This is a genomic window from Barrientosiimonas endolithica, from assembly GCF_030296655.1.
GTDB lineage: Bacteria > Actinomycetota > Actinomycetes > Actinomycetales > Dermatophilaceae > Barrientosiimonas > Barrientosiimonas humi.
Window position 1 is genome coordinate 3,163,030 of sequence record NZ_AP027735.1, and the last position, 454,236, is coordinate 3,617,265.

A 454,236-nucleotide genomic window follows, 5' to 3' on the forward strand; every position below is an offset into this window, starting at 1 on the left:
GAGGTGCTCGACGCCGCGCGCGCAGCCGGCGCCCCCGAGGTCTCGACGCCGCAGGAGCGCGCCTGGGGCGGGTTCACCGGATACTTCTCCGACCCCGACGGTTTCCGCTGGGAGGTCGCGTGGAACCCCGGCCCCGTCGGGCAGCTGGTGCTGCCCGACACGGGTGAGATCGAGCGCGGTGACGGTGATGCCCCGCGACCATGACGCCCCGCGCCCGCGACGCGGCGGCAGGCTGGTGGCGATCGGCTCAGCCCTCGGCCATCGGGATCCGCACGCCCCGCTCGCGCGCGACCTCCTCGGCCCGGTCGTAGCCCGCGTCGACGTGCCGGATGACGCCCATGCCCGGGTCGTTGGTGAGCACCCGCGCGAGCTTCTCCGCGGCCAGCGGGGTCCCGTCGGCGAGCGACACCTGCCCGGCGTGCATCGAGCGTCCGATGCCCACGCCGCCGCCGTGGTGCAGCGAGACCCAGTCGGCGCCCGAAGAGGTCGCGAGCATCGCGTTGAGCAGCGGCCAGTCGGCGATGGCGTCGGAGCCGTCGGCCATCGCCTCGGTCTCGCGGTAGGGCGAGGCCACCGAGCCGCAGTCGAGGTGGTCGCGGCCGATGACGATCGGCGCGCTGACCTCGCCGGACGCGACGAGGTCGTTGAACGCCATCCCCGCCTTGTCACGCTCGCCGTAGCCCAGCCAGCAGATGCGTGCGGGCAGCCCCTGGAAGGCGATCTTCTCCTGGGCGCCGCGCATCCACTTCTGCAGCCGGTCGTTGTCGGGGAACAGGTCCATCACGGCCCGGTCGGTGGCGGCGATGTCCTTGGGGTCGCCCGAGAGCGCGGCCCACCGGAACGGCCCCTTCCCCTCGCAGAACAACGGCCGGATGTACGCCGGCACGAACCCGGGAACTCGAACGCCCGGTCGTACCCGCCCTGGCGGGCCTCGTCGCGGATCGAGTTGCCGTAGTCGAACACCTCGGCGCCGGCGTCCTGGAACTCCACCATCGCCTGCACGTGCTTGGCCATCGACTCGCGCGCCCGGTCGGTGAACTCCTCGGGCTTCTTCTCGGCGTACTCCGCCCACTCGTCGGTGCCGATGCCCTCGGGGAGGTAGGACAGCGGGTCGTGCGCGCTGGTCTGGTCGGTGACGATGTCGATCGGCACCCCACGGCGCAGCAGCTCGGGGAAGACCTCGGCCGCGTTGCCGACCACGCCGACCGACCACGCGCGGCCCTCGTTCTTGGCACGCACGGCGATGTCGACCGCGGCGTCCAGGCCGCCCGCGACCTCGTCGAGATAGCGGTGCTCCACGCGCCGCTCGAGCCGCTGCCGGTCGACGTCGACGACGAGGCAGACGCCCTCGTTGAGCGTCACGGCCAGCGGCTGCGCCCCGCCCATGCCGCCGCAGCCGCCGGTGAGGGTCAGGGTGCCCTTGAGCGTGCCGCCGAACCGCTTCTCCGCGACCGCCGCGAACGTCTCGTACGTCCCCTGCACGATCCCCTGGGTGCCGATGTAGATCCACGACCCGGCCGTCATCTGCCCGTACATCGTCAGGCCGAGGTGCTCCAGCCGACGGAACTCCGGCCAGCTCGCCCAGTCGGGGACGAGGTTGGAGTTCGCGATGAGCACGCGCGGCGCCCACTCGTGCGTGGTGAACACGCCCACCGGGCGCCCGCTCTGCACGAGCATCGTCTCGTCGGGGCGCAGCGTCGTGAGCGTGCGCACCATCGCGTCGAAGCTGCGCCAGTCACGTGCCGCCCGCCCGGTGCCGCCGTAGACGACCAGGTCGTCCGGCCGCTCTGCCACCTCGGGGTCGAGGTTGTTCATCAGCATCCGCAGCGGCGCCTCGGTCGACCACGACTGGGTCGTCAGCTGCGTTCCGCGAGTCGCCCGTACGGGCCGCGCGCCTTCCATGGTCATCTCCTGTTCTCGTGGGCCGGCCGGGCCGGCCGCTGAAACGCGGTTGTAGCGCTACGACTCCGCTGCAGCACGGTCAGAGCGCTGAAACCGCGTTTCAGCACGGGGGTGGGGGTCACGCGAGGCTCCCGGTCACCGACTCGGCGGCGGCCAGGGCGCGGCCGTCGGCGACCAGCTGCACCGCGGCCTCGATCTCCGGCGCCAGGTGACGGTCGGGCCCGGGGCCGCGCACGTCCTCGCGCAGGGCGGCCACGACCGCGGCGGTCGCGGGGGCCGGGGCGTGCGGGGCGCGCAGGTCGAGCGCCCGCGCCGCCGTCAGCAGCTCGATGGCGAGCACCCGGGTCAGCCCGTCGATGCTGCGCCGCAGCTTGCGCGCGGCCGACCAGCCCATCGAGACGTGGTCCTCCTGCATCGCGCTGGAGGGGATCGAGTCGACGCTCGCCGGGGCGGCCAGTCGCTTGAGCTCGCTGACGATCGCGGCCTGGGTGTACTGCGCGATCATGTGGCCGCTGTCGACACCGGGGTCATCGGCGAGGAACGGGCGCAGCCCGTGGTTGCGCGCGGCGTCGAGGAACCGGTCGGTGCGCCGCTCGCTGATGCTCGCCAGGTCGGCGACGGCGATCGCGAGGAAGTCGAGAACGTACGCCACCGGCGCGCCGTGGAAGTTGCCGTTGCTCTCCACCCGCCCGTCGAGCGTCACCACCGGGTTGTCGACGGCGGCCGCGAGCTCGCGCTCGGCGACGGTCGTCGCGTGGGTAACCGTGTCACGCACCGCGCCCGCGACCTGGGGCGAGCAGCGCAGGCTGTACGCGTCCTGCACCCGGGTGCACGCGTGCGGGTCGCGGTGGCTCTCGCGAATCTGACTGTCCCGCATGATCATTCGCAGGTTCGACGCGCTCTGCTGCTGGCCGGGGTGCGGGCGCAGCTGCTGGAGGTCGGCGGCGAACACGTCGTCGGTGCCGAGCTGGCCCTCGACGCTCATCGCGGCGGTGATGTCGGCGGTGGGCAGCAGTCGCTGCAGGTCGGCCAGCGCCAGCACGAGCATGCCGAGCATCCCGTCGGTGCCGTTGATGAGCGCCAGGCCCTCCTTCTCGGCGAGCTGCACCGGCTGGATCCCGTTGTCCTGCAACGCTTTCTCAGCCTCGACCAGCTCACCGTCGCGAGTGCGCACCTCGCCTTCGCCCATCACCGCGAGCGCGCAGTGCGCGAGCGGCGCGAGGTCGCCGGAGCAGCCGAGCGAGCCGTACTCGTGGACCACCGGGGTCAGCCCCGCGTTGAGCAGGTCGGCATAGGCCTGCGCGGTCTCGAGCCGCACGCCGGTGCGGCCGGTCGCGAGCGTCGACAGCCGCAGCAACATGGTCGCGCGCACCACCTCGCGCTCGACCTCCGGGCCGGAGCCGGCCGCGTGCGAGCGCACGAGGCTGCGCTGCAGCTGGGCGCGCAGGTCGTGCGGGATGTGCCGGTTGGCCAGCGCCCCGAACCCGGTCGAGACGCCGTAGTGCGGCACGGTGTCGCCGGCCAGCCCCTCGATGACCTCGCGACTGCGCCGGATCTCGGCGACGGCCTCGGGCGAGAGCTCGACGCGGGCGTCGTCGCGCGCGACGGCCACGACGTCGGCCGGCGACAGCGCGCCGGTGCCGACCGTGACCGTGGCGGCGGTGGTGGTGCTCGTCATGCCTTCATTGCAGCCGACCCGGAGCGCACTCGACCGCCGTAGCGCGGGAGTTGTGTCTCGGATCCGAGACGTATCGTGAGGGCATGCCCAACGCCCCGGCCGCCGCGCACGCCCTCGCCGTGCTGCAGCTGCTGGCCCGGCACGCCGAGCCGGTGCCGGCAGCCACCATCGCCCGCGAGCTCGACCTGCCCCGCTCGTCGACCTATCACCTGCTCGCCGTGCTGCGCGACGCCGGCTTCGTGAGCCACCTGGGCGAGCGCCGACGCTGGGGTCTCGGGGTCGCTGCGTTCGAGCTGGGTTCGGCCTACAGCCGGCAGGGCCCGCTGCAGCGGGTCGCCCGGCCCGCGCTCGCCCGGCTCGTCGACGAGACGACGCACAACGCGCACCTGGTCGTGCTGCACGGCCGCGACGTGCTGTACGTCATCGAGGAGCGGGCGCCGCGCCGCCCGTCGCTCGTCACCGACGTCGGCGTGCGGCTGCCCGCCACGATCACCGCCTCGGGCCTGGCGATCCTCGCGGCGCTGCCGGCGGCGCAGGTGCGCGCACTGTTCCCCACACGCTCCGACTTCGTGCAGCGCGACGGCCACGGCCCCACGTCGCTCACCGCCCTCCGGTCAGAGCTGGCGCAGGTCCGCGGACGCGGCTATGCGCTCGAACAGGGCTCTGTCACCTCAGGATTCGCGTCGGTGGCCGCGGCGGTGCTCGACCACAACGGCCACCCGCTCGCAGGCCTGGCCGTCACCTACCCGCACACCGCCGAGTCGCCGCTCGGCGGTGACGAGCAGGCGCGACTGGTGACGGACGTACGGCGGGCGGCGGGTGAGCTGTCCCGTCGCCTCGGCCACCGCGGCTGAGCTCGCTCAGAGCGTCAGCAGCACCTTGCCGACGTGCTGGCTCTCGCCGAGCACGCGGTGCGCGTCGCCGGCCCGCTCGAGCGGCATGCGCTCCTGCACGATCGGACGGATCTGCCCGGACTCGACCAGGGGCCAGACGTTCTCGCGCACCGACGCGACGATGCTGGCCTTCTCGGCGCGCGGCCGCGCGCGGAGCGACGTGGCGATCACGGCGCCGCGCTTGCCGAGCAGCGTCCCGATGTTGAGCTCGCCCTTGACGCCGCCCTGCAGGCCGATGATCACCAGGCGCCCGTTGTCGGCGAGCGCCTGCACGTTGCGGTCGAGATACTTCGCGCCGACCACGTCGAGGATCACGTCGGCGCCGTGCCCCTCGGTGGCCTGCTGGAGCCGCTCGACGAAGTCGTCCTCGCGGTAGTTGATCAGGATGTCGGCGCCGAGCTCGCGGCAGGCCTCCAGCTTCGCGGCCGACCCGGCGGTCACGGCGACCCGCGCGCCCACGGCCTTGCCGAGCTGGATCGCCATCGTGCCGATGCCGCTGGAGCCGCCGTGCACGAGCAGCACCTCACCAGGCTGCAGGTTGGCGGTCATGAACACGTTGGACCACACCGTGCAGACCACCTCGGGCAGCGCGGCGGCGTCGACCAGGTCGATGCCCTGCGGCACGGGCAGCAGCTGACCGGCGGGCACCACGACCTGCTCGGCGTAACCGCCGCCGGCCAGCAGCGCGCACACCTGCTCGCCGACCTGCCAGCCGTCGACGCCGTCGCCGAGCGCGCTGATCGTGCCGCTCACCTCGAGGCCCGGCAGCTCCGACTCGCCCTTCGGCGGCGGATAGTGGCCCTGGCGCTGCATCAGGTCGGCGCGGTTGACGCCGGCGGCGGCCACCTCGACCAGCACCTCGCCCTCGCCGGGCTGCGGGGCCGGCACGTCGGCCGGCACCAGCGCGTCCTCGTCGCCGAACTCGGGAATCGTGATCGCACGCATGCACCGAACCTACGACCCGCCCCCGGCGGGCCCCGCACAGCCCTCGACAACCGCAAGAACGATCGAGGCGGACAGGCATGCCTGTCCGCCTCGATCTTTTTGGGTGCCTCGACGGTCTCCCCAGAAACCCTTGACCCCCTGGCTACATACTCGGTATACCTCTACCTACATACTCGGTATGCACTCGGGGGTCACGATGTCGATCAAGCACTCACTGCTCGCGCTGCTGTGGAGCGAGCCGATGTACGGCGCGCAGCTGCGCAGCGAGTTCGAGCGCCGCACGGGCGGCACCTGGCCGCTGAACGTCGGGCAGGTCTACACCACGCTCGCGCGCCTGGAGCGCGACGGGTTCGTCGAGGGGGCGGGGGCCGCCGACGAGGACGGCCGCATCCCCTATCGCCTCACCGACGCCGGGCGCGCCGAGGTCGACCGGTGGTGGGCCGACCCCGTCGACCGCGAGCAGACGCCGCGCAACGAGCTGGCGATCAAGCTCGCCCTCGCCGTGACGATGCCGGGGGTCGACGTGCCGCGCGTGGTGCAGACCCAGCGCACCGCGACGATGCGCCACCTGCGCGACCTCACCCGGCTCAAGGGCAGCGCCGACGACGACCTCGCCTGGGAGCTGGTCGTCGAGAGCCTGGTCTTCCAGGCCGAGGCCGAGATCCGCTGGCTCGACCACGTCGAGGCCAGCGTGCTGCGAACCGCGAGAACCGTTGACGCGCAAGGACGTACGCCATCGGCGGCTCAGCCTGCCGCGCGCGACCGGCAGGAGGCCCGGCGATGAGCGCGCCGGTGCTGGAGCTGCACCACCTGTCGCGCCACCACGGCGCCGGCGCTGCGCAGGTGATGGCGCTCGACGACGTCAGCCTTGCCGTCGCGCCCGGCGAGCTCGTGGCCGTGATGGGGCCGAGCGGGTCGGGCAAGTCGACCCTGCTCAACCTCGCCGGCGGTCTCGACCGGCCGACGAGCGGCGAGGTCGTCGTGGCGGGGGCGCCGCTCAGCCGGCTGACCGCCCGACAGCTGGCCGAGATCCGCCGCCGCACAGTGGGATTCGTCTTCCAGGACCTCAACCTCATCCCCTCGCTCACGGCCGGTGAGAACGTCGCCCTGCCGCTCGAGCTGGACGGCCTGTCGGTGCGGGAGGCGCGACGCGAGGCGCGGGCGGCGATGCTCGCCGTCGGCATCCAGGACCTCGCCGACCGCTTCCCCGAGGAGATGTCGGGCGGCCAGCAGCAGCGCGCCGCGATCGCCCGCGCGCTGGTGGGTGATCGGCGCCTGGTGCTCGCCGACGAACCCACCGGGGCGCTCGACTCCACCACCGGCGAGGCGGTGCTGCGGGTGCTGCGCGAGCGCTGCGACGCCGGCGCCGCGGGGCTGCTCGTGACGCACGAGGCGCGGCACGCGGGCTGGGCCGACCGGGTCGTCTTCCTGCGCGACGGACGCGTGGTCGACTCCACCGGCGGCCCGTCCGAACCGGAGTCACTGCTGCGGACGGCCGGCTGAGATGGCCACCTCGGGGGAGACCATCTCGACCGGCCGCCGCAGCAGCTTCGTCGGGTCGTGGCGGCTCATGCTGCGCCTCGCGCGGCGCGACCTCAGCCGCCACCGGGGCCGCGCGATCCTCACCGCCCTCATGGTGGCGCTGCCGGTCATGCTGGTCAGCGCCGGCGGCACCCTGCTCGCCACCCGCAGCGTCAGCAGCGCCGAGGCTATCCCGCGGGTGATGGGCACGACCCAGGCGCGGCTCGACGTCGGCACGCAGCGCGTCGAGCAGAACTACGACGGCCGCGAGGTGCAGACCTTCTCCCCGACCACCGGCACGCAGCTGCCGCCCGTCCAGGTCCTGCCAGGCGGGTCGGCCGGGGAGGCGCCGTCCGCCGCAGCGATCCGACGCGTCACCGGCGGCCAGCTGCTGCCGGTCTCCGACGGCGAGGCGCGAGCGGTCATCGGCCAGCGCCGAGTTCGCTTCTCGCTGCTGGGGATCGACGGTCGCAACGATGCGTATGCCGGCATGGGCAAGCTGGTGTCCGGCCGCTGGCCGTCCGCGCCGGGCGAGGCTCTGGTCACCGAACGCGCCCGCGAGCGCGGGTTCCCCACCTCGGGCCGCCTGACCCTGGAAGAGGGGCAGCCGATGACCGTGGTGGGCGTCGCCGACACCGCCGCGCCCGTCGAGGTGGTGACGCTCCCGTCGTCGTCGGCGACGGCGTACCTCCTGAGGCGGGACACACCGGTGCGGTGGGAGGAGGTGCAGCGGCTCAACGCGCACGGCATCACCGTGCTGAGCCGCTCGCTGACGACCGACCCCGGCTCCGCCCCGCGCACGATCTATCCGCCGGGGACCACGAGCGGCGACCCGCAGCTCGTCGCACTCGTCACGGTCGGGGTCGCGCTGCTGACCGTCTTCTTCGCCGGCCCGGCGTTCACGACCTCCGGACTGCGGCACCGGCGCGCGCTCGGCCAGATCGCGAGCAACGGCGGCACGGCGGCGATGCTGCGGCGGTACGTCCTCGCCCAGGCAGTCCTGCTCGGCGTGCTGGCCGCCGTGGTCGGGGTGGCGCTGGGGGCCACCATCGGCCTCGGCGCCGCACCTCTCGCGCAGCGACTCGAGCCTGAGATCGCCTGGGGTCCGCCGGACCTGCGGTGGCGCTGGGGCTCGCCCTCGCGGCGCTGGCCGCGATCAGCGCGCTGGTCGCCGCACTGATCCCCGCGGTGATCGCCGGGACCACCAGCGTGCTGCAGACGTTGCGCGGTCAGGTGTCGGCGCGGCACGTGCGCGCGGGATGGCCGGTGCTCGGCGCCGTCGTCGTCGGGATCGGCGGGCTGCTGACGTTCTCGGGGCTGCGAGCCCCCGCCGGCGGCGAGATCCGGATCGCCCTCGGCGCGATCATGCTGTTCGCCGGGGCGATGGTCGCGCTGCCCTGGCTGCTGGCCCAGGTCGCCCGGTTCGCCCGGCACCTCCCGCTCGCCATGCGCATCGCGGCGCGCGACGTCGGACGCCAGCGCGGCCGTGCGCTGTCCGGCGTCGGGGCGATCATGGCGTCGGTCACGCTGCTCGTCGCGCTGTCGATCGGCGCCGCGAGCGACGACGAGGAGGCGCGCGCGGTCTACCTGCCGCAGGCCACTGCCGGCGAGGGCCGGATCGACCTGCAGCAGGGGCCCGCCGACCCGACGCAGGACCCCGACCTGCGGGTGATCGAGCGACAGCTGCAGGCCGTCGCGCCGCAGGTGCGGATCGACCGCTACAGCAACCTCAGCGCACCGTTGAACGACGACACCGTGCCGCTTGCCGGGACCCGACTCGTCGCGATCCCCTCCGCCTCGTGCCGCGACGTCTCCGAGACGTCCTGCTGGTACGCCGCCAACGCCCTCAGCCCTCCGATCCTCGCGCTGACACCCAGCCAGCTGGCGGCGCTCGACCTCCCCGCGGCGTCGCGCGCCGCCCTTCGCGACGGCGGGATCGTGTGCGCGCAGCCGCCCGAGACGTACGGCCTGACCTGCCCTGTTCGCGACGGGCGAGCGACGCTCGTCGAGGGCGTCTCCAACGGGCGGTCGGACGCGTCCCCGATGAGTCGACCGAGCAGGAGCGAGGTGCCCGGTGAGGTCGTGCCGGCGAGGCGACTGTCCGTGCTGGGGATGGAGACGAGCCCCTCGGTGATCGTGAGCACCGAGACGGCGCAGCGCCGGGGCTGGCCCACGCGCACCGCGTGGCTGCGCCTGCACCAGCCCGGCGGCATCGACGCCGCGACCGAGCAGCGGATCACTGAGGCGCTTCCCACGAGCGTGTGGCTGTACGTCGAGCGCGGCTACACCAGCCCCTCTCGGGCGGTGATCTGGACCATGACGGCCGTGCTCGGGCTGATCGTGCTCGTCGCCACGCTGATCGGGACGGCGCTCACCCAGACCGAGTCGCGCACCGACCAGGCCACGCTGGCCGCGGTCGGGGCCGGTCGCGGCCTGCGCCGCCGGATCGCGGGGTGGCAGGCGGCGTCGATCGCGCTGGTCGGCGGGCTGACCGGGCTGGCGCTCGGCCTGATCCCCGGGATCGCGGTGGCCAAGCCGTTGACGTCGTCGAGCATGGGGCCCTCCGGCGAACCGGCCGGCCCGTTCCTGGTGATCCCCTGGCCGAGCATCGCCCTGGTCGTGCTCGGGGTGCCGCTGCTGGCCGCGCTCATGGCCGCCGCGGTGACGCGCACCCGCCCAGCCCTCACCCGACGTACGGACTGAGCCGCCGATCTCACCGAACGGACACCCCGCGTCTCACGTCGGAACGCCTCGTTATCGTTCACATCATGCGTGGTGATGTTTGGAGTGAGCGCTCGTGACGGCCCAGGCGACCCGGGTCCGCCAGTCGCGCACCGGCCGGTCGAACGGCCAGTGGGCTGTCGACGGCCGTGAGCCACTGAACCACAACGAGGAGTTCAAGGCCGAGGACAACGGCCTGAACGTGCGCGAGCGGATCGAGAAGGTCTATGCGCGTGAGGGGTTCGACGCGATCCCCGCCGACGACCTGCACGGCCGCTTCCGCTGGTGGGGGCTCTACACCCAGCGCAAGCCGGGCATCGACGGCGGCCGCACCGCCCAGCTCGAGCCGCACGAGCTCGAGGACCGCTTCTTCATGCTGCGGGTGCGCTCCGACGGCGAGCTGCTCTCCCCCGCCGCCCTCGCCGTGCTCGGCAGCATCTCCACCGACTTCGCCCGCGGCACCGCCGACATCACCGACCGGCAGAACATCCAGTACCACTGGATCTCCGTCGAGGACATGCCCGAGATCTGGCGCCGCCTCGAGACCGTCGGCCTGGAGACCACCGAGGCGTGCGGCGACACCCCGCGCGGCTTCCTCGGCTCCCCCGTCGCCGGCGTCGCGGCCGACGAGATCATCGACCCCACGCCGGTCATCGCCGAGATCAAGCGCCGATACCTCGGCGACCCCGAGCTCGCCAACCTCCCGCGCAAGTTCAAGTCGGCCATCACCGGCCACCCCAGCCTCGACGTCGCCCACGAGATCAACGACGTGTCGCTCGTCGGCGTCGTGCACCCCGAGCTCGGCCCCGGCTACGACCTGTGGGTCGGCGGCGCCCTGTCCACCACCCCCGCCTCGCGGAGCGGCTCGGCACCTTCGTCACCGCCGAGCAGGCGCCCGACGTGTGGCACGGCGTGATCCGCATCTTCCGCGACTACGGCTACCGCCGGCTGCGCACCAAGGCACGACTGAAGTTCCTGCTCGCCGAGTGGGGGACCGAGAAGTTCCGCGAGGTGCTCGAGAACGAGTACCTCGGATACCGCCTCGCCGACGGCCCCGCCCCCGCGCGCGCCACCTCGCCCGGCGATCACGTGGGCGTGCACGAGCAGAAGGACGGGCAGTCGTACGTCGGCGCAGCCCCGGTCGTGGGCCGTGTCAGCGGGTCGACGCTCACCGACGTCGGCACGCTGGTCGAGCGGGTCGGCGCGAGCGGGGTTCGCCTCACCGCCCACCAGAAGCTGGTCGTGCTCGACGTGCCGAGCGACCGGGTCGAGGAGCTGGTCGAGGGGCTGGAGGCGATCGGCCTGAGCACCCGACCGAGCCCGTTCCGCCGGAACACGGTGGCCTGCACCGGGATCGAGTTCTGCAAGCTCGCGATCGTCGACACCAAGGACACCGCCGCGGCGACCATCGCCGAGCTCGAGCAGCGCCTCGCCGGTGTCGCGCTGGACACGCCGATCTCGTTGCACGTCAACGGATGCCCCAACTCGTGCGCGCGCATCCAGACCGCCGACATCGGCCTCAAGGGGCAGATCATCACGACCGACGACGGCGAGCAGGTGCCTGGCTTCCAGGTGCACCTCGGCGGCGGTCTCGCGTCCGACGACCGCGAGGAGGGCGGCCTCGGCCGCACCGTGCGCGGGCTCAAGGTCGCCGCGGCCGACCTGCCGGACTACGTCGAGCGAGTCGTACGCCGGTTCCTGGCCGAGCGCGACGGCACCGAGACCTTCGCGACCTGGGCCCACCGAGCCGACGAGGAGGCGCTGCAGTGACCGCGACGACGACCCGCCGACCGGTCGACGAGCTGAGAGCCCTTGCGGCACAAGGGGCTTCGGACCTCGCGGGCCGCGACGACGACGCGCCGGCCATCGCGGCCTGGGCGGCCGAGCACTTCCCGGGCCGGCTCGCCGTGGCCTGTTCGATGGCCGACGCCGTGCTCCCCTATCTCGTCGCCGAGCACGCCCCCGGGGTCGACGTGCTCTTCCTCGACACCGGATACCACTTCTCCGACACGCTCGTGACCCGCGACCTGGTCGCCGAGCAGCTCGACATCAACGTCGTCGACGTGAAGCCGCGGCTGACCGTCGCCGAGCAGGACGCCGAGCACGGCGTCGACCTGTTCGCCCGCGACCCTGCCGCCTGCTGCCGCATGCGCAAGGTGGAGCCGCTGCGCGACTCGCTCGGGGCGTACGACGCCTGGGTCACCGGCGTCCGCCGCGACGAGGGGCCCACCCGCGCCGACGCACCGGTCGTCTCCTTCGACGAGACGTTCGGCCTGGTCAAGATCAACCCGCTCGTGACCTGGAGCCTGGAGGACCTCTTGCGATTCTCGAACGAGCACCGGCTCCCGGTGAATCTGCTTGTCACCAATGGCTATCCGTCGATCGGGTGCGAGCCGTGCACCCGACCCGTCGAGGACGGCGCCGACGCGCGGGCCGGCCGCTGGTCGGGCTTCGCCAAGACCGAGTGCGGGCTGCACGCATGAGCGCGCTGGCGAGCACCGAGGTCGAGCCGCTGCTGCTCTCCCAGCTGGAGACGCTGGAGAGCGAGGCCATCCTGGTCATCCGCGAGATCGCGGCCGAGCTGGAGCGGCCGGTGCTGCTGTTCAGCGGCGGCAAGGACTCCGTCGTGATGCTCCACCTGGCGCGAAAAGCGTTCTGGCCCAGCCCGATCCCGTTCCCGGTGCTGCACGTCGACACTGGCCACAACTTCCCCGAGGTGCTGCAGTTCCGCGACGAGACCGTCGCGCGCATGGGGTGCGGCTCGTCGTCGCCTCCGTGCAGGACTACCTCGACGACGGCCGCCTCGCCGAGCGCGCCGACGGGAACCGCAACCCGCTGCAGACCCAGCCGCTGCTCGACGCCATCGTCGACAACCGGTTCGACGGCGTCTTCGGCGGCGGCCGGCGCGACGAGGAGAAGGCGCGCGCCAAGGAGCGGGTGGTCTCGCTGCGCGACGAGTTCGGCCAGTGGGACCCCAAGAACCAGCGGCCCGAGCTGTGGTCGCTGTTCAACCCGCGGCACCGGCCAGGCGAGCACGTGCGCGTGTTCCCGCTGTCGAACTGGACCGAGCTGGACGTGTGGCGCTACATCGAGCGCGAGCAGATCGAGCTGCCGCCGCTGTACTACGCCCACGAGCGCGAGGTCTTCCAGCGCGACGGCATGTGGCTCGCGGTCGGCCCGTGGAGCACCCCGCGCGACGGCGAGCAGGTCGAGGTGCGCACCGTGCGATACCGCACCGTCGGAGACATGTCGTGCACCGGTGCGGTCGAGTCGCCCGCTCGCAGCGTGAGCGACGTGGTGGCCGAGGTCGCCGCCTCCACCCTCACCGAGCGCGGCGCCACGCGCGCCGACGACCGGATCTCCGAGGCCGCCATGGAGGACCGCAAGAAGGAGGGCTACTTCTGATGAGCACCCTCACGAACGCGACGAGCGGGTCGCAGGCGCCGACCCTGCTCCGGCTCGCCACCGCCGGCTCCGTCGACGACGGCAAGTCCACCCTGGTGGGCCGGCTGCTGCACGACACCAAGTCGGTGCTGGCCGACCAGTTCGCCGCCGTCGAGCGCATCTCGCGCGACCGCGGCCTGTCCTCCGCCGACCTCGCGCTGCTCACCGACGGCCTGCGCGCCGAGCGGGAGCAGGGCATCACCATCGACGTGGCCTACCGCTACTTCGCCACGCCGCGGCGCTCGTTCGTGCTCGCCGACTGCCCCGGCCACGTGCAGTACACCCGCAACACCGTCACCGGCTCCAGCACCGCCGACGTCGTCGTGCTGCTGGTCGACGCCCGGCACGGCGTGGTCGAGCAGACCCGACGCCACCTGGCGGTCGTCGCGCTGCTGCGCGTCCCGCACGTGGTCATCGCGGTGAACAAGATCGACCTGGTCGACTTCTCCGCCGACGTCTTCGCCGACGTCGACGCGCAGGTGCAGCAGGTGGCCCGCGAGCTCGGCATCCCCGACGCCGTCACCGTGCCGGTCAGCGCCCTCGACGGCGACAACGTCGTCGAGCGGTCCACCCGCACCCCGTGGTACGCCGGCCCCGCCCTGCTCGAGCTGCTCGAGGACCTGCCCACGGCCGAGGAACCCGACGCCGAGCCGTTCCGGATGCCGGTGCAGCTCGTGCTGCGCCCGCAGACCGCCGCGCCCGTCCCCGCCCTGCGCGACTACCGCGGCTACGCCGGTCAGATCGGGTCGGGCGTCGTCGCCGTCGGCGACGAGGTCGTCGTCCTGCCCTCCGGGCGCCGCACCCGCGTGTCCGGGATCGACCTCGGACCCGACGAGCTGACCCGGGCATACGCGCCGCAGTCGGTGGCCGTCCGACTCGCCGACGACGTCGACGTCTCCCGCGGTGACGTGATCGTCGCCGCGTCGAGCGTCCCCGAGCTCACCCGCGAGTCCGACGCGCTCCTCGCGTGGCTCGACGAGCGTCCGCTGCAGCCGGGCGCGCGCGTGCTGGTCAAGCACGGCGCCCGCACCGTGAAGGCGATCGTCGACCGCGTCGACAGCCGCCTCGACCTCGAGGCGCTGGCGCTGCAGCCCACAGAGTCGTTGGGGCTCAACGACATCGGGCGGGTGTCGCTCCGGCTGGCCGGCCCGCTCCCGCTGGAGCCCTACGCCGACTCGCGCCGGCACGGCTCGTTCCTCGTGATCGACCCGAGCAGCGGCGGCACCCTCGCCGCCGGCATGGTCGGCGTGCCCGGCATCTGGGCGAGCGACGTGCTGCCCGACGCCGACGCGGCCGAGGACTGGCTGGCGTCATGACCCTGCCCCTCGTGCTCGACCTGCGTGACCGCCGCGTGCTGCTGGTGGGTGGCGGACCCGTGTCGGCACGACGGGCCCGAACCTTCGTCGACGAGGGCGCCGCCGTGCGCGTCGTCGCCCCGTGGCTGTGCGAGGAGCTCGTCGAGCTGTGGCGCGCCGAGCGGGTCGAGTGGGTCGAGCGCGACTACGCCGGGCCGACCGACCTCGACGGCGCCTGGCTCGCGCACACCGCGACCGGCGACCCGCAGACCGACCGCGCCGTCGCCGACGACGCGCACGCGGCCCGGGTCTGGTGCATCGACGCCACCTCGGCCGAGCGCACCGCAGCCGCCGTGCCCGCCCGGGCGCAGGTCGACTCACCCGACGGCACGGTCACGGTCGCGACCCACGTGGGCGGCGACCCGCGTACGGCCAGGGCGGCGACCCAGCAGGTCGCCCGGCTCGTCGACGAGGCCATCAGCGACGGGCGAATCTCCTTGCAGCGCAACCGAACTCGCGAGTCCGGCTGGGTCGCGCTGATCGGTGGCGGGCCGGGCTCCGACGGGCTGCTGAGCCGCCGCGCGCACGAGCTGCTGGCCGTCGCCGACGTGGTGGTGATCGACCGGCTCGCGCCGACCGGCGTCGTGTCGAGGCTGCCCGAGAGCGTGCGCGTGATCGACGTCGGCAAGACCGCCGGCCACCACCCCGTCCCGCAGGACCGGATCAACCAGATCCTGGTCGCGGAGGCCGAACGCGGCCTCGGCGTGGTGCGGCTCAAGGGCGGCGACCCCTACGTCCTCGGCCGCGGCGGCGAGGAGCGACAGTTCTGCGAGGAGCACGGTCTGCCGGTCGAGGTCGTCCCCGGGGTGACCTCGGCGATCGCCGTGCCCGCGGCGGCCGGCATCCCGGTCACGCATCGCGGAGTGGCCCGCGGCTTCACCGTCGTGACCGGCCACGAAGACGTTCCGGCGCTGCCTACCGGCGGTGACCACACGCTCGTGCTCCTCATGGGCGTGGCCGGACTGCGCCGCACGGCCGGGCTGCTGATCGCGCACGGCCGCGACCCCGAGTGTCCCGTCGCCATCGTGGAGCGCGGATTCCTGCCGGACCAGCGCACCACCGTCGGCACGCTCCGCACGATCGCCGACCGCGCCGACGAGGTGGGGGTCGAGGCCCCCGCCGTCATCGTCGTCGGCGACGTCGTGCGACTCGCCACGCAGCACTGACCCGCACCCTTCTCTCTGCTGCATCGCACCGCACTGCTGAATCGCACCAGACCCCAAGGACTTTCATCATGAACAAGCTCATCGTGCTTGCGCTCGTCGGCTTCGGCGCGCAGCTCGTGGACGGCGCCCTCGGCATGGGCTACGGCGTCACGTCCACGTCACTGCTGCTCGTCGCCGGGCTGTCACCCGCCGCCGCCAGCGCGTCGGTCCACTTCTCCGAGCTCGGCACCACGCTGGTGTCGGGCGCCTCCCACTGGAAGCTCGGCAACGTCGACTGGAACCTCGTCTGGCGCCTCGGCGTGCCGGGCGCGGTCGGCGCGTTCGCCGGCGCCACCGTGCTGTCGCGGCTGTCGACGGAGGCCGCCGCGCCGATCATGGCCGGGCTGCTGCTCGCGCTCGGCGTCTACATCCTCACCCGCTTCGCCGTACGCCCGCCCAAGGCTGTCGTGCACGCCGCCCGGTCCCCGCACGGGTCGAAGTTCCTCGCCCCGCTCGGCGTCGTCGGCGGGTTCGTCGACGCCACCGGTGGCGGCGGCTGGGGGCCGGTGTCGACGACCGCACTCCTGTCGGCGGGCCGCACTAAGCCGCGCCAGGTCATCGGCTCGGTCGACACCTCCGAGTTCCTCGTGACCGTCTCGGCGAGCATCGCGTTCCTCATCGGCCTCGGCAGCGCCGGCATCGACTGGACGTTCGTCGGGGTGCTGCTGCTCGGCGGCCTGTTCGCGGCACCGGTCGCGGCCTGGCTGGTGAGCCGGCTCCCCGCGGCGGTGCTCGGCACGGCGGTCGGCGGGCTGATCATCATCACGAACCTGCGCACCCTGGCCAAGGAGTACGACGTCCTCGGCGACCACCGCGGCCTGCTCTACCTGGTCGTGGTGGCGCTGTGGCTCGGGTTCGTCGGCCTCGCGGTCGCCCGCTACCGGCGTACGGCGGGGGCCGAGGCGACCACCGACGAGCGGGACGAGGACGCGCTCACCCGCGCCTGACGTACGGGCTCCGGCGCCATCCCCACACGCGCGGGGGTGGCGCCGGCGGACGTGCGGTGAGCCAGGATGGACCCATGACCGACCAGCCTGAGCAGACGCCCGAGCAGGGACGAGACGAGACCCCCGAGTCGCAGCGCGTGGTGGTCGTGACGCCCGACGGCATGGGTGTCGCGCAGCCGCAGGCCGACGGCGATGACCCCGACGGCAACCCGCACAACCCTGCCGACCAGGTCGAGCAGCCCGCGAAGGTCATGCGCATCGGCTCGATGATCAAGCAGCTGCTCGAGGAGGTCCGGAACGCGCCGCTCGACGACGCCGGCCGCAAGCGGCTCGCCGACATCCACCGGCGCTCCCTCGGCGAGCTCAAGGAGGGGCTGTCCGACGACCTCGTCGAGGAGCTCGAACGCCTCGCGCTGCCGTTCACCGAGGGCACGCCGAGCGACGCCGAGCTGCGCATCGCCCAGGCCCAGCTGGTGGGGTGGCTCGAGGGGCTGTTCCACGGCATCCAGACCGCGTTCGTCGCCCAGCAGATGGCCGCGCAGGCGCAGCTGCAGGCGATGCAGCGCGGGCTGCCGATGGGCCGCGCCGGCCAGGGCGGCCCCGGTGGCCCCACCGGCCAGCCGGGGATGCCCGGGATGCCCACCGGCCGCCCCGCCGACGACAGCTCCGGCCCCACCGGCCAGTACCTCTAGCTCCCGCTCAGCCCCGCCCCGCCCGGCCGCGGTCCGGTCGGCCCCGATCGGGGAGGGGCGGCCCACTTACTCGAGGGGCGGCCCAGTTAATAAGGGGGCCGCCCCTCGATTATCTGGGCCGCCCCTGCTCTGACCTGGGACGATGCGCTACCGCCGGGGTGACGATGCCGGCAGGCGCGCAGCGCGGCCAGCCGCTGCCGGAGGAGGAGCCGTGGCCGCGTGCGCTACAGCTGAGCCTTGATGTCGTCGAGGTAGGTGGAGACCTCGGCGTAGACGCCCGGGGCGCCCGGGTCGGCGCAGCCGCGGCCCCACGACACGACGCCGATGAGACGACCGCCGGCCACGAGCGGGCCGCCGCTGTCGCCCTGGCAGGAGTCCTTGCCGCCCTCGGGGTAGCCCGCGCAGATCTCGCCGCCGGGGTTGTAGCTGTTGCCGTAGGCGCTGCTGCAGGTCGCGTCGCCGAGCACCGGGACGTCGACCTTCTGGAAGGTGTTCGCCGGGCCGGTGCCCTCGGTCTTGCCCCAGCCGTAGACCGTCGCGGTGACGTCGCTCTCCCCGACGCTCGGGTCCTCGTTCAGCGGGAGCGTCGGCACCCCGTCGAACGGGCTCGCGAGCGTCACCACCGCGACGTCCCCGCCGCCGCGGCCGTAGTTCGGGTCGGACCAGATGCTGGAGATCTTCGACTCCCGGCCGACGCTGGTGTCGGTCAGCGCGTCGCGGCCCTGGATCGCGGTCCACTCGCCGGTGCTCGTGCCCTCCACGCAGTGCGCGGCCGTCACGACCTTGTCGGGAGCGACGAGCGTGCCGCCGCAGTACTCCCCGTCGGGTCGGGCGAGTTCACGTTGGACAGCTGGATGGCCCACGGCGTGTCGGCGGTCTGGGCGAGGTCGCCGCCCACGATGTCGCCGGTGCCGCCGCCCGGGTCCTCGACGGCGTGGGCGCTGCTGACCGGGAGCGCGATGGCGGCGGCGCAGCTCAGGCCCAGGAGCCCGGCGCGAAAACGGTTGATCTGCATGGGTGTTCCCCGATTCCGTTCGAAGGTTGGACGCGCTCGACGTTAGGAGCGAGCGGTTCTGAACGGGACCAACGGAACGTCAGGACTGGGCAAAGAGAGGGGTGCGGGATGGTCTCGATACGCCCGCTCGTTCCTCGCGGGCTACTCGACCGGCTTGGGGGCCGGGCTACTCGACCGGCGTGGGGGCCGGGTTACTCGACCGGCGTGGGGGCTCGACCGGCTCGGGGGCCGGGCCTCACTCGTAGAGGACGTACTCCGGCTGCGGGGAGAGGGCCAGCACCTGCTCGGCGGTCATGAGCGGTCCGGACCGCGCGTCCTCCTCGAAGAAGAGCTTGAACCCCTTGCGGACGTACGACGGCGTCTGGGCGACGATCATGTCGTACGCCTTCTTCTTGTCCGCGGGGCTGCCGATGCCGTCGATGCTCTTGACCAGCGCGATGCCCGGGTGCTGCTTGAGGTCGGTCTCCTGCGAGACGATCGACAGGTGCAGCTGGTGGTAGAGCATGACCTTCTCCGGGAGGTCGTGCTTGGTCACCAGCCCGGAGAGGTAGCGGGCGCACTCGTCGAGCGCCGCGCCGGTCGTGCTGCCGAAGACGCGCCCGGGGACCTGCCCCTCCTTGACCGACCACTCCGGGTCGAGCGCCACGCCCACGTCGGGCTGGGTCAGGTAGCTCTCGAAGTAGCGCACCTCGTCGATGAACTCGGCCCGCCCGGGCTGGATGTTGAGCAGCAGGATGCCCTTCGCCCGCCGCGCGGCCGCGAGGTAGGTGTCGACGACCGACCGCTCGACGCGCGAGCGATACATCCCGTCGGCGCCGGGCTTGGGGTGCACGAGCGTCGCGATCAGCTCGACGACGGGCAGGATCTTGCGTCCGGCCGCGAAATCCGTTGACTGGCGCAGCATCTCATCGACCCGGGCGTTGAGGTCGTTGCCGGCGCCGAGCCGGCCGAGCGCCGGCGACGCGGGCGACCCGCTGTACCCGAACAGCCGGTGCGCGGGGAAGATCGTGCGGCCGCCGGTCGGCAGGGTCGGCCGCGGCGTCGGTGTCGCGGTCGCGCTCGACGCGCTCGGCGCACCGCTGCCGCGCGCCGAGGACGCGCCGGTGCTCCCGCCGTCGGTCGTGCAGCCCGCCAGACCGGCGGCGGCGATCGAACCCATGAGCATCGTGCGTCGCGAAGGCGACTTCCCCGAACAGACATTGCCCCAAGGCTACGTCGGGACGTACGCCCTCCTCGCCGGGGAGATCCCTCACCCGGCCGGCCCACCCCCGCGGGCGAGGGGCGCGCGGGCCGGGCGATGGCGTACGACGTCGGCCGGTCAGTCGAAGACGACCCGGCCCGCCTGGGGCACGGTGTGCGCGGCGCGCACCGCGTCGAGGATGCGCTGCGTCGGCTGGTCGGGGTCGGGCACCTCGTCGGGGCGGAACCAGGCGGCGCCGACGGCCTCGCTCGCGAGGGCCAGCTGCGGCTCGCGGTCGGCCCGCACCCGGTAGATCACGTCGACGTGGCGGTACTCGGGGTCGACGACCGTCGCGAACACGTCGCCGGGCTCGATGCGCAGACCGGTCTCCTCGCGCAGCTCCCGCACGACCGCCTCGTGCGGCTGCTCGCCCCGGTCGACGAGGCCGCCCGGGAGGCTCCACCCGCCGCGGTGCAGCTGGCGCAGGGTGAGGATGCGGCCGTCGTGCTCGACCAGCGCGACCGCGCCGATGCTGAACGTCGGCGCCGCGAGGTGCACGATGCCCCAGCTCAGCCGGGCCGGCAGCAGCCGGAAGACGGTCATGCCCAGCCGGCGCACGGCGCCCGGGCGGCCGGCGCTCACGGCGGGTCCCCGTCGGGCCGCAGCAGGTCGGGCAGCGTGCGGTGGTGCGCGCGCACCGCGAGCGAGGCGTTCTTGACGACGGCCACGAGCGGCACCGCGACGAACGCACCGAAGACGCCCGCGAGGATGGTGCCGGCCGTGACGCTCACCAGGATCGCGAGCGGGTGGATGTCGACCGCCTTGCCCAGGATGATCGGGTTCAGCAGGTTGCCGAACAGCTGCACGATCAGGATCAGCGCGACGATGACCAGGATCGCCGTCGCGACGCCCTCGCTGACCAGCGCGATGAGCGCGACGACTGCCCCCGCGACGAGCACGCCGATGAGCGGCACGAGCGACCCGAGGAACAGCAGGATCGCGAGCGGCACGACCATCGGCAGCCCGGCGATCATCATGACCGGCACCATCGCGAGGGCGTTGATCGCGGCGAGCAGCACGAGCGACTGCATGTAGCGGGTGAGGGTGCGCCACGCGGCGACGCCGCCCTCGGTCGCGTGCGCCCGGGTGTGCGGCGGGAAGATGCCGACGAGCCAGCGCCAGATCTTGCCGTCGTCGAGCAGCAGGAACAGCACGGCGAACAGCGTGAAGACCGCGCCCGAGATCACCCCGAGCGCGCTGGTCGCGGTCTGCAGGAAGCCGGAGGTGAGCGCCGAGCGGTTCTGCGAGAGGGTGGCGCCGAGCTCGGTGGTGTAGCGGCCGGCCTCGGCCTCGCTGAGGCCGAACGGTCCGCCGACGAGCCAGTCGCGGATCGTGCCGGCGGCCAGCTGCAGCTGGTCGCGCATGTCGCCCGCCGAGTGCGCCACCTGGGTGCCGACGAACCACATCAGCGCGGTGATGCCGCCGGTGCCGAGCAGGAAGACCAGCACCGCTGCGAGCCCGCGCGGGACGCCGCGACGCACCAGCCAGCCCACGGGCGGCTGCAGCAGCGCGGCGATCATCACCGCGACCGAGACGGTGATCGTGACCAGGCTGACGCTGTTGAGCAGCCGGACGAGGACGTACAGCGCCGCGACGATCGCGACGAAGCAGACCGACCACCACGCGGCGACGCGCACGCCGAACGCGACCTCGAGCCGCGGATCGCGCGGGTCTCGCCGCAGGTCCTCCCGCGGCGCGCCGGGCGTGCCCGGCGGGGTGTCGGTCATGGCCCGAGCCTGCCAGGTGACCCGTCGCGGACGGGAGGCGGCGCCACGATGTGGCTCACCCGGCGGCGACCATCGCCCGGCCCGCCGCGCGACCGCTGAACAGGCAGCCGCCGAGGAACGTGCCCTCGAGCGCGTTGTAGCCGTGCACCCCGCCGCCGCCGAACCCGGCGACCTCGCCGGCGGCGTACAGACCCGGCACGGGCGACCCGTCGGACGCGAGCGCCCGGCTCGACAGGTCGGTCTGCACGCCGCCGAGCGTCTTGCGGGTCAGCACGTGCAGCTTGATGCCGATGAGCGGGCCGGCCGCGGGGTCGAGCACCCGGTGCGGGGTGGCGACGCGGCTGAGCCGGTCGCCGCGGTAGCGCCGCGCGTTGTGGATGCCCATGACCTGCGCGTCCTTGGTGAAGGGGTTGGTGATCTCGCGGTCGCGCGCCTCGATCTGCCGCTGCACGACGTCGAGGTCGAGCAGCGGGGTGTCGGTGAGGGCGTTCATCCGCGCGACCAGCTCGGGCAGCGCGTCGGCGACGACGAAGTCCGGGCCGTGCTGCTTGAACGCCTCGACCGGCCCCGGCGCGCCCTTGCCGACGCGGGTGCGCAGCAACAGCTTCAGGTCGCGGTTCGTGATGTCGGGGTTCTGTTCCGAGCCCGACAGCGCGAACTCTTTCTCGATCATCTTCTGCGTCACGACGAACCACGAGTGGTCGTGCTCGGCGAGGCCGGGAGCGGTGCGCAGGTGGCGCAGCGTGCCGAGCGTGTCGTAGCCCGGCAGGCACGGCGCGGGCAGCAGCCGCCCCAGCGCGTCGAACCACAGCGGCGAGGGCCCCGGCAGGATGCGGATCGCGTGCTGCGGCCAGACCGGGTCCCAGTTGCGGATCCCCTCGGTGTAGTGCCACATGCGGTCGCGGTTGACCAGCCGCGCGCCGGCCTGCTCGGTGATCGCGAGCATCCGCCCGTCGACGTACGCCGGCACACCCGTGAGCATCCGCGCCGGCGGCGTGCCGAGCCGGTCGGGCCAGAGCTGGCGCACCAGGTCGTGGTTCGCGCCGATGCCGCCGCTGCTGACCAGCACCGCCGGGGCGCTGAGCTCGAACTCGCCGACGGCGTCGTCGTTGCTCGGCGCGCCGCGCGGGGCGTCGTCGGGCGCGAGCACGGTGCCGCGCACGCCGGTGACGGCCCCGTCGGTCGTGACCAGCTCGTCGACGCGGTGCCGGTGGAAGAAGGTGACCCGGCCGTCGCGCGCCGCCTCGAGCGCCCCCTCGACGAACGGCCTCACCACGCCGGTGCCGGTGCCCCAGGCGATGTGGAAGCGCGGCACGCTGTTGCCGTGCCCGGTCGCCCGACCGTCGCCACGCTCGGCCCAGCCGACCATCGGTGTGAAGCGAATCCCCTTGCCGCGCAACCAGTCTCGCTTCTCTCCCGCGGCGAACTCGACGTACGCCCTCGCCCAGCGATGCCCCCACGTGTCCTCGTCGTCGAGCCGGTCCCAGCCCGCGGAGCCCTGCCAGTCCTGCCAGGCGAGCTCGAAGGAGTCCTTGATGCCGAGCCGCCGCTGCTCCGGCGTGTCGACGACGAACAGGCCGCCGAACGACCACCACCCCTGCCCGCCGAGGTTGGCCGCCGACTCCTGCTCGACCACCGCCACCCGCTTGCCGGCGGCGACCAGCTCTCCGACGGCCACCAGCCCGGCGAGCCCTGCCCCGACGACGATCGCGTCCGCATCCATACCTCGCGAACCTACTCGGACGTACGCTGCCGCGCCTCCCGCGCAGCCTGCCCCGTTCGTGCATGAAACCGGGTTTCGCGTCTTTGACCCTGATGCATCGGGGTCACATCCACGGAACCCGGTTTCATGCGGTTGTGGGGGGCGCCGCGCGGGCGGGGTGCCGGCCCGGCGCACTAGCGTGAGGCCGACCGCGTCCGGACCAGGGAAGGGGGATGCGTGGCCGAGCCGTCCGCCGACGCCCTCGCCGACGAGGCCGCCGCGCTGTACGCCCTCCTCCCCGCCGAGTTCGTCAAGGCGCGCGACGCGCGGGCCAAGCAGCTGCGCGCCGACGACAAGGACCTCGCGGCGCAGGTGAAGGCGCTGCGCCGGCCCACCGTGGCGGCCTGGCTGGTCAACCTGCTGGCGCACGAGGCCGGCGCGCTCGACCCGCTGCTCGGGCTGGGAGCGGCGCTGCGCGAGGCGCAGTCGCGTCTCGACACCGCGACGATGAAGCAGCTGTCGGCGCAGCGCCCCGGCATCGTCGGCGACCTCGCCGACCGAGCCGCCGGGCTCGCGGCCGACCGCGACCCCTCGTTCGGCGACACGGCGACGATGCGCGAGCAGGTGATCGCGACCCTCACCGCGGCCCTCGCCGACCCGATGGCCGAGCAGGCCGTGGCGAGCGGACGGCTGGTGTCTCCGCTGTCGTACGCCGGGTTCGGGGAGGTCGAGATCGGCGACGCGATCGCCACTCCCCTGCGCGCGGTGCCCGACCCCGCAGACCGCGCGGTCGCGAAGCCGAGATCCGTTGCCCCCCAAGCCCGTACGCCCTCCAAGCCGCCCCGACGCACCGCACCGCCTGCCGAGCCCGGCAGCACCGCCCAGCCCGGCAGCGCCACCGACCCCGACGTCACCGACACCGACGAAGCGCCCGAGCCCGAACCCACCGGACCCTCCCCCGCCGAGATCGCCGCCGCGGAGCAGAAGGTCGCCGAGGCCGAGCGCCGGCTCGAGGTGGCCGAGGCGTCGCTGGCGCAGGCCCGGGCACGCCGCGCGGAGGCCCGCCGCGCGCTGGAGGCGGCGACGGCCGCGCTGGAGGACCTGCAGGACGCGTGACCCCCGCGGCGGTGATCCGACGCACCGGGTCCGCCCCCGAACCCGCACGGTTCGGCAAACTGGCCCGCGATGCGCACTCGACCCCTGCCGTCCCGTGGCACCACGCTCCGTGGCACCACGCTCCGTGGCACCGCTCTCCGTGGCGCCCCGCTCCGTGGCGCCGCCGTGCTGGCCACCGCGGCGGTCACCGTCGGCTCCCTCGCGGGCTGCGGGGGCGAGCCGTTCCGCCCCGAGCGCGACCTCGGCGTCGCCTCGCCGACCATCGCGTCGCCGCCGCCCACGCAGAGCGCGCGACCCACGTCGGGCCCGAGCTCGACCCCGACCACCGGCTCGCCGACCGTCACGACGAGCACCGGGCCGAGCCTGCCCTCGCTGCCGACCGCGCAGGAGCGTCCGGGCGCGAGCGCGAGCACCGCCAGCCCGGCCAACCCCACCCCCGGCAGCACGGCCACGGCCCCCGCGCCGGCCCCCGGCCCCACGAGCACCAGCCCGCGCCCGGGCACCGCCGCGCCCACGGCCACCCCCACACCCACCTCGACGCCGCGACCGACGGTGACGCGCACCACCCGGCCCACCGGCGAGCCGAGCCGGCCGAGCAGCCCCACCCGCACCCAGCGTCCGCCGTCGCCCACCAGCACGACCGCCCGGCCGACCACCCCGCCGCCGACCACGTCGTCGCCGACGAGCAGCACGCCGCCGGCCGCACCGGCGTACCTCGACGAGCTGGGCGGGCCCGGCTCGGGCCCGGTGACGATGGGCGGGACCACCTACGGCCACTCGATCAGCGCCAGCGCCTGCACGATCTTCTCCAAGCAGCCGACGTACGCCTGGAGCCTCGACGGCCGATACTCCGCCTGACCGGCGTGGTCGGGCAGGACGACGGGTCGGAGTCGCGCGAGGCGGTGCTGCGCCTGGTGGTGCGCGGCGACGGACGCACGCTCGCGTCGCGGACCGTGCGCTACGGCCAGACCTCGAGCCTCGGCGTGAGCGTGGCGGGCGTGCAGCGGCTCACGGTGAGCTTCACCGAGGTCGAGTGCGCGCCGGGCGAGGGCGCCGCACTGGTGCTCGGCTCAGGGAAGGTCGGCTGAGCGCCGACCGGCGACACCCGGAGCCCCGACGAACGACATCGCCGGAGCGCCGACCGGCGACGTCACCCTGCGACAGACGTCAGTTGGCGACGCCGAGCCGCTCCTGGCAGTAGTTGCGCAGACCGCGCGCCGCGGAGTTGAAGTCACCGGTACGCACGCTCCGGCGGTTGTCGCGGGCCTGCTTCATCTTGTCCAGCTCGGACGCGGTGCCGCGCGCGCGGGAGGCGAAGCCGTTGTCGTTGGTGTCGTCGGCGAGGTCGCGCAGGTCGTCGGCGGTCGAGCCCATCGTGCGCGCGGCCGAGTCGAGCTCGCCGGAGTCGCCCGACCTCACCGCCGAGTTCCACTGCCGCGTCACGGCGCTGAGCTTGCCGGTGGCCGAGATGCAGTCACCCGCGAGCGACACGTTGAAGCTGCTGCTCGGGCTGGTCGAGCGCGAGCTGGTGCGCGAGGAGCTGGACGAGGTCGACGTGCTCGACGGGCGGGTCGAGGTCGACGACGGCCGCTCGCTGGTGGAGGTCGTGGTCGAGGTGGACGAGCTCGTGCTGCTCGACGTGGACGTACTGCTCGTCGTGGTGCTCGACGTGCTGCTGCTCGACGTGGTCGTCGTCGGCGTCGCCGAGGTCGACGTCGGAGCGGCCGACGTGGAGGTCGGCAGCGAGGTGTTGGTGGTCACCTCGGGCTCGTCGGAGCAGCCGGCGAGGACCAGCGGGATGGAGAGGGCTGCGGCGATCGCGACCGAGCCGCGCGAGGTGACCTTCATGGTTCCTTCCAGGATCTGCTGTCGGTCCCGGACGGGTCCGGACCGCCCTCCACGATGCCCCGGCGCGACACGCCGTGACAAATCCGTGACCTGGTCCGGCGATGGCGTACGCCCTCGGCCGGCTCCGCCGGTCAGCCCGCGCCTCCCCGCCGCCCGGCCTGGCGCGGCTGGCCGGCCTCGTCCGGCAGCAGCCCCTGCGACCCCAGCCAGCCCACGATCTGGTCGCGCACCCACGCGGGGTCCTCGAACATCGGGCAGTGGCCGAGGTCGTGGCCCTCGGCGTAGGTCCACGACGGGTGCCGCTGCGCCGCGGCCCGAGCCGCCTTGACGCTGACCAGCTTGTCCTTGTCGCCGTGCAGCAGCAGCACCGGCTGGGTGAGCCCGCCGAGCAGCCGCTGATAGCTCGGCGCCCGCAGCCCGGTGAGCACCACCGACCGCGCCGCGGCGAGGAAGCTCGGCGTCGCGGCGCCCGTGTCGTCGGCCACCCGGCCGCGCGCCAGCTCGACGTGCCGGTCGATCAGCCACCGCGGCACCTTGCTGAGGTGAGCGACCACGAGGGCGAACGTCTCCGTGGTCAGCTGCTCCGGCGTGAGCCGCTTGGCGCGCCCGTCGATGAGCCGGCGCCCGATCGGCGGCACGAGGTAGAGGCCGAACACCGCGAGCACCATCGGGTGCGGCCGCTGCCGCGGGTGCTGCGGCAGCACCGGGTCGACGAGCACGACCGCGCGCACGCTGTCGGGCTCGGCCGCCGCCTGCATCGCGGCGAGCAGCCCGCCCATCGAGTTGCCGACGAGCACGACCTCGCGCAGGTCGAGCGCGCGCAGGAACCCCGCCAGCAGCCGCTGGTTCTCGGCGACCGACGCCTTGCGCGGGTCGACCTTGGTCAGGCCGAAGCCGCCGAGGTCGAGGGCCAGGACCCGGCCGTACGCCTGGAGCAGCGGGGCCAGGGAGTCCCAGTTGGTCAGCGCTCCCCCGAGGCCGTGCACGAGCACGAACGTCGGGCCGTCCTGCGGGCCGGGGCGCTCGGTGTAGCGCACCCGCGTGCCGGCGACGTCGACCCACTGGTCGGGGACGGCGGGCGGCGCGGCCTCGTCGCGGCCAGGCACCTCACTCACCGGGGAACCCGCCGGCCTGGCTGCCGAGGACGGGGTTGTACTCCCGGATGCGGCGCTCGGCGATCAGCCCCTCGCGCTGGAACGGGTCGGCGTCCATCATCGCCGTGACGGCGTCCTCGTCCTCGCCGCGGACGATGATCAGAGCGCCCGCCGGGAAGTCGAGGTACGGCCCCGACAGCAGCACCGAGTCCTGCCGGCCGAGGTAGGCGCGGTGCTCGTCGCGGTGCTTGTCCCGCCCCTGGTCGTCGTCGGTGTAGGTGTACTCCACGGTGAAGATCGCCATTGCTGGATCGTAGGCCGCAGCGTCGTCGGGCTCAGGCGGTGGCGCAGACCTGGGCCGGGGCCGGGGAGTCCCCGGGCGCCACCTCGTCGGCCGCCTCGGCCGCCTCGGTCGCAGCGGGCGCGGCGCCCCGGGCGCGCACGGCGACCAGCAGCAGCGCCAGGCCCAGCGCGGCGAACCCGCTGCCGACCCACAGCGGCGACACCCAGCCGAGGCCGGCCGAGATCGTCAGCCCCGACACCCAGACGCCGAGGAAGTTGCCGACGTTGAAGGCGGCGATGTTGGCCGAGGAGGCCATGGTCGGCGCGTGGGCGGCGTGCTGCAGCACCCGCATCTGCAGGCCGGGCACCGTGCCGAAGCCGAGGAAGCCCATCGCCGCGAGCAGCGCGGCCGCGGCGAACCGGTTGTCGCTGAGCAGCGCGAACGCCACGAGCACGACGACGAGCCCCGCGGTGAACGTCACGAGCGTGCGGGTCAGGGCGCGGTCGGCGAGGCGACCGCCGAGCAGGTTGCCGGCGAACAGGCCGACGCCGAACAGCACCAGCAGCCACGGCACCGCCGACTCCTCGAACCCGGTGACGCGGGTCAGCAGCGGCTCGATGTACATGAACGCCCCGAACATCCCGCCGAACACCAGCACGGTCATGCCGAGGGAGAACCAGACCTGACCGTTGCGGAACGCGGCGAGCTCGGTGCGCAGCCGCGGCCGTGGCTGGTCCGAGGCGACGGCCGGCACGAGCGCGGCGATGCCGGCGAACGCGACGACGCCGACGACGGTGATCACCGCGAACGCCGCGCGCCAGCCCCACGCCTGACCGATCGCCGTGCCGAGCGGCACTCCGGCGACGTTGGCCAGGGTCAGGCCGCCGAACATGATCGAGATGGCGCCGGCCTTCTTCTCCGGCGCGACCAGCGAGGCGGCGAGCACCGACCCGATGCCGAAGAACGCGCCGTGCGCGAGAGCCGCGAGCACCCGGCCACCCAGCAGCAGCCCGTACGTCGGCGCGAGGGCGCTGAGCGCGTTGCCGGCGGTGAACAGCACCATGAGCGCGAGCAGCGCCCGCTTCGGCTCCCAGCGGTTGACGACCGGGGTGAGGGCGAGCGCGCCGACGACGACCGCCAGCGCATAGCCCGAGACGAGGTATCCGGCGGCGGGGACGGTGACGCCGAGGTCGCTCGCGACCCGCGAGAGCAGACCCGCGATGACGAACTCGGTGAGACCGATGCCGAAGCCGCCGAGAGCGAGGGCGACGAGGCCGACAGGCATGAGGACGAACCTTCCGTGGAGAGTGTCTTCGCCGTTATAGCGCGTGTGCAACTACCGGCGTGAGCAGCAAGTTAGTTGCATGCGCGGGTTATTGCAAGTCGCCTGTATGCTGGGCCCATGGGAATCGCCGACGGCGCCGTGGAGGTGCGCGCCTCGGGCTGGCGCACGCTGGCGGCGCTGCACGGGCGCATCGAGGCCGCGCTGGAGCGCGAGCTGGTGCGCGAGCACGGCCTGTCCGTGGTCGAGTTCACCGTGCTCGACGCGCTCTCCCGCCAGGACGGCTGGCACATGCGCATCTCCCAGCTGGCGCGCGCCGCGGCCCTGTCGCCGAGCGCCACGACCCGCCTGGTCAACCGCCTCGAGGACCGCGGCCTGCTCACGAGGGTGCTGTGCGCCGACGACCGCCGCGGCATCTACACCGAGCTCACCGCCGCCGGCAAGAAGGCCTACCGCGCCGCGCGCCCCACGCACGACCGGGTGCTGAGCGAGGCCCTCGACGAGGCCGCCGAGGTGCCCGAGCTGGCCGAGCTGGTCGGCTTCCTCCACCAGCCCGCCCCGGTCTGACCGGGCACGCCTGCGCGCGGTGGCGCGGGCGTACGAGGCGGGGCGGAGGGTCGTACGTCGGCGCCGGCCGAGCGGGTCGGCCGGCCCGGTCACGGGGTCGGGTGCTGGGCGTCGTAGCGCAGGAACCCGCGCTGCCACGCCGCCAGCGCGAGCACCGCGACGACGCACAGCAGCCCGCCGACGATCGCGGCCCACGCCTCGGTCGAGACGGTGGCGAGCGACCCGGCCACGACGTCGCCCAGGCGCGGGCCGCCGGCCACCACCACGACGAACACGCCCTGCAGCCGGCCGCGCAGGTGGTCCGGGGTGGCGGCCTGCAGGATCGTGGTGCGGAAGACCGCGCTCACCGAGTCGGCAGCCCCGGCGCCGGCCAGCGCGAGCGCGCCCAGCCACAGCGCCCACCCGCTCGGCAGCGCCCCGTGCGCGGCGGCGACCGCGCACCCGAAGCCGACGATCGACACGCCCCACAGCGCGACCGAGACGATGACGGCCAGGCCCTGCCGGCGTACGCGACCGAGCGGACCGGACACCAGCATCGCGACCACCGCGCCCACCGCGACGGCCGCCGACAGCACGCCCACGGTCTTCGCGCCGCCGCCGAAGCTCAGCACCGCGACCGCCGGGAACAGGGCGCGCGGCTGGGCGAGGATCATCGCGCAGAAGTCGGCGAGGAAGGTCATCCGCACGTTGGGGCGCGTCCCGAGGAAGCGCAGCCCGTCGAGCACCGAGGCGAGGCCCGGCCGACGCCGCACCGCAGCAGGGTCGGCGGCCGGATCCGCTTCTGGCGGAATGGGTTCCAGCCGCAGGATCCCCCAGACGGCGAAGGTGAACAAGGCGGCGTCGACGGCGTAGGCGGTGACATAGCCACCCCAGTCGACGAGCAGCCCGGCGAGCAGCGGGCCGACGGTCATCGAGATGTTCATCGCGGTGACGCTGAGCGCGTTGGCGGCCGGCAGCAGCGACCGGTCGAGCAACCGCGGATAGATCGCCGAGCGCGCCGGACTCACGACGGCGAAGCCGGCGTTGTAGAGCCCGACGAGCAGGTAGAGCACGCTGACGTGGGTGTTGCCGAGCGCGGCCTGCACGGTGTTGAGGATGGAGACCGCCCACAGCAGCAGGCCGGCGGCGAGCGCGACCTTGCGCCGGTCGTAGTGGTCGACGATCGCCCCGCCGTAGAGCCCCATGACCACCAGCGGCACCAGCGCGCACAGGCCGACGATGCCGACGGCGAACGTGGACCGGGTGATGTCGTAGACCTGCAGCCCGATCGCGACCGTGGCCAGCTGCGCCCCGACCCCGCTCAGCGTGAAGCCGGTCCACAGGCGGCGGTAGGAGGGCTGACCCGCAGCGGGGTCAGGTCGAGCAGCACAGGCACGCCGGAAGGCTATGCGCCGCGGGCCGACCCCCGACGGCGGTATGCCCGCCGCACCCGCAGCCCCTCGCGCACGTCCTCCAGGGCCGGGTCGACGAACGCGCGGCGGTAGGCCCGGTCGGCGCTGCTGCCGGCCGCGAAGTTGAGCGCCGAGAAGGCCGCGAGGAACAGCGAGACCTGCACCAGCGTGCGGCTCGCCGGCAGCCGGCCGGGCCAGCCGTCGAACCGTGCCGGCGGGCGGCCGACCCACTGCTGCACGGTGCCGTCGGGGATCGCGAGCATGCCGAACGCGACGAGGAAGCAGAAGACGAGCGCGCTGAAGATCACGACCTGCATGAGCGTGACGAGGATCGAGACCGCCAGCACGTTGAGCCGCTCGGCCCGCCGCAGCGGCGGCACCGGCTCGTCGCCCTCGCGCTCGTGCTCGCGCACCACCGTGCGCACCTCGTCGCGCGCGTTGACCGCGACGAGCACCACGCACAGCGCGGCCAGCACCCCGACCGCGGCCCAGGTGCGCGCCATCGACAGCCGGTCGGCGATCTGCCACATCTCGGCGTTGAAGAAGACGAACAGCACCGCGAGCATCAGGACCGGCAGCACCCGCGACACCATCGGGCCGAGCCGCCCCAGCTCACGGACCGCGCGGCGGCCGGCCCAGGCGAGCATCGTGCCGAGCCCGGCGTACGTCGCCGCCAGCACCGCGACCGGGATCAGCACCCGCACGGGCCACGGCGGAGTCGGGTCGGTCACGAAAACCCTTGGCGCCAGGACGATCCCGAGCATGCCGACCACGGAGACGACGGGGCGTGCGGGGCGCGGCAGCCGGCGTACGACCAGCACGGCCAGCCACACGACGAGCGGCGCCGCGAGGAGCACCGCGAACCCGACGGCCAGGGCCGGGAGGCGCGGGTCGTCGACACCCACGGCCACCTCGTCGGCCAGCTCGGCCGCCGTGAAGCGGGCGCTCGCCCGGGCGAGCAGGGCGTAGCCGACGCACGCGACGGCGAGACCGACGAGCAGGGCGGCGGTGCGGTCGAGCAGGGCCCGCGCACGCACGCTGGGCTCGAGCAGCAGCGGAAGCCCCAGAGATCGCAGCCGGTCCTGGGCGGCTCGTGCCGGCGACGCGACCAGCCGGCTCGGCGTGCTGCCGGTCATCCGGCTCTCCCTCGTCAGGCGGTGAGCGGCTCCCCGGCCGGCCCGTCGAACGGGTCGGCGTCGTCGACGCCGGGCCCGCCGAGCGGGGCGCCCATCCAGCTCGTCGCGATCCAACCAGAGTCAGGGTCACCCTCGACCACGACCACGCCGGTGTTGCCGAGCGGGTTGTGCTCGGCGAAGCGGGCGCCGAGGTTGCCGGCGCGCAGCGTGGTCCAGACGCGGATCGCCGCACCGTGGCTCACGACCGCCGCGACGTCGGCGCCGCCGGCCGCGACCTGGCGCAACGAGTCGTCCATCCGCGCGACGAACTCCTCGCCGGTCTCGCCGCCAGGCATCCGCACGTCGAGGTTGCCGTGGGCCCACTCGAACAGCACCCCGAGGTACTGCTCGATGCTCTCCCGGTCGTTGCAGCGCTCGACGTCGCCGGCCTGCACCTCGTGCGCGCCCGGGAGCTCCTGCACCGGCACGCCGAGCGCCTCGGCGAGCGGCGCGGCGGTGAGCTGCGCACGCAGGGCGCGGGAGGCGTACACCGCTTGGACGCCCTGGTCGGCGACGGCCTCGGGGATGGCCGCCGCCTGCTCGGCCCCGAGCTCGGTCAGCCCGGGACCGGGCAGCAGCGTGTCGAGCGAGTGAGCGACGTTGGCGGGCGTCTGGCCGTGACGGATCAGCAGGAGGCGCACGGTGCCCATGCTCGCACGCGGCCCGCCACGGTCGTACGTCGTCAGTCGGCCTGGCGGTCCAGCTGGCGCAGGCGGGTCAGCGCCCGGTCGACCACCGTCGTGTCGGGCGAGCGCAGCTGGGCGTCGAGCCGGCGGATCTCGGCCGGGTCGAGGCCGGCCGCCTTCGCCTTGGCGAGGTTCTCGGGCGAGCTCAGCCGCATCGCGACGACACGGTCGGCGGCGGCGCGGGTGCGCTGCGCGGGGGTGCGCTGCGGCGCCGGCTCGGCGCTGCGCTGCGCCGTCGCGGCGCGGCCGGTGACCGACGGGCCGACCAGGTTGGCGTAGCCCACGTTGCCGGCGCGGTTGGGGTGGTAGGACTCCTCGACCGGGTTGCTCAGCCCGTTGATCCACTCAGGGTCGTCGCACACCGCGCGCCCGGTGAACGAGGCGGTGGGGTCGACGAAGCGGAAGCCCGCGCCGGTCGCCTTGCTGCGCGCCAGCGTGTTCAGCTCGCCGGTCGCGGTGTTGAGGGTGCTCTGCTCGTCGGGCGCGAAGAAGGTGAGGGCGTTGCAGTCCTCGCCGTTGAAGATGCGCGGGTAGCCGCCGACCGTGACCGCCGCGTTGGTGGCCTTGGTGCGCACCCGGCCGAACAGGTTGTCGTAGCGCCCCGGCAGCTGGTCGCGCAGGATCGCCCGGCCGCCCGCGATCGCCCCCTGGCAGTCGCTCATCCAGCCCGGCTGCGCGCACTCGGTGAGGATCGAGGAGAACCCGACGTCGTTGCCGCCGATGGTCATCGTGACGTAGCCGGTGCCGTTGTCGAGCGTCCCCAGCTGGCTGTCGATCACGCTGGAGGTCGTGGCGCCCGAGCAGGCCTGGTAGTCCAGGTTCAGGCCGTACGTCTGCGCCACCAGGGCGGGGTAGCCGTACGGTGAGCGGTAGCAGTCGTCGACCTTGGCGCGGGTTCCGACGCCGGCGGAGTAGGAGTCGCCGAGCGCGACGTAGTCGCCCTGGGCTGCCTGTGCGGGGGTGACGGTGGACAGGGACAGCGCGGCGGCTGCGGTCAGCAGCCCGGCGGCGCGCATCGGGGAGGTGGTCATGCGCCTCACCCTGGCCCGGGCGGTGCGTCCCCGGGGCATACGGCAGGTCAAGACTTCCCCAACTGCGCCCTGCCTCTACGGTGAACGGCCATGAGCGGTGATCGCCCGTGAGCTCCAACCTCGCCTGCATCGGGATGGGGGTGACCTCACCGGCCGAGCTGTCCGAGCTGGTGGCCGAGGTCGCCCGGCTCGGCAGCGAGCCGGTGGCGCACAGCCCCGGCGTGCAGACGTACGCCTGGCAGGACTCCAGCGGGGCACGCGTGGTGCTCGACGTGCTGGCCGGGAGACCGCTGATCCTGCCGTCGTTCGCGAGCACCAGCGAGTTCACCAGCACCGCGGTCGAGGCACACTCCCCGGACGTCGCCCGGGTGACGGTGCTCGGCGAGGACGGCGTGACCGAGACGGGCGTGACGTGCGAGCTGGAGCAGCGGCGGCACGTCGAGGGTCAGGTGGGCGGCGGCCGAATCCGGTTGGTAGCGCTCGGGATCAACGTCACCGCCTTCGACGACGAGCCGACCTTCCTCGCCGACGACGCGAGCCTGCTCGGCACCGAGGACGAGCTCGGGCCGCCTCCGCCCGAGGTGGCCGAGCGCGGCCTCGCCTGGCCGCCGCGCATGTCGGCCTCGGCGTTCTTCGCGAACGGCTTCTACCCCGGCCCGGTCGACCCGACCCCGCACGCGCTCCTGTCGGGCGTGGTGCTGCGCGCCGAGGTGCGGACGAACTCGCTCACCGGCCGCCGGTTCGTGGCCTCCCGCGTGCTCACCGCGTTCGGCGAGCTCGACCTGTGCCTGGCGGAGGAGTTCGCGCTGCTGCTGCCCGGCCAGGTGGTCGCCGGCACGGTGGCGATGGTGGGCCGGCTGCTCGAGGACGCCCCGGCCGACCCGGCCACCCCGGCCGACCCGGCCACCCCGGCCGCACCCGAGGAGCAGGCTGGGGACGACGACGCCCAGCCCCGCCCCGGCGAGACCCGCCGCGAGTGGCGCAACCGCACCGGCCGCTGACCCCCACGCTGGTCGAGCACGGCACCCCACACGCTGGTCGAGTAGGGCGAGCCGCTAGGCGAGCCCGTATCGAGACCACGTCGCCACGCTCGGTGGTGACCAAAGGGCGCCAGGAGGCGTGAGTACGCCTGTGGTGACGTCGGATTCGCGAGTCGCCGACGGCGTACATCGCCAGAGTGGTCACCAACTAACAAACTGGTCGGTTGCAACCGACCAGTCTGTTAGTTCGCGACCAGTCTGGGCGAGTCGGTCCTGACCCGACCCTGCGATCTCGACACGACCCCACGCTGTTGACACAAAGTGCTGCTACAGCACCCAGGTCTGTCAACAGCGCCGGCCCGTGTCAACAACGTCAGGGTTTGTCAGAAACGTCACTAGGGTGAGTCGCCAGATCGCCCCGACCAAAGGCCGACTCCCGCCTCCGGGCGCCTTTCGGTGGCCCACGACCGAGGTGACAGGTCTCGATACGGCCTCGCCTAGCGGCTCGGCCTACTCGACCATCGTGGGAAGCGGCTCGGCCTACTCGACCACCGTGGGAAGGGTGGCCCGCACCTGCCGGTCGAGCTGGTGCAGCCGGGCCTCGGCGTCGGGGCCACCGGCTTCGGCGAGGCGGCGCACCTCGTCGACGTCGAGTCCCGAATCCTTCGCACCAGCAAGGCTTTCCGACGACAACAGGTCGGGCAGGCGGAACATCTTGCGGCCGTGGTCGTGCGGGCGGCCGTACGCGATCGCCGGCCTGCTCGCCAGCACGGCCGGTCGAGGCTCGGCGGGGGCACCCACCGGTTGCCGCCCCAGCTCGACCAGCACCGCGTCGGCGATCGCCCGGTGGCCGGTGGCGTTGGGGTGGAACGACTCGTCGAGCGGCCAGGACGCGCCGCGGATCCACTCCGGGTCCTGGCAGACCGCGTGCCCCTCGAACTCGTCGCGTACGTCGACGAAGACCGCACCCGCGGCGCGGGCCGCCGCGCCCATCACCTCCGCGAGCAGGTCGGCGGCCGCGTTGAGCCGGGTGAGCTCGCGCGGGCTGAAGAACGTCGACAGGTTGCACTCCTCGCCGGCGAACAGCCGCGGGTAGCCGGTGGCGACGAGCTGCGCCTGCGGCGCGCGCGAGCGTACGTCCTCGTGCAGCGCGCCCAGCCGGCCCGGGAGGTCCTCGCGCATCACCCGCTCGGCCTCGTCGATGACCGGGTCGGTCTCGCCCATCCACGCGGGGCGGGCGCACGCGGTGAGCACCTCGGCGAAGCCGGCGTCGTTGCCGCCGACCGACACCGTCACCAGCTCGGTCTGAGCGTCGAGCCGGGCGAGCTGACCACGGCGTACGTCGTCGACCACCGCCCCCGAACAGGCTTCATAGACAAGGGTTTTGCCGATCGCCTCGGACACGATCACCGGGTAGCCGGCACGCGACCGGAAGCAGGCGTCGACACGTTCGCCGCCGCCGACACCGGCGGCGTAGGAGTCTCCGAGCGCGACGTAGGTCATGGGTCCATCCAAGCGGGCCGGGGTCTCGATACGCCCTCCGCTGCGCTCCGGGCTACTCGACCGACGTGTCCGCTGCGCTCCGGGCTACTCGACCGACGTGTCCGCTGCGCTCCGGGCTCCTCGACCGGCTTCGGGCTGAGCGGCGCGATCAGGAGTGGCCGGCGCGCAGCACCATCTCCAGCTCGAACCGGGTGAGCGGGTCGTCGAGGGCGTCGCCGAAGATCTCGCGCAGCTGGCCGACGCGGTATCCCACCGTCTGCGGGTGGATGTGCAGGTCGGCGGCGACCTTGGCCCGCTCGCCCTGGTGGCTGAGCCACGACAGCAGCGTCTCGGCGAGCCGCGCGCGCTGGTTCGGACGCAGCTGGTCCAGCGGCGCAAGTCGTTGTGCCGCAAGGTCGTTCAGCAGCTCGGGCTCATGCCCGAGCACCAGGGTCGACAGGTGGTCGCGCACCCACCAGGGGCCGTCACCCTCGGCCGCCTGCACCGCCGCCGGGTCGGGCATCGTCATGGCCGCGTGCGCCGCACGCAACGAGCCGGCGGCTCGCAACCACGGGCGCACCGGACCGATCCAGGCGCGCCGCCCGGCGAGCACCCGCTCCAGCTCGGCCCGGGCCCGGTCGCTGCGCGGGGCGGCGACGAGCACCACGGCGTACTCGCTGCGCGAGCGGGCCAGCCCGCGCTCGCCGAGCGCGAGCCGCAGCCCGTCGGCCTTCTCCAGCGGCATGGCGGCCACGACGACCTCGCGCGGGATGACCCAGCCGGCGTCGGCGGCGAGCGCCCGCAGGTCTGCCTCCTCGGCACGCCCCGACACCAGCTGCTCCAGCAGCGCGGCCCGGCGCCGGTCGCGCTCACCGGCCTGCCGGAACTGCTCGGCGGTGAACGCCTCGATGCTCGCCGACGACAGCTCGTCGATGTAGACGAAGATCGACTCGCCGAGCGGCATGAGGAGCGTGGGGTCGAGCCCCTCCTGCACCGAGATGCGCGACACCGCCCGGAAGGCCATCCGCGCCCCGACGCGGTAGGCCCCGAGCAGCGCCTCGAGCGGACGGCCGGTGCGCGCCTCGCCCTTGCCGAGCCCGGCGTACACCAGCCGCGCCTCGGGCGGCAGCGCGGGCTCGTCGCGGCCGGGCAGCTCCAGCAGCAGCCGGCTGAGGGCGACCTCGACGCCCTGCCGCACGGCGACGCCGAAGTCGCCTTCCAACGGGCGGGAGTAGGCGGGGACGTCGCGCTGGATCGCCGCGATGATCGACTCGACGACCTCGCCCAGGTGGGGCTGCAGCGCCCGCGACACCTCCCGCGGCAGCGACGCCCAGGGAGGCGGGTCACCCGTCAGGGGTGTGTCGACCGTCACGTTATGCCTCTCCCAACCCCGTTTTTCAGCGTCAGGCGCTAAAGACGTGCGCTCCGATTGTGAGCACAGACAGCAGAATATGACGCCTCGCGCCAATCACACTAGAGAGGTGACTGGACGACGACCTCTGGCGATGCGCGCGCTCGGTGTGTTCACCGCGCCGTTCCCGCCCGAGGAGTTCCTCGGGCTGGTGAACCCGCTGTCCTCGGCGCGCCAGCTGCGCGGCGTGGTCACCCGGGTGACCCCCGAGACCGACCACAGCACCACCATCCACTTCCGTCCCGGACGCGGCTGGTCGGCCCACGCCGCGGGGCAGTACGCCCGCATCGGCGTCGAGATCGACGGTGTGCGCCAGTGGCGCAGCTATTCGCTGTCGGCCGCCGAGGGCGACGACCCCGCGATCACCGTGACCGCCATCGGCCGGGTCTCCCAGCACCTGGTGCAGCACACCCGCGTCGGCGACGTGCTGTTCCTCGCGCCGCCGCAGGGCGACTTCGTGCTGCCGCCCGGCCCGCGCCCGCTGCTCATGCTCACCGCGGGCTCGGGCATCACCCCGGTGATGTCGATGATCCGCACCCTGATCCCCCGCCGGCGCGACGCCGACGTGGTGCTCATCCACTCCGCGCGCACCCCGCAGACGGCCCTGTTCCGCGAGGAGCTCGCCGAGCTCGCGCAGGACAACCCCGGCCTGCACGTCGTGCACCGCTACACCGCGATCGAGGGACGGCTCGACCTGAGCAGCCCGGCCCAGCTCGAGGCGACCTGCCCCGACTGGCGCTCGCGCAAGGCGTACGTCTGCGGGCCGACCGAGCTGCTCGACGACGCCACCGACTTCTGGCGCACCTTCCACGCCGAGGACCACCTGTCGGTCGAGCGGTTCGAGACCGGCCTGCTCGCCGGCGACGCCGCCGGCGGCCGCGTGGTCTTCGAGAAGTCCGACAAGGAGGCCGAGGCGGAAGGCTCGACCACCCTGCTCGAGGTCGGCGAGAACGCCGGCGTCCTCATGCCCCACGGGTGCCGCATGGGCATCTGCCACAGCTGTCTGACCCCGCTGCTCTCGGGACAGGTCAAGGACCTGCGCACCGGAGAGATCCGGAGCGACGAGGGCGAGCTCATCCAGACGTGCATCTCGGCCGCAGCCGGCCCGGTGCACCTCGACGTCTGACCCCCTGAACGCAACACGACAGGAGCATTCCCTGATGGCCCTGGCCGCAGTTCCCTACACGACCACCGACGACGAGCCGTTCGACACCTCGTTGCGGCGTGGCAGCAAGCCGTCCGCCGTCAAGCGCACCGGTGTGCTCCCCACCGAGGGCAGCCCGACCGTGCGCCCGCCGGGCGCGGACCACCTGAGCGACGACGACGTACGCCAGCTCGGGGCCGAGCTGGACGCGATCCGTGACGAGGTGATCCAGTCGCGCGGGGCCCGTGACGCGGCGTACATCAAGCGGATGATCAAGATCCAGCGCAGCCTGGAGCTCGGCGGCCGGCTGCTGATGCTGGCCTCGCGCTACAAGCCCGCGTGGGTCGCCGGCACCGGGATGGTCGCGACGGCCAAGGTGCTCGACAACATGGAGATCGGGCACAACACGCTGCACGGGCAGTGGGACTGGATGCGCGACCCCGACATCCACTCCACGACGTACGAGTGGGACTTCGTCGCGCCGGCGCGCGGCTGGCAGCACACGCACAACGACCTGCACCACACCTGGACCAACGTCATCGGCAAGGACCGCGACGTGGGCTACAACATCCTGCGCGTCAGCGAGGACCAGCCGTGGACCAAGCGCGACATCTTCAACCCGGCGGTCAACGCGGGGCTGTCGCTGGTCTTCGAGTGGGGCATCGCCTCCTACGACCTGGAGTGGGACCAGGTGCAGGAGGGGCACAAGACCCGCGAGGCGTTCGACGCCGACATGGCGCTGCTCAAGCGCAAGGCCGCGAAGCAGGTGCTGAAGGAGTACATCGCCTTCCCGTTCGTCGCGCAGGTCGTGTCGCGCTCGGGCGTCGCGGCGCTGACCGCGTCGGTGGCGGCCAACGCGCTGCGCAACGTGTGGGCGCACGCGGTGATCTTCTGCGGTCACTTCCCCGAGGGCGTCGAGACGTTCAGCGAGGAGATGATCGAGGGCGAGACGCGCGGTGACTGGTACATCCGCCAGATGATGGGCTCGGCCAACCTGTCGGGCAGCAAGTTCTTCCACATCATGACCGGCAACCTCAGCCACCAGATCGAGCACCACTGCTTCCCCGACATCCCGTCGAACCGCTACATCGAGATCGCGCCGCGGGTGCGCGAGATCTGCGAGCGCTACGGCCTGCCCTACACCACCGGCCCGCTGCCCAAGCAGCTCGCGTCGACGTGGAAGCGGATCTTCCAGCTGTCGCTGCCGGAGGGCAAGCGCTGGCGCGACGTGCCGGCGCTGCTGCGCGCCTGAGGCGAGCCGGGCGTACGCCATCGGCCGGCCGGGCCTGCCCGGCTGGCAGACTTGCCGGCCATGGATCCCCGTTCGTTGCTGCTGGTCCGGCACGGGCAGGCGTCGTTCGGCAAGCAGGACTACGACCAGCTCTCCCCGAGCGGGCACCGGCAGGCGCGGCTGCTCGGCGCCGACCTGGCGCGGCGCGGGCTGCGGCCCGACCGGATCGTGTGCGGCGGCATGAAGCGGCACGCGCAGACGGTCGCCGAGATCGTCGTCGGCGCCGAGTGGGAGGACCTGGAGACCGAGGTCGACGGGCGGTGGAACGAGCTGGACCACGTCGACGTGATCCAGGCCTACCGCCCGGCCTATCGGCACAACCTGCTGCTCAAGGCCGACATGGTGCGCACGCTGCGCCCGCGCGCGGCGTTCGAGTCGATGTTCGAGCAGGCGCTGCGGCGCTGGGCCGGCGGCGAGCACGACGCCGACTACCGCGAGAGCTTCGGCGCCTTCCGCGAGCGCGTCGACGCCGCGTTCGACGCGACGGTGGAGGCCACCACGGGCCGTACGCTCGTGGTCACCTCCGCCGGCTGCGTCAGCCAGATCGCCGCGCGCCTCACCGCAGCCGGCAGCCTGGACGCCTGGAAGGAGTTCGCGCTGAGCATCTCCAACACCAGCGTCAGCCGGGTCGCGCTCGGCAAGGAACGGGCGCGGCTGCAGACGTTCAACGAGGTGAGCCACCTGGACGCCGCCGGGCTGGTCACGCTGCGCTGAGCGGGGTGCCGGACGGCGGAGGCGCACGGTCGTGACGCGGCGTAGCCTCGCCAGCATGTACCTCCCCAGCCACAGCGTCGTCGAGGACGAGGACCAGGTCCGGGCGTTCGTCGCGGCGGTGGGCTCGGCGAGCCTGGTCACCGTCGGCGACGACGGCGTCCCCGACGCCACGACGCTCCCGGTGCTCTGGGAGGGCGACCGCGTCACCTGCCACCTGGCGCGCAACAACGAGCAGTGGCAACGGATCTCTGCGGGCGCCGCCCGGGCTCCTGGTCGTGCGCGGCCCCGAGGGTTACGTCTCTCCGAGCTGGTACGCCAGCAAGGCCGAGCACGGACGCGTCGTGCCCACGTGGAACTACACCGAGGTGCAGCTGCGCGGCCCGGTGACCGTGCACGACGACCCGGAGTGGGTGCTCGGCATGGTGACCCGGCTGACCGAGGCGCACGAGCGGGACCGCGAGCAGCCGTGGGCCGTCAGCGACGCGCCGGACAAGTTCGTGCGCACGCGGCTGCGGGCCATCGTCGGCGTCGAGCTCGCCGTCGCTGACGTGCAGGCCAAGGCCAAGCTCAGCCGCGACAAGTCCGAGGAGGACCAGGCGGGCGTGCTCGCCGGCATGCCGCCCGGGCCGCTGCACGAGGTGCAGGGCTCGGGCGGCCTACTGCCGTAAGGCGGTTCGGGCTCGGGCTGTCAGCGGGGGTGGAGCCGGAGGCGACCTCGGCGGGGTAGTCCTCGTAGAACGGGACGTACCCCTCGGAGCCCTTGTAGACGTACAGCGGGTCGTCGGTCTTGTAACCCTGGTCGCGCAGCGAGACCTTGCGCGACTTGAACGTCGAGGTGTGCTCCAGCGAGGGCACGATGCGCAGGAACAGCGGGACGGCGTACGCCGGGAGCGCCGAGCCGAGCTCCTTCGCCGCACGCTCGGGGTCCAGCTGCTGGCCCTCGGCGAGCACGATCGAGGCCATGCCGGCCTTGCCGTCGGCGCCCGGGATCTCGACGCCGTAGACCGAGACGTCCTCGACCTCGGGCAGCCGGCCGACCGCGGCCTCGACCTCGGTGGTCGCGACGTTCTCGCTCTTCCACCGGAAGGTGTCGCCGAGCCGGTCGACGAACGCGACGTGGGTGAGGCCCTGGTGGCGCACCAGGTCGCCGGTGTTGAACCAGGTGTCGCCGTCCTTGAAGCCGTTGCGCACGAGCTTCTTCTCGGTGGCGTCGTCGTCGGTGTAACCGTCGAACGGGGCGCGGTTGGTGACCTTGGCGAGCAGCAGCCCGACATCACCGCGCTTGACCTTCGTCAGCCGGCCGTTGGCGTCGCGCGCCGGGTCGCCGGTCTCCTGGTCGTAGGCCACGACCTTGTACGGCAGCGGGCAGGTGCCGGCGGTCTCGTCGACGTTGTAGGCGTTGATGAACGCGATGTTGCACTCGCTCGCGCCGTAGAACTCGGCGATGCGCGCGATGCCGAAGCGCTCCTGGAACTCCGCCCACACGTCGGGGCGCAGGCCGTTGCCGACGATGACCCGCACCTTGTGGTCGCGGTCGGTGGGCTTGGCCGGCTGGGCCAGCAGGTATCGGCACAGCTCACCGATGTAGACGAAGGCGGTCGCGTCGTACGTGCGGATCTCGTCCCAGAAGCCGGAGGCGGAGAACTTGCGGCCGATCGCCATCGAGGCGCCGCCGGCGAACACGGCGCCGAGCGCGACCGTGATGGCGTTGTTGTGGTAGAGCGGCAGACAGACGTACATCGTGTCGTCGGGCCGCAGCCGCACTCCCAGGCCGCCCAGCCCGGAGTAGGACTTCAACCACCGGAAGTGGCTCATGATGCTGGCCTTGGGCATGCCGGTGGTGCCCGAGGTGAAGATGTAGAACGCCTGCTCGCTGCCCGCGATGTCGGCGGTCACGGCCGGGTCGGCGTCGGACTTGCCCTCGGCCTCGGCGCGCAGCTGGGAGAAGGTGATCGACGACTGCTGCTCGGCCGCGGCGCCCGCCGAGGCGAGGTCTTCGACGCAGTCGTCGCCGACGACCACCAGCGGCGCCCCGAGCACCCCGAGGCTGTGCGCGAGCACCTCGCCGCGCTGGTTGTAGTTGAGCAGCCCGGCGACCGCGCCGATCTTGACGATGGCGAGCGACACCAGCACCGTCTCGAGCTCGTTGCGCGCGAGCAGCCCCACCACGTCGCCGCGCTGCACGCCGCGCTCGGTGAGCACGGCCGCATAGCGGTTGACGATGCGGTTGGCCTCGCCGTAGGTCTCGGTGCGCCCCTCGAACTTCAGGAACGGGCGGTCGGGCTGCTTGGCGGCGAGCTCCTGCAGGAGCAGGCCGACGGACTTCTTGTCCTTGGGCTTGCGCAGCAGCAGGCCCGGCGCTCCCTTGATCAGGATGGGCAGGTCCGGCGCCATGCGCGCGGCACCCTTGGCCAGGTCGAGCAAGCTGACCGTCTGTCGAGTCTGGACCGTCATGGTCTTCCCTTCGGATCTCGGCGTCAGACGATCTTACCTACTAACTAGTAACCGTAGGTCTCGGTTGGCTATCAACTGGCCGTCGGCGCCCGGTGGGTGGACTGCACAGGCTGCGGCTCGCGTACGGCGGGGAGGCAGGCGACCGCGAGCAGCAGGGCGGCGCCCACCACCAGCAGCGCCCGCAGCACGCCGACCTCGTGCCCGAGCAGTCCGAGCAGCGGCGGGCCGGCGAGGAACGCGCCGTACCCGACCGTCGCGACCACCGACAGCCGCGCGTGCGCGAGGCGCGGGTCGTCGGCCGCCGCGCTCATCCCGACCGGGAAGCCGAGCGCGACGCCGATGCCCCACACGGCCGCGCCGAGGTAGGCGTACGGCGCCGGGGTGAAGACCACGATCAGGCAGCCGACGAGCGCGAGACCGAACATGACGCGCAGCACCGGGACCCGGCCGTACGTGTCGAGCAGCTTGGTGCCGGCCAGTCGCCCGATCGTCATGAAGGACAGGAAGACCGCGAAGGCGAGCACGCCCGCCCAGCCGGGCACCCCGTGCCCCTCGACGAACGCGACCGAGATCCAGTCGTTGGCGGTGCCCTCGGTGAACGCCGCGACGAGGGTGACGACCCCGATGAGCAGGGTGCGCGGCTCGGTCCACGGGTTGCGGGCGCGCGGCTGGTCGGCGTCCTCCTCGGCGGGCGGCTCGCCCGGGCGGAACGAGCGCAGTGCGAGCACGACGCCGGCGAGGCAGGCCAGCGCGATCAGCGGCAGGTGCACCCAGACCGGCACGCGCAGCCCGACCAGCCCGGCCGCGAGCAGCGCCGCCGCGACGGTGCCCGCGCTGAACGCCGCGTGGTAGTGCGGCATCACCGACCGGCCGAGCCCTCGCTCGACGTGCGCGCCCTCGAGGTTCATCGCCACGTCCCACAGCGCGATGCCGAGGCCGGTGACGAACAGTGCCGGGGCCGCGAGGCGTACGTCCTCGGCCACGCCGACCGCGAGACCGAGGCCCGTGATTCCGGTCGCCGCGAAGCCCGTGCCGAGCACCAGCGCGCGGGCGACCCCGAGGCGGTTCGCGATGTGCCCCGACAGCGGCAGCAGGAGCACCGACCCGAGCGAGCCGGCGAGCAGCAGCAGCCCGAGCGCGCGCGGGTCGAGGTCGAGGATGCGCTTGATGTCGGGGATGCGGGCCGCCCACGAGGCGAACGCCGCACCGGCGAGCGCGAACACCGTGAGCACCGCGACGTGCGCGCGGTTCAGGTCGGTCGAGGTCACCAGGTCAAGCCTGCCACCCCGCGGGCGCGTAGCGTCGCCGCGTGACCACCCCCGAGACGCCCGCTGTCGAGGAGGGGCGGCCCGCTTGATCGAGGTGAGGCCCCCTGTTACGTGGGCCTCACCTGCCGTATGCGGGCCGCCCCTCCCCCTCGGGGGCCTCGCCGCGGCGCTTACGGTCACGTAGCGTGGGTGGGCATGCAGGCACCGACGCTCGCCGAGCTGCGGATGATCCGCACCTTCGCCACCACGATGTACGCCGAGAAGGCCAAGCGCAGGTATGCCGCGTGGGTGCAGGGTGACCCGTTGGCGCGGGCCGGGCTGGCGCCGTGGCACGAGAACCCCTACCCGATGTACGAGCAGGTCCGCGCCCGCGGCGCGCTGAGCAAGACCCGGGTCCCGGGCGTGCGGGTGAGCATGGACCACGACCTGTGCGCGGCGGTGCTCAAGAGCCGCGACTTCGGCTCGGTCGGCCGCGAGGCCCCCGGTCGCGAGAGCGGCGAGATCGACCTGTCGCTGCTGGACATGAACCCGCCCGACCACACCCGCGTGCGCCGGGTGGCGGCACCGGCGTTCACGCCGCGGCGGATGGCGGCGTACGAGACCAGCATCGAGAAGACCGTGCACCAGCTGCTCGACGACGCCGAGCGGCAGGGCAGCTTCGACCTGCAGCGGGCGCTGTCGGCGCCGCTGCCGATCACCGTCATCAGCGAGCTGCTGGGCGTGCCCGACGCCGACTCCGACACGTTCCTGCGCTACGGCACGGCGCTCGGCAGCGCGCTCGACGGCATCCAGTCGATGCGGCACGCGCGCCGGGCGTACGAGGCGAAGTACGCGCTGGAGCGCATGTTCGGCCGACTCATCGAGGAGCGTCGCACCGACCCGCGCGACGACATGATCACCCTGCTCAGCCAGCAGGAGGGCGAGGCGATCAAGGCCAGCGAGATGCTGCCGCTGTGCCAGCTGCTGCTCGTGGCCGGGTTCGAGACCACGGTCAACCTCATCGGCAACGCCGTGCACCAGCTGCTGCGCCACCCCGACCAGTGGGAGCTGCTGGTCGCCGACCCCGAGGGTCGCGCGCCGGGGGTGGTCGAGGAGACGCTGCGGTTCGAGGCGCCGGTGCAGTTCACCTCGCGAGTTGCCATGAACGACACCGAGATTCACGGTCACGAGGTGCCCAAGGACCGCTGGGTGCTGATCGGCCTCGGCGGCACCGGCCGCGACCCCAAGACGTTCGCGCGGCCGCACGAGTTCGACATCACCCGCACCGACAACGCCGACCACCTCGCCTTCTCCAGCGGCATCCACTACTGCGTCGGCGCGCCGCTCGCCCGGCTCGAGGCGCAGGTCGCGCTGCGGCTGCTCGCCGAGCGGATGCCGCGGCTGCACCTCACCGGCGACGTGCCGATCCGGCGGTCGGTCACGATCCGGGGCGTGCAGCGGCTCCCCGTCGCGGCGGCCTGACGAGGCAGACGCTCCCCTGCCAGCGCGACCGGAGCCAGCGGTCGTGGCTGGCGACGAGCACGGTGACCGGCGTGCGGCGCACGGCCTCCTCCACCGCATCGACCAGGCTCGGCGACAGGTGGTTGCTGGGTTCGTCGAGCAGCAGCAGGTCGTGCGGCGTGGCCATGAGCAGCGCGAGCGCGAGCCGGCGGCGCTGCCCCTCGCTGAGCACGCCGACGGGGCGGGTCAGGTCGCGCGGGTGCAGCAGGCCGAGGTCGGTGATCGGGCGCAGCGGGTCGACGTCGGCGTAGATCTCGCGCGGCGTGCGCGTCGGGTCGGCGAACCGCACCTCCTGCGGCAGGAACCCGACCGAGCGCGCGTCGACCTGCACGTCGCCCGCGGCCTCCAGCCGGCCGGCCAGCACCGACAGCAGCGTCGACTTGCCCGTGCCGTTGGCGCCGGTCACGAGCAGGTGCTCGCCCGCGGCGACGTCGAGCCGCGCGAGGTGCAGGCGACCGGGCACAGACAGGTCACGAAGGCGTACGCTCGCGGCCCGTCGGCCGTCGAACGACCCTGAGAAGTCAACGGGCACAGGCGGTTTCGGCACCAGGTCGCGCTCGATGGCGGCGATCCGCTGCTCGGCGTCACGCACCCGACGACGCACCTGGGCCTGCACGTTCTCGCCCTTGAAGCTGTAGATGTACTTGTCGTTGTCCCGCGGCGGCCGGTCGTGCGCGATGTCGAGGGTCGTCGTGCGGGTGCGGACACGCAGCGCGTTCAGCGTCTCCTGCTGCTGCTCGAACGCCTCCTCCCAGCGGCGCCTGCTGTCGCGCTTGGCCGACAGATAGGTGGAGTAGGCCCCGGAGTAGGCGCGGCCGCCCCGCCCGTCGGTGCCGAGGTGCGCCGGGTCGAGGTCGACCAGCGTCGTGCACACGCGCTCCAGCAGCATCCGGTCGTGGCTCGCGACCAGGACGACACCCGGCATCGAGATCAGTTGTGCCTCAAGGAAGTCCAGCGCCTCGGCCTCGAGATGGTTGGTGGGTTCGTCGAGCACGAGACAGGCGGGGCGGCGGGTGAGCAGGGCCGCGAGCGCGAGCCGAGCACGCTGGCCGCCCGACAGCTCCCGCACCGGCTTGTCGCGCTCGAGCGCGCCGAGGCCGAGCCGGTGCGCGGCCACCTCGGCCCGGCGGTCGGCGTCCCAGGCGTCGTGCGCCTCGACCCACTCCAGCCGCTGCGCGTAGGCGTCGGCCGACCCGGGCAGCTCCCCCGCCAGCCGCTCCAGGTCGGCCACGCCGTCGTGCAGCGGGGCGAGGGCCGCGGTCAGCACCTCCTCGACGGTCGCGTCGTCGCGCAGGCCCGAGTCCTGGGCCAGATAGCCCAGGTCGTCGGGCGCGGTGATGCTGCCGGAGTCGGGCTGCTCGAGGCCGGCGACGAGGCGCACCAGCGTCGACTTGCCGGAGCCGTTCTCGCCGATGAGCCCGACCCGTTGGCCGGGCGTGGCCACCAGGTCGAGGCCGTCGAGCACGAGGCGGTCGGGGTAGGACTTGCGGACGTCGCGGACGACCAGGGAAGGGGCAGGCACGAGGCACTCCAACGGCCGCGGGGCGCGGCGGGTCGGTGGTTGCTCGCCGGGCGTGGGTCGCCTCGGGCGCGAGCGGGTCGGTGCCTCAGATCTTCATGGTGCGGCCAGCGTACGCACGCCGGCCGCACCACGTCATCCGGCTTTCGCCCGGACCGGCTCAGCCGGTGTGGTGGCTCTCGGCGAGGGCGTACACCGGGGTGTCCATGCCCTCCTGACGCGCCTTGAGCTGCATCGCGAGGTACTTGGAGTAGTGCCGCGACTGGTGCAGGTTGCCGCCGTGGAACCACAGGTTGCTCACCTGGGTCGGCTTCCACATGTTGCGCAGCTCCCCTCCCACGGACCGGGGTCCTTCGGGGTGTCGGAGCCCAGGCCCCACACCTTGCCGACCCGGTCGGCGGTGTCCTGGTCGATCAGCTGGGCCGCCCAGCCGTTCATCGACCCGTAGCCGGTCGCGAGCACCACCAGGTCGGCCGGCAGCTCGGTGCCGTCGGTGAGCACGACCGCGTCCTCGGTGAGCTCCTTGACCTCGGCGGGCGCGACGAGCTTGATGTCGCCCGACGCGATGAGGTCGGAGGCGCCGATGTCGATGTAGTAGCCCGACCCGCGCCGCAGATACTTCAGGAACAGCCCCGAGTCGTCGGCGCCGAAGTCGAGCATGAACCCCGCCTTCTCGAGCCGGTCGTAGAACTCCTTGTCCTGCTCGCGGATCGCGTCGAACGCGGGCTTCTGGAACTCGTTCAGCACCTGGTAGGGGATGGAGGCGAAGATCAGGTCGGCGGTCTCGTGGTCGACGCCGGACTCGACCGCGTCCTCGGAGTAGAGCGGGCCGAGCACGTGCTCCATCAGCGAGTCGGACCGCACGATGTGCGTGGTCGAGCGCTGCAGCATCGTCACGTCGGCGCCGTTCTCCCACAGGTCGGCGCAGATGTCGTGGGCGGAGTTGTTCGAGCCGATGACCACCGCCTTCTTGCCGCGGTACGGCCCGCCGCCGGGGTGCTTGGAGCTGTGGTGCACGTCGCCCTTGAACCGCTCCTGCCCCGGGATCTCCGGCTGGTTCGGCAGCCCCGACATGCCGGTGGCCATGACCAGGTGGGTCGGGCGCAGCACGATCTCCTCGCCGTCGCGGTCGACCCGCACCTCCCAGGTGCCGGACTCCTCGTCGAACTGCGCGCTCTTGGCCTCGGTGCTGGACCAGTAGTCCAGCTCCATGATCTTGACGTAGGACTCCAGCCAGTCGGCGATCTTGTCCTTCGGGGAGAACACCGGCCAGTCGTCGGGGAACGGCAGGTAGGGCAGGTGGTCGTACCAGACCGGGTCGTGCAGGCACAGCGAGTGGTATCGGCTGCGCCACTGGTCGCCGGGCCGCGGATACCGGTCCACGACAAGGGCGTTCACGCCCAGCCGCTTGAGCCTGGCCCCGAGACCGATGCCGCCCTGACCGCCTCCGACGACGAGGACGTACGGCTGCTCGTCCTTCCCGAACGAGGCCACCCGGGCCTTGCGCCGGTCGAGCCAGTTGTCCTTGCTGACGTTGACCCCGTGCTCGGCGCCGAAGATGCGGCGGCGGCCCTTGGGCTCGGGGTGGTCCTTCAGCTCCTGGGCGGAGGTGAGGAAGGTCCAGCAGCGGCCGTCGCGCAGCCGGGCGATGCCCTTGCCGTTGAAGGTGTCGTTCTCGAAGGTGAAGTCGAGCGTGGTCACGCCGTCGGCCTCGTCGGCGCCGGTCACCTCGATCGAGCGCGGCCAGGCCCCTGGCCCACCTCGCGCAGCATGGCGCCGACGGCGTCCTTGCCCTCGGCGGTGTGCAGGTTCCAGGTCATCGAGATCAGGTCTCGCCAGAAGCAGTCGTCGGCGAACTGCTCGAGGGTCGCGTCGACGTCGCCGGCCTCCAGGGCGGTCTGCAGCTGCTCGGTCCACGCCCGCGCGTCGTCCAGGGGCTGGGTGTCGGTCTGCGTCGCGGTGTCGGTCATCGGGAGCTCCTCATCTCGGTGCCGCTGCGGAATGCCGTGACGCTAGGCCGGGGTGCCGCGGCCCGGAAGGGTTGCAGGACGTTGCACCGGGCGCCCGCGGGCCGCTCAGGGCCGGACGAGACAGGGCGCCGTCAGGCGGTACGGCCGCGTGTCGATCAGCGGTCCCAGCCGGCCGCGCAGCCGCGACACCTCGGCGCGCAGCGTGACCAGGCTGACCGGCCGGTCGTACGCCGCCCGCACCAGCTCCTCCCCGCTCACCCCGTCGGGATGGGCGGCGAGCGCGGCGAGGATCGCGGCGTGCCGGGCGGTGAGCCGCACCTCCTCGGTGCCGCCGGCCGCGTGCACCACGGCCCGCGCCGGCGGGCCCGCGCACAGCTCGACCCGCACGTCGCGGGTGCTGACCGGGCGCAGCGCCCAGCCGCCGGGCACCCGCTCGGCGTCGATGGCTCCGAGCAGCGGCGACCAGGCCCGGCCCTCGTGCAGCCGGCCCGGCAGCCACACCCGGTCACCCACCGACACCCCCTCGGACTCGACCACCCAGCCGTCGTCGTCGACGAGCACCACCGGACCGCCGCCGGCGAGATCGCCCGCCGCCCGGCGTACGCGATCCAGGTCGGCCCGGTGCTCCGCGGCCAGCACCTGCTCGGCGAGCCGCACGGCCCCGCTCACGAGGGCGACGGTGTTGGGGTGGGCACTCGCGAGCGGCCCGGACAGGGTGATCGCGCCCGCCGGCGCGCCGGTGCGCGGGCTGAGGATCGGCGCGCCCGTGCACACCCAGCCGTGGTGGCCCTCGTCGGTGTGCTCGGCGCCGAACACCTGGATCGGCCGCGCGTCGACGATGGCGGTGCCGAGGCCGTTGGTTCCGACGGCGTCCTCGCTCCAGTTGGCGCCCTCGACGAAGCCCAGGCGCTCGCTGGAGCGACGCACCTCGGACGGGCCGCGCACCCAGAGCACGAACCCCTTCGCGTCGCACACCACCAGCTCGTTGCTGGCCTCCGACGCGACGTCGAGCAACGTCGACTCCAGGTGCGGCAGCACGGTGCGCAGCTCCGTGGCCTGCGACCGGCGCTCGGCGACCGCGAGGTCGGGCAGGTGCGTCGTCGGCGCGGTCGAGGGCCGCGGCTGCTGGCGCGACCACGCCCGCGCGATCGCGGTCCGTACGCCGTCGGGCACCGTCGCCGTCTCCGCCCACCGGCGGTGCAGGTCGCGCAGGTCGTGCGCCTTGCGGCGCGGGTCGTCGCGCACCGTCACCGCCGCGACCGAACCCAGGTCGGTGCGTTCCGTGGTGGCGTGACTCATCCATCCAGCGTGACTCAGATCACGTCCGCACGGGGCGGAACGGTCCAGATGGCGAGCGGCTCGCTGCGGTGGTCGAGCGGCTCCCACGGTGGTCGAGTAGGCCGGAGCGCAGCGGAGGCCGTATCGAGACCCCCTTCCCACGGTGGTCGAGTAGGCCGGAGCGCAGCGGAGGCCGTATCGAGACCCCTTCCACGGTGGTCGAGTAGGCCGGAGCGCAGCGGAGGCCGTATCGAGACCCGTCGGCTCGCGCTGTGGTCACCGAAAGGCGCCGGGAGGCGGGAGTCGGTCCGTGGTTGGCCGGTCTGGCGGCTCGCGGTGGCGACGTTTCTGACAGAGCCTGACGTTGTTGACACGGACTGGCGTTGTTGACAGACGTGCGTGCTGTAGCAGCCCTTCGTGTCAACAACGCACTGCCGTGTCGGGATCGTGCGGTCGGGTCAGGACCGACCCCGCCCAGACTGGCCAGAATCTCTCAGACTGGGCGCGAACTCACAGACTGGTCACTTGCAACCGACCACTTTGTTAGTTCGTGACCACTCTGGAGCCGTACGCCATCGGCGACTCGCGAGTTCAACGTCACCACAGGCGTACTCACGCCTCCCGGCGCCTTTCGGTCACCACAGATCAGAGGTGACCTGGTCTCGATACGGCCTCGCCTAGCGGCTCGCCCTACTCGACCAGCGTGGTGCGCGACGTGGTCTCGATACGGCCTCCGCTGCGCTCCGCCCTACTCGACCACCATGGAAAACCGCTCGACCACCGTGGGCGCGGGTTACTCCCCAGCAGTCCCTGCTTGGTCGCGAGGGTGGCGGCTTCGGTGCGGGTGGCGGCGCCGAGCTTGGCGAGGATGTTGGACACATGGACGCTCGCCGTCTTGGTGCTGATGAACAGCTCCTTGGCGATCTCCCCGTTGGTATGCCCGCGCGCGACGAGCGCGAGCACCTCGCGCTCGCGCGGGGTGAGCTCAGGGGCGGAGCCAGCACCGGCGGGGACCCGGGGAGCCTTGCCGCGGTGGCCGACGCGTTCGAGCACCCCGCGCGCGCCGAGCTCAAGGGCCAGGTCGCGGGCGGTGGCGGCCTCGGCGCGGGCGCCGGGCTGGTCTCCCGCGGCGGCGAGCACCTCGGCGAGCAGCACCCGCACGCGGGCCTGCTCGTAGGGGAAGCTCGCCTCGGTGAACAGCTCGGCGCTCTCGCGCAGCCGCTCGACCAGCTCGGGCGGCGGAGCGCCCTGACCGCCCCAGTCGTGCCGCAGCCGCTCGGCCCGCGCCCGCGCCAACCAGGCGCGCGACTCCAGACCGAGCGAGCTCTCGTCGGCGCGCAGCGCGGCGACGTCCTCGGCGGTGGCGGCGAGCTCGGCGACCACGTCGGACCGGTCGCGCTGCCGGTCGCCGCGCCGCCGGTCGTCACGCTGGTCGATGCGCGCGGTCGCGAGGTGGCCGATCACCACCGCCGACAGCCGGATCCGCGCGTCGAACGAGCGCATGTGCCAGACGCGGCGCACCGTGCCGACGACCTCGTCGTGCAGCTCGAGCATCGCCTCGATGTCGCCGTCGCGCCCCAGCACGTCGATGGCGGCACCGCCGCCGTGCATGCTCACCATCATCTCCCGCTCCCACGCGGGCCGGATCGTCTCGACCCGGTCGAGCACCGTCTCGCGCTCGCCGCGCGCGGCGGCGAGCGCCATGTCGATCGCGGTGAGCGGCGCGGTGGTGGGGCTCTCGCGGACTCCGAGACGGCGTACGTCGAGCATCTCGTCGGCGAGCCGCCAGTCGCCGGTGAGCACCGCGAACAGCGCGGCGAGGATCCGGCAGTCGAGCGCGAACCAGTTGGTGGCGGAGCCGAGCTCGCCAGCCCGACGTACGGCCGCGGCAGCTTCGTCGCGCGCGCCCACGTGGTCATCGAGCCGGGCCAGCACCCGGTGCCGTTGGTGCCGGGCGCGCAGCTCGGCCTCGACGTCACCGGTGGCCGCTGCCTGCCGGACCACCTCGTCGAGCCGCTCGAGCGACCGCTCGCCGAGGCCGGCGATCGAGTCGAGGCGCGCCAGGGTGGTGAGGGCGTCGGCCGTCACGGACGGCAGCTGGAGCTCGCGCGCGAGCTGGGTGGCCTCGTCGGCGGCCTGCGCCGACCCCTCGAAGTCGTCGTCGTCGAACAGCGCCCGGGCGCGCTTGGCGTGCAGGCTCGCGAGGACGGCGGACGGCTCGCCGGCCAGGGCCTCGATCGCCGACTGCAGCCGCGGCGCCATCGACTCGGGCGCGTCGGTGAGCAGGTGCGCCTCGGCGAGGCAGAGCGCGAGCCGTCCCTGGTCGAGCGCGCTGGACCCGGACGCGTCGAGGTCGGACAGCAGGTCGAACGCCCGGTAGGGGTCGCCGGAGTCGACCAGTGCGCTCGCGGCGCGCAGGGTGATCTCGAAGGGCGACAGCGGCGTCGGCAGGCCCGGGTCGGCGAGCACCAGCTCGAGCGCGTGCTGGTAGAGCTGGGCCGCGTCGGCCGGGCCGCTGGCCGCCGCCGCCTCGTCGCCCGCCTGGACGGCCGCGGTCACCGCGACGTCGCGCCGCCCCGCCGCGCGCGCGTGCCGGGCGATCGCCGCCGCCAGCCCCTGCCGGGCGTCGCCGGAGGCGCTCGCCTCGGCCTCCTGCAGCGCGTCGACATAGGCACCGTGCAGCCGCAGCCGCTCGCCGGGCAGCAGGTCGTCGTAGACCGCGTCGGCCAGCAGCGCGTGGCGGAAGGCGAAGCCGCTGCTGGTGGCGGTGAGCACCTGGGCGTCGAGCAGCGCGCGCAGGCCGGCGTCGAGCACGGTCGGCTCGAGCCCGCTCGCCCGCGCCAGCAGCTCGTGGTCGACCGCACGCCCCGCCGCCGAGGCCACCCGCACCACCTCGCGCGCGTCGTCACCGAGCGCGTCGACGCGCACCAGCAGCAGGTCGGCGAGGTCGTCGGGCAGGCCGCTGTCGCCCAGGCACTGCGCGGCCAGCAGCTCCTCGGCGAAGAACGGGTTGCCCGCGGCGCGGCGCACGATCTCGGCGGTCTTCCCCGGCAGCGGCTGGTCGGGCGCGAGCAGCCCGAGCAGCGCCCGGATGTCGTCGTCGGCGAGCGGCGCCAGCGTCTGGCGGTGCACCCCGGGCAGCCGCGCCCACTCGGCGAGGTTGCGGCGCAGCGGGTGGCGGCGGTGCAGGTCGTCGGCGCGGTAGGACACCACGAGCTGCACCGGTCCCACGAAGCGCCGGCTCAGCAGGAAGGTCAGCAGCTCGCGGGTGGACCGGTCGGCCCAGTGGGCGTCCTCGAGCAGCACCAGCACCGGCCGCTCGGTCGCGAGCGCGCCGAGGGCGGCGAGCACCTCGGTGAAGAACCCGGCCGGGTCGGCGGCCGAGGTCTCGGCACGCACCGACTCGGGCAGCAGCGGCGCCAGCCGGGGTATGCCTGCGCCAGCTCGGCGACCCGCTCGGGCTCGTCGTGGTGCAGCCGGGTGAACATCTCGACGAGCGGGAGGTAGGGCGCGCCAGAGTCGCCCAGGTCGAGGCAGTGCCCGAGCAGCACCAGCGCCCCCGACTCCTGGGCCCGCGCGGTGAGCTCGGTCAGCAGCCGGGTCTTGCCGACGCCGGCGTCGCCGCCGAGCAGCACGACCGAGGAGGTGCCCGCCTCGAGCCGCTCGACGAGCTCGGCCAGGTCGGCGTCACGGCCGACCAGCGGCTGGTCGGCGACGGGGAACGCGGGCACCTCGCCATTGTGTCCGGGAGCACCGACAGGCTCGATCGGTACGCCGGTCTCGGCCATCACGTGGACGTCCGGTCCGTCGTCGGTCAGTGCGTGAACGCGTGGCGCCACCAGTGCTGACGCCGGGCGGGCTGCCGGCCGGTCTCCTGCTGCGCGAGCTGGGCCGCGGCCTCCTCGGCCGCCCGGATCTTGGCGGCCTCGCCGGCCCGGCGGGCGATCTGGTGCCGGTGCCAGGCCAGCTCGTGCTCGATGACGGGTGCGGTGGGCGTGAACATCGCGGTCTCCTTCGCTGGGTGTCGTCGTCCTGACACCGAGGAGATTTCGCCTCTGAGGTAGTCCCGGCCATCGGGCAGGTGCCGCGTTCTGCGGCACCTACCTCAGACGTCCGTGGCTACTCCACCGTGACCGACTTCGCCAGGTTGCGCGGCTTGTCGATGTCGTGGCCCAGCGCGAGCGCCGCGTGGTAGGCCAACAGCTGCAGCGGGATCGTCAGCAGCAGCGGGTCGAGCTCGGGCTCGTTGCGCGGCACGTCGATCCGGTCGCCGCGCAGGTCGCCCAGCTCGACACCCTCGTGCGTGACGACCACGAGCGGGCCGCGCCGCGCGGCGATCTCGTGGCAGGCGCCCAGGTTGCGGTCGAGCAGCTCGTCGTCGGGCACGATCGCGACGGTCGGCAGCTCCGGCGAGATCAGCGCGAGCGGCCCGTGCTTGAGCTCGGAGGTCTGGTAGGCCTCGGCGTGGCGGTAGGAGATCTCCTTCAGCTTCTGCGCCCCCTCGCGCGCCACGGGGTATCCGCGCACGCGCCCGACGAAGAACATGCTCTGCGCGTCGGCGATGCGCTTCGCGACGGTGGCGATGGCGTCCTCCTGCTCGAGGATGTCGCCGACTTGATCCGGAATCTGCTTGAGCCCGTTGATGATTCGCTGACCATCCGCGAACGACAGGTCACGCACGCGACCCAGCGCGACCGCGAGCAGCGCGAAGCCGATGCCCATGTGCGTCAGCGCCTTCGTCGAGGCCACCGCGACCTCCGGGCCGGCGTGCAGGTAGACCCCGCCGTCGCACTCGCGCGCGATGGAGGAGCCCACCACGTTGACCAGCCCGACGACCCGGCCGCCCTTGCGCTGGATCTCGCGCACCGCGAACAGCGTGTCGGCGGTCTCGCCGGACTGGCTGACCGCGACGTACAGCGTGTCGGGCTCGATGATCGGGTTGCGGTAGCGGAACTCGCTGGCCGCCTCGGCGTCGGCCGGGATGCGCGCAAGGTCCTCGATCATCGAGGCGCCCATCTGCCCGACGTAGTAGGCCGAGCCGCAGCCCAGCACCTTGACCCGCCGGAACGCGCGCAGCTCGCGCGGCTCCAGCTGCAGCCCGTCGAGCCGGGCGGTCGCGAACCGGTCGTCGAGCCGGCCCGACAGCATGCGCTGCAGCGTCTCCGGCTGCTCGTGCATCTCCTTGTGCATGAAGTGCTCGTGGCCGCCGCGCTCCCACTGCTCGGCCTCGACGTCGATCGTCTCGGGCGTCTTGGTGGTCGAGGTCGCGTCGGCGGTGAAGGTGTGGAACCCGTCGCGCGTCACGGTCGCGAGCTCACCCTCGTCGAGGTGCACCACCTGGCTGGTGTGACGCACCAGCGCCGCCACGTCGCTCGCCACGAACATCTCGTGCTCGCCGATGCCGAGCACGAGCGGCGACCCGTTGCGGGCGACCACGACCCGGTCGGGGTGGTCGGCGCTCGCGACGGCGATGGCGTACGTCCCCGTCACCTGGCGCAGCGCGGCGAGCACCTGCTCCTCGAGCGAGTCGCCCTCGGCGGCCGCCACCAGGTGCGCCAGCACCTCGGTGTCGGTGTCGGAGTGCAGCGTCACGCCCTCGGCGGTCAGCCGCTCCCGCAGCGCGGTCGCGTTGTCGAGAATTCCGTTGTGCACCACCAGGATCCGGCCGTCGGCGCTGGCGTGCGGGTGGGCGTTCTCCTCGCTGGCGGGGCCGTGCGTGGCCCACCGCGTGTGGCCGATGCCGACCGTCCCGGTGAGCCGCTTCGGCAGCGACGCCTCCAGGTCACGCACCCGCCCCACGGTGCGCAGCACCTTCGGCTTGCCCGACGTCAGGACGCCGATGCCGGCCGAGTCGTAGCCGCGGTACTCCAGCCGCGCCAGCCCCTCGACCAAGATCGGCGCAGCCGGCTGCCCACCGATGTATCCCACGATCCCGCACATGTTCTCTGCTCCATCTCCTCGCGGGCCGCGCGGCCCGCGTCGATCGCTTCGCTCACTCCGTCGGGCGCGTGGCCCGGTCGTCGATTCCGCCCGTCCACGTCCCGGTGAGGTGCCGTTCCGGTGGGCTTGCCGTCGATGTGTTGCCCGTTCCGGTGGGCTTGCCGTCGGTGTGTTGCCGTTCCGTGCGTGCCGTGCTGCCCTGCTTGTCGTGCGTCAGCCGTAGACGATCCGGCGCAGCTGGCGTTCGCTCAGCTGCGGTGCGGCGACGCGGCGCTCGCCCAGCTCCTCGGCCAGCCGGGCGAAGATCTCGGGGTTGCGCACCCCGTAGGTCTGCAGCTCGGCGTGCCGGCGCCGGACGTACGCCTCCGTCGTCTCGTCGTAGAACGCCAGGACGTCGGCGATCACCCGGTCGGCCTCGGCGGCGCTGAGTCCGGTGGACGCGGCGACGCGCTGGACGAGTTCGGCATCGGGCACGAGGACGAGTGTGCGCCCATCTCTCGCGAACTCCAACTTTCTGCCCGATATCGGGCAGACGAGCACGCTTCGGCCCCAATCAGCGCCCGGCGGTCGCCTCACGCCCCGCCGGTCCACCGCCGAACCGTGCGCCCCACCGCACCCTCCGGCGGAGGACCGCGAGCGCGTACCCCGCCGCCCACGCCTTGCCGGTCCACCGCCGAACCGTGCGCCCCACCGCACCCTCCGGCGGAGGACCGGGCTTGCGGCTAGGACCCCGCCGAGCGCCGTACGCCCAGCTCGGCGGCGGCGAGCAGCACCAGCGCGGCGGTCCACGCCAGCGGAGCGACCGCGGCGGGACGGCCGTCCTGCAGCACCTTCTCGGGGAGGCTGCCGCCGGCCGTGCGGTGCGCCGCGACCCAGTCGAGCAGCGCGGTCGCCCGGGCGGCCTCACCCGCACCCGCCGCCGCGAGCGCGAACAGCGCCGTCTCCGGGGTCCAGCTGATGCCGTCGCGCTTCCACCCCGCGCCCGGCGCGAGCCCGCCGGCGGGTCGGCGCAGCTCCTGCTGCGCGGCGCGGAAGGCGACGAGCGCGTCGTCGGTGGCGGGGGCGTACGGCGGGAGGAGGAAGGCCACCGCGGCGTCGCGCTCGCGCCCGCCGAGCTCGCGGGGGTAACCGCTCGGCCCGAACCCGGCGCGGATGGCCCCGCGCAGCCGACCCGCACCGGCCACCGCCTCGCGGCGTCGGCGCTCGTCGCCGAGGATCGCGAAAACCCTTGCGGCCGAGTCGAGTCCGGCCGCCAGTGGTGCTGCGGTGCCGAGCGTCGTGCGCGCCTCGTCGACCTCCCAGTAGTCCGGCGAGGGCCGCGGCAGCCCCGACGCCGTGTCGATCTCGCGCAGCGTCACCGCGAGGCAGGCCGCTGCCAGGGGCGCCACGGTCCGCGCGACCGGCACCCGCTGCTGCACCGGCACCTCGCGCAGCACCCGGTCGATCGCCCAGAGCGCCCACCCGACCCCGTCGAGCTGCGGCGCGCGGTCGTCGGGCGGCCCGTCGCCCTCGATCCGATATCTCGCCTCGAACCAGCCGTCCGCCCGCCGCGGCACCCGCTGCAGCACCCGCAGCGCCTGCACCGCCGGGGTCAGGTGGCCGGCGACCGCGAGCGCTGCCGCGACGTGGGCGGTGTCGCGCGGCCAGACGTAGCGCCACGGCGGCGACCAGCCGGCCACCGTCGCGGGCAGCCCGGCGGTGAGCACGTGCAGGTCGAGCAGGGCGGACCGGGCGAGATCGGCGTGCGGCCCGCTCCGGGTCCACGCCGCGGCCGAGTCGAGCCAGCCGCGCTCGCGCGCGAGCAGCCCGTCCACGTCGGGAGCCTCGCGCAGCACGCGCGACCCGGGGACCACCAGGTCGAACTCGGCGGGGGTCACCTCGCGGCGCGCGACCGGCCCGTCGAACGCGACGGTCGTGGCGTGCAGCGGCAGGAAGGCCGCGCCCTGCTCCAGCACCCGCGCCCCGAACAGGGTGCCGGCTCCCAGCAGCGCGACGGCCCCGCCGCCGCGCAGGACGGTGCGCCGCGTCGGCCACTCCCCCGCCCCACCCCTTTGCATGGAGCGACTCTAGGCCGCGGCCCGCCTCACAGGGACCGGATCCGGTGCTCCTTGGACAGGTGCCCCTTGGACAGGTGCACGACCAGGCCGCACTCGGCGCGGCCGATGGCGAACGCGGCGCGCACGTCGGCGAACCGCCACTGCCGCAACGGGACTCGCTCCAGGGGCGGGACCACGAAGCGACCGATCAGCACGACCATCGCGCAGAAGACCAGCACGATGACGGCGATGTTGACCAGCGGGTTCATGCCGCCGCCCCCGGACGCCGCGCCCCCGACGCCGTCGCGCCGGGGCGCCACGCGCCCCGACGAGACGTGCTCCCACGAGACGCGACCGGACCCGGTACGCCCGCCAGCTCGGCGCGCGCCCGCGCGTCGTCGGCGGACTCCGGGCGTCCCGGGGCGTGGTCGAGGGCGTGCGCGCGGCGGTGGGTGCGCTCCAGGAGCGCGACGAGGCCGACGAGCAGCAGGACGGCGAGCAGTGCGGACATGGGGACTGCCTCCTCGGGCGGTGGTCGTGACGAGCACGACGTTCGCCGTCTGAGGTAGTCCGAGACATCGGGCAGCCGCCCAGTCCTGGCGGCCCCAGGCACGACATCGCCCCCTCAGGCCTAGGCCTGAGGGGGCGACGGTCCGGTGGAGGAGGCTCAGCGCATCGCGCCGGCGCCCTCGAGGTCACCCGCGCGCGGACGGATGCGGCGCGAGTCGGGCTCGAAGCCGTGCCGCACGCCCCACAGCACGGCCTGGCTGCGGCTGGTCACGCCGATCTTGCGGTAGGCGGTGCGGATGTAGGACTTGACCGAGTTGATCGACAGGTGCGTCTGCTCGGCGATCGTGTTGTTGGACAGGCCCTGGGTGATCAGCGCGAGCACCTCGGCCTCGCGCGGGGTCAGGCCCTCCTCGCGGCCGGGCCAGTCGCCGGCGATCGGTCCGTTGCCGGGCGGCGGGGAGACCACCGACTCCCCGGCGGTCACCCGCTCCAGCGCCTGGACCAGCGAGGAGGCCGGCAGGGTCTTGGACAGGTAGCCCGCCACACCCCGGTCGATGGAGTTCTCGACCAGCGAGGGCTGGAAGTTCCAGGTGTAGACGCACACCTTGCGGATGTTGGGGTTCTCGAGCAGCTCGGTGACGCACTCGTGGTTCGCCTGCGGCTGACCGAACGTGTCGTAGAGCACCACGTCGACCGGCTGGGAGACCTCGGTCTGGGCGTTCATCTCGACGATCTCGATGCGGTCGGAGTACCGGTGCAGCATCGAGGCCAGGCCCTGGATCACGACTTCGTAGTCGTTGACCACGGCCAGGCGGATGGGGGTGGGGTCGGCGTCGTTCATGACGCACACTCAACCCTGCGGAGGCATCCGACAAAACCCCCAAGGGGTGAGGTTCTCCCTACCCCTCCCTCGGAGGCTTCACCCTTGTGGGTCCGCCGGCGCCACCACGGCGCGGCCTCACGGGCGTCGGCGGGCCACCTTCCCCTGCACCTGGGCCAGCTTCTCCAGCATCCCGGACCCGGTTCCGCCGTCGCGCATCTCCTGCCCGGCCCGCACCATCAGGCGGTCGTAGACCGGGCGGGTGAAGCGCTTGCCCCGGTAGGCGACCTCGCCGTCCCGGTCGGTGAGAATGATGAACGTGCCTCGCTGCATCCCCGCGAACGCCTTCGCCGCGACCTGTTCGGCCGAGCGCGGCGCCTTGTTGATCAGGTTCACCGCGCTCTGCTCCAGGTGCACGTCCTTGCCGTGCAGCGATTCCGCGAGGTTGGTGCGGAAGAAGGCGGGACAGATCACCGAGACGCCGATGTCGTACGGCGCGAGCTCGTGGCGCAGCGTCTCGGACAGGGCGACCACCCCTGCCTTCACCACGTTGTACGCCGCCATGCCGGGCGCGTGGATGAGGCCGGCGAGCGAGGCGGTCTGGACCAGCTGGCCGCTGCCCTGCTCCTTGAGCATCGGCGCGAACGTGCGCACGCCCTTGACGATGCCCATCAGGTTGATCGACACCGCCCGGTCCCAGTCCTCGAGCCCGGTGACGTCGATGCGGCCCCCACGGCGATGCCGGCGTTGCTCACCAGCAGGTCCAGGCGCCCCCAGGTGGCCTCGACCCAGTTGCGCAGCTCGTCCCAGCCCTCCTCGTCGCGCACGTCGAGCCGGCGATAGAGCACGCCCTCGGGGAGCGCACCCTCGGGCGCCTGCTCGTGCAGGTCGACGGCGAGCACCGTGGCGCCGTCGGCCGCGAGCAGCCGCACCAGCTCCAGCCCAAGACCGGAGGCACCCCCGGTGACGATGGCGTACTGACCTGCGTAGGAACGGGGCTTCGACATGCCTCCACCATACCTACGCCGCAGTAACCATGGGTGGTTTCGTCGCACCCGACCCCGCGGCCGAGACCAGCATCCGCGCGCACCCGCCACGCGCGTACCGTCACCGGGGAAGGGCAAGATCGGTGCGGCGACAGGAAGGAGCTGGGCATGGGCGCGTTGTGGCACCCGTTCTCCGACATGGGGGCGATCGAGGCCAAGGGCGAGTTCACCATCACCAGGGGTGAGGGCGTCCGGGTGTACGACCACGCCGGCCGGTCCTACCTCGACGCCACCGGCGGACTCTGGTTCGCCAACGTCGGCCACGGGCGCGGCGAGCTCGCCGACGCGGCCGCCGAGCAGATGCGCAAGGTCGCGCACTACAGCACCTTCGGCGACTACACGACCGACACCACCACGGCGCTCGCCGAGCGGCTCGCCGGCATCGCGCCGGTGCCCGGCTCGAAGGTGTTCCTGACCTCCGGCGGCTCCGACTCGGTCGACACCGCGGCCAAGATCGCCCGGCGGTACTGGGTCGAGCGGGGCGAGCCCAGCCGCACGATCGTGGTCGGCCGGCAGAAGGCGTACCACGGGATGCACTACGCCGGCACCGCCCTCGGCGGGCTGCCGCCCAACACCGAGGGTTACGGCGTGCTCGTGCCGGACACCGCGCACGTCGCCTGGGACGACGCGGAGGACCTGCGGGCGACCATCGAGCAGCTCGGCCCGGAGAACGTCGCGGCGTTCTTCTGCGAGCCGGTCATCGGCGCGGGCGGCGTCTATCCCCCGCCGCCGGACTACCTCACGGCGGTGCGCAAGGTCTGCACCGAGCTCGACGTGCTGTTCGTCGCCGACGAGGTGGTCACGGGCTACGGCCGGATCGGCGGGTCGTGGTTCGCCTCGACCCGGTTCGGCCTGGAGCCGGACATGGTCACCTCGGCCAAGGGCCTGACCTCCGGTTACGCCCCGATGGGCGCGGTGCTGTGCGCGCCGAAGGTCACCGAGCCGTTCTTCCAGGCCGACGCGGGCGTGTGGTTCCGTCACGGCTACACCTACTCCGGCCACGCGATGTGCGCGGCCGTCGCGCTCGCCAACCTCGACCTGCTCGAGCGGGAGAACCTGCTCGAGGAGGCCGCCCGGCTGGAGACCTCGCTCGCCGAACGGCTGGGCCCGCTGGCCGAGCACGACGCGGTCGCCGAGGTGCGCTCCGGCACCGGCGCGCTGGCCGCGGTGCAGCTGCACGAGGCACCCCAGGCCGCGACCTTGGCGTCGCTGCTGCGCGAGGAGGGCGTCGCCACCCGCGCGGTGGGCGCGGGCGGGCTGCAGGTCTCCCCGGCGTTCGTCATGACCGACGACGAGGTCGAGGAGCTCGCGGGCGGCTTCCGCAGGGCGCTGGACCGGCTGGGCTGACCCGGCCGCCGGGCCGCGGGAACCATCGCGGTCGCTCGTTCGTAGGCCGGTATGTCCCCGTCCCCGAACCCCCGAGAAAGCAGTGGACCCCTCCCACCAGCCCGACCCCGCCGACGACGACCCGAGTCATAGTCCCTCCCCGCACGGAGGTGACCCCGTTGATCGCCACCATCGGCATGCTCCTGCTGGGCGTGCTCGCGATCCTGCTGATCATCGCCGCGAACGGCTATTTCGTGGCCCAGGAGTTCGCGTACATGTCCGTCGACCGCGTCCGCCTGCGGACCGCCGCGGCGGGCGGTGACAAGGCCGCCGAGCGCGCGCTCTCGGTCACCCAGCGCACCTCGTTCATGCTGTCGGGCGCCCAGCTCGGCATCACCGTCACCGGCCTGCTCGTCGGGTACGTCGCCGAGCCGCTCGTCGGCGAGTCGCTCGGGACCCTGCTCGGCGGGGTCGGCGTCCCCGCCGCGGTCGGGATCACGGTCGGCACCATCGCCGCCCTGGCCATCTCGACGATCGTGCAGATGATCTTCGGCGAGCTGTACCCGAAGAACCTCGCGATCGCGAGCCCGGACCCGCTGGCCCGCCGGCTGGCCCGGTCGACCGTGATCTACCTCAAGGCCTTCGGCTGGCTCATCGTCATCTTCGACAAGGCCGCCAACCTGCTGCTGCGCGCGCTGCGCATCGACCCCGTCGAGGACGTCGACTCCTCCGCGACCGCGCGCGACCTGGAGTCGATCGTGGCCGACTCGCGGGCCAGCGGCGACCTGCGCGGCGAGCTGTCGTTCACCCTCGACCGCATCCTGGAGTTCCCCGAGCAGGACGTCGAGCACGCGATGATCCCCCGTTCGCGCGTCGACACCGTGCTCACCGGCACCCCGGTCGCGGACGTCCGTCGCCTCATGGCCGAGGGGCACACCCGCTATCCCGTGGTGACCGAGCTCGACGAGGTCGTCGGCGTCGTCTTCCTGATCGACGTGCTGCAGACCGAGGACTCCGGCCCGGTCCAGCGCATCATGCGCTCGCCGCTGGTGCTGCCGACCCTGATGCCGCTGCCCGAGGCGTTCGCGCTGATGCGCGACACGAAGAACGAGCTCGCCTGCGTCATCGACGAGTACGGCGGCTTCGCCGGCGTCATCACCATGGAGGACCTGGCCGAGGAGCTCGTCGGGGAGATCACCGACGAGCACGACGCCGAGGCCCACGAGGTCGTCGAGTCGGCCGAGCCCGACGTGTGGACGATGGACGGCGACGTGCCGGTCGACGAGGCCGAGCGGGCGATCGGGCACGACCTGCCGCGCGCCGACTACGAGACGATCGCCGGCCTGGTCATCGCCCAGAGCGGCACGCTGCCCGCCGAGGGCGAGGTCGTGTCCGTCGAGCTCCCCGCCGACCCCGCCGAGCTGGTCAACGACGAGCAGGTGCGCCGCAGCATCGACGTCGAGATCCTCGAGGTCGCCCGGCACGTGCCCTCCCAGGTGCGGGTGCGCCTGGTCGAGCACGGCCCCACCGACGAGGCGGCCGAGGCCGCCCGCGACGAGCAGGAGCAGCGCTCATGAGCAACCCCTGGGTCGTCGTCGTGTCGACGTTCGCGCTGATCGCGCTCAGCGCGTTCTTCGTCATCATCGAGTTCGCGCTGCTCGGCGCCCGCCGCCACCGGCTGGAGGAGGCCGCGACGACCAGTCGCGCCGCCCGCGCCGCGCTGCGCTCGTCCAACGAGCTGACGGTCATGCTCGCCGGCGCACAGCTCGGCATCACCGCCTGTACGTTCGCGCTCGGCGCGATCACCAAGCCGGCGGTCGACGGGTTCCTCGGCCCGGTGCTCGAGGGTTGGGGCCTCCCGCCCCAAGTCAGCGGGGTCAGCGCCTTCGTGCTGTCGCTGCTGCTCGTGACCTTCCTGCACCTGGTCGTCGGCGAGATGGCGCCGAAGTCGTGGGCGATCGCGCACCCCGAGCAGTCGGCGGTCGCGATCGGTCTGCCGGCACGGGCGTTCATCTGGCCGCTGCGGCCGCTGCTCACCTGGATCAACAAGGTGGCCAACCGGCTCGTCGCCCGCTCGGGCGTGACCCCGGTCGACCGGGCCGCGGTCGGCGGCCGTGATGCCGAGACGATCCGGCAGCTGGTCCAGGACTCGGTCAACGTGGGCGCGCTCGACGCGTCCTACCGGTCCCAGCTGGACGGCGCGCTGGAGCTGGAGCGGCTGAAGGTCGGCGACCTCGTGGCCGAGCGGCCCAGCCCGCCGACCTCGGTGCCGGCCGCGGCCAGCGTCGCCGACGTGCAGGCCGCCTCGGCCCGCAGCGGGCACCTGCGCATCCTGCTCGAGAGCACCGCCCCGGGCGAGCTGCCCGGCGTGATTCACGTGCGCGACACCCTGCTGTCCGACCCGGGCACGGCGGCCCGGCCGTTCGCCCGGCAGACCCTGGAGCTGTCGCCGGAGACCCTCGCCTACGAGGCGTTCGCGCGCATGCGCGAGGCGAGCGAGCAGCTCGCGGTGGTGCGCGACGACGGCCGCCTCGTCGGCGTGCTCACCGTGCGCGACATCCTGCGCTGGCTGCTGCCGCACGTCGAGGGGATCGAGGGCGAGACGCAGCAGGCGTGACGAACCGAGCGTGACGTTCCGCGGCCGGCGCACGGGGCCCACTCCTTCGGGAGCGGGGCCCGTGCGCCGGCCGCGCTGAGACCTGGCTCACAAAAAGTCCGCCTGAAAACCTCCGTAACCGTAAGTTAGCGACTACGCTGGGTCGGAACAGCAAGGTCACGCAGCAGACGTTCGGAGGATTGCGATGACGCTCGCGCACGAGTTCCGCGCCCAGGTCGACGCCGACGACACGTTCCGCCGGCTGCTCTCCTCGAGCGAGCAGCTGTCGTACGACCCCAACAGCGAGATCGACTGGGAGACCCCGCTCGACCCGACCCACTACGGGCTCAACCCCGAGTGGTCCACGCTCTACGGCACTCCCCTGTGGTCGGAGATGAGCGAGGAGCAGCGCATCACGCTGACCCGCCACGAGGTCGGCTCGATCATGATGACGGGCATCTGGTTCGAGATGATCCTGCAGCAGATGATCCTGCGCGACCAGTACGTCAAGGACCCCGCCCAGGCCGAGTTCCGCTTCGCGCTCACCGAGATCGCCGACGAGTGTCGCCACTCGCTGATGTTCGCGCGCGCCTGCTCCGCGATGGGGGTGCCGCAGTACAAGCCGCACCGCATCAACATCGAGCTGGCCCGGTTCCTCAAGACCACCGCGTTCGGCGAGACGTCCTACGGCGCGATCCTGGTCGCCGAGGAGATGCTCGACGTCATGCAGCGCGACTGGATGCGCGGCGACAACGTGCTCGAGATCGTGCGCGGCACCAGCCGCATCCACGTGGTCGAGGAGGCGCGGCACATGGCGTTCGCGCGGGCCGAGATGCGTGACCGGCTGGCCGACCTGTGGGCGCCCCGGCGACAGCTGGCCGCCAAGGTGATCTCGATCGCGGCGTACGTCATCGCGACGAGCATGGTGCGCGGCGACGTCTACGCCAACGCCGGGCTCGACAAGGACCGCGCCATGCGCGAGGCCAAGGAGAACCAGCACCACCACAACCTGATGCGGCTGAGCTCGATCCACCTGATGGACTTCCTCAGCGAGTGCCGGCTGCTCACCAAGGCGTCGGTGCCGTGGTACCGCGCCGCCCACATGCTCTGATCGGCGCCGCATGACCTTCGTGATCACGCAGTCCTGCTGCGCGGACGCCTCCTGCGTGTCCGTGTGCCCCGTCAACTGCATCCACCCCACGCCCGACGAGCCCGACTTCGGCCACGTCGACACGCTGTACGTCGACCCCTCCGTGTGCATCGACTGCGGCGCCTGCCTCGACGCGTGCCCGGTCGGCGCGGCCCGCCCGGCCGATTCGCTGGTGGGCCGCGAGAAGCGGTTCGTCGAGATCAACGCCGAGTTCTACAAGGACCACCGGACCGAGACCGAGTGGACCGCGCCGGCCTTCACGCACGCCTCCGACAAGGACGGCGGGCGACTGCGGGTGGCGATCGTCGGCACCGGGCCCGCGGCGTCGTACACCGCCCGGCACCTGCTCACCACCACCGACTGCGTGATCACCATGATCGAGCGGCGCTCGGCCCCGGGCGGGCTGCTGCGCGCCGGGGTCGCGCCCGACCACACCGGCACCCGCGGGATGGTCGACACCTTCCGCTGGGTCTATCGCCACCCGCGCACGACCGTGCACCTCGGGGTCGAGGTCGGTCGCGACATCACCCACGAGGAGCTGACCCGCCACCACCACGCGGTGGTCTACGGCACCGGCGCGGGCGACAACCCCGAGCTCGGCATCGACGGCGAGGACTCGCCGGCCGTGGTGACCGCCGCCGAGCTGGTGCGCTGGTTCACCGGCCACGAGGACCAGGCGCCGGTGCGGCTGGACTCCGAGCGCGTCGTCGTCGTCGGCAACGGCAACGTCGCGCTCGACGTGGCGCGCGTGCTGCTGGCCACGCCCGACGTGCTGCGCCGCAGCGACGTCAGCGACGCTGCCCGGGCCGAGCTCGAGCGCAGCGCGATCCGCGAGGTCGTGCTGCTCGCGCGGCGCGGCCCGCAGCACGCGGCCTTCACCCGGCCCGAGCTGCTCATGCTCCCCGAGTCGATGGACGCCGAGGTCGTGATCGCCCGCTCGGTCGGGGTCGAGGAGACCGTCGCGGCCATCACCGAGCCGCGGCTGAGCGTGCTGCGCGAGCTGCCGGTGGTCGACCTCGACTGGGCGTCCGAGCCTGCGCCCGGGCGACGCCTGGTGCTGGCCTTCGACGCCGCGGTCGAGTCGGTCGGCGACGGCGAGCTGACCCTGCGTCACACCGGCAGCGCCGAGGGCACCTGGCAGACGCCGTCGCGGATGCTGGTGCGCGCCAACGGTTTTCGGGTGCGACCCATCGAGGGTCTGCCGTTCGACCCGGTGCAGGGCCGCATCCCGCAGGACGCCGGGCGGGTGCTCGACGACACCGGCGGCGAGGCGCTGCCGGGCACGTACGTCGTCGGCTGGGCCAAGCGCGGCGCGCAGGGCGGCATCGGGGCCAACCGGCACGACGCCGAGGAGACCGTGGCCAGCATGCTGCAGGACGCCCTCGACGGCCGGCTCGAGGCTCCCGCGCAGGGTCCGCTGTCGCTGCGGCGGTCGCTGCTGCGCACCGGCCGCACCTCGACCCGGCGCGGTCTCAAGGCGCTCGACCGCGAGCACGACCGGCGTCGGACGGCCGCCCACGACGGCTGACCGCCGGGTGCCTATGGTTGCCCGGTGCTTCACCGTCCCCGCCGGCATGGTCTGCTCGCCGGCCTCACCGCGCTGACCCTGCTCGCCTCGGCCGCCTGCACGGCCGACACCCCCGACCCGGCCGGGTCGACGTCGTCCACCGGACCGACGGCCACCCCGGGCACCGGCTCCACGACGGGCCCGGGCACGCCGTCGCCGACGCCGCTCACGCCGGGCGACCCGCTGCCCAACCTGCCCGCCGAGCTCACGCCGGGGGTGAGCGACGACGCGGTGACCGACCAGACGTACCGGATCAGCCTGTCGGTCCCCCGCATCCCGCAGACGCCCGGGCTCACCCGCTGGCTGGTGGGGCAGCGCGACCGCACCGCGAGCACGTTCCGCTCCGACTACGGCCCGGCGAAGAGCCCGACCAGCGCCGAGCTCAACGGCGACTGGCGCCTCATCGGGGCGAGCCCGCAGGTGGTGGGGGTGCGCCTGTCGCGGATGGAGCTCTCCGGCGCGTCGACGGTCGATCTCGACACCTTCGTGTGGTGGGACGTCGCCGCCGATCGCCGGATCCCCGCCCGCGGGCTGGTGCGCGGCGACGCCTGGTCGCGCCTGTCGTCCGAGGTCACCCGCCGGCTCGGCGAGCGCGCCGACCCCGACGACCTCAAGGCCCGGCTGGCCGAGCCGGAGGCGCCCGAGGGCGCGGGCCCGGCCATCGCGTTCCTGCGCGACGGACGCATGTGGGTCGGGTTCGAGCCCGGCGAGGTCGCGCCCTACTCCGAGGGCGCGGTGTCGGTGGTGCTGCCCCGCGCGGTCGGTGACGCGCTGCTGTCCGAGCAGGGCAGCGCCGCTCGCGACGCGGCGGTGAAGCCGACGGCGGTGGGCCGGCCCACGACGAGCACCACCGCTCCTCCGACGACGCCGACGCCGTCGACCACCGCACGACCGGTCGACTGCACGGTCGAGCGGTGCGTGGCGCTGACGTACGACGACGGCCCCGGCGCGCACACCGAGCGGCTGCTGTCGACGCTGCGCAGCAAGGGGGCCCGGGCGACGTTCTTCATGCTGGGCGAGCAGGCCAGCCGCTATCCGCAGGTCGTGCGGTCGGTCAAGAGCGCCGGCATGGAGATCGGGTCGCACTCCTGGGGCCACGAGCAGCTCACCGCCATGACGCCCGGCGCGCTGCGCAGCGACCTGTCGCGCACCAACCAGACGCTGTCGCAGCTCACCGGCACGCCGGTGCGGCTGGTGCGGCCGCCGTACGGCGCGCGCACGGCGCAGGTCGACAAGGTGTCCGGAGAGCTGGGCATGGCCGAGGTGCTGTGGGACGTCGACACGCTGGACTGGAAGTACCGCGACCCCGGCCGGCTGCCGAAGGACGCGACGAGCGCGGTGCGGCCCGGGTCGATCGTGCTCATGCACGACATCCACCGCAGCACGGTCGACGGGGCGCCGGCGCTGATCGACGCGCTGCAGAAGAAGGGCTACACGCTGGTGACGGTGTCGGAGCTGCTCGGCTCGACGCAGGCGGGGAAGACCTACTCCCGCCGCTGAGCCCCTGTGCCGCCGGAGTGCGTGGCGATCGTCCACAGGCCGGTCGTGACCGGGCTCGCCGTCCACAGGCCGGCGCAGGTCCCGGGGACTGACGGTGGTCGCGGTTACCGTCGAAGACGTGGAACGGGCGTACGACGTGCGGGGAGCCGAGTGGGTCACTCGGGTCACCGACGACGCCATCGCCCGCGCCTGCGGCACCCCGGCGCTGGAGCGCGGACAGGGATACGTCGACGCCGAGCGGGTGCGCTCGGTCACCACCGGCGACCAGGGCCGGATGCTGCTGGGCGTGGTGGCCGGCGGTCGTCCGACGCCCTACTCCACGATGATCGCGAGCGACGGCGACCTCGACGGCGAGCCGCGCTGGAGCGGGCGGTGCAGCTGCCCGGTCACGACGTCGTGCAAGCACGTCGCGGCGGTGCTGCTCGCGGTGCGCGAGGAGCTGGTCGAGCAGGCCGACCCGGGGCGCGGTGGCGGTCCGAGCTGCAGTCGGTGCTGAGTCGCGCCGAGCGCGCCGCGGCGGTCGGCCACCCCGAGCCCGAGCAGCTGGGGCTGCTGTTCCTGCTGCAGCACCGGCCGGGGCCCGCCGGCCGCCCACCGGTGGTCGACGTCGAGGTGCGGCCGAGCCGGCGCACCCGCACGGGCCGCTGGCACCAGACGTACGGCTGGGGCGAGGTGCTGCGCCCCGACTTCGCCAACCTCGGCGCCCGGGTGCGCGCCGACGGACCGCAGCAGGAGCTGCTGCTCGCGCTCGCCCGGGCCGCGGCGCTCGGCGAGTGGACCTCCGGCGCGCAGCCGCTGACGCTGCACGACGCGCCGCCGATCGTGTGGCCGATGCTGCGCGAGGTGCTCGCCGGCGGCGTGCTGCTCGAGCCCGAGCAACGGTCCCGACTCGTCGGACGCACCGCCGTGACGACCAAGACCGTGCGGCTGCTGCACGAGCCCGCGCGGCTCGACGTCGAGGTCGCCAACGACCCCTCGGGGGCGCTCGACGTGACCGCGGTCGTCGACGGCTTCCCCGCCGGCGCCGAGGTGCACCTGCTCGGCGACCCGGCGCACGGCGTGATCGGGGTGCACGACGGCGAGCTGCTGCTCGGGCCGCTGGCCCCCGACCCCGACCCGCTGGCGCTCGCGCTGCTGCGCATGCCGCCGGTGCAGGTGCCCTCGCGCGACGCCGACACCTTCACCCACCACTTCCTGCCGGCGTTCGAGCGGCACGCCCCGGTGCGGCGGCGCTCGTCCGACGGAAGCACGACGCGGGCCGAGCGGGCCGGCGCCCAGCCGCTGCGGCTGCAGCTGCACGTGGGCGACCTGAGGCCGGGGCACGTGGTGGTGCAGCAGTTCTTCGGCTACGGCCCCACCCGGGTGCCGACCAGCCTCGGGGAGGCCTCGCCCGTGCGCCGCCGGCACGACGAGCAGACCCTGGTCCAGCGACTCCACGAGCACCTGCACCCGCTGGGGCTCTACGAGCTGGTCGGCGGGCTGGGGCACTGGCCGGCCGCGGTCGTCACCCTCACCGGCATCGACGCGGTGCGGCTCACCGCCTCGCTCGACCGGCTCGCCCTGCTCGACGACGTCGAGATCGAGGTCGCCGACGACCTCCCGGCCTACGAGGAGTCCACCGCCGAGCCGCTCATCGAGATCGGCACGAGCGAGTCCGAGGGCGGTGACGCCGACTGGTTCGACCTGCACGTCGACGTCACGGTCGACGGCGAGGAGGTGCCGTTCGAGGCGCTGTTCGCCGCGCTGGCGCGCGACGAGGAGTTCATGCTGCTCGACTCCGGCACCTACTTCCGGCTCGACCGGCCGGCGCTGCAGCGGCTGCGCACGCTGATCGGCGAGGCCCGCGAGCTGGCCGACCGCGAGTCGGGCACCAGCATCAACCGGTTCCAGGTCGGGCTCTGGCAGGAGCTGGTCGACCTCGGGGTCGTGGGCGAGCAGGCCCAGGCGTGGGAGCAGTCCGTCGAGCGGCTGCGCCAGCTCGACAAGCTGGTCCCGCCCGACCCGCCGCAGGGGCTGCGGGCCGAGCTGCGTCCCTACCAGCTCGACGGCTACGCCTGGCTGACGACGCTGTGGGACGCCGGCCTCGGCGGGGTGCTCGCCGACGACATGGGCCTCGGCAAGACGCTGCAGACCCTGGCCACCGTCGCCCGCGCCCGCGAGCTCGGCGAGGTCGGCGGCGACGCCGGCCCGGTGCTGGTGGTCGCCCCCACGTCGGTGGTCGGGGCGTGGGTCGACGAGGCCGCGCGGTTCACCCCCGACCTGCGGGTCGTCGCCGTCACCCAGACCCACAGGAAGCGTCGCGAGCCGCTCGAGGAGGTGGTGGCGGGCGCGGACGTGGTGGTGACGTCGTACGCCGTGCTCCGGCTCGACGACGAGCAGTTCCACGCGCTGCCGTGGCGCGGGCTGGTGCTCGACGAGGCGCAGGCGGTGAAGAACCACCACTCCAAGACCTATCAAGCGGTCCGGCAGGTGCGGGCGCCGTTCCGGCTGGCCATCTCCGGCACCCCGCTGGAGAACTCGCTGATGGACCTGTGGTCGCTGCTGTCGATCACCGCTCCCGGGCTCTACCCGCGTCCCGACGACTTCACGGTGAGCTATCGGCGGCCGATCGAGTCGGGCCGCGCGCCCGAGCTGCTCGACCAGCTGCGGCGGCGCATCCGGCCGCTGATGATGCGCCGCACCAAGGCCGAGGTCGCGGCCGACCTGCCCGAGAAGCAGGTGCAGGTGACGCACGTGCCGCTGGCCCCGGCCCACGCCCGCATCTACGACCAGCACCTGCAGCGCGAGCGCCAGCGGGTGCTGGGGCTGCTCGGCGACCCCGACGCCAACCGCGTCGCGATCCTCGCCTCGCTCACCCGACTGCGGCAGCTGGCGCTCGACCCGGCCCTGATCGACGACTCCTACTCCGACGTCGGCACCTCCGCCAAGGTCGCCGCGCTCGTCGAGCACCTGCGCGAGGTCGCGGCCGAGGGACACCGGGCGCTGGTGTTCAGCCAGTTCACCCGATACCTGCGCATCGCCGAGCAGGCGTTGCACCGGGCCGGGCTCGAGACCTGCTACCTCGACGGCGCCATGTCCGCGACCGAGCGCAGCGAGCAGGTGCGGGCGTTCCAAGAGGGCGACGCCGCGGCGTTCCTCATCTCGCTCAAGGCGGGCGGCACGGGGCTCACCCTCACCGAGGCCGACTACGTCTTCGTGCTCGACCCCTGGTGGAACCCCGCCACCGAGGCGCAGGCCATCGACCGCACCCACCGCATCGGACAGACCCGGCAGGTCATGGTCTATCGGCTGGTGTCGGAGGGGACGGTCGAGGACAAGGTCGTCGCCCTGCAGCAGCGCAAGCGCGACCTGTTCGACCGGGTGCTCGGCTCGGGCGGCGCGCTGAGCAGCGCGATCACTGCCGACGACATCCGGGGGCTGCTCGACCTCTGAGGCATGCAGAAGGCCCCCGCCCGAGTGGGACGGAGGCCGGTTGCGTCAGTGCTGACTCAGAACCCCTGGCGCTGGGCCGCGGCGATCAGGTCGGCGCGCATCGAGGGGCTCGACGCGTCGGAGATGGCCTGGGCGAGCGCGCGGCGGTTGCGAGCGAGCTGACGTCGGGTGCGGATGGTCTTCGCGAGGGTCATGCCTCGTCACTCCTTGCTGCGCTTGTTCTACTTCGAGTTATTCGATGTAGAACTATTCTACGTCGCAAGTATTCCGCGGCCTAACCGTGGCGGGGTGAGTTCGACCACACCGACGAGCCCGGCGTACGCCCCCGCGGACCACCGCCAAACCGTGCGCCCCAGCGCACCCCCCGGCGGACAACCGCCAACCCGTGACCCCTGCGACGCACGCGAGACGCAGGCGAGCCCGGCGTACGCCCCCGCGGACCACCGCCAAACCGTGCGCCCCACCGCACCCCCGCCGGACCACCGCCGACCCGTGACCCCATCGACGCAGGCGAGCCCGGCGTACGCCCCCGCGGACCACCGCCGCACCGTGCGCCCCACCGCACCCCCGGCCGGACCACCGCCGACCCGTGACCCCATCGACGCACGCGAGACCCCTGCGAGCCCGGCGTACGCCCCCGCGGACCACCGCCGAACAGTGCGCCCCACCGCACCCCCGCCGGACCACCGCCGACCCGTGACCCCTGCGACGCACGCGAGACCCCTGCGAGCCCGGCGTACGCCCCCGCGGACCACCGCCGAACAGTGCGCCCCACCGCACCCCCGCCGGACCACCGCCGACCCGTGACCCCTCCGACCCAGGCGAGCCCGGCGCACCCCCGCCGGACCACCGCCGACCCGTGCGCCCGGGAGCGTCCCCGCTCAGCCGCGGTGGTGCCGGCCGATCGGGACCACCAGCGGGCTGCCGGCGACCGGGTCGTCCACCACCTGGCACGGCACGCCGAAGACCTCCTCGACGACGTCGGCGGTGACGACCTCGGCGGGCGTGCCCTCGCGCACGATCCGGCCGTCGCACATGGCGACGACGTGGTGGGCGTAGCGCGCGGCGAGATTGAGGTCGTGCAGCACCATCACCACGGTGGCGCCGTGACCGTTGAGGTCGGTCACCAGGTCGAGCAGCTCGACGGCGTGCGCGATGTCGAGGAACGACGTCGGCTCGTCGAGCAGCAGCAGGTCGGTCTGCTGCGCGAGCACCATCGCGATCCAGACGCGCTGGCGCTGACCGCCGGAGAGCGCGTCGACGTCACGGTGGGCCAGCTCGGTGGTGCCGGTGAGCTCCAGCGCCCGGGCGATGGCCTCGTCGTCGGCGCGCGACCACTGCCGCAGCAGTCCGTGGTGCGGGTGCCGGCCGCGGCTGACCAGCTCGGTGACGGTGATCCCCTCAGGCGCGATCGGCGACTGCGGCAGCAGCCCGACGACGCGCGCGACCTCCTTGGTGGATCGGTCGTGGATCGACTTCCCGTCCAGCAGCACCTGCCCGGCGGTCGGCTTCAGCAGCCGCGACAGGCCGCGCAGCAGCGTCGACTTGCCGCACCCGTTGGACCCCACGATCGCGGTGATCCGCCCGGTCGGCACCGACACGTCGAGGCCCTCGACGACCGGCCGCTCGCCGTAGCCCAGCGTCACCTGCCGCGCCGCGAGCCGACTGGCGCCGGCCGCGTCGGCCCGCACCGAGCGGTGCACGTCGGCGTCGGTCACGGCCGGGCGTACGTCCGTCGCCCCCGGGCCCGCCGGGCCTGCGGTGTCGAGGAGGAGTCGGTCATGGTCATCTCATCCGTCCTTGATCACACGGCGGCTGCGCACGAGCAGCCAGAGCAGGAAGGGCGCGCCGGCGATGCCGGTCACGACCCCGACGGGCAGGTTGTCGTCGCCGACGCCGTAGGCCCCGACGTAGTCGGCGGCCACGACGATGCAGGCGCCGACGACCCCGGCCAGGGCGATGGCGGTGCGTCCGCCGTTGAGCCGGCGCGCGATCGGGCCGGACAGCAGCGCCACGAACGCGATGGGCCCGACCACCGAGGTCGTGATCGCCATCATCAGCACCACCGTGCACATCAGCGCCAGGCGCGTGGGGGCGGCCCGCACGCCGAGGCCCTGCGACGCGTCGTCGCCGAGCTCGAGCACGCGCAGCCGCGGCACCAGCACCGCGACGACCGGCAGCAGCACGAGCACCGCGAGGGCCACCTGCCCGATCTCCGTCCAGGTCGCCATGTTGAGGCTGCCGGTGAGCCAGACCAGGGCGTCGCTCGCCTGCCGCACGTCGGCGGTGATGAACACCCACTGCACGAGCGACTGCAGCGCCGCCGCGAGACCGATGCCGATGAGGATCAGCTTCATCGTGGCGGTGCCGCGGCTGCCCGACAGCACGGTGACCGCGAGCGCGACGAGCAGTCCGCCGGCGATGGCGAGCAGCGCGACCGGGCCGCCCTCGAGGCCGAACCACAGGATCCCGATCACCGCCGCGGCGGAGGCGCCCATGCTCACGCCGATCACGTCGGGGCTGGCGAGCGGGTTGCGCAGCATCGACTGGAACACCGCGCCGGACACCCCGAACGAGATGCCGGCGAGGGTGCCGACGACCGCGCGCGGCAGCTTCGACTCCATCACGAGGAACGACGCGACCGGGATGTCCTCGCCCAGCACGATGCGCACGAAGTCGGGCGCGGTGACGGTGTAGTCGCCGAGCAGCACCCGGGCCGCGAACAGCACGAACCACAGCAGGCCGACGGCGACGAACGCGAGGACGGCACGACGGCGTACGCGCCGGCGGACGTCGCGCACGACCTCCAGGGCGCGGGCGGGCTCGGTCTCGGGCGCCTCCAACGCGGTCGCGGGGACGGCGGCCATCACGAGGTCCGCACCCGGCGCACGAGCCAGATCAGCGCGGGCGCGCCGATCAGGGCGGTGACGATGCCGACCGAGATCTCGGCCGGCGGCGCGACGACCCGGCCGACGGTGTCGGCGAGCAGCAGCAGCGCCGGCCCGCCGAACATCGAGCCGACGAGCACCCGGCGGTAGTCGGGCCCGACGACCAGGCGCACCACGTGCGGCACGACCAGGCCCACGAAGCCGATCGGCCCGGCGACCGCGGTGGCCCCGGCGCACAGCAGGACGGCACCGAAGGAGGCGACCAGGCGCCCCAGGCGCACCCGCTGCCCGAGAGCGCTGGCCATGTCGTCGCCCAGCGCGAGCGCGTTGAGGATCGGGCCGGAGGCCAGGCACAGCAGCAGGCCGACGAGGAACATCGGCAGCACGGGCACGATCGCGTCGACGTCACGCCCGGCGACCGACCCGACCTGCCAGAAGCGGAAGGTGTCGAGCACCTCGTCGGAGGTGACCATGATCCCGGCGATGATGCTGCTGGCGGCGGCGGTGACGGCGGCACCGGCCAGCGCCATCGTCACCGGCTGGCTGGCGCGCGGGCCGAGGCTCGCGATGGCGTACACCGCGACCGCGGCGACCGACCCGCCGAGCACGGCCAGCCAGATGTAGGCCGGCAGCGTCGAGATCCCGGCCCAGTAGATCCCGAGGATCACCGCGAGCGCGGCGCCGGAGTTGACGCCGAGGATGCCCGGGTCGGCCAGCGGGTTGCGGGTGACCCCCTGCATCACCGCACCCGAGACCGCGACCGAGCCCCCGATCAGGATGCCGACCAGGGTGCGCTGCACGCGCGCGTCGACGAGCGCGTCCGTGCTCTGCCCGGCCGAGCCGAACAGGCTGCGCAGCACCTCGCCCGGGCTGAGCGCCACCGCGCCCACCGCCAGCGACAGCAGCGCCGCCGCGGCGACGACCAACGCCCCCACCCCCACGACCACGAGGTACGCCCGCGCGGACGAGCCGCGCGCGCTCGCGACCGCCGGCGTGGCCGGGGTCGTCGGGGCGTCGATCGTCGCCGTCACCGGACTACTTGGCCTTGGTGGCCGCCGCCTGCAGCTTCGGCAGCAGGCGCGGGAGACCCTCGGGGATGGTCAGCGGCGTCGGGCTCGACATGAAGTAGCTCTCGCCCGGCTCCAGCGTCGCGACGTAGGCGCCGTCCTTCAGCGCCGGGATCTGGCCGATGAGCGGGTGGCTGGTGAAGGTCTTCTCCTCGCCCGGCTTCTCGATGTAGAACACGACGACGTCGGCGTCGAGGGTCGAGGCCTTCTCGGAGGAGATGTCGACCGAGAACGTCTTCTTGCCCTTGCTGAGCTGGGTGACGATCGGGGCGTTCTTCATCCCGAGGTTCTCCAGCATGCGCGGACGGTTGTCGAGCGTGGTGTAGGCCGCGAACTTGCTCAGGTCGGTGGGCTGGATCATCAGCCACGAGGCGGTCTTGCCCTTGATCGCGGGGTACTTCGCGACCGCGTCGCGGATCGCCTTCTCGGTCGCGGCGGTGACCTGCTTGGCCTTGCCCTCCAGGCCGAGCGCCTGCCCGGCCAGCTTCACGCCGTCCTGCCAGGACGTGCCGTACGCCTCGCCCGGGTAGGCGACGACCGGCGCGATCTTGGAGAGGCGGGCGTACTCCTCCTTGGTGACGCCGGAGTTGGTCGCAAGGATCAGGTCGGGGCGCAGCTTGGCGATCTCGTCGACGGGGGCGCCGTCGGCGTCGCTGTAGCGGGTGGGCTGCTGGCCGCCGATCTTGGCCAGCGCCTTGTCGAAGGAGTCGGTGGACTCGTTCTTGTTGCCGCCCCAGGTGATCTTCGGGCAGCCGACCGGCACGACGCCGAGCGCCAGCACCATGTCGGCGTCGGACCAGCCGAGGGTCGCGACCCGCGTCGGCTTCTGCTCGATCGTGGTGCTGCCGAGCGCGTGCTTGATGGTGACCGGGAAGGCACCTGCCGCGGAGCCGCTGCTGCCGGCACCCGAGGGCGACGACGCCGAGGCGCCGCTGTCTCCGGACGGGCCGGTCTGGCAGGCGGCGAGCGTCGTGGCGGCGGCGGTCGCCGAGACGAGCGCGAGGAAGGAACGGCGGTGCATCGAGTCTCCGTGAGGTCGGTCCGGGTCGGTCTGCGCGGCTCACCTGTTTAGGCAAGCCTTAAGTTACTTAGGGCAGACTAACCACAGGCTCCGGCGACTCGCCAGGCCCCCTCGCGGTCACTCCACGGACGACTCCGGCAGCTCCCGGTCCAGCTCGGCCAGCCAGGTCGCGGCCGCGGCGTCGGACGGCATGCGCCAGTCGCCCCGCGGCGACATCGACCCGCCGCCGACGACCTTGGGACCGTTCGGCAGCGCGGACCGCTTGAACTGGTTGGCGAAGAAGCGCGTCAGGAACACCACGAGCCAGTGGCGAATCTCCTTGAGGTCGTAGGAGATTCGTCGATCCTCGGGATAACCGGGCGGCCACTCCCCCGCCTCGGCGTCACGCCAGGCGTGGTGGGCGAGGAAGGCGATCTTGCTGGGCCGCGCACCCTGCCGGTGGACGTGGAACAGGGTGAAGTCCTGCAGGGCGTACGGCCCGATCTTCTCCTCGGTCGACTGCGGCTTCGCGTCGTCGCCGCTCGGCACCAGCTCGGGGCTGATCTCCTGCTCGACGATCTCCTCCAGCACCGCGTCGACCGCGTCGTCGAAGAAGCCCTCGGCGATGACCCAGCGGATCACGTGCTGGATCAGCGTCTTCGGGATGCCGGCGTTGACGTTGTAGTGCGACATCTGGTCGCCGACGCCGTAGGTGCACCAGCCGAGCGCGAGCTCGGACATGTCGCCGGTGCCGACCACGATCCCGCCGTGGTGGTTGGCCAGCCGGAAGAGGTAGTCGTAGCGCAGCCCGGCCTGGACGTTCTCGAACGTCACGTCGTAGACCGGCTCGCCCTGCCCCGCCGGGTGCCCCATGTCGGCGAGCATCTGCGTCGCCGCCGGGCGGATGTCGAGCTCGCTGAACGTGACGCCGAGCAGCTCCGACAGCCGCTGGGCGTTGCTCTTGGTGCTGCTCGAGGTCGCGAACCCGGGCATGGTGTACGCGAGGATGTCCGACCGCGGACGACCCAGCCGGTCCATCGCGCGCGCGGCCACGATCAGCGCGTGCGTGGAGTCGAGCCCGCCCGAGACGCCGATGACCAGCTTCGGCTCGCCGATGGCGCGCATCCGCTGCTCCAGGCCGTGCACCTGGATGTTGTACGCCTCGTAGCAGTCCTGCGCGAGCCGCGCCGGGTCGTCGGGCACGAACGGGAAGCGGTCGATGCTGCGCCGCAGCCCCACGTCGCCCGACGGGGGCGCGAGCTCGAAGGCGACAGAACGGAACTCGTCGATCCGGTCGGCGAACGTGCGGCGGTTGTCGTCGAACGATCCCTGCCGGATGCGCTCCTGCACGAGGCGGTCGAGGTCGACGTCGGCGACGCTCGTCAGCGGCTCGGCCGAGAACCGGTCGCCCTCGGCGAGCAGCCCGCCGGACTCGTACACCATCGTCATGCCGTCCCACGACAGGTCGGTCGTGGACTCGCCCTGCCCGGCCGCCGTGTAGACGTACGCCGCGTTGCCGCGCGCGGACAGCGAGCGGCACATCAGGTGGCGGTCCTCGGCCCGCCCGACGGTGATCGGCGAGGCCGACAGGTTGAGCAGCACCGTGGCGCCGGCGAGCGCCGCCTCGGCCGACGGCGGGATCGGCACCCACACGTCCTCGCAGACCTCGGCATGCACGACCAGGCCCGGCACGTCGCTCGCCGCGAACAGCAGGTCGGGGCCGAACGGCACCGGCTCGCCGCGCAGCCAGATCGTCTGCCCGCGCTGGTCGTCGCCCGGCGCGAAGTGCCGCTTCTCGTAGAACTCGCGGTAGTTCGGCAGGTACGACTTCGGCGCCGCCCCCAGCACGCGCCCGCGGTGGATCACCACCGCGCAGTTGAACAGCCGTGACCCGTGCCGCAGCGGCGCACCGACCACGAGCATCGGCAGCAGGTCGGCGCTGGCCTCGACGAGCGTGTCGATCGCGTCGAGCACCGCGTCCAGCAGCGGCTGCTGCATGAGCAGGTCGTCGATGGCGTATCCCGACAGCGACAGCTCGGGGAAGACCGCGACCGCCACGGCCTGCTCGTCGCAGGCGCGCGCCTGCTCGAGGATCGCCTGGGCGTTGGCGGCGGGGTCGCCGATCGTCACGGGCAGGGCGCAGGCCGCCACCCGGGCGAACCCCTGGTGATAGGCGGAGAAGAAGTCCACGGCCGCAGTGTGTCAGCGCGGGATGTTGCGCAGGTTGGAGCGTGCCATCGAGATCGCCTCTCCCGCACCGCCGTTGAGCACGATCTTGCTCATCGCGGTCGCGAAGCCGAACACCTGCGAGGAGGAGATCTTCGGCGGGATCGACAGCGCGAGCGGGTCAGTGACGACGTCGATCAGCGCGGGCCCGTCGTGCGCGAAGGCCGCGGCCATCTCGGCCTCGAGCTTGCGCGGGTCGGTGATGCGCACCGAGTGCCAGCCCATCGCCTGGGCGATCGCGGCGTAGTCGACCTCGGGCACGTCGACGCCGAAGTCGGGCAGCTTGTCGACGAGCATCTCCAGCTTGACCATGCCGAGCGTGGAGTTGTTGAACAGCACCACCTTGATGGGCAGGTCGTACATCCGCACGGTGAGCAGCTCCCCGAGCAGCATCGCGAGGCCGCCGTCGCCGCTCACCGACACGACCTGCCGGTCGGGGTAGGCCAGCTGGGCGCCGAGAGCCTGCGGCAGCGCGTTGGCCATCGACCCGTGCAGGAAGCTCCCGATGAGGCGCCGGGTGCCGAGCGGGTTGAGGTATCGGGCGGTCCACACGTTGCCCATGCCGGTGTCGGCGGTGAAGATCGCGTCGTCGGCCGCGACCTGGTCGAGGATCGACGCGGCGAACTCGGGGTGGATCGGCTGCTTGTGCTCGACGTTCTTGGTGTAGGCGCCGACCGCCTTGTTCATCAGCTTGTCGTGCCGCTTGTGCATCTGGTCGAGGAAGCGGTGCTTGCGCTTGGCCTCGACCAGCGGGAGCAGGGTGGCCAGCGTGGCGCGCACGTCGCCGTGCACGGGCAGGTCGACGGCCGTACGCCGGCCGATCACCGTCGCGTCGGTGTCGACCTGGGCGGTCGTCACGTCGTCGGGCAGGAACTGGTCGTAGGGGAAGTCGGTGCCGAGCATGATCAGCAGGTCGGCCTCGTCGAGGCCCTCGGCGGCGGCGCCGTAGCCGAGCAGACCGGTCATGCCGACGTCGTTGGGGTTGTCGTACTGCACGACCTCCTTGCCGCGCAGCGTGTGCCCGACGGGCGCCCCGATCTTCTCGGCGAGCTCGATGACCTCGTCGTGCGCGCCCGCGGCGCCGGCGCCGACGAACAGGGCGACCTTGTCGGAGTCGTTGATCGCGTCGGCGAGGCGCTGGACCACCGACGCCGGCGGCTGGAGCACGCCCGGCTCGACGGGGACGTACAGCGGGGCGTCGGCGGTGGCCTCCTCGTCGGCGATGTCGCCGGGGAGGGTGATGACCGCGACGCCGGGCGCGCCGACCGCGTGCCGGATGGCCGCGGCGACCACGCGGGGCGACTGCGCGGGCGTGCTGACCAGCTCGGAGTAGACCGAGCACTCGGTGAAGATCCGGTCGGGGTGGGTCTCCTGGAAGTAGCCCTGACCGATCTGGCTGCTCGGGATGTGGCTGGCGATCGCGACCACGGGCGCGTGCGAGCGGTTGGCGTCGTAGAGCCCGTTGATCAGGTGCAGGTTGCCCGGGCCGCAGGAGCCGGCGCAGGCCACCAGCTCGCCGGTGAGCTGGGCGTCGGCGCCCGCCGCGAACGCCGCGGCCTCCTCGTGGCGCACGTGGATCCAGTCGATCCCGCCGGCCTTGGACCCGCCGGTGCGGCGCACCGCGTCGACCACCGGGTTGAGGCTGTCACCGACGATCCCGTAGATCCGGCGCACCCCCGCCTGCTGCAGCTGCTGGACGATCTGCTCGGCGAGCTTCATGACGCTCCTTCGCGACGGGTCGGGTGTCGCCTCCGACGCTACGCCGCCACCCCTTGGTGTCCTCAGGGGAGCAGGCGCGGGCTGAACCGGGCCGGCGCCGAGGAGCGCGCGGCCTTGCGGATGCGCCCGGTGTTGGGCGCGGCCAGCAGCACCGCCTGCTCCCAGCGCTCGCGCGCGAACGTACGTCGGGGGCTGGCGCTCCAGCGCGTGTCGAAGAGGCGCTTGGCGGCGGCGACGGCGTCGGGCGAGCGGGTGAGCAGCTGGTCGACCAGCTCGTCGGCGGCCGCGGCCGGGTCGTCGGCGCTCTGCGTCGCGAGGCCGAGCCGGACCGCCTCGGTGCCCGAGACCGTCTCGCCGGTCATCGTCAGGCGCTTGGCGACGTCGAGACCGAGCTGCTGCGCGAGCGTGCGCACCCCGGACATGTCGGGCACCAGCCCCCACTTGCCCTCGAGCACCGACCACTGCGCGTCGGGCGCGGTGATGCGGAAGTCGGCGCCCATCGCGATCTGCAGACCGCCGCCGAGGCAGTGCCCGTGCACGACGGCGACGACGGGGACGGGCAGCCGCCGCCACGCCCAGCAGGCCTCCTGGAAGGTGTTGGTGCCGCGCCACGGGCGGGGCGCGAACCGGCGCAGCACCGCCAGCTGACCGTCCTCGGCGACCGAGCCGAAGTCGAGCCCGGCGCAGAACGAGCGGCCCGCGCCGCTGAGCACGACGGCCCGCAGCGACCGGTCGCGCCGCAGCCGGTGCGCGGTGGCGACCAGCTCGTCGAGCGTGTCGAGGGTGAGGGCGTTGAGCTTGTCGGGGCGCTCCAGCCGCACGCGGGCGACGCCGTCGGACACCTGGCAGGACACGGTCGATGAGGGCATGGCTCACACCGTACGGCGCCGGCTGGGAGTCCTCTGTGAGTCACCCGCGTGCGGTTGCGGCACGCCGGAGCGCAGGTCTTGACTGGCCGGCATGCGGGACATCAGGCGGGGCTGGTGGCGAGCCACCGAGACGGTGAAGCATCGGGTGCGCCCGCTGCGCGACCGGGTCGTCGCCGCCGCGCCCGCCACGTCGCGCTTCCTGGTCCGGCGCCCGGCGATGCAGTCGCTGCACAAGCAGCGGATGTTCTGGACCGACCCCGAGCGCCCGATCAAGCCGCTCCCCTTCACCGAGGCGTCGGTCGAGGCGATCTTGCGCCAGGCCAGCGCCCTCGGCCCCGACGACAGGGTGCTCGAGGTCGGCTCCGGCCTCGGCGCCACGCTGGCGGCGCTGGTCGACCACGGCGTCACCAACGTGACCGGCGTGGAGATCAACCCCTTGCGGTGCAACGGATGCGCGAGCTGCACCCGCAGCTGGCCGACGTCGAGATGCTCGTCGGCCCGGCCGAAGAGCTGCTCGCCGAGCTGCCCGACGACAGCTTCTCGCTGGTGATCGCGGTGCGCACCCTGCTGCACACCCACCCCGACAGCGTGGCGCTGTTCGCCACCCTCGCCCGCCTCGCGCCGATGATCGTCACCATCGACGAGCCGGCCTACCTCGGCCGGCACAGCTATCCGTGGGACCTCGCCGCCGAGCTCGGCAAGCACGGCATGCAGGTCGTCCAGCGCCGCCCCCTCGTCGTCGACGGCACGCTCTCCTCGAGCACGGTCCTGACGATGCAGCGGGGTGAGCGCCGCGGCGGCCACCACGGCCTGCGCCGCTGGCTCGCGGCGAGCTGAGAGTGCGGCCGCCCGAGGTGGTCGAGCGGCTCCCCCACGCTGGTCGAGTAGGCCGGAGCGAGTCCCCACCAAGCTGGTCGAGCGTCGCCCTGAGTAGCGCGAGGGACGAGCGCGTATCGAAGGGTAGGGCGAGCCGCTAGGCGAGCCCGTATCGAGACCCGTCACCACGATCGGTGGTGACCAAAAAGCGCCGGGAGGCGTGAGTACGCCTGGGGTGACGTCGGACTCGCGAGTCGCCGATGGCGTACGGCACCAGAGTGGTCGGTCCTGACAGCACCCCACGATCTCGACACGACAGGGCGTTGTTGACACAAACGGCTGCTGCAGCACGCAGTCCTGTCAACAACGCCAGTCCGTGTCAACAACGTCCGGCTCTGTCAGGAACGTCGCCACCGCGAGCCGCCAGACCAGGCCAACCACGCACCCGCTCCCGCTTCCCGGCGCCTTTCGGTGACCACAGCGAGTGGTGACGTGGTCTCGATACGGCCTCCGCTGGCGCTCCGGCCTACTCGACCTGCTTGTTGGGGTGAGGGGTCTCGATACGGCCTCCGCTGCGCTCCGGCCTACTCGACCACCTTGGGCCGCTCGACCAGCTTGGTGGACTCAGCGGCGGCGGGCGCGCAGGCCGCGGGCGAGGTGGCGGGAGACGACCGGGGGAGCAGGTCCTTGGCGAGGTGCTTGACCCGCCCCTCCCGCCGTACGTCCTCGGCCGGCTGGCCGGCAGCCCCCGCCTTCGCCGGAGCGGACTCAGCGACCGGCCGCCGCGCGCCCGGCGCGCTGGGGCCCGACGCGCCCGAGCCGGGAGCGCTCGGGGCCACCGCGGGCGCCTTCGCCGGCGTCGGCGCGGCGACCGGCCTCGCCGCAGGCGCGGGAGGCGGTGGCATCGCCCGGGGGAACCACGCCTTGGCGCGCACGATCGACTGGTCGTACACCGCGAGCCGCTGGCCCCAGGCGTTCTGGTCGTCGGTCAGCCACTCCAGCAGCGCGGTGCGCCACGGCTCGGGGTCGCCCCAGGTGGCGTAGAGCTTGTTCTCCGAGACGCCGATGACCTGCAGCCCCTTGTCCAGCACGCCCTCCCACACGGCGGCCGCGACACCGGGGCAGTGCTCGCTGCGGTAGTCGTCGAACGCCACGATCCCCTGCTCGCCGAGCAGGGTGCGGGCGGAGTCGACGTCGACCGCGACGTGGTCGTACAGGTGCGAGGCGTCGACGTGCACGAAGCGGCACGACCCGGCCGGCACCCGGTCGACGATGACCGACGACACGTCGCGCACGACCGTCGGCAGCTGCGGGTGGAAGCGCAGGTAGTTCTCGGCGAAGCGCTGCTCGGTGAGCGTGGCGTAGGAGTCGGCCTGCTCGGCGGCGTTGCCGGCATCGGTGGTCTCGCCCTCGAACAGGTCGAGCACCGTGAAGGTCTCGCCGGGCTGCACGTAGTCACCGATGAGCACCGCGCTCTTGCCGAGGTAGCTGCCCAGCTCGACCAGGTTGCCGTGCACCCCGAGCTCGGTCTGCCGGGCCAGCAGCCAGGAGAAGATGCGTCGGTCGCTGGGGAAGAACCAGCCCTTGATGGTGTCGAGCTCGGCCTGGACCTGGGCGCTCAGCAGTGCAGCGTCGTCGTGCATCGGCGCACGCTAGCAACGGTCCTCAGAGGGTGGACCGCTCCGCCCCCGGGCCAGTCGCCGGGCGGGGTTGGGCGAGCGCGAGCACGATGCCGAGCACCAGCACCGCGGCCGAGACGAGCAAGCCGGAGGTGAGGCTGTCCAGCCGGTCGCTGACCCACCCGGTGAGCACCGGCCCCACGGTCTGGCCGAGGCCGAAACCGACTGTGGCGAAAGCCATTCCGGCGGTCCAGTGCGGTTGCGGCAGCGCCTCGCGCACCGCCACCGTCATTGCCGTCACGACGGTCAGGAAGGTGCCGCCGACCAGGGCACCACTGACGTACGCCAGGGCCGGCTCGGTGCTCCACGCCGGCATCGCGGTGCCGAGCGCGAGCACCCCCATCACCAGCGCCATGCCGCGCCCGCCGGGCAGCCGCCCGAGCACCCGCCCCCACACGAGCCCGCTGGCCGCGGCGGCCACCCCGACCACGGCCCAGAACGTGGCGACCTGCGGCGTGCTGAACCCGCGCTCGGTCAGCAGCGCGATCACGAACGTCAGGTAGGCGATGTAGCCGATGCCGAAGCAGGTGTAGCCCGCGACGACGGGGGCGATCGAGCGCCGGTCCCAGCGCTCGGCGTCGGCCGCGGGAGGAGCCGGGTCGGACGTACGCCGGCAGGCCCAGGCCGCCACGACCGTCGCCGCGGCCGCCACGGCGGCGAGCGCCACCCAGCCGAGGCGCCAGCTGTCGTCGGTGACCGCGAGGATCGCCGGCACGAGCAGGCCGGCCAGCACGATGCCGAGACCGGCACCGCCGAAGTAGATCCCGAGCATGAGCGCGGCCCGCCCCTTGCTGGCGCGGTGACTGGCCTCGGCCACGATGCCGGCGCCGAGCACGAAGCTCAGCGCGCCGAACAGGCCCGCGAGCAACCGGATCACCAGCAGCAGCGCGAAGCTGCTCGTCGAGGCGGTCGCCAGCAGCATCAGCGCGGTGGCGGCGCAGCCGAGCAGGAAGCAGCGCCGCGCGCCGAGCCGGGTCGCGAGCGTGGGTGCGGCGAGCGCCCCGATCAGATAGCCAGCGGCGTTGGTGGTGTTGAGCGTCCCGGCCGCGGAGTAGGACCACGCGAGCTGGTCGCGCATGGGCGGCAGGAGGAGGGCGTACGCGAACCGCGCGAGCCCGAGCGCGATCAGCGGACCGGCCGACATGCCGACCGCGACCGCGATGCTGCCGTTCCCGTCGTCGCGCCGAGTCGTCGTCACTCTCGTGAACCTAGTGGCGCGACGCGGCGGCCCCGCCCACCAACAGGTGTGGAATGCGCATGGTTCATGCTCGTTGTACAGAGTGGACGAATGTGACCGCTAGTGCAGGAGCACCCATGGCAACGCAAGAGCTGACCGCCGACAACTTCCAGCAGACCGTCCAGGGCGAGGGCATCGTGCTCGTCGACTTCTGGGCGTCGTGGTGCGGCCCGTGCCGCCAGTTCGCGCCGGTCTACGAGGACTCGTCCGACAAGCACGAGGACATCGTCTTCGGCAAGGTCGACACCGAGGCCGAGCAGCAGCTGGGCGCGGCGCTCGGCATCACCTCGATCCCGACCGTGATGGCCTTCCGCGACGGCATCCTGCTGCACGCGCAGCCCGGCGCGCTCCCGCCCGCGGCGCTGGAGGACCTCATCTCCCAGGTGCGCGCGCTCGACATGGACGACGTGCGCGCCAAGGTCGCCGAGCAGCAGCAGGGCGAGCAGGCCTCCGGCGACCAGCCGGAGTGAGCGGCCGGCCTCACTCCTCGCCGAGGCGGGGCGGGCGGCGGCGGTAGTCCGCCGGGGTGGCGCTGAGCCGGATCGGGTTGGCCACCTGGCGTACGCCATCGATCTCGACCACGGCCGGCGCGCCCACGCGCTCGGCCAGGGCGAACGCGTCGGGCAGCGTGTTGACCGGACCGCAGGGCACGCCCGCGGCGAGCAGCCGCTGCGACCACGCGTCGGCCCCGTCGCTCTCGAGCAGCCGCTCGAGCTCGGCGGTGAGCTCGCCGGCGTGCGCGACCCGGGCGGCGTTGGTCTCGAAGCGCGCGTCGCTCGCGAGCTGCGGGACGCCGAGCTCGGTTGCGAGAGAAGCGAACTGGCGGTCGTTGCCGACGGCGAGGATCACCGGCCGGTCGGCGGTGCGATAGAGCGCGTAGGGCGCGATCGAGGGGTGCTCGTTGCCGGTCGCGACGGGCACGACGCCGGTCAGCAGGTGGGCCGACGCCTGGTTGGCGAGGGCCGACAGCGCCGACGACAGCAGGTTGACCTCGACCCGCTGCCCCTCGCCGGTGCGGTCGCGGTGCCGCAGCGCCGCGAGGATCCCGGTGGTCGCGTGCAGCCCGGTGATGATGTCGAGCAGCGCCACCCCGACCTTTGTCGGCTCGTCGGGCGACGGCCCGGTCACCGACATCAGCCCGCTCATCGCCTGCACCAGCAGGTCGTAGCCGGGCATCTGTGAGTCGCGGCCGAATCCGGTGACGCTGCAATAGATCACGTCGTCGTTGACGGCGCGCACGTCGTCGAGCCCGAGACCGAGCCGGTCCATGACCCCGGGCAGGAAGTTCTCGATCACCACGTCGGCCTCGGCCGCCAGCGCGAGCGCCGCGTCGCGCCCCTCGTCGGTGCGCAGGTCGAGGACGCGGGAGGACTTGTTGCGGTTGACCGACAGGAAGTACGTCGACTCGCCCTCGTCGGTGAACGGCGGCCCCCAGGCGCGGGTGTCGTCACCGGCGCCGGGCCGTTCGATCTTGATCACCTCGGCGCCGAGGTCGGCCATCAGCATCGTCGCGTAGGGCGCCGCCAGCACCCGCCCGAAGTCGGCGACGACCAGGCCCTCGAGTGCACCGGTCATCGCAGCTCGCCACCGGCATGCGTCGAGAAGGCTTGTGCGACATCGGTTTCCGCGAGCAGGGCGGCCTGGAGCAGCAGCCTCGCCTGGAGCGGTGCGAGGGCGCCGGCGCGCACCAGCCCCATCTCGAGCAGCTCGACCTCGCCGCCGGAGTATCCGTAGGTGCGGCTCAGCACCTCGCCCGCGCCGGTGCGCGAGGCCAGCACCACCGGCATGCGCCCGACGAGCGCGCGCAGCGGGTCGAGCCAGCTGGTGTGCACGTGCCCGCCGCCGAACGCCGCGATCACGGCGCCGCGATAGCCGAGGTCGGGCAGCGCGCCGAGCAGCCGGCCGTCGTCACCGAGCGTGGCCGTCACCAGGGCGACGGGCGGCACGTCCTCGACGGCGTCGGGCAGGCGGAGCGCGGGGCGGCGGTGCGGCCGCTGCGCGACGCGCACCCGGTCCTCGACCACCCAGCCGACCGGCCCCGGCCACGACACGAACGCAGCGGGGCTGCTGGTGTGCGCCTTGCGCACCGAGCGCGCGGCGTGCAGCTCGTCGCCCAGCACGACGAGCACGCCGAGGTCGCGGGCCTGCGGCGAGACGGCGGTGCGCACCGACGCCAGCAGGTTGGCCGGCCCGTCGGCCCCGACCACGCTCGCGCCGCGCATCGCGCCGGTCAGCACCAGCGGCTCCGGGCGGTCCCAGACGAGGTCGAGCAGGAAGGCGCTCTCCTCGAGGCTGTCGGTGCCCTGCGACACCACGACCCCGTCGGCGCCGCCGTCGACCAGCTCGCGCGCGCGGGCCGCGACCCGCAGCAGGTCGGGCATCGTCACCCGGGCGCTGCTGACCTGCAGCAGGTCCTCGCCCGCGACGTCGGCCACGTCCGTCAGGCCCGGCACGGCCGCCGCGATCTGGGCGGCGCCGAGGCCCGGGCGGCTCGGCGCGCCGGGCTCGTCGGGGATCGAGGCGATGGTGCCGCCGAGCGCGAGGTAGCCCACGCGCGGCCGGATGGTGGGCACGGGCTGCTCGGTCGCGCTCAGCGGAAGGCCTCCGCCCCCGTGAGCGCCTTGCCGATGACCAGCTGGTGCACCTCGCTGGTGCCTTCGTACGTCAGCACCGACTCGAGGTTGTTGGCGTGCCGGATGACGGGGTACTCCAGCGTGATCCCGTTGGCGGCCAAGATGGTGCGGCATGTGCGCGCGATCTGGATCGCCTCGCGCACGTTGTTGAGCTTGCCGACGCTCACCTGCTCCGACTGCAGGGTGCCGGCGTCCTTGAGCCGGCCCAGGTGCAGCGCGAGCAGCTGGCCCTTGCCGAGCTCGAGCGCCATGTCGGCGAGCTTGGCCTGGGTGAGCTGATAACCCGCGAGCGACTTGTCGAAGACCTTGCGGTCCTGGGCGTACTCGATCGCGCTCTGCAGGCAGTCGCGCGCGGCGCCCATCGCCCCGAACACGATGCCGAAACGGGCCTCGTTGAGGCAGCCGAGCGGGCCGCGCAGCCCCTGCACCTCGGGCAGCACCGCGCTGCCGGGCAGACGCACGTCCTCCAGCACCAGCTCGGAGGTGACCGACGCGCGCAGCGACAGCTTCTTGCCGATCTTGGGGGCGCTGAACCCGGCGGAGTCGGTGGGCACGACGAACCCGCGGATCTTCTCGTCGGTCTGCGCCCAGACGACCGCGACGTCGGCGATCGAGCCGTTGGTGATCCACATCTTCGTGCCGTTGAGCACCCAGTCGTCGCCGTCCCGCTTGGCGCGGGTGCGCATGCCGGCCGGGTTGGAGCCGAAGTCGGGCTCGGTCAGGCCGAAGCACCCGATGGCCTCGCCGGCGGCCATCCGCGGCAACCACTCCTGCTTCTGCTCCTCGGAGCCGTAGGCGTGGATGGCGTACATCGCGAGCGAGCCCTGCACCGACACCAGGCTGCGGATGCCGGAGTCACCGGCCTCCAGCTCCTGGCAGGCCAGGCCGTACGACGTCGCGGACATGCCCGCGGCGCCGTAGCCCTCGAGGTGCATGCCGAGCACACCGAGCTTGCCGAGCTCGAGCGCGAGCTCGCGGGCGGGCAGCTCACCGGTCTCGAACCACTCGCCGATGTCGGGCTTGATCCGCTCGTCGACGAAGCGGCGCACCGCGTCGCGGATCGCGCGCTCGTCGTCGTCGAGCAGGGTGTCGAGAGCGAACAGCTGATCGGTGGTCATGGGTGCGGGCACGGCGGTGCTCCTCTCCTCGGGCGTTCACCCCAGGATGGCACACACTAAGCGCTTGCTTAGTCGACGCGTCTCGCTCCGTGAGCCTCCTCAGCCGGCGAGCGCGGGCGCCTCGTCCGGCGCCTCCGCCGGCGGGGTGACCGGGACGACGGGCGGTGCGTCCTCGGGCACCGAGGCCGCGGTGCCGTTGCCGAGCTTGGGTCGCTCGCCCGGACGGACGTACTCCATCTCGGAGTCGACGGTCGCCCGGCGCATCTCGAGAGAGTCGAGGAGGTAGTTCTGGCGGACCATCCACGGGCGGCGGTCGCCGCGCTTGGGGAAGGTCGCGACCAGCCGCTGCACGTAGCCCGACGTGAGGTCCAGCACCGAGAGCGACCGCAGCGGCGCACCCTTGACGCGCGGGACGAACGCGGCGAAGCCGCCCTTCTCGGTGTGCTTGACGACGCGACAGAAGAACTGCGCCGACAGGTCCGAGCGCAGCGTCCACGACGCGTTGGTGTAGCCGATCGACAGGGCCGCGTTGGGCACGCCCTCCAGCATGCAGCCGCGATAGACGAAGTGCCTCGACAGGTCGACCTGCTCGCCGTCGATCTCGACGTCGGCGCCACCACCGAGGAGCATCTGCAGGCCGGTCGCGGTGACGATGATGTCGGCCTCGATCAGCTGGCCGGAGCCGGTGCGGATGCCCTCGGGCACGAACTCGGCGATCGTGTCGGTGACGATCTCGGCGTTGCCCTTCTTCAGCTCCCGGAACAGGTCGCCGTCGGGGATGATGCACACGCGCTGGTCCCACGGCTTGTACGGCGGCTGGAAGTGCTTGGGGTCGTACGCCTCCGAGCCGCGCAGCGCGACCCGTGGCCCCGAGGTGAGCACCTTCGTCGCGACCTTCGGCATCCGTCGCGAGAACTGGTAGAAGCCGAGCGTCTGCACGATGTTGCGCCACCGCGTCAGGGTGTACGCCCGCTGCTTGTTGCTCATCCGCGCGCGCATCTGGTTGGCGACCGGGTCGGCGCCCGGCAGCGGCAGGATGTACGACGGGGTGCGCTGCAGCATCGTCACGTGCCCGGCGCCACGCTCGGCGAGCGCCGGCACCAGGGTCACGGCCGTCGCGCCGGACCCGATGACCACGACCTTCTTGCCCCGGTAGTCCAGGTCCTCGGGCCAGAACTGCGGGTGGACGACCTGCCCGCGGAAGGTCTCCCGCCCGGGGAACGGCGGGGTGTAGGGCGCTTCGTAGCTGTAGTAGCCGGAGGCGAAGTAGACGTACTTCGCGCGCACCTCGCCCGGCCCGTCGGCCCGGTCGACCCGCACCGTCCAGCGCTCCTGCTCCGAGGACCAGGAGATGCCCCGGACCATGGTGTCGAGCTGGATGTGCTGGTCGATGGCGTACTTGCTCGCGGTGTGCTTGATGTAGGCGAGGATGTCGTCACCGCCCGCGATCGAGCGCTCACCCTGCCACGGCTCGAACGGGAAGCCGAGGGTGTACATGTCCGAGTCGGACCGCAGCCCGGGGTACTTGAACAGGTCCCAGGTGCCACCGATCGAGGAGCGGCCCTCCAGGATGGTGTAGCTCAGGTCAGGGTTGCTCGTCTGCAGTCGATAGCCGATGTCGATGCCGCTGATGCCGGCACCCACCACGACGACGTCGAACTCCTGCTGGTCGGACATGCTGCCTGCCTCCATCGACGGCTACGCGCTGATTACGGCAGCGTAACTTAGCCGGGGCCGTCTTGCCGGAGAACGTCGACGGCGACCTTGAGCTCGCTGCTCTCGGCCTCGGTGTAGATCACACCCTTGAGCGGCGACACGTCGCGGAAGTCCCGGCCCCAGGCGGTCACGACATAGCGGCTGTCCACCAGGTGGTCGTTGGTCGGGTCGAGGTCGATCCAGCCGCCGCCGGGCACCATCGCGGCGGTCCAGGCGTGGGTGGCGTCGGAGCCCTGCAGCTTCTTCTTGCCCGGCGGCGGGAAGGTCTCGAGGTAGCCGCTGACGTAGCGCCCGGGCAGGCCGACCGAGCGCAGGCAGCCGGCCGCGAGGTGGGCGAAGTCCTGGCAGACCCCCTCGCGCTGCTCGAGCAGCTCCGGCAGCGTCGTCTTCACCGACGTGGCGCCCTTGGCGTAGCGGAAGTCGGCGAAGATGCCGCGGGTCAGCGCGACGAGCGCGTCGCCGAGGGGCGCGTCGTCCGGCAGGTACGTCTGCGCGTAGTCGCGCACCTGCGGCACCACGTCGACGAGCGGCGACGGGAGCAGGTAGGTCGTGCGCTCGACCGGATCCGCCTGCGCCGCAACGAGATCCCGCGCCTGGGCGACGGTCGTCTCGTTGAGCCGGTCGAGGTCGGGGCGCGGCCACGCCACGTCGACGCGTGAGGTCTTGGTGACGACCAGCTCGCGGTGCGGGGTGCGCACCTCGACGTAGTGGCTGAAGTTGCCGAAGAAGTCGCGGTGCTCGGTGACCAGGTCGGGCTCGGGGCTCACCTCGATGTCGCTGGAGCGCACCGTCTGGCTCACCGTGTCGCGCGGCTGCAGGCACCCCCGCTCGTAGCAGGAGGTGACGTCGTCGCTGTAGGTGTAGGTCGTCTGGTGCCGCACCAGATAGCTCCGTGGCGAGTACACGTCTTCCTTCGCCGGCTGCTCAACCACGGGCCACCCCCTGCGACTGGCGCTGCGACTGCGACTGGCGCTGCGACTGGGAGAAGGTCCACTCGGTGAGCTGGGTGCCCTGCGGTCCCTTGCGCCGGAAGTGTTGCGAGGCAAGGGCGTTCGCGAGCGCATCGACCCGGCCGCGCAGGTCGACGAGCAGCCGGTCGAGGCCGCTGCGGTCGGTCGCGCCGAGCGTCTCGACGTCGAGCTCGGGCAGGTCCATCGAGATCGCGGCGCCGGCGGCCACGCCCTGCGGGTCGTCGACCAGGCGCAGGTCCTCGGAGAACCGGTCGAGCTGGAAGGCCAGCGAGCGCGGGTTGGCCCGGTCGACCAGCAGCAGGTGCAGCGCGGACTGCACCGGCACCGACGGCCCCTCGCCGGCGGACGTGCGGCGGCGGTGGGTGATCACGCTCTCGCCGACCTGCAGCACCGCCTCCACGATCTGCCCCTCGATGACCGGCGACCGCTCGATCGCCAGCGTCGCGCGCACCAGCTCAACGGTGAGCGCGGCCCGCTCGACGCGCACGCCCGCATCGACGTACGCCCAGGTCGCGTCGCGGATCATGCTCTGCTGCACGATCCCCGCGAGCGCGAGCGAGGACTCCAGCACCGCCTCGAGGGTGTCGCGGCGGCTGGTGTTGGGCTCGCCGGCGCGAGCCAGCGTCTGCTCGAGGCGGGCGAGCACCGGCCAGGTGTGCAGCGACAGCTGGTCGCGCACCCGCTGGGCGCACTGGACCAGCCGGGCGACGGCGTACGCCAGGGTGCCGGGCGTGGACTCCTCGCCGACGAGCAGGCTCAGGTGCGCCTCGGGGTCGGTGGCCCACTGGTCGGGCGCGGTGTAGTCGAGGCCGGTGCCGGTGCGCTGCTGCGGCGCGATGCCGGTGACCATCGTGACCGCGTGCTGGATCGACTCCATCGCGATCGCGCCGAGCGAGCCGGGGCGGGCGGCGTAGTCCTCGGTGAGGTCGTCGACGACGGACAGGATGCGGGCGGTGGCCTCGACCCGCTCGGCGTAGCGACCGAACCAGTGCAGGTCGTCGGCCATGCGGGGCGCGAGGGTGCCCGCGGCCAGCGCCAGCGCCGCGGGCTCGGCGGCCGACTCACGCTCGGACCAGTCGGGCGCGGCGTCGCGACCGGCGAGCACCCACACGTCCTTGGCGAGCGCACCGGCGTTGTTGGACACGACGTCCTGCTCGGCCTCGCCGGCCACTCGGCCGAGCGCGCCGGGGAGGAACGCATAGCGGTCGTCGTGGGCGACGCCGAACGTGCGCAGCACCAGCCGCCGCGGCTCGATGCCGTTGCCGGTCACCACCGGCGCGGTCGACTCGGGCAGCGGCTCCTGCGCCGCCCACGCCCACGGCGTCGCCTCGACGCGGGCGGCCAGCTCGTCGCGCTCGGACGCGCTGAGCAGCCACCCGAACCGGGTGCTGGTCCCCGCGTCGCGGCTGAGCGGCTTGATGACCAGACGGTCGAGGTTGGCGAGCACGTGCTGCCGGTCGGTGTCGTCGCCGCACCACCACGAGTCCGGTTGCGGCAGCAGCAGATCCTCGCCGAGCAGGTCGCGGCTGATGGGCGCCAGGAAGTGCAGGAGGCAGGGGTTCTCGAGCACGCCGGCCCCCATCGGGTTGACGATCGACACCTGCCCGCGCCGGGCGGCGTCGATGAGCCCGGGCACCCCGAGCTGGCTGCCCGAGCGCAGCTCGAGCGGGTCGGCGAAGTCGGCGTCGACCCGGCGCAGGATGACGTCGACCGGCTGGTCGGCGCCGGGCGTGCGCATCCACACCCGCCCGTCGCGCATCGCCAGGTCGTCTCCCTCGACGAGCGGGAAGCCGAGCAGGGTGGCGAGGAACGCCTGGTCGAAGGCCGTCTCGCTGCCCGCGCCCGGGCTGAGCACGACCACGCGCGGGGCCTCCGCGTTGGTCGTGGCGGAGTCGAGCAGGGCCGCGCGCACGGTGTGGAAGAAGCCCCGCAGACGTGCGGTGGACGTACGGCGGTGGACGGCGGGCAGCGTGCGCGCCACGATGCGCCGGGTCGCCATGGCATAGCCGGCGCCGGACGGCGCCTGGGTGCGGTCGCCGAAGACGACCCAGCCGCCGTCGGCGGACCGGGCGACGTCGGTCGCGGCGAGGATCAGCTGCTGCCCGGTCGGCAGGGCGATGCCGTCGGCCTGCCGGACGAAACCGGGGTGGCCGAGCACGATCTCGGGCGGGACGACGCCCCGGCGCAGCAGGCGGCGCGGGCCGTAGACGTCGCGCAGGATCAGGTCGAGCAGCCGCGCGCGCTGCTCCAGCCCGCGCTCGAGGGCGGCCCACTCCGCGCTGCCGACGATCGTGGGCAACGGGTCGATGTGCCAGTTGCGGGCCTGCGCGCCGTCGGCGGTGGCGCCGTAGGTGATGCCGTCGCTGCTGACGTAGCGCGCGGCCTCGGCGGCCTTCGCCCGCATCCCGCCGGGCCCGAGCGCGTCGATCGTGTCGGCGAGCATCTCGTCCTCGGGGTGCACCCCTCGGCGCCCACGAGCTCGTCGTACCCCGGGAGGCGGTGCGGCTCGGCGGCTCCGACGCGGCGCAGCGCCGCGCGATAGGACTCGACCGCGCCACCGGACCCCTCGGGCTGGGTCGACACCTGAGCAGACATCGCCCCGACCCTACGTGCCACGGTCGGCAGGATGAGTCAGGCGGCGGGTCTGTCCCGCATCTCGTGCACCGGTGGACGATCTGCCGGGGTGGCGCCGAGGCGGACGCGCCCACCCCGGGTCGGCGTGGGCATACTGCGCGCGTGAGCGAGTGGGAAGGCGCGCTGGTGGGTTCGGCCCTGCTGCGCGACGTACGTCTGGTGCCGCTGACGCAGGCCGCGCCCGCGGGGCCGGTCGACGTGCGCGTACGCCGGGGTCGGGTCGTGCAGGTCGGTCCGGGCCTCGCGCCGGAGGGCGAGGAGACGCACGACGGCGGCGGGCGCTGGCTGATGCCGGGCCTGTGGGACCAGCACGTGCACCTGGGCCAGGCCGCGCTGACCCGCACCCGCATCGACGTGTCGGCCGCGCAGTCGGCGCCCGAGGCGGCGGCGATCGTGGCCCGCGCGCTGCCGGCGGGCGAGCACGCCGAGCCGTGGCGCGTGATCCAGGGGTTCGGGCAGCGGCCGGCGCTGTGGCCGCAGCAGCCCACCGCGGCTGCTCTCGACGAGGTCGTCGGCGACACCCCGGTGGTGCTGGTGAGCGGCGACGCGCACCACGGGTGGCTGTCGACCGCGGCGTTCCACGTGCTCGGGATCCCGCCGCGCGAGGGGATCCTCGAGGAGGAGGAGTGGTGGCCGGTCTTCGCGCGGCTGTCGTCGCTGCCGGGGGCCGAGCAGCTGCTCGACGCGGGCTACCGCGCGACGTTCGCCGACTGCGCCGCGCTCGGGCTCGTCGGCATCACCGACCTGGAGATGGGCGAGGGCTGGTCGGAGTGGCCCGGCCGGGTCGCCGACGGTCTCGACACGATGCGGCTGCGGCCGGGCGTCTACCGCCAGGACCTCGCCGGCGTGCTCGAGGCGGGCGTGCGCACCGGCGACCCGCTCGGCGACTCCGGGCTGGTCACGATGGGCCCGCTCAAGGTCATCTCCGACGGGTCGCTCAACACGCGAACGGCCTTCTGCTGCGAGCCTTTCGCCGACTCCGGCGACCTGGCCGAGCCGTTCGGCGTGCAGAACGTCACGCCCGAGGAGCTGCGCTGGCTGCTCGACCAGGCGACCGACGCGGGGCTGGAGGCGGCGATCCACGCGATCGGCGACCACGCCCTCGCCGACGCGCTCGACGCGTTCGAGCAGTCCGGCGCGCGCGGGTCGGTCGAGCACGCCCAGCTCGTGCGCCTGGGCGACGTGCCGCGCATGGCCGCGCTGGGCGTACGCGCCTCGGTGCAGCCGGTGCACCTGTGGGACGACCGCGACGTCATCGACCACTGCTGGCCCGACCGGGCGCAGCGCTGCTTCCCGCTGGCGACCATGCGCGACGCCGGGGTGGAGCTCGCGCTCGGGTCGGACGCGCCCGTCGCGCCGCTCGACCCGTGGCTCGCCGTCGCCGCCGCGGTGCACCGCTCGGCCGACGAGCGCGAGCCGTGGCAGCCGCAGGAGGCGCTCACCCTGCGCGACGCCCTCGCCGCCTCGACCGACGGGCAGGGCACCGTGGCCCCCGGGTCGCGCGCCGACCTGCTGCTGCTGGACGTGAACCCGCTGGATCTCCAAGGGGATTCACGAGACCAGGCCGATGCCGTACGCCGGTTGCGGCCGCTGCTGACGATGGTCGCCGGCCGCGTGGTCCACACCCGCTGACCCCACGCTGATCGAGTAGGGCACATCCACGCTGATCGAGTAGGGCACATCCACGCTGATCGAGTAGGGCACATCCACGCTGATCGAGTAGGGCGAGGCGCTAGCCGAGTCCGTATCGAGATCACCCACCAGGGTCTCGATACGCCTCGCCTACCGGCTCGGCTACTCGACCAGCGTGGGTCAGCGGTCGCCCGGGAGGTGGCGGCGCAGGTCGAGGGTCGTGGGGTACTCCGTCGCGGCGGAGCCGAACCCGACGCCCGAGACGGGCCAGTGCGAGGAGTCGACCTCGCCGAGGCTGTGCCCGATCGCCTCGAAGCGCGACCCGCGACGCGTCTCGGCCGCGGCGGCGTTGACGGGGTAGTCGTCGTAGGAACGGCCGCCCGGGTGCACCACGTGGTAGGTGAACCCGCCGAGCGAGCGCCGGCTCCACAGGTCGACCACGTCGAACGTCAGCGGCGAGTGCACCCCGATCGTCGGGTGCAGCGCCGACGGCGGCGCCCACGCCCGGAACCGGACGCCACCCACGAACGCCGCGGCGCCCGACCCGGTGGATATCCCTGTGCCCCAACCGGTTCCGCCGACAGGGACCATCGGCACCGGCACCCCGTTGCAGGTGACGACGTGCCGGCCCTCGACGAGCCCGGACGCGGCGACCTGCACCTTCTCGACCGAGCTGTCGACGTAGCGCGACGTCCCCGACTGGCTGATCTCCTCCCCGAGCACGTGCCACGGCTCGACCGCCTGCCGCAGCTCCAGGTGCACCCCGGCGACGTCGGTCTCGCCCAGCCGTGGGAAGCGGAACTCCAGGAACGGCTCGAACCACGCCTCGTCCAGCTGCGGCGCGTTGGGTCCGGTGGTCGCGAGCCACCGGTTGGTGTCGGCGACGACGTCGCGCAGGTCGGCCGCGGCGAACGCCGGCAGGAGGAACCGGTCGTGCAGCCGCGATCCCCACCGCACCAGCGGCGCGGCGTACGGCTCGTCCCAGAACCGCGCGACCAGGGAGCGCACGAGCAGTGCCTGCACCAGCGACATCTGGGCGTGCGGCGGCATCTCGAACCCGCGCAGCTCCAGCAGCCCGAGCCGCCCGCGCTCGGTGTCGGGGCTGTAGAGCTTGTCGATGCAGAACTCGGCCCGGTGGGTGTTGCCGGTGATATCGGTCAGCAGGTGCCGCAGCAGCCGGTCGGTGAGCCACAGCTGGGAGGTGCGCTGCCGCGCGCGTCGCTCCTCGAACGGCTCGTCGAACCGCTTGTCCTGCTCGATCTGCGAGCGCAGCTCCGCCTCGCTCGACCCGGTCACCCGGTCCAGCTCGGCGAACGCGGTCTCCAGCTCGTAGAGCGTCTCGTGCCGTCCCTCGTCGACCCGCGGGGACTGCGAGGTGGGGCCGATGAACCGGCCGGAGAAGACGTACGACAGCGCCGGGTGGTGCTGCCAGTACGTCAGCATCGAGCGCAGCAGGTCGGGCCGGCGCAGCAGCGGCGAGTCCGCGGGCGTGGGGCCGCCGAGGGTGATGTGGTTGCCGCCGCCGGTGCCGGTGTGGGTGCCGTCGACGTCGAACTTCTCGGTGGCCAGCCGGGTCTGGCGCGCGTCCTCGAACAGCGTGGTGGTCAGCTCGCGCAGGTCGGCCCACGTCGAGGTGGGCTGCACGTTGACCTCGATGACGCCGGGGTCGGGGGTGACCGACAGCGAGCGCACCCGCGGGTCGCCCGGCAGCGGATAGCCCTCCAGCACGACCGGCACGCCGGCCTCGGCGGCGGCGCCCTCGACGGCCGCCACCAGCTCCAGCGCTGCGTCGAGCTGCTCGACCGGCGGCAGGAAGACGAACACGTGACCGTCGCGCTCCTCGACGGTGAGGGCTGTGCGCGGGGCGTCGGCGATGTCGCGCACCGCCGCCGGACGTACGTCCGTGCCCAGCTCGTCGGGCGCCGGCAGCTCTCCCCGCTCGGCGAACGTCGACAGCTCCGGCTCCTGCGGGGCCTCGCCCCACGCCACCGAGTCGAGCGGCAGCCGCAGCCCCATCGGCGAGGTGCCGGCCGTGAGGAACAGGTGCCGGCGCCGCGTGCGCCACCGGGCCGTGCCCCACCCTCGCTCTCGCTGTCGCGGAAGATCGGCAGCACCCAGCCGCGCGGCTCCCCGCCCGGGCGTCGAGCTCGTCGATCTTGCGCGCCCGCACGTCGGGCCGGTCGAGGTCGCGGTCGGTGGGGTCGAGGTCGTCGGCGGGCCGCGCCTCACCCGCCGGGCGACGCGCCTCGGACCAGATGTCGTTGAGCACGTCTTCGTAGGCCGGCTGCACGAAGTCGTCGTCGATGCCGAGCCGCGAGGCGATGCCCTTGGCGACCTGCTCGCTGCTCGCCGCGTCGACGTCGCGCGGGTCGCCCCAGGGGTCGTCGAGCAGCGACTGGTCGCGCCACAGCGGCTGACCGTCGGCGCGCCACGAGAGCTGAATCTGCCAGCGCGGCAACGGCTCTCCCGGATACCACTTGCCCTGGCCGTGGTGCACGAGACCGTTCGGCGCCCAGCGCTCGCGCAGCCGCCCGGCCAGCTCGCGCGCCCGCTCCCGCTTCTGCGGGCCGTCGGCGCTCGACTCCCACTCGTCGGCCGAGGTGTCGCCGGCGGCGACGAACGTCGGCTCCCCGCCCATGGTCAACCGGACGTCCTCACGCTCGAGCAGGCCGTCGACGTACGACCCCAGCACGTCGACCTGCTCCCACTGCTCGGGGCTGTAGGGCTTGGTCACCCGCGCGTCCTCGTGCACGCGAGTCACGGTGTTGGAGTAGGAGAACTCGACGTCGCACACCTCGGTCGCGCCGGTGATCGGCGCGGCGGAGCTCGGGTGCGGCGTCGCCGACAGGGGGATGTGCCCCTCCCCGCAGAGCAGGCCGCTCGTCGCGTCGAGCCCGACCCAGCCGGCGCCGGGGACGTAGACCTCGGCCCACGCGTGCAGGTCGGTGAAGTCCTGCGCGGGGCCGTCGGGGCCGTCGATCGCCTCGACGTCGGAGGTCAGCTGCACGAGATATCCCGACACGAACCGCGCGGCGAGCCCCAGCTGGCGCAGCGTCGACACGAGCAGCCACGCGCTGTCGCGGCACGACCCGAGCCGCTTGGTGAGCGTCTCGTCGGGCGTCTGCACCCCGACCTCGAAGCGCACGGTGTAGCCGATGTCGCGGTTGACCGCCTGGTTCAGCGCCACGAGGAAGTCGACGATCCCCTGGCCGTCGGCGGGGCGGTTGTCGGCCAGCCACTGGCGTACGACGGGGCCGGGTCCGCTCCCCGCGTCGCCCTCGTCGACGGGCACCAGGTAGGGGTCGAGCTCGGCGCGCAGGCCGTCGGGGTAGCTGAACGGATAGGTCTGGGCGTAGTCCTCGACGAAGAAGTCGAACGGGTTGATGACCGTCATGTCGGCGACGACGCCGACGGTGATGTCGAGCTCGGACACCCGCTCGGGGAAGACCAGGCGGGCGAGGTAGTTGCCGAACGCGTCCTGCTGCCAGTTGAGGAAGTGGCCGCGCGGGCTGACCTTGAGCGAGTACGCCTGGATGGGCGTGCGCGTGTGCGGCGCCGGCCGCAGCCGCACCGTGTGCGGGAAGACCTTGACCGGCCGGTCGAAGGTATAGGTCGTCCGGTGCTCCAGGGCCACACGAATGGTCACCCCGCCAACCTAACGAAGGCCTCAGGTGAGCCCGTCGATCACCTGGACGGAGGTGATCCCCTCGGCGAGCACCGTGGTGCGGCCGGTGCGCAGGTCGTGGCGGGCGTACTGCCCCGGCGGGAGGTAGGCCTCGCGGCTCGTGGTGACCGTCAGCCACAGGGTCGACCCGCGGCCGGCGACGATGTCGCGCACGGGCGCGGTGCCGGAGGCGGGCGCGGGCCAGACCGGCCACACCTTGCCCGCGCGCACGAACACCGGCCCGTTCGGGGCGTACGTCCGGGTCGCCGTCACCGGCGACGTCGGCCACACCTTCTTCAGCCCCTGCTGGTGCGCGCCGATCAGGCGGGCGCGCCCGGTCGAGGGGTCGACGACGTACGTGTTCTCGCTGCCGGGCTGGTCGCCGCACCACAGCTTGGGGGCGCCGTCGGACCACAGGCCGCTGGGGTAGCAGGCCACCGGCTGGGGGTTGCGGGTGGAGCTGACCAGCCGGCCCGTAGGGATGTCGACGACGTCGATGCCGGTGGGGGTGGCGTACATCAGCGTGGTGCCCCCGGGCGACACGGCCGGGCTCTCCCCGGTACGCCCGGGGATGGTGCGCACGATCGTGCCGCGTCGGTCGCGGATCGCCGTGTAGGTGCGTGGATAGGCCTCGGTCGTGACCAGCGTGCCGCCGCCGCCGAACAGCACGTCCGCGTCGTGCCCCAGCACGAACCGGTGCGACTCGCCGGTCTCGAGGTCCCAGACGGTGAACGGCGTGGGCACGTCGGGGCTGGCCCCCACAACCTTCGTCAGGATGCGGCGGCCGTCGTGGGAGATGTCCACGACCGTGCTGTTCGGGGAGACCTGGCCGACGGTCTGCTCGCGCCCGTCGGGGCTCACGAGCACCAGCTCGGTCGGCCGGTTCGCCGCACCCCGGGTCGCGGCCGCCCACCCGATCGCCCAGCTGCCCTCCGCGGGCAGGTCGAACGGTGAGGTCGGCGCGTCGGGGCCGCCGTCGTACGTCAGCGCGCGGGTGACCACGACCGTCGCCGCCACCACGACCGCCAGGGCGACCAGCGCAACCATCCCAGCGCGGATCCTGCGCGCCATCGTGCCTGCCTCCCTCACGCTCGCCGACCCGGGGTCGCGGCCGCCCTGCGCACCCCGTGACTGTGCAGGACACGCGGTAGGCGACACCGCGCGTACCGCGTGTCGTGCACAGTCACGCTCCCCTCGGTCGGCGGGTCCCGATCCCCCGACTCAGGGGCGGCGGCCGAAACGCTGCTGCGCGGCCTGCTTGGAGACACCCAAGCCGGCTCCGATGACCGTCCACGACGTCCCCCGCGGCGCGCTTCGGCGACCACGTCGGCCAGCTGTTCCTGCGCGGCCTCGACCTTCTCCGCCGCAGCGATGATGGCCCGCAGGTGAGCCGCGTCGCGCCCATGGTGGGTCGCGGGGTCAATCAGCTCCAGGCCGGTGTCGTGCGTCGTGGTTCGGGTCATCGAGATCACCTGAGGTAGTCGTAGAACTTCGCGCGGAGACGGTCGGCATGGATGATCCGCGTCGGGCCACTGCTGGGGACGAGCACAAGCTCCAGCAGCCGCCCGCTTCGGTCAGCGCCGATGACCAGCAGTCGCTCCTCCCCCTCGTACTCGTACTCGACGTTCGCAGAGCGTTGCGCCAGGCATGGCGGATGTCTTCGTCTGCGAGGCCATGTCGTCGCGCGCTCTGCTCTATATGCACGTGTCCAAGACATCGTGACGCACCGACACCGTCAATGCAACCTTGACGTCGAGTCTCGATACGAGCCCGTTCCCCGCGCCACGCGACCCCTGGGTCGGCGGTGAGCGGCGCTACCTCGAGCGCAACCGTGAGGCCGGCTCGAGGTAGCGCCAAGTGGTCAGCAGCCGCCCCAGGAAATTGATCGTTCGACGATGACGTCGGGTCGTTCAGCCACGGTGAGGGTGGCCTTTGCGTTGTAGCAATCGCTGTCGGTGTACAGCTTCGAGGCGGAGCCTGCTGACAGCGGCGCCCCCGCGGGCAGTGCGTCTGCGGTGGCGACTCCGGGCTGGCCCCAATCTGGATTCCCGAACATCATCTTCCAGGCCACGACTTCCACCCGCACGCCCGTGGTGGGCTGGTCACAGGTGGCTGTGCCGTTGGCCACGACGTTCCAGTTCACCTCGTCCGGCCCCATGGTGAGGTCGATGTCGCAGTTCGGCTGGTCGGCCTGCGCCGGGCCGGCTGCGGTGATGCCGGCCGCGCCCAGGGTCGTGATCGCGGCCAGTGCAATCGATGCTGCACGTCGTCGCATGGTTGGTCCCCCTTCGCGTGGCCCCGCTCGCTCGGCTGCGAACGGGCTTGGTCTGCACGACCCTGGGCGAACCGGGCGGGGCAGCCCAACCCTTGAAGAGGCTGCTCTCAAACCGGATCCACGGCGACAGCGGCTACTCCCGGGGTCGAGTGGTCACTTGTTGCTGGTGTGAGGGGCGGCGCACCCACCACAAGTGACCACTCAGCGGCCGGTGGGGGTGGGTCTCGATACGCGCTCGTTCCTCGCGCTACTCGACCGGCTTGGGTCGGGGGCGGCGGAGGGTGCGCAGGGAGCCGGTGACCGAGACCTGCTCGAAGCCGTCGGTGAGGGCGCGTTCGACCACGTGCCAGGGGGCCTGGCCGCCGTCGGCGGGGTCGGGGAAGACGTCGTGCACCAGCAGCAGGCCGCCGGGCACGACGTGCGGGGCGAACGCGGCGTAGTCGTGCTGCGCGGTCTCCTCGGTGTGGTTGCCGTCGAGGAACAGCAGCTCGACGCCGGTCTGCCACCACGACGCGACCTGCGCGGTGGTCGCGACGACCGCGGTCACGACGTCGGCGAGATGGTCGTCGTACGTCTGCCGGAACGTCGGGAGCGTATCGAGCCGCCCGGTGCGCGGGTCGACCATCGAGGTGTCGTGCCACTCCCAGCCCGGCTGGTTCTCCTCCGACCCGTGGTGGTGGTCGACGGTCACGACCTGGGCGCCGACCTCGCGGGCGGCCGCCGCGAGCAGCACGGTGGACTTCCCGCAGTAGGTCCCGATCTCCAGCCAGGTGCCGGGGCGGGCGGAGGTGGCGACGGCGTACAGCGCCTCGCCCTCGTCGCCGGGCATGAATCCCTTGACGGCGGAAGCGATCTCGGCGGTCTCAGCTGGCAGCGTCATCGGCGCGGTCGTCCTCCACCCAGGCGTAGTCACGGAAGATGCCGGAGCCGCCGGTGGTCCCGGTGACGGCGTCGACGGCGAGCACCACGGCGGCGGCGGTCCAGGTGGTCTGCTCCTCCGGCCACACGGCGTCGTCGTCGACGACATAGCCGGTCCAGTAGCCGCCGGTCGCGTCGTCGCGCATCTGCTGGATGTCGCACAGCAGCCGCCGCGCGTCATCGGTGCGGCCCACCGCGTCGAGCGCCATGACCAGCTCGCTGCTCTCGGCCGCGGTGACCCAGGGCCGGTCGCTCACGCAGCGCGCGCCCTGGCCCGGCCAGACGAAGGTGTCCCACTGCTCGGCCAGCAGCCCGAGCGCGGCGTCGGAGCGCAGCGCGCCGCCGAGCACGGGGTAGTACCAGTCCATGGAGTAGCGGCTGCGGTCGGCGAAGCTCTCGGGCCGCTCGACCAGCGCCTCGTGCAGCCGCGCGGCCGACCGCTCCCACTGTGGTCGCGCGTGCCCGAGGTGGGCGGCGATCTCCAGCGCGCACACGATCGAGTGCAGCGTGCTGGCCGACCCGGTGCGCAGCGCGAACGTGTCGGGACGCCGGTCGGCGGACACCGCCCAGGCGATCTCGCCGCCCGGAAGCTGTTGCCGCAGAACGAAACCCACGGCCCGGTCGACCGCCGGCCACAGCTCGCGCAGCAGCGCGCTGGACCCGGTGACCAGGTGGTGGTGCCACAGGCCGGTGGCCAGGTAGGCGCACTGGTTGGTGTCGGACGCGGCCTCGGTGACCACCCCGTCGCGCTGCTCCATCGGCCAGGACCCGTCGGTCGCCTGGGTGCGCGCCGACCAGCGATAGGCCGCAGCCGCGGCGTCGGCGTGACCGAGCACGGCCAGCCCCATCGCCGCCTCGACGTGGTCCCACGGGTCGAGCTGCCCGCCGCGCCACCACGGGATCGCCCCGGAGTCGTCCTGGTGCTCGAGCAGGAACGCGCCCGTGCGGCGCAGCTGCTCGGCGGTCAGGGCGCCCTCGAGGTGCAGCTCCCGCGGCGTCATCGCGCCTCCGGCTTGCGCAGGTAGACCGCCACGCTCTTGCCCAGCACGGGGTTGAGCGCGGCCTCGCTCCACCGGGTCAGCCGCGGCGCCTTCATCAGGTCCCAGACCAGCAGCCGGTGGTAGGCCCGGGTCGCCGCGTTCTCGGTGTCGGGCCCGACCGCGCACTTGAGCCACCAGTACGGCGAGTGCAGCGCGTGCGCGTGGTGCCCGCCGACCAGCTCCAGGCCCGCACGCTCCAGCCGCTCCACCAGCTCGCTGCGCCGGTAGACGCGCACGTGGCCGCCCTCGACCTCGTGATACTCGTCGGACAGCGCCCAGCAGACCTTCTCGGGCCACCAGCGCGGCACGGTCACCGCGGCGAGCCCGCCGGGCTTCAGCACCCGGGCGATCTCGGCCATCGCGGTCTCGTCCTCGTGGATGTGCTCGAGCACCTCGGCGGCGATGACCCGGTCGAAGCTGCCGTCGGCGAAGGGCATGTCGCGCGCGTCGCCGTGCTGCACCTGCCCCTGCCCGCCGGGACCGACCTCGCCCTCGAGCTCCATCGCGCCGAACATCGTCTTCACGTCGGCGAGGTCGGACTCGTTGCTGTCGAACGCCGTCACGTCGGCCCCGCGGCGCAGCACCTCGAAGCTGTGCCGGCCCTGGCCGCACCCGACGTCGAGCACGGTGGTGCCCGGGGTGATCGGGAACTGCTTGAAGTCGACGGTGATCATGCGTTGGTCTCCCGGGGGATGGCGCGAGAAGCGTTGTGCTCGCTCACGATTCGCTCATAGATGTCGCTCGTGGCCTGGGCCACGGCGGCCCAGGAGTAGGTCGTGATGGCCCGCCGCCGACCGACGGCGCCCAGGCGCGCGGCCCGCACCGGGTCAGCCAGTACGTCGGTGATCCCCTGCGCGAGCGCCGCCGGGTCTCCCGGGGCCACCAGCAGCCCGGCGTCGTCGCCGACCAGCTCGGGCAGCGCGCCGACGCGGGAGGCGACCACGGGCGTTCCGGTCGACATGGCCTCGACCGTCGGCAGCGAGAACCCCTCGTAGAGCGAGGGCACCACGCACGCCTGCGCGGACGCGAGGAGGTCGGCGAGCTCGAGGGTCGACAGCCCCTGCTCGAAGCGCACCCGGTCAAGCAGGCCAGCGTCGGCGAGCGCCTTGCTCGTCCGCTCGCTCGGCCGGCCGACGACGACCAGCTCGGACCAGGCCAGCGGGTCGAGGCGCGCCAGCGCCTGCACGAGCACCCCGAGGCCCTTGAGCGGCACGTCGGCCGAGGCGATGGTGACGAGCCGGCCGGGGTGGCGCTCGGCGTACGGCCGTGCGGCGAAGGTCTCGACGTCGACGCCGACGGGCACGACGTCGAGCCGCTCCCGCGGGACCTCGAAGTCGGCGACGATGTCGCGGGCCGACTGCTCGCTCACCGTGAGCAGGTGGGCCGAGCGCTGGGCGACGCGGCGCTGCATGGTGACGAAGGCGTACCACCGGCGCTTGGTGATGCGTTGCAGCCCGCGGGCCGCGGCCAGCTCGAGCCGCCGGTCGCGGGTGATCGGGTGGTGGATGGTCGTGAGGGTCGGCAGCCCGCGCCGGGCCAGCTCGAGCACGCCGGGGCCGAGGGTCTGGTTGTCGTGCAGCACGTCGAACTCGCCGAGCCGGCCGCGCAGCTCGCGTGCCAGCCGCCAGGAGAACGTGCGCGGCTCGGGGAAGCCGCTCGCGCACATGGTGAGGAACTCGGCGACGTCGATGCGGTCGCGGAACTCGCGCAGCCCCGGGCGGCGGAACGGGTCGTCGTCGCGGTAGAGGTCCAGGCTCGGCAGCCTGGTGAGCCGCACGCCGGGGTCGAGCTCGGGATAGGGCTGGCCGGAGAAGACCTCGACCTCGTGACCCAGCCGCACCAGCTCGCGCGACAGGTTGCGCACGTAGATGCCCTGCCCGCCGGAGTGCGGCTTGGAGCGGTACGACGACAGCGCGACGCGCACGCGCGTCACCTCCTCGCAGCCGGGTGGACAGGGTGAACTCGTGGGTAACGTTACGCGCCACCGGAAAGGGTGAGGGCGTCGCGGGCGTTGGGTCTGGCATGAGCATCCCTGAACTCGACGCCGTCATCGACCGAGCCATCGCCGACGAGGTGATCGCGGGCACCGTCGTGCTGGTCGCCCGCGACGGAGAGGTGGTGCACGAGCGCGCCGCCGGCTTCGCCGACCTCGCCGAGCAGCGGCCGATGCGCGTCGACCACCTGCTGCGCTACGCCTCGCTGACCAAACCGATCACCGCGCTCACCACGATGGCGCTCGTCGAGCGCGGCACGCTCGACCTGACCAGCCCGGTGACGCGCTGGCTGCCGGACTTCCGCCCGCGCCTCGCCGACGGCACCGAGCCGGCCATCACCGTCGACCACCTGCTCACCCACACCGCCGGGCTGACGTACGGATTCGGTGGCGCCACAGGCGAGTACGCCGCTCTCGGCATCTCCGACGGCATGGACCTCACCGACCTCACGCTGGCCGAGGAGGTCGAGCGGATCGGCCGCTCCACGCTGCTCTTCCCGCCCGGCGCCGCGTGGGCCTACTCCGTCGCGTACGACGTGCTCGGCGGCCTCGCCGAGGCCGCCACGGGCTCGGCGTTCCCCGACGTGGTGGCCGAGCTGGTGACGGGGCCGCTCGGGATGAGCCGGGCCGGGTTCGCGGTGACGCCGACGCCGGACCTGGCGACGGCGTACCAGGACGGGCGGCCGCCCACCCCGATCCGGGACGGGGTGCCGGTGCCGACGCCCGACGGCGGGCCGGGGCTGCTGCTGTCGCCGAGCCGCATCTTCCACGCCGACCAGTTCCCCTCCGGCGGTGGCGGGATGGTCGGCGACGCGGCGGGGTTCTTGCGCCTGCTCGAGGCGGCGCGCACCGGCGGCGCGGGCGTGCTGCGCCCGGAGACGGTCGAGGGGATGCTCGAGCCGCGGGTGAAGCGGCCAGTCGCGCCGGGGGTGAGCGGGGCGTTCGGCCGCGGCTGGGCGGTGATCACGCCGCGCGAGACGACGCCGCTCACCCCCGGCAGCGTGCAGTGGGGCGGGGTCTACGGCAACGCCTGGGCCATCGACCGCGAACGGCGGGTGAGCGTCGTGCAGCTCACCAACACCTCCCTCGCCGGCATGGCCGGCCCGTTCCCCGACGCGGTGCTGGAGGCGGCCCTGGCCGGCTGACCGGGTGGCTACGCTGCGCGCGTGGCTGAGGCACTGGTCGGGCGACCGCACTGGAGTCGCCGGTTCGCCATGGCCGTGGGGACGCTCTTGGCACTGCCGACCGGGGCGTACGGCGTGCTGCGCGGCGAGCCGGCCGCGCTGGTCTTCCTGCTCGTCGGGCTGTACGCCCTGACGGACGTCGCGTGGTGGAAGGTGCGCGTCACCGACACCGAGCTCGTCGCGCAGGGCCGGTTCAGCCGGCGCAGGGCCACCCTCGCGACCGTCCGCGACCTCGGCATCTCCACGTTCGGCACCGTCTGGGTGGCGCCGGCCGACGGGCGGGCGTTCTCGCTGCGCATGGTGTCGCCGTACGGCGAGGGCGGGGTGCAGGACTTCTACCGCGAGCTGCGCACCCGGGTGGTCGCTGCGGGCGGCGCGCCCGGCCGCGCCCCCGACGACCTGAGCCTGCCGCCCAAGGGCGCGCACCCGGTCTTCAGCGTCTGAGTCTTCAGCGTCCGAGCGGGCGTACGTCCGCGGTCGCCGCACTAGGTTGGCGCCCATGTCCACCGAAGCAGCCCCGCGCAGGACGGGGCGGCCGCCGCCGTCGAGGCGAACGGCCTGAACGTCATCGCCGAGTCCGAGCGGCACGGCACGCCGCGGTCGCTGTTCTGGCCGTGGTTCGCCGCGAACATCTCGGTGCTCGCGATCCCCTACGGCGCCTACGTGCTCTTCTTCGGCGTCTCGTTCTGGCAGGCCGTGGTCGTCGGCGTGATCGGCGTCGTCGGCTCGTTCCTGCTGTGCGGGCTGGTGTCGCTCGCGGGCAAGCGCGGGTCGGCGCCGACGATGGTGCTGTCCCGGGCGGCGTTCGGGGTCGAGGGCAACCGGCTGCCGGCGTTCGTGTCGTGGATGCTGCTCGTCGGGTGGGAGATCGTGCTGGTCGTGCTCGCGACCCAGGCGGGCAGCGCCGCCCTGCAGCGCCTCGGCTGGGGTGACGGCGGCACCGGCGTGAAGCTGCTGATCATCCTGGTCGTCGTCGGGATCAGTGTGTTCGCAGGGGTTTTCGGATACCAGGCGATCATGAAGGTGCAGACCTGGATCACGCTCGCGACCGCGGTGCTGACGATCGCGTACATGCTGCTGTCGCTCGACCACATCGACTTCTCCAGGGTCACGACGCTGGAGTCGGGGTCGCTCGCGTCGACCCTCGGCGCGGGCGTGATGCTGCTGACCGCGCTCGGGCTCGGGTGGACCAACGCGGCCGCCGACTACTCGCGATACCTGCCGCGCTCGGCGTCCAGCGCGGGGGTCGTCGGCTGGACGACGTTCGGGGCGTCGGTCGCGCCGCTGGTGCTGTTCGTGTTCGGTCTGCTGCTCGCCGGCTCGGAGCAGGCGACGATGGACGGCCTGGCGGCCGACCCGTTCGGCACGCTGGCCGGGCTGCTGCCGACCTGGTTCATGATCCCGTTCGTCGTGGTCGTGGTGCTGGGGCTGATCGGCGGCATCGTGCTCGACATCTACTCCAGCGGCCTGTCGCTGCTGTCGATGGGGCTGCGCGTGCCGCGGGCGGTCGCCGCCGGCATCGACGGGGTGCTGATGACGGTCGGCGCGGTGCTCGTGACGTTCTTCGCGACCGACTTCCTCGGCCCGTTCCAGGGCTTCCTCATCACCGGCGGGGTGCCGCTGGCCGCGTGGCTGGGTGTCTTCCTCGGCGACATGGCGCTGCGCCGTCGCGACTATGCCGATGCCGACCTGTACGACCCGCGCGGCCGCTACGGCGCCGTGCGGTGGGGCGCGATCGGGCTGATGCTGCTCGGCACCGTCGTCGGCTGGGGTCTGGTGACCAACACGAACGCGTCGTGGCTGCGGTGGCAGGGCTACCTGCTCGGGCCGTTCGGCGGCAAGGAGGGCACCTGGGCCGGCGCCGGCCTCGGGGTGCTGGTGGCGCTGCTCGTCGGCCTGGTCGGCACGCTGGCGCTGAGCCGGGGAGCGGTGCGCGAGCAGGAGTCGCTGGATTGAGCGGCGAGGAGCGCGCAACGCAGGTTGCGGGCGAGGAACGAGCACGCGGCCGGAGTGCAGTGCGACCGAGCGCGACAGAAGGCACGGGCGAGGAGCTGTGCGACGTGCTGGTCTGCGTCGACCTGCAGCACGTCTTCGCCGACCCCGGATCCGACTGGGGCTCACCGATGTTCGCGGATGCGCGAGCGCGCATCGCGGAGCGGGTGCAGGCGTACGGCCCGGATCGGACGGTCTTCACCCGCTTCGTGGCGCCGGAGCGCCCGGCCGGGGCGTGGGTGGCGTACTACGAGCAGTGGCCGTTCGCGCTGGCGCCGGCCGACGGCGAGCTCTACGCCCTGATCCCGGAGTACGCCGGTCGCCCCACGGTCGACGAGCCCACCTTCGGCAAGTGGGCGCCGGCGCTGCAGCGGGCCCTCGGCGGGGCGCGGTCGGTGGAGCTCGTCGGTGTCGCCACGGACTGCTGCGTGATCTCCACGGCGCTGCCGATGTCGGACGCCGGGGTGCGCGTGGTGGTGCGCGCCGACGCCTGCGCCGGCTCGACCCCGCAGAACCACGCGAACGCGCTGGACGTGATGGCGCTCTACGCCCCGCTGATCGAGGTGCGAGGACGTCGGACAAGCCCTTAGTGGGCACCAACCGCCCGTCAGCGCAACTTTAAGAATTAAAGTTGCGTCGACGGTTCCGTGCGCCCAGAAATGGGACGCGGGGGTGCCTGCGCCGCCCCGGCGATAGGCCGCCCGTGACGGGTCACCAGAGCCGGTCGCCCCAGTCGTCGCTGTCGCGCAGCGGGCGCTTGAGGATCTTGCCGCCGGGGTTGCGCGGGAGCGGCTCGTCGCGCACGACGGCGTACTGCGGGATCTTGTAGTCGGCGATGCGGCCGCGCAGGTAGGCCAGGACGTTCTGCGGGTCGACGGTCTGCCCGGGGCGGGGGTAGAGCACCATGCCGACGGCCTCGCCGAGCACCGGGTTGGCGACGCCGACGACCGCGGCCTCGGCCACCCCGGGGGCGCCGGCGAGGGCATTCTCGACCTCGACGCTGTAGACGTTCTCTCCGCCGCGGTTGATCATGTCCTTGGCCCGGTCGATGATGTAGACGCGGCCCTCGTCGTCGACCCGCGCGAGGTCGCCCGAGCGCAGCCACCCGTCGACGAACGCCTCGCTCGTCTTCTCCGGCTTGTTCCAGTAGCCCGGGGTGATCGTCGGCCCGCGCATGAGCAGCTCGCCGACTCCGGTCTCGGGGTCGGTCATGAACAGCGCGAGGTCGACCACCGGCACCGGCCAGCCCACCGAGTCGGCGTGCTCGGCCGCCTCCTCGTCGGGCAGCCCGCACGCCAGCGCAGCCGTCTCGGTCATCCCGAAACCGTTGGAAACTCTCGCTTCTGGGAATGCGCGCTTGATCGCGTGCACCAGCGCCGGGGCGATGGGCGCCCCGCCGTAGCTCGCCCGCCGCACCGAGGAGATGTCGGTGCTCGGGAAGTCGGGGTGGGCGAGCATGAGGCCGTAGATCGCCGGGACCGTGGTGAGCGCGCTGATCCGCTCCTCCCCCACGGCGCGCAGCAGCCGGCCCACGTCGAGCGCGGGCAGGATCACGGCGGTGCCGCCGACGTACAGCGCGGTGAGGAGCTGGGAGTTGCAGCCGGTGACGTGGAAGAGCGGCACCGAGATGAGCGTGCGATAGGCCGGGCCGGTGACCGCGTCGCGGTCGTCGTCGGGGGTCGCGCGCAGCATCGACTCGCAGTTGGACAGGAACGCCTCGTGCGTGGTGAGCGCGCCCTTGGGCTGGCCGGTCGTGCCGGAGGTGTAGAAGATCGCGGCCACGTCGGCGTGCTCGGGCTCGACGACGACCGGGTCGCCGTCGGGCAGCGGCTCGCCCGGCCGGAAGACGTACGCCGCCGCCGAGTCCTCGAGGACGTACGCCACCTCGGGCTCGGCGAAGCGGGTGTTGACCGGCACCACGATCGCGCCGGCGACCATCGACCCGAGGAACGCGAGGGTCCAGTCGGTGCCGGCCGGCAGCAGGATCGCCGTGCGGTCGCCCGCCTGCACCCCCGCCGCGCGCAGGCCGCCGGCGACCCGCTGCGCGCGCTCCCACAGCTGGCCGTACGTCAGCCGCCCGCCGTCGAGCTCGACGACCGCCTCGTCGCCGGGGTGGGCCGCAGCGGCGTCGCGCAGCAGGTGGACCATCGAGACCGGCAGCCCGGCGTAGCGCGTGATGCCGTCGTCACCCAGCGTCAGGTTGCTGTCATCGAAACTCGTTGTCCTGCGCGGGATCTCGGCGATCAGGTCGTTGTCGACGGTCATGCGACCGGGGTGAAGTATCGGCGCGGGTTGTCGACCAGCATCGTGGTGATGTCCTCCTCCGTGACGCCCTGCGCGCGCAGCGCGGGCAGGACCTCGTCGTGGATGTGGGTGTAGTTCCAGCGCGGCTGCAGCTGCTCGGGGAGACCGGGCGGGAACCAGTCGATGTAGCAGGAGGCGTCCTGCGCGAGCACGGTGCGCTCGGCGTAGCCCTTGGCGCACAGCCGGGCGACGGTGTCGACGCGCTGCTCGAACGGCAGCAGGATGTCGAGCCCGAACCGGTCCATCCCGACGTAGGACCCGGCGTCGATCAGCCGCTCGAGGTAGTCCAGGTCGGTGGTGTCGCCGCTGTGCCCGATGACGACCTTGGTGAGGTCGACGCCACGCTCACGGAACACCCGCTGCACGACCAGCCCCTGCTGCGACTCGGCGTGGGTGTGCACGGTGATCGGCGCGCCGGTCTGCGCGTGCGCGTCGGCGACCGCGTGCAGCACCCGCTCGACCCCTCGGTCAGCCCGTGCGCCTCGATCGCGCACTTGAGGAACGCCGCCTTGATGCCGGTGCCGGCGATGCCCTCGGTGAGGTCCTTCACGAACAGCGGGGTCATCGGCTCCTCGCCGCCGAGCATGGTGCCGGGGCCGGTCAGCGAGAAGACGAACGGCAGGTCGCGGTAGGTGTAGAGCCCCGTCGCGGGGACGATGTGCAGGTCGACCTGCTCGTTGATGCGCGCGACCCGCTCGACGTCGCGGCCGAGCCCGAGCACGGTCGGGTCGACGATGGTGCGCACGCCAGCGTCGGTGAGCGCCCGCAGCTTGGTGACGGCGTCGTCGAACCGCTGCTGCTCGTCCCAGTGCTCGGGGTAGTTGCGCCGGTACTCCTCGTTGACCACGAACACGTGCTCGTGCATGAGCGTCGGTCCGAGATCGTCGACGTCGACCGGACCACGGATCGTGCTCACCGTCGCCACTACCGCCTCCTCGCGCTGGCCTGCTCCCGTGCTATCACCCCGGCGCTCCCGGTGGGGAACGAACGGGGTGGCCACTCACACCCTGAGACGACTCGCGCGTACGACATGGGCCCCTGACACTGGACGGGTGCACATCGGCATCCTGACCAGCGGCGGCGACTGTCCCGGCCTCAACGCAGTGATCCGGGGGCGGTCATCAAGGGCACCCGCATCCACGACCGGTCGTTCGTGGGGATCCGCGACGGCTGGCGCGGCCTCGTCGAGGACGACTGCTTTCCGTTGAAGCGCAAGCGAGTTCGCGGCCTGTCGGGCATGGGCGGCACGATCCTCGGCACGTCCCGCACGAACCCGTACGAGGGTGGCGGCCCCGAGCGGGTGCGCGAGGTCATGGCGAGGAACGACATGGACTCGCTCATCGCGATCGGCGGCGAGGGCACGCTCACCGCCGCACGGCGCCTCGCCGACGAGGGCATCCACGTGGTCGGGGTGCCGAAGACGATCGACAACGACCTGTCGGCCACCGACTACACCTTCGGCTTCGACACCGCGGTGTCGATCGCGACCGAGTCGATCGACCGGCTGCGCACGACCGCCGAGGCGCACCACCGCTGCATGGTCGTCGAGGTCATGGGTCGGCACGTCGGGTGGATCGCCCTGCACGCGGGGCTCGCGTCGGGCGCGCACGCGATCCTCATCCCCGAGGTCGCGACCACCCTCGACCAGATCGCCGAGTGGGTGCTCGAGGCGCAGCGCCGCGGGCGCGCCCCCGTCGTGGTGGTGGCCGAGGGGTTCGTGCTCGACGGCGAGGAAGAAGCCGTCGCGCAGCACGGGCTGGACGCGTTCGGCCGGCCCCGCCTCGGCGGCGTCGCGCAGCGACTGGCCCCGATGATCGAGGACGCCACGGGCATCGAGACCCGCCAGATGACGCTCGGCCACCTGCAGCGCGGAGGCAGCCCGACGGCGTACGACCGGGTGCTGGCCACCCGCTTCGGCGTCGGCGCGATCGACGCGGTCGTCGCCGAGCAGTGGGGGACGATGGTGGCGCTCGACGGGATCGACATCGCCACCGTGTCGCTCACCGACGCCGTCGGCACCCTCAAGACCGTCCCCCGCGCGCGCTACGACGAGGCTGCGATCCTGTTCGGGTGAGTCACGGGCAGATCGGGCGCCGATGATTGCCATGTGCAACACCACAACCTAGCCTCGCTCACATCGGGTGACGTCAACCTGCTGTCGCCATTCGTCGAACGTGCTCGGGGAGTACTCATGATTCGTCACCGTGTTGCGCCTATTTCATGAACGGCTCCACGGTGATCGGGTACCGGGTTGACCCGGGCACTCGCGCCGCGCTCGACGGCCTCGGCACGGAGCTCGAGCGCATCGCAGAGTTTCAGACTCGCGCCCCCGACTGGTGGCGGGTCGCGAAGTGCGTCGGCGGCGTCTCGGCACTCGAGCCCTGCTTGAAGGGGTGAACCGCGTGACGAGCCGCCATGGTGAAGCGCGCAGAGAACCGGGACTCGCGTCGGCATTCGGTGGGTCTCACACGTCCGCGCCCGCCCTGCTGCTCATGCTCGCCCTGGGCATGCTCCTGCTCGGGTATGCCGGGCAGGGACTCAGCGGTGAGCCGAGCTGGGGGCTGACGATCACGTACGTCGCGATGGTCGTGGCCGCGCTGGCGCTGTTGGCCGGGTGCGCGACCGGGGCTTTGCGGAGACTGCGCGAGCGGGGCTGACCCGCCCGGCCGACCACGCTCGTACTCCACCCGTCGTCGTCATCGGGGCGAGCACACCGCGACCCGTTGGTTACCCGCAGGTAGGAAACGGTGACGAGGCTCATGCGCTCCCGGGGCCGCGATGGCCCTGCGACCCCGCGCGGCTCTGGCATCGTGGAAGAGTTCTGCAGTCCTGCATCAGGGGAGGCCACCAGTGGGCAAGCACAGCGCCGACGAGGCACGGTCCGACGACGCGTCGGTGCCGGTCAAGACCCGCCAGGTGCGCGGGCCGCGGCCCGGGTACGAGCGCAGCACCGACGAGCCGACGCGTGAGCGCGTGCGCGAGATGCTCTCCCCGCGCGTCGTGGGGATCTTCGTCGCGTGCTTCCTCCTGCAGGCCGCGTTCATCGCGTCCTACGTCGGCGCGTTCCACGACCCCAAGCCGCAGGGCATCTCGGTCGCGGTCGCCGGGCCGACCACTCAGTTCGCGACCCAGACGGCGCAGCGGCTCAACGCCCTCCCCGACGGGCCGCTCGAGGCGACGACCGCGACCTCGGCCCAGGACGCGCGCGAGCAGGTGCGCACGGGAGAGGTGCAGACGGCGTACATCGTGAACCCGCAGACGACGCAGGACACCCTGCTCGTCGCGACCGCGCACGGGGCGAGCCTCGCCTCCGCGGCGCAGACCGTGCTGGAGCGGGTCGACGCCAGCCAGCAGCGCACGCTGCGCGTCGAGGACGTCGTGCCCGCGCTGCCCAAGGACGGCCGCGGCCTGACCGCGTTCTACCTCGTCGTCGGCTGGCTGGTCGGCGGATACCTGATGGCCTCGCTGCTCGGCATCCGCGCGGGCAACCGGTCGCGCAACTTCCGGCGCGCGCTGTGGCGTCTCGGTGGAGCGGTGGTCTATGCCGCCGCCTCGGGCATCGCCGGCGCAGCCATCGTCGACCTGTGGTTCGAGTCGCTGACCGGGCACTTCTGGCAGATCGCCGGCCTCGGCACGCTCGTGGTGCTGGCCGCCGGGTTCTTCACGTACGGCGCGGCCGCGCTGTTCGGCGTCGTCGGCATCGGCCTGGCGATCCTGATCTTCGTCGTGGTCGGCAACCCCAGCGCAGGCGGGGCGTACTCCTACGAGCTGCTGCCCGAGCCGTGGGCCTCGGTCGGGGCGTGGCTGCCGAACGGTGCCGGCGTGGACGCCGTGCGCTCGATCGTCTACTTCGGCGGCGAGAGCGTCGGCCGCGACCTGATGGTCCTGCTGGCCTGGATGGTGCTCGGGCTGGTCATCTACTTCGGCGTCGCCGCCCGGGTCTACTGGGGCATGAAGCGTGACGTGTGGGGTCCCGGCGACGAGCCGGCGGGGCGGCACCGCAGCGGCGCTGGTGCGGCGGAGGAGTCCGACGACGCCGACGCCGACGACCGGCGCGAGATCGGTGACGGGGACGACGAGGTGGTGGACCAGGAGTCCGGCTCGGGCGCCGACTCCGACGCGCAGGTGCGCGAGCGCGGTTGAGGCGGCTCGGGCGGGGCGGGGTCTAGCGTGCGGATGTGAGCGAGCCGCAGCCGATCTACCTGCCCAGCCCGGACCGCGTCGAGCGGTCGCGGATGACCGCCTTCCGACGGCTGGTGGAGAGCCGGCACGGGGTGGCGCTCCCGACGTACGACGACCTCTGGCAGTGGTCGGTCGCGCACCTGCCGGAGTTCTGGGCGGCGGTGTGGGACTTCTTCGGGATCGCGGGCGACTACGACCAGGTGCTCGCCGACGAGGCGATGCCGGGCGCCCGCTGGTTCACCGGAGCGCAGGTCAACTTCGGCGGCTGGATCCTCGACCAGGGTGACCCCGACGAGGTCGCGATCGTGTCGGTCGACGAGTCCGGGGAAGCGCGGGAGTGGACCCGGGCGCAGCTGACCACCGAGGCGCTCGGGCTCGCAACGACGTTGCGCCGCAACGGGATCGGCGAGGGCGACGTGGTCGCGGGATACCTGCCCAACGTCGGCGAGGCGATCGTCGCCTTCCTCGCGACGGCGACCGTGGGCGCGACCTGGACCAGCGTGGGGCAGGACTACGCCCCGGGTGCCGCCGTCGACCGCTTCGGCCAGCTCGCACCGGTCGCGCTGGTCTGCGCCGACGGCTACACCTGGAACGGCACCGCTCACGACCGGGTCGCGGCCAGCGAGGAGCTGCGGGCAGCGCTCCTCCGTGCGCCTCGGCGTCATGGTGCGGCGGAGCGGTCGTGACTCCTCGCCCGCGGGCGACCCGACCGCCCCCGTCGCGGCCGCGGGCTGGATGTCGTACGACGACGCGGTCGCCGACCCCGACCCCGCCGTACGTCCGGTGCCGCTGGCGTTCGACGCTCCCCTCTGGGTGCTGTTCTCGTCGGGGACGACCGGGCTGCCCAAGGGCCTCGTGCACGGCCATGGGGGCGTGCTGGTCGAGGCGCTGAAGACCGCCGGGCTGCACGAGGACCTGCAGCCGGGCGACCGCTACTTCTGGTTCACCTCCCCGAGCTGGGTCATGTGGAACACCCAGCTGCACGCGCTGGCGGTCGGCGCGAGCGTGGTCTGCTACGACGGCTCACCGACCCACCCCAGCCCCGACCGGCTGTGGCAGATCGTGGCCGACCACGGCGTGACGCTGTTCGGGGTGAGCCCTGGATTCCTGCAGGCGTCGGAGGGCGCCGGGCTCGACCCCGCGCGCGAGCACGACCTGTCGCGGCTGCGGGCGATGGGCTCGACGGGCGCGCCGCTGCCCGCCCACTCCTTCGCCTGGGTGCGCGACCACGTCGGTGACCTGCCGCTGTGGTCGCTGAGCGGCGGCACCGACGTGGCCAGCGCGTTCGTCTCCGGCGCGCCCCTCGTGCCGGTCTGGGCGGGCGAGATCTCCACCCGGTGCCTCGGCGTCGCGGTGGCCGCGTGGGACGACGAGGGCCGGCCGCTGGTCGGGGAGGTCGGTGAGCTCGTCGTCACCCGTCCGATGCCGAGCATGCCGCTGCGGCTGTGGGGCGATGACGACGGATCCCGTTATCAGGACTCGTATCTCGCGACCTACCCCGGCGTGTGGCGGCAGGGTGACTGGATCACGGTCACCGAGCGCGGGTCGGTCGTGATCCACGGTCGCTCCGACGCGACGCTCAACCGCAACGGTGTGCGCATGGGCAGCGCCGACATCTATGCCGCGGTCGAGCGCCACCCCGCCGTGGTCGAGGCGCTCGTGGTCGGGTGCGAGCTCCCGGACGGCGGCTACTGGATGCCGTTGTTCGTGCACCTCGCCGAGGGGCAGGAGCTCACCGACGAGCTCGTGGCCGAGCTGCGCGAGGAGATCCGGCGCGCCGCGTCGCCGCGGCACGTGCCCGACGAGGTGATCGCGGTCGAGGGCGTCCCGCACACCCGCACGGGCAAGAAGCTGGAGGTGCCGGTGAAGCGGCTGCTGCAGGGGGCTGCGCTCGAGAAGGTGGCCCAGGCTCAGGCCGTCGACCGGCCCGAGCTGCTGCGGACGTACGTCGGTCTCGGGCGGGGCGCGCCGCCAACGGCTCAGGGGGAGTAGCGTTTTCCTGTTCCGCAACACGCCTTCCGCCTGACCGGCACCGCCGGCCGCGCGGCCGGAGCAGGAGGTCCCCATGAGCGAGCACGGCCCGGCCCCGGAAGCCGAGTCCATCTACGACGAGTCAGACACCAGCACCGGCCGCAGCGCGGTGCGCATCGCGTCGGTCGCCGCCCTCGGCGGCTTCCTGTTCGGATATGACAGCGCGGTCATCAACGGCGCGGTCTCGGCCATCGAGCGGGAGTACCAGGTCGGGTCCGCCGAGCTCGGATTCGCTGTCGCCTCAGCACTTCTCGGCGCCGCAGCCGGCGCGGTCTTCGCCGGGCGGCTCGCCGACCGGGTCGGCCGCCTGTCGGTGATGAAGCTCGCCGCCGTGCTCTTCTTCATCTCCGCGTTCGGCACCGGTTTCGCCAACAGCCTGATGATGGTCGTGATCTTCCGCATCGTCGGCGGCCTCGGCGTCGGAGCCGCCTCGGTCATCGCGCCGGCCTACATCGCCGAGATCGCGCCGGCCAAGATCCGTGGCCGCCTCGGCTCGCTGCAGCAGCTCGCGATCGTGTCCGGAATCTTCATGTCGCTGCTCATCGACTACCTGCTCGCGCGGGCCGCCGGCGGGTCGAGCGAGGAGCTGTGGCTCGGCCTCGAGGCCTGGCGCTGGATGTTCTTCGCGATGGCCATCCCGGCCGTGATCTACGGCGTGCTGTCGCTGACGATCCCCGAGTCGCCGCGCTACCTCGTCGCGACGCACAAGGTGCCCGAGGCGCGCAAGGTGCTCACCACGCTGCTCGGTCAGAAGAACCTCGACATCAAGATCGACCAGATCCAGCGCAGCCTCTCCCGCGAGAAGAAGCCGTCGATGGCCGACATCAAGGGCCCGGCGATGGGTCTGATGCCGATCGTGTGGATCGGCATCGGGCTGTCGGTCTTCCAGCAGTTCGTCGGGATCAACGTGATCTTCTACTACTCCAACGTGCTGTGGGAGGCCGTCGGGTTCAGCGAGGACGACTCGTTCAAGATCACCGTCATCACCTCGGTGGTCAACATCCTCACCACGCTCATCGCGATCGCGACCGTCGACCGCATCGGGCGCAAGCCGCTGCTGATCATCGGCTCGATCGGCATGACGATCTCGCTCGGTGTCATGGCCCTCGTGTTCGGCACCGCCTCGACCGTCACCAACGCCGCCGGCGAGGTCACCCCGGTGCTCGAGGGGGCGCAGGGGCCGATCGCGCTGGTCGCGGCCAACGTCTTCGTCATCGCGTTCGGCATGTCGTGGGGGCCGATCGTGTGGGTGCTGCTCGGCGAGACCTTCCCCAACCGCATCCGCGCCGCCGCCCTGTCGCTGGCCGCGGGTGCCCAGTGGGTCGCGAACTGGCTGATCACCGTGTCGTTCCCGTCGCTCAAGGACGTCTCGCTCGGCCTGGCGTACGGCCTCTACTGCCTCTTCGCCCTGCTCTCGCTGATCTTCGTGAAGAAGTTCGTGCAGGAGACCAAGGGCAAGGAGCTGGAGGACATGACCGGCTGAGCGTGCGTGCGGCAGGCTTGGTGGGCGTACGCCATCGACCAGGAGGTCGCGCATGCCCCGCGCCGCCAACCCGACCGCGCGAGCCCTGCTGGCCCTCGAGGCGATCCAGAACACCCCCGGCATCACCGCCCAGCAGCTGGGCGAGCGGCTCGGCGTGACCGAGCGGGCGGCCCGCCGCTACGTCGGCACGCTGCGCGAGGCCGACCTGCCGATCGAGTCGACGACCGGGCCGTACGGCGGGTATCGCGTCGGCCGCGGCCTGCGCCTCGCCCCGCTCATGCTCTCCCCCGCCGAGTCGCTCGGGCTGGTGATGGCGGCGCTGGAGGGGCACCGCGCGGCGGCCGAGCCGTCCGACCCGGTCGGCGCGGCGATCGCCAAGCTGGTGCGGGTGCTGCCGCGCGAGCTGGCCGAGCCGGTGCGCAGCACGTGGGAGCGCACGGCGGCGCCGAGCATCCGGCCGCAGCTCGACCCCGACCTCACGTCGCGGCTGGTGCTGGCATGCGCGGCGGGGCGCCGGCTGCGGCTGGACTACCGCATCGGCGAGAAGACCCGCGAGATGGAGGTCGACCCGTGGGCGGTCGTGCTGCGGCACAGCCGGTGGTACCTGCTGTGCTGGTCGCACACCGCCGGAGCGCAGCGGGTGCTGCGGGCCGACCGCATCGACGAGATCCACGCGCTGCCAACGGTTTTCGACCCGCCCGACGACCTGGACGCCCTCACCGCGCTGGAGGACCACCTGGCCCAGGGCTGGGAGCACGAGGTCGAGGTGATCATCGACGCGCCGGTCGAGCAGGCGCGCTACTGGGTGCGGCGCAGCCTGGGAAGCCTTGAGCCCGTGGGGGACTCGCAGTCGCGCCTGCGGGCGACGACGAACACGCCCGACTGGTTCGCCCGCCAGCTGGCGACCATCGAGGTGCCGTGGCGGGTGGTCGGGTCGGAGCCGCTGCGTCAGGCCGTGCGCGAGCTCGGTCGGCAGCTGGGCGAGTCGGCGGGGTGAGCCGGCGAGGGCGTACGGCCCCCGGTGGTCACTCCACGAGGCTCTGGACGGCCTCGGCCACCGGCACGTCGCCGGCGTTGAACTCGAACGTGACGTTCTTGACCTCGGGGTTGTCGACGACCGCCGCGATCACGGCGGCGACGTCGGCGCGCGGCACCCCGGTGCCCTCGGTGTCGCCGACGCTGACCGTGCCGGTGCCGGGCTCGTCGAGCAGGCGGCTGGGACCCAGCACCACCGCGTCGACGTCGGCGGCCCGCAGGTAGGCGTCGGCCGCGGCCTTCGCCTCGGCATAGGTGAAGAAGCCCTCGTCCTCCGGAACTCCGTGGTCGGGGCCGGCGCCGAAGTAGGACACCATCACGTAGCGCGGCACCTGGGCCACCTGGGAGGCGCCGATCGACCGGATCGCGGCGTCCCGGTCGACCGCCTCGGTGCGCTCGGGGTCGCCGCCGCCGGCCCCCGCCGACCAGATCACGACGTCGTGCCCCTCGACCAGATCCTGCATGTCCTCGGGCTCGAGCTGCTCCACGTCGGCGACGATCGGGTTGGCCCCGGTCGCGGCCACCTCGTCGCGGTGGTCGGGGTTGCGGATCACCGCGTCGACGGTGTGCCCGGCGTTGACGAGGAGCGGCTCGGCGAGGAGGGCGATCTTGCCGTGCCCGCCGAAGATGAGGATCGAAGCCATGCCCAAACCGTATGTCGCCGCCCCTTCGCGCACGACCACCCGTGGGGAGATGCGCGGGCCGGGGGCTACCCGCTCGGGGTGAGCTCGTGCCCGACCAGGGCGGACAGGCGGGCGACCTCGGCGTCGTACGCCTTCGCCACCGTCGCGCTCGGCTCGTCCAGCCAGGCGGTGTGCAGCCTGTCGTCGCCGACCCGCCAGGTGCCGCTCACCACGCCGTCGACCACGATCGGCGCGACCCCGCGCGTCATGTCCTGCCGCGTGGCCGGCGGCACGACCCAGGTGTGCTTGGTGCCGGGGCCGAAGACCCAGGCGTCCTTGCCGGGGAGCATGACGACCCGCCCGGCCGCCTCCGTCTCGAGCAGCTGGTCGACGAGATCGCCCGCGTGCCAGACCTTTTCGCCGTCGACGTCGACCTCGACCAGCCGGTCGGTGACGTCGTCGAGCCACCGCTCCACGCGCGACCGGCCCGCGCTCAGCCCGTCGCCGAGCCAGTGGTGCACGTCGGCCCTGGTCGCCGGGCCGTAGGCCGCGAAGTAGTCCAGCACCGCGGCGCGCCCGGCCTCGTCGAGGTCGGGCAGACCGCGCCAGCCGCTGGTGGCCTCGGGGCTCTGCAGCAGCATCGGGCCGTCGAGGCCGGGCCCGAGCACGATGTCGCCCTGCCAGGAGAACGGCTTGAGCAGGGTGATGTTCGGCTCGGCGAACTGCGGTGCCAGATGGGCGAACCGGCGCGCGCGCGCGAGCTCGTCGGCGACGGCCTGCGGCGGCACCGGTCCGTCGGCGACCACGCCGCGCACGATCTCGCGCAGGTCCGGCCAGTCGTCGGGCTGCAGGTCGTAGAACTCGACCCAGCTCTTGCGCGCCCACTGCCGCCCGGCGGCCCGGATCACCAGGAAGCGGCCGGCGGTCGCCGGCTCCATCAGGCTGACCGCACCCCGGGCCCAGGTGCGCAGCAGCCGGCCCTCGCCCAGCGCGCGCTGCACCTCACTGGGCGGGCCGGGCGAGGCCAGCCGGCGGCGTACGGCCAGGTCGGGGTCGCTCCCGAAGATCGCCAGCATGCCGAGGGTGCGCACCACCTCGACAGGGTCGGCCGCGCCGTCGAGCAGGTGCTGGCGGCGCAGGCGCCAGGCGAGGGCCTGGGCTCGGGTGACCTTCGGGCGGGGCATGAGGTCATCATGGCCGGGATCGGGGCGCGTGGGTCTCGATACGCCGCTCGGCCGGCGCCTCGCGGCTGCTCGACCAGCGTGGGGGTGCTCAACAGGCTCGGGCGAGGGAATAGCGGGCGGGCGGGCGCTGCTGCACCTGACGTGCCTAGTTCGTCCCGTGTGCCGCTGTCCGTGCTCGACCTGGTGCCGGTGGCGTCCGGCACCGGGGCGCGCGAGGCGATCAACCAGTCGCTGAAGCTGGCCCGCCTCGCCGATTCCCTTGGATACCAACGCTATTGGTACGCCGAGCACCACAACTCCGTCGCGTTCGCCTCGTCCGCGACGTCGCTGCTGATCGGCCGCGCCGCCGAGCACACCGAGCGCATCCGGCTCGGCTCCGGTGGCGTCATGCTGCCGAACCACAGCCCGCTCATGGTCGCGGAGTACTACGGGACGCTGGCGGAGATGTACGGCGACCGGATCGACCTGGGGCTGGGTCGCGCGCCGGGCACCGACCCGATCACCGCAGCGGCGCTGCGGCGCGGCGCGGCGACGACCGACACGTTCGTGCAGGACGTCGTCGACCTGCACCGCTACCTCGCGCCGCGCGACGAGGAGCAGCTGCGCCAGCAGGTGCGTGCCCTGCCCGGCCAGGGCACGCAGGTGCCGCTGTGGATGCTCGGCTCGAGCCTGGACGGCGCCGCGGTCGCGGCCTACCTCGGCCTGCCGTACGCGTTCGCCTCGCACTTCGCCCCCAGCTGCGGCACCAGGCGCTGGCGCTCTACCGCGAGCGCTTCTCCACCGAGTTCGAGACCGCTCAGCTGCCGCAGGCGTACAGCATGGCCGGGGTGAACGTGCTGGTCGCGCCGACCGACGAGGAGGCGGCGTTCCTGTTCACCACCGCCCAGCAGATGGCCGCCGGCATCCGCACCGGGCAGCGGGTCAAGCTGCAGCCGCCGGTGGACGACCTCGACGCCGCGATCGGGCCGGAGGTGGCGCGCTTCGTCGACGGGTTCCAGGCGGTGCGCGCCGTCGGGTCGCCCGAGACGGTGGTGCGCCAGCTCGAGGCGATCGTCGCCGACCTGGAGGTCGACGAGCTCATCGTGACGACGTACGCCTTCGACCCGGCCCACCGGTTGCGCAGCTTCGAGCTGCTGGCCCAGGCCTGGCAGGCGTAGTAACCACTCGGTGCAACCTGGGGGTTGCAGATGGGTGCTCGTGTGTGCAACCGTAGAGTTGCACATATCGGACGAGGAGATCCCATGAGCACCAGCACCGTTCAGGACAGCATCCGCCGGCAGATCACGATCGACGCGCCCGTCGACCTGGTGTGGCGTCTCGTCTCCACCCCCGGGTGGTGGATCAACGACGGCGAGGTCTTCGAGCACGACACGACCGTCGACGGCGACACCACGACCCTGCACTGGAAGGGCGCGGACTACCCCATCCGCACGCTCGCCACCGACGAGCCGAGAAGCGTTGCCTTCCAATGGGGTTCGGGCCGCAGCGACGAGACCGACGCCCCGCGCACACGCATCGACTTCACCCTCGAGCAGACCGGCGACGGCGTGCTCGTCACGGTCGTGGAGTCCGGGTTCGCGGCGTACGCCGACGCGGCCGAGGCGACGGGGACGTACGGCGAGAACGTGGCCGGCTGGGAGCAGGAGCTGGCCGCCGCGAAGACCGCGCTGGAGCGATGAGCCGGCTCGACCCCGACACGTTCGCGGCGCTGGCCGACCCCAACCGGCAGGCGATCCTGGAGATGCTGGCGGAGGCCGACGGGCGCACCGCCGGCGACATCGCCGAGGGCGTCGGCATCTCCCGGCAGGGCGTGCTGAAGCACCTGCGGGTGCTCACCGGCGCCGGCCTGGTCGGGTCACGGCGCTCGGGGCGCGAGGTGCGGTTCACCGTGCGCCCCGAGCGGCTGCGCGCCACCGCGCGCGACCTCGACGCTGTGGCAGCCCAGTGGGACCGCGCGCTGCTGGCCCTCAAGCGCGCGGCGGAGTCGGCGCGCGACTGAGTGTGTCGCGTCACTCGCGATCACGCACGCTCCTGCAGCAGTCGTCAACGCTGTCGATAGGCATGCGCACGGTGCTCGATGCGACCGATCAGAAGCACCCGCTGGTCTTCGTGGATCTCGACGATCACCCGATAGTCGCCCCGACGAGCAACGTGCCAACCCTCCAGCTCGAACCGCAAGGGCTCTGACAGTCGACGAGGGTTGCTGGGGAGGGTGCGCGTCACGAACTCCACGATCGCGGACGAGACCTTCTCGGGCAGCTGGCCCAGCGACCGGATCGCCCCGGGAGCGAGCTCGACACGCCAGCCCGATTCGGTCACGCCAACCCGTATCGCTGACGCAGCTCGTCCCCACTCACCGATTCGCCCGACGCGAAGTCGACGCGAGCCTGGTTGAGCTCGTCGACCGCGCCGGGCGTGGACAGCACCCGGAGCGTCTCGTGCAACGACTCCAGGTCGTCGGCCGACATCAGCACCGCAGCCGGGTGCCCGTGCTTGGTGATGCGGATGATCTCGTGAGTGCTCGCCGCCTCGTCGACCAGAGACGACAACTTGTCTTTCGCCTCACTCAGCGCCACAGACCTCATGCGGCAAGAATAGCCTCAATATTGGCCTGTAACGAGCCTCGTTCATAGCCATGGGCGGTCGCGTCACTCGCGGTTGCTGGAGATCCACTGCGGGTCGGTGAACGTCAGCTGCCGGTCGCCCTGCACGAGGTCGGCGGCGGCGTCGAGCCGCTGCAGCTGCTCGTCGCTCAGCGTCAGGTCGAGCGAGCCGGCGTTCTCGGCCATGCGAGACGCCTTGCGGCTGCCGGGGATCGGCACGACCGGCAGCCCGAACCGCTCGCCCTGGGCGAACAGCCAGGCCAGCGCGACCTGCGCGGGCGTGGCGCCCAGCTCGTCGCCGACCGCGGCGATGACCTCGACCACGCGCTGGTTGGCGTCGTAGTGCTCGGCGAACCGCGGCTCGGCCTTGAGCACGCCGCCGGCGACCGCCTCCCGGGTCATGGCGCCGGTGAGGAAGCCGCGACCGAGCGGGGAGTAGGGCACGAAGCCCGCGCCGACCTCGCGCGCAGCCGGGACGACGTTGGTCTCGACGTCGCGCGACCACAGGCTCCACTCGCTCTGCACCGCGGCGATCGGGTGCACCGCCGCGGCCGCGCGCAGCTCGTCGGCCGTGACCTCGGACAGGCCCAGGTGGCGCACCTTGCCGGCCTGCACGAGCTCGGCCATCGCGCCGACGGTCTCCTCGATCGGGCGCGTCAGCTCGCGCCTGTGCATGTAGTAGAGGTCGATGGTGTCGACCCCGAGACGACGCAACGAGTCGTCGCAGGCGGCGAGGACGTACGCCCGGTCGCCGCGCGCGGCGGTGGCGCCGTCGCCCACCGCACCGGTGATGCCGAACTTCGTGGCCAGCTGCACCTCGTCGCGCCGGGTGCGCAGCACCGTGCCGACCAGCTCCTCGTTGGTGCCGGCGGGGCCGGTCGTGCCCGGCCGCGGCTCGCCGTAGACGTCGGCCGTGTCGATGAACGTGATGCCGAGGTCGATCGTCTCGTTCAGGGTGCGCTCGGCGGCCTGCGGCTCGATGCCGCCGTAGACGTGGCTGAGGGCCATGCCCCCGAAGCCGAGCCGGCTCACGGTGAGCCCCTGACCGAGGTCGATGGTGCCGATGCTCATGCGAATCTCCTTTGCTGAGAACGGATCCCGGGATCCGTGACGGGAGTCTCGGCGCAGTCGAGGCCGCGCTCGATGAGGTCTTCGTAGTGCGAGATCTTGTGGTCGACGGCGGCCAGGTCGTCGCGCAGCTGCGCCTGCTGCTCGAGCAGGCGCACGCGGTGCTCCAGCAGCAGGTTCATCCGCCGTCCGTGCGTCGCGGCGCCCTCGCCGACCATCACGCAGAACTCCTTGACCTGCGCGATCGGCATGCCGGTGCGCCGCAGCCGCACGACGAGCTGCACCATGCGCACGGCCGCGTCGTCGTACGTCCGCCGCCCGGACGGCGTGCGCGGCACCGGCGGGATCAGGCCTTCGCGCTCGTACCACCGCAGGGCGTCCTGGCTGAGACCCGTGCGCTCGGCGACGGCGGCGATGCCGAGCTCGGGGGTGCTGGTCGTGGTCACGTCAGTGACGCTAGGTCCTGGAGCGCACTCCAGCGCAAGACGGTTCAGCGAAGAGCCGCGCGGACGTCGGTATGGGTGAAGTCGTCGCCCACGAACAGGAGGGGTTCGTCACGCACGACGGCGAGCGCGTAGGAGAAGCAGTCCCCGAAGTTGAGTCGTGCCGCGTGCCCGGAGCCACGGCCGAAGTCGCGGTAGGCCTGCCGCGCCACGGCCGCCATCTCGGGCGTCACGTCCACGACGGCGATGCCGAGCGTGCTCAGCAGGGTGTCGAACTGGCGGGACAGCGCAGGATCTCGGCGGGCGTCCACCACGACCGCAGCCTCGACGTAGGTGGCCGCGGACATGGCCGTCGAACGGTCACGCATCAGCGTCACCAGCTCTTGCGCCCTGGGCTCGTCGTTGAGGACGGCGACCAGCGCGGACGAGTCGACGATCACCGCGGCAGGCCGGCCTCGTCGTAGAGCTCGTCGGTCGTGAGCCGGCCGCCGGTCCGGCTCACGCGATCGCGCATGTCAGCCAGCAGCCCGTCGAGCTCTTGGCTCCCGGCGTCGTCCTCGCGCCCCAGCTCTGCCAGCAACCGCTCCAGCGCCAGCTCCACGGCACTCGTCTGGGAACGACCCGTGCGCCGCGCCACCTCACGCACGAGGTCGTGCACACGCTCGTTCTTGATGTTGAGGCTCATGGTAGACACCACTCTATCAAGGGTAGACGTCTACCGCCCCGGCCGCGGGCAGACAAGAACCGGGCCGATCAGCTGATGCTGATCGGCCCGGCTGGAGGGTCATGCGGGTGGTGCTGCGGCTCAGGCCTGCTTGATCGCCGAGACCTCGAACTCGAGGGTGATCTTCTCGCTGACCAGCACGCCGCCGGTCTCGAGCGCGGCGTTGAAGGTGATGCCGTAGTCGTTGCGGTTGATGACCGTCGAGCCCTCGAAGCCGATGCGCTCGTTGCCGAACGGGTCGGTGGCGGCGCCCTCGAAGGTGAACGGGACGGTGATCGGCTTGGTGACGCCCTTGATGGTCAGGTCGCCGGTCAGGTTGAGCGTGTCGCCCTCGACCGAGCAGCCGGTGGAGTGGAACTCGATGGTCGGGAACTGCTCGATCGCGAGGAAGTCGCCGCTCTTGACGTGACCGTCGCGCTGCTCGTTGCGGGTGTCGAGGCTCGCGACCTGGATCGTGACGTCGACCTTGGCGTCGTTCACGCCACCGTTCGCCACGGCGCTGCCCTCGAACTCGTTGAACGAGCCGCGGACCTTGGTCACCATCGCGTGCCGGGCGACGAAGCCCATGCGGCTGTGGGCGGGGTCGATGGCGTACGTGCCGTCGAGGTTCTGCAGGCCGGAGAGGTTGGTGGTGGTCGTCACTGGGGGACTCCTTGTCGGTTCGGTGATCCGTCAACTACAGAGTTCCAGAACGTTGGTGATGTGTCAACTATTCCGGTACGCTGTTCGCATGACCACCACCGAGACGTCCTGGTTGAGCGACCAGGAGCAGCGGGTGTGGCGCCAGTGGATCCGGGCCTCGTGGGCGCTGCCCGCCGAGCTGAACCGCCACCTGCAGGAGTTCTCCCTGAGCATGCAGGACTACGGCGTGCTCGTCTGCCTCACCGACACCGAGTCAGGGCAGCTGCGGATGAGCGACCTCGCCGACCTGATGCACTGGGACCGCTCGCGCCTGTCGCACCACATCACACGCATGAGCACCCGCGGCCTCGTGGAGCGGCGGCACTGCGCCGAGGACGGCCGCGGCGCCTTCGTCGCCGTGACCGACCAGGGGCGCGCCAGCATCGAGCGCGCGGCGCAGCGTCACGTCGACGGCGTGCGCGAGCTGTTCTTCGACGGCATGACCGAGGACGAGATGCGCGCGCTGGAGTCGGTGACCTCGCGCCTGCTCGAGCGCCTCGAGGGCGACAAGCGCCCCGGGGGCGCGGCTCAGGCCTGAGCGTCGCCGGCGATGTTGACCATCCAGGCGATGCCGAACCGGTCGATGCACATGCCGAACTCGTCGCCCCACATCTGCTTCTCCAGCGGCATCGCGACCTGGCCGCCCTCGGACAGCCGGGTGAAGGAGTGGCGCAGCGCGTCGGCGTCGTCGCCGCTGAGGCTGATCGAGATGGTGCTGCCCTCGCGGTAGGGCATGCCCTCGGGGGTGTCGCTCGCCATCAGCGTGTAGCCCGCGGGCGTCTCGAGCATCGCGTGCATGACCTGCTCGGGCACGATGCCGGGCGCCTGCGCCCCGGCCTCGCCGAAGGTCGTCAGCTGCAGGTCGCCGCCGAAGACCGACTGGTAGTGCTCCATGGCCTCCCGGGCCTGGCCGCGGAAGCTGATGTAGGGGTTGAGGCGGGACGCCATCGCGTGCTCCTTGGTGGACGGGCTCGGTGCGTGGCCGGGCGGGCGTGGGCTGGTGACGCACGCATCACGGTAGGGCCCGCCACCGACAGGCGCGGCTCGTCGGCAGCATTCCGCCAATCCGGCTCGCCGGCACCGGCGCCGCGATACCTTCCCGCCGTGCAGCAGACGACGATCGAGGGTGTCCGCACCCTGTGGGCCGATATGCCCGGCCCGTTCCGCGCCGCTCTGGTGGTCGGCATCGGCGCGCGCGACGAGACCTTCCCGACCTCCGGGCTCGCGCACCTGCTGGAGCACGTCGTGATGTCGCGCATCGGGCGGCGCCCGATCGACAACAACGCCGAGGCCACCACCGACGCCACCGTGTTCTCTGCGATCGGTGAACGGTCCGACGTCCTGCAGTTCCTGCACGACGTCTGCCTGCAGCTCGCCCGCCCCGACACAGCCCGCATGGCCCACGAGGCCAAGGTCATCGCGATCGAGTCGGGGATGTACGACTCCCCCGGCGCGACCATCGCGCTGCAGGCCCGCTTCGGCTGGCGCGGCCCCGGCCTGGCCGCCGGGCCCGAGCCCGCGCTCGACCAGGTCACCCCGGAACAGCTGCTCGACCTGGTGTCCCGGCTGGTCACCCGGGACAACTGCGTGCTCGCGATGACCGGGCCGCCCGGTGACGACATCCGGCTGCCGCTGCCCGACGCGCCCGCACGGCGCGCCCCCGAGCCGACACTGCTTCCTCGCAGCACTCCGGCCATGATCCAGGCGCCCGAAGGGGCGCCGGTGACGCTGTCGTACCTCACGCGAAGCCCCGCCGTCGGCCTGGCGACGATCCTGCGCGAACGGCTCATGGACCGGCTGCGGCACGACCTGGGCATCAGCTACGACATCAGCGACGACACCCTGCCGCTGCAGGCGGGCTGGCTCACCGCGATCGCGGCCGACTTCGCCCCGGACGCCGAGCCCGACGTCGCGCGGGTGATGCGCGAGGAGGTCCTCGGGCTGGCGAACCGGCCGCCCGACGCGGGCGAGCGGGCCCACGCCGCGCGAATGGCGGAGCTGCAGCTGAATGACCCCACGCAGCTGACGGGCTACCTGGGGTTCTCCGCCGTGCGACTGCTCGCGGGCCTCCCGGTGCTCACCCCGGAAGAGATGCTCGCGCGCGAGCTGGCCGAGCTGGAGCCGGCGCGGCTGCGCGAGGCCGCGGCCCATGCCGTGGCCACGATGCTCGTGCACGTGCCGATGGAGGAGCTGCCCGAGGTGGTCGGCCTCGCGGTGACGACCGAGCTGTACGACGGCCCCACCTTCGGCGACCGGCGGCACCGCCGGCGGACGGTGCGGCCGGTGCCGCGCAGCCTCGAGGTCAGCGTGGGCGAGGACGGCATCTCGATGCACCTGCGCGGGGAGCACATCGGCGCGCCGTGGTCCGACGTCGTCGGTGTCGCGCACCACGAGGACCAGCGGATGGTCGTCTTCGCCGACGGCAACACCGTCTGGTTGCGTGCCCGCGACTTTCGCGACGGCCAGCGGCTCATCGAGACGGTCGACCGGGCGACGGCAGGCCGGCGCTTTCACGACCCGGGCATCGACCCGATGGCGGAGGAGCCTCAGGGCTGAGACGAGCCCCGGTCGCTACGGCAGCGACCGCGTCATGAACGCGCTGTTCGAGTCGGGCGCGTAGTCACCGAACGGGGCGCAGTCGACGAAGCCGGCGCTGGCGTACAGCGCGCGGGCGGGGGCGAAGAACTCCATGCTCCCGGTCTCCAGCGAGACACGGGTGACCCCGCGTGCTGTCGCGTCGGCGAGCGCGTGCTCCAGCAAGGCGCGACCGATCCCCTGCCCGCGGCGCAGGGGATCGGCGCGCATGCTCTTCAGCTCCTCGTGGCCCGGCTCGACCGGCGCGAGCGCGACCGTGCCGACGAGGTGCGGTCCGTCGTGAGCCGACCACAGACGTACGCCGGGGGCGCGGAGCCCGTCGAGGTCGAGCGCGTGCTGGCTGCAGGCCGGAGCCGTGGGGGCGATGTCGGCGAGGTGGTCGCTCAAGAACCGCGCCAACGCCGGATCGTCGAGGTCAGCGACGCGAATCTGCAGCACCCGCAACGTGATTCAGGCGCCGGGCTGAATGGTCGCGACGTCGATGACGTAGCGGTAGCGCACGTCGCCGGCCACGACCTTGTCGTAGGCCTCGTCGACCTGCGAGGCGTCGATCGTCTCGACGGTGGCGCCGATGCCGTGCTCGGCGCAGAAGTCGAGCATCTCCTGGGTGTCGGGGATGCCGCCGATCATCGAGCCGGCCAGCACCTTGCTGCGACCGACGACCGCGCCGGGCGCGAAGGCGTAGTCACCCGTCGGCAGTCCGACGTTGACCAGCGCGCCGTACGGCTTGAGCAGGCCGAGGTAGTCGCCCATCGGCAGGTCCGCGCTCACCGTGTTCAGGATCAGGTCGAAGGAGCCGGCGAGGCGCTCGAAGGTCTCGGGGTCCTTGGTGGACAGCTGGTGCGCCGCGCCGTACGTCGCCGCGTCGTCGGCCTTGTCGAGCGTGCGGGAGAGCACGGTCACCTCGGCGCCCATCGCCGCGGCCAGCTTGACGCCCATGTGGCCCAGGCCGCCCATGCCGACGACGGCGACCTTCTTGCCGGGCCCGGCGCCCCAGCGCTTCAGCGGGGCGTAGGTCGTGATGCCGGCGCACAGCAGCGGCGCGGCCTGGTCGAGCGGCAGCCCGTCGGGGATGCGGCAGGCGAACCGCTCGGACACGACGATGGACTGGGCGTAGCCGCCCAGGGTGATCTCGCCGTCGTAGCCCTCGTCGCCGTAGGTGAACACGGCGCCCTTCTCGCAGAACTGCTCCTCGCCGTTCTTGCACATCTCGCACTCGCCGCACGAGTCGACCATGCAGCCGACGCCGACCTGGTCGCCGACCTGGTGGCGGGTGACGGCCGGGCCGACCTCGGCGACGACGCCGGCGATCTCGTGCCCGGGCACCATCGGGAAGGTGCTCTGGCCCCACTCCTCGCGCACCTGGTGGATGTCGCTGTGGCAGATGCCGGCGAACCGGATGTCGATGCGAATGTCGTTGTCGCGCAACGGTCGCCGCTCGATCGTGGTCTGCTCGAAGGGGGCGTTGGCGGCGGGGGCGGACAGGGCGGGGGTCGTGGTGGGGGTGCTCACCGGCCCACGCTAACCCCGCCCGGGCGCCACCCCGCAAACGTGTCCGCCCAGGGTGCGCGGCGCCCTCCGCTCAGGCCGGTACGCCGGTGTCGCCTCCCCCGTCGGCCGCACCCAGGCGCTGGGCGAGCCCGCTCGCCCGGTGGGTGCGGCGGGCGATGGCGGCGCGCAGCACCTCGGGGGTGCCGACCACCGTGACGTGCCGCTGGGCGCGGGTGACCCCGGTGTAGAGCAGCTCGCGGGTGAGCAGCGGCGAGTCGAGCTCGGGCAGCAGCACCGTGACGTGCTCGGCCTGGCTGCCCTGCGCCTTGTGCACCGTCATCGCGTGCATCGTCTCGATGTCGCTGAGCCGCGACGTGGGCAGCAGGCGACGCCCGCCGGTGGTCTCGAGCTCGGCGCGCAGCACCCCGTCGACCGAGCGGATCACGACGCCGGTGTCGCCGTTGAGCAGGTCGTTGGCGTAGTCGTTGCTCGTGACGAGCAGCGGGCGGCCGGGATACATCGGCGTCCAGAAGGTCTCGCCGGTCTCCTCCGACACCCACTGCTCGACGAGCCGGTTCCACGCCGAGACGCCGAACGGCCCGGTGCGGTGGGCGCACAGCAGCCGGTGGCCGGCCAGCGCCCGCAGCGCGCCCTCGCCGTCACCGGCGGCGGCCCGCCGACGCAGGTCGACGGCCTGGCGCACCAGACGGTGGCGCACGTCGTCGGGGTCGGCGACCAGGTCGACGTCGTCGGCGTCGGCCAGCACCGCGAGGGCGCGGTCGGCGTCGCCGTCGCGGATGGCCTGCGCGAGGTCGCCGATGCCGCCGCCGAAGCGGTAGGTGTGGGTGAGCCGCACGACGGGCGGCCCCAGCCCCGGTCGTACGCCGTCCCCACCCGACGCCTCGACCTCGACCTCGTCGCCCGCGGCACCCTCGACCGCGTCCTCGTCGCCCGCGCGCCCGCGCAGACCGGCCACCAGGTCGGCGAGCACGGCCCCCGCGTCGACCGACGCGAGCTGGTCGGGGTCACCGACGACGACGAGCCGGGTGGCGGGGCGCAGCGCCTCGAGCAGCCGCGCCATGAGCGTGAGCGACACCATCGAGGCCTCGTCGACGACCACGACGTCGTGCGGCAGCCGGTTGCGCCGGTCGTGCCGAAAACGGTTGCTGCTGCCCGGTTTCCAGCCCAGCAGGCGATGCATCGTCAGCGCCTCGAGGCCCTCGATGCGGGCCTGGTCGGCCGCGGACATGTCGGCGGCGGCGCGGGTGACGGCGTCGCGCAGCTGGGCCGCGGCCCGGGCGGTGGGGGCGCACAGGGCGATGCGCAGCCGGTGGCCCCCGGGCGCTGCTCGGCCTGCTCGACCAGCAGCGCCAGCAGCCTGGCGACGGTGGTGGTCTTGCCGGTGCCGGGGCCGCCGGTGAGCACGGTGGTGCCGCGGGTGACCGCGACCCGGGCCGCCGCGCGCTGCTCGACCGGGTCGTGCCGCCCGTCGCCACCGTCGCCCGCGGCGTCACCGACCGGCGGGAAGAGCCGCTCCAGACCGGTCGCGAGCAGGCTCTCGTCGTGCGTCTCGGCGGTGGCCTGCATCCGCTGCTCGAGGTCGCGGGCGACCTGCACCTCCTGCTCGTGGTAGCGGTCGAGATAGATCAGGCCGTGCTCGACCCGCAGCACCCCGGTGGCGACCAGCGGGCTGTCCTGCACCTGCTCGAGCCACCCGGCCGGCTCGGGCCACTCGATCTCGACGCGGGGGTCGACCGCCGCGCCCAGGTCGAGGCAGGTGGACCCGCTGACGACGGCGTGCACCGCGAGCGCGAGGGCGAGCAGCACCGGCTCGCGCTCCTCCCCCGCGAGGCGCCCGACCCGCACCGCGGTGTGCACGTCGGCGGCGGTGATCGCGCCGGCCTGGTTGGCCTCGCGCAACAGACCCTCGGGGGCGCGCTGCGCCAGCCGCCGGTCGTCGGGCGAGGTGGGCTCGAACAGCGTCGACCCGGTGACGAGCTCGCTCATGCGGCACCCCCGCCGCGCGCCGGCCGTCGAGCAGGTCGGACAGCGCCTCGACGAGCGCGACCGGTGGCCGCCAGGAGAAGACCCCGGTCGGGTGCCCCTCGACGATCGGGGTCTCGGGGCCGCACATCCCGCGCAGGTAGAGGTAGAGCACGCCCCCGAGGTGCCGCTCGGGCGCGTAGTCGCTCAGCCGCCAGCGCAGGAAGCGGTGCAGCACGACGGCGTACAGCAGCGCCTGCAGCGGATAGCTGGAGTGGCCCATGGCGGCGGCGAGCTGGCGCGGGCCGTACGCCGCGGCGGTCAGCGGCTCGTCGGCCGGCCCCAGCCAGTTGGTCTTGTAGTCGACGACCAGGTATCGCTCCCCCACGCGCAGCACCACGTCGACCGAACCGGTGAGGTATCCGCGCAGCGTCTGACCGCCGAGCTCGGGCTGGTCGAGCGCCTCGGCATAGTCCCGCAGCGGGTCGCCGTCGGGCAGGTGCCGACGCAGCAGCGGCGCCACCTCGCCGAGCGTGACGTCGGAGTCACCGGCGGCGCCCGCGACGAGGTCGCCACCGACCAGCGGCAGCTCGAAGTCCATCTCGCACAGGCGATCTCGGCGCCCGATGTCGGTGAGCGTCGACTCGCCGACCAGCGGGCCGAGCGGGCTGGTGCACACCTGCACCAGCGCGTCGGCGAGCGCCCCTGGTCGAGGTCGGGCACCGGCCAGCGCACCAGCTGCTCGCGGACGTGGGAGGCCAGCTCGGCGCGCAGGTCGTCGGCCTGCGGGTCGGCCTCCTCGAGCACGGCGTGCACGAGCGACCCGAAGGTCGCGCCGACCGGCAGCTCCCCCATCGGGGAGGGCACGTCGCCGAACGGCAGCTCCAGCACGGCCGGGGGCTCGGGCACCGGCGGCTCGTCGTCCTTGACGGTGACCTCGGGCTCGCTGGTGGCGGTCGTCGACTCGCCCTGGGCGACGCTGAGCGCGGTGTACGACGTGCGTCGCCACTGCTCGTCGATCGTGCGTGACCACGCGCGCACCGCCAGCTCGGCCTCGGGCGCGGCGTCGGGGGCACCGCCACCGGCTGCTCGTCGGCCGCCTCGACCACGGGGCCGCCGGCCTCCTGCCACGCTGCGAACCGGGCCTGCGCCGCGGCGTCGTCGGGCAGCCCGACCGCGGTGGGCAGCTCGCCGTCGCCGGGCTGCCGGCCGAGCAGCAGCCGGTGCAGCGCGGCGTGGTTGGCGTTGGTGCTCGGCGACCACCAGGTGACGACCTGTGACTGGGCGCGGGTGAGCGCGACGTAGAAGAGCCGCAGCGCCTCGCCGTCGCCCTCGGCCTTGGCGCGGGCGACGTGGTCGGGAGCAGGGTCGCCGCCCACGTCGAGGCACCGCTGGGTGCCGTCGGGCCCGCCGTGGAACTGGGCCGGGTCGGGGACGCGCTTGACGAACTCGTCGGCGACGAACGGGAGGTAGACCAGGGGGTACTGCAGGCCCTTGCTCTTGTGGATCGTCGAGAGCTGCACCGCCCGGCTGTCGCTGTCGAGCCGGCGCGAGCGCGGGGTCACGCCGCCGGTGTCGACGTCGGCGATCTGCCGCCGCAGCCACGCGGTGAGCGCGACGAGACCGAAGCCCTCGTCGAGCGTGACCTCGTGCAGCAGCTCGGTGACGTGCCGCAGGTCGGTCATCAACCGCTCGCCGCCGAGGTGACGCAGCACCCGGCCCGACAGGCCCGTCGCGAGCGCCGCCTCGAGCAGGGCGGGGACGCCGCGCAGCGCGAACAGCTCGGCCCACCGCCGCAGCTGGGCGGCGACCCGGTCGGTGGCCTCGGGGTCGGCGTCGATCTCGGCGGCGGTAAGCCCGATCATCGGGGTCAGCGCCGCGGCGCGCACCCGGCCCGAGCGGTGCGGCTGCTCCATCGCCTCGAGCACCGCCAGCCAGTCGCGACCGGCCTCGGACGCCAGCACGCTGTCGGTGGACGCGATGACCGACGGCACCCCCACCCGCCGCAGCGCGGCCTGCACCTGGAAGAGCTGGCTGGTGGTGCGGGTCAGCACGGCCAGGTCGCCCGCGTCGAGGGGCCGGCCGTCGAACCGGGCCCCCGAGGCGAGCACGCGGGACACGTCGGCGGCCAGGTCGGCCGCGATCGCCGGCCGCGTCACGCCGACGGTGACCGCCCGGCCGGTCGTCTCGCCGAGCTGCTCGCGGGTGAGCACCCGCAGGCGCCACGGGGCCTCGTGGCCCGGGGGCAGGCCGGTGAGGCGGTGCCCGTCGTGCTGCGCCGCGACGTCGTGCACGACGATCTCGGGGTCGCCGAGCGCGACCCCGCGCAGCACCGCCTGCTGCGCCGCGACGAGCGGTGCGTCGGCGCGCCAGTTGCGCCCGAGGGTCTGACGCGTGCCGGCCGTACGGCTCGCGGCCAGATAGGTGACCACGTCGCCCCCGCGGAAGGCGTAGATCGCCTGCTTGGGGTCGCCGATCAGCACGAGGGTGCTGTGGCCGCTGAACGCGCGGTCGAAGACCTGCCACTGCACCGGGTCGGTGTCTTGGAACTCGTCGACCAGCACGACCTTCCAGCGGCGGCGCATCCGCTCGCGGGCGGGGGCGTCGGGGTCGGCCAGCGCGTCGGCGAGCTGGCTGAGCAGGTCGTCGAAGCTGAGCACGCCGAGCAGTCGCTTGCGCCGGTCGAGCTCGGCGCGCACGTGCTGGGCGAACCCGGCCCGCCGCCCGGGCACGGTGTCGCGGTCGGCGGCCGGCTCGAGCCGGGCCTGCGGGTCGCCGACCGCCTGCCGCGCGACCTCGAGCGCGGTCGCCCGGTCGAACGCCGGCGGCTCGGCGCTGCGGCCGAACCCGCGCAGGTAGGCGTCGTCGACCACCTCGACCAGCAGGTCGTCGAGGTCTTCGACCAGCTGGGCGTCGGCGTCGGTGTCGCCGGCCACCCCGAGCCCGCGCAGCACCAGCTGGCAGAACTGGTGGATGGTCGCGATCGTCGCGCCGTCGAAGGAGGTCAGCGCCTCGCGCAGCCGGCGACGACGCGCGGCGAGCTCGGCGTCGGACCCGGTGAGCAGCAGGTCGACCAGCGCGTCGGACCGGTCGGCGGTCTCGGGCTCGGCGAGGGCGCGCTCGGCGCCGAGCAGCTGGGCGCGCACCCGCTCGCGCAGCTCCTGGCTCGCGGCGCGGCTGAACGTCACGACCAGCAGCTCGTCGAGCGTGGCCCGCCCCTCGGCGACGTAGCGCGTGACGAGCGCCCCGATCGTCCAGGTCTTGCCGGTGCCGGCGCTGGCCTCGAGCATGACCGTGCCGGTCGGCAGGTCGTCGCAGATGTCGAAAACGTCCATGGCTCAACGCTTCCCGTGGGTGAGCATCGGGCCGAAGACGCGCAGGGCGTACTGACCGAGGCGGGTGCCCGACCCGCTCCACGCCTCGTCGCCGAGCGGCGGTCCGGTCAGGTCGTCGATGGTGCTGCCCGGCCCGCGCAGCCGCACCACGGCCGGGTCGTCGCGCTCGCCGTCGAACTTGCCGCCCTCCCAGTCGCGCTGCGCGGCATAGGTCGCGCTGCGGTCGGAGCGCCGCGACGACTTCAGCAGCGCATCGGCGTATGCCAGCGCCGTCTTGGGCGCGAACGGCACCGGCTCGCGCAGCCCGCGGTCGCGCACGTCGACCAGCTCGCGCAGCCAGCCGCGCGCCTGCTCGGGGTCGACCGGGCCGTAGGAGGCGACCTCGGCCCCGCCGCCGCGTCGAGCCTTGCCGACGGTGTGCGCGCACCAGCCGTCGTCACGATGCGGCGCGCCGGCCGCGAGCGCCAGCGCCGTGATCCAGGCGCGCAGCTGCGGCTTGGCGCCGATGCGGGAGTATCCGGCGCTGACCTGGCCGGAGTCGTAGACGCCGCCGACGGTGCCGGTGAGCCGGCGGTCGCCGCCGAGGTCGACGGTGATGTCGATGCTGCGGGCCTCGCCCTGGCGCAGCTGCCCCGCCCGCTCGACCACGGCGGCGACGGTCGGCACGATCGCCTGCAGCGCGTGCTCGCCGAGCTGCCCGGGCGGCAGCAGCCCGCGGCGCCGCTCGCCCTCGAGCACGTCCTGCGGGGCGACGCCGTCGAGCGCGTCGGCGAGCAGCCGCTCCCCCACCTGCCACTCGTCGAGCCCCTTGGCGACCTCGACGGGCACGGCGTCGTCGGGGTCGTCCTCCTCGCGCGCGAGGAGCACGTCGAGCCGGTCGCGCAGCAGCGCGCGGGCGGGGTTGTCGAAGAACCGGATCAGGTCGTCGAGCAGCACGTCGTCCGCCGGCGCGGCGGGCAGCGGGTCGGGCAGCAGCAGGGGCGGCGGGTCGGTCGCGGAGCGGGCCGCGCGTGCCCCCTCGAGCGCGGTCGGGTCGAAGCTGAACGGCGTTGCGGCGTCAAGGGATCCGGCGGTCAGGTTGCGCGGGTCGTACGCCTGCAGCGGGTGCCGCACGACCACCTCACGACCCTCGGGGAGAGTGGCGGTGCGGCGTGCCGCGTCGACGAGCTCGCCGAGCGGCACGGCCGGCGGCCGCTCGCCACCGGTGTGCTCGTCGGCCCCGGAATAGGTGACCACGAGGTGGTCGGTGGCCGCGAGCACGGCGTCGAGCAGCAGCTGGCGGTCCTCGCTGCGCTGGTCGCGCTCGCCGGTGAACGGGTCGCGGGCCAGCACGTCGTCACCGTCGACGGTGGGGGTGCGGGGGAAGACGCCGTCGTCGAGGCCGAGCAGGCAGACGACGCGGTGGGGCACGGACCGCATGGGCGTCATGGTGCAGACGGTGAGGCTGCCGGTGCGGAAGCTGGAGCGGGTCGGCCGCCCGCCGAGGCTGCGGTCGAGCATGAGCCGCACGTCGGTGAGCTGCAGCGGGGTGTCGGCGTCGGCAGACGCGACGACCGCCCCGAGCTCGCGGTCGAGCTGGGCCATCTGCCAGGCATCGGCGAGCGGCACGTCGGCCAGGGCACGGATGCCGTCGGCGAGCACGTCGATCCACTCCTGGGCGCCGGTGGCGGCCAGCAGCCCGTCGATGACGGCGGTGAGCCGGTCGAGAAGCTCGGCGAGCGCCCCGGCGAGGTCGATGTCGGTGGAGCTGACGTCGTCGACGGGGAGCACCCCTCGACGGCGTGGCCGGCGCTGCCGGCGCGGGTGACCCCGAGCAGCAGCCGGTCGATGCCCAGCGCCCAGGTGTTGTCGCGCAGCCAGCCCAGGTCGTACGCCTCGCGGTGCCGCTCGTCGATGCCCCAGCGGACGGCGGCCTGCTCGACCCAGCCGGCCAGCGTGGCGAGGTCTTCGTCGTCGAGCTCGAACCGGCGGCGCACCGGCGCCAGCGCGGCGAGGTCGAGCACCTGGCTCGCGGTGACCCGGCCCCCGGCGAGCGCGACGAGCCGCGCGGCGAGGTCGAGCAGCGGGTTGGTGCTGGTGAGGGCGCGGTCGGCGAGGCGCACCCGCAGGTCATGACCGGGGTGGCCGCTGCGGGAGGGCTCGCCTGGCCGCGCGAGGTTGAGGTCGTGCAGCCCGAAGGCCGCCTGCACCAGCGGCGCGTAGGTCTCGATGTCGGGGCACATCACCAGCACGTCGCGCGGCTCGAGGGTCGGGTCGTCCTGCAGCAGCCCGACGAGCACCTCGCGCAGCACCTCGACCTGCCGGGCCGGCCCGTGGCAGGCGTGCACCTGGATCGACCGGTCGGCGTCGGCCACCTGCCGCGCGGCTCGGTCGCTCTCGAGCGGCTCGTGGTTGGCGCGCAGGTCGGCCTGCAGCCAGCCCAGCCAGGTGTCGGGGGTGCCCGGGTCGACCCCGGGCGCGGCCTCCTCGGCGCCCAGCCCGCCGAGGGTGCGACGCAGCTCGCGCGAGTCGCGGCCGAGCGAGAGCAGCAGCAGGTGGTCGACCTCGTCGGCCGAGCGGTCGTCGCGGCGGCGCACCGGCCCGCTGGCGGCCAGCGGCTCGAGCGTGTCCCACAGCGCCGGCGAGGGCTGCGGCAGCCACAGGTGCACGTCGCGGCGGGCCCCGAGCGCGGCGAGCAGCTCGGCGTCGGTGCGCGCGATGCGGGTGTGGCCGAACAGCGACAGCCGGTCGGGCAGGTCGAGGGTGTCGTCGCCGCGCCGCAGCCGCTCCAGCGTGGTGCGGTGCCGCTCGTCGGGAGGTGGCTCGCCGATGCGCTCGACGACGTGCCGCCACAGCGGCGGCTGCCAGCGCAGGTCGTCGTCGAGCAGCCCGCCGCCGCCGTCGTCGTCGCGCTCGTCCCGCCAGGCGGTGAGCAGCGCCGGCCGCTGCTGGGCGTACGCATGGAACAGCCCGGCCATCCGCCGCGCCACGGAGTATCTCCGGCCCCGGCGCAGCTGCCCCTGCACGCTGTCGTCGCCGTGCCCGAGGTGCCGCGCCAGCGGCTGCGCCCAGTCGTCGTCGAGGTGCTCGTCGATGGTCGCGAGGACCGACCAGACCAGGTGGTCGGGCAGCCACGGGTCGTCGCGGTCGCGCCCCAGCAGCATGGTGACGAGGGAGGCGGGGGTGAGGAAACGTACGCCCGCGCAGACTCCGTCGGCGCCCGCCCCGCTCGTGCCGAGCCGGTGGGACAGGCGCTGGGTCACCCAACGCTCGACGCCCCGGGCCGGGACCACCACGACCTCCTGCGCGAACGGGTCGCTCGGCGGCACCGCGAGGAGACCGGCGAGCTCGTCGGCGAGCAGGTCGGTGCGCGCGGCGCGATGCAGGTGGAGCGGCACGGGACCGACTGTAGGTGGGAGGGGTGACAGGGGGCCGACGCTGGTCGAGTAGCGGCGAGGGACGAGCCGCGTATCGAGACCGCTTGGGAAGGTCTCGATACGCCCCTCCGCAGGCTCCGGGGCTACTCGACCAGCGTGGCCTTCAGGAACTCCAGCGTGCGCGCCCAGGCGAGCGAGCTGGCCTCGGGGTGGAACCAGGCGGCGTCGTCGTTGTCGAAGGCGTGGTCGGCGCCGTCGTAGGTGTGGAAGGTCGTCGCGGGCTGCGCGGTGACCGCGGTCTCGATCTGCCGCACCGTCTCGACGTCGATGAACGAGTCGGCCAGGCCGAAGTGGTGCAGGCTCGCGCAGGTCACCTGCGGCGCCAGGTCGAGCAGCCCGGGCAGCGCCGAGCCGTAGTAGCTGACCAGCGCCTCCACCGGCTCGACCGCCGCGACGTTGAAGGCGAGGCCGCCCCCGAAGCAGAAGCCGACGAGCCCGACCCGGTCACCGGTGACGGCCGGGTCGGCCCGCAACGCACGTACGGCCGCGGCGCCGTCACGCACCGCCGCGTCCCAGTCGAGCCGCTGCGCGGTCGCCATGCCGCGCTCGAGCGCGTCGTCGCCCTGGAACGGCTCGGACTCGCCCAGCCGCCAGAAGATCTCGGGCACGAGCACGACGTAACCGGCGTCGGCGAGGTCCTGCGCGCGGCGGCGGACGTAGTCGCTGACCCCGAAGATCTCCTGCATCAGCGCGATGCCGGGCCCCGTGCCGCCCTCCGGCAACCACCGGTGGGCGGGCATCGGCCCGGCGTCGGTCTCGACGGTGATGCGTTCGGCGCGCGGCTCGCTCATGCGCCCAGTATGTGCGGGCAGGCGAGTGATCTCGATACGCCGGCTCGTTCCTCGCCGGCTACTCGATCAGCCCAGGACCTCGATCAGCTCACGCGTCGCAGCTCGGCGCCTTGTCGTACGCCGCCCGCGCCTTGGCGAACGCGTCCTGGTTGGGGCCGGCGCCGGAGACCATGGAGCGCCACTCCTTGAGGTAGGTCTCGGGGTTGGTGTGGTCCTTGCGCTTCATCATCGCGACGTGCTTGCCCCAGTCGCCGTTGACGTTGCGCCCGGCCACCACGGCCTTGTCGAGGGTCCCGGCCCGCTCGAGGCAGTCACGCACCTGCGGGCTCGCGGAGTCGCGGTCGATCGTGTCGCAGCCGCCGGACTTGCTGCCCTGATAGGTGCTGTTGGCCTTGGTGAACCCGGAGACGTCGCTGTCGCCGTTCTTCTTGGTGTCGGCCCAGATCTTCTTGGTCTGGTCCCAGCTGATCTTGCCGGCGCGGTAGTCCTTGTCGGCGTTGGTGTGGCCGGTCCAGCTGCTCCAGCTGGCGCCGGCCGCCTTGACCGCCTTGTCGCCGGCGTCGAGCTGGCTGCGGCAGCCGGCCGGCAGGGAGCCGTCGCTCGGTGCCGGGGTCTGCGACGCGGAGCTGCTCGTCGTGCTCGGCTCGCTCGGCGCCGCGGCGCTGGCCGAGTCGTCGGTCCCGCTGTGCGTGCTGTGGTCGCTGCCGCTCGCGGACTCGCTCGCCGTGGCTCCGGGCGAGGTCGGTGACGACGCCGACGTCGTGTCGCCGCCGTCGTCGGACATCAGCTGCCAGGCGCCGAACCCGAGTCCCCCCACCAGAAGCAGGCCCAGCACCGCCGCGACGGGAGCGCCCCCTCCGCCCTCGTTCTGGGCTCTGTGTTTCCCTGCCATGACAAGACGATGGCACAGTCCGGGCGCGGACGAGAACGGCGTTCATGAAATCTGGCTGCGAGACTTGGCGTCATGCAGATCGAGGTTGACGGCCGCGCGGCGGTCGCGCAGGCCCCCGAGCGAGCGACCCTGACGATGCGCCTGGGCTTCGAGGGCGGCGACCCCGACGCCCCGCTGCGCGCCACGACCGAGCTGGTGCGGCGGGTGCAGTCGGAGGTGCAGCAGCTCGCGGCGGCCCAGCCGTCGCCCACGACGTGGTCGGCGTTCCTGCCGATCAGCACCCGCAGCTGGCGGCCGTACGCCCAGGACGGGTCGCTGGCGCCGATGCGCTACGCCGCGGCCGCCGACGTGAAGGTGAAGTTCCGCGACTTCGCCGCGCTGGCCCGGTTCTGCTCCGCCTGGGGCGCTCAGGAGGGCGTGACGCTCAGCCACGTCGAGTGGACCCTCGTCGAGCAGACCCACCGGCAGCTGTCGGACGAGGTGCTGACCAAGGCGGTGCAGTCGGCGCAGCGGCGGGCCGAGTCGATCGCCCGCGCGGCCCGGGTCGACGGCGTGCAGTTCGAGAGCGTCAGCGATCCCCGGCCGAACGACGCCGGCGGCCAACCGGCCTTCGCGGCCCGCGCGATGTCGGCGAACGCCGGCGGCGAGGGGTTCGACCTCTCGCCGGAGGACGTGCGCATCGAGGAGCACGTCCGGGCCGTGTTCTCCACGAGCCGTCCGGGCGAGTAGCGCTGCGGCACAAGGCCTTCGGCGCCACTCGCCCGAGGCGACGGACGGGGCTCAGCCCGCGTGGTTGCGCAGCAGCTGGGTGAAGGGCGTGACCTCTCCGAGGTCGGTGCCCGACCTGCGCGTACGCCGGTTGTCACCGGCCGCGGGCGCGAACCCTTCGACACCGGTCGGCTCCGCGACGACCAGCGCGGCCAGCTGGTCGGCCGCGCGGTGGATACGCTCGCTGAGGCCCTCCTCGGCGGAGCCGAAGTCGGAGGTCGCGGCGAACACCGCGGTGGGCACGACGACGGCCCGCAGGTAGCTGAACAGCGGTCGCATCGCGTGGTCGAGCACCAGCGCGTGGCGCGCGGTGCCGGCGGTGGCCGCGATCAGCACCGGGGTGCCGGTGAGCGCGTCGGTGTCGAGCGAGTCGACGAACATCTTGAACAGGCCGCTGTAGCTCGCGCTGAACGTCGGGGTGACGGCGATGATGCCGTCGGCCTCGGCGATGAGCTCGTGCGCGCGGGTCAGCTTCGGGGTGGGCATCCCGCCGCTGGTCATCATCTGCGCCAGGTCGCTGGCGAGCTCGCGCAGCTCGAGGACCTCCACCTCGAGCGCCTCCCCGCGCGCGGTGACCGCGGCGCGGGTGGCGTCGATGAGCTGGTCGGTGAGCAACCGCGTCGAGGACGGGTTGGACAGACCGGCGGTGATGGCGACGACGCGACGGCTCATACCGACGCCTCCTTCTCCTGGTTGTTGTCGGCGGCGGCAGCGTCGGCCTCGGCCACGTCGGCGGCCGGGGCGACGAGCAGGTGGCGGCTGTCGGGACCCTGCGCGACGAGCGAGGCGTGCGTGGGCGGGTCGCTCGGCACGTGCTCGGGGCGACGGGCCTCGAACTCGCGGCGCAGCACCGGCACGACCTCCTTGCCGAGGATCTCGATCTGCTCGAGCACGACGTCGGTCGGCAGACCGGCGTGGTCCAGCAGGAACAGCTGGCGCTGGTAGTCGCCCATCTGGTCGGCGAAGCCGAGCGTGCGCTCGATGACCATCTCGGGCGTACCGACCGTCAGCGGCGTGGTGCGCGTGAACTCCTCCAGCGACGGGCCGTAGCCGTAGACCGGGGCCACGTCGAAGTAGGGGCGGAAGCGTTTCTTGGCCTCGGCCTCGGTCTCGCCCATGAAGACCTGGCCGCCCAGCCCGACGATCGCCTGGTCGGCGCTGCCGTGGCCGTAGTGCTCGAAGCGGCGGCGGTAGAGGTTGACCATCTGGGCGGTGTGCTCGGGGTTCCAGAAGATGTTGTTGTGGAAGAACCCGTCGCCGTAGAACGCGGCCTGCTCGGCGATCTCGGTCGAGCGGATCGAGCCGTGCCAGACGAACGGCGGGACGCCGTCCAGCGGCTGCGGCGCGAGGGTGAAACCGCGCAGCGGGGTGCGGAACTGGCCCTGCCAGTCGACGACCTTCTCGCGCCAGAGGCGGCGCAGCAGGTGGTAGTTCTCGACGGCCAGCGGGATGCCCTGGCGGATGTCCTTGCCGAACCAGGGGTAGACCGGACCGGTGTTGCCGCGGCCCATCATCAGGTCGATGCGGCCGCCGGACAGGTGCTGCAGGAACGCGTAGTCCTCAGCGATCTTGACCGGGTCGTTGGTGGTGATCAGCGTCGTCGAGGTCGACAGCTGGAGCGTGTCGGTCTTGGCGGCGATGTATCCGAGGTGCGTGGTCGGCGACGACGGCACGAAGGGCGGGTTGTGGTGCTCGCCGGTGGCGAACACGTCGAGCCCGACCTCCTCGGCCTTGAGCGCGATCTTCGTCATCGCGTCGATCCGCTCGCCCTCGGTCGGCGTACGGCCGGTGGTCGGGTCCGGCGTCACGTCGCCGACGGAGAAGATCCCGAACTGCATCGTTGCTCACTCCTCAGTGGGTAGTTGAAGTGTCCACTACCTCGAACGGTACCCCCTCCCGGGGTATTCCCGGGAGAGCTCAGCCGAAGCCGTGCGCCGCCAGCGGGTGCATCAGCTCGCGCTCCTCGTAGGCCAGGTGGGACAGCAGCGTGTCGGTCAGCAGGTCGACCGACTCACCCAGCCGCGCGAGCGCGTCGCGCCCCGCCTGGCCGTACCCCTCCGCCTCGACGAGCCCCACCAGCGCGCGGTCGAGCTGGTCGAGCACGTCGGCGATGACCTCGTGCTCCTCCTGCAGCTGGTTCAGCACCGGCTCCAGGTCGGGCTGGCTGCGCTGCAGGTGGGGGAAGACCGAGCGGTCCTCCAGCGTGTGGTGGCCGGTGACGATGCGGCAGTAGCTCTCGCAGTAGGCGCCGAGCGTCCAGTTGTTCTGCCGCATGGTCATGGTGTTGATCACCGAGCGGGCGGCGCCGACGGAAAGGTGCCCCTCGCGTACCTGATCCACGATGCTGCGCACCTGCTCCAGCTCGGCGCGCAGGCCGTCGTGGATGTCGACCAGGTGCTGCGGCGCGGCCTGCTGCGCGAGCGGGTATCGCGCGTCGTCGGGCTTGGGCAGGGTCGGCCGGCTCGCCTCGTCCCACGGGAGCTCGGGGCGCAGGCGGGTGCCGTCGTCGGCGGTCGCGGTGACCTGGAGGGGTTGCGGCTCGTCACCACGGGGTACGCCCGTGGCCGGGTGCCCGGGCGCCGTCGCCTGGCCGGTGGGCAGCGCGGTCTGCGGAGCGGAGCGGCGCTGCTCGACCAGGTCGCGCAGGCTCGGGCCGACCTCGTCGGCGAACCGGCGCAGCGTGTCGGGGTCGTCGGTGCCGAGCACGAAGGTGCTCATGCCGGTCGTCATCGCGAGGTCGGCGAGCTCCTCGGCCCACTGGTCGGGGGTGCCCTTGAGGAAGCCGCCGCCCCGGCCGAAGGACCCGAAGATGTTGTAGATCCGGCGGATGTCGCGCGGGTCGCGGCCGGCCTTGACCGCGGCGGCGTCGACGGCGGCGGACAGCTCGGGCAGTGCGGGCGGGTCGGCGTAACCCATGCTCGGCACCCAGCCGTCGGCGAGCTGGCCGGTGAGGCGCAGCATGCGCGGCTTGTACGCCCCGAACCAGATGGGGATGTCGTGCGCCGGGCGCGGGCCGCCGCGGAACCCGACGACCTGGTAGTGCTCGCCGTCCTCGCGCACCGACTCCCCCGCCCAGACCGCGCGGATGATGCGCACCGCCTCGACCAGGGCGTCGACCGCCTCCTTCGGCGAGCGGCGCGGGCCGCCGGCCGCCACGATCGCGTCCCAGAACGCGCCGGTGCCGAGACCCAGCTCGACCCGGCCGCTGGTGAGCAGGTCGAGCGACGCAGCGGACTTGGCCAGCACCGCCGGCGGCCGCAGCGGCAGCGAGGCGACGTTGGGTGCGAGACGGATGGTGGACGTACGTGCCCCGAGGAAGGACAGCAGGGTCCAGGTGTCGACGAAGTCGCGCTGATAGGGGTGGTCCTGGATGCTGACGACGTCGACGCCGCTGACCTCGGCCAGCTGGACGAGCTCGAGCAGCTGTGGGAGCGCGTCGGCGCGAGGGGTGGGGAAGAGTCCGAGCTGGATGTCATGACCAAGATCCGGCATGGGCTCATCGTGGCACCCGAAGGTGTGCGCCTTCCCGCTCGGCCGCGGGCGGAGCTGTTGCGGCGCGGGGCCGTTCGCGAAGACATGACAGACGTCAGGGGTGCCCCACCCCGTCGGGTGTCAGGGTGACGGCATGAACCGCCGCGTCCTGACCTTCGTCGCCCTGGCTGTCTCCATGCTCTACGGCGTGCTGGTGGGCGTCGCGGACAATCGCAGCGTGATCGCGCCCGTCGGGGGAGTCGTGGTCGCGCTGTGCTGGGTCGCGGTGGGGATGTTCGGCCGGGACCCCGGGGAGGGTCGCGAGCGCCGACGGGTGCGCTGACCCCGCGGCTCGGCTGACGAGGGGGCAGCCGAGCCGTCGGGCGCGTCGCGCGAGGAACGAGCGTCGCGAGGAACGAGCGTCGCGAGGAACGAGCGTCGCGAGGAACGAGCGTCGCGAGGAACGAGCGCGTCGCCGAGTGGTCACTTGTGGCGGGTACGCCGCAGTTCACACCAGCAACGAGTGACCACTCGACGCGCTGTCCGATCTGTTCGGACACGGTCGCGGTCTGGACACCGTGGCTGCGGGAAGGCAGTTCGTCGATCGGTCCGGCTGGTGAGGCGGAGTGCCGGCACACCTGGTGCGAACTGCCTTGTCAGCGCGACGGTTTGGTGGCGTGACGGGCGCCCGCCTCAGTTCTGCGCGTGGCGGTCGGCCACCTCGAGCGCCTCGTCCAGGATCTCCAACCCCTCGCGCAGCTCCTCCTCGCGCGTGGTGCACGGCGGGACCACGTGGGTGCGGTTGAAGTGCACGAACGGCCACAGGCCGCGCTCCCGGCAGGCGGCGGCGAACTCGGTCATCGGGGCGGCGTCGGCGCCGCTGGCGTTGAACGGCACCAGCGGCTCGCGGGTCTCCCGATCGCGCACCAGCTCGATCGCCCAGAACGCGCCGAGCCCGCGCACCTCGCCGATCGACGGGTGCTTCTCGGCGAGCTCGCGCAGCCCGGGACCGATGACGTCCTGACCGAGCGCGGCGGCGTGCTCGAGCACCTGCTCGTCGCGCATGGCATTGATGGCGGCAACGGCCGAGGCGCAGGCCAGCGGGTGCCCGGAGTACGTCAACCCGCCCGGGTAGGCCCGCTCACCGAAGCTGTCGCGCACCGCGGGCGAGATGATGACGCCGCCGAGCGGGACGTACCCGCTGTTGACGCCCTTGGCGAAGGTGATCAGGTCGGGGACGACGTCCCACGCGTCGACCGCGAACCACTCGCCGCAGCGCCCGAAGCCGCTCATCACCTCGTCGGCGATCAGCACGATGCCGTGCTCGTCGCACAGGTCGCGCACGCCCTGGAGGTATCCGTCCGGCGGCACGAGGATGCCGTTCGTGCCGACGACCGGTTCGAGGATGATCGCGGCGATCGTGTGCGGCCCCTCGACCGTGACCATGTCGCGCAGGTGCGCCAGCGCCCGCTCGCACTCCTGCTCCTCGGTCTCGGCGTGGAAGGCCGAGCGATAGAGGTAGGGCCCCCAGAAGTGGACGACGCCCGGCTGCGCCGGCTCGGACGGCCAGCGGCGCGGCTCCCCGTCAGCGTGATCGCGCCGGCTGTGGAGCCGTGATAGCTGCGGTACGCCGCCAGCACCTTCGGCCGGCCGGTGTGCAGTCGGGCCATGCGCACCGCGTTCTCGTTGGCCTCCGCGCCGCCGTTGGTGAAGAAGACGGTGTCGAGGTCACCGGGGGCGACCTCGGCGATGAGCCGCGCTGCCTCGCCGCGTGCGTCGTTCGCGAATCCCGGTGCCACCGTTGCCAATCGGCCCGCCTGCTCCTGGATCGCCTTGACGACCTTGGGGTGCTGGTGGCCGATGTTGAGGTTGACCAGCTGGGAGGAGAAGTCGAGGTAGCGCTTGCCGTCGTAGTCCCAGAAGTGCGACCCCTCCGCCCGCGCGATCGGCATCGGGTCGATGAGGTCCTGCGCCGACCAGGAGTGGAAAACGTGCTGCCGGTCGAGCTTGCGGACGGTGGCCTCGTCGTACGACGTGAAGTCGGCGCTCATAGGTCCAGTGTGCCGCTCGCTCCACGCGCCGAGCATGACGTCGTCGTCCGCGAGATCGAAGAACGTCCGCCCACAGCGATCCCAGTCGTCATCCGTCAGAGAACGTGCGTCAGTCATGGGCACCACCACCTCGAGAGCACTGAACCTGGAGACGACCGGTCGCGCTACTCTGCTCCCATGCAGCACGCGCAGCAGACGACGACGCCGGACCCGCTCCGGCGCTGATCAGGCTGCACTGACCACCCCGCCCCGGAGCCAGGCTCCGGGGCTTTCGCGTTGCCCCGGCCGGCTCCGAGCACCACCACCCAGGAGTCGAAAAACCATGAGTGACAACGTTTCTCACGACGAGTTCCAGGACCATCGCGAGCTCAACCACGCCCTCGGCATCTTCACCACCGACCCGTTGATCGGCAGCGGGCTGCCCGTCTGGTTGCCGAACGGCAGCATCGTGCGCGACGAGCTCGAGCAGCTCGCCCGCGACATCGCCCGCGCCGACGGCTGCCACGGCGTGCACTCCCCGTGCTCGCCAAGCGCGAGCTGTTCGAGCGCTCCGGCCACTGGGCGAAGTTCGCCGACGACATGTTCCCCGTGATGCAGCTCGGCGCCGCCCCGGGAGACGACGACCTCGTGCTGCGGCCGGCCAACTGCCCGCACCACGCGCTGGCCTACGCCGCCAGCCGCCACTCCTACCGCGAGCTCCCGGTCCGGCTCAACGAGCTGGCGCCGATGTTCCGCGCGGAGCGCTCCGGCGTGCTCTCCGGCCTCAGCCGCGTGCGGCAGATCAGCCTCGACGACACCCACGTCTTCTGCCGCCCCGACCAGATCGGCGACGAGGCGGCGCGCGCACTGCGCTCGGCCCTGCACGCCCAGGAGGTGCTCGGGCTGCCCGTCGACTACGTACGAATGTCGTTGCGCGACAACGGCGCTGGCTATCTCGGCACTGACCAGCAGTGGCGTGACGCCGAGGCTGCGCTGCGGCTCGCGGCCGAGCGGGTGCTCCCCGGCACCGGCCTCGAGCTGGTCGACGGCGTGGGCGAGGCGGCGTTCTACGGACCCAAGCTCGACCTGCAGGTGCGCGACGGGCGCGGCCACGAGGAGACCATCGCCACCGTGCAGCTGGACTTCAACCAGCCCGAGCGGTTCGACCTGACCTACGACGGCGAGGACGGCGGCCGCCACCGCGTCGCCATGATCCACCGCGGCACCGTCGGCTCGATGGAGCGGGTCGTCGCGTCGCTGCTCGAGCGCTACCAGGGGCGGCTGCCGCTGTGGCTCGCGCCGGTGCAGGTGTGCCTGCTGCCCGTCGCGCCCGGGCACGACGGCCCCGCCCGGCGCCTGCACGACGACCTGCTGGCCGCCGGTCTGCGCCCGCGCACCGACGTCGACGGGTCGCTCGGCGCGCGCATCCGGCGCAGCCGCGAGCGCCGCGACGCCGTCATCGCGGTCATCGGCGACGACGAGATCGCCGGCGACAGCGTCCAGGTCACCGACCCGGCCGCCGACTTCCGGGGAGGCGTCGACCGGGCGAGGTTCGGGGCGCAGCTGCAGAAGGCGTACGACTCGCGCGCCCGGCGGATCGACTGGTGACGGCGGGCCGGGGCCAGGCTCCGCATTTCGTGCACCAGTGAACGATCTGAGTACGCCATCGCCCGGGATACCGGCTCGGCGCCTCCGCATCTCGTTCACCGGTGAACGGAATGCCCCGGGGTCTCGATACGGCCTCGTCCCTCGGCCTACTCGACCAGCGTGGGTGCGGCCTACTCGACCAGCGTGGGCCCTTCGCGGCGGCGGCTGCGCAGCGGTCCGTTGGGCAGCGCGGGGGCGGGGAGGCGGTCGCGGCCGCCGTCGTACCCCTGGACGTCGCCGAACCGGTCGGACCCGGCCTCCCACTCCGCGCGGTATGCCGCGACCTCGTCGTGGTTGCGGCCGATGAAGTTCCACCACATGACGATCTCCTCGTCATAGGGCTCGCCGCCGAGCAGCACGATGCGGGCGCCCTGCTCGGAGGTGAGGTGCAGCGAGGCACGGCCGGGGTCGGTCACCGCGAGCGCACCCGACTCGAGCGCGGCGCCCTCCAGCGTCACGTCGCCGTCGTCGAGCAGCACCGCGTGCTCGAAGCCGGGGTCGACCTCGACCTGCCAGTCGGCACCCGGCTCGAGACGAATCTCCGCCGCCAGCAACGGAGTTGCGGTCTCGATCGGCGAGTCGGCTCCGGCCAGCGACCCCACGAACACCCGCCCGTGCACCCCCTCGCCCAGCGCCGACTCCGGCGCCGCGAAGTGCTGCAGCCGGCGCGGCAGGTCACGGTCGGCCTCGGGCAGCACGACCCACAGCTGCACCCCGTGCAACCGCTGCGTGTCCTCGGTCGAGACCTCCGAGTGGGCGATGCCCTGCCCGGCGGTCATCAGGTTGACCTCGCCCGGCCGCACGATCGCGTGGTAGCCGCCGGAGTCGTGGTGCTCGACCTGACCCTCGAACAGCCAGGTGACGGTCTGCAGCGCGGTGTGCGGGTGCGGCGGCACGTGCATCCCGCCGGTGGCTGCGACGTCGTCGGGCCCGTAGTGGTCGACGAAGCACCACGCCCCGACGAACGACCGGTCGCGGTGCGGCAGCGTGCGCCGCACGGTCATCGCCCGCGGCCCGCCCAGCGGAACCTCGCGCGGCGCCAGCACCAGCACGTCCTTCGCGTCGTGCATCGGCTCGCCCACGACCTCCTGCGGGTCGCGCTCCTCGTTGCTCATCTCGGCCTCCCGTGGGGGTTGCTGTCAGCCAGTGTCTCGCGCAGCGCCGCGAGGTGGGCGTGCACCAGGGGGATCGCCGACGCGCCCTCCCCGAAGCCGACGCGACACGCTTCATCGACCCGGCGCGTACGTCTCCGGCGGCGAAGATTCCCGGCACCGTGGTCTCGAGGTTGGCGGGCGGAATGCCTTCTCGCCAATGGTCTTTCGGCACGTCGCGGCCGGTCAGCAGGTATCCGCGCTCGTCGCGCGCGACCGTGTCTGGCACCCAGTCGACGTGCGGGCTCGCCCCGAGCAGCAGGAACAGCCCGCTCGTCTCGACCCGTTCGGCGCCGTCGGGCCCGGTCAGCTCGATCCACTCCAGCCGGCCGGCGCCGCCGCCGTCGGTCACCTCGGTCGAGCCGCGGACCGTGATGAGCGGGTTGGAGCGGATCTCCCGCACGAGGTAGTCCGACATGGTCTCGGCCAGCCCAGCCCGCCGTACGACGATGGTCACCGACGCGGCGTACCTCGCCAGGTGCACCGCCGCCTGCCCGGCCGAGTTGCCGCCGCCCACGACGTGCACGTGCTTGCCGGTCATCTCCTGCGCGGCGCTGGTCGCGGCGCCGTAGTGCACGCCGAGCCCCACCAGCTCCTCGAGCGGCGCGACGCCGAGACGCCGATACTTCACGCCGCTCGCGATGATCACCGACCAGGCGCAGATGCAGGTGCCGCCGACCCACGCGTGCTGGTGCTGCCCCTCGGGCTCGATGCCGGTCACCGGCAGCGCGGCGAAGAAGCGCGCCCCGAACCGCGACGCCTGCATGCGCGCACGCTGCGCGAGCCGCATCCCGGAGATGCCGCGCGGGAAGCCGAGGTAGTTGCGGATCATCGAGCTGGTGCCGGCCTGGCCACCGATCGCGTCGGCGTCGACCACCACCGTCGACAACCCCTCCGAGGCGGCGTAGACCGCCGCGGCGAGCCCCGCCGGCCCCGCGCCCACCACCAGCACGTCGGCCACGGTGCCCTCGGGGATGTCGGACGGCGCGCCGTACATCACCGCCGCGAGGTCGGCCACGGACGGCTGCACGAGGGTGCCGCGCCCGAACGTGTCGATCACGGGAAGCCTTGCGGGACCGTCGATCTCGACGTCAGCGAGCACCTCTTGCCCCTGCTCGGAGCAGGAGGAGTAGACCGAGCTCGGCACGCCGGTGCGCGAGAGGTAGTCGCGGATGCGGGCGAGGTCGGCCGAGTCGGTGTCGGCGACGATGCGCACGGCGTCGACCACCGGGCGCGCGGCCGACCAGCCCCAGTCGCTCAGCAGCTCGCTCACCGCCTGGTGGAACTCCTCGTCGCGCGGCCCGCGCGGCACGCCGAGATAGGCGTCGTAGCAGCCGTCGAGCATCGCCTGGCGCACCTCCTCGACCATCCGCCCGAAGTCGCTCGCCGGCAGCACGCACAGCCGCCGCGCGGTCGGCACGACCTGGTGCAGCGCGGTCAGCACCTGCGCCGCGGTGCCGCCGGGCACCACGCACTCGCACACGAGCAGGGCGACGGGCTCGCCCGCGCGCGCCCGACGTACGCACTCGGCACGGGCGGTGTCGGCGTCACCGACGGTGAGCACGTCGTAGTCCCCGGAGTAACGGTCCTCGAGCACGGATCGGATGGCCTCGGCGGAGACACCGGCGACGGCGAGGATGAGCGGGCGGGTCACGGCGACCAGTCTGCCTGTGAGCCGCGGGCAACGCGCCCGCGAGGGCGGATCGGCTGCGACGATGCCTGCATGATCCTCGACCTCACCGGACGCACCGCGCTCGTCACCGGCGGCGGGGTCGGCATCGGCGCCGCCGTGGCCGCTGCGCTCACCGACGCGGGGGCGCGCGTCGCGATCACCTATCGCAGCCACCCGCCCACCGAGGAGGCGCTGACCGCGCTCGGTGGTCCGGCGGGTCGGCCGGTGGCGGTGCAGCTCGACAGCGCCGACGAGGCCGCGGTCGAGCGGTCGGTGGGCGAGGCGGCTGCCGAGCTCGGCGGGCTCGACATCGTCGTCAACAACATCGGCGGGCTCGTGCGCCGCGCCACGCTCGACACCCTCACGCTCGCGCAGTGGCGCGAGATCCTGACGGTCAACCTCGACAGCACGTTCCTCGTGAGCCACGCGGCGCTGCCGCACCTGCGCGACGGCACCGGCCGGATCATCAACCTGGCCTCGCTCGCCGGGCACACCGGCGGGCACCCGGGCGCCCTGGCGTACGCCACCGCCAAGGCCGGCATCTTCGGCTTCACCCGCGCGCTCGCGAAGGAGCTTGCGCCGCGCGGCATCACGGTCAACGCGCTGGCCCCGGGATTCATCGAGGCCACGCCGTTCCACGACACGTTCACCACGGCCGACTCCAAGGCCGCGACGATCCGCGACATCCCGGCCGGCCGCGCGGGCACGCCGCTCGACGTGGCGGGCGCCGCGGTGTGGCTCGCGTCCGACCTGGCGAGCTATGTCAACGGGGCGGTCATCGACATCAACGGCGCGCAGTACTTCCACTGAGTCCCCCGTCACCCACCTGGAAGACTGACGCCTGTGACGGACGAGGTCGTCGGCATCGACGTGGGCGGGACCCGCATCAAGTCGGTGCTGCTGACGAGGTCCGGCGACGTGCTCGCCGAGGACACGCGGCCGACTCCGGCAGACGCGTCCGTACGTCTGGGGCCGGCTCTCGCCGACATCGTCACCTCGCTGGTCGAGCGGGGTGGGGGTGAGTCCGGCGGGCCGGGCGAGGTGCGGCCGGCGCGGGTCGGCATCGGGGTTCCGGGCATCGTCGACGAGCAGCGCCAGGTCGGCGTGCGCTCCGCCAACCTCGGGTGGCACGACCTCGATCTGCAGCGGGCGTTCGGCGAGCACCTGTCGCTGCCGTTCGTCGTCGGGCACGACGTGCGCTGCGGCCTGCTCGCCGAGGCACGACTGGGGGCGGCGCAGGGGTGCACCGAGGTGCTGTTCGTGCCGCTCGGCACCGGCGTCGCCGCGGCCCAGCTCGTCGGCGGGCGGCTGTGGCACGGGCGGCCGTGGGCCGGCGAGATCGGGCACGTGGTGGTCGACCCCGACGGCGACCCGTGCGCCTGCGGTCTGCGCGGGTGCCTCGAGACGGTGGCGAGCGCGGGGGCGATCGGGCGTCGGTGGTCGGTGCTGACCGGTCGCACCGGCGACGCGGCCGAGGTCGCGCGACTCGTCGCCGCGGGAGACCAACAAGCAATCTCGTTGTGGCACAACGCGATCGAGGCCCTGGCCGCGGTCATCTCGCCCGTCGTTGCCGCCAACGGCACCCAGCTGGTGCTCGTCGGTGGCGGTCTCGTGCGGGCGGGCGACCTGCTGCTCGACCCGTTGCGCGAGGCGGTGCACGCACGGCTGGCCCCGGCCATGCGGCCGGCGGTGGCGCCCGCGTCGCTCGGCGACCGGGCCGGCTCGCTCGGAGCGGCGCTGCTGTCGCTCGAGGCCGGAGGCGTCGCGTGATCGTCACGCTCACGCCCAACCCCGCGGTCGACGTGACCTATCGCGTCGGGGCGCTCGAGGTCGGCGGCTCGCACCCGGTTGGCGCGGTGCGCGAGCAGGCGGGCGGCAAGGGGGTCAACACCGCGGCGGTGCTCACGACCATGGGGCAGGACTGCGTGGCCGTCTGCCCGGTCGGGGCGGACGACGCCGACCGGTTCGCGGCCGATCTCGACGCCCGCGGCGTGCGCCATCGGCTGCTCCGGCTGCCTGGCCGCACCCGCCGCTCGGTCACCGTGGTCGACGACGCCGGCGAGGCGACGGTGCTCAACGAGCCGGGGCTGCCGTGGGGTCGCGGGGAGCGCGACATAGTGGTCGAAGTCGTCGCTCAATCTCTCTGGCGCATGGGTTCTCACGATCAGCGGCAGCGTGCCTGACGCTGCCGTGGCGGCGGTCGTGCGGTGCGTCGAGACGGCCGACGCCCTGGCCGTGCCGGCGGTGCTCGACCTGCGCGGACCGGTGCTGCGCGACTCCCTGGCGCACGGCCCGGCGCTCGTGAAGCCGAACCGTGCCGAAGCGGCGGCGATGCTGGGGTTCGACGCCTCGGCCGCGCCGTCCGCAGCCGAGCTCGCCGAGCGACTGGTCGGCGACGGTGCCGGTGCCGCAGTCGTCTCCGACGGTGCGGCGGGGCTGACGCTGGTGTCCGGCGATGGCATACGGCTGGTGGGGCGGTTGTCAGAACCGTTGCAGGGCAACGCAACTGGTGCCGGCGACGCACTCACCGCCGCGCTGGCTGCGGGACTGGCCGAAGGCGTACCGACTGGGCGGGACGCCTGGGCCGAGACCCTGCGCACGGGGGTCGCCTGGTCGGCCGCCGCGGTGCTGCAGCCCGTCGCCGGCGCCGTCGACCCCGCCGACGTCGCCCGCCTGCTCCCCCGTGTCGAGATCGAGGAGATCGCCTGATGACCCTGGCCAACCTGACCGAGCTGCTCGCGACGACGACGCGGGGTGCGATCGCGGCGTTCAACGTCATCCAGATCGAGCACGCCGAGGCGTACGCCGCGGCCGCCGCGCACACGAATCTGCCTGTGGTCATGCAGATCTCGCAGAACGCCGTGCGCTATCACGGGGCGCTGGCACCGATCGCCGCCGCCACCCTCGCGGTCGCGCGCGCCAGCGAGCAGCCGGTCGTCGTGCACCTCGACCACGCCGAGGACGAGGACCTCGTCCGGGAGGCCGTCGAGCTCGGCCTCACGTCGGTGATGTACGACGGTTCGCGCCTCCCCGACGAGCAGAACCGGGAGGCGACCGCGCGCGTCGTGCAGCGCTGCCACGACGCGGGGGTCAGCGTCGAGGCCGAGCTGGGCGAGGTCGGCGGCAAGGACGGCGTGCACGCGCCGGGCGTGCGCACCGACCCGGCGGACGCCGCGCAGTTCGTCGCCGACACGGGGGTCGACGCGCTGGCGGTCGCGGTCGGCAGCTCGCACGCCATGACCTCGCGCACCGCCGAGCTCGACGTCGACCTGATCGCGCGGCTGCGCGAGGGCGTACCCGTCCCGCTCGTGCTGCACGGCTCCTCCGGCGTGCCCGACGCGGGGCTCGTCGCCGCCGTGCGCGCGGGCATGCGCAAGGTCAACATCGCCACCCACCTGAACCAGGTCTTCACCGAGGCGATGCAGGCCTCGCTGCGGGAGCACCCCACCGTCGACACCCGCCGCTACCTCGGCGCCGGCCGCGACGCGATCACCGCCGAGGCCGCCCGCCTCCAACAGCTGCTCGCCCTGGAACCCACGACCTTGGTGGAGTAGGCCGGCCGACCACGGAGGTCGAGCGGCTCTCTTGAAGCTGGTCGAGTGGGCCGGAGCGCAGCGGAGGCCGTATCGAGACCCCCTTCCACGGTGGTCGAGTAGGCCGCGAGGGACGAGCGGCCGTATCGAGACCCCTTCCACGGTGGTCGAGTAGGCCGGAGCGCAGCGGAGGCCGTATCGAGACCACGTCACCACGTTCTGTGGTCACCGAAAGGCGCCGGGAGGGGGAGTCGGGCCGTGGTCGGCCTGGTCTGGCGGCTCGCCGTGGCGACGTTGCTGACAGAGCCCGACGTTGTTGACACGGACTGACGTTGTTGACAGACGTGCGTGCTGCAGCAGCCCTTCGTGTCAACAACGCACTGTCGTGTCGAGATCGTGCGGTCGGGTCAGGACCGACCCCCGGACTGGCCAGAATCACCCAGACTGGTCACTTGCAACCGACCAGTCTGTGAGTTCGTGACCACTCTGGCGATGTACGCCATCGGCGACTCGCGAATCCGACGTCACCCCAGGCGTACTCACGCCTCCCGGCGCCGTTCGGTCACCACCGAGCGCGGTGACCCGGTCTCGATACGACCTCGCCTAGCGGCTCGCCCTACCCTTCGATACGCGCTCGTCCCTCGCGCTACTCAGGGCGGCGCTCGACCAGCTTGGTGGGGTCTCAATACGGGCTCGCCCAGCGGCTCGCCCTACTCGACCAGCGTGTGGGGGACTCGCTCCGGCCTGCTCGGCCCGCGTGACGGGGTCAGCCGTCCAGCATCACCGAGCGGCTGAGGTTGCGGGGGCGGTCGGGGTCGAGGCCGCGGGCGGCGGCGCGGGCGACGCACAGGCGGTGCACGCGCACCAGCTCGGCCATCGGGTCGGCGTCGCGGTGCTCGAAGTGCGCGCCGGTCTCGGCGACGTCGTCGGCGAGACCCTCGGGCACCTCGCCGATCGCCCACACGACGCGGCCGGGCTCGGCGATGCTGATCGGGCCGTGGCGGTACTCCATCGCGGGGTAGGCCTCGACCCACATCTGGTTCGACTCGCGCAGCTTCAGCGCCGCCTCGTTGGCGAGGCCGACGGTCCAGCCGCGGCCGACGAAGCTGATCTGGTCGGCCTCGACCAGCGCGCCGAGCACCTCGGCCTCCGGGGCCTCCAGCACCGCGCGCGCCTCGTCGATCGCGGGCGTCAGGTTCTCGCCCATCGCGGCGCGCAGGATCGTCAGGGTCGTGGTGGCGAAACGGGTCTGGACGACCGACTCCTCGTCGACGTCGTCCATCAGCACGGTGTGCTCGGCCAGCTCGGCGATCTCGGTGCCGGGCGTGGCCACGAACGCGACGTGCGGCGTGCCGGCGGCGCGCAGCTCGCGCACGACGTCAACGACCTCGCTGGTCGTGCCCGACCGGCTGATCACGACGACCCGGTCGTAGCCGCGCGCGAGGTGGTGCTCGGAGGCGGCGAACGCGTCGGTCACGCCCTGCCCCAGCTCCTCGCGGCGGGCGGCGTACGCCTGGCCCATGAACCACGACGTCCCGCAGCCGATGGTCGCCACCCGCTCCCCGCGCGCGGCAGCACGTCGACGAGCGAGGGCACCCGCGCGACCGCGCGCGCCCAGTCATCCGGCTGGGTGGCGATCTCGGTGCTGGTGTGGCTGGACGCGGGGCTCATGCGCGACCTCCGTACGGGTGAGCAGATCTGATCGTTTGAGTCACCAATCTTGCACAGTTGCGCACGCCCGTCCAGGTGGATTCGTTAGATTCGTCCCGTCCGCACGCCCCTCGATCCGCTCGGAGCCAGCACCTGATGACCGACCTGCGCCTCGGCGTCGTGGGCTTCGGCCTGCGCGCCAACCTCGCGACCACCGCTCACCGCCCCGGCGAGGGAAGCCGGGTCACCGTCGTCGCCGACCCGCTGGCCGCCGCCCGCGAGCGCGCCGCGGAGCTCGTCCCGGGCGTGCGCACCGTGCCCGACCTCGATGCGCTGCTCACCGACGCCCGCGACGACGTCGACGCCGTGCTGCTGCTCACGCCCGACCACCTGCACCGTGACCACGCGACCGCCACGCTCGAGGCGGGGCTGCCGACGTTCCTCGAGAAGCCGATCGCGACGACGGTGGCCGACGCCGACGCGATCCTCGAGACCGCCCGGCGCACGCGTACCCGCCTGTATGTCGGTCACAACATGCGGCACATGCCGGTGGTCACCGCGATGCGCGAGGCGATCCGGGCCGGCGCGATCGGCGACGTGAAGGCGGTGTGGGTGCGGCACTTCGTGTCGGCCGGCGGCGACTTCTACTTCCACGACTGGCACGCCGACCGGCGCAACACGACCGGGCTGCTGCTGCAGAAGGGTGCCCACGACATCGACGTGATCCATTGGCTCGCAGGCGGATTCACGCGTTCGGCCGCCGCCGTCGGGAGCCTGTCGGTCTACGGCGACGTCGACTCCCGGCGCGACAACTCCGACCGGCGGCTGCGCGACTGGTACGACGTCGGCACCTGGCCGCCGACCGCGCAGCGCGACCTCGCGCCGGTGCTCGACGTGGAGGACATCTCGATGGCCAACCTGGTGCTCGACGGCGGGGTGCTCGCGTCCTACCAGCAGTGCCACTTCACGCCTGACTACTGGCGCAGCTACACCGTCATCGGCACCGCCGGCCGGCTCGAGAACGTCGGCGACGGGCCCGGCGCGCAGGTGCGGATCTGGGACCGCCGGACCGACACGTACGCCGACCCCGACCGGGTCATCGAGGTCGGCGGCGACGACGAGGGCACGGCGGCGCCGACCCGTTGCTGGTCGCCGAGTTCGTGCGCTTCGCCCGCGACGGCGGCCCGACCGAGACCTCGCCGGTCGCGGCGCGTCAGGCGATCGCGGCCGGTGTCGCCGCGACGCAATCGCTGCGCTCGGGCGGCGGCATGGTCGAGGTGCCCGAGCTCGACCCGGACGTCGCGGCCTGGTTCGCCGCCGACCAGCAGTAGCCCTTCCCCTCCGGTCGCCAGTCGCCGGTCGCCAGTCGCCGGTGTCCGCGACTGTCCGCACCGACACCCGACGTACGCCCTCGGCCGGAATATTGGTTGGCGCTCCACCCTTGGGGCTGAAGTACTCTCAGAGTGATACGGCGTCGTATCACCCTGCCCGCGGCTCCCGTCACTCCGCGGAATCCCTTCGCCTCCCTTTGGAGAAGCATGTCTACCGCTGCCCCGCCGGAGTATCCGGACAAGATCGACGGCGCCGTGCTCAAGGTCGCCGGTGTCGTCGTCCTCGGCGCGATCATGTCGATCCTCGACATCACCGTCGTCAACGTCGCGCTGCCGGTCTTCCAGACCGAGTTCGCGACCGACCCCGCCCAGCCGCTGGCGTACTCCACCGTCGCGTGGACCGTCACCGCCTACACGCTCGCGCTCGCCACCGTCATCCCGCTGACCGGCTGGGCCGCCGACCGCTTCGGCACCAAGCGCCTCTACCTGCTCGCCGTCGCGCTGTTCACCGCCGGGTCGGCGCTGTGCGCCGCCGCGGGCTCCATCGAGATGCTGATCGCGTTCCGCGTGCTCCAGGGTCTCGGCGGCGGCATGCTCATGCCGCTCGGCATGACGATCATGACCCGCGCCGCCGGCCCCGACCGGATGGGCCGCCTCATGGCGATCCTCGGCGTGCCGATGCTGCTCGGCCCGATCCTCGGCCCGATCCTCGGCGGCTACCTCATCGAGAACCAGAGCTGGCACTGGATCTTCCTGATCAACGTGCCGATCGGGATCGGCGCCCTGATCTACGCCTTCGTGGTGCTGCCGAACGACTCGGTCGAGCCGTCCGAGACGCTCGACGTAAAGGGCCTGCTGCTCATGTCGCCGGGTCTCGCGCTGTTCCTGTACGGCGTCTCCACCATCCCCGAGGCCGGCACCATCTTCGACGCCGAGGTGCTGATCACGATGGTGCTGGGGGCGGCGCTGATCGTCGCGTTCGTCTTCCACTCCTTCCGCCCGGCGCACCCGCTGCTGGACCTGCGGCTGTTCAAGAACCGCAACCTCACGGTCGCGACCGTCACGATGTTCCTGTTCGCCGCGGCCTTCTTCGGTGGTCTGCTGCTGGTGCCGACGTACTTCCAGTCCGTGCGCGGCGAGTCGACCCTCGACGCCGGCCTGCTGGTCGCCCCGCAGGGCATCGGCGCGATGCTGACCATGCCGATCGCAGGCGCGCTCGCCGACAGGCTGCCGGTCGGGCGGATCGTCCCGGTCGGCCTGGTGCTGATCGTGGGCGGCATGTTCGGGATGACGCAGGTGGGGTCGGAGACGTCCTACACCTACATCATCGTCGTGCTGTTCATCCTCGGCCTGGGCATGGGCGCCACGATGATGCCGCTGATGACCTCGGCGCTGAAGACGCTGACCCACCACGAGGTGGCGCGCGGCTCGACCCTGCTGAACATCGTGCAGCAGATCGCGAGCTCGGTCGGCGTGGCGATCATGTCGGTGATCCTCACCAACGCGATCAAGGACCGCGCCCTCGCCGGCCCCGCGATGGCGACCCACAAGGACCCGGCGCTCGTGGAGCGGATGGGTGGCCCGCAGGTCGTGGCGGAGGGCCTGGCGCAGGCCGGCGACGCCTTCTCCACGACCTTCTGGGTCGCGGCGATCCTCGTGGCACTCAGCCTCGTGCCGGCCGCCATGCTGCCGCGCAAGCGCGAGAAGTCGCACCTGCTCGACGACGAGGGTGAGGCCCGCCCGCCGGTCGTCGTGCACTGAGGCGAGCCGCTCGTACCTCAAAGGCGCGAGGCGTATCGGCATGCCGATACGCCTCGCGCCTTCTTGGGTCTCCGGCGCGGGTCAGCCGGCGCCGTTGCTGCCCACCGCTTCGAGCAGCGCCTCGTTGAAGGCCGGGATGTCGTCGGGGTTGCGGCTGGTGATCAGGTTGCCGTCGATGACGACCTCCTGGTCGACCCAGGTCGCACCCGCGTTGCGCAGGTCGGTCTCCAGGCTCGGCCAGCTGGTCAGCTGCTTGCCCTGGATGACGTCGGCCTCGATGAGGGTCCACGGCGCGTGGCAGATCGCCGCCACCGGCTTGCCCGTGAGCAAGAACTCGCGCACGAAGGCGACCGCGGCCGGGTCGGTGCGCAGGGCGTCGGGGTTCGCGACGCCGCCGGGCAGCACCAGGGCTTCGTAGTCATCGACGCTGGCGTCGCCGACGACCGTGTCGACGTCCCGCTTCTCGGCCTTGTCGAGATGGTCGAAGGTCTGCACCTGCCCCTCCTCGGTCGACAGGAGGCTCGGCTCATAACCGGCGTCGGTGACGGCATCCCACGGCTCGGTCAGCTCGACCCGCTCGATGCCTTCGGTTGCAGTGAGGAACGCGATCTTCTTGGCCATGGCGGCAGTCAACGGCACCCCCTCGGTCGCAGACCACACCCTCAGGTGCGGGCCGTCACCCGCTCCCGCTGTACGTCCGCGGCACCGTCAGTGGGCACGGTCGCCGGGAGCAGCCGGGCCAGCAGGCGCTCGATGAGCAGGCCGACAGAGACCGCGAGGGCGATGCCGATCGCCGCTCCCAGCAACGGGTTTCGCTCCACCCAGTGCCCGGCGAGCGCCCCGAGCGCGACGGAGTAGGTCGCCCAGGTCGTGCAGGACAGGGCGGTCAGCCCGGCGAACCGGCGACGGCTGTACCCCGTGCTGCCGGCGGTGAGGTTCACCGCGACCCGCCCGACCGGGATGTAGCGCGCGACCAGGATGATCACGCCGCCGCGCCGCTCCAGCTGCCCCTCGGCCCACACCCGGGCGCGCGCCAGCCGGGGTGACCGGGCGGACAGGCGGTCGGCGTCGATGCGCCGGCCGATGGCGTACGCCAGGTTGTCGCCGAGCCACGCGCCCACCGCCGCGACGACCGCGAGGGCGACCAGGTTGGGAGCGCCCGAGGCCGCGCCGACGGCGGCGAGCGCGATGAGCAGCGACTCGCTGGGCAGCGGCGGGAACAGCCCGTCGAGCATCGCGAACGAGAAGATCACCGGCAGCACCCAGGTCGCGGCGGCGTGGTCGGTGATGAGCTGGTTCAGCTGGTCGAGCACGGCCTTGGTCTCCCCGGGTGGTGGCGCGGCCGCCCTGCGCGACCGACGTTACGACGGTCGCAGGCCGGGAGAGGTTGCACATCGGCCGCGAGTCCAGACCTGTGTACGACCTAGGTATGACACCCCCAACGCTGATCCTCGACCGGCGTGGAACGGTCAGCCGGAGTTGCGCAGGGCGGTGGCGAGGCCGTTCATCGTCAGCAGGATGCCGCGGCGCACCTGCGGGTCCTCGTCGCCGGCGCGGTATCGGCGCAGCAGCTCGATCTGCAGGTGGTTCAGCGGCTCGAGGTAGGGGAACCGGTTGAACACCGAGCGCTTGAGCGCGGCGTTGTCCCACAGCAGGTCGTCGTGCCCGGTCACGGCCGCGAACATGCGCACCGTGCGGGCGTGCTCGTCGACGATCTTGCCGAAGACCCGCTCGCGCAGCGCCTCGTCGTCGACCAGCCGGGAGTAGCGCTCGGCGATCCCGAGGTCGGACTTGGCCATCACCTGCGCCAGGTTGGACATCACGGTCTGGAAGAACGGCCAGCGCGCGTAGTAGTCGCGCAGCGTCGCGAGCCGCCCGGCGTCCTCGCCGACCCACTGCTCGAGGGCGGCGCCGGTGCCGTACCACCCCGGCAGCATCACGCGCGACAGCGACCAGCTCATCACCCACGGGATCGCCCGCAGGTCGGAGATCTGCTCGGTCGGCTTGCGCGACGCCGGGCGCGAGCCGATGTTGAGGTCACCGATCTCCGCGACGGGGGTCGAGGCCTTGAAGTAGTCGACGAATCCCGGTGTGTCGTGGACAAGCTCGGCGTACGCCGTCCGCGCCAGAGCGGCGATCTCGTCCAGGTGGGCGTAGGCCGCGGCGGTGTCGCCGAGGCCCTCGACGTCCAGCAGCGACGACTCGAGCGTGGCCGACACCAGCGCCTCGAGGTTGCGCGTGGCCAGCGGCGGCTCGGCGTACTTCGCCGCGATGATCTCGCCCTGCTCGGTCAGCCGCAGCGAGCCGCGCACGGCGCCGGGCGGCTGGGCCAGGATCGCCTCGTAGCTGGGGCCGCCGCCGCGACCGACGGTGCCGCCGCGGCCGTGGAACAGCCGCAGCCGCACGTCCTGCTCGCGGGCGACCTCGACCAGGTCGAGCTCGGCGCGGTAGAGCGCCCAGTTCGCCGCGAGGTAGCCGCCGTCCTTGTTGGAGTCGGAGTAGCCGAGCATGACCTCCTGCAGGCCACCCTTGGAGTCGACCAGCTGGCGATAGACCGGCACCGCGAGCGCCGCGCGCAGCGTGCTGGCCGACACCTGCAGGTCCTCGATGGTCTCGAACAGCGGCACGATGTTGACCGGGCAGGTGGCCGCGCCGTCGCCCGGGTCGAGCAGCCCGGCCTCCTTCAGCAGCACCGCGCACTCCAGCAGGTCGGAGACGCTGGTGCACATGCTGATGACGTAGTTCGGCACCGCCTCGGGCCCGAACGTGCGGATCGCGTCGGCGGCCGCCGCGGTGATCGCCAGCTCGCGCGTGGTCTGCTCGGAGAACTCCGCGCCGCGCCCGACCAGCGGGCGGCGCGAGGCGAGCTCGGCGACGAGCAGATCGACCTTCGCGTCCTCGTCGAGCGAGGCGTAGTCGGGGTGCACGCCGGCCCACGCGAACAGGTCGGAGACGGTCTCCTCGTGCACGTCGGAGTTCTGTCGAAGATCGAGGCCGTAAAGGTGGAACCCGAACGACCGCAACGCTTCTCGCAGACGAAGCAGGCGGTCGTCGGCGATCAGGTCGTCGCCGCGCGAGCGCAGCGACGCGTCGATGACGTCGAGGTCGGCCAGCAGCTCCTCGGGCGTGCCGTACGCCGTCGCACCGTCCACCTCCTTCGCGCCCTCGGGGGTGGCGCCGAAGAACCGGACGTACGTCTGCTGCAGCCGCCCACGCGCCCAGCGCACGGCCTGGCGGTACGGCTCGTCGTCGCGGGAGTCGCCGGTGTTGCGGGCCGCGAGAGCGAGCAGCTCGTCGCTGACCGGCGACATGCGTACGGACATGGAGAGGCTGGTCTCCAGGTCGGCGAGCTGGCGCAGGTAGTGGGTGAGCGCGGTCTGCGCGGCGCGGGAGGAGGCGGTGCGCACGACGTCGGCGTCGACGCCGGGGTTGCCGTCGCGGTCGCCGCCGATCCACGAGCCCGCCCGCAGGAGCGGCTCGGGCAGCAGGTCGAGGCCGGGGTAGATCTCGTTCAGCTCGCGGCGCACCCGGGCGTTGAGCTGCGGGAGGACCTCGAACAGCGACGCCTCGAAGAAGCGCAGGCCCACCTCGATCTCGTCGCGGATCTGCACCCGCTGCAGCCGGATCAGCGCGGTCTGCCACAGGGTGAGGATCTGAATCTTGATGTCGCGCAACGCATCCCGCTCCTCCTGCTCGGAGAGGGTCATGCGTTCACGGGTGCGCATCCGCTCCTTGATGCGGCTCTGCGCGTCGAAGACGGTGCGGCGCCGCGTCTCGGTGGGGTGGGCGGTGATGACCGGGACGACCTCGGCGTCGCGCAGGGTGTCGGCGACGACCTCGGGGGCGGGGCCGTCGGCGCGCAGCTTGGCGAACGTGGCGGCGAGCGAGCCGTCGGGGGCGGGGTCGTCGGAGGCCACGTGGAGGGCGCGACGACGCTCGCGGTGCAGGTCCTCGGCGAGGTTGGCCAGCAGCGCGAACAGGCTGAACGCGCGGATGACGTGCAGCGCGTCGCGGGTGGTCTGCCCGTCGAGCAGCTCGGCGAACCCGGCCCGGTCGACCTCCTGACGGCGCACGGCGAAGGCGCGGGTGCGGGCCTCCTCCACCAGGTCGAAGACCCGCTCGCCCTCCTGCTCGCGCAGGACGTCACCGAGCAGTCCGCCGAGGAGGCGGATGTCCTCGCGGAGCGGCTCGGTGGCGGCGCGGCCGTCCTCGGTCACGTCGAAAACCAGGTGCTGCTGCGACATGCGCACCAGGATGGGCGTTACCGATCGGTCATGGGGCGCAACGTTCGGCAGGTGGAAGCGGCGTTCGTCACATCCGATCCACAGAATCCCTGGCGGGCTAACTTTCGGGAGCGTAAGTTGTGCGTGTGAGCCTGATGACGACCACCGTCCGACCTGCTGTCCGCTGGAGCGTCGAGCACGCCCTGCCCCGCCAGGTGCTGCGCATGTCCGAGAAGCGGGGTGACATCCAGGCGCGGCTGGTCGCCGAGTCGCGGCACGTGGCGACGCCCGACCTCGCCGGTCTGTTCGACGAGATCCGGGGTCGCGGGCGGCTGGTGCGCACCGACCTCGCCTACCTCACCGCCCATCACGAGGTGTGCAAGGAGGTGCTCAGCTCGCCCGACGTCAAGGCCGGCTTCCCCGCGCCCGACAACCCGGCGATCGCGCGCATCCTCGACTGGACCAAGTCCGAGACGCTGCACCCGGTGCAGCCGCCGTCGCTGCTCGCGGTCGACGGGCCCGACCACTCCCGATACCGCAAGCTGGTCACCAAGGTCTTCACGGTGAAGGCGGTCGAGGCGCTGCGCGGCCGGGTCGAGGAGATCGCTGCCGGTCTGCTGGACGAGATCGAGGCCGCCGGCGGCGACCAGGTCGAGCTGGTGGAGGCGTACTGCTCGCGCCTGCCGGTCGCGATGATCACCGAGATCCTCGGCGTGCCCCCGCAGGACCAGGACCTCGTGCGCGGGTTCGGCAGCGCCGCCGCGCCGAGCCTCGACATGGGGCTGTCGTGGAAGATGTTCCGCAGCGTCGACAACGGGCTGACCGAGTTCGACACGTGGCTCGACCAGCACCTGGAGAACCTGCGCCGCAACCCCGGCGACAACCTGATGAGCAAGCTGGCCGCCAGCCGCGACGAGGAGGGCGGGCTCAACCTGGTCGAGCTGAAGGCCACCGCCGGGCTGGTGCTCGCCGCCGGCTTCGAGACCACGGTGAACCTGCTCAGCAACGCCATCGCGCTGCTGCACGACCACCCCGAGCAGCGCGACCTGCTCAAGGCCGAGCCGGAGCGCTGGCCCAACGCCGTCGACGAGGTGCTGCGCTTCGACCCGCCGGTGCTGCTGACCGGGCGCAAGGTCGACAAGCCCACCACGATCGCGGGGGTCAACCTGCGGCCGGGCGTGGTCGTGACCACCGTGCTCGCCGGCGCCAACCGCGACCCCGAGGTGTTCACCGACCCCAACACCTTCGACGTCACCCGCGAGAACGCCAAAGACCACATGGCCTTCTCCGCCGGCCGCCACTACTGCCTCGGCGCCTCGCTCGCGCGGCTCGAGGGCGAGGTGGCGCTGCGCGCGCTCTACGAGCGCTTCCCCGACCTGCAGGTGCTCCCCGGCGCCCAGCGCCGCAAGACCCGGGTGCTCCGCGGCTTCCAGGTGCTGCCCGCGACGGTGTGAGCAAGGTGGTCGAGTAGTCGCGTGAGGCACGAGCGCGACGTATCGAGACCCCGCCCCCACACGCCGGTCGAGTAGTCGCGTGAGGCACGAGCGCGACGTATCGAGACCCCGCCGCGTTCGTCACCCAGGGAGAAGCCTCGCACCCCCTTTACGTTGGGGCGTGTGGTGCGCCACCCCTGATGGTGCACCCGATGCACCAGCTCGCAGTGGTGCATGACATGCCCCAACGGATAGCCCGCGACGAGGATGCCGTTGGGCTCTGTTACGAAGCTCATCGGTCTGAGCGTGGGTAGCCGGCGAGATCCGGGGGCACGGCGTCTGGCGGCAGGTCCGCGCGCGGTCGCCCCGTGTCCCGACCAGGGTTGTTCGGCTCGGCGGGGCAAGGGTGGGGTTCGCAGCGGGCCTTACTCTGGGGCGCCTGGTGCGCCAGGGGCGCACATGGGTGGCGCACCACGTGCCCCAGAGTAAGGCCGCCGGCGAGACCGCCTCCGGGGTCGGGGAAAGGCAGGGCCTGCGCTTGGCCAGGTCGGGGCGAGCCGAGGGCACCCCCGACACGCTTCTGCCCCGCGAAGCGGGCGAAGCCCGCCCCATCGTGCTACGGGCCATCGGACTCGTTCACAAGGAGCACGTGGCCCGCCGCCACCCCGGAGAAGAAGTCGGCGATCTCGAACAGCAGCGCAGATGAGGCGGGAGCGTAGAGGTCTTCGAACCTGTCGTGCGTGTCCAGAGCATCGATCACGTCGACGAGGTCCCCCAGCTCGTCCTCGACCCCCTGCAGATCCTCGATCAAGATGTGGCGGAAGGCGCGTTCTCGCTCCACTCGGTACAAGTCACCGTCGGTCGCGGAGAACCACACGACGCCCTGCTGGCGCCACTGCGACAGCACTCGGCCGAATATCCGCTCGAGTGCGTCGAGAGAGATGAGGTGTCGCTGCGCCATCTGAGCAGTGCACCCCATGTGGGCAGTGGCGTGCCACTGGTTTCATGACCGGGCTCGTACGGCGAACTGCCTTGCTGCAGCGACGGTCCGGGGCTCGATGCGTCGCTCGTCCCTCGCGACTACTCGACCAGCGTGGGCCGACTACTCGACCAGCGGGGCGCGGGTGACCGCGCGCATGATCGTGCCGGCGGTGGCGCGGGCGGCCTGGGTGAGCGGGAGGCGCTTGGCCTGCCACCGGCGCAGGTCGCCCTCGGCGTTGAGCGTCTCGGCCAGCGTGACCGCGTCGACGATGGCGTCGCAGGCTCCGCGGCCGAGGTTGGGGTGGCCGCGTGCGCGGCGTCGCCGACGAGGACGTACCGGCCGCGGACGTACGTCGGCAGCGGCGGTGCGACCCAGATGCGGGTCGCGATCGTGTCGGGCCCGGCCTGCTCCAGCGCCCCGCGGACGACCCGTGCCGCGTCCGCAAAACGTTCACGCGCCTCCGCGAGAACCGTTGCGACGTCGAGGGGTTCGGGGCCCAGCTCGCTGCGGTGGGTGGTGAACCAGTACTCCCGCTTCGAGCCCGACGGGCCGAACGGCATCAGGCCGAAGATCAGTCCGCGCCCCCAGTACTCCCCGGCCAGCGACGGGGTCGCCGCCGGGCGCACGCCGCGCAGCGCGACGTACGGCGTCTCGACCCGCTCCGCCCCGCGCGGGTGCACCAGGCCGCGCACCACACTGCGCACCCCGTCGGCGCCGATCACCAGGTCGGCGTCGAGCGAGCCGGGGTCGGCCACCGCCTGCTCGACCCGACGCACGTTCGGCGGCACCGCCGCGTCGAGCCCGGCCAGCAGGTCCGGTCGCGGCACGGCGAGCAGTCCGGGCCGGGTGATCGGGCTGAGCGGGCGCCCGGTGATCGAGTAGAGCCGGCCGGCGCCGGGGCGTACGTCGTCGGCTCGGCCCCGATGCGGCCCAGCGCCGCCCGAGCCGACGGCCACAGCCCGAGCGGGGCGCCGAGCGCCTTGCGGTCGGGCTCGGCCTCGTGCACGACGACCTCGAACTGCGCGGGGTCCAGCCCGGCCGCCAGCGCCAGGCCGGCGATGCCGCCGCCGACGATCGCGACGCGGCGGCGCGGCGCGTCGGGGCCGGTCACTCCGCGGCCGGGAGCCCGAACTTGTCCCGCTGGTCGGCCGGCACCAGGGCGAGGTAGTCGTCCTGGTGGGTGTCGATGTACTTGCGCACGAACGGGCAGAACGGCAGCACGTCGAGGCCGCGCCCCTTCACCTCGTCGAGGGCCGTGCGGACCAGCTCACCGGCCAGGCCGCGGCCGCTGTAGTCGGGCCCGACCTCGGTGTGCGTGAAGGAGATTCGGCCCGGGGCCAGGCGATACTCGGCGAACCCGGCGACCTGGTCGTCGACCAGGACCTCGAACCGGTTCTCGTCGGGGTTGTCGCGGACGGTCGTGCTCATCGTCTCTCCTCGGTCACGGGCGGACAGTCACATCCTGCCTGTCGGGCAACCATCCTGCCCGGTCGGGCCCGGCTCAGCGGCCGTAGAGCTCCTCGATCCGGTCGGCGTACATCTTCTCCACCACGTGCCGGCGCACCTTCAGGGTGGGGGTCAGCTCGCCGCCCTCCTCGGTGAAGTCGTCGGCGAGCAGCGTGAACTTCTTGATGCCCTCGGCGCGCGAGACCAGCGCGCTGGCGCGGTCGACCGCCCCCTGCACCTCGGCCCGCAGCTCGTCGTCGTCGACCAGCTCCTCGGCGGTGGAGCCGTCGCGGCCGTGCTCGGCCGCCCACCGACGTACGCCATCGGGGTCGAGCGTGACCAGCGCGGCGACGAACGGGCGCCCCTCGCCGACGACCATCGCGTGGCCCACGACCGGGTGCGCGCGCAGCTCCTCCTCCATCGGCCCGGGCGCGACGTTCTTGCCGCCGGCGGTGACGATGATGTCCTTGCTGCGGCCGGTGATGCGCAGGTAGCCGTCGTCGAGCGTGCCGAGGTCGCCGGTGCGGAACCAGCCGTCGTCGAACGCGGCGGCGGTGGCGTCGGGGTTGCGCCAGTACTCCGCGAACACGACGCCGCCCTGCAGCTGGATCTCGCCGTCGCCACTGATCCGCACGGCGTTGCCCGCGATCGGACGCCCGACCGACCCGACCCGCGTCATCGTGGGCTGGTTGACGGTGATGGCGGCGCACGACTCGGTGAGGCCGTAGCCCTCGTAGACCGGCACGCCGACGCCGCGGAAGAAGTGGGCCAGCGATGCGCCGAGCGCCCCGCCGCCGGAGATGACGGTGTCGCACTGCCCGCCGAGCGCGTCGCGGATGTTGCCGTAGACGAGCCGGTCGAAGACGGCGTGCTGCGCCCGCAGCGCCCGCCCCGCGCCCGGGCCGCCGGTGTCGGACGACTCCTGCGCGCGGCTGCTGTCGGCTGCCACCTTCTCGGCGCGCCGGAAGATCGCTGCCTTGACGCGGCTCTCGTCGGCCTTGGCGCGGATGCCGTCGTGCACCTTCTCGAACACGCGCGGCACGCCGAGGATCAGGTGCGGCCGGAAGCTGGCGAACTTGTCGGCGACCGAGCCGAAGTCGCCCCAGAAGCCGACGGTCGCGCCGCCCTCGCTGGTGGCGTACGTGACCGCGCGGGCCAGCACGTGCGCGAGCGGCAGGAACATCAGGACCCGCCGCCCCGGCGCGGCCGCGACCCCGATCGGTTGCGACAGCAGGCCCTGCGCCTCGGCGGCGAGGTTGCGCTGCTGCACCACACAACCCTTGGGTCGGCCTGTCGTGCCGGAGGTGTAGATGATCGAGGCGACCGAGTCGAGGGTGACGCCGTCGAGCCGGGCCTGCAGCGTCGCGTCGTCCACATCGGCGCCGCGCGCGGCGAGGTCGGCGATCGCTCCGTCGTCGAGGCACAGCACCGGCACGTCGACCCCGGACTCGGCGACGGTCTGCGCCATCGCGGGGGTCTCGACCACGACCAGGCGAGCCCCCGAGTCGCGCACGATCCACTCGACCTGCGACGCCGACGACGAGGGATAGATCGGCACGGTCGCGCCGCCCGCCGCCCACACGCCGCAGTCGAGCTGGACCCAGGCGTAGCTCGTGCCCGCCATGATCGCGACCCGGTCGCCGGGCTCAACGCCGAGTGCGATCAGGCCCTTGGCCGCGGCCGCGACGGCGTCACGGTGCGCGGTCGCGGTGATCGGCTGCCAGGTCCCGTCGAAGATCTCGAAGCTGACGTGGTCGGGGTCCTGCGCGGCCCGCCGCCAGGCCAACCGCGCCAGGTTGTGCTCCTCGACCAGCTCGACCTCCAGCGGCACCGCGAACTCGCGCGCTCCGGTGCTCGTGTCAGCAGACACCCCGACCCCTCCGAACCTCGTGCGACAGGGACTGCTCCCCCATCGGTTGACGGTAACCCCCGGACGGGTGGAGCGTGCTCCCGCCCCGGAAAGTCCCCACCACACGGCGGTCGAGGCTCACGGCGGTCGAGTAGGCCGGCGAGGAACGAGCCGGCCGTATCGAGACCCCCCACGACACGGCGGTCGAGTAGGCCGGCGAGGAACGAGCCGGCCGTATCGAGACCCCCACGACACGGCGGTCGAGTAGGCCGGCGAGGAACGAGCCGGCCGTATCGAGACCCCCACGACACGGCGGTCGAGTAGGCCGGCGAGGAACGAGCCGGCCGTATCGAGACCCCCGACTCCCGCCACCTACGCCCGCCGCGGCAACGGCTCGGGGTTGCGGTGACCGAAGGTCTCGCCGCGCGAGATCGCATCCCGGTCGTTGCCGTACGTCGGCAGCGGGTTGGCCTTGAGCGTCGCCGCGAGGTGCATCAGGTTCCAGCTCATGATCGTGGTGTTGCGCTGGGTGAAGCTGTTGCCGAAGCCGACGGCGCCGTCGTCGGTCGGGTCGCCGTAGGACGGGCCGGGGCCGATCTCGCCGATCCAGCCGCAGTCGGCCTGCGGCGGGATCGCGCAGCCCAGGTGCTGCAGCGCGAACAGCAGCGACATGGCGGTGTGCTTCACCCCGTCCTCGTTGCCGGTGATCACCGCGCCGCCGACCTTGTTGTAGAAGATCGACTGGCCGCGGTCGTTCAGCTCGCCGGACATCGCGTACAGCCGCTCAATGATCCGCCGGCAGACCGAGCTCTCCTCGCCGAGCCACAGCGGCGTGCCGATGACCACGATGTCGGCGGCGTCGAAGATCGGCCACAGCCGCGGCCAGGCGTCGTCGGGGAACGTGTCGCTCATGTCGGGCTGCACCCCGGGAGCGATCGCGTGGCGCACGGCGTGCACCTCCTCGACCTCGACGCCCGCCCCGCGCATCAGGTGAGCGACCGCGTCGAGCAGCCGCCCGGTGTGCGAGGTCTGCGGGTCGGGGTTGAGCGTGCAATTGACCAGGACGGCCTTGAGGTCGTCATAGCGGGGAGCAGTCGTCATGCCACCCACTCTGCCCCGCGGCCGCCCGACGCAGCAGCAGGAACCGCCCCGGTTCCGCGACGCACGGCAGGCTGAGGGTGCACGTTGCGCCCACAACGCGGCGCCGCGTTGGGCGTGTCACGCACTCTCAGTCCGGTTCTGGTCTCAGCCCGGCGGCGCGCGCCAGCCAGTCGCGCAGCAGCGCCGTCGTGACCTCGGGGCGCTCGATCTGGGCGTTGTGGCCGGCGGCGTCGAGCACCGCGAAGGTGGCGCGCGGGAAGCGCTCGAGCAGCGCCCACTGGTCGGCGTAGCCGACAACCGAGTCCTGGCGACCGGTGAGGATCAGGGTCGGGCGGTCGTACGCCAGCGCCTCGCACTCCGGCAGCGCGTAACCGCCCGACTGGATCCGCTCCAGCGCCTCCTCGTCGGCGGTGGCCAGACCGGATCCGATCTCGGCGCAGAAGCGTTCGAACGTCTCGCGCGTCTGCACGACGGCCAGCGGCTCGAAGGTCGCGAGCTCGTCGGCGTCGAGCGAGGACATGAGCGCCTCGTCGCGCTCGATCACGGCGTGCTTCGGCACCGTGCGGTCGGCGTGCATCGGGACCACGACGGGGCACACCAGGGCGAGCGCCCGCACCTGCTCCGGCGCTGCCGCGCGAGCTCGGCCGCGAGATACCCGCCGTACGACTCCCCCACCAGCAGGTACGGCTCGTCGCCGACCGTGTCGGCCAGCGCCTGCTCGACGGCGGCGAGAACGTCTGGGGTGGAACGGATCTCGCGCGCGGCCGAGGACCCGCACCCGGGCAGGTCGAGGTAGATCCGGCGGTATCCCTCGGTCCCGGCGAAGACCGGCTCGAGCATGCCCGCCATCAGCCGCCGGTCGGGTCCGAACCCGTGCAGCGCGACGACCGGGGTGCCCTCGCCGACGATCTCGGTGCTCAGCGTCGCCATGCCCTCAGCATGCCCCAGAGGGAGGTCACCGGGTCTCGATACGCGGCTCGTCCCTCGCCGCTACTCGACCAGCGTGCGAGACCTTGCCGCTACTCGACCAGCGTGCGAGACCTTGCCGCTACTCGACCAGCGGGCGGGGCGATCTGACACCCCTGAGGGTCTGGTCCGACCTTGCGGTGGGTGCCTAGTCTCGGCGACGTCCAGCACACCACGAGATCGAAGGAGATTTCCTGTGGCTACCCCTCGCACCTCGTCCGCCAAGACCGGCGACGGGCTTCCCGAGGCCGTCGTCGGCAACGGCGGAGAGCTGCACCAGCTGCCGCGCGACGGCCAGGTCATGACCACCGCCCAGGGCACGCCGATCAGTGACGACCAGAACTCGCTGAAGGCCGGCGAGCGCGGCCCGACGCTGCTGTCGGACCAGGTGATGCGCGAGAAGATCTTCCACTTCGACCACGAGCGCATCCCCGAGCGCGTGGTGCACGCCCGCGGCTACGGCGCGCACGGCACGTTCGAGACGCTGGAGTCGCTGTCCGACGTCACCGTCGCCGACCTGTTCCAGAAGAAGGGGACCAAGACCCCGGCGTTCGTGCGGTTCTCGACCGTCGCCGGGCGCGCCGGTTCGTTCGACCTGGCCCGCGACGTGCGCGGCTTCGCCGTGAAGCTGTACACCCAGCAGGGCAACTGGGACATCGTCGGCAACAACATCCCGGTGTTCTTCATCCAGGACGCGATGAAGTTCCCCGACCTCGTGCACTCGGTCAAGGAGGAGCCGGACCGCGGCTTCCCGCAGGCCCAGTCGGCGCACGACACGTTCTGGGACTTCGTGTCGTTCATGCCCGAGTCGACCCACATGACGCTGTGGCAGATGTCCGACCGGGCGATCCCGCGCTCCTTCCGGTTCATGGAGGGCTTCGGCGTGCACACCTTCCGGTTCGTCGACGCCGACGGCAAGGGCACGTTCGTGAAGTTCCACTGGAAGCCGCGCCAGGGCGTGCAGTCGGTGGTCTGGAACGAGGCCGTCAAGATCAACGGCGCCGACCCCGACTTCCACCGCCGCGACCTGTGGGACGCCATCAACGCCGGCGACTTCCCGCAGTGGGACCTCGCGGTGCAGCTGTTCGACGACGAGGTCGCCGACTCCCTGCCGTTCGACGTGCTCGACCCGACCAAGGTCATCCCCGAGGAGGACGTGCCGCTGCGCGTCGTCGGCCGGCTCACGCTCGACCGGGTGGTCGACAACGAGTTCGCCGAGATCGAGCAGGCCGCGTTCTGCACGCAGAACGTCGTGCCGGGTGTCGACTTCACCAACGACCCGCTGCTGCAGGGCCGCAACTTCTCCTACCTCGACACCCAGCTCAGCCGCCTCGGCAGCACCAACTTCACCAAGCTGCCGATCAACGCCCCCAAGTGCCCGGTCGCGCACTTCCAGCGCGACGGGGCCATGCAGACGGAGATCCCGCAGACCGGACCGGTGGCGTACGAGCCGAACGGCTTCCCCGCTGACGTCACCGGGCCGCGGGCCGAGCCGCGTCCGCAGGAGGCGAGCTTCCGCTCGTTCGAGGCGCCCGTGGACGGCACGACCCGGCGCATCCGGCCCGAGTCGTTCGCCGACCACTACAGCCAGGCCCGGGTCTTCTGGATCAGCCAGACGCCGGTCGAGCAGCAGCACATCGTCGACGCCTACGTCTTCGAGCTCAGCAAGGTGAAGAACCCGCAGATCCGTTCCCGGGTGGTCGCCAACCTGCGCAACGTCGACGAGGACCTCGCGACCCAGGTCGCCGACGGGCTCGGCCTGCCGCTGCCCGACGCGAGCGAGCCGTTCGCTCCGGTGCGCACCGACCTGCCGGCCTCGCCCGCGCTGAGCATCCTGGCCGACCCGCCGGGCACGTTCGCCGGGCGCAAGCTGGGCCTGCTCGTGACCGACGGCAGCGACGCCAAGCTCGTCACGGCGCTGCAGGACGCCTTCACCAAGGCCAAGGCGATGGTGACGGTCGTCGCGCCGAAGGTCGGCGGGGCGAAGCTGTCCGACGGGACCCAGCTCGAGGGTGACGAGCTGCTCAAGGGTGCGCCGTCCGTACTGTTCGACGCCGTCGCGATCGTGCCCTCGGCCGAGGGGTGGCGCAGCTCGCCAAGGACCCCGCGGCCAAGGACTTCCTGAACGACGCGTTCAACCACTACAAGTTCATCGGCCTCGGCCCTGACGCGACGCCGCTCGTCGAGGCCGTCGGCCTCGCCGACAAGCTCGACGACACGACGCCGACGATCTCCTCCGCGAAGGACGCCAAGGACTTCGCGACGGAGTGCGCCCAGCTGCGCGCCTGGGAGCGCCCGGTCAGCGAGTAGCCCGCCGGTCGCCCCTCATCGCCTCTGCCCCGGTCCTTTCACCCTTTCGGACCGGGGCAGAGGTGTGTCGTGGGGCGGGGTGGATGCTTCCTTGCCAACTCCTGACCTTTGCCAGACCCCGCCTAGAGCAACGGCTTCCTAACGTCGAGGGACAGCCTGCCGGTCGACGGGGCGGCCCCAGGTGACTCCCCTGGAAAGCAAAGGACAAGTCAGTGATGAAGAAGAGCATGACTCTGCTCAGCGCGGTCGGTGCCCTCACCCTGGGCGTCGGCGTCGCAGGTCCCGCCACCAGCGCTCCCGCCGACCCCGACACCAACCCGTCGGTCGAGCGCAAGGCCGCCGCCACGACCAAGGCCGAGCAGCAGCGGGTGCGCGACTACTGGACCCCGGAGCGGATGAAGAACGCCAAGCCGCGTGACATCTCCGGCAAGGGCCAGCCGCAGAAGGCGCTCAAGGGCAAGCCGCAGCCGCAGGCCGGCGGCCAGGCCGTGCAGGTCGCCCCGCAGCCGACGCTCGGCAAGGTGTTCTTCACCCTCGGCGGCCAGAACTACGTCTGCTCCGGCACCGCGACCAACAGCGGCAACGGCGACGTCGTGACGACCGCTGGTCACTGCCTCAACGAGGGCCCGGGCGCCTACGCCACGAACTTCGCGTTCGTGCCGGCCTACGACAACAACAACCGCCCCTACGGCACCTGGGTCGCCAAGTCGCTGCTGACCACCACGCAGTGGAAGAACTCCGGCGACTTCAACTACGACGTGGGCTTCGCCGTCATGGCCGAGAACAGCAGCGGACGCAGCCTGACCCAGGTCGTCGGTGGCCGTCAGATCGGCTTCGACATGGGTTACCGCCTGCCGTTCGAGTCGTTCGGCTACCCGGCCGCCGCGCCGTACGACGGTCAGCGGCTGTGGAAGTGCTCCGGCACCTCGATCACCGACACCCGCGGCGGCTCGATGGACCACGGCCTGCCGTGCAGCATGACCGGCGGCTCCTCCGGCGGCGGCTGGTTCACGAACGGCGTTCTGAACTCGGTGAACTCGTTCAAGTACGGCAACGACAACACCACGATGTGGGGCCCCTACTTCGGCAGCGTCGTCCGCTCGGTCTACACGGCCGCCGCGGCCAGCTGACCCGCCCCCACGCTGGTCGAGTAGGCCGGCTCAAGCCGGTCGAGTAGGCCGAGGCGCTAGCCGAGGCCGTATCGAGACCCAGTCCCCGCAGGACTGGTCTCGATACGGCCCGCTCGTCCCTCACGGGCCTACTCGACCGGCGTTTGTCGTTGTCGCCTACTCGACCGGCGTCGTGGCGCCGAGCTCGATCAGCAGCACCCCTCCGGCGATGAGGGCGATGCCGCCGGCCATCAGACCGCTGAACGGCTCGCGGAACACCACGCGCGAGACCAGGGCGGTGAGCGCGACGCCGACCGCCGCCCACACGCCGTACGCCATCCCCAGCGGCATCCCCGCGCGCAGCGTGAGGCTGAGGCAGGTGAAGGCGACGGCGTAACCCGCGAGCACGCCGGCGTACCAACGCTTTTCGCCGAGCGCTGCCATGCGCAGCGACGCAGTGCCGAACACCTCGCAGACGATCGCCACGACGAGGAAGGCCCACGCCATCACGCCGCCCCGTGGGCGCGGCGCTGCGCGGCCTGCGAGCCCAGCTCGACGACGAGCACGCCGGCGCAGACGAGCGCCAGGCCGACACCCATCAGCGCGGTGAGCGGCTCGCCGAACAGCACGGTGGAGGCGAAGGCGGTCAGCGCGACGCCGACCGCGCCCCAGATGCCGTAGGCCACGCCGAGCGGCATGCCCGCGCGCAGCACGAGCGCGAGGAAGGCGAAGGAGGCGACGTAGCCGACGGCGACGACGGCGTACAGCGCCGGTCGGTCCAGCGCCCCTTCAACGACAGCGAGGCCGACACCTCGCACCCAATCGCGCCTGCGAGCAGCAGCCACCGCCTCATGCCGCAACGATCGCACGGCGCGGCCGCGCGCCGGCGGGCGGTCGCACCGGCGGAGCGAACGACCGGCGGGCGGCTACTGACCCGACCGCAGCGCCTCGATGAGCTCGTCCTTGGACATGCTCGACCGGCCCTCGACGCCCAGCTCCTGCGCGCGCTCGAGCAGCTCGTCCTTGGTCCACTCGTCGTAGCTCTCCGACTCGCCGCCGCGGCGGCCCACCTCGGAGCGCGAGGAGCTCGCCGCCGCGTTGGCGATGCGCGCAGCCTTCTGCTTGCTGGCGCCCTCGTCGCGCAGCGCCTCGTAGACCTCGTCGTCCTTCACCGAGGGGCCGGGCTCGTCGCGCTGGGACTTGTCGCTGGGCATGACGCCTCCTCCAGGGATCGTCCTCCCACGGTGGCACCGGCGCTGGCGGCGTTCAACCGTTCGCCGGGGTGTGGTGCCGCGTGCCGGCCGACACCTACCGTGCTCAGGTGAGTCTTGCGCGCGAACCTCGTTCTGCCCTGGTGCTTCTCGACATCGACGGCACGCTTGTCGACAGCACCTATCACCATGCGCTCGCCTGGCAGCGCGCCTTCCGTCGCCACGACCTGGACTTCCCGTTCTGGCGGATCCACCGGTCGGTCGGCATGGGCGGCGACAAGCTCGTCGGCGCGGTCGGCGGCGACGAGGTCGAGGAGCGGCTGGGCGACGCGTTGCGCGAGGCGTGGCAGGAGGAGTTCGAGCCGCTGAGCGACGAGGTGCGTCCGCTGCCCGGCGCGCATGACCTGCTGCGCGACCTCGCCGACCGCGACATCCCCGCCGCGCTGGCGTCGTCGGGCGAGCGCGTGTTCGCCGAGAAGGCGATGCAGCAGCTCGGGGCCGCGTCGCTGGTCGAGGCGCTGACCAGCTCGGCCGACGCGCGGGAGTCCAAGCCGCAGCCCGACCTGCTCGCGGCGACCCTCGAGGAGGTGCCGGCGCGGCGCGCGGTTCTCGTCGGGGACACGCCGTACGACATCGAGGCGGCCAGCCGCGCCGGCCTCGCCTGCGTGGCCGTGCGCTCCGGTGGTTTCGCCGACACCGAGCTCGCCGAGGCCGACGCGATCGTCGACGGCCCTGCCGACCTGGTCGGCTTCGACTGGGACCCGGTGCTGCGCGACGTGGGGGACGCCGACCCCAGGCTGTGACCGACGATCCTGCCGCTCGAACCGGCACGGCGACGGCCCGGATCGCGGTCTACGATGCGGCCCGTGCCCGACCTCGCCGCCCAGGTGTCCAAGCTCGCTCGCGGCAAGGTCGCCTTCGCCGGCGTCGTCACGCCCGACGGCACCACGACGACCCACGCCCACGCTGGTCGAGTAGCCCGCGAGCCCCACGCTGGTCGAGTAGCCCGCGAGGAACGAGCGGGCGTATCGAGACCCCCACCCCGAAACCCGAGCCCGACCTCGAGATCGGTTCTGTCACCAAGGGATTCACGGGCCTGCTGTACGTCGACGCGGTCGAGCGCGGCGAGGTGCGCCCGAGCAGCACCCTGGGTGAGTTCCTCGACCTGGGCGACTCGTTCGCGGCCTCCGCGACGCTGGAGGCGGTGAGTCGGCACCGCTCCGGACTGCCTCGGCTGGCGGTGATCCCCGACGCCGCCGCCCGGTCCTGGCGGCTGTGGCGACACGGCGCCAACCCCTACGGCGACTCCCTCGAGACGCTGCTGAAGCACGCGCGCGGCACCAAGGGCCGGCGCAGCACCCGGCCGAGCTACTCCAACCTCGGCTTCCAGCTGCTCGGGCACGCGCTCGCCGCAGCGGCGGGGACGACGTACGTCGAGCTGCTGCGCACCCGGCTGCTGGACCCGCTCGGCATGACGACGACGTACGCCCCGCGCATCCCCGCGGAGCTGCGCCCGGAGGCGGTGGCCGGCACGGGGCTGTTCGGCGCGCGGCGCGACCCGTGGGTCGGGGAGGACATCGGCCCCGCCGGCGGAATCCGAAGCACCGCAACGGATCTGGCGATCTTTGCTCGCGCGTTGCTCGACGGCGCGGTGCCGGGGATCGCCGCGCTCGACCCGGTCGAGGCGTTCGGCCGCGACCTGCGGGTCGGTGCCGGGTGGATGACCAGCCCGGTCCGGGGGCGGCGCGTGACCTGGCACAACGGCGGCACCGGCGGGTGCGCCAGCTGGTTCGGGCTGGACCGCGAGAACGGGCGGGCGGCGTACGTCGTGCTCGCCGAGCTGCGCAAGGTCGACCACGTCGCCCAGAACCTCCTGGTCGACCCGACGCTCTGACCGGCGGCGGCCAACCCGCTGGAACCGCGTTTGAGCCCTCTGACTTCGCTGCAGCGAAGTCAGAGGGCTCAAACCGCGTTCTGGCTGGGGGTCGGGGTCGGACCCGTCACGAGGTCTCGATGCGGCCCGCTCGTCCCTCGCGGGCCTACTCGACCAGCGTGCGGGTCAGCGGTGCAGGTCGAAGCGGTCGGCCTCCATGACCTTGACCCACGCGGTGACGAAGTCGCGCACGAACTGCACCTGCGCGTCGTCACTGGCGTAGACCTCGGCCACGGCGCGCAGCTCGGAGTTGGACGAGAACACCAGGTCGGCGCGGCTGCCGGTCCACTGCTGCCCGTCCGGCCCGGTGCCCTGGAAGGTGTCGGCGCCCTCGGCGCCGGTCCAGTGCGTGCCCAGGTCGAGCAGGTTGACGAAGAAGTCGTTCGTCAGCTGACCGACGCGGTCGGTGAAGACGCCGACCTGCGAGTCACCGGTGTTGGCGCCCAGCACCCGCAGACCGCCGACGAGCACGGTCATCTCGGGCGCGGTGAGGCCGAGCAGGTTCGCCCGGTCGACGAGGGCGTACTCCGCCGGGAGGGCGGTGTCGCCGCGGTCGAAGTTGCGGAAGCCGTCGGCCCTGGGCTCCAGCGGCTCGAAGCTCTCGGCGTCGGTCTGCTCCTCCGTCGCGTCGGTGCGGCCCGGCGTGAACGGCACGGCGATCTCGGTGCCGGCGGCCTTCGCGGCGTCCTCGACGCCCACGCCGCCGGCGAGCACGATCACGTCGGCGAGCGAGACCTGCGCCCCGCCCGCGCCGTTGAAGTCGGACACGACGCCCTCGAGCTGGCTCAGCGTCGCGGCGAGCTGCTGCGGGTCGTTGACCGCCCAGCTGCGCTGCGGCTCCAGGCGCACCCGGGCGCCGTTGGCGCCGCCGCGCTTGTCACTGATCCGGAAGCTGCCGGCCGAGGCCCACGCGACCTTGACCAGGTCGCTCACCGACAGACCGGTGGCCCGGATGCGCTCCTTGAGGTCGGCGACGTCGCTGTCGCTGACGACCCCGCCCTGCGGCGCCGGCACCGGGTCCTGCCAGATGAGGTCCTCCGACGGCACCTCCGGCCCGAGATAGCGCACCTTCGGCCCCATGTCGCGGTGGGTCAGCTTGAACCAGGCGCGGGCGAACGCGTCGGCGAACTCCTGCGGGTTCTCGTAGAACCGGCGCGAGATCTTCTCGTACGCCGGGTCCACCCGCAGCGACAGGTCCGTCGTGAGCATGGTCGGCGGGCGGGTCAGCGAGCCGTCCTCGGGGTCGGGCACGGTGTTCGCGCCAGCGCCGTCCTTGGGCTGCCACTGGTGGGCGCCCGCGGGGCTCTTGGTCAGCTCCCACTCGTAGCCGAACAGCACCTCGAAGAAGCTGTTGTCCCACGTCGTCGGGGTCGGGGTCCAGGTGACCTCGAGACCGCTGGTGATGGCGTCGCGGCCCTTGCCGCTGCCGTAGGAGCTGATCCAGCCGAGGCCGTTCGCCTCGAGGTTCGCAGCCTCCGGCTCGGGGCCGACGTGCCCCTCGGGGTCGGCCGCGCCGTGCGTCTTGCCGAAGGTGTGGCCGCCGGCGATCAGCGCGACGGTCTCCTCGTCGTTCATCGCCATCCGGCCGAACGTCTCGCGGATGTCGATCGCGGCGCGCGCCGGGTCGGGCTCGCCGTTGGGGCCCTCGGGGTTGACGTAGATCAGACCCATCTGGACCGCGGCGAGCGGGTTCTCCAGGTCGCGCTCGCCGGTGTATCGGCTGTCGCCGAGCCAGGTGGTCTCCGAGCCCCAGTAGACGTCGTCGTCGGGCTCCCACGCGTCGACCCGGCCACCGCCGAAGCCGAACGTCTCCAGGCCCATCGTCTCCAGCGCGACGTTGCCGGTGAGGACCAGCAGGTCGGCCCAGGACAGCGACTTCCCGTACTTCTTCTTGACCGGCCACAGCAGCCGGCGCGCCTTGTCGAGGTTGGCGTTGTCGGGCCAGCTGTTCAGCGGCGCGAACCGCTGCTGCCCGGCCCCGGCGCCGCCGCGGCCGTCGGCGACGCGGTAGGTGCCGGCGCTGTGCCAGGCCATCCGGATCATCAGCGGGCCGTAGTTGCCGAAGTCGGCCGGCCACCAGTCCTGGGAGGTGGTGAGCACCTCGGCGATGTCGCGCTTGACCGCGGCGAGGTCGAGGGTCTGGAACGCCTCGGCGTAGTCGAAGTCGTCGGCGAGCGGGCTGCGCGCCGGCGGGTTCTTGGCGAGGATCTTCAGGTTCAGCCGGTTCGGCCACCACTGCTGGTTGGCGTCGCCCTGGGTGGGCTTCACCAGCTCGTGCATGACGGGGCACTTGCCCTCGCCAGCGTCGGCGTCGTTCATCTCGCCGAGCTCGGTGGTGTTGTCGACCTGCTCGTCGAGCTCGGACTCGTTGACAGACATCGGTGTCCTTTCCGGTGGGGCGGTGGTGGGTGTCGTACGTCGGTGGAAGGTTCGGGGGTCAGGCCGGGCTGGGTGCGGCGGCCGCCGCGCAGCGTGCGCACCGGCCCCAGTAGATGACCTCGGCCTCGTCGACGACGAAGCCGCCGGCCTGCGGGCCGAGCGCTGCGGGGTCGAGCGCCGGCTCGAGGCACGGGGCTGCGCCGACCGAGCAGTCGACGTCGCTCACCGCACCGCACTCGCGGCACACCAGGTGGTGGTGGTTGTCGCCCACGCGCAGCTCGTAGCGCGCCGCGGAGCCGGCGGGCTGGATGCGCCGCAGCAGACCGAGCTCGGCGAAGGTGTTGAGGCAGTCGAAGATCGCCTGGCGGGAGACGGCAGGCAGCTCGCGGCGCACCTGGTCGACGATCGCGCGGGCGTCGGCGTGCGGGGCGTCGTGGACCGCGCGCAGCACCGCCACGCGGGGGCGCGTGACGCGCAGACCCGCGCCGCGCAGGGCGGCGGTCTCGTCGAGCTCGTGAGGCACGGCACCCACCTTCACGGACTCATTGGACCGAGTCAAGATATCTCCCGGTCGTCTCACCCTTCGGAAGGGGTGCTCACCCCTGCGCAGGAGTGCGGTCCACACCGAGCCCCGCCGCGAGCGTGTCGACGATCTTGGGGCGCAGCTGCCCCGCGGAGATCACCTCGTCGACCGAGCCGACCTCGACCGCGCGGTGCACGCTGTGCACCCGGTCGAACTCGGTGGCGACCTCGCCGAGCTTCTCGCTGCGCACCGCCTGGCGGGCCTCGGCGAGCTCGGTCGCGAGCGCCGCCCGCTCGGTCTCCGACGCCTCGGCGAGGCGGCTCTCCAGGCTGGTCACCCGCTCGTCCTGGGCGGTGCGCGCGTCGACGTCGCGGGTGAAGACGACCGCGGCGGCCGGCGCGCCGCCGATCACCGAGGCGAACGACCCCTCGAGCGCGAGCACCGTCATCTGCGGGTTGAGCGCCTTGGAGAAGACCACGAACGCGCCGCCGTGGTAGCGCGAGATCACGCAGAACACGATCGGGCGGTCGAAGTTGACGATGGCGCGGCCGATCTCGGCGCCGTACTCCAGCTGCAGGTTGCGCATCGACTCCGGCGACCCGTCGAAGCCGGAGAGGTTGGCCAGCACGACGACCGGGCGGTTGCCGCGCGCGGCGTTGATCGCCCGGGCGGTCTTCTTCGACGACCGCGGGAAGAGCGTGCCGGCGGTGTAGACGTCGGGCCCGTCGGTGGGCGGAAAGCCCCGCCGCGCAACGGGTTTCGACTCGATCCCGATCAAGGTGACGGGGAAGCCGCCGATGTGGGCGTCGTACACGACCGACGTCTCGGCGTCGGCCATGCCGGCCCACCGCTCGAGCGTGACGTGGTCCTGGTCGGCCACCGCGGCCATGACCGTGCGGATGTCGAACGCCTTCTTGCGGTCGGGGTTCTTCTCGACCGAGAAGATGTCGCCGACGGTCGCGAAGCCGGAGTCGGCCGGGTCGTGGGGGTAGTCCTGCACGTCGCGGTCGACCGGGTCGGTCGTCGGGGCGCGCCGCGGCCCTGCTCGCCGGGGGCGACGTACGCGTGGTCGTAGTGCGACATCAGGATGCCGAGCGCGCCGGCGAGGTTGGGCGCCCAGTACTGCGCCTGGCCGTTCGGCCCCATGACGCGGTCGAAGCCGCCGATGCCGTGGTTGTCCTCGGCCGAGACGCCGCCGGAGAAGTCGAGCGACTGCTTGCCGGTCAGCACCATTGCGCTGTCCGGGGTCATCACCAGGATGCCCTTGGTGTGCATGAGCATCGTGGCCTCGGCGTTCCAGTAGGGCTGGGCGCCGACGTTGATGCCCGCGACGACGATGTTGATCTCGCCGCCGGCCTGGGTGAACTCCACGATGCGCTTGAGCGCCTTGGCGACCCAGTCCATGTTCTCGGTGCCGGAGTCCATCGAGATGCGGGCGCCCGCGGACACGGCGAACCACTCGACGGGCACGCCCAGCTCGCTCGCGAGCTCGAGCGCGGCCATCACCCGGGCGCACTCGGGCTCGCCCAGGGCGCCGAGCGCGCGCAGCGGATCCCCGCACAGCACAACGCGTTTCACGCCCTCGGGGTATCGCTGGGTCGGCGTCGAGATGACCCCGACGATCATGCCGGAGCTGTTGCGGCCGTACGCCCGGTCGACCGGGACGAGCCGGCCGGACTCGTCGAGGTCGTACTCCTGGGCGGTGCCGCCCACGCCGGCGATGAGCGACTGCAGCTCGTAGGGGTAGACCGTGCCGCGCCGGCGGGCGCGGATGACCTTCTGCTGGTAGTCGTCGAGCGGGGCGAGGCGCTCGGTCGGCGGCCCCTCGATCGAGCTCACGACGCCCGAGCCGGGCTGGTAGTGGAAGCGCGCCACGAGCGGCACCACCTCACCGTCGGCGGCGGCGATGCGGCCGCCGACGCGCAGCTCCTCGATGCCGGCGCCCGCGGTGAGCGGCGCGATCTTCGACTTCAGGGCGGTGAGCTGGTCCAGGTCGGCCTCGATCGGCGGCCAGATCTGCACCCAGACGTAGTTCAGGTCGAGCCGTTCGCCGCTGCTCGCGGCGCGCGCGCGGCGGATCGCCTCGAGACAGTTGGCGATGGCCCGCTCGGCGTGCGGCAGGCCCACGACCTTGCCGTCGTCGTCGCGCACGACGGCCAGCTGGCGGACCTGCGCGAGGGCCACCAGGCGTACGTCGGACTCGTTGCCCGGGGCGACGCAGCGATAGAGCAGCACGTCCTCGGGCGCGTCGAGGCGGGTGATGTCGAAGTCGGCGAGGCGCCACAGGTTGAGGCGCCGCCCGACCATCGGGTGCACGCCGCGGATGAGGGCGTCCTCCTGGAGCGACCCGTCGGGCTGCGGGCGGAAGGTGAAGTAGCCGACCGGGCGGCCCGCGTCGGGGCAGACCGCGACGGCGACGCGGCGCACGGTGGCGGTGAAGTCGAGCTGGGAGAGCCGCTCGGCGAGCGCGGCGGCCGCCTCGTCGGGCGTCGCGGGCTCGTCGGGCCAGGCGAGGTAGAGGTCGACGACCGCCTCGTGACCCTCCGGGCGGGCGGCGAGCTGCTCGCTCACCCCGGTGACCAGGTCGCTGCCGGGCGCGAGCTCGGAGACCCGGCCGATGGTGGTGACCAGGTGCGTCGGCCGGTCGTCGAGGGTGTAGTCGGCGACGGCGTACGGCCGGGCGGCGAGGGTGAGCTCGCGCAGGTTGCGCAGGTCGTGCTCGCGGTAGTGCCGCTTGACCAGAACCGCCAGCATCGGCTCGTCCTCGGGCAGCCGGTCGCCCTCGAGGTGCTCGGCGAGGAAGCGCACGATCTGCTCGGGGATCGCGGCGAGCTGGTCGATGCGCGCGTCGCGGTCGGGGCCGGCGGGGGTCCCCGCGATCGCGACCAGCTCGTCGCGCACGCCGCCGAGCACGCTGCGCCGCTCGCTGTCGACCAGCGGTTGGTCGAACCAGCGGAACCGCACGCTGCGCGCGAGGTCGCCGACCACGGGGAAGCGCAGCTGGGTCGCGACGACGAGGCGGTCGAGCACGTCGCGGGCAACCGCGTCGAGCGGCGGCTGGGGCGGCGGCTCGGCGATCCAGCGCTGCAGCAGGCTGGAGACCAGCTGCACGTCGGGGGCCGAGCGCAGCTGGGCGAGGAAGATGCGGAAGACCGCCTGCTCGAGCTCGGGGTGCGGTCCAGGCTCGCGACGCCGTAGTGGCGCAGCACCCGGCGCAGCTTGGTGCGGAACTCCTCGGGCAGCGCCCCGCGGTCGGGGTCGAGGCTGGTCAGGTAGGTGTGGAAGTGCTCGCGCGGGCTGTGCACCCGGGTCTCCAGGTGCAGGTCCTCCCCGACCGGCCGGTTGCGGGACAGCTCGGCGAAGTCGGCGAACGTGCCGACCAGCTCCAGCTCCTCGGCGAGCGGCGTGGCGCCCTCGGCGGCGAGCTGCTCGCCCTCGCGCAGGTAGTCGGCGAGGGTGCGCCCCTCGTCGCGCGGGTCGACGTCGTAGCCGAGCAGCATCGCCGACAGGTCGGCGCGCAGCCGCTCGACGCGGCCGGCGAGCGAGGTCGGCATGGCGTCCCCGTCGGGCAGGTCGAGGTCGACCTCCTCGCCCGCGGTGGACGCCTCGGCGACGCCGTCGCCGACCGGCTCCAGACGTACGAGCGGGGCGCCGGTCTCGACCTGGCTGCCCGTCGCGACGAGCAGCTCCTTGACCCGCGCGGGGAACGGCGCCGGCAGCACCGTCTCCATCTTCATCGACTCCAGCACCAGCACCGGGGCGCCGGCCTCGACCTCGTCACCGACCGCCGCCGGGGTGGCCACGACCAGGGCCGGAGCGGGCGAGCGCAGCACGCCGCCCTCGTCGAGACTGACCCGGTGGGTGACGCCGTCGACCTCGACGAGCTGCACGGGTCCGTGGTTGGCGGTGACGAGGCGGTGGTTGCGGCCGCCGATGCGGATGCGGCTGGCGTAGTCGTTGATGCGGTCGACGTCGGCGTCGACCGTCTGCTCGGTGGCGCCGGTCGCGACGAGCACGCGGTACCGGGTGGGGCCGATGCGCGACACGGTGACCTTGTACGGCGCGCCGCGCAGCTTCAGGTCGACCGCGCGCCCGGTGCGGTGCTGCACCTGGGGGCGGCCGCCACGGGCGGTCTCGAGCAGGCGAGTGCGCTCGACCTCCTCCTCGGCGACGTACGCCTCGATGCCGGCGGCGACCAGCGCGACGCCGGAGTGGCGCGTGGTGACCAGACCGCCCTCGGCGCGGGTGCGGTCGATCCAGCCGGTGTCGGCCCACTCGACCCCCTCGCCGCCGACGACCTCGGGGGCGTCGAGCAGCTCGAGCACGAAGCTCTTGTTGGTCGCGCCACCCTCGATGACGACGGTGGTCTCGGACATCGCGCGGCGCAGGCGGGCCAGCGCCTCGTCGCGGTCGCGGCCGAACGCGATGATCTTCGCGATCATCGAGTCGAAGTCGGCGGGGATCGAATCCCCTTCAGCCACACCGGTGTCCACGCGGATGCCCGGGCCGGCCGGAAGCTCGAGCAGGGTGATCTTGCCGGGGCTCGGCGCGAAGTCGCGGTCGGGGTCCTCGGCGTTGAGGCGGGCCTCGACGGCGTGTCCGACCTCGGCCGGCTTGTCGCCCTCGAGCCGACCGCCGGAGGCGACGTGGATCTGCAGCTTCACCAGGTCGGTGTCGGTGGTGACCTCGGTGATGGGGTGCTCGACCTGCAGGCGGGTGTTGACCTCGAGGAAGGCGAAGAAGCGCTCGGTCGGGTGATAGAGGAACTCGACGGTGCCGGCGCCGGCGTAGCCCACCGCCACGGCGAGCCGCTCGGCGCTGGCCTTGAGCTCTTCGACCTGGTCGGCGTCCAGCAGCGGCGAGGCCGACTCCTCGATGATCTTCTGGTTGCGGCGCTGCACCGAGCAGTCGCGCACACCGATCGCCCAGGCGGTGCCCTGCCCGTCGGCGATGACCTGCACCTCGACGTGGCGGGCGCCGGTGACGAGGCGCTCCAGGAAGACGACGCCGGAGCCGAAGGCGCGCTCGGCCTCGTCGCGGGTGCGTTCGTACGCCTCGGTCAGCTCCGCGTCGGACGACACCTTGCGGATGCCGCGGCCGCCGCCGCCGGCCGTCGCCTTGAGCATGAGCGGGTAGCCGATCTCGGCCGCGGCCGCCTTGGCGTCGTCGAGGGTGTCGACCCCGCCGCGGCTCCACGGCGCGACGGGCACGCCGACCTCCTCGGCGATCAGCTTGGAGCCGATCTTGTCGCCGAGCTTGCGCATCGCCTCGGCGCTCGGGCCGATGAACGTCACGCCGATGCGCTCGCACAGCTCGGCGAAACCGGGGTCCTCGGCGACGAATCCCCAGCCGACCCAGGCGGCGTCTGCACCGGTCTCGCGCAGCGCCTTCTCGAGCACGTCGTAGTCGAGGTAGGGCCGGTTCGCGGCCGGGCCGAGGTCGTACGCCAGGTCGGCCTCGCGCACGAACATCGCCCGGCGCTCGCCCTCGGTGTGCAGCGCGACGGTCTCGATGTGCGGGCCGTCCGGGCCGGCCGCGGCGTTGAGGTCGCGGACCGCGTGGATGAGGCGCATCGCGGCCTCGCCACGGTTGACGATGGCAATGCGCGAGAACATGGGCAGGCTCCTTCAACAACCTCGCCGGCGGCGGTCGTACGGTCGGGCTCAGTCGTGCGCACCCGCGGTGCGCAGGCCGCCAGCCTGCCACCTCGCCCGGACGGACGCGGGGGCGAACCCGAACCGGCGGGTAGCCAAGGGGCGCCTCAACGGGTGGGGAGGCCCACTCCGGTGGGGGCGCCGGCGCGCAGCTGCGCCTGGTCGATCGGGACGATGTCCTTGCCGAGCGGGAAGCAGGTCACCGGGATCATCTTGAGGTTGGCCAGCGCGAGCGGGATGCCGATGATCGTGATCGCCTGGAACAGGGCCGTGACGACGTGCCCGATCGCGAGCCAGAGGCCGGCCACCACGAACCAGACCACGTTGCCGATGCCGGAGGCCAGGCCCGCGGTCGGCTTGGCGACCACGGTGCGGCCGAACGGCCAGAGCGCGAAGCCGGCCATCCGGAACGACGCGATCCCGAACGGGATGGTGATGATGAAGATGCAGGCGATCACGCCGAAGAACACGTAGAGCAGGGCGAGCCAGAACCCGCCGAAGACCAGCCAGATGAGGTTCAGCAGCAGCCGCATGGCCCCATTCTGCCGTGCCTAGGGTGCAGTCGGCCTGCCGCGGGGATGTGATGAGGTGGGGCGTACGCACGAACGCTTCTCCGCAGAGGTCAGCACCATGAATCCATCCGCCGGCAAGCTCGGCCGGGCCGCGATGAGCGGGCACAACCGCGCCGCCGTGAGCACGACGATCGCGGGCGCCGTCACGGCGCTGTCGGCCGCACCCGCGCAGATCGGTCACGTGCTGCGCCGGCGGTTCCCGACGGTCGCGGTCACCGGGATGACCGGGGTCGGCAAGACCCGCCTGGTCGACCGGCTCGCCCGTCGCGCCACCCCCGAGGCCGCCCAGGAGGTCGGGTCGGCGGTGATGGAGCGGCGCACCCGACGTTCGTCGCGGCTGCACGGCTTCCGGTTCCGGGTCGTCCCCGGCGACAACGCGGCGACCCGGCTCGGTGCGCTCGACGAGGTGTTCCACGACGAGCCGGTCGACGGGGTGCTGCACGTCGTCTCCTACGGCCACGCGACCCCGCGCCGCACCGCGGGCATCAGCGGCAGCGCGCAGGCCACCCGCGAGGAGCTGCTCGCCGCCGAGCTGGAGGACTGGGCGATCACATCGCACCGGATCGCCTCGATGGCCGTGCGCCGCGACAGGCCCGTGTGGCTCGTCATCGTCGTCACCAAGGCCGACCTGTTCGCCGGTGACATCGACGAGGCGGTGCGCTACTACTCCCCCGGCAGCGGCTCGCCGTTCGGCGACAAGCTGGACGAGCTACGAGCGCTGGCCGGTGGGGCGCGGCTGTCGATCGACGTCCTGCCCGTCAGCGTCGAGGGGGCTTCGGACCGGGAGGCTGACGCCCCAGCGGCACCGGCCGCGCTGCCGAGCAAGCGCGCCGACCAGCTGCTGGCCGCCCTCGAGACGCGCATGGAGCAGCTGAGCGGCCACGTCTGAGTCGCCGCACCCGGGCCGCCGCCCGTGACTGTGCAGGACACGCGGTTGGCGCCGGCGGCGTTACCGCGTGTCCTGCACAGTCACGGCTGCCATCACGCGACCAGCGTCGGAGTTCGCTACTCGGTCGCTGCGAGGCGGGCGGCGTCGTCGACGGCCGGGCCGTGACTCGTCCACCACTGCACCCGCGGGTCGCGCAGGCCGAACGCCGACAGACTCTCGTGGCCCCACATGCCGGCGGCGTCGATGGCGAGGTCACGGCTGCCGCTGCGCTCGGCGAGCACGGCGGGGGCCAACCCGTCCGGCGGGCGCTTCCAGCTGAGCAGGGTGGAGGCGGCGAGCACGCGATGCTCCCGTTTTCCGTCGTGCAGCAGCCCGAGAAGGGTGCCGGTGGCCTCGCGCCCGGCCGTCTCGAGCACGATGTACGCCGTCCGCGGCCGGGCGAGCGGGCTCAGCGACCCCGAGCGCAGGGCGTCCAGCGCGACCTGGGCGACGACCTTGCGGTACGGGCTTGCCCCGAGCAGCACGACGGCGTGGTGGCGGCGCTCGGCGTGGTCGTGCCCGAGCGCCTCGAGCACCAGGCGCTGCAGCACGGGGTCGGTCATGCCGGACTCGAGGAAGGCGGCGCGGACGTACGGGCCGGACTCGCGCACGGCCGCGGCGCTCGCCTGGCCGGCCGGGGTCGGCGCGTCGAGCCGGCTGCGCAGTGATCGGGCTAACGCGGCGCGCGTGCCGTCGGAGTCGCACACCATGGCGTCGAGCAGCCGCTGGAGCCGCGTGCGCACGGCGTGGTCGATCTCGCCGTACGCCAGCTGGCAGGTGAGCGCGAGATAGGAGCCGAAGTGCTCGGCCCCGCCCGTCGTCTCGAGGTCGTCGACGAGGCGGGGGACGATGCCGGGCGCGACGGAGTCGCCGAGCACGTCGAGGAGGTTGTGCTTGCGCGGGCACCCGGGTTGACCCGCCACGTCGCGGATCGTGCGCTCGACCGCGTCTGCGTGCGACGGGTCGGCGGCGAGACGGCACAGCGCCTCCAGGCGGGCCGCCTGCTCGAGCCGGGTCGACCGCAGCAGCTCGCTGCACAACGCCTGCAGCCACTCCTCACGGGTGCGGTCGAGGATCGAGAGCCCGCCGTCGCCGGTGAGCAGGTCGGCGGCGTCGGTCCAGGTGCGCCCGGTGGCCAGGCCCGTCATGATGCGCGCGTCGAGCTCGTTGAGCTGCCGCGCTCGTCCCTCCCGGTCGCGCTCCGGCGCGATCACCCGCAGGCGTCGGGGGTCCAGGGCCCGGGTCATGCTGTCGATGGGGCCGCGCAGCGCGCCGTCGGTGACGCCGAGCCTGCGCTCGTACCGATAGATCGTCCCGACGCCCACCCGTCCGGTGCCGGTCTCCGCGCGGGTCAGGGTGGGCGTGCTCCGGATCGCCGGGTCGCGCAGCGCCGCGATCCAGGAGCGGTCCGGCTCGTCGCCGAAGTCAGACGCGAGGCGACGGCTGCGCAAGAGCCAGGCGGTGCGGATCCGCGAGTTGACGGTAGCTTCGTCGAACTTCGTGTCGTCCTCCGCGTCCAACAGCCGCGGTCTGCCTCGATGCCCCTGCTGCCACACCCGCCCACTCCCTCCGCGGAGCTGCCTGGGCCCGAGTATGCGCGCGGGACGTGATGGCGGGGCGAACGATGTGGTGGATATTTCAGTTCTCGACGCCGGTTGCAATGGCCCCGGCCCGGTTCATAGATCGCGCTGCAGGTGCAGACGAACCCTCCGGGCGAAATCAGGACATCGCTCTCGCTCGAGCGCACGCGGGAGGTCTGCCTCGCCGGTGCGATCGATCCAGTAGTCCCGCATCTGACGGGTGACGCTGGCCACGAGCTGAGGTGAGGCCTCGTCCAGCAGCACGAAGAACTCGTCGGGCGTCAGCACCTCGTAGGGAAGTTCGTCGCGGTCCGGACCGAATCCCTTCCGGTCCCAGGTCAAGAGAATCGTGGCCCCGCACGCAACGGCGGCCGCGTGGACATGCGCATCGTGCGGATCGGGCCCTGTGTAGCTCTTGGTGTCGAAGTCGGCGACCCGCCCCGTCGAGAACGTCTCGGCCAACCGGTCACGGATGCCAGTGATCCGTTCACCCGACCAATCCGGGTGCTCCTTGCGCAGATGGAACAGCAGCTCGGCGAGCACGTCCTCTGACCAGTAGACCTCGAACAGTGGTTGGTGAATGGGCGCGACGTATGTCATGCCAATCCAGTCGCGCAAGGTGCGCGAGAACCACACGTTTGCGTCGACGAACAACGCTTCCCCCGCCCGACCCATGCGGCAACGCTATTCGTCAACACCCATGAGTTGGCCGGATCAAGGCTCGTCGCCCTCGAGCTCCAACAGATCGCGCAGCGCAGCACGTTCGCGGTCGCGTCGGGTCCGGAGGGCCGCGTAGACATCGTCGCGCTTCAAGCGGGTGTGACTTCCCACCTTGTGCGCCGCCAGCTCACCGTCGGCAATCATCTTCATCAAGGTCGGCCGAGCGATCCCCAGGATCCCGGCAGCCGTCGTCGTCGTCAGCTCTGAAGGAACGCTCGCGATGGTCACGGACTGACCCCGGCTCAACGCCTCCAGGACGTGCTGCAGGATGCGGCCGACCTCTGACGGCAACGGTGTCGTCGCGTTGTCACCAGACCGCCCCACTGCGAGGTAGCCCTCTTCGCCGGTGAGCGTGGTCAGAACGTCGCCCGCCAGGGCGACCTCACGATCCGTTGCGAGCACGTTCTGGTTTCTGGTCAACGCCGGCATGGAAGGGCTCCCCTCGGATCTTGCACTCATGAGCGTAAGCCCCCTGCAGATATAACTGCAAATCCGAGTCCCCGTGAAGCCCGCGGGCGGCCGACCCGTGCGATCAGCCGTCGGCCAGGCGCGGGGGAAGCCGCCCGTGGCGATCGGACCCCAGCGCTCGGGTGTGATGCGCAGCAGCGACTTGCCCTGGCTGCGCATGGCCTCGCGGTACTCGTCCCAGTCGGGGTGCTCGCCCGAGATGTTGCGGAAGTACTCCACGAACGGCTCGACGTCGTCGACCGCGTCGATCACCTCGGCGGTGCCGTCGACCTGGATCCAAGCGTCGCCAAAGTCGTCCGACAGCACGAGCACCGAGACCCGCGGATCACGCCGCGCGTTCACGGTTTTCGCGCGCTCGGGATAGCTGGTCACGACGATGCGACCGCTGTCGTCCACGCCGCCGGTGACGGGAGACAGCTGTGGCCGCCCGTCCCGACGGGTGGTGACGAGCACGAGGTTGTGCCGCGGGCGTACGAACTCCAGCATCTGCTCGCGGTCCACGGTCGTGTTCTGCGCGATGGTGCGTGCCATGGGGCAAGCCTGGCATGCAGAGCGCTACGTGCTTCCGTGCCAGTCGACGGCGCGCACGAGGTCGCCGGCGAGGCGAATGACCGTCTCGGTTCCGTATCTGGTCTCGGCCGACGAGGCGTTGGCGGCGACCCGTTCCCGGATCCGCGCCCAGGTGGTCCATGCGACGCGGGCATCGATGCCCGCCAAGAGCTCGTCCACCGACTCGGGCAGAGGGCGCACGGTCTCGGCCAGAGCGGGAAGTCCCTGCGCGATGGCGTCGCGGACGGATGTCCTGCCCTCGCCCTGGACGAGGATCGGCGGCTCGGCCCCGAGAACGAGCAACAGCAGCGGCACTCGCCCAGCGCACTCCTGAACGACGCCGACGTATTCCCGCACCAGCTGCTGGGGCTGGAAGCGGGAGCTCCCGATGCGCTTCGCCTCGACGAGTACGTACACGCTGTCGTCCGTCCAGGTGGCGTCCGGTTGCACCGCCAGCCGCGTCGGGGGCAGCTGCAGCTCGGGCGGGAGCAGGGTGAGCCGTAACGACGTGCACGCCCGGGCTGCAGCGGCGCGCGCCCCGTCGGCACCAACGGCGTCGCGGAACACGCTTCTGAGAAAGTCCGCCCTGGGCAGGTAGTCGAGAGCCTGCATCACCTGTGTCGTGAGCACGTTCTCCATGCCACGTCCGCCCCGGCGATAACCGGCCGGGATCGACCCCTCCCAGGAGATCTCCTCGAGAAGGCGCCCCAGCGGTGACCAGTTCTCCGGCTCCGACATGCCCGCATGCTGTCAGAACAGGGCGCGGGTCACGCGGCCACTACGCCGAACTCTCTACCCCGCCATCACCTGCCGGGCGAAGCGGGTCGAGCGGCGGCGCAGCTCCTCGACGCGAAGGTCGATCCAGAACTGCACCTCGGCGTCGTCGTCGCTGCTCATCTCGGTGATGGAGGGCGTACGCCGGGCGTTGGCCGAACACCGGAAGTCGGCACAGATCGCCGTGCCGACCGTGTTGCCGTTGCGGCCGGAGGCGCCCGCGCGCGCAGCGACGAAGAGCATCGCCCGGTCGCCCGCTACGACGTCCTGGCACCAGGTGCAGACGAGACGGCTCCTCGTCCCGTTGCTCGTGCGCCGCAGCTGGATCGTGACGAGCTGGTCGTCGACGAAAAGCGTGACGTACGAGACCAGTTCGCGTTTCCCGTCGGTCCAGCCAAGGTAATCCAGGGCGTCCCAGTCGACCGTGCTCAGGTCGGGCAGGACGGCTCGCTTCGCCTCCCCGCGGGAGGCGTTGACGAGGGCATGGCGAATGTCGTTGTCAGTCAAGGGAAGCACAGCAGTCTCCGGTCAGGAGCGTGGCCGGCGCGCGGCGCACGACGGCCACCGACGCTCGCTCGCGCGGCGTCAGGGCGAACAGGTGGATGCGGGGTCGCGCGGGGTCGCGAAGCAGGCCCCGTGGGCCACCCCGCATCCCGCGATGCCCGTGCGCATCCGCTGCTCCTGGTCCGGTCTCGTGCTGCTGCCACGGCAACCGTACGTCCTGCGCACCTCCTCCGACCAACGACTTCTCCGGCGGACGACAACGGCGCCATGACGCACGGGTTCGGCAAGGCGTACTGGCAGGACCAGTGGCGGGGCGGCGCCGGCGCGGCGATGGCCGCGCGGCGGCGCTCCGACGCCGCAGGAGTCACCGTGCGATGGGGTGCAGGGCGACCTGTCCACGTGGGCCCCGGATCGCGAGTTCGACCTGGTGACAACGCATTACGCTCACGCGACGATCCCACAGCACCAGCTGTACGCCCGCCTCGCCGGCTGGGTCGCGCCGGGCGGGACGCTGCTGATCGTGGGTCACCGGCACGGGGCGCACGAGCACGGTCCCGCGGCGCGCGGAGGGCTGTCGCGCGACCACTCTTCGTTGGGGCGTGTGGTGCACCAGCCCGGCGTGGTGCATCCCGTGCAGCAGATTGGGGTGGTGCACGAGACGCCCCAACGAAGAGCCGCCACCGAGGTGTCCCCGGCGGGCCAGTCCTCGCCCTCGGGAATCGCCCAGCCGCCTAGCCGTGCTCTGGTGAACCTGGCGGGAACGCGCGCAGCAGCGCGACCCCGACCGCGGCGCCGACGAGGAGCGGGACCAGGCCGACGCCACCCAGCATCAGAGCACCGATCAGCAACGCTGCCAACGGTTTTCGCAGACCGATCGCTGTCGCGGCTCCCACGCCGGCAGCGACCGCTGCCGTGGTCGCGAGGCCCGGCACCACCGGGATCGTCGCCGCGCCGGCCGCAGCCCCGGCGAACATCAACGGGAAGAACTCACCGCCGAGCCAGCCCGAGCTCACGCACAGGGCAGTGGCCAGCAGCTTGGCGACGGAGAGAAGCAGCAGCGTGAGCCAGGCCGACTCGGCCGCGTAGTCGACCACCTCGCCGAACTCCTCGTGCCCGGAGAAGCGGACCAGCGGCCACGCGGCGGCGAGCGCCGCGAAAGCGAGCGACCCGACGAGCGTCTGCGCCCGCGGCGTCCCGACGCGGCCGAGGAGGCGCGCGAGCTGCGGGCGCACGTGGACGAAGGCGTACGCGATCGCACCGGCGACCAGCGCCGGCACCACCGCGCGCAACAGGTCCAGCGCCGACTCGAACCGGTAGTCCGGCAGCCCGAGATCGACACCGCCGTGCCCGAGCGAACGCACGGTGGCGAGGAACGCGCCGAAGCCGGCGACCGCCGCGAGGAACGGCAACGCCTTGGGTGGTGACAGGGTGTCGTCGTCGTACGCCGCCGCCCCCGGGGGTGAGCCGTAGAGCCCGGCCAGCGCGGCGGCGCTCCCCGACCGGCCGATGAGCCGCTCCTCCGCGACGTTGCGCGCGATGGCGTGACTGACCAGGGCGGACAGCTCGGCGACGACCGCGAGCAGACCGGCCTCGGGCCCGATCGAGCCGCCGAACCCGACCGCGACGACCGCTGCGGCGCCGAGGATCGCGGTGCGGCGCCACCGCACGGCGCGCGGGTCGGCCGACTCGGCGAGCTGCGCGTCGACGGACGCGTCGTCCAGGGCCGGACGCAGCGCCGCGAGCAGGGTGCCGCCGATCATGATGGCGACGAAGACGTACCACCGCGCGTCGGACACCGACCAGACCAGGTCGGACACCGCCCCCATCAGCAGGTAGGTGAGCGCGGCGACGCAGCCGGCGAGCGCGCCGAACACGATCGCGATGCCGACGAGGCGGGCCGACGCCGCCGGCCGTTCCGTCGGCGGGGTCTCATCCGGTCTCGGTGGCATGAGGCACAGCCTGCAGGATGGAGGCGAGCCACGGACGACGTACGCGAGGAGTCACCCGATGACCGCAGAGCACCACCGCATCGCGACCGCCAACCGGCTGCTGGCCGCGGACATGTTCGAGCAGCTGACGCCGCAGCAGTGGGCGACGCCGAGCCTGTGCGAGGGGTGGACCGTGCGCGAGGTCGCCGGGCACCTGCTCGCGCCGCTGGAGTCCGACTTCAGCTGGCCGACCGTGCTCGGCGTGATCGTGCGTTATCGCGGCAACCTGGAGAAGTACGTCGACGACGAGGCCCGCGCGCGGTCCGCCCGGCCGACCGAGCAGCTCGTCGCACAGCTGCGCGAGCGCGCGGGCCAGGAGCTGACGGTGCCGTTCACCGGCGCGGGCGGCCCGATGGCCGACACCGCGATCCACCTGCGCGACGCCGCCCGGCCGCTCGGGCTCGACGTCAGCCCCGACGTCGACGCCTGGCGCGCGACGCTCGACTTCCTGGTCAGCAAGCCGGCGACGCGCGGATTCGTCACGAAGAAGCGGCTGGCCGGGCTGCGGCTGGTCGCGACCGACCAGGACTGGTCGTGGGGCGAGGGCGCCGAGGTGCGCGGGCCGAGCGAGGCGGTGGCGATGGCGATCGCCGGGCGGCCGGTGGCACTGGACGACCTCGCTGGTGACGGGGTCGCGGTGCTGCGCGGGCGGCTGGCCGGCTGACTCGCGGCGCACTCCCGCGCGCACCAGACCTATACCTTCCGGCAGGTACTCACGAGTTTCCCGCGGCGCGTCGCTGCGGGGTGGACCGTGAGACGCACCGGTGCCGGTCATCGAACATGTCCCGGCGCGCAGGGCGGCGGGCTCGGCATCGGTCCGATCGGGAGGGCACGACATGAGCGAGAAGAACATCGTCCTGATGAGCTGGGACGACTCGAGCAAGGCGTACGAGGCGTTCAGCAAGTTCCGCGACCTCGACTCGGGCGGGGTCCAGGTCGACAGCTCCGCCGTCATCGAGCGCACGCAGGACGGGCGGCTGCGGGTCACCGACGGGCAGGACAACGAGATCGGCCTCGGCACGCTCGGCGGCGGCGGGCTCGGCGCGCTCATCGGCGTGCTGGGCGGCCCGCTGGGGATGCTGCTCGGCTTCGCCAGCGGCAGCCTCATCGGGTCGACGCTCGACGTGGACCGCGCGTTCGACTCCGACAGCGTCGTCAGCGAGATGAGCCGGGCGCTGCCCCCGGGCCGCACCGCCATCGTCGCCGAGGTGCAGGAGGCCTCGCCGGAGGCCATCGACGGGTTCGCCCAGGAGACCGGCGCGGTCCTGCTGCGCCGGCCGCTCGAGGTCGTCCTCGACGAGATCGCCGCCGGGGAGGAGGCCGCCGACGCCGCGGCGCGGGCCGCCGACGAGAAGGTGCGCGAGGCCAAGAAGGCCGAGCGCAAGGAGAAGCGCGACGAGCGGATCGCGGCGATCAAGGCGAAGTTCTGAGGCCGCGGATCCGACCCTGAGCGGAGCGCCCCGACCGGTCGTCGCGTCCGTCACGATGGTGACCACGGACGCGGCGACCGGCATGGGTCGCCGCGCGAACTCGTACTCCCTGTGGAGGATCGATGACCGGCGAAACCCTGCAGCTCGGGCTCGACACGTTCGGCGACGTCAACGCCCGCGCGGACGGCGAGCTCGCGCCCTACGACGAGGTGATCCGCAACGTCGTGGCGCAGGGGGTGCTGGCCGACCAGGTCGGCGTCGACGCGTTCGGCATCGGCGAGCACCACCGTGACGACTTCGCCGTGTCCGCGCCCGACATGGTGCTCGCGGCCATCGCGGCCCGGACCGAGCGGATCGTGCTCGGCAGCGCTGTCACCGTGCTCAGCTCCGACGACCCGATCCGGGTCTACGAGCGGTTCGCGACCCTGGACGGCATCTCCGGCGGGCGCGCCGAGATCACCCTCGGCCGCGGCTCGTTCACCGAGTCCTTCCCGTTGTTCGGGTACGACCTCGCCGACTACGAGCGGCTGTTCAGCGAGAAGCTCGACCTGTTCGCCGCGGTGCGCTCGGAGGGTGCCGTCTCGTGGGAGGGGACGCACCGGCCGCCGCTGGTCGACACAGAGGTCTTCCCGAAGTCGGTGCGCGGGTCGTTCCCCGCGTGGGTGGGTGTGGGCGGCTCGCCCGAGTCGGTCGTACGCGCCGCTCGGTATGGCTTCGCGCTGATGCTCGCGGTGATCGGCGGCGACCCGGCGCGGTTCGCGCCGTACGTCCAGCTGTACCAGCAGGCGCTGGAGCAGCTGGGTCGGCCGAGGCTGCCGATCGGCGTGCACGCCCCGGGCTTCGTCGCCGACACCGACGAGGAGGCGCGCGAGCTGCTCTTCCCGCACTTCAAGGCGAACCGCGACCGGATCGGGCGCGACCGCGGCTGGGGACCGGTGAGCAAGGAGGAGTACCTCGACGACATCGAGCACGGCGCGATGCACGTCGGGTCGCCGGAGACGGTCGCGCGCAAGATCGCCCGCACCGTGACGACGCTCGAGCTGGACCGGTTCGACCTGAAGTACAGCGCCGGCACGATGCCGCACGAGGACCTGATGAAGGCGATCGAGCTCTACGGCACGAAGGTGATTCCGCTGGTGCGGGAGATGGTGGGCTGACGCCTGGGCGGGAGGCGCGGACCTTCGCGGCCGTAGCCTTGGCGGCATGGTCGAGGCCTACGTCTTCATCTCCACGACGAACCCTGGCCCTCGCGCCGCCTGCCGCACCATCCGCGACCTGCCCGGCGTCGTCCGCGCGGACGCGTTGTTCGGCGGCCCGGCCGTCGTGGCCATCGTGCAGGGAGCGGATCTCGCGCGGATGGACGAGGTCATCGACGCGATCGTCGAGCTCGACGTGGTGATGGACACCGAGACCCACGTCGTCCGCCCGATCGAGGGGTGATCGAACCCGGCTACACGAAACTGGAACCGATTCGAGTACGTGTGGGCCTCCGCAGGACTATCGTTCGAACATGAGGGCCAGCGCTGGCTTGGTCGCCGCCTCAATTCTGGTCACCGCGAGCGGATGCGGCAGCGGTGACGAGGTGAAGGACGCGTCTACAACTTCGTCGGTTTCCGGGAGCGTGTTTCTGACCTGGAACAGCTGGAATGGACCACTCGAAGGGCGCGGATGTTACGGAGACGGCCCGTATGACGATGTGCGAGAGGGCGCCCAGATTGTCATCGCTGATGAGGTCGGAGCAACGCTCGCCCTAGGAGCCCTGGGCCCCGGAACTGCTGGGATGATCAGAGGTCAACGGCAATGCAGATTTGACTTCTCGGTCGCCTCTGTCCCAACAAATAGAGAGTTCTACCGCCTGAAGATCGGCCCGCGAGACGCGCCCCAATTTTCTGCGGCGGAGCTCTTCGGCGGTCAGTTGACTTTGTCCCTCGGCGAAACTCCCGCCGGCAGCGCAGTGCCTCCCGCGTCTACGCCCACACCCACCGAGCCTCCGGAGACATCCGCTGACCGAACCGCCAAATTCGGCGACTCTGCCACCATTGGCGCGTGGGAACTGACCGTATCCCCGCCCACTCCATCCCCCGAGCCTGATGACTATGGCTATTGTCCGGAGACCATTCGCACCTTTGTGTCGGTCAGGATCGAGTGGAAGAATCTGAGCACCGAAACGCTAACACCCGGCGACACCGTTACAGCGAGGGCTTTGGACGGAAAGTGGCCACCCCCATATGCATCGCTGACTCTGGGGCCAACGGGGGCGTCTCCTTTGGATTCGATTCATGGGATCCGGGACAGACAAAGGTCAGCGTTCACACCTTCGGCCTCGACCCCGGACTGAGCGCTGCAGACGTGATCATTGCGATTACAGATCCGGATAGTTCGGAGGATTCTGACAGAGTGATCTGGCACCCGTGATTTCAGCACTGATCTCGACGTGCTCTTCGCGCCGCTGGCTTGACGATTGAACACTTCTTTGTGGTGAGCGGCGCGTCACTCGTCAGCCAGGCGAGGACGTATGTCGGCGCGGGCTACTGCGCGAGGGCGTACACCAGGAGGAAGCCGACGAAGAACAGCCCGCTGAGCAGCGTCGTCTCGCGCTCCTCGTGGGCCTCGACGAGCAGCTCCTCGACAGCGAGGTAGAGCAGGGCGGCCGCGCCGAACGCCAGGACGGTCGCGAGCACGGCGGCGGAGGCGCCGTCGAGCAGGACGACCGCGCCCAGGCCGCCGACCGCCGTCAGCAGGCCGAGGGCCCAGCAGATCGTGGTGGCGCGCAGGCGGCTCATGCCCAGCTGGGTGAGCTCGCCGGCGACCGACAGCCCGAGGAACAGGACCTCGATGGTCAGCGCGGCGGTGATGATCAGGCCCTGGGTGCCGCCCATGGTGCTGCCGAGACCGACGAGCGCGCCGTCGACGAGCAGGTCGACGGCGACCGCCGCGAGCAGGCTGACGGGCGCGACCGCGGCCGCGCGAGTGGCGACGCGAGCGCGACGCTCGTCGGCACGACGGCCGTACGCCGCGAGTCCGAGCATCAGAGCCACGCCGAGGACGAACCCGACGACCGCCCAGCCCTGGTTGCCCTCCTCGCGCAGGTCGGGGAGCACCTCGCCGACCAGGGCGGCGATGACCACGCCGGCGGCGAAGTGCTGCACGCCGGCGACCACCCGCGGCGACGGGGGACGCAGCACCGCCACGGTCGACCCCACGCCGGCCGCGACCACGGGGATGCTGACCAGCAGCGCCGCCTGTCCGATGGAGCTCATCCGCGCACCTCCGCGCTCGCGTGAAGGCATCGTTGCACGGAACCCCGGCGCGCTGACGCAGGCGGAGGCTTCTCCAGCCGACGCCTCAGAGGAGGGCGGCGACCTTGTGCGCGGTCTCCTTGGCCGACCCCGGGTTCTGCCCCGTGACCAGGTTGCCGTCGACGACGGCGTTCGACACGAACGGCAGGAGCGCCTTAGAGTAGTTGGCGCCGCGCTCCTGGATCTCCTGCTCGATGTTGTAAGGCACGAGCTTGTCGACGCGCGCCAGCACCTCTTCGCGCCAGGAGAAGCCCGTGAGGTCGCGACCCGCCACGAGGTACTGCCCGCTCGAGAGGCGCGTGTCCCGCAGGCCGCAGTAGCCGTGGCAGACCGCGCCGACGACGCCGCCCCGCTCGAAGATCTCGCGGGTGATCCGTTGCAACCCCTCGCTGCCGGGGAAGTCGAACATCACGGCGTGACCGCCCGTGAAGTAGATCGCGTCGAAGTCGCGGGAGTCGATCTCGTCGGGGCTCTTGGTCGTCTCGAGCAGCGCCATCCGCTGCGGGTCGGCGTGCCACGCCTTGGCGGACTTGTCGTAGGTCGGGAACTTCAGCGACCGGGGCTCCAGGGGCGACTTGCCGCCCGCCGGGCTGACGAGCGTCTGCTCGAAGCCGCGCTCCTCGAAGACGTCCCAGGCGTGGGTCAGCTCAGAGAGCCATAGGCCCGTCGGGTGGGTCGGGTCGGCCTCGTAGTGGTCCACGTTCGTGACGACGAGGAGGATGCGCTTGACCATGGGTTTCCTTGCCTCTCAGGGCTGTTCGGTCGGTGGGAGGACGGCGGCGAACGCGGCCCGCACGCGCCGATCGACGACGCGCCGCCTGTCGCTCGGCAGCTTGCCGTCCAGGTGCAGGAACGCCAGGCCGTGCGCCAGGCCCCAACCCGCGGTGGCCAGGTCGTCCGCGTCGGCGCCGGGGAAGACCTGCGCCATCACCCCGGCGAGGTAGTCGTGCAGGACGGACGACGCACGTACGCGCTCGTCGTCCTGGTCGTCGCACTCCCTCCCGAACATGAGCTTGAACAGCTCGGGCCGGCGCAGCGCGAACCGGACGTAGCGGACGCCCAGCTCGGCGACGTCCTTCGCGGACCGGGGCTCACCCCTGCCGGAGGTCAGGTCGTCGAACAGGTCGCGCAGACCCTGCACCGCGAGCGCCGACTCGATGGCGTCCTTGTCGGCGAAGTGGCGGTAGAGCGCGGTCGGCGAGACCCCGACGCGACGGGCGAGCGCGCGCAGCGACAGCGGCTGCCGCTCCTCCAGCATCTCGTTCGCCTCCGCGAGCAGGGCAGCGCGGAGGTCGCCGTGGTGGTAGGTGGATCGAGCCCTTGCGGCGGTCACGCCCAACGTCTTGCCCCCTCGAAGTTGGCAGCGTTCACATCGTAGTATGTTTACACCGTTAACAACGCGTCAGGACCTCCGGAGGCCCCATGCAGAACAGCACGCAGACCATCCTCGGCTCGGGCGGTCAGATCGCGGACGAGCTCGCTCGCGCGCTCTTTCGCAGTCACACCAAGGAGATTCGGCTCGTCAGCCGCGACCCGGTCAAGGTCAACGACACCGACGAGCTCGTCACCGCCGATCTGACCGACGCCGCAGCCACGAGCCGCGCGGTCGCCGGGAGCGAGATCGCTTACCTCACGGTCGGCCTGCCCCTGGACTCCGAGCTGTGGGAGCGACAGTTCCCCGTCATCATGCGCAACGTCATCGACGCGTGCGCCGAGCACGGCACGAAGCTCGTCTTCTTCGACAACACGTACATGTACCCCGGGACGCCCACGCCGCAGACCGAGAGCACGGCGTTCGCCCCGGGTGGTCGCAAGGGCGCGTCCGCGGGCAGCTCGCCACGATGCTGCTCGAGGCGATGGAGGCCGGTCGCGTCGAAGGGCTCATCGGCCGCGCGCCCGAGTTCTACGGGCCGGGGCGCACGAAGAGCTACACGAACACGCTGGTGTTCGACCGGATCAAGGCGGGCAAGCGGCCCTTCGTGCCCGTCAACGCGCACGCAAAGCGGTCGCTGATCTGGACGCCGGACGCGAGCCGCGCGCTGGCGCTGCTCGGCAACACCCCGGACGCGTATGGGCAGACGTGGCACCTGCCGATCGACGAGGCGCGCAAGACGTACGCCGAGCTGGTGGAGATCGCGTCCGAGGTGACCGGACGAAAGATCGGCTACACCGTGCTGCCGATGCTCGCCTTCCGGCTCGGGCGGCGCTTCAACGCACCGCTCGACGAGATGTTCGAGCTGCTCGTGCGCTACCGCGGCAACAACATGTTCGACAGCGCGAAGTTCGCTGCCCACTTCCCCGACTTCCGGGTGACGACCTACCGCGAGGGCGTGGAGCGGATCCTCGCCGACTGACCCGCCTGCCCTCCTGGCCGCGGGTGCGACATATCGGCGCCCCGTCACCGAGGGCGCCGTTATGGTCGGCGATGACGAGAGGATCGGAAGAATGCAGACGGACGTAAGAACCCCGCTGGAGATCTTCGCCATGCCGCAACATCTGACGGTCCCCGTCTTCCAGCGGCGCTACGTGTGGACTGCCGACAGCCAGTGGGAACCACTGTGGCGGGATATCAGCCACGTCGCGAGGAGACGACTCGACGGCCACCCAGCCCAGCACTTTCTGGGCGCGGTGGTTACCCAGAGCGGAGCGGCCGGCCTGGGTTCGCTGGCCAGCCATGGGGTGATCGACGGCCAGCAGCGGTTGACGACCCTCCAGCTGCTCATCGACGCGGCAGGCGCGGAGCTTGACGCCGCGGACCTGCCACACCTGGCGCAGCAGCTGGCCGGGCTGACGCACAACCCTGCGGCATACGGTCTGGACGAGACGCGGATGCTGAAACTGCAGCATGACAACGACGACCGTTCGGCGTTCGTCGGGGTCATGACTGCCGGGGCACCGATCGACTACTCCGCACTTCCGAGCGGACGCATCGTCGATGCCCACCAGTACTTCGCCGAACAGGTCCGCGAGTGGCTGGGCGACCCGGTCGACCACGCCAGGGCGGAAGCGCTCGTGGCCACCCTCAGTCAGGGCTTGCAGCTGGTCGTCATCGCCCTGACCGAGAACGAACCATCGCAGGAGATCTTCGAGACCCTGAACGCACGCGGCACCCCGCTGACGGCCGCTGACCTCGTCAAGAACTACGTGTTCCAGCAGATCGTTCGCGAAGGCGGTGACGCATCGGCCGCCTTCAAGCAGCACTGGCAGGACCTCGAGAAGCCGTTCTGGACCAAGGAGATACGAATCGGTCGGTACTCGCTCGAGCGGTTGTCCCTCTTCATGAATCACTGGCTGGTCGCCAAGACTGGCGAGGAGGTGAGCACGCGCTCCACCTTCACCCGTTTCAAGACGTGGCACGAGCATAGCGGGGTCCCGATGATCGAGGTCCTGGACTCCATCCACCGGCAGGCCCGGCTGTACGAGGAGTGGGTGCACGAGGCGGCTCGGTCGGAAGGCGACCTCAGCGCTCTCGGTCTGTTCATGTACCGGACCGAGGCGGCCGAACTCGAAGCCGTCAAACCGTTGCTGCTGCGTCTCTTCGACGTGGACCTGTCCATTCCGGACGACGTTACGACGGCGGCTCTGCGCGACATCGAGAGTTGGCTGATGCGGCGAGCACTGCTTCGGCGGCCGGCGTCGGACTACAGCCGGGTGGTCGCTGGGCTCATCGCAGACCTGGCGGGGGTCGCCCCTGCAGCAGTCGCGACATCACTTCGGGAGAGCCTCACCCGTCTCAACCGCCCAGGGACGTACTGGCCGGGAGACGAGGAGGTTCGCCGCGAGCTCGCGATCGCGCCCATCTACAGCCAGCCCAAGGGGAGGCTTCGCGCCTACCTCGAGGCGGTCGAGGATCATCAACGCGGCTACACCGGCAGCGCTCCGACCAGCGCGTCCCGCGTTCGTCGCGGGATGATGACGATCGAGCACCTCCTGCCCCAGCGCTGGAAGGAGAACTGGCCGGTCGAGACGCTCCTGGAGCAGATAGACCGCGACGCCCACGTCCACCGCCTGGGCAACCTGACCCTGCTGACCCAGTCGCTGAACTCCTCCGTGTCGAACGGCCCGTGGGGCGGCGAACAGGGAAAACGAGAGGCGCTTGAGGATAGCGACACCCTCCTCATGACCCGGGCGCCGCGCAAGGTCGACGACTGGAACGAGGAATGCATCGACGCCAGATCCGAGGCGATGATCGAGGCGTTGCTCACCACCTGGACGGCGCCTGAGGGTCATAACCCCGACCCCGTGAAGCGCACTGAGCAAGAGTCAGTGGGATGGGTCAGTCTCCGGGATGTCGTGGCAGCCGGCTATGTCCCCGTCGGGACCGTCCTGACCTCTCGGGACGGCAACGCGCCGGGGCACCGCGCAACGGTCACGGCCGACGGCTTGCTTGAGATGGGCGGCAAGATCTACGACAGCCCCTCCGGAGCTGGACGCGAGGTCTTGGGCCGAGCCATCAACGGGTGGACCTTCTGGCGCCTGCCCAACGGCGCCAAGCTTTCAGAGGCTCGCCAGAGGTACATCGCTAGCCAAGTAGATCGGCAGGCGCTCTAGCTGGCCCGCCGGTCCAGAGTGCTCGGGCCCGGACCTACCGCGAGGGCATCGAGCGGATCCTCGCCGACTGAGGTGTCAGCGCACCGGCTGCGACCACTCACTCACGCCACAGATCGAGCAGGATCGCCAGCGTCTCGCGCACATCGCGCAGGGCCACCGGCCCGACGTTGCCGCCACGTTCGGTGATACGAGAGGTAGCGATGGAGCGCACGTGCTGGCACTGCGCCGCCGATCGAGCCTGCAGCCCGTTGTGGTCATCCGCCTCGATGGTCACCTCGGTCCCGCTCTCGCGCAGAGTGCGCGTCAGCGGGACGACCTGAACCACGTTGGGTCGGCCCCGGAGGATGCGCTCTGCTGTGATGATGACGGCCGGGCGGCGCAGCCCCGCTTCACTGTCGACCGGTGCGCCGAGGTCCAGCTCGATGACATCACCCGGCGTCAGCATCGAGCCATGCCGTCTCTTCGTCCGTGAGCTCGGCCTGCAGATCTTCTGCCATGGCGTCCTGACGAAGAGCGCGGATGGCGCGGCTGACGGTCTCGTCGAGGGTCTCGTGGCGCTCGGCGGCCAGCCGGGTCACGCGAGCGTGCGTTTCCCTGCTGATGCGGATCGTCGTGGTGTCGGCCATGGGCCCATGGTCACACCTGTAGACGAATCCGTCTACAGAACGGGCCGGTCTTGAACGCCCGCGCGGGACGCGATGCTGAACCGGTTCCGGTACTCCGACGGCGTCACGCCGGTGGCCCGCTGGAAGAGCCGGCGGAAGTTCGACACGTCGAGGTAGCCGACGCTGCGCGAGATCTCGCCGACCGAGTCGGTGGTGAGCTCGAGCGACTCGCGGGCCTTGGCGATGCGGGCGGCCTGGAGGTACTCCGTCGCGGTGAGACCGGTGGCCTGCTTGAACCGACGTTGAAGGGTGCGCGGGTGCAGGGCCGCAGCGCGCGCGAGGTCCTCGACGGACAGCGGCTCGTGCAGGTGGGCGTGCAGGTGCGTCTGCACCTCGCGGATGTCGGTGTCGCCGTGCTGCAGGCGCGGCGTGAACTCCTGGTAGAGGGACTGCTGGCGACGCGGCGGGTCGGCGAGGACGAAGCGCGCCGTGTGCAGCATGACGCTGGGCCCGAGCATCCGGTCGACCAGCGTGAGCCCCAGGTCGACCCAGGCGAGGATGCCCGCAGCGGTCACGATGTCGAGGTCGTCGAGCACCATCCGTGACGCGTCGACGCGCACCTCGGGGTATCGGCGCGCCAGCTCCTCGGCGAACGCCCAGTGGGTGGTGGCGTCGCGGGAGTCGAGCAGGTGGGTCTCGGCGAGGACGAAGACCCCGGCGCACACCGCGCACAAGATCGTGCCGTCGGACCGGAGCCCGACGAGCCAGTCGGTGAGCGCGCCGGCCGACCTCATCAGCTCGGGCACGACGAGGCTGGGCGGGATGACGACGTGGCTCAGCCGGTGCTCGAGGCCGGGGTGGGTGTCCGAGGTGCACTCCATGGCCGGGCCGTCGTCGGTCACGCGGACGCGCCAGGTGCTGACCCGGATGACGCGGGGCGGGTCGCCGGCTTGGACGGCGTACTCGCTGGCGACGCGGAAGATGTCGCGCAGCCCGTGGATCGCCGACACCTGAGCGTCGTCGTACTCGAGCAGGCCGATCTCGCCGACGACGCGCGCGCCGGTGTCGTCGACGTGCGGTCCGGTCGCGGTCGGGCTCATCGGAGTCTCCTCGGGCGGGGTGACGTGCGGCCGGTGGTGCGCGGGGCATACCGGAATTGTCGGTACGCCCCCGCTCACCCGGGCGCATGACTCACCGCTGTGGTTGGAGAGCCTCCCGCACGGCGTCGACCGCGAGCTTGCGGGCGACGTTGGTGGCCGGGGTGTCGCGCAGGGCGTCGAGCAGCATGAAGTCGTGCACCGTGCCGCTGATGCGGACGGCGGTCACCTCGACGCCGGCCTCGCGGAGCTTGTTGGCGTACAGCTCGCCGCCGTCGCGCAGGACGTCGGCCTCGGCGGTGATGACGAGGGCGGGCGGCAGACCCTTGAGGTCCTCGAGGGTGGCGCGCAGCGGGAGGCGTACTTCTCCTCGCGCTTGCTCTCGTCGGTCGTGTAGGCGTCCCAGAACCACTTCATTCCGTCGCGGGTGAGGTAGTAGTGCTCCGCGAACTGGTGGTAGGACTGCGTGTCGAAGTCGGGGCCGGTCACCGGGTAGAGCAGGATCTGGGCCTTCAGCTCCAGCCCGCCGCGGTCCTTGTTCATCTGCGCGAAGACGGCCGACATGCAGCCGCCGACGGACTCGCCGGCGACGGCGACGCGGGAGGTGTCGAGCCCGTAGTCGGCGCCGTTCTTCTGCAGCCACTGGCCGACGGCGTAGTTCTGCTCCACCTGGGTGGGGTACCCCTTCTCCGGAGCCCAGTCGTACACCGGGAAGACGCCGGCGGCGCCGGCTCCGACGGACAGCTCGCGGAAGATGCGGTCGTGGGTCTTGTCGTCGCCGAAGACCCAGCCCGCCCCGTGGATGTAGAACACGACGGGCAGCGGGCCGGTCGCACCCTTGGGCTTGATGATGCGGGTGCGCACCGTGCCCCACTCGCCGGCGTCGACGTCGACCCACTCCTCGTCGACCTCGGGGCGCTCGACGCCCTCGCCGCTCTGCAGGTCGCTGAGGATCTTGCGCCCCTCCTCCGGCGGGAGCTCGTAGATGCGCGGGTGCGGGTCGGTGTCCTCGGCGAGCTTCTTGGCCTCGGGCTCCAGGTAGGGCGTGGTGGGGGCGGGCAGGTCGGTCATGGTTCGTTCCTTCTGCTTCGGGGCCGGTCGCGTGCGTCGACGACGCTACGGACGCCGAACCGGCAGAGACGAGTGCCGCGAACGACACCTTTCGTGCGGATCGCGACAGCCGCTGAGGGCGGGTGCGAGCCGCTCGTCCGGCGAGGGCTGTCACACCTCGCTCGTACGGTCCCGTCATTCGACGGAGGGGAGATGAAGATGAACGACGCACAGACCCAGGCGTGGCTCGACCAGGAGGACGCCATGGTGCGCGACTGCATCCGCGAGCACGGGTGCTTCTTGCAGTACGTGGGGGCGGAGCCGGAGACGAAGTCGGCGAGCTTCTGCTACTCGACGGGGTTCTTCGGCCTCGGCCACCCGGAGCTGATCGTCTTCGGGCTGGCCCCCAGCTCGGCGGGCGGGATGCTGAACTGGTGCTTCGCCGAGGTCAAGGCGGGCAAGGTGATGATGCCCGGGGAGATCCTCGAGTTCGGCGACGGCTGCGGTCGGGCACGTGTCGAGGAGTTCCCCAACCCCGGCGCGATGCTGTTCAGTGCGAACCGGTTCTACCAGCGGCCGCCGGAGTACTCGGTGCCGGCGTACCAGCTGACCTGGGACGTGAACGGTGCGTTCCCGGGAGAGCCCGGGTATCCGTACGGCCCGCACCAGCAGCCGCGGCCGGGGACTCTGTAGGAGACGAGGCGTGCGCGGGGCGTCCCTGATCGTCCCGGCACGCCTCGACCCCCGCGCACGCGGGGGAGTAGAATGCAGTGCAACGCCCCCCTTGCGAGGGACCGGGAAGTGAGGCTCGGGATTTCCTGCCGGACGACAGGGCCCGAGCGTCGCGCTTTGTCTAGTCGCTCGACCCCGCACTCGGCGAGGCGAACTCCTCACGCTCAGCCTGCTTGGCCACGTCGAACCCTCGACCCCCGCACTCGCGGGGCGAACCTCCTGCGCTGCACCCGAGGATGCGAGCAGTCGCCTCGACCCCCGCACTCGCGGGGGAGAACGCCTGGGCCCACCTCGCCGGCGCGGTCCACGCCCCTCGACCCCCGCATTCGCGGGGCGGACGCAACCCCGCCGCCCGCGCGAGTAGCCACCAGCCTCGACCCCCGCGCTCGCGGGGCGGACGTCCGGTGTAGCTCCCGCCTCGCGCGTGGAGCCCCTCGACCCCCGCGCTCGCGGGGCGGACTCTTGGGCGAACGTGATGTTCAAGTCCGATGCGCCTCTACCCCCGCGTGCGCGGGGCAGACCCGGCGTAGACCTGCTCCCAGGTCTCCTCGAGCCCTCTACCCCCGCGTGCGCGGGGCGGACACCCCGAGCGCGGCTCCGCCGGCGCGTGCCGGCCCTCTACCCCCGCGTGCGCGGGCGGACGGAGACGGCAGAGGCATGAGCCCGCACAGCGGGGCTCTACCCCCGCGTGCGCGGGGCGGACCTCCCACTGGGAGCCGGTGGCGAGGCTGACGTGGCCTCTACCCCCGCGTGCGCGGGGCGGACCTCCCACTGGGAGCCGGTGGCGAGGCTGACGTGGCCTCTACCCCCGCGTGCGCGGGGCGGACACCCCGAGCGCGGCTCCGCCGGCGGATGCCGGCCCTCTACCCCCGCGTGCGCGGGCGGACGGAGACGGCAGAGGCATGAGCCCGCACAGCGGGGCTCTACCCCGCGTGCGCGGGGCGGACATGCCGTTCAGCGCCGCCGCCACCGCCGGCGCACCTCTACCCCCGCGTGCGCGGGGCGGACGCCCGTCGATCCTGACCACCGGGTCGGGCGCCCCTCTACCCCCGCGTGCGCGGGGCGGACTCCGGCAGCGGCGAGCCTCACGTGCCCGCCCCCTCTACCCCCCCCGCGTGCGCGGGACGGACGCTCGTCCATGCCTTCGATCCTCCGGGGGCTTACCTCTACCCCCGCGTGCGCGGGGCGGACCGCGGCGTCATCGACCGGCCCGGGCCTGCGGTCCCTCTACCCCCGCGTGCGCGGGGCGGACAGGTGCCGCTCGTAGTCGCCGACGCCGCGCCGGCCTCGACCCCCGCGTGCGCGGGGCGGACAAGGGCCGACACGGGCTGAAACGGGCGCGGCGGCCTCGACCCCCGCGTGCGCGGGGCGGACCTGCGCCCCGGCATCAGACCGATGTGGCCGTGGCCTCGACCCCCGCGTGCGCGGGGCGGACGAACCCGTGCCGGGCTAGCTGGCGGGGAACTCCCTCGACCCCCCGCGTGAGCGGGGCGGACCCCAGGCCCGACCGTCCGAGCTGGGCGGCGGCACCTCGACCCCCGCGTGCGCGGGGCGGACAGGTTGTCGCGCCGGTGCTGGCCGATGACGTGGCCTCTACCCCCGCGTGCGCGGGGCGGACGACGCGCTACGGCAGCGCATCGAGGCGGGAGAGCCTCTACCCCCGCGTGCGCGGGGCGGACGATTCCTTGCCAGTTTGGTGCCGGGATTAGTCACCTCTACCCCCGCGTGCGCGGGGCGGACTCCACCTGCCGTCGCGGCCGACCATGCGGCAGCCCTCTACCCCCGCGTGCGCGGGGCGGACGGTGCGGCACACGCGCCGCCCCTTGAGCCCAGGCCTCTACCCCCGCGTGCGCGGGGCGAACGCGAAGAAGACGTGCGTGCGGCAGCTCGCGAAGCCTCTACCCCCGCGTGCGCGGGGCGGACACGCAGAGCACCCGCAACGAGACCGCCCTGGCGCCTCTACCCCCGCGTGCGCGGGGCGGACCGGCGGCGCCAGTTCGCTTTGAGGCGAAGCTCGCCTCTACCCCCGCGTGCGCGGGGCGGACCGGTGCGCCCTGTGCGCCGAGGTCCGTGCGGACCCTCTACCCCCGCGTGCGCGGGGCGGACGGGCTGGTCATCGCCTACAAGAAGAGCGAGACGCCTCTACCCCCGCGTGCGCGGGGCGGACTTGAGGTACACCTCTCCGTCAATCTCAGTCATGCCCTCTACCCCCGCGTGCGCGGGGCGGACTCCATCGTCACGTACCGCAGCGACGCGAGGATGCCTCTACCCCCGCGTGCGCGGGGCGGACGCACCGCGACCGACAGCGCCCGTACGAGCCGAGCCTCTACCCCCGCGTGCGCGGGGCGGACGCGATCGTGAAGCCCGACGGCACCGGCGGAATGCCTCTACCCCCGCGTGCGCGGGGCGGACCCGCGCGCGATCCGCTACGGGCTCGCGTACACGCCTCTACCCCCGCGTGCGCGGGGCGGACCCGACGCGCTACCCCCTCCCGGCCGGCGTCGACCCTCTACCCCCGCGTGCGCGGGGCGGACGTTCGCGCTGTCCCAGATCCGGCGCACGGATGGCCTCTACCCCCGCGTGCGCGGGGCGGACCAGGACGGCACCTACGAGCTCGACGGGTACCAGCCTCTACCCCCGCGTGCGCGGGGCGGACGTCGTCGGGTGCAATGGTCACTTGACGACGACCCCTCTACCCCCGCGTGCGCGGGGCGGACAGCAGCCCGTTCTGCACGTCCGTGGCGAACGGGCCTCTACCCCCGCGTGCGCGGGGCGGACGTCTGCACGTCCACGCCCTCCCACCAGCACAGGCCTCTACCCCCGCGTGCGCGGGGCGGACATGCGCCACGGGTGCACGTTCCCCGCGGTGGTCCCTCTACCCCCGCGTGCGCGGGGCGGACGGGGTCAGGTGCTGCTGTGCAGCCGTGCGAGGGCCTCTACCCCCGCGTGCGCGGGGCGGACGTGCGGGCGTTCTCGACCGGGCACCCGGGACGGCCTCTACCCCCGCGTGCGCGGGGCGGACTCGACGCGGTACCCGTCTGGGATCGAGCCGCACCCTCTACCCCCGCGTGCGCGGGGCGGACCAAGGACGAAATTTTTTCGACTCCAACCTGCAGCCTCTACCCCCGCGTGCGCGGGGCGGACTTGGCGCTCTTGGTGATGTAGCGCCGGGCGCCCCCTCTACCCCCGCGTGCGCGGGGCGGACGCCGCGAGCTGTGGGCCGACGTGCACCGCGCCGCCTCTACCCCCGCGTGCGCGGGGCGGACATCGACGCCGCGTGCCGTGTCGCCATGGCCGACCCTCTACCCCCGCGTGCGCGGGGCGGACGGCGTGCGGGGCGAGCAGGACTTCTCCCAGGTGCCTCTACCCCCGCGTGCGCGGGGCGGACACCTGGGCGGCCGAGTCCCCGGGGTGGGCCCCGCCTCTACCCCCGCGTGCGCGGGGCGGACAGTCGAACTTGATCTCGACCTTGATCGGGGAGTCCCTCTACCCCCGCGTGCGCGGGGCGGACCCACCCGTCGAGGGCAGCAGACCCTTGACGATGCCTCTACCCCGCGTGCGCGGGGCGGACTCCGGCTCGGACTTCACCGTCGAGGGCGTCGCCCCTCTACCCCCGCGTGCGCGGGGCGGACCTCGAACCAGCCGAGTGCAAGCGGGCGATGGCGCCTCTACCCCCGCGTGCGCGGGGCGGACCCACCGAGCCAGCCCTTGAGCATGTCGAGGACCCCTCTACCCCGCGTGCGCGGGGCGGACAGCACCGACACGATCACCGTCCCGGCCGGGCACCCTCTACCCCCGCGTGCGCGGGGCGGACGAGGTGGCCGGGACCGTCATCGGCGCCTGCACCCCTCTACCCCCGCGTGCGCGGGGCGGACGGCATGCTGCGGCGTTTCTCGGCGGCCGCGTCCCCTCTACCCCCGCGTGCGCGGGGCGGACGGGACGGCGTAGCCCCAGCCCTCGATCTCGGACCCTCTACCCCCGCGTGCGCGGGGCGGACGTCTTGCGCCCATCCCTGGGGCGATCTACGCCACCTCTACCCCCGCGTGCGCGGGGCGGACCGAGCGGCCATTTCGGAATCTCGGCCACCCCGGCCTCTACCCCCGCGTGCGCGGGGCGGACCTTGTCCTCGATGTTGATCACAGTCCCATCGCCCCTCTACCCCCGCGTGCGCGGGGCGGACCTCCGACACCCTCGACGAGGTCGCCGAGGGCTACCTCTACCCCCGCGTGCGCGGGGCGGACGCGCGGCTCGCGCTCGGGAACCAGGCGATCGGCCCTCTACCCCCGCGTGCGCGGGGCGGACACTTCCTGACCTGCAACGATGCGCGACTGATGGCGCATTCTCATTCAGTTCGCGCGCCCACGGGTTCCAGCGCAAACGCACCCAGTTGAAGCGGACCGATGACCTCCCGATCAAGGAGCAACGAGACATGAGTCAGACCGGGGTGGAAGTCCACCTGCGGCGCGCGCTCGTCCCGAGCGACGTCGTGCACAGTGACTTCCTGCAGCTGAGCGCCGTGTTGCTCAGCCAGACGTTGGCACTCATCTGTGAGCCGGCTTCGCTCAGCCGGCACCGGAATCTGCGTGGTCCAGGCCGCAGACCGACCCAGGACACGCTTGAGCACCAGCTTCCGCGCCGAGTTGAGGTTGTCTCGCCGCGGACGTGCGACGCCAACGTCACCGTCCCGCACCAAGTACAGCGCCTCCGGCCCCTGCCCGCGGACCAAGACCTCACGCAGACCATGTGTTTCCAACCCTCGACGGCTCTGAGTCACCAGAACCGGCACCGCAAGCACGTCACCCGACAACTGAGAACCCAGCGCTAGCAACGCTTCTGGCGCGGCGAGAGGGGTGAACCAGTAGACGACGGCGTCGTCCCACCACCGCTGCACGTCGCCGAGTCGCGCCGGGGTCCACGACTCGACCTCGGCCGTCTCACTGGTTGCACTCACCGAATAGGTCGCCGTCGGGCGGGCACCGAGCGAGGGATGAAAGCCCGGGCGACCAAACGCCCTGCGCTGCTCCTCGCGCTTGTCGAGGGCGTCCAGCAAGCTCGAGGTCGCGACCCGCAACATGCGGGCGCCATGGTCCGCCGGCGACCACACTTCACGACTTCTCGACATGGCGGCAACGTCCGCCCGTTCGAGCACGTGCGCATCCACCACGGCGGGAGACGTCGGGCGCCCCAGGTAAGGGATCTCGGCCATCACTCCTTGCAGGTCGCTCAGCTCGGCTGGGTCCAACGGCACGTCCGCGAAGACGTACGACACACACCCGTCGCCCACGGTCGTCCCACGGCGCGCGGGCTTGCTGATCGTGCCGGTGAGACCACCGCGCTCGATGCGCCCGGTGGTGAGGTCGAGATCGGCATCGACGCGCACCCACGTCGTGACATTTCCCGCACGTTCCCCGCTGGGGGGACCAGCACAGTCGGGGGCGCCAGGGCAAACATGGCCCTGGCAGCCTCGACCCCCTCGCCGCGGCCGTACGCCGTCGCCAGGGTGGCACTCGCAAGCCGGGCAGGCGAGGGCGGCCACTCCGCCAACCCGCGTTCGTCGTGGGCTTGAAACTCGCCGAGTGGGAAGCGGACGTCGACCACCAGGTCAGGCACCGCCGTCCGCCTCCACCAGCTCCGGGTCGGACTTCTCGAGGAGCTGGCCGAGGATCGACTTCGGCGGGATCGTCACCGTGACCGGGCCCTTCCACCCAACTCGAGCGCCCAGCTCACGGACCAGTGCCACCAGCTGCTCGCCGCTGGGGAGGTCCACCTCCTCGCCGCCCGTGGCGTGCCGGATCAGAGTGGCCCTGGGCGCGTTCACGATGCGGAGCTCGGTCCCGGCTCGAAGCAACGCGTCCTGTGCGGCGACTTCGCGAAGAAGCAGAGCCAGCGCAACCATGAGGGCGTTGGCGCCAGCGGCGTCCTGGTCGGACCAGCCGAACCGTCGGAGGCCCGAGAACGACAGGAACCAGTGACCGACGATGGATTCGTACGTCACGTCGACAGGCGCCTTCTCGATCGCGGTCGGCGGCATCGAGCCCAGCCCCAACGCACTCGGACCGACGTCGTTCTTGCCCGAACCCTGCTTGGCCTGAGGGCCGAACAGGGTGTCCTGCTTCGCGGCCATACGGTGCCGTCTGGCCACGCCGGTCGCGACAATCTCAGCCGTCACGATCCGAGCGGACCTCGCGTCGCTGTGCACCTTGGCGTATCCCTCGAATGCCTCCGCGAGCTCCTTGCCAAAGGCCTTGGTGTTGCGATCCAGGTTCTTCTGGCTGACCGTGTGCGAGTGCCACCAACCGAAGATCGGGCTCGTCGGGAACCACCGCGCGAGTGCCCCTGCGTTGGACGTGGTGGCTTGCTGGATCTCCTGGAACGGAATGCCCGCTTCCTCCAGCTGCACCCGTGCGGCGCGCCACGTGGCGTCAGCCTGACGGTGCGAGAGGCGGACCGAGGTGGTGAGCAGGTCACCGTCCTGGTCGACGAACCTGACGAGCGGGTACCCGATGTCCTCGGCGATCGCCTCCACCGCCGCCTCCATGCGGGAGGCCTGCGATCCCCACGAGTCGATCGTGACGGCCACCTTGCCGTCCGGCAGCGTGAACTCGCCCTCGACCACCCGTCCGTCGGCCCGCATGGTGCCGGCTGGGGGTGTCACGGTGTCGCCGATCAACGACTCGAATCCGGTGGTGAACTGCAGTCCCGCGGCGCCGCGGTCGGCGATCCAGCCCTGGACGAGATCGACGAACTTCTGCGTCTTCATGCCTTCACTCCTGCCAGGAGGCCGGCCACTGAGACCGGCACGACCATCCCTAAGCCGTACGCCCTACCGCGCCCGATCCCGTTGGCCAAAACCTTGTTGGCCGCGTCCCTAGCCAGGTCCCCGACGACGAACGACAGGTCTCGCACCGTGAACCGGACCCGACGCTCGCCCCGCACGCCGTAACCGCGCGCCGCCGACCACGACAGGTCGTCGACGCTGATCCCGTGCCGCTCGAGCAGGCCGGTTGCCCAGGCGCCCATCTCCTCGTCGGCCACCGGTCGCACGCGTACACCACCGTCGACGGTGTTCCGCTTCTCCGCGGCCACGAGCGCGACGCAGCGCGTTCCCGGCTCCAGGGGTGGCGTCTCGACCGGTCGCGCTCCGGGCACTGTTGCGCCCGAGCTGCGCACTCGCAACCGCACGTCTCCCGGTTCGCCCAGGGGGTCGGATGGCAGGTCGACCCGGAACTGCGATCCGGTGTCGATGCGGATGCCCGCCGAACGACCGTGCATGTCGGGGAGCAGCTTGCAGAACCAGCCGTGCGTGGCCTCCGGCTGCGCGATGGTCTTGAGCAGGTCGGTGGACAACGGGTAGTCGACGACGAGGTCGGTCATGACGATGAAACCCTTCTGATCGAGTCGAACCTGGATGCTTTGGTGCCGCCGCCGATCGACCGGACCGACGCGGTGAAGGTGGGCCACGACGCGGGATGGACGCCGTTGATCACGAGCTGCGCCACGGAAGGTGCCCCCAACGGGGCGGGGTTGAGGCTCCACACGAGCCCAGGGCCCCCTTCCACGTCGAGGGTGCCGGGCAGGAGTTGGAGCACGCCCACGAGAGCCAGCAGCTCCACGACAGGCACGGCCGCCGCCGACTCAGTCCCGAGCGTCAGCCGGGGGATGTCTCCGCTACGGAGAACCTCAGGACCATCGAGTCGGTAATGAATCGGGGAGCGTTCCCATCCAGGAGGGCATGCACGTCGTCGAGCAGCTGCTGCCGTTGTTGCGCACGGTGCTGGGCCGGATCCTTTCCCTTCTTCGCGGGCGGCCACAGGTCTGCACAGGACTTTCGGACGTAGCTGCGCCCCGAGATGAGCATGAGAGCGGCCGACTTGACCTGGGGATCTGCCGGGACGGTGGCGCCGCCCTTGGTCCCGCCGACATCCATCGTTCGCAGGACATCATCAACGGCCGGGCTGTCCCACGACTGGGCGCACAGGTCAGCCAACGCGGACCAAGCCGGTGTCGTCGACCGAAGGGGCGCCACGTCGGGCAGCGGGAAGTTCTCCGGCGCCGTGAGGCTCTCCAGCTGCTCCACGACCGAGCCGGCAACATCATCCGCCCCGTCCTCCTGCGTGAGTGCGGGAGTGCCCGACTCCGGGAAGGAGAGCTTTCCGCCAGACAGCGCCGCGAGGCCGAGCGCAGCAAGGAAGCCGGACGGGTGGCCACCATCGAGCGCAGTCAGTTTCCACGTCGTCATGCCAACCTCCGGGAAGCCGCCCAGTCTGCGAGGCGCACGATCGCCTCGGCGAGCGCGAGCGAGTAGGGGCCGTAAGTGCGCACGAGCTGGTTGAACTCGTCGACGCGGGTGGCCCACTCGTCCGTGGTGGGGTCCTGCAGCGGTGGGGCGTCCGGGCCCTCGAGCAGCGGGCCGTACGGGCGGAACGACCCGTGGTGGGTCAGGATCAGATGCCGGACCAACGCGGGATCGTGGGGGCTCACCTCACCAGCGGCCCGCGCCGCTTCGAACCGGACGACGGAGTCGGCTTCGTGGCGCCATCCTCTCGGCACACCGGACTGCCGCTGCACCCATCGCCAGTCGCGCCGAGCCAGCGCGGACTTCCCGATGTCCTCCGCCGGCTGTTCCACGACGTAGTTCCCGTCAGGGCACCGTCGGTGACGCAATGCATGCTGTAAATTTTTGTCTCGCTTGCCCTCGTCATGACGTTGTGCCGCGAGCGCCAGGTCTGCGGTGAGTGCCTCTGGCAGCGCGAGCCGGGAGCACCATTCTCGGACCTTCTCCTCGACGTCCATCTGGTGGTCGTCCAAGCCGTACGGCTCCGCGAGCACCACCTCGTCGGGGTCGGGCGCAACGGGCGTGATCTCGAACCAACCGGTCGAGTCGCCCCCTCGTCCACCAGCTCGACCATCTCGTACTCGCCTTCGTATCGGGATTCGTCGGGCTCGAAAGCCAGCTCGAAACGCCCGATGGCAGCGCCTGGTGCGGCGTCGTCAACCGAAGGCTGCCCGTCCACGAGATCCACACCGGCTCCTTCGATTCCGAAGGCGTCTGACTGCGGCGGCAGCACGACAACCGAACCCGGGCGGAGGCTGGCTGCTGGTGGCGACAGCTGCGGCATCCTGGTGGCGGGATCAACCAGGACGAACGGATTCCGCGCGCACAGCTCGCGGGCCAGGGCGATCGGGACGGTCCAGGTCTCGTCAGGGTGAGGCGGGTGCCGCTTCAGGTGAGCGACCAGTGGGTTGTCCGCCGCGGCTGAAGCCGCAACAGAGTCCCTACCCGGCCACAACTCGGAGATTGCCACCGAACGGCGGAAGGCGACGCTGACCTCCGCAGCGGGATCATCCGGGGAGCGCAACCACCGACCGACCGGCGCTTCGTAGGGCGAGCGCCCAGTGGAAACGTACGAGTCGAAGACGAACCGCGGTAGCACCGCCGTCGCAACGGGTGCCGGCGCGTGCTCTGGCCCCTCGAGGATGCTGACGAGCTCGGCAACGGTAGTCGGTGCTGACGCCAGCAGCGCTGCGCCCAGGTCAGCGGCGGCCTCTCCATAGACAGGTTCGGGCTTCCCCTCACCGACGACGATCCGCACCGAGCCACCCGAGCGGACACCCACTCGGTTCACTCGTCCGAGACGCTGAATGATGGCCGCAGCCGATGCAATCGGCATCAGGACGTGGTCGAAGTCGAGGTCGGCTCCGACCTCAAGAGTCTGGGTCGCGACCACGATGAGGGGCTTGGTCTCCGGCCCCCGCCGCGGTTCACCCGTCCTGACCGATGCCAGACGGCGAAGCACGTGCTTCTGGAACGTGTTCGGCATCCCGCCCACCAGCAGAACGACCTCGGCGTCGCGGTGTCGGGCGCGCAGGGTGGAGGCAAGAACTTTCGCCCGTTGAGGAGTGTTGGCGAAGACGAGGTACGACTCCCCCGGCTCGACGGTCAGACCCGAGACAGCTTGAGCCATCCCTTGGTCCCCCGTGCTGGCCTCCACGTGCTCGACCACCACCGGCATGTCCGCGCGGCGGCGGATCCGATCACCGACCTCGGGCTGGGCACGGATCTCTGCTTCGCGGTCGAACTGGAGACCGCCATCACCTGCACTGGGCGTGGCCGTCATCCGCATCACCCGGCGAGGGGGATGGACCCGCCCAGGCAGCCTTCGTCCTGCTGCTGGCGTTCGAGCACCTGCAGGGTCCGGTCCAGCTGTCCCGACAGGTGCGCCTCGTCGAGCACCAGCAGCGAGTCTGCGCCCAGCAGCGCCATGTCGATGGGACGGCGACCCAGCGAGCCCACGTAACTGCGCCCGAGAAGGGCCGAACCGACCAGGTCCACCGTGCCCACGATGATCCCTGGCGCAGCCGGATGTGCCGCGATCTGAGGACGTACTGACAGCCCGCCCCGCAGAATCGACAGCGACACGAGCGGAGGTTCAGACTCGCCGTCGCCACCAAGTCGCAACGCATCTGCGACCGCAGCAACCGCGGGCGTCTCAGCGCGCTTGAGTTTCTCGATCCAGCGCTCGGCGGACACGACAGTGTCATCGACGACAACACGCCGATCGACCACCACGACGTACCGCATCGGCACGATGCGCTGCTGCCCTGCGGGGCGGCCCAGATCCTGGGCCAGCGCCCACAGCCAGGCGAGCATCACCGATGTCTTCCCATATCCGGTTGGGACAGTGAGGGTCCTGGGTGGATCCCCCGACGCAGCGCTTCAGCGACCTGCACCAGCCAGAGGTACGGCCGGTGTCCGGTCATTTCGAAGAAGAAGTCCTCGAAGGAAGCCTGCTGCCTTGTCACGGGCGTCACAGTAGCACGGACTGGCTGCCCTCGAACCCTGCAGGTACATCGTTCATGCGTTTCCCGACAGCGACATTGCGCGGACGCCCCCGCGCGCTCGCGCGGGGCATGAGGACCGTTGGGGATCCAACCCAGCAGGCACATCTCCTCAACACCAGCAACGACTGGTCGACAACCACGATAGGCCGGGTAGCGTGCCGCTCCCCGCCCGGGGCGAGCGGCGCAGCGATCTCAGTCCGCAGCGACTCAGAAGCTCTGGGCCATGTTGGTGAAGCGGCTGTAGTGCCCCTGGAACGCCACCACGATCGTGTCGGTGGGGCCGTTTCGGTGCTTCGCCACGATCAGATCGGCCTCGCCGGCGCGCTCGGACTCCTTGTTGAAGGAGTCCTCGCGGTGCAAGAGGATCACCATGTCGGCGTCCTGCTCGATGCTGTTGTGTGCGGCGATGCCGTTGGCGATGAAGTTGTGCGAGCCGAGCACCGTGGCGTCGTAGACCTCTTCGAGGCCGTCGAGCTCGATCGATCCGATCGGGTCCCAGTGCACGTCGTTGACCGCGTCGAGGTCGAGCGCCGACTCGTCGAGGAGAGTGGCGACCGCGCCCAGCGACCCCTCCTGCCCCTGGCGCTCCAAGACCGCGGTGGCCAGACCGTCGTGCAGCGAGGTGCTCACCGATGCCGCGTCGCGGGCTGCAGTCTGCTCGCGCACGTGCGCCAGCAGCGCCTCCGACTGGTGGGTCGACTCGCCATGGCGGTAGACCTCCTGCAGGAACCGCCGCTGATCGTCGACACCCTCGAGGTGGAGCTGAAAACCGTTCCTGCCGCGCGTGATTCGCGTCGAGATGCCGAACCGCAGCAGCAGCTGCGACACGCCGTCGAGCAGTCTCCGCGACTGCGCGCGCAGCGACACGAATCCTTCACCGTCGAGCCACGCCACCCGGCCGTCCAGCCGCCACAGCGCGTCGACGAACACCCCGATCTGGCGCTTCGGCATGTGGAACAGATCCGGAATCAGCTCGCGCTCTGCCTCGGGCACCATGTCCACGCCGAGGTTGCACCCGCGGGTCACCAGGTCGGCGTCTGTCGGGTCGTACGGCGTCTTGCTCGACCAGAGCAGCGCCATGGTGCGCACCCACGCATCGTCACCGAACGCCTCGTGCTGCTCCGGCGCGGGGACGTGACGCGGGACAGCGATCCGATCGCCCGCGTGCAGATCACCCAGCTGCTTCCAGCCGTCGTACGTCAGGAACCGGTGGTTCTCCGTCGCGCGCACGGTCTTGCCCGAGGCGAGCGTCATCCGGAAGACCGGCCGCGTCCCGGTCGAGAAGGCGTGTGTCAGCGGGCGGGCAACGTAGCGCAGCGAGTCGTCCAACGCCCACACCGGGACGTCGCGAGCGCCCGACTTCGCCAGCTCGCCGATGGTCACCTCCGCGCCGGTGTCCGCTCGAAGCAGACGCGTGTCTGCCGTCAGGCACCCCGATTCGCGAAGGTCACTCATCTGCGGCCGCTTGTCGGTGCGCTGCTCGGGTCCACGGTTCAGCTGGCTGATCGCGATGACCGGGACGTCGATCTCCTTGGCCAGCAGCTTCAGGGCACGGGAGAACTCCGAGACCTCCTGCTGACGCGACTCGACGCGCTTGCCCGAGGTCATCAGCTGCAGGTAATCGATGACCACCAGCTTGAGGTTGTTCGTCTGCTTGAGCCGACGGCACTTCGCCCGGATCTCCATCAGCGACATGTTCGGCGAGTCGTCGATGAACAGAGGCGCGTCCGAGACCCTGCCCATCGTGGCGGCCAGGCGCGTCCAGTCGGTGTCGCGCATCTGCCCCTTGCGCATGTGCTGCAGCTGGATCTCGGCCTCGGCCGACAGCAGACGCATGGTGATCTCGGACTTGCTCATCTCCAGGCTGAAGATGACGGCGGCCTGGTTGTGCTTGATCGCGGCCGACCGCACCACGTCGAGGCCGAGCGTGGAGTTGTGCGTCGGGATCATCGCGCGCGACGCGAGGTAGAGGTGCGAGGCGTTGTCGACCTCGACGCAGCGCACGGGGACCGACGCGACCGGGCGCACGGCCTCGACCTTCCACACCTGGACCGCCCCGAACGCCGCCCGGCGCACCTCGACCACACCCGGATGACCGGCCAGCACGCCGGTCGTCACGATCTGCGGCTCCGCGCCGTCGAGCCGGACCGACCACTGGTGCTGCTCGTCCGCCACGATCACCGTGCCGTCGGAGAACTCGACTTCGAAGCACGGGCGCTCGTGCATCACCTCGGTCGCGGCCACCACCCGCGTCGGCAGGCCGTCGGCACCGATGAGCTCGTCGCCCACCGCGACCTCGCCCATGGTCGTCCAGCCGGTCGGCGTCGGCAGCGGGGTGTCCAGCGCGAGCGCCTTGCCGACGGCAGGCCGAGCTGCCAGCACGATCATCTGCCCCGGGTGCAGGCCGTTCGTGAGCGTGTCGAGATCGGTGAATCCCGTTGGGACGCCGATCATCTCGCCCGAGGTCGACGACGCCGCCTCGATCTCGTCGGCGGTCGACTCGATGACCTCGCCGAGCCGGACGTAGTCCTCGCCGCCGCGCTTGTCGGCCACGGCGTAGACCTCCGCCTGCGCCGCGTTGACCAGGTCCTCGACGTCACCGCCGCCCTGGGCATAACCCATCTGCACGATGCGGGTGCCCGCGTCGACCAGGCGCCGCAGCACCGCCCGCTCGGCGACGATCTGGGCGTAGTAGCCCGCGTTCGCCGCGGTCGGCACGCCCTGGATCAGCTGGTGCAGGTATGCCGGCCCGCCCGCGCGACCCAGCTCGCCCCGCTTGTTCAGCTCGTCGGCGACGGTGATGGCGTCGGCGGGCTCGCCCCGGCCGTACAGATCCAGGATCGCGTCCCAGATGACCTCGTGCGCGGGGCGGTAGAAGTCGGTGCCCCTGACCGCCTCGACGCAGTCGGCGATGGCGTCCTTGGACAGCAGCATCCCGCCCAGCACCGACTGCTCGGCACTGACGTCCTGCGGCGGGACACGCTCGTCGGAGGGACCATCGCTCGGGGCGTCATAGGCCCCTTCGAGCTCGGCGATCGACACCCGAGATCCTCCTTCGCACCGGTCGGCTCAGCTCGCTGCTGACAGCAGAGATGAGACCACCCGGCACCGACAAGCAACACGTCCGCCCGACGGTAGGACGGCCTCCGGCGACACGCCCAACTGACGGGGGCCGCTCGCGTCAAGGCCTGTGGACGGGCCTGTGGAGAACTTGCGGACAACGGCGTCGTAGTTGTGCACAAGCCGTGGACAACTCTGTGGACAACGCGTCGGCGAGACCGTCGTACGACGCTCTGACCTGGGCAAACACGATCCACACACTGTGCACAGCAGAAAGTTACGGTCCCGTCGGGTGACGGCTCGCTCGTCCACCGACCCGGCCCACCAACGGTTTCCCCACCAGACCCATCCGCCGGCCCGGCCGCTCCGAACCACCGGGCATGAACCCCCCGCTCACCCCGCTCGGGGCGCGACGATGAGCCACATGTCGCCCGCCCCCGACGACGAGGGACCGCGGCCGCTCGCGGCGTCCGACGCCGGGGGCGGTGCCGACCTCGCCGCGCTGCTGCGCCGCTGCGCCCGCGGCGACGACGACGCCTTCGCGACGCTCTACGACGCCACCAGCCCGCGCGTCTACGGCCTGGCCCTGCGCGTGGTGCGCAACCCCGCCCACGCCGAGGAGGTCACGCAGGAGACCTTCCTGGAGGTCTGGCGCCACTCCGCCCGGTTCGAGCCCGCCAGGGGCAGCGCCCTGTCCTGGTTGCTCACCCTCACCCACCGCCGGGCCGTCGACCGGGTCCGCAGCGTCCAGGCGGCCACCCGGCGCGACGAGGACTACCAGCAACAGACCGAGCCACGGGCGTACGACACCACTGCCGAGCAGGCCCACCGCGGACTCGACGCCCAGCGCGTCCGCAAGGCCCTCGCCGGCCTGACCGAGACCCAGCGCCAGGCCGTGGAGCTGGCCTACTTCGGCGGCTACACGCACACCGAGGTCGCGCGGCTGCTCGACCTGCCGCTGGGCACCGCCAAGACCCGCATCCGCGATGGACTCATCCGGTTGCGCGACACGATGGGAGTCGAGCGATGAACGCCGCCGACACCTACCAGCTGCTCGGCGCCTACGCGCTCGACGCGGTCGACGACGCCGAGCGTGCCGAGGTCGAGCGCTACCTCGCCGAGCACCCCGAGCACGACGCGGAGCTGCAGTCCCTGCGCGACGCCGCCACGGGGCTCAGCGCGCTCACCGAGACCGCGCCGCCCGCGCGGCTCCGCGCTTCCGTCCTGGACGAAGTACGCCGCACGCGCCCGCTCCCGCCCGCGCCGGAGACGCCGGCGGCCGGGTCCGGGACAGCGGCCGGGTCCGAGACGGCGGCCGAGGCGCCGGCGACCGCGAGCGCCGAGCCCGGCGACGACGTACGCCCGGAGCAGCCGGCCGACGAGCTCGCCGCACGCCGTCGCCGCCGTGCTCCGTGGCTGCTGGGCGCCGCGGCGGCCGCCGCGGTCGCGATCGGCGGCGTGGGCGTGTGGTCCCCGTGGGACTCCCCGACCCGACGCAGGTCGCGGTCACCCAGGTGACCGACGCGCCGGACGCGCGGCAGTACACCATGCGCATGGCGGACGGGTCGGTCACGATCTTCCGCTCGCCCTCGCAGGCGCGCGCCGTGCTGCACTCCACGTCGCTGCCCAACGCCCCCGCGGGTCGCGCCTACCAGATGTGGTTGCAGCAGCCCGACGGGTCGATGGTGTCGGCCGGGCTCGTCCCGCGCTCCGAGGACGGCACCGTCACGATGCTCCTCTCGGGCGACGCGGCGCAGGCCGTCGGAGCCGGGATGACCGTCGAACCCGCAGGCGGGTCAAGGCAACCCACGAGCGAGCCGCTCGGACTGGTCGAGTTCCGATGACGGCCCCGCAGTACGCCGTCGTCGGCTCGGGGGTCAGCGGCCTCGTCGCGGCCTACGTGCTGTCGGGCGCCGGCCCGGTCACGATCTACGAGGCCGACGCGCGCCCGGGCGGGCACGCCCACACCCACGACGTCACGCTCCCCGGCGGTCAGGTCGTGCCCGTCGACAGCGGGTTCATCGTGCACAACGACCGCACCTACCCCACGCTGTGCCGGCTGTTCGCCGAGCTGGACGTCGCGACCCAGCCGACCGACATGAGCATGTCGGTCAGCGGCGGGCCCCGGCGTTGGCAGTACGCCGGCGGCCAGGGGTGCGCGGGATCCTCGGCGACCCGCGCACGGCGGCGAGCCCGGCGTACTGGCGGATGCTGGTCGAGGTCCGGCGCTTCCACCGAGAGGCGCGAAACCTGTTGGCGGACAAGGGTCTCGATACGGGCTCCGCTAGCGCTCCGCCCTACTCGACCAGCGTGTCGACCAGCGTGGGCGAGTGGGCCGGGGGCCTGGGGTTCAGCGACACGTTCCACCAGATGTTCCTGCGACCGCTCGTCGCGGCGGTCTGGTCGTGCGACGCCGCCGACGCGCTGCGCTACCCCGCCCGCAGCCTGCTCACCTTCCTCGAGCACCACGGCATGCTCAGCGTCAGCGGGTCGCCGACGTGGCGCACGGTCGTCGGCGGGTCGCGGGCCTACGTCGACCGAGTTCTCAAGAACGTCAGCGCGATCCGGCTCTCGAGCCCTGTGCGCGAGGTCCGCCGCACCGACGCCGGCGTCGAGGTCACCGACCCGCACGGCACGCGGACGTACGCCGGTGTCGTCATCGCCACGCACCCGCACCAGGCCCTGCGCATGCTCCCCGAGCCGAACGCCCTGGAGGAGGCCGTGCTGTCGGCGATCACCTACTCGACCAACCCGGCCCAGCTGCACACCGACAGCAGCCTGCTGCCGACCCGGCGTCGCGTGTCGGCGTCGTGGAACTACCGGCTCCCGGACGAGGATCAGCACGGCGTGCTGGTCACCTACGACCTCACCCGGCTGATGCGCCTGCCGCGGGGCGACCAGCAGCGAATCCTCGTGACACTCAACGGTGCTCACCGCGTCGACCCCAGCACGGTCCTCGCCGAGATGACCTACGAGCACCCGCTCTACACCGCTGAGGCTGTCGCCGCGCAGCGGCTCCTTCCGCAGCTGTCCGACGACCGCATCGCCTTCGCGGGCGCCTACCACGGGTGGGGGTTCCACGAGGACGGCGCCGCCAGCGGCCTGGCCGCCGCCCGAAGCCTCGGGGTGACCTGGTGACCGCGCTCTACCGCACCCGGGTCGCCCATCACCGGGGCTCACCCGTGCGGCACTCGTTCCGGCACCGCTCGGTCGCCTGGCTCGTCGACCTCGGCGAGCTGGGCGGCCGCACGGTGCCGCCCGACCTGCCGCGCTGGCTGGCGCCGGTCCTGTCGTTCCGCCCCGGCGACCACCTGGGCGACCCCGAATCCCGTTGGTACGACAACGTGCTCGCGTTCGCCGCGACGCAGTGCGTCGACCTGGCCGGCCACCGCGTGCTGGCGCTGACGACACCCCGCAGTCTCGGCCACGCGTTCAACCCGATCACCGTCTACTGGTGCCTCGCCGGCGGCGACCTCACCTGCGCGATCGCCGAGGTGCACAACACCTACGGCGAGCGGCACGCCTACCTCGTGCGGCCCGACGCCACCGGCAGGGCGCAGACCGACAAGCAGCTGTACGTCTCACCGTTCAACGACGTGTCCGGCCGCTACACGCTCTCGGTGCCGCTCCCCGGCGACACGCTCGCCGTGCGCGTCACGCTGCACCGCGACGATTTCACGCCGTTCGTGGCCACCTGGGAGGGCGAGCGCGTGGCCCCCTCCGACGCGGTGCGCACCGCGCTGACCAGCGCCCTCGCGCCGCGTCTGGTGGCGACCCGCATCCGGGTGCACGGCATCCGGCTGTGGGCGCGCGGCCTACCCATCGTTCACCGACCGCACCACACCCCCAGGAGTCGGTATGACCGCGTTCGACGCAACCCTCAGCCCGCTCAGGCCCGACGACGGCCCGATCGACGCCGCCCGATGGCCCGACGTCGCCCACGCCCCCGCCACGCTCCGCGCCCGGCTCGCCCGCCCCGTCGCGGAGCGGATCTTTCTGCGCGCCGTCGACCGCATGCCGATCCGGGTGCTGCTGCCCGACGGTCACGCCGTCGGTGGCGGCGCGGCGAGGCTCGGCGCGCCGACGATGGTGGTGCACGACGCGCAGCGGCTGCTGCGGCGCATCGGCGACAGCGGTCTCATCGGCTTCGGCGAGAGCTACTGCGCCGGCGAGTGGGACAGCCCCGACCTGCCCTCACTGATCGCCGCGTTCGCCGACGCGATCGACGATCTGGTGCCGGCACCGCTCGCCCGCCTGCGCGCCGCCTACCTCGCGCGACAGCCGCGCGCCGACCGGCAGACCGCCGACAACGCGCGCCACAACGTCGAGCGGCACTACGACCTGTCCAACGAGATGTTCGCGCTGTTCCTCGACGAGACGATGACCTACTCCGCGGCCCTGTTCGACCCGCCCCCGACGTACGACACCCGCACCCACCCCCAACCCCTCGCCGAGGCGCAGCGCACCAAGATCGACCGGCTGCTCGACCAGGCAGGCGTCGGCGAGGGCACCCGGATGCTCGAGATCGGCTCTGGTTGGGGGAGCTCGCGCTCCGGGCCGCGCAGCGCGGCGCCCACGTCGACACCATCACGCTGTCGTCGGAGCAGCTCGCCCTGACCCGCGACAAGGTGCGGGCCGGCGGCGTCGCCGACCGCGTCGACGCGCGGCTGCTGGACTACCGCGAGGTCAGCGGCCGCTACGACGCCGTGGTGTCGGTCGAGATGATCGAGGCCGTCGGGCTCGACTTCCTCGACACCTACTTCGCGACCATCCGGCGGGTGCTGCGGCCCGGCGGCCGCGCCGCGATCCAGGCCATCACCATGCCCCACCACCGCCTCGACCTGACCCGCGGCGGATACACCTGGATCCACAAGTACATCTTCCCCGGCGGCTCCCTCGCCTCCCGCGAGCTGCTGCTCGCCGAGGCGGGGCGCGCCGGGCTGCGCACCGTCGACACGTTCCGCATGGGCGGCAGCTATGCGCTCACCCTGCGCCAGTGGCGGGAGAGCTTCGACCGGCAGCGAGATGCGTTGTCCCAGCTGGGCTTCGACCACACCTTCCAACGCATGTGGCGGTTCTACCTCGGCTACTCCGAGGGCGGCTTCCGCTCCGGATACCTCGACGTGCACCAACTGACCTTCGAGGCGGTCGCGTGAGACGACCCGCCACCGCGCCAGCGCGCCCCGTCGCGCCGGCCCTCGTCGCCCTCCTCGAGGACGTCCTCGGCGCCCCGCCGCCCGCGCGCGTCGTCGCCTGGGACGGCTCCAGCGCCGGTCCCGACCTCGGCGCGCCCACGGTCACGCTGCACTCCCCGGGGGCGCTGCAACGCCTCGTGCGCCACCCGGGTGAGCTCGGCGCCGCCCAGGCCTACGTCACCGGCGAGCTGTCGATCGACTGGCCGGTCGAGCGAGCCCTCCGCCACGTCCGGGGCCAGATCCGCCAGTGCCCCGCGCGACGGATCCGCCTGTCGCCCAAAGTGATTCGCGAGGCGGTCGGACTTCTTCGCGGCGCCGACGCGTTCGGCCGGCCGCCGGCGCCGCCCGCCACCCAGATCGCCGTGACCGGGCGTCTGCACTCCCGCCGCCGCGACGCCGCGGTGATCCACCACCACTACGACATCCCCACCGACTTCTACGAGCTGATCCTCGACGACGCCATGGCTTACTCCTGCGGTTACGTCACCGGGGCGAGCCTCGATGCGCACGAGACACCGGCGTACACGCTGGAGGACGCGCAGCGCGACAAGCTCGACCTGGTCTGCCGCAAGCTCGGCCTCGACCAGCGACCCGGCATGCGGCTGCTCGACGTCGGGTGCGGCTGGGGCGCCCTGAGCCTGCACGCCGCCGAGCACTACGACGCGGCCGTCACCGGCGTCACCATCGCGCGCGAGCAGCAGCAGTTCGTCGAGAAGCGCGCCGCCGACCGCGGGCTCACCGACCGGGTGACGATCCGGCTGCAGGACTACCGCGACGTCGCCGACCGCCGGTACGACGCCGTCGCCTCGCTCGAGATGGGCGAGCACGCCGGCGACCGCGGATACCCCGCGTTCGTCGAGACCCTGCGCCGCAACGCCGCCCCGCACGCGCGCATCCTCGTGCAGCAGATGAGCCGGCGCGGCGCGCACCCCGGCGGCGGCCCGTTCATCGAGGCGTTCATCGCGCCCGACATGACGATGCGGCCGGTCGGCGAGACCGTCGAGCTGCTCGAGCGCGGCGGCCTCGAGGTGCGCGACGTGCACGCGCTGCGCGAGCACTACGCCTGGACCGTGCGCGCCTGGCAGGACCGGTTCGTCGCCGCGCGCGAGGAGCTCACGCGCCTCGTCGGGGAGGAGGTCGTGCGCGTCTGGGAGCTCTACCTCGCCGGCGGGCTGCTGGCCTTCGAGGAGGGACGCATGGGCGTCGACCAGATCCTCGCGGTGCCCGCGCCGGGCGCGCCCACCACCGTCCCCGCCGTGCGACCCGCGACCTGGAGCGACCCTCGTGGGTGACTTCGCCGCACTGTCGCTGCTCAGTCTCGCGCTGGTGCTCGCCCTCCAGCTCCTGACGTACGTCGTCAGCCGCCGGGCAGGTCGGCTCTCCGTCGTCGACGTGACCTGGGGCGTCGGCCTCGCCCTGGTCGCGCTGCTCTCCGCCGCGGTCGGCAGCGGCGACGCGGCGCGTCGGACGCTGCTCGCCGTCATCGTCGTCGTCTGGGGCTCCCGGCTCGCCTGGCACATCCACCGCAGGTCGCGCGGCAAGGGCGAGGACCCGCGGTACGCCCGCCTCGCCGAGGGCCGCTCCCGGGCCTCGGTCTTCGTCCGGGTCTTCCTCACCCAGGGCCTGGCGCAGTGGTTCGTCTCGCTGCCGGTGCAGGTCTCCGCCAGCACCGGCCCGCCGCGCGGACTCGGTTGGGCCCTGGTGGTTCTCGGCGTCGTTGTCTCCGCGTCGGGCCTGGTGGTCGAAGCCGTCGCCGACCGCCAGCTGGCCGCGTTCAAGGCCGACCCGGACAGCCGCGGGCGGATCATGGACCGCGGCCTGTGGAACTGGTCGCGCCACCCCAACTACTTCGGCGACGCCTGCGTGTGGGTCGGCGTCTATCTCGTCGCGTGCGCCGTGTGGCCGGGCGTGCTGACCGTGCTCTCGCCCGCCGCGATGGTGTGGTTCCTCGTCGTCGCGACAGGCGCCCGGCTGCTCGAGCGGCACATGGCCGACCGCCCGGGATTCGCCGACTACCAGCGGCGCACGAGCTTCTTCGTCCCGCTCCCGCCCAGGAAGGGATGACCTCAGGCCAGCCGCACCTTCTGGCGTCGCCTGGGTGACCGCCTCTCAGCCCGCACCGGCCGCCCCGGTCAGGCGTCGTCGACGGTCGGCGGCGGAGTCTGCGGGCGGTCGCCGCGGCGGCGCAGCACCGTGACGACGTAGTCGGTGCCGGGGACGTACGGCGCCAGCTCGTAGGAGGCGAACCGGGACTCCACCTCGAGCCCGGCCGCGTCGGCGTCGGTGACGAACTCGTCGGGGTCGTACGCCCGCGACCCCGCCGGCCCGGCCTGGGTGTGGAAGCCCACCAGCACTCGCCCGCCCGGCGCGAGCAGCGCCCGCAGCCGGGCGAGCACCGCGCGTTCGGTGCTCTCGGCCAGCAGGATCATGACGTTGCCGACGCAGACGATGAGGTCGTACGCCGTCGGGAAGCCCGCCTCGTGCAGCACCTCCGGCGCGAGGTCGTCGAGCCGGGCCTGCAGCACCGGGAGCTCGGGATAGGTGCGCCGCGACTGCTCCACCAGCTCGGCGTCGAGGTCGACCGCGATGACGCGGTGCCCGCGCCGCTGCAGCGTCGCCCCGACCCGCCCCATGCCCGACCCGGCGTCGAGCACCGTCGCGGCACGCGGCGCGAGCACGTCGGCGAGCCGCGCCTCGCCCTCGATGTCGTGGCCGTCGCGCAGCAGCCGCGCGAACCGCTCGCCGTAGCCCCGGTTGCCCGGGCCCCCGTCTCCCAGCGTGTCGGACGGGCGGGACTGGCGGGGCGAGGTGCGATCACGTCGCCCAGGATGACCCACCGGCTCGAGGGCGCGCCATCCGGCGGCGGCTTCGCTCCGAACCATCCACCGTGACGACACCCCCAGCCTCACCCGCAGACGAGGTGGCTCCCGGCGCCGCCGAGCCGAGCGCACCCGTGCCCGGCAGGGCACGCGCCGCCTCGTGGGGGTGGTGGCGGCCGTGGCCGGCGCCGGCCTCGGTCACCTCGTGGCCGGCCTGACGCGACCCGACGCCTCACCGGTGCTCGCGGTCGGATCAGTCGTGGTGGACAGCGCCCCAACACCCTTGAAGACGTGGGCGATCCGCACGTTCGGCACGCAGGACAAGCTGGTCCTGGTGAGCAGCGTCGCGCTGGGCGCGCTGCTGCTCGCCGCGCTCGCCGGCCTGCTCGTGCGTCGCTCCCTGGCGGCAGGGGCTGTCGGGCTCGCCGCGCTCGCCGCGCTCGCCACCGGGGCCGCACTGACCCGCCCGACCGCCACCGCGGGCTCGGTCCTGCCGGGGCTGGTCACCGCGCTGACCGGCGTCCTCGCGCTGGTGTCGCTGCACCGGCAGTTCCGTGCGACGCCCCGACGCCGGCCGGACGCCCCCGCGTCGACAGGCGCCACCCGGCGGACCGTGCTGGGCAGCGGCGTCCTGGCCGCGGGCATCGCGGCGCTCGGGCTCGCCGCAGGTGCCGCAGGACAGCGCCTCACCAGCGCGGCGCAGCAGGTGGCCGGCACCCTGCCCCTCCCCCGGCGCCGCCTCCCGCCGCTGCCGGCCGGTCTGGAGCGCAGCGTGCCGGGCGTGACCCCGTTGCGCACGCCGACCGCCCGCTTCTACCGGGTCGACACCGCCCTCACCGTGCCCGTGGTCGACCCCGCGGACTGGGAGCTCGTCATCGACGGCGACGTCGAGCGCACGGTCCGGCTCAGCTACCAGGACATCCTCGACATGCCGCTCGTCGAGCGGGACATCACGCTGACCTGCGTCAGCAACGAGGTGGGTGGGCCGTACGCCGGCGGGGCCCGCTGGACGGGCGTCCCGGTGCGCGACCTGCTGGCCCTGGCGAGCCCCCGCCCCGGCAACGACCAGGTGCTCTCCACCTCCGTCGACGGTTACACCAGCTCGACCCCGCTCGCCGCCCTCACCGACGAGCGCGAGGCCCTGCTCGCCGTCGGCATGAACGGGCAGCCGCTGCCGCGGGTCAACGGTTATCCCGCGCGGCTGGTGACCCCCGGCCTGTACGGCTACGTCGGCGCGACCAAGTGGCTCACCCGGCTCACCGTCACCACCTACCGCCAGCGTCGCGCCTACTGGACCGTCCGCGGGTGGGCCACGCAGGGGCCCATCAAGCCCAGCGCCCGGATCGACACCCCCGAGCCGCTCGTCAGCATCGCTCCCGGGCGGGTGGCGATCGCCGGAACCGCCTGGGCGCAGCGCCAGGGCGTGCGCGGCGTGCAGGTGCAGATCGACGACGGGCCCTGGCGTCCCGCCCGGCTCGGCCCGGAGGTCAACATCGACTACTGGCGGCAGTGGTGGTTCCCCTGGGACGCCACCACCGGGCAGCACCGGCTGCGCGCTCGCTGTGTCTACGGCGCCAGCCAGGAGCAGACCGCGACGCCCGCCCCACCCTTCCCCGACGGGTCGTCCGGGCTGCACGAGATCGTCGTCGTCGTGTCGTGACGACCGTGCCATAGGGAACGGCCAAAACTCTTGTGCCTCAAGGCAATCCGATTCGGCACGCGGTTCCGAACACCTTTCGACCACAGCGTCATTCCCTCACCGAACGGAGCACCACCATGAAGCGCACCCCCACCGGCCTCGCGCTCGCTGCGACCCTCTCGCTGGCTCTCACCGCCTGCGGCGGCGGCAGCGACTCGAGCTCGTCGGACACCGCCGCGACCCCCGCTGCGTCGCCCTCGTCGGCACCGATGAGCTCCGCCCCCTCGACCTCGGCGCCCGCCACGTCCGACCCGATGGCCAGCTCCTCGTCTGCCTCCTCCGACCCGACGGCCGGTTCGAGCGGCTCCGCCGCGAATGCCCAGTTCGGTCCGGGGTGCGCTCAGGTGCCGAAGACGGGCAAGGGCTCCTTCTCCGGCATGGCGAACGACCCGGTGGCGACGGCCGCCAGCAACAACCCGCTGCTGTCGACGCTGGTCTCCGCGGTCACGAAGGCCAACCTGGCCGGCACCCTGAACAGCAGCAAGGACATCACCGTCTTCGCGCCCGCCAACTCCGCCTTCGCCAAGATCCCGGAGGGTGATCTGCAGAAGACGCTGAACGACAACAAGGCCCTGACGACGCTGCTGACCAACCACGTGGTGAAGGGCCGCCTGGCCCCCGACCAGCTCGCCGGCGAGCACACCACCCTGGCCGGTGACACCATCAAGGTGACCGGCACCTCGCCGAACTTCGACGTGGCCGGCGCGAAGGTCCTGTGCGGCAACGTGCAGACCCAGAACGCCACGGTCTACATCGTCGACACGGTGCTCACCCCGCAGAAGTAGCTCGCACCGGCAGCGACGGCGGACCCTGCGCTTCCTGCCCCGACCGCAAGCTCGGCCCCTCCGGCGATCGCCGGAGGGGCCGAACTTGCGGTGTGTCGCGGGGTCGCCGCGCCCGGTCAGTCGTTCTGGCTGCGGGCGTAGACCCCGACCGGGTAGGACGTGCCGCGCTCGACGGTGCGCGGGACCTGGATCGACACGTAGTTGCTGCAGCCCACGATGCCGAAGTGCAGGTGCGGCCCGGTCGAGTTGCCGGTGTTGCCCGAGCGGCCGACCTGCTGACCCTGGCTGACCGACTGACCCGCACGCACCGAGATCGAGCTCATGTGGTTGTACTGCGTGCAGTTGCCCGACGCGTCGCGCAGCAGCACCGCGTTGCCGCCGCCGTAGACGTCCCAGCCGGCCTTGTAGACCGTGCCGGAGCGGGCCGCGACCACGCTGGTGCCGGTCGGCATCGCGAAGTCGATGGCGTACTGGTCGTAGCGGCCGTCGTGGCTGAAGCTGCCCTGGGGACCCTGCGAGATGCGGGCCGAGGTGCCGGCCGGGAACGGCAGCTTGTAGAGCGCGTTCGGGTCGGCCGGGGCGCTGCCGCCACCGGTGCTCGGGCCGCTGCCGCCACCGGTGCCGCACGGGAAGCCACCCAGCGAGCTCCAGGTCGCGGGGCCGACGACGCCGTCGACCAGCAGCCCCTTGCTGCTCTGGTAGGACTTCACGGCCGACAGGGTCTGCGGACCGAAGCTGCCGTCGACCGAGATGCGCAGCCGCTCCTGCAGGGTGCGCACCAGCGAGCCGGTGGAGCCGTAGCGCACGACCGTGACCGTGCAGTTGTTCGGGGCGGGCTCGGGCTCGCTCGGGGTGGGACCGGGGAAGCCACCGAGCGACTCCCACGTCTTCGGGCCGACGATGCCGTCGACCTCGAGGCCCTTGCGCTCCTGGTAGGCCTTGACCGCGCGCAGCGTGATCGGGCCGAAGCTGCCGTCGACGGCGATGCCGCCGAGGCGCGACTGGAGGGTCTTCACCAGCGACCCGGTCGCGCCGTAGCGCAGCACCACCAGGGTGCTGCCGGTCATCGGGGCGGCGGGCAGCGTGGTGGCCGCCTGCGGGACGGCCGCGGCCGCCGGGGCCGTCACCGCGGCCGGGGCGACACCGGGGGCCGCGGTGGCCGAACCGGCCATCGCGACGCCGCCGATCGTGGCGGGAACGGACAGCGCGGCGCCGGTGGCGAGCGCGGTGCCGCGGCGACCCGCGACGGCGGGAACGGCGCGGGCGGCGAGGCTGGGCTGCGCCTTGAGGTGGCGCGGGGCGGGACGTCGGCTCATCTGACCCTCCGTGGACGGCTGCGGCGAGCCGACGTCGGCCAGCGGCCGGCGGCACGAGCAGCGCGTGTGCACGGGGCACCCGGCGTGCTCGGCGAGCACCGGCGATCGGTCGGTCGTGGTCGTGCTCGTCATCTGTATTCCTCCTACGGTGCCGCAGTGAGAGGGGGAGCGGCGGGGGTCAGTTACGGGCTGTGGAAAGGCCGCCCGCGAGCGAGCGGCCTGTGGACAGGGGTCAGACGAGGCGGATCGCCTTCACGGGCGAGACCCACATCTTGTGGATCGAGATCTGGGTGCCCGGCTTCGCGGAGTCGATGATCATCCCGTTGCCGGCGTAGATCGCGACGTGGCTCACCGGCGAGTAGAAGAACACCAGGTCCCCGACGCGCAGGTCGTTCAGCGAGACGCCCGAGCGGAACTGCGACTGCTGCAGCGAGGTGCGCGGGAGGTTCACGCCGACCTGGCGGTAGACGTACTGCGTGAAGCCCGAGCAGTCGAAGCCGGCCGGGGTCGAGCCGCCGTAGACGTACCACGTGCCGAGGTACTTCTTGGCGATGTCGAGCACGTCCTGCCCGTTGTAGCTGGCACCCGGCTCGGGCTCGGGCGCCGGCTCGCTCGGGGCGCTGGGGTCGGGAGCGGGGGTCGGGTCGGGCGTGTCGCACGGGTAGCCGCCCAGCGAGCGCCAGGTGATCGGGCCGACGATGCCGTCGACCTCCAGGCCCTTGCGCGACTGGTACGCCTTCACCGCCGACAGCGTGGCCGGCCCGAAGTCTCCGTCGGCCGTGATGCCCAGGCGCGACTGCGCGACCTTGACCATCTCGCCGAACGAGCCGTAGCGCAGGACGTAGCTGCTGCACGTCTCCGGCGGGGCCGGGGTGGGGCTCGGGGCCGGCGCGGTGCCGGGGAAGCCGCCGAGCGCGGCCCAGGTCAGCGGACCGACGTAACCGTCGACCTCCAGGCCCTTGCGCTCCTGGAACGCCTTGACCGCGCGCAGGGTGATCGGGCCGAAGCTGCCGTCGGCGGTGATGCCGAGGCGCGACTGGAGCGTCTTCACGAGCGACCCGGTGGAGCCGTAGTGCAGCACCACGACCGAGGTCGGCGACTGCGGCAGGGTGACGGGGGCCTGCGGGAGTGCGCTCGGTACGCCCGGGGCCGCCTGCGGCGTGACGGGCGCCGCCACGGCGGTCGGGGCGAGCCCGGCGAGCGAACCGGGGACGGCCACCGCCGCGCCGGCGGCCAGGACCGCGCCGCGACGAAGGGTGACCTGCTGTCGGAGGGTGGCGCGTGCCGGGCGTTGACGCAGGTGCTGCGGTGCGGCGGTAGGCATCCGGTCGGGGGCCTTTCGGACGGGACCATCGCGGTCGTCGGACGTGCGGGTCGTGCGCGGGCGCGGTGCTCGGTGCCAGAGCCAGTCCCCCGACGGTTCGGGCACGGCGGACAGCATGCCGGACCTGCGACGGGTGTGAAAAGAAGAAACGGATGTGACTCGGTGTGTCTGATTGACAACTGGGGCCAGAGTGCTCGAATCCGAACATTCCGCGGAATCCCGCGGTTCCGCGGCATTCCGGGGCTGCCGCTGCACGACACATCTGTAACTTCGAACACCATGCCGAAGGGTGTAGCGATAGCACCCTGTCTCATATTCTGAGACCCCTAGGATGGGTGGGTGGTGAAGGCGCAGCGATCCCGGGCCGTTCCGGACGACGCACCCGCCGCTCCCGGCGACGCCACGGCCCGCCCGCACCGGGCCATCGCCCGGCTGGCGGTCCCCGCGTTCCTCACCCTCGTCGCCGAGCCGCTGTTCCTGCTCGCCGACTCCGCCATCGTCGGCCACCTCGGCACCGCCCAGCTCGCCGGCCTCGGCGTCGCGAGCGCCGCGCTGCTCACCGCGGCGAACATCTTCGTCTTCCTCGCTTACGGCACCACGAGCCTGGTCGCGCGTCAGCTCGGCGCCGGCCGGCCCGACGCAGCGCTCTCGGCGGGACTCGACGGCGTCTGGCTGGCGGCCGGGCTCGGCCTCGTCAGCGGCGCGCTGACCGCCGCCTTCGCCCGACCGATCTGTGCCCTGTTCGGGGCGAGCGCCGCAGCGCTCGACCATGCGACGACGTACCTGCGCATCTCGGCCATCGGCATCCCGGCGATGCTCGTGCTGCTGGCCACCACGGGCGTGCTGCGCGGCTTCCAGGACACCCGCACGCCGCTGGTCGCCGCCACCCTTGGTTTCACGGCGAACATCGTGCTCAACCTGGTGCTGGTCTACCCCGCGGGCCTGGGCATCGCGGGCTCGGCGCTCGGCACGGTGATCGCCCAGACCGGCATGGCCGGCGGACTGCTGTGGGTCGTGCTGCGCAAGGCGCGCACCAGCGCGGCGGCGCTGCGTCCGCACCCGGGGCGCGTGCTGCGCGCGGCGCTCGGCGGGATGCCGCTGCTGGTGCGCACGCTCGCGCTCCGGGCCGCCATGCTGCTCACCACCTGGGTCGCGGCCGGGCTCGGTGACGTGCCGCTCGCGGCGCACCAGGTCGCCCTGACCGTCTTCGGTTTCCTCGCCTTCGCGCTCGACGCACTGGCGATCGCCGGGCAGGCGCTGACCGGGGCATCGCTCGGCGCCGGTGACGTCGAGGGCACTCGCGCGGCGACCCGGGTGATGCTGTGGTGGGGCTGGTGGGGCGGCGTCGCCCTCGGCCTGCTGGTGCTAGCCGTGCACCGGGTGCTTCCGGCGCTGTTCACCCCCGACCCGGCCGTGCGCGACGCCCTCGCCGTCGCGCTGCTCGTGCTGGCCATCGGACAGCCGATCGCGGGCCTGGTGTTCGTGCTGGACGGGGTGCTCATCGGCGCCGGCGACGGCCTCGCGCTCGCGGTGGTGCAGGTCGGCGTGCTGGTCGCCTACCTGCCGGTGCTGCTCGCGGTGCGCGCCAACGCCCCCGACGACGCCGTCGCCGCCCTGCAGCTGCTGTGGTGGTCGTTCACGGCGTTCATGGCCTTCCGGCTCGTCGCGCTGTGGCTGCGCGCCCGCACTGACCGCTGGCTGGTCACCGGCGCCGCCTGACCGCGCGTACGCCCACCGCACCTGCCGTACGCCAGCTGCCGACGGCGTACGCCTTCCGCAGATCGTTCACCGGTGCACGAAATGAGCAGGGGTCACCCCAGGATCCCGGGGGTCGCCGCCTCAGATCGTTCACCAGTGCACGAAATGAGCAGGGGTCACCCCGGGATCCCGGGGATCGCCGCCTCAGATCGTTCACCAGTGCACGAAATGCGGAGCAGGTGCCCTGACTGCGCCCGGAGACACCGACGGGGTGGCCGCACCTCATCGGTGCGGCCACCCCGTGGGTTACAAGAACTACCGCGCGGGGACGACGTTCAGGTTCACCGTCGCGACGACCTCGGGGTGCAGGCGCACCTCGACCTGGGCCGGGCCGGTGGACCGGATCGGCTGGGTCACGACGATCGCGCGGCGGTCGATCGAGCCGGCGCCTGCGGCGGCGACGGCGTCAGCGATCTCGGCGGTGGTGACGGCGCCGAAGAGGCGACCGCTCTCGCCCGCGCGGGCGCTGAGGTTGATCGTGGCGGCCTCGACGTTGCCCTTGAGCTGCTGGGCGTCCTCGAGGGACTTGACCGCGCGGGTCTCGCGGGCGCGGCTGATCGCCTCGACCTGCTTCTGACCGCCCTTGGTCCACGGCGTGGCCAGGTTGCGGGGCAGCAGGTAGTTGCGGGCGTAGCCGTCCTTGACGTCGACGACGTCACCGGCGGTGCCCAGCTTGGACACCTCGTGGGTGAGAATGACCTTCACTTCGGATCTCCTTCCGCGAAGGCTCAGCGAGCCGAGCTGGAGTAGGGAAGCAGCGCCATCTCGCGGGCGTTCTTGACCGCGGTGGCGATCAGCCGCTGCTCCTGGACGGACACACCGGTCACCCGGCGAGCGCGGATCTTGCCGCGGTCGGAGATGAACTTGCGCAGCAGCGCGGTGTCCTTGTAGTCGATGTTCTCGACCTTCGCCGCCTTCAGCGGGTTGGCCTTCTTCTTGGGCTTGCGCACAACGGGCTTGGCCATCGTGGTGCTCTCCTTAGGTTGCGGGAGCCCGAGCGGTGCTCGGGATGGGTGTTCGGTTGTTCTCGGTTGTTGGTCTCGATACGCCTCGCCTAGCGGCTCGGCTACTCGACCAACGTGGGCCTGGGCGCCTCGGCGACGATGCCGGCGAGCCGGAGCTTGCGACGGATCGCCGGAGGAGGAGCCGAGGCCAAAAGGATCTAGAACGGAGGCTCGTCGTAGGACGGGCCGGTGCTCCAGCCGCCGCCCTGCTGACCGCCTCCCTGCTGACCACCGGAGGACTGGCCCCCGGTCGCCCACGGGTCCTCGGCCTGGCCGCCCTGAGCGGGACCGCCCTGGCCACCGGACGGCTGTCCGCCCTGCTGGCCGTAGCCGCCACCGCCGTAGCCGCCGCCTCCGCCGCCGCCGAAGCCACCGCCGCCACCACCACTGCGCTGGGTCTTGTTGACCTTGGCCGTGGCGTAACGCAGCGACGGGCCGACCTCTTCGACCTGCATCTCCATGACGGTGCGCTTCTCGCCCTCCTTGGTCTCCCAGGAGCGCGAGACGAGCCGGCCGGAGACGATGACGCGTGCGCCGCGGGTGAGCGACTCGGCGGCGTTCTCGGCCGCCTCCCGCCACACCGAGCAGCGCATGAACAGCGTCTCGCCGTCCTTCCACTCGTTGGTCTGCCGGTCGAACTGGCGCGGCGTCGACGCGACCGTGAAGTTGGCGACCGCAGCCCCGTTGGGCGTGAAGCGCAGCTCCGGGTCGCTCGTGAGGTTGCCGATCACCGTGATCGGGGTGTCACCAGCCATGCGGGATCCTTTTCTGAGTGCGGATCGGTGAGGAGTCTCAGGCGTCGCCGCGCATCAGCTTGGTGCGCATGATCGACTCGTTGAGCCCGAGCTGACGGTCCAGCTCCTGGGCCGTGGCGGGCTCGGCGGTCATCGTGACGACCGCGTAGATCCCCTCGGACTTCTTCTTGATGTCGTAGGCCAGCCGGCGACGACCCCAGATGTCGAGGTTGTCGACGGTGCCGCCGTCCTTGGTGACGACGGTGAGGAACTTCTCCAGCGAGGGCTGGACCGTGCGCTCATCAAGCTCGGGGTCGAGGATGATCATCAGTTCGTACTGACGCATGCGGGAAACCCACCTCCTTCGGTCTCGGCGGTCACGGTCTCTCCGTGACAGGAGGGTTGCAGCGTCTCGGTGCACCCACCTCGGGTGGTCGTCGGGCCGTTGGACTCCACGGTGCCACGCGGCACCGACAGACGTCCGGGCGTGATCCGTCGACCTGTGGATGCACCGGGAACCGGACAAGGGTAGCCGCGCGCGCGGCGCCGGCCCTAATCGGTCGGGCTGGGCACCGCCGTCAGCCGCCCGGGCTGCGCCTGCGGCTCGGCCGCGCGGGCCCGCTCGTCGGCGCGCTGGGCCAGGTCGACCATCCGCCAGGCGAGGGCCCCGAGGGCGAGCAGCCGGGCGAGCGAGACGAGGGCGTACGCCGCCGCCGGCAGGCCCTTCGCGGAGTCGAAGCCGCTGCCGACGTACAGCCAGGTGGCGACGAACGCGGTGATCTCGACCCCGGCCCACAGCAGGTGGTCGCGCCACCCGATCAGCGACGCGGCGATCAGCGGCAGCAGCCAGGTGGCCGCCTGCACCGGGTTGCTCTTGCCGGTCACCATGACGATCACGAGCATCACCGTCGCGACCGGGATCAGCGGCAGCGGCCGCTCGCGCGCGACGAGCATCCCGCCGACCGCGAGCGCCACGACCCAGCCGAGCACCGCGATGGCGGTGAGCACCCCGGCCGGCAGCGTCACGCCGACGATCTCCAGGATCTTCCAGACCGAGCCGTACGCCGCCGCCTGGTCTGCCCAGAGCCGGTACGGCGCGAGCGGGTCGCCGCCGAGGGCGTACGCCAGGACCAGGCACAGCACGATCACGCCGGCCGCGGCGGCCAGCGTCTTGCGCACGTCGTCGCGCCGCCCGGCGCGCCAGCCCACGAGCGCGACGGCGGCCAGCACGATCAGCGGGAAGCTGCGCGCCATCACGGCGGCTCCGAGCAACGCCCCGGCCGCGACCGGGTGGCGACGCACCCACGCGGCCAGGCCGGCCGCCATGAGCAGCACGCCGAACAGGTCGAGCGAGACCAGCGCGGAGGTGATGAGCACCGGGCTGAGCGCGACGTGCGCGGCCCGCCAGGGGTGTCGGGCAGCATCCACGCGACCGCGCAGACGGTTCCGGCGACCAGCAGCGCCACGACCACGGCCGCGAGCGCGAAGAACCACTGCTGCCGCGCCAGCGGGTCGACCCGTCAGGGGTCACCAGCTGCATCACCCAGGTGAGCATCGCCGTGAGGAACGGCTGGTTGGTGCCGGGAGCGAACGGGTCGTACGCCGACCCCGGCGCCGCGCCGTTGGCGGCGGCGGGCAGGTCGGAGTAGCACATGCGCCACAGCGAGTTGGGCGTCGCCCAGCCGGTGCGCACGCAGCTGTTCTTCTGCAGCACGCCGAGCGCCACGACCATGCTGCCGAGGGCCGACAGGACGGCGGCCGCGGCGAGCCAGCCGCGCTGCCCGACGCGGGCGTAGCGACCGACGGGGCCACCGATGACCTCCGAGGCCGCCCGCGCGACCGGGTCTTCACGGGTCGGCAGCTGCTGGGTCATGCCGCGGAGTCTAGGTGGCTCCGCTGCGGCACGCCCGGGCTAGTCCTGCTGAGGTCGGGCCGAGGCCGAGGGCCCGTTGCCGTTGCCGCCGCCGAAGGTCGAGGTCGGCTGCGGCGGGCGCGAGGGCTCCGGCTCGGGCTGGGGCTCAGGCTCCGGCTGCGGCGGGCTGGGCTCGGGCTCCGGCGGTGCCGTCGGCTCGGGCGGCTGCGTCGGCTCCGGGGGCTGCGTGGGCTCCGGGGGCTGCGTCGACGAGGGCGGCGGCGCGCTCGAGGACGACGGCTCCGGTGCCTCGCTGCTGCTCGGCTCCGGCGCCTCGCTGCTGCTCGAGGGCTGCTCGGGGCTCGGCTCAGGAGCCGGGGCGGGCGCCTCGCTGGATGCCGGCGGCGGCGCCGGAGCCGGCTGCTCCTGCGTCGGGCGCGAGGTGGTCGTCGGGCTGAACGAGCTGGTCAGCCCGGGAGCCTTCGGGAACTTCGTCGCCGGGTCGCCCTGCAGCGCCCCCTGCATGAACGCGGTCCAGATCTCGGTCGGGAAGGTGCCACCGGTGAGGTTCGGGATGCCCGCGATGTTGCGCATCGGCTGGTACGTCTTGCCGCCGTCGGCGGACTGGAAGATGCCGACCGACGCGGTCAGGTCGGGCGTGAACCCGTTGAACCACACGGCCATGTTGTTGTTCGACGTTCCGGTCTTGCCGGCCGCCGGGCGGCCGAGGCCACGGGTGCCCGGGCGACCCGACCCCTCGGTGATGACGTCCTCCAGCGCGACTCGGGTGTTCATCGCGACGGCCCGGTCGAACACCCGCGTCGTCTTGGGCTTGGCGTCGTAGGTGTAGCTGCTCGTGCTCGAGGTGACCTTCTTGATGTAGTACGGCGTCGACTTCACGCCCTCGCCGGCGATGGTGTTGTACGCCGTCGCCATGTCGACCACCCGCACCGAGTCGGTCCCGAGGATGTTCGACAGCGTCGGCTTGCCGAGCGAGCTCTTCGGGATGCCGGCCTGCTCGGCCACCTGGGCGGTGCGGCTCGGGCCGATGTCCTCGTTGAGCTGCAGGAACACGGTGTTGACCGAGTTCGCGGTCGCCCGCTGCAGCGAGATGTTGCCGTAGGAGATGTTGCCGAAGTTGCCGACGCGGCCGCGCGGGTTGGTCTCGCTGACGTACTGCTTGAAGTACATCGGGCTGCGGCCGGAGTAGGTCTTGTTCAGCGTCATGCCGTCCTGCAGCCCGCCGAGCAGCCCGAAGACCTTGAAGCCCGACGCGGCCTGCATCCGCTGGTAGGTCGCGTTGTTGGCCTCCTTGGCCGGGTCGCGACCGCCGTAGACCGCGACCACCGCGCCGTCGCCGGGCCGCTGCGCGACCAGGCCGACGTGCAGGTTCTTCGTCGCCTCGGTCTCGGGGACCCGCTTGTTCACCGCGTCCACCGCGGCGGTCTGGGCCTTGCGGCTGATCGTCGTGGTGATCCGCAGACCGCCCCGGTCGATGTCCTCCTGGGTCAGGCCCAGCGGGCCCTTCAGCTCGGTCTCGACCAGGTCGCGGATGTAGCCGTTGGGGCCGGGCACCGTCTGGCGCTTGCGCTCCTGGAAGGTCGGCATCGTCTGCCGGTTGCGCTCCTCCTGGGTCAGCCAGCCCTGGCTGACCATGCCGTCGAGGACGTACACCATGCGGGCGTTGACCCGGTTCTTGGCGTCCTGACCGTTCGCCGGGTCGAGCCGGCTCGGCGCCTGCACGACGGAGGCGAGGAACGCGCCCTCGCTGACCGTGAGGTCCTTCGCGTCCTTGTTGAAGTACGCCTTCGACGCCGCCTGGATGCCGTAGGCGTTGCGCCCGAAGTAGATGGTGTTGAGGTAGTTCTGGAGGATCTCGTCCTTGGGCGTCTGGTTGTCGATCTTCAGCGAGATCATGACCTCTTTGAGCTTGCGGGTCATGGTCTTGTCGGCCGTCAGGAAGTAGTTCTTGACGTACTGCTGGGTGATCGTCGAGCCACCCACCGTCTGCCCGCCGGTGAGGTTGGTCCACAGCGCCCGCACGATGCCGGTCGGCGAGACACCCTGGTTGTCATAGAAGCTGCGGTCCTCGGCCGACAGGAAGGCGTAGCGCACCGACTGGGGCACCTGCGAGATCGGGATGTCCTCGCGGGTCGTGTTGTTGAACCGCGCCAGCTCGGTCTTGCCGTCGTCGTAGTACAGGACCGAGATCTGCCGCTGCGCCGCGGCGTTGGGCTCGGGGATCTCGGTGCGCTGGTAGATCACGAACAGCGCGATGACGCCCACCACGAACAGCGCCGCGAGCGCGGCGAGGCTGCGGGTGATCACCTTGAACAGCAGGGAGCGCTGCTTGCCCCGGCCACGCGGCTTGCCGCCGCCGGCACCTGCGCCGGCCGCGGACGTACGTCGGGCGCGCCGTTCGCTGCGTCGCTCGACCGGCGCGACGGCGGCCTGGGTGTCGTCGGCGTCGTCGGAGCGTCGGGGTGCGTCGGAATCCGCCACGGAAGTCCTCACGGGCTGGGTGGGCAACAGGAAAGTCGGCGCGCGACGGGCGCGCCGACATACCAGACTAACCCGGATTCGCCGGACGACCGACACGCCGACGCTGTGAGCTGCCTAGGTCCGCCCGGGCGCGCCTCGCGTCGCCCGTGCCGGGCGGCGGGAGCCGGGCTCGGCGCGCGCGAGCTGTGACTGATGTATCGGCGCGATACATCGGGCGTGCTACCGTGCACCTGACAAACACGAAGTTTGTCAGTTCCACCCCGTCCCGCCCGCATCGCCAGGAGGTCTCGTCGTGGCTGCTGCCGCCCGGTCCTCCCGCCGCGCCGCCGTGCTCGAGCTCGCGGTCCTCGGGCTGCTGCACGAGTCGCCGATGCACGGGTACGAGCTGCGCAAGCGGCTGTCCGGGGTGCTCGGCGCGTTCCGCGTCGTGTCGTTCGGGTCGCTCTACCCGTGCCTGCGCACGCTGGGCGAGCGCGGGTGGATCACCGAGTCCGCCGACGGGCCGGTGACGGCCGGGCGTCGGGCGCGGATCACGTACGAGCTCACGGCCGAGGGCAAGGAGCAGTTCCAGACCCTGCTCGACCAGGCCGGCCCCGCGGCGTGGGAGGACGACACGTTCGACGTGCACTTCGCCTTCTTCGCGCGGGCCACGCGCGACGTGCGGCTGCGCATCCTCGAGGGCCGGCGATCCCGCCTCGAGGAGCGGCTCGACGCCGCGCGCCAGGTGAGCCGGGAGCGGCGCGAGCGGCTCGACGCCTACACCGCCGAGCTGCAGCGGCACGGCCTGGAGTCCACCGAGCGCGAGGTCCGGTGGCTCACCGAGCTCATCGAGACCGAGCGCACCACGCCAGCGGCGCCCTAGGCCGGCGCGGGCGTACATCCACCAGACATCCCCGAGTTCCATTGACCTGCAAGGAAATCCAAGGAGAAACCATGGGTAAGGTCCGCGTCGCGATCGTCGGCGTCGGCAACTGTGCGAGCAGCCTCGTGCAGGGAGTCGAGTACTACAAGGACGCCGACGCGCAGTCGACGGTCCCCGGCCTGATGCACGTCGAGCTCGGCGAATACCACGTCGGTGACGTGGAGTTCGTCGCCGCGTTCGACGTCGACGACAAGAAGGTCGGCAAGGACCTCGCCGAGGCGATCAACTCCAGCGAGAACAACACCATCAAGATCACCGAGGTGCCGACCAGCGGCGTCGAGGTGCAGCGCGGTCACACCCTCGACGGCCTGGGCAAGTACTACCGCCTGACCATCGAGGAGTCGGCGGCCGAGCCGGTCGACGTCGTGCAGGCGCTCAAGGACGCCGAGGTCGACGTGCTCGTGTCCTACCTGCCGGTGGGCTCGGAGGAGGCCGACAAGTTCTACGCCCAGTGCGCGATCGACGCGGGCGTGGCCTTCGTCAACGCGCTGCCGGTGTTCATCGCCTCCGACCCGGAGTGGGCGGCGAAGTTCGAGCAGGCGGGCGTGCCGATCATCGGCGACGACATCAAGTCGCAGGTCGGCGCGACCATCACCCACCGCGTGATGGCCAAGCTGTTCGAGGACCGCGGCGTCGCGCTGGACCGCACCTACCAGCTCAACGTCGGCGGCAACATGGACTTCAAGAACATGCTCGAGCGCGAGCGCCTGGAGTCCAAGAAGGTCTCCAAGACCCAGGCGGTCACCTCCAACCTCGAGGGGTCGCTGGCGGGCAAGGTCGACGACAAGAACGTGCACATCGGCCCGTCCGACTACGTCGCGTGGCTCGACGACCGCAAGTGGGCCTACGTCCGCCTCGAGGGTCGCGCGTTCGGCGACGTGCCGCTGAACCTGGAGTACAAGCTCGAGGTCTGGGACTCCCCCAACTCCGCGGGCATCATCATCGACGCGATCCGCGCGGCCAAGATCGCCAAGGACCGCGGCATCGGCGGCCCGCTGCTGTCGGCCTCGTCCTACCTGATGAAGTCCCCGCCGGAGCAGCGCGAGGACAGCCTCGGCCGGGCCAAGCTGGAGGCGTTCATCGCCGGCAGCGAGCCCCGCTGACCGGGCTCGGCCGCCGCTGACGTACGACGACGGCGGCACAGATCACACGACGGCGGACCACATCACACGTGGTCCGCCGTTGTGGTTTCTGGTCCGCCGTCGACGATGCCGGGCCGGCGAGCCCCGCGGAATGCCCGCCTCGGGCGCGGGGTTGACACGGGCGTACGCCCACCCCCGATGCGAGGAGCGTCCGCATGTCTTCCGATTCCCAGCAGCCGGTGCCTGACCGGGCCGAGCACAACGCGTTCTTCCCGAGCGAGTTCTCCCTCGGCGAGTACGTCCCGCCGCAGACCGACTTCGACGGCACCGAGCACGACGGCGCAGTGGCGGGCAGCGGCAAGCGGATCCTCGTGATCCAGACCGACGAGCGATACCTGCAGATGAAGAACGGCACGCTGTTCTCCACCGGCAACCACCCGGTCGAGACGCTGCTGCCGCTGGTGCACCTGGACGCGGCCGGGTTCGAGATCGACGTCGCGACCCCCTCGGGCAACCTCGCGAAGTTCGAGCTGTGGGCGATGCCGGCGAAGGACGAGGCCGTGCAGCAGGCGTACGACAAGCTGCTGCCGCAGGTGCTCGAGCCGAAGAACCTGTCCGAGGTCGCCGACGAGCTCGGCCCCGACTCCGACTACCTCGCCGTCTTCGTCCCCGGCGGGCACGGCGCGATGATCGACCTGGCCGACAACCCCGACGTGGGGCGGGTGCTCGGCTGGGCGCTCGACGAGGACCGCTTCGTCATCACCCTGTGCCACGGTCCCGCCGCGCTGCTCGCGGCGAACGACGCCGACGGCACGTCGCTGTTCGCCGGCTACACCACCTGCGCGTTCCCCGACGCGCTCGACACCGGCGCCAACGTCGACATCGGCTACATCCCCGGTCCGATGCCGTGGCTGCTGGGCGAGGCGCTGGTCGCCAAGGGCCTGAAGCTCGCGAACGAGGAGATGACCGGCGCGGTGCACCAGGACCGCAACCTGCTCACCGGCGACAGCCCGCTCGCGGCCAACGCCCTCGGCAAGCTGTCCGCGGACGTGCTGACGGCGTACGTCAAGGACGGGAAGTCGGCCTGAGCAGACACCGCTCCCCGCCGCTCGTCGAGTGGTCACTCGTGGTCGGTCCGGACTCCCGTCCACCCACCACGAGTGACCACTCACCGGGCAGGGTCGAGGGCGGTCAGGGCGCGCAGCAGCGTGTCCCGCGCGTACGCCCGCACCTGGCGTCCCTCGCTCAGCGCGATGATGACGGCCCCGTCCAGCACGGCGAGCACCAGGTCGGGCGGGGCCGAAACACCATGTGCCGCAAGGATCTTCGCGGTCGCGGCGTCGAGCTGTGCGCGTCCGGCGCGGTAGGCCCGCGCGAGCGCTCGGTCGCGCCCGGCACCCACGAGGTGCTCGTAGTGACCGCGGATCTCGCCCACCTTGGGCGGGAGCAGCGCGGTGACGAGGTCGTCCACCAGCCCGCCGTACGCCCTCGCCGGCTCCCCGGCGCCCGTCGCCTCGGCCGCCGCCCGCTTCGCCACCCGCTCGGCCGCGACCACCCACGAGTCGACGATGCGCTCCCCGGCCGCGGCGAGCAGCTCGTCGCGGCCGGAGAAGTAGTAGGTCGTGGCCGCGAGCGGCACCTGCGCCGCCTCGGCGACGCGGCGGTGGGTGAGCGCCGCCGGCCCGTCGGACAGCACCAGCCGGGCTGCGGCCGCCACGACCGCGGCCCGTCGACGCTCGCCCTTCGCGGTCGCCATCAGTGGGCGCCGCCGGCGAGGTTGAGGCCGACGATGCCGGCCACGATGAGCACGACCGAGACGATCTTGATCACCGGCGTGCCCTCCCCCAGCCAGATCATGCCGATGATCGCGGTGAGCGCGGCGCCCGTGCCGGTCCACACGGCGTACGCACTGCCGACCGGCAGCGACCGCAGCGCGTAGGCGAGCCCCCGAGGCTCAGCGCCGCGGTCACCACGAAGGTCAGGCTCGGCCACAGCTTCGAGAAGCCCTCCGACGCCTTCAGGCTGATCGCCCACGCGCTCTCGAGCATTCCGGACACCAGCAGGATGACCCATGCCATGACGTACCCTCCTCTAGTTTCTGGTACGAGCGTACCACTTTTGAGGCGGGCGGCAACCTGGCGGACTGGCGAGGCGGACGGCCGGGGCCGCCGGCTGAAACGCGGTTCTAGCGCTACGACTCCGCTGCAACCCGGTCAGAGCGCTGAAACGCGGTCTCAGCGGCCCTCGGCGGCCGGCGCGGGGATGCCACGGCGGAAGAACTCCGGCCGCCGCCACGCCTGGTAGGCCATGAGCAGCAGGCCGATGCCGATGATCGAGACGCCCAGCACGAACACCATGCCGACGCCGCCGATCGAGGAGCCCGAGCCGTAGGAGGGGTCCATCGAGTCGACCGCGGTCTTGAGGAACATCGCGAGCAGGACCACGCCGCCGACGAGCGGGCACAGCAGCTTCAGCACGAACGAGCGCACCGACTCCAGGGCCTCGCGGCGGAAGAACCACACGCACGCGACGGCGGTGATGCCGTAGTAGAAGCAGACCATCATGCCGAGCGCGGTGATGGTGTCCCAGAGCGCGTTCTCCGAGAGCAGCCGGGTCACGACGTAGAACACGCCGGCGGCCGCGCCGGAGACGAACGTCGCGACCGAGGGGGACTTGAAGCGCGGGCTGACCCGGCCGAACGACTCCGGCAGCGCGCGGTAGAACCCCATCGACAGCAGCGTGCGCGCCGGCCCGACCATCGTCGACTGCAGCGACGACGCCGACGAGGTGAGGATCGCCAGCGACATGACGAACGCCAGCGGCCCGAGCACCGGCCCGGCCAGCACGGCGAAGATCGACTCCTGGTTCTCCGGGTTGCCGGCGCCGAGGCCGGTGGTGCCGACGCCCGCGAACGCGATGGTCGACAGGGCCACGAGCAGGTAGAGCGCCATGACGACCAGCACCGTCAGCGTCGAGCCGCGGCCGGGGGTGCGGGCGGGGTCCTTGGTCTCCTCGTTCATCGTGAGCGTGACGTCCCAGCCCCAGAAGATGAAGATCGACAGCGACACCCCGGCGGTGAAGGTCGTGAGGTCGCCGACGCCGAACGGGTTGAACCACTCCAGCTGCGGCGGGGTCGGGTCGAAGGCGCTGCCGCGCGCGAGGTGCACGAACCCGGCGACGGCGAAGACCAGGAGCACGATCACCTGGAAGGCGACGAGGACGTACTGCACCGTCATGGTCGTCTGCACGCCGCGGTAGGACACCCACACCGCGAGCGCGAGGAACGCCAGCGTCGTCGGGATGTTGACCCACAGGTTGGTGGTCAGGTCGGCGATGGCGTCGTTGCCGGTGACCTGCGCGAGCATCAGGTAGAGGAAGTCGACCGCGACGGCGGCCAGGTTGGACAGCACGATGACGGTGGCGGCGATGAGACCCCAGCCGCCCATCCAGCCGACCCACGGGCCGAACGCGCGGGTGGCCCAGGTGAACGTCGTGCCCGCGTCGGGCATCCGGTTGTTCAGCTCGCGGTAGCCCAGCGCCACGAGCAGCATCGGCACGAACCCGGCGAGGAAGATCGCGGGCAGGTGGGTGCCGACCTCGGCCACGGTCGGGCCGAGCGCGGCGGTGAGGGTGTAGGCCGGCGCGATCGTCGAGATGCCGATGACGACCAGGCCGAGCACCCCGACCGCGCCCTTCGCGAGACCCTTGTCGGCCGGGTGCTCGCTCGGGTGCTCAGGGTCCGTACGTTCGTGAACAGCGTTGTGGCTCATGGCTTCTCACCCTTCGCCGGGTCAGGGGTGGGACGACGAGCACCGGCACGGGCGACTGCCGCACGATGCGGTGGGCGACCGTGCCGAGCCGCAGCCGGGTGCGCTGGTCGAAGCGACGGGCGCCGACCACGGCGAGGTCGCTGGGCCGCCACGAGACGCGGGCGAAGGCCTCGTTGCTGCTGCGGCCGTGCGCGATCTCGACCGCGGCGTCGGTGTGCTCGCGGGTGATCTGCTCGATCTGCTCGCGAGCCTGGTCGATCTGCTGCGCGGGCGCGCCGATGCGCCGGTCGACCTCGAGCATCGACACGATGCGCAACGGGATCTCGCGCCGCCGGGCCAGCAGGGCGGCCGCGCGGGCCACCTCGGCGCCACCCGGACGAGTGCCGATGAACGCCGATACCCGTTGCGGGGCAACGGGTTCGGTCACCTGATCGACGGCCAGCAGCACTGGCACGGGGCTCGCGTCGAGCACCCCGCGGGCGACCTGGCCGAGGGTGCCGGGCAGCGCGCTGTCGCGCGGCGCCACGACGATCAGGTCGGCGCCGGTCTCGGCGGCCGCCGCGAGGATGCCCTCCGCCTCGGTGTCGGCCGCGCGCGTGATGAGCCGGCCGGAGACGCTGTCGGGCAGCTCGGTGAGCGCCTCGTGACCCCAGCGGTGCAGCGTGGCGTCGAGGATCTCGCCGTAGCCGCGGGTGTCGGCGCCGGGATAGACCGCGGTGAACGGGTTCTGCGCCGGCTCGACCTGGGCGATCACCACCTCCGCGGGCGGGTCGCTCGCGAGCGCGCCCGCGAGCCGCAGCGCCCGGCGCCCACCGCGGTCGGCGGTGTAGCCGACGAGGTATCTCATGCGGTGACCCCGAAGCGGGAGGCGACGCCGTCGTACGTCGGGTCGTGGGGTGACCCGTCGAGCTCGGCGACGATCCGGGCGGCCGTGCGCCTGCCCATCCGCACCGCGCCGTCGACGTGCTGATAGCCCGCGCCGGCGAGGTCGGAGGAGGCGAAGAAGATCGGGCCGACCGGGTCGTGCTGGCTGGGCCCGAAGCGGTGCAGGCCACCGAGGTCGAAGCTCGTGGCATACGCGCCGCGCGTCCACTCCTCGGACCCGAAGTCCGACAGGTAGAACACCTGCGGCTCGCGCGCCTCGTCGCCGAGGAACAGCGCCAGGTCGTCGAGGATGACCTTGCGCCGGGTGTCCTCGTCCAGCGCCCAGACCGCGTCGGCCTTCTCGTCGGACACGAAGCCCACGAGCGTGCCGCGGGAGTCCTCGTGGAAGGTGTTGTCGTAGACCTCCTGCACCGTCGAGGTCGGCGAGAACGCCGTGCCCGACAGGCCCGCCTCGCGCCAGAACGGCCGGTCGTAGACCGCGTGCACCTTGATCACCAGGCCCATCGACTGGTGCTGGTGCGCGACCAGCTGGGTGCGCGGCAGCGCCGGCTCGTAGCTCACCCGGCCGTAGAGGTTCGGCGGCACGGCGAGGATCGCCCGGCGAGCGCGTACGACCACGTCGGCTCCGTGCGCGACCACGCCCTCGGCGGTCCACTCCAGCCGGAGCACGGGGTTGTCGAGGAAGACGACGTCGTCGCCGAGGCGGGCGGCGAGCGCCTGCGAGACGCCCTGCATGGTGCCGACGACGCGCCGGTCGAGGATGAAGTCCTCGTCGACCAGGTGCGAGAACGACCCGGCCGAGGCGGCCATCAGCAGCGCCTGCAGCGCCGAGAAGGAGGTCGCAGGCTTCGTGAGCATGCCGCCGGCGATGAACAGGCCGACGCAGTCGACCGCCACCGGGTCGTCGACCTGCTCGCGCAGCCAGTGGTGGAAGGAGATCGTGTCGAGCTGCTTGGCCTCCGGGTGGGCCCACGGCAGGTCGGGGTCGATCTCGGCGGCGTAGCGGTCCATCACCTCGACCAGGCGGTGGATCTGGCGCACGGTCTCCTCGCCGACCGGGAAGTCCTCGCCGTCGTAGACCCGGCGGTTGCCGTCGTGGTCGACGAAGACCGAGCTGCCCTCGCGGTGGCGGGCGTAGGTGTCGATGCCGAGCTCGTCGAGGAGGGCGTACAGCGCGGTCTGGTCGGGGCTGATCCACTGGCCGCCGATCTCCAGCGTCGCGCCGTCGACCTCGCCGGTCCAGGTGCGCCCGCCCACCCGGTCGCGCGCCTCGAGCACGGCCACGCTGCGGCCTGCCTTGGTCAGCTCGTGCGCCGCGGTCAGGCCGGTCGGGCCCGCTCCCACGATGACGACGTCTCGGTCCAGCTGGCGCATCGGACGGTCCTCCTGCGAATAAATGAATCCGATTCATTTACGGTAGCGCCCCGGCCGCCTAAAATGAACCTCGTTCATATCGTGGGACGTGAGGGGGATCACCGTGCAGCGCAGCAGCACGCGGCGACGACAGGGCCGACCGACCTCGGCGGTGCTGACCCGGGCGGCCATCGGACAGGCCGCGCTGCGGCAGATCGACGCCGCCGGCTATGCCGCGATGACGATGAAGGCGCTGGCCGCCGACCTCGGGGTGGCGCCGTCCGCGCTGTACAACCACGTGCGCGGCAAGCACGACCTGCTGCGGCTGGTGCAGGACGCGCTGATGGAGCAGGTCGACGTGTCGGCCTTCGACGATCAACCGCTGCGCGCGGCGGTCGCCGACTGGGCGCGCAGCTATCGCGACGTCTTCGCCGCGCACCCGCAGGTCATCCAGCACATCTCGGTGCTGCCGGTGACCGACGCCCCGCGCACGCTCGACCGCTACGAGGCCGTCGCCGCCGCGCTGGCCGCCGGCGGGGTGCCCCGGAGCAGGTCGTGCCCGTGATCGTGGCGTTCGAGTCGTTCATCTACGGGTCCGCGCTCGACGTCGGCGCCCCGGCCGACATCTTCGAGGCCGGGTCGGCCGACCGGTCGCACCCGCAGTTCACCGCCGCCGTCGCCGCCCAGCGCGCCGCCACCGACGACCCGGCCGAGGAGGCCTTCGAGCTGGGCCTCGGCGCGCTCCTCGCGCTGGTCCCGGCCTGAGCTCGCTCGGCCGCCACGGACGTACGGGCCGCGGCTCAGCCCGCCGAGGACTCCGGCTGCTGCGCCCACCACTCCAGCAACCGCTCGCGGGCGGCCGCCTCGCCGATCGGACCCTCGTCGAGGCGCACCTGCAGCAGGTGCTTGTAGGCGCGGCCCAGCACCGGCCCCGGCGGGATCCCGAGCACCTCACCGATCTGGTTGCCGTCCAGCTCCGGCCGCACCTTGCCCAGCTCCTCCGCGGCGACCAGCTCGGCGATGCGCCGCTCGAGGTCGTCGTACGTCCGCGCCAGCCGCTCGGCCTTCTTGCGGTTGCGCGTGGTCGAGTCGGACCGGGTGAGCAGGTGCAGGCGGGACAGCAGCGGCCCGGCGTCGGTGACGTAGCGGCGCACGGCGGAGTCGGTCCACTCACCGCCGCCGTAGCCGTGGAAGCGCAGGTGCAGCTCGACCAGGCGGGAGACGGCCTTGATCGTCTCCTTGTCGAACCGCAGCGCGCGCAGCCGGGCGCGGGTGAGCTTCGCGCCGACCATCTCGTGGTGGTGGAAGGAGACGCCGCCGTTCTTCTCGAACCTGCGGGTCGCCGGCTTGCCGATGTCGTGCAGCAGCGCCGCGAGTCGCAGCACCAGGTCGGGTCCGTCGACCGGCTCCACCTCACCCAGGTCGGGCACCGTGCGCGGCCCCTCGAGCGCCATCGCCTGCTCCAGCACGGTGAGCGAGTGCTGATAGACGTCCTTGTGCCGGTGGTGCTCGTCGACCTCGAGCCGCAGCGCCGGCAGCTCGGGCAGCACCTGCTCGGCGAGGCCGGTGTCGACCAGCAGGGTGAGGCCGTCCCGCGGCTGCGGGGCCAGCAGCAGCTTCACCAGCTCGTCGCGCACCCGCTCGGCCGAGACGATCTCGATGCGCTCGGCCATCGCGGTCATCGCCGCGCGCACCGGCTCCGCGACCTCGAAGCCCAGCTGCGCCGCGAACCGCGCCGCCCGCAGCATCCGCAACGGGTCGTCGGAGAAGGAGATCTCCGGCGCCGACGGCGTCATCAGGCGGCGGGCGGCCAGGTCGGCGAGGCCGCCGTGCGGGTCGACGAACGTCAGGTCGGGCAGCCGCATCGCCATCGCGTTGATGGTGAAGTCGCGCCGCACCAGGTCCTCGTCGAGGTTGTCGCCGAACGCGACGACCGGCTTGCGCGAGTCGGCGGCGTAGGCGTCGGCCCGGTAGGTCGTGACCTCCACGACCACGTCGCGGCGGCGAGCGCCGATCGTGCCGAAGTCGCGGCCGACGTCCCAGGTGGTGTCCGCCCAGTCGGCCAGGATCGGCTCGATCTGCTCGGGCCGCGCGTCGGTCGTCAGGTCCAGGTCGGAGCTGTCCCGCCCGAGCAGCGCGTCGCGCACCGGCCCACCGACCAGGGCGATCTCGTGGCCGGCCGCGCCGAACCGCTGGCCGAGCTCGGTGAGCACGGGAAGGTGAGGGGCGAGCTGGCGGGTCGCCTGCTGCAACAGCTCGACGACCGGCGGCACAGACACGACGGACAGGGTAGGCGACCGCCCGACCACCGACGTACGCCCTCGTCCGGCGGAGCCACCGCACGGCTTCCCCAGAAGTGTGGCCGACCCGACTTGTTCTGCCAGGGTCGCTGGTTACAGTGACGGAATGACCCTTCAGCTGCCCCGGCGCCGCACGGCGCGGCGGCTGACGGCGGTCGAGGAGACATCGGCAGGGGGCGTGGTGATCGACGTGCGCGACGGCGTCGCCTATCTCGCGCTGATCGCCCGCTACAACCGCGCGGGGCGCCTGGAGTGGTGCCTGCCCAAAGGGCACGTCGAGCCGGGCGAGACGCTCGTCGAGACCGCGGTGCGCGAGGTCGCCGAGGAGACCGGCATCCTCGGCCGGGCGCTGGTCACCCTCGGCACCATCGACTACTGGTTCTCCACCCCGCACCACCGCATCCACAAGATGGTCCACCACTACCTGCTGGAGGCGATCGGGGGCGAGATCGGCGTCGAGGGCGACCCCGACCACGAGGCGATCGAGGCGCGCTGGTTCCCGCTGACCCAGGTGCACCGCCACCTGACCTTCCCCAACGAGCGGCGCATCGCCCGCACGGCCTGGGACTGCCTGGCCGGAACCGCCTGAGCCGACGGTGTCACCCACGTCTGCGGGGGCGTCGCGCGGCGCCCGCCACTTCGTCCTGGCCGCCCTGTGCGCGCTCCTCCTGCTGCTCGGCGTCGTCCCGACGCCCGCCGGCTTCGCGGCCGTCCCCGCCGACCCGGTGCCCGTCGCCGACCGCGACTCCACCGTCGACCTCACGCTGACCTCGGTCGCGCCGTCGGTGCTGCGGCCGGGCTCGCCGATCAACGTCGTGGGCCAGGTCACCAACAACGGCTCGGAGACCCTCGAGACACCGGTCGTGCGCGTCGCGCTGTCCTCCTCCTCGCTCGCGACCCGCACCCGGGTCGCCGAGTGGCTCGACGGCAACCGCACGCTCAGCACGACCCAGGTGGCCACGGTGACCCTGGACGAGCCGCTGGCCGCCGGCCGGTCGCGCCAGTTCAACGTCACCGTCGCCCCCGACGACCTGCCCGACGTGTCGAGCCAGGTCACCAGCATCCCGCTGCGGTTCACGGTCACCGACGGGAGCTCCACCGCTCGCGGCGCCACCCGCGCCGAGGAGCGCACCGCCCTGCCGTACGCCGCCGCGGACGCCCAGTTCACCAACCCCTTGGAGATCGGCTGGGTCGTGCCCCTGACCCTCCCGGCCGACCCCGCGCTGTTCAGCAGCTCCGGCGAGGACCGGCTGGGCGCGTGGCGCCGGGCCATCGGCCCCGGCTCGGCGATCGACGAGCGCGTCTCGGCGCTGCGCGGGCTGCCGGTCACGTGGCTGGTCGACCCGACGATCCTCGAGCCGCCGATCGACCCCGACCCGCAGCTGCCGCCCGCCGGTGCCGCCGAGGAGGGTTCGCCCGACAGCACCCCCAGCACGCCCCCGCCGAGCACCCCGTCGCCCACGCCCACGCCGAGCTCGCCGACCACGCCGGCCCCCAGCACCGATCCCTCGGGCGAGCCCACCGAGACCGGCACGGGCGCGCAGCCCGGTGCCACCGGCCCGACCACGACCGGACCGGCGGGCACCGACGAGCCGACCCAGGCCGCGACCGGCGGGGCCGGCGGCACCGGCGCCGCCCCCACGCCCACCCCGTCCACCACCACGCCCGCGCCGAGCCCGACGACCACCACCCCCGAACCGCCCACCGACACCTCCTCGGTCGACGGGCTGGTCAGCTCGCTGCGCAGCCGGCTGGTCGCCCGCTCGAGCCAGCAGCCGGTCTGGCTGCTGCCGTACGGCGATCCCGACACGGTCGCCCTGCAGCGCGCGGGCGGGTCGGCCGCGCTGGAGCAGCACCTCGGCCGCGCCCCGAGCACCGCCACCGACTCGATGAGCGACGTCTCGGTCAGCTGGCCCGCCGCCGACCTGCGCCGCCGCGAGGCCACCGCCATCAGCAGCGCGTGGCGCTCCTCGCGCGACACCCCGCCGGTGACCCTGCTGAGCACCCGTCAGCTGCAGGGCACCCAGCGTCCCGAGACCTCCACCGTGGCCCGCGAGCTGCCCGACGGCACGCCGGTGCTCGCCTACGACGAGTCGCTCTCGGCCGCGACCACGAGCAGCGGCGACGCCGGCACGCGCACCCGCCGCTTCCTCGCCGACTCGCTCGGCAGCTACCTCGAGGCGCCCAGCCGCGACCGCAGCGCGCTGGTGCTCGCCCCCGCGCCGACCAGGCCAGCGGCGCCGAGCTGGCCTCGCTGATCACCGCGACCGCCGACGCCCCGTGGCTGCGCTCGGTCGGCGCCGACGAGCTGCGCACCGCCGAGGGCGACCGGCCCCGCTCCCAGATCGACGACAGCCCCGCCGCGCCCCCGTCCCCGCAGGCCCCCAGCCCGATCTCCGGCGAGACGCTGCAGGTCACCGAGGGCGACCGCCGCACGCTCGACGCCGTCGGCACCGTGCTGGTCGACTCCGACGACGTCATCACCGGGTGGAGCGCGGCGTTCGACGAGCTGGCCTCGGCCCGCTGGCGCGGGCAGCGCGGGCCGCACACCACCACCGCGCAGGGGCTGCACGAGGCGATCGAGCAGGTGCCGAGACAGGTCGCCGTGCGGCCCAGCTCGGTCAACTTCTTCACCGACGCCGGCCAGGTGGGCGTGCTCGTCGTCAACGACCTCAACCGCCCGGTGCGCGACGTGCGGCTGCTGCTCAACCCCCGGCGCTACGTCGTCGCCGTCGAGGAGCAGCCCGAGCCGCTGTCGCTCGGCGCGCAGAGCCGGCTGACGGTGCGGGTGCCGTTCCGCGCGGTCGCGGCGGGGCGGGTGCGCATCGACGCGGTGCTGACGACCCCGGCCGGCACCCCGCTCGGCGCGCCGGCCGACGCGCCGAGCCAGCTGGAGTTCAACGTCCGCCCCACCGGCACTTGGCTTTACTGGGTCATGGGTGCGGTCGCCGGCCCGATCCTCGTGGTCGGGCTCTACCGCAGCCTGCGCCGCGGCCCGCGGCCCCACAACGAGCTGGACGCACCGGTCGACGCCGGGGCCTCATCAGAGAGCGACGATGACTGAACGCCCGAGCCTGGGTCAGCTGTACACCCAGCCCGCGCCGCCCGCCCGCACGACCTCCCAGCACGACCTCGCCGGGTCGCTCGGCGAGCAGTTCAGCGAGTGGATCGCCGAGGACACCGCGACCAAGGCCGTCGCGCTCGAGGTCGACGACGCCACCGAGGTCGGCACCCAGTTCGACACCTCCCTGCCCGGCCGGCTCGGCCGGCAGTGGTACGTCGACAACGCCGACTCCTTCGCCACCCGCGACGAGGTGGCCGGCACCGACGCCCCCGACCGGGCCGACGAGGCCGGCAGCCACCCGACCGACCGCGTCGGCCGGCGCACCGCCAGCTATGCCACGCACCCGGTGGAGACGACCCCGGCGGCCGGCGCGGACGTACCTGCTGCGCCCGGTGCGCCCGAGACCGCCGGCACCGCGCGCGCCGACCAGGCCGACCAGCGCCCGGCCCCGAGCGGGCGTGCCGGCCTCGCCCGAGCCGGCGCGCTCATGGCCGCCGGAACCCTCGTGTCGCGGCTGCTGGGCTTCCTGCGCGGCACGCTGCAGGCCGCCGCGATCGGCACCACCACGGTCCCGGCCAACGTGTGGTCGACCGCCAACACGCTGCCCAACATCGTCTACCTGCTGCTCGCCGGCGGCGTGATCAACGCGGTGCTGGTCCCGCAGATCACCAAGTCGCTCCAGCACGAGGACGGCGGCAAGGGCTACACCGACCGGCTGCTGACGCTGGCGTTCACGATCCTCGGCGTGCTGACCGTGCTGTGCGTGGCCGCGGCACCGCTGCTCTACAAGCTTTACGACTTCAACGCCAGCGGGTCGCGCCTCGCGCTCGGCTGGTCGTTCGCGCTGATCTGCCTGCCCCAGATCTTCTTCTACGGCATGTACGCCCTCCTCGGCCAGGTGCTCAACGCCCGCGGCCGCTTCGGCGCGTTCATGTGGGCGCCGGCCCTCGCCAACGTCGTGGCCATCGCCGGGCTGGTCTACTTCCTCGCGCGCATGCCGCGGCAGGCGTCGATCGACCAGTGGGACTCCTCGATGATCTGGGTGCTCGCCGGCTCGGCGACGCTCGGCATCGTGCTGCAGGCGCTGTGCCTGATCCCGGTGCTGCGCCGCGACGGCTACCGCTTCAGCCCCAACTTCCGCTGGCGCGGCGTCGGGCTGCGCGCCGCGTCGAAGGTCGCGCTGTGGGCGTTCGCCGCGGTGATCCTGCAGCAGCTGGGCCTGGTCGTCACGACCAACGTGCTCAACACCCAGCCCAACGGCGAGCCCGGCAAGGCCTCGCAGGAGTACGCCTTCCTGCTGTTCATGCTGCCCCACTCGCTGCTCACCGTGTCGCTGGTGACGGCGCTGTTCACCCAGATGTCGCGCGCCGCCAACGCCCGCAACCACGCGCTGGTGCGCCGCGACGTGCGCGAGGGCCTGCGGCTGATCGGCGTCGCCACGATCCCGTGCACGGTCGGCGGCATCGTGCTGGCCGAGCCGCTCATCACCGCGTTCTACGGCGAGGGCAGCGTCTGGCCGATCGGCTCGATCATGGTCCCGATGCTGCTGGGCCTGTCGATCTACGGCCTGTGCGTCACGGTGCAGCGCGCGTTCTACGCCTACGAGGACGCCCGCACCCCGTTCCGCATGCAGCTGCTGTGCACCGGCATCGCCGTCGTCATCACGCTCGGCGCCCTGCTGGTGCCCGACCGCTACGTCGGCATCGGGATCGGCCTGGCGCTCACCGTCAGCAACGCCGCGCAGGGCTTCGTCGGGCTGCGCTGGCTGCAGCGCACCACCGGCCGGATCATGGTGTCCGACATCGTGCGGTCGTACGTCCGGCTCACCCTCGCCGCGCTCGTCGCCGGCGTCGTCGCGTTCGTCGTGTTCGCGCTGCTCGCCCAGGTCGTGAGCGGCCGCTCCGGCGCCCTGGTCGTGCTGGTCGTCGCCGGCCCGATCTTCCTGCTGGTCTACGTCCTGGTCGCCCGGCGCCTGCAGGTCAAGGAGGTCGAGGAGCTGCTCCGGCCGATCACCCGCCGCCTGCGCCGTGCCTGACGTCCCGGGCCCTCTTGGCTCCAGCTCCTCCTCCGGCCGGTCGTCGCAGGCTCCGGCCGGCCATCGTCGCCGAAGCGAGCCTGCGCTGCGCGTGACGTCCCGGAGGTTCGCCCGCTGCTCGCCTAGGATGACCGCGGCGTGTCCTCCGCCGGACACCGCTCACCCCATCGAAGGAGCTCGGAGTTGGACGGCATCGGCCGCGGCACGATCCTGGGCGGGCGCTACGAGATCGACCGCGCGCTGTCCCGGCGGGACGGCGTCGAGCAGTGGATCGCCCGCGACGCCACCCTCGGCCGCGAGGTGACGGTCACCTGCTTCGCCGCCGACCACCCGTTCGCCTCCGCGGCGCTCGACTCCGCCCGCCGCGTCGCGGGCGTCGAGGACCGCCGGCTCAGCCAGGTGCTCGACGTCGGCACCGAGACCGACCCGCCGGTGTCGTACGTCGTCTCCGAGGCCACCCACCACTCCCAGTCGGTCGCGGCGCTGCTGCGGCTCGACACGCTCCCGGCCGAGGAGGTGCGCCGCCTGGTCGGTGAGTCCGCGCTCGCCCTCGAGACCGCGCGCCAGCGGGGTCTGCACCACCAGATCCTCAACCCGCACCACGTGCTGCGCAGCCCCGACGGCGCCGTGCAGGTCGCGGGTGTCGCCGTCGGCGCGGCCCTCACCGGGCACGACGGCGACGACGGCGACACCGCCTCCCGCGACGACGTGCGCGCGCTCGTGTCGGTGGCGTACGCCGGCCTCACCGGCCGCTGGCCCGGCCCCGACGAGGTGCCCGGGCTCGAGACCGTCTCGCGCCGCGCCGACGGCCAGCTGCCCAGCCCCAGCGAGCTGGTCAGCAACGTGCCGGGCGACCTGGACACCCTGGCCCGCACCGTGCTCGGCGACGACGAGGGTCCGCGCACGCCGGGCGAGCTCGCGCGCCAGCTGTCGCCGTGGTCGTCCGACCAGGTGCACGGCATCGGTGGCCGCACCCCCGAGCAGGGCGGCGTCACCGGCGTCGAGCAGCGCGGCGGACGCACGAGCGGCACGACCGGCCGGCACCTCGCGGGCGGCGCCGCCGCCGCCGGAGCCGGTGCTGCCCGTGCCGGGGTTGCCGGCGCTGCCGGTGCCACCGCCGCGGGCGCGACCCGTGCCGACGACGACCTGACCGACCCGCGCGGCCTCGGCACCGACCCCGACGCGACCGTCGTGGGGCGCCGTCCCGAGTTCGACAACGACGAGACCTCGACCTTCCAGGCCGCGCCGGCGAGCGCGTACGACCCCTATGTCGAGGAAGACCTCGACCCGCCGCTGCCGCTGCTCACCTCCGGCACCGCCGAGCCCGACCGCAGCAGCAGCCGGCTCGCCCTGGCCATCGTCGCGGTGACGGTCGTCGTCGCGATGCTGCTGGGCTTCCTCGGCCTGCGCAGCCTGTTCGGCAGCCCCGACAGCACCAGCGCCGACGACCCCGCCGCGCCGGGCACCAGCGCCACGTCCACCGCGAGCGGCACCGGCGGCTCGACCAGCTCCAGCGCGTCCCCGTCGTCGGGGCAGAAGCTCACCGTCTCCGACATCACCAGCCTCGACCCGCAGGGTGACGGCGACGAGCACAACGACCTCGTCGACAAGGCCATCGACGGCGACCCCGAGACGGTCTGGATGACCCACCGCTACCTGCGCGAGACCTTCACCCGCTCCGGCAAGCAGGCAGCCGGTGTGGTCCTGGACCTCGGTGAGCCCCGCGATGTCGGTACCGTGAAGGTGCTGGTCGACGGGGGCGCCATCGACGCCACCGTCTACGTCAGCGACGAGAAGCAGATCGAGGGGGCTCAGCAGCTCGGCCAGCTCAGCGGCACCGGGCAGCAGGAGGTCCGCTCCTCGGACGCGAAGAAGGGGCGTTACGTCATCGTGTGGGTCACCAAGCTCGGGCCGCAGGACACCGGCGGCTTCCGCGCGCAGATCGGCGAGATCGAGGTGCTGTCGTGATTCCTTTGGTCGCGTCTCCTCCTCCGGCCGGGGTCGCAGGCTCCCCGCCCGGCATCGTCGACACGACGCCACACCCTCACACCTCGTGAGCTCATCCGACCTGCGCACCCGTCCGCCCGTGCGCCATGGCTGACACCGCGCCGCTCGACGAGCGGTCCGACCGGGACCTGCTGGCGCAGCACTGCGCCGGTGACCCGGACGCGTTCGGCGAGCTGTTCCGCCGGCACAAGGACCGCATGTGGGCGGTGGCGCTGCGCACCTGCCGCGACCCCGAGCTGGCCGCCGACGCCGTCCAGGACGGCTTCATCTCGGCCTTCCGCCGCGCCGACAGCTTCCGCGGCGACTCCCAGGTGACCACCTGGCTGCACCGGATCGTCGTCAACGCCTGCCTCGACCGGATCCGCCGGATCAAGCCCACCAGCGAGCTCCCGGAGTACGACCTCGCCGACCGGCACGACCACCACGGCTCGGTCGACGTGCGGCTCGACGTCCAGGAGGCCCTGGCCCGCATCCCCGAGGGGCAGCGGATGGCCCTCACCCTCGTCGACATGCACGGGATGAGCGTGGCCGAGGCCGCCGAGGTGCTCGACGTCGCCGAGGGCACCATCAAGTCGCGGTGCGCCCGCGGCCGCAGCGCGCTCGCCGAGCTGCTGCGCGACAAGCACGGTGAGGGATACCCGCTGACCGGATGAGTGTCCCGACAGCCGCGGAACCCCCTGCGCCCCGGCCTCGTCGCTGCTGCACGAGTGCTCCGCACGGCGCAGCTCGCCGATGATCGGCCCAGGTCACGGTCCCACGAAGATTTCTCGAACTCTCGTGGAACCCGAGCCCGGGTCCCCGTCGTCGTACCGATGTCCTGCCCGTGGTGTGCACCGCGGGCGCCGGTGGCCACCGCCGCCGGTGACGTGTCCGATGGAGGTTGACCAGTGACCGCACCCAAGACCCCCAGGGTCCTTCGTCGCCCGACGAGGACCCCACGGGTGTGCGCCAGCTCCTCGCGTCGTTGCCCGACCCCGGGCCGATGCCGCAGGACGTCACGCTGCGCATCGAGTCCGCGCTGCGGGAGGAGCAGGCCGCCCGCGGCTCGTCCTCCGCCGACAACGTGACCCCGCTGGTCTCCCGGTCCACCGCCGACGACACCGACGTCGAGCGCGTCGACACCCGCACCTCCTCCGGCAACGGCGGCTCGGTGCGCTGGCTGCGCCCGCTGGCCGCGGTCGGCGCGGCCGCCGCCATCGGCATCGGCGCGCTCGCCGGCTACCAGGCGCTGCGCGGCGACCAGGGCGTCGCCCCGGCCGCGGCCCCGCCCTCGAGCTCGGCCGCCCAGCAGCAGCCCTCCGGCAGCGACGTGCTCGACCGGATCACCATCCAGAACTCCGGCCGCGAGTACAGCGCCAGCGGCCTGGCCACCCAGGCCGCCGCGCTGAAGACCCCCACCAGCACGATGGACCCGGCCCAGGCCAGCGCGCAGGGGACCGGCCCGATCGGCACCCCCGCCGGCCTGCTCAGCTGCATGCGCAGCATGGGCACCGAGATGCTCGGCGGCGGGCTGCCCGACAAGATCTCCGCCGACCTGGGCAAGTACGAAGGCCAGCCCGCCGTGATCGTCGTCGTCACCGAGGGCGGCGAGAGCAAGGCGTGGGTGCTCTCGCGCACCTGCACCGACGGCAACGGCAAGATCGCCGGCCCCACCGCGGTCGTCTGACGGTCGCCCGGACCGCCGCGCCCGCAGGGGTGGAATCGTGAGCGCCTACGATGCGTTGCACGCCATGCACCGCGTCCGCGAGACGCCGGTGCTGTTGACCTCGTCTCGGAAGGACTCGTCGTGACCGCTGCAGGTCCGGTGCGCAACCTCATCATCATCGGCTCCGGCCCCGCGGGCTACACGGCGGCCGTCTACGCCGCGCGGGCCAACCTGGAGCCGCTGATCTTCGAGGGATCGGTGACCGCGGGCGGTGCGCTGATGAACACCACCGACGTCGAGAACTTCCCGGGCTTCCCCGACGGGATCATGGGTCCGGACCTGATGGACCAGATGCGCGCGCAGGCCAAGCGCTTCGGCGCCGAGCTGGTGCGCGACGACGTCGTCGAGGTCAGCCTCGAGGGCCCGGTCAAGGAGGTCGTCACCGGCTCCGGCGAGCGCCACCGGGCGCGCGCGGTCATCCTCGCGATGGGCTCGGCCTACAAGGAGCTCGGCCTGCCCGACGAGCAGCGCCTCTCCGGCCACGGGGTGTCCTGGTGCGCCACCTGCGACGGCGCGTTCTTCCGCGAGCAGGACCTCGCGGTGGTCGGCGGCGGCGACTCGGCGCTGGAGGAGGCGATGTTCCTCACCCGGTTCGCCCGGTCGGTCACCGTCATCCACCGCCGTGACGAGCTGCGCGCCTCCAAGATCATGGCCGAGCGCGCCCTCGCCAACGACAAGGTCACCTTCGCCTGGAACAGCCAGGTCACCGCGCTGCACGGCGACGCCAAGCTGACCGGCGTCACGCTCACCGACACCGTCGACGGCAGCACCCGCGAGCTGGCCGTCTCCGGCCTGTTCGTCGCCATCGGCCACCTCCCGCGCAACGAGCTGGTGCGCGGCCAGGTCGAGCTCGACGCCGAGGGCTACGTCCTCGCCGAGGGCCGCACCACCCGCACCAACGTCGCGGGCGTCTTCGCCTGCGGCGACCTGGTCGACCACACCTATCGGCAGGCCATCACCGCCGCGGGCTCCGGCTGCTCGGCCAGCCTCGACGCGGAGCACTACCTCGCGGGCCTGCCCGAGGAGGAGACACCGCCGGCCGAGCAGGCCGAGACCGTCGGTGCCCCCGCCTAGCCTGACCCGCACCACCCGCCAGACCCCCGATCTCCATCACCGCAGACGAAAGGACCGTGCCATGGCCGCTCTCAAGAGCGTCACCGACCAGACCTTCGAGCAGGACGTCCTCAAGAGCGACAAGCCCGTCCTCGTGGACTTCTGGGCCGAGTGGTGCGGCCCGTGCCGCCAGGTCGCCCCGATCCTCGAGGAGATCGCCGCCGAGCACGGCGACAAGCTCGAGATCGTCAAGCTCAACACCGACGAGAACCCCGCCATGTCGCGCAAGTACGGCATCACCGGCATCCCGGCGATGAACGTCTACGTCGGTGGCGAGGTCGTCAAGAGCATCGTCGGCGCCTACCCCAAGCCGCGCCTGGTCAAGGAGCTGTCCGACTTCATCGGCTGATCCGCGCCGCGCAGCACCCTCACCTCGGCCCCGGAGCGACCTGCTCCGGGGCCGACGTACGTCCGCGCCGGCCCGGGATCACCGGTGGGCCTGGGCGGGTCTCGTCGTGGGCGGGTCTCGTCGTGGGCGGGGCTCGTACACTCCGGAGCCGTGACCGCACCGTCCTTCCGCCTCGCCACCGTCGACGACGTGCCCGCCGTGGTGACGCTGGTGACCTCGTCCTACCGGGGTGAGGCCAGCCGCGCCGGCTGGACCACCGAGGCCGACCTGCTGGACGGGGAGCGGCTCGACCCGCAGGTGCTGCGCGCCGACATCGAGCGCCCGGACAGCAAGGTCCTGCTGGCGGAACGCTCCGGCGAGCTCGTCGCGTGCGCGCACGTCGCGATCGAGGACGGCGCTGGCTACTTCGGGATGTTCGCGGTGCGGCCCGACCTGCAGGGCGCCGGGCTCGGCAAGCAGGTGCTGGGCGAGGCCGAGCGGGTCGCGCGGGAGGAGTGGCGGCTGCCGGCGATGCGGATGACCGTGCTGACCGCTCGGGCCGACCTCATCGCGTTCTACGAGCGCCGCGGCTTCCGCCGCACGGGCGCCACCAAGCCGTTCCCGTACGGCGACGAGCGCTTCGGGCGACCGCGACGCGGGGACCTGGAGTTCGCGGTGCTCGAGAAGCAGCTCTGACGCCGACTCGTCGCCGAAAACGATTGGCCAACAACGGTTCTCGGCGATCCAGGATCGTTGTTGGTCGACCTCAGCTCGCGAGCAGCACCGCCGACAGTCGCTTGGCCGGGCCGGGGCCGGCGTCGCCCACCGCGTTCACCCGCTTGAGCTCGTTCCGGGTGAGGTTGCCCAGGTCCTGGTGGATCGCGCGCAGCGTGCGGTCGGCGACGGCGTCGACCCAGGGCTGGGTGAGCTCGACGACCTGTCCACTGTCCTCACCGAGCCCCCAGGCGCGCGCGATCGACCCGCCCAGCGCGTGCGGGCCGCCGCCGGCGGCCGCCTGCTTGCCGAAGATGCGCATGCTGGGGACCTCCTCGTCGGTCAGCGGGCCGCCGAGCTGGTGCAGCCGCTGTTGCACGTCGTCGGCGGACAGGTCGATGCCGGCGTTGGCGTACGGCTGCTGGGCCAGGTCGGGGTCGAGCAGCACCAGCAGGTCGAGCATGCCGCCCTTGGCCCGGGTGAAGACCCCCGTGCCGGGCCGGTCGGGCCGGTGGCCGAGCGCCAGCACGTCCAGCTGCATGAGCGTGCGCACGGCCGACAGGTGCATCGGCGAGTGCGCCGCACCGTGCTGCCCGGCCCGGTAGGCCGCATAGTGCCACTCCGAGGCGTCCGGGGCGTCGGGGTCGACGTCGATCGCGCGCAGGCCCTTGGCCAGCTGAGCGACCGCGGCCCGGTGGCGAGCGGCGGCGTGCGCCGAGGCGTCCTTCATGCCCGTCGACAGCCACTGCGCCATCTGCGGCAGCGAGCGGAAGCCGTAGTTGCCCTTGAGCAGCTCGGCGCCCAGTCCGCCGAGCTTGACCATCCGGGGGTTGTACCAGGTGCCGCTCATCGGCAGGACCCGGTCGTACAGGCCCAGGTGGCTGGTGGCGAAGACGGGGATGGCGGCCTCGCTGAGCCGGATGGGGTCGCCCGGGTCGACACCGGCCCGGGAGTTCAGCGCGAAGCCGCCCCACCTGCTGAGCTGCTGGGCGCAGGCGTAGTCGGCCTCGTTCGCCGCAGACCGGTTCCACGACTCGATGAGCACCTGGTCCTGAGCGCCCGCGCGGCGCACGGCGGCAAGCATCATGCGTGAGTCGACGCCACCGGACAGCGCCAGCTCCGGCACGACGCACGGCGAGTCGGCCAGCGCCCGGACCACGGCGACGGTCGAGGCCGCGATCCGCCGGGTGAGCTCGGCCCGGTCGTCCTGCACCCGCGCGACCCGCACGGGCAGCGAGTCGCCGCCCAGCCGCATCCGCAGCCCCAGGCCGCGGCGTTCCACGTGGAACGAGCGCCCCGCCGGCAGGGAGCTGATCTGGTCCAGCAGCGTCTCCGGCGACATCGACTGGTGGGTGATCGCGAGGGTGCGGGTGCGCGCGGTGGCCGCCTCGAGATTGACCGTGGTGGTGCTGCCCATGGCCGTGCGCAGGTCGCGCAGCAGGAGCAGCGAGTCGCTCACCGCGACCCAGCCGGACCCGCCGGTGTGCAGCACGGGGATCGAGCCGAACAGGTCGCGCGTGACGGTCAGCTCCGGGCCGGCCCAGGACACCTCGAGGAACTCACCGGACAACCCGTCCAGGTCGCCGGTGCCCATCTGCTGCCAGCCGGCGAGCCCGAACCCCAGCGCGCCCCGTTCGTAGTCGACGGCCGTGCCGATGCCGAACCTGCTGCCCGCGACGTGCCGGTGCACGTCCCGCGCGACGACGAGCACCGTCCGGTGCCGCCAGGTCGTCTCCAGGACCTCCCGCTGCGGGACGTCGTGCTCGGCCAGCCAGCGCTGGACCCTGCGGCGGCCTCCCCGGTCGCACACCACGACTGCGTACGTCGACACGTCCCCCACACCTCACTGCCGCACCACCGACCTCCCTGTCGGTGGCTGGTGGGGCTGAAGGTAAACCTGTGACTTCGACGACGTCTCCCCAACACGCCGAGGAGAATGTTCACCGATCCGGCCGCCTCTGAAACAATCCGCGCCGCTCGGCGGATTCCCGGGCGTGGCCGCGGGCGGGTTACTGCCCTGCCTTCAGCCCCAGCAGCTCGATGATCCGGTGCAGGTCGTCCACCGAGGCGAACTCGACGGTCATCCGTCCCTTGTGCTTGCCCAGCTGCAGCTTGACCCGGGTGTCCAGCTGGTCCGACATCGACGCCGCGAGGTCCTCCAGCTGCGGGTCGCGCTGGGCAGGTCCGCGCGCGCTGCGCTGCTTGGGCTCGTCGTCCATGCCGAGCGTGACGATCTCCTCCACGGAGCGCACCGACAGCCCCTCGGCGACGATCCGCTGGGCCAGTCGCTCCATCGCGGCGGCGTCGCCGAGACCCAGCAGGGCCCGGGCGTGACCGGCCGACAGCACGCCCGCGGCGACCCGGCGCTGAACCAGCGCGGGGAGCTTCAGCAGCCGGAGCATGTTGGAGATCTGCGGGCGGGACCGGCCGATGCGGGTGGCCAGCTCGTCGTGCGTGCACCCGAAGTCCTCGAGCAGCTGCTGGTAGGCCGCGGCCTCCTCGAGGGGTTGAGCTGGGCCCGGTGCAGGTTCTCCAGCAGGGCGTCGCGCAGCAGGTCCTCGTCGGTCGTGTCGCGCACGATCGCCGGCACCGTCTGCTGGCCGGCCTGGCTGCTGGCGCGCCACCGGCGTTCACCCATGACGAGCTCGTAGCGCACCTCACCCTCGCCGTCAGCGACCGGGCGCACGACCACCGGCTGCAGCACCCCGATCTCGCGGATGCTGGCCACCAGCTCGTCCATCTCCTCCTCGGCGAAGACGGTCCGCGGCTGGCGCGGGTTCGGGCGGATCGCGGCGAGCGGGATCTCGGCGAAGGTCGCCCCCGGCACGGGCGCCAGGCCCTCGCCTGCCGGCACCGCCGCTGCATCGACGGCAGCCTCGCTGGCGGCCGTGTCCTCGGCCGGGGCGGTCACGTCGGTGTCGGCCGCGCGATCGTCGTCCGGAGTCTGCGGGGCCGCGTCGTCACCTCCCGGCGCCTGCTGGTTTCCCGTGAAACGAGCCTCGTTCGAGTCCGCCGCGCGGTCCTCTACGGTGGCGGCCGGACGCTGCTCGGCGAAGAACACGTCGCTGGGACGGGGCGTCCCCGGGGTCGCCGGGGCGCTGGGGATCAGTGCACCCAGCCCACGTCCCAACCCTCGCCGCTTGTCGCTCACGCCGTCCTCGTTCCCACGTCGGTTCTGCCGTTCTGTCCCGCGTCACAGATGACTCGGTTCGCGCCCCGCTGGCGCACCCGCGAGCCTATCGAGCGGGTGGGGTCGCGCCGCGCACCCACTCCGCCCTGGGGAAAACTCCGTCAGTCCGCGCGCTGCGGCGCCCGCAGCGCCAGCTCCCGGGCCGCGTCGGCGTACGACAGCGCGCCGCTGCTGCTCGGGTCGTACGTCATCACGGTCTGCGCGTGGCTCGGCGCCTCGGAGATGCGCACGCTGCGCGGCACGGTCGTGCGCAGCACCAGGTCGGGGAAGTGGTGGCGCACCTCGTCGGCGACCTGGGCGGACAGCCGGGTGCGCCCGTCGTACATCGTCATCAGGATCGTCGAGACGGCCAGGCCGGGGTTCAGGTGGGTCTGGATCATCTCGACGTTCTTCAGCAGCTGGCTCAGGCCCTCGAGCGCGTAGTACTCGCACTGGATGGGGATGAGCACCTCCTGGGCGGCCACGAACGCGTTGACCGTGAGCAGTCCCAGGCTCGGGGGCAGTCGATGAAGACGTAGTCGTAGTCGCCCTGGCCGTCCGCGGCGGCCGCAGCCAGCGCGCGGGAGAGCCGCTGCTCGCGCGCCACCATCGAGACGAGCTCGATCTCCGCCCCGGCGAGGTCGATCGTGGCCGGCACGCAGAACAGGCCGGGCACGTCGGGGCACTCCTGGACGACGTCCGCCAGCGACGTGCCCTCCACGAGCACGTCGTAGATCGACGGGACCTCGGCGTGGTGGTCGATGCCCAGCGCGGTGCTGGCGTTGCCCTGCGGGTCGGTGTCGATGACCAGCACCCGCAGCCCGGCCTGCGCGAGCGCGGCCGCGATGTTGACCGTGGTCGTGGTCTTGCCCACGCCGCCCTTCTGGTTCGCCACGGTCAGCACCCGCTGCGCGGCGGGCGCGGGCAGCTGCTCGACGGCGGGGCGGACGCGCGCCGGAGCGACGGGGGCCGGCGCCGGGGGCTCGGAGTCGATGAGATCGGCGACCGCGGCCTCCGCGTGCTCCGGACCGGACAGCGGCGCGGTCGCGACCTCTTCCTTGTCCGCTGCGACGGGAGCCGGCGCGGCCTCCTCCGGAGCAGGTGTTTCACGGGAAACCACGGCGCCATCCTCCGCTGCGAACTGGGTGAGCATCGGCGAGTCGTCCGGCGTCACTCCCTGCCAGCCCATCGGACTGGGGTCGCCCGGGAGGGCGGCGTGGCGGGCAGGACCGACGCCCTGCCAACCGACAGGAGTCGGCGTCACGGACTGCACGGGGTTGCTCACTCTCCTCGACCTGGACGGGCCCGGCGCCGCTCGGCGCGACGGGCCTTCTTGCGGGCGGCGGTGCGGGCGGGACCGTCACCGACCGGCTGCCGCAGCTGGGGAGCGACACCATCGAGCGTCAGCTCCACCACCGTGCTCGGCGGATCGAGCACGCCCTCACCGTAGGTCGCCACGCGCCGCTGCGCGACTCGGAGCCGGTCGAGCACCTCGGCGTCGGCCTCCAGCTCGCTCGCGGCGCGTTCGCCCTTCAACGCCACCATCCGCCCGTTGGGCCGCAGCAGCGGCAGCGACAGGCGGGCCAGCTCCCCGAGCTGGGCGACGGCGCGCGAGGTGACCTCGTCGACGACGACCTCGCCCCAGGCGTTCTCGGCCTTGCGCTGCAGCACCGTCACCTCCAGCCCCAGGTCGTGCACGACCTCGGTGAGCCAGCGGGTGCGGCGCTCGAGCGGCTCGACCAGGGTCACCCGCAGGTCGGGCCGCGCGATGGCCAGCACCATGCCGGGAAGCCCGGCGCCGCTGCCGACGTCCGCCACGGTGGCGTCCGGACCGAACGCCGGGGTGATGACCGCGCAGTTCAGGACGTGCCGGTCCCACAGCCGCGGCACTTCCCGCGGCCCAATCAGGCCGTGCTGCACCCCGGTCGTCTCGAGGAAGCGGACGTACGCCGTCGCCAGCTCGAGCCGGTCCCCGAAGATGCGCGCGGCGACCTCGGGCGGCTGACCCGAGGGAGAGGCGTCAGCCTGTTCCACGTGAAACGCAGGCTCGCTCAGGCGGGGAGGACCACGACGTAGCGCCGCGGCTCGGCACCCTCGGACTCCGAGGTCAGCCCGGCGGCGAGCACGGCGTCGTGCACGACCTTGCGCTCGAAGGCGCTCATCGGCTCCAGCGAGCGGCGCTCACCGGTCTCCTTGACCTCGTCGATGACGACCCGGGCGCTCTCCACCAGGTCGGCGCGACGCTGGGCGCGGTGACCCGCGACGTCCAGCATCAGGCGCGAGCGCTCGCCGGTCTCGGCCTGCACCGCGAGCCGGGTCAGCTCCTGCAGGGCCTCGAGCACGGCACCGCCCTGGCCGACCAGCCGGCGCGGCACGCGCCCTCGTCGCTGTCGACGATGGCCACGGCGGCGCGGTCGCCCTCGATGTCGACGTCGAGGTCGCCGTCGAGATCAGCGATGTCCAGCAGCGTCTCCAGGAAGTCGGCTGCGACCTCGCCCTCGCGCTCCAGGTGCTCCTTGCGGGAGGACGGCCCGCCCTCGCCCCGCTCGGACGCGGCGGCCGCGGTCTGGTCGTCCTCGGTCTGGTCGTCCTCGTCAGCGGCGGAGGACTCGTCGGCCTCGTCACCGGCTGCGGCGTCGCTCGAGGCGGTCGACTCCACCGGCTCGGTGGGTGCCGCGCTCTCGCGGGGCTCGGCGGCCTCCGGGGTGTCGGTGGCCTCGGCGGGCTGCGGCATCTCCTGCGGCTCGGTCTCGGTCGAGGCGTCGTTCTGCTGCGTCATGCGGTTGCTCCGGAACGGGTCGGGCGGCCACCACGGGGTGCGGGCCGCTGCGGGACGTGGCTGGTGGGGTGCGCTAGCGCTTGCGCTTGGGCTTGTTGCGCTTGGGCTGCACCCGTTGTCCGCTCGTCTTGCCGGCCTGGGTGCCGGCGGCGGTGGCCTTGCCGGGCGTCGCGGTCGGCTGCGCGGGGGTCTCGTCGGCGGCGGGCAGACCGGGCACGGTCTCCTTCTTGGTCACCTTGCCCTTGGCGCGGTTGCGCGCCTCGAGGGCCTTCTCGGCCTCCGAGCCGGGCGCCGGCATGCGACGGATGACGTAGAACTGCTGACCCATCGACCAGATGTTGGTGACGAGCCAGTAGATGAGCACACCGATGGGGAAGTTCGGGCCGGTCACGAAGAAGACCAGCGGCATGGCGTACATGATGATCTTCTGCTGCTTGGCCATCGGGTTGTCGAGGGCCGCGGCCGGCATGTTCTTCATCATCAGCTGGCGCTGGGTGAGGAACATCGTGACCGACATCAGGATGATCAGGACGACCGTGACGATCTTGGTCGAGGCGCCCTCGCTGTTCAGGAACGAGCTGGACAGCTGGGCCCCGAACAGGGTGGAGCTCTCGGCCTGGGCGGCGAGCTCCTGGGTGAGCGGGCCGATGCCCTCCCGGCGCCCCTCGGCCATCGCCGGCAGGTTGTTGAGGACGCGGAACAGCGCGAAGAAGAACGGGCTCTGCAGCAGGATCGGGAGGCAGGAGCCGAACGGGTTGGTGCCCGTCCGCTTGTAGAGCTCCATCGTCTCCTCAGTCATCTTCTGACGAGACTCGGCGTCCTTCTTGCCCTTGTACTTCGCCTGGATCTTCTGCATCTCCGGCTGGATGAGCTGCATCCGCCGGGAGGACTTGATCTGCTTGACGAACAGCGGGATCAGCAGGATGCGCAGGACGATGACCAGCCCGACGATCGACAGCGCCCAGGTCCAGCCGGAGTCCTCGGGCATCCCCACGGCGGTGAAGACCGCGTGGAAGCCCACCATCACGACGGCGACGAACCATTCGAGCGGGAAGAGCAGGGTGTCGAGCATGTGTTCCTCAGGCGGTAGTTCCCGGCCCGGTGGCCGGGTCGGACGGACGGACCCGCGGGGCGGGCGGTGGAACGTGGTCGACGCCACCCGGGTTCCACGGGTGGCAGCGCAGCAGCCGCCGGACAGCCAGGTAGCCACCACGGAACAGCCCGTGGCGACGCAGCGCGGTCACGGCGTACGCCGAGCAGCTCGGCGTGAACCGGCAGCTGGGCGGGGTCATCGGCGAGACGAATCGCTGGTATCCGCGGATCAGCCAGATCAGCGGCGTCGCGAGCCAGACGAGCAGGCTGCGCGGTTCGGTGCTCATGAGCCGACCCGGGCCGGTCGGGCCCGACGCAGGGCGGTCGGAAGCAGCCGGTCCAGCTCGGCTCCCAGCGCCGCGGAGTCGGCGAGCCCCGCCCGCGGCTGAGCTCGCACCACGACGTCGGTGCCGGCCGGCAGGTCGGCCAGCCGGGCCGCCATCAGGTGCCGCAGCCGGCGCCGGGTGCGGTTGCGAACGACGGCGTTGCCCACGGCCTTGGAGACGACGAAACCGACGCGCGGCGCATCCGGTGCGGATGCGTCCGACGCGTCGGACTCGGCGTGGGTCACCAGGTGCAGGACCAGCAGGTCGCCTCCGGCGCGGCCGCTCGGCAGGCGCGCCGCGTCTCGCCGACCACGCAGCACCGTGCGGAACTGGTCAGGTCGTCGGAGGCGGTGCGCCGAGGGCAGCACGTCGAGGCGAGGCTCGGGGCGCGGGGTGCGCGCGGCGAGCCGGCTCAGGCCGACAGCTTGGAGCGGCCCTTGGACCGGCGCGAGGCCAGGATGGCGCGGCCCGCGCGGGTGCGCATGCGCAGGCGGAAGCCGTGCTTCTTGGCGCGGCGGCGGTTGTTCGGCTGGAAGGTGCGCTTGCTCAACGTCGTCTCCGGTGTCGATCGGCAGGCGGGCTGCCTGCGGTAGGTCTGCACGGGCGGGGCCCGAGCGGCTGCGCAGCCGCTGTCGTAGGCCCACGGGCCGCCCCGCACCGGGACGCGGGACGACGCGAGGCCGACCAGCACGATGTGGGCGAACGCATGAGCATGCGAGAGCGGCCGCGACGAGCACGGCTGATTCAGGGTACGGTCCGCCGTCAACGCCGGTCAAACCGCGCGGACCCTCGCGCTAGTCGAGTTCCCGGGCCCCGTCAGCGCGACACGCCGACGAACGCGAAAAAAGTCAGGGCTCATGTTGCCGCGGCGCGAGCAAGGTTGTTACCTTCGGCCCTTCCGGTCAGCGCACCGTCCCCGCACCCCTCGACCCTCGGGGTGCGCCATGCACAGTCTGTGGATAAGTTTGTGGACAGGCGTGCCGTTCTGTCGTGGCGTGCCGGTCGAGCTCCAGCAGTCGTGAGAAGAGGAACAGGGGCACGTGAGCGACGAGCAGCCAGATCTGGCGCATGTGTGGCACTCCACGTTGCTCCTCCTCGACGAGGCCGGGCTCCCCGCCCGTGACCGCGCCATCCTGCGGCTGACCCGCCTGGTCGGGGTCGTCGACAAGACCGCGCTGCTCGCGGTGCCGTTCGACCACACCAAGGACGTCATCGAGCAGAGCCTGCGCGAGTCGGTCACCACCCACCTCGGCCAGCAGCTGGGCCGTGACGTGCACCTCGCGGTCGCCGTCGACCCCCAGCTGCGCGCCGCCGTCGAGGACGAGGCGGTCGTGGAGTCCGGGGAGGACCTCGACGAGGTCGAGCAGCCCGCGCTCAGCGACAGCCTCGCCGAGCAGGCCCCCAGCCGCGAGCCCGCGCCGCGCGCCCCGGCTACCACCTCGCCGGCCGACGCGATGGGCGACTCCCGGCTGAACCCGAAGTACACCTTCGACACCTTCGTCATCGGCGCCGGCAACCGGTTCGCCCACGCCGCGGCGTTCGCCGTCGCCGAGCTGCCGGCGAAGTCGTACAACCCGCTTTTCGTCTACGGCGGCAGCGGGCTGGGCAAGACCCACCTGCTGCACGCCATCGGCCACTACGTGCGCAACCTCTACCCCCACCTGCGGGTGCGCTACGTGAACTCCGAGGAGTTCACGAACGACTTCATCAACTCGGTGAAGGACGGCAAGGCGGCCAACTTCCAGAAGCGCTACCGCGACGACGTCGACGTGCTGCTCATCGACGACATCCAGTTCATGCAGCGCAAGGACGGCACGCAGGAGGAGTTCTTCCACACGTTCAACGCGCTGCACAACAGCGACAAGCAGATCGTGCTGACCAGCGACCAGTCGCCCAAGAACCTCTCCGGGTTCGCCGACCGGCTCCGCTCGCGCTTCCTGTGGGGGCTGCAGACCGACGTAACGCCGCCGGACCTGGAGACCCGCATCGCGATCCTGCGCAAGAAGGCCGACGCCGAGCGCAAGAGCGTGCCCGACGACGTGCTCGAGCTCATCGCGACGAAGTTCCCCACGAACATCCGTGAGCTCGAGGGCGCGCTGATCCGGGTGATGGCCTTCGCCTCGCTGTCGGGCCAGCCGGTCGACCTGTCCTCGACGAGCAAGGCGCTCAAGGACGTCGAGCCCTCGCCGCGCGCGGGCCAGATCACCACGACGCAGATCATGGCCAAGACCGCGGAGTACTTCGGGGTGACGGTCGAGGAGCTCACCTCCCAGTCGCGCTCGCGCACGCTGGTCAACGCCCGGCAGATCGCGATGTACCTGTGCCGTGAGCTCACCGACCTGTCGCTGCCGAAGATCGGCCAGCAGTTCGGCGGCCGCGACCACACGACGGTCATGCACGCCGAGCGCAAGATCAAGAACCTCATGGGCGCCAAGCAGCCCCTCTACGACCAGATCACCGAGCTGACCGGTCAGATCCGACGGGACGCCGCGCAGGCCGCTTCCTGACCCACCCGCCGGCGACGCTCACCTTGCGTCCCGGCCCCCGTCGTACGTCATCCACACCTGCTGTGGACAACCTCCCCTGCCTGGGGATAACCCTGAGTGCTCCCTGGACGCGACGCGTCCCGGCGCGGCCGGCGACGCTATCCGTGCTCTCCTGCCCATCATCCACAGACTGTGGACAACGCCGTGGACAACCTCCTCACGCATCCCAGTCATTCACTGGAACCACACCCGTCACACCTGCACCGTTCCGGGGACAGTCGGTGGACAACCGGGGCACAGCTGCGGACGACCTGTGGGAGCTCCGGTGGACCGGATGTGTCGTTCGCGGCTCGTCCACAGACCCGCAGAGTTATCCACAGTGCTCGTCCCCGGGTCGTCCACAACCGGGTCGCGCGCGATGCCGCCGACGCAACCGGTTGTCCACACGATCCACAGCGCCGACGACGATCACCACAGTTCTCCATCAGCATCCGTCCCGCCCCGCGCACCTGGGGACGAGCAGGAGCGAGCAGCCAGGGTGAACCACAAGAATCGATCCCCGCCGGGTAGGGTCAGGCCCACCCGCACGGGAGTGCTCTCGTGCGGGCGACGTGCGCGCGAGAGCGAGGACCGCTGCTCGCGCTCCACTGCGACGCACTGCAGACGACGGCAAGGACGGTTGAACGTGAAGCTTCGGGTCGAACGCGATGTTCTGGCGGAGGCGGTCACCTGGGTGGTGCGCGGGCTCTCGCCGCGGCCGCCGCTGCCCGTGCTCGCCGGAGTGCTGCTCGAGGCCACCGACGACGGGCTGACGCTGAGCGCGTTCGACTACGAGGTCTCCGCCCGCGTCACCGTGAAGGCCGACGTCGACGAGCCCGGCACGGTGCTGGTGCTCGGCCGTTTGCTGGCCGACATCTCGCGCTCGCTGCCGCCGCAGCCGGTCGACATCGCGACCGACGGCGCCAAGGTGCAGGTGACCTGTGGTTCGAGCCGGTTCAGCCTGCAGCAGATGCCGACCGACGACTACCCCACGCTGCCCGCCTCCCCCGAGGCCACCGGCGCGATCGACGGGCAGCTGTTCACCCAGGCCGTCAGCCAGGTGTCCATCGCGGCCGACCGCGGCGACACCCTGCCGATCCTCACCGGCGTCCGGGTCGAGGTCGAGGGCGAGAAGGTCACCCTGCTCGCGACCGACCGCTACCGGCTGGCGATGCGTGAGCTGACCTGGAACCCCGCGTCCTCCGACGCCGACTACACCGCCCTGATCCCGGCGCGCACCCTCTCCGACACGGCCAAGGCGCTCGGCGCGGCCGGCTCGGTGCAGGTCGCGCTCGGGACCGCCGCGGGCGGCGACGGGCTCGTCGGCTTCGAGGTGGGGCAGCGCCGCGCCACGACCCGGCTGCTCGACGGCGACTACCCCAAGGTCACCTCGATCTTCCCCACGAGCGTCGACACCGTGGCGGTCGTCGACACCGCGGTGCTCACCGAGGCGGTCAAGCGCGTGTCGCTCGTCGCCGAGCGCAACACCCCGGTGCGGCTGCGCTTCGCCGAGGGCCAGGTCGCGATCGAGGCCGGCACCGGCGACGACGCGCAGGCGAGCGAGGCGGTCGAGTGCACCCTGACCGGCCCCGAGCTGGAGATCGCGTTCAACCCGCAGTTCCTGCTCGACGGGCTGGGCGTGCTCGGCACCCCGTTCGCGCGGCTGTCGTTCACCCAGCCCAGCCGGCCGGCCGTGATCTCGGGCCAGCAGGAGGCCGACGGTGATTCCGACGAGAGCTACCGCTACGTCCTCATGCCGGTGCGCTTCGCCAGCTGAGCCCGAGTAGCGTCGCCCGTGACGACGTACGACCTCGCCTAAGGAGCAGCGACCATGCAGATGGGTCTGATCGGCCTCGGCAAGATGGGCGGCAACATGCGCGAGCGCATCCGCCGCGCCGGCCACGAGGTGATCGGGTACGACCGCAACCCGCAGGTGAGCGACGTCGCCTCGCTGCAGGAGCTGGTCGAGAAGCTCGAGCCCCCGCGCATCGTGTGGGTGATGGTGCCCGCCGGTGAGCCCACCCGCGCGACCGTGCGCGAGCTGGCCGGCCTGCTCACCGAGGGCGACCTGGTGATCGACGGCGGCAACAGCAAGTACACCGACGACCAGCCCAACGCCGACCTGCTCGCGCAGACCGGTGTCGGCTACGTCGACTGCGGTGTCTCCGGTGGCATCTGGGGCCTGGAGAACGGCTACGGCCTGATGTGCGGCGGATCCGACGAGCACGTCGAGAAGGCGATGTGGATCTTCGACGCGCTGCGCCCCGAGGGCCCGCGCGACGAGGGCTTCGTGCACGCCGGGAAGGTCGGCGCCGGGCACTACACCAAGATGGTGCACAACGGCATCGAGTACGGCCTGATGCACGCCTACGCCGAGGGGTACGAGCTGCTCGAGGCCAAGGACATCGTCACCGACGTGCACGGTGCCTTCAAGGCGTGGACCCGCGGCACGGTCGTGCGCTCGTGGCTGCTGGACCTGATGGTCAAGGCGCTGGAGGAGAAGCCCAACCTCGAGGGCATCAGCGAGTACACCACCGACTCCGGTGAGGGCCGCTGGACGCTGGAGGACGCCATCGAGCTCGCCGTGCCGATGCCGGTGCTCGCGGCCGCGCTGTTCGCGCGGTTCGGCTCGCGGCAGGAGAACTCCCCGAGCATGCAGGCCGTCGCGGCGCTGCGCGGTCAGTTCGGTGGGCACGAGGTCATGCAGTTCGGTCAGGAGCCGTGGCGCGAGCAGGGCCCCAAGGAGGGTCAGGCCGAGGTCAGCCCCGCGGCCGAGACCAAGCAGGACGACCAGCTGCAGACCCCGGGCGCTGCCGCCAACGACGACTAGGCCGACGCCGCCTCGTGCACCTGCGTCACCTCACGCTCGCCGACTTCCGGTCCTACCCCGCGGTCGACGTCGCGCTGGAGCCGGGGGTCACGACGTTCGTCGGGCTCAACGGGCAGGGCAAGACCAACCTGGTCGAGGCGGCGGGCTACCTGGCCTCGCTGTCCTCGCACCGGGTCTCCCAGGACGGGCCGCTGGTGCGGGCCGGGGCCGAGCGGGCGATCGTGCGGGCCGCGGTCGTGCGCGACGGTCGCGAGCAGCAGCTGGAGCTGGAGATCAACCCGGGGAAGGCCAACCGGGCCCGGCTCGGCCGGGCGGCCGCGACCCGGCCGCGCGACGTGCTCGGCACGCTGCGCACGGTGCTGTTCGCCCCGGAGGACCTGGCCCTGGTCAAGGGTGACCCGGGCGAGCGGCGGCGGTTCCTCGACGAGCTGCTGGTCGCCCGGCAGCCGCGCTGGTCGGCGGCCCGGTCCGACTACGACAAGATCGTCAAGCAACGAAACGCGCTGCTGAAGTCGGCAATGCCGTTGCTGCGCAAGGGTTCTCGGCGTCGAAACTCCGATGTCGACGTCGACTCCGAGCTCGCCAGCGCGTTGCACACCCTCGAGGTCTGGGACTCCCACCTCGCCACGGTGGGCGGGTCGCTGGTCTATGCGCGGCTGCGGCTGCTGCGTGACCTGTCGCCCTACCTGGAGAAGGCGTACGACGAGGTCAGCGCCGGGCGCTCGCAGGCGCGGGCGACGTACCGCTCGTCGCTGCACGAACCGGTCGCCGCACGGATCGCGGCCGGGGAGGTCCCCGAGCAGGAGGAGATCGTCGCGGCGATGCACGAGTCGTTCGCGCAGGTGCGCACCCAGGAGGTCGAGCGCGGCGTGACGCTGGTCGGCCCGCACCGCGACGACGTCGTGCTGCAGCTGGGCGACCTCCCGGCCAAGGGGTACGCCAGCCACGGCGAGTCCTGGTCGTTCGCCCTGGGTCTGCGGCTGGCCTCCTTCCAGCTGCTGCGCACCGACCTCGGCACCGACCCGGTGCTGGTGCTGGACGACGTGTTCGCCGAGCTGGACGCGGGCCGCCGGGAGCGGCTGGCCGCGCTGGTCGCCGACGCCGAGCAGGTGCTGATCACCGCGGCGGTGGCCGACGACGTGCCGGAGGCGCTGACCGGCCGGCGGTTCGAGGTGGAGCTGGGGAAGGTCGCGGCGTGCCCGGACTGAGCACCCTGCACCAGGGTGAGCGCAGCGAGTCCGACTGATCTGCTCCTGCGTCGCTCGCGGGCGGTGGTGCCCGCGGTCCCACCCTCGACGAGGCGGGCGCGTGGGGGCAGGCGGTGCGCTGGCACGAACCTGCATCTGCGACCGTCGTGCGTGCAGCATGTGGTCAGGTCGTCCGGCGCAACCGAAGGAGGGATCGGCATGGACCTCCCGGAGCAGGGCGGCGGGGCGGACGACCGGTCCCCTGACGCGCCGCCGGCCGACTCACCTCCAGTCGACTCCTCCCCGACCGACGGGCAGCCGGGCGATCCGGCGCCTGACGAGCTGGGTTCGGCCCGGGCCGCCCTGGCCCGCGCCCGGCGCGCCGCGCGCGACCGAGGCCTGCGCCCCGGGTCGCCGGCCGCGCGCCGGCGCAAGGCGGGAGATCTCGGGCGTGGAGGGCGTACGTCGGACAAGGGTGGGCGCGACCCCGCACCGCTGGCCGACCAGCTGGACCGGTTGCTGCGCGACCGCGACTGGCAGGTCGACGTCGCCGCGGGGTCGGTGATGAGCCGGTGGGCCGACATCGTCGGGCCCGACGTGGCGGCGCACGCGACGCCGGTGTCGTTCGAGCAGGGGCGGCTCACCGTGCGGGCGGAGTCGACCGCGTGGGCGACCCAGCTGCGCTGGCTGGAGTCGACGCTGATGTCGCGGATGAGCGACGCGGTGGGCGCTGGCGTCGTCCAGGAGCTGCGGGTGGTCGGGCCGTCGGCGCCCTCGTGGAAGCGTGGACCCCGGTCGGTCAGCGACGGGCGCGGCCCGCGCGACACCTACGGCTGACGCGGGGGCCGCGGCCAAGCTCGTGGCGACGCCGCGCATACCCATGGGTATGGACGTGAACTAGCCATCCCCCGGTTCGGTGCCTACCGTGGTCGGCTGGATCGGCGGCCCCCGCCGGACGACCTCGAAGGGAATCCTCCAGGTGAACGACGCGCAGCGACCGCCCGGTCGCGACACCGACCGCCTCGACGAGATGCTCGACGAGGACGGCACGGGCGACCAGGACGTGCGCTATCTCGCGCCGATGCCGACGCGTCGTCCCGGGGCCGACACCTCCGACGACCCGACCGCCGCCACCCCGATCGAGCCACGGCCCGGTGGGTACGCCCGTCCGGCGATCGACGGCGCGGCCCGCGAGCGCGGCCGGCCGGGGGCTGGCTCGCGCCGGTGCTGGTCATCGCGATCTCGCTGGCCAGCCTGCTCGCGGTCTTCGCGCTGACCCGCAGCGGCCCGGACCGCACCACCCAGCCGATGCCCTCCCCCTCGACGGCGGTGCAGTCCCCGAGCGAGCCGACCCCTGCTCCGAGCACGCCGGCGCAGAGCACGCCCACCGACCCGGCGACCAGCGACTCCCCCACCTCGCCTGAGCCCACCCCGAGCGAGACGTCGACGCCGGAGTCGAGCGAGGAGCCCGCGCCGCAGGAGAGCGCGACCACGCCGGGGGCCACCCCCTCGCCGACGCCCACCCCGACGCCCACTCCGACGGAGTCGCCCAGCCGCACCTCGTCCTCCCCGTCCCCGCGCTCGTCCGAGCCGCGGCCCGAGCCCACCGTGACCCGGGTGGCGCTGCCCGGCGGCGTGCGCACGTGCGGCACGGGCGTGGGGGCGACCGGCTCGGCGAGCTGCCCGTTCGCCAACAACATCGCCTCGGCGGCGCGCGCCGCCGAACGGTCGGGCCGCTACACGCTGCAGGTGTTCAGCCCCACCACGGAGCAGTCCTACGAGGTGAGCTGTCAGGCCGGCACGATCCACGTCTGCCGCGGCGGGCGTACGGGCGTGATCTACGTCGTCGTCTGACCGCCGGACCGCGCGGTGACGCGACCGTAGGTCCGGGTGGCGCGGGGCGGAACGAGCGAAACCGGCATCGCCCGCCCTGAGCCCTCAGAGGCCCGGGGCGCGTGATCCCCCTCGTCCACACACCCGTACGCGCGCCACGACCGTCCACAAGGCGCCTCCTGCGGGTGATTCGCCATGCGCGACCGGTAAGATGGACGACGGTCTGCAACCCGTTGCCGGACACTCGCCGAGGGCGGGCAGACCACACCATCCGTGGTCGTCCTGCGGGTCCTCCGCAGGACGTCGCCGCGCCGAGAAGGAGCACTGTGGCTGACGAGCCCGACACCCCCGACCAGACCTCGAGCACCCCGGAGCCGTCGGTGGCCGAGCGGTTGCCCGACGACGGCAGCTACGGCGCCGACGCGATCCAGGTCCTGGAGGGCCTGGAGGCGGTGCGCAAGCGCCCGGGCATGTACATCGGCTCCACCGGCGAGCGCGGCCTGCACCACCTGGTCACCGAGATCGTCGACAACGCGGTGGACGAATACATGGCCGGCCACGGCGACCGCATCGACGTGACGCTGCTCGCCGACGGCGGGGTGCGGGTCGTCGACCACGCGCGCGGCATCCCGGTCGAGCTCAACGAGGCGTACGGCATGTCCACCGTCGAGCTGGTGCTGACCCAGCTGCACGCGGGCGGCAAGTTCGGTGGCGGCGGCTACAAGGTGTCCGGCGGTCTGCACGGCGTCGGCTCCTCCGTCGTCAACGCGCTGTCGACGCGGCTGACCGCCGAGGTGCGCCGCGACGGCAAGATCTATCGCGTCGAGTTCGAGCAGGGGTGCCGCTGGCGCCGCTGTCGGTCGTCGGCGAGACCGAGGTCGACGACACCGGCACCACCATCACCTTCTGGGCCAGCGGCGACATCTTCGAGACGACCGAGTACGACTTCGAGACGCTGCGCGCCCGGTTCCAGCAGATGGCCTTCCTCAACAAGGGGCTGACCATCACGCTCACCGACGAGCGACCGCGCGAGGTCGAGGCGGGCGCCGAGGAGGAGGCCCAGGCCGAGGGCGAGGCGGCCGCGACCGAGCGCAAGCCGCGCAGCGTCAGCTATCGCTACGACGACGGCCTGCTCGACTACGTCAAGCACCTCAACTCCAGCAAGCGCAGCGAGCCGGTGCACGAGGACATCATCGCGTTCGAGACGAGCGACGAGGGCCGGATGCTCTCGCTCGAGGTGGCGATGCAGTGGACCGGCGCGTTCAGCGAGTCGGTGCACACCTACGCCAACGCCATCAACACCCACGAGGGCGGCACCCACGAAGAGGGCTTCCGCACCGCGATGACCTCGCTGATCAACGCCTTCGCCAGGCAGAACAAGCTGGTCAAGGACAAGGACGACAATCTCACCGGCGAGGACATCCGCGAGGGTCTGACCGCGGTCATCTCGGTCAAGGTCGGCGAGCCGCAGTTCGAGGGCCAGACCAAGACCAAGCTCGGCAACTCCGAGGTGCGCGGCTTCGTTGCCTCCGCCGTGCGCGACCAGCTGGGCCATTGGCTCGAGGCGCACCCCCGCGAGGGCAAGGCGATCGTGCAGAAGGCCGCGCAGGCGGCGGCCGCGCGGATGGCGGCCCGCAAGGCGCGCGAGGCCACCCGCCGCAAGGGCCTGCTCGAGACCGGCGGTCTGCCCGGCAAGCTCAAGGACTGCCAGAGCAACGACCCGACGATCTCCGAGGTCTTCATCGTCGAGGGCGACTCGGCCGGCGGCTCGGCGGTGCAGGGGCGCAACCCCTACAACCAGGCGATCCTCCCGATCCGCGGCAAGATCCTCAACGTCGAGAAGGCCCGCATCGACAAGGTGCTCGCCAACAACGAGGTGCAGGCGCTGATCTCCGGCTTCGGCACCGGCATCGGCGAGGACTTCGACATCACCCGGGCGCGCTATCACAAGATCGTGCTGATGGCCGACGCCGACGTCGACGGCATGCACATCCGCACCCTGCTGCTGACCCTGCTCTTCCGGTTCATGCGTCCGCTCATCGAGGCGGGGTACGTCTACCTCGCGCAGCCGCCGCTCTATCGGCTCAAGTGGTCCAACGCCGAGCACGAGTTCGCCTTCTCCGACCGTGAGCGCGACGTGCTGGTGGCCGAGGGCCAGAAGAACGGGCGGCGCCTGCCGAAGGAGAACGGCATCCAGCGCTACAAGGGTCTCGGCGAGATGAACTACCAGGAGCTGTGGGAGACCACGATGGACCCCGACCACCGGGTGCTGCTCCAGGTCACGCTCGACGACGCGGCCGCCGCGGACGAGATCTTCTCGATCCTGATGGGCGAGGACGTGGAGTCGCGGCGCGGGTTCATCCAGCGCAATGCCAAGGACGTGCGGTTCCTTGACATCTGACGAAGCGCGCAGCGCAGGTTGGAGCCGAGCGCAGCGAGGATCCGGCCGGAGCGGAGTGCGAGGAAGGTGTCACGAAGGCTTGACATCTGAGGTCTATGGGCGCCCGGGGTGGGCAGGCCCTACGGGCCAGCCATCCGGCCTCGCAGGCTCGGCCTCCCGCCAGGCCCGTCCACGGCCCTACGGGCGTGCCTGCCCCCGGCTCGGGTCTGCTGACGCAACCACTGACGTACCGAATCTTGTTGAGCAGCAAGGGATCTGATGACTGACGACCTTCCCCCGAGGACGAAGGCACGACTGCGGTGGGCAACCGGGTCGACCCGGTCGACCTCAACACCGAGATGCAGCGCAGCTACATCGACTACGCGATGGCCGTCATCGTCAGTCGTGCGCTGCCGGACGTGCGCGACGGGCTGAAGCCGGTGCACCGGCGCATCGTCTACGCCATGTACGACGGGGTTACCGGCCCGACCGCGGGTACAACAAGTGCAGCCGCGTCGTCGGTGACGTCATGGGGCAGTACCACCCGCACGGCGACAGCGCGATCTACGACGCGTTGGTGCGGCTGGTGCAGCCGTGGTCGATGCGCTACCCGCTCGTCGACGGGCAGGGCAACTTCGGCTCGCCGGGCAACGACGGTGCGGCGGCGCCGCGATACACCGAGTGCCGGATGGCGCCGCTGGCGATGGAGCTGGTGCGCGACATCGACAAGGACACCGTCGACTTCGAGCCGAACTACGACGGCAAGACCATGCAGCCGTCGGTGCTGCCGGCGCGCTTCCCGAACCTGTTGGTCAACGGCTCGGCCGGCATCGCGGTCGGCATGGCCACGCAGATCCCGCCGCACAACCTGCGCGAGGTGGCGGCGGCCGCGCAGTGGTTCCTCGACAACCCCGAGGCGACCCGCGAGGAGCTGCTCGAGAAGGCCATCGAGCTGGTGCCCGGGCCGGACTTCCCGACCGGCGCGCTGATCATGGGCCGCAAGGGCATCGAGCAGGCCTACCGCACCGGGCGCGGCTCGATCACGATGCGCGCGGTGGTCGAGGTCGAGGAGATCCAGGGGCGCACCTGCCTCGTGGTGTCCGAGCTGCCGTACCAGGTCAACCCCGACAGCCTCGCCGAGAAGATCGCGATGCTGGTCAAGGAGGGCAAGATCGGCGGCATCGCCGACCTGCGCGACGAGACCTCGGGGCGCACCGGTCAGCGCCTGGTCATCGTGCTCAAGCGCGACGCCGTGGCCAAGGTCGTGCTGAACAACCTCTACAAGCACACCCAGCTGCAGCAGACGTTCGGCGCGAACATGCTCGCGCTGGTCGAGGGCGTGCCGCGCACGCTGCCGCTGTCGGCGTTCATCCGCTACTGGGTCGACCACCAGGTCGAGGTCATCGTGCGGCGCACGAAGTTCCTGCTGCGCGAGGCCGAGGAGCGCATCCACATCCTGCGGGGCCTGCTCAAGGCCCTCGACATGCTCGACGAGGTCATCGCCCTCATCCGCGCCTCGCGCTCGGCCGACGCGGCCCGCGAGGGGATCATGGAGCTGCTGGGCGTCGACGACGTGCAGGCCCGCGCGATCCTCGCGATGCAGCTGCGCCAGCTGGCCGCCCTGGAGCGCCAGCGCATCGTCGACGAGCACGACGAGCTGCAGGCCAAGATCGACGACTACAACGACATCCTGGCCAAGCCGGAGCGCCAGCGGCAGCTGATCAAGGACGAGCTGGCCGAGGTCGTCGACAAGTACGGCGACGACCGGCGTACGCGCATCGTGCCGTTCGACGGCGACATGAACATGGAAGACCTGATCCCCGAGGAAGACGTCGTCGTGACGATCACCCGGGGTGGTTACGCCAAGCGCACCAAGCTCACCGAGTACCGCTCGCAGCGGCGCGGCGGCAAGGGAGTGCGCGGTGCGCAGCTGCGCGGCGACGACGTGGTCGAGCAGTTCTTCACCACGTCCACGCACAACTGGTTGCTGTTCTTCACCAACCACGGGCGGGTCTACCGGATCAAGGCGTACGAGCTTCCCGAGGGGTCGCGCGACGCCAAGGGTCAGCACGTGGCCAACATGCTGGCCTTCCAGCCCGACGAGCAGATCGCCGCGGTGCGCTCGATCAAGGACTACGAGCAGGAGCCCTACCTGCTGCTCGCGACGCAGCGCGGTCTGGTGAAGAAGACCCGGCTGACGGAGTACGACAGTGCCCGCTCCGGCGGGCTGATCGCCGTGAACCTGCGCGACGGTGACGAGCTGGTGGGCGCGGCGCTCGCGAGCGGCTCCGACGACGTGCTGCTGGTCTCGCGCAAGGGGCAGTCGGTGCGCTTCCACGCCAGCGACGACGTGCTGCGGCCGATGGGCCGGGCGACCTCGGGCGTCACCGGCATGAAGTTCCGCGACGGCGACGACCTGCTGGCGATGATGGTCATCCACGACGACGAGGACCCCGACGTGTTCGTCGTCTTCGAGAACGGCCTGGCCAAGCGCACCGCCGCGTCCGACTACCCCGTGAAGGGGCGCGCCACGCTGGGCGTCAAGGTCGCGCAGCTGAGCGACCGCGGCGGCGACTTGGTGGGCGCGCTCGCGGTGGACGAGGACGACGAGGTCATGGTCGTCATGGAGAAGGGCAAGATCGTGCGCTCGCGGGTGGCCGAGATCCGGCGCACCGGGCGGTCGACGATGGGTGTGCAGTTCGCCACACCGGCCTCGGGCGACTCGATCGTGGCGGTCGCGCGCAACACCGAGCGGGAGGTCGAGGAAGAAGTCGAGGATGCCGTAGCGTCGGAGGAGTCCAGCGACGCCCCGACCCCGCCCGCCTCGGATGCCGAACCTGCTGACTCCGTCGAGGAGTCGGTCGAGGTGGAGTCGACCGAGGTCGAGGCCGCGCCGGGCGATGCGACCGACGAAATGACCGACGTTGAGCCGGGAGATGACGAGTGAGCAGCACCCCGCAGAGGCAGGGCGCCGGCAGTGACGCGGCGTCCGCCGCCGCGCGCAGCAAGGACACCGCGGCGGCGAAGCTGCCCCGACCGGGCGGTCAGCGGGCGAGTCGCTCCGAGGGCTCCAAGGGTGGCGGCGAGCGGGGCGCCCGGCCCCAGCGGCCGCAGCGTCAGGCCAGCGGCGGACGTACGTCTCGCTCGACTCCTCGCCGGGTGCGCCTGACCCTGTCGCGCATCGACCCGTGGTCGGTCATGAAGATCGCGTTCCTGCTGTCGGTGGCCGCGGCCATCGCCGGCGTGATCATGGTGGCGGTGATGTGGACCGTGCTGTCGGGCATGGGCGTCTTCTCGGCGTTGCAGGACATGCTCGGCCAGCTGGAGTCGGGCGGCGGCGGGTCGACGTTCGACCTCATGGACTACATCGGCTTCGGTCGCATGGTGTCGCTGTCAGTCGTCATCGGGGTCATCGACATCGTGCTGCTGACCGCGATCGCGACGCTGGCCGCGTTCCTGTACAACATCTGCGCCTCGCTCGTCGGCGGCATCCAGCTGACGCTGTCGGACGAGTAGGCGTTTTGTCGCCGTCGGCAGGCGTGGGGTAAAGTCACGTCCTGCGCGTCGCCCGGCCGACCACGGTCAGGCGACGCACGACGGTGCAGGGGCCTATAGCTCAGTCGGTTAGAGCGCTGTCCTGATAAGACAGAGGTCACTGGTTCAAGTCCAGTTAGGCCCACCACCGCCGCCCCGATGATCCAGTGACGAGGAGTCCTGAGATGAAGAAGGCCCTGATGGTTCTGGCGGCTGCGGGTGCGGCCGCGTTCGCGAACTCCAAGTACAAGTCGCACACCGTCGGCAAGGAGCTGTGGAAGCAGACCTCCGACCGTCCCGGCGAGAAGAGCATCTCCGCGAGCGCGAAGGTCGACTGACGCTCACCGCCTCGCGGCGGAGCAAGACCTGACGGCCCGCGTGGCCGGCCCACCGGCCGGAGCGCGGGCCTTCGGGGGCGTGGCGCAATTGGTAGCGCACCTGCTTTGCAAGCAGGGGGTTAGGGGTTCGAGTCCCCTCGCCTCCACCCAGCAGTCCGACCCAAGACCCTTCTCCATGCCGGAGGAGGGTCTTTGTCGTGCCGGCGGGACCACGTATAACGGAGGGCCTTGAGGTCGTACGTCGAACGGGGGTTTCGCGTGAGCGTCGGGTCGGGTCGGGTTGTCGAGTTCCTGGGACTGAACGGGTCGCCGGACGAGGGCGGCAGGGTGCCTCGGTGGCGTGGGTCGCCGCCGGGGACGGCCTGGCGGCACGTGGTGCTGTGGGCGGTCATCGCGTTCGCGGCGTACTGGTTGTTCGACGCGCGGATGCCGGACGACGACGGCTTCGGCGGGTTCGTGCCGGGGTGGCTGGCGCTGCTGATCTGGGTCGTGGGGATCACCCTGACCGAGCGGGCGACGCTGCGCGACCCGAGCCCAGCACGCGGGCCCGGGTCGCGCAGCGAGTCAGGCTGATGCGGGACGGTCCGTCCACGCCCTGCCGACGAGGCGGTCGTCTCACCTCGAGGTCCACTCACCGCCGTTGACCGCGATGACCTGCCCGGTGATCTGGCGGGCAGCGGGTGAGGCGAGGAAATGGACCGCACCCGCGACGTCGTCGGGGGTGCCGGCGCGGCCGGTGTGAGTGGCGGCGATCAAGGTATCGCGGCGTTCGTCGGTGAGCTGGTCGCGGAAGAACTCGGTGTCGGCGATGTAGCCGGGCGAGACCACGTTCGCGGTGATGCCGCGTGGCCCGAGCTCCGCAGCCAGGTCGACGTTCCAGGCGGCCACGGCGGCCTTCGCGGCACCGTAGGCACCGGCGCCCTTGTCCGCGGCGATGGACCCGATGTTGACGACGGTGCCGCCCCCGGCGAGCCGGTCGCTGACCGCAGCCGTCACCAGCACGGCGGTGAGCAGGTTGGCGTCGATGTTGGCTCGCCAGTTCGAGGCCAGGGACGCCAGGTCGTGCGGGGCGGGCCGGTCGAAGTCGGTGTTTCCGCCGGCGCAGTGCACGACCACATCCACAGATGCCGGCAGCTGGGTGGTGAGCACTTCCACCTCGGCGGGGACGGTGCCGTCGCACACCACCGCGCGGACGCCGAGGGCGTCGGCGGCATCGTGCAGGGGTGCGGGGCGCCGTCCGGAGATGACGACGGCGTCGCCATCGGCGGCGAAGACTGCCGCGACTGCCCGGCCGATGCCTGTTCCACCGCCGGTGACGAGAACGTTGCGTGCCATGGGCGTCCTCCTGATCACGTATGTTTAGGTCTAAACCCACCTGACGTTTAGACCTAAACATGGAGGCGGCCGATGAGCAAGCAGCTGCGCGAAGACGATCCCGTCGATGCTGTGGCGCTGGGCTGGCTGCGAGAGCGGCCCGGCACTCCGGTGGAGGGCATCGGCATCGTCACCCGGGTGTGGCAGTGCGCGAAACTCCTCGGCGAGGACCGCCGCCGGGTGCTGGCCGACGCAGGCGCCGATCCGGCGACGCTGGACCTGCTCAGCGTTCTGCGCCGCAGCGGTTCGCCCTATCGGCTGACCACTCGACAGCTGGCCGATCGCACCCTGGTCAGTGCCGGGGCAATCTCGCAACGGGTGACACGCGCCGAACGTGCCGGCCTGGTCACCCGCGCCAACGCAGCCGAAGGCTCCCGCACCGTGACTGTGTCGCTCACCTCGGCCGGGCACCAGCTCGTCGAAGGTCTGGTCGATCGAGTGCTGGGGCGCGAGGCTGACCTCGTCTCCCGTCTTACTCCCGAGCAACGCTCCGCCCTGACGGAGCTGCTCAGGCTGTTCCTCGCCGACCTGCATGCCCAGATCGGCCCCCAGCCGCCGTCTCAGGTGGGCTCACCGTGAGCAGCGCGGAGCGCGGGGCACAGACCTGTCCTATGGGCCAGGCGTGTCACAACTGTCAGTCCATTCGTCGGGGATGTTGTCTGATGCGGGACGGTCGGCGAGCTTGAGCCAGACGACGCCGGCGATGATCACCGCGAGCCAGAAGCCCTTGACCAGGGTCAGCGTCTCGTCGAAGAACACCGGGCCGAGCACGGCCGCGCCGATGGCGCCGATGCCGGCCCACACGGCGTAGCCGATGCCCACGTCGATCTGCTTCAGCGCGACGCTGAGGAAGAACAGCGTGAACAGGAAGAACACCACGGCGACCACCGACCACAGCGGGTCGGTGAAGCCGGTGCTGCCGTTGACGCTGAGGGCGTAGCCGACCTCGAACGCGCCGGCGACCAGCAGCGCGATCCAGGCGCGTCCCCTCTGCGCGGTCGGGGCGGGGGCCGTGGGTGTGGTGGCGGGAGCGGTCGTCATGAGGATTCCTTTCCGACAGAGCAGCCGGGTCAGTGGGCGCCGGCGAGGTTGAGGCCCACGACGCCGACGATCACGACCGCGATGCCGAGGAGCTTGCGCCAGGTGAGTCGCTGGGCCAGGAAGAGCGCGCCCACGACGACGATCCCGACCCCGGCCAGCGAGGTCCACAGCGCGTAGCCGACGCCTACGTCGAACGTCAGCAGGGCCAGGCTGAGGAAGAAGGTGGCGATCGCGCCGCTGACCAGCGTCGCGACGGTCCACCAGGTGTGCTTGAAGCCGTTCGCGTTGCCCGCGGAGATGCCGACGGCGACCTCGAAGACGACGGCGACGGCCAGATAGAGCCAGCTCATGACGATGTTCCTTTCGGTGCGGTGCCCGGTCCCGCGCCCACGGGACCGGCGGGGTGGAGCCGCAGGTAGTGCACGAAGGGGTCGAGCGCACGCTCGACGGGGAGCGGCACGAAGACCCGAGCCCGACGTACGTCCGTCACGGCGAACGCGGGATAGCTCGCCCGGTAGTCGAAGCCGAGCCGGGCGACCTCGTCGCGGTCGACGGCGACGAGGACCGAGGCGATGCCGTGGTCCAGCGCGAACCGGTAGCACAGCCCGCACGGCTCACCGGTCGCGAGCAACGAGCAGCCCGCGAGCGTGTCGCGCCCGTGCCGCGTCATCGCCTCGCGCATCGCGACGACCTCGGCGTGCGCCGTGGGGTCACCGGTCTCGGCGACCCGGTTCGTGCCGAACCCGGAGATCACCTCGCCGCCCGCGTCGATCACCACGCCGACGAAGGGCAGCCCGCCCGAGTCGACGTGCGCGGTGCTCGCCGCGACCGCCCGTGACATCAGCGGCTCGAGCCGGGCGACGTCCGCGCTCACGACTGGGTCCCATCCGGCGGGGTGGAATCGCGCGAGGCGAGGTCATCGACCACCTTCTTGAGCCGGGTCGCGGACGGCACCCCGCGCAGCACCTGGCCCTCGACCACGACGGTGGGGACCGCGTCGATGCCGACGGTGCGGACGGCGTAGTCCTGGTCGGCGCGCTGCTGCTGGCGCCGTTCGTCGCTGCGCAGCGCGTCCTCGACCTCGGCCCGGTCCAGGCCGACGGAGGTCGCGACGTCGACGATGACCTCGTCGAGCCCGATGTCGCGGTCGTCCTGGAAGAACGCGCTGAACATCGCCTCGGTGTAGGCCGCCCCGAGCCCGCGCTCCTGCGCCAGCTGCAGCACCATGAACGCCTTCTCGGTGCGCGGCTGCGGCGACACCGAGGGCAGCTGCACCGGCACGCCGACCCGCTCGGCCATCGGATAGACCGACTCGCGCCACACGCGCGGCAGGTAGTCGTCCTCCGGGCGCAGCGTCGGCACCGGGTCAGGACGCAGCTCGAACGGGCGGATCGTCACCTCGACGTCCCGCTCGCGCCGGAGCTCCTGGATCGCCGGCTCCACCAGGAAGCAGAACGGGCAGACGTAGTCCACGAACACGTCGATCTTCGTCGGCACAGGGATCATCCCTTCGGGTTAGGTGTGTGTACATGCATATATGGATCGGAAAGAGAGCGCCCCCAGCAAGAGCTGAAGGCGTCAGGGCTCGACCAGCGCGCTCACCTCCTCCAGCGCGGACGCCACCGCCCGCGGGTCCAGGTGGGGGAAGTGCTTCGCCGGGTCGGTCAGCAGGGCGCGCACCCGAGCGTCGTACGCCGGCCGCACCTCGCGCAGCAGCGTCTCGCCGGGCTCGTCGATCACCGCGTAGACCCCGCGGCCGTCGTCGTCGCACACGTCGCGCCGCGCGTGGCCCTTGGTCTCCAGGCGGCTGACCAGCCGTGTCGTCGAGGTCGAGGTCAGGCCCACCCGCTGGGCGAGCGCGGTGATGCGCAGCTCCTTGTCGGGCTGCTGGCTGAGCAGGGTCAGCGCGCGGAACTCGGTCAGCCCCAGCCGATAGGTGTCACCGAGCCACCTGTCGAGGTTGGCGTCGACGGCCGCGGCGAACGCGGCCGTCTGCAACCACGCGCTGCTGACCGATCCGGACATGACCCACTCCTCAATGTGTGTACATGCACATACATTCATGCGGGCTTGGACCGTGTCAAGCGCTCACGGTGTCCGATCTGAGCGGACACGCTTGGCAGACTGGGCCGATGAGCGATTCCCAGGACCCGTACGCCGCGCCCCAGCCGGGCGCCGAGGGCCACCCGAATGCCGGCCAGGGTCAGAATGCGCCGCCCGGGCCACAGGGCTACCCGCAGCAGGGATACCCGCAGTCCGGCTACGGCCAGCAGTACCCGCCGCAGGGACCGCCGCCGGGTTACCCCCAGCAACAGGGTTACCCGCCGCAGCAGGGATACCCGGGGCAGCAGCCGTACGGACAGCAGGGCTACCCGCAGCAGTACGGCCAGCAGCCGTACGGATACCAGCAGCCGCCGCAGCGGTCCGGGGCCCGCACGGCGTGGGGATGGATCCTGATCGTGTTCGGCTGCCTGGTGCTGCTCGCCCAGCTGGCCATGGCCGCGACCGGACAGGGGCCCCAGTCGGCCAACGGCGCCGAGGCGGCGGGCCGGCTGTTCGGCATCTTCCTGTTCGGGATCGCGCCGGTCGTCGGCGGCATCCTGCTGCTGCGCAAGCCCAAGCGCTGACCGGGACCTCGCGCCACAGCCGCGTCAACGTGTCCGAACTGTTCGGACACGTTGACGCGGCGTTGTCGGGGCGGGCAGCGCGTCAGTGGGTCGCGATCCGCGCGGTCGCGCGCCGAGCACGCGACAGTGCCGCGACGAAGGCGACCCCCACGCCGACGCACAGCAGCAGCAACGCGCCGAGGAGAGCGAACAACCGGTCCGGCACAGGTGGGTCGAAGCCGAACCGTTCGACGGCGACGGCGGTCCCGATCAGCCACGCGACGGCCAAGATCCCCGCGACCGTCACCCAGCGGCTGCGGGCTGGACTCGGCCTCTGGCCCGAGAACGTTGCGGCGTACTCGGCCGCGCTCCCGAGCTCGGCAGCCGGGTCCTCCCCGCGACTCTCGCGCAGGTTGACCTGGTGGACAGCCGCGAGAATCTCTTCGTCGGCAGCGTCGCGAAGGGTCAGCTGCCAGACCAGATCCTTCACATATGCAGACTGCATCGATCTCCCCCGTCGAGTCATGAGAGCCGGTCGATCTGTCGATGCGTCCGAGCTCGTGCCGCACAGACTAGACGTTGCGTTCCACGGGAAACCGGCCGGCGGCGGTTGCCTGCTCGAGGGCGGCGAAGTCGGCCTCGCACCGATCGGCGTATGCCCGCGCCCAGCGGGCGAACGTCTCACCGGCGGCGTCGTTCTTGCCGAGGTAGTCCGCGACGGCTCGGCCGGACGGCGACTGGCTGTGCGCCCGCGCGAGCAGCCGGCCGCACAGCCGCACGTAGGTGAGGAACTGGCTCCGGTTCAGCCGCGACGGCTCGATCGAGCCCTTCATGTCGCGGAACTGGCGCCAGAAGTAGTCGACGCGCGCGTGCCGCCCCTGCTCGCCGGCGTACCCGATGATGTGGCCGAGGAACGGGTCGGACTGCGCCTGCAGGATGCGCTGCCCGGCCACGACCCGGTGCCCCTCGGTGAGGTCGCGGCCGCCGGTGTCGCCGGGCACCGCCTTGGGCATCCGGCCGTAGGTCGACAGCACCGACGGCTGGGCCTCTTTGGCCTGCAGGAAGATCACCTGGGAGTCGGGGCCCTCGAGGGCCAGGACGTAGCAGCGCGTCCCGACGCTGCCGACCCCGACGACGCGCAGCACGAAGTCGACCGGCCGGAACTGCAGCAGCAGGAAGGCCGAGTCCTCCCGCAGCGTCGTGAGGTACTGCCGGAACAGCCGGGTCATGTCCGCCAGGTCGGCGTGCGTCTCGACATGCTGGGTGACCGGCGGCTGGTCGACGATGCGCAGCCGGTCGTCGGCGCCGCGGGTGGCGATCTTGGCGAGCACCTGGTCGGAGGTGCGGCCGCGCGCCTTGGCCGTCGCCCTGCGCGCGAGCTTGAGGTCCTTGCCGGAGAGCCTGGCCTCGAGCGCGGAGTCGTCGACCTGGTAGTAGAAGCGCTCGAGCGCGGTGAGCTCGACCAGGCCCCGCAGCGCCTCGCGGTAGCCCTCGACCGAGGCGTGCGCCGCCGCGGCGCAGTCGTCCTCGGAGAGCCCGTTGTCCCGACCCCCGACGTACGCGCTCGCGGCCAGCCGACGTACGTCCCACTCCCACGGGGCCACCGCGGTCTCGTCGAAGTCGTTGAGGTCGAACAGCAGCGAGCGCTCGGGCGAGGCGAAGAAGCCGAAGTTGCTGATGTGGGCGTCGCCGCAGGCCACGACCCGCGGGCCGGTGACCGGAGCGTCGGCGAGGTCGGCGGCCATCACGGCGGCGGTCCCGCGGTAGAACGCGAACGGGGACTGCAGCATGCGGCCGACGCGCACCCCGATGAGCTCTGGCAGCCGGGTCGCGTGCTGCTCGGCGAGGATGCGCAGCGGGTCGCGGTCGGGAGGCAGGTGCAGCTCGCCGAGCGCGCGGCGGGGCAGGGCCTTGCGCAGCCGCTTGCCGCCGCCCTCGGGCGCCGCGAGCGGCGAGGCGCCCGTGCCGGTCACAGGAACTGCTCGGGGTCGAACTCCTCGATCGGGATGACCCGCAGTCGCGGCAGCGGCGAGTTGAACGCGCCGATGTCGAGCTCGAGGTCGTGGAACTCCAGCCCCTTGTCCTCCAGCGCGGCGAACCCGGCGTTGCGGAACTCCTTGAAGCCGATGAGCGCGACGTCGTGGGCGTCGGTGACCAGCGCCTCCAGCTGTGGCAGGAAGTCGCCGTCGTGGCTGAGCAGCATCACGTCGGCCGGCCGGTCGACCAGCGCCGACAGCGTGCGCTGGATCGCGATGTCGACGACCTTCTCGCCCGGCTCCCCCGACAGCGGCACCGGCCGGTAGCCCATCGCGGTGAGCGCCTGCACGAACGGCATCGGCAGGTCACGGTTGGACGCCGCGAGGAAGAACAGCGCGGTGACCGGCTGCTCCCACTCCTCGTGGGCGTACTTCAGGACGCGGTCCCAGCGCGGCCGCTCCTCCGGCAGCGGTCGCCGCTGCAGGATCGAGGTGCCCAGCGTGGCGTCGATGTTCTCGCCGTCGATGAGGACGTACGTCGTGCGTCCCAGGGCCGGTCCGGCCTCCTCACCCGTCATGGGGCGACCCTACGCCGAAGGGTGGACCAGGCACCTACTCGTAGTAGTACTTCCCCGGTCCGGGGAAGACCCAGGACAGCCCGTCGCGCAGCCGGTCGCGCCAGTTCTCCCAGGAGTGGCCGTCGCGCGCCTCGACGTAGCGCACCTGCATGCCGGCCGCCTCGAACACCGGCACCATCGAGCGGTTGGGCACGATCAGCGGCTCGTAGACCCCGCACGAGGAGAAGATCCGGTCGGCGACCTTGGTCGGGGCGGCGCGGTATCGGTTCATGAACCGCACGACCGGGTCGAACGCCGGGCCTCCGCCGTGCTCGGTGCCGATGTCGGTGAACACGAACGACCCCGACTGCACCAGCAGCGAGCCGAACAGGTCGGGGTTGCGCACCGCCACCGACAGCGACGCCACCCCGCCGAACGAGGCGCCCATCAGGCAGCGGGCGTCGGGCCGCTCGATCAGCGGCAGCTCCTCGGTGAGCCGCGGCATGAGCTCGGCGGTGACGAACCGGGCGTGCGCGGCGGAGTTCGGATACTCCTTCAACCGGTCGCCCGGGTTGGTGAACACCACGATGGTCTCGGCCATGTCGAGGCGGTGGATCAGGTTGTCCAGCACGGTGCCCATCGCCGCGTAGCGTAGGTAGTCGTCACCGTCGTGCACGATCAGCAGCGGATAGCTGTGCCGGCGGCGGAAGCGCGCGGGAAGGTAGACGCGACAATGGGATTCGCGGCGCAGCGCCCGCGAGCTGATCGTCAGGTCGACGATCTCGCCGGGGCGGGCGTCGGGGTCGTGCTGGGTCCACTCCGGCGTGACGTAGCCCGCGGCGTGCAGCACCGACGACGACCCGACCGGGCTGTGCGCGACGCGCGGGTTGAGCGGGTCGTTGGCCGTCTCGACGTGCTCGCCGCGGCGCACCTCCAGCTGATACTCCACCCGCGAGCCGGCCGGCAGCTCGATGATGGCGTACCAGAGCGAGGTCTCCCCGACCCGGCGCATCGGCACCCGTTGCGGCTGACCCACGATGCGGTGCTGCACGTGCACCTCGTCGGCCTCGCCGCGGAACAGGAACGTGCACTTGGGCCCCTCCACGACCGGCACCTGCCCCTGCCGGGCGAGGAAGCGGTCGACGGCGGCCTCGTCGAGCGGGCGGCGCGCGCGCAGCCGGTTGATCGCGAGCTTGCCCCTGTGCGTGCTGGTCGGGACCGGCAGGGCCGTGGTCTCACTCACCGTCGACCGCCTCGCGCTCCGTCTCGTCGGGCGCCGTCTCGTCGGGCGCCGTCTCGTCGGGCGCCGTCTCGTCGTACGCCAGCTCACCCACCGCGACCAGCTCGCCCTCTCCGCCGATCACCGACGCCGTGGCCGGGAGCCGGTAGTCGGCGTCCAGCTCGACGCGCGACCCGGGCTCGAGCGGGAGGCACCACGAGGGCGCGAATCTCCTTGCGAGAGAAGCCATTCGAGCCCGGTCGCCCAGGAGCAGACGCTGCCGGGCGGCCGGGAGCGCCACCACGTCGCGCACCAGACCCAGGCCCGCCCCGAACACCTCGGGATAGGCGTGGCCGTGGGTCGCGCGGTCGTTGAACAGCACGACGCGGTCGGTCAGCACCATCGCGCCGGCCGACCAGGCGACGACCGGCCGCGAGGCGAGCAGCGGCGCCACGTTGAACAGGTGCAGCAGGTCCAGCAGCACCGCGACGTGCCCGCCGGTGAGCACGACTCCTCGCAGTCGGCGACGATCGCCGCCACCTCTGCCCGGTGCCGGGCCACGTCGGGCCGCTCGTGCGGGGGTATCGCTCGTAGAAGCCGGACTCGAGCTCGGCGATGCGCCCGAGATGGCGTACGTCGAGGTCGTGCAGCACCTCGTCGGCGTCGGCGATCGCCTGCTGCACCAACGCGGGCGTGCGGTGCGGCAGGTGGTAGAGCTCGATGAGCGCGGCCATCGCGTGGCCGACGCCGAGCAAGTAGAGGTCCTGCACCTCCGAACGCATCTCGCGCCGGCGCCGATCCGCCTCTGCCAGCTGGGGATCCGCGTCGAGGATGTGCTGCCAGCGCTGCCACAGCTCCAGGTTGCGGGTGGCGCCGCCGAGGTGCTGGTCGAGCTCGGGGTCGTCCATCTCGCGGTCCTGCCACCCGGCCGTCACCGTGGCGACCGGCCGCCCGAGCAGGCCCAGCCGGTGCATCGTCTTCTCGACCGTGGGTCGGCGCTGCGGGCCGAGCAGGGTGACAGGGGGCGCAGGGGTGTCGGTCACGGTGCGGGCGAGCCTAGGAGGCGTGCACGTGCACGGTGCGGCCGACCTCGTCGAGCATGCCGCGCAGCGCGTCGTAGTCGGGGTGCTTCAGGCGCACCCACGCGTTGGCCATGAAGCCGGCCTCGACCGGCTGGGTGCCGGTGCCGGGGTCGGGCAGGTGGGTGTCGATGACCCACTGGCCGAGGTGCTGCTGCACGTGGTCGAGCCCGGAGTAGCCGCTGATCGTGCCGTCGCGGTCGGGGCGCAGCGCGACGATGCCCGAGGCGAACCGGCGCGACGGGCGCGCCCACACCTGCCCGTGCACGATCGCGTCGGCCCACGCGCGGTAGACGTCGATGTCGTTGCCGGCGCTGTAGAGGTCCCAGCACCCCACGCCGGGCGGTCGCGCCCCGATCTCGCTGAACCGCAGGCCTTTCGGGCCGTAGAACCACTCCATGTGCGTCGCCGACGTGCGGATGCCGAGGGCCTCGTTGACTCGCTCGCCGAGCTCGCGCAGCTCGCCGTAGAAGGGGCGTCGTCGACCCGGTTGGTGGAGACGTACTGCGGGCTGATCCATCGGGTGCGCATCGCCTCGAGCACGTTGGGGTAGTAGTGGCTCGCGAAGTCGAGCGCGATGCCGCCGTCGACCGAGACGGTGTCGTAGAAGCCCTCGTGCCCCTCGACGAACTCCTCGACCGCCACCGACGTGGCGCTCCCGAACGTCGCGGCCGCGGCGGCCAGCTCGGTGTCGTTCTCGACCCTGTGCGTGCCCGAGGCGCCCGCCCCGTCGCGCGGCTTCACGATCACCGGGTAGCCCACCTGCGCGACGAATTCGCGCAGCTGGTCGAGGTTCTCGGCGGCCGCCGACGCCGCGGTCGGCACCCCGACCTGACGCAGCGCCTCCTTCATCGACGGCTTGTCACGGCACAGGTAGGTCGTGTGCACCGAGGTGCCGGGGATGCCGGTCTGCTCGCGCACGACCGCGGCGGGCAGCGTGTGCGACTCGATGGTGGCCTCGAGCGCGTCGATCCAGGCGCGTGACTGGAAGTGCTCGACCACCGTGCGCAGCTGGTCGACGTCGGTGACCGACCCGACCTGCTCGTAGTGGTCGATCCAGCCCTTGAGCTCCTCGTCGAGCCAGTCCCAGGGCGTCTCGCCGACCGCGAAGACCGTCGCACCGACCTGCGACAGCGCGCGCACGAACTCGCGCTGGTTGCGTGGGAAGTTCGGCTCCACGAACACCACGTTCATGGTGCCGACCCTAGTGCCCGCATGAAACCGGGTTACGTGCATCTGACCCCAATGCATCGAGGTCAAACGCACGTAACCCGGTTTCATGCCCGGGGCTTCGCGGTCACATCCGCAGCTGCACGTTGTCGACGACGGGGTGGTAGCCGAGCCGCTCGTACAGCGCGTTGGAGACCGGGTTGGCCTGGTCGGTGTAGAGGCAGACCCGGTCGCCGGCGTCGAGCACCTGCTGGGAGAGGGCGGCGACGGTGCTCGCGGCGTAGCCGTTCCCGCGCCAGCGCGGCGGGGTGTAGACCGGGCCGATCCGGGCGACGCCGAACGCCGGCGGGTTGAGCCCGGTCATGTGCACGACCTCGCCGTCGACCTCCCAGAACCAGGTGCGGGCGGCGAGGCTGCGCAGCCGCTGCTCGGTCATCGGAGCCTCGGGCTCGCTGTCGCCGGGGCCGCGGCCGGCCTGCGCGTCGGCGTCGCGGTGGAACGCGGCGGTCCACGCGGTGACCTGCTGCAGGTCGTCGACGTCGCTCGGGTCGACCCGGCGCAGCGACCCCTCGGCGGGCTCCGGCGGCGTCAGCTCGGTGAGCTCGAACAGGCGCGTGTGCATGACGGTGCGGACCGTGCTCTCGGTGGCGTCGGCGACCCGCTCGGCGAACACCCGGGCAGCCGGCAGCCCGCCGTTGACCCCCTCGACCGGCTCGCCGCGCCCGAGCAGGACGTCGGCCAGCTCGACCGCCAGCTCGTCGGGCATCGCGAGCAGGAAGGGCGGGTAGGGCACGAACGGTGCGGTGCGCATCGCGATGCCGGTGATCTCGTCACCGCCGGCGACGGCGAACCACCGGTGCGGCAGGTCGGGAGCGCCCTCGCGCTGCTCGCGCTCGGCCATCGTCGCGACGACCGACGCCTCCACCGGGTTGGCGCGCAGCGCGTCCCCGCTGCGTCGAGGAACGGGCCGGCCGCGTCGAAGAACTCCCACGTCATGGCCGGACGCTAGCGGGCGTACGCCCTGGGCCGGCACGGGTTTTCGCCGCGCCCCTCCTCCCGCCCGCGAGAGAGGGGCGGCCCAGCTGTTCGAGGTGGGGCCCAGCTAATAAGGGGGCCGCCCCTGCCGTAAGGGGGCCGCCCCTTCTCGGCGGGGGCGTCAGGGCGCCGAAACTTCCCTGCCTTCGGGGGTCGAAATTCACGGCGATCTGCCCTAGGAATGAAGGGCAGACAACCAGCCCCGTGGCGCCCGCCACGAGACGGACACGAGGAGGACGGAATGACCGACAACTCCGACTTCGACCCGGAGCAGCAGACTCCTGGCGGCGAAGGACCTGCCGACGGCGGCGCGAACCCCGGTGGCCACGACGGTGGCGCTGACGGCGGTGCCGACGGAGGCGCTGGCGGCACCGGTCTCGGTGGCGACGGCGGTGCCGATGGTGGTGCCGGTGGCGAGGGCCCGGCCGACGGCGGCGCGAACCCCGGCGGTCACGACGGTGGCGCTGACGGCGGTGCCGACGGTGGCGCCGGCGGTGGCGTCGGTGGCTCGGGCCTCGGTGGCGACGGCGGTGCCGATGGCGGCGCTGACGGTGGTGCCGGTGGCGAGGGCCCGGCCGACGGCGGGGCCAACCCCGGTGGCCGTGACGGTGGAGCCGACGGCGGAGCCTGAGGCCAGATGACGACGACGTCGTCGCACCGGGAGCGCACCGAGTCCGGTGCGCTCCCGGTGCTCTCCCGCCTGGTGTCGGTGCCGAGCGAGGAGTTCGCGCAGCGCATCTGGTCGCGCGAGCCGCTGCTCAGCCGAGCCGCCGACCTGCCGGGCACCTTCGAGGACCTGTTCAGCGCGGCGGCGGTCGACGAGCTCGTCGCGACGCGCGGGCTGCGCACGCCTTTCCTGCGGATGGCCAAGGAGGGCAGCACGCTGCCCGAGCGGTCGTTCACCCGCGGCGGCGGCATCGGCGCCGCGGTCGCCGACCAGGCCAGCGACGACGCCGTGCTGCGCCACTTCAGCGAGGGCGCGACCCTCGTGCTGCAGGGGCTGCACCGCACCTGGGAGCCGATCGTGCGGTTCTCCCAGGACCTGGCCGGCGAGCTCGGCCACCCCGTGCAGGTCAACGCCTACGTCACCCCGGCGCAGAACACCGGGTTCAGCGACCACTACGACGTGCACGACGTGTTCGTGCTGCAGATCGCCGGCGAGAAGCGGTGGCGCATCCGCCCGCCGGTGCACGAGCTGCCGCTGCGCGACGAGCCGTGGACGGATCACCGTGCGGCTGTTGAGGATTCGGCGGCGAACACCACGCCGCTGATCGAGACCACCTTCGCCCCGGGCGACTGCCTCTACCTCCCCCGCGGCTTCCTGCACTCCGCGACCGCGGTCGGGGGACGAGCATCCACCTGACGATCGGCGTGCACAGCTGGACCCGCCGCCACGTCGCCGACGAGCTGGTGCGCGCCGCCGTGCGCCGGGCGAGCGATGACCCCTCGCTGCGGGCCGCGCTCCCTGTCGGCACCGACCTGGTCGGTGCGGGCGTCGCGAGCGCCCAGGTCGAGGACGTGCGCGAGGCCCTGCTGCGCGCGCTCGCCGAGGTCGACGCGACCGAGCTCGCGGCCGGTCTCGCCGGCGCCGCGCGCGCCGCCCAGCGCCCCGCCCCCTTGCTCCCCTGGCCCAGGCGCACGCCGCCGACGCCGCCGACGAGACCACCGCGGTCGGGGTGCGCGACCACGTCGCCGCGACGATCGAGCCGGCCGCCGGCGGGCGTACGCACCTGCGCAGCCGGGTCGGGTCGCTCCCCTGGAGCGCGACCAGCTCGCTGCCGTCGAGGCGCTGCTGTCTGCCGGCCGCGCCACCGGCGCCGACCTCGGGGTGGCGCTCACCCAGGCGCTGCTGCGCACCGGCGTCGTGGTGCCCGAGTGACCCCCGCCCGCCGCGTGCGGGCCGAGGTGACCGACGACGTCGACGCGGGCCGGGGACCGCACTGCGCCACCCTCGCCCGGCGCCGCGGCGACCCGATGCTCGGGACCGCCGCCCCCGGCCGTCGCTGGCTGCTGATCGAGCACCCCGCCGGCTGGGCGCGCGCCGCGCTCGACAGCTCCGGCTTCACCCCCGCGCTCGCCGACCTGCTGCAGCGCACGGCCCTCGAGATCGGCGGCCGGGTGCTGCTCGTCCGTCGTCCGGGGCGGCGGGCGCACCGCGACGTCACGGTCGACCCGCTGCGCTGGGCCGTGGTCGACGTCGACGGCAGCCAGCGCTGGGGCACCTGGCGGACCGAGGCCGACCTCGAGGAGGCCGCCTGGGTGCTGCGCGTCGACGGGCGCCCTGCCGCCGCCGAGACGCACCCGCCGCTGCTGCTGGTCTGCACGCACGGCACCCACGACGTGTGCTGCGCGATGCGCGGCCGCCCCGTCGCGGCCGCCCTCGCCGCGGTCTGGCCGGAGCAGACCTGGGAGTGCTCGCACGTCGGCGGCGACCGGTTCGCCGCGAACCTGCTGATGCTGCCCGACGGCACGGTCTACGGCGGGCTCGACGCGACCGACGCGGTGCAGACGGTGCGTCAGCACCTCGCCGGGGCGGTGAGTCCCGAGCACCTGCGCGGCTTCTCGCCCTATCCCCCGGTGGTGCAGGCCGCCCTGGCCGCCGTGCTGCGCGAGCGGGGTCCGGCTGGCGCCACCGACGTACGCCCTCGCTCGGTCCACGAGACCGGCGCCGACGAGTGGGTGGTCGGCGTGGCCGGACAGGCACCGCTCCCGGCGACCAGCACCGTGCGGGTGCGCCGGTCGGTGCAGCCACCGGCGCGACTCACCTGCGCCGCGCAGCGCGACGAACCGGCGTACGTCTACACCGCCGACGTCGTGGAGTGACGAGAACCGTTGTGGCTCAGGCCTTCTCGGGCCCGGATCGGCTGGCACGCCACCGCTCGAGCAGCGCGGGCAGCTCGGTCTCCATGAACGCGAAGAAGTCGGCCATCTGATCCATCCGCTCCCCGCGCGCGTGCCGGGACCGAGCTCGTCGGCGCCGTGGCGCATGGTGTCGCGCCAGCGCTCGATGACCGAGCCGCGGTGGATGAGCGCTTCGTACCAGATGTCGTTGGTGAGGTTGAAGACGTCGCGGCGGCTGCCGAGCGGGCGGGTGCGGCGGATCATCTCGACCTGCTCGAGATAGCGCACCGCGCCGGAGATCGCCGCCGGGCTCGCGTGCAGCAGCTCGGCCAGCTCGGCGGCGGTGAGCTCGCCCTCGTCGGTGACGACCAGCGCGGCGAAGACCCGCGCGGCCATGCGGTTCATGCCGCTGCGGGCGAACTCCTCGGCCAGCTGCTCCAGCACCCTGCGGCGCGCTGCGTCGGTGCTGCTGCGGCGTGCCATGGCGACGATGGTGCCACAGCGCGCGTCAAGGACCTCAATCGCTGAAGAAGTTTCACAAATCTGTGAAACCGGAGTAGCGTCGAGACCATGGACAACGCGATCGAGGTGCACGACCTCGGCAAGCGGTTCGGGCCCACGACGGCTCTCGACGGGCTCGACCTGACCGTGCGCGGCGGCGAGGTGCACGGCTTCCTCGGCCCCAACGGCGCCGGCAAGTCGACGACGATCCGGGTGCTGCTCGGCCTGCTGCGCGCCGACCGCGGCACCGCCCGGCTGCTCGGCGGCGACCCGTGGAGCCAGGCGCCGCAGCTGCACCGGCGGCTGGCGTACGTCCCCGGAGACGTCACGCTGTGGCCGGGCCTCAGCGGCGGCGAGGTGATCGACCTGATGGGGCGGCTGCGCGGCGGTCTCGACGCCCGTCGGCGGGCGAGCCTGCTGGAGCGGTTCGACCTCGACCCGCGCAAGAAGGGCCGCACCTACTCCAAGGGCAACCGGCAGAAGGTCGCGCTCGTCGCGGCGCTCGCCTCCGACGTCGAGCTGCTGCTGCTCGACGAGCCCACCAGCGGCCTGGATCCGTTGATGGAGAAGGTGTTTCGCGACTGCATCGCCGAGGAGCGCGAGCGCGGCCGCACCGTGCTGCTGTCGAGCCACATCCTGTCCGAGGTGGAGCACCTGTGCGACCGGCTGTCGATCATCAAGGACGGCCGCACCGTCGAGACCGGGACCATCGACGAGATGCGCCACCTCACGGCCAACCGCGTCGTGGTGACCCTGCGCGAGGCGCCGCCCGAGGGGCTCGACCGGCTCCCCGGCGTGCAGCACGTGCAGGTCGACGGTCAGCGGGTCGCGCTGCAGGTCGACGCGCCCGAGGTGGCGCGCGTGGTGGAGGCGCTGCAGGCGTACGGCATCACGTCATTGACCAGCGAGCCGCCGAGCCTGGAAGACCTGTTCCTGTCGCACTACGGGGCGTCGGCATGAGCGACGCCGTCGTCGGCGCGCCCGCGCTGGCGCGGCTGCAGCTGCGCCGCGACCGGCTCTGGTGGCCGCTGTGGGTCGCGGTCGTCGTCGCGGTCGCGGTGGTCACGCCGACGTCCTACGAGGAGCTGTATCCCGACCCGGCCGCGCGGGCCGACCTCACCCGCAGCATCGGCGGCAACGGGTCGCTGCTCGCGCTCACCGGCCCGGCGTACGACCTGTCGAACGCGGGTGGGTTCGTCGCCTGGCGGGTGCTCGCCTTCCTGGCCGCGACGGCCGGGCTCGCCGCGATCCTGTCGGTCGTGCGGCACACCCGCGCCGAGGAGGAGTCCGGGCGCATGGAGCTGCTGCGCTCGGGCGTGCTCGGCCGGCACACCTCCCTCGCGTCGGCGCTGGCCGGCGTGACCGGGTGGGCGCTCGTGATCGGGGCGCTCACCACGCTCGGGCTGGTCGGGGTCGGGCTGCCCGTCGCCGGCAGCGCCCTCTTCGGCGCCGGGCTGGGCGCGACCGCGGTGGCGTTCGGCGGGGTCGGGGCGCTCGCGGCCCAGGTCACCGAGCACGCACGCACCGCCCGCGGCCTCGCGGGAGCGGTCCTCGGCGTCGCCTACCTGCTGCGCGCGGCGGCCGACGCCTCGCCGTCGCTGTCCGCGCTGGGGTGGGTCTCCCCGCTGGGCTGGCCGCAGCGCGCCCGGCCGTACGCCGGCGACCGGTGGTGGGTGATCCTCCTGCCCCTCGCGCTGGGCGCGGTCGCCGCGGCCGGGGCGTTCGTGCTGGAGCGGCGGCGTGACGTCGGCGCGGGACTGGTGGCCGCCCGGCTCGGCCCGGCCGACGGGCGGATGGGCTCGGTCGCCGGACTGGTGGCGCGGCTGCAGCGCCCGTCGCTGGTCGCGTGGACCGTCGGCATCCTGGTGTTCGCCACCGCGTTCGGCGGGGTCGCACCGGGCCTCGCCGACGTCGTTGACGAGAACCCCGGCATGGCCGACGTGCTGCGGCGGATGGGCGGCGAGCAGGGCCTGATGCTCAGCTTCTTCGCCGTCGTCCTGCCGATCCTGCTCGGCGTCGGGATGCTGCACGGCGTCGGTGCGCTCGCCCGGCTCGACGGCGAGGAGGAGTCGGGCCGCGCCGAGCTGGTGCTCTCGACCGGCGCCTCGCGCCGCCAGCTGTTCCTCGCGCACCTGGCCTGGGCGGTGGGTGGCGCGGTGCTGCTCGCGGCGGCGGCCGGGGCCGGTCTGACCGCGGGGTACGCCCTCGCCGGCGGCCGTGAGGACCTGGCGAGCGACGTGCTCACGGGGGCGATGACGTACGTCGGGCCGGTGGGGGTCGTCATCGGCGTCACCGCCCTGGCGCTCGGGCTGCGGGCGCGGGGGACCCGGCTGGGCTGGGCGTACGCCGGGGTCGTGCTGCTGCTGGTGTGGGTCGGCGCGCTGCTGCGCCTGCCCGACGCGGTGCTCGCGATCTCGCCGTTCGACCACCTGCCCCAGCAGCCCGGCAACCCCGTGGCCTGGACCCCGCTGCTGGTCGAGCTCGCGCTCGCCGCGGCGCTGATGGCGGCCGGGCTCGTGGCCTACCGCCGACGCGACCTGGGCTGAGCATGACGAAGACGCGCGGGGCGGACAGGAGATCCTGCCCGCCCCGCGCGTCTGTGCGTCGGGCGCGGCTCAGTCGCGCAGCGTGCTCTGCGCCTTCGCCTCGGTGTCACCGACCAGGTCGTCGACCTTGGCCTGGGTGGTGCCCGCGGCGGTCTGCGACGGGGTGGCGGTGGTGACCTGCTGGGCCTGCTTCTTCTGCTGGCCCTGGTAGTACAGGTAACCCGCGCCCGCGAGGCCCGCGAGGCCGAGCAGGATCAGGAAGCCGCCGCGCTTCTTCTGCTTGACCAGGTCGGGGGCGACCTTGGCGACCTGCTCCTGCGCCGGCTCGGGCAGCTTGTGCACGGCGGCCGTGGTGCCGGCGGTGGCCGCGGCGAGGGCCTGCTGGATGCGCGGCATCCACTCGTCGTTGAACAGGCTGGTCGCCTGGTCGCGGGTGATGCCGGCGGCCTCGGCGGTCTTGTCGCGCGCGGTCGACAGCGAGTCGCTGCGGTCGACGGTGTCGGCGACCTTCTCGGCGGCCGGCGCGGTGAACGCGGCGAACCGGGCGCGGCCGGTCGAGGCCTTGCTCTTGGCCGAGTCCTTCAGCCCATCGGTGTCGACGTCGTGCGCCGCGTCGCGCAGGTCGCTGGCCTTCTCGCTGACCGTGTCCTTGACCTGGTTGAGGGCCTCGGAGTCCTCGAGCTTGCCCTTGACGGTGTCGAGGATGTCGTGGGCCTTGTCGGCCACCTTCTCCGAACGGGACTTGGTGAAGCGCATGAGTGGTGTCCTCCTCTGGACGATGACTGGTCCTCATCCTGCCTGCTGACTTGCAGCGGTGCCACCTCGCTCACCCTGCCGGGTGGGCGGGTGCGGTCCTGCGCCGGGGGCGGGTCGGGCGTACGTCGGGGGTCCGGGCGCGCCCCGACCGCACAGGAACGGCACAGCCCCGCGTGACAGACTGACGCCATGAAGGCGACGCTGCACACGAACAAGGGCCCGATCACCGTCACGCTCTTCCCCGACCAGGCACCCAAGACCGTCGAGAACTTCGTCGGCCTGGCCACCGGCCAGAAGGAGTACCGCGACGACGCCGGCCGCACCAACCCGACCCCGTTCTACGACGGGCTCGGCTTCCACCGCATCATCCCCGGCTTCATGATCCAGGGCGGCTGCCCGCTCGGCCAGGGCACCGGCGGCCCGGGCTACGAGTTCGACGACGAGATCTCCCCCGACCTGAACTTCTCCGCGCCCTACATGCTCGCCATGGCCAACGCCGGCAAGCGCGGCGGCCGCGGCACCAACGGCTCGCAGTTCTTCATCACCGTGGGCCCGACCACCTGGCTGCAGGGCAAGCACACGATCTTCGGAGAGGTCACCGACCAGGCCGGCCGCGACGTGGTCGACGCCATCGCCGGCGTGCAGACCGGCGCGCAGGACCGCCCGGTCGACCCGGTGGTCATCGAGCGCGTGACCATCGACGAGGAGTAGATCCCGTCTGATGTCTGACCCGCGCGACGCCTCGCCGCCCGCCACCGGAGCGGGCGGCGAGGCGTCCTCGCCCCCGGTCTGCCCGCGTCACCCCGACCGGGTGTCCTACGTGCGCTGCCAGCGCTGCGAGCGACCGATGTGCCCCGACTGCCAGCGCCAGGCGTCGGTCGGCAGCCAGTGCGTCGACTGCGTGAACGAGTCGGCCCGCGCGATGCCCCGCGTGCGCACGGTGTTCGGCGGCGGCGCCTCCGACGGCAAGCCGCTCGTGACGTACACGATCATCGCGATCACCGCGCTGGTCTACCTCGGGCAGCTGCTGTCGCCGCGCGTCGTCGACACGCTGGGCTATGCGGCGGTGCTCGGGGCCGAGCAGCCGTGGCGGATGGTCACGGTCGCGCTCGTGCACGCGCCGCTCGGCAGCGGCACGGGCATCCTGCACATCCTGATGAACATGTACGCCCTGTGGTTCTGCGGGCAGTACCTCGAGCCGATGCTCGGCCGCGCCCGCTTCCTGGCGCTGTACGTCATCTCGGCCCTCGGCGGGTCCGTCGGCTACGCCGCGTTCGGGGCGTTCGGGGTGGCCGGCGGCGACGGGAGGCTGTGGCTGACCGGCACGGTCGGTGCCTCCGGCGCCGTGTTCGGCCTGTTCGCCGCGGTCGTCATCCTCAACCGGCACCTCGGTCGTGAGGTCGGCCCGATGGTCGGACTGATCCTGATCAACATGGCGCTCCCGCTGTGGCTGCCCAACATCGCCTGGCAGGCGCACGTCGGCGGCGCGGTCACCGGCGCCGTGGTCGCCGCGATCATCGCGGCCCTCGGCCGGGACCGGGCCCGGCTGCAGTGGCCCGCGCTCGGCGGGCTGGTCGTCGGCCTGGTGGCCCTGTCGTACGTCCTCGACGCCTACGTCATGTCGCAGGTGCGCGCCCACATCGGCTGAGTTACACGCGTGTAGTTATCCCCACTGTGGACAACGCCTGTGGATAACTTCCGGCGACCCCGAGAACCGCAACAATGCGCGAGGCGGACAGGCATGCCTGTCCGCCTCGCGCATTGGTGGTCGTCTCGCGCTGATCCCTGGCGCGGCGAGCCGGCGAGCTCAGCCGGAGGAGGAGACGAGACCAGAGATCCCGTCTTGTCGACGATGCCGGCGGGGCGAGCCGGCAAGCTCAGCCGGAGGAGGAGACGAGACCGAACGTCATTTCCAGCGTGTGGTCATCATGAAGCCGACCATGATCAGGCCGAACCCGATGGCCAGGTTGCCGTAGCCGATGCCCGGGACCGGCCAGGTGTTGTCGGGGCCGTCGGACAGGATGTAGAACACCACGATCCACAGCAGCCCGACGACCATCAGGCCCACCATCACCGGCGCCCACCAGGTGGGGTTCATGCCGGGCAGCGGCTGGGGCCGGTCGCCGCGGCGGCGGGTGCGCTTGGTGGGTGTGACCTTGCCGTCGTCGTCGGCGTCGCCCTTGACCCCGTCCTCCTTGGGCAGGCCGTCCGTGTCGTCGTCGGCCACGGTGTCCGGCTCGGCGGCGATGCGGCGGTCCCGGTCGGCCTTCTTGGCCTTCGGCGGACGCGTGCCCTTCCCGCCCTTGGCCGGACGGTCCCCCTTGGACTTGTCCTTGGCCTTGGCGGTGCCCGTGGTCGTCGTCTCCTCGACCTCGACCGTCTCGTCGACGGTCGTGCCGTCGGCGTCGGTGCGCTCGACCTCGATCTCGGTGACGTCGTCGGTCGCGTCGACGGGCTTGCGGTTGTCCTTCGACGTTGCCACGCCGCTCCTTCGGTCGGGGACCGGCAGGGACTCGCCCGGCCGGCGCTGGCTTAGGCTAGAAGGGTAGTTGACCATCCTCGAGCCGGAGCGTCGCCCGTATGTCGCGATCCCGTTGGCGGCTCGTCGTCCCCGCCGTCGCCACCGCCGCCGGACTGCTGTTCGGCATCAGCGCGTCGACCTCGAAGGGCACCGACCTGCGCAGCGGGCAGACCGACCTGGTCGGGCTGATCAACGACGGCAACGCCAAGGTGGCCCGGCAGCAGCGCGAGGTGCAGGGGCTGCGCAAGCAGGTGCAGGACCTCACCGCCAAGGACGCCCCCGGCACCAGCGCCGACCAGCTCACCAAGCAGGCGTCGGCGATCGCCCCGACCGCCGGGCTGAGCCCGGTGTCCGGCGAGGCGATGCGCATCACGCTGTCCGACTCCACCCGCGACGTGTCGTCGCTGCCCGAGGGCGGCACGGCCGACTGGCTGGTCGTGCACCAGCAGGACGTGCAGGGCGTGGTCAACGCGCTGTGGCAGGGCGGGGCCTCGGCGATGATGCTGATGGACCAGCGGGTCATCTCGACCAGCGCCGTCCGCTGCGTCGGCAACACGCTCATCCTGCAGGGCCGGGTCTACTCCCCGCCGTTCACCATCACCGCGATCGGCGACCCGGGCGCGCTGCGCAAGGCGCTGGACGCCAGCCCGGCAGTGCGCAACTACCGCGCCTACGTCGACATCGCCGGTCTCGGCTACAAGGCCGAGCAGCTCGACGCCAGCTTCCCTGCCTACTCTGGGTCCCTGACCCTGCGCTACGCCAAGCCGGCGACCTGACCGGCCGCGAGAAGGACCCGCCCGTGCCCCGCATCCTCGTCGTGGACAACTACGACAGCTTCGTCTTCACCATCGTCGGCTACCTGCAGCAGCTCGGCGCCGACACCACGGTGCTGCGCAACGACGCCCTGTCCGCCGCCGACGGCGCCGACTTCGACGGCGTGCTCATCTCGCCCGGCCCCGGCACTCCCGAGGAGGCCGGTGTGTCGATGGCGATGATCGAGGCGTGCGCCGAGCGCGGCCAGCCGATGCTCGGCGTGTGCCTCGGCCACCAGGCGCTCGGCGCGGTGCTCGGCGCCACGGTCGGCCGCGCGCCCGAGCTGCTGCACGGCAAGACCTCGCGGGTGCTGCACGACGACACCGGGGTGCTCGAGGGGCTGCCGTCGCCGTTCACCGCGACCCGCTACCACTCCCTGACGATCGCGCCCGACACGGTGCCGGCCTCGCTCGTGGTCAACGGGCGTACGTCCTCCGGAGTCGTCATGGCGGCGCACCACGCCACGCTGCCGCTGCACGGCGTCCAGTTCCACCCCGAGAGCGTGCTCACCGAGGGCGGCCACCGGATGCTGGCCAACTGGTTGCAGCTGGTGGGCGACACCGGCGCGGTCGAGCGCAGCGAGGGCCTCGCCCCGCTCGTGCACCGCTGACCCCACCGCACGAGAGAACCGGCGAGAACACCGGACCGCAACGCGAGCGCGGGCCCAGCCGAACGGCTGGGCCCGCGCTCGTCTGCCGGGCCGGAACCTCCCGGCCCGCCGACTCAGCCGGTCGTCGCGGACAGCGTCGGCTCCGGCGTCGACGTCGGGGACGGCGCCGGGCTCGACGGGGTCGGCGACGGGGTCTGCGACGGCGGCTCGCTCGTCGGCGTCTCCGGCGGCGAGGTCGTGGTCGGCGACGGGGTCGACGGCGAGGGCGTCGCGGTGGTCGGCGGCGGCACGGTGACCGTCTCGTTGGGCGCCTGGCCCACGATCAGCTCGATCTCGGAGTTGAGGTCGACCTTGTCGCCGGCCTGCGGCACCTCCAGCACCCGGCCCTGCTGGTTGGTGTCGTCGGTGTCCCGGTTGGTGATCGGCTGGCGCACCCGCAGCCCGACCTCGTTGAGCGCGAGGGTCGCATCGGGGGTGGTCTGGCCCGAGAGGTTCTCCGGCACGGTGACCTGACCCGACGACAGCCGCAGCGTGATGGTCTGCTCCGGGCCGACGTCGCTGCCGCTGGCCGGGGTGGTGCTCGCGACCTGGTCCTTGGCGTAGCGGGTGTCGTCCTGCGGGCTGCTCGACACCTGGATCTGGCTGTCGTCGAACCCGGCGGCCGTCAGCTGTTGTCGCGCCTCGGTCTCGGTGCGGCCGCGCACGTCGATCATCGAGATCGAGCCCGGGCCGCTGGAGACGGTGATGGTCACGGTGCTGTTGGGGGGCGCCAGGCTGTTGGCCGCCGGGTCCTGCTCGACGACCGAGCCCTCCTGCTGCTCGCTCGCGACCTGCGTCGCGCGCGGCGTGAAACCGGCCTGGCGCAGCACGTCCTCGGCCTGGGTCTGATCCATGCCGCGCACCGACGGGACCGTCTCGGTCGCGCTGGTGGTGCCGCCCGGGTTCATCTGGCTGAGCAGGTAGCCGATGCCGAGGATCGCCGCGAGCGCCACGACCGCCGCGGTGATCCACAGGGCCGTACGGCGCGGCGGCCGTTCGGCGGTCGACATGTCGGCCGTGTGGTCGCGACGGGTCGCCGGCTCCGGCGGCTCGGCCCGCACCCGGGTCGGGTCGGCCCCGAGCGCCGCGAGCGAGGCGACCGCCGCCTCGCTGATCGGCTGCCCGGCGCGGGCGGCCTGCAGGTCGGACCGGAAGTCGCCCGCGGTCTGGTACCGCCGGTCGCGGTCCTTCTCCAGCGAGTGCAGCGTCACGGCGTCCATCGCCTGCGGCACGTCGGGCTGATAGGTCGACGGCGGCGCGGGGTCGTCCTTGATGTGCTGGTAGACGAGGCTCACCGGCTCACCGATGAACGGCGTACGGCCCGCGAGCAGCTCGAACAGCAGGCAGCCGGTGGAGTACAGGTCGGAGCGCTGGTCGACCTTCTCGCCCTGCGCCTGCTCGGGCGACAGGTAGCGCGCGGTGCCGACGACCGCCTGGGTCGAGGTCATCGTGGCGCTCGCGTCGGCGAGCGCGCGGGCGATGCCGAAGTCCATCACCTTGACGCTGCCGCCGCGGCTGACCATGACGTTGGCCGGCTTGATGTCGCGGTGGACGATGCCCTTGGCGTGGCTGTACTCCAGCGCCGAGAGCACCCCCTGGGTCACCCGGGCCGCCTCGTCGGGCGAGAGCCGGCCCTCCTCGTTGAGGATCTCGCGCAGGGTCTTGCCGTCGACGTACTCCATGACGATGTACGGGATGTCGACCCGGGCGCCGCCGGTCTCGATGTGCACGTCCTCGCCGGAGTCGTAGACCGCGACGATCGCGTGGTGGTTGAGCCCCGCGGCCGACTGCGCCTCGCGGCGGAAGCGGGTGAGGAACGTCTGGTCGCGGGCCAGGTCGGCCCGCAGCATCTTGATGGCGACCTGGCGCCCGAGGCGGGTGTCGTGGCCCAGGTGGACCTCGGCCATGCCGCCACGTCCGATGAGCTCGCCGACCTCGTATCGGCCGCCGAGGACGCGGGGCGTCTCGCTGCTGTCTGTCACGCCTCGCTCCGGTCAGGGACGTCGTCACCCGGCATGGAGACCGGGGTGAACGGGGTTTCGAAGGGCCCGGTGTTGACCGGGTTGCTGGGGGAGTTGCCGCCGCCGGGGCTGTCGTCGCCGCCCTGGCTGAGCACGATCACGAGCACGACCACGGCGATCAGCGCGAGCAGCGCGACACCGGCGGCGATCAGCTTGCCGCGGCTGATGCCCCCGAGGGTGCTGGTGGCGGTCGCGCTGCCGCCGAGCTGGCCCGAGCGCTCGCCCGGGCCGTCGCCGGAGCGGCGCACCGGCTGGGTCTGCTGCGGCCCGGAGGTGCTGCGCAGCTGCTGCTGCGGGCCCGAGCGGACCTGGCTCTGCGGGCCGGACTGGCCGCCGCGCAGCTGCGCCTGCGGACCGGACTGCCCGTGCGGGCCGCCGTGCTGCCGGTTCGGCCCGGAGGTGCCGGCGGGCTGCGGACCCGTCGGCTGCGGACCGGAGACGGCCCCGGGCATCCGGGCGCGGTGCTGCGGACCGGAACCGCCGGCCGGCACCGGACCGGTCGGCTGGGGACCGGAGTGCGGGCCGCGGCCCTGCGGACCCGAGGGGCCGGCCGGGTGCGGACCCGTCGGCTGCGGACCCGACTGCGGCCCCCGGGGCCCGTGCTGGCCCGGACCGCCCTGCGGCGGGCGACCCGGCGCTCCCTGCGGTCCGCTGTGCGGCCCGCTCGTGGGGCCGGGGTGACGCTGGGCGCGCTGCTCGGGGCTGAGCGCCCGCGGGCCCTGCGACCCCATCGGCCCGCGCGGCGGCGCCGCACCGAGCATCCCCATCCGGTCGGCGTCGCGCAGCGCCTGGCGCAGGGCGCGGCCGAACTCCGCGGCCGACTGCGGCCGGCGGCGCGGGTCCTTCTCGAGCGAGGCGTGCACGACCGCGCGGATGGTGGGCGGGACGTACGGCGGCAGCGGCGGGGGCGGCTCGTTGACGTGCGCGAGCGCGAGCGCGACCGCGGTGTCGGCCTCGAACGGGCGGCGGCCGGCGAGCATCTCGTACGCCACCACGCCGAGGGCGTACACGTCCGACAGGCCGGTGGCCGGGCGGCCGACGGCGGCCTCGGGCGCGAGGTACTGGGCGGTGCCCATGACCTCGCCGGTCTTGGTCATCGCGACCGCGTCGGCGGCCCGGGCGATGCCGAAGTCGGTGAGCTTCGCGGTGCCGTCGGGGTCGATGAGGATGTTGGCCGGCTTGACATCGCGGTGGATCAGGCCGTTCTTGTGCGCGGCCTGCAGCGCGCTCGCGGCCTGCGCGACGATCTCGACCGTGTCGATCGGCGACATGGGCGCGCGCTCCTCGATGAGCTTCGAGAGCGGCCGGCCGGGGACGTACTCCATGACGAGGTAGGCGGTGCCGTCGTCCTCGCCGTAGTCGTAGACCTGGGCGATGTTGCCGTGGGTGAGCGCCGCGGACAGGCGCGCCTCGTTGCGGAACCGCTCGGTGAAGCCGGTCTCGTCGGTGAGGCCGGACTTGAGCACCTTCAGGGCGACGCTGCGCCCGAGGATGTCGTCCTTGGCCTGCCAGACCTCGCCCATGCCGCCGGCGGCGATGCGCTCGGTCAGGGTGTAGCGGCCGCCCATGCTGCCGCCGACCGTCGGGTGCTTGCTCACTGCGACACCACCGCCTCCATCACCTTGCGGGCGATGGGCGCCGCCACCACTCCACCGCTGGCCTCGTCAGCCATCGTTCCCCCATCCTCGACCACGACGGCCACGGCCACCCGCGGGTTGTCGGCCGGCGCGAAGCCGGTGAACCAGACGTCGGCCTTGCCCTGCCCGGTCTGCGCGGTGCCGGTCTTGCCCGCGACCCGCATGCCCGGGATCGCGGCGTTCTTGCCCGACCCGTTGCTCACGACCCGCTCCATCATCTGAGTGAGCGAGGAGGCCGTGGTGCCCGAGATCGGCCGGGCGAACTGCGACGGGTCGGTCGTGTCGATGACGTCGAGGTCCTTGTCGCGCACGTTGCGCACCAGGAACGGGTTCATCTCGCGGCCGCCGTTGGCGATCGCGGCGCTGGTCATCGCGACCTGCAGCGGCGTGGCGCGCACGTCGAACTGGCCGATCGCCGACTGCGCCAGCTGCGGCTGGTTCAGCGAGGGCGGGAAGGTGCTGGGCGTCGCCCGCATCGGCACGTTGATCGGCTTGCCGTAGCCGAACTTGGCGGCCTGCTCGCGGATCGGCTGCTGCCCGAGGTCCATGCCGAGCTTGCCGAAGTAGGTGTTGCAGGAGATCTCCAGCGCCCGCGCCATGTCCGCCTTGTTGCCCGGGCCGCACGGCTGGCCGTCGACGTTGGGCAGGTCGACCGAGGTCTGCGGCAGGTCCAGGCTCGCGGGCGCCGGCAGCTCGGACTGGGGGTGTACTGCCCCGACTCCAGCGCCGCCGCCGCCGTGACCAGCTTGAACGTCGAGCCCGGCGGGTAGAGGTCGCCCCGGATGGTGCGGTTGATCATCGGGTCGTTCGGCGCCTTGCTGAGCTGCTCCCAGTTGCGCGACACCGCCCGCAGGTCGTGGCTGGCCAGCAGGTTGGGGTCGTACGACGGCTTGCTGACCATCGCGAGGATCGCGCCGGTCTTGGGGTCCAGCGCGATGACCGCGCCGCGCTGGTTGCCGAGCGCGTCGTAGGCGGCCTTCTGCGCGGCCGGGTCGATGGTCAGCTCGACCGAGGCGCCCTGCGGCGGCTTGCCGGTGAGCACGTCGCCGATGCGGCGGTAGAACAGCGCGTCGGCCGTGCCGGACAGCATCGAGTCGTAGTTGTCCTCGATGCCGTTGCCGCTGCCGTAGGTGAAGGAGTAGTAGCCGGTGACGGGGGCGTACAGCTTGGCCTGGGGGTAGGAGCGCTGCCACTGCAGGTCGTCCTCGGTCGGGCTGGACTGCGCGACCGGGGTGGAGCCGACCAGGATCGAGCCGCGCTCGCGGCTGTAGGAGTCGAGCAGGGTGCGCCGGTTGCCGTCGGCGGTGTTGAGCTCCTCGGCCTGGACGAACTGGATCATCGTGCTGGCCAGCAGCAGGCTGAGGAACATCGCGGCGGCGACGACGCCGATGCGACGGATCGGGGAGTTCATCGGGTACGCACCACCTGGGTCTCGTCCTGGCCCACCTGGGCGACACGGGCTTGGTCGACCGGGCGACGCGCCTGGTCGGAGATGCGCAGCAGCAAGGCGACGATCACCCAGTTCGCGAGCAGGGAGGAGCCGCCGGCGGACAGGAACGGCGTGGTCAGGCCGGTCAGCGGGATCACCCGGGTCACGCCGCCGACGACCACGAAGATCTGCAGCGCCAGCGAGAACGCCAGGCCGGTCGCGAGCAGCTTGCCGAAGCCGTCGCGGGCGCCGATGCCGGTGCGCAGACCGCGCTCGACGATGAGGGCGTACAGCGCCAGGATCGCCATCAGCCCGACCAGGCCGAGCTCCTCGCCGAAGCTGGGGATGATGAAGTCGGACTCGGCGTAGTAGGTCAGCTGCGGGCGCCCCTGGCCGAGGCCCTTGCCGAGCAGGCCGCCGGAGGCCATGCCCATCAGGCCCTTGGCGAGCTGGTCGCTCACGCCGGGGGCGAACGGGTCGAGCCACAGGGTGACGCGCTGCTGCAGGTGGGAGAACAGCTGCCAGGCGACGAGCGCGCCGCCGGCGAACAGCAGCAGACCGATCGCGATCCAGGCGCGGCGCTCGGTCGCGACGTAGAGCATCGCGACGAACAGGCCGAAGAACAGCAGCGAGGAGCCGAGGTCGCGCTGGAAGACCAGGACCGCGAGCGAGGCGAGCCAGGCGATCATGATCGGGCCCATGTCGCGGGCGCGCGGCAGCGGGAAGCCGAGCACCCGGCGGCCCACGAGCGACAGCGCGTCACGGGTCGCGACGAGGTAGGACGCGAAGAAGATCGTCAGCAGGATCTTGGCGAGCTCGCCGGGCTGGAAGCTGAACGGGCCGATGCCGATCCAGATGCGCGAGCCGTTGATGTTCTTGCCGATGACCGGGAACAGCGGCAGCAGGAGCAGCAGCAGACCCGCGAGCGCCATCGTGAAGGTGTAGCGGGTGAGCCGGCGGTGGTCGCGGATCAGCAGGATCAGCCCGATGGCGCACGCCACCGACAGGCCCGACCACATCAGCTGCTTCAGCGCCGCGCCCTCGCCGAGGGTGCGGTCCTTGGCGATGTCGATGCGATGGATCATCACCAGACCCAGGCCGTTGAGCAGGGTGGCCATCGGCAGCAGCAGCGGGTCGGCGTAGGCGGCGCGCCAGCGCAGCACCAGGTGGAAGACTAGGCCGAGTACGCCGATGCCGATGCCGAGCGTCGCCAGGTCGGTCGGGACCTGGCCGTCGGTGGCCAGGCCGACGTTGGCGTACGCCAGCAGGACGATGCCGATCGCGAAGATCAGCAGCACCAGCTCGGTGTTGCGTCGGGTGCGCTGCGGCAGGGTGGTCACGGTGCTCACGACGTGCAGCCGCTCCCCCGGTGCCGGTCTGGCACTTGACCATCTCCGCGCGCAGGTTCTCGACGATGCGGATGGCGGCGGTCTTGCCGCTGGCCGAGAGGGTGTCGCCGACCTTCTGGCGGTAGAACGGCGGCAGGTCGGCGACTGCGATGTCGGTGCGGGTGTCGACGTCGTTGAGCGACAGCGGCCCGAAGTCCTGCGGCACGCCGCGGAAGATCGTGACGACGCCGTTCTGCTGGCCGACGTAGAACTGCTGCTGGCTCCAGCGGTGGCCCACGAACGCGGCGACCGCGAGGACGACGGCGATCAGGCCGGCGAGGAAGGCCCATCGAAAGCGGGTCGACGAGCGCGACCCAGGGCCCTCCTCTGCCAGCAGCGGCCCGGAGCCGGGTGCCGGGGTGGCCCCACCGGCGGGTGCGTCGGGCGGCCCCTGCGGGGGCGGTGGCTGGTTGGCCTCGCGGCGCAGCGCGGCGGCCTTCTCGGCCGGGGTCTGCGGCTGCGGCTGGGTCGCGTCGGGGTCGTGCGTGGCGCCGAGCGCCGCGGCGGCGCCCACCACCTGCGGCTGGTTGGACGAGGCGTTGGCCTGGTCGACCACGTCGGCGACGACCACGGTCACGTTGTCGCGGGTGCTGGCGCGCAGCGCGATCGCGATGAGCTTTTCGGCCGTCTCGTCGGGGGTCCCGCCGTTCGCGAGGATGTCCTTGATGGTCGACGCCGCGACGTAGTCGGACAACCCGTCGGAGCACAGCAGGTATCGGTCGCCGATCTTGCCCTCGCGCAGGCTGAGGTCGGGCTCGTCGTCCTCGCGGCCGGTGAGCACCCGGGTGACCATGTTGCGCTGCGGGTGGTGCTCGGCCTCCTCCTCGGTGATCCGGCCGTCGTCGAGCAGGGCCTGCACGAAGGAGTGGTCCTTGGTGATCTGGGTCATCGTGCCGTCGCGCAGCATGAACGCGCGGGAGTCGCCGATGTTGGCCACGACCAGCTTGGTGCCGGTGCGCAGCAGGGCGATGCACGTGGTGCCCATGCCCTCGAGGTCGTCGGAGGCGTCCATCGCCTCGCGCAGGTGGGCGTTGGCGCGCAGCACCGCGGCGCGCAGCTGCTCCTGGGCGTCGTCGGCGCCGAGGCCGACACCGTCGAGCGCGACGAGCTCGCCGACGACGGTGGAGCTCGCGACGTCGCCCGCCGCGTGCCCGCCCATGCCGTCGGCGAGGATCAGCAGGTCGGGGCCGGCGTAGGCGGAGTCCTCGTTGCGCGACTTGGAGCCGAGACCGAGGTCGGTGCGGGCGGCGTAGCGAAGAGCGATCGGCATGCAGGCCTACTTCCTCAGCTCGAGCACGGTCTGGCCGATGCGCAGGCGCGAGCCGGCGTCGACCTTGAAGCCCTGGCCGATGCGCTGGTTGCCGGAGAACGTGCCGTTGGTGGAGCCGAGGTCGTCGACGTACCAGCCGTCGTCCTGGCGATAGATGCGGGCGTGCCGCCCGGAGGCGAAGTCGTCGCTGAGCACGAGGGTGCACTCGGGGTTGCGGCCGATGAGCACGCCCGCGTCGGTGAGCGGCACCGTCACGCCGCGCAGGCCGCCCTCGATGACCGCCAGGTGGGTCGGGCCGCGCCGGATCGCGCGCGGCTGACGGCGCTCGCGCTCCTCGCCGCGGCCGCGCCCGGTGGCCGGGGCGTTGCGGTTGACCACGCGGGTGCCGTAGAGGTCGCCGCGCAGCACCCCCACGATGCTGAAGACGAACGTCCAGAGCAGGGCGAGCAGGCCGAGCCTGATGACGGTGACGGTCAGCTCGCTCACCGGCGCCCTCCCATGTGGATCGTGAACGTGGTGCGGCCGACCGTGATGCGGTCGCCGTCGATGAGCCGCGCGCGCGAGACCGGGTCACCGTTGACGTACGTGCCGTTGGTGGATCCGAGGTCGCGCAGCGTCGCGACCAGGTGCGGCCCGTCGTAGGTCACCCGGATCTCGCTGTGCTGCCGGGAGATCCCGGGGTCGTCGAGGATCACGTCGGCGCTGTCGTCGCGGCCGATGATCGTCATGGCCGACAGCAGCGGGTAACGCTCGCCGTCGATGTCGAGCCAGGGGCGCTGCTTCTTGGGGCGCGGCGGCGGGGGCGGCTTGGGTGCCGCGGCCGGCGGCTGCGCCTGCTGGGTGGGCTGGGCGTGCGCGCCGGGCTGGCCGGGGTGGCTCTGCTGGGTGGGCTGGGCGTACGCGCCTGGCTGGGGGTACGCGTCCGGCTGGGCGTGCTGCGTGGGCTGGGCGTGCGGGGCGAGCGGCGCGGCCGAGGTGGGGGCGTCGGGGCCGGCCTGCGGCTCTGGCCGCTGGTCGGCGCTGTCGGTGGGCCACTGGCTGGGGTCGCCGCCCCGCTGGGTGGCGCCGGGGTCGGGGTAGCCGCCGTAGTCGTACGCCTGCTGGTCGCCGCCCTGCTGCACCGACTCGGGCTCGTCGCGCTCGGCGGGCCGCACGGGCTCGAGGTTCTCGACGTTCTTGGCGGTCGAGGAGCGGATGTGGAAGACGCCGGTCTCGAGCTCGGTGTTCTCCGAGAAGGTCACGGCGACCGGGCCGCCCGCGGTGTAGCGCTGGGTGTCGACGTGCTCGAGCGCCGAGGCGATGAGCTCGTCGGACAGCTCCTCGCGATAGGCGGTGAGCCGCTCGAAGTCGCCCTGGCTGAGCTCGACGTCGAACACGTTGGGCACGATCGGCCGCTGGTTCTTGCTGATGCTGCTGGCGCGGTTGTCCATGGCGCGGCGCATGGCGCTCGCGATCTCGACCGGTTGGACCTCGGCGCGGAAGGCCTTGGCGAACGCGCCGTTGACGGTGCGCTCGAGTCGGCGCTCCAGCTTGTCGAACAGTCCCATCGGCCCTCCTCCCAGGTGTGCTCGGCGATGCGGACTCGGTGTGTCCCGCGGGCAGGACTCATCGTGACCTGCCGGGTCAGTTCCAGGATCGTATCTGCCGTGCCTTGGCGGATCCTGCAACCTGGCGTCGCGTGCGAGGCTCGGGGCATGCCCACTGCACGCGGGAACCTCTCCTGGCAGCCCCTGAAGGACCACCTCGACCTCGTCGCGCAGCCGGTGGCCGACGCCGCCGATCTCGTGCCCGACGCCCAGGTCGCCACCATCGACGAGCAGCTCGCCAACACCGCCGAGTTCTGCGCGGAGTACGACGTCGCGCTGGAGTCGTCGGCCAACTGCGTCGTCGTGACCGCCCGGCGCGGCGACCGGACGACGCACGCCGCCCTCATGGTGCGCGGCACCGACCGCGCCGACGTGAACAAGACGGTGCGCAAGCACCTGGACGCCCGCAAGATCACCTTCGCCGACCAGGGATATGTGGAGGAGGCCACCGGCATGCGCTCCGGCGGCATCACCCCGATCGGGCTGCCGAGCGATTGGCCGCTGCTGGTGGACAGCGCGGTCGCGACCGGCGGGCTGATGGTCGTGGGAGCCGGGGTGCGCTCGGCGAAGGTGCTGATCGACGGTGCCGCCCTCGCCGAGCTGCCGGGGGCGGAGGTGCTGGGGCTGGTGGTGCGGTGAGGTGCACGTCGCGATCGGGCGAACTCGTGCCTGTGGACAACGCTTCTCGGGGGCTCTGAGCGGGCAGGCTGGGAGGGCAGGCCCCGGAATCACGGCGATGCTTTAACAACTCTTTACGGTCGCGAGCCCGGGGTGGCAGGCGCCGGCTGGACATACTGCCGGGGTTTCGTGCACGCCAGTGGAGGGGCTTCCCGTGACTGTCACATCGTTCGTACGCGCCACCGCAGCCGCGGGGATCGCGCTCCTGGTCGCCGGTTGCACCGGCTCCGCCGACGGGTCGGAGACCAGCGCCGCGTCCTCGACGCCCGCACCCGCCACCACGTCGAGCTCGACGTCCAGCGCCCCACCCACCACGACCACGAGTACGTCGGCGACGACTCAGTCGATGGCGGAGAAGTACCCGGAGACGCCCGCCGGGGCGGAGGCGTTCGTGCGGGCGTTCTTCGGGGCGTACAACACCGCTAGCCAGGATCCGTCGAAAGTTTCGGAGTTCGTTGCGTTCACGGACCCCGCGTGTGAATCCTGCAAGCGTCTGAGTGACGAAGTCAGGGGATGGGGAAGGTCGGGTGCAAAGCAGACCGGGGCTGCCGTGCAGGTCGCGCGCATTCGTCCTGACGGAGATTCCGTGGACGCCGTGCAACTTATTGCGCTGAAGCAACTGGCTGGGACGGTCAAGAAGCCAAATGGTGAGATCGTCCAGCAGATCGTTGCCAAGGACGTAAAGTCCGCGATGACCATTCAGTGGACGCCCACAGGCTGGACGGTGGTTCGGCTACAGCCCTATCAGGGGGAAGTGTGACTCGTCGAGTCGTTGCTGCTGTGGCGGCAACGACGTGCATGGTCATCAGCACTTGTGTTGCGCATGCAGGCTATGACGGCCAGGTTGGCGGCGATAGCGCCTACCTGGGGAAGACCGCGAGCGAGACAAGAGCACTCCCGGCGGCGGGTGACTATGAGGGCAAGGTCAAATCAGGAACTAAAGTCCCGCCCAAAGTTCCATATGAGTACAAGACCGTCGTAGCCTGTGGACAAAACGGCCCTAACACTGAGGGTGGTCTGGTTTGTTCGCCAGCGCTGACCGCGTGCCTCAGCGTTCCGGACGCCTCGGGACCCTACGTGCGGATCTATCGACGTCAAGCCTTCCCCGGTCAGGAGCCGACCGGCTGGCGCGATGTCGGGACGACCTGTTACCCCGAGCTGGTGCCGGGCGGTGCCAGTCGACCGCAGCTGACTCTCGCCATGATTCGCGACGCGTGGTCCAAGACCCCCTTCGCGAAACCAGCCCTGCGCACGCAGCCGGTGGGTGGGCGCACGCTGGTGACGCTGCCGACGTACTTCGAGATCAGCTGGCCGAGCGACGGCTTCCAGCCCGACGAGGTGCGCACCGTGACGCTGCTCGGGCAGCAGGTGCGGATCAAGCCGACGTTCAAGAGCAACAACTTCGTGTTCGGCGACGGCACCAGCAGCGGACCGACGAGCTCGTTCGGCGGGCCGTACCCCACCGGTGACATCACGCACAAGTACGACAAGGCCGGCACCGTCACGGTGAGCGCCTCGACGGTCTACGGCGGTGAGTTCAGCGTGAACGGTGGCGCGTACGTGCCGATCCCCGGCACCGCCACCATCGCCGGCCCCTCGCAGCAGCTGACGATCGTCACCGCCAAGAACCGCCTGGTCAATGAGTGACCGCCGCACGGGACTGGCGCGGTGGCGACCAGCCGCAGCGGCCGGGCTCGTCCTGGGGGTGGGCCTGACCGCAGGGTGCGGTGGTTCGGGCGGGACGCAGGAGGCAGCCGCCGGCACGTCGTCGGCATCCATAACGGCAACCACGGCCTCGAGCACCGCGGCACCAACCCCGTCGACCACGAAGCCGCCGGTGCCACGTACCTTCGCTGCGACCCCTGAGGGTGCGGAGAAGTTCGTACGGCACTACGTCGACGTCTACCGCAAGGCCGCCGGCAATCCGGCTCAGTGGCAGGAGTTCCAGAGCCTCGGCACCGTCGGCTGCGTCCCGTGCTCCGACCTGTCCCGTGAGATCGAGCTCGACGACCGGTTCGACCGGCGTCAGACCGGCAAGGTGCTGACCCTCGGCAGTGTCCGAGCTCTGCCGCAGAAGGCTTCCGACCCGGCCGACGTCGTCACCGTCGACGCAGACGTACGCCAGCATCCTGGCCGCATCGTCGATAGCTCCGGGTCGACGGTGGAAACCATCGCTGAGGCGCGCCTGATCAGCAGGTTCAAGCTGAACCTCACCGACACGGCGTGGATCGTGGCTGATATCGACAACCGCACGAGATGAGCGCGGCGGGTCGCTATCGCTCCATCGGTGAGCAGGATCGGTGACTCGGATCGGTGAGGAAGCGTGCGCTCTACCGCACGGTTGCTCACCGATCCGACCCTACCGATCCCCGCGGCCGATCTCGCCGCCCGCGCGGCCACCGATCTCGCCCGTGCGGCCCGGTGAGGTGCCGGGGGCGGCCAGCTGCGGGCGTACGGACTCCAGCTGGCGCTTGAGCTCCTGGCCGACCGCGCCGATCGGGCGGGGCGGCAGGTAGGCCTCGGCGCCGGCCGACAGCATGCGGGTGACGGCGCCGGTGTAGCTCACGCCGAGCTCGGGGTCCTCGATCTCGGTGACGATGATCCGGGCCTGCGGGAACATGCCGCGCAGCGCGCCGAGCAGCTGCGGGCTGACCGGGTGTGTCAGCAGCACGTCGGTCGAGGCGGGGGCCTCGTTGAGATCGAGCACGACGTACGACTCGCCCAGCTCCTGCGCGAGTCGTCGCCGCGCGCTGTCGCTGAGCTTCATCGCGGTCCCCACCACCTGGACGTCACCCTCGGGTCGCGGGATCGACCACCGCGAGGCCCCGTCGTTGGACCCGTCGGACCCCTCCGCGCTGCGGCCCGCAGAGACGATCTGCCCCTCCAGCACCAGCGACGACGCCTCGAGCGAGGCGACCGGCTTGCCGTCCCGGGTGACCTCGACGGGGAAGCCGAACAGCAGCCGGTCGAAGACCTCGCGCAGCTCGTCGGGCAGCTCGGTGATCTCGATGCGGGGCGTCTCGCGTGGCTTCACGCGGCCATTCTGCGCGCTGGCGCGCCGCGATCAGTCGAAGACGATGGTCCGCGCGCCGACAAGCAGCACGCGGTCTTCGGCGTGCCGGCGCACGGCCCGGCTCAGCACGAGCCGCTCGACGTCGCGTCCCATCGCGACCAGGTCGGCCACGGTTGCGGTGTGCGACACCCGCACGACGTCCTGCTCGATGATCGGCCCCTCGTCGAGGTCGGCCGTCACGTAGTGCGCCGTCGCGCCGATCAGCTTCACGCCCCGCTCGTGGGCCCGGTGGTACGGCTTGGCGCCCTTGAACCCGGGCAGGAACGAGTGGTGGATGTTGATCACGCGCCCGGACAGCTCGCGGCACAGGCTGTCCGACAGCACCTGCATGTAGCGGGCGAGGACGACGAAGTCGGCGTCGTGCTGGCGTACGAGATCGAGCAGCTGGGCCTCCGCCTCCGGCTTGGTCTCGGGAGACACGGGGATGTGCACGAACGGAATCCCTTGCTGCTCCACGAGATTGCGCGCCGTCTCGTGGTTGCTCACGACGACGGGGATGTCGACGGGCAGCTCGCCGATCTGGTGGCGGTAGAGCAGGTCGACCAGGCAGTGGTCGAACTTGGAGACGAGGATGACGATCCGCCGGCGCTGCGCCTCGGGGCGGACGGTCACGGTGGCGTCGAGCGGGGCGACCCGCTCCTCGACGAGGCTGCGCAGGGTCTCGACATCGGCGGGGCTGTCGACCGCGACCCGCATGGTGAAGGTGCCGGTGTCGGGGTCGCTGAACTGATGGCTCTCCACGATGTTGCCGTCGGCCGCGACGACCCCGTCGGCGAACGCCCGCACGATGCCCGGGCGGTCCTGGCAGCGCAGGGTGAGCACGAATCTGTCCATGACGCAGATTCTGACGGCATCGCCGTGCGACCGTGGAGCATGGGGATTTTCGACCGATTCAGGGGCACCCGTCCGACCGCACCGGTGAGACCGCAACCAGGCAGCTCGCTGGGCACGGGTGACAGCGACGACGAGTTCACCGAGGAGGAGCTGACCGAGGCCGTGCGCGAGAGCCTGCTGCCCGGCTTCTTCGACGAGGACGAGGTGATCGAGCGGGTGGCTGACGCCTATGACCTCGCCGACGACGACCCGCGGCTGCTGGAGACCGTCGAGCGGGTCGTCGACGAGCACGAGCAGCGCATCGCGAGCGGCCGCGGACCGAGTGACTACGACCGGCTCGCCGCCGCGTTCCGGCAGCTGGAGCAGGAGGGCGTCGTCGCGCGGATGAACTTCACCTGCTGCTCCAGCTGCGGCTTCACCGAGATCGACGACGAGCGCACGCCGCTCGATCGAGTGATCAATGGCGAATACCGTTATCTGGAAAGGAGTTCGTGTTCTTCCACCATCAGGACGCGGAGCGCCTGGTCGATCCGCCGGCGCTGCTCTATCTGGGTTATGGCTCGTTCCTTCGGGAGCCGTCCGACGTCGACGAGCAGGCCGGGCGACACGTCGCACAGGTGCTGGAGCAGCACGGCTTCGACGTCGACTGGGACGGCGACGTGCAGGCGCGCATCTGCGTGCAGATCAGCGACTGGCGCAAGCCGCTGCCCGTCTGATCGTGGCGGGGGTCAGCGCGCGTCGCGCTGATCGTCGACCGTGGCGTGCTGCCGGATGAGCCAGGCGCGCTCGGCGTCGTTCTCGCAGCGCGCGATCGCCAATGCGTATGCCGCACAAGCCTTTTCGTGCTCGCCCGCCCGGGTGAGCAGCTCGGCTCGCACGGCGGGCAGCCGGTGGCTCCGCGGGAGCTCCTCGTCCAAGCCGTCGAGTGCCTGCAGCCCGGCGGCCGGGCCGGCAGCCTCCGCGAGGGCCACGGCGCGGGCGAGCCGGGCGCTGGGCGTGGGGGTCAGCTCGACCAGGTCGTCGTAATGCCGCACGATCTCGTCCCAGCGGGTGTCCTCGGCCGACCGTGCGGTCGCGTGGACGGCCGCGATGCGGGCCTGGAGGGCGTACGACGCGGTCTGGACCGTGATCGGTCCGGACAGGACGGGAGAGGCCAGCAGGCGTACGGCCTCGTCGATCTCGTCGCGATGCCAGAGCGACCGATCCTGTTGCGGGAGTAGGACGATCGCGCGGTCGGCGTCGACGCGCGCGTCGCGGCGGGAGTGCTGGAGCAGGAGCAGCGCGAGCAGGGCGGTGAGCACGGGCTCGCCCGGGCGGGCGGCCAGGACCACGCGGACGAGACGGACGGCTTCGCCGGCCAGCCCCGCGCGTACGACATCCGGGCCGCTGCCCGGCGCGTAGCCGGCCGTGAAGGCGAGGTAGGCGGTCTGGGCGACGACGTCGAGGCGCTCGGGGAGGGCGTCGGCCGACGGGACCGCGAACGGGATGCCGGCGGCGACGATCTTCTTCTTGGCGCGGGTGAGGCGGGCCGCCATCGTCGGCTCGGGCACGAGGAAGAGGCGGGCGATGTCGGCGGTGCTGACGCCCAGCACGAGGCGGAGCGTCAGGGCGCTCGCGGCCGCCGGGTCGAGCGCGGGGTGGGTGCACATCAGGACCAGGCGGAGCAGGTCGTCCTCGACGAGGCCGCCGGGGTCGGCGCGCACGGGCGTCTCGGACCGGTCGTGCTCGACGAGCAGGAGGGGCGCCTTGCGCTGGGCCATGGCCTCGGCGCGCAGCTGGTCGAGCACTCGGCGGCGGGCGGCGGTGTGCAGCCAGGCGGCGGGGTTGTCGGGCGCACCGTCGGTGGGCCAGCGGCGGGCGGCCGCCTCGACGGCGTCGGCGAGGGCGTCCTCGACCAGGTCGAGCCGTCGGAAGCGCGCGAGGAGCAGGGACGTCAGGCGCCCCCACTCCTCGCGCACGACCGTCGCGAGCTCGACGTCGGCGCTCACCCGCTCTGGTATCCGTCGATCTTCACGGTCGGGCGGATCTCGACGGTGTACTGCCGCGGCAGCAGCTTGGCCGCCGCGATCGCGGTGTCGAGGTCGGGCAGGTCGACGTCGTAGTAGCCGCCGATCTGCTCGGTGAGCTCGGCGAACGGCCCGTCGGTGACGGCGCGTTCGCCGTCGCCCGGGTGGACCGTGGTCGCCGTGTCCGCGTCGCACAGTGGTGCGCTGCTGACCCGGCTCCCGTGGGCGTCGATGAACCGCTCGAAGGCGCGGTGGGCGTCGAAGTACGTCTGGCGCGTGGCTTCGCCGGCCCCTCCCAGTCGCGGGAGTCGCAGGCGACGAGGACGACGTACCTCACGACGCGTCGGCCTCGGGGCGGTCCTCGGGCTGCACCGTGCGGCGAACCTCGATCCCCTCGCCGATCTTGGCGACGATCTGGCAGCAGTCCATCAGGTCGTCGAGGTCGTCGGTGCGGATCTGGTAGAAACCGCCGACCTGCTCGGTGACCTCGGTGAACGGGCCGTCGGTGACGGCACCGCCCCGGGCGCGATGCGCTTGGCGTCGGCGGTGCTGTGCAGCTCGGCGCCGCCGACGATCTGGTGGCCGCGCCGGGTCAGCTCGGCGCCGAAGCGCTGGAACTCGGTGTACCCCGCCTTGCGCTCCTCCAGGCTCATGGTGGTCCACCAGCGGTCGGCGTCACCGACGAAGAGGACGACGTATTCGGTCATGACGAATCTCCTTGCTCGACGTGGGCCGCGGGCGCGACCTCGTTCCCCTGACGCGCGAGCTGGGGTCGATTCGACAGCCTGCCGGAGATTGGTCTGGCGGGGCGCCGGTTCGATGGGGTCGTACGCCTTCGCGGGCCGGGTCGGGCCGGGCCGGCGGGGACCCGGTTTGGTGCTGAGGCGGTCCCTGGGGCACACTGTGACGGCACTCGCGCGAGTGGCGGAATTGGCAGACGCGCACGGTTCAGGTCCGTGTGCCCGAAAGGGCGTGGGGGTTCAACTCCCCCTCGCGCACTCACCAGCAGGTAGTTGATGGACTACCTGTTCGGACCCAGCAGCTCCCGGCCGGGCATCATCCGGCCGGGAGTTTCGTTTTCCTGGTGTGGTCGGGCCTCTCCGCGTAGCTGCGTTGGCGGTCGCGACTGAGAGGTGGACCTCACGGCCCGCGGGTCCGGGCGATGGCCTGCGAATGGTGGTCCAGAGCGTCGGTGCTCGCCCGTAGCGTGCTTGCATGCCCACCTCGTTCGAGGCCGTCGCCGCGCTCCTGGTAGCGCTGATTCCCGGCGCGCTCTATATCTGGTCATTCGAACGCATGGCAGGTCGCTGGGGAATCGGGCTGAGCGACCGCATCTTCCGGTTCGTCGGCGCCTCTGCGATCTTCCACGCCGTCCTGGCGCCGGTGACGTACTGGCTCTGGACGAGCAGGTGGCCATCCATCGCGATAGGCGACTCACATCCGCTGTGGCTCTGGCTTATCGCCGTCGTCTACGTGGCGGCACCGTTGATGGTCGGTACGGCGCTCGGCGCCGTAGCCCGTGGGCGTAGCGGCTGGGCCCGGTGGATCACCGGCCCCGATCCCGCACCTCGAGCTTGGGACTATCTCTTCCAGGGTGAACGCGATGGATGGGTGCGCATCAAGCTCAAGACTGGCGGCTGGATCGGCGGGGCCTACGCCACGTACGGGGAGTTGAAGTCCTACTCGGCGGGGTACCCCGAGCAGCAGGACATCTTCTTGGCGCGCAGCGTCGACCTCGATCCCGCGACCGGCGAGTTTCAGTTCGACCAGGACGGCAGCGTCCGTCTGGGCGCTGGCGGCATCCTCGTGCGCTGGGAGGAGATCGAGTACCTTGAGTACATCGATGCGTGAGGAGGTAGTTGTGTCGACCGAGACTCGAAGGACCGTCCGCCACTCCATGGATCGCGAGAACCGCGGCGGCTACGGCTCATCCTCCAAGCAGGTCAGCAAACTTGCGACACCGCCACGCGGCCCGGCGCCGGGCGCGACCAAGGGTGCCAACGCCCCGGCGGCCAAGACGACGGGTAAGTAGTTCGACCGAGGCGTGGTCGCTGAGACCTACTTGATCCCCGTGCTCGCCACGCCCTGCACGATCTGGCGCTGGAACAGCAGGAACACCACGAACAGGGGCAGTGCGCCGAGCACGGCGGTGGCCATGACCTGGGCGTACATGATCCCGAACCCGCTGGCGACCGTGGCCATGCCGACGGGGATGGTCATCTGGTCGACGTTGCTGAGCACCAGCAGCGGCCACAGGAAGTTGTTCCAGCTCGTGACGAAGGTGAAGATCGCGACGGCCGCGACCGCGGGGCGGGTGAGCGGCAGGCAGATCCGCCAGTAGATCCCGAACCAGCTACTGCCGTCGACGCGTGCGGCGTCGATCAGCTCGCGTGGCAGGCCCGAGAAGAACGACTCGAAGATGAAGACCGCTATGGGGGCGGCGACCGCGGGCAGCACCATCGCCCAGTACGTGTTCAGCAGCCCCATCCCCTGCACGATCTGATAGAGCGGCAGGACGAGGATCTGCCCGGGGATCAGCAGCCCGGCCAGCACCAGCGCGAAGACTCCGCCGCGGCCGGAGAAGCGGGTCTGGGCCAGCGCGAACCCGATGAGCGAGGTCACGAACACCGTGAGCACGACGGTGAGCGCGGCGATGATGAAGCTGTTGAGATACCACGTCAGCATCGGGGTGCTGTCGAGCACCTTGCGGTAGGCCTCGAGCGAGAAGTTCTCGCTCCACCACGAGGTGGGGTCGGCCGCGATCTCCGACTCCGGCCGCAGCGAGGTCACCCCGGCGAACAGCAGCGGCACCACCCACACCGCGGCGAACAGCACGAGCACGATCGCCGAGAAGATCTTGAAGACTCGCGAACGGCCGTTGTAGTCAAGGGGATTCGTGGTCACGCGTCCGCTCCTTCCGAGTGCGCACCCGCGCGAGATACCAGAGCACCGAGATGATCAGGACGACCGCGAAATAGATCATCGTCGCCGCGGCGGAGTAGCCGGCCCGGTAGTCGGAGAAGCCGGTGTCGTAGATGTACTGCATCACCGGCCGGGTCTCGGTGCCCGGCCTCCGGCGGTCAGCAGATACATCTGGTTGAAGATCTGCATGCTCGCGAGGATCTGCAGCATCGTCACCAGCACCACGGTCGGCCGCAGCAGCGGGAGGGTGAGCGACCACAGCGTGCGCACCGGGCTCGCCCCGTCGAGCGCGGCCGCCTCGTAGACCTGCTCCGGGATGTCCTGCAGCCCGGCCAGGAACAGCACGAAGTTGAACCCGATGGTCCACCAGACCGTCAGCGCCGCGACGGAGATGAAGCCCCAGCGGGCCTCACCCAGCAGGTCCGGGACCGGCAGGCCGAGCGCCTCCAGCGCGTTCGGCAGCAGCCCGATCTCGGCGGCGTAGAGCCACCCGAAGATCATCGTCACCGACGTCACGGGGAGGACGAACGGGGCGAAGAAGATGAAGCGCACCAACGCTTTTCCACGGGCGACGCGCTCGGCCAGGACCGCCAGCACGAACGCCAGGACCACCAGCGGCGGCACGGTCAGCACCGTGAACCACACCGTGTGCCCCATGGATGCCCAGAACTCCGAGTCGGTGAAGATCTGGCGGTAGTTGTCGAGCCCGACCGACTCACCCAGCCCCGGACGTACGGACGTCGTGTTGAAGAAGCTCATCACCAGGCCGTAGACCGCTGGCCCGATGAGGAACAGGAGGTAGAAGGCGAGGAACGGGGCCGCCATCAGCCAGCCTGCGCGGTTCTCGTCGGACCGGCCCCCGTCGGCAGAGTGGTCACGGCCTTGGCCGGGGCGTCGTCGATGATCGTGGTGGTCGCCATCTCGTCCCTCACCCCACCGGCGGCTTCGCGGCGGCCAGCTTGTCGAGCTGCTTGCGCATCTCCCGTACGGCCTGGGCCGGCCTCGCCGAGCCCGTCTGGCTGGTGGCGATGGCGGCACCGAGCAGGTTCTGCAGCTGACTGCCGGCGCCGGAGTACCACGCCGGAGGGTCGTACTGCGCGGTGCGGGCGGCCTCGGTGTAGTTCGCCTGCGGCCGCATCGCTCGGAACTCCGCGGAGTTCTGGACCGGCAGCCAGGCCGGGATATGACCGCCCTTCGCCCAGATCACGCTCGAGCCGATGAGCGAGCGCACGAAGTCCAGCGCCGTGCCGCGTCGCTGGTCGTCCATCTCGGCGTTGCGCGGGAGGACCAGCGCGTGGCTGTCGGCATACGCCACCGGCTTGGGGCCGAAGATGTGTGGCACGGGGATCACGTCGAACTTCAGGCTCGAGCCGGCGTACGTCGGGATCTGCCACTCCCCGTCCAGCAGGAAGCCGACCTTGCCGGTCGAGAACAACGAAGTCACGCCCGGCCCGTCGATGCTCTTCGGCATGAGGCCGGACGTGGTCAGCCCCTGCATGAAGGTCAGCGCCCGTGCTGCGAGGTCGTCGTCCAGGGTGACCCGGGTGCCGTTGTCGGCGACGACCGACCCCCGAGCTGGTAGTAGAGCGTCGCGAACCAGCGCCAGTTGGTGGACGGGTCCTTGGTGATGTTGACGACCCCGCCGTAGCCGCCGGTGACCCTGGCGGCGGCGGCTATCGCGCTGCGGAACTGCTCGGGCCCCCGGATCGGGCGGAGGCGTCCGTCGCTGCCGAGCAAGCCCGCCCGGCGACACACGTCGATGTTGTAGAAGAGGACGAAGGGGTGGGTGTCCAAGGGGACCGCGTGCAGCCGTCCGTCGTACCGCGACTTCTGCACCGCGGCCGGCACGAAGCGTCCGGGGGCCAGATCGTGCTCGCGCAGCAGGGGCTCGTTGAGTGGCTGGATCAGGTCGGCCTGGACCAGGGTCTGCAGCCGTGACAGGTGCACGGCTGCAACATCGGGCGGAGCGCCGCCGGAGGTCGCGAGGGTGAGTTTCGTGTAGTACGGGGTGCCCCAGGCGAGGACGGTCGCGTCCAGCTGGACATCAGGATGGGAGCGGAGGTACTCCTCCTGCATCGTCACCATGTTGGCCCCGTCGCCGCCGGTGAACATGTTCCAGTACGACAGCTGCCCCTCCGGGGGTGCGACCCCGAACAGACCACGCGCGGCCGGCGACCCGCAACCGCTCAACGCAGTGGCCGCGGCCAACGACCCGAGCACGGCTGCTCGCCGGGAAACCCGGGTGCTCACGGGGCCGTTCCAGGTTGCAGAACCGATGACATCGGCAGCACCTCCTTGTGCGTTCCGTCGAGTTTGCATCGCTGCATGCAACGTTGCAAGGATTTTGCTACTTTTCCCTCGTGGCGGTGACTCTCAAAGAGGTGGCAACCCGCGCGGGGGTGTCTCCGCGCACCGTCTCCAACGTCATCAATGACTTCCCGTACGTCTCGCAGACGACGCGCGAGGCCGTGCTGCGCGCGGTCGAGGAACTGGGGTATCGACCGAATCTCGTTGCGCGGCAACTGAAATCGGGGCGGACGGGCGTGGTCGGACTCCTGCTGCCGTCAGTGCGCGAGCAGTACTTCGCCGCGCTCGCCGACGCCGTCGGTCGCGCCGGGCAGCAACGCGGTTGGTCGGTCGCGATCGAGCAGACCGAAGGCGCCCCAACCGCGGAGATGGCCGGCAAGGCCACGCTCGACCACCTCTGGGACGGTGCGATCGTGAGTGCGGTGAGCGTCGCCGAGCGCGATCTGGCGCAGGGCACGACGCCCCTGGTCGTCCTCGGTGAGCACGCTGCGGAGTTCGACCTGGCGTGGGTCGGTGCGGACAACAAGGCCGCCGCGCGCGATGCCACCAGTCACCTCATCGATGCGGGACGCACCCGCATCGCGGTGATCGGGCACCAGCGGGGCCCGGGGGAGAGACCGGTGCCCTGCGCACCGCTGGCTTCCGTGCGCGCATGCGCAGCGCCAAGCTCAAGATCGCCCCCGCGTGGGTCGTGCAGCCCGACGGCTACGGACTCGACCAGGGATATCGGGCGATGGCCGGGCTGCTCGACCTGCCGCGACGTGACCGTCCCGACGCGGTCCTGTGCTACAACGACGAGCTCGCCCTGGGTGCCCTGCGCGCCCTGCACGACCGCGGGGTCGACGTGCCCGGGGAGATCGCCCTCATGGGATGGGACGACCTCCCGAGCTCGGGATTCACGACGCCGCGGCTGACGTCGGTGAGCGTGCCCGTCGCCGAGGTGGCCGAGGCCGCGGTGGACCAGCTGGCCCAGCAGATCGCCGCCGGCCGGCGCTCCCGCGAGCACATCGTCGTCCCGCACCAGATCGTCGCGCGCGAGAGCACCCGAGCCTGACCGCGCGCTCCCCTGACCGAGCCACCCTCGACGAGAGGCGACACCATGAACCAGCCCACGCCCGACGTACCGCGCCATGAGTATCCGCGCCCCTCGTGGGTGCGCGATCGCTGGCTCTCCCTCAACGGCACCTGGGGCTTCGAGATCGACCGGGCCGACAGCGGGTTGGAGCGCGGGCTGCTGGAGCGTGACCTCGGCGGCGAGATCACCGTGCCGTTCGCGCCGGAGTCGCAGCTGTCCGGCGTCGGGGAGACCGACTACCTCAACGCGGTCTGGTACCGGCGGGTCCTCGACGTGCCCGACGACTGGGCCGGAAGCAACGTGCTGTTGCACGTCGGCGCGGCCGACTACGACACGACCGTCTGGGTCGACGGCGTCGAGAAGGGGCGCCACCGTGGAGGCTTCACGTCGTTCACCGTCGACCTCGGTCCCGCCGACGAGCTGGCCGACGCGCCCGTTCTCACCGTCCGCTGCCGCGACGAGGGCCGCGCCGCGCAGGCGCGCGGCAAGCAGACCCGCGAGGTGCACGGGCGCGACGCGGTCTACGGCCGCACCACCGGCATCTGGCAGTCGGTCTGGCTGGAGCCGGTGCCGCCGACGCACCTCCGGCGCGCACGCATCACCCCTGACGTCGGCGCCGGGGCGTTTCACCTCGAGCTCCCCGTGGCCGGTCCGCGCCGCGACCACCGGATCGAGGCGCGGCTGAGCGACGACCTGGGCGAGGTCGCGACGACGAGCGTCAGCGCGGAGGCCGACTTCACGCCGCTGAGCACCCTTGTCGTTCCTGAGGATCGGCGCCGCCTCTGGTCGATCGACGACCCGCACCTGTACGACCTGCAGCTGCGCCTCGTCGCACCCGACGGCTCCGTGGTCGACCAGGTGATGACGTACGCCGGCCTCCGGTCGGTCACCATCGACGGCCTCGCGATCCGCATCAACGGCGAGGTCGTCTTCCAGCGGCTCGTCCTCGACCAGGGCTACTACCCCGACGGGCTCATGACCGCGCCCACCGACGCCGCGCTGATCGCGGACATCGAGCTGTCGAAAGCCGCTGGTTTCAACGGTGCTCGGCTGCACCAGAAGGTTTTCGAGGAGCGCTTCCTCTTCCACGCCGACCGGCTGGGATATCTCGTGTGGGGCGAGTTCGGCGACTGGGGCTGCCGCGAGCCGGGCGGTGCCGACCTGGACAACCAGCGGCCCGACGCGTCGTACATCACCCAGTGGCTCGAGGCCGTCGAGCGCGACCGCAACCACCCGAGCATCGTCGGCTGGTGCCCGCTCAACGAGACCTTCCAGAAGCGGCACGACCGGATCACCGTGCTCGACGACGTGACGCGCGGGATGTTCCTCGCCACGAAGGCCGCCGACCCCACCCGGCCGGTCATCGACGCGTCCGGCTACGCCCACCGCGTCGACGAGACCGACGTGTGGGACTCGCACAACTACGAGCAGGACCCGGCGCAGTTCCGTGCGGCGATGGCGCCGCTCGCCGAGGGCAAGCCGTACGCCAACGCCGGCGACGAATGGTCCCTCCCCTACCGCGGACAGCCTTATTTCTGTAGCGAGTTCGGCGGCATCTGGTGGAATCCCGCCGCCGAGGAGGGGGCCGATTCCTGGGGCTACGGCCAGGCGGTGGCGTCGGAGGAGGAGGTCTACGAGCGGTTCCAGGGCCTCGTCGACGTGCTGCTCGACGACCCGCGCATGTTCGGCTACTGCTACACCCAGCTCACCGACGTCTTCCAGGAGCAGAACGGGATCTACTTCTTCGACCGCAGCCGCAAGCTCGACGTCGACCGGCTCCGCGCGATCCAGTCGCGCCCCGCCGCGATCGAGGTGGCCGAGCGCCGGGGTGGCTGAGCGCGGGGGTCGCTGGGCGCCGGCGTCGTTGGGGCCGAACGGGTTGGGCCGAATTTCTCCCCACGCTCGGCCGCCAGGCCCTACGCTCCGCTCAACGTCACCGCGCGCGGGCTCCTGGGGGAACGCGCCTCTCCCGCAAGGACTCTCATGAGCAACCGCACCCTGCCCGAGCGCGCCGCCCGCACCGCCGCCGCTCTGGGGATCCTCGGCGTCACCATGGCGCCGCTCGCCTTCGCCGGATCCGCTAGTGCCGCAGAGCTTTCCGGCCTCAAGTACGCCTGCTCGTACGAGGCCGAGGACGGCGAGATCTACGACCTCGACGACCCGTGGACGGTCACGGTCAGCGCCGACCTCCCTGAGACCGTGCGCAAGGGCGAGACCCTCGAAGCGCCGCAGTTCAAGGCCCGGATCACCATGGGTCAGGACGCCGTGCAGGTGATGCGCGACAGCGACTACCGGGTCATCACCGAGGGTGGCAGCCTGCACTTCTACACGGTCGGCGCGACCGAGCAGACCGCGTCGGTCGACTTCGACCTCCCCGCCACCGTGCCGGCCTCGGGCACGATGACCGTGCGCGGCTCCGGCGAGGGCGAGGAGCTCACCCCCGGTCCACCGGCACCCTCGCCGTCAAGGTCAGCGACCTGGTCGTCGTCATCGCCGACGACCAGGGCGAGAGCGGGATCTACTGCGAGCCGCTGCCCGGCCAGAGCCTGACGCTGGGCAAGATCACCGTCACCTCCGGCTCCACCTCCAGCCCCACCACGAAGCCGACCTCGACGTCGAGCCCGACCGGCACGTCGAGCCCCACCGGCACGCACAGCCCGACCGGCAGCGGCACGCACAGTCCCACCGGCACGGCGCCCACCGACAGCACGACCACCGCGGCGCCCACCGACGGCGGCCCGTCCGGTCCGCGCGTCGACACCGGTGTCGTCGGCGAGGGCGGCAGCAACCAGGCCGTAGCGGCCGGCGCGGCCGGTGTCGTCGGCGCCTTCGCGCTGACCTGGGCGTACGCCCGCCGCGCCCTGCGCGACTGAGCACCGGCGCGACTGAGCGCACCCGCTCGAGCTGGCACCCACGTACGAACGCAGCACCCGAAGGGGTGTGACCGTCCATCGGTCACACCCCTTCGCCCCTTCATATGTATTGACAAGCGCCATAGTGTCGATCCGACAGCCAGCAACCTATGAAGAGGTGAAGGGATGAGCATTCCGACCGTGGCCCCCGCTCGGTTCCAGACCGCGTTCTGGGACGAGTTCAACTGGGCCGACATCGCGCAGAAGGCGATCCTCGCGGTCCTGATCCTGGTCGTGACCTGGATCTTGGCCAAGCTCGTGACCCGGGGGTTCGCAGCCCTGGTCGGGAGAGTGCCGGCCCTGCAGAGAAGCAGCGCCGACGGCTCGAGCATCGGCCAGTCACTCGGGCAGATCGTGTCGCTGCTGATCTGGATGTTCGGTCTGATCGCCGTGCTCCAGCTGTTCCAGCTCGACCAGGCGCTCGCGCCCGTGCAGAACCTGCTGAACGGTGTGACCTCGTTCCTGCCCAAGCTGATCGGCGCCGGCGTCGTGTTCGTCATCGGCGCGCTGCTGGCGAAGGTCGTGCGCGAGCTCATCGAGACCGCGCTGTCCGCGCTCCCGATCGACCGCTGGCTGGGTCGGGCGCGCGGTGCCCAGAACCAGGTGACGGCCGAGGCGACGGGCCACCGCGAGCAGCAGCAGGCGTACAACAACCCGGCTGAGGGCGGCCAGATCGGCCAGCAGTACGCCCAGCAGACCGGCCAGGCGCCCGCCCAGCAGGGCGGCCCCGGGGCTGGTGGAGCCGGCAGCGTCGGTCAGCGGATCGCGAAGACCCTGGCCACGATCGCGTACGCGCTGATCATGATCGTCGTCAGCATCGCCGCCCTGCAGATCCTCGGGATCCAGTCGATCTCGCGGCCGGCGGAGCGGATGCTCACCACGATCTTCGACGCCATCCCGGTGATCCTGGCGGCGCTGCTGCTGCTGGCGCTGGGTGGTCTGATCGCGAAGTTCGCGGCCGACATCCTCGGCCAGATCCTCGAGGGCGTCGGCACCGACCGGGTGCTGCGCGACGCCGACCTGCTGCCGGAGGGCAAGAGCGCCACCCCGATCATCACCAAGATCGTGCAGGTCGCGATCGTGCTGTTCTTCGCGGTGATGGCGGCGCAGACGCTCAACTTCCCGCAGATCACCCGCTTCCTCAGCGAGGTGCTCGAGCTCGGCGGACGTGTCGTGTTCGGCGCGGCGATCATCGCGGCGGGCGTGTTCATCGCGAACCTGCTCGCCAAGCTGATCGGTGGCGACGGCGCGACGCCGCTCGTCATCCGGGTCGCGACGATCGTGCTGTTCTCGGCGATGGGCCTGAAGTACATGGGCATCGCCGACTCGATCATCGAGCTCGCCTTCGGCGCCCTGGTCGTCGGCGGTGCCGCGGCCGCGGCGCTGGCGTTCGGCCTCGGTGGCCGCGACGCCGCCGCCCGGCAGCTCGAGGAGCTGCGGCAGCGCAAGGGTGAGAACCAGAACAACTGACCCTGTCAGATCACGAGGCCCGCGTCGTACGTCGGCGCGGGCCTTGTGCTGTGCGCGGGCTGACGTGGTGTGCGGTGCGGTCGGGCCCGGGTGGAGCCCGGCGGCGCCTTTACTCTGGGGCACCACGTGCCCCAGAGAAGAGTCAGCGCGGACGCAACCCGTCAAGCACGTGGTCGGCGGCGCTGGCCAGCAGGCTCTGCGACGACCCGGCCGTGATGAAGCCGGCGTTGGCGAGCGAGGTCAGGCCGTGCAGCACCGCGACGACATAGATGCCGAGCTGCTCGGGGTCGCCCTCGATCAGATTGCCGCGCCGCTGCTCCTCGGCGATGACCTCCAGCGGCACGCGAAAGGCCTCCGCCACCGCCTCGTCCATCCCCTCGACCGGTGAGTGCTTGCGGGTGAACATCAGCTGCACCAGCTCGGGCCGGGCCATCGAGAACTCCAGATAGGTCACCGCCAGCGCGGTCAGGCGGTCGCCGCCGCCGACGTTGCGCATGGTCTCGGCGTAGGCATCGCCGAGCATCGTGAACCCCTGCTTCGCCACCGCGTCGAGCAGGTCGGCCTTCCCGCTGAAGTGCCGCTGCGGCGCGCCGTGACTCACCCCGAGATCGCGGGCGATCCGGCGCAGGCTCATGTCGCGGACGCCGTCGACCTCGATGACCTCCACGGCCCGGGCGAGCAGGGCGGGCCGCAGGTTGCCGTGGTGATAGCGGGCGCTGTCGGTCACCTGCCTATTCTGCGCCAAACCCGGTGGAATGTATCCGTTGACAACTATGTAGGCGCTGGCTACTTTCGCGGCATGGCGACGACGTCCCCCTGGACCCCTGACCGCATCCCCGACCTGACCGGCCGCCATGCGGTGGTGACCGGCGGCAACAGCGGCCTCGGCCAGGTCGCGGCCACCCACCTGGCGGCGCGCGGCGCCACGGTCACCCTGGCCGTTCGCGACGTCAGCCGTGGTGAGCGGGCCGCGTCCGCCATCACCGGCGACGTGCGGGTGCGCCAGCTCGACCTCGCCAGCCTCGACTCGGTGCGCGCCTTCGCCGCCGACTGGTCCGAGCCGATCGACATCCTGCTCAACAACGCGGGGATCATGATGGTCCCTCAGGGCAGGACCGCCGATGGTTTCGAGCTGCAGCTCGGCACCAACCACCTCGGTCACTTCGCCCTCACCCTCCAGCTGCTCCCGCACCTGCGCGACCGCGTCGTCACCGTGTCCTCGCAGGCCCATCGCCGCGGCAGGATCGCGCTGGACGACCTGCACTGGGAGCGGCGGGCGTACGACCCGGCGGGTGCGTACGCCCAGGCGAAGCTGGCCAACCTGCTCTTCACGCTCGAGCTCGCCCGGCGCCTCGAGGGGCGTTCGTCGGTGCGCTCGCTCGCCGCTCACCCCGGCTACTCCGCCACCAACCTGCAGAATCACAGCGGCAAGCGTGGCCCGCACGTCGTGATGCAGCTTGCCAACCGCTTCATCGCCCGCGACGCGGAGGCCGGCACCGAGCCGCTGCTGTTCGCCGCCGTCGAGGACATCCCGTCCGGGAGCTACGTCGGCCCGGCGAAGGCGTACGAGTTCCGCGGGCAGCCCACGCTCGTCGGCCGCTCCCCTGCCGCCAGCAACGTCGAGCTGGCGAAGGAGTTCTGGCTGCGCTCGGCCAAGGAGGTCGGTCTGTCCCCCGAGCTCACGCTGGGCTGAGCCGAGGCTGTCCGAATGGTTCGGACAGCGGGGCGCTCACGAGGCCAGGAACCGATCCCACTGCATCTCCAGAAGGTCGGGATCTGGCTTTTCGGACCTGCGGCGAGGAAGAACACGCAGGCGCTGGCCGTGCATGTCTTGCAGTCCGTGCCGCAGCATCGGCCCGTCCACCTCACGCAAGACCTCTTCACGGATGGCCAAGGTGTAATCGGGGCGAATGCCGAGGATGCCCGTGTCGTAGGCCGCGTGGTGAATCTTGCACAGGGACAACCCATTTCGTACGGCCGCAATGCCCGCCCGATCGCTGTCGGGCACGATGTGGGCCGCGTCCAGCAGGACGGCGTGCCGCAGCTCGCAGACACTGCAGCGCTCGCCGTATGCCCGCAGCACCAACCCGCGGAAGATTGGCTGATGCAGGCGATTCTTCGCTTCCCGGGCCACGTAGCGACGCAGCACTTCCTCCTGGAGGGTGTCACCGGCCTGGGGCAAGACGCCCTCGATCGGCGACAGGACGAACTCGTGCAGTGCTCTGTCCTCGGCGACGATGAAGACAGGGAAGACCGCTTGATAGGTGCCCACCCCGACGCCGTAGAACCAGATCAGCGGTAGCTGCTGCTCATAAGCCCGCCGGAGTCCGCGGTTCTCCGGATGGTCGGGGTCGGTGCCGCGCCACTTGTAGCTGATCAGACCGTCTGGCCGCAGCGCGTCTTCGTAGGGTCGTTCGGCGCCGTCCGGCCGGAATGTCGTGCGGATGGACAGCGCCGCTTGCAATTGGGCTGGCTTGCGGATGCCGCGCTGGCGATCCATGAGCGGGAAACGTTCGCCGCGGAATCGGAACTCGCCGATCTCATCCGTGGACAGGTAGTGCCGCTGGTCATCGGTGCGGACGGCCAGCCACGCCATCGCCTCACGACGCAGGGCCGCATCGTCATCCTCCGTCCACACGCGAGCAGCTTGTCAGGAACCGCCGGCGGCGTGGGCCGATTCGTCTGCGGAGGCGGCTACTTCTTCAACAACTGCTCCATCGTGCGGATCTCGGCGTTCTGGCTCTTGATGATGCCGTTGGCCATCGTGCGCACGTCGGGGTTGTTCGTGGTCTTGTTGACGTCCTGCGCCATCTGCACCGCACCCCGGTGGTGCTTGATCATCATCGTCAGCCACTGGCGGTCGAACTCCGGCCCCCGGCCTTCTTCAGCCCATCCATCTCGGCCGGCGACATCATGCCGCTCATGTCGTGACCGCTGGGCATCGAGGTGGGCGCACCCCACGACTTCAGCCACCCGGTCATCGTCGTGATCTCCGGGCCCTGCGCCTTGCGGATGTCGGTCGCGAGCTTCTTCACCTGGGCCGACGACGACGGCTTCCTCAGCGCGATGTCGGCCATCTCGATCGCCTGCTGGTGGTGCGGGATCATCATCTGCGCGAACATCACGTCGCCCTGCCGCCCGGAGTCCGCCGGTGCCGAGCTGGAGCTGTCCATCGTGCTCATGTCGTGCCCGCTGCTCTGGCTCCCACCGGCTCCGGTCGAGCTGTCCCCGCTGCCGCACCCGGCGAGCAGAAGGCTGCCGGCGAGGAGGGCGGTGGTGGCGACCAAGGACGTACGTCGTGGCACGGGGTGCTCCGATCTGGTTGCAGCTGGGCGGTTCTCACCCCAGCCTGCGGCCACGCCCACCCTCGGCGGATGGGCGTTCGATGGAGATTCGATGGAGTCAGGCGCGCGGCAGGCGCACCGTGAACGTCGCACCCGTCCCCGGCCCGTCGCTGGCCACCGTGATCGTCCCGCCGTGCGCGTGCACCAGCGCGCGGCAGATCGCCAGACCCAGCCCTGAGCCGCCGTGGTCGCGGTCACGCGCGGTGTCGGCGCGGAAGAACCGGTCGAAGACGTACGCCAGGTGCTCGCCCGCGATCCCCTCACCGGTGTCGCTGACCACGACCTCGACGGCGTCGTCCCGCGCCGCGGCCCGCACCATGATGCTGCCCGCGCTCGTGTGCCGCACCGCGTTGTCGAGCAGGTTGGTCATGACCTGCTGGAGCCGCAGGCGGTCGCCGGTGACCACCAGTCCGGGCGCCACGTCCGAGCGCAGCGACACCGCAGACCCCGCCAGGCGCGTGCGCACCGGTTCGACCGAAGCGGCGAGAAGCGCTGTGACATCTATGGATTCGCGGTCCAGCACCAGCGCCGACTCGTCGGCCTGCGACACGGCGCGCAGGTCGTGGGTCAGGCGGGTCAGCCTCTCGACCTGCTCGCGCAGCACGCCGGCCGTCGACGCGTCCGGTTCCACCCCGTCCTCGAGCCCGTCGAGATAGGCCGTCATCGTCGCCAGCGGTGTGCGCAGCTCGTGCGCGAGGTCGGAGAGCAGCCGGCGACGCACCTGCTCGGTCTGCTCCAGGTCGTCCGCCATCCGGTTGAAAGCCGTTGTCACCGTGGCGATCTCGGCCGGCGTGCTCGGCTCGTCCAGCCGCACGTCGCGTCGCCCGTCGGCGATCTCACCCGCCGCGGTCGCCATCGAGGTCAGCGGCCGCGCGAGCCGGCGACCCAGCACCCACGCCACCACCGCGGCGGCCAGCACGGCCGCCCCGCCGGCCGTGGCGAGCGTGATCAGCCCGGCCGACCGGAAGGCCTCCTCGACGTGCGCGAGGGTGCTCGACGACGGGTCCGCGCCCGCCCGCACCATGTGCTCGTGGAACAGGGGCGGCCCCACCAGGGCTGCCGTCACGGCGGCCACGACCGCCGCGACCACGAGCACCGCCAGCTGTGCGAACAGCAGCCCCGTCGACAGCCTGGGCCGGCCACGCTCACGGCTCACGCGCCCTCACCCGCCCGATAGCCGACCCCGCGCACCGTCACGACGTACGCCGGCCTCGCCGGGTCGTCGCCCAGCTTGCGGCGCAGGTGCTTCACGTGGGTGTCGACCAGGTGCTCGTCGCCGACCCAGTCGGCTCCCCACACCTCGGCGATCAGCTCGCGCCGAGCGAACGCCCGCCGCGGCTGCGCGAGAAGCGTTGCCAGCAGGTCGAACTCGAGCTTCGTGAGGTGCACCGGCGCTCCCGCGACCACGACCGTGCGCGCCTGCGGGTCGAGCTCCAGCGCACCCAGCCGCAGCACGGCGACCGGCGGGGTCGACGCGCGCGGCCGCCGCAGCAGCACCCCCACGCGGGCCACCAGCTCGCGCGGCCGGAACGGTTTGGTGACGTAGTCGTCGGCACCGACCGACAGCCCGATCAGGGTGTCGGTCTCGTCGTCCCGCGCGGTGACCATGAGCACCAGCGGGTCGGAGAACTCACGCACCCGCCGGCACACCTCGATCCCGTCGAGCCCCGGCAGCCCGAGGTCGAGCACCAGCACGTCAGGCACCCACTCGCGCGAGACCTCCACCGCGGTCGCGCCGTCGTGACACATGCGCACGTCGTGGCCGGCCCGGTCGAGATAGTTGCGGATCATCCCGGCGAGCGCCCGCTCGTCCTCCACCACGAGCACCCGCGCGGCCGTCGACGACATCACCGCCTCACCCTCGCACGCAGACCTGCAGGCAGCGGCGTCGAAGCCTCATGGCCGGGTCGCGCCGGTGAGGACTCCCCACCGGCGCAGCGCCACGTCGCTGCCGAGCTCCCAGCGCAGCGACGGGTCCGTGGCGTAGAGCCGAAGGAAGTGGAACGCCGCCACCGGGTCGCACAGGAGGTCGTCGGACTCGATGTCGGCGTCGCCGTGCCCGGTTCCGCGGTCGGGGTTCCGGCCGCACCGGGCGGTCGCACGGTGAGCGTGAGCCGGTTCGAGGCTTCCGGCCGCGGTCCGAACGGGAGGTGGTTGGCGTTGTGCATCGGCACCCACGTGTGCCAGGCGTGCACGTCGCCGACGCGGTCCCACGCCCACGTCTCCACCGGGTTGCGGTCGTGCAGCTCGACGCCCGACGGGGTCAGCACCAGCCCGCGCGGGCCGCGCCGTCTCATCTGCAGCTCGTCGGCCATGGCGATCGCCGCGAGCACGGCCAACCCGATGACGAAGACGCTCGGGAGCAGCTCCCGGTTCAGCAGCCCGCGCACGCCGGCGACGAGCGCAAGGACGATGCACAACGAGCCGATCGCGACGAACCGCAGGGACTTGCCCTGCATCGGCAGCAGCACGCCCAGCCCCTGGCCCGACGGGACCGTCCGCGGCTCACGAGCCACCCGCCGCGGCGCCGGGACCATCCACACCAGCGCTGCGGCGATCACGAGCGGGACGGCCGCGCCGACGGGCCCCCTTCGACGAACGCCATCCAGGCCAACCAGCCGAACAGCGCGGCCAGGGCCGCCCAGACCACAGGCATCACGCGGCGCCGCGGCCGCTCCAGGTGCCAGCCGATCGAGGACCGACGCTCCACCTTCGGCTCGGCGTCGCGCACCGGGTCCCAGCTCACGGGTGGAGAGCGTACGCAGACGGCGGCTCAGCGGACGCGCGCGGGCGCGACCGCCCGCGTGCACGGGCCCGCGATATAGCCGTCACAGCGAATCCTCAGTAACCCCAGTGCTTGTGAGCCGCGTCACATTCGGGGGTTCGGGTGTAACGAATGTTGGTCACGAAACGGTTAACGCGTGACCACTCGTGGTCTGGCTCGGCCCGGAGACATGAACAGGACCGAGCAGCTGGCGTGCCCACTCGCCGATTCCTCCCGTGGGCGCGGCGCCGGAACTTCCGGACCCAGCAGAGGCGCGGACGTACGCACGTCAGGCCGACCGATCACCATCGGGGCCGGGCGGCTTCGTGCTGCGAGGCGGCAACACGAAGGGAAGAACTTTTGCTGAACAACCGCAAGGCCCGAGTGACCACGCTCGCCGCCACCGGCGCCGCGACCATCGCGGCCGTGACCGTGGGTGGCGCTGCCCCCGCGAACGCTGACACCGGCGTCTGGGACCGCGTCGCGCAGTGCGAGTCCGGCGGCAACTGGAGCATCAACACCGGCAACGGCTACTACGGCGGCCTGCAGTTCTCGCTGTCCACCTGGCGCGCCTTCGGCGGGTCGGGCATGCCCAACCAGGCCAGCAAGGCTGAGCAGATCCGCGTCGCGCAGCGCACCCTGGCCGCGCAGGGCCCGGGCGCCTGGCCCGTGTGCTCCAAGCGCGCCGGCCTGACCGCGAGCAACGGCGGCTCGTCGTCCTCCTCCTCGGTCGACACCCAGGAGCAGGAGCGCGAGACCGAGGCCCCGCAGCGTCGCACCGAGACCCGCGAGCGCAACAACGACCGCCCGGAGCGCACCGAGACGCGTGAGCGTTCCTCGCGGTCCAGCGAGCGCGCCGAGGTCAAGCAGGACGCCCCGGCCAAGAAGTCGACCCACAAGTCGAGCAAGTCCGAGAAGAAGAGCTTCTCCAAGAGCGAGAAGAAGTCGACCAAGCACACCCACAAGAAGTCGGTCCCCTCGGTGAAGGCCTCCAACGAGACCATCACCGTCAAGGCCGGCGACACGCTGGGCAAGCTGGCCGAGAAGCACGGCATCGACAGCTGGCGCACCCTCTGGGCCGCCAACTCGAAGACGGTCTCGAACCCGAACCTGATCTTCGTCGGCCAGGTCCTGAACCTGCCTGCCTGATCCAGGCATCACGTCGAGGCCCCGGGAGCGATCGCTCCCGGGGCCTTGTCATGTCCAGGCGTGCCCGACGTACGCCGTCGGCCGGCAGTCCTGCGCCGTAGGCTGACCGCATGGCTGAGCTGTTCGTCGACGTCGGCGGCACCCGCGTGTTCGTCGACGACCGCGGGTCACGGTCCACGGCCGTGCTCTACGTGCACGGCGGCCCGGGGCAGGGCAGCTACGACCTCACCGCCTCGGTCGGCGACCTGCTGAGCCGGCACGTGCGGCTCGTCGCGGTCGACCAGCGGGGCGCGCTGCGCTCCGACCCGCTGCCCGCCGAGCCGCCGCTCACCCGCGAGCTGCTGATCGCCGACTTCGAGGCGGTGCGCCGCGAGCTCGGGATCGAGCGGTGGGTGCTGCTCGGCCACTCGGCGGGCGCGCCCGTCGTGCTGGAGTACGCCGTCGCCCACCCCGACGCGGTCAGCGCGGTGATCTTCTCCTGCCCGACCTTCGACGCCGACCTCACCGACCGGCACCGGCTGCCGGTCGCGGCCAAGCGGCTGCGCGAGCTCGGTGACGAGGAGGGCGCGGTGCTGTGCGAGGAGATCGCCGCCCGGCCCGATCACCTGAGCCCCGCCGACGGCGCTCGCGAGGCGATGCAGCGGCTCGGCGAGCACTATCTCGAGCTGTTCTTCCACGACGCCGACGGGCAGGAGCGCTACCTGCGGCTGATGCGTGACTCCGAGCTGACCGACGAGCAGCGCGAGCGCGGCATGTCGCACCTGCCGCTCATCGAGCCGATGTACCGCTCCACGCTCGGTCTGCTCCCGCGGCTGCGGCAGCCGCACCTGCTCGTGCACGGCATCGACGACCTGGTGGCCGCGCCCGCGATGATCAGCGCCTACCGCCAGACCGCCCAGGGCGCCCAGGTCGTGACGCTCGCCGCGTCCGGCCACTTCCCGCACGTCGAGGAGCCCGAGGCTTTCGCGGCCGTCGTCCTCGAGCTGGTCGCCGGACTGGACTGATCCCGCCATGCCCGCTGCCGACTCGTCGGTGCTCGACGCGCTGCGCTGGGTCGACCTCGCCGGCGTGCTCGGCAACGCCATGCTCGGCGGGGTCGTGGCCCGGGCCGCCCGGCTCGACCCGGTCGGCTTCGCGGTGCTCGCGATCATCTCCGGCCTGGGCGGCGGCCTCATCCGCGACACCCTGCTGCAGGCCGGCCCGCCCGCCGCGCTGCTCGACAACGCCTACATCCTCACCGCGCTCGCCGGCGCGGCGATCGCCTTCCTGGTGCAGGTCGAGGGCGGGCGCACCTGGGACCGGGCCTGGCCGTGGATCGACGCGGTCTCCTCGGCGCCTGGGCCGGCGCCGGCGCCCTCAAGACGCTCGACACCGGCCTCGGCTGGCTGCCCGCCGTGCTGCTCGGGGTCGTCACCGCCGTCGGCGGCGGGATGGTGCGCGACATCGTGCTGCGCCAGGTGCCGGCGGTGCTGGGCAGCAGCCCGCTCTACGCCACCTGCGCCCTCGCCGCCAGCAGCACCCTGGTGGTCTGCGCCCAGCTGGGCCACCCCACCCTCGGCCTGGTCCTCGCGGTCGTCGTCGGCGCGGGCCTCACGCTGCTGGCCCGCAAGCGCCGCTGGATGCTGCCGCTGTCGGCCAACTGGGGAGCGTTGCGCCGTGAGGGCGAGCGGCGCGCCCGCGCGGTCCGCCGGGTGCGGCGGCGTCGGGACGGCTGAGACACCGATCATTCTTGGGTGTCTCACGGGGGTGGGAGGACGAGCGACGGCAGGAGCAGCGCCGAGTCGCCGAACTCGTGCCAGAGGTAGCCGCCGGAGGTGGCGGCGGCGTACGCCCGCTCGGTCAGCTCCGCGCCGGCGACCGCCTCGACCAGCAGCAGGTGCGACGCCTCGGGGTCGTGCCAGCCGGTGACCAGCCCGGTGACGACGCGCGGCGGGTCGGACGGCGTGACGAGCCGCTCGGTCCAGCCCCGCGTCGCCTCGACCCGGCCGCCCGGCGTGACCGCCGACTCCAGCGCGCGGGTGACGGTGGTGCCGACCGCGACCACCCGGCCTCCGCTGGCGCGCGTGGCGTTGACCATCCGCGCCGTGACCTCCGGGACCTCGAAGCGCTCGGGCTGCGGCCCCTCCCCGGCCTCCTGCGACGAGACGCCCGTGTGCAGCGTGACGGTGGCCGTCGCGACCCCGCGACCGACCAGGTCCGCGAGCACCGCGCCGGTGAACGGCCTTCCCGCAGAAGGCATCTCGGCGCTGCCCGGGACGGTGCTGAAGACGTTCTGGTACGTCGGCAGCGGGTATCGGCGGTCGAGGTAGCCGTAGGCGATGGGCCGGCCCGACCGCTCGGCCCGCGAGGCGAGGTCGCCGTCGACCTCGGCCCGCCACAACCGGTTGCCCGACCCGGTGGGGGACGAGCCGTCCTGCGGGTAGCCGGAGACCAGGGTGAGGGTGAGGTCGGCGACGCGCAGCCGCTCGCCGGGCTCGGCGTCGAGCACCGGCCGTTCTGCGTCGGGGGCGCTGCGCAGCTCCACCACCCAGGCGCCGTCGTCGAGCGGGGTCGCCAGGTGCACCACCACCGCACCGCGTCGGTCGCTCACGGCGTCGAGCTGCCCGGCGACCGTCGCCGAGTTGTTGACGACCACGAGGTCGCCCGGCTGCAGGTGGTCGGCGATCCGGGTGAACCGGGTGTGGGTGACGCCGTCGCCGGAGGCGACCAGCAGGCGTACCTCGTCACGGCGGAGGCCACGCTCCTCGGGCGGGCCGGTCGCCGCGAGGCCGGCACCGGGCGCGTGACCGGCGGCTGGCAGCGGGGTCGCGGCGTGCGCGGCGGGGGTGGTCATGCGCGCGCCTGCGCCGGCGCGAAGTCGGCCGCGCGCAGGCGTCCCGACGGTGGCCGCTGGTCGAGGATCGCCAGGACGTGCGGCACGACGGTCTCCGGCAGCGGTCGGTCGGAGATGTCCTCGTCGGGGAAGGCCGCCTGGTGCATCGCGGTGCGCATGTCGCCCGGGTCGATGGCATAGGCGCGCAGGCCCTCCTCCTCGCCCCAGGTCAGCGTGAGGTGGTCGAGCGCGGCCTTGGAGGCGCCGTAGCCGCCCCACGTCGGGTAGTGCTCCACCGCCGCGTCCGACGAGATCGACGCCAGCACACCGTCGTTCGCCGTCAGCAGCGGCAGCAGCGGGCGGGTGAGGTCGAGGCCGGGGCCGACGTTGACCGCCCACACCGCCCGCAGCTCCTCAAGCGCGAGGTCGCGCAACGGCCGCAGCGGAGTCGGTCCGAGATCGCTCGCGTTGTGCAGCAGCAGGTCGAGCCGGCCGAGCCCGGTGACCCGGTCGACGAGCGCGGCGCGGTGCTCGGGGTCGGACACGTCGCCGGCGACCGCGTGCACCGTCGGCAGCTGTGCGGTCGCCTCGCGCAGCCGGTCCGGGTCGCGGCCGTCGGTGACGACCGTCCAGCCCCGCGCGGCCAGGGCGTGCACGAGCTCACGCCCGAGGCCTGCGGAGCCGCCGGTGATCAGGGCGACGGGTGAGGTGGTCGAAAGGTCTTGTGCGTTGACGTGATTGCTCATGCCGGCCATGCTTCAAGTTCAACTCAACTTGAAGTCAAGGGGGTGATGTCGTGGAGCGCTCGAAGCACGACCAGCTCACCGTCGGTGAGGTCGCGCAGCGCAGCGGGTTCGCGGCCAGCGCGGTGCGCTACTACGACGCGCAGGGGCTCATCGCGTCCACGCGCACCTCGGGCGGGCAGCGGCGTTTCGAGCGCAGCGTGCTGCGCCGCCTGGCGTTCGTCCGGGCCGCGTCCAACGTCGGGCTGTCGCTCGAGGAGGTGCGCGAGGAGCTCAGTCGGTTGCCGCGGAACCGCACGCCCACCAAGGCCGACTGGAACCGCATCTCCCGGCACTGGCACGGCCTGCTCGAGGAGCGCATCAAGGCGCTGGAGAAGCTGCGCGACGGCCTCGACTCGTGCATCGGCTGCGGCTGCCTGTCGCTGCAGCGCTGCGCGTTCTCCAACCCCGACGACCGCGCCGCCAACGGTCCCGGAGCCCCTGGCGCGGCGTTCCTGCCCCGCCTGCTGCGCGAACCGCTGGACCCGTCCCGCTGACCCGGCACCGACGTACGCCATCGCGGTCCACCGCCGAGACGTGCGGCGGAGCGCACGGGCCGGCGGTGCTCCGGCGGAGCGTGGCGCGGGGCCGGCGAGGCACGGCTTACCGTGGGTCCCGTGAGCCCTGCGTGGATCGACCTCGACGGCCTGGCCAACATGCGCGACCTCGGTGGGACGCCGCTCGCCGACGGTGGGGAGGTGCAGCCGGGGCGGCTGCTGCGCTCGGACAACCTGCAGACCCTCACCCCGGCCGACGTCGAGGAGCTCGTCGAGCGGCGCGGCGTCACCGACATCGTCGACCTGCGCAGCGACGTCGAGCTGCAGCTCACCGGGCCCGGGCCGCTCGTCGAGGTGGAGTCGCTGACGCACCACCACCACTCGTTCTTCCGCGAGCGCAAGGTCGCCGTCGAGGATGCGCTGGTGCTGCCGTGGCGCGACGCCGACGCGCGCCGGGCCGAGCCGAAGGACGCGAACCACTGGACCAGCCACTACCTCGGCTACCTCGCCGACCGCCCCGACTCGGTGAGCAACGCGCTGCGCGTGGTCGCCGAGGCCGAGGGGGCGGCCGTGGTGCACTGCGCGGCGGGCAAGGACCGCACCGGCACCGTGGTCGCGATGGCGCTGTCGGTCGCGGGCGCGTCGGACGAGGTGATCAGCGCCGACTACCTCGCCACCGGCGAGCGCATCGAGCGGGTGGTCGAGCGGCTGATGACGATCCCGGCCTACGCCGACAACCTCAGCGGCCGCGCGCTGGCGGAGCACACGCCCTCCCCCGACACCATGCCGCGGCTGCTCGCCGCCATCCGCGACACCGCCGGCTCGGTCGAGGGGTGGCTGCGGCAGAACGGGTGGACCGAGGCCGACGTCGCGCAGCTGCGGGCGCGGCTGACCCGGCCGTAGCCGCACGACCGACCGGCACAACGGGTCCCGGAGGGGCTCTGGGCGCCCGATCGAGCAGCTTGTGCCGGTCCGTCGTCCGCCGACCCGGACGATTTCGCCCGCACCGCGCACTACCCTGAAGTAACTTGCCGGGATGAGCAGCGCCACCTCCGACCGCACGACCGCCGCGACCCGGGTGCACGCGTTCACCGACGACGCCCTGGCCGACCACGACGCCACGGCGGTCGCCGAGCTGATCCGCCGCGGCGAGGTGTCTCCGGCCGAGGCGGTCGACGCCGCGATCGCCCGCAGCGAGGCCGTCGAGGCGCAGCTCACCGCGCTCGAGCGCACCGACTTCGAGCGGGCCCGCGCCCGCGCGCGCACCGCCGACCCGGCCGCGGCGGACCTGGCCGGAGTCCCGACCCTGTTCAAGGACAACGTGCCCGTCGCCGGTCTGCCGATGACCGTGGGGTCGCGGGCGACGCCGCCGCAGCTGCCGGTCCGCAAGAACGGCAAGGTCGTCGACCAGCTGCTCGCCACCGGTCTCGTCCCGATCGGCACGTCGCGCATGCCGGAGTTCGGCTGGACGCCCACCACCGAACGCGCCGACGGCACCCTCACCCGCAACCCCTGGCACACCGACTTCTCCGCCGGCGGTTCCTCCGGCGGGTCCGCGGCGTACGTCGCGGCCGGGGTCGTCCCCATCGCGCACGGCAACGACGGGGGCGGGTCGATCCGCATCCCCGCCGCGGCGTGCGGCCTGGTCGGGCTCAAGCCCACCCGCGGCCGGCTGCGCATCGGCGAGTCGTCCGCGGCGATGCCGGTGCGCATCGTGAGCGACGGGGTGCTGACCCGCACCGTGCGCGACGTCGCGACGTTCTACGCCGCCGCCGAGCAGGTCTACCGCCCGCGGCGGCTCCCGCCGGTCGGCCGGGTCACCTCCCCGCCGGAGAAGCGGTTGCGCGTCGGCCTGCTGCTCGACTCGCCCGTCGCCCCGCCGACCGACGCCGAGACCCGCTCTGCCACAGAGGATCTCGCGCGCACGCTCGAGTCGCTCGGTCACCACGTCGAGCCCTACGACCCGCCGATCCCCGACTCCTTCCGCGAGGACTTCATCGACTACTGGTCGTTCCTGGCGATGACGGCGGCGGACGGCGGCCCGCTGATGTTCGGCAAGGGGTTCGACAAGTCGGCGCTCGACCCGATGACGCTCGGCCTGGCCGGGCAGGGGCGCCGCCGGGTCTGGCGCGCGCCGCTGTTCCTCAGCCGTCTGCGCGCCTCGGGTCTGGTCTACGACCGGCAGCTGCGCGGGCTCGACCTGGTGCTCAGCCCCGTGCTCACCCGCACGACCCCGCGCCTCGGCGAGCTCGACCCGAACGGCGCGTTCGAGGCGGCCTTCCAGAAGGTCTGCGACTACGCCGGATTCACCCCGCTGCACAACGCCACCGGCGCACCCGCGATCTCCCTGCCCACCGGGCGCACGTCCGACGGCCGACCCATCGGCGTCATGCTGTCCGCCGCGCGCGGCGCCGACGCGCTGCTGATCCAGACCGCGCTCGAGGTCGAGCAGGCCGTTCCGTTCGCCCGGATCCAGGACTGAACCGCCTACCCTGAGGCACGTGACGGCCACCCCGCCCCCGGTCCGCGACTGGCGCGGGGTGCTGCCCGTCCCTCGCACCTCGCTCACGCCGCGGCAGATCCAGACCGAGACCACCCTGGTGCTGCTCGCCGGCCTCGGCGCGTCGGCGATCTATGCGGTGCTGTCGATCCTGCGCAAGCTCAGCGACAGCCTCCCGCTCGCCGAGCAGACCACCACGATGAACAACAGCCAGGCGCAGAACTCCTGGCTCGACCTGGCCTACCAGCTCGTCGGCATCGGACTCGGCCTGGTGACCGTCGGCCTCGCGCTCTATTTCCTCAGCCGCGAGATCCGTTCTCCTGCAAGGTTCGTCGGCTTCGACACGAGCAAGCCGGGCCCCGACCTCGCCCTCGGCGTGGTGCTCACCGCCGTCATCGGCATCCCCGGGCTGGGGCTCTACCTCGTCGCGCGCGCGATGGGTCTCAACACCACGATCGCCGCCTCCGCGCTGGGCGAGGACTGGTGGTCGCTGCCGGTGCTGGTGCTCGCCGCGATCCAGAACGGCGTGCTCGAGGAGGTCGTGATGGTCGGCTTCCTGTTCACCCGGTGGAGCCAGGCCGGCTGGTCGCTGCCGAAGGTCGTGCTGGTCTCGGCCCTGATCCGCGGGACCTATCACCTCTACCAGGGCTTCGGCGGCTTCGTCGGCAACATCGTCATGGGTATCGTCTTCGGAGCGGTGTACGCCCGCACCCGCCGGGTGATGCCGCTCGTCATCGCGCACGCCCTGCTCGACATCGTGGCCTTCGTGGGTTACGCGCTGCTCAAGGACCAGGTGTCGTGGTTGTGACGGGCCGCGGCTGACGAGGGCGATCCGGTCGCCCGCTCCCCGAGCGGCGGCCGGCACGAAGTTCGGTCAAGAAATCACCACGAGTGGTGCACCGCTGGTAAATCTTGACCATGACCCAGCCCACACGCCGCACTGCCCTGGCCGCCGGGGCCGGCCTGGTGGCCGCCCCGTTCGTCGCCCCGCCGTTCGCCTCCTCCGCCCTGGCCGCCGGCCGACCGGTCGTCCCGCTGCCCGACGGCGGCTGCCCGACCGACCCGCGCACGCCCAAGCGCGACCTGCGCGCGATGTGGGTCGCCTCGGTGGAGAACATCGACTGGCCCTCGCGCACGGGCCTGTCCGCGGAGCAGCAGCGCACGGAGCTGATCGGCTGGCTCGACCTCGCCAAGCAGCAGCGGCACAACGCGATCGTGCTGCAGGTGCGGCCGACCGCCGACGCGTTCTGGCCGTCCGACGTCGAGCCGTGGTCGGCGTACCTCTCTGGCACGCAGGGGGTCGAACCCGGTTGGGATCCCTTGGGTTTCGCGGTCGACGCCGCGCACGAGCGCGGGCTGGAGCTGCACGCCTGGTTCAACCCGTTCCGGGTCTCGCAGCGCGCCGACCGGTCCGTCCTGGTGCCCGAGCACCCGGGTGCGCAGCACCCGGACTGGGTGGTGGCGTACGGCGGGAAGCTCTACTACAACCCCGGGCTGCCCGAGGTGCGCGAGCTGTGCCGCCGCGCGATCATCGACGCGGTCCGGCGCTACGACATCGACGCCGTGCACTTCGACGACTACTTCTATCCCTATCCCGTCGCGGGTCAGGTCTTCGACGACGCGGCCGCGTATGCCGAGCACGGACAAGGGTTCTCGCTGGAGGACTGGCGGCGCGACAACATCAACCGCTTCATGAGCGACCTGCGCGACGACATCCGCCGCACCCGCCCGACCACCCAGCTCGGCGTCTCGCCGTTCGCGATCTGGCGCAACCGCGCGACCGACCCGGAGGGCTCCGACACCACCGCCGGTGCCGAGACCTACGACGACCTCTACGCCGACACGCGCAAGTGGGTGCGCGAGGAGACGGTCGACTACATCGCGCCGCAGGTCTACTGGTCGCGCGGGTTCGCCGCGGCCGACTACGAGAAGGTCACCGACTGGTGGGCCGAGCAGGTCACGGGCACCCGGGTGCACCTGTTCATCGGCCAGGCCACCTACAAGGTCGCCGCCAACGCCGACCCCAGCTGGGACGACCCGCAGGAGCTCTCGTCGCACCTGGACTTCAACACCCGCTACCCGCAGATCGACGGCAACATGTTCTTCTCCGCGAAGCAGGTGCGGCTCAACGCGCTCGACGCGACCGGGATCCTCAACCGCACGTGGTACACCCGCCCGTCGCTCACCCCCGCGTCGCCGTGGCTCGACGACCGGCCCGGGGCGCCGCGCGCGATCACCCGGGTCGTGCTCGGGCGCGGTGGGCAGCAGCCGACGCTGCGCTGGTCGGGCACCGACGGCGACGCGCGGCTGTTCGTCGTCTATCGCGTGCCGCGGGACCGGGCGACCTCGTGCGACCTCGCCGACGCGCGGCACATCGCCGACATCGTGCCGGCCCGGCGCGGCGTGCAGACCTGGACCGACCCGCAGCCGGCCGCCGGCCCGGTGACCTACGTCGTCACTCCGGTCGACCGGGTGCGGCAGGAGGGGCCGGGCACCGTCGCGCGCTGAGGCTGGGCCCGCCGGGTTGGCCCGCCGGGTGGGGCCGCCGGGACGACGGGCGCCGGGGACGACGGCCGACTGGGTCGACCGCCTGCTGGGTGAACGGCCGACGCGGTCAGCGTCCGACGACGAGCCGCCGCGGACGTACGTCGGTGGGCGGGGGCGGCACGCGCCCTCCCGCCGGCGAGACGCGCCCGAGCACGTGCGGCTCGCGGGCGCCGGTCGTGCCGGGCAGAACCCCCGGGACACCGTGCCAGGTCAGGTAGCCGACGAGCGCCATGAGATAGGCCTCCTTGGCGTCGACCGGCAACCCCAGATCGTCCGACGTGCGCAGCTCGACCGGCCCCAGGCGGCGCTGCAGCGCGGCTCGCATCGTCGGGTTGTGCACGCCGCCGCCGGAGGCATAGACCCGTGAGACGCCTTGCCCCACAAGCGAATCCGCGACCGTCACGGCGGTGAGCTCGGTGAGCGTGGCGAGCAGGTCGTCCTCGGCGACCGGGTGCCCGACCCGGGACAGAGCCCGGTCGACGAAGTCGGTCGTGAACAGCTCGCGGCCGGTCGAGCGCGGCGGCGGCAGGGCGAAGAACGGCTCGTCGAGCAGCACCCGCAGCAGCGGCTCGTCCACCCGGCCGGCGGCGGCGCGCCGCCCGTCGATGTCGTACGTCTGGCGCCCGTCGGTCAGCCGCGTCACCGTCGCGTCGACGAGGCAGCTGGCCGGCCCCGTGTCGAACGCGAGCGGGGTGCCGACCGGCGGCACGACGGTGACGTTGGCGATGCCGCCGAGGTTGAGCGCGGCGACGGGGGTGTCGAGGCCCAGCCCGCGCAGCAGGAGCACGTCGAGGGTGCCGGCCAGCGGGGCGCCCTGGCCGCCCGCCGCGATGTCGCGGGCGCGCAGGTCGGACACGACCGGCAGGCCGGTGGCCTCGACGATCTCGGCGGGCTGGCCGAGCTGGAGGGTGCCGCGGGCCCGGCCGTCGGTCACCCAGTGGAAGACCGTCTGCCCGTGGCTGACGACGAGATCGGCGCTGCCACCGGCGAACTCGTCGATCGCCGACCGCGCGGCCAGGCCGCTGGCGCGCCCCACGAGCACGTCGAGCTCGGCCACCTCCTGGATCGTCGTGGCGGCCGGGGGAGCAGCCCCAGCAGGCGCCGACGCAGCGCCTTCTCCCACGGCACGGTGCGCGCCCCGAGCGGCCGCAGCTGCAGCTCCGCCGACCCGGCGCCGTCGAGGTCGGCGACGCCGACGTCGAGACCGTCCATCGACGTCCCGCTGATCAGGCCGACGACCCGCATCAGGCGCCCCGCCGCACGACGTACGCCTCGTGCGGCAGGTCTTCTCGCTCCAGCAGGGTGGCTGCCCCGTCGAGCGCCGACCCCTGTGCGGGGACGAAGCGGGACGGCGCGATCCCGCAGGCGAGCCGGTCGGTGAGCAGCGCGCCGAGCGTGGTCAGCCCGCCGAGCAGGGCGACGGGGACGGCCGCCGAGCGGTCGAACAACGGGGCGCGGGCCGCGCGCACGGTCGCCGCGAGGTGGTCGGCCGCGGCGCTGATCACCGCGCGCGACACCGGGTCTCCTCGCGCGCCGACCGCGCCACGTCGGGCACGAACGTCCCTCTGCGGCGGGCGAGCTCGTAGCTGCCCGCGTCCGCCGCGAGGTCGTGCCAGTCGTCGCCGAACCGGGCCCGGGCCAGCGCGGCGAGCGGCTGGGCGCCGGCCTCGGCCCGCCGCAGCGCCTCCGCCCCGATCCAGGCCCCGCTGCCGAGGTCGCCGGTCACCGGGCCGCCGCCGTCCTCCACCGCGAGGCGACCGCGCTCGTCCAGCGCCACGGCCACCGCGCCGGTGCCGACGACCAGCGCGACCCCGGGCTCGGCGCCGAGCGCCCCGACGTGCGAGGTGATCGCGTCGCTGGTCACCACGGCCGCCCTGGCGGGTGTGCGCTCGAGCAGCTCGCGGGCCAGCTGGTCGGCGGCTGCGGGCGCGGCGATCGCCCCGGCGGCCCCCACGACGATCGCGCGCAGCGGGGTGGGTGCGAGGGCGGGCACGACCGAGTCGAGCAGCGTCAGCACGGAGTGGGCTGCGGCCGAAACCCCTTCGGGCGCAGCGAGACCCGGCGCACCCCGCCCGAACCCTCGGTGAGCACCTGGCCCTCGGACACCAGGCGCAACCGGCAGCGGGTCTTGCCCAGGTCGACGAGCGCGTCAGTCACGCGGGCAGCCTTGACCGGCGATGCGGACATGTCAATGTTTTCCGTCGGATACCGTCTGCATGACGTTTGTTGTCAGCGACGCCGGGCGGGTACGCCGGCCCGACCGGGCGCTGACCGGCCAGCCGTGTCGAGCGGGAGGTGTGCATGAGCGCCGACGGCGCCGGAGTCGCTGGCTCCACCGACGTGCTGGTGCGGCTGCGCTCGAGCCTGCCGCAGCTGCAGCCCGCCGAGCAGCGGGTCGCCCAGGTCGTCATCGGCGACCCCGCAGCGGCCGCGCGCCGCTCGATCACCGGCCTCGCCGAGGACGCCGAGACCTCGGTCGCCACGGTCGCCCGCTTCGCGCGCAAGGTGGGCTTCGCGGGCTACCCGCAGCTGCGCATCGCGCTCGCCGGCGCCGCCGCGCGCGAGGACGCGCTCGGCTCGACCGGCCGTCAGCCGCCCGCCGACCTCGACGAGAGCGCCTCGCTCGAGGACGTCGTGCGCACGATCGTGCACCACGAGACCCGGGCGCTGCAGGAGACCGTCGACCACCTCGACCTGGGCCACCTGCAGCGCGCCGTCGACGCCCTGGTCGGCGCCGCCCGCATCGACGTGTTCGGCGTGGGCGCCAGCGCGGGCGTCGCCTCCGACCTGCAGCACAAGCTGCTGCGCATCGGCCGAATCGCGTTCGCGTGGCACGACATCCACGCCGCGTCGACAGCTGCGTCGCTGCTCGACGAGACCGCCGTCGCCATCGGTATCTCGCACACCGGCGCCACCGTCGACACGGTCGAGCCGCTGGAGCGGGCGCGCGCGGCCGGCGCCACCACCATCGGCCTCACCAACTTCGCCGAGTCGCCGCTCGCGCGGGCCAGCGACATCCTGCTGACCACCGCCGCCCGCGAGACGACCTTCCGCGCGGGCGCCACCGCCAGCCGCACGGCGCAGCTCGCCGTGGTCGACATGCTCTTCGTCGCGGTCGCCCGCACCGACCTGCCGGCGTCGACCGCGGCGCTGGCGAAGACGTACGACGCGGTCACCGGCCGACGCGCCACCCCGGGAAGGCCGAGCGGCGATGAGCGCGGCCGCCGACCGGCGCGACCTCGCCGCGCTCGGCACCGAGGCGCAGGACCCGCGCACGCGCGACCTCGACCGGCTCGCCGTCGCCGAGGTGCTGGAGCTGATGAACGACGCCGACGCGACGGTCGCCGGGGTCGTGCGGCAGGCGCTGCCTCAGGTCGCCGAGGCGGTCGAGCTGGTCGCCGGCTCGTTCCGGTCCGCCGGCCGCCTCGTGTATGTCGGCGCGGGCACGAGCGGGCGCCTCGCCCTGCTCGACGCCGCCGAGTGCCCACCCACCTTCAGCACCCCGCCGGAGCAGGTGATCGCGCTGCTGGCCGGCGGCGAGCGGGCGTTCACGACCGCGGTCGAGGGGGCCGAGGACGACACCGACCGGGCCGCGACCGACGTGCGCGCCGCCGACGTGGGCCCGCGCGACACGGTGGTGGGGCTCAGCGCCAGCGGCCGCACGCCGTACGTCCTCGCCGCCCTCGACGAGGCCCGTCGCCTCGGCGCGCGCACCGTGTCGGTGGCGTGCAACCGCGGCGCCGCGGCCAGCGCGCACGCCGACGTCGCCATCGAGCTGCCGACCGGGGCCGAGGTGCTGACCGGCTCGACCCGGCTCAAGGCCGGCACCGCGCAGAAGATGGTCTGCAACATGCTCACGACCGCCGCGATGGTGCGCACCGGTCGCGTCTTCCGCAACCTGATGGTCGACATGGCGCCGACCAACGGCAAGCTCGTCGACCGCGCCCGGCGCATCGTCGCCGCGGCCGCCGAGGTCGACGAGCAGACGGCCGACGACGCGCTGCGGGCGGCCGGCGGCGAGAGCAAGGTGGCGATCGTCGCGCTGCTCACCGGAGCCGAACCCGCTGACGCCAGAGCGCGACTCGCGGCCGCGGACGGTCGGGTGCGCGCGGTCGTCGAGCCGCGGGCCGAGTGACCGCCGACGTGGGAGCATGACGGCGATGGGTCAACGGATGTTCGTGGCGATCAAGCCGTCCGAGGAAGCGGTCGCCGATCTCGCAGCCTTCCTCGAGCCGCGCTCGCAGCACCCCTGGATCGACCCGCGGCAGTGGCACCTGACCCTCGCGTTCCTGCCCAGCGTGCCCGAGCACCGCGAGGAGGAGCTGGCCGAGGCGCTCGCCGAGCGGCTGCTCCGCCTGGCGCCGCTGCGGCTGCGGCTCGCCGGCGCGGGGGCCTTCCCCGACCCGTTCCACGCGGCGGTGCTGTGGATGGACGTGCGCGGCGACCTCGACGGGCTGGCCGCGACCGCGCAGGCGGTGCGCCGCACCAGCAACCACGTCGGGGCCACGCCCGACGGGCAGGCGTTCCGTCCGCACCTGACCGTCAGCCGACTCCGTCGACCGCAGCAGGAGACGCGTTGGGTCGAGGTGCTGCAGACGTACGCCGGGCCGGAGTGGGTGGCTGACGAGGTCGAGCTGATCGCGTCGCATCTGCAGCCCGGCGGGCGCGGACGGCCCCGTCATGAGACGGTATCCGTCGCGGAACTGGCCGATCGAGAGGACACCGATGGTTCGACCTGGTGAGGCCGTGATGTTCCTGCTGGAGCTCGCGGCGTACGTCGGGGTCGCCCTGTGGGCGTACTCCCTCGCTGACAGCACCCTCGTCGGCGTGCTGCTCGCGCTCGGCGCGATCGCCGTCATGGGCACGATCTGGGCACTGTTCTCCTCGCCGCACGCGCGCTACCCCGTCTACGGCTGGCCGCGCGTCGCGCTCGAGGTCGCCTGGTTCGGCATCGCCGTCGCCGCGTTCATTGCCGCCGGAATCCTTTGGGCCGGAGTGCTGCTCGCGGTCGTGTTCCTCGCGCTGCTCGTCTACCGCCTGCGTGCGGTGGGCAGCTGACATGGCCGACGCGCGGGGCGAGCGACTGCTGCAGGCGGTGGCCCGGCTGCACCGGTGGGCCACCCGCCACGCCGAGCTGGAGGTCTCCCCGGCGCAGGCGCGGCTGCTCGCGCTGATGGGCGAGGTCGGGCCGGCCCGCGTCGGCGACCTCGCCGAGGCCGACCACTGCAGCCAGCCCACGATGACCGCCCAGGTGCAGCGGCTCGAGGCGCGCGGCTGGGCCGAGCGCGAGCCCGACCCGACCGACGGTCGCGCCTCGCTCGTGCGTCTCACCCCCGCCGGGTCGACGGTGCTGCGGCGGGCGCGCAAGGCCCGCGCCGCCGTCGTCAGCCCGCTGCTCGCCGACCTCACGCCGCACGAGCAGCAGGTCATCGACGAGGCGGTCACGATCCTCACCCGGCTCGTCGAGCGCGACGCCAAGGCCTGAGCGAGTCCTCGCATGAGCCCCACCGAGCACCCCTGCGCCGCATAGGGTCTGGGCCATGGGGAATCCGCACCCCGCGTCACGCGCCGAGGACGCCTTCAACGCCCACCTCGCGGGGAGACTCGCGAAGCGGGGCTGGGGGCGGCACGTGCTGCCGTTCACGGGGTACGCCGGCGCAGACTTCGCGCGCGTCTTCGCCCGGGTGGTCATGCGGCGGCGCGGCGGGCCGGGTCTGCCCGACGAGGACGAGCCGGTGCAGCGCGGCTGGCGGATGTTCCTCTCGGCGCCGCTCCCGGCCGTGACGGTGACCGTGCGGCTGGGGCGCGCGAAGGTCGAGGTGGTCTCCGACCGCGGCGGCTACATCGACGTCGAGCTGCGCGGCCACGGGCTCGAACCCGGTTGGCACGAGGCAACGTTCGAGCTCGACGGCCACGTCGACACCGGCCCGGTGCAGGTCATCGACCCGCAGGCACGGCTCGGCATCATCAGCGACATCGACGACACCTGCCTGGTGACCTCGCTCCCGCGACCCATGCTCGCGGCGTACAACTCGTTCGTGCTGCAGGAGACCGCGCGCCGCGTCGTGCCGGGCATGGCCGCGATGTTCCGCTCGCTGATCGCCCACCACCCCGGCACCCCGGTGATCTATCTGTCGACCGGGGCGTGGAACGCCCAGCCGACGCTCGCCCGCTTCCTGCGGCGGCACGGCTATCCCGAGGGGCGCTGCTGCTCACCGACTGGGGGCCGACCGAGGAGTCGTGGTTCCGCAGCGGCCAGGCGCACAAGCGGGCGGCGCTGCGGCGGCTCACCGAGGAGTTCCCGCACATCCGGTGGCTGCTGGTCGGCGACGACGGGCAGCACGACCCGACGCTCTACGACGAGATCGCCCGGGCCCGGCCCGACCGCGTCGAGACCATCGCGATCCGGCACCTGACCACCGCCCAGCAGATGCTCTCCAGCGGCACGCCCCTGCCGGCCGACGAGCCGAGCGGGCCGTCCAGCGTGCCGGTGGTCGAGGGCCCCGACGGCTACGTGCTGCACCGACTCGTGACCCACGCGATGCGCGCCCGTCAGCAGGTCGAGGAGCAGGCGGCGGAGCAGAGCGGGCGCGCCGATCAGCGGACCGACCAGGCCGAGCGCGAGCTGGAGGGGGCCGACCGTGCCTGAGCTTCCCGAGGTGCAGGCGCTCGCGGACTTCCTGCGCGGGCGCATCGTCGACCAGGCCATCACCGCGGTCGAGCTGGGCTCGATCAGTGTGCTGAAGACGTACGACCCTGCGCCGCAAGCACTTTCGGGCCTGCTGGTCAGCGACGTGCAGCGGCACGGCAAGTTCGTCGACATCGACGCCGACGGGCTGCACCTGGTCTTCCACCTGGCTCGCGCCGGGTGGCTGCGTTGGTCGGAGGAGGCGCCGAAAGCCCTTCTGAAGCCTGGGCGTTCGCCGATCGCGATGCGGGTGCGCTTCTCCGACGGCAGCGGTTTCGACCTGACCGAGGCGGGCACGAAGAAGGGGCTGGCGGCGTACGTCGTCCACGACCCGGCCGACGTGCCCGGCATCGCCTCGCTCGGCCCCGACCCGCTCGCCGACGACTTCGACCTCGCCGCGTTCCGCGCGCTGCTGGAGGGCAAGCGCACCCAGATCAAGGGGCTGCTGCGCGACCAGTCGGTGCTCGCGGGCGTGGGCAACGCCTACTCCGACGAGGTGCTGCACGCCGCGAAGCTGTCGCCGTTCGCGCTCGCGTCCTCGCTCGACGACGAGGAGATCGAGCGGCTGTTCGCCGCGCTGCAGGAGACGCTGCGGGGCGCCGTGGCCGCAGCTGCGGGCAAGCCCGCGGCCGAGCTGAAGGACGCCAAGCGCGCCGGCATGCGGGTGCACGGCCGCACCGGCGAGCAGTGCCCGGTGTGCGGCGACGTGGTGCGCGAGGTGAGCTTCGCCGACTCCTCGTTGCAGTACTGCGCGACCTGCCAGACCGGCGGAAAGCCGCTCGCCGACCGGCGAATGTCACGCCTGCTGAAGTGACCCGCCGGTAGGTTCGGAGGGTGAGTGAGTTCGAGGACGCCCTGACCCTGCGCGACGGCGAGTTCCCCGGGAGCTACGCGGTCGACATCTCCGCCGGCTGGACGATCGGTGGTGGGATCAACGGCGGGCTGCTGCTGGCGACGATGGCCAAGGCGATGTCCGACGCGCTCGGCGGCCGCGGGCACACCGAGCCGCTGGCCGTGTCCGCCTACTACCTGTCGCCCACCCGGCCCGGTCTCGCGATGGTCGAGACCGACATCGCGCGGCAGGGCGGCTCCAGCTCGACCGGCAGCGCCGCGCTGGTGCAGTACGCCGACGACGGCCGCCGCGAGGAGCGCATCCGGGCGATGGGCAGCTTCACCGACCTGTCGCGGCTGCCGACCGAGGCCACGACCCGGCTGACGCCGCCCGACCTGCCCCCGGTCGAGCAGTGCGTGAGCAAGGACGACGCGCCCGCCGGGTCGCCGGTGCCAGACGCCCCGCTGCTGGAGCGCACCGACGTCCGCTTCGACCCGGCCAGCGCCGGGTGGGCGATGGGCCAGCCGTCCGGCCGCGGCCTGATCCAGGCGTACTTCCGGCTCGCCGACGGCCAGGAGCCCGACCCGTTCGTGCTGCTGTTCGCCTGCGACGCGCTGCCGCCGGTGTCGATGGACCTGGGGCGCTACGGCTGGGCGCCCACGATCGAGTTCACGGTCAACGTGGTCGCCCGCCCGGCGCCCGGGTGGCTGCGGATCAAGCACTACACCGAGCACACCGCCGCCGGGCACTTCGTCGAGGACTGCCAGGTCTGGGACAGCGAGGACACCCTGGTCGCCCAGTCCCGCCAGCTCGCCCGGATGCCCCGCGAGCCGAAGGCCTAGATCAGTTCGTCGGGAGGCTGCACTACCGGTCGCAGTCGTTCACGCACGATCTGAGTGGCCGGCCCCGGGATGACGGGGGCGAGCGCTGCATTTCGTACGACAACGCACGATCTGAGCGGCCGGCCCCCGGGATGACGGGGGAGGTCCTGCATTTCGTACGACAACGCACGATCTGCGGGAGCGGTCCGGTCAGATGACCTCGCCCGGGCCGTTCGCCGACTCCACCGGCTTGCCGGCCTGCGCCCAGGCCTTCATCCCGCCGTCGACGTTGACCACGTCGTAGCCCTGCTGGCTCAGCCACGCGACGGCGCGACCCGAGCGGCCGCCGGAGCGGCACACCACCGGCAGCGTCGCGTCGGTGGCGGGCACGTCGTCGAGGCGGGTGGGGAGGTCGCCGAGCGGCACGTGGATCGCGTTCGGTGCGTGGCCCGCGTCCCACTCGTCCTGCTCGCGCACGTCGAGCACGACGGCGTCGTCGGCGATGTCCTGGGGAACGATCTCATCGGTCATGGCGCCATCCTCGCGCAGCCGCTCCCGGCGTACGATCCCGCGGGTGAACATCCTGTCGATCCAGTCCTCGGTCGCCTACGGCCACGCCGGCAACAGCTCGGCCGTCTTCCCGCTGCAGCGGCTGGGCCACGAGGTGTGGCCGGTCTTCACCGTGCACTTCTCCAACCACACGGGGTACGGCGCGTGGCGCGGCCCGGTGTTCGCGCCCGACACGGTCGCCGACGTGATCACCGGCATCGAGGAGCGGGGGTGCTCGGCGAGGCCGACGCGGTGCTGTCGGGATACATGGGCGCCGACGCGATCGCCGACGTCATCCTCGACGCGGTCGCGCGGGTCAAGGCGGCCAACCCCGACGCGATCTACTGCGCCGACCCGGTGATGGGTGACGTTGGCCGCGGCTTCTTCGTGCAGCCCGGCATCCCCGAGATGATGCGCGACAAGATCGTGCCCGCGGCCGACATCCTCACGCCGAACCAGTTCGAGCTGGACTACCTCACCGGCTCCGAGGTGCGCACGGTCGACGAGCTGCTCGCGGCCGCGGACGCGCTGCGCGCCAAGGGTCCGCGCACGGTGCTCGTGACCTCGGTGCAAACCGACCAGACGCCGGCCGACTCGGTGCAGATGGCGGTTGTCACCGGCGACGGGGCCTGGATCGTCACCACGCCGCTGCTGCCGATCTACCTCACCGGAGGGGGCGACGCGACCGCCGCGATCTTCCTCGCGCACGCCCTCACCGAGACGCCGGAGGCGGCGCTCGGACGTACGGCCGACGCGATGTTCGCGATCGCGCAGGCGACGCACGACTCCGGCGCCCGCGAGCTGCAGATCGTCGCGGCCCAGGACCAGATCGTCGCGCCGGAGCGCACGTTCGAGGTCACCCGCCTGCGCTGACCCCCGCGCCGGTCCCCCGCCGGCGCCCCCGGTCCCCCGAGCGAGGAGGGGCGGCCCAGATGATCCAGGTGGGGCCCCTTGATAGCCGGGCCGCCCCTGCACCAACTGGGCCGCCCCTCCTCGGCAGGGTCAGGACAGGAGCCGCTTCCAGGTCTCCGGGCCGGGGTAGCCGTCGGCGTCGGAGCCGGACCAGCCCTGGGCGAGCTGGAAGTCGCGCACGTTGGCGCGGGTGTAGCGGCTGAACGTGCGGCCGGCCTGGTAGCCGTCGCCGTCGTGGTTCTTGGTGAACCCCTTGCGGATCAGGCCGCGGTCGAGCGTCTCCACCGCCGGGTGGCTCTTGCCGAGCTGGAACGCGTCGCGTCCCGGGAACGGCGGCACCTGCGGGTCCTGCCCGCCGCCGGGCTCGCCGGCCATCTCGCGCACGAGCTCCTGGCCGCGGCCGTCGACCCACCGGTTCAGCGGACCGCCGGGGCAGGAGGTCGCCGTGTGGTCCTGGTGGCCGGTGATCTTCAGCGCGCGCTCCTTGCCGAGCGCCCGGTGCGAGTTGCGGTAGAGCCACTCCAGGGCGCGCAGCGCCGCCGCGGTCGGCCGGGTCGACCCGCTGATGTGGATCTGCACCCCGATCGAGAAGTCGTTGGCGCCCTTGGTGGCGCCCGACTTGAACTGGTAGCCGCGCGCCTGGAAGATCTCGCCCTTCTGCGTGATCACGAAGTTGTAGAGGATGCCGGCGTTGCCCGGGTCGGCCTTGTGGATGCGGTCGACGGTCTGCGGCGCCTGCGGTCCGCTCACGTTGGCCCCGGTCTGGCCGTGGTAGTGCACGACGAAGTGGGTGATCGCGGTCTTGTCGATCGCGGGCGGCCCACCGGCCTGCCACCCGGTGAAACCCCACTCCTTGCGCGGGATGATCCGCTGCGCGGCGACGGCGCTGGTCCACCCGCCCGGTCCGACCGCGGCGAGGGCGGCGGCCCCGACCGAGCCCGCGCCGACGTACTGCAGCAGGGTGCGCCGGCTCGGGCCGGCCTGGTTGGTGCTGGTCATGAGAAGTCCTTTCTCGCGGGAGGGGTGCGGGCGGACGTACGCCGCCCGCACCCCGGTCGTGCGCGTTCAGTGCGGTGCGTAGCTCACTCCGGGGGAGGCCGTTGACGCCCTTGCTCTGCAGGAAGTCGTGGCCGTCGATCTTGGTTCCGTCTCGGCGGACCTCGAAGTGCAGGTGCGTGCCGCTGGAGTTGCCCTGGTTGCCCACCTGGACGAGGTCCTGCCCGGCGGTCACCCGGGTGCCGACCTTGAGCTCCGCGGGCAGGTCGCGCTGGTAGAAGTGGGCGTAGCCCATGCGGACACCCCCGCCGCAGTCGACCCACAGGTAGTTGGTCGAGCCGCTGACACCCTCGGCGTTGGAGTTGGGGTAGGTGGGGTTGATCGTGACCTGGTCGATCGTGCCCGTGCAGGCGGACTTGAACTTGCCCTCGAAACCCGCGTAGTCGACAGCGCCGTGGGCCGAGCCGTTGCTGTAGGTCGCCCGCGCGGTGATCTTGGCCGACGAGGGCACCGGGGAGGCCCAGTCCCCCGTGGCGGGCGGCGGGTTGGTGTCGCCGCCGATGCGGTGCGAGGCGTTCTCGTTGTAGACCGCAGCCGGGAGGCGGCCCTTGCTGCCCGGCTGCAGGGTGACCGACTGGCCCCCGAAGCCGGAGTTGTAGAACACCGTGACCGGCTTGTCGGTGTTGTTCCAGTAGCCACCGGCGTCGTTCTTGATGCAGCGTCCCTGCCCGGCGCCGGCGCCCTTGAACTCGTAGCAGCTCGGTTGGGTCGTGCCGTAGTCACCCACCGACTCGGTGAAGTCCGACCAGGAACCACCCAGGTCGGAGTTGTAGTTGTAGCAGAACTCACCGGCGTCGCAGCTGCCGTCGCGCGCGGCCGCGTCGGCGGCCGGCGACGTGACGACGGCGCCGAAGCCGCTGGCGGTCAGGGCGAGCGCCCCCAGTGCGGTGGCGGTGCGGGTCTTCATGGTGCGCATGTGCCGTTCCTTTCGTGGGTCCTTCGTCCGCTCTGGACGACCACGACGCTGCCCAGCCGGCGACGGCGTACGGCAGTGGTCGGGCGGGCTCTGACGCGATCGGACGACGCGTGGTCACGTCGCGCCGGGCCGGTCGGGCGGTGTCGTCAGACCTGTCAGACGCCCGGCATGACGCGCATCTGACATCCGTCGCCTCGCTGTCACCTGCGCGACGCCTCCGGTTGCCATCCTGGGAGGCCAGTGACCGGACGACTCGGGGAGAGGTTTGTCGTCGTGAGCGACGGGACAGGGCGCGCGAACGAACGCGCTACGGCCATCGAGGGATTCGTCGACCGGCTGACCAGAGTGCGCGAGGAGGCGGGCAACCCGTCGTTCCGGCGGATGGCCAAGCGGTCGGGCGTGATCTCGCACGCGACGTTGCACGACGCGGTGCAGGGTGCGCGGCTGCCGTCGTGGACGACGGTGGTCGAGTTCGTCAAGGCGTGCGACGCCGACCCCGAGCGGCTGCGCGGGCCCTGGGAGCAGGCCGAGCGTGCGGTCAGCGCGAGCGGGGTGCCCGATCCGCGGCCGCTGGAGCCGGCGCCGGTCGATGCCGCGCCGGAGGAGCCGGCGCCGGAGGAGCCGGCGTTGCACCGATCGTCGCCGGACGAGCGGGCGTCGGCGAGAACGGCGTCGGCTGAGCCGGCCTCGGTGGAGCCGGCGGGCGTGGGTGAGCCCGGCGATGACGTACGTCGGGGGTCGGGGGCGAGCGACGACCCGGCTGCGCCGCGCTCGACCCGGCCGTCCGCGCTGCTGCTCGCCGGAGCCGCGGCGCTGGGGGCCGTGCTGTCGCTCGGAGCGGTCGCGACCTACGGCGCGCTGTCCGACGACGAGCAGGCCCCGGCCGCCGCGCTGACCCCGTCGAGCACGCCGCGCGCTGCCGGTGTCGCGGCGTCGGCGTCACCCTCCTGCCCGACGAACTCGGCGACGCACGACCGTGACCTCGCGCCGCGCACCCCGGGAGACGGGGCCAGGAAGGGATCGGAGACGCCCACCGACTGCGGCCTCTACGACCGCGGCACCACGGTCACCAAGACCTGGGAGCTGCGCAACAACGGCAACCAGGTCTGGGAGGGCCGCGCGATGCGGCGAATCGACCCGCTGCTCGGCCGGTTCGGCTGCACCACGCCGGAGACCGTGCCGATCCCCGGACCGAGCCGGGCGGCACGGCGCGGGTCTCGGTGCCGATCACGACGCCGCGCACGAGCGCGACCTGCTACGTGCGCTGGATGATCGTCGACCGCGAAGGCAACTACGCCTTCCCGGGGCAGCGGCCGATCTTCTTCACCCTGCGGGTGCGCTGACCGGCGCCGGCGCACCCCGCGCCAGCCGCATCACTCACGCGCGGATGTCGCTGGGGTGGGTGGCGAGCGGCGTGACGTGGATGTCCATGTAGGGGAACAGCGGCAGCCCCGAGATCAGCTGGTGCAGCTCGTCGCCCGACTCGACGTCGAAGACCGAGAAGTTGGCGTACTCCCCGGCGATGCGCCAGATGTGCGGCCACCGCCCGTCGCGCTGCAGCTCCTGGCTGTAGGCCTTCTCCCGGGCGAGCAGGGCATCCCGCTCGCCCGGGTCGAGGTCTGCCGGAAGACGGACATCCATCCGGACGTGGAACAGCATCGGCGCTCAGGCCGCCTTCGTCTCGGGATCGAGCACGAAGTCGTACGAGATCGTCTGGTGCTCGCCCGCGTCCTGCGGGTCGAGCATCAGCTCGGGCTTGAACGCCGAGGCGATGTCGTCCTCGTTGTGCTCGTCGCCGGGGAAGTACAGCTGCGCGGTGAGCAGCTCGTGCCCGGGGGCGGAGGCCTTGACGTGGATGTGCGCGGGGCGCCACGCGTGCCAGCCGGCAGCGGCGATGAGCTTGCCGCAGGAGCCGTCGGTGGGGATCTGGTAGGGCGCCGGCCGGATCGTGGTGATCTCGAAGTCGCCGTTCTCGTCGGTGGTGAACGAGGCCCGCAGGTTCCACTCGGGGATGTCCGGCGCGAACTGGGAGTAGAGCCCGTCGTTGTCGGCGTGCCACACCTCGACCTTGGCGCCGGCGAGCGGGGAGCCGTCGGTGGAGGTGACCTTGCCGGTCCAGACCAGCGGCGTTCCGGTCTCGCCGTCGCGCATCGGGAGGCTGCCGCGGGCGCCCTGGTCGGGCGAGTCGGGCACGTAGTAGGGGCCCTCGATCGTGCCCTTGTTGCCCTCGCGGTGCTCGGTCGCGACCTCCTCGACGACGTGCTCGATCCACACGTCGAGGAACAGCGGCCACTCGCCGTCCTCGCCGACGCTGATCAGCCACGACTTGAGCGCGTTGTACTCGTCGTAGGTGACCTTGTGGCGGCGGATGGTGTCGTGCACCGCCCCGATGACCTCGCGCGCGAGCAGGTCGACCCGCTCGGGGTCGGCGCTCGCGCCGGCCTTCTTGTCGCTGCGGAACCGCTCGGTGGCCGAGGCCCCCGACGAGGCGGCGCTGGGGGCCTGGGTCTGTTCCTGCGTCATGGCGTTCTCCTTCATTCCTGGTGGGTGAGTGGGGTGTGCGTCACCGGTCGGACCGGTAGCGCTGGAGCTTGTCGGGGTCGATCTCGACGCCCAGGCCGGGGCCGGGCCGCACGGTCAGCACGCCGTCGCGGATCTGCAGCGGCTCGGTGAGCAGGTCGTCGCTCATGTCGAGGAAGTTGGACAGCTCGCCGGCGCGTGCGGCGGTGAGCCGGAAGGCCGCGCCGAACGCGACCGTGCAGACCGTGCCGAGCTGGCTGTCGATCTGGTTGCCCATGACTGATTCCACCCCCAGCGACTCCGCGAGGTGGTGCACTCGCGCGGATCGGGTGAACCCGGTGCGGGCGGTCTTGATCGACAGGGCGGTGGCCGAGCCGGCGAGCAGCTCGCGCACGGCGTCGGCCGGCGTCACCGCCGACTCGTCGGCGATGAACGGCACGTCGCACTGCTGCACCAGCCAGCGGCGGCCGAGCACGTCGTCGGCGGGGCACAGCTCCTCGGCGAACAGCAGCCCCAGGTCGGCCATCTCGCGCATCGCGCGCGCGGAGTCGGCGGCCGACCAGCCGCGGTTGCCGTCGACGTAGAGCTCGACGTCGTCGCCCAGGTGCTCGCGCAGCGCGCGCACCACGGCGACGTCGAGGCGATAGGGGTTGCGGCCGACCTTCACCTTGAACGTGCCGATGCCGTACGTCTGTCGCACCCGCTGCGCCTCGGTCACCATCGCCTCGGGCGAGTCGAACCCCAGCATGTGCGACACGCGCATGCGGTCGGTGAACCCGCCGAGCAGCTCGGTCACGGGCAGGCCGACGGTGCGGCCCAGCGCGTCCCAGATGGCCATGTCGACGGCCGACTTGGCGGCCGGGTTGCCGACCGTGCGGGACATCCGCGCGTCGACCTGCTCGCGCTCGACCAGCCGGGTGCCGACGACCTGCGGGGCGAACAGCTCGGTCACCGCGGCCACCACGCTGCGCTGCGTCTCGCCGTAGGTGAACGGGCGCGGCGGGGCGTCGGCGATCCCGACCACGCCGTCGTCGGTGTGCACCCGCACCAGCACGTGCTCGGCGGTCGACACCTCGCCGCTCGCGAAGCGCAGCGGCTTGCGGTAGGGGATGGCGTAGGGGATCGCCTCGACGGCGGTGATCTTCATCGTGGGGCTCCCGTGGCGGAGGGGCGGTCGGTGAGGATGCCGGCGGCGTCGAGCACCCCGACGACCTGCTCGACCAGGGCCGAGGCCGGCTCGTGCCAGGCCAGCGCGAGCTCGACGGCGCCGGCGTCGGTGACGTCGTGGAACGTCACGCCCTCGAGCGGGAGGGCCCGGGCCGACTCGGGCACCAGCCCGATGCCGAGCCCGGCCGCGACCAGCGCGAGCAGCACGGCGGTTCCGGGGGCCAGGTGGCTGCGCCGCGGCGTGAATCCTGCTGCGCGAGCTGCGCGTTGGATGGCCTCGTTGACCGCGGAGTCCTTGCTGGCGTACAGCACGAAGCCCTCGGTGCGCAGGTCGGCCATCGCGATCTCCGGCTCGTCGACGAGGCGGTGGTCGCTGGGGAGCGCCAGCACGAGCGGCTCGACGGCGATGGCGCGCACGGCGGTGTCGTCGCCGGTGGCCGGCGGGCGCAGCACGGCCAGGTCGAGCCGGCCTTCGCTCAGCCCCTCGCACAGCTGCGGGGTGAGCTGGTCGGCGTGCACCTCGAGGTCGATGTCGGGCAGGTCGCGCTCGATCGCCCGGGCGATGGCGGGCAGCTGGGAGAACACGGCCGTCCCGGTGAACCCGATGCGCGCCAGGCCCCGGCGCCCCGCGGAGATGCGTTGCACGCCGGTGGCGCTGGCGTCGACGGCGTCGAGGATGCGGCGGGCCTCCTCCAGGAGGTACTCCCCGGCCGGGGTCAGCGAGACCTGCCGGGTGGTGCGCGTGAAAAGCGTTGCGCCCAGGTGGGACTCGAGCTGTCGCACGCTCTGGGAGAGGGCGGGCTGGGCCATGTGCAGGCGCTCGGCGGCGCGGCCGAAGTGGCAGGTCTCGGCGACGGCCACGAAGTAGCGCAGGTGTCGCAGCTCCACGGCGGCCTCCTTCCCGACGGGCCCCGAGGGCGGGGCGATCGATTCACGGTAGGTACGGATATTGATTCATCACAAGGACTCATTTGGCGCTGATTGATCGACACAGACGATGGATGGATGTCCGGGTCAGGACTGGGCAGGTGCCCGGTGCGCCGGTCCGGGCGGCGCTGCGAGCGTGGTCCAGATCACAGGCACGAGGCACCTGGAGGAGCCATGACCCAGTCGCTGGACCACCTGGAAGAGGTGCTGGCCAACGCCGTCGTCGACGACGCCGAGGCCGGCGTCTACCGCGCGAACCGGCGGATCTTCACCGACGAGGAGCTCTTCGAGCTGGAGATGAAGCACATCTTCGAGGGCAACTGGCTCTACCTCGCGCACGAGAGCCAGGTGCCCGAACCCGGGGACTACTTCACGACGTACATGGGGCGCCAGCCGGTCGTGATCACCCGCGACAAGAGCGGCGAGCTGCACCTGCTGATCAACGCTTGCGCCCACCGCGGCGCGATGATCTGCCGGCGCAAGACCGACAACCGCACCACCCTCACCTGCCCGTTCCACGGGTGGACGTTCCGCAACGACGGCACGCTGCTGAAGGTCAAGGACCCCGACGGCGCCGGCTACCCCGAGACGTTCGACACCGACGGCTCGCACAACATGACCAAGGTCGCGCGGTTCGACTCCTACCGCGGGTTCCTGTTCGGCAGCCTCAACGAGCACGTGCTGCCGCTGGAGGAGCACCTCGGCGACACCACGAAGGTCATCGACATGCTCGTCGACCAGTCGCCCGACGGCCTGGAAGTGCTGCGCGGCTCGTCGACCTACACCTACGACGGCAACTGGAAGGTGCAGGCCGAGAACGGCGCCGACGGCTATCACGTGACCGCGACGCACTGGAACTACGCCGCCACCACCTCGCGCCGCGGCACCGGAGACTCGGCCAACGAGACCAAGACGCTGGACGCCGGCAGCTGGGGCAAGTCCGGCGGCGGCTACTGGTCCTACCCCAACGGCCACCTGTGCCTGTGGACCTGGGCCGGCAACCCCGAGGACCGCCCGCTGTGGGACCGCCTGGACCGGCTCAAGGAGCTCTACGGCGAGGCCAAGGGCGAGTTCATGGTCAAGGGCAGCCGCAACCTGTGCCTCTATCCGAACGTGTACCTGATGGACCAGTTCTCCACGCAGATCCGCCACTTCCGGCCGATCTCGCCGGACCAGACCGAGGTCACGATCTACTGCATCGCGCCCAAGGGCGAGAGCGCCGAGTCGCGCGCCTGGCGCATCCGGCAGTACGAGGACTTCTTCAACGCCTCGGGCATGGCCACGCCGGACGACCTGGAGGAGTTCCGCTCCTGCCAGCTGACCTTCCAGGCCTCGGCCGCCCCCTGGAACGACATGAGCCGGGGCGCCGTGCACTGGCTGTCCGGCCCCGACGAGGTGGCCACCAAGCTCGGCATGACCGGAGTGGTCTCGGCCGGGCTGAAGAACGAGGACGAGGGGCTCTACCCCGTGCAGCACGGCTACTGGCTGACGGTGATGCGCGAGGCGCTGGAGTCCGAGCGGCAGCACGAGGCGAGCGAAGGAGCGGCGTCATGACCACCACCGACCCGACCACGGACGTACGTCAGGAGCCGGCTGCGAGCGACGGCGCACCGCGAAAAGCCATCTCGCAGAACGACATCGAGCAGTTCCTCTATCGCGAGGCGCGCTACCTCGACGACCGCGAGTTCGAGAAGTGGCTCGAGTGCTACGCCGACGACTGCGAGTACTGGATGCCGGCGTGGGCCGACGACGACCGGCTCACCGACGACCCGCAGCAGGAGATCTCGCTGATCTACTACCCCAACAAGGGCGGGCTCGAGGACCGGATCTTCCGCATCCGCACCGAGCGGTCGAGCGCGACGTCGATCCCCGAGCCGCGCACCAACCACAACGTGAGCAACGTCGAGGTGATCGAGCGGCGCGGCGACGTGCTGGACGTGCGCTTCAACTGGCACACGATGTACTTCCGCTACAAGACCGTCGACCCCTACTACGGGACGACGTTCTGCACGATCGACTTCTCCGGGGAGTCGCCGCTGATCCGTCGCAAGACCGTGGTGCTGAAGAACGACTACATCCACCACGTCGTCGACGTCTACCACTTCTGATCGGGCCGGTGACCAGCCATGAGCCACCAGGTAGCACTGTCCTTCGAGGACGGGGTGACGCGGTTCGTCACCTGCGCCGAGGACCAGACCGTCGCCGACGCGTCCTACCGCGCCCGCATCAACATCCCGCTCGACTGCCGCGACGGCGCGTGCGGCACCTGCAAGGCGTTCTGCGAGTCGGGTGAGTACGACGGCGGCACCTACATCGACGACGCGCTCAGCGACGCCGAGGCCGAGGAGGGGTTCGTGCTGCCGTGCAGCATGAGGCCCCGCTCGGACCTGGTGCTGCAGATCGCCTCGACGTCGGCCGTCGCCAAGACCCAGGCCGCGAGCTACACCGGTGAGGTGACCCGGCTCGACCGGCTCTCCCCCACCACCGTCGCCCTGTCGCTGAAGATCCCCGACCGCGACAAGCTGACCTTCCTGCCCGGGCAGTACGTCAACATCGCCGTCCCCGGGACCGACCAGACCCGGTCGTACTCCTTCTCCAGCGCGCCCGGCGAGGACGAGCTGAGCTTCCTGGTGAAGATCACCCCCGGCGGCCTCATGTCGGATCACTTGACCGGCGTTGCGGCAGTAGGCGATTCGGTGACCTTCACCGGGCCACTGGGCAGCTTCTTCCTGCGCGAGACCGCCCGGCCGGCGCTGCTGCTGGCCGGCGGCACCGGGCTGGCGCCGATCCTCGCGATCCTGCGCAAGCTGCGCGACGACGCCATCGAGCGACCGATCCACCTGATCTACGGCGTGAGCACCGACGACGACCTCGTCGAGCTCGACGCGATCGAGGAGCTGGCGGCGCAGCTGCCCGGGCTCACCTGGGACTACTGCGTCTCCGACCCCGGCAGCAGCGCGCCCAACAAGGGCTACGTGATGTCGCTGATCCAGCCCGAGCACCTGCACGAGGGCGACGCAGCGGTCTACCTGTGCGGCCCCCGCCGATGGTCGAGTCGGTGCGTCAGCACTTCGCCGACGCCGGCCTGACCCCCACCGGGTTCTACTACGAGAAGTTCGCGCTGTCGGCGGCAGACGCGGAGCCCGCCGAGCCGGTCGAGCCCTCCAAGCCGGTTGAGCCTGTCGAAACCTCCGAGCCGGCCGGGCCCTCCGAGCCGGTTGAGCCTGTCGAAACCCCCGCGCCCGAGCCGGTCGAGCCCTCCCAGCCGGTCGAGCCCGTCGAGACCCCCGCGCCGCTGCGCCTGGTCCCCGACCCCGACCTCGCCCGGGAGGTGGCCCGGCAGCCGGTGTTCGTGCCGCGCGAGACCGCACCGCTCACGGTCCCGGCCGCGGCGCTGGACCGGTCCGCCGAGGCGACGCTGCTGCGTCAGGTCACCCGCCAGCGCGTCTACGCCGGCCGCGAGTCCGACCCTGCCGCAACGGTTTCCGCGGTCGACCTGGCACCCGACGACGAGCTGGTGCTCGCGCCGCAGGCTCGCGAGGTGACCCGCCAGGTCGTCTTCCCCGAGCGCGTTGTCCAGCCCCTGGTGGCACCGCCCGTGGTGGCACCGCCCGCAGGGCCGCCCGTGGCGGACTCCCCGACCGAGCCCGCGCCCGTGGCGCCGGACGCACCCGGCCAGCAGCCGGCGTACGAGATCGGCGAGGAGCACCCGTCGGTGCACGAGTCCGACGCGGTGTTCGAGGCGCGGCAGGCGCTGGAGCTCGGCGCGATCGAGCTGACGATCGGGCGGCTCGGGTCGCAGCAGCTCGCGGGGTACCGCTTGCTGGCCGAGTCGACCCTGCCGTACGTCGACGCCGAGTCCGAGAGGTTCGTCGACGCGGGCGCCTACACCGAGTCCAACGCCGCGTTCCACGACTACCTGTTCGGTCAGACGCGCAACGAGCACCTGCTGCAGGCCTATCAGGCGCTCGGCGTGAAGGGGCACATGGACGCGGTGCTGCGCAACGCCACCTGGTGCCACCCGCGCTGCGCGACCGACCACGTCGAGATCGTCGAGGCGTTCGAGGCCGGCGACCGCGAGGCTGCGCGCCGGCTGGTCGTCGAGCACGCCGAGCGGTCGAAGGTGACCATGCGGCGGGCGATGGCCGACGCGCAGCAGCGGCTGCGGCCGGCGCACGTCAGCCCGGGCCGGTTCGACGGCCTGGCGGTGCTGATCACCGGCGCCGCGCAGGGCATCGGCGAGGCCGTGGCGCGGCGGGTGAGCGCCGAGGGCGGCTCGGTCGTGCTCGCCGACCGCTCCGACTCGGTCGGCGGAATGGCCTCCGAGCTGGCCGCCGCCGGTCGCGAATCCCTCGCTGTCACAGCCGATCTGGAGACCTGGGAGGGTGCGGAGAAGGTGGTCGACCAGGCGCTCGCGAAGTTCGGCCGCATCGACGTGGCGATCCACACCGTCGGCGGGACGATCTGGGCGAAGCCGTTCACCGACTACCCGCCCGAGCAGGTCGAGGCCGAGATCTCGCGCTCGCTGTTCCCCACCCTCTGGGGCTGCCGGGCCGTGGCGCCGCACATGGTGGCGCGCGGGACGGGCACGATCGTCAACGTCTCCTCGGTCGCGACCCGCGGGCTGAACCGGGTGCCCTACGCCGCGGCCAAGGGCGGCGTCAACGCGATCACCACCTCGCTGGCGATGGAGCTGGCGCCGCACGGTGTCCGCGTCGTGGCGACCGCCCCCGGCGGCACCGAGGCGCCGCCGCGCCGGATCCCGCGCGGCCCGGCGCCGGAGAGCGACGAGGAGAAGCAGTGGTACCAGACGATCGTCGACCAGACCGTCGACTCCTCGCTGCTCAAGAGATACGGCACGCTCGACGAGCAGGCCGCCGCGATCTGCTTCGTCGCCTCGCCGGAAGCGTCCTACATCACGGGGACGGTGCTGCCGGTCGCCGGCGGCGACCTCGGGTGAGCCCGGGCGAGCCCGTCGCGCGCGACCGGCCCCCGGGCGAGCCGAACCCTTCTACTGTGACGGCGTGACCGCGAGGGATCCGGTCGGACGTGACGCCGAGGTCGCGCAGCTGGTGGAGCTGGTCCGCCTGCCGCGCGACCGCGGCATGTCCGTCGCCCTGGTGACCGGTCCGCCGCGGGTGGGGCGCAGCACCGTGCTCGACGCCGTGGCCGCGCAGCACGACGGCCCGGTGCTCCGGGCGCACGGGCTGCCCTGGGAGAGCGCACGGCCCGGGGCCGTGCTGGACCAGCTGGTGGGCTCGGTCGGCCTCGACCTCGACACCGACGCAGACCCGATCGCGGCCGCGACGCGGCTGCGGGACGCCCTGGTGCCGGACGCCCTGGTGGCGAACACCGATCCGGGCGCACCGGCGGTCGGCGAGGCCGCCGCGGTGCTCGTCGTGGTCGACGACCTGCACGAGGCCGACGCCGAGTCGCTGCAGGCGCTGGCGTCGCTGCGCCGGCACCACCCCGACGCTGGCGTGCGCCTGCTGCTGTCGATCCCGACCGGTGGCGCTGCGCACGCCGAATCCGCTGCTGCCAGTGGGCTGCTCGCCGATCTCGCAGACCTGAGGATCGAGCTGGGGCCGCTCGACGCCGACGCGGTCGCCGCGCTCGCCGCGCGCCGTGGCATCGCCCTCGCTCCCTGGGCGGTCGAGCGGCTGCGCGCCCACACCGGTGGACGGCCCGGACCGATCGCGGCCCTGCTGGCCGAGTCCGAGCCGGCCACCTGGGCCGAGCCCGCAGGGGAGCTGCCGGCCCCGGCGGACACGACCGCGGACGTACGTCGTCGGCTGGGTGACCTCGCTCCCCGGCTCGGCGCCTCGTCGAGTCGGCCGGCGTGCTGCGGCCCGACGGCGGGCTGGCGCTCACCGGGGAGCTGGCACAGGTCGACGACGTGTGGTCGGCGGTCGATGCGGCCGTGGCCAGCGGCCTGCTGCGCGTCGCCGGTCCGCCGGGTGCGCCCCGGGTGCGGCTGAGCGACCCGATGGTGGCCGCGGCGGTGCGCGCGCAGGTCGGCACCGCCGGGGTGCGTGCGCTGCACCTGCGCGCAGCAGAGCTGGTCGCCGACCCGGCCGACGCGCTCACCCACCGGGTCGCGGCCGCCGCCGGCCCCGACGACGCGCTCGCGCACGAGCTCGACGACGCCGCCGAAACCTTTGCAGCACAAGGGGCCTGGGGTCGCACCGCGGCGCTGCTCGCCGACGCGAGCCGGCTGTCGTCCGGGCGGCGCGAGCGCGAGTCACGGCTCACCCGCGCGGTCGACGCGCTCGTGGGCGCGGGTGACGTGCACGCCGCGCTGGCGCTGCTGCCCGAGGTCGAGAGCCTGCGCGAGACGCCGCTGCGCGACGCGGTGCTCGGCTATCTGGCCATCCTGCGCGGGCGAGGTGTCGACGCGCACGCGCAGCTGGACCGCGCGTGGGCGATCGTCAACGCCGACCGCGAGCCGGCGACGGCTGCACTGATCAGCCAGCGGTTCGTCCTCGATGCGCTGTGCCGCGGGGCGTGGACCGAGCTGGTCACCTGGGCCGACCGGGCGGTGGCGCTGGGCGGCGCGGAGTCGGCCGAGGGCGTGGAGTCCGCAGCGATCCGCGGGCTGGGCCTGGTCGCGGTGGGCGAGGTCGAGGAGGCGCGGAGGGCGTACGCCGGGCTGCGGGAGACCGTGCGGCACGGGGCGCAGGCCCAGCGGGCGCTCCTCGGCACCGGCTGGCTGCTGCTGGCGACCGACGAGGTCGCGGCGGCGCGGGCGGCGCTGGAGCGGGCCGTGCCGCTCAGCCACCACGGCGGCTCGACGCGCATCTCGCTGTGGGCGCGGGCCTGGCTGGCGCGGGCGCAGTTCCGCAGCGGCGACTGGGACGAGGCGGTGCGCACGGCCACCGAGGGCCTCGACCTGGTCGACGCCTCGGGCATCGTGCTGACCCGTCCGCTGCTCGGGTGGACGCTGGTGCAGGTGCACACCCTGCGCGGTGACGACGAGGCCGCCCGGCGCGCGCTGCACGGCACGGAGTCGGCGCCGCAGGACTACGCGACGATGCGGGTGCCCACGCTGCTGGCCCGGGCCGCCCTCGCCGAGGCACGGTCGGACCACGAGGGCGTGGTCGCGGCGCTCACGCCGCTCACCGATCCCCTGCTGGCAGAGGCCGTCTCGGAGCCGGGGTACTGGCCGTGGGTCGAGCCGCTGGTGTCGGCCCTGGTGGGCCTGGGGCGGCTCGCGGAGGCGTCGGACCTGCTGACCGAGACCGAGGAGCGGGTGGGCGCGCGTGGCGGCCCGCCCTCGGCGGTGGCGCGGCTGGCGCGCGCCCGGGGCCGGCTGGAGGCGGCGCGCGGCAACGGCAACCTCGCCGCCGCGCGAGAGGCCTTCGAGACCGCGCTCGAGCAGCTGGCGGGCACCCCGCTGCGGGTCGAGCGCGCGCACACCCTGTTCGCGTTCGGGCAGGTGCTGCGCCGTGCGGGCAAGCGCGGCGACGCCGACCCGCTGCTGACCGCGGCGCGCGACGGCTATGCGGCGATCGGTGCGCGGGCGTGCGTCGAGCGGTGCGAGCGGGAGCTGCGCGCGGGCGGGGTGCGCGGCGGCCGGTCGGTGCCCGAGGGCGCTCGGGCCGAGCGCGCGCCCACCGACCTCACCCCGCAGGAGCGGGCCGTGGCCGACCTGGTCGCGCAGGGCAGGTCCAACCGGGAGGCCGCCGACGTGCTCTTCCTGTCGACCAAGACGGTGCAGTACCACCTGACCCGCATCTACGCGAAGCTCGGCGTCCGCTCGCGCACCGAGCTCGCGGCGCAGTGGGACCCCGACGACTGAGCACCCCTGACGACGGACCGGCACAACTCGCCGCAGGCCCCGGATCGGGGGTTCTCGGGTCCTTGTGCCGGTCGGGAGTCCGGACGTCAGCGCGACTCGCAGCGCAGCCGGGCGGGGGTGACGCCGAAGCGGGCGCGGAACGCGCGCGTGACGTGCGCCTGGTCGACGAACCCCCACCGCCCGGCGAGCGCCATCACGGTGCGGCGCGCGTGGGCGGGGTTGGTGAGGTCGTCGCGCAGGCCCAGAAGCCGCAGCTCGCGGATCGTGTCGGTCACCGACGGGTGCCCCTCGAACAGCCGGTTGAGCGTGCGCGGCGACATGCCGTGCTCGTGCGCGACCTGCGCGTGGCCGAGGCCGGGGTCGGCGAGCCGCGCCCGCACGAAGGCCAGCACCCGCTCGCGCATCGCGTCGTCGTCGCTCGTGACGGGCACGGTGACCAGGCTCGCGAGCAGCGCCATGCCGGCCTCCCCGATCCGCCCCAGCCGCTCCTGGGATGCCGGATCGGCAACGGTGGCAACGGGATCGCGCAGGCTGTCGGCCAGCAGGTGCCCCAGCACCGAGGCCGGTCCGCCGTCGACCGCGATCGGCTGCAGCAGCAGTCCGCGCTCCTCGTCGGCCCGCAGCCGCAGCCCCGCCCGAGGAGCCGTGAGCACCGCGCTCTCCCACTCGCCGGCGAAGCGGATGGCATAGGGCCGCGCGGTGTCGTAGACGACCAGCTCGCCGGGGCCGATCTCCACGTCGCGGTCGCCCTGGCGCACGATCGCGCGGCCGCGGCGCTGCAGGCAGACCTTCAGCGCGTCGCCGTCGGGGCGCTCGTGGTGCAGGCTCTGCGGCGCCCCCGCCACCCGGAACGTGGTGGCTCGCCCGAGCGGTGCGCTGCGCAGCGACCCGGTCGGCAGCACTCCCCGCGCCGCGAGCCCGAACGCGCTCGCCAGCTCCGCGCTCCAGACCTCGGGCGCCTGCTTGGGTGCCTGCGCCTGCTCGGGCGAGTCGTCGCGCGAAGCGGCGGCGGACGTACGCATCACGCATCGACCTCCTCGTGGCGCGGACCGGCAAGAGCCGTGGCGCGAACGGTCAACCACGACCGTACGCCCGCGCGCACCGTGAGGGGACCAACAGTGGATGGCTCGGTGACGTGGCCGGGCCGGCGGCCGACCGGCCGTCCGGCGCCGCGGCTCCGCGGCCGGAACGGAGCGACGCAGCCATGAGCAGTCTTCTCGACGGGGCCCCTGGCAGGGCCGGATCTTCAGCGACGGGTGGGTGGCCGGCGGCGCCGGTGACACCGCCGCGACCGAACCCGCGACCGGCGCTGAGCTGGGCCGGGTCGGCCTGGCCGACGGCGGTGACGTGACCGCCGCCGCGCTGCTGGCGAAGGAGGCGCAGCGCGAGTGGGCCGCGACGCCCGGGCCCGAGCGCGCTGCCGTGCTGCGCCGGGCGGCCCAGGTGCTGGAGGCCGGGCGCGCGGAGGTGGAGCGCTGGCTGGTGCGCGAGGGAGGTGCGGTGCCGGCCAAGGCCGCGTTCGAGATCGACCTGGTGCTCGGCGAGCTGTGGGAGGCCGCGGCCCTTCCGACCCAGCCGTGGGGTCACCTGCTCCCGACCTCGCAGCCGGGCCGGTCTTCCGAGGCGCGCCGGGTGCCGCTCGGTGTCGTCGGCATCATCTCGCCGTGGAACTTCCCGCAGGTGCTGTCGATGCGCGCGGTCGCGCCGGCGCTCGCGCTCGGCAACGCGGTGATCCTCAAGCCCGACCTCAACACCGCCGTCTCGGGCGGTGTCGCCATCGCCCGCGTCTTCGAGGAGGCGGGGCTGCCCGCCGGTCTGCTGCACGTGCTCCCGGGCGAGGTCGAGCCCGGCGCGGCCCTCGTGAGCAACCCCGACGTCGCGATGATCTCGTTCACCGGCTCGACGCCGGTCGGCCGCGAGATCGGTGCCACCGCAGGCAGACTGCTCAAGAAGGTGTCGCTCGAGCTGGGCGGCAACAACGCCCTCGTCGTGCTCGACGACGCCGACCTCGACGCCGCGTCGTCGGCCGGGGCGTGGGGGTCGTTCCTGCACCAGGGGCAGGTGTGCATGACCGCCGGCCGGCACATCGTGGTCGAGAAGGTGGCGCAGGAATACCTCGAGCGGCTCGCCGCCCGCGCGGCCGGTCTGCCGGTCGGTGACCCCGCGGCCGAGGAGGTCGCGCTCGGACCGCTCATCAACGAGAAGCAGGCGACCAACGTCGAGCGGATCGTGAGCGAGACCGCGGCAGCCGGCGCGGACGTACTCGCCGGGGGCAAGCGCGACGGGGCCTTCTTCACCCCGACCGTGCTGGGCGGGGTCACCACGACCATGCCGGCGTTCCGCGAGGAGATCTTCGGGCCGGTCGCGCCGGTCACCGTCGTCGCCGACGAGGACGAGGCGGTGGCGGTCGCCAACGACAGCGAGTACGGCCTCGTCGCCGCGATCCAGACCGGCTCGGTCACCCGTGGTCGCCGGCTGGCCGAGCGGCTGCGCACCGGGATGATCCACATCAACGACCAGACGCTCAACAACGACGCGTTCGCCCCGTTCGGCGGCGTCGGGGCGTCCGGGAACGGCGCGACCTTCGGGACGCAGTCGAGCTGGGAGGAGTTCACGGCCTGGCAATGGGTCACCTCCCGCGAGCAGGCGCAGCCGTTCCCGTTCTAGGCCTGCGCGACCGCCGTCGGGGAGTCGGCGCGTGCAGGAGGCGCGGCGGGCGCGGACTCGACCAGGTCCGCGCCCGTCGCGTCGCGCACCTGCCCGGCGGTGACGCCCGGCGCCAGCTCCACGAGCGCGAACGCGTCACCGGTCACGTCGAGCACGGCCAGGTCGGTGATCACCCGCGACACGACGCCGCGGCCGGTGATCGGGAGGGTGCACTCCGCCAGCAGCTTGGGGTCGCCCTTCCTGGTGACGTGCTCCATCAGCACGATCACCCGGCGGGCGCCGCTGACCAGGTCCATCGCGCCGCCCATGCCCTTGACCATCGCGCCGGGCACCATCCAGTTCGCGAGGTCGCCGGCGGCCGACACCTGCATCCCGCCGAGCACGGCGGTGTCGATGTGGCTGCCGCGGATCATCGCGAAGCTGGTCGAGGAGTCGAAGAACGACGCCCCCGGCAGCACGGTCACGGTCTGCTTGCCGGCGTTGATCAGGTCGGGGTCGACCTCGTCCTCGAACGGGAACGGGCCGACGCCGAGGATGCCGTTCTCGGCGTGCAGCGTGACGGTGGAGCCCATCGGCAGGTGGTCGGGGATGAGGGTGGGCAGGCCGATGCCGAGGTTGACGTACTCCCCGGCTGCAGCTCCAGCGCCGCGCGCGCGGCCATCTCGTCTCGGGTCCAGGCCATGTCAGCTCGCTCCTTGCGCGGCGGTCGCGGGGCGCTCCCCGCGGGTGGTGCGCTTCTCGATGTCCTTGTGCTGCGCCTGCTCGGGGGTCAGCTCCACGACCCGCTGTACGAACACGCCGGGCAGGTGCACCTCGTCGGGTCCGAGGGCCCCCACCTCCACGACCTGCTCGGCCTCGACGATCGTCAGTCGCCCGGCCATCGCGGCCGGTGGGTTGAAGTTGCGCGCGGCCGCGTGGAACACGCAGTTGCCGGCGCGGTCGGCGACGGCGGCCCGCACCAGCGCGACGTCGGTGACGATCGCCTCCTCGAGCACCATCTCCCTGCCCTGGAAGACACGGGTCTCCTTGGCGGGCGAGGCCAGCTCGACGTTGCCCTCGGTGTCGTAGCGCCACGGCAGGCCGCCCTCCGACACGAGGGTGCCGACGCCGGTGGGGGTGAAGAACGCGCCGACCCCGGCTCCCCCGGCGCGCAGCCGCTCGGCGAGCGTGCCCTGCGGCGTGAGCTCGACGGTCAGCTCGCCGGAGAGGTACTGCCGCGCGAACTCCTTGTTCTCCCCGACGTAGGACGCGATGACCCGGCTGATCCGGCGCTCCTCGAGCAGCAGCCCGAGGCCGGCGCCGTCGACGCCGCAGTTGTTGGAGACGACCAGCAGGTCGTCGGCGCCCTGCGCGAGCAGCGCCTCGATCAGCGTCCACGGGATGCCGGAGAGGCCGAAGCCGCCGACGGCCAGGCTCGCGCCGCTCGGGATGTCGGCGACCGCCGCCTCGGGGCCGGCCACCACCTTGTCGAGACTCATGCCGGGGCTCCTTGCAGGTGTTCGATGATCGCGGCCGAGACCTGTTGCGGTTGCTCGACGTTCGCGAGATGGGCGGCCTGGTCGAGCACGAGCAGGCGCCCGTCCGGTACGCCCTCGGCCACCTCTCGCAGGTGCTCCGGCGGGGTGGCCGGGTCGTCGGCGCCGGCGATCGCGAGCGTGGGGGCGCCGATGCTGGCGAGGTCGGCGCGCTGGTCCATCGCGGCGATGGCGTCGCAGCAGGCGGCGTAGCCGGCCGAGGGAGTGGCGGCGACCATGTCGACGTGCGCCCGGCGTACGTCGGGGTGGGCCTGGGAGAAGCCGGGGTGAACCACCGGTCGACGATCGACTCGGCGATCGAGGCGACGCCGTCGGCGCGCACCGTCGCGGCCCGCTCGAGCCACACGTCGGGCGGCAGGTGGGCGCTGCTGCACAGCACGACCAGGCGGTCCACCCGCTCGGGGTTGCGCACGGCGACCCGCATGCCGGTCATGCCGCCGAGCGACAGCCCCACGAGGTGGGCGCGCTCGACGCCGATGTCGTCGAGCAGGGCGACGAGGTCGTCGGCGAGGTCGTCGATCGCGTAAGAGCCTGGGGGCACAGGGGATTCACCGTGCCCGCGCGCGTCGTAGCGCAGCACGCGGAAGTGCTCCGACAGCGCCTCGACCTGCGGGTCCCACATGCGGTGGGTGGACCCGAGCGAGCCGGCGAGCACGACGGTGGGGGCGTCGCTCGGGCCGCTGATCTCGCGGTGCACCCGGACGGCGGCCATCACGCGATCCGCTCGAACACGGCGGCGATGCCCTGGCCGCCACCGATGCACATGGTCTCGAGGCCGAATCGCGTTTCGCGGCGGTGCATCTCGTGCGCCAGCGTGGCGAGGATGCGTGCCCCGGTGGCGCCGACGGGGTGGCCGAGGGAGATGCCGGAGCCGTTGGGGTTGAGCCGCTCGTCGGTGGGGTCGAGCTTCCACTCGCTCAGGACGGCGAGCACCTGCGCGGCGAACGCCTCGTTGAGCTCGATGACGCCGAGGTCGTCCATGGTGATGCCGGCGCGCTCGAGGGCGGCGGCGGTGGCGGGCACCGGGCCGATGCCCATGACCTCGGGTCCGACGCCGGCGACGGCCCAGCTGCGGAGCGTGAGAAGCGGTGTCAGTCCTCGCTTCTCGGCCTCGGCGCGGGTGGTGACGACGCATGCGGCGGCGCCGTCGTTCTGCCCGCTGGCGTTGCCCGCGGTGACGGTCGACGCCTCGTCGGTCTTGAGCCGGATCGGGCGCAGCCCGGCGAGCTGCTCGAGGGTGGTGTCGGGGCGCGGGTGCTCGTCGGTGTCGACGACGGTGTCGGGCTTGCCGCGGCGGCCGGGGATCGTGACGGGCACGATCTCGGCGTCGAACCGGCCGGCCTGCTGGGCGGCGCCCGCGCGCTGCTGCGACTGCACGGCGAGCTGGTCCTGCGCCTCGCGGCTGATTCCGTAGTCGCGGCGCAGGTTCTCCGCGGTCTCGATCATCCCGCCGGGGACCGGGTGGTCCTTGCCCCCGGCGGTCTCGCGGGCGCGGTCGAGGCGGTCCATCAGGTCGACGCCGCCCTGCTTCACGCCGCTGCGCAGCCCGAGGGCGTAGTGCTCGACCTGTGACATCGACTCCGCTCCCCGGCGATCACGAGCCGGGCACCGCCGGTGGCGATCTGACCCGCGGCGACGAGCACGGCCTGCAGGCCGGAGCCGCAGCGCCGGTCGAGCTGCAGCCCCGGCACGCCCGTGCCGAGGCCGGCGTCGAGCGCGGCGACGCGGCCGATGGCCGGCGACTCGCCGTTGGGGTATCCCTGGCCGAGGATCACGTCGTCGACGTCGCCCTCGGTGAGGCCGGTGCGCTCCACGAGGGTGCGCAGCAGGCCTGACGCCAGGTCGGTCGCGGTGACCGAGGCGAGGGAGCCGCCGAAGCGGCCGACCGGGGTGCGCAGCGGGGCGCAGATCACGACATCGTCCATGGCATCGACGGTAGGGCGAGGCGTCGATATAGAGAAGTACTCAGTTGTGCGCCATTCGGACCTCAGAAGTCTCGGTCGTGCGACGCTGGTGGCGTGGAGCTCCGACACCTGCGCTACTTCCTGGCGGTCGCCGAGGAGCAGCACTTCGGCCGCGCGGCCCAGCGGCTGCACATGGCCCAGCCGCCGCTGTCGCACCAGATCCGACAGCTCGAGGCAGAGCTGGGGGTGCGCCTGCTCGACCGGACGACGAGGCGAGTGTCGTTGACCGAGGCGGGGGAGGCGTACGTCGGGCGGGTGCGGGCGATCCTCGCCGAGGTCGACGCGGCGGGCGAGCAGGCGCAGCGGGTGGCGGCCGGCACCGAGGGGCGGCTGGTCGTGGGGTGCGTCGGGTCGGCGACGTACAGCCTGCTGCCGGCGTTCGCCCGGGCGGTGCGCGAGGAGCTGCCGGGTGTCGACCTGGGCTTCCGCGGCGAGATGCTCGTGCCCGCGCAGGTGCGCGCGCTGATGGCCGGCGAGATCGACCTTGCCCTGCTGCGTCCGCCGGTCGACGAGCCGGGCGTACGCCTTTCGCGCCTGCGCGCCGACCGGCTCATCGTCGCCCTGCCCGACGCCCACCCGCTCGCCTCGCGCAAACGGCTGCGGGTGCCCGACCTGGACGGGCTCGACCTCGTCGTGCACGCGGAGGGGCGATCGGTGATGCACGACGCGGTGATCGAGCTGTGCCGCGCGGCCGGGTTCGAGGCGCGGGTGCGGCACGAGGTGACCGAGACGTCGACGCTGGTGACGTTCGTGGCGGCCGAGCTGGGCGCGGCCGTGGTGCCCGAACCCGTTGCGCGACTAGGGGTTCCGGGCGTGACGTTCCGCCCGCTGGCGGCGCGCGGGGCGCGCATCGAGCTGGCGGTCGGCATGCGCGAGGACGACGACTCCCCGCGCTCGCGCGAGCCGTGGAGCTCGTACGTCGGCTGGCCGCGAGCGACGATGCCGGCCGCTAGCGTTGTCTCGGCTGAGCACTAGACAGGTGAAGACGGGCCGATCGGCGACACGCGATCGTTTCCGCTAGCGAAATATCGGGGATCGCCTAGACGCGCGGATACGGTCCGATCGTGGACCCGATCAGGAACCCCTACGCCCCCGGCGCCGGCCAGCGCCCGCCCGAGCTGGCGGGGCGCGACGCCGAGCTGCAGACCTTCACCATCGTGCTGGAGCGCATCTCGCGCGGCCGGCCGGAGCGGTCGGTGGTGCTGACCGGGCTGCGTGGCGTCGGAAAGACGGTGCTGCTCAATGCGCTTCGCTCCGCGGCGGTGCGCGCGCACTGGGGCACCGGGAAGCTCGAGGCGCGGCCCGACCAGCGGCTGCGGCGACCGCTGAGCGCGGCCCTGCACACGGCCGTACGCGAGCTCGGCCACCCGCAGACCGACGACGTCGATCACGTGCTGGGCGTCGTGAAGTCGTTCGCGCAGCGTGATGCGCCGGCGGGCGCGAAGCTGCGTGAGCGGTGGAACCCGGGCATCGACGCGCCGGCCGTCTCGGGGCGTGCCGACTCCGGCGACATCGAGATCGACCTGGTCGAACTCCTCTCCGACGTAGGCGGATTGGCCGCCGACGTGGGCAAGGGCGTGGCGATCTTCATCGACGAGATGCAGGACCTGCACCCCGAGGACGTGTCGGCGCTGTGCGCGGCGTGCCACGAGATCAGCCAGGCGGCGCTGCCGGTGGTCGTCGTCGGCGCGGGACTGCCCCACCTGCCGGCGGTGCTGTCGGCGTCGAAGTCGTACAGCGAGCGGCTGTTCCGCTACGCGCGCATCGACCGGCTGCCGCGCGACGCCGCCGAGCGGGCGCTGCAGATGCCGGCGAAGGAGGAGGACGCCGACTTCACCGAGGACGCGCTCGAGGCGATGTACTCCGCGACCGGCGGCTATCCGTACTTCATCCAGGCGTACGGCAAGGCGGTGTGGGACCTCGCACCGCGTACGCCCATCACCGGCGAGGACGTCGGCGTCGCCGCCCCCGAGGCCGAGTCGGAGCTGGCCGTCGGATTCTTCGGATCCCGTTACGAGAGAGCGACTCCCGGCGAGCGGGAGTATCTGCGCGCCATGGCCGACGTCGCCGCCGACATCGCGGCGAAGGGCGAGGAGGAGCTCGACGAGATCGAGTCGGTGCCGACGTCGGACGTCGCGAAGCTGCTGGGCCGCAAGCCCCAGTCGCTCTCGCCCGCCCGCGACGCACTGCTGAAGAAGGGGCTGATCTACTCCGGCGAACGCGGCCGCATCGCCTTCACCGTCCCCCACTTCGGGCGATACCTGCGCCAGCAGGGTGAGCACCCCAGCCCAAGCCGGCCGAGTAGCGACGAAGCCAAGCCGGCCGAGTAGCGACGAAGGAGCGTATCGAGGCCCCGCGAGTTGCTCTGGAACCCGCCCCAGGCTGAGTGGTCACTTACGGTCGGTGTCCGCGGGCGTACACCCGCAACAAGTGACCACTCAACCTTCGGAGACTGCGTTGCCGACGGCGCAGTCTCCTGCTTGCGACGATCAGCGCAGTGCGGTCGCGGAGCGCTACCGTGAGTGTGGCGAGGGGAGACGCGCGCCTGACTCCTGAACCGCCCCTGACCTGTACCCGGTATCCCGGACACCTGTTCTGAGGCGATGATCGTCTTGGAGGAAGGAGCCGATGATGCCGGCACCGAAGTCACCTGAGTTCCGTCAGCGCGCGGTGGAGGGCGCGGCAGCGGGAGAAGCCGATCGCGCAGATCGCCAAGGATCTGGGGATCAGTGATCAGTCGGAGGTCGATGCCGGGCACAGGCCTGGCTTGTCGCGTGATGAGCGGGGCGAGCTGGTCCGGTTGCGGAGGGAGAATCGGCGTCAGGCGATGGAGACCTGGGATCCTCAAGCGGGCCAGCGCCTACTTCGCCAGCGAGAACGTCCTCCCAGAATGAGGTGCCTGGCCGTGGCTGCCTTGGCCGGGCAGGAGGTCGACCTGGGGGATGGGGCTGGCCCGCGGCTGGTCACGGTGGCGGCTGCAATGGAGCCACGCAAAGGGGGTGTCGCGTAGCGGCGTGGAGCGGGCGTTGCGGGTGCCGTCCTCTTCGTTCTATGACTGGCGGGCCGGTCGCGGGCCCTCGGCGCGGGACGTGGTTGATGCGTACGCGTTGCAGGCGATCATCCAGGTGCACCAGCGGTCGCGGGGGACTTACGGGGTGCGGCGGGTGCACGCCGAGCTGGCCCTCGGCGGGTACGAGCACGCGGTGTCGCGCCGCCGGGTGACCCGGTTGATGCGCGTTCAGCGTTGCAGGGAGTGCACCGGCGCCGGTGGCGCGGTCCCGGCGTGCGGGACGTGGCGACCTGGCCCGATCACGTCAACCGGCGGTTCGTCGCCGACCGCCCCGACCGGTTGTGGGTCACCGACATCACCCAGCACCGCACCGGCTGCGGGTGGGTGTACTGCGCGGTCGTGCTGGATGTCTACTCCCGCCGCGTGGTCGGCTGGTCGATCGCTGATCACCTGCGCACCGAGCTGGTCGTCGACGCCCTGGAGATGGCCAGGATGCACCGCAAACCCGTTGGGACTGTTGTGCATTCGGACCGTGGAACCTGCCCAGTACACGTCGTGGCTGTTCGGCAACCGGCTCCGCGAGGCCGGGCTGCTGGGATCGATGGGCCGGATCGCGTCCTGCTACGACAACGCGTTGATGGAATCCTTCTTCGGCTCGATGCAGATCGAGCTGCTCGACCGGCGCGACTGGCCCACCCAGGACGACCTCGCCAAGGCGATCTTCGAGTGGATCGAAGCCTGGTACAACCCCCACCGCAGGCACTCCGCCCTGGGCTACCTGTCCCCGGCCGAGTACGAAACCCTTCACGCCGCCACGAGCACCGCGGCATGATCACCCCAACCGAAACCGTCCGAGAAACCGGGTACAGGTCACATTCGCCGCAGCGTCGCTCGGGCTGCGTACCCGTTCAAGGGGGCGAAGAAGATCGCGCCGTCTCGGGGCTGTCGGCACCGTCTGCCATGATCCCACCATGGCTGGCATCCGGACCGACAACATTCCGCGCACGGTCGACGGGCCAGCCGTAGTTGCTGCGGCGTCCGCCTTGATGCTGCTCCCGGAGAACGCGTCGAGGCACCTACGCCTGCACCGAATGGCGGCGCTCGGCATGGCACTTGAGGACCGGCAGATTTCCGCGGCAAGTTCCAGCGCCATCCGCGCGCTGCTGAAGAGCGACGACATCGGTGGCCCTGATGTCCTCCGGGAAGAAGACCCTTATTCCGACGTCCTTGTGCAGAGCATTGATTTCGTCGGCGGCACATACCTCGTCTCGTCGGGCTCCGGGGAGCACACGGTGGCTGACGTCAAGAACCTGATCGACGCGATGCTCCGTGAGCGTTGGATGGACAACGACCTCTACCAACCGACCTTCCGACTGGTCCGCAGTCTGCTCATCGTCAGCGACCTTGTACTAAGGCGCGCAGGTCTCCGGCGCGGCACGCTGCCGCTGGGGGCCGCGCGGACGCCCGTCAACGTTCCCGGGGCGGCCCGACTGGAAGAACTCGCTTCTGCCGCGTTCATCTCGAACGACGACCTCGACTCGTACGGCCCGTGGTTCCGTATGGTCATCGACACCTTCGCGCGCGACCCGGGAACCCTTACCGAACCGTGTGGCGACGACGTCACAGATGACCGTCTCCAGATGTATCCATTCCTTCGGCTGGACGACGGGTACCGAGTGGTGCTCCCCTCGATCTTCTCGTGACATTGCGCTTCCATTTCTTGCGTTTCGCGAAGCAGGCCGGCCAACTCGAGGAACTGGGACGGCGATGGCGAACCGCCGCTCTCTCTCGCGTCATGCGCCTGCTCGACCCCGGCAGGACCGCGATCTTCCTCGAAGAGGACCACCTGGTCTCCAGGTATCTGTTGCCGATAGACGGCAGACGCGACCTTCACGTCGTGCTCGCAACCGACCCGCTGACCAACTGGGATACCAACGTCTGGGGCCACATGCACGACACCCAGGCGGTGCTGGCGCGCCTTGCCTACCTCATGGCGCCTGAGGAACGGCGGACGTACTCGAGCGCCTCGACGCTCCTGCACCTTGTCATCAGCGATACCCCGGGCGGAGGTGCATTCTGGGGCGTCCCCAACATCAACGATGCCGACCCGATGCTCATCCTCAGGTCAGACGATCTCGAGGTCATGCTTCATCACGAGCCTGATGGGGCTCTGGGCCTGCTCCTCTTCGCCGAAGCGCAGGACAGGCGGCCCGGGGGTACATTTGTCACCGACATCCTCGACGAGTTCAGCGTCTACGACGCGTCAGAGAAGTCGTTCTACTTATCGGACGGGCCGCAACCGAACTTCACGGTGTTTCAAACCGGAGAGGCGCTTGCGCCTCGTGCCAAGTACCAACTCGAGGTCGACATGCACGGAGTCGTGCCGCCACTTAACCCTCAAATCATCATCCCGGCCCGGCGCCGGTATCGAAGCGATGGCCCCGGAATCTACATGGTCGACCCCAGAAGTCCATTCTGGGGATATGTTGTCGAGCTGACCGCAAGCAACGTCTTCATCACCGTCGACGTGGGCGACGGCGGACCGATAGGCGTCGAGGCTGACCTCGTGGAGTCCGCTGCCTACTGGGTATGGGAGTGCGCAAATCGCGTCGGCGTCGCACCAGCCGATCCATCCGTTGAGCTTGTACTCAAACTGTCGTCGCCTGAGTCGTGGCACAGATCGAGCGACTGGTCGCGGTCTGATCCTGCGGTGCGCGCCTCCCCTCGCGCAAGTGGTTTCAGCGTCGAGATCACCGAGACATTTGTTGCTCTCTTGCAAGAAGGGGACAACCTGGCCGAGCGCGAGCTGGTCTCGGCCTTGTTGGTAGGGCTGTTCGCTGTGACGGTTACCGATCTGCCAGAAATTCTGGATCGGGTCGCGCCGACCGGCTCCAAGCGCATGCTAAACACGTTCGATCAGCGCCAAGCGCCCGATATGTGGGCGAAAGGGCTGCCTCGCCCGTTGACAGGGCATTCCCAAGTCACCGCGCAGTTGCTCGATGACCTAGGCGACTGGCTGCGTTCGCCGTCCGGCGGCAACCTCCCAATAGGCGGCCTCAACGGGAACAACCGCGTTCCTGCCCTCAATGCGGCCGTCAAGTACCTCTTCGAGCGCCTCGAAAGCGAAATCGTTAAATACGAGCCTCGCGGCCTGCTTGCGTATCTGATCGCACAGAACGAGTCGCTGCTCCACAATGCCAAGTTCCTCGGCATGATGCTCCGGTCGCGAATCGCGTGCTTCGGAGAGAGCTCTGAGGCGGCCACCGATCTCGTTGGTGAGCGCAAAGCGAGTTCTTCTGCGCAGCGTGCCAACCGGTTCCTGATCGAGTACGTCGCCGCGCGTCCGCCGACCGGCAGCGAACAAGTCCAGGCGCGCGATTACTACGGGCTGCTGAGTATCGCGAACGAGATCGCCGAACGGGGAACTGCTTCAGATTTTCTCCACCACCGGCTAGCGGACTTCGAGGTGTCCATCCTCGAGTCGGGGCGCCTCGGAGTAGAGCGGGATCACCCGGTTCACCAAGCGATGGAAATGTACGCCGTGAACGCTGGCTCCCGATCACTTCGTGAGTCCCAAGCGAACGACTTGGTGGACGACTCCGCTAACGAGTCGAGTCGGTTTGACTTCGCCGAGTTCCTGGCGAGGAGTGTCGTGGCAACGCGGGCAGAGTTCGGATTCACCTTCGACGAGTTGCGTGAGGTATGTGGGGGTCTGCTGGATCTTGGGGTTGCTGATCAGGTGAATCGCCTCGACCAAACGACTGCGATCGCCGAGATTTCGAGTATGAGGGGCCTGAACCCACAGACCGTGGAGCGGGTTCTCGACAAGATCACGCTCGTCCCCAGGGCGTCGTTCATGTCGATCGGATACGACGCGGTGCCATGGCGCTTCAACCGGGACATGTCGTACGTCCGGCGGCCCGTCGTTCAGCAAGGGTCGGACCTTGTCTTTGGTTTCCGAAGCCTCTACCGACTTGGACCGGACTGGGTCGATAACCTTCTCTCAGGTCGGCTCCAGGGGCGGGCCGAGACCGATGAGATGATCAAGTTCATCTCCCAGGTCAGACGCCGAATCAACGACCAATTCGCGCAACAGGTCGCCCGTAAGCTCGACCGTCTCGGATTCACCACCCGTCTTTCGGTGAAGAAGTTCGGGAAGAACCGAGTGGCCGACCTGGACGGCAACGACATCGGCGACATCGACGTCTTCGCGTTGCATGAAGCCAGCAACACCATCGTCGCCGTTGAAGCCAAGGACTTCGAAATCGCCCGCACGCCGGTCGAGATCGCGAACGAGGTCGAGAAGCTCTTCACCGGAAAGAGCGGCAAGAGATCGACTGTCGAACTCCACTCGCGACGGATCGACTGGCTCGACGACAACATCGGCGTCGTCACCGCCGACTTGAGGCTTCCCGCAAGCACTCGCCTAAGGGTGCTCGGCGCCGTCGTGACCAGCGAGCCGCTGATCACGCCTCTGGTGACGGAGAGCCCGTTCCCTGTCGTTGCCATCGACGACCTCACCGCCGAGGCGGTCGGAGTCGACGCGGGGCGACAACGGCCCCGGCGCAGACAAGCCCGCGGGCGGTAGGTAGTCCTTGCCGTTGTCCGGGCAGTTAGTCAGCGCTACACCGGGCGGTTGTCGAGTGTGCTGCCCGCGTTGCGGCGACATCACCCGCAGGCGGTTCAGGGGCTAGCTCCGAGCAAGACGCGGCCCTCTCGCGTCATTCTGTGGAGTGACGCAGTGTCGCCCACCGTCAAGGGCGAGACTTTTGACAGCGAGTCGAGCACGCTTCGGTCTCCCAGCGGCGGAGGTGCGCGGTCGGCCAGGAAGGTCGTGCCATACCTGACGCAATAACTGGCGCCGACAGTGTGCCGCACCCACGCGTGCGGGGTGGGAAAGTCCTGCGCTGCCCGCCTCCTGCCGCCGGACGGTTGTCGGTGGTCACCCGAATACTTCTCGGCAGGAGGTTGATATGAATACAGCACTCATGCTGCTGGTGTTCCTCGGCGGCATCACTACGATCTTCGCGTTCACGTTTCTTCTGATGGTGCTGAGCACCGCCTACCTGCCAGCGGACTGGCCCAAGCCAGCCGTCGGCGTCTTGGTCGATGAGCTCCGCCGGCGAGGGTGGGAGCGCGGGGTCCATCAGAGTGAGTCGCGGGTCCGCCGCGTCGCCGCACGCTGCGATGTGCTCGACTATCCTGACGCGAAGGCGACGCCAGCCGGCGCCATCGCGACCCTCACCGGAGAGGATCCGGACGCGGACACGATCAGAGGACTCGCTCATCGAGCCGCGGAGCTCGAGCGCGAAGCCCTTGATCGCACTCACGAGTGGGCGCGACGACAGCCCGACATTGACCGGCTTCTGCGGGGATGGCCGCTCCGTCTGCGGCTTGAGCGATGCCGCTTCTGGCTAGCGGCGTGGACCGACCACTTCCCCGCTGCGCTGCACCGCGTCGCCAGCCGGTGCTTCACGGACCCACGGCCGGCGTTCATTGGCGCGTGCCTCGGGATCGTCTTCACTGTCGCGACAGGGGTTTACGGAAACCTGCCGGCAGGCGCCGGAAGCCTTGCTATCCTCAGCAACTGCGGTGTCCTGACGGTGCTCGCGCCCATTGTCTGGGTGTCCATCACCGAGGCTCGAAACGTCTGGACTGCGCTGCTTCCCGAGCCTGCCCCCACGGTCCCTCACCGTGTTTTTATCGTCGCTGGTGTCGTCATGCTCGTGGGTGTGACGCTCCTGTGCCTACAGGCTCTCGGTTACCGCCCGATCGAGCGCTTGGCCAACGTGAGCAGTAGTGCGACGGCTGGCCTCTCGCCTACGGCGCAGACGTTGGTCGGCTCAGCTCTCATGGGAGCGACTCTCGGCTGGTACGCCAAGCTCGCCATCCGGGGAGCGAGAGTGGGTGAACTGCCACTCGGTGTTCGTGTGCGCAACGCCCTTCGCGCGGTGTTCTTCCTTGGGTTCATCGGCCTGCTTGCTGTCTTCGCGTTCGAGAGCGTGACCTCCGCCCAGGTGCCGCGGCCCGTGATGCTCGCGCTGATGTTCTCCGTCGTTGCCAGTGTTGGGCTGTTCGTCATCATCGAATGGTGTTCTGATGTCTCCAGATTCAGGCGCCACCTTCGAACGCTGCGCCGGAAGCACCTCAGCGTGGAACGCGGATGGCTGCGTCCGTGGCTCGCGGGAGCCGCGTTAACCTACTTTGTATTCGTTGGTCCGTTGCTGGTGGACACGCTGCCGGATGACCCCATCGCGCTCTCGCTTCTCAAAGCCCTTCTCCTTGCGCTCTGGCTCCTTGCTGTCATCGTCGCCGGGGTTCAAGCGGTCGCCCTTTGCCGCTGGCGCCGCCGGCTAGAGCGCATCTACGAGGCAAGTCTTGCGCACCCTATGGAAGCCGATGATGCCTCTGCTCGTTAGGGGACCCACTGCACCTATGGCTAGCTGCGGGACGCCTCACGCGATTTCGAGCGCGGCACGCGCTGTGTGCGGCACTGATCACGTCCTCGACCAGATCAACCAGGACGTTTAGCACGAAGATGCTCATCGTGGCGGCCACCCGCTCGCGCGTGACACTGAAAGCCCGCGGTAGCGCTGACGGAGGCTCGCGCTTCGCGGAGCGGGCCGCCGGATTCCTCGGATCCCGTTACGAGAGAGCGACTCCCGGCGAGCGGGAGTATTTGCGCGCCATGGCCGACGTCGCCGAGGCCCGGCCCTCCGCCTGGGCCCTACGCGAGCGTAGGGCGGGGTTCGCGGGCGAGTACGCTGTGCTCGTGGTGAGGCAGCTAGAAAGACGTACGTTCGCGAAGGGGATCGCCTGGTCGGTCCCCGTCGTGGTGGCCGCCAACGCGGCACCGGCCGTGGCTGCGTCGTGCGCCGCGGTCACCATCGACTGGGACACGACGACGCTGTCCGGCGGCGCCGTGACCGTCGGCACGACCACCATGCGCGTCACGCGAGCAGGCTCCGGCAGCGGCACCGCGAACGACCTGACGGTGCGCAGCGGCCCGATGGGTGGGGTGAACGAGCGCTTCCTCCAGCTGGAGCGTGCGACACCGGCCAAGACGACCTCGGCCACCTACACGTTCACGTTCTCCCAGCCGGTGTCCAACCTGACGTTCTCGGTCTACGACATCGACGCCACCATCGGTTCAGGCTGGATCGACGGCATCTCGTTCAGCTCCGGGTTCAGCGCCACGAGCACCGGGGCCACGCTGACCGGCACCGGCACCGCTGCGTCACCGTTCCAGCCGAGCCAGCCGGCCACGACGGGCAACCTGTCCGGTTCCGATGCCCGAGGCAACGTGACGGTCTCCTACGCCGGGCCGCTGACGTCGTTCACGATCACCTACACGAACGTCTACACCGGCACGAACTCGGTGTCCGGCAACCAGGGCATCGGTGTGTCTGACCTGACGTTCATCCCCAGCTCCTGCTGATCCGAACCCGGGAACGGGCGTCGCTCGGTCGGCCGGATCAGACGCCAGACTGACCGGTGGTCTCGGTGGCCACGGCGATGATCTCTTGGACCTGGGTGCGATTGCGCTGATAGCGGTGGGCGGCTCAGGGCAGCGAGGGCAGCCCAAAGATCAGCCCCAGCTCTTTCCACAGTGTTTGCGCCGGTCGCGATATCCGGCCGGATGATTCCCACTCGCGGGTGGCCCCATCGACCCAGAACGACTCCTCCTCGGAGTCGAAGTGATTGGCAATCGCCCGATGGACGTAGAAAGTCTTGGAACGTCCGGTCCTGGCGACGAGCGCGTCGAGACGCGCATCTTCTTCTGCGGTCAGTCGGATGCGGAGCGTCACGTCATCACCTCTCGCGATGCACCAACCGTACGTCGCCGGGACGGCTGCCCTACGTCAGCAGCCGCTGACTCCTCAGCCCGCCAGCCCCAGCGTCGCCAGGGTCTTCTCGTGCCGCCGCAGACCTTCCTCGACCATCTCGGGGTGCTCGGCGTACCACGCGCGGTGGGTCTCGGCGAGCTCCTCCTCCGCGACCTCGCGCCCGTCGACGACCCAGCCGTCGCGCGGTTCGCCGTCCAGGTCGAGCTCGTCGACCACCCACGCGGGGATCGGGGCGAACAGGCTGCCGAGCAGCTCGCGACCGGGGTCGGCGACCGAGCCGTCGGCCCCCAGCTCCTCGGCGATCCGGCCGGCCAGCCCGATGAGCACCGGGTTGCCCGGGTGGTTGATCACGTTGGTCGCGGCGGTGTCGGCCGCGGTCAGCAGGTCGTCCGCGGGCAGCGTCTCGTCCCGCTCCTGCCGCCGCCGCAGCTCCTCGCGCGACTCCTCGGCGATGGCGCGCACCGCCCCGGCCGGCGGTCGATGGTCCAGCGGAGCCCCGGTGAGCACGCGCAGGTCGTGATACGGCACCCCTGGCGGGTCGCCCGCCTCACCGCGCACCAGCACCTGGAACGGGTGGAGCGGTGCCCAGAACAGGGCTGGAATGCGTACGACCTGGGCCGAGCGGGTGCGCTCGGCCACCTGGGCGGTGCCGAGCGGCAGGTCCCGGTAGTTCTCGCGCACGGGCTGGGCGACGAACGCGGTCGTCTGCTCCAGAGCGCGGTCCAGGTGCGGCACGTCGGTCTCGGTCAGCTCGTGCACGGGGGAATCCGCACGGTCGTCCACCGGTCGCCGACGAGCGGGTCGAGCAGTACGCGCAGCGCCTCGGCCTGGCAGTTGCCCCACACCATCAGCGACGGCCCGTCCACCTCGCGGTGACCGTAGAACTCGCCGTAGTGCCACTCTCGCGGGTCGACCCCGTCCGGCGCCTCAGTCATACGGTTCAAGGTAAGTCGGGGTGTGACCTGCACGCCCCGCCCTAGGGGAGGTATTGCGCGGCGGCGACCATCTCCACCACCCGCACCGCGCCGGCGGCCCCCGGCGCGGCCTTCAGCTCGTCGCCGACCCGGGCCGCTGTCGCGCGAACCCCGTTGTCGTACAACGCTTTTCCGACCGCGTTGTCGATCCACCTGCGGTTCGGCGTCAGCGTCGCGGTCGTGACTCCGGTGCCGCTCCAGCGCACCCGCGCCGCGATGTCGGCCTTGTCCACGCGTACGTCGTGGCCGGCGTCGACCAACGCCCGCGCCAGCCGCACGGTCGGGTCGACGTGCCCGGTGAACGGGCACGCGGCGAGCAGGACCGACACCATGGCCGCACGCTAACGCCTGGCCCCGCGAGCGACTCAGTGGCAACGGAGTTGCGGCGACCTGATCAATCTCACCTAAAGGCGCACTCTCCGCCTGAATCACGCACTAGCGTCGGCGCATGCACAGGGGGTGAGAGCCGTGGTGCTTGCGGCAGTCGTTGCTCTTGGGGGCTGCGGGGGAGGAGTTTCCAACGGCGACTCTGAGTCCTCGAGTGAGGCGCCCGACGTAGACGCCGTGCCGCCCCCGGGGTTGCGTGTTCAGTAGGTACCTCGTGATCGGTTGCATGTTGGCGCCAAGAGGCAGGAGATGGGCTGGATGAAGAGTCTTGAGGCGGCGAGGGACCGCGCGGAGGAGCAGCTGAGGGCGTACACAGATCCCTCGGGTCCTTATGCGTTCCGGACGTACGACGTCTCCCCGCTGAACACGACCGATCACCTTCGCCCGGAGGACATCCTGGCCGCCAACCTCTTGAGCCTGACACTGAAGTGGCATCACGTCGTGCCGTTGTATGCAGCGGGGGAGGCGCCGCCGCAGCGTCTCCGAACGGCGCTGGATAAAGCGCTCGTAGCGATGCGCAACGCGCCGGCTTTTGAAGAGATCGACAGCGAGGAGCAGCTGAGGGAGGTCTTCGAACCCTTGGCTGAAGCGAACCGCGCGACCCAACAGGTGACGGGATGGACCCCCGTCACGGTGTCGAAGGTGCTGCATCGCTTCGCGCCGCACGCCGTCCCGATCGTGGATTCCAGAGTTCGCGCGTTCTATGGCGTGCGGGCCGGCCAGGAGGCCGAGCTGCGCTCGCGGCAGTGGCGCGATATCAGGCAGAACCTGTCCTGGCTGGAGCAACTGGCTGAGCGGTACCCCCGGAGCGACGGCGGGGTTACGTCCGTGCTGCGGATCGCGGACATCTTGATCTGGACGCCGGACGGCGAGTCGGAATCGCGCGCCATCTAGGCGCGATGTCCCCGCAGTTCGTACGTCCTCGCACGATCTGCGAGCCGGCTCCCCGTCGTTCCGGGGCTGGCTCTCCCAGATCGTGCGTGAACGTACGAAATGATGCCGCGGTGACCGAGCCGCGCGAGCCGACCGACTCGACAGACCCGACCGACGCCACCGCCGAGCCCGACCCGGCCGACGCCGCGCTCGCGGCGGCCCGTGCCCTCACCGGCGAGGTCGACCACTTCGACCAGCTGGCGACGTTCGAGGTGGCGGCCATGGGTGGGCCGGAGGCGGCGCGCGAGCCGATCCGGATCTGCGCGGTGACCCGCGAGCAGGTCGAGCGGCACCTGACCGCGCCGGGGAGCTGGGCCGCCCCCGACCCGCAGCCAGCGCCCCGGTTCGCGATCACGTTCAGCGCCCGGAAGCGCCGCGAACGGGCCGAGGCGGCGGCCGCCGCCGAGCGCCAGGCAGAGGCGTGGGAGCGGGAGTACGACGACATGGAGGCCGCCGCTGAGGCCGCGCTCGCCGACTGGCGGCGCCGCGCAGACCCCGGCTGGATCGCCCGGGCGACCGCCGCCCGCGACGTCGCGCTGGACGACCTCGTGACCCGCGGCCTGTGGACGAGCGAGGTGCGCGAGGGCTACCGAGACAGCCCGCTGGCCGCGCTCATGATGCACGCCGCTCTGGCCTGGGACTGAGGCCGGCCGCGCCGTGCGAGAACTTCTCGCGAGAACGCTGTAACGCCCGCGCAGCCCCCACGATGTAGCGGACGCATGAGGCGCCACTCGGACCCCCGAGCGAGTGGCGCCTCATGTTTCTGTCTGCAGCCGCGCCCGGCTCAGCCCAGGTCCACCGACCCGACCTCCTGGCCCTCACGCTTCCGCGCGTGCCGAGCGATCAGGTACAGCAGCGAGCCGACGACCAGGTAGCACGCGGCGATCGTCCACGTCTGCAGGCTCTGCTGGGTCAGCAGCGCGATGCTGGCGATCAGCGCGAGCACCGACACGATCCGCGGGACGTGGAAGTACTCGTGGTCGACCTTGTCCTTCTTGAGCACCAGCACCGAGATGTTGGCCGAGATGAACACCAGCACCAGCAGCAGCACGGTGGTGTCCGCGAGGGTGCCGACGTCACCGACGAAGCTCATGCCCATGGTCACGGCGCCGACGACGAGGATGGCGACCCAGGGCGTACGACGGGCCGGGGCGACCCGCCCGAAGACGCTCGGCAGCAGGCCGGCCTCGGCGAGGCCGTACGTCGCGCGGCTGGCCATCACCATGAACAGCAGCGCACCGTTGCCGATCGCGACCAGCGCGATCAGCGCGAACAGCCACGGCGGGAACGACAGGCCCGAGGCGTCGATGACCTCCAGCAGCGGCCCCTCGGACTGGGCCAGCTGGTCGGTCGGCACGACCGCGCCGGCCCCGATCGCGATGAGCAGGTAGACGACGCCGGCGGTGGCGATGGCGCCGAACAGCGCGCGCGGGTAGGCCCGGCTCGGCTGGCGCACCTCCTCGGCCATGTTGGCCGCGGCCTCGAAGCCGAGGAAGGAGAAGAACGCGGTGATCGTCGCGGCGAACGCGCCCGACATCGGGCTGATCCCGTCGGCGAACGTGGTGAGTCGCGAGGGCTCGGCGTCACCGTTGCCGAAGACGATGGCGGCGACCACGATGATGATGATCAGACCCGTCATCTCGATGATCGTGGCGCACACGTTGGCCATCAGCGACTCGCGCACGCCGCGCAGGTTGATCGCGACGAGCGCCGCGATGAAGGCCAGCGCGACGGGCACCGACGGGATGTCGGTCAGCGCCTTGAGGTAGTCGCCGGCGAACGCGTTGGCCAGCGCCGCCGACGTCGTGATGCCCGAGGACAGCATCAGGAAGCCGATGAGGAAGGTGACGAACGGCTTGTTGAACGCCCGCTCCGCATAGCGCGCGGCGCCGCCGGCGTGGGGGTACTTCGTGATCAACTCGGCGTAGGTGCCCGCGGTCAGCAGCGCCAGCACCAGCGCGATGATCAGCGGCAACCAGATGGCGCCGCCGACGTCCTGGGCGATGCTGCCGACGAGCGTGTAGATGCCCGCCCCCAGCGTGTCGCCGACGATGAAGAAGAACAGCAGCAGCGGGGTGATGCCCCGCTTGAGCTTGGTCTCGGTCTCGCCCACGGCGTTGGCGGTGGGTTGCGCTGGTGCGTCAGGCATCCGGACACCTTTGCAGGGTCTGGCGGCGGGCACCACCTCCCCAGGCGGCCTTTTGCCCGAAACTGCCCGGGTCTGCCCGACCAGCCCGTACGCCCGTGGCCGGCTCGGGCCGGCGCCCCGCCAGGCCTCGCCCGGCGTGGCGCCGGCGTGGTGCCGGCTCAGCCCAGGACGCCGAGCCCGTCGAGCACCAGCCACAGGCCGAAGACGGCGAACAGGAACGCGGCGCCGTACTTGATGAACTTCTCCGGCAGCTGCTTGCCGAGCACCGCACCGACACCGATCGCGAGCGCGTCGGCGAGCACCATGCCCAGCGTGCTGCCGATCCAGGTGCCGAACCAGCCGTTCTGGGTGGCCAGGGTGATGGTCGCGAGCATCGTCTTGTCGCCGAGCTCGGCGAGGAAGAACGCGACACCGACCGCGAGGATCGCGGCTCCGGTGCTGTTGCGCACCTTCTGCGCCTCGTCGTCGGTGAGCTCGTCACCACGCAGCGTCCACAGGGCGAAGATGAAGAACGCGATGCCGGCGGCGATCGCGATCGGCCCTTGGTACTGCGCGAACGCGTCGCCGATCCAGAAGCCGATGCCGACGGATGCCAGGTGCGTGATCAGGGTGGCGATCGAGATACCGATGAGCACATCGCGTGCGCGATATCTGGTTGCGAACGTCATCGCCATGAGCTGGCTCTTGTCGCCGAGCTCGGCCACGAAGATGACGGCGGTCGAGATGAGGAAGGCCTCCATTGCTACCTCTCCGCCTGGGCGAAGAGCAGCCGGCCTGGTGGACGCGCCTTCGACCAGGCACAGTCAACGGGTTGCTGCACTGGTCGAAAGTCTCGTCCGCCACCGTCTCGGGTGGCCCACCTCGCCGGGCCCGAGGGCCAGTGTGTCGACGAGGTCGTTGGGGACTACTCCCTTTCAGCCGCCGAGTGTGCCGTACGCCTGGCGCACCGGCCAAATCCGTCTCACCCCGGTCGGCGGCCGGCGCCCGAGGGCGCTCGGCGACTGGTGCAGCCTGCCGTCCTGCCCTACGCTTACGGCGGCGTACGCGCACCCGGGGGAAGGATCGACCGACCGGTCGATGACGAGGGGCGTTCGCTCTACCGAGCACCAGGGGAAATTCGATGGTTCCAGCACCAGTCCACCCGTCGCGGCGCACCGTCACCAAGGGCGTCGGATGGGCCGTGCCCACCATCGCGCTGGGAGCGGCGGCCCCTGCGCTCGCGGCCAGCCCGTGCTCGTGCACACCGAACGGCTGCCCGAGCATGGGCTTCGGCGGCGCGCTCGACGGCAACGGCTGGAAGCTCTCGACGGTGGGGACCTTCACCGGCGGCACCACGCGCTATGCCGGCACCTACGCCCCCTCCACGGGCGGCAACGCCAGCTGCAACAGCGTCACGGGCGGGACCGGGGGCGGCTCCATCTCCGGCGCGATCGTCATGGAGGGCGACCCCACCGCGGCGGGTGCCTCGATCACGTACTCCAAGAGCGTATGTCTTCAGGCGGGGCGCACCTACACGTTCACGTGGAACTGGAACAGCTTCAACGCCAACAACCGGTCGATGTTCCTCGACGCCCAGCTGACGAGCTGCTCCGGGACCGTGGTGGCGACCGCGACTCAGGTGCAGGCGCTGGGGCGCACGACGAACAGTCGCGGCTCCCGCACGCTCACGGTCACGCCGACCGCGACCAGCCTCTACACGTTCGAGTTCATCGGCACGTTCGGTACGACCCCGGCGTACGACAGCGCCTGCAACCGCTACGCCAACGACATCGGTTTCACCGCGCCGCTCTGCACCGGCGGCTGATCAGCCGACTCGAACGACTCCTCCGTGTCACCGACCCCGGCGCGCAGCCGGGCCGACCGCCCACTTCGGGAGCCGGTCGTAGGGCGGTGACGTGCTGCGCACAGCATCCGGACAGCCCTGGGCGCCAGCGTGCATGGCACACCGAGCCGGACCTGCCGGCCAGGGAAGGAGAACGCCATGACCAACCGGAGGCTGGGACAAGGAACCCGCATCGGTCTGACGACCGCCGGATTCCTTGCAGCAGCAGGGGTTCTCGTCGGTGGCGCCAGTGCCTATGCCGCCACCGACGCACCGGGTACGACCTCGCCGGGCGCGACGTCCACCACGAGCCCGGACGGCCAGGGTCAGCAGGATCGTGGCCAGCAGGGCCGCTCCGACTCGGGCGCCCCGGGCGACCGGGAGGGCTGCGACGACGCCGACAAGGCGCCGGGCGGCGCAGCCTCGCCGAGCTCCTCGACCGACGCGACCTGATTCCCTCTCAGACCAACCCGGCCTTGGTGACCACCACGGCGACGGCTCCGAACGTGCGCGGCTCGACGACCCTCGGGGGATCGTCGAGCCGCGTGCGTCCGGGTGGGGCGGCGGGCGTACGCCCGCGGCTAGCGTGGCCGGGACGCGCACCCGACGCCGGCCGCAGGAGGCACCCATGTCCGACGAGCAGCCCTACATCGACTACGACAACCTGCCCGTTCCCGACGAGGGGATCCTGGTCACCACGTTCCTCACCGTCGAGAACGTCGACCGGTCGCGCCGGTTCTACTCCGAGGTGCTCGGCGGCACGGTGGTGCTGGAGCGCAACCCGTGCATGGTCAAGCTCGCGAACTCGTGGCTGATCATGAACCCCGGCGGCGGCCCGACGCCCGACAAGCCGGGCATCACGCTCGTGCCGAACCGGCAGCGCGACGAGGTCTCCGCGTTCCTCAACCTGCGGGTCGCGGACATCGCGCAGGTCTATCGCGAGTGGAGCGCCAAGGGCGCCGAGTTCGTCACCGAGCCGATCGACCGTGGCGCCGAGATCCGTTGCTATCTCAGGGATCCCGACGGTTACCTCATCGAGGTGGGGCAGTCGACCGGGCTGCTCCAGGGCGACCTCGCCACGATCCGCCCGGAGGACCCGACGGGCTGACCGGCCCCGCGCGCGGCGCGAAACTGCGTCGCCCCCACCCCCGACGTACGCCAGGGTGGGCGCATGCAGTCCGACTACCGCTGGAGCCGGCTCACCACGGACGACGGCGAGGCCTGGGCGGCGCTCGCGAACACGCTGGCCGAGGTCGACGACACCGACGAGTTCGTCAGGGCCGAGGACCTCACGGAGGAGCTGACCGACGACGGCGTCGACCCCGACCCGTGACACCTGGGCGGTCTGGGAGGGCGACCGCCTCGTCGCCTTCGGCGGCGTCCGGGTGTCGCCGACGCTGGGCCACGACGGCACGGCCCGCGCCTGGTTCCTCGGCGGCGTGCACCCCGACCACCGCGGCTATGCGGTCGTGCGCTACTTCAACCAGCTCGTGCGCCCGCTGCCCGGGGAGGTGCCCGCGCAGCCCGAGGTGCCCACCGACGTACGCCTGGTGCCGGTCAGCGACGACCTCAAGGAGGCGGTGCGCGAGGCGCACAACGCGGCGTTCCGCGACCACTTCGGCTCCTCCGAGGTGCCGCCGGCCGCGTGGGACCACCGCTGGGCGGCGCGCGCCAGCCGGCACGACCTGTCGTCGCTGGCCGTCGACGGCGCCGGACGGGTGCTCGCCTACGTGCTGTGCCAGGTCTGGGAGGAGGGGAGCTCTACGTCGCGACCGTCGGCACCGTCGCCGAGGCGCGTGGGCGCGGCCTCGCGCAGGCCTGCCTCGCCCGGTCGCTGCGGCTCGCCGTCGACGAGGGCGGCTTCACCCGCGCCGACCTGCACGTCGACTCCGCGAGCCCGACCGGCGCCACCCGGCTGTACGCCCGGCTCGGCTTCGAGACCGCGCGCGTCTTCGCCCGGTTCGAGCGCCCGCAGGGCGAGGTCTCGGCCTCCCGGCCGACCGAGGGGCTCAACAGACGGGCGTGAACGAGATGTCGGAGATCCCCGCGAGGATGTACAGGTCGTAGTTGGTGCTGAACAGGTTCGAGTAGGTGATGCTGAAGCTGGTGAGGGGACCGGCGTAGGAGATGCCGACGTTGCCGGCGGTCTCGGTGGGCAGGGCGGAGCCGGTGTTGGTGAACGGATCGGCGGCCGTGCCCGAGCCCGTCACCCTGCTGCCCCGTGACCGCACGGTGAAGCCGGACGAGAGGGAGAAGCCCTCGCGGAAGCCGGTGGTGCCGCTCGTGCCGGTGCCGACGGTCTCCAGGTCGAGCAGGGTGAAGCTCACGTTGGTCACCGGTCGCGAGAAGGTGAACGTGATCGTCTGGGTGTCTCGCGCCGCGACGTTCGGCGAGAACGAGAAGGCGAGGTACTTCTGCGAGATGCCGCCTTGCGGGCCGGCGGTCACTCGCAGGTTGCGGTCGTTCGAGACCGTCGAGGTCACCGTGAGCGTCGTCCCGTTGACCGTGGTCTGACCCACGAGCGTCCCCGTGGCCAGGGCATCCCAGTCGACCACGCCGGGGGCGCACGATGGAGAGGCGGCGGCGGCGGGTGCGGCGGTGGCGATGCTCACGATCGGGACCGACCACAGGGCGCCCTTGCTCACGTTCCGACGGGTCGTTCCGGTCTGCTGCTGCACGGCTGCCTCCCGCTGCCTGCTGATGACTGTGCTCACTCTAGATGCGCTGCGGTGCGCTGCGGCTCCCGCGCTGCGTCACCCCTCGCCAAGGGGATAGGTGAGGCGAACCTAACCGATGCCTTACACTCCTGCCCGTGGCCAAGAAGTCCAAGCAGCGCAAGCCGAAGAAGGAGTGCTGCGTCTCCAAGTCGCGGTGCCAGCGCTGCCCGATCCGGATGCTGCGCGAGGGCACGCTCCCGGAGGGCTACACGGTCAAGAAGCGCAAGCTGGTCAAGGCCGCCTGAGCCGCACGCTCGGCTGAGCGTCAGGACCGCTTGAGGCGGGCGAGCAGCCGCTCCTCGGCGTCCGGCCCCGCGGCCACGCCCGACGGCAGCCGCAGCAGGAAGACCACGCCGAGCAGCCACCACAGCCCGAACAGGATCCACGGCTCGATGCTCAGCGCGGCCGGCATCCCGGGCAGGTAGAGCGACAGCAGCGCCAGGGTGAGCACGGCGGCGGCGACCCCGACGACGGTGCCGAGCGGGGAGCGGGCGCTGCCCACGCGGAACGGGCGGTCCATCTCCGGCTCGCGCCGGCGCAGCACCAGGAAGGTCACCGCCACGAGGAAGTAGGCGACGACGATGCTCGGGGCGCCGGAGTCGACCAGCCACACCAGCATCGCCTCGCCGAACCACGGCGCCAGCACCGACAGCGACCCGATGAACAGCAGCGCGTTGACCGGCGTCCTGTACGTCGGGTGCAGCTTCCCGAAGAAGCGCGGCAGCATCCCCGAGCGGCCCATGGCGTACAGCAGCCGGGAGGCGCCGATGAGGAAGGCGTTCCACGAGGTGAGGATGCCGGCGATGCCGCCCGCGATCAGGATGGTGCCGAAGATCTCGCTGCCCCACAGGGCGGTCATCGCATCGGCGGTCGCGAGGTCGGCGGCGGCCAGCTCGCTGCTGCTCATCGCCGAGCCCGCGGTGACGACGACGAGGATGTACCAGAGCGCGGCCATCGCGACCGACAGCACGACCAGCTGCCCGATGCGGCGGAACGGCACGTTGATCTCCTCCGCCGACTGCGGCACCACGTCGAACCCGACGAACAGGAACGGCACCACCACGAGCACCGCGACGAACCCGTCGAACCCGCCGGTGAACAGCGGCCGCATGTTGGCGGTGGAGCCGCCGACGAACGAACCGACCAGCAGCAGCGCGCCCACGACCAGCAGGAACAGCACGATGAACGACTGCGCCGCGCTCGCCGGCTTGATGCCGCGAATGTTGAGCAGGGTCAGCACGACTGCGGCCACGACACCGACCAGCGCCCAGGTCAGGTAGACGTCGGACCCCGCGACCGACCACAGGCGTACCTGGTTGAGCTCGGGGAACAGGTAGAGCGCTGTGCGCGGCAGCGCCACCGCCTCGAACGCGACGATCGTGACGTAGCCGCCGGTGATCGCCCACGAGCAGACGAACGCCCACCGCGGACCCATCCCGCGCATGACGTAGTGGTGCTCGCCGCCCGCGTGCGGCATCGCCGAGACGAGCTCGGAGTAGGTCAGGCCGACCAGGCACATGATGAGCCCGCCGACGACGAAGGCCAGCGCGGCACCGAACGTGCCCGCCGACTCGAGCCAGCCGCCGGTGAGCACGACCCAGCCGAAGCCGATCATCGCGCCGAAGCCGATGGCGATGGTGTCGAGGCTGCCGAGCGCGCGGACGAAGCCGCCGTCGGTGCCGTGCGTGGGGGAGTGGTCCGTCATCTCCCCATGCTGCCGGGCTACCGGCGAGTCGGGAGGTCAGACGCGCACGTCGACCCAGACCAGGCGGTGGTCGCTCGTCGGGAACGGGTAGCTGCCGGTGAGCCGCGACAGCGGGTCGGCCTTGACCGGCCAGAACACCCGGGCGTCGAGCATCTTCAGGTTGCGGCTCGGCAGGACGTAGTCGGCCCGGATGTTGCCGGGCGGCTCGGCGAAGTCGGCGGTGTCGTACTTCGCCGGCGTGCGGTGGGTGAGGTTGGCCCCGCCCTGCTCGCGCGCGGCCTCGACGGCGCCCTCCGACCACGGCGTCAGCGAGGTGTTGACCCGCTTGTTGGTCAGTAGCTGCTGGACCGCGCCGGGCAGCGAGTCGCCGTCGTAGGGGTCGCTGTTCTGGTCGCCGGCGATGACGAACCGGCTGCCGGGCTTCAGGCCACCGCGCTGGCCGGCGTCGTCGTAGATGTAGCGCGACCGGCTCGGCCCGGAGACGTAGTCGGCCCACAGCCGGATCTCGTCGGCGTTGCGCAGGCCGTTGCGGTCCTCCGGCCCGTCGAACACCGGCGGCGTCGGGTGCGAGGCGAGCACGTGGACCGTGCGCCTGCCGACCCGCACGGGGACGTCCCAGTGCGACTTGCTCGACAGTCGTACGCGCTCCAGCTCCTCGGGGAGAACCAGTCGTTCGGCTCGGGCGTGGCCGGGTCGTCGGGCAGTCGCGCGCCAGGCATGTCCTTCCACAGGAAGTTCTGGAAGGTGCGCACCCGCGCGGTGTCGATGGGGTACTTGCTGTAGACGACCATGCCGTACTGCCCCGGGAACTCGCCGAACCCGAAGGCGTCGTTCGGGCCGCCGACGGTGCCGTCGTTGTCGAGGTCCATGCCGCTCGGCACGCCGGTGTTGACCGGGGCGGTGTAGGCGTAGGGGTAGGTCACCGGGTCCGCGCCGCGCTGCCCGCGCTCGAGGTAGTTGTCGCGGAACAGGTCGACCGCGACGTTGCCCGGGACGTAGTCGAACTCGTTGATGAGGACGACGTCGGGGTCGGTGCGCTGGATGGTCTCGGCCACGTTGCGCGCCTGCTCGTTGTCCGGCGTCGACAGGTCGCGCACGAGCTGGCCCTCGGCGGAGCGGTTGAGCGAGGCGTTGAACTGGGCGACGCGCAGGGTGCGGTCGGGGGCGTTGCTCCCGGGCTTGGCGCGGTCAGGCTTGGCGCTGCCCTGCGGCTCGGCGCTGTCGCCGGGCTTGGCGGTGGCGGCCGGGGCGGCGAGGCCGACCGAACCGGCCAGGGCGACACCGACGAGGGCGGTGAGGAGCGACGTACGGCGGGTGCGACGGGTCATGAGCCCCACTGTGGCCCGGTCCGGGCGACCTGCGGGCGAACACGAGGAGATCTTTGGGCGGTGGGGACGGCTGGCGGAGTCGCCGCGCGACTGAGTGGTCACTTGTGGTGGGTGTCGACCGTCGCGCACCCGCCACAAGTGACCACTCGACCCGGTGAGTCGTCACCTACGCCGATCGGCGCTGGCTATCACCGAAGGTCGATGCGTCCAGCGGGGTCGTGGGGGAGCATGGGGCGGTGAGTCGGACCGAACCCATCCTGGGCGCCTCGCTCGACGAGCTGCGCCGCACCCGCACCAGCGTGAAGTGGCAGGCGTACGGCCACGAGGCCATCCCCGTGTGGGTCGCCGAGATGGATGCGCGGCCCTGCCCGCCGGTGGTCGAGGCGGTCACGTCGGCGCTCGGCCGCGGCGACACGGGGTATGCGTGGACGGCCGCATACGTCCGTGCCGCAACAGATTTCGCGAAGCGGCGGTGGGACTGGTCGCCCGACCCCGGCGCGGCGATGAGCGTGCCCGACGTGATGTCGGGGATCGAGGCGTTGCTCGTGCACAACGTGCCCCGCGAGGCGGGTGTGGTGCTGAGCCCGCCGTGCTACGACTCGTTCTACGGCTTCGTCGCCGCCACCGATCGGCGCCTGGTGAAGGCGCCGCTCGGCGCCGACCTGCGGCTCGACCTCGACGCGCTCGACCGGGCGTTCGTCGAGGCCGGGCCGGGCGGGGCATACGTGCTGTGCAACCCGCAGAACCCGACCGGCACGGTGCACACCGCCGACGAGCTGCGGGCGCTCGCGCGGCTGGCCGACGAACGCCGGATCCTGGTGCTGTCGGACGAGATTCACGCGCCGCTCGTGCAGCCGGGAACGACGTACACGCCGTACCTGAGCCTGCCCGAGGCCGCCCGCGGCGTCGCCCTGATGAGCGGGTCGAAGGCGTTCAACCTGGCCGGGATCAAGGCGGCGCTGGCGTTCGCCGGGCCCGACGCCAAGGAGCGTCTCGCGGCGCTGCCCGAGGTGCTGACGCACGGCGCCAACCACCTCGGGGTGATCGCGGCGACCGCGGCGTACGACCACGGCGGGCCGTGGCTCGACCAGCTGCTCGGCGAGCTGGCCGACCGGCGCCGGCTGCTGGGTGAGCTGCTCGCGCAGCGCCTCCCCGACGTACGCCCGGTGCCGAGCCAGGCGACCTTCCTCGCCTGGCTCGACTGCCGGGGGCTGGGCGTCGACGACCCGGCCGCGACGTTCCGGCGCGGGGTGTGATCGTCAGCGCGGGCACCTGGTACGACCCCGACCAGGGCGCCGGGTGGGTGCGCTTCAACCTCGGCACCTCGCCCGAGGTGATCACCGCCGCCGTCGACCGCATGGCCGCCGCGCTCGAGCCGGTCGAGTAGCGCGCGAACCAAGCCGGTCGAGCAGCGCGTGAACCAAGCCGGTCGAGTAGCGCGAGGAACGAGCGCGTATCGAGACCCCGGCGACCGCCCTACCGGGCCACCTCGGGCTCGGCGTCGGCGATCTGCCGGTGCGCCCACGGCGACAGCAGCGCGAGCACCACACCGAACGCGACGGCGATGACGCCGAGCACCGTGAAGAACTGCGCGTCGGGGGTGTCGTCGGTGAGCCGGATGGCCTGCGCGGCGATCGACTGACCGGTCGCCGACGACAGGAACCACAGCGCCATCGCCTGCGACGCGAACGCCTTCGGGGCCAGCACTGTCGTGGCCGAGAGACCGACCGGCGACAGGCACAGCTCACCGAGCGTCTGCACGACGAACACGCCGCCGAGCACCCACACCGGGGCGGTCGGGCCCTCGTAGTAGTTCGCGGCGATTCCCAGCAGCACGAACGAGATTCCCGCGATGGCCACACCCATCGCGAACTTCATCGGCGTGCTCGGGAACTTGCCGGAGCGGGCCAGCCACAGCAGACCGAACAGCGGTGCGAGGAGGGTGATGGTGATCGGGTTGATCGACTGGAACCACTCCTCCTCGAAGCGGAAGCCCAGCGAGTCCAGGTCGGTGCGCCGCGCGGCGAAGGTCGCCATCTTGGTCGCGGCCTGCTCGAAGATCATCCAGAACAGCACCGCGGCGATCCACATCGGGAGGTAGGCCCGCAGGTGGCGTCGCTCGGTCGGGGTGACTCGCTTGCTGCGGAACATCACGACGAAGTACGTGACCGAGGCGGCGACCGACAGCAGCGCCACCGTGTCGATGACGGCGGCGGCATAGCCACCGCGCACGACGCGGAGCAGGCCGATGAGCACCGCGACACCGGCGACGACGCCGAGTCCGATCAGCCCGGCGCGGCGCCGCGCCGTCTCGTCGACCGGGTTCGGAGCCTTGTCGCTGTCGGGGTCCAGCCGCTTGCGGCCGAGGTAGTAGAGCACCAGCGCGATGCCCATGCCGACGGCTGCCGCGGAGAAGCCGGCGTGGTATCCCCAGCGGTTGCGCAGGAAGGCCACCACGAACGGGGCGAAGAACGCGCCGATGTTGATGGAGACGTAGAAGATCGAGAAGCCGGCGTCGCGGCGCGGGTCGCGGTCGGTGTAGAGGTGTCCGACCATGGTGGAGACGTTCGGCTTCAGCAGACCGGTGCCGAGGGCGACGAGTGCGATGCCGAGCCAGGAGAAGCCGGCGCCGGGGACGGCCAGCGACAGGTGGCCGGCCATGATGATGAGGCCGCCGTAGAGCACGGACCGGCGCGCGCCGATCATCCGGTCGGCGAGCCAGCCGCCGATGATCGACAGCAGGTAGACCGCGGCGCCGTACGTCGCGACCACCGCCTCGCCCAACGTGTCGTCGAGCCCCAGCCCGCCGTTCGCGGCCGTGTCGACGAGGTAGTAGAGCAGGATGGCGCGCATCCCGTAGTAGGAGAAGCGCTCCCACAGCTCGACGTTGAAGAGGGTCGCGAGTCCGCGCGGGTGGCCGAGGAAGGTCTTCTCGGCGGGAGTCGCCCCGGTGTCGGTGGGGGTGGCCGACATGCTCAGGTCACTTGCCTTTCGATTCTGGACTTGGGGGCCCGAAAGCCGCCGTCCACCGTACGGCGCGTTCCTAGGGCACTCCTGTCGGGTCGTACGCTGGTGGTCACTTCGCACATCCATCGCGGGAGTCCCAGGAGGGGCTGAGAGGGCGCTGCTGCCGCGCCGACCGTCACACCTGATGCGGGTCATGCCGCCGAAGGGAGACTCCGATGCCGTCGTCTGCCGTGTCGCAGATCGCTTCTGCCAGAACGAGATTCACGCCGGACAGCCCTGCCCGGAGGCGGGCGACCCGCGGCGGGATGCTCGGCAACTACGTCGACCAGGTCGACATCTTCCTGCCCGTGATCGCCCTCGCCCCGGTCAGCGACCGGGTGCTCGGGCCGGGCAGCACCGCGGCCCAGACGGGCCTGGTGTTCGTGGCCACGCTGCTCGGCCGGCCGCTGGGCGCCGCGATCTTCGGCGCGGTCGCCGACCGCCGCGGCCGCACCAGCACGACCCGCATCGCGATCGCGGGCATCGCGGCGACCACGGCGGCGATCGCGCTGGTGCCGGGGCACACCACGCTCGGGGCGGCGACGCTCTGGGCGTTCGTGGCGCTGCGGTTCCTCGGCGGCATCTTCCTGGGAGGTGAGTACACCGCGGCCATCCCACTGGCGATGGAGTGGTCGCGGCCTGAGCGGCGCGGCGGCCTGAGCGGCGCCGTCATGGCGATGTCGCCGCTGGCCAACGCCTCGATCGCCGCGCTGACGCTGACGCTCGTCGAGGTGCTCGGCGTCGACGCGTACGCCGACTGGGCCTGGCGCGTCCCGTTCGCCGTGGGTGCGCTGCTGGCGGCCGCGATGCTGCTCTACTACCGCCGCGGGGTCTCCGACGCGCCGGCCTGGAAGCGAGCCGAGCGACGCCCGAACCCGTTGCGGGACATCGTGATCGGGCAGTGGCGCCGGCAGCTGTGGCAGGTCTTCGTGCTGATGACCGGGCTGTGGCTGTTCACCCAGATGGCCGTGCCGGTGCTGACCGGTGAGCTGCGGGCGTCCACCGCGCTCGACCCCGCCACGGTGCCGTTCGTCATGCTGATCGCGACGCTGGTGTCGGCGGTGACGATGCTCGCCGCGGGCGAGCTGTCGCGGCGCACCGGTCGACGGGCGTTCTTCGTGGCGTTCGGGGCGGCGGCCGTGCTGCTCGCCCCGCTCGCGCACGCGCTCACCGGGGCGTCGCGGTCGCTCGCCGTGGTGGTGCTCGGCGCCGCCGCCCTGCAGGTGGTGACCGTGACGGCGTACGGGCCGGTCGGCGCCTACCTGGCCGAGCGGTTCCCGGCGCAGGTGCGCTCCAGCGGCTACGGCGTGGGCTACTCGCTGTCGATCGTGCTGCCGGCGCTCTACCCGTTCTGGCTGCCGCCGCTGCAGGAGGCGCTGGGCGCCGAGGTCGCGGTGCGGCTGGTGCTCGCGGTCGCCGCGCTGCTGCTGGTGGTGGGTGCGCTGGCCGGCCCCGAGACCGACCGTCGCGCCCCGCTCGCCTGACCCTCATCGGGCTGATCCCGGCGTGCGGTCGGGTCAGCCGCGCAGGCCGAACTCGTCGTCGCGCCACTCCCGGCCGTCGCCGATGAGGCCGTTCTCGCGGGGCTCGTCGGAAGGGTTGTCGGCCTCGCGCTGGCGCAGCTCGACGCGGCGGATCTTGCCGCTGATGGTCTTCGGCAGCTCGAAGAACTCGATGCGCCGCACCCGCTGCCACGGCGCGAGCCGCTCGCGGGCGTGCCGCAGGATCGACTCGGCCGTCGCGGCGTCCGGCTCGTGACCGGAGGCGACCGCGACGTACGCCTTCGGCACGGCCAGGCGCACCGAGTCGGGTGCGGGCACGACGGCCGCCTCGGCCACCGCCGCGTGCTCGATCAGCACCGACTCCAGCTCGAACGGACTGATCTTGTAGTCGCTGGCCTTGAACACGTCGTCGGTGCGCCCGACGTACGTGATCGACCCGTTCGCGTCGAGCGTCGCCACGTCGCCGGTGTGGTAGAAACCGCCGGCCATCGCCTCGGCGTTGCGCTCCTCGTCGCCCTGGTACCCGGTCATCAGCGGCAGCGGGTGGGCCGACAGGTCGAGGCACAGCTCGCCCTCGGCCACCCCGTCGGCGTCGGGCTCGATGCGCTCACCGGTGAGCGGGTCGACCAGCGCCACGGGCACGCCGGGCAACGGCTTGCCCATCGACCCCGGCTTCAGCTCCGACCCCGGCGTATTGCCTACTGCCGCAGTCATTTCCGTCTGCCCATAACCGTCGCGCAGCGGCAGGTTCCAGGCCTTGCGCACCTGCTCGATGATCTCGGGGTTGAGCGGCTCGCCGGCGCCGATGACCTCGCGCAGCGCGCCCGGCTTGTCGCCCAGGTCGGACTTGATGAGCATCCGCCACACCGTCGGCGGCGCGCACAGGCTGGTCACCTGGTTCTTGCTCAGCGTCTCGAGCAGCGCGGCCGGGTCGAAGCGGGAGTAGTTGTCGATGAAGATGCACGCCTGCGCGATCCACGGCGCGAAGAAGCACGACCATGCGTGCTTGGCCCAGCCGGGGCTGGAGATGTTCAGGTGCACGTCGCCGGGCTTAAGCCCGAGCCAGTACATCGTCGACAGGTGTCCGACCGGGTAGGACACGTGCGTGTGCTCGACCAGCTTGGGCTTGGAGGTCGTGCCCGAGGTGAAGTAGAGCAGCACCCGGTCGGTGCTCGCGTTGCCCGGGTGCGGGGCGGGCTCCGCGTCGATGTCGTACGCCTGGTGCAGGTCGACCCAGCCGTCCGGCACCCCGCCGGCCTCGCCCGGGTCGGGGATGGCGAAGCGCAGGTAGTCGCCGGGCACGGCGTCGAGCTTGTGCGCCTCGGCGGCGCTGGTCACCACGGCCTTCGCCCGGCCGCGCTCCATGCGGTCGACCAGGTCGGCGGGGCCGACGGCGGTGGTGGTCGGCATGATCACGGCGCCGAGCTTCATGATCGCGAGCATCGTCTGCCACAGCTCGACCTGGTTGCCGAGCATGACGATCACCGCGTCGTCACGTCCGACCCCGTTGTCGGCGAGAAGCCTTGCCACCTGGTCGGACTGGCGCGCCATCTCGTCGAACGTCACGGACCTGACGGTGCCGTCCTGCTCCACGATCGTGAGGCATGGCGCGTCGTTGCCGCGGGCGTTCGCGTCGAACCAGTCGATCGCCCAGTTGAACGACGGGCCCACCTCGGGCCAGGCGAAGTCGGTGGTGGCCGCGGCGTAGTCGTCGCGCTGCTCGATGAGCCGGTCGCGGACGGCGCGGTAGGCCTCGGTGGGGCTGGTGGTTCCTGACGTCGCTGTCATGGCGCAAGTTTGGCGCGTACGCCTTCCGCGCGGGCCGCTTCGCGTCACCTCGACCCATTGACAGGTGACCAAATGGTCACCTAATGTCGCTGGCGTGCCCATCGATGACGACCTCGTCTTCAAGGCGCTGGCGGACCCGGTCCGTCGGCTGCTGCTGGACGCGCTCTTCCAGCGGGACGGCCGCTCGCTGGGGGAGCTGGAGGAGATCGTCAACGCCGAGCACGAGATGACCCGGTTCGGGGTCGCGAAGCACCTGCGGGTGCTCGAGGCGGCGAACCTCGTCGTGACGCGCAAGGAGGGGCGGTCCAAGGTGCACCGTCTCAACCCGGTCCCGATCCAGCAGATCCATCAGCGCTGGATCGGGAAGTACACCGAGCGGGCGGGCATCTCCTCCGTCCTCATCGGCATGAAGGAGCAGATCGAGCGATCCGCGGCCGACCCGTCGGACGACCCCGAGAAGGACGGAAAGTTATGAGCGACAACGAGATCCAGGTCTACAGCATCTACATCGACGCGCCGGCCCAGAAGGTGTGGGACGCGATCACCACGTCGGAGTTCACCACCGACTACGGCTACGGCGGCGACGTCGAGATCGACCTCACGCCGGGCGGGACGTACAAGAACTTCACCACCGCCGAGATGAAGCAGATGGGCATGGGCGAGGTGTCGGTGAGCGGCGAGGTGATCGAGGCCGACGCGCCCCGCCGCCTCGTGCTCACCTGGACGCCGGCGTGGATGCCCGACGCGAAGACCCAGCTGACCTGGGAGCTCACGGAGTACCCGTCGGGCCTCACCCAGGTGGTGCTCACCCACGACCTCACCGGCGCGCCCGACCTCGCCGTGCAGACACGCGGCGGCGGCGAGCCCGCGAGCGGTGGCGGCGGGTGGCCGTGGGTCCTCTCCGGCCTCAAGACGCTGCTCGAGACGGGCGCGTCGATGGACCGGCAGGCCGGTTGAGCGCTGTGGGCAGACCCGGGCGGGGCGCGCGGACGGGAACTGTCCGCATGCCCAGATTCGCTGGGTGCATCAGCTTCCCGCACCCGAGGAGAACGCCATGAACGTCGACCCGCAGATCCGCACCGAGCGCGACGAGCTGCTCGCCTTCGTCGCAGAGCAGATCCAGGCGCTGCGCAACGCCGCCTCCGGGCTCAGCGAGAGCCAGGCGCGAGAGACCCCGACCCGCAGCGCGCTGTCGATCGGCGGCCTGCTCAAGCACGCGGTGTACGTCTTCGACAGCGCGCAGCACCGGCTCGACCACCCCGACGGCCGGCTCAGCCCGGAGGACTACGAGCGCCTGCTGCCGGCCTTCGAGGCGAGCTTCGCGCTCACCGAGGACGAGTCGCTCGACGGGATGCTGGCCGAGTTCGACCGGAAGGCCACGGGCTACCTGGCGACTCTCGCCGGGCTCGACCCGGACGCGGAGATCAACGAGCCCGCCGCGCCGTGGTTCGGCCGCCCCGACCCCACCCCGGTCCGCACCCGCTTCTACCTCCTGCACCAGATCGAGGAGCTGGCCCGCCACGCCGGCCACGCGGACATCGTGCGCGAACAGCTCGACGGTGCGACGTCGTACGAGCTCGTCCCCGACGCCGCCCAGGCCGGCTGACGGCGCTACCTGAGCTGGTAGCGCGGGTTCCAGGCGTTGTAGCCCTTCGGGCACCACGAGCGAGACTGTGCTCCCGCGGTCGAGGTCCACTTCCCCGCGCGCACGGTGCCGTCGCCACAGGTCACGGTTGCGCGCTGCTCCCAACCCGAGCTGCCCCAGCACTGCGACATAGCGCCGAGCCGCCCATCGGTGCCTTGGACGAGGATGCTGCGGCAGCGCGGCCCGCCAGTGTCAATGACGGCCGAGGCCTCCGTGGACGTGGCGACCGCGACGCCGCCGAACGCCAACGATGCGCACGCCACGCCTGCTGCGAGTTGCTTCTTCATGATTTCCCCCTTGGTCGAACTTCCCCTGTCCCCGGAGTGTGAGCCGGTCCTCGCCGCCCAACAAGACTCCTGTCGGCAGCAACCGCCGGCCCGCTCGACCGCCTGCCATGCTCGCCGCATGGGGAACGAAGCGATCAGCCCGCTGCACATCGAGGTCACGAGTCCGGAGGGGACTCCTCGCGTGACGATCAGCTCCGGGGATGACTTCGACGGACGTCGGGTCGCACCGGCTGCCGGTGTCATCATCCGGGACCGGGACGGCAACGAGCGTGGCGGCATCGGCGTGCTCGACGTGGAGGAGGGCAGCGGAACCCGAGTCGTGACCGCACTCGACCACCCGGGTGCTGACGCCGTTGGGATGTACGTCCACGAGGCCGGCACCGCCGGTGTCTTCATCAACGAGGCGCCGCGCGGGCAGGTGCGTGGAGGTTCTGGCGTCGGGCGGTTTACCGCCGAGGTGGGGATCGACGGCACGCCGACCCTTGAGCTGCGGGACGACGAGGAGCGTCCGCGGCTCCGGCTGACGCTGACCGCTACCGGAGCCGGCGCGATCGAGTTTCTCGACGCCAGCGGGCGCGTGGTGCAACGGATCGTCCCGGAGGACCAGGGGTGACCGCAGGCCGACTCCTCGTCGTCGACGGCGAGCGGTTCGAGGTGACTGCTCGGTCCGGGAGCGGTCAGACGTACGACTATCGCTGGCTGAGTGGCCCGAACCCGGGCTACGGCTTCAGCTCGACGGTCAGCTTCGCCCGCAGTGCTCACGACGACGGCCAGCCATGGCCGGTCCGGCGGGAGCAGCTGACCGATGACGACCACGTGGCGCAGATCCGGGGGTTCCTGGCCGAGATCGACCCGGAGACGGGCTACCTCGCCGAGGTCGACTGATCACCCGCGGGCGTCGAGCTCCCGGACCAGCCGTTGCGGGGCCGTGTTGCGGAACGACATGTCCAGCAGCTCGCCGATCTCGGCCCAATCCGGCTGTGCCGCACGGAAGTTCACGCCGACCCACCCCGACGGGCCGTAGTAGCCCGGCACGAAGCAGCGCGTCTCCTCCAGCAGCGCCAGGCGCTCGTCCTCGTCGGGCTTCACCAGCACCGACTGGCGGTAGGCGTCGGAGGCGTGGCCGCCCTTCACGACACCGCCGTAGATCGCGAACACCTTGGTGGTGAAGAAGTTCGGGTGGCCGTGCGAGACCTTCTCGGCCGCACCGGGCAGCGCCAGCGCCAGCTCGCGCACGCGCGCGAGGAACGGGTCGTCCTCGTCGAACCGCAGCGGGTGCGTCATGTCGCCGACGCTAGCGGGGTGACGCCTCGATCACCGGGTATCCGGCGATCTACCCACGTCACTAGACACACCCATACGAAGGCATCGTCACCGGGTGCGGCCGGTTGTTAGAGTCCACCGGTGCAGATCGCCCGTGAGCAGCTGAGCGAGATCCTCGGCACCTCGATCCCCGACTCCGTCACCGCCGTCGACGCCGTCACCCACGACTCGCGGGCCGTGCGCGCGGGCGGTGCGTTCGTCGCGATCCCCGGCTTCACCGTCGACGGGGTGACCTTCGTCCCGCAGGCGATGGCCAACGGCGCCAGCCTCGTCATCGCCGAGCGCGACGTGCCCGGCGCGCCGACCGCGGTCGTCCCCGACGCCCGCGTCGCGCTCGCCGACCTCGCGGTCGAGGTCGCGGGCCACCCCTCCCGAGAGCTCACCGTCTACGGCATCACCGGCACCAACGGCAAGACCACGACGTCGTACGTCCTCCACGCCATCCTCTCCGCGGCGTACGGCGCCGAGCACACGGGTCTGATGACCACCGCCGAGATCGTCGTCGGCACCGAGCGCGAGGCCGCGGTGCGCACGACCGGGGAGGCGCCGCAGGTGCAGGGCAACCTCGAGCGGATGCGCGCAGCCGGCGTGACGCACGTCGTGCTCGAGACCTCCTCGCACGGCATCCATCTGCACCGGGTGCGCGGAACTCGTTATGCCGCAGCGCTTTTCACCAACCTCACGCGCGACCACATCGACCTGCACGGCTCGATGGAGGACTACTACCTCACCAAGCGCAAGCTGTTCGAGTGGACCGACGGGCCCAAGCTGTCCAACGCCGACGACGAGTACGGCGCCCGTCTCGCCCGCGACGTCCCCGGCACCCTGACGTTCGGTGTCGTCGAGAGCGCCGACTACCGGATCTCCGACGCCCAGGTCGAGGGCGCCGGCACCACCTTCACGCTGCGCACCCCCGAGCACGGTGACCTGACGCTGCGCACTCCGCTGCTCGGCGACTACAACGTGCACAACGTCGCCGGCGCCGCCGCGATCGCGCTCGAGACCGGCATGGACCCCGACACACTCGTGCGCGCTGTCGCCGAGATGGCCCAGGTGCCAGGGCGATTCGAGCGCGTGCCGGCCGCGGTCGACCGTGGTTTCGAGGTCGTCGTCGACTACGCCCACACCGACGTCGGCCTGGAGCTGGTGCTGCAGGTCGCCCGCGACGTGCTCGCCGCGCAGGACGGCGGCGGCCGGCTGATCTGCGTCTACGGCGCCGCCGGCGACCGCGACCCGGCCAAGCGACCGCTCATGGGCGCCGTGGCCTCCCGCCTCGCCGACGTCGCGATCGTCACCACCGACGACGCCTACACCGAGGACCCGCAGGCGATCGCCGACGAGGTCATGGCGGGCGCCGACGCCGGCGACACCAGCGTCGTGCTCGACCGCCGCGAGGCGATCCGCGCCGCCCTCGCCCAGGCCCGCCCGGGCGACGTGGTGGTCGTCGCGGGCAAGGGACACGAGCGGGTGCAGCACCTGCCCACCGGCGACGTCGACTTCCACGACGCCACCGTGGTGACCGAAGAGCTCGCCCGCGCCTGACCCCGCCCCGGCCCCCGACGTACGTCCGCGGCGGCCCCAGGCGTTTATCCACAGTTCACGATCGCTCGCCCGGCGCGCACCCGCCGATCCTTGTCAGGGTGTGCGCCATGAGCCGTCGATCGCCGTCGATGTCGCCGCTGCTGCTCGCGCGGATCGCCCAGCAGGGCGGGGTCCTGTCACGTCGTGACGTGGTCGAGCTCGGCCACCACGACCAGGACCTCCAGTCGTGGCTCCGCGCGGGCCTCGTGATCCAGGCGTCCCGAGGTGCTTACTACCTCTCTCCCGACCGCGAGCCGGGCTGGGCCGAGCTGACCTCGTTCGAGCGGGCCGAGGAGCACGAGCGCCGACGCGCGGCGGCCCTGCTGACGGTGCTGCCCCGCCCGCTCGTCGCGAGCCACAGCACCGCGCTGCTCCTGCACGGCATCCCCCGGTTGCTCCCTGACGGAGCGCCGACGGTGTGCCACGTCATGACCACGAGGCGCACGGTGACCAGCCGGCGCAAGGGCGTCCGGGTGCACGCGCACGTCGCCGGCACCCAGCTGTACGCCGGTGAGCCGCGACGCGTGTCCGTCGCCGACGCCATCGCGCAGACCGGCTGCCTGGGAGGTCTGCACGCCGCGGTGGCCGCCGCCGACGCCGCGCTGCGGGCCGAGCGGGTCGAGCGCGCCACGCTCGAGGCGGCGTTGCGTCGCGTCTCGGGTCAGCCGGGTGCGACGGGGCTGGTGGCCGCCGTCGAGCTGGCCGACAGCCGCAGCGAGTCGCCCGGCGAGAGCTGGCTGCGTCTCGTCTGCCGCGCCGCCGACATCGCGGTCACGCCCCAGGTGTCGCTGGGCGACGAGCGCGGGCCGTTCGCGCGTGTCGACCTGCTCGTCGACGGAACCAACGTGGTGCTCGAGTTCGACGGGCTGGGGAAGTACACCCGTGACCCCGAGGCGCTGCGCAAGGAGAAGGTTCGCGAGCAGCGGCTGCACCGGGCGGGCTTCGTCGTGGTGCGGGTGACCTGGGAGGACTTCCGCGACATCCCGGCGCTGGTGGCGCGCATCCGCGCGGCGATCGCGCGCGACGAGGCGAGCCGGCGGAGCTCGTGACACAGACGTACGTTCTCGACAGGACCCGACGCTTCTGACAGACAGTGCTGCTGCAGCAGGGTGTTGTGTCAGGAACGCGGGGTCGTGTCAGGAACGCGCGGGTGTGTCAACAACGTCGACACCCGCGCGGACCAGGAGCGACCGCGCGCGGCGGCACCCCGCCCACGCTGCCGACCCACCGACAACCCTCAGCCGAACGCCGCCTGAACCTCGGCGGGCGTGACGTCCTCCACCCGGGCGTGCTTCCACCGGGGGAGCGGTCCTTGTCGACCAGCTGGGCGCGTACGCCCTCGTCGAAGTCTCCCGTCGTCACCAGGTGGTCAGCGAGCACCAGGTCCTGGTCGAGCACCTCGCGCACGGTGTCCATGGTGGCGGCGCGCCGGATGCCCTCGAGCGTGACGGCGACCGAGATGGGGGAGCGGGCCCGGACCAGCTCGGCGGCCTGCCGGGCGCCCTCGGCGCGGTGGGCCTCCAGCCGCTGCACGATCGCGCCCGCGTCGTCGCCGGCGAAGCACTCGTCGATCCACGCGCGCTCGGCCTTCAGCGGCGGCGGCGGGGTGGAGCCGAGGTCGTCGGGCACCGGCTCGCCCTGCGCCAGCCGCGCCACGAGCGCCTCCCAGTCGCCGCTGTCGATCTGGGTGTCGGCGAGCCCCGCGGCGATCGCGTCGGCGCCGCCGATGGTGGCGCCGGTGAGCGCGAGGTAGGTGCCGAGCTCGCCCGGCGCCCGGCTCAGCAGCCAGCGCGCGCCCACGTCGGGGAAGAACCCGATGATCGTCTCGGGCATCGCGATCTTCGACCGCTCGGTGACCAGCCGGTGCTGCGCGAACGCCGACACCCCGATGCCGCCGCCCATGACGATGCCGTCCTGGAACGCCACGACGGGCTTGGGGTAGTCCGCGAGCAGCGCGTCCATGTCGTACTCCTCGCGGAAGAAGAGCAGGTGGTCCTCTCCTCGAGGTGCGCCCGGCGTACGGCCACCACGTCGCCGCCCGCGCACAGGCCTCGCTCGCCGGCGCCCTCGATCGTCACCGTCTGCACGCCGTCGTCGCCGGCCCACTCGGTCAGCAGCGCCGAAATGCCTTTGATCATGGGCAGATTCAGCGCATTGATCGCCTTGGGGCGCGCGAGGAACAGTCGGGCGACGGCCCCCTCGCGCACGAACTGGATCTCGTCGGTGCCGGGCGCGGCCTGGGCGTCGGGGCGGGTTGCGTCCATGGGTCGAACCCTACGGAATGCCCTCGCGCGCCGCGCTCGCACGCACAATGGGCGCGTGCACACCACGCTGAGCGGACTGCGGCCCGAGGTGGTGGCGCACCGTGGTTCGAGCCACACCCGCCCCGAGCACACCGCCGCGGCCTACCTGCTCGCGATCGAGGAGGGCGCCGACGCGGTCGAGTGCGACGTGCGGCTCACCGCCGACCGGCACCTGGTCTGCGTGCACGACCGGCGCATCGACCGTACGTCCACCGGGGCCGGGCTCGTCTCCTCCCTGACCCTCGAGCAGCTCATGGAGTACGACTACGGCACCTGGCGGGACCAGCCGTCGGCCGGGGTGCTCACCTTCGACTCCCTGCTCGACCTGCTCACCGCCGCGCCGCGCCGGGTCGACCTGGCCGTGGAGACCAAGCACCCCAACAAGTTCCGCGGAGCCGTGGAGGTCGAGCTGGCCCGGGTGCTGCGCGACCGCGGCCTTGCGCCGGAGCCCGCCAACGACGCCGATCCCACCGAGAACGCCCCCGACCCCGACCCCGAACGCACCCGCGTGCGCGCCATGTCCTTCTCCGTCCTGGCCATGCGCCGCGTCGGCGAGCTGCTGCCCGGCCTGCCGCGCGTGCTGCTCAACGAGGCGGGCGTGCGCCGCCAGGTGCGCACCGGCGGCCTGCCCTACGGCATCCCGATCTGCGGCATCAGCACCGGTCTGCTGCGCCGCGACCCGGGCATGGTGCAGCGCCAGCACGAGCGCGGCCACGCCGTGCACGTCTACACCGTCGACGAGCCCGACGACATCCGGCGCTGCCTGGAGGCCGGGATCGACGGCATCATCACGAACCGCCCGGCGGTGGTGCGCGAAGCCGTCGCCGCCGTGTGGGATTCTCGGTGAATGACCGCAGACCAGAAGCACGCCTCGGACGCCCGGGTGCGCACCGTGCGCCTGGCCTGGAGCCTGGAGTCGGTGCCCGAGATCCGCAAGATCGTGGTCGACGACCTCTCCGACGGCGCCACCCCGCAGGAGATCGTCCACGAGGCCGAGACCGTGGTGTGCGAGCTCGTCGCCAACTCGGTGCGGCACGCCAAGCCGCTGCCCGACGGCAGCGTGCGCGTGCACTGGAAGGTGCGCGGTCCGCGGGTCGAGGTCGAGGTGACCGACGGCGGTGGCGGTGACATGCCCGCCCCCAAGCCGCAGGCCGAGTATGCCCCCGCCGGCCGGGGTCTGCGCATCGTGCGCAGCATGGCCCACGAGTGGGGCGTGACCGACGAGAAGGTCGGCCGCACCGTCTGGGCCTCGCTCGGTGGCCCGTCGCGCCGCCGCGCCTGACCCGCCGTGACCGCACGGCCGAGGATCGTCGGCGCCCTCGCCGGCCTCCTCGCGACCGCGTGGTTCTTCGTGCTCGCCCTGGCGCGGTTCAACCAGGCCAAGGCGACGTCGTACGACCTCACGATCTTCAGCCAGGCGGCCGCCGCCTGGCGCCGTGGCGAGCTGCCGCGCTCGTTCGTGCGCGGCCCCGACACCCTGCTCGCCGACCACTTCAGCCCCGCCACCGCGGTCTTCGCGCCGGTCTGGGCGCTCTGGTCCGACCCGCGTGCGCTGCTGCTCACCCAGGCGGTGTGCCTCGGCCTCGCCGTCGGGATCGTCGTTGCGGTGACCCATGCCCGGCTCGGCCCGGCCGCGGCCGGCTGGGTGCTGCTGACCGCGCTGCTCGGGCGGATGCTGGTCGCCGGCGACATCTTCGACGTGCACGAGGTGGCCCTCGCGGTGCCGCTGATGGCGGCGCTCGGGTGGGCCCTGCTGGAGCAGCGGCTGCCCGCCGCCGTGCTCGCCTCGCTCGGGCTGGTGCTGGTCAAGGAGGATCTCGGGCTCACCGTGGTCGCCGCGGGCGCGGTCTGGTGGTGGCTGCGCGGCCGTGGCCGGCGGGCCCTCGCCGAGGAGCGCTGCTCGTCGCGATCGGCGTCGCCGGGCTCGCGCTGGCCGTCGCGGTGATCGCCCACTTCAACGGCGGCGGCTCGTCCTATCTCGACTACTTCACCGGCGGCTCCGGCGGGGCGCTCGCCGACCACAGCGCCCGCCCGACCCCGGCCTGCACCTCGACCAGCGCGTCCTGCCGGTGCTGCTGCTCACCGCGACCGCGTTCGTCGTGGGGTGGCGCTCGCCGCTGATCCTGCTGGCCCTGCCGACGCTGGCCTGGCGGCTGCTGTCGAGCAACGCGAGCTACTGGTCGGTGAGCTTCCACTACGACCTGGTGCTGTGGCCGGTCGCGGTCCTCGCCGCCGTCGATGCCGTACGCCGGCACCGGCTCGCCGAGCGAGCCTGGCTGCGGCCGGTGGCCGTGCTGAGCGGCCTGGCCGTGATGGCCTCGGGCCTCACCCTGCTCGTCGACAAGGGCATCGACCCGCGCGCGGCGTTCTCCCGGTCGGCCGAGCTGGCCGACCTCGACCGGCTCATGGTCGGGGTCCCGGCGGGCGCGACCGTCGCGGCGCAGAACCACCTCGGCCCCTACCTGACCCCACGGTTCGAGGTCACCATGCTCGGCACCGGCCGCCCCGAGCGGGTGCGCTACGTCGTGCTGGCCGCCGACCGGCGCCCGGAGTTCCAGGCGCCGCCGTGCGCCCGGGACCAGCTGCTGCGCGACCTGCGGGGGCAGCCGGGCGTGATGATCCGGCAGGTCGGCGACCTGGTGCTGGCCGACCTCGGCAGCTCCCGCCCGGCAGGTCTGCGCGCCTGCCCCGCCGGCTAGCACCACGGGCCCGGCGGCCCCGTCCGCAGCCGCGCCACCCCGCCCGGGGGCCGCACTAGGGTGAGCGCCCATGGGCAAGGCTTCCCGCCGCAAGGCGCAGCAGAACAAGGCGAAGGCACCGAAGGACCCGAGCACCCTCCCCCGGCCTACGCCGCCCGCCCCTTCGTGGGGCTCCCCGGCGAGACCGAGTGGGTCGCGATGCGCGAGATCGTGCCGGCCGCCACCGCGCCGATCTCCTTCTCCCACGGCGGCACCAGCGGCGAGGCCACGGTCGCGACCGTGCTGCCGCTCGCCTGGGCCGGGCTGCACCGCGACAACGGCGAGCTCATGGTCGGCCTGCAGTCAGGCGGCGGCACCGGCGACCTCAGCCGCGACCTCGCCGAGGCGCTGCTGGCAGCCGCGCAGCTCGAGGCCGGCCAGCCGCTTGAGCACGCGCCCAAGGCGACCGCCGCCAGCCCCCGCCTGCAGGACCTCATCGCCGAGTCCGCCGAGCCGCTGCGCGCACAGGTGCACGAGGGCTTCGAGTTCTGGGTCGACGCGGACCAGCTCGACGCCGAGGGCCAGGCCTCGCTCGACCGCGCCAACGAGGCCGCCGCCCCGACCGTGCGCGTCGTCGAGGACCAGTCGGCCTTCTGGTGCCGCATCGGCGACCGCACCTATGTGCGCTGGGTGCTGCCGCACGACGAGAACCGCGCCACCGACGCCCTCGCCCGGCTGCACGCCGCCGACCGGTCGCGCCTCGGTGACGGCCGGCTGCTCGGCGCCTTCCGCGCCTGCGGGCTGCTCGTGCCCGTCTGGGAGGTCGAGCCCGACGTCGACCCTGCCGACCTGGCCGCGCCGATGGCCGACATGGTCCAGCGCTTCGACGAGGCCCACGCCGACGAGTCCCCGCTGACCCCCGAGGAGCGACGCGCCCGCAACGGGTTCGTCAGCCGCCAGGTGACGCTCCGCTGAGACACTCGGTGCGATGACCGACTCGGGGAGTGCGTCGCGATCATCCCCGCCAAGGACGAGGCGGGGCGCATCGCCGCGACCGTGGCCGCCGTCTCGGCGCTGCCCCAGGTCGCCACCGTGATCGTCGTCGACGACGGATCCGCTGACGGCACAGGCGCGCTCGCGCTCGCCGCCGGCGCCGCCGTCGTCACCCACCCGCGCAACCGGGGCAAGGCCGCCGCCATGACCACCGGCGCCGACTTCGCCGCCGAGCACGGCTGGCCCGACCTTCCCCTGCTGTACGTCGACGCCGACCTCGAGCAGTCCGCCGCGGCGCTGGGGGTGCTCGCCGACCCCGTGCTCGCCGGCGACGCCGACCTCACCATCGCGGTGCTCCCGCCGCAGACCACCGCCGGGGGCGGCCGCGGCTTCGTGGTCCGCCTGGCGCGCAACGGGATCCGCGAGCTCGCCGGGTTCGAGACCACCCAGCCGCTGTCGGGGATGCGCTGCCTGAACCGCGCGGCCTACGCCGCCGCCCAGCCGTTCGCCCGCGGCTGGGGCGTCGAGACCGCGATGACCGTCGACGTCGTGCGGGCCGGCCTGCGGGTGCTCGAGGTGCCGGCCGACCTGCACCACCGGGTCACCGGCTCCGACTGGCGCGGGCAGCTGCACCGCGCCGAGCAGTACCGGGACGTGTGGCTCGCGCTCGCCGCCCGGCGCGGCCGCGCGCTCGCCGCCCGGGTCCGCGACCGCGGCGGCCGGGACACGCCCCCGTGAACACGCTCGCGAGGGTGCGAGTTCCCTTGCTGCTGCTGTCGTTCGGCATCCTGCTGCTGATCGCCGCGAGCAAGGCCAACGCCGCGAAACCACCGCTCGGCCCGCCGCTGTGGCCGGGGAGCTCGCCTACCACCCCAGCCCGCGCGCGGTCACCCTGCTGCTGTTCATCGGCTACCTCGCCGGTGCGCTCGCGGTGCTGGCCGGCCTCGCCCGGCCACGCATCGGCAGGCGCTGGCTCGGCTGGGTGCTGCTGCTCGCCGTGCTGACCCTGCTCACCGCGCCGATCGGCAGCGGCGACCACACCAACTACGCCGCCTACGGCCGCATCGCGATGCAGGGCGGCGACCCCTACGTCGAGTCGCCCGAGGCCTGGCGCGACGGGCTCGACCCGATCACCGCCTCGGTGCAGCCGCCGTGGCGCACCACCCCGAGCATCTACGGCCCGCTCGCCACGGCGCTGATGGCCTTCTCCTCCTGGGTCGGCGGCGACAACCTGCGCGAGACCGTCGGCACCTGGCAGGTGCTCGTGATCGCGGCGTGGCTCGCGATGCGCTGGATGCTCCTCCAGCTCGTCGAGGGTGAGCGCGCGCAGGGCCGCATCGACGTGCTGTGGACGTTCAACCCGCTGGTCTTCGGCGCGCTGGTCATGGGCGCGCACGTCGACATGATCGCGGGGGCGTTCGCCGTCGCGGCCCTGCTCGCGCTGCGCCGATCCCCTGCCCTCACAGGCCTGTTCGTCGGCGCGGCGGCCAGCACCAAGATCACCTACGGCGTGGTGGCGCTCGGCATCCTGTGGGCCTGGCGGGCGGCCGTGCAGCGCCACCCGGCCTGGCGCCCGCCCACCGGGGCCGGGCCGCTGCGCCGCCTGGTCGCGCCGCTGCGCACCGCCGGGGCGAGGCAGCAGGTCACCCGGCTCGTCATCGGCGCGCTGGCCGTGGTCGTGCCGTGCTACGTCGTCGCCGGACCGCACGTGCTGCGCCAGCTCGGCGCCGCGGGCGGGTCGTTCTCCTTCGCGACCCCGGCCGCCCCGATCTGGCGCGGGCTGCGGCACGTGCTGCCCGAGTGGGCGGTCGCGACGATCGTCTTCACCCTCGCCGCGTTGGTGATGATCCTGCTCGCCTGGCTGCTGCACCGCGTCGCCGCCCGGGTCAACCTCGGCCGCCGCATCCCCGACGGAGCCACCCGCCAGGCCGTCGTCACCACGTGGGCGCTGTCGACGGCGTACGTGCTCGTCGCGCCCTACTCCCTGCCCTGGTACGACACCCTCACCTGGGCGCTGCTCCCGCTCCTGCTCGAGCTGGCCTGGGACCGGGTGCTGGTCGTGCGATACCTGTTCATGGTCCTGGCGTACGTCCCCGGCCGGGTGCTGGCGCTCACGCCCACCGTCGAGGCGTTCACCCTGAACTTCCGCAAGAACATCGCGCCGTGGGTGACCACCGCGATGCTGCTCGCGATGTTCTGGCACTGCTGGCGCATCCTGCGCGCGCCGCGCGTCGGGCCGGTCAGTCGGCGGTTCGGTCGCGCCACGCTGCGACGGCGGCCGCGACGAGCAGCGGCACCGCCAGCTGGGCGCCGGTCGCCGGCACGCCGACACCGGAGTCGTTGAGCACGAACGCGACCGACCAGCACACCAGCAGGCCGACGCACACCCAGCGCAGCAGCGGCAGCTCGTCCCACAGCCACTGCAGCGGGCGGCCGAGCCGGCCCTCGGGGCGCAGCACCGCGACCCAGGCGAGCACCAGCACGACCGGCACGAGCAGCGCCAGGGGCGAGGAGAAGAGCAGACCGACGTTGCCGGCGAGCTTGTCACCGATCACGCCGAGGGCCTCGCCGTCAGCGATCTGCTGCACGAATCGCCCCAGGTGCGAACGGGATCCGGGCCCGCGACGCCAGTCGAGCCACGCGGCCAGGGCCACGAACGCGAGCACCCCGAGCAGCAGCAGCGCCACCCGGCGCTTGGTCGGGCGCACCCGCAGGATCAGCGCGACCACCACGGCGGTCGCGGCGAGGATCGCGGGCGGGCCGCCCAGGTCGGCGCCCCAGCTCGGGTGGCCGTCGACGACCGCCGCGGCCACCCCGACGACGCCCACCGACGCCGCGGCGAGGCGCACGTCGGTCTCGTCGGTGTCGTCCCACCAGACCAGGCGCATCGCGGACAGACCGCCGAGCAGCAGCGCCGCGCTGGCGAAGAAGCCGAACGCCGCGTTGCCCATCCCGTGATAGCGACCGCCGAGCAGCGGCTGGAGGCCCTGCGGGGCGATCAGCTGCAGCTGGGAGCCGGTGACCACGTCGAGCGCCATGACCGCGAGCGTGATCGCGGCGACGACGAGCGGCGGCCCGGCCGCCCACTCCCGCCACGGCCCGGCGTAGGCCACCGACACCACGAGCGCGGCCGCGACCACCACCGCGACGACGAACCACAGGGTCGTCGGCCCGCCGCGCCACCAGGGCACGGCGCTCGCGAGCCAGCTCGCCACCGGCAGCGAGGCGACCGTGACGGCGGCCGGCCCGAGCCAGCTCGGCGGCGCGCCGCGGCGGCGCCAGCGCCAGGCGCCCACCCCCAGCACGAGCACGGCGAGCACTCCGGCCGCGACGACGTACGGCAGGGAGACGTCCTGGCTGCGCATCAGCTTCAGGTCGGCCGCGCGCAGGTCGGTCGCGATCTCGGCGTCGGGCGTGGTGCGGTCGGGGCGCACGGTGAGCGGCGAGCCGACCGACCCGTCGGGCTGGTCGCCGAGCCGCGCGAGCACGGTGGCCGACACGTCGGGGGCGGTCACGAAGCCGGTCTGCTGGGTCGACTGCGAGGTCAGCGCGCCGCGCTTCACGCCGGAGCCGACCGTCATGAGCATCCGCGGCGCGGGCTCGTCGTCGGTGCCGTCGGAGAGGCCGGTGATGATCACCGTGGCCGAGCCCTGGATGTTCGTGAAGACCGGCTGGATCGCCTTGTCGATGTCGGCGGGGGCGACACCGGCCGAGGTGCCGAGGTCGACGAAGGTCACCGGGCAGGCCGACATGGCGTCCTGGGTCGGCGAGGAGAAGTAGCGCTCGACCTTGCCGTCGCGGTCGGCCGCCGCCAGCGCGGCCCCGCGGCCGACCGCGGCGACGCACTGGTCGCGCCCGGCGAAGCTCGACGCGAGCATCCCGATGTCGGGGCTGCCGGGGGCGTCCTGGTTGGCGCTGCGCAGCGACGACCAGCCCGGCACGGTGGCGCCTCCGCCGCTGACCCGCGGCTCGGGCATCCGGCAGCTCGCGTCGGCCCCTTCGGCGGCCGACAGCGACAGCCACGCGTCGGCGGTGCAGGTGGGGGTGGTGGTGGCCTTGGGCGTGAGCGAGGCGGTGCCGGCGATCTGCAGCAGCGCGCTGAGGCCGGGCTCGCGCTGCTGGGTCACGTCGGCCCACTGCGCCCCCGGCAGCCCGACCACGACGACCGGCCCGGGCTGGGTGATCGCGCTGCGCACCGGCTCGGGCGTGATGCGGGTGAGCGCAAGACTCAGCACGACGAACGCCACCAGGACGCCCCCGACCACGATGACCCACCGGCGCAGCATGGGGGACACCGTAGGGGGCCGGCATGTGAATGCCCTGGCGGCCGGCAGAGTCGTCGCGACGGGCTCGTGGGGCAGGAGCCGGGCCAGGGCACAATGCTGCGGGTGACCGAGGACCGCCGGAGCCGGGTGCCGCGCTGGCTGCTGGCGTACGCCGTGGTCGTGGTGGGGACCGTGCCGTGGATGGTGCTCTACCTGCTGCGCCCCGACGACCAGCACTGGATGGTCGACCTCGAGGTCTATCGCGAGGCCGGCCTGTCGAACCTCGTCGGGCGGCCGGTCTACGAGTGGTTCACCCCGCCCCCGCAGAACCTCCCCTTCACCTATCCGCCGTTCGCGTCGATCCTGGCAATCCCGTTGGCGCTGCTGCCCTTTCGCGTGGTCGGCTGGATCTGGTTCTACCTGCAGCTGCTCGCGACCCTCGGCATCGTCCGGTACGCCGGCGCCGGCCTGATCGCGCGCGCCACCCGGGTGCCGGGCTGGCTGCTGTGGGGCGGGCTCACCCTCGCCGCGGCCGCGACGCTGCCGGTGGCCGACGGGCTGCGCTACGGCCAGGTCAACGCCTTCCTCATCCTCGGCTGCCTGCTCGACGTGGTGCGTCCGCGCGCCGGCCGCTGGCTCGACCGCATCCCGCAGGGCGTGCTGGTCGGCGCGGCCGCGGCCATCAAGCTCACGCCCGCGATCTTCGTGGTGCACCTGGTGCTGACCCGGCAGTGGCGCGCCGCCGCGACGGCCGCGGGCACCGCGGTCGGCATCACGCTCGCGACGTTCGTGCTGCTGCCCGGGCCGTCGTTCGCGTTCTGGGGCGGGGCGCTGCAGGCCCCCGAGCGGCTCGGCCGCAACGACGGCACCGCCAACCAGTCGCTGCGCGGCGTGCTGCTGCGGCTCGGCCCCGACGGGCTGGCCGGCGACCTGCTGTGGCTCGCCCTCGTCGCGCTCGTCCTGGTCGTCGGGCTCGGCTCGGCCCGCCGCGCCCACCTCGCCGGCGACCGGCTGCTGGCGTTCTGCCTGGTCGCGACCACGGCGCTGCTGGTCTCACCCGTGTCGTGGACCCACCACTTCCACTGGCTCGTGCCCACGATGGTGCTGCTCGTCGCGACCCGGCGCCGGGCGTACGTCCTCGCCGGCGTGGCCCTGTGGCTCACCTTCGTGCTGCACCTGACCTGGTGGGCGCACTGGCGGCTGGTGGACCAGGTGATCTTCGAGCCGTCGCTCAGCACCGGCGACCCGTTCTGGACGGTGCTGCACAACTCCTACGCGATCGCGGCGGTGCTCACCGTGATCCTGCTGGCGCGTCTTGCCGCGCAGCGGTCTCGGCCGGACGCCGCGCCGCCTGCCGACGCAGCACGTCCTTCGGCGCCGAGCGTCCCTGCCACGCCGCGACGAGGATGACTAGGGGCGCGATCACGAGCATCCCGCTCGGCGGGATCGCGGTGCCGGAGTCGTTGGTGGCGAAGCCGATCAGCCAGCAGATGGTGATCGCGGCGAGGCCGTGACCGAGCAGCGTGACCCGCTCGGTCACGCGCGCGAGCGGTCGGCCGACGCGCGAGGTCGGGCGCATGAGGGCGTACATCGTGAGCACGAGCAGCACGGGCACGAACAGGTTGACCCACTGCGAGGTCAGCATCTGCCAGTTGAGCATCACGTTGCGCTGCAGCGCCGTGGTCTGGCCCGACTCCAGGAAGCCGGCGACGAACGTGCCGATGTGCGTGCGATATTGCGGCGGCCGCAGCGAGTCGAGGTAGCCCAGCCCGCCGACGACGAGCAGACCGATGCCGCCGACCACGACGATGCGCTGCCAGGTGACCTTGATGCCGCCGGCGTTGAGCGCGAGGTAGGCCAGCGCGGGCAGCATCGCGATCGGGCCGCCGGCGTCGGCGCCCCAGCTGGGGTGGCCGTCGACCACGATCGCGGCGAAGCCGATCGCCGCCACGGTGAGCGCGGCGAGGCGGGGGTGGCCGCGCTGCACCCAGCGACCCGCGAGCAGCGCGGCCGCGAAGAGCATGGTGCTGGCGTACATCGCGCTGGCGACGTTGCCCATGCCGAAGTAGCGGCCGCCGTAGACCGGTTGCAGGCCCATGATCGAGATGAGCTGCAGCCGCGAGCTGTGCGTGACGTCGAGCGCGATGGTGAGCGCGGTGACCGACGCCAGGAAGACCGCCGGGCCGGCGACCCAGGTGCGCCACGGGCCGAGCAGCGCGGCCGCCGCGAGCACCACCGCGATGCCGAGGATGCCGCCGACCAGGGCGATCCCGGGCGACGGGGCGTTCCACCACGGCGGGATGCCGATGAGGAACGTCGAGACCGGCACCGCGCCGCACCAGGCCCCGAGCAGGGCGAACCACCGCCGCCCCGTGGGGCCGCGGGTGCGCAGCAGGAGCAGCCCGACCGCCAGCGCGATGAGCACGACGACGACATAGGTGTAGAAGAACGGCGCGACGAGGCGGTGCTCCTGCTCCAGCGCCTTGCTCACGCCGTAGACGTGCTCGATCGAGGCGTCGGCGTCGGTCTCGGGCTGCACGAACGGCTGGCGCCCCTCGAGCAGCACGTCGGCCGGGTCCTTGACGACGCGCTGGACCAGCAGACCGGTGAGGTCGGTGCCCTGGATCAGGCCCTGCTGGCGGGTGATCGGCGAGCGCAGCATGCCCTGCGGCACGCCTGGCCCGGACACGATCACCGTGCGCAGCCGCTCGGGCGTCTTGTCGTCGGCGAGGCCGGTGACGACGATCGTCGCGTCGAGCGGGGCGCGGTTGAGCAGCTGTCGCAGCGCCAGGTCGGAGGTGCTCTCCAGGTCGACGAGGGTGACCGGGCACGCCTCCAGGTCGGCCTGCTGGGCGCTGGGCCAGTAGCGCGCGACCCGGCCGGAGCGGTCGGCCGCGCCGTACGCCGCCATCGGGCCGGCCGCGGCCACGCACTGCCCGCGGGTGTTGAGCATCGTGGCCATCGAGCCGATGTCGGCCTTGATCGCCCGGGCCATCGACTGCTGGCGCCAGGCCGGCCAGCGGGGAAGACCGCGCCGGCGCCGGACTGCTGGGGGCGCGGGGCGTAGGGGCAGGGGTCGACGATGCCGTCGGACCCGGTCTGCCCGGGCGGGTATCCCCAGGTCGCGCGCGCCCCCGCCGACATCGTCATCCAGGCCGCCTGCGAGCAGCTGTGCGGCGCGATGGAGCGGGTGATGACGTTGCCGACCGCGCCCTGCTGGGCCATCGACCACAGGGTGGGGGTGTACTCCGGCGACACGTCGTCCCAGGTGAGGGTCGGCATCGCGACGACGATCGTCGGGCCGGGCTGCTCCATCGGCTGGTGCGCGGGGCGGGCCAGCAGCCAGGAGAGCGCCAGGTTGGCCGCGAAGAAAGCCACTGCGGCCATGGCGGTCAGCAGCAGCCAGCGGCGAGTCACCGGGCAAGGGTACGGGCGGCAACCTGAGCGGGGGCTGCGCACCGGCTGAGGTGACGGAGTCGTGACCTGGCCGTGCTCGGGCGTCTCGTGCACGGTGCGGCGGAGGTCCGTCAGGGGGTGCGGTGGGGCGCACGGTGCGGCGGAGGTCCGCGAGGGCGTACGTGCGTGGCGGCCGGTTCCGCTGCGGTCCGCGAGGGCGTACGTGCGTGGCGGCCGGTTCCGCTGCGGCGGTTCTCCGTCGGGGGTGCGCTGAGGCGCACGGTGCGGCGGAGGTCCGGCATCCCGCGCGGGTACGCCGGCGAGACGGGCGACGGGCCGGGCGGGCTCGGTGACTACCCTGCCCAGGGTGAGCCCCACCCTCGTCGCCGCGGTCGCGGCCGTCGTCGCGCTGGTCGCGCTGCTGCTCGCGCTCGGCGCGCAGCTGCGGGTCGCCGCGCTGCGCCGCCGGCTCGCCGCGGTGGGGGCCGACGGCAGCGCCGACCCGGCCGCCGCGGTGGCTCGCGAGCACGAGCGGCTCACCCGGCTCGGGGCCGAGGTCGACGCGCTGCGCACCCGGCTCGACGCGGTCGACGGTCACGTCGCGGCCGGGCTGCGGCACGTCGCGGTCGTGCGCTACGACGCGTTCGGCGACATGGGCGGGCGGCTGAGCTTCTCGGCAGCGCTCGTCGACGACGCCGGTGACGGGCTGGTGCTCTCCTCCATCCACGCGCGCGGCGAGTCGCGCACCTATGCGAAGGGCATCGTGGCCGGCAGCAGCGAGATCACCCTGACCCCCGAGGAGCAGCAGGCGCTCGCCGCTGCCCGCACCGACCGGGCCGACGCCTGATGCGCCACGGATACTTCGGCCCGCGCGGCACGTTCACCCAGATGGCCCTCGCCCGGTGGCTGGGCGACGACGACGCGCTCGCGGCGGCGACGGCGTACGCCACCGTGCCGGCGGCCCTCGAGGGGTGCGCGCCGGCGAGGTCGACGCGGTCATGGTCCCCATCGAGAACTCCGTCGAGGGCGGCGTCTCGGCCACGCTCGACGCGCTCAACAGCGCCGACCCGCTCGCCATCCAGGGCGAGGTGCTGGTGCCGATCACGTTCGTGCTGGCCGCGCCGGCCGGGGTCGAGCTGGCGTCGGTGCGCACCGTCGGCACCCACTCGCACGCCTGGTCGCAGGTGCGCGGCTGGATGGCGCGCGAGCTTCCCGAGGCGGCCTACGTGCCGACCCTGTCGACCGCCGCCGCGGCCGAGGGGCTCGCCGAGGGCGGGGCGACGTACGACGTCGCGGTCTGCGCGCCGCTCGCCGCCGAGGTCTTCGGGCTCGACGTGCTCGCCGACGACATCGGTGACAACCGTTCTGCCGTCACGCGATTCGTGCTCGTCGGCCGGCCGGGCCAGGTGCCCGAGCCGACCGGCGCGGACAAGACCACGCTGGTGCTCTACCAGCACGAGGACCACCCCGGTGGCCTGCTGGAGCTGCTCGAGCAGTTCGCCGCCCGCGGCATCAACCTGAGCCGGCTGGAGTCGCGCCCGACGGGAGCGGCGATGGGGTCGTACTGCTTCTCCGTCGACGTCGACGGGCACCTCGCGGAGGAGCGGGTGGGCGAGGCCCTGGTCGGGCTGCGCCGGGTCTGCGCCGACGTGCGCTTCCTCGGCTCCTACCCCCGCGCCGACGCCCGGCGCGCCCAGGTCCCGGCCACCGCCGACGACGCCGCCTACGCCGACGCCCGCGCCTGGCTGCGCTCCCTGCGCACCTGACTCCCCAGAACGGGTCGGTACCGACCCGGGGTGGCCGGCGTACGGCACGATCGAGGCATGACCGACCGATACGACGGCAAACCCTTCCAGCGGCTGCTCGACGCGTACGTGCTCGACGTCATCGGCGCGCTCGACCCCCGCACCGACCAGCAGCTCACCGCCGACCTGCCCCGGCTGACCCAGGCGCTCGGCTCCGACGCCGCCACGTGGCAGGCGCTCGTGCGCGAGCAGATGCGGTTCAGCCCCGACGAGGACGAGCGCATCCGCGCCTCGTGGGCCAAGGCGAAGGAGGCCGACGAGATCGCCGGCCGAAGCCCCGACCCGACCAGCTTCGCGCTCGCGCTGGGTGACCTCCTGGCGGGCGACAAGCCGGGCTGACCAGGCGCCGCCGACCCCGCCGTACGACCGGGGCCGGCTCAGTCGTACGACCTCGCCAGGCGTGGACTCGATTAGCCATCAACGAGATTCGCCGTAAACTCGTGCCACGTCCAGACAGCGATCTCTATAGGAGACCTATGGCCCTGGTCGTTCAGAAGTACGGCGGTTCGTCCGTCGGTGACGCTGATTCTCTCCACCGAGTCGCCCGCAGGATCGTGCAGACGCGTGAGGCAGGCCACGACGTCGCGGTCGTGGTGTCCGCGATGGGAGACACCACCGACGACCTGCTCGATCTCACCCGCCAGATCACCCGAGAACCCACTGCCCGCGAGCTCGACATGCTCCTCACCGCGGGGGAGCGCATCTCGATGGCCCTGCTGGCCATGGCGATCCACGAGCTCGACCATCCCGCGGTGTCCTTCACCGGCGCCCAGGCCGGTCTGCGCACCACCGACGACTTCGGGGCGGCGCGCATCCTGGAGGTGACGCCGGACCGCATCACCGAGACCCTGCGCAGCGGCGCCGTCGCGATCGTCGCCGGCTTCCAGGGCTGGTCCGACGACGACGTCACCACCCTCGGCCGCGGCGGCTCCGACACCACCGCGGTGGCGCTGGCCGCCGCCCTCGACGCCGACGTCTGCGAGATCTACACCGACGTCGACGGCCTCTACTCCGCCGACCCGCGCGTGGTCTCGCACGCCCAGCAGCTGCCCGTGCTCACCAGCGAGGAGGCGCTGGAGCTGTCGGCCCACGGCGCCAAGATCCTGCACCTGCGCTCGGTCGAGCTGGCCCGCCGGCACGGCGTGCCGCTGCACGTGCGCTCCAGCTTCGGCACCGGCGCGGGCACCTGGGTCACCGACGACCCGACGGTCGTCCCGCCCGACCACCCCACCGTCCCCGGCAGCAATCGAGAGGAATCTGTGGAAGAACCCGTCATCAGTGGCGTCGCTCACAGCCACGACCAGTCCAAGGTGACCGTCGTCGGGGTGCCCGACGTGCCCGGCACCGCCGCCGCGATCTTCGCCGTCATGACCGGCGCCGTGTCCACCGTCGACATGGTCGGTCAGACCCACACCGCCGCCGACACCGGCCTCATCGACTTCTCCTTCGCCCTCCCGGTCGAGGACGGGCGACGCGCGATGGACGCCCTGCGCGCGGCGCAGGAGCGGCTCGGCTTCGCCGACATCACCTACACCGATGCCGTCGGCAAGGTCTCGGTCGTGGGGGTCGGCATGCGCTCCACGCCCGAGGTGCCCGCGCAGCTGTTCGAGGCGCTGGCCCAGGCCGGCATCACCGTGCACCTCATCGCGACCTCCGAGATCCGCCTGTCGGCCGTCGTCGACGAGGACCAGCTGGAGGAGGCCACCCGCGTCCTGCACGAGGCCTTCGGTCTCGGCGCCGAGGACGAGGCGGTCGTCCACGCCGGGAGCGGCCGATGAGCCTCGACGCCCCCGAGCAGACCGTCGTCCTGCGCCACCCGTGGCTGCACGACGGCGCCGAGATGTGGCGGGTCGCGCGCGACAGCAAGCGGCTCGACCTCAACACGCCGTACGCCTACATGCTGTGGACCCGCGACTTCCACGCGACCAGCCTGGTCGCCGAGGTCGACGGCACCGTGGTCGGGTTCGTCACCGGATACTGGCGGCCCGAGGAGCCGACCACCCTCATGGTCTGGCAGATCGCGGTCGACGAGACCCAGCGCGGCAAGGGCCTGGCCGGTCGGATGCTCGACGAGATCGTGGCCCGCACCGACGCCTACAGCCTCGAGACCACGATCGTCGCCGACAACCCGGCGTCGAACCGGCTCTTCGCGTCGTTCGCCGAGCGGCACGCAGCGCAGCACACCGTCACCGACCTGTTCGCCGAGGAGCACTTCCCCGACGAGGACGAGTGGCAGGCCGAGCTGCTGCACCGCATCACCCCGCTGCGGCGGGAGGGCCTGCGCAGGACCACCGCACTGGCCTGACAGCACGACCCGCAGGGGTCGAATCCCCTTGCGGCTGAACGCGTTTGATCATCTGTCCCCCCAGACGGGCACGTCTGCGTGCCCGAGCAAGGAGCACCATGACCATCGCCAACCCCACCGACACCGCCGCGGCCGGCACGAGCGCCGACCAGGCGTCCTCGGTCTTCGAGCGCCGCGAGTCGGTCGTCCGGTCCTACTGCCGCTCCTGGCCGGTCGTCTTCGACCGCGCCTCGGGCGCCGAGCAGACCACCGAGGACGGCCAGACCTTCCTCGACTTCTTCTCCGGAGCGGGCGCCCTCAACTACGGGCACAACCACCCGGTGCTGAAGCAGGCGCTGCTGGACTACCTCGGCACCGACCGGGTCATCCACTCCCTCGACATGCTCTCCGTCGCCAAGCGCGAGTTCCTCGAGGCCTTCGAGGAGCACATCCTCATCCCCCGCGGGCTCGACTACCGGGTGCAGCTGCCCGGCCCGACCGGCACCAACTCGGTCGAGACCGCGCTCAAGATCGCGCGCAAGGCGACGGGCCGCGAGCAGGTCGTGTCGTTCACCAACGCCTTCCACGGCATGACGATGGGTTCGCTTGCGGTCACCGGGAACTCGATGAAGCGCAAGGGCGCCGGCATCCCGCTGCACCACACCACGACCGCGCCGTACGACGACTACCTCGGCGGCGACACGACCGACTTCCTGTGGCTCGAGCGGGTCTGGTCCGACAGCGGGTCCGGCGTCGACCTGCCGGCAGCGGTCATCGTCGAGACCGTGCAGGGCGAGGGCGGCCTGAACGCCGCCCGCGCCGAGTGGCTGCGCGCGCTGGCCGACCTGTGCCGCCGGTTCGAGGTGCTGCTCGTCGTCGACGACGTGCAGGCCGGCTGCGGGCGCACCGGCACGTTCTTCTCGTTCGAGGAGGCCGGCATCGTGCCCGACGTCGTGTGCCTGTCGAAGTCGCTGTCCGGGCTCGGCCTGCCGTTCTCGGTCACCCTGATGCGCCCCGAGCTGGACCTGTGGGAGCCGGGCGAGCACAACGGCACCTTCCGCGGCTTCAACCCCGCGTTCGTCACCGCGACGGCGGCGCTGCGCGAGTTCTGGTCCGACGACGAGCTCGCCGCGACCGTGCGCGAGCGGGGCGACCAGCTGCGCCGCGGGCTCGAGGCGATCGGCGCCGACACCGGTGGTCACTACCGCGGGCGCGGCCTGCTCGCCGGCCTGCACTTCGACGACCCCGAGGTCGCCGAGCGGGTGGCCGCCGAGGCGTTCGACCGCGGCCTGCTGGTCGAGACCTCCGGGCCGGAGAGCGAGGTCGTCAAGGTGATGCCGCCGCTCACCATCTCCGCGGCCGACCTCGACCGCGGCATCGGTCTGCTCGGCGACGCCGTGCGTGCGGCGACGGCCGCCTGACCGGCCGCGACAGACATACCTCGATCTGCGAAAGGACTTGCCCATGAAGGTGATTCACCTCGACGAGCTCAACGACACCGACCGCGACGTCGACCACGGCAACTGGCGCAGCCGCCGGTTCGTGCTCGCCTCCGACAAGGTCGGCTTCTCCTTCCACGACACCCTGCTGCGCGCCGGCACCGAGACCGAGATGTGGTACGCCAACCACGTCGAGGCGGTGTACGTCTACGAGGGCACGGGCACGCTCGTGAACCGCGACACGGGGGAGGAGTTCGCGCTGCGCCCCGGCACGATGTACCTGCTGAACGACCACGACAAGCACACTGTCCGGGCCGACACCGACATCCGCACGGCCTGCGTCTTCAACCCGCCCGTCACCGGGCGCGAGGTGCACGACGAAGACGGCGTCTACCCGCTGCTGCAGGAGGCGTGAGCCTGCACCGGCAGCCATGAACCAGCCGGACAGGGACTCGCCTCCGGGCGGGTCCCTGTCCGTCTGTCCGAGAGAACGAGTGACGACAGAGAGGACCGAGTTGACCATCTCCACCGACACGACGACCGACCTGTACCCCACTCGCCAGGCGGCGCAGCCGACGGTGCTGGACCGGACCGAGCCCGTGGTGCACGGGTCCGCCGGCGACGGCCCGTTCGACGCGGCCGGGCTGGCCGACCTCGAGCGCACCGGCTACGCGCAGATCCCCGACCTGGTCACCGCCGACGAGGTCGCCCGGATGAACGCCGAGCTGGAGCGCCTGGCCCAGGACCCGAAGGTGCTCGACGACGAGCGCACGATCGTCGAGGCCGACAGCGTCGCCGACATCGCGGTGCGCTCGATCTTCCAGGTGCACGAGACCAACGAGGTGTTCCGGGCGATCGCGCACGACCCGCGCGTCGTCGACCGGGCGCGGCAGGTGCTCGGGTCGGACGTCTACCTGCACCAGAGCCGGGTGAACTTCAAGCCGGGATTCTTCGGCAAGGACTTCTCCTGGCACTCCGACTTCGAGACCTGGCACGCCGAGGACGGCATGCCGACCCCGCGCGCGATCAGCGTCTCGATCTCGCTGACCGACAACTACACCTTCAACGGGCCGCTGATGATCATGCCCGGGTCGCACCGCAAGTACGTCTCGTGCGTGGGTGAGACCCCCGACGACAACTACAAGCAGTCGCTGGTGATGCAGGGGCGGGCACGCCCGACCGGGCGGTCCTGGAGGAGTTCGCGCAGACGTACGGCATCGACGTGCTCACCGGATCCGCAGGCGGGGCAACGATGTTCGACTCCAACTGCATGCACGCCTCGAACGGCAACGTGACGCCGTTCGCGCGCTCGAACGTGTTCCTCGTCTTCAACTCGGTCGAGAACGCCTGCGTCGAGCCGTTCGCGGCGCCGACCCCGCGCCCGGACTTCCTCGGCGCGCGCGACCACACCGCCATCTGATCGAGCGGCCCGTACGTCCGTCGGCGGCGCCGGTGCTCCCGGCGCCGCCGAGCGGCGGGCCCTCGCGGCCGGTCAGTGCAGGTATCCGCGCAGCGGCGCGTGCCGGTTGACGTCCTTGTAGAGCAGGTAGCGGAACGGCCCCGGGCCGCCGGCGTAGCACGCCTGCGGGCAGAAGGCGCGCAGCCACATGAAGTCGCCCTCCTGCACCTCGACCCAGTCGGAGTTGAGCAGGTAGACGGCCTTGCCCTCGAGGACGTACAGGCCGTGCTCCATGACGTGGGTCTCGGGGAAGGGGATCGCCCCGCCCGGCTGGAACGTCACGATGTTGACGTGCATGTCGTGCCGCATGTCGGCGGTGTCGACGAAGCGGGTCGTGACCCAGGCGCCGTCGGTGTCGGGCATCGGGATCGGCTCGACGTCCTTCTCGTTGGTGACGAAGGCCTCGGGCACGTCGACCCCCTCGACCCGCATGTATGCCTTGCGCACCCAGTGGAACCCGGCCACCTCGTCGCCGGTGTTGCGCAGGGTCCACTGCTGGCCCGGCGGGAGGTAGGCGTAGCCGCCGGCCTCGAGGGTGTGCTGCTGGTCGTCGATCGTCAGGTCGAGCCGGCCGGTGGTCACGAACAGCACGCCCTCGGCGTCGGGGTCGAGCTCGGGCCGGTCGCTGCCGCCGCCGGGGGAGACCTCGACGATGTACTGCGAGAACGTCTCGGCGAAGCCGGAGAGCGGGCGCGCGATGATCCACATGCGCATGCCCTCCCAGAACGGCAGGAAGCTCGTGACGATGTCGGTCATCGTGCGCCGCGGCAGCACGGCGTAGGCCTCGGTGAAGACCGCCCGCTCGGTGGTCAGCTCCTTCTGGCCGGGAAGACCCCCTCGGGGGACGTAGTAGGGCGCGCTCTGCTCGGTCATGCCTCTCCTCGCTCCAGGAAGCGGCCGTCGGCCCGCTCCGTGCTGATCTCGTTGCCGCGCAACCAGACTCGGCGCGCGACGCCGGTCAGGTCGAGCTCGTCGTAGGCGGTCACCGGGTTCTTGTGCTCGAGCCCGGCAGCCGTCACGTGGGTCACCTCGTCGGGGGCGAAGACCACCAGGTCGGCGTCGGCGCCGACCCGGATCCCGCCCTTGTGCTGCAGCCCGGCCACCTGCGCCGACCGCTCGCTCATCCAGCGCACGACGTCGGCCAGGCCGTGCCCGCGCTCGCGCGCGCCCGTCCACACGGCGGCCAGCGCGACCTGCACCGAGGCGACCCCGCCCCAAGCGGTCTGGAAGTCGTCGGTCTTGAGGTCGGCCGTGCTCGGGCTGTGGTCGCTGACGACGCAGTCGATCGTGCCGTCGGCCAGCGCCTCCCACAGCCGAGTCTGGTTCTCGCTGCTGCGGATCGGCGGGCAGCACTTGTGCGCGGTCGACCCGTCGCGGATCGCCTCGGCCGTGAACGACAGGTAGTGCGGGCAGGTCTCGACGGTGAGCGGCAGCCCCTCGCGCTTCGCGTCGCGGATCAGCGGCAGCGCCTCGGCGCTCGACAGGTGCAGGATGTGCGCCCGCGACCCGGTCTCGCGCATCGTGTCGATGACGACCTTGATCGCGCTGACCTCGCTCGCGTCGGGGCGCGAGGCGACGAAGTCGGCATAGCGAGGGCCGGGAACCGTTGGGGCTGCGTCGATCTCGGCGGCGCTCTCGGCGTGCACGATCATCAGCGCGCCGATCAGCGCGGTGCGTCGCATGTGTTCGCGCAGCTGCTCGGGCGACAGCGGCGGGAACTCCGGCACCCCCGAGTCGATGAGGAAGCACTTGAAGCCGAAGACGCCGGCGTCGTGCAGCGGCAGCAGGTCCTCGACGTTGCCCGGCACCGCCCCGCCCCAGAAGCCCACGTCGACGAAGCACTGCCCGTCGGCGGCCTTCTGCTTGATCTCGAGCGCGTCGACGGTGGTCGTCGGCGGCAGCGAGTTGAGCGGCATGTCGACGATCGTCGTGGTGCCGCCGCGCAGCGCCGCGCGGGTCGCGCTGGCGAAGCCCTCCCACTCGGTGCGGCCGGGCTCGTTGACGTGCACGTGGGTGTCGACCATCCCGGGGATCAGCACCTCGTCGTCGGCCAGCACCACCTCGGCGGCGGCGGACCAGTCGGCGTCGCGCGGGCCGATCTCGGCCACCCGACCCCGACGTACGCCCACGCTCGCCGGGCGCTCGGCGCCGTCGACGACCGCTCGGTCGGCTCGGATCACGAGGTCGAAGGGTTGGGTGCTCATCGTCGGTCCTGCTCTCGGGTCTCGGTCTCGGGTCGGTCGGCCAGGATGCGTGCCGCCAGTGTCTCCAGCAGCGCGCCGGCCCTGGTCATCGACTCCTCCTGGTCGTCGGTCAGCTCGGTGAGGGCGTACGCCCGCTCGATCCCGGCCGCGCGCAGCCGGTCGTCGTCGACGGTGACCCGGCCGGCCACCGCGACGACCGGGACGCCGTGCCGGGCGGCCGCGTCGGCCACGCCCACGGGCGCCTTGCCGTGCAGGCTCTGCTCGTCGAGCGAGCCCTCGCCGGTGATCACCAGGTCGGCGCCGGCGAGATGGTCGTCGATGCGCGCGAGCTCCAGCACCAGCTCGATGCCCTGCCGGAAGGTGCCGCCGAGCAGGTAGGCGGCGTAACCGGCGCCGCCGGCAGCCCCGCGCCCGGCTCGCCGGCGACGTCGCGCCCGGTCGACTCGCGCACCAGCCCGTGGAACCTGCCGAGCGCCGCGTCGAGCCGCGCGACGTCGGCCTCGGTCGCGCCCTTCTGCGGGCCGTAGACGGCGGCCGCGCCGTGCTCGCCGGTCAGCGGGTTGTCCACGTCGCTGGCGAGCACCAGGTCGACGTCGCGCACCCGCTCCAGGGCGGGGTCGAGGTCGACGGTCGCGACCTCGTCGAGACCGGCGCCGCCGAGCGGGACCTCGGCGCCCGAGGCGTCGAGCAGCCGCGCGCCGAGCGCGGTGAGGATCCCCGCCCCGGCGTCGGTGCTGGCGCTGCCGCCCAGTCCGAAGATGACCGTGCGGCAGCCCGACTCGATCGCCGCGTCGATCGCCTGACCGGCGCCGAGCGTCGAGGCGGTCAGCGGCTCGAGCCGGCCGCCGGGGAGCAGCTCGAGACCACAGGTGGCGGCGAGCTCGACGACCGCGGTGCTCTGGCGTACGGCGATGGCGGTGTCGACCGGCTCGCCGGTCGGGCCGCTCACCCGCACCGGCACCCGCTCGAAGCCGGCGGCCAGCGCCGCCTCGAGCGTGCCGTCGCCGCCGTCGGCGACGGGCACCCGGACGACCTCGACGTCCGGACGCCCGTCGCCCAGCCCGCGGGCCAGGTGCTCGGCAGCCTCGGCTGCGGTGAGCGAGCCCTTGAACTTGTCGACGGCGACGACGATGCGCATGGTGCGATCCTGCCTCGCTCAGTCCAGCAGCGCGACGGTTGCGGTCGGGGCGTCCTCGCCGGCGGCGGCGAGCTCCTCGAACTCGACGACGTTGTCGATCTCGGTGCCCATCGACACGTTGGTGACGCGCTCGAGGATGACCTCGACGACGACCGGCACCTCGAACTCGACGAGCAGCTTCTTCGCCGTCTCCAGCGCCGGCAGGATCTCGTCGGGCTCGGTGACCCGGATCGCCTTGCAGCCCAGGCCCTCGACGACCTTGACGTGGTCGACGCCGTAGCCGGCCGGGGCGTCGCCCTCGGCGTTGACGTTGTCGAACGACAGCTGCACGCAGTAGTCCATCTCGAACCCGCGCTGCGCCTGCCGGATCAGGCCGAGGTAGGCGTTGTTCACCAGCACGTGGATGTACGGGATCTTGAACTGCGCGCCGACCGCGAGCTCCTCGATGAGGAACTGGAAGTCGTAGTCGCCGGACAGCGCGACGACCGTCGCCTCGGGGTCGGCCGTGGCCACCCCGAGCGTGGCCGGGACGGTCCAGCCCAGCGGGCCGGCCTGACCGGCGTTGATCCAGTGCCGCGGCTTGAACACGTGCAGCAGCTGGGCCGCCTGGATCTGCGACAGGCCGATGGTCGAGACGTAGCGGGTGTCGGGCCCGAACGCCTTGTTCATCTCCTGATAGACCCGCTGCGGCTTGATCGGCACGGCGTCGAAGTTGGTCTTGCGCTGCATCGTCGCCTTGCGCTGCCGGCACTCCTCGGCCCACACGGTGCGGTCGGGCAGGGTGCCGTCCGCCTGCTGCTCGCGCGCGACCGCGACGAGCTGCTCGAGGGCGGCCCGGGCGTCGGACACGATGCCCAGGTCGGGCGCGAAAACCCTTCCGATCTGGGTGGGTTCGATGTCGATGTGCACGAACGTGCGGTCCTTGGCGAAGACCTCGACGCTGCCGGTGTGCCGGTTGGCCCAGCGGTTGCCGACGCCCATCACGAAGTCGGAGGCGAGCATCGTCGCGTTGCCGTAGCGGTGCGACGTCTGCAGCCCGACCATGCCGGCCATCAGGTGGTGGTTGTCGGGGATCGTGCCCCAGCCCATCAGGGTCGGGATGACCGGCACGCCGGTGACCTCGGCGAGCTCGACCAGCAGGTCGGAGGCCTCGGCGCTCACGATGCCGCCGCCGGCCACGATGAGCGGACGCTCGGCGGCGTTCATCATCGCCAGCGCCTTCTCGGCCTGGGCCCGGGTGGCCGCCGGCCGCGCGACCGGCAGCGGCTCGTAGGCGTCGATGTCGAACTCGATCTCGGTGAGCTGCACGTCGATCGGCAGGTCGATGAGCACCGGCCCGGGCCGGCCCTCACGCATCAGCCAGAAGGCGCGCTGGAAGGTGCCCGGGACCTGCCCGCCCTCCATCACCGTGACCGCCCACTTGGTGACGGGCGCGGCGATCGAGGCGATGTCGACGGCCTGGAAGTCCTCCTTCTGCAGCTTGGCGACCGGAGCCTGACCGGTGAGGGCCAGGATCGGGATCGAGTCGGCGGAGGCGGCGTACAGCCCGGTGATCATGTCGGTGCCGGCCGGGCCGGACGTGCCGACGCAGACGCCGATGTTGCCGGCCTTCGCGCGGGTGAACCCCTCGGCCATGTGCGACGCCGCCTCGACGTGGCGCGCCAGCACGTGCTTCAGCCCGCCGTGCGCGCGCACCGCGCTGTAGAACGGGTTGATCGCCGCGCCGGGGAGCCCGAAAAGCTGTGTGGCGCCTTCCTTCTCGAGGATCAGGCAAGCCGCGTCGACTGCTCGCATCCGTGCCATCACGCACCGCTCCCGTCGTTCGTCGTGCCGGTCGCCCCGCTCAGGCGTTCGACGCCGCGCAGGAGCCCGCTGTGGTCGAGCCCGCCGTCGCCGTTGGCCCGGGCCGACGCCATGAGCTGGGCGACGACCGCGCCCATCGGCAGCACGACCCCCACCTCGCGGGCGGCGGAGGTCACGATGCCCAGGTCCTTGTGGTGCAGGTCGATCCGGAAGCCCGGGTCGAACGAGCGGGTCAGCATGTTCTCCCGCTTCTGGTTCAGCACGGCGCTGCCGGCGAGTCCGCCGCCGAGCACGTCCATCGCCGCCGCGGTGTCGACGCCGTACGCCTCGAGGAAGACCAGCGCCTCGGCGAGGGCCTCGATGTTGGCCGCGACGATGAGCTGGTTGGCGGCCTTGACCGTCTGGCCGGCGCCGCTCGGGCCGACGTGCACGACCGTCTTGCCGACGGTCTCCAGCAGCGGCTGGGCCTCCTTGAAGTCGGCCTCGTCGCCGCCGACCATGATCGACAGCGCGGCGTTCTTGGCGCCTGCCTCGCCGCCGGACACGGGGGCGTCGAGCAGGCGTACGCCCGCCTCACCGGCCGCCTCGGCCAGCTCCTTGGTCACGTCGGGGCGGATCGAGGAGAAGTCGATCACCAGCGCGCCCTTCGGCACGTTGGCGAGGACGCCGTCCTCCCCGAGCAGGACGTCCTGCACGTCGGGGGAGTCGGGCACCATCACGCACACGACCTCGGCGTCCTTGACGGCCTCGGCGGTGCTGTCGGCGGCGGTGCCGCCGGCCTCGACCAGCGGCTGGGTGGCCTCCGGCGAGCGGTTGAACCCGGTGACGTCGTAGTCACCGTTCTGCAGGTGGACGGCCATGGGCGACCCCATGATGCCCAGCCCGATGAATGCGACCTTCGTGCTCATGCGTGGCTCCTAGCGGAATCTGCACCGGCGCTGCGCTCGGCGCGCGGCAGCCACGCGTCGAGCCCTTCGGTGGTGGTGGAGGTGGTCTTGTACTCGAGGGCGACGTAGCCGCTGTAGCCCTGCTGGGCCAGCTCGTCGAGGTAGCGGTCGAGGTCGAGGTCGCCGGTGCCCGGCTCCCCGCGACCGGGGTTGTCGGCGATCTGCACGTGCGCCGCACGCCCGCCGTACGTCTGCACGGCCGCCTCGACGTCGTCGCCGTTGGCCGCGAGATGGTAGAGATCGCAGAGGAATCCGAGGTTCTCGGCTCCGGTCTCGGCGCGCACGCGGTCGATCACCGCGACGGCCTCGGCGGCGGTCTTGAGCGGGTAGGCGGGGGTGCCGCTCACCGGCTCGATCAGCACGGTGCCGTCGATCTCGGCGACGGCCGCGGCGGCCTCGCCGAGCATCGTCGTGGCCTGAGCGTCGGCGGTCTCGGCGTCGACGCCGACCACGCGGTTGCCGTACAGACCGTTGAACGCCCGGCACCCGAGGCGCCGCCCGATCTCGACGACGACCGGGATGTTGGCGCGCAGCTCCTCCTCGCGCTCGGGCCAGGCGAACAGGCCGCGGTCGCCGCCGGGCATGTCGCCGGCGAAGAAGTTGAGGCCGACCAGCTGCACGCCGGCGGACTCGATCGCCTGCACGAACGCGTCGACCTCCTCCTGGCTCGGGGTCGCGGTCGGCCACGGCCACCACGACTCGACGGCGTCGAAGCCGGCGTCGGCGGCGGCCTGCGGGCGCTCGAGGAAGGGCACCTCGGTGAACAGGATCGACAGGTTGACCGCGTAGCGGCGTGGGCTCGGCATCTGGCTGGCTCCTTGCTGGATCGTTCTCCGTAGTCCTGCATTCCGTAATGCGGAAGAACTATTCCGATGTGAGGAATCTAAGGGTGACCCGGCGGTAGGTCAAGGTCCGTCCACCCACCGGCTGCGGCCGCTCCGGTCGGCGCCCCCGACGCCGCCCGCGAGGATGAGGTCATGCCCTGGGACTCCTCCGCCCTCGACCTCGACGCCTACCTCGCCCGCACCGGGGCGAGCGTCCGGCCGCCGTCGCTCGCCGCGCTCACCGACCTGCTCGTCGCGCACGCGCGCACCTTCCCCTTCGACAACGTCGACGTGCTCCTCGAGCAGCACCCGGGCGTCTCGCTCGAGGTCGTCCAGGAGAAGTTCGTGGGCCGCGGCCGCGGCGGCTACTGCTTCGAGCACGGCACCCTGGTGCACGCGGTGCTCGACCGACTCGGCTATGCGGTCGAGCCCCACCTCGGGCGCGTCGGCGACGTGCGCGAGGGCTCGCGCACCCACCTGACCCTGGTGGTGACGCTCGACGGCGTGCGCTATCTCTGCGACCCGGGGATCGGCGTCCCGCCGCTCGCCCCCGTCGCGCTCGCCGACCACGCGCAGGCACCAGAAGGCTTGTGGCCGCACGAGATTCGCGAGACCGGCCAGGAGCAGCCGGGCGGCTCGGCGTGGGAGCTGTGGCGGCGGCGCACCGACGAGTGGGAGCTGATGCACCTGGTCGACGAGCTCCCCGCGCGACGCATCGACGTCGAGATGGGGCACTTGTGGACCAGCACCGCACCCACGTCGCACTTCCGCAGCGCGCTGATCGCCAACCGGCACCAGGTCGACCCCGACGGCACCCCCGCGCTGGTCACGATCAACGAGCACGCGATCACCGAAGGCCGCGCCGGCGAGGAGCCCGTGCGCCGGACGTACGACCTCGCCGAGCTGCCCGAGCTGCTCACCCGGGTCGGCGCGCACCTGAGCGAGGACGAAGCCGCGCGGCTGATCGAGCGGGTGCGCGAGCTGCGGGGCCTACCGTGAAGCCATGACCACCGAGTCCGCCGGCAGCCGCACGCGGCTGCGCCTGGCGCCGATGCGGCCGCGTGACCCCAGCGAGCCGGGGCGCTCGGCCTCCACCCTCGAGCTGTTCTTCGACCTGGTCTTCGTCGTCGCGGTGAGCATCGCCTCGGTGCAGCTGCACGAGTCGCTCACCGAGGCGCACGTGGTCGACGGCCTGGTGTCCTACGCCCTGATCTTCTTCGCGATCTGGTGGGCGTGGATGAACTTCACCTGGTTCGCGACCTAGTTCGGGACCGACGACTGGCTCTACCGGCTGCTCACGATCGTGCAGATGGCCGGGGTGCTGATCCTCGCCGCGGGGATCCAACCGCTGTTCGCCGACGGCGACTTCACGCTCGCGGTCGCGGGTTACGTCGTCATGCGGGTCGGGTTGGTGGCGCAGTGGATCCGCGCCTCCATCTCCAACCCCGACCTGCGCCGCACGACGCTGACCTACGCCGTCGGCGTGACGGTCATGCAGATCCTGTGGATCGCGACGCTGCCCCTGGAGGGGACGGCACGCTACGTCGTGGTCCCCCTGCTCGTCGCCGGGGAGATCTCGGTGCCGGTGCTCGCCGAGCGGCAGCGGGCGCTGCCGTGGCACCCGCACCACATCACCGAGCGCTACGGGCTGTTCACCCTGATCCTGCTCGGCGAGAGCCTGCTCGGCTCGTCCAACGCGATCATCGAGGGGCTGCGCGGCGAGCACGACCTGGTGCAGCTCGTCTCGGTCGCGGTGCTGACCCTGGTGTCGACGGCCGCCCTGTGGTGGATCTACTTCTGGCCGCCGCACCACGAGTCGATCGGCAGCCTGGGCCGGTCGGTGCGCTACGGCTACACCCACTACTTCGTGTTCGCCGCGGCGGGCGCCCTGTCGGCCGGCATCGAGGTCGAGCTCGACGTGATCAACGGCGACTCCAAGCTGTCCGACGTCGCGGCGGCCTTCACCTTCACCGTGCCCGTGGCGGTGTTCATCCTCGGCATCTGGTGGATCGCGATGTGCGACTACGCCGACCGGTTCACCAACATCGTGATCCCGGCCGGCGCCGCGCTGATCCTGCTCGACCCGATCGTCCCGCTGCCGTTCGCGATCACCTCGGTCGTGCTCGTCGTGATGGTCGTCGTGCTCGTGGTCCACCCGACGGTGCAGCGCGGTCAGGGCGAGGGCGACCGGCCTCTCGTGCAGTACGAACGGGAGCAGCGCGGGCTCAACGAGTGAGCGCCACCAGGTCGGCCTCGGTCAGCCCGGTGGCCGCCGCGACATCGCCGGAATCGACTGCGCCGCAACGCATCCCGCGCAGCAGTGCGTGCGAGAGCATCCGCGCGGTGGCGGGCTCGTCCATCACGTCGCTCTCCACCCGCGCGACGTACGCCTTCAGCCGGGCGGCCGCGCTCGGCGCCGCCCGCCGGAAGAAGGTGTAGGTCGCGAGGTAGCGCGAGACCAGGTGGCCCGGGTGCATGTCCCAGCCCTGGTAGATCCCTCGCACCAGCGACCGGTCGACCAGCCCGGCGTGCAGCCGCCAGGTCGCGGCCGCCTGCTCGGCGTCGCCGAACGCGACGACGTTGGTGGAGCCGTCGCTCATCCGCACGCCGGTCTGGGCGGCGGCCACCTGCATCACGAACTTGGCGTGGTCGGCGGCCGGGTGGTCCAGCGACTGGTAGGCCGCCGCGATGCCGAGCCCGGCGCTGTAGTCGAACGTCCCGTAGTGCAGCGAGCTGGCCCGTCCCTGCGCCGCGCCGATCATCCGCGCGACCGCCGCCGTGCCGTCGGCGGCCATGATCGACTGCGCGGTCTCGACCTGGATCTCGAACGTGATGGCGCCGACCCCGAGCCCGTACGCCTGCTCCAGCCGCTCGCACGCCGTCGCCATCGCCTCGACCTGGGCGACGGAGGTGACCTTGGGCAGGGTCAGGGTGAAGCCGTCGGGCAGCGCGCCGCCGTCGGCGAACGCGCCGACGACCTGGGTCAGCGTGCGCACCCCGCGCGCCCGGGTGGGCGCCTCGAAGCTCTTGAACCGCACGCCGAACCACGGCGGCCGGGTGCCGTCGTCGGCCATCCGGCGGAACGCCTCGACGGTGCCGCGCAGGTGGGCGTCCTCGACGTCGTCGGGCCGCAGGCCGTAGCCGTCCTCGAGGTCGACCCGCAGGTCCTCGACCGGCTCGACCTGCAGCTTGCCGCGCACCGCGTCGTACGCCTCGCTCACCTCGCCCGGGTCGAACCCGGTGGCCGCGGCGAGGGTCGGTGCGTCGGGGGCGAAGGTGTCGAGCAGCCGCAGGGCCTCGGTGCCCCACTCGCGCACGGTGCCGGCGCCGAACCGGTCGGCGGGGACGTACACCGTGTGCACGGGCTGCCGGTCGACCCGCTCGCCGGGATAGCGCGCGGCGAGCTCGGCGTCGGCCTGCTGCAGCTGCCGGTCGAGCTCGGCGGTGAGCTCGGTGGTGACGTCGGTCATGAACGGCCCACCTCCGTGGTCTTGCCCTTGGCGATCTCGGCCTTGGCGACGTCGGCGACGGCCTCGGCCACGGCCGGTGCGACCTCGGGGTCGAACACGCTCGGGACGATGAAGCTGGCGTTGAGCTCGTGCTCGCCCACGCACGCGGCGATCGCGCGCGCGGCGGCGGAGAGCATGTCGTCGGTGATGTCGCTCGTGCCGCCGTCGAGCAGCCCGCGGAAGAAGCCGGGGAAGGCCAGCACGTTGTTGATCTGGTTGGCGAAGTCGCTGCGGCCGGTCGCGACGACCGCGGCGTGCTCGGCGGCCGCGACCGGGTCGACCTCGGGCACCGGGTTGGCCATCGCGAACACGATGGCGTCGTCGGCCATCCGGGCGATGTCGTCGCCGGTGAGCAGGTCGGGTGCGGACACGCCGATGAACACGTCGGCGTCGACCAGCACCTCGGCGAGCGTGCCGGTGCGGCGCTCGAGGTTGGTGTGGGCGACGAGCCACTCGCGCATCTCGCCCGAGCCGGGCTTGGCCTCGGTGACGGCGCCGTGCCGGTCGCACCCGATGACGTCGGTCGCGCCCTCGGCCAGCAGCAGCTTGATGATCGCGGTGCCGGCCGCGCCCACGCCGCTCACGACGATGCGCACGTCGCCGATCTTCTTGCCGACGACCTTCAGCGCGTTGACCAGCGCGGCGAGCGTGACGATCGCGGTGCCGTGCTGGTCGTCGTGGAAGATCGGGATGTCCAGCTCGTCGCGCAGCCGCTTCTCGATCTCGAAGCAGCGCGGCGCCGAGATGTCCTCGAGGTTGACCCCGCCGTAGACCGGGGAGATCGCCTTGACGATCTGCACGATCTCGTCGGTGTCCTGCGTCGCGAGGCAGACCGGCCAGGCGTCGACGTCGGCGAACCGCTTGAACAGCGCCGCCTTGCCCTCCATGACGGGCAGCGCCGCCTCCGGCCCGATGTTGCCGAGGCCGAGCACGGCCGAGCCGTCGGTGACGACCGCGACGGTGTTGCGCTTGATCGTGAGTCGCCTTGCGTCCTCAGGCTTCTCGGCGATCGCGGTGCACACTCGGGCGACGCCGGGGGTGTACGCCCGGCTCAGGTCGTCGCGGTGCTTCAGCGACACCTTGGGCGTGACCTCGATCTTGCCGCCGATGTGCAGCAGGAAGGTGCGGTCGCTGACCTTGTCGACGGTGAACCCGTCGAGCGCCTCGATCGTGGCCCTGATCTGCTCCACGTGCTCCTGGCCGGAGGCGTTGCAGCCCACGTCGACGAGGATCGCGTCGTGCCGGCTCTCCGCGACGTCGAGCGCGGTGACCATGGCCCCGGCCTCGGCGATGGCGCTCGACAGGCGCGCGGTGGCCGACGGATCGGTGGGGCAGGCGACCCGCAGGGTGATGGAATAGCCAGGGCTCGGAGCTGACACGTGAATCTCCTGGGGTTCGTGGGTCCGGCTCCTCCTCCGGGAGCCGCTTGCTGCGCTGCGCGTCTCCCGGCATCGTCGCCGAACCGGTGGGGCTCTGGTGCAAATGTTCTGCGATGCGGAGTGTAGATTCCATCCATCGGAATGACGAGTCTGTCTCACGAGGAGCACCCATGGTCGACACCCCGGCCGACAAGACGCGAGCGGGAGGCGTCCAGTCGGTGGCGCGCGCCCTCGACATCCTCGAGGTGGTCGACGCCGCCGGCGGCGAGACCTCGCTGAGCCAGATCAGCGCGGCCACCGGTCTGCCGATGCCGACCATCCACCGCATCGTGCGCACCCTCGTCGACCGGTCGTACCTGCGCCAGCTGCCCGACCGGCGCTACGCCCTCGGAACCCGGCTCATCCCGCTCGGCAACAGCGCCCGCGAGGGGTTCGGCGCCCGGGCCGCGCGCGAGCTCGCCGCGGTGGTGCACGAGTTCGGGGAGACGGTCAACCTCGCGACGCTCGACGGCGACCAGCTGGTCTACGTCGGCCAGGTGCCCTCGCCGCGCGCGATGCGCATGTTCACCGAGCTCGGCCAGCACGTGCAGCCGCACTGCCGTGCGGCCGGCAAGGCCCTGCTGTCGCGGCTGCCCGACGACGAGGTGCGCGCGCTGCTCGACCGGGTCGGCATGCCGGCGATGACGCCCAGCACCATCACCGACCCCGACGTGCTGCTGCGCCAGCTCGCCGACGTGCGCACCGAGGGCTATGCCACCGAGGACGGCGAGATGGAGCTCGGCGTGCGCTGCGTCGCCGTGCCCGTCCCGAGCGAGCAGGGCAACTTCTCGATCTCGCTGTCGGCGCCGGAGTCGCGCCTGACCGACGACGTGCGCGATCGTGCCCTCCCCGTGCTGCGCACCGTCGCCGAGCGGCTGGCCGAGCAGCTGGAGCCCGGCGCAGCCTGAGTCGGCGGCCGGGCGGGGGCGCTCGCCCGGCCGTCGGGCGGGGACGCTCGCCGGCCGCCGTCGCGGCGCCGGTTACCCCCGGGTGTGAGGTATATCTCGAAAACCCTTGACGGCACTGACCGTCTCCGGTCTACTTTCTGGATACGGAATACAGATTCCGCATCGCGAAACATCCAGCAGGCCGCGCGGGAGCGCCAAGACCGGGAGACGACCCAGTGCCGGACGACCAGCAGCTGACCCTCGAGCGGCTCAACGCCGCTCCCGCCGAGCAGCTGCGCGAGACCCTGCGGGCCTGCTGCGCCAGCGACGCCTGGGTCGACCAGCTGCTCGCCCACCGCCCCTACGCGGACCGAGCCGCCGCGCTCGCCGGCTCCGACACCGCCATGGGCGAGATCGCCGACGCCGACGTCGACCAGGCGCTCGCCGGCCACCCGCGCATCGGGGACCGCGCCGAGGGCGAGGGCACCGACGCTCGCTGGAGCCGCGAGGAGCAGGCGTCGGTCGCCGACGCCGGCGATGACGTACAGCAGCAGCTGCGCGACGGAAACCTTTCCTACGAAAGGCGATTCGACCGCGTCTTCCTCATCCGTGCCGCGGGCCGCAGCCCGCAGGAGATGCTCACCGAGCTGACCCGCAGGCTCGACCAGGACGACGAGACCGAGCGCGCCGAGGTGCGCGAGCAGCTGCGTCAGATCACCCGGCTGCGCCTCGAGCGGGCGCTGTCGCCCACGGAGTGAAGGAGCGCCCCATGTCCACGCTGTCCACCCACGTGCTCGACGCCGTGTCCGGCAACCCGGCCACCGGCATGCGTGTCGAGGTGCAGTCCCGGTCGCAGACCGGCGCCGACCCGCAGACCGTCGGGTCCGGCACCACCAACGACGACGGCCGGGTCGCCGAGCTGGTCCCAGAGGGACTGGCCCCCGGTGACTACCGGATCGTCTTCGCCACCGGCGAGTGGTTCGCCGCCCAGGGCGTCACGGGGTTCTACCCCGAGGTCGCCATCACGTTCACGGTGGACGAGGAGCGGCACTACCACGTGCCGGTGCTGCTCAGCCCGTTCGCCTTCTCCACCTACCGAGGAGCTGATCCATATGTCCTACGTGCTCGGGCACAACCAGTACGGCAAGGCCGAGGTGCACGCGGTGCGCGTCTATCGCGACGGCGGGCGCGAGGCGGAGCACGAGATCGTCGACTACAACGTCTCGGTCGCCCACCAGGGTGACTTCGAGGACGCCCACGTCACCGGCGACCAGGCCAAGGTCCTCACCACCGACGCGACCAAGAACACGGTCAACGCGTTCATGAAGGAGCACGGCGACGAGGCCCGTGAGCCCGAGGGTCTGGCCCTCGCGCTCGCCCGCCACTTCGTCGACACCGTCCCGCAGATCACCAGCTGCCGGGTCAACGTCGAGGCCTTCCCGTGGGAGCGGGCGCACGGCACCCCGCACGGCTTCGTGCGCAACAAGGACTACGTGCGCACGGTCACCGTCACCAAGACCCCCGACGCGGAGTACGTCGTCTCCGGGCTGAAGGACCTGACGGTCCTGAAGACCACGGACTCGGAGTTCCACGGGTTCTACGAGGACAAGTACACGACGCTGAAGCCGACGAAGGACCGCATCATGGCGACCGACGTCAAGGCGCAGTGGCTGCACAACGGCACCGACGTCGACTGGGGCAAGAGCTTCTCCACCGTGCTCGACGCGGTGACCAGCTCGTTCGCCAACGCCTACTCGTACGCCCTCCAGCAGACGATCTGGGACATGGGCACCGCGGTGCTCGACGCGGCCGACTCGGTCAGCGAGATCCGTTTCTCCTGCCCCAACAACCACCACTTCGTGATCGACCTGTCGCCGTTCGGGCTCGAGAACGAGTTCGAGGTGCACCACGCCGACGACCGGCCGTACGGCCTGATCGAGGCGACCATCCAGCGCGACGAGTCCTCCTCGAACAGCAAGGCGTTCGACCCCGGCCAGGCCTGGTGATCTGAATGAGCGAGGCCAGCGGCACCAGCACCGCCACGCGTCACCCGGTCGACACCCCGATGGCCCCCGGGCCCTCGATCCTCTACGGCCTGCAGCACGTCCTGAGCATGTACGCCGGCGTCGTCGCCGTGCCGCTCATCATCGCCGGGGCGTTCAAGCTCTCGACCGCCGACACGATCTACCTGGTCTCGGCCTCGCTCTTCATGGCCGGGCTGGCGACGATCCTGCAGACGATCGGCGTGTGGAAGATCGGCGCCCGGCAGCCGATCGTGCAGGGCACCTCGTTCGTCGCGGTGTCCACGATGCTCGCGATCGGTGCCGCCACCGGCGGCGGCGCGGCGGGGCTGCAGCGGATCTACGGCGCGCTGATCGTCGCCGGCGTGGCCGGCTTCCTGATCGCGCCGATCTTCACCCGGCTGCTGCGCTTCTTCCCCGAGGTCGTCACCGGCACGGTCATCACGATGATCGGTCTGTCGCTGATCCCGGTCGGTGTCGGCTGGGCGATGGGTGGCGTCGGCACGCCGGAGTTCGGCCAGCCGAAGCACCTGGCGCTCGCCGGCGCCACGCTGGTGCTGATCGTGCTGATCTATCGCTTCCTGCCCGGCTTCTTCAGCCGCATCGCGATCCTGCTCGGCCTGGTGCTCGGCACGCTCGTGGCGCTGCCGTTCGGGATGGCCGACTTCGGCGCGATCGGCGAGGCGCGGGCGTTCCAGGTGCCGACGCCGTTCCACTTCGGCGCCCCGACCTTCGAGGTCAGCGCGATCGTCTCGATGTTCATCGTGATGCTGGTGATCATGACCGAGGCCACGGCCGACATCCTGGCCCTCGGCGAGGTCACCGAGAAGCACGCCGACCGCGACACCGTCACCAACGGTCTGCGGGCCGACACCCTCTCGACCGCCGTCGCCGGCGTGTTCAACAGCTTCTCGCTGAGCGCGTTCGCGCAGAACGTCGGGCTCGTCGCGATCACCGGCATCCGCAGCCGCTACGTCGTCGCCGTCGGCGGCGGGATCCTGGTGCTGCTCGGCCTGTTCCCGGTGCTCGGCGCGTTCGTCGCCGCGGTGCCGATGGCGGTGCTCGGCGGTGCGGGTCTGGTGCTGTTCGGCACGGTCGCCGCGAGCGGCATCCGCACGCTGAAGGGCGTCGACTTCTCCGGCAACAGCAA

At 72.3% G+C, this 454,236-nt stretch carries 418 protein-coding genes, 3 tRNA genes, 47 pseudogenes, 3 CRISPR repeat arrays and 1 riboswitch (2 of these 472 cut by a window edge); of the genes and pseudogenes, 226 read left to right on the top strand and 242 right to left on the bottom strand.

The window, feature by feature from the left end:
- A protein-coding gene (locus tag QUE40_RS16010) for a VOC family protein (RefSeq protein ID WP_289231574.1) crosses the window boundary here: on the top strand, positions 1-204 show its final stretch. It extends 255 nt beyond the left edge of the window; 204 of the gene's 459 nt are visible here — the last part of the coding sequence; its start codon lies off the left edge, out of view; the stop codon is at positions 202-204.
- 43 nt (positions 205-247) lie between these two features.
- Here QUE40_RS16010 and hutU read toward each other — a convergent pair.
- Together hutU and hutH are read right to left on the bottom strand one after the other, a co-directional pair.
- Positions 248-1,902, bottom strand: a pseudogene (hutU, locus tag QUE40_RS16015) (urocanate hydratase).
- A 118-nt stretch (positions 1,903-2,020) separates the two neighbouring features.
- Positions 2,021-3,580: a histidine ammonia-lyase gene (gene hutH / locus QUE40_RS16020; protein ID WP_289231575.1), complete on the bottom strand. Its 1,560-nt coding sequence runs from the start codon at positions 3,578-3,580 to the stop codon at positions 2,021-2,023.
- Between the two features lie 83 nt (positions 3,581-3,663).
- On the opposite strand from hutH, the gene QUE40_RS16025 reads away from it, so the two are divergent.
- Positions 3,664-4,434, top strand: coding sequence for an IclR family transcriptional regulator (locus QUE40_RS16025; RefSeq protein WP_289231576.1), 771 nt, complete (start codon positions 3,664-3,666; stop codon positions 4,432-4,434).
- A 6-nt stretch (positions 4,435-4,440) separates the two neighbouring features.
- Here QUE40_RS16025 and QUE40_RS16030 read toward each other — a convergent pair whose 3' ends face one another.
- Complete coding sequence (locus tag QUE40_RS16030) at positions 4,441-5,418, bottom strand: NAD(P)H-quinone oxidoreductase (RefSeq protein ID WP_142006932.1); 978 nt, start codon at positions 5,416-5,418, stop codon at positions 4,441-4,443.
- Positions 5,419-5,614: 196 nt separating this feature from the next.
- Between QUE40_RS16030 and QUE40_RS16035 the strand changes: the two genes are divergently transcribed.
- The 11 genes and pseudogenes from QUE40_RS16035 (at position 5,615) to QUE40_RS16085 (ending at position 17,303) form a co-directional block, all read left to right on the top strand.
- On the top strand, positions 5,615-6,202 hold the full coding sequence (locus tag QUE40_RS16035; protein ID WP_289231577.1) for a PadR family transcriptional regulator: 588 nt from the start codon (positions 5,615-5,617) through the stop codon (positions 6,200-6,202).
- Positions 6,199-6,921 (top strand): ABC transporter ATP-binding protein, encoded by a 723-nt coding sequence (locus QUE40_RS16040; RefSeq protein WP_289231578.1) that lies wholly within the window; start codon positions 6,199-6,201, stop codon positions 6,919-6,921. Before QUE40_RS16035 ends, QUE40_RS16040 begins: the two co-directional genes overlap by 4 nt.
- Position 6,922: 1 nt before the next feature.
- On the top strand, positions 6,923-8,119 hold the full coding sequence (locus QUE40_RS16045; RefSeq protein WP_289231579.1) for an ABC transporter permease: 1,197 nt from the start codon (positions 6,923-6,925) through the stop codon (positions 8,117-8,119).
- Positions 8,059-9,642, top strand: coding sequence for a hypothetical protein (locus QUE40_RS16050; RefSeq protein ID WP_289231580.1), 1,584 nt, complete (start codon positions 8,059-8,061; stop codon positions 9,640-9,642). The genes QUE40_RS16045 and QUE40_RS16050 overlap by 61 nt, the downstream gene beginning before the upstream one ends.
- Positions 9,643-9,736: 94 nt before the next feature.
- A pseudogene (locus tag QUE40_RS16055) lies at positions 9,737-11,430 on the top strand (nitrite/sulfite reductase).
- On the top strand, positions 11,427-12,143 hold the full coding sequence (locus QUE40_RS16060) for a phosphoadenylyl-sulfate reductase (protein WP_289231581.1): 717 nt from the start codon (positions 11,427-11,429) through the stop codon (positions 12,141-12,143). Before QUE40_RS16055 ends, QUE40_RS16060 begins: the two are co-directional and overlap by 4 nt.
- A pseudogene (cysD, locus tag QUE40_RS16065) lies at positions 12,140-13,065 on the top strand (sulfate adenylyltransferase subunit CysD). Before QUE40_RS16060 ends, cysD begins: the two are co-directional and overlap by 4 nt.
- Positions 13,065-14,420, top strand: a complete 1,356-nt coding sequence (locus tag QUE40_RS16070) for a sulfate adenylyltransferase subunit 1 (RefSeq protein ID WP_289231582.1) — start codon at positions 13,065-13,067, stop codon at positions 14,418-14,420. Before cysD ends, QUE40_RS16070 begins: the two are co-directional and overlap by 1 nt.
- Complete coding sequence (cobA, locus tag QUE40_RS16075) at positions 14,417-15,625, top strand: uroporphyrinogen-III C-methyltransferase (RefSeq protein ID WP_289231583.1); 1,209 nt, start codon at positions 14,417-14,419, stop codon at positions 15,623-15,625. The genes QUE40_RS16070 and cobA overlap by 4 nt, the downstream gene beginning before the upstream one ends.
- 68 nt (positions 15,626-15,693) lie before the next feature.
- Complete coding sequence (locus QUE40_RS16080) at positions 15,694-16,611, top strand: sulfite exporter TauE/SafE family protein (RefSeq protein ID WP_289231584.1); 918 nt, start codon at positions 15,694-15,696, stop codon at positions 16,609-16,611.
- Between the two features lie 74 nt (positions 16,612-16,685).
- Positions 16,686-17,303 carry a bacterial proteasome activator family protein gene (locus QUE40_RS16085; protein WP_289231585.1) on the top strand — a complete coding sequence of 206 codons (618 nt, stop codon included), beginning with the start codon at positions 16,686-16,688 and terminating at the stop codon, positions 17,301-17,303.
- A 224-nt stretch (positions 17,304-17,527) separates the two neighbouring features.
- On the opposite strand, the gene QUE40_RS16090 is transcribed toward QUE40_RS16085, so the two are convergent.
- The 6 genes from QUE40_RS16090 to QUE40_RS16115 form a co-directional block, all read right to left on the bottom strand.
- Complete coding sequence (locus tag QUE40_RS16090) at positions 17,528-18,082, bottom strand: S1 family peptidase (protein WP_289231586.1); 555 nt, start codon at positions 18,080-18,082, stop codon at positions 17,528-17,530.
- A complete protein-coding gene (locus tag QUE40_RS16095) occupies positions 18,079-18,318 on the bottom strand; it encodes a hypothetical protein (RefSeq protein WP_289231587.1) in 240 nt (79 codons plus the stop codon). Before QUE40_RS16095 ends, QUE40_RS16090 begins: the two co-directional genes overlap by 4 nt.
- Before the next feature lie 235 nt (positions 18,319-18,553).
- Entirely contained in the window at positions 18,554-19,477 is a 924-nt protein-coding gene (locus tag QUE40_RS16100; RefSeq protein ID WP_289231588.1) for a hypothetical protein, read from the bottom strand.
- A gap of 159 nt (positions 19,478-19,636) precedes the next feature.
- Complete coding sequence (locus QUE40_RS16105) at positions 19,637-20,140, bottom strand: NUDIX hydrolase (RefSeq protein WP_289231589.1); 504 nt, start codon at positions 20,138-20,140, stop codon at positions 19,637-19,639.
- On the bottom strand, positions 20,137-21,285 hold the full coding sequence (locus tag QUE40_RS16110) for an AI-2E family transporter (RefSeq protein WP_289231590.1): 1,149 nt from the start codon (positions 21,283-21,285) through the stop codon (positions 20,137-20,139). Before QUE40_RS16110 ends, QUE40_RS16105 begins: the two co-directional genes overlap by 4 nt.
- Before the next feature lie 55 nt (positions 21,286-21,340).
- Positions 21,341-23,008 (bottom strand): FAD-binding dehydrogenase, encoded by a 1,668-nt coding sequence (locus tag QUE40_RS16115; RefSeq protein WP_289231591.1) that lies wholly within the window; start codon positions 23,006-23,008, stop codon positions 21,341-21,343.
- Positions 23,009-23,224: 216 nt separating this feature from the next.
- On the opposite strand from QUE40_RS16115, the gene QUE40_RS16120 reads away from it, so the two are divergent.
- From QUE40_RS16120 to QUE40_RS16130, 3 genes are all read left to right on the top strand, one after another.
- The gene (locus tag QUE40_RS16120) at positions 23,225-24,103 is read left to right on the top strand and encodes a hypothetical protein (protein ID WP_289231592.1); all 879 of its coding nucleotides are present in this window, start codon (positions 23,225-23,227) and stop codon (positions 24,101-24,103) included.
- Positions 24,104-24,268: 165 nt separating this feature from the next.
- Positions 24,269-24,961 carry a hypothetical protein gene (locus QUE40_RS16125; RefSeq protein ID WP_289231593.1) on the top strand — a complete coding sequence of 231 codons (693 nt, stop codon included), beginning with the start codon at positions 24,269-24,271 and terminating at the stop codon, positions 24,959-24,961.
- A 5-nt stretch (positions 24,962-24,966) separates the two neighbouring features.
- Positions 24,967-25,191 carry a hypothetical protein gene (locus QUE40_RS16130; protein WP_289231594.1) on the top strand — a complete coding sequence of 75 codons (225 nt, stop codon included), beginning with the start codon at positions 24,967-24,969 and terminating at the stop codon, positions 25,189-25,191.
- A 79-nt stretch (positions 25,192-25,270) separates the two neighbouring features.
- Here QUE40_RS16130 and QUE40_RS16135 read toward each other — a convergent pair whose 3' ends face one another.
- From QUE40_RS16135 to QUE40_RS16150, 4 genes are all read right to left on the bottom strand, one after another.
- Positions 25,271-25,951, bottom strand: coding sequence for a hypothetical protein (locus QUE40_RS16135; protein WP_289231595.1), 681 nt, complete (start codon positions 25,949-25,951; stop codon positions 25,271-25,273).
- A gap of 131 nt (positions 25,952-26,082) precedes the next feature.
- A complete protein-coding gene (locus QUE40_RS16140) occupies positions 26,083-27,066 on the bottom strand; it encodes an alpha/beta fold hydrolase (RefSeq protein ID WP_289231596.1) in 984 nt (327 codons plus the stop codon).
- Positions 27,059-27,349 (bottom strand): YciI family protein, encoded by a 291-nt coding sequence (locus tag QUE40_RS16145; RefSeq protein WP_289231597.1) that lies wholly within the window; start codon positions 27,347-27,349, stop codon positions 27,059-27,061. Before QUE40_RS16145 ends, QUE40_RS16140 begins: the two co-directional genes overlap by 8 nt.
- Before the next feature lie 31 nt (positions 27,350-27,380).
- Positions 27,381-28,613, bottom strand: a complete 1,233-nt coding sequence (locus tag QUE40_RS16150; protein ID WP_289231598.1) for an MFS transporter — start codon at positions 28,611-28,613, stop codon at positions 27,381-27,383.
- A 117-nt stretch (positions 28,614-28,730) separates the two neighbouring features.
- Here QUE40_RS16150 and QUE40_RS16155 point away from each other — a divergent pair, with 117 nt between their 5' ends.
- Positions 28,731-29,177, top strand: a complete 447-nt coding sequence (locus tag QUE40_RS16155) for a MarR family winged helix-turn-helix transcriptional regulator (protein WP_289231599.1) — start codon at positions 28,731-28,733, stop codon at positions 29,175-29,177.
- An 89-nt stretch (positions 29,178-29,266) separates the two neighbouring features.
- Here QUE40_RS16155 and QUE40_RS16160 read toward each other — a convergent pair whose 3' ends face one another.
- From QUE40_RS16160 to QUE40_RS16175, 4 genes are read right to left on the bottom strand one after another with little or no spacing between them, the layout of a single operon-like run.
- Positions 29,267-30,595, bottom strand: coding sequence for an MFS transporter (locus QUE40_RS16160; RefSeq protein ID WP_433997090.1), 1,329 nt, complete (start codon positions 30,593-30,595; stop codon positions 29,267-29,269).
- Positions 30,562-31,704 carry a hypothetical protein gene (locus tag QUE40_RS16165; RefSeq protein WP_289231600.1) on the bottom strand — a complete coding sequence of 381 codons (1,143 nt, stop codon included), beginning with the start codon at positions 31,702-31,704 and terminating at the stop codon, positions 30,562-30,564. Before QUE40_RS16165 ends, QUE40_RS16160 begins: the two co-directional genes overlap by 34 nt.
- A 14-nt stretch (positions 31,705-31,718) precedes the next feature.
- Positions 31,719-32,384 carry a histidine phosphatase family protein gene (locus tag QUE40_RS16170; protein ID WP_289231601.1) on the bottom strand — a complete coding sequence of 222 codons (666 nt, stop codon included), beginning with the start codon at positions 32,382-32,384 and terminating at the stop codon, positions 31,719-31,721.
- Between the two features lie 41 nt (positions 32,385-32,425).
- On the bottom strand, positions 32,426-33,460 hold the full coding sequence (locus QUE40_RS16175) for an SGNH/GDSL hydrolase family protein (protein ID WP_289231602.1): 1,035 nt from the start codon (positions 33,458-33,460) through the stop codon (positions 32,426-32,428).
- A gap of 107 nt (positions 33,461-33,567) precedes the next feature.
- Here QUE40_RS16175 and QUE40_RS16180 point away from each other — a divergent pair, with 107 nt between their 5' ends.
- Positions 33,568-34,461, top strand: coding sequence for a hypothetical protein (locus QUE40_RS16180; RefSeq protein WP_289231603.1), 894 nt, complete (start codon positions 33,568-33,570; stop codon positions 34,459-34,461).
- 519 nt (positions 34,462-34,980) lie between these two features.
- Here the strand turns inward: QUE40_RS16180 and QUE40_RS16185 are convergent.
- Positions 34,981-35,943 carry an SGNH/GDSL hydrolase family protein gene (locus QUE40_RS16185; protein ID WP_289231604.1) on the bottom strand — a complete coding sequence of 321 codons (963 nt, stop codon included), beginning with the start codon at positions 35,941-35,943 and terminating at the stop codon, positions 34,981-34,983.
- A 148-nt stretch (positions 35,944-36,091) separates the two neighbouring features.
- Positions 36,092-37,294 (bottom strand): PucR-like N-terminal domain-containing protein, encoded by a 1,203-nt coding sequence (locus tag QUE40_RS16190; RefSeq protein WP_289231605.1) that lies wholly within the window; start codon positions 37,292-37,294, stop codon positions 36,092-36,094.
- A gap of 133 nt (positions 37,295-37,427) precedes the next feature.
- Here QUE40_RS16190 and QUE40_RS16195 point away from each other — a divergent pair, with 133 nt between their 5' ends.
- The 5 genes and pseudogenes from QUE40_RS16195 (at position 37,428) to QUE40_RS16215 (ending at position 41,150) form a co-directional block, all read left to right on the top strand.
- On the top strand, positions 37,428-38,459 hold the full coding sequence (locus QUE40_RS16195) for a ferredoxin reductase (RefSeq protein ID WP_289231606.1): 1,032 nt from the start codon (positions 37,428-37,430) through the stop codon (positions 38,457-38,459).
- Between the two features lie 34 nt (positions 38,460-38,493).
- Entirely contained in the window at positions 38,494-39,729 is a 1,236-nt protein-coding gene (locus QUE40_RS16200) for a fatty acid desaturase family protein (RefSeq protein ID WP_142006972.1), read from the top strand.
- A 60-nt stretch (positions 39,730-39,789) separates the two neighbouring features.
- Entirely contained in the window at positions 39,790-40,482 is a 693-nt protein-coding gene (locus QUE40_RS16205) for a histidine phosphatase family protein (protein ID WP_289231607.1), read from the top strand.
- A 55-nt stretch (positions 40,483-40,537) separates the two neighbouring features.
- Positions 40,538-40,681, top strand: a pseudogene (locus QUE40_RS16210) (FMN-binding negative transcriptional regulator); the annotation flags it as partial.
- A gap of 76 nt (positions 40,682-40,757) precedes the next feature.
- The gene (locus QUE40_RS16215) at positions 40,758-41,150 is read left to right on the top strand and encodes an FMN-binding negative transcriptional regulator (protein ID WP_289231608.1); all 393 of its coding nucleotides are present in this window, start codon (positions 40,758-40,760) and stop codon (positions 41,148-41,150) included.
- On the opposite strand, the gene QUE40_RS16220 is transcribed toward QUE40_RS16215, so the two are convergent.
- Both QUE40_RS16220 and QUE40_RS16225 read right to left on the bottom strand, forming a co-directional pair.
- Positions 41,050-42,936: a long-chain-acyl-CoA synthetase gene (locus QUE40_RS16220; RefSeq protein ID WP_289231609.1), complete on the bottom strand. Its 1,887-nt coding sequence runs from the start codon at positions 42,934-42,936 to the stop codon at positions 41,050-41,052. The genes QUE40_RS16215 and QUE40_RS16220 overlap by 101 nt on opposite strands.
- A 71-nt stretch (positions 42,937-43,007) precedes the next feature.
- A complete protein-coding gene (locus QUE40_RS16225) occupies positions 43,008-44,204 on the bottom strand; it encodes an MFS transporter (protein ID WP_236022406.1) in 1,197 nt (398 codons plus the stop codon).
- A gap of 195 nt (positions 44,205-44,399) precedes the next feature.
- Between QUE40_RS16225 and QUE40_RS16230 the strand changes: the two genes are divergently transcribed.
- Positions 44,400-45,665: a cytochrome P450 gene (locus tag QUE40_RS16230; protein ID WP_289231610.1), complete on the top strand. Its 1,266-nt coding sequence runs from the start codon at positions 44,400-44,402 to the stop codon at positions 45,663-45,665.
- Here the strand turns inward: QUE40_RS16230 and QUE40_RS16235 are convergent.
- The 13 genes and pseudogenes from QUE40_RS16235 to QUE40_RS16295 form a co-directional block, all read right to left on the bottom strand.
- Positions 45,622-47,226: an ABC-F family ATP-binding cassette domain-containing protein gene (locus QUE40_RS16235; RefSeq protein ID WP_289231611.1), complete on the bottom strand. Its 1,605-nt coding sequence runs from the start codon at positions 47,224-47,226 to the stop codon at positions 45,622-45,624. The two genes, QUE40_RS16230 and QUE40_RS16235, sit on opposite strands and share 44 nt — an antisense overlap.
- 157 nt (positions 47,227-47,383) lie before the next feature.
- A pseudogene (locus QUE40_RS16240) lies at positions 47,384-49,193 on the bottom strand (NAD(P)/FAD-dependent oxidoreductase).
- A gap of 105 nt (positions 49,194-49,298) precedes the next feature.
- Entirely contained in the window at positions 49,299-50,492 is a 1,194-nt protein-coding gene (locus QUE40_RS16245) for a sigma-54-dependent transcriptional regulator family protein (protein ID WP_289231612.1), read from the bottom strand.
- 669 nt (positions 50,493-51,161) lie between these two features.
- Complete coding sequence (locus QUE40_RS19780) at positions 51,162-53,822, bottom strand: helix-turn-helix transcriptional regulator (RefSeq protein ID WP_433997091.1); 2,661 nt, start codon at positions 53,820-53,822, stop codon at positions 51,162-51,164.
- Positions 53,726-54,202, bottom strand: a complete 477-nt coding sequence (locus QUE40_RS16255) for an AAA family ATPase (protein ID WP_289231613.1) — start codon at positions 54,200-54,202, stop codon at positions 53,726-53,728. The genes QUE40_RS19780 and QUE40_RS16255 overlap by 97 nt, the downstream gene beginning before the upstream one ends.
- 83 nt (positions 54,203-54,285) lie before the next feature.
- Positions 54,286-54,474: a hypothetical protein gene (locus QUE40_RS16260; protein ID WP_142006982.1), complete on the bottom strand. Its 189-nt coding sequence runs from the start codon at positions 54,472-54,474 to the stop codon at positions 54,286-54,288.
- A 116-nt stretch (positions 54,475-54,590) separates the two neighbouring features.
- Complete coding sequence (gene glmS, locus QUE40_RS16265; RefSeq protein ID WP_289231614.1) at positions 54,591-56,411, bottom strand: glutamine--fructose-6-phosphate transaminase (isomerizing); 1,821 nt, start codon at positions 56,409-56,411, stop codon at positions 54,591-54,593.
- Between the two features lie 213 nt (positions 56,412-56,624).
- On the bottom strand, positions 56,625-56,885 hold the full coding sequence (locus QUE40_RS16270; protein WP_142006984.1) for an HU family DNA-binding protein: 261 nt from the start codon (positions 56,883-56,885) through the stop codon (positions 56,625-56,627).
- A 248-nt stretch (positions 56,886-57,133) separates the two neighbouring features.
- Positions 57,134-58,468, bottom strand: coding sequence for a glycoside hydrolase family 15 (locus QUE40_RS16275; RefSeq protein WP_289231615.1), 1,335 nt, complete (start codon positions 58,466-58,468; stop codon positions 57,134-57,136).
- 26 nt (positions 58,469-58,494) lie between these two features.
- On the bottom strand, positions 58,495-58,716 hold the full coding sequence (locus QUE40_RS16280) for a hypothetical protein (protein ID WP_142006986.1): 222 nt from the start codon (positions 58,714-58,716) through the stop codon (positions 58,495-58,497).
- Complete coding sequence (locus tag QUE40_RS16285) at positions 58,713-58,958, bottom strand: hypothetical protein (RefSeq protein ID WP_289231616.1); 246 nt, start codon at positions 58,956-58,958, stop codon at positions 58,713-58,715. The genes QUE40_RS16280 and QUE40_RS16285 overlap by 4 nt, the downstream gene beginning before the upstream one ends.
- A gap of 156 nt (positions 58,959-59,114) precedes the next feature.
- Positions 59,115-59,798: a response regulator transcription factor gene (locus tag QUE40_RS16290; protein ID WP_142006987.1), complete on the bottom strand. Its 684-nt coding sequence runs from the start codon at positions 59,796-59,798 to the stop codon at positions 59,115-59,117.
- A 117-nt stretch (positions 59,799-59,915) separates the two neighbouring features.
- Positions 59,916-60,784 (bottom strand): annotated as a pseudogene (locus QUE40_RS16295) (SDR family NAD(P)-dependent oxidoreductase).
- A 147-nt stretch (positions 60,785-60,931) separates the two neighbouring features.
- Here QUE40_RS16295 and QUE40_RS16300 point away from each other — a divergent pair.
- From QUE40_RS16300 to QUE40_RS16335, 8 genes are all read left to right on the top strand, one after another.
- Positions 60,932-62,170: an aminotransferase family protein gene (locus QUE40_RS16300; protein WP_289231617.1), complete on the top strand. Its 1,239-nt coding sequence runs from the start codon at positions 60,932-60,934 to the stop codon at positions 62,168-62,170.
- 158 nt (positions 62,171-62,328) lie between these two features.
- Complete coding sequence (locus QUE40_RS16305; RefSeq protein WP_289231618.1) at positions 62,329-63,726, top strand: hemolysin family protein; 1,398 nt, start codon at positions 62,329-62,331, stop codon at positions 63,724-63,726.
- On the top strand, positions 63,723-64,766 hold the full coding sequence (locus tag QUE40_RS16310) for a CNNM domain-containing protein (RefSeq protein ID WP_289231619.1): 1,044 nt from the start codon (positions 63,723-63,725) through the stop codon (positions 64,764-64,766). The genes QUE40_RS16305 and QUE40_RS16310 overlap by 4 nt, the downstream gene beginning before the upstream one ends.
- 184 nt (positions 64,767-64,950) lie before the next feature.
- The gene (locus QUE40_RS16315; RefSeq protein WP_289231620.1) at positions 64,951-65,856 is read left to right on the top strand and encodes an AurF N-oxygenase family protein; all 906 of its coding nucleotides are present in this window, start codon (positions 64,951-64,953) and stop codon (positions 65,854-65,856) included.
- A gap of 10 nt (positions 65,857-65,866) precedes the next feature.
- Positions 65,867-67,423, top strand: coding sequence for a 4Fe-4S binding protein (locus tag QUE40_RS16320; protein WP_289231621.1), 1,557 nt, complete (start codon positions 65,867-65,869; stop codon positions 67,421-67,423).
- A gap of 24 nt (positions 67,424-67,447) precedes the next feature.
- Positions 67,448-68,962 carry a polysaccharide deacetylase family protein gene (locus QUE40_RS16325; protein WP_289231622.1) on the top strand — a complete coding sequence of 505 codons (1,515 nt, stop codon included), beginning with the start codon at positions 67,448-67,450 and terminating at the stop codon, positions 68,960-68,962.
- A gap of 118 nt (positions 68,963-69,080) precedes the next feature.
- Positions 69,081-69,458 carry an SWIM zinc finger family protein gene (locus tag QUE40_RS16330; RefSeq protein ID WP_289231623.1) on the top strand — a complete coding sequence of 126 codons (378 nt, stop codon included), beginning with the start codon at positions 69,081-69,083 and terminating at the stop codon, positions 69,456-69,458.
- On the top strand, positions 69,452-72,394 hold the full coding sequence (locus QUE40_RS16335) for a DEAD/DEAH box helicase (RefSeq protein ID WP_289231624.1): 2,943 nt from the start codon (positions 69,452-69,454) through the stop codon (positions 72,392-72,394). Before QUE40_RS16330 ends, QUE40_RS16335 begins: the two co-directional genes overlap by 7 nt.
- 56 nt (positions 72,395-72,450) lie before the next feature.
- On the opposite strand, the gene QUE40_RS16340 is transcribed toward QUE40_RS16335, so the two are convergent.
- From QUE40_RS16340 to QUE40_RS16375, 8 genes are all read right to left on the bottom strand, one after another.
- Positions 72,451-72,588 carry a hypothetical protein gene (locus tag QUE40_RS16340; protein ID WP_170206891.1) on the bottom strand — a complete coding sequence of 46 codons (138 nt, stop codon included), beginning with the start codon at positions 72,586-72,588 and terminating at the stop codon, positions 72,451-72,453.
- A gap of 687 nt (positions 72,589-73,275) precedes the next feature.
- Positions 73,276-74,112, bottom strand: coding sequence for an ABC transporter ATP-binding protein (locus QUE40_RS16345; RefSeq protein ID WP_289231625.1), 837 nt, complete (start codon positions 74,110-74,112; stop codon positions 73,276-73,278).
- A gap of 72 nt (positions 74,113-74,184) precedes the next feature.
- Positions 74,185-75,261, bottom strand: coding sequence for a FecCD family ABC transporter permease (locus tag QUE40_RS16350; protein ID WP_289231626.1), 1,077 nt, complete (start codon positions 75,259-75,261; stop codon positions 74,185-74,187).
- Entirely contained in the window at positions 75,261-76,313 is a 1,053-nt protein-coding gene (locus QUE40_RS16355; protein WP_142006995.1) for a FecCD family ABC transporter permease, read from the bottom strand. The genes QUE40_RS16350 and QUE40_RS16355 overlap by 1 nt, the downstream gene beginning before the upstream one ends.
- A gap of 4 nt (positions 76,314-76,317) precedes the next feature.
- Positions 76,318-77,370, bottom strand: coding sequence for an iron-siderophore ABC transporter substrate-binding protein (locus tag QUE40_RS16360; RefSeq protein ID WP_289231627.1), 1,053 nt, complete (start codon positions 77,368-77,370; stop codon positions 76,318-76,320).
- Positions 77,371-77,487: 117 nt separating this feature from the next.
- Positions 77,488-79,539 carry an NAD(+) synthase gene (locus tag QUE40_RS16365; protein ID WP_289231628.1) on the bottom strand — a complete coding sequence of 684 codons (2,052 nt, stop codon included), beginning with the start codon at positions 79,537-79,539 and terminating at the stop codon, positions 77,488-77,490.
- Positions 79,540-79,551: 12 nt separating this feature from the next.
- A complete protein-coding gene (locus QUE40_RS16370; RefSeq protein ID WP_142006998.1) occupies positions 79,552-81,294 on the bottom strand; it encodes a pyruvate dehydrogenase in 1,743 nt (580 codons plus the stop codon).
- Between the two features lie 62 nt (positions 81,295-81,356).
- Positions 81,357-82,163: a crotonase/enoyl-CoA hydratase family protein gene (locus QUE40_RS16375; protein ID WP_142006999.1), complete on the bottom strand. Its 807-nt coding sequence runs from the start codon at positions 82,161-82,163 to the stop codon at positions 81,357-81,359.
- 91 nt (positions 82,164-82,254) lie between these two features.
- Between QUE40_RS16375 and QUE40_RS16380 the strand changes: the two genes are divergently transcribed.
- Together QUE40_RS16380 and QUE40_RS16385 are read left to right on the top strand one after the other, a co-directional pair.
- Positions 82,255-82,713, top strand: coding sequence for a hypothetical protein (locus tag QUE40_RS16380; protein ID WP_289231629.1), 459 nt, complete (start codon positions 82,255-82,257; stop codon positions 82,711-82,713).
- Positions 82,614-83,000 carry a class I SAM-dependent methyltransferase gene (locus QUE40_RS16385; protein ID WP_289231630.1) on the top strand — a complete coding sequence of 129 codons (387 nt, stop codon included), beginning with the start codon at positions 82,614-82,616 and terminating at the stop codon, positions 82,998-83,000. Before QUE40_RS16380 ends, QUE40_RS16385 begins: the two co-directional genes overlap by 100 nt.
- Before the next feature lie 563 nt (positions 83,001-83,563).
- On the opposite strand, the gene QUE40_RS16390 is transcribed toward QUE40_RS16385, so the two are convergent.
- Both QUE40_RS16390 and QUE40_RS16395 read right to left on the bottom strand, forming a co-directional pair.
- Positions 83,564-84,622 (bottom strand): class I SAM-dependent methyltransferase, encoded by a 1,059-nt coding sequence (locus QUE40_RS16390; protein ID WP_289231631.1) that lies wholly within the window; start codon positions 84,620-84,622, stop codon positions 83,564-83,566.
- Positions 84,623-84,644: 22 nt separating this feature from the next.
- The gene (locus tag QUE40_RS16395; RefSeq protein WP_289231632.1) at positions 84,645-85,856 is read right to left on the bottom strand and encodes a YbfB/YjiJ family MFS transporter; all 1,212 of its coding nucleotides are present in this window, start codon (positions 85,854-85,856) and stop codon (positions 84,645-84,647) included.
- 116 nt (positions 85,857-85,972) lie between these two features.
- On the opposite strand from QUE40_RS16395, the gene trxA (QUE40_RS16400) reads away from it, so the two are divergent.
- Entirely contained in the window at positions 85,973-86,365 is a 393-nt protein-coding gene (gene trxA, locus QUE40_RS16400) for a thioredoxin (protein ID WP_142007003.1), read from the top strand.
- A gap of 10 nt (positions 86,366-86,375) precedes the next feature.
- Here the strand turns inward: trxA (QUE40_RS16400) and QUE40_RS16405 are convergent, their stop codons facing one another.
- The 6 genes from QUE40_RS16405 to QUE40_RS16430 form a co-directional block, all read right to left on the bottom strand.
- Positions 86,376-87,470 (bottom strand): CaiB/BaiF CoA transferase family protein, encoded by a 1,095-nt coding sequence (locus QUE40_RS16405; RefSeq protein ID WP_289231633.1) that lies wholly within the window; start codon positions 87,468-87,470, stop codon positions 86,376-86,378.
- Entirely contained in the window at positions 87,467-88,468 is a 1,002-nt protein-coding gene (locus tag QUE40_RS16410; RefSeq protein WP_289231634.1) for an asparaginase, read from the bottom strand. Before QUE40_RS16410 ends, QUE40_RS16405 begins: the two co-directional genes overlap by 4 nt.
- A 17-nt stretch (positions 88,469-88,485) precedes the next feature.
- Positions 88,486-89,646, bottom strand: coding sequence for an acyl-CoA dehydrogenase family protein (locus QUE40_RS16415; RefSeq protein ID WP_289233111.1), 1,161 nt, complete (start codon positions 89,644-89,646; stop codon positions 88,486-88,488).
- Positions 89,647-89,745: 99 nt separating this feature from the next.
- Complete coding sequence (locus QUE40_RS16420; protein WP_289231635.1) at positions 89,746-91,323, bottom strand: flavin-containing monooxygenase; 1,578 nt, start codon at positions 91,321-91,323, stop codon at positions 89,746-89,748.
- 47 nt (positions 91,324-91,370) lie between these two features.
- The gene (locus tag QUE40_RS16425; RefSeq protein WP_289231636.1) at positions 91,371-92,294 is read right to left on the bottom strand and encodes a transglutaminase family protein; all 924 of its coding nucleotides are present in this window, start codon (positions 92,292-92,294) and stop codon (positions 91,371-91,373) included.
- Entirely contained in the window at positions 92,287-94,776 is a 2,490-nt protein-coding gene (locus QUE40_RS16430) for a circularly permuted type 2 ATP-grasp protein (RefSeq protein WP_289231637.1), read from the bottom strand. The genes QUE40_RS16425 and QUE40_RS16430 overlap by 8 nt, the downstream gene beginning before the upstream one ends.
- Before the next feature lie 293 nt (positions 94,777-95,069).
- Between QUE40_RS16430 and QUE40_RS16435 the strand changes: the two genes are divergently transcribed.
- Entirely contained in the window at positions 95,070-96,599 is a 1,530-nt protein-coding gene (locus QUE40_RS16435; protein WP_289231638.1) for an amidohydrolase, read from the top strand.
- A gap of 180 nt (positions 96,600-96,779) precedes the next feature.
- Here the strand turns inward: QUE40_RS16435 and QUE40_RS16440 are convergent, their stop codons facing one another.
- From QUE40_RS16440 to QUE40_RS16470, 8 genes and pseudogenes are all read right to left on the bottom strand, one after another.
- On the bottom strand, positions 96,780-98,828 hold the full coding sequence (locus QUE40_RS16440) for a transglutaminase family protein (RefSeq protein WP_289231639.1): 2,049 nt from the start codon (positions 98,826-98,828) through the stop codon (positions 96,780-96,782).
- A pseudogene (locus tag QUE40_RS19475) lies at positions 98,752-100,245 on the bottom strand (transglutaminase family protein); the annotation flags it as partial. The gene QUE40_RS16440 and the pseudogene QUE40_RS19475, both read right to left, overlap by 77 nt.
- Positions 100,246-100,266: 21 nt before the next feature.
- Positions 100,267-101,334, bottom strand: coding sequence for a hypothetical protein (locus QUE40_RS16445; protein ID WP_289231640.1), 1,068 nt, complete (start codon positions 101,332-101,334; stop codon positions 100,267-100,269).
- Positions 101,335-102,124: 790 nt separating this feature from the next.
- A complete protein-coding gene (locus QUE40_RS16450) occupies positions 102,125-102,538 on the bottom strand; it encodes a hypothetical protein (protein WP_289231641.1) in 414 nt (137 codons plus the stop codon).
- Positions 102,539-102,785: 247 nt separating this feature from the next.
- Positions 102,786-103,418, bottom strand: coding sequence for a class I SAM-dependent methyltransferase (locus QUE40_RS16455; protein WP_289231642.1), 633 nt, complete (start codon positions 103,416-103,418; stop codon positions 102,786-102,788).
- Positions 103,402-104,457, bottom strand: coding sequence for a prenyltransferase/squalene oxidase repeat-containing protein (locus QUE40_RS16460; protein ID WP_289231643.1), 1,056 nt, complete (start codon positions 104,455-104,457; stop codon positions 103,402-103,404). Before QUE40_RS16460 ends, QUE40_RS16455 begins: the two co-directional genes overlap by 17 nt.
- Positions 104,454-105,170 carry a class I SAM-dependent methyltransferase gene (locus tag QUE40_RS16465; protein ID WP_289231644.1) on the bottom strand — a complete coding sequence of 239 codons (717 nt, stop codon included), beginning with the start codon at positions 105,168-105,170 and terminating at the stop codon, positions 104,454-104,456. Before QUE40_RS16465 ends, QUE40_RS16460 begins: the two co-directional genes overlap by 4 nt.
- A complete protein-coding gene (locus QUE40_RS16470) occupies positions 105,167-106,420 on the bottom strand; it encodes a glycosyltransferase family 4 protein (protein WP_289231645.1) in 1,254 nt (417 codons plus the stop codon). The genes QUE40_RS16465 and QUE40_RS16470 overlap by 4 nt, the downstream gene beginning before the upstream one ends.
- A 98-nt stretch (positions 106,421-106,518) precedes the next feature.
- On the opposite strand from QUE40_RS16470, the gene QUE40_RS16475 reads away from it, so the two are divergent.
- From QUE40_RS16475 to QUE40_RS16490, 4 genes are all read left to right on the top strand, one after another.
- Positions 106,519-107,634 carry a serine hydrolase domain-containing protein gene (locus tag QUE40_RS16475; protein ID WP_289231646.1) on the top strand — a complete coding sequence of 372 codons (1,116 nt, stop codon included), beginning with the start codon at positions 106,519-106,521 and terminating at the stop codon, positions 107,632-107,634.
- 21 nt (positions 107,635-107,655) lie between these two features.
- Complete coding sequence (locus QUE40_RS16480; protein ID WP_289231647.1) at positions 107,656-108,117, top strand: hypothetical protein; 462 nt, start codon at positions 107,656-107,658, stop codon at positions 108,115-108,117.
- A gap of 114 nt (positions 108,118-108,231) precedes the next feature.
- Entirely contained in the window at positions 108,232-109,629 is a 1,398-nt protein-coding gene (locus QUE40_RS16485; protein ID WP_289233112.1) for a purine-cytosine permease family protein, read from the top strand.
- A gap of 104 nt (positions 109,630-109,733) precedes the next feature.
- Positions 109,734-110,255: a cysteine hydrolase family protein gene (locus QUE40_RS16490; protein WP_289231648.1), complete on the top strand. Its 522-nt coding sequence runs from the start codon at positions 109,734-109,736 to the stop codon at positions 110,253-110,255.
- Positions 110,256-110,376: 121 nt separating this feature from the next.
- Here QUE40_RS16490 and QUE40_RS16495 read toward each other — a convergent pair whose 3' ends face one another.
- A complete protein-coding gene (locus tag QUE40_RS16495; protein WP_289231649.1) occupies positions 110,377-111,930 on the bottom strand; it encodes a class I adenylate-forming enzyme family protein in 1,554 nt (517 codons plus the stop codon).
- Positions 111,927-112,834: pseudogene (locus QUE40_RS19480) on the bottom strand (phosphotriesterase family protein). The gene QUE40_RS16495 and the pseudogene QUE40_RS19480 overlap by 4 nt, the downstream one beginning before the upstream one ends.
- A 187-nt stretch (positions 112,835-113,021) precedes the next feature.
- Between QUE40_RS19480 and QUE40_RS16510 the strand changes: the two are divergent.
- The 8 genes and pseudogenes from QUE40_RS16510 (at position 113,022) to QUE40_RS16545 (ending at position 120,662) form a co-directional block, all read left to right on the top strand.
- Positions 113,022-114,043 (top strand): annotated as a pseudogene (locus QUE40_RS16510) (ATP-dependent 6-phosphofructokinase).
- 146 nt (positions 114,044-114,189) lie between these two features.
- The gene (locus QUE40_RS16515) at positions 114,190-114,366 is read left to right on the top strand and encodes a hypothetical protein (RefSeq protein WP_289231651.1); all 177 of its coding nucleotides are present in this window, start codon (positions 114,190-114,192) and stop codon (positions 114,364-114,366) included.
- 95 nt (positions 114,367-114,461) lie between these two features.
- Positions 114,462-114,626 (top strand): hypothetical protein, encoded by a 165-nt coding sequence (locus tag QUE40_RS16520; RefSeq protein WP_289231652.1) that lies wholly within the window; start codon positions 114,462-114,464, stop codon positions 114,624-114,626.
- A 193-nt stretch (positions 114,627-114,819) separates the two neighbouring features.
- A complete protein-coding gene (locus QUE40_RS16525) occupies positions 114,820-116,112 on the top strand; it encodes a hypothetical protein (RefSeq protein ID WP_289231653.1) in 1,293 nt (430 codons plus the stop codon).
- Positions 116,113-116,147: 35 nt separating this feature from the next.
- Entirely contained in the window at positions 116,148-116,837 is a 690-nt protein-coding gene (locus tag QUE40_RS16530) for an AMP-binding protein (RefSeq protein WP_289231654.1), read from the top strand.
- Entirely contained in the window at positions 116,800-118,143 is a 1,344-nt protein-coding gene (locus QUE40_RS16535; RefSeq protein ID WP_289231655.1) for an acetoacetate--CoA ligase, read from the top strand. Before QUE40_RS16530 ends, QUE40_RS16535 begins: the two co-directional genes overlap by 38 nt.
- A gap of 73 nt (positions 118,144-118,216) precedes the next feature.
- On the top strand, positions 118,217-119,665 hold the full coding sequence (locus QUE40_RS16540) for a sugar porter family MFS transporter (protein ID WP_142007031.1): 1,449 nt from the start codon (positions 118,217-118,219) through the stop codon (positions 119,663-119,665).
- A gap of 52 nt (positions 119,666-119,717) precedes the next feature.
- Positions 119,718-120,662, top strand: a complete 945-nt coding sequence (locus QUE40_RS16545) for a helix-turn-helix transcriptional regulator (protein ID WP_142007032.1) — start codon at positions 119,718-119,720, stop codon at positions 120,660-120,662.
- Positions 120,663-120,690: 28 nt separating this feature from the next.
- Here the strand turns inward: QUE40_RS16545 and QUE40_RS16550 are convergent, their stop codons facing one another.
- Together QUE40_RS16550 and QUE40_RS16555 are read right to left on the bottom strand one after the other, a co-directional pair.
- Positions 120,691-121,344 carry an NAD(P)H-binding protein gene (locus QUE40_RS16550; RefSeq protein WP_142007033.1) on the bottom strand — a complete coding sequence of 218 codons (654 nt, stop codon included), beginning with the start codon at positions 121,342-121,344 and terminating at the stop codon, positions 120,691-120,693.
- Between the two features lie 65 nt (positions 121,345-121,409).
- The gene (locus QUE40_RS16555; protein WP_289231656.1) at positions 121,410-122,507 is read right to left on the bottom strand and encodes a DNA glycosylase AlkZ-like family protein; all 1,098 of its coding nucleotides are present in this window, start codon (positions 122,505-122,507) and stop codon (positions 121,410-121,412) included.
- A 159-nt stretch (positions 122,508-122,666) separates the two neighbouring features.
- On the opposite strand from QUE40_RS16555, the gene QUE40_RS19485 reads away from it, so the two are divergent.
- The 4 genes from QUE40_RS19485 to QUE40_RS16570 all read left to right on the top strand — a co-directional run bounded on the left by QUE40_RS19485 (position 122,667) and on the right by QUE40_RS16570 (position 124,506).
- Positions 122,667-123,338, top strand: a complete 672-nt coding sequence (locus QUE40_RS19485) for an MsnO8 family LLM class oxidoreductase (RefSeq protein ID WP_350226996.1) — start codon at positions 122,667-122,669, stop codon at positions 123,336-123,338.
- A complete protein-coding gene (locus tag QUE40_RS19490) occupies positions 123,335-123,664 on the top strand; it encodes an LLM class oxidoreductase (RefSeq protein ID WP_350226997.1) in 330 nt (109 codons plus the stop codon). Before QUE40_RS19485 ends, QUE40_RS19490 begins: the two co-directional genes overlap by 4 nt.
- Positions 123,665-123,748: 84 nt before the next feature.
- Positions 123,749-124,186, top strand: a complete 438-nt coding sequence (locus tag QUE40_RS16565) for an SRPBCC domain-containing protein (RefSeq protein ID WP_289231657.1) — start codon at positions 123,749-123,751, stop codon at positions 124,184-124,186.
- Positions 124,183-124,506 carry an ArsR/SmtB family transcription factor gene (locus QUE40_RS16570; protein ID WP_289231658.1) on the top strand — a complete coding sequence of 108 codons (324 nt, stop codon included), beginning with the start codon at positions 124,183-124,185 and terminating at the stop codon, positions 124,504-124,506. The genes QUE40_RS16565 and QUE40_RS16570 overlap by 4 nt, the downstream gene beginning before the upstream one ends.
- A gap of 44 nt (positions 124,507-124,550) precedes the next feature.
- Here QUE40_RS16570 and QUE40_RS16575 read toward each other — a convergent pair whose 3' ends face one another.
- The 7 genes from QUE40_RS16575 to QUE40_RS16605 form a co-directional block, all read right to left on the bottom strand.
- Positions 124,551-124,826 carry a type II toxin-antitoxin system RelE family toxin gene (locus QUE40_RS16575; protein ID WP_289231659.1) on the bottom strand — a complete coding sequence of 92 codons (276 nt, stop codon included), beginning with the start codon at positions 124,824-124,826 and terminating at the stop codon, positions 124,551-124,553.
- Entirely contained in the window at positions 124,823-125,056 is a 234-nt protein-coding gene (locus QUE40_RS16580) for a type II toxin-antitoxin system Phd/YefM family antitoxin (protein ID WP_433997017.1), read from the bottom strand. The genes QUE40_RS16575 and QUE40_RS16580 overlap by 4 nt, the downstream gene beginning before the upstream one ends.
- A 99-nt stretch (positions 125,057-125,155) precedes the next feature.
- Positions 125,156-126,181, bottom strand: a complete 1,026-nt coding sequence (locus QUE40_RS16585) for an aldo/keto reductase (protein WP_289231661.1) — start codon at positions 126,179-126,181, stop codon at positions 125,156-125,158.
- The gene (locus QUE40_RS16590) at positions 126,178-126,624 is read right to left on the bottom strand and encodes a MerR family transcriptional regulator (protein WP_289231662.1); all 447 of its coding nucleotides are present in this window, start codon (positions 126,622-126,624) and stop codon (positions 126,178-126,180) included. The genes QUE40_RS16585 and QUE40_RS16590 overlap by 4 nt, the downstream gene beginning before the upstream one ends.
- Positions 126,625-126,668: 44 nt before the next feature.
- Positions 126,669-127,061 (bottom strand): type II toxin-antitoxin system VapC family toxin, encoded by a 393-nt coding sequence (locus QUE40_RS16595; RefSeq protein ID WP_289231663.1) that lies wholly within the window; start codon positions 127,059-127,061, stop codon positions 126,669-126,671.
- On the bottom strand, positions 127,058-127,306 hold the full coding sequence (locus QUE40_RS16600; protein WP_142007043.1) for a type II toxin-antitoxin system VapB family antitoxin: 249 nt from the start codon (positions 127,304-127,306) through the stop codon (positions 127,058-127,060). Before QUE40_RS16600 ends, QUE40_RS16595 begins: the two co-directional genes overlap by 4 nt.
- A 120-nt stretch (positions 127,307-127,426) precedes the next feature.
- On the bottom strand, positions 127,427-127,987 hold the full coding sequence (locus tag QUE40_RS16605) for a YceI family protein (RefSeq protein WP_142007044.1): 561 nt from the start codon (positions 127,985-127,987) through the stop codon (positions 127,427-127,429).
- Between the two features lie 88 nt (positions 127,988-128,075).
- On the opposite strand from QUE40_RS16605, the gene QUE40_RS16610 reads away from it, so the two are divergent.
- Positions 128,076-128,564, top strand: coding sequence for a MarR family winged helix-turn-helix transcriptional regulator (locus QUE40_RS16610; protein ID WP_289231664.1), 489 nt, complete (start codon positions 128,076-128,078; stop codon positions 128,562-128,564).
- Here the strand turns inward: QUE40_RS16610 and QUE40_RS16615 are convergent.
- Positions 128,555-128,974 (bottom strand): VOC family protein, encoded by a 420-nt coding sequence (locus QUE40_RS16615; protein WP_142007046.1) that lies wholly within the window; start codon positions 128,972-128,974, stop codon positions 128,555-128,557. The genes QUE40_RS16610 and QUE40_RS16615 overlap by 10 nt on opposite strands.
- Positions 128,975-129,130: 156 nt before the next feature.
- Between QUE40_RS16615 and QUE40_RS16620 the strand changes: the two genes are divergently transcribed.
- Complete coding sequence (locus QUE40_RS16620) at positions 129,131-130,582, top strand: M16 family metallopeptidase (RefSeq protein ID WP_142007047.1); 1,452 nt, start codon at positions 129,131-129,133, stop codon at positions 130,580-130,582.
- A gap of 15 nt (positions 130,583-130,597) precedes the next feature.
- On the opposite strand, the gene QUE40_RS16625 is transcribed toward QUE40_RS16620, so the two are convergent.
- From QUE40_RS16625 to QUE40_RS16665, 9 genes and pseudogenes are all read right to left on the bottom strand, one after another.
- The gene (locus tag QUE40_RS16625) at positions 130,598-131,059 is read right to left on the bottom strand and encodes a GNAT family N-acetyltransferase (RefSeq protein ID WP_350226998.1); all 462 of its coding nucleotides are present in this window, start codon (positions 131,057-131,059) and stop codon (positions 130,598-130,600) included.
- Positions 131,060-131,071: 12 nt separating this feature from the next.
- Positions 131,072-132,133, bottom strand: a complete 1,062-nt coding sequence (locus tag QUE40_RS16630; protein WP_289231665.1) for an NAD(P)-dependent alcohol dehydrogenase — start codon at positions 132,131-132,133, stop codon at positions 131,072-131,074.
- Between the two features lie 70 nt (positions 132,134-132,203).
- Positions 132,204-133,433, bottom strand: a complete 1,230-nt coding sequence (recD, locus tag QUE40_RS16635; protein ID WP_350227172.1) for an exodeoxyribonuclease V subunit alpha — start codon at positions 133,431-133,433, stop codon at positions 132,204-132,206.
- Positions 133,316-134,119: an AAA family ATPase gene (locus tag QUE40_RS16640; RefSeq protein WP_289231666.1), complete on the bottom strand. Its 804-nt coding sequence runs from the start codon at positions 134,117-134,119 to the stop codon at positions 133,316-133,318. Before QUE40_RS16640 ends, recD begins: the two co-directional genes overlap by 118 nt.
- 521 nt (positions 134,120-134,640) lie before the next feature.
- Entirely contained in the window at positions 134,641-137,430 is a 2,790-nt protein-coding gene (locus QUE40_RS16645) for a UvrD-helicase domain-containing protein (RefSeq protein ID WP_289231667.1), read from the bottom strand.
- Positions 137,431-137,433: 3 nt separating this feature from the next.
- On the bottom strand, positions 137,434-138,930 hold the full coding sequence (locus tag QUE40_RS16650) for a hypothetical protein (protein ID WP_350227173.1): 1,497 nt from the start codon (positions 138,928-138,930) through the stop codon (positions 137,434-137,436).
- A 33-nt stretch (positions 138,931-138,963) separates the two neighbouring features.
- Positions 138,964-140,807: pseudogene (locus QUE40_RS16655) on the bottom strand (exodeoxyribonuclease V subunit gamma); the annotation flags it as partial.
- Between the two features lie 122 nt (positions 140,808-140,929).
- Entirely contained in the window at positions 140,930-141,637 is a 708-nt protein-coding gene (locus QUE40_RS16660) for a dienelactone hydrolase family protein (RefSeq protein WP_289231669.1), read from the bottom strand.
- 88 nt (positions 141,638-141,725) lie between these two features.
- Positions 141,726-142,472 (bottom strand): hypothetical protein, encoded by a 747-nt coding sequence (locus tag QUE40_RS16665; protein ID WP_142007054.1) that lies wholly within the window; start codon positions 142,470-142,472, stop codon positions 141,726-141,728.
- A gap of 129 nt (positions 142,473-142,601) precedes the next feature.
- On the opposite strand from QUE40_RS16665, the gene QUE40_RS16670 reads away from it, so the two are divergent.
- The gene (locus QUE40_RS16670; protein WP_142007055.1) at positions 142,602-143,258 is read left to right on the top strand and encodes an SIMPL domain-containing protein; all 657 of its coding nucleotides are present in this window, start codon (positions 142,602-142,604) and stop codon (positions 143,256-143,258) included.
- A gap of 51 nt (positions 143,259-143,309) precedes the next feature.
- Here the strand turns inward: QUE40_RS16670 and QUE40_RS16675 are convergent, their stop codons facing one another.
- From QUE40_RS16675 to QUE40_RS16685, 3 genes are all read right to left on the bottom strand, one after another.
- On the bottom strand, positions 143,310-143,969 hold the full coding sequence (locus QUE40_RS16675) for an FMN reductase (RefSeq protein ID WP_142007056.1): 660 nt from the start codon (positions 143,967-143,969) through the stop codon (positions 143,310-143,312).
- Positions 143,966-145,135: an LLM class flavin-dependent oxidoreductase gene (locus tag QUE40_RS16680; RefSeq protein WP_289231670.1), complete on the bottom strand. Its 1,170-nt coding sequence runs from the start codon at positions 145,133-145,135 to the stop codon at positions 143,966-143,968. Before QUE40_RS16680 ends, QUE40_RS16675 begins: the two co-directional genes overlap by 4 nt.
- 79 nt (positions 145,136-145,214) lie before the next feature.
- A complete protein-coding gene (locus QUE40_RS16685) occupies positions 145,215-146,789 on the bottom strand; it encodes an LLM class flavin-dependent oxidoreductase (protein ID WP_289231671.1) in 1,575 nt (524 codons plus the stop codon).
- Between the two features lie 133 nt (positions 146,790-146,922).
- Here QUE40_RS16685 and QUE40_RS16690 point away from each other — a divergent pair, with 133 nt between their 5' ends.
- Positions 146,923-147,111 (top strand): hypothetical protein, encoded by a 189-nt coding sequence (locus QUE40_RS16690; RefSeq protein ID WP_289231672.1) that lies wholly within the window; start codon positions 146,923-146,925, stop codon positions 147,109-147,111.
- A 350-nt stretch (positions 147,112-147,461) separates the two neighbouring features.
- Here QUE40_RS16690 and QUE40_RS16695 read toward each other — a convergent pair.
- Positions 147,462-148,819 (bottom strand): annotated as a pseudogene (locus QUE40_RS16695) (aspartate aminotransferase family protein).
- A gap of 322 nt (positions 148,820-149,141) precedes the next feature.
- Between QUE40_RS16695 and QUE40_RS16700 the strand changes: the two are divergent.
- Together QUE40_RS16700 and QUE40_RS16705 are read left to right on the top strand one after the other, a co-directional pair.
- Positions 149,142-149,411 (top strand): hypothetical protein, encoded by a 270-nt coding sequence (locus QUE40_RS16700; RefSeq protein ID WP_289231673.1) that lies wholly within the window; start codon positions 149,142-149,144, stop codon positions 149,409-149,411.
- Entirely contained in the window at positions 149,339-150,406 is a 1,068-nt protein-coding gene (locus tag QUE40_RS16705) for a threonine--tRNA ligase (RefSeq protein ID WP_289231674.1), read from the top strand. The genes QUE40_RS16700 and QUE40_RS16705 overlap by 73 nt, the downstream gene beginning before the upstream one ends.
- Before the next feature lie 170 nt (positions 150,407-150,576).
- Here QUE40_RS16705 and QUE40_RS16710 read toward each other — a convergent pair whose 3' ends face one another.
- Positions 150,577-151,560 (bottom strand): pirin family protein, encoded by a 984-nt coding sequence (locus QUE40_RS16710; RefSeq protein WP_289231675.1) that lies wholly within the window; start codon positions 151,558-151,560, stop codon positions 150,577-150,579.
- Between the two features lie 148 nt (positions 151,561-151,708).
- Positions 151,709-152,965: pseudogene (locus QUE40_RS16715) on the bottom strand (NAD(P)/FAD-dependent oxidoreductase); the annotation flags it as partial.
- 354 nt (positions 152,966-153,319) lie between these two features.
- On the opposite strand from QUE40_RS16715, the gene QUE40_RS16720 reads away from it, so the two are divergent.
- From QUE40_RS16720 to QUE40_RS16740, 5 genes are read left to right on the top strand one after another with little or no spacing between them, the layout of a single operon-like run.
- Positions 153,320-154,078: an SDR family NAD(P)-dependent oxidoreductase gene (locus QUE40_RS16720; protein WP_289231676.1), complete on the top strand. Its 759-nt coding sequence runs from the start codon at positions 153,320-153,322 to the stop codon at positions 154,076-154,078.
- Between the two features lie 33 nt (positions 154,079-154,111).
- Positions 154,112-155,038 carry an ROK family protein gene (locus QUE40_RS16725; protein ID WP_289231677.1) on the top strand — a complete coding sequence of 309 codons (927 nt, stop codon included), beginning with the start codon at positions 154,112-154,114 and terminating at the stop codon, positions 155,036-155,038.
- The gene (locus tag QUE40_RS16730; protein ID WP_289231678.1) at positions 155,035-155,451 is read left to right on the top strand and encodes a PfkB family carbohydrate kinase; all 417 of its coding nucleotides are present in this window, start codon (positions 155,035-155,037) and stop codon (positions 155,449-155,451) included. Before QUE40_RS16725 ends, QUE40_RS16730 begins: the two co-directional genes overlap by 4 nt.
- Complete coding sequence (locus QUE40_RS16735; protein WP_289231679.1) at positions 155,444-155,977, top strand: PfkB family carbohydrate kinase; 534 nt, start codon at positions 155,444-155,446, stop codon at positions 155,975-155,977. Before QUE40_RS16730 ends, QUE40_RS16735 begins: the two co-directional genes overlap by 8 nt.
- On the top strand, positions 155,977-156,822 hold the full coding sequence (locus QUE40_RS16740; RefSeq protein ID WP_289231680.1) for a class II fructose-bisphosphate aldolase: 846 nt from the start codon (positions 155,977-155,979) through the stop codon (positions 156,820-156,822). The genes QUE40_RS16735 and QUE40_RS16740 overlap by 1 nt, the downstream gene beginning before the upstream one ends.
- A gap of 745 nt (positions 156,823-157,567) precedes the next feature.
- On the opposite strand, the gene QUE40_RS16745 is transcribed toward QUE40_RS16740, so the two are convergent.
- Positions 157,568-158,356: an SIS domain-containing protein gene (locus QUE40_RS16745; protein ID WP_350227000.1), complete on the bottom strand. Its 789-nt coding sequence runs from the start codon at positions 158,354-158,356 to the stop codon at positions 157,568-157,570.
- 251 nt (positions 158,357-158,607) lie between these two features.
- On the opposite strand from QUE40_RS16745, the pseudogene QUE40_RS16750 reads away from it, so the two are divergent.
- Positions 158,608-159,782 (top strand): annotated as a pseudogene (locus QUE40_RS16750) (Gfo/Idh/MocA family protein).
- Between the two features lie 207 nt (positions 159,783-159,989).
- Complete coding sequence (locus QUE40_RS16755; protein ID WP_289231681.1) at positions 159,990-161,543, top strand: DHA2 family efflux MFS transporter permease subunit; 1,554 nt, start codon at positions 159,990-159,992, stop codon at positions 161,541-161,543.
- A gap of 81 nt (positions 161,544-161,624) precedes the next feature.
- Here the strand turns inward: QUE40_RS16755 and QUE40_RS16760 are convergent, their stop codons facing one another.
- From QUE40_RS16760 to ppc, 3 genes are all read right to left on the bottom strand, one after another.
- A complete protein-coding gene (locus QUE40_RS16760) occupies positions 161,625-162,164 on the bottom strand; it encodes a type 1 glutamine amidotransferase domain-containing protein (RefSeq protein ID WP_289231682.1) in 540 nt (179 codons plus the stop codon).
- Positions 162,165-162,205: 41 nt separating this feature from the next.
- A complete protein-coding gene (locus tag QUE40_RS16765; RefSeq protein WP_289231683.1) occupies positions 162,206-162,856 on the bottom strand; it encodes a DedA family protein in 651 nt (216 codons plus the stop codon).
- 156 nt (positions 162,857-163,012) lie between these two features.
- Positions 163,013-165,787: a phosphoenolpyruvate carboxylase gene (gene ppc, locus QUE40_RS16770; protein ID WP_289231684.1), complete on the bottom strand. Its 2,775-nt coding sequence runs from the start codon at positions 165,785-165,787 to the stop codon at positions 163,013-163,015.
- 134 nt (positions 165,788-165,921) lie between these two features.
- Between ppc and QUE40_RS16775 the strand changes: the two genes are divergently transcribed.
- A complete protein-coding gene (locus QUE40_RS16775; protein ID WP_289233115.1) occupies positions 165,922-167,220 on the top strand; it encodes a cytochrome P450 in 1,299 nt (432 codons plus the stop codon).
- Positions 167,221-167,815: 595 nt separating this feature from the next.
- On the opposite strand, the gene QUE40_RS16780 is transcribed toward QUE40_RS16775, so the two are convergent.
- The 8 genes from QUE40_RS16780 to QUE40_RS16815 all read right to left on the bottom strand — a co-directional run bounded on the left by QUE40_RS16780 (position 167,816) and on the right by QUE40_RS16815 (position 173,507).
- Positions 167,816-168,160 carry a hypothetical protein gene (locus tag QUE40_RS16780; protein WP_289231685.1) on the bottom strand — a complete coding sequence of 115 codons (345 nt, stop codon included), beginning with the start codon at positions 168,158-168,160 and terminating at the stop codon, positions 167,816-167,818.
- Between the two features lie 119 nt (positions 168,161-168,279).
- The gene (locus QUE40_RS16785; RefSeq protein ID WP_289231686.1) at positions 168,280-169,008 is read right to left on the bottom strand and encodes an FAD-dependent monooxygenase; all 729 of its coding nucleotides are present in this window, start codon (positions 169,006-169,008) and stop codon (positions 168,280-168,282) included.
- Entirely contained in the window at positions 168,900-169,292 is a 393-nt protein-coding gene (locus QUE40_RS16790; RefSeq protein ID WP_289231687.1) for an FAD-dependent oxidoreductase, read from the bottom strand. Before QUE40_RS16790 ends, QUE40_RS16785 begins: the two co-directional genes overlap by 109 nt.
- On the bottom strand, positions 169,289-169,609 hold the full coding sequence (locus QUE40_RS16795) for a GNAT family N-acetyltransferase (protein ID WP_289231688.1): 321 nt from the start codon (positions 169,607-169,609) through the stop codon (positions 169,289-169,291). Before QUE40_RS16795 ends, QUE40_RS16790 begins: the two co-directional genes overlap by 4 nt.
- Positions 169,610-169,682: 73 nt before the next feature.
- Positions 169,683-171,497: an AMP-dependent synthetase/ligase gene (locus QUE40_RS16800; RefSeq protein ID WP_289231689.1), complete on the bottom strand. Its 1,815-nt coding sequence runs from the start codon at positions 171,495-171,497 to the stop codon at positions 169,683-169,685.
- A 351-nt stretch (positions 171,498-171,848) separates the two neighbouring features.
- Positions 171,849-172,577, bottom strand: coding sequence for a flavodoxin family protein (locus QUE40_RS16805; protein ID WP_289231690.1), 729 nt, complete (start codon positions 172,575-172,577; stop codon positions 171,849-171,851).
- Between the two features lie 127 nt (positions 172,578-172,704).
- Entirely contained in the window at positions 172,705-173,154 is a 450-nt protein-coding gene (locus QUE40_RS16810) for an alpha/beta fold hydrolase (RefSeq protein ID WP_289231691.1), read from the bottom strand.
- Positions 173,118-173,507, bottom strand: a complete 390-nt coding sequence (locus QUE40_RS16815) for an alpha/beta fold hydrolase (RefSeq protein WP_289231692.1) — start codon at positions 173,505-173,507, stop codon at positions 173,118-173,120. The genes QUE40_RS16810 and QUE40_RS16815 overlap by 37 nt, the downstream gene beginning before the upstream one ends.
- Positions 173,508-173,739: 232 nt before the next feature.
- Between QUE40_RS16815 and QUE40_RS16820 the strand changes: the two genes are divergently transcribed.
- The 3 genes from QUE40_RS16820 (at position 173,740) to QUE40_RS16830 (ending at position 176,983) form a co-directional block, all read left to right on the top strand.
- Complete coding sequence (locus QUE40_RS16820; RefSeq protein ID WP_289231693.1) at positions 173,740-175,668, top strand: catalase; 1,929 nt, start codon at positions 173,740-173,742, stop codon at positions 175,666-175,668.
- Positions 175,626-175,853 carry a type 1 glutamine amidotransferase family protein gene (locus tag QUE40_RS16825; RefSeq protein WP_289231694.1) on the top strand — a complete coding sequence of 76 codons (228 nt, stop codon included), beginning with the start codon at positions 175,626-175,628 and terminating at the stop codon, positions 175,851-175,853. Before QUE40_RS16820 ends, QUE40_RS16825 begins: the two co-directional genes overlap by 43 nt.
- 227 nt (positions 175,854-176,080) lie before the next feature.
- Positions 176,081-176,983 (top strand): trypsin-like serine peptidase, encoded by a 903-nt coding sequence (locus tag QUE40_RS16830; protein ID WP_289231695.1) that lies wholly within the window; start codon positions 176,081-176,083, stop codon positions 176,981-176,983.
- Positions 176,984-177,139: 156 nt separating this feature from the next.
- Here QUE40_RS16830 and QUE40_RS16835 read toward each other — a convergent pair whose 3' ends face one another.
- The 3 genes from QUE40_RS16835 to QUE40_RS16845 all read right to left on the bottom strand — a co-directional run bounded on the left by QUE40_RS16835 (position 177,140) and on the right by QUE40_RS16845 (position 178,176).
- Positions 177,140-177,469: a DMT family transporter gene (locus QUE40_RS16835; RefSeq protein ID WP_289231696.1), complete on the bottom strand. Its 330-nt coding sequence runs from the start codon at positions 177,467-177,469 to the stop codon at positions 177,140-177,142.
- Positions 177,469-177,780 carry a DMT family transporter gene (locus QUE40_RS16840; protein WP_350227001.1) on the bottom strand — a complete coding sequence of 104 codons (312 nt, stop codon included), beginning with the start codon at positions 177,778-177,780 and terminating at the stop codon, positions 177,469-177,471. The genes QUE40_RS16835 and QUE40_RS16840 overlap by 1 nt, the downstream gene beginning before the upstream one ends.
- Before the next feature lie 108 nt (positions 177,781-177,888).
- A complete protein-coding gene (locus QUE40_RS16845) occupies positions 177,889-178,176 on the bottom strand; it encodes a DUF7218 family protein (RefSeq protein ID WP_289231697.1) in 288 nt (95 codons plus the stop codon).
- A 107-nt stretch (positions 178,177-178,283) separates the two neighbouring features.
- Here QUE40_RS16845 and QUE40_RS16850 point away from each other — a divergent pair, with 107 nt between their 5' ends.
- On the top strand, positions 178,284-178,976 hold the full coding sequence (locus QUE40_RS16850; protein ID WP_289231698.1) for an HAD family hydrolase: 693 nt from the start codon (positions 178,284-178,286) through the stop codon (positions 178,974-178,976).
- A 263-nt stretch (positions 178,977-179,239) separates the two neighbouring features.
- The gene (locus tag QUE40_RS16855) at positions 179,240-180,067 is read left to right on the top strand and encodes a serine hydrolase domain-containing protein (protein WP_433997092.1); all 828 of its coding nucleotides are present in this window, start codon (positions 179,240-179,242) and stop codon (positions 180,065-180,067) included.
- 165 nt (positions 180,068-180,232) lie between these two features.
- Here the strand turns inward: QUE40_RS16855 and katG are convergent, their stop codons facing one another.
- From katG to QUE40_RS16885, 6 genes and pseudogenes are all read right to left on the bottom strand, one after another.
- A complete protein-coding gene (gene katG, locus QUE40_RS16860; RefSeq protein WP_289231700.1) occupies positions 180,233-182,485 on the bottom strand; it encodes a catalase/peroxidase HPI in 2,253 nt (750 codons plus the stop codon).
- A gap of 58 nt (positions 182,486-182,543) precedes the next feature.
- The gene (locus QUE40_RS16865) at positions 182,544-183,008 is read right to left on the bottom strand and encodes a Fur family transcriptional regulator (protein ID WP_289231701.1); all 465 of its coding nucleotides are present in this window, start codon (positions 183,006-183,008) and stop codon (positions 182,544-182,546) included.
- Between the two features lie 73 nt (positions 183,009-183,081).
- Positions 183,082-184,008 (bottom strand): carboxyl transferase domain-containing protein, encoded by a 927-nt coding sequence (locus QUE40_RS16870; RefSeq protein ID WP_289231702.1) that lies wholly within the window; start codon positions 184,006-184,008, stop codon positions 183,082-183,084.
- A gap of 1,019 nt (positions 184,009-185,027) precedes the next feature.
- Positions 185,028-185,579, bottom strand: a pseudogene (locus QUE40_RS16875) (hypothetical protein); the annotation flags it as partial.
- Positions 185,576-188,623 (bottom strand): ATP-binding protein, encoded by a 3,048-nt coding sequence (locus tag QUE40_RS16880; protein ID WP_289231703.1) that lies wholly within the window; start codon positions 188,621-188,623, stop codon positions 185,576-185,578. The gene QUE40_RS16880 and the pseudogene QUE40_RS16875, both read right to left, overlap by 4 nt.
- Positions 188,624-188,769: 146 nt before the next feature.
- Entirely contained in the window at positions 188,770-189,195 is a 426-nt protein-coding gene (locus QUE40_RS16885) for a YccF domain-containing protein (RefSeq protein WP_289231704.1), read from the bottom strand.
- Positions 189,196-189,292: 97 nt separating this feature from the next.
- On the opposite strand from QUE40_RS16885, the gene QUE40_RS16890 reads away from it, so the two are divergent.
- Positions 189,293-190,123 carry a GTPase domain-containing protein gene (locus tag QUE40_RS16890; RefSeq protein ID WP_289231705.1) on the top strand — a complete coding sequence of 277 codons (831 nt, stop codon included), beginning with the start codon at positions 189,293-189,295 and terminating at the stop codon, positions 190,121-190,123.
- A 116-nt stretch (positions 190,124-190,239) separates the two neighbouring features.
- On the opposite strand, the gene QUE40_RS16895 is transcribed toward QUE40_RS16890, so the two are convergent.
- From QUE40_RS16895 to QUE40_RS16925, 7 genes and pseudogenes are all read right to left on the bottom strand, one after another.
- Positions 190,240-191,682 carry a hypothetical protein gene (locus QUE40_RS16895; protein WP_289231706.1) on the bottom strand — a complete coding sequence of 481 codons (1,443 nt, stop codon included), beginning with the start codon at positions 191,680-191,682 and terminating at the stop codon, positions 190,240-190,242.
- Positions 191,683-191,838: 156 nt separating this feature from the next.
- A complete protein-coding gene (locus tag QUE40_RS16900; RefSeq protein WP_289231707.1) occupies positions 191,839-192,417 on the bottom strand; it encodes a PIN domain-containing protein in 579 nt (192 codons plus the stop codon).
- 39 nt (positions 192,418-192,456) lie between these two features.
- Entirely contained in the window at positions 192,457-192,921 is a 465-nt protein-coding gene (locus QUE40_RS16905; RefSeq protein ID WP_350227174.1) for an excisionase family DNA-binding protein, read from the bottom strand.
- A 93-nt stretch (positions 192,922-193,014) separates the two neighbouring features.
- Positions 193,015-193,461: pseudogene (locus QUE40_RS16910) on the bottom strand (PPOX class F420-dependent oxidoreductase); the annotation flags it as partial.
- Positions 193,462-193,485: 24 nt separating this feature from the next.
- Complete coding sequence (locus QUE40_RS16915; RefSeq protein WP_289231708.1) at positions 193,486-194,217, bottom strand: hypothetical protein; 732 nt, start codon at positions 194,215-194,217, stop codon at positions 193,486-193,488.
- A 54-nt stretch (positions 194,218-194,271) separates the two neighbouring features.
- Positions 194,272-194,769: an FBP domain-containing protein gene (locus QUE40_RS16920; protein ID WP_289231709.1), complete on the bottom strand. Its 498-nt coding sequence runs from the start codon at positions 194,767-194,769 to the stop codon at positions 194,272-194,274.
- Positions 194,770-195,488: 719 nt separating this feature from the next.
- Entirely contained in the window at positions 195,489-196,706 is a 1,218-nt protein-coding gene (locus tag QUE40_RS16925; protein ID WP_289231710.1) for a chloride channel protein, read from the bottom strand.
- A 58-nt stretch (positions 196,707-196,764) separates the two neighbouring features.
- On the opposite strand from QUE40_RS16925, the gene QUE40_RS16930 reads away from it, so the two are divergent.
- The 4 genes from QUE40_RS16930 to QUE40_RS16945 all read left to right on the top strand — a co-directional run bounded on the left by QUE40_RS16930 (position 196,765) and on the right by QUE40_RS16945 (position 199,615).
- Positions 196,765-197,409: a maleylpyruvate isomerase family mycothiol-dependent enzyme gene (locus QUE40_RS16930; RefSeq protein WP_289231711.1), complete on the top strand. Its 645-nt coding sequence runs from the start codon at positions 196,765-196,767 to the stop codon at positions 197,407-197,409.
- 172 nt (positions 197,410-197,581) lie between these two features.
- Positions 197,582-198,175 (top strand): DUF1269 domain-containing protein, encoded by a 594-nt coding sequence (locus QUE40_RS16935; RefSeq protein ID WP_289231712.1) that lies wholly within the window; start codon positions 197,582-197,584, stop codon positions 198,173-198,175.
- A gap of 122 nt (positions 198,176-198,297) precedes the next feature.
- Entirely contained in the window at positions 198,298-199,332 is a 1,035-nt protein-coding gene (locus QUE40_RS16940) for an LLM class flavin-dependent oxidoreductase (RefSeq protein ID WP_289231713.1), read from the top strand.
- Positions 199,333-199,378: 46 nt separating this feature from the next.
- Complete coding sequence (locus tag QUE40_RS16945) at positions 199,379-199,615, top strand: Lrp/AsnC ligand binding domain-containing protein (RefSeq protein ID WP_289231714.1); 237 nt, start codon at positions 199,379-199,381, stop codon at positions 199,613-199,615.
- Between the two features lie 1,088 nt (positions 199,616-200,703).
- On the opposite strand, the gene QUE40_RS16950 is transcribed toward QUE40_RS16945, so the two are convergent.
- The 3 genes from QUE40_RS16950 to QUE40_RS16960 all read right to left on the bottom strand — a co-directional run bounded on the left by QUE40_RS16950 (position 200,704) and on the right by QUE40_RS16960 (position 202,732).
- Positions 200,704-201,435 carry a ZIP family metal transporter gene (locus QUE40_RS16950; RefSeq protein WP_289231715.1) on the bottom strand — a complete coding sequence of 244 codons (732 nt, stop codon included), beginning with the start codon at positions 201,433-201,435 and terminating at the stop codon, positions 200,704-200,706.
- A gap of 85 nt (positions 201,436-201,520) precedes the next feature.
- Positions 201,521-202,207, bottom strand: coding sequence for a type 1 glutamine amidotransferase domain-containing protein (locus QUE40_RS16955; protein WP_289231716.1), 687 nt, complete (start codon positions 202,205-202,207; stop codon positions 201,521-201,523).
- Between the two features lie 15 nt (positions 202,208-202,222).
- The gene (locus QUE40_RS16960; protein ID WP_433997018.1) at positions 202,223-202,732 is read right to left on the bottom strand and encodes a TetR/AcrR family transcriptional regulator; all 510 of its coding nucleotides are present in this window, start codon (positions 202,730-202,732) and stop codon (positions 202,223-202,225) included.
- Between the two features lie 164 nt (positions 202,733-202,896).
- Here QUE40_RS16960 and QUE40_RS16965 point away from each other — a divergent pair.
- The 3 genes and pseudogenes from QUE40_RS16965 to QUE40_RS16975 all read left to right on the top strand — a co-directional run.
- Positions 202,897-203,214 (top strand): annotated as a pseudogene (locus QUE40_RS16965) (NAD(P)H-binding protein); the annotation flags it as partial.
- 101 nt (positions 203,215-203,315) lie between these two features.
- Positions 203,316-203,828, top strand: a complete 513-nt coding sequence (locus tag QUE40_RS16970) for a Rossmann-fold NAD(P)-binding domain-containing protein (protein WP_289233136.1) — start codon at positions 203,316-203,318, stop codon at positions 203,826-203,828.
- A gap of 91 nt (positions 203,829-203,919) precedes the next feature.
- On the top strand, positions 203,920-206,025 hold the full coding sequence (locus QUE40_RS16975) for a GmrSD restriction endonuclease domain-containing protein (RefSeq protein WP_289231718.1): 2,106 nt from the start codon (positions 203,920-203,922) through the stop codon (positions 206,023-206,025).
- A 97-nt stretch (positions 206,026-206,122) separates the two neighbouring features.
- Here the strand turns inward: QUE40_RS16975 and QUE40_RS16980 are convergent, their stop codons facing one another.
- The 5 genes and pseudogenes from QUE40_RS16980 to QUE40_RS17000 all read right to left on the bottom strand — a co-directional run.
- Positions 206,123-206,470 carry a type II toxin-antitoxin system PemK/MazF family toxin gene (locus QUE40_RS16980; protein ID WP_289231719.1) on the bottom strand — a complete coding sequence of 116 codons (348 nt, stop codon included), beginning with the start codon at positions 206,468-206,470 and terminating at the stop codon, positions 206,123-206,125.
- Complete coding sequence (locus QUE40_RS16985) at positions 206,454-206,651, bottom strand: hypothetical protein (RefSeq protein WP_289231720.1); 198 nt, start codon at positions 206,649-206,651, stop codon at positions 206,454-206,456. The genes QUE40_RS16980 and QUE40_RS16985 overlap by 17 nt, the downstream gene beginning before the upstream one ends.
- A gap of 32 nt (positions 206,652-206,683) precedes the next feature.
- Positions 206,684-207,730: a GlxA family transcriptional regulator gene (locus QUE40_RS16990; protein WP_289231721.1), complete on the bottom strand. Its 1,047-nt coding sequence runs from the start codon at positions 207,728-207,730 to the stop codon at positions 206,684-206,686.
- Between the two features lie 91 nt (positions 207,731-207,821).
- Entirely contained in the window at positions 207,822-207,956 is a 135-nt protein-coding gene (locus QUE40_RS19495) for a hypothetical protein (RefSeq protein WP_350227183.1), read from the bottom strand.
- A gap of 18 nt (positions 207,957-207,974) precedes the next feature.
- Positions 207,975-208,798, bottom strand: a pseudogene (locus QUE40_RS17000) (alpha/beta hydrolase); the annotation flags it as partial.
- Positions 208,799-208,996: 198 nt separating this feature from the next.
- Between QUE40_RS17000 and QUE40_RS17005 the strand changes: the two are divergent.
- Complete coding sequence (locus tag QUE40_RS17005) at positions 208,997-209,470, top strand: DUF4262 domain-containing protein (RefSeq protein ID WP_289231723.1); 474 nt, start codon at positions 208,997-208,999, stop codon at positions 209,468-209,470.
- Positions 209,471-210,489: 1,019 nt separating this feature from the next.
- Positions 210,490-210,945: a CRISPR direct-repeat array (repeat unit 28 nt; unit sequence CCTCTACCCCCGCGTGCGCGGGGCGGAC).
- A gap of 93 nt (positions 210,946-211,038) precedes the next feature.
- Positions 211,039-213,021: direct repeats of the CRISPR family, unit length 28 nt; unit sequence CCTCTACCCCCGCGTGCGCGGGGCGGAC.
- Between the two features lie 92 nt (positions 213,022-213,113).
- A CRISPR array of direct repeats spans positions 213,114-213,811; the repeat unit is 28 nt; unit sequence CCTCTACCCCCGCGTGCGCGGGGCGGAC.
- Positions 213,812-213,851: 40 nt separating this feature from the next.
- Here the strand turns inward: QUE40_RS17005 and QUE40_RS17010 are convergent.
- From QUE40_RS17010 to dnaB, 8 genes are all read right to left on the bottom strand, one after another.
- Positions 213,852-214,889: a hypothetical protein gene (locus QUE40_RS17010; RefSeq protein WP_289231724.1), complete on the bottom strand. Its 1,038-nt coding sequence runs from the start codon at positions 214,887-214,889 to the stop codon at positions 213,852-213,854.
- A 222-nt stretch (positions 214,890-215,111) separates the two neighbouring features.
- Positions 215,112-216,269, bottom strand: a complete 1,158-nt coding sequence (gene cas7g / locus QUE40_RS17015) for a type I-G CRISPR-associated RAMP protein Csb1/Cas7g (protein ID WP_289231725.1) — start codon at positions 216,267-216,269, stop codon at positions 215,112-215,114.
- Complete coding sequence (locus QUE40_RS17020) at positions 216,266-216,883, bottom strand: hypothetical protein (RefSeq protein WP_289231726.1); 618 nt, start codon at positions 216,881-216,883, stop codon at positions 216,266-216,268. Before QUE40_RS17020 ends, cas7g begins: the two co-directional genes overlap by 4 nt.
- A 274-nt stretch (positions 216,884-217,157) precedes the next feature.
- Positions 217,158-217,748: a hypothetical protein gene (locus tag QUE40_RS17025; RefSeq protein WP_289231727.1), complete on the bottom strand. Its 591-nt coding sequence runs from the start codon at positions 217,746-217,748 to the stop codon at positions 217,158-217,160.
- Positions 217,745-217,969, bottom strand: coding sequence for a hypothetical protein (locus tag QUE40_RS17030; protein WP_289231728.1), 225 nt, complete (start codon positions 217,967-217,969; stop codon positions 217,745-217,747). The genes QUE40_RS17025 and QUE40_RS17030 overlap by 4 nt, the downstream gene beginning before the upstream one ends.
- Before the next feature lie 17 nt (positions 217,970-217,986).
- A complete protein-coding gene (locus QUE40_RS17035) occupies positions 217,987-219,627 on the bottom strand; it encodes a helicase-related protein (RefSeq protein ID WP_289231729.1) in 1,641 nt (546 codons plus the stop codon).
- 5 nt (positions 219,628-219,632) lie between these two features.
- Positions 219,633-220,160, bottom strand: a complete 528-nt coding sequence (locus QUE40_RS17040; RefSeq protein ID WP_289231730.1) for a hypothetical protein — start codon at positions 220,158-220,160, stop codon at positions 219,633-219,635.
- Positions 220,161-220,558: 398 nt separating this feature from the next.
- Entirely contained in the window at positions 220,559-223,393 is a 2,835-nt protein-coding gene (dnaB, locus tag QUE40_RS17045; protein ID WP_289231731.1) for a replicative DNA helicase, read from the bottom strand.
- Between the two features lie 442 nt (positions 223,394-223,835).
- Here dnaB and sigK point away from each other — a divergent pair, with 442 nt between their 5' ends.
- The 9 genes and pseudogenes from sigK (at position 223,836) to QUE40_RS17085 (ending at position 230,670) form a co-directional block, all read left to right on the top strand.
- Entirely contained in the window at positions 223,836-224,441 is a 606-nt protein-coding gene (sigK, locus tag QUE40_RS17050) for an ECF RNA polymerase sigma factor SigK (RefSeq protein ID WP_289231732.1), read from the top strand.
- A complete protein-coding gene (locus QUE40_RS19785) occupies positions 224,438-224,929 on the top strand; it encodes an RskA family anti-sigma factor (RefSeq protein WP_433997019.1) in 492 nt (163 codons plus the stop codon). Before sigK ends, QUE40_RS19785 begins: the two co-directional genes overlap by 4 nt.
- Positions 224,926-225,255, top strand: a complete 330-nt coding sequence (locus tag QUE40_RS19790) for an anti-sigma factor (RefSeq protein ID WP_433997020.1) — start codon at positions 224,926-224,928, stop codon at positions 225,253-225,255. The genes QUE40_RS19785 and QUE40_RS19790 overlap by 4 nt, the downstream gene beginning before the upstream one ends.
- Positions 225,252-225,458 (top strand): annotated as a pseudogene (locus QUE40_RS17060) (NAD(P)-binding protein); the annotation flags it as partial. The gene QUE40_RS19790 and the pseudogene QUE40_RS17060, both read left to right, overlap by 4 nt.
- 107 nt (positions 225,459-225,565) lie before the next feature.
- Complete coding sequence (locus QUE40_RS17065) at positions 225,566-226,549, top strand: NAD(P)/FAD-dependent oxidoreductase (RefSeq protein ID WP_350227002.1); 984 nt, start codon at positions 225,566-225,568, stop codon at positions 226,547-226,549.
- Positions 226,550-226,593: 44 nt separating this feature from the next.
- Positions 226,594-227,190, top strand: a pseudogene (locus QUE40_RS17070) (DUF1365 family protein); the annotation flags it as partial.
- A gap of 574 nt (positions 227,191-227,764) precedes the next feature.
- Positions 227,765-228,567: pseudogene (locus QUE40_RS17075) on the top strand (class I SAM-dependent methyltransferase).
- Positions 228,564-229,898: an SAM-dependent methyltransferase gene (locus QUE40_RS17080; protein ID WP_289233118.1), complete on the top strand. Its 1,335-nt coding sequence runs from the start codon at positions 228,564-228,566 to the stop codon at positions 229,896-229,898. Before QUE40_RS17075 ends, QUE40_RS17080 begins: the two are co-directional and overlap by 4 nt.
- Positions 229,891-230,670 carry a DUF1295 domain-containing protein gene (locus QUE40_RS17085; RefSeq protein ID WP_289231735.1) on the top strand — a complete coding sequence of 260 codons (780 nt, stop codon included), beginning with the start codon at positions 229,891-229,893 and terminating at the stop codon, positions 230,668-230,670. Before QUE40_RS17080 ends, QUE40_RS17085 begins: the two co-directional genes overlap by 8 nt.
- A 68-nt stretch (positions 230,671-230,738) precedes the next feature.
- Here QUE40_RS17085 and QUE40_RS17090 read toward each other — a convergent pair whose 3' ends face one another.
- Complete coding sequence (locus QUE40_RS17090; protein ID WP_289231736.1) at positions 230,739-231,488, bottom strand: class I SAM-dependent methyltransferase; 750 nt, start codon at positions 231,486-231,488, stop codon at positions 230,739-230,741.
- 115 nt (positions 231,489-231,603) lie between these two features.
- Between QUE40_RS17090 and QUE40_RS17095 the strand changes: the two genes are divergently transcribed.
- Together QUE40_RS17095 and QUE40_RS17100 are read left to right on the top strand one after the other, a co-directional pair.
- The gene (locus QUE40_RS17095; RefSeq protein WP_289231737.1) at positions 231,604-233,085 is read left to right on the top strand and encodes a molybdopterin-dependent oxidoreductase; all 1,482 of its coding nucleotides are present in this window, start codon (positions 231,604-231,606) and stop codon (positions 233,083-233,085) included.
- Between the two features lie 116 nt (positions 233,086-233,201).
- Positions 233,202-233,909, top strand: a complete 708-nt coding sequence (locus QUE40_RS17100) for a fasciclin domain-containing protein (RefSeq protein ID WP_289231738.1) — start codon at positions 233,202-233,204, stop codon at positions 233,907-233,909.
- A 116-nt stretch (positions 233,910-234,025) separates the two neighbouring features.
- Here the strand turns inward: QUE40_RS17100 and QUE40_RS17105 are convergent, their stop codons facing one another.
- On the bottom strand, positions 234,026-235,357 hold the full coding sequence (locus tag QUE40_RS17105; protein WP_289231739.1) for a peptidoglycan DD-metalloendopeptidase family protein: 1,332 nt from the start codon (positions 235,355-235,357) through the stop codon (positions 234,026-234,028).
- A gap of 100 nt (positions 235,358-235,457) precedes the next feature.
- A complete protein-coding gene (locus QUE40_RS17110; protein WP_289231740.1) occupies positions 235,458-236,549 on the bottom strand; it encodes a C40 family peptidase in 1,092 nt (363 codons plus the stop codon).
- Positions 236,550-236,888: 339 nt separating this feature from the next.
- Between QUE40_RS17110 and QUE40_RS17115 the strand changes: the two genes are divergently transcribed.
- Entirely contained in the window at positions 236,889-238,268 is a 1,380-nt protein-coding gene (locus QUE40_RS17115) for an MATE family efflux transporter (RefSeq protein WP_433997021.1), read from the top strand.
- A 294-nt stretch (positions 238,269-238,562) separates the two neighbouring features.
- On the opposite strand, the gene rplI is transcribed toward QUE40_RS17115, so the two are convergent.
- From rplI to QUE40_RS17140, 5 genes are all read right to left on the bottom strand, one after another.
- A complete protein-coding gene (rplI, locus tag QUE40_RS17120; RefSeq protein ID WP_289231741.1) occupies positions 238,563-239,012 on the bottom strand; it encodes a 50S ribosomal protein L9 in 450 nt (149 codons plus the stop codon).
- A gap of 23 nt (positions 239,013-239,035) precedes the next feature.
- Positions 239,036-239,272 carry a 30S ribosomal protein S18 gene (gene rpsR, locus QUE40_RS17125; protein ID WP_013494395.1) on the bottom strand — a complete coding sequence of 79 codons (237 nt, stop codon included), beginning with the start codon at positions 239,270-239,272 and terminating at the stop codon, positions 239,036-239,038.
- A 197-nt stretch (positions 239,273-239,469) separates the two neighbouring features.
- Entirely contained in the window at positions 239,470-240,066 is a 597-nt protein-coding gene (locus QUE40_RS17130) for a single-stranded DNA-binding protein (protein ID WP_142007121.1), read from the bottom strand.
- 37 nt (positions 240,067-240,103) lie between these two features.
- On the bottom strand, positions 240,104-240,391 hold the full coding sequence (gene rpsF, locus QUE40_RS17135) for a 30S ribosomal protein S6 (protein WP_142007122.1): 288 nt from the start codon (positions 240,389-240,391) through the stop codon (positions 240,104-240,106).
- Positions 240,392-240,597: 206 nt separating this feature from the next.
- On the bottom strand, positions 240,598-241,473 hold the full coding sequence (locus tag QUE40_RS17140; RefSeq protein ID WP_289231742.1) for a hypothetical protein: 876 nt from the start codon (positions 241,471-241,473) through the stop codon (positions 240,598-240,600).
- Between the two features lie 224 nt (positions 241,474-241,697).
- Between QUE40_RS17140 and QUE40_RS17145 the strand changes: the two genes are divergently transcribed.
- Complete coding sequence (locus QUE40_RS17145; protein WP_289231743.1) at positions 241,698-241,841, top strand: hypothetical protein; 144 nt, start codon at positions 241,698-241,700, stop codon at positions 241,839-241,841.
- Between the two features lie 116 nt (positions 241,842-241,957).
- Here QUE40_RS17145 and QUE40_RS17150 read toward each other — a convergent pair whose 3' ends face one another.
- Entirely contained in the window at positions 241,958-244,399 is a 2,442-nt protein-coding gene (locus tag QUE40_RS17150; protein ID WP_170206903.1) for a transglycosylase domain-containing protein, read from the bottom strand.
- A 370-nt stretch (positions 244,400-244,769) separates the two neighbouring features.
- On the opposite strand from QUE40_RS17150, the gene QUE40_RS17155 reads away from it, so the two are divergent.
- The 3 genes from QUE40_RS17155 to hchA all read left to right on the top strand — a co-directional run bounded on the left by QUE40_RS17155 (position 244,770) and on the right by hchA (position 247,491).
- Positions 244,770-245,261, top strand: coding sequence for a PadR family transcriptional regulator (locus QUE40_RS17155; protein ID WP_433997093.1), 492 nt, complete (start codon positions 244,770-244,772; stop codon positions 245,259-245,261).
- A gap of 71 nt (positions 245,262-245,332) precedes the next feature.
- Entirely contained in the window at positions 245,333-246,424 is a 1,092-nt protein-coding gene (locus tag QUE40_RS17160) for an inositol-3-phosphate synthase (protein ID WP_289231744.1), read from the top strand.
- Positions 246,425-246,618: 194 nt separating this feature from the next.
- The gene (gene hchA, locus QUE40_RS17165; RefSeq protein ID WP_289231745.1) at positions 246,619-247,491 is read left to right on the top strand and encodes a glyoxalase III HchA; all 873 of its coding nucleotides are present in this window, start codon (positions 246,619-246,621) and stop codon (positions 247,489-247,491) included.
- An 80-nt stretch (positions 247,492-247,571) separates the two neighbouring features.
- Here the strand turns inward: hchA and QUE40_RS17170 are convergent, their stop codons facing one another.
- The 6 genes and pseudogenes from QUE40_RS17170 to QUE40_RS17190 form a co-directional block, all read right to left on the bottom strand.
- The gene (locus QUE40_RS17170) at positions 247,572-248,159 is read right to left on the bottom strand and encodes a TetR/AcrR family transcriptional regulator (RefSeq protein ID WP_289231746.1); all 588 of its coding nucleotides are present in this window, start codon (positions 248,157-248,159) and stop codon (positions 247,572-247,574) included.
- Complete coding sequence (locus QUE40_RS17175) at positions 248,159-248,395, bottom strand: DMT family transporter (protein ID WP_350227004.1); 237 nt, start codon at positions 248,393-248,395, stop codon at positions 248,159-248,161. Before QUE40_RS17175 ends, QUE40_RS17170 begins: the two co-directional genes overlap by 1 nt.
- A gap of 17 nt (positions 248,396-248,412) precedes the next feature.
- Positions 248,413-248,481: pseudogene (locus QUE40_RS19500) on the bottom strand (QacE family quaternary ammonium compound efflux SMR transporter); the annotation flags it as partial.
- 156 nt (positions 248,482-248,637) lie between these two features.
- The gene (locus tag QUE40_RS17180) at positions 248,638-250,173 is read right to left on the bottom strand and encodes an APC family permease (protein WP_289231747.1); all 1,536 of its coding nucleotides are present in this window, start codon (positions 250,171-250,173) and stop codon (positions 248,638-248,640) included.
- Positions 250,136-251,020 carry a universal stress protein gene (locus QUE40_RS17185; protein WP_289231748.1) on the bottom strand — a complete coding sequence of 295 codons (885 nt, stop codon included), beginning with the start codon at positions 251,018-251,020 and terminating at the stop codon, positions 250,136-250,138. The genes QUE40_RS17180 and QUE40_RS17185 overlap by 38 nt, the downstream gene beginning before the upstream one ends.
- Positions 251,017-252,432, bottom strand: a complete 1,416-nt coding sequence (locus tag QUE40_RS17190) for a flavin monoamine oxidase family protein (RefSeq protein ID WP_289231749.1) — start codon at positions 252,430-252,432, stop codon at positions 251,017-251,019. The genes QUE40_RS17185 and QUE40_RS17190 overlap by 4 nt, the downstream gene beginning before the upstream one ends.
- A gap of 88 nt (positions 252,433-252,520) precedes the next feature.
- On the opposite strand from QUE40_RS17190, the gene QUE40_RS19505 reads away from it, so the two are divergent.
- Together QUE40_RS19505 and QUE40_RS19510 are read left to right on the top strand one after the other, a co-directional pair.
- Positions 252,521-252,976, top strand: a complete 456-nt coding sequence (locus tag QUE40_RS19505; protein ID WP_350227005.1) for a TetR/AcrR family transcriptional regulator — start codon at positions 252,521-252,523, stop codon at positions 252,974-252,976.
- Positions 252,973-253,176, top strand: coding sequence for a hypothetical protein (locus QUE40_RS19510; protein ID WP_350227006.1), 204 nt, complete (start codon positions 252,973-252,975; stop codon positions 253,174-253,176). The genes QUE40_RS19505 and QUE40_RS19510 overlap by 4 nt, the downstream gene beginning before the upstream one ends.
- Positions 253,177-253,211: 35 nt before the next feature.
- Here QUE40_RS19510 and QUE40_RS17200 read toward each other — a convergent pair whose 3' ends face one another.
- Complete coding sequence (locus QUE40_RS17200; protein ID WP_289231750.1) at positions 253,212-254,690, bottom strand: CCA tRNA nucleotidyltransferase; 1,479 nt, start codon at positions 254,688-254,690, stop codon at positions 253,212-253,214.
- A gap of 127 nt (positions 254,691-254,817) precedes the next feature.
- Between QUE40_RS17200 and QUE40_RS17205 the strand changes: the two genes are divergently transcribed.
- The 10 genes from QUE40_RS17205 (at position 254,818) to QUE40_RS17250 (ending at position 265,659) form a co-directional block, all read left to right on the top strand.
- Positions 254,818-255,300: an NUDIX hydrolase gene (locus QUE40_RS17205; protein ID WP_142007134.1), complete on the top strand. Its 483-nt coding sequence runs from the start codon at positions 254,818-254,820 to the stop codon at positions 255,298-255,300.
- 7 nt (positions 255,301-255,307) lie between these two features.
- Complete coding sequence (locus QUE40_RS17210; protein ID WP_289231751.1) at positions 255,308-256,969, top strand: DUF6049 family protein; 1,662 nt, start codon at positions 255,308-255,310, stop codon at positions 256,967-256,969.
- A 26-nt stretch (positions 256,970-256,995) separates the two neighbouring features.
- Entirely contained in the window at positions 256,996-257,775 is a 780-nt protein-coding gene (locus tag QUE40_RS17215; RefSeq protein ID WP_289233120.1) for a DUF6049 family protein, read from the top strand.
- Positions 257,768-259,810, top strand: coding sequence for a murein biosynthesis integral membrane protein MurJ (gene murJ / locus QUE40_RS17220; RefSeq protein WP_289231752.1), 2,043 nt, complete (start codon positions 257,768-257,770; stop codon positions 259,808-259,810). The genes QUE40_RS17215 and murJ overlap by 8 nt, the downstream gene beginning before the upstream one ends.
- Positions 259,811-259,993: 183 nt before the next feature.
- Entirely contained in the window at positions 259,994-261,778 is a 1,785-nt protein-coding gene (locus tag QUE40_RS17225; RefSeq protein ID WP_289231753.1) for a protein kinase family protein, read from the top strand.
- 125 nt (positions 261,779-261,903) lie between these two features.
- Positions 261,904-262,470, top strand: a complete 567-nt coding sequence (gene sigM, locus QUE40_RS17230; RefSeq protein ID WP_289231754.1) for an RNA polymerase sigma factor SigM — start codon at positions 261,904-261,906, stop codon at positions 262,468-262,470.
- Positions 262,471-262,760: 290 nt separating this feature from the next.
- Positions 262,761-263,483, top strand: coding sequence for an RsmA family anti-sigma factor (locus QUE40_RS17235; protein WP_289231755.1), 723 nt, complete (start codon positions 262,761-262,763; stop codon positions 263,481-263,483).
- Between the two features lie 120 nt (positions 263,484-263,603).
- A complete protein-coding gene (gene trxB / locus QUE40_RS17240) occupies positions 263,604-264,596 on the top strand; it encodes a thioredoxin-disulfide reductase (protein WP_142007140.1) in 993 nt (330 codons plus the stop codon).
- Positions 264,597-264,657: 61 nt separating this feature from the next.
- Positions 264,658-264,984, top strand: coding sequence for a thioredoxin (gene trxA / locus QUE40_RS17245; RefSeq protein WP_142007141.1), 327 nt, complete (start codon positions 264,658-264,660; stop codon positions 264,982-264,984).
- Between the two features lie 150 nt (positions 264,985-265,134).
- Positions 265,135-265,659: a GNAT family N-acetyltransferase gene (locus tag QUE40_RS17250; RefSeq protein WP_289231756.1), complete on the top strand. Its 525-nt coding sequence runs from the start codon at positions 265,135-265,137 to the stop codon at positions 265,657-265,659.
- Positions 265,660-265,729: 70 nt separating this feature from the next.
- Here QUE40_RS17250 and QUE40_RS17255 read toward each other — a convergent pair whose 3' ends face one another.
- From QUE40_RS17255 to rpmH, 10 genes and pseudogenes are all read right to left on the bottom strand, one after another.
- Positions 265,730-267,508 carry a hypothetical protein gene (locus tag QUE40_RS17255; protein ID WP_289231757.1) on the bottom strand — a complete coding sequence of 593 codons (1,779 nt, stop codon included), beginning with the start codon at positions 267,506-267,508 and terminating at the stop codon, positions 265,730-265,732.
- 178 nt (positions 267,509-267,686) lie between these two features.
- Positions 267,687-268,828 (bottom strand): annotated as a pseudogene (locus tag QUE40_RS17260) (ParB/RepB/Spo0J family partition protein).
- 140 nt (positions 268,829-268,968) lie between these two features.
- Positions 268,969-270,119: pseudogene (locus QUE40_RS17265) on the bottom strand (ParA family protein).
- 8 nt (positions 270,120-270,127) lie between these two features.
- On the bottom strand, positions 270,128-270,880 hold the full coding sequence (gene rsmG, locus QUE40_RS17270; protein ID WP_289231758.1) for a 16S rRNA (guanine(527)-N(7))-methyltransferase RsmG: 753 nt from the start codon (positions 270,878-270,880) through the stop codon (positions 270,128-270,130).
- Between the two features lie 17 nt (positions 270,881-270,897).
- Positions 270,898-271,188 carry a Jag family protein gene (locus QUE40_RS19795; RefSeq protein WP_433997022.1) on the bottom strand — a complete coding sequence of 97 codons (291 nt, stop codon included), beginning with the start codon at positions 271,186-271,188 and terminating at the stop codon, positions 270,898-270,900.
- A complete protein-coding gene (locus tag QUE40_RS19800; protein ID WP_433997023.1) occupies positions 271,164-271,625 on the bottom strand; it encodes a hypothetical protein in 462 nt (153 codons plus the stop codon). Before QUE40_RS19800 ends, QUE40_RS19795 begins: the two co-directional genes overlap by 25 nt.
- A gap of 73 nt (positions 271,626-271,698) precedes the next feature.
- On the bottom strand, positions 271,699-272,697 hold the full coding sequence (gene yidC / locus QUE40_RS17280; RefSeq protein WP_142007146.1) for a membrane protein insertase YidC: 999 nt from the start codon (positions 272,695-272,697) through the stop codon (positions 271,699-271,701).
- Positions 272,698-272,704: 7 nt separating this feature from the next.
- Positions 272,705-273,004, bottom strand: coding sequence for a membrane protein insertion efficiency factor YidD (gene yidD, locus QUE40_RS17285; protein ID WP_142007147.1), 300 nt, complete (start codon positions 273,002-273,004; stop codon positions 272,705-272,707).
- Positions 273,001-273,411, bottom strand: a complete 411-nt coding sequence (gene rnpA / locus QUE40_RS17290; RefSeq protein ID WP_289231759.1) for a ribonuclease P protein component — start codon at positions 273,409-273,411, stop codon at positions 273,001-273,003. The genes yidD and rnpA overlap by 4 nt, the downstream gene beginning before the upstream one ends.
- A 44-nt stretch (positions 273,412-273,455) precedes the next feature.
- Positions 273,456-273,593 carry a 50S ribosomal protein L34 gene (rpmH, locus tag QUE40_RS17295; RefSeq protein WP_142007149.1) on the bottom strand — a complete coding sequence of 46 codons (138 nt, stop codon included), beginning with the start codon at positions 273,591-273,593 and terminating at the stop codon, positions 273,456-273,458.
- Positions 273,594-274,083: 490 nt separating this feature from the next.
- Between rpmH and dnaA the strand changes: the two genes are divergently transcribed.
- From dnaA to QUE40_RS17365, 14 genes and pseudogenes are all read left to right on the top strand, one after another.
- Entirely contained in the window at positions 274,084-275,550 is a 1,467-nt protein-coding gene (gene dnaA / locus QUE40_RS17300; protein ID WP_236022164.1) for a chromosomal replication initiator protein DnaA, read from the top strand.
- A 664-nt stretch (positions 275,551-276,214) separates the two neighbouring features.
- Positions 276,215-277,345, top strand: coding sequence for a DNA polymerase III subunit beta (dnaN, locus tag QUE40_RS17305; protein WP_142007150.1), 1,131 nt, complete (start codon positions 276,215-276,217; stop codon positions 277,343-277,345).
- A 54-nt stretch (positions 277,346-277,399) separates the two neighbouring features.
- On the top strand, positions 277,400-278,398 hold the full coding sequence (gene gnd / locus QUE40_RS17310) for a phosphogluconate dehydrogenase (NAD(+)-dependent, decarboxylating) (RefSeq protein WP_142007151.1): 999 nt from the start codon (positions 277,400-277,402) through the stop codon (positions 278,396-278,398).
- Between the two features lie 14 nt (positions 278,399-278,412).
- Positions 278,413-279,606: a DNA replication/repair protein RecF gene (recF, locus tag QUE40_RS17315; protein WP_289231760.1), complete on the top strand. Its 1,194-nt coding sequence runs from the start codon at positions 278,413-278,415 to the stop codon at positions 279,604-279,606.
- Between the two features lie 198 nt (positions 279,607-279,804).
- Positions 279,805-280,422 (top strand): DciA family protein, encoded by a 618-nt coding sequence (locus QUE40_RS17320; RefSeq protein WP_289231761.1) that lies wholly within the window; start codon positions 279,805-279,807, stop codon positions 280,420-280,422.
- Positions 280,423-280,510: 88 nt separating this feature from the next.
- On the top strand, positions 280,511-280,861 hold the full coding sequence (locus QUE40_RS17325; RefSeq protein WP_289231762.1) for a hypothetical protein: 351 nt from the start codon (positions 280,511-280,513) through the stop codon (positions 280,859-280,861).
- Positions 280,810-281,439: a hypothetical protein gene (locus QUE40_RS17330; protein ID WP_289231763.1), complete on the top strand. Its 630-nt coding sequence runs from the start codon at positions 280,810-280,812 to the stop codon at positions 281,437-281,439. The genes QUE40_RS17325 and QUE40_RS17330 overlap by 52 nt, the downstream gene beginning before the upstream one ends.
- A gap of 305 nt (positions 281,440-281,744) precedes the next feature.
- Positions 281,745-283,819: pseudogene (gene gyrB, locus QUE40_RS17335) on the top strand (DNA topoisomerase (ATP-hydrolyzing) subunit B).
- Positions 283,820-284,157: 338 nt separating this feature from the next.
- Positions 284,158-286,745, top strand: a pseudogene (gene gyrA / locus QUE40_RS17340) (DNA gyrase subunit A).
- Complete coding sequence (locus QUE40_RS17345) at positions 286,742-287,314, top strand: DUF3566 domain-containing protein (protein ID WP_289231764.1); 573 nt, start codon at positions 286,742-286,744, stop codon at positions 287,312-287,314. Before gyrA ends, QUE40_RS17345 begins: the two are co-directional and overlap by 4 nt.
- Before the next feature lie 89 nt (positions 287,315-287,403).
- Positions 287,404-287,480 (top strand) — tRNA-Ile (locus QUE40_RS17350).
- A 37-nt stretch (positions 287,481-287,517) separates the two neighbouring features.
- Complete coding sequence (locus QUE40_RS17355) at positions 287,518-287,670, top strand: hypothetical protein (RefSeq protein WP_170206905.1); 153 nt, start codon at positions 287,518-287,520, stop codon at positions 287,668-287,670.
- A gap of 73 nt (positions 287,671-287,743) precedes the next feature.
- Positions 287,744-287,816 (top strand) — tRNA-Ala (locus QUE40_RS17360).
- A gap of 181 nt (positions 287,817-287,997) precedes the next feature.
- Positions 287,998-288,243, top strand: a complete 246-nt coding sequence (locus QUE40_RS17365; RefSeq protein ID WP_289231765.1) for a hypothetical protein — start codon at positions 287,998-288,000, stop codon at positions 288,241-288,243.
- Between the two features lie 42 nt (positions 288,244-288,285).
- On the opposite strand, the gene QUE40_RS17370 is transcribed toward QUE40_RS17365, so the two are convergent.
- Positions 288,286-289,005 (bottom strand): SDR family NAD(P)-dependent oxidoreductase, encoded by a 720-nt coding sequence (locus QUE40_RS17370; protein ID WP_289231766.1) that lies wholly within the window; start codon positions 289,003-289,005, stop codon positions 288,286-288,288.
- A gap of 72 nt (positions 289,006-289,077) precedes the next feature.
- Between QUE40_RS17370 and QUE40_RS17375 the strand changes: the two genes are divergently transcribed.
- On the top strand, positions 289,078-289,623 hold the full coding sequence (locus QUE40_RS17375; protein WP_289231767.1) for a MarR family winged helix-turn-helix transcriptional regulator: 546 nt from the start codon (positions 289,078-289,080) through the stop codon (positions 289,621-289,623).
- A 30-nt stretch (positions 289,624-289,653) separates the two neighbouring features.
- Here the strand turns inward: QUE40_RS17375 and QUE40_RS17380 are convergent, their stop codons facing one another.
- The 5 genes from QUE40_RS17380 to QUE40_RS17400 all read right to left on the bottom strand — a co-directional run bounded on the left by QUE40_RS17380 (position 289,654) and on the right by QUE40_RS17400 (position 292,110).
- Positions 289,654-290,085: a DMT family transporter gene (locus QUE40_RS17380; RefSeq protein WP_289231768.1), complete on the bottom strand. Its 432-nt coding sequence runs from the start codon at positions 290,083-290,085 to the stop codon at positions 289,654-289,656.
- A gap of 29 nt (positions 290,086-290,114) precedes the next feature.
- Complete coding sequence (locus QUE40_RS17385; protein WP_289231769.1) at positions 290,115-290,435, bottom strand: DMT family transporter; 321 nt, start codon at positions 290,433-290,435, stop codon at positions 290,115-290,117.
- Complete coding sequence (locus QUE40_RS17390) at positions 290,432-290,959, bottom strand: nucleoside deaminase (protein ID WP_289231770.1); 528 nt, start codon at positions 290,957-290,959, stop codon at positions 290,432-290,434. The genes QUE40_RS17385 and QUE40_RS17390 overlap by 4 nt, the downstream gene beginning before the upstream one ends.
- Positions 290,956-291,591 (bottom strand): DsbA family oxidoreductase, encoded by a 636-nt coding sequence (locus tag QUE40_RS17395; RefSeq protein ID WP_289231771.1) that lies wholly within the window; start codon positions 291,589-291,591, stop codon positions 290,956-290,958. Before QUE40_RS17395 ends, QUE40_RS17390 begins: the two co-directional genes overlap by 4 nt.
- A gap of 72 nt (positions 291,592-291,663) precedes the next feature.
- Positions 291,664-292,110 (bottom strand): MarR family winged helix-turn-helix transcriptional regulator, encoded by a 447-nt coding sequence (locus QUE40_RS17400; RefSeq protein WP_289231772.1) that lies wholly within the window; start codon positions 292,108-292,110, stop codon positions 291,664-291,666.
- A gap of 107 nt (positions 292,111-292,217) precedes the next feature.
- Here QUE40_RS17400 and QUE40_RS17405 point away from each other — a divergent pair, with 107 nt between their 5' ends.
- Positions 292,218-292,712 carry a hypothetical protein gene (locus QUE40_RS17405; protein ID WP_289231773.1) on the top strand — a complete coding sequence of 165 codons (495 nt, stop codon included), beginning with the start codon at positions 292,218-292,220 and terminating at the stop codon, positions 292,710-292,712.
- Between the two features lie 82 nt (positions 292,713-292,794).
- Here QUE40_RS17405 and QUE40_RS17410 read toward each other — a convergent pair whose 3' ends face one another.
- The 7 genes and pseudogenes from QUE40_RS17410 to QUE40_RS17440 form a co-directional block, all read right to left on the bottom strand.
- Positions 292,795-293,181 (bottom strand): hypothetical protein, encoded by a 387-nt coding sequence (locus tag QUE40_RS17410; protein WP_289231774.1) that lies wholly within the window; start codon positions 293,179-293,181, stop codon positions 292,795-292,797.
- Positions 293,182-293,263: 82 nt separating this feature from the next.
- The gene (locus QUE40_RS17415; protein ID WP_289231775.1) at positions 293,264-294,664 is read right to left on the bottom strand and encodes a DUF2252 domain-containing protein; all 1,401 of its coding nucleotides are present in this window, start codon (positions 294,662-294,664) and stop codon (positions 293,264-293,266) included.
- On the bottom strand, positions 294,661-295,245 hold the full coding sequence (locus QUE40_RS17420) for an NYN domain-containing protein (RefSeq protein ID WP_142007165.1): 585 nt from the start codon (positions 295,243-295,245) through the stop codon (positions 294,661-294,663). Before QUE40_RS17420 ends, QUE40_RS17415 begins: the two co-directional genes overlap by 4 nt.
- Positions 295,246-295,279: 34 nt before the next feature.
- Positions 295,280-296,467 (bottom strand): alpha/beta hydrolase-fold protein, encoded by a 1,188-nt coding sequence (locus tag QUE40_RS17425; protein WP_289231776.1) that lies wholly within the window; start codon positions 296,465-296,467, stop codon positions 295,280-295,282.
- Positions 296,460-296,951, bottom strand: coding sequence for a hypothetical protein (locus tag QUE40_RS17430; protein ID WP_289231777.1), 492 nt, complete (start codon positions 296,949-296,951; stop codon positions 296,460-296,462). The genes QUE40_RS17425 and QUE40_RS17430 overlap by 8 nt, the downstream gene beginning before the upstream one ends.
- Positions 296,952-297,499: 548 nt before the next feature.
- Positions 297,500-298,042 (bottom strand): hypothetical protein, encoded by a 543-nt coding sequence (locus QUE40_RS17435; RefSeq protein ID WP_289233137.1) that lies wholly within the window; start codon positions 298,040-298,042, stop codon positions 297,500-297,502.
- Between the two features lie 152 nt (positions 298,043-298,194).
- Positions 298,195-298,374: pseudogene (locus QUE40_RS17440) on the bottom strand (ATP-binding protein); the annotation flags it as partial.
- A gap of 28 nt (positions 298,375-298,402) precedes the next feature.
- Between QUE40_RS17440 and QUE40_RS17445 the strand changes: the two are divergent.
- Positions 298,403-298,570: a hypothetical protein gene (locus QUE40_RS17445; RefSeq protein WP_289233138.1), complete on the top strand. Its 168-nt coding sequence runs from the start codon at positions 298,403-298,405 to the stop codon at positions 298,568-298,570.
- Positions 298,571-298,819: 249 nt separating this feature from the next.
- On the opposite strand, the gene QUE40_RS17450 is transcribed toward QUE40_RS17445, so the two are convergent.
- Together QUE40_RS17450 and QUE40_RS17455 are read right to left on the bottom strand one after the other, a co-directional pair.
- Positions 298,820-299,683: a GNAT family N-acetyltransferase gene (locus QUE40_RS17450; RefSeq protein ID WP_289231778.1), complete on the bottom strand. Its 864-nt coding sequence runs from the start codon at positions 299,681-299,683 to the stop codon at positions 298,820-298,822.
- Positions 299,684-299,902: 219 nt separating this feature from the next.
- Positions 299,903-300,385: a hypothetical protein gene (locus QUE40_RS17455; protein WP_289231779.1), complete on the bottom strand. Its 483-nt coding sequence runs from the start codon at positions 300,383-300,385 to the stop codon at positions 299,903-299,905.
- On the opposite strand from QUE40_RS17455, the gene QUE40_RS17460 reads away from it, so the two are divergent.
- Complete coding sequence (locus tag QUE40_RS17460; RefSeq protein WP_289231780.1) at positions 300,365-301,090, top strand: cupin domain-containing protein; 726 nt, start codon at positions 300,365-300,367, stop codon at positions 301,088-301,090. The genes QUE40_RS17455 and QUE40_RS17460 overlap by 21 nt on opposite strands.
- A gap of 8 nt (positions 301,091-301,098) precedes the next feature.
- Complete coding sequence (locus tag QUE40_RS17465; RefSeq protein ID WP_289231781.1) at positions 301,099-302,550, top strand: ferredoxin family protein; 1,452 nt, start codon at positions 301,099-301,101, stop codon at positions 302,548-302,550.
- Between the two features lie 16 nt (positions 302,551-302,566).
- Here QUE40_RS17465 and QUE40_RS19885 read toward each other — a convergent pair whose 3' ends face one another.
- Complete coding sequence (locus tag QUE40_RS19885; RefSeq protein ID WP_491018185.1) at positions 302,567-302,665, bottom strand: hypothetical protein; 99 nt, start codon at positions 302,663-302,665, stop codon at positions 302,567-302,569.
- A gap of 185 nt (positions 302,666-302,850) precedes the next feature.
- Positions 302,851-303,051: pseudogene (locus QUE40_RS19515) on the bottom strand (transcriptional regulator TrmB); the annotation flags it as partial.
- 87 nt (positions 303,052-303,138) lie between these two features.
- On the opposite strand from QUE40_RS19515, the gene QUE40_RS17475 reads away from it, so the two are divergent.
- Together QUE40_RS17475 and QUE40_RS17480 are read left to right on the top strand one after the other, a co-directional pair.
- A complete protein-coding gene (locus QUE40_RS17475; RefSeq protein WP_142007173.1) occupies positions 303,139-304,029 on the top strand; it encodes an ABC transporter ATP-binding protein in 891 nt (296 codons plus the stop codon).
- Positions 304,026-305,615, top strand: a complete 1,590-nt coding sequence (locus QUE40_RS17480) for an ABC transporter permease (RefSeq protein WP_289231783.1) — start codon at positions 304,026-304,028, stop codon at positions 305,613-305,615. Before QUE40_RS17475 ends, QUE40_RS17480 begins: the two co-directional genes overlap by 4 nt.
- A gap of 69 nt (positions 305,616-305,684) precedes the next feature.
- On the opposite strand, the gene QUE40_RS17485 is transcribed toward QUE40_RS17480, so the two are convergent.
- A complete protein-coding gene (locus QUE40_RS17485; protein WP_142007175.1) occupies positions 305,685-306,371 on the bottom strand; it encodes a hypothetical protein in 687 nt (228 codons plus the stop codon).
- Between the two features lie 189 nt (positions 306,372-306,560).
- Between QUE40_RS17485 and QUE40_RS17490 the strand changes: the two genes are divergently transcribed.
- Complete coding sequence (locus tag QUE40_RS17490; RefSeq protein WP_142007176.1) at positions 306,561-307,082, top strand: peptidylprolyl isomerase; 522 nt, start codon at positions 306,561-306,563, stop codon at positions 307,080-307,082.
- A gap of 10 nt (positions 307,083-307,092) precedes the next feature.
- Complete coding sequence (locus QUE40_RS17495) at positions 307,093-308,019, top strand: rhomboid family intramembrane serine protease (RefSeq protein WP_289231784.1); 927 nt, start codon at positions 307,093-307,095, stop codon at positions 308,017-308,019.
- 258 nt (positions 308,020-308,277) lie between these two features.
- On the opposite strand, the gene QUE40_RS17500 is transcribed toward QUE40_RS17495, so the two are convergent.
- Entirely contained in the window at positions 308,278-308,853 is a 576-nt protein-coding gene (locus QUE40_RS17500; RefSeq protein WP_289231785.1) for a cell division protein CrgA, read from the bottom strand.
- A 98-nt stretch (positions 308,854-308,951) separates the two neighbouring features.
- Here QUE40_RS17500 and QUE40_RS17505 point away from each other — a divergent pair, with 98 nt between their 5' ends.
- A complete protein-coding gene (locus tag QUE40_RS17505) occupies positions 308,952-309,668 on the top strand; it encodes a DUF881 domain-containing protein (protein WP_289231786.1) in 717 nt (238 codons plus the stop codon).
- 23 nt (positions 309,669-309,691) lie between these two features.
- Positions 309,692-310,315: an aminodeoxychorismate/anthranilate synthase component II gene (locus tag QUE40_RS17510; protein ID WP_142007180.1), complete on the top strand. Its 624-nt coding sequence runs from the start codon at positions 309,692-309,694 to the stop codon at positions 310,313-310,315.
- Positions 310,316-310,428: 113 nt separating this feature from the next.
- Here the strand turns inward: QUE40_RS17510 and pknB are convergent, their stop codons facing one another.
- From pknB to QUE40_RS17545, 8 genes and pseudogenes are all read right to left on the bottom strand, one after another.
- A complete protein-coding gene (gene pknB / locus QUE40_RS17515; protein ID WP_289231787.1) occupies positions 310,429-312,336 on the bottom strand; it encodes a Stk1 family PASTA domain-containing Ser/Thr kinase in 1,908 nt (635 codons plus the stop codon).
- Complete coding sequence (locus QUE40_RS17520) at positions 312,333-313,973, bottom strand: protein kinase domain-containing protein (protein ID WP_142007182.1); 1,641 nt, start codon at positions 313,971-313,973, stop codon at positions 312,333-312,335. Before QUE40_RS17520 ends, pknB begins: the two co-directional genes overlap by 4 nt.
- Positions 313,970-314,611 carry a penicillin-binding transpeptidase domain-containing protein gene (locus tag QUE40_RS19520; RefSeq protein ID WP_350227007.1) on the bottom strand — a complete coding sequence of 214 codons (642 nt, stop codon included), beginning with the start codon at positions 314,609-314,611 and terminating at the stop codon, positions 313,970-313,972. Before QUE40_RS19520 ends, QUE40_RS17520 begins: the two co-directional genes overlap by 4 nt.
- Before the next feature lie 158 nt (positions 314,612-314,769).
- Positions 314,770-315,423, bottom strand: a pseudogene (locus QUE40_RS19525) (penicillin-binding transpeptidase domain-containing protein); the annotation flags it as partial.
- Positions 315,420-316,790: an FtsW/RodA/SpoVE family cell cycle protein gene (locus QUE40_RS17530; protein WP_142007184.1), complete on the bottom strand. Its 1,371-nt coding sequence runs from the start codon at positions 316,788-316,790 to the stop codon at positions 315,420-315,422. The gene QUE40_RS17530 and the pseudogene QUE40_RS19525, both read right to left, overlap by 4 nt.
- A gap of 778 nt (positions 316,791-317,568) precedes the next feature.
- Positions 317,569-318,099: pseudogene (locus QUE40_RS17535) on the bottom strand (PP2C family protein-serine/threonine phosphatase); the annotation flags it as partial.
- Positions 318,100-318,105: 6 nt separating this feature from the next.
- On the bottom strand, positions 318,106-318,585 hold the full coding sequence (locus tag QUE40_RS17540) for an FHA domain-containing protein FhaB/FipA (protein WP_142007186.1): 480 nt from the start codon (positions 318,583-318,585) through the stop codon (positions 318,106-318,108).
- Positions 318,582-319,646: an FHA domain-containing protein gene (locus tag QUE40_RS17545; RefSeq protein WP_289231788.1), complete on the bottom strand. Its 1,065-nt coding sequence runs from the start codon at positions 319,644-319,646 to the stop codon at positions 318,582-318,584. The genes QUE40_RS17540 and QUE40_RS17545 overlap by 4 nt, the downstream gene beginning before the upstream one ends.
- A 147-nt stretch (positions 319,647-319,793) precedes the next feature.
- On the opposite strand from QUE40_RS17545, the gene QUE40_RS17550 reads away from it, so the two are divergent.
- The 4 genes from QUE40_RS17550 to QUE40_RS17565 all read left to right on the top strand — a co-directional run bounded on the left by QUE40_RS17550 (position 319,794) and on the right by QUE40_RS17565 (position 322,623).
- Positions 319,794-320,324: a YbaK/EbsC family protein gene (locus QUE40_RS17550; RefSeq protein ID WP_289231789.1), complete on the top strand. Its 531-nt coding sequence runs from the start codon at positions 319,794-319,796 to the stop codon at positions 320,322-320,324.
- Positions 320,325-320,709: 385 nt separating this feature from the next.
- Positions 320,710-321,123, top strand: a complete 414-nt coding sequence (locus QUE40_RS17555) for a hypothetical protein (RefSeq protein WP_289231790.1) — start codon at positions 320,710-320,712, stop codon at positions 321,121-321,123.
- A gap of 440 nt (positions 321,124-321,563) precedes the next feature.
- Entirely contained in the window at positions 321,564-322,010 is a 447-nt protein-coding gene (locus QUE40_RS17560; RefSeq protein ID WP_289231791.1) for a hypothetical protein, read from the top strand.
- Positions 322,003-322,623 (top strand): hypothetical protein, encoded by a 621-nt coding sequence (locus QUE40_RS17565; protein ID WP_289231792.1) that lies wholly within the window; start codon positions 322,003-322,005, stop codon positions 322,621-322,623. Before QUE40_RS17560 ends, QUE40_RS17565 begins: the two co-directional genes overlap by 8 nt.
- A gap of 99 nt (positions 322,624-322,722) precedes the next feature.
- On the opposite strand, the gene QUE40_RS17570 is transcribed toward QUE40_RS17565, so the two are convergent.
- A complete protein-coding gene (locus QUE40_RS17570) occupies positions 322,723-323,397 on the bottom strand; it encodes a hypothetical protein (RefSeq protein ID WP_289231793.1) in 675 nt (224 codons plus the stop codon).
- Between the two features lie 30 nt (positions 323,398-323,427).
- Positions 323,428-324,270: a formyltetrahydrofolate deformylase gene (gene purU / locus QUE40_RS17575; RefSeq protein ID WP_289231794.1), complete on the bottom strand. Its 843-nt coding sequence runs from the start codon at positions 324,268-324,270 to the stop codon at positions 323,428-323,430.
- Between the two features lie 84 nt (positions 324,271-324,354).
- On the opposite strand from purU, the gene QUE40_RS17580 reads away from it, so the two are divergent.
- Positions 324,355-325,017, top strand: coding sequence for a DUF6891 domain-containing protein (locus QUE40_RS17580; RefSeq protein WP_289231795.1), 663 nt, complete (start codon positions 324,355-324,357; stop codon positions 325,015-325,017).
- Here QUE40_RS17580 and QUE40_RS17585 read toward each other — a convergent pair.
- The 3 genes from QUE40_RS17585 to QUE40_RS17595 all read right to left on the bottom strand — a co-directional run bounded on the left by QUE40_RS17585 (position 324,999) and on the right by QUE40_RS17595 (position 326,983).
- Positions 324,999-326,258 (bottom strand): RNA polymerase sigma factor, encoded by a 1,260-nt coding sequence (locus QUE40_RS17585; protein WP_289231796.1) that lies wholly within the window; start codon positions 326,256-326,258, stop codon positions 324,999-325,001. The genes QUE40_RS17580 and QUE40_RS17585 overlap by 19 nt on opposite strands.
- The gene (locus tag QUE40_RS17590; protein ID WP_350227175.1) at positions 326,255-326,590 is read right to left on the bottom strand and encodes a YciI family protein; all 336 of its coding nucleotides are present in this window, start codon (positions 326,588-326,590) and stop codon (positions 326,255-326,257) included. Before QUE40_RS17590 ends, QUE40_RS17585 begins: the two co-directional genes overlap by 4 nt.
- A 114-nt stretch (positions 326,591-326,704) precedes the next feature.
- A complete protein-coding gene (locus QUE40_RS17595; protein WP_289231797.1) occupies positions 326,705-326,983 on the bottom strand; it encodes a hypothetical protein in 279 nt (92 codons plus the stop codon).
- 208 nt (positions 326,984-327,191) lie between these two features.
- Between QUE40_RS17595 and QUE40_RS17600 the strand changes: the two genes are divergently transcribed.
- Together QUE40_RS17600 and QUE40_RS17605 are read left to right on the top strand one after the other, a co-directional pair.
- A tRNA-Leu gene (locus tag QUE40_RS17600) sits at positions 327,192-327,274 on the top strand.
- 217 nt (positions 327,275-327,491) lie between these two features.
- Positions 327,492-328,127 (top strand): DUF6338 family protein, encoded by a 636-nt coding sequence (locus QUE40_RS17605; RefSeq protein ID WP_289231798.1) that lies wholly within the window; start codon positions 327,492-327,494, stop codon positions 328,125-328,127.
- A gap of 207 nt (positions 328,128-328,334) precedes the next feature.
- Here the strand turns inward: QUE40_RS17605 and QUE40_RS17610 are convergent, their stop codons facing one another.
- The 5 genes from QUE40_RS17610 to QUE40_RS17630 form a co-directional block, all read right to left on the bottom strand.
- A complete protein-coding gene (locus QUE40_RS17610; protein WP_289231799.1) occupies positions 328,335-329,180 on the bottom strand; it encodes a carbohydrate ABC transporter permease in 846 nt (281 codons plus the stop codon).
- Entirely contained in the window at positions 329,161-329,325 is a 165-nt protein-coding gene (locus tag QUE40_RS17615) for a hypothetical protein (protein WP_289231800.1), read from the bottom strand. The genes QUE40_RS17610 and QUE40_RS17615 overlap by 20 nt, the downstream gene beginning before the upstream one ends.
- A complete protein-coding gene (locus tag QUE40_RS17620) occupies positions 329,322-330,023 on the bottom strand; it encodes a carbohydrate ABC transporter permease (protein WP_289231801.1) in 702 nt (233 codons plus the stop codon). The genes QUE40_RS17615 and QUE40_RS17620 overlap by 4 nt, the downstream gene beginning before the upstream one ends.
- Before the next feature lie 103 nt (positions 330,024-330,126).
- Entirely contained in the window at positions 330,127-330,696 is a 570-nt protein-coding gene (locus QUE40_RS17625) for a type 2 periplasmic-binding domain-containing protein (RefSeq protein WP_289231802.1), read from the bottom strand.
- Positions 330,697-330,701: 5 nt separating this feature from the next.
- Positions 330,702-331,448 carry an ABC transporter substrate-binding protein gene (locus QUE40_RS17630; protein ID WP_289231803.1) on the bottom strand — a complete coding sequence of 249 codons (747 nt, stop codon included), beginning with the start codon at positions 331,446-331,448 and terminating at the stop codon, positions 330,702-330,704.
- Positions 331,449-331,597: 149 nt separating this feature from the next.
- On the opposite strand from QUE40_RS17630, the pseudogene QUE40_RS19530 reads away from it, so the two are divergent.
- From QUE40_RS19530 to QUE40_RS17650, 4 genes and pseudogenes are all read left to right on the top strand, one after another.
- Positions 331,598-332,050, top strand: a pseudogene (locus QUE40_RS19530) (LacI family DNA-binding transcriptional regulator); the annotation flags it as partial.
- Positions 332,051-332,157: 107 nt separating this feature from the next.
- Complete coding sequence (locus QUE40_RS17640) at positions 332,158-332,559, top strand: LacI family DNA-binding transcriptional regulator (protein ID WP_433997024.1); 402 nt, start codon at positions 332,158-332,160, stop codon at positions 332,557-332,559.
- A gap of 45 nt (positions 332,560-332,604) precedes the next feature.
- Entirely contained in the window at positions 332,605-334,416 is a 1,812-nt protein-coding gene (locus tag QUE40_RS17645; RefSeq protein ID WP_289231805.1) for a glycoside hydrolase family 2 protein, read from the top strand.
- Between the two features lie 147 nt (positions 334,417-334,563).
- Complete coding sequence (locus tag QUE40_RS17650) at positions 334,564-335,130, top strand: DUF6801 domain-containing protein (RefSeq protein WP_289231806.1); 567 nt, start codon at positions 334,564-334,566, stop codon at positions 335,128-335,130.
- Here the strand turns inward: QUE40_RS17650 and QUE40_RS17655 are convergent.
- Complete coding sequence (locus QUE40_RS17655; RefSeq protein ID WP_289231807.1) at positions 335,099-335,491, bottom strand: hypothetical protein; 393 nt, start codon at positions 335,489-335,491, stop codon at positions 335,099-335,101. The two genes, QUE40_RS17650 and QUE40_RS17655, sit on opposite strands and share 32 nt — an antisense overlap.
- A 127-nt stretch (positions 335,492-335,618) precedes the next feature.
- Here QUE40_RS17655 and QUE40_RS17660 point away from each other — a divergent pair, with 127 nt between their 5' ends.
- Positions 335,619-336,962, top strand: coding sequence for a mechanosensitive ion channel (locus tag QUE40_RS17660; RefSeq protein ID WP_289231808.1), 1,344 nt, complete (start codon positions 335,619-335,621; stop codon positions 336,960-336,962).
- 142 nt (positions 336,963-337,104) lie between these two features.
- On the opposite strand, the gene QUE40_RS17665 is transcribed toward QUE40_RS17660, so the two are convergent.
- The gene (locus QUE40_RS17665) at positions 337,105-337,689 is read right to left on the bottom strand and encodes a TetR/AcrR family transcriptional regulator (RefSeq protein ID WP_289231809.1); all 585 of its coding nucleotides are present in this window, start codon (positions 337,687-337,689) and stop codon (positions 337,105-337,107) included.
- 72 nt (positions 337,690-337,761) lie between these two features.
- Here QUE40_RS17665 and QUE40_RS17670 point away from each other — a divergent pair, with 72 nt between their 5' ends.
- Positions 337,762-338,655, top strand: coding sequence for an oxidoreductase (locus QUE40_RS17670; protein WP_289231810.1), 894 nt, complete (start codon positions 337,762-337,764; stop codon positions 338,653-338,655).
- A 36-nt stretch (positions 338,656-338,691) separates the two neighbouring features.
- On the opposite strand, the gene QUE40_RS17675 is transcribed toward QUE40_RS17670, so the two are convergent.
- From QUE40_RS17675 to QUE40_RS17700, 6 genes and pseudogenes are all read right to left on the bottom strand, one after another.
- Positions 338,692-339,600 carry an HNH endonuclease gene (locus QUE40_RS17675; protein ID WP_289231811.1) on the bottom strand — a complete coding sequence of 303 codons (909 nt, stop codon included), beginning with the start codon at positions 339,598-339,600 and terminating at the stop codon, positions 338,692-338,694.
- Positions 339,601-339,656: 56 nt separating this feature from the next.
- Positions 339,657-340,144, bottom strand: a pseudogene (locus tag QUE40_RS17680) (DUF305 domain-containing protein).
- Positions 340,145-340,364: 220 nt separating this feature from the next.
- Positions 340,365-341,462 carry a HAMP domain-containing sensor histidine kinase gene (locus tag QUE40_RS17685; RefSeq protein ID WP_289231812.1) on the bottom strand — a complete coding sequence of 366 codons (1,098 nt, stop codon included), beginning with the start codon at positions 341,460-341,462 and terminating at the stop codon, positions 340,365-340,367.
- Positions 341,459-342,154, bottom strand: coding sequence for a response regulator transcription factor (locus tag QUE40_RS17690; RefSeq protein ID WP_142007211.1), 696 nt, complete (start codon positions 342,152-342,154; stop codon positions 341,459-341,461). Before QUE40_RS17690 ends, QUE40_RS17685 begins: the two co-directional genes overlap by 4 nt.
- Positions 342,154-342,867 (bottom strand): hypothetical protein, encoded by a 714-nt coding sequence (locus tag QUE40_RS17695; RefSeq protein ID WP_289231813.1) that lies wholly within the window; start codon positions 342,865-342,867, stop codon positions 342,154-342,156. The genes QUE40_RS17690 and QUE40_RS17695 overlap by 1 nt, the downstream gene beginning before the upstream one ends.
- The gene (locus QUE40_RS17700) at positions 342,864-343,052 is read right to left on the bottom strand and encodes a hypothetical protein (RefSeq protein ID WP_289231814.1); all 189 of its coding nucleotides are present in this window, start codon (positions 343,050-343,052) and stop codon (positions 342,864-342,866) included. The genes QUE40_RS17695 and QUE40_RS17700 overlap by 4 nt, the downstream gene beginning before the upstream one ends.
- A gap of 378 nt (positions 343,053-343,430) precedes the next feature.
- Here QUE40_RS17700 and QUE40_RS17705 point away from each other — a divergent pair, with 378 nt between their 5' ends.
- The 4 genes and pseudogenes from QUE40_RS17705 (at position 343,431) to QUE40_RS17720 (ending at position 345,934) form a co-directional block, all read left to right on the top strand.
- On the top strand, positions 343,431-344,219 hold the full coding sequence (locus QUE40_RS17705; RefSeq protein ID WP_276489341.1) for a LysM peptidoglycan-binding domain-containing protein: 789 nt from the start codon (positions 343,431-343,433) through the stop codon (positions 344,217-344,219).
- 110 nt (positions 344,220-344,329) lie between these two features.
- Positions 344,330-345,223, top strand: coding sequence for an alpha/beta fold hydrolase (locus QUE40_RS17710; protein ID WP_289231815.1), 894 nt, complete (start codon positions 344,330-344,332; stop codon positions 345,221-345,223).
- Between the two features lie 79 nt (positions 345,224-345,302).
- Positions 345,303-345,431 (top strand): annotated as a pseudogene (locus QUE40_RS17715) (TRIC cation channel family protein); the annotation flags it as partial.
- A gap of 98 nt (positions 345,432-345,529) precedes the next feature.
- Entirely contained in the window at positions 345,530-345,934 is a 405-nt protein-coding gene (locus QUE40_RS17720) for a trimeric intracellular cation channel family protein (RefSeq protein WP_289231816.1), read from the top strand.
- Positions 345,935-345,957: 23 nt separating this feature from the next.
- Here the strand turns inward: QUE40_RS17720 and QUE40_RS17725 are convergent, their stop codons facing one another.
- Both QUE40_RS17725 and QUE40_RS17730 read right to left on the bottom strand, forming a co-directional pair.
- The gene (locus QUE40_RS17725) at positions 345,958-347,052 is read right to left on the bottom strand and encodes an S-adenosylmethionine:tRNA ribosyltransferase-isomerase (RefSeq protein WP_289231817.1); all 1,095 of its coding nucleotides are present in this window, start codon (positions 347,050-347,052) and stop codon (positions 345,958-345,960) included.
- The gene (locus QUE40_RS17730; protein WP_142007217.1) at positions 347,049-347,777 is read right to left on the bottom strand and encodes an SDR family NAD(P)-dependent oxidoreductase; all 729 of its coding nucleotides are present in this window, start codon (positions 347,775-347,777) and stop codon (positions 347,049-347,051) included. Before QUE40_RS17730 ends, QUE40_RS17725 begins: the two co-directional genes overlap by 4 nt.
- 50 nt (positions 347,778-347,827) lie before the next feature.
- Here QUE40_RS17730 and soxR point away from each other — a divergent pair, with 50 nt between their 5' ends.
- From soxR to QUE40_RS17755, 5 genes are all read left to right on the top strand, one after another.
- The gene (soxR, locus tag QUE40_RS17735) at positions 347,828-348,310 is read left to right on the top strand and encodes a redox-sensitive transcriptional activator SoxR (RefSeq protein WP_289231818.1); all 483 of its coding nucleotides are present in this window, start codon (positions 347,828-347,830) and stop codon (positions 348,308-348,310) included.
- Positions 348,311-348,430: 120 nt separating this feature from the next.
- Entirely contained in the window at positions 348,431-349,213 is a 783-nt protein-coding gene (locus tag QUE40_RS17740) for a tyrosine-protein phosphatase (RefSeq protein ID WP_236022171.1), read from the top strand.
- A gap of 133 nt (positions 349,214-349,346) precedes the next feature.
- Positions 349,347-350,792, top strand: coding sequence for an amidase (locus tag QUE40_RS17745; protein WP_289231819.1), 1,446 nt, complete (start codon positions 349,347-349,349; stop codon positions 350,790-350,792).
- A 19-nt stretch (positions 350,793-350,811) separates the two neighbouring features.
- The gene (locus QUE40_RS17750; protein ID WP_433997025.1) at positions 350,812-351,618 is read left to right on the top strand and encodes a CPBP family intramembrane glutamic endopeptidase; all 807 of its coding nucleotides are present in this window, start codon (positions 350,812-350,814) and stop codon (positions 351,616-351,618) included.
- Between the two features lie 110 nt (positions 351,619-351,728).
- Positions 351,729-353,318, top strand: a complete 1,590-nt coding sequence (locus QUE40_RS17755) for a glycoside hydrolase family 10-like protein (protein ID WP_289231820.1) — start codon at positions 351,729-351,731, stop codon at positions 353,316-353,318.
- A 106-nt stretch (positions 353,319-353,424) separates the two neighbouring features.
- Here QUE40_RS17755 and QUE40_RS17760 read toward each other — a convergent pair whose 3' ends face one another.
- The 4 genes from QUE40_RS17760 to QUE40_RS17775 form a co-directional block, all read right to left on the bottom strand.
- The gene (locus tag QUE40_RS17760) at positions 353,425-354,414 is read right to left on the bottom strand and encodes an anhydro-N-acetylmuramic acid kinase (protein WP_289231821.1); all 990 of its coding nucleotides are present in this window, start codon (positions 354,412-354,414) and stop codon (positions 353,425-353,427) included.
- 187 nt (positions 354,415-354,601) lie between these two features.
- Complete coding sequence (locus QUE40_RS17765; protein ID WP_289231822.1) at positions 354,602-354,874, bottom strand: hypothetical protein; 273 nt, start codon at positions 354,872-354,874, stop codon at positions 354,602-354,604.
- Positions 354,859-355,374 carry a hypothetical protein gene (locus QUE40_RS17770; protein WP_289231823.1) on the bottom strand — a complete coding sequence of 172 codons (516 nt, stop codon included), beginning with the start codon at positions 355,372-355,374 and terminating at the stop codon, positions 354,859-354,861. The genes QUE40_RS17765 and QUE40_RS17770 overlap by 16 nt, the downstream gene beginning before the upstream one ends.
- Entirely contained in the window at positions 355,368-355,514 is a 147-nt protein-coding gene (locus QUE40_RS17775; protein ID WP_289231824.1) for a hypothetical protein, read from the bottom strand. Before QUE40_RS17775 ends, QUE40_RS17770 begins: the two co-directional genes overlap by 7 nt.
- A gap of 144 nt (positions 355,515-355,658) precedes the next feature.
- Here QUE40_RS17775 and QUE40_RS17780 point away from each other — a divergent pair.
- The 9 genes and pseudogenes from QUE40_RS17780 to QUE40_RS17825 form a co-directional block, all read left to right on the top strand.
- Positions 355,659-356,411 (top strand): annotated as a pseudogene (locus tag QUE40_RS17780) (MurR/RpiR family transcriptional regulator); the annotation flags it as partial.
- Between the two features lie 157 nt (positions 356,412-356,568).
- Positions 356,569-357,492, top strand: coding sequence for an N-acetylmuramic acid 6-phosphate etherase (murQ, locus tag QUE40_RS17785; protein WP_289231825.1), 924 nt, complete (start codon positions 356,569-356,571; stop codon positions 357,490-357,492).
- 16 nt (positions 357,493-357,508) lie between these two features.
- Entirely contained in the window at positions 357,509-358,099 is a 591-nt protein-coding gene (gene thpR, locus QUE40_RS17790; protein WP_289231826.1) for an RNA 2',3'-cyclic phosphodiesterase, read from the top strand.
- Positions 358,083-358,415: a YrdB family protein gene (locus QUE40_RS17795; protein WP_142007227.1), complete on the top strand. Its 333-nt coding sequence runs from the start codon at positions 358,083-358,085 to the stop codon at positions 358,413-358,415. Before thpR ends, QUE40_RS17795 begins: the two co-directional genes overlap by 17 nt.
- Before the next feature lies 1 nt (position 358,416).
- Positions 358,417-358,842, top strand: a complete 426-nt coding sequence (locus tag QUE40_RS17800; RefSeq protein ID WP_142007228.1) for a MarR family winged helix-turn-helix transcriptional regulator — start codon at positions 358,417-358,419, stop codon at positions 358,840-358,842.
- Between the two features lie 529 nt (positions 358,843-359,371).
- Positions 359,372-359,709: pseudogene (locus QUE40_RS19535) on the top strand (phosphatase domain-containing protein); the annotation flags it as partial.
- 78 nt (positions 359,710-359,787) lie between these two features.
- Complete coding sequence (locus QUE40_RS17815; RefSeq protein ID WP_289233140.1) at positions 359,788-360,006, top strand: hypothetical protein; 219 nt, start codon at positions 359,788-359,790, stop codon at positions 360,004-360,006.
- Complete coding sequence (locus QUE40_RS17820; protein WP_289231828.1) at positions 359,999-360,859, top strand: Fpg/Nei family DNA glycosylase; 861 nt, start codon at positions 359,999-360,001, stop codon at positions 360,857-360,859. The genes QUE40_RS17815 and QUE40_RS17820 overlap by 8 nt, the downstream gene beginning before the upstream one ends.
- A 20-nt stretch (positions 360,860-360,879) precedes the next feature.
- A complete protein-coding gene (locus tag QUE40_RS17825; RefSeq protein WP_142007231.1) occupies positions 360,880-361,719 on the top strand; it encodes a thioesterase family protein in 840 nt (279 codons plus the stop codon).
- Positions 361,720-361,908: 189 nt separating this feature from the next.
- Here the strand turns inward: QUE40_RS17825 and QUE40_RS17830 are convergent, their stop codons facing one another.
- Complete coding sequence (locus QUE40_RS17830; RefSeq protein ID WP_142007232.1) at positions 361,909-362,229, bottom strand: rhodanese-like domain-containing protein; 321 nt, start codon at positions 362,227-362,229, stop codon at positions 361,909-361,911.
- A gap of 43 nt (positions 362,230-362,272) precedes the next feature.
- On the opposite strand from QUE40_RS17830, the pseudogene pdxY reads away from it, so the two are divergent.
- Positions 362,273-363,120: pseudogene (gene pdxY, locus QUE40_RS17835) on the top strand (pyridoxal kinase PdxY).
- 129 nt (positions 363,121-363,249) lie between these two features.
- Here the strand turns inward: pdxY and QUE40_RS17840 are convergent.
- Positions 363,250-364,158: a peptidoglycan-binding protein gene (locus tag QUE40_RS17840; RefSeq protein ID WP_289231829.1), complete on the bottom strand. Its 909-nt coding sequence runs from the start codon at positions 364,156-364,158 to the stop codon at positions 363,250-363,252.
- A gap of 193 nt (positions 364,159-364,351) precedes the next feature.
- Positions 364,352-365,131, bottom strand: a pseudogene (locus QUE40_RS17845) (peptidase inhibitor family I36 protein); the annotation flags it as partial.
- Between the two features lie 273 nt (positions 365,132-365,404).
- Here QUE40_RS17845 and QUE40_RS17850 point away from each other — a divergent pair.
- Positions 365,405-366,403, top strand: a complete 999-nt coding sequence (locus tag QUE40_RS17850; protein WP_289231830.1) for a helix-turn-helix domain-containing protein — start codon at positions 365,405-365,407, stop codon at positions 366,401-366,403.
- Between the two features lie 105 nt (positions 366,404-366,508).
- Here the strand turns inward: QUE40_RS17850 and catC are convergent, their stop codons facing one another.
- From catC to QUE40_RS17870, 4 genes are read right to left on the bottom strand one after another with little or no spacing between them, the layout of a single operon-like run.
- The gene (catC, locus tag QUE40_RS17855; protein WP_142007237.1) at positions 366,509-366,790 is read right to left on the bottom strand and encodes a muconolactone Delta-isomerase; all 282 of its coding nucleotides are present in this window, start codon (positions 366,788-366,790) and stop codon (positions 366,509-366,511) included.
- A 6-nt stretch (positions 366,791-366,796) separates the two neighbouring features.
- Positions 366,797-367,654: a catechol 1,2-dioxygenase gene (catA, locus tag QUE40_RS17860; RefSeq protein ID WP_289231831.1), complete on the bottom strand. Its 858-nt coding sequence runs from the start codon at positions 367,652-367,654 to the stop codon at positions 366,797-366,799.
- A gap of 40 nt (positions 367,655-367,694) precedes the next feature.
- A complete protein-coding gene (locus tag QUE40_RS17865; RefSeq protein ID WP_289231832.1) occupies positions 367,695-368,798 on the bottom strand; it encodes a mandelate racemase/muconate lactonizing enzyme family protein in 1,104 nt (367 codons plus the stop codon).
- Positions 368,795-369,706 carry a LysR substrate-binding domain-containing protein gene (locus tag QUE40_RS17870; RefSeq protein WP_142007240.1) on the bottom strand — a complete coding sequence of 304 codons (912 nt, stop codon included), beginning with the start codon at positions 369,704-369,706 and terminating at the stop codon, positions 368,795-368,797. The genes QUE40_RS17865 and QUE40_RS17870 overlap by 4 nt, the downstream gene beginning before the upstream one ends.
- Before the next feature lie 213 nt (positions 369,707-369,919).
- On the opposite strand from QUE40_RS17870, the gene benA reads away from it, so the two are divergent.
- The 6 genes from benA (at position 369,920) to QUE40_RS17900 (ending at position 377,543) form a co-directional block, all read left to right on the top strand.
- Positions 369,920-371,299, top strand: coding sequence for a benzoate 1,2-dioxygenase large subunit (benA, locus tag QUE40_RS17875; protein WP_289231833.1), 1,380 nt, complete (start codon positions 369,920-369,922; stop codon positions 371,297-371,299).
- On the top strand, positions 371,296-371,853 hold the full coding sequence (gene benB / locus QUE40_RS17880; protein WP_142007242.1) for a benzoate 1,2-dioxygenase small subunit: 558 nt from the start codon (positions 371,296-371,298) through the stop codon (positions 371,851-371,853). Before benA ends, benB begins: the two co-directional genes overlap by 4 nt.
- 18 nt (positions 371,854-371,871) lie before the next feature.
- Positions 371,872-372,834: a benzoate 1,2-dioxygenase electron transfer component BenC gene (benC, locus tag QUE40_RS17885; RefSeq protein ID WP_289231834.1), complete on the top strand. Its 963-nt coding sequence runs from the start codon at positions 371,872-371,874 to the stop codon at positions 372,832-372,834.
- Positions 372,804-374,705 (top strand): benzoate diol dehydrogenase BenD, encoded by a 1,902-nt coding sequence (gene benD / locus QUE40_RS17890; protein ID WP_289231835.1) that lies wholly within the window; start codon positions 372,804-372,806, stop codon positions 374,703-374,705. The genes benC and benD overlap by 31 nt, the downstream gene beginning before the upstream one ends.
- 64 nt (positions 374,706-374,769) lie before the next feature.
- Entirely contained in the window at positions 374,770-375,723 is a 954-nt protein-coding gene (locus tag QUE40_RS17895; protein ID WP_289231836.1) for an ATP-binding protein, read from the top strand.
- A gap of 1,052 nt (positions 375,724-376,775) precedes the next feature.
- A complete protein-coding gene (locus tag QUE40_RS17900; protein ID WP_289233123.1) occupies positions 376,776-377,543 on the top strand; it encodes a helix-turn-helix transcriptional regulator in 768 nt (255 codons plus the stop codon).
- An 86-nt stretch (positions 377,544-377,629) separates the two neighbouring features.
- Here QUE40_RS17900 and QUE40_RS17905 read toward each other — a convergent pair whose 3' ends face one another.
- Positions 377,630-378,565, bottom strand: coding sequence for an AraC-like ligand-binding domain-containing protein (locus tag QUE40_RS17905; RefSeq protein WP_289231837.1), 936 nt, complete (start codon positions 378,563-378,565; stop codon positions 377,630-377,632).
- A gap of 238 nt (positions 378,566-378,803) precedes the next feature.
- Here QUE40_RS17905 and QUE40_RS17910 point away from each other — a divergent pair, with 238 nt between their 5' ends.
- Entirely contained in the window at positions 378,804-380,210 is a 1,407-nt protein-coding gene (locus QUE40_RS17910; protein WP_289231838.1) for a benzaldehyde dehydrogenase, read from the top strand.
- Here the strand turns inward: QUE40_RS17910 and QUE40_RS17915 are convergent.
- The 5 genes and pseudogenes from QUE40_RS17915 to QUE40_RS17930 all read right to left on the bottom strand — a co-directional run bounded on the left by QUE40_RS17915 (position 380,207) and on the right by QUE40_RS17930 (position 383,670).
- Positions 380,207-380,892, bottom strand: a pseudogene (locus QUE40_RS17915) (CoA transferase subunit B). The gene QUE40_RS17910 and the pseudogene QUE40_RS17915 overlap by 4 nt on opposite strands.
- A gap of 1 nt (position 380,893) precedes the next feature.
- Positions 380,894-381,688: a CoA transferase subunit A gene (locus QUE40_RS17920; protein WP_142007245.1), complete on the bottom strand. Its 795-nt coding sequence runs from the start codon at positions 381,686-381,688 to the stop codon at positions 380,894-380,896.
- Positions 381,685-381,963, bottom strand: coding sequence for an alpha/beta fold hydrolase (locus QUE40_RS19540; protein WP_350227176.1), 279 nt, complete (start codon positions 381,961-381,963; stop codon positions 381,685-381,687). The genes QUE40_RS17920 and QUE40_RS19540 overlap by 4 nt, the downstream gene beginning before the upstream one ends.
- A pseudogene (locus QUE40_RS17925) lies at positions 381,945-382,457 on the bottom strand (alpha/beta fold hydrolase); the annotation flags it as partial. The gene QUE40_RS19540 and the pseudogene QUE40_RS17925, both read right to left, overlap by 19 nt.
- Positions 382,457-383,670: pseudogene (locus tag QUE40_RS17930) on the bottom strand (acetyl-CoA C-acetyltransferase). The pseudogenes QUE40_RS17925 and QUE40_RS17930, both read right to left, overlap by 1 nt.
- 93 nt (positions 383,671-383,763) lie before the next feature.
- Between QUE40_RS17930 and QUE40_RS17935 the strand changes: the two are divergent.
- The 9 genes and pseudogenes from QUE40_RS17935 to QUE40_RS19890 all read left to right on the top strand — a co-directional run.
- A complete protein-coding gene (locus QUE40_RS17935) occupies positions 383,764-384,684 on the top strand; it encodes a LysR substrate-binding domain-containing protein (RefSeq protein ID WP_289231839.1) in 921 nt (306 codons plus the stop codon).
- A gap of 89 nt (positions 384,685-384,773) precedes the next feature.
- Positions 384,774-386,039, top strand: a complete 1,266-nt coding sequence (locus tag QUE40_RS17940) for an ATP-binding protein (RefSeq protein WP_289231840.1) — start codon at positions 384,774-384,776, stop codon at positions 386,037-386,039.
- Positions 386,040-386,651: 612 nt separating this feature from the next.
- A pseudogene (locus tag QUE40_RS19545) lies at positions 386,652-386,894 on the top strand (IS3 family transposase); the annotation flags it as partial.
- A gap of 209 nt (positions 386,895-387,103) precedes the next feature.
- A pseudogene (locus QUE40_RS19550) lies at positions 387,104-387,202 on the top strand (hypothetical protein); the annotation flags it as partial.
- Positions 387,203-387,251: 49 nt separating this feature from the next.
- Positions 387,252-387,551: an integrase core domain-containing protein gene (locus tag QUE40_RS17945; RefSeq protein WP_289231841.1), complete on the top strand. Its 300-nt coding sequence runs from the start codon at positions 387,252-387,254 to the stop codon at positions 387,549-387,551.
- Between the two features lie 139 nt (positions 387,552-387,690).
- Positions 387,691-388,422, top strand: a complete 732-nt coding sequence (locus QUE40_RS17950; protein WP_289231842.1) for an anti-phage protein Upx-like protein — start codon at positions 387,691-387,693, stop codon at positions 388,420-388,422.
- A gap of 92 nt (positions 388,423-388,514) precedes the next feature.
- A complete protein-coding gene (locus QUE40_RS17955; RefSeq protein ID WP_289231843.1) occupies positions 388,515-391,307 on the top strand; it encodes an anti-phage protein Upx-like protein in 2,793 nt (930 codons plus the stop codon).
- A 400-nt stretch (positions 391,308-391,707) separates the two neighbouring features.
- Complete coding sequence (locus QUE40_RS17960; protein WP_289231844.1) at positions 391,708-393,138, top strand: hypothetical protein; 1,431 nt, start codon at positions 391,708-391,710, stop codon at positions 393,136-393,138.
- A gap of 194 nt (positions 393,139-393,332) precedes the next feature.
- Positions 393,333-393,428, top strand: a pseudogene (locus QUE40_RS19890) (DUF8462 domain-containing protein); the annotation flags it as partial.
- Between the two features lie 853 nt (positions 393,429-394,281).
- Here QUE40_RS19890 and relB read toward each other — a convergent pair.
- The 4 genes from relB to QUE40_RS17985 all read right to left on the bottom strand — a co-directional run bounded on the left by relB (position 394,282) and on the right by QUE40_RS17985 (position 395,872).
- Positions 394,282-394,527, bottom strand: a complete 246-nt coding sequence (gene relB, locus QUE40_RS17970) for a type II toxin-antitoxin system RelB family antitoxin (RefSeq protein WP_142007252.1) — start codon at positions 394,525-394,527, stop codon at positions 394,282-394,284.
- 72 nt (positions 394,528-394,599) lie between these two features.
- Positions 394,600-395,325, bottom strand: a complete 726-nt coding sequence (locus tag QUE40_RS17975; protein ID WP_289231846.1) for a WcbI family polysaccharide biosynthesis putative acetyltransferase — start codon at positions 395,323-395,325, stop codon at positions 394,600-394,602.
- Positions 395,313-395,501, bottom strand: a complete 189-nt coding sequence (locus tag QUE40_RS17980) for a hypothetical protein (RefSeq protein WP_289231847.1) — start codon at positions 395,499-395,501, stop codon at positions 395,313-395,315. Before QUE40_RS17980 ends, QUE40_RS17975 begins: the two co-directional genes overlap by 13 nt.
- 41 nt (positions 395,502-395,542) lie before the next feature.
- Positions 395,543-395,872, bottom strand: coding sequence for a hypothetical protein (locus QUE40_RS17985; RefSeq protein ID WP_289231848.1), 330 nt, complete (start codon positions 395,870-395,872; stop codon positions 395,543-395,545).
- Between the two features lie 313 nt (positions 395,873-396,185).
- Here QUE40_RS17985 and QUE40_RS17990 point away from each other — a divergent pair, with 313 nt between their 5' ends.
- Positions 396,186-396,821, top strand: a complete 636-nt coding sequence (locus QUE40_RS17990) for a DUF6308 family protein (RefSeq protein ID WP_289231849.1) — start codon at positions 396,186-396,188, stop codon at positions 396,819-396,821.
- 110 nt (positions 396,822-396,931) lie between these two features.
- Positions 396,932-397,504 carry a hypothetical protein gene (locus tag QUE40_RS17995; RefSeq protein WP_289231850.1) on the top strand — a complete coding sequence of 191 codons (573 nt, stop codon included), beginning with the start codon at positions 396,932-396,934 and terminating at the stop codon, positions 397,502-397,504.
- Positions 397,505-397,644: 140 nt separating this feature from the next.
- Here the strand turns inward: QUE40_RS17995 and QUE40_RS18000 are convergent, their stop codons facing one another.
- Positions 397,645-399,009 carry an APC family permease gene (locus QUE40_RS18000; protein ID WP_142007257.1) on the bottom strand — a complete coding sequence of 455 codons (1,365 nt, stop codon included), beginning with the start codon at positions 399,007-399,009 and terminating at the stop codon, positions 397,645-397,647.
- A gap of 158 nt (positions 399,010-399,167) precedes the next feature.
- Positions 399,168-399,749, bottom strand: a complete 582-nt coding sequence (locus tag QUE40_RS18005; protein WP_289231851.1) for a TMEM165/GDT1 family protein — start codon at positions 399,747-399,749, stop codon at positions 399,168-399,170.
- 380 nt (positions 399,750-400,129) lie between these two features.
- On the opposite strand from QUE40_RS18005, the gene QUE40_RS18010 reads away from it, so the two are divergent.
- The 5 genes from QUE40_RS18010 (at position 400,130) to QUE40_RS18030 (ending at position 402,857) form a co-directional block, all read left to right on the top strand.
- Positions 400,130-400,813, top strand: a complete 684-nt coding sequence (locus tag QUE40_RS18010) for a hypothetical protein (protein WP_289231852.1) — start codon at positions 400,130-400,132, stop codon at positions 400,811-400,813.
- A 177-nt stretch (positions 400,814-400,990) separates the two neighbouring features.
- The gene (locus QUE40_RS18015; protein WP_289231853.1) at positions 400,991-401,284 is read left to right on the top strand and encodes a hypothetical protein; all 294 of its coding nucleotides are present in this window, start codon (positions 400,991-400,993) and stop codon (positions 401,282-401,284) included.
- A gap of 175 nt (positions 401,285-401,459) precedes the next feature.
- Entirely contained in the window at positions 401,460-401,939 is a 480-nt protein-coding gene (locus tag QUE40_RS18020; RefSeq protein WP_289231854.1) for a VOC family protein, read from the top strand.
- 63 nt (positions 401,940-402,002) lie between these two features.
- Positions 402,003-402,164 (top strand): hypothetical protein, encoded by a 162-nt coding sequence (locus QUE40_RS18025; RefSeq protein ID WP_289231855.1) that lies wholly within the window; start codon positions 402,003-402,005, stop codon positions 402,162-402,164.
- 402 nt (positions 402,165-402,566) lie between these two features.
- The gene (locus tag QUE40_RS18030; protein WP_289231856.1) at positions 402,567-402,857 is read left to right on the top strand and encodes a GNAT family N-acetyltransferase; all 291 of its coding nucleotides are present in this window, start codon (positions 402,567-402,569) and stop codon (positions 402,855-402,857) included.
- Here QUE40_RS18030 and QUE40_RS18035 read toward each other — a convergent pair.
- Positions 402,841-403,509 carry a hypothetical protein gene (locus QUE40_RS18035; RefSeq protein WP_289231857.1) on the bottom strand — a complete coding sequence of 223 codons (669 nt, stop codon included), beginning with the start codon at positions 403,507-403,509 and terminating at the stop codon, positions 402,841-402,843. The two genes, QUE40_RS18030 and QUE40_RS18035, sit on opposite strands and share 17 nt — an antisense overlap.
- 134 nt (positions 403,510-403,643) lie before the next feature.
- On the opposite strand from QUE40_RS18035, the gene QUE40_RS18040 reads away from it, so the two are divergent.
- A complete protein-coding gene (locus tag QUE40_RS18040) occupies positions 403,644-403,793 on the top strand; it encodes a hypothetical protein (protein ID WP_170206918.1) in 150 nt (49 codons plus the stop codon).
- Positions 403,794-403,813: 20 nt separating this feature from the next.
- Here QUE40_RS18040 and QUE40_RS18045 read toward each other — a convergent pair whose 3' ends face one another.
- Positions 403,814-405,253 (bottom strand): APC family permease, encoded by a 1,440-nt coding sequence (locus QUE40_RS18045; protein ID WP_289231858.1) that lies wholly within the window; start codon positions 405,251-405,253, stop codon positions 403,814-403,816.
- A 36-nt stretch (positions 405,254-405,289) separates the two neighbouring features.
- A pseudogene (locus QUE40_RS18050) lies at positions 405,290-406,581 on the bottom strand (endonuclease/exonuclease/phosphatase family protein).
- A 236-nt stretch (positions 406,582-406,817) separates the two neighbouring features.
- Between QUE40_RS18050 and QUE40_RS18055 the strand changes: the two are divergent.
- Positions 406,818-407,837 (top strand): MalY/PatB family protein, encoded by a 1,020-nt coding sequence (locus QUE40_RS18055; protein WP_289231859.1) that lies wholly within the window; start codon positions 406,818-406,820, stop codon positions 407,835-407,837.
- Positions 407,834-407,968 (top strand): hypothetical protein, encoded by a 135-nt coding sequence (locus QUE40_RS18060; protein ID WP_289231860.1) that lies wholly within the window; start codon positions 407,834-407,836, stop codon positions 407,966-407,968. The genes QUE40_RS18055 and QUE40_RS18060 overlap by 4 nt, the downstream gene beginning before the upstream one ends.
- A gap of 89 nt (positions 407,969-408,057) precedes the next feature.
- Here the strand turns inward: QUE40_RS18060 and QUE40_RS18065 are convergent, their stop codons facing one another.
- Positions 408,058-409,554: a peptide MFS transporter gene (locus QUE40_RS18065; RefSeq protein WP_289231861.1), complete on the bottom strand. Its 1,497-nt coding sequence runs from the start codon at positions 409,552-409,554 to the stop codon at positions 408,058-408,060.
- Positions 409,555-409,665: 111 nt separating this feature from the next.
- Positions 409,666-409,773: riboswitch (TPP riboswitch) on the top strand.
- Positions 409,774-409,853: 80 nt separating this feature from the next.
- Here QUE40_RS18065 and QUE40_RS18070 point away from each other — a divergent pair.
- Positions 409,854-411,071, top strand: a complete 1,218-nt coding sequence (locus QUE40_RS18070; RefSeq protein WP_289231862.1) for an MFS transporter — start codon at positions 409,854-409,856, stop codon at positions 411,069-411,071.
- 33 nt (positions 411,072-411,104) lie between these two features.
- On the opposite strand, the gene QUE40_RS18075 is transcribed toward QUE40_RS18070, so the two are convergent.
- Positions 411,105-412,877 carry an AMP-binding protein gene (locus QUE40_RS18075; RefSeq protein ID WP_289231863.1) on the bottom strand — a complete coding sequence of 591 codons (1,773 nt, stop codon included), beginning with the start codon at positions 412,875-412,877 and terminating at the stop codon, positions 411,105-411,107.
- 94 nt (positions 412,878-412,971) lie between these two features.
- On the opposite strand from QUE40_RS18075, the gene QUE40_RS18080 reads away from it, so the two are divergent.
- The 5 genes from QUE40_RS18080 (at position 412,972) to QUE40_RS18100 (ending at position 415,694) form a co-directional block, all read left to right on the top strand.
- Positions 412,972-413,352, top strand: coding sequence for an ArsR/SmtB family transcription factor (locus QUE40_RS18080; RefSeq protein ID WP_350227009.1), 381 nt, complete (start codon positions 412,972-412,974; stop codon positions 413,350-413,352).
- Positions 413,349-413,834, top strand: coding sequence for an SRPBCC domain-containing protein (locus QUE40_RS18085; protein WP_142007274.1), 486 nt, complete (start codon positions 413,349-413,351; stop codon positions 413,832-413,834). The genes QUE40_RS18080 and QUE40_RS18085 overlap by 4 nt, the downstream gene beginning before the upstream one ends.
- 64 nt (positions 413,835-413,898) lie before the next feature.
- Positions 413,899-414,483 carry a mycothiol transferase gene (locus tag QUE40_RS18090; RefSeq protein ID WP_289231864.1) on the top strand — a complete coding sequence of 195 codons (585 nt, stop codon included), beginning with the start codon at positions 413,899-413,901 and terminating at the stop codon, positions 414,481-414,483.
- Between the two features lie 252 nt (positions 414,484-414,735).
- Positions 414,736-415,422: a hypothetical protein gene (locus QUE40_RS18095; RefSeq protein ID WP_289231865.1), complete on the top strand. Its 687-nt coding sequence runs from the start codon at positions 414,736-414,738 to the stop codon at positions 415,420-415,422.
- On the top strand, positions 415,419-415,694 hold the full coding sequence (locus QUE40_RS18100; protein ID WP_289231866.1) for a hypothetical protein: 276 nt from the start codon (positions 415,419-415,421) through the stop codon (positions 415,692-415,694). The genes QUE40_RS18095 and QUE40_RS18100 overlap by 4 nt, the downstream gene beginning before the upstream one ends.
- Here the strand turns inward: QUE40_RS18100 and QUE40_RS18105 are convergent, their stop codons facing one another.
- The gene (locus QUE40_RS18105; protein ID WP_289231867.1) at positions 415,695-416,093 is read right to left on the bottom strand and encodes an MmcQ/YjbR family DNA-binding protein; all 399 of its coding nucleotides are present in this window, start codon (positions 416,091-416,093) and stop codon (positions 415,695-415,697) included.
- A gap of 120 nt (positions 416,094-416,213) precedes the next feature.
- Between QUE40_RS18105 and QUE40_RS18110 the strand changes: the two genes are divergently transcribed.
- Positions 416,214-417,674 carry a UDP-N-acetylmuramoyl-L-alanyl-D-glutamate--2,6-diaminopimelate ligase gene (locus QUE40_RS18110; protein ID WP_289231868.1) on the top strand — a complete coding sequence of 487 codons (1,461 nt, stop codon included), beginning with the start codon at positions 416,214-416,216 and terminating at the stop codon, positions 417,672-417,674.
- Positions 417,675-417,781: 107 nt separating this feature from the next.
- On the top strand, positions 417,782-418,762 hold the full coding sequence (locus QUE40_RS18115) for a type IV toxin-antitoxin system AbiEi family antitoxin domain-containing protein (RefSeq protein ID WP_289231869.1): 981 nt from the start codon (positions 417,782-417,784) through the stop codon (positions 418,760-418,762).
- Between the two features lie 106 nt (positions 418,763-418,868).
- Here QUE40_RS18115 and QUE40_RS18120 read toward each other — a convergent pair.
- Positions 418,869-419,977 (bottom strand): annotated as a pseudogene (locus tag QUE40_RS18120) (3-hydroxyisobutyryl-CoA hydrolase).
- A gap of 55 nt (positions 419,978-420,032) precedes the next feature.
- Between QUE40_RS18120 and QUE40_RS18125 the strand changes: the two are divergent.
- The 8 genes from QUE40_RS18125 (at position 420,033) to QUE40_RS18160 (ending at position 426,031) form a co-directional block, all read left to right on the top strand.
- Entirely contained in the window at positions 420,033-420,863 is an 831-nt protein-coding gene (locus QUE40_RS18125) for a glycerophosphodiester phosphodiesterase (protein WP_289231870.1), read from the top strand.
- Positions 420,864-421,298, top strand: coding sequence for an ATP-binding protein (locus QUE40_RS18130; RefSeq protein WP_142007281.1), 435 nt, complete (start codon positions 420,864-420,866; stop codon positions 421,296-421,298). It begins immediately after the preceding gene.
- 6 nt (positions 421,299-421,304) lie between these two features.
- Entirely contained in the window at positions 421,305-421,961 is a 657-nt protein-coding gene (locus QUE40_RS18135; RefSeq protein ID WP_289231871.1) for a DUF2079 domain-containing protein, read from the top strand.
- Positions 421,958-422,137, top strand: coding sequence for a hypothetical protein (locus QUE40_RS18140; protein ID WP_289231872.1), 180 nt, complete (start codon positions 421,958-421,960; stop codon positions 422,135-422,137). Before QUE40_RS18135 ends, QUE40_RS18140 begins: the two co-directional genes overlap by 4 nt.
- Positions 422,086-422,715: a DUF2079 domain-containing protein gene (locus QUE40_RS18145; protein WP_289231873.1), complete on the top strand. Its 630-nt coding sequence runs from the start codon at positions 422,086-422,088 to the stop codon at positions 422,713-422,715. Before QUE40_RS18140 ends, QUE40_RS18145 begins: the two co-directional genes overlap by 52 nt.
- A gap of 165 nt (positions 422,716-422,880) precedes the next feature.
- Entirely contained in the window at positions 422,881-423,669 is a 789-nt protein-coding gene (locus QUE40_RS18150) for a DUF5926 family protein (RefSeq protein WP_289231874.1), read from the top strand.
- A gap of 81 nt (positions 423,670-423,750) precedes the next feature.
- Positions 423,751-424,425: a glycosyltransferase gene (locus QUE40_RS18155; protein ID WP_433997026.1), complete on the top strand. Its 675-nt coding sequence runs from the start codon at positions 423,751-423,753 to the stop codon at positions 424,423-424,425.
- A 109-nt stretch (positions 424,426-424,534) separates the two neighbouring features.
- A complete protein-coding gene (locus QUE40_RS18160) occupies positions 424,535-426,031 on the top strand; it encodes an MptA/MptB family glycosyltransferase (RefSeq protein WP_289231875.1) in 1,497 nt (498 codons plus the stop codon).
- Here QUE40_RS18160 and QUE40_RS18165 read toward each other — a convergent pair.
- The gene (locus QUE40_RS18165; protein WP_289231876.1) at positions 425,928-427,973 is read right to left on the bottom strand and encodes a hypothetical protein; all 2,046 of its coding nucleotides are present in this window, start codon (positions 427,971-427,973) and stop codon (positions 425,928-425,930) included. The two genes, QUE40_RS18160 and QUE40_RS18165, sit on opposite strands and share 104 nt — an antisense overlap.
- A 102-nt stretch (positions 427,974-428,075) precedes the next feature.
- On the opposite strand from QUE40_RS18165, the gene QUE40_RS18170 reads away from it, so the two are divergent.
- Positions 428,076-429,362 carry a glycosyltransferase 87 family protein gene (locus QUE40_RS18170; protein WP_289231877.1) on the top strand — a complete coding sequence of 429 codons (1,287 nt, stop codon included), beginning with the start codon at positions 428,076-428,078 and terminating at the stop codon, positions 429,360-429,362.
- On the opposite strand, the gene QUE40_RS18175 is transcribed toward QUE40_RS18170, so the two are convergent.
- Entirely contained in the window at positions 429,244-430,947 is a 1,704-nt protein-coding gene (locus QUE40_RS18175; protein ID WP_289231878.1) for a hypothetical protein, read from the bottom strand. The genes QUE40_RS18170 and QUE40_RS18175 overlap by 119 nt on opposite strands.
- An 87-nt stretch (positions 430,948-431,034) precedes the next feature.
- Here QUE40_RS18175 and QUE40_RS18180 point away from each other — a divergent pair, with 87 nt between their 5' ends.
- The 10 genes and pseudogenes from QUE40_RS18180 (at position 431,035) to QUE40_RS19560 (ending at position 438,296) form a co-directional block, all read left to right on the top strand.
- A complete protein-coding gene (locus QUE40_RS18180; protein ID WP_289231879.1) occupies positions 431,035-431,418 on the top strand; it encodes a hypothetical protein in 384 nt (127 codons plus the stop codon).
- A 297-nt stretch (positions 431,419-431,715) separates the two neighbouring features.
- Complete coding sequence (locus QUE40_RS18185; RefSeq protein WP_289231880.1) at positions 431,716-432,195, top strand: DUF4446 family protein; 480 nt, start codon at positions 431,716-431,718, stop codon at positions 432,193-432,195.
- Positions 432,195-433,114, top strand: a pseudogene (gene pheA / locus QUE40_RS18190) (prephenate dehydratase). The gene QUE40_RS18185 and the pseudogene pheA overlap by 1 nt, the downstream one beginning before the upstream one ends.
- Positions 433,115-433,171: 57 nt before the next feature.
- On the top strand, positions 433,172-433,492 hold the full coding sequence (locus QUE40_RS18195; RefSeq protein ID WP_142007290.1) for a hypothetical protein: 321 nt from the start codon (positions 433,172-433,174) through the stop codon (positions 433,490-433,492).
- Positions 433,493-433,629: 137 nt separating this feature from the next.
- Entirely contained in the window at positions 433,630-434,931 is a 1,302-nt protein-coding gene (locus tag QUE40_RS18200) for an aspartate kinase (protein ID WP_142007291.1), read from the top strand.
- On the top strand, positions 434,928-435,458 hold the full coding sequence (ectA, locus tag QUE40_RS18205) for a diaminobutyrate acetyltransferase (protein WP_142007292.1): 531 nt from the start codon (positions 434,928-434,930) through the stop codon (positions 435,456-435,458). The genes QUE40_RS18200 and ectA overlap by 4 nt, the downstream gene beginning before the upstream one ends.
- A 98-nt stretch (positions 435,459-435,556) precedes the next feature.
- Positions 435,557-436,858 (top strand): diaminobutyrate--2-oxoglutarate transaminase, encoded by a 1,302-nt coding sequence (ectB, locus tag QUE40_RS18210; protein ID WP_289231881.1) that lies wholly within the window; start codon positions 435,557-435,559, stop codon positions 436,856-436,858.
- Between the two features lie 43 nt (positions 436,859-436,901).
- A complete protein-coding gene (locus QUE40_RS18215) occupies positions 436,902-437,291 on the top strand; it encodes an ectoine synthase (protein ID WP_142007294.1) in 390 nt (129 codons plus the stop codon).
- Positions 437,292-437,391: 100 nt separating this feature from the next.
- Positions 437,392-438,171 (top strand): phytanoyl-CoA dioxygenase family protein, encoded by a 780-nt coding sequence (locus tag QUE40_RS18220; protein ID WP_350227010.1) that lies wholly within the window; start codon positions 437,392-437,394, stop codon positions 438,169-438,171.
- On the top strand, positions 438,147-438,296 hold the full coding sequence (locus QUE40_RS19560) for a hypothetical protein (RefSeq protein ID WP_350227011.1): 150 nt from the start codon (positions 438,147-438,149) through the stop codon (positions 438,294-438,296). Before QUE40_RS18220 ends, QUE40_RS19560 begins: the two co-directional genes overlap by 25 nt.
- Positions 438,297-438,368: 72 nt before the next feature.
- Here QUE40_RS19560 and QUE40_RS18225 read toward each other — a convergent pair whose 3' ends face one another.
- The 6 genes and pseudogenes from QUE40_RS18225 to QUE40_RS18250 form a co-directional block, all read right to left on the bottom strand.
- Positions 438,369-439,208: a bifunctional allantoicase/(S)-ureidoglycine aminohydrolase gene (locus QUE40_RS18225; RefSeq protein WP_289231882.1), complete on the bottom strand. Its 840-nt coding sequence runs from the start codon at positions 439,206-439,208 to the stop codon at positions 438,369-438,371.
- Positions 439,205-440,539 (bottom strand): allantoinase AllB, encoded by a 1,335-nt coding sequence (allB, locus tag QUE40_RS18230; protein ID WP_289231883.1) that lies wholly within the window; start codon positions 440,537-440,539, stop codon positions 439,205-439,207. Before allB ends, QUE40_RS18225 begins: the two co-directional genes overlap by 4 nt.
- A pseudogene (locus tag QUE40_RS18235) lies at positions 440,536-441,677 on the bottom strand (glycerate kinase). The gene allB and the pseudogene QUE40_RS18235 overlap by 4 nt, the downstream one beginning before the upstream one ends.
- Positions 441,678-441,695: 18 nt before the next feature.
- On the bottom strand, positions 441,696-443,480 hold the full coding sequence (gcl, locus tag QUE40_RS18240) for a glyoxylate carboligase (RefSeq protein ID WP_289233126.1): 1,785 nt from the start codon (positions 443,478-443,480) through the stop codon (positions 441,696-441,698).
- A complete protein-coding gene (locus QUE40_RS18245; protein WP_289231884.1) occupies positions 443,480-444,388 on the bottom strand; it encodes a 2-hydroxy-3-oxopropionate reductase in 909 nt (302 codons plus the stop codon). Before QUE40_RS18245 ends, gcl begins: the two co-directional genes overlap by 1 nt.
- The gene (locus tag QUE40_RS18250; RefSeq protein WP_289231885.1) at positions 444,385-445,233 is read right to left on the bottom strand and encodes a hydroxypyruvate isomerase family protein; all 849 of its coding nucleotides are present in this window, start codon (positions 445,231-445,233) and stop codon (positions 444,385-444,387) included. Before QUE40_RS18250 ends, QUE40_RS18245 begins: the two co-directional genes overlap by 4 nt.
- Before the next feature lie 171 nt (positions 445,234-445,404).
- Between QUE40_RS18250 and QUE40_RS18255 the strand changes: the two genes are divergently transcribed.
- Both QUE40_RS18255 and QUE40_RS18260 read left to right on the top strand, forming a co-directional pair.
- On the top strand, positions 445,405-446,250 hold the full coding sequence (locus tag QUE40_RS18255) for an arylamine N-acetyltransferase family protein (RefSeq protein WP_289231886.1): 846 nt from the start codon (positions 445,405-445,407) through the stop codon (positions 446,248-446,250).
- A 52-nt stretch (positions 446,251-446,302) separates the two neighbouring features.
- Positions 446,303-447,487: pseudogene (locus QUE40_RS18260) on the top strand (low temperature requirement protein A).
- Here QUE40_RS18260 and QUE40_RS18265 read toward each other — a convergent pair.
- Together QUE40_RS18265 and QUE40_RS18270 are read right to left on the bottom strand one after the other, a co-directional pair.
- Positions 447,477-448,721 (bottom strand): DUF6986 family protein, encoded by a 1,245-nt coding sequence (locus tag QUE40_RS18265; RefSeq protein ID WP_289231887.1) that lies wholly within the window; start codon positions 448,719-448,721, stop codon positions 447,477-447,479. The pseudogene QUE40_RS18260 and the gene QUE40_RS18265 sit on opposite strands and share 11 nt — an antisense overlap.
- Positions 448,718-450,139, bottom strand: coding sequence for an NAD-dependent malic enzyme (locus QUE40_RS18270; protein WP_142007304.1), 1,422 nt, complete (start codon positions 450,137-450,139; stop codon positions 448,718-448,720). Before QUE40_RS18270 ends, QUE40_RS18265 begins: the two co-directional genes overlap by 4 nt.
- 170 nt (positions 450,140-450,309) lie before the next feature.
- On the opposite strand from QUE40_RS18270, the gene QUE40_RS18275 reads away from it, so the two are divergent.
- From QUE40_RS18275 to QUE40_RS18295, 5 genes are all read left to right on the top strand, one after another.
- Positions 450,310-451,086: an IclR family transcriptional regulator gene (locus tag QUE40_RS18275; RefSeq protein ID WP_142007305.1), complete on the top strand. Its 777-nt coding sequence runs from the start codon at positions 450,310-450,312 to the stop codon at positions 451,084-451,086.
- Between the two features lie 215 nt (positions 451,087-451,301).
- Positions 451,302-451,823 carry a 2-oxo-4-hydroxy-4-carboxy-5-ureidoimidazoline decarboxylase gene (gene uraD / locus QUE40_RS18280; RefSeq protein ID WP_211344627.1) on the top strand — a complete coding sequence of 174 codons (522 nt, stop codon included), beginning with the start codon at positions 451,302-451,304 and terminating at the stop codon, positions 451,821-451,823.
- An 11-nt stretch (positions 451,824-451,834) separates the two neighbouring features.
- Positions 451,835-452,308, top strand: coding sequence for a hydroxyisourate hydrolase (uraH, locus tag QUE40_RS18285; RefSeq protein WP_350227012.1), 474 nt, complete (start codon positions 451,835-451,837; stop codon positions 452,306-452,308).
- Entirely contained in the window at positions 452,229-453,071 is an 843-nt protein-coding gene (pucL, locus tag QUE40_RS18290; RefSeq protein ID WP_350227179.1) for a factor-independent urate hydroxylase, read from the top strand. Before uraH ends, pucL begins: the two co-directional genes overlap by 80 nt.
- 5 nt (positions 453,072-453,076) lie before the next feature.
- A protein-coding gene (locus QUE40_RS18295) for a nucleobase:cation symporter-2 family protein (RefSeq protein WP_142007308.1) crosses the window boundary here: on the top strand, positions 453,077-454,236 show its 5' portion. 322 nt of this gene lie beyond the right edge of the window; only the first 1,160 of its 1,482 coding nucleotides appear in the window; the start codon lies at positions 453,077-453,079; its stop codon lies beyond the right edge, outside the window.

Excerpts from the sequence above, each read along its gene's own strand:
- QUE40_RS17185 (WP_289231748.1), bottom strand. The coding sequence starts at position 251,020 with ATGAGATACCTCGTCGGCTACACCGCCGACCGCGGTGGGCGCCGGGCG.
- QUE40_RS16845 (WP_289231697.1), bottom strand. The coding sequence starts at position 178,176 with ATGCCCAGCGACAAGTCCCAGCGCGACGAGCCCGGCCCCTCGGTGAAG.
- QUE40_RS16475 (WP_289231646.1), top strand. The coding sequence starts at position 106,519 with ATGAGCATCCCTGAACTCGACGCCGTCATCGACCGAGCCATCGCCGAC.
- hutH (WP_289231575.1), bottom strand. The coding sequence starts at position 3,580 with ATGACGAGCACCACCACCGCCGCCACGGTCACGGTCGGCACCGGCGCG.
- QUE40_RS19785 (WP_433997019.1), top strand. The coding sequence starts at position 224,438 with ATGAACGCCGCCGACACCTACCAGCTGCTCGGCGCCTACGCGCTCGAC.
- QUE40_RS16340 (WP_170206891.1), bottom strand. The coding sequence starts at position 72,588 with ATGACCCTCGCGAAGACCATCCGCACCCGACGTCAGCTCGCTCGCAAC.
- QUE40_RS17565 (WP_289231792.1), top strand. The coding sequence starts at position 322,003 with ATGAGTGACCGCCGCACGGGACTGGCGCGGTGGCGACCAGCCGCAGCG.
- QUE40_RS18180 (WP_289231879.1), top strand. The coding sequence starts at position 431,035 with ATGCCGTCGGACCCGGTCTGCCCGGGCGGGTATCCCCAGGTCGCGCGC.
- QUE40_RS16975 (WP_289231718.1), top strand. The coding sequence starts at position 203,920 with ATGCAGACGGACGTAAGAACCCCGCTGGAGATCTTCGCCATGCCGCAA.
- QUE40_RS16245 (WP_289231612.1), bottom strand. The coding sequence starts at position 50,492 with ATGAGTCACGCCACCACGGAACGCACCGACCTGGGTTCGGTCGCGGCG.
- QUE40_RS16430 (WP_289231637.1), bottom strand. The coding sequence starts at position 94,776 with ATGCTCGCCGACACGATCGACGCGCTCGGGCCCGGCGGGATGCGGGCG.
- QUE40_RS16980 (WP_289231719.1), bottom strand. The coding sequence starts at position 206,470 with ATGCTGACGCCGGGTGATGTCATCGAGCTGGACCTCGGCGCACCGGTC.
- QUE40_RS17980 (WP_289231847.1), bottom strand. The coding sequence starts at position 395,501 with ATGACTGAGGCGCCGGACGGGGTCGACCCGCGAGAGTGGCACTACGGC.
- QUE40_RS16700 (WP_289231673.1), top strand. The coding sequence starts at position 149,142 with ATGAGTGACAACGTTTCTCACGACGAGTTCCAGGACCATCGCGAGCTC.
- QUE40_RS17355 (WP_170206905.1), top strand. The coding sequence starts at position 287,518 with ATGAAGAAGGCCCTGATGGTTCTGGCGGCTGCGGGTGCGGCCGCGTTC.
- QUE40_RS16155 (WP_289231599.1), top strand. The coding sequence starts at position 28,731 with ATGGGAATCGCCGACGGCGCCGTGGAGGTGCGCGCCTCGGGCTGGCGC.
- QUE40_RS16045 (WP_289231579.1), top strand. The coding sequence starts at position 6,923 with ATGGCCACCTCGGGGGAGACCATCTCGACCGGCCGCCGCAGCAGCTTC.
- trxA (WP_142007141.1), top strand. The coding sequence starts at position 264,658 with ATGGCCGCTCTCAAGAGCGTCACCGACCAGACCTTCGAGCAGGACGTC.
- QUE40_RS17955 (WP_289231843.1), top strand. The coding sequence starts at position 388,515 with ATGCGCCTGCTCGACCCCGGCAGGACCGCGATCTTCCTCGAAGAGGAC.
- QUE40_RS17800 (WP_142007228.1), top strand. The coding sequence starts at position 358,417 with ATGGCCGACGCGCGGGGCGAGCGACTGCTGCAGGCGGTGGCCCGGCTG.
- QUE40_RS18045 (WP_289231858.1), bottom strand. The coding sequence starts at position 405,253 with ATGACGGACCACTCCCCCACGCACGGCACCGACGGCGGCTTCGTCCGC.
- rpsF (WP_142007122.1), bottom strand. The coding sequence starts at position 240,391 with ATGCGTCAGTACGAACTGATGATCATCCTCGACCCCGAGCTTGATGAG.
- yidC (WP_142007146.1), bottom strand. The coding sequence starts at position 272,697 with ATGCTCGACACCCTGCTCTTCCCGCTCGAATGGTTCGTCGCCGTCGTG.
- QUE40_RS16990 (WP_289231721.1), bottom strand. The coding sequence starts at position 207,730 with ATGAGCCCGACCGCGACCGGACCGCACGTCGACGACACCGGCGCGCGC.
- QUE40_RS16925 (WP_289231710.1), bottom strand. The coding sequence starts at position 196,706 with ATGCCACCGAGACCGGATGAGACCCCGCCGACGGAACGGCCGGCGGCG.
- QUE40_RS18245 (WP_289231884.1), bottom strand. The coding sequence starts at position 444,388 with ATGAGCACGAAGGTCGCATTCATCGGGCTGGGCATCATGGGGTCGCCC.
- QUE40_RS16810 (WP_289231691.1), bottom strand. The coding sequence starts at position 173,154 with ATGCACGCCGACCGCACGGTGCCGAAGCACGCCGTGATCGAGCGCGAC.
- QUE40_RS17840 (WP_289231829.1), bottom strand. The coding sequence starts at position 364,158 with ATGACCAGCACCAACCAGGCCGGCCCGAGCCGGCGCACCCTGCTGCAG.
- QUE40_RS16915 (WP_289231708.1), bottom strand. The coding sequence starts at position 194,217 with ATGTCGGAGCCGGAGAACTGGTCACCGCTGGGGCGCCTTCTCGAGGAG.
- QUE40_RS16670 (WP_142007055.1), top strand. The coding sequence starts at position 142,602 with ATGCAGATCGAGGTTGACGGCCGCGCGGCGGTCGCGCAGGCCCCCGAG.
- QUE40_RS16385 (WP_289231630.1), top strand. The coding sequence starts at position 82,614 with ATGCGCGAGCTGCACCCGCAGCTGGCCGACGTCGAGATGCTCGTCGGC.
- QUE40_RS18250 (WP_289231885.1), bottom strand. The coding sequence starts at position 445,233 with ATGCCGAGCCCACGCCGCTACGCGGTCAACCTGTCGATCCTGTTCACC.
- QUE40_RS18115 (WP_289231869.1), top strand. The coding sequence starts at position 417,782 with ATGAGCCGTCGATCGCCGTCGATGTCGCCGCTGCTGCTCGCGCGGATC.
- QUE40_RS16940 (WP_289231713.1), top strand. The coding sequence starts at position 198,298 with ATGACCGGCGAAACCCTGCAGCTCGGGCTCGACACGTTCGGCGACGTC.
- QUE40_RS16835 (WP_289231696.1), bottom strand. The coding sequence starts at position 177,469 with ATGGCGTGGGCCTTCCTCGTCGTGGCGATCGTCTGCGAGGTGTTCGGC.
- QUE40_RS17745 (WP_289231819.1), top strand. The coding sequence starts at position 349,347 with ATGAGCAGCGCCACCTCCGACCGCACGACCGCCGCGACCCGGGTGCAC.
- QUE40_RS17905 (WP_289231837.1), bottom strand. The coding sequence starts at position 378,565 with ATGCGTACGTCCGCCGCCGCTTCGCGCGACGACTCGCCCGAGCAGGCG.
- QUE40_RS16025 (WP_289231576.1), top strand. The coding sequence starts at position 3,664 with ATGCCCAACGCCCCGGCCGCCGCGCACGCCCTCGCCGTGCTGCAGCTG.
- QUE40_RS17710 (WP_289231815.1), top strand. The coding sequence starts at position 344,330 with ATGGCTGAGCTGTTCGTCGACGTCGGCGGCACCCGCGTGTTCGTCGAC.
- uraH (WP_350227012.1), top strand. The coding sequence starts at position 451,835 with ATGTCCACGCTGTCCACCCACGTGCTCGACGCCGTGTCCGGCAACCCG.
- QUE40_RS16610 (WP_289231664.1), top strand. The coding sequence starts at position 128,076 with ATGACCACCACCGAGACGTCCTGGTTGAGCGACCAGGAGCAGCGGGTG.
- QUE40_RS16645 (WP_289231667.1), bottom strand. The coding sequence starts at position 137,430 with ATGGACGTTTTCGACATCTGCGACGACCTGCCGACCGGCACGGTCATG.
- QUE40_RS16230 (WP_289231610.1), top strand. The coding sequence starts at position 44,400 with ATGCAGGCACCGACGCTCGCCGAGCTGCGGATGATCCGCACCTTCGCC.
- QUE40_RS17595 (WP_289231797.1), bottom strand. The coding sequence starts at position 326,983 with ATGACCGAATACGTCGTCCTCTTCGTCGGTGACGCCGACCGCTGGTGG.
- QUE40_RS17475 (WP_142007173.1), top strand. The coding sequence starts at position 303,139 with ATGGACAACGCGATCGAGGTGCACGACCTCGGCAAGCGGTTCGGGCCC.
- QUE40_RS18195 (WP_142007290.1), top strand. The coding sequence starts at position 433,172 with ATGACCGACCGATACGACGGCAAACCCTTCCAGCGGCTGCTCGACGCG.
- QUE40_RS17130 (WP_142007121.1), bottom strand. The coding sequence starts at position 240,066 with ATGGCTGGTGACACCCCGATCACGGTGATCGGCAACCTCACGAGCGAC.
- QUE40_RS16315 (WP_289231620.1), top strand. The coding sequence starts at position 64,951 with ATGACGCTCGCGCACGAGTTCCGCGCCCAGGTCGACGCCGACGACACG.
- QUE40_RS16040 (WP_289231578.1), top strand. The coding sequence starts at position 6,199 with ATGAGCGCGCCGGTGCTGGAGCTGCACCACCTGTCGCGCCACCACGGC.
- QUE40_RS16390 (WP_289231631.1), bottom strand. The coding sequence starts at position 84,622 with ATGCACGACGACGCTGCACTGCTGAGCGCCCAGGTCCAGGCCGAGCTC.
- QUE40_RS16100 (WP_289231588.1), bottom strand. The coding sequence starts at position 19,477 with ATGGGTTCGATCGCCGCCGCCGGTCTGGCGGGCTGCACGACCGACGGC.
- QUE40_RS17405 (WP_289231773.1), top strand. The coding sequence starts at position 292,218 with ATGAGCGATTCCCAGGACCCGTACGCCGCGCCCCAGCCGGGCGCCGAG.
- QUE40_RS17380 (WP_289231768.1), bottom strand. The coding sequence starts at position 290,085 with ATGACGACCGCTCCCGCCACCACACCCACGGCCCCCGCCCCGACCGCG.
- QUE40_RS17650 (WP_289231806.1), top strand. The coding sequence starts at position 334,564 with ATGAGCAACCGCACCCTGCCCGAGCGCGCCGCCCGCACCGCCGCCGCT.
- QUE40_RS18070 (WP_289231862.1), top strand. The coding sequence starts at position 409,854 with ATGCTCGGCAACTACGTCGACCAGGTCGACATCTTCCTGCCCGTGATC.
- QUE40_RS16760 (WP_289231682.1), bottom strand. The coding sequence starts at position 162,164 with ATGGCCAAGAAGATCGCGTTCCTCACTGCAACCGAAGGCATCGAGCGG.
- trxA (WP_142007003.1), top strand. The coding sequence starts at position 85,973 with ATGGCAACGCAAGAGCTGACCGCCGACAACTTCCAGCAGACCGTCCAG.
- QUE40_RS17490 (WP_142007176.1), top strand. The coding sequence starts at position 306,561 with ATGAAGGCGACGCTGCACACGAACAAGGGCCCGATCACCGTCACGCTC.
- QUE40_RS18105 (WP_289231867.1), bottom strand. The coding sequence starts at position 416,093 with ATGACGCACCCGCTGCGGTTCGACGAGGACGACCCGTTCCTCGCGCGC.
- QUE40_RS16260 (WP_142006982.1), bottom strand. The coding sequence starts at position 54,474 with ATGTTCACGCCCACCGCACCCGTCATCGAGCACGAGCTGGCCTGGCAC.
- QUE40_RS16290 (WP_142006987.1), bottom strand. The coding sequence starts at position 59,798 with ATGAACGACGCCGACCCCACCCCCATCCGCCTGGCCGTGGTCAACGAC.
- QUE40_RS17985 (WP_289231848.1), bottom strand. The coding sequence starts at position 395,872 with ATGGTGTCGGTCCTGCTCGCCGCGTGCCCGTTCACCGGGCACGTCGAC.
- QUE40_RS17460 (WP_289231780.1), top strand. The coding sequence starts at position 300,365 with ATGACGACGACGTCGTCGCACCGGGAGCGCACCGAGTCCGGTGCGCTC.
- QUE40_RS17370 (WP_289231766.1), bottom strand. The coding sequence starts at position 289,005 with ATGGCACGCAACGTTCTCGTCACCGGCGGTGGAACAGGCATCGGCCGG.
- QUE40_RS16640 (WP_289231666.1), bottom strand. The coding sequence starts at position 134,119 with ATGAGCGAGCTCGTCACCGGGTCGACGCTGTTCGAGCCCACCTCGCCC.
- cobA (WP_289231583.1), top strand. The coding sequence starts at position 14,417 with ATGACCCTGCCCCTCGTGCTCGACCTGCGTGACCGCCGCGTGCTGCTG.
- QUE40_RS19800 (WP_433997023.1), bottom strand. The coding sequence starts at position 271,625 with ATGACGCAGCAGAACGACGCCTCGACCGAGACCGAGCCGCAGGAGATG.
- QUE40_RS16460 (WP_289231643.1), bottom strand. The coding sequence starts at position 104,457 with ATGACGCCGCGGGAGCTGCACCTCGAGGGCGCCCTGACCGCCGAGCAG.
- benB (WP_142007242.1), top strand. The coding sequence starts at position 371,296 with ATGACCACCACCGACCCGACCACGGACGTACGTCAGGAGCCGGCTGCG.
- QUE40_RS16935 (WP_289231712.1), top strand. The coding sequence starts at position 197,582 with ATGAGCGAGAAGAACATCGTCCTGATGAGCTGGGACGACTCGAGCAAG.
- QUE40_RS16275 (WP_289231615.1), bottom strand. The coding sequence starts at position 58,468 with ATGCAAAGGGGTGGGGCGGGGGAGTGGCCGACGCGGCGCACCGTCCTG.
- QUE40_RS17090 (WP_289231736.1), bottom strand. The coding sequence starts at position 231,488 with ATGGTTCGGAGCGAAGCCGCCGCCGGATGGCGCGCCCTCGAGCCGGTG.
- QUE40_RS16585 (WP_289231661.1), bottom strand. The coding sequence starts at position 126,181 with ATGAGCATCGGCACCATCGACCTCGGTCAGGGGCTCACCGTGAGCCGG.
- QUE40_RS17920 (WP_142007245.1), bottom strand. The coding sequence starts at position 381,688 with ATGAGTCTCGACAAGGTGGTGGCCGGCCCCGAGGCGGCGGTCGCCGAC.
- QUE40_RS16035 (WP_289231577.1), top strand. The coding sequence starts at position 5,615 with ATGTCGATCAAGCACTCACTGCTCGCGCTGCTGTGGAGCGAGCCGATG.
- QUE40_RS16360 (WP_289231627.1), bottom strand. The coding sequence starts at position 77,370 with ATGCACCGCCGTTCCTTCCTCGCGCTCGTCTCGGCGACCGCCGCCGCC.
- QUE40_RS17555 (WP_289231790.1), top strand. The coding sequence starts at position 320,710 with ATGGCGGAGAAGTACCCGGAGACGCCCGCCGGGGCGGAGGCGTTCGTG.
- QUE40_RS16680 (WP_289231670.1), bottom strand. The coding sequence starts at position 145,135 with ATGCAGTTCGGGATCTTCTCCGTCGGCGACGTGACGCCGGACCCGACC.
- murJ (WP_289231752.1), top strand. The coding sequence starts at position 257,768 with ATGACTGAACGCCCGAGCCTGGGTCAGCTGTACACCCAGCCCGCGCCG.
- QUE40_RS16080 (WP_289231584.1), top strand. The coding sequence starts at position 15,694 with ATGAACAAGCTCATCGTGCTTGCGCTCGTCGGCTTCGGCGCGCAGCTC.
- QUE40_RS17545 (WP_289231788.1), bottom strand. The coding sequence starts at position 319,646 with ATGGGACTGTTCGACAAGCTGGAGCGCCGACTCGAGCGCACCGTCAAC.
- benA (WP_289231833.1), top strand. The coding sequence starts at position 369,920 with ATGACCCAGTCGCTGGACCACCTGGAAGAGGTGCTGGCCAACGCCGTC.
- QUE40_RS18200 (WP_142007291.1), top strand. The coding sequence starts at position 433,630 with ATGGCCCTGGTCGTTCAGAAGTACGGCGGTTCGTCCGTCGGTGACGCT.
- QUE40_RS16185 (WP_289231604.1), bottom strand. The coding sequence starts at position 35,943 with ATGACCTACGTCGCGCTCGGAGACTCCTACGCCGCCGGTGTCGGCGGC.
- QUE40_RS16960 (WP_433997018.1), bottom strand. The coding sequence starts at position 202,732 with ATGCTGGAGGAGCGGCAGCCGCTGTCGCTGCGCGCGCTCGCCCGTCGC.
- QUE40_RS17400 (WP_289231772.1), bottom strand. The coding sequence starts at position 292,110 with ATGTCCGGATCGGTCAGCAGCGCGTGGTTGCAGACGGCCGCGTTCGCC.
- QUE40_RS16775 (WP_289233115.1), top strand. The coding sequence starts at position 165,922 with ATGACGACCACCGTCCGACCTGCTGTCCGCTGGAGCGTCGAGCACGCC.
- QUE40_RS18255 (WP_289231886.1), top strand. The coding sequence starts at position 445,405 with ATGCCCTGGGACTCCTCCGCCCTCGACCTCGACGCCTACCTCGCCCGC.
- hchA (WP_289231745.1), top strand. The coding sequence starts at position 246,619 with ATGTCTTCCGATTCCCAGCAGCCGGTGCCTGACCGGGCCGAGCACAAC.
- QUE40_RS16450 (WP_289231641.1), bottom strand. The coding sequence starts at position 102,538 with ATGCGACGACGTGCAGCATCGATTGCACTGGCCGCGATCACGACCCTG.
- QUE40_RS17040 (WP_289231730.1), bottom strand. The coding sequence starts at position 220,160 with ATGCTCGCCTGGCTGTGGGCGCTGGCCCAGGATCTGGGCCGCCCCGCA.
- QUE40_RS17560 (WP_289231791.1), top strand. The coding sequence starts at position 321,564 with ATGATTCGCGACGCGTGGTCCAAGACCCCCTTCGCGAAACCAGCCCTG.
- QUE40_RS16165 (WP_289231600.1), bottom strand. The coding sequence starts at position 31,704 with ATGACCGGCAGCACGCCGAGCCGGCTGGTCGCGTCGCCGGCACGAGCC.
- QUE40_RS18015 (WP_289231853.1), top strand. The coding sequence starts at position 400,991 with ATGACCAACCGGAGGCTGGGACAAGGAACCCGCATCGGTCTGACGACC.
- QUE40_RS18265 (WP_289231887.1), bottom strand. The coding sequence starts at position 448,721 with ATGACCGACGTCACCACCGAGCTCACCGCCGAGCTCGACCGGCAGCTG.
- QUE40_RS17990 (WP_289231849.1), top strand. The coding sequence starts at position 396,186 with ATGAAGAGTCTTGAGGCGGCGAGGGACCGCGCGGAGGAGCAGCTGAGG.
- QUE40_RS17830 (WP_142007232.1), bottom strand. The coding sequence starts at position 362,229 with ATGACCGATGAGATCGTTCCCCAGGACATCGCCGACGACGCCGTCGTG.
- QUE40_RS16415 (WP_289233111.1), bottom strand. The coding sequence starts at position 89,646 with ATGACCACCGATCAGCTGTTCGCTCTCGACACCCTGCTCGACGACGAC.
- QUE40_RS16320 (WP_289231621.1), top strand. The coding sequence starts at position 65,867 with ATGACCTTCGTGATCACGCAGTCCTGCTGCGCGGACGCCTCCTGCGTG.
- QUE40_RS17725 (WP_289231817.1), bottom strand. The coding sequence starts at position 347,052 with ATGACCACCCCCGCCGCGCACGCCGCGACCCCGCTGCCAGCCGCCGGT.
- QUE40_RS17815 (WP_289233140.1), top strand. The coding sequence starts at position 359,788 with ATGCTCTCCAGCGGCACGCCCCTGCCGGCCGACGAGCCGAGCGGGCCG.
- QUE40_RS16070 (WP_289231582.1), top strand. The coding sequence starts at position 13,065 with ATGAGCACCCTCACGAACGCGACGAGCGGGTCGCAGGCGCCGACCCTG.
- QUE40_RS16805 (WP_289231690.1), bottom strand. The coding sequence starts at position 172,577 with ATGACGACTGCTCCCCGCTATGACGACCTCAAGGCCGTCCTGGTCAAT.
- QUE40_RS16660 (WP_289231669.1), bottom strand. The coding sequence starts at position 141,637 with ATGAGCGAGCCGCGCGCCGAACGCATCACCGTCGAGACCGACGCCGGG.
- QUE40_RS17480 (WP_289231783.1), top strand. The coding sequence starts at position 304,026 with ATGAGCGACGCCGTCGTCGGCGCGCCCGCGCTGGCGCGGCTGCAGCTG.
- QUE40_RS17145 (WP_289231743.1), top strand. The coding sequence starts at position 241,698 with ATGCGCCACAGCGAGTTGGGCGTCGCCCAGCCGGTGCGCACGCAGCTG.
- QUE40_RS16945 (WP_289231714.1), top strand. The coding sequence starts at position 199,379 with ATGGTCGAGGCCTACGTCTTCATCTCCACGACGAACCCTGGCCCTCGC.
- QUE40_RS16900 (WP_289231707.1), bottom strand. The coding sequence starts at position 192,417 with ATGGGTCGGGCGGGGGAAGCGTTGTTCGTCGACGCAAACGTGTGGTTC.
- QUE40_RS16955 (WP_289231716.1), bottom strand. The coding sequence starts at position 202,207 with ATGGTCAAGCGCATCCTCCTCGTCGTCACGAACGTGGACCACTACGAG.
- QUE40_RS17670 (WP_289231810.1), top strand. The coding sequence starts at position 337,762 with ATGGCGACGACGTCCCCCTGGACCCCTGACCGCATCCCCGACCTGACC.
- QUE40_RS16115 (WP_289231591.1), bottom strand. The coding sequence starts at position 23,008 with ATGGATGCGGACGCGATCGTCGTCGGGGCAGGGCTCGCCGGGCTGGTG.
- QUE40_RS17645 (WP_289231805.1), top strand. The coding sequence starts at position 332,605 with ATGAACCAGCCCACGCCCGACGTACCGCGCCATGAGTATCCGCGCCCC.
- QUE40_RS17375 (WP_289231767.1), top strand. The coding sequence starts at position 289,078 with ATGAGCAAGCAGCTGCGCGAAGACGATCCCGTCGATGCTGTGGCGCTG.
- QUE40_RS16405 (WP_289231633.1), bottom strand. The coding sequence starts at position 87,470 with ATGACCGGTGCACTCGAGGGCCTGGTCGTCGCCGACTTCGGGCGGGTG.
- QUE40_RS16885 (WP_289231704.1), bottom strand. The coding sequence starts at position 189,195 with ATGCGGCTGCTGCTGAACCTCATCTGGCTGGTCTTCGGCGGGTTCTGG.
- QUE40_RS17170 (WP_289231746.1), bottom strand. The coding sequence starts at position 248,159 with ATGGCGACCGCGAAGGGCGAGCGTCGACGGGCCGCGGTCGTGGCGGCC.
- QUE40_RS18065 (WP_289231861.1), bottom strand. The coding sequence starts at position 409,554 with ATGTCGGCCACCCCCACCGACACCGGGGCGACTCCCGCCGAGAAGACC.
- QUE40_RS16095 (WP_289231587.1), bottom strand. The coding sequence starts at position 18,318 with ATGCAGATCAACCGTTTTCGCGCCGGGCTCCTGGGCCTGAGCTGCGCC.
- QUE40_RS16615 (WP_142007046.1), bottom strand. The coding sequence starts at position 128,974 with ATGGCGTCCCGCCTCAACCCCTACATCAGCTTCCGCGGCCAGGCCCGG.
- QUE40_RS16175 (WP_289231602.1), bottom strand. The coding sequence starts at position 33,460 with ATGACCACCTCCCCGATGCGCGCCGCCGGGCTGCTGACCGCAGCCGCC.
- gcl (WP_289233126.1), bottom strand. The coding sequence starts at position 443,480 with ATGGCACGGATGCGAGCAGTCGACGCGGCTTGCCTGATCCTCGAGAAG.
- QUE40_RS16780 (WP_289231685.1), bottom strand. The coding sequence starts at position 168,160 with ATGGCGCAGCGACACCTCATCTCTCTCGACGCACTCGAGCGGATATTC.
- QUE40_RS18000 (WP_142007257.1), bottom strand. The coding sequence starts at position 399,009 with ATGCCTGACGCACCAGCGCAACCCACCGCCAACGCCGTGGGCGAGACC.
- QUE40_RS16740 (WP_289231680.1), top strand. The coding sequence starts at position 155,977 with ATGACCCTGGCCAACCTGACCGAGCTGCTCGCGACGACGACGCGGGGT.
- QUE40_RS17395 (WP_289231771.1), bottom strand. The coding sequence starts at position 291,591 with ATGATCCCTGTGCCGACGAAGATCGACGTGTTCGTGGACTACGTCTGC.
- QUE40_RS17550 (WP_289231789.1), top strand. The coding sequence starts at position 319,794 with ATGCCCACTGCACGCGGGAACCTCTCCTGGCAGCCCCTGAAGGACCAC.
- QUE40_RS17865 (WP_289231832.1), bottom strand. The coding sequence starts at position 368,798 with ATGAAGATCACCGCCGTCGAGGCGATCCCCTACGCCATCCCCTACCGC.
- QUE40_RS16380 (WP_289231629.1), top strand. The coding sequence starts at position 82,255 with ATGCGGGACATCAGGCGGGGCTGGTGGCGAGCCACCGAGACGGTGAAG.
- QUE40_RS16350 (WP_289231626.1), bottom strand. The coding sequence starts at position 75,261 with ATGGCCGCCGTCCCCGCGACCGCGTTGGAGGCGCCCGAGACCGAGCCC.
- QUE40_RS16905 (WP_350227174.1), bottom strand. The coding sequence starts at position 192,921 with ATGAGTGCAAGATCCGAGGGGAGCCCTTCCATGCCGGCGTTGACCAGA.
- QUE40_RS17100 (WP_289231738.1), top strand. The coding sequence starts at position 233,202 with ATGAAGCGCACCCCCACCGGCCTCGCGCTCGCTGCGACCCTCTCGCTG.
- QUE40_RS16970 (WP_289233136.1), top strand. The coding sequence starts at position 203,316 with ATGCTGCTCGAGGCGATGGAGGCCGGTCGCGTCGAAGGGCTCATCGGC.
- QUE40_RS18085 (WP_142007274.1), top strand. The coding sequence starts at position 413,349 with ATGAGCGACAACGAGATCCAGGTCTACAGCATCTACATCGACGCGCCG.
- QUE40_RS17190 (WP_289231749.1), bottom strand. The coding sequence starts at position 252,432 with ATGCGCCAGCTGGACCGAGACGTCGTCATCGTGGGAGCGGGCCCGACC.
- QUE40_RS16280 (WP_142006986.1), bottom strand. The coding sequence starts at position 58,716 with ATGAACCCGCTGGTCAACATCGCCGTCATCGTGCTGGTCTTCTGCGCG.
- QUE40_RS16375 (WP_142006999.1), bottom strand. The coding sequence starts at position 82,163 with ATGCCCTCATCGACCGTGTCCTGCCAGGTGTCCGACGGCGTCGCCCGC.
- QUE40_RS17205 (WP_142007134.1), top strand. The coding sequence starts at position 254,818 with ATGACCCTTCAGCTGCCCCGGCGCCGCACGGCGCGGCGGCTGACGGCG.
- QUE40_RS16310 (WP_289231619.1), top strand. The coding sequence starts at position 63,723 with ATGAGCAACCCCTGGGTCGTCGTCGTGTCGACGTTCGCGCTGATCGCG.
- QUE40_RS17900 (WP_289233123.1), top strand. The coding sequence starts at position 376,776 with ATGCGGGTGCCCACGCTGCTGGCCCGGGCCGCCCTCGCCGAGGCACGG.
- QUE40_RS16570 (WP_289231658.1), top strand. The coding sequence starts at position 124,183 with ATGAGCCGGCTCGACCCCGACACGTTCGCGGCGCTGGCCGACCCCAAC.
- QUE40_RS17755 (WP_289231820.1), top strand. The coding sequence starts at position 351,729 with ATGACCCAGCCCACACGCCGCACTGCCCTGGCCGCCGGGGCCGGCCTG.
- QUE40_RS16795 (WP_289231688.1), bottom strand. The coding sequence starts at position 169,609 with ATGAGCACGACCGTCCGCGACAACCCCGACGAGAACCGGTTCGAGGTC.
- QUE40_RS16455 (WP_289231642.1), bottom strand. The coding sequence starts at position 103,418 with ATGACGCTGCCAGCTGAGACCGCCGAGATCGCTTCCGCCGTCAAGGGA.
- QUE40_RS17420 (WP_142007165.1), bottom strand. The coding sequence starts at position 295,245 with ATGACGGGTGAGGAGGCCGGACCGGCCCTGGGACGCACGACGTACGTC.
- QUE40_RS16145 (WP_289231597.1), bottom strand. The coding sequence starts at position 27,349 with ATGGCGATCTTCACCGTGGAGTACACCTACACCGACGACGACCAGGGG.
- QUE40_RS18020 (WP_289231854.1), top strand. The coding sequence starts at position 401,460 with ATGTCCGACGAGCAGCCCTACATCGACTACGACAACCTGCCCGTTCCC.
- QUE40_RS19520 (WP_350227007.1), bottom strand. The coding sequence starts at position 314,611 with ATGGCGCGGGCGCTGGAGATCTCCTGCAACACCTACTTCGGCAAGCTC.
- yidD (WP_142007147.1), bottom strand. The coding sequence starts at position 273,004 with ATGAGCACCGAACCGCGCAGCCTGCTCGTCTGGCTCGCGACGCCGCTG.
- QUE40_RS16950 (WP_289231715.1), bottom strand. The coding sequence starts at position 201,435 with ATGAGCTCCATCGGACAGGCGGCGCTGCTGGTCAGCATCCCCGTGGTC.
- QUE40_RS17155 (WP_433997093.1), top strand. The coding sequence starts at position 244,770 with ATGCACGGGTACGAGCTGCGCAAGCGGCTGTCCGGGGTGCTCGGCGCG.
- murQ (WP_289231825.1), top strand. The coding sequence starts at position 356,569 with ATGAGCGCGGCCGCCGACCGGCGCGACCTCGCCGCGCTCGGCACCGAG.
- QUE40_RS16220 (WP_289231609.1), bottom strand. The coding sequence starts at position 42,936 with ATGACGGTCCAGACTCGACAGACGGTCAGCTTGCTCGACCTGGCCAAG.
- QUE40_RS17795 (WP_142007227.1), top strand. The coding sequence starts at position 358,083 with ATGGTTCGACCTGGTGAGGCCGTGATGTTCCTGCTGGAGCTCGCGGCG.
- QUE40_RS17180 (WP_289231747.1), bottom strand. The coding sequence starts at position 250,173 with ATGAGCCACAACGCTGTTCACGAACGTACGGACCCTGAGCACCCGAGC.
- QUE40_RS17020 (WP_289231726.1), bottom strand. The coding sequence starts at position 216,883 with ATGACCGACCTCGTCGTCGACTACCCGTTGTCCACCGACCTGCTCAAG.
- QUE40_RS17640 (WP_433997024.1), top strand. The coding sequence starts at position 332,158 with ATGCGCAGCGCCAAGCTCAAGATCGCCCCCGCGTGGGTCGTGCAGCCC.
- QUE40_RS17605 (WP_289231798.1), top strand. The coding sequence starts at position 327,492 with ATGCCCACCTCGTTCGAGGCCGTCGCCGCGCTCCTGGTAGCGCTGATT.
- QUE40_RS17320 (WP_289231761.1), top strand. The coding sequence starts at position 279,805 with ATGGACCTCCCGGAGCAGGGCGGCGGGGCGGACGACCGGTCCCCTGAC.
- QUE40_RS18130 (WP_142007281.1), top strand. The coding sequence starts at position 420,864 with ATGACCGCAGACCAGAAGCACGCCTCGGACGCCCGGGTGCGCACCGTG.
- QUE40_RS18010 (WP_289231852.1), top strand. The coding sequence starts at position 400,130 with ATGGTTCCAGCACCAGTCCACCCGTCGCGGCGCACCGTCACCAAGGGC.
- catC (WP_142007237.1), bottom strand. The coding sequence starts at position 366,790 with ATGCTGTTCCACGTCCGGATGGATGTCCGTCTTCCGGCAGACCTCGAC.
- sigK (WP_289231732.1), top strand. The coding sequence starts at position 223,836 with ATGTCGCCCGCCCCCGACGACGAGGGACCGCGGCCGCTCGCGGCGTCC.
- QUE40_RS16300 (WP_289231617.1), top strand. The coding sequence starts at position 60,932 with ATGGGCGCGTTGTGGCACCCGTTCTCCGACATGGGGGCGATCGAGGCC.
- QUE40_RS16540 (WP_142007031.1), top strand. The coding sequence starts at position 118,217 with ATGAGCGAGCACGGCCCGGCCCCGGAAGCCGAGTCCATCTACGACGAG.
- QUE40_RS18275 (WP_142007305.1), top strand. The coding sequence starts at position 450,310 with ATGGTCGACACCCCGGCCGACAAGACGCGAGCGGGAGGCGTCCAGTCG.
- rpsR (WP_013494395.1), bottom strand. The coding sequence starts at position 239,272 with ATGGCCAAGCCCGTTGTGCGCAAGCCCAAGAAGAAGGCCAACCCGCTG.
- QUE40_RS16495 (WP_289231649.1), bottom strand. The coding sequence starts at position 111,930 with ATGACCGTCGACAACGACCTGATCGCCGAGATCCCGCGCAGGACAACG.
- ectB (WP_289231881.1), top strand. The coding sequence starts at position 435,557 with ATGACCATCGCCAACCCCACCGACACCGCCGCGGCCGGCACGAGCGCC.
- QUE40_RS16685 (WP_289231671.1), bottom strand. The coding sequence starts at position 146,789 with ATGCCGGATCTTGGTCATGACATCCAGCTCGGACTCTTCCCCACCCCT.
- QUE40_RS17035 (WP_289231729.1), bottom strand. The coding sequence starts at position 219,627 with ATGACGGCCACGCCCAGTGCAGGTGATGGCGGTCTCCAGTTCGACCGC.
- ectA (WP_142007292.1), top strand. The coding sequence starts at position 434,928 with ATGAGCCTCGACGCCCCCGAGCAGACCGTCGTCCTGCGCCACCCGTGG.
- QUE40_RS16650 (WP_350227173.1), bottom strand. The coding sequence starts at position 138,930 with ATGCTCGACCGCAGCCTCGGCGGGCGGCCGACCCGCTCCAGCTTCCGC.
- QUE40_RS17505 (WP_289231786.1), top strand. The coding sequence starts at position 308,952 with ATGTCGCGATCCCGTTGGCGGCTCGTCGTCCCCGCCGTCGCCACCGCC.
- QUE40_RS17435 (WP_289233137.1), bottom strand. The coding sequence starts at position 298,042 with ATGGATCAGCCCGCAGTACGTCTCCACCAACCGGGTCGACGACGCCCC.
- QUE40_RS17660 (WP_289231808.1), top strand. The coding sequence starts at position 335,619 with ATGAGCATTCCGACCGTGGCCCCCGCTCGGTTCCAGACCGCGTTCTGG.
- QUE40_RS17025 (WP_289231727.1), bottom strand. The coding sequence starts at position 217,748 with ATGACGACGTGGAAACTGACTGCGCTCGATGGTGGCCACCCGTCCGGC.
- QUE40_RS16205 (WP_289231607.1), top strand. The coding sequence starts at position 39,790 with ATGGATCCCCGTTCGTTGCTGCTGGTCCGGCACGGGCAGGCGTCGTTC.
- benC (WP_289231834.1), top strand. The coding sequence starts at position 371,872 with ATGAGCCACCAGGTAGCACTGTCCTTCGAGGACGGGGTGACGCGGTTC.
- QUE40_RS17730 (WP_142007217.1), bottom strand. The coding sequence starts at position 347,777 with ATGAGCAATCACGTCAACGCACAAGACCTTTCGACCACCTCACCCGTC.
- QUE40_RS16815 (WP_289231692.1), bottom strand. The coding sequence starts at position 173,507 with ATGGCGACGCTGAGCACCGAGATCGTCGGCGAGGGCACCCCGGTCGTC.
- QUE40_RS17160 (WP_289231744.1), top strand. The coding sequence starts at position 245,333 with ATGGGTAAGGTCCGCGTCGCGATCGTCGGCGTCGGCAACTGTGCGAGC.
- QUE40_RS16710 (WP_289231675.1), bottom strand. The coding sequence starts at position 151,560 with ATGAGCAACGAGGAGCGCGACCCGCAGGAGGTCGTGGGCGAGCCGATG.
- QUE40_RS16720 (WP_289231676.1), top strand. The coding sequence starts at position 153,320 with ATGATCCTCGACCTCACCGGACGCACCGCGCTCGTCACCGGCGGCGGG.
- QUE40_RS18165 (WP_289231876.1), bottom strand. The coding sequence starts at position 427,973 with ATGCTGCGCCGGTGGGTCATCGTGGTCGGGGGCGTCCTGGTGGCGTTC.
- QUE40_RS19560 (WP_350227011.1), top strand. The coding sequence starts at position 438,147 with ATGCACGCCTCGAACGGCAACGTGACGCCGTTCGCGCGCTCGAACGTG.
- QUE40_RS17620 (WP_289231801.1), bottom strand. The coding sequence starts at position 330,023 with ATGGCGGCCCCGTTCCTCGCCTTCTACCTCCTGTTCCTCATCGGGCCA.
- QUE40_RS16880 (WP_289231703.1), bottom strand. The coding sequence starts at position 188,623 with ATGTTCTCGCGCATTGCCATCGTCAACCGTGGCGAGGCCGCGATGCGC.
- allB (WP_289231883.1), bottom strand. The coding sequence starts at position 440,539 with ATGAGCACCCAACCCTTCGACCTCGTGATCCGAGCCGACCGAGCGGTC.
- sigM (WP_289231754.1), top strand. The coding sequence starts at position 261,904 with ATGGCTGACACCGCGCCGCTCGACGAGCGGTCCGACCGGGACCTGCTG.
- QUE40_RS17105 (WP_289231739.1), bottom strand. The coding sequence starts at position 235,357 with ATGACGAGCACGACCACGACCGACCGATCGCCGGTGCTCGCCGAGCAC.
- QUE40_RS16545 (WP_142007032.1), top strand. The coding sequence starts at position 119,718 with ATGCCCCGCGCCGCCAACCCGACCGCGCGAGCCCTGCTGGCCCTCGAG.
- QUE40_RS18025 (WP_289231855.1), top strand. The coding sequence starts at position 402,003 with ATGCAGTCCGACTACCGCTGGAGCCGGCTCACCACGGACGACGGCGAG.
- QUE40_RS16755 (WP_289231681.1), top strand. The coding sequence starts at position 159,990 with ATGTCTACCGCTGCCCCGCCGGAGTATCCGGACAAGATCGACGGCGCC.
- QUE40_RS16600 (WP_142007043.1), bottom strand. The coding sequence starts at position 127,306 with ATGAGCCTCAACATCAAGAACGAGCGTGTGCACGACCTCGTGCGTGAG.
- QUE40_RS17495 (WP_289231784.1), top strand. The coding sequence starts at position 307,093 with ATGTCTGACCCGCGCGACGCCTCGCCGCCCGCCACCGGAGCGGGCGGC.
- QUE40_RS16085 (WP_289231585.1), top strand. The coding sequence starts at position 16,686 with ATGACCGACCAGCCTGAGCAGACGCCCGAGCAGGGACGAGACGAGACC.
- QUE40_RS19885 (WP_491018185.1), bottom strand. The coding sequence starts at position 302,665 with ATGGATCAGATGGCCGACTTCTTCGCGTTCATGGAGACCGAGCTGCCC.
- QUE40_RS18005 (WP_289231851.1), bottom strand. The coding sequence starts at position 399,749 with ATGGAGGCCTTCCTCATCTCGACCGCCGTCATCTTCGTGGCCGAGCTC.
- QUE40_RS16370 (WP_142006998.1), bottom strand. The coding sequence starts at position 81,294 with ATGAAGCTCGCCGAGCAGATCGTCCAGCAGCTGCAGCAGGCGGGGGTG.
- thpR (WP_289231826.1), top strand. The coding sequence starts at position 357,509 with ATGACGGCGATGGGTCAACGGATGTTCGTGGCGATCAAGCCGTCCGAG.
- QUE40_RS17110 (WP_289231740.1), bottom strand. The coding sequence starts at position 236,549 with ATGCCTACCGCCGCACCGCAGCACCTGCGTCAACGCCCGGCACGCGCC.
- QUE40_RS17690 (WP_142007211.1), bottom strand. The coding sequence starts at position 342,154 with ATGTCGTCGACGGCCGCGCGGGTGCTCGTGGTGGAGGACGAGCGGGCG.
- QUE40_RS16690 (WP_289231672.1), top strand. The coding sequence starts at position 146,923 with ATGAACCGCCGCGTCCTGACCTTCGTCGCCCTGGCTGTCTCCATGCTC.
- gnd (WP_142007151.1), top strand. The coding sequence starts at position 277,400 with ATGCAGATGGGTCTGATCGGCCTCGGCAAGATGGGCGGCAACATGCGC.
- katG (WP_289231700.1), bottom strand. The coding sequence starts at position 182,485 with ATGTCTGTCAACGAGTCCGAGCTCGACGAGCAGGTCGACAACACCACC.
- QUE40_RS16195 (WP_289231606.1), top strand. The coding sequence starts at position 37,428 with ATGCGCGCGCTCGGTGTGTTCACCGCGCCGTTCCCGCCCGAGGAGTTC.
- QUE40_RS16030 (WP_142006932.1), bottom strand. The coding sequence starts at position 5,418 with ATGCGTGCGATCACGATTCCCGAGTTCGGCGACGAGGACGCGCTGGTG.
- QUE40_RS16675 (WP_142007056.1), bottom strand. The coding sequence starts at position 143,969 with ATGAGCCGTCGCGTCGTCGCCATCACCGCCGGTCTGTCCAACCCGTCC.
- QUE40_RS16550 (WP_142007033.1), bottom strand. The coding sequence starts at position 121,344 with ATGGCTTCGATCCTCATCTTCGGCGGGCACGGCAAGATCGCCCTCCTC.
- QUE40_RS16985 (WP_289231720.1), bottom strand. The coding sequence starts at position 206,651 with ATGGCCGACACCACGACGATCCGCATCAGCAGGGAAACGCACGCTCGC.
- QUE40_RS17005 (WP_289231723.1), top strand. The coding sequence starts at position 208,997 with ATGAACGACGCACAGACCCAGGCGTGGCTCGACCAGGAGGACGCCATG.
- cas7g (WP_289231725.1), bottom strand. The coding sequence starts at position 216,269 with ATGAAGACGCAGAAGTTCGTCGATCTCGTCCAGGGCTGGATCGCCGAC.
- QUE40_RS18225 (WP_289231882.1), bottom strand. The coding sequence starts at position 439,208 with ATGACCGAGCAGAGCGCGCCCTACTACGTCCCCCGAGGGGGTCTTCCC.
- QUE40_RS16150 (WP_289231598.1), bottom strand. The coding sequence starts at position 28,613 with ATGCCTGTCGGCCTCGTCGCCCTCGCTCTCGGCGGCTTCGGCATCGGT.
- QUE40_RS16445 (WP_289231640.1), bottom strand. The coding sequence starts at position 101,334 with ATGGCGCGCAGGATCCGCGCTGGGATGGTTGCGCTGGTCGCCCTGGCG.
- catA (WP_289231831.1), bottom strand. The coding sequence starts at position 367,654 with ATGACGCAGGAACAGACCCAGGCCCCCAGCGCCGCCTCGTCGGGGGCC.
- QUE40_RS17960 (WP_289231844.1), top strand. The coding sequence starts at position 391,708 with ATGCTGCTGGTGTTCCTCGGCGGCATCACTACGATCTTCGCGTTCACG.
- QUE40_RS19540 (WP_350227176.1), bottom strand. The coding sequence starts at position 381,963 with ATGGTCGCCGCCACTCCCTCGGCCGGCTACGCCGCCTGCTGCGACGCC.
- QUE40_RS16565 (WP_289231657.1), top strand. The coding sequence starts at position 123,749 with ATGAGCACCAGCACCGTTCAGGACAGCATCCGCCGGCAGATCACGATC.
- QUE40_RS16285 (WP_289231616.1), bottom strand. The coding sequence starts at position 58,958 with ATGTCCGCACTGCTCGCCGTCCTGCTGCTCGTCGGCCTCGTCGCGCTC.
- QUE40_RS16890 (WP_289231705.1), top strand. The coding sequence starts at position 189,293 with ATGAATCCATCCGCCGGCAAGCTCGGCCGGGCCGCGATGAGCGGGCAC.
- QUE40_RS16420 (WP_289231635.1), bottom strand. The coding sequence starts at position 91,323 with ATGTCCGACCAGCAGGAGTTCGACGTCGTCGTGGTGGGTGCCGGCATC.
- QUE40_RS17950 (WP_289231842.1), top strand. The coding sequence starts at position 387,691 with ATGGCTGGCATCCGGACCGACAACATTCCGCGCACGGTCGACGGGCCA.
- QUE40_RS16555 (WP_289231656.1), bottom strand. The coding sequence starts at position 122,507 with ATGCCCCGCCCGAAGGTCACCCGAGCCCAGGCCCTCGCCTGGCGCCTG.
- QUE40_RS16520 (WP_289231652.1), top strand. The coding sequence starts at position 114,462 with ATGCTCGCCCTGGGCATGCTCCTGCTCGGGTATGCCGGGCAGGGACTC.
- QUE40_RS18215 (WP_142007294.1), top strand. The coding sequence starts at position 436,902 with ATGAAGGTGATTCACCTCGACGAGCTCAACGACACCGACCGCGACGTC.
- QUE40_RS16465 (WP_289231644.1), bottom strand. The coding sequence starts at position 105,170 with ATGATCACCGTCGACTTCAAGCAGTTCCCGATCACCCCGGGCACCACC.
- QUE40_RS16200 (WP_142006972.1), top strand. The coding sequence starts at position 38,494 with ATGGCCCTGGCCGCAGTTCCCTACACGACCACCGACGACGAGCCGTTC.
- QUE40_RS18175 (WP_289231878.1), bottom strand. The coding sequence starts at position 430,947 with ATGGCCCGGGCGATCAAGGCCGACATCGGCTCGATGGCCACGATGCTC.
- QUE40_RS16515 (WP_289231651.1), top strand. The coding sequence starts at position 114,190 with ATGAACGGCTCCACGGTGATCGGGTACCGGGTTGACCCGGGCACTCGC.
- glmS (WP_289231614.1), bottom strand. The coding sequence starts at position 56,411 with ATGTGCGGGATCGTGGGATACATCGGTGGGCAGCCGGCTGCGCCGATC.
- QUE40_RS17625 (WP_289231802.1), bottom strand. The coding sequence starts at position 330,696 with ATGCAGGGGCTGACCACGTCCGGCCTCATGCCGAAGAGCATCGACGGG.
- QUE40_RS16830 (WP_289231695.1), top strand. The coding sequence starts at position 176,081 with ATGACTCTGCTCAGCGCGGTCGGTGCCCTCACCCTGGGCGTCGGCGTC.
- QUE40_RS17385 (WP_289231769.1), bottom strand. The coding sequence starts at position 290,435 with ATGAGCTGGCTCTATCTGGCCGTCGCCGTCGTCTTCGAGGTCGCCGTC.
- ppc (WP_289231684.1), bottom strand. The coding sequence starts at position 165,787 with ATGTCGCAGCAGCACCTGGTTTTCGACGTGACCGAGGACGGCCGCGCC.
- purU (WP_289231794.1), bottom strand. The coding sequence starts at position 324,270 with ATGGACAGATTCGTGCTCACCCTGCGCTGCCAGGACCGCCCGGGCATC.
- QUE40_RS17485 (WP_142007175.1), bottom strand. The coding sequence starts at position 306,371 with ATGCGCTTCACCAAGTCCCGTTCGGAGAAGGTGGCCGACAAGGCCCAC.
- QUE40_RS16110 (WP_289231590.1), bottom strand. The coding sequence starts at position 21,285 with ATGACCGACACCCCGCCGGGCACGCCCGGCGCGCCGCGGGAGGACCTG.
- QUE40_RS16930 (WP_289231711.1), top strand. The coding sequence starts at position 196,765 with ATGACCGCAGAGCACCACCGCATCGCGACCGCCAACCGGCTGCTGGCC.
- QUE40_RS18075 (WP_289231863.1), bottom strand. The coding sequence starts at position 412,877 with ATGACAGCGACGTCAGGAACCACCAGCCCCACCGAGGCCTACCGCGCC.
- QUE40_RS16135 (WP_289231595.1), bottom strand. The coding sequence starts at position 25,951 with ATGAAGGTCACCTCGCGCGGCTCGGTCGCGATCGCCGCAGCCCTCTCC.